A 461373-nucleotide genomic window follows, 5' to 3' on the forward strand; every position below is an offset into this window, starting at 1 on the left:
CGTGCGTGCTTATTGTTTCCTGGTGAGAAGGCACAACCCGTGATGCAGTTTGCTGCGCAACTCAGTGAGTTGCCGCTGCTGTTGGTCGTGCCCGACGGCACTTGGCGCAAAGCGCGTAAGCTCTTGCACCTGAACCCAGCATTGGCGGCCCTGCCCTGGGTAGTTCCACCAGAGGGGCTGCAGTCGCGCTATCGCCTGCGCAAAGCACCGATGGTGGGTGCGTTATCAACCATTGAGGCGATTGTCGAAGCGCTCAACGAAGTAGAAGCTCCCACTCGTTTCGATGCCTTGCTCGCCCCGTTTGAATCCTTAATTGGCGGGCAGATTGAGGCAATGGGTGAGCAGGTTTATCAGCGTAACCACGGGCAGCCAGATGCTTTACCTGGCGCAACCGATGGTTAGGTTGCGTTTTTTAGCGTTCGCGCATGGCTTCTGAGCGCGCTTTGAGTACAGGTTTGAGCAGATAGTCGAGAACGCTTTTCTCGCCGGTAATAATGTCCACGTTGGCGACCATGCCGGGGATGATCAGCAGCGGGTGCTTGTCGCTACCTAAATGGCTCTTGTCAGTGCGTACTTGAATTAGGTAGAAGCTGTTGCCTTCCTCATCGGTAATGGTGTCAGCGCTTATCAGCTCAAGGTTGGCCTTGAGGCCGCCATAGATGGTGTAGTCGTAGGCGGTGAACTTGACCATGGCTTTCTGCCCCGGGTGGAGAAAAGCGACATCCTGCGGCCGTACCTTGGCCTCGATCAGCAGGCTGTCATCTAAGGGGACGATTTCCAGCATGTCGCTGCCAGGCTGCACCACGCCACCAATAGTATTGACCTTGAGCTGATTGATGATGCCGCGCACAGGTGATACTACGGTCGTACGGGTGACGCGATCATCAATCGCCACGCTACTGGCGGTGATTTTCTGCAGCTCTGTGCGAATTTCATTGAGCTCCTTGAAGGCGTCAGAGCGAAAGCTGAGTTCCGACTCTTCAATCTTGCTTTTGATTTCATCCATCGCCGATTCGGCTCTGGGTATAGCCAAGTTGGTGGCATTCAGAGAACCGCGCACTTCTACCAAGCCGCGGCGTAAGCGGAGGATTTCCACTTGGGAAATTGCACCGGCTGCAACCAGGGGCTGCGACATATTTAGCTCCTGCTGCAGCAAGCCTGTGCTGGAGCGATATTGCTGAGATTTTGCGCGGAACTCGGCAAGCTCCTGGGTTTTTTGCCGCAGTTGCTCTCCCAAAGTGCGCTGCTCACTTTGTAGTCGGTCTTGTCGAGACTGATAAACAGCCAGTTCATCTTCAGCTAATTGTGGGGCTAGGCGTAAAATTTCCTCCGGCATGCTGATCGGCCGGCCTTCTGCTTCTGCAGTTAAACGCTCGACCCGCGCTACCAGCGCTAGGCGGTCGGCTTCAGCTTCGCCGCGATTGGAAAGATAGCGCGTGTCATCTAGACGTAATAGCACTGCGCCTTGTTCAACGATCTGACCTTCACGAACAAATATCTCGCTGACGATGCCGCCTTCCAAGTTCTGAATAACCTGAATTTTGCTAGAGGGTATGGCTTTGCCTTCGCCCGTAGTGACTTCCTCCAGTACGGCAAAATTGGCCCAGATCAGCGCCGTTATCAAGCATGCGCAGACCACCCACACAGTGATGCGAGTGAACCAGGGCGAGTCTTCGAGAATGGCCCCGTCGACTTCCGGCATAAACTCGGTGTCTTGCTTACGCTGGCGCATGCTGGCGAAGTATTGGCTGATCGAATGGTTTATTTGCATGAGCGCTCCTATACCGCTGCGGGGCCAACTCGACCTTTGCGTAGCGCTTCGATGACTGCTTCTTTGGGACCGTCAGCAACAATATGGCCGTTGTCCAACACCACCAGCCGGTCTACGAGGCTGAGCATGGACGCGCGATGAGTGATCAACAGCATGGTCTTGCCTTGTGCCCAGGTCTGTAGGCGGTTGCGCAGGATTTCCTCACTGGTGTTATCCATCGCGCTGGTGGGTTCATCGAGCAGCAGAATAGGTGGGTCAAGTAACAGCGCGCGGGCCAGAAGAACCGCCTGGCGTTGGCCACCTGATAGCAGCTGGCCACGCTCGCCGACGGGGCGATCGAAACCTTGCGGGTGCTGCCGAGCGAGGTCGACAACGCCAGTTAGTTCTGCAACTTCGAGCATCCGTGCATCGCTGACATAACGTGCGCCAAGCGTCAGATTATCGCGCAGGCTGCCAGCCAGTAGCGGTAGATCATGAGCGACGTACCCAATCTGATGGCGCAAGTCAGCTACGTCGAGCTGACGCAGATCTAGGTTGTCCAGCAGGATCTGGCCTTTGTCAGGGCTATAAAAGGCCATCAATAAACGCGCTAGCGTGCTCTTACCTGAGCCGCTGCGGCCAATGATACCGACGCGTTCTCCAGCATTCATACGCAGACTTATCCCCGCAAGCGCCGGGTTACTCTGGCCGGGGTAGCTGAAGGTGACATCACGTATATCCAGTGCGCCCTGCAGTTGCGTGCGGTCCAGTGGGCGTTGCTTGGACTGACGTTCCTGTGGCAAAGCCATCAGCGCGTCGGTACTGGTCATGGTTAAGCGCGCTTGTTGGTAGCGGGTTATCAGCCCGGCAATCTGCCCAAGAGGCGCAAGGATGCGGCTACCCAGCATGTAACAGGCCACCAGCGCGCCGACGCTGAGTTGGCCGGCGATGATGATGTAGACCCCCGCGACGATTGTGGCCATTCCGGCGAATTGCTGTAGAAACAGTGTGCCATTAGTGGCGATTGCGGCCAGTGAACGCGCGTGAATGTCTAGGCGGGTGAGCGCGCCGTGAGTTTTTTCCCACTGATGCTGGCGTTCACTCTCGGCGCCACAGGCTTTCAGGGTTTCCAGACCTCCGAGGGTTTCGATTAGCAGCGCTTGACGCTGTGACGCCAGCTGCAGGCTCTTTTCAACCGTGTCGCGTAAGCGGGCCTGAACAATAAAGGCGAAGAGGGCAGTGATTGGGAACGCGAGTAAGGGAATGACAACTAACCAGCCGCCGATTAGCCAAATCACCGTAATCATCAGAAATGAGAAGGGCAAATCGATCAGACTGGTTAGGGTGACTGCCGTTAGAAACTCACGTAGGCCCTGGAAATCATGAATGCTTTGGGCAAAACCGCCGATCGTAGCCGGGCGGGCAGTCATCGACATGCCCGTAATGCGTTCGAACAATGTGGCCGACAACACCACATCAGTTTTCTTGCCCGCCGTATCAAGCAGGTGCGCGCGCAGAATTTTCAGCAGTAACTCGAAACCCATGCCAATAAATAAACCGATGGCCAGCACCCAGAGTGTCGAGGTGGCTTGGTTAGGCACTACGCGGTCATAGGTCTGCATGACAAACAGCGGCACCATTAGACCGAGTAGGTTGATCAGCAAGCTGGCAAGGATTGCATCTGTATAAAGCCAACGTGACAGTTTCAGCGTGTCACGAAACCAGGCTTCTATACGTGGAATGAGGGGCGAACGCGTTTCTTCCAGTTCATGGCGTGGGCGGGCAAAGAAGGCTTGCCCGCTGTACTCGCTGGCTAGTTGCTCTCGACTGACCCACTGCTCGCCGCCGTCGGCTTCGCAAGGCAGGATCTGCGCCTGATTATCAGGCCCCCATTGGCGCAATACAGCGCTACGGCCGGTTTTCAAGAGCAGCAGTACTGGCAGATTAAGGGGCGAAATACTCGACAGGTCACGGTGCAGTAGGCGGCCTTGCAAGCCAGCACGCGCTGCAGCGCGGGGTAAAAGCGCTGCTGTCAGGCGCTGCTCTGGTAGCGGCAGGCCTGCACTCAAGCTGCCACGACTGGCTGAGCAGCCGTGGAGTTTGCAGAGAATCAATAAACCATCAAGCAGCGGATCATCGTGATTTAGACGCGGATCGCTGGATGATTCTGGCCGCTCCATGCTGGTCAAGGGTTACTACTCCTTATGGCGGTTCTACTTCATTTCCGGCAGGCGTGCCTCGCTCTTTACTTCGGTGAGGGCGACGGCTTCTGCTGGTACTACTACTTGCTGCTGGCGCAACAAGTCGCCCATTGCGGCGGATACCCGGTACATGGAGAACTCTTCGCTAAAGCGAACTTCGCTGTAGCGTCGGTTAGCGGTAAACAGCTCGTTTTCACTGTCCAGCAGGTCGAGCAGGGTGCGTTGGCCCAGGCCGAACTGTTGCTGGTAGGCTCCGCGAACCTTCGATGTGTAGTCGGCGTAGTCGCGCGCTTTAGGTGTTTGCAGGCGGGCGTTCTCCATGGCATTCCACGCCAGCGAGAGGTTCTCATTGAGTACGCGCAGCGCATTGTTGCGGATGTCCATCGACTCATTGATCTGATAGGCAGTCGATTGCAAGCGCGCTTTGTCGCGCATGCCATTGAACAGGTTGTAATTCATCACCACTGCCGCACGCCAGCCGTTGTTATGGCCTTGATCGCCTTGCGTGTTGTTGTCGGCATTGGTGGCCAGCTCAAGGTCAACGCGTGGATAGAAAGTCGATTTGGCAACCTCATACTGCTTTTCAGCTGCATGCACATCGGACTGTGCTGACTTCAAAAAGGGGTTGTTACCTTCGACCGCTTGCCGAGCTTCAGCGAGAGTTTCCGGCAATGAGCCTTTCAGCGAAGCGGGAGAGGTCAATTCATTTGGCATACGGCCAACAGCACTGAAGAAGTTGGCTTCGGCATCGGCCAGGTTCACTTGTTCTGTATAGAAGTTGTTTTCTGCCAGTGCCAAGCGTGCTTCGGATTGATCCAGGTCGGCCGTGCTGCCCACGCCTTGTTCGCTGCGCAGGCCGATTTGATCATTAATGCGTTGGTGAGCCTGTAGATTGTTGCGGGCAAGCGACACCATTTCACGACGCATCAGTAAGTCCAGATACGCCTCGACGGTGCGCAATGCCAGACTTTCAGAGGTGCCGAGCAGGCGATAAGCCCGCGAGTTGACCACAGCCTTAGTGCGTTCCACTTCATTGGGTGTATTAAAACCGTCAAAAATCATCTGCCGAAGTCGCAGCTCTGAGGTGCCGTAGTTCAGCGTATCGGTGTTGTGATTGCTTAGCGCTCGTGTGCTAGGGCTGTCGGTGTTCTCTCGTCCGTAGCCCATTAGCAGATCAACGGTGGGCAGGTAACCGCCTTTAGCAATCTTGACTTCTTCCTCCGATGAAAGACGGCTGTTAGCCCCAGCATGGATTTCCGGATGGTTATCCAATGTGCTTTGGATTGCCTCCGATAAGGTGATGCCTTGTGCCTGGGTACACAACGTTGCCAGCACAATACTGCTCCACAACGGGTTGAGTGCGCGCATTTAATACATCTCCTTATGAGCTCTTGATTCTGTCGCCAAAAAAATGGCTTTTATTCGTTTGAAATTACTGCCGCTCTATAAGATCAAAGCTAAGAACACTTTTCAGCATAGCTAAGATAAAAACGTTACAAGGCCTATAAGGAAAAAATCTTATGCACTCTTGGTTATTTGGCCCAGTGTTTGTACTCATAAGTCACGTATTTTGCGCCCTCCAGTGGCGCGCATGGCTTAGAACAGATGGTCAGATACATTCAGGGGCGGGGTTTTCTGGTTCGAAAAGCGGCGTGATTCAAGGTGGCATTTTTTTGTCGTTTGGTTTTTTAGCAAAACGTCGTAATTATTAATCAGTCGTTTTTTACTCTCCCTCATGTGTGTTTTGACCCTTTTGACATACGTGTCGACGGTGGTCGGCAGCTGTAGTGAGGATGGAATCATGGCTACTTTAATTGGTGTCGTCAGCCAAGTTATCGGCGAAGTCTATGCAGTAGCTGGCGACGGAACGCGTCGACCACTTAGTGAAGGCGATCGGGTTTTTGTAGGGGAGCAAATCGTTACTGGCGTCGCTGGAGCTATCTCAGTTGCTATGCGTAATGGGCAGCTACTAACTCTCGGGCGTGAAAGCAGCTTGAACCTTAACGAGCAGATGCTCGCAGGTGGCTCTGATCAACTTGCACCTAGCGCGCAAGTGCCTGCTGATATGCCCAGCGATAGCGACCTGACTGATGTCGAAAGGTTGCAAGCGGCTATCGAGGCGGGTGTCGACCCAACACTTGAAGGTGAGGCAACTGCTGCTGGCCCTGGTGCTGGTGGGGCGCCAGGTGCAGCGGGGGGCGGCCACTCGTTTGTACTCTTGGGTGAAACCGCTGGTGCGCTCGAGCCGATTATTGGTTTTCCCACCGAAGGCTTGAGTAGTGGGCCAGAATTTCCGGATCCAGAAGCTGGTTTAGCAGCTCCTGCCGCAATAGATTTTTCCCCAGAAATTGAAATTACCTATTTCGATGGCCCTCCCGATGGCGAGGGTGGTACTCCGGGTGTGCTGGCTGGTCCTGCCGTAGTCGATGAGGCTGCACTGGGGAGCGGCACCAACCCTGCCAGCAATGGCGAGTTCACCTACGGAAGCCTGGTCATAAACTCCCCTGACGGTGTTTCTGCACTTGAAGTCCAAGGCGCCAATGGGGTGTGGGTTAACGTGCAGGGCGGCGGGACTGTCATTGGTGTGTACGGCACCCTGGTTTTCGACGCGGCGGGCAACTGGGTCTACACCCTAACCTCTAACACCTTGAACCACTCTAATCCCAATGCCACGGGCGCTGCAGATCAGGTGGGCGAGAGCTTCCCGGTGCGGGTGTTCGATAACGACGGCGATGTATCGCCGACCGTATTGCTTAACGTGGTGGTGTATGACGACGGCCCAGTGGCCGCTGTGAATAGCGAGACTGAAGGTTTCGGTGAGGTAGCGGTGGACGAAAGCCTGCCGAGTCTGGGTGGTGCTTACACTGACGGCGTGGCGCAAGCGGTCCTAGCCGCCGCTATTGTGCAGGCGCAGTTCAACAGTGCGCTGGGCGCTGATGGCGGCAGTACGGCGTACAGCCTGGCGCTCAATACCGGTGCCGGCACAAGTGTTGGCAGCGGTCTGTTTGCGGTCAATTCAGCAGCGCCGGGCGGCAAGGGTGTGGAAATTCAGCTGAGCCAGTCGGGCAATGTGATCAGCGGCAACGTGGGTGGCGACACCTACTTCACCCTGACCATCGACCCGGCGAGCGGCGAAGTGACCCTGAACCTGCTCGACAATATCTGGCACAGCAACACCGGCAATCATGACGATGCGCAAAGCCTGCTGCTGGGTACCGGAGTGCTGCAACTAGTGCAGACCCTGACCGATGGTGATGGCGACAGCGACAGTGTCTCGATTGATCTGGGCGCCGCCGGTGCATTTAGCTTTGAAGATGATGGCCCCCGTGCACAGCTCAGTGAGCAGTCCGAAGGGTTGGGTCGTGCATTGGTTGATGAAAGCCTGGCGAGCCTGGGCGGTGCCTATGCCGATGGTGTTGCCTCAGCCGTGTTGAGCGCCGCGGTGGTGCAAGCGCAGTTTAATAGCGTGTTTGGTGCAGACGGTGCGGCGGCGGGTGATGCCGGCACGGTGTACAGCTTGGCGCTAAGCGGTGCTGATGTACCGAGTGGTTTGTTTGCGGTGGACGCGAGCGCGCCGCTGGGTAAGGGCGAGCAGATCGTCCTGAATCAAGTGGGCAACGTGGTCACCGGCAGCGCCGGTGGCGTGCCGTATTTCACCCTGACCATCAACCCGGTTACCGGCGCGGTGACCCTGGGACTGCTGGACAATATCTGGCACGCGGACACCAGCAATGCGGATGACAGCCAGCTGCTGAGCTTGGCTGAAGGCGCGCTGTTACTGACCCAAACCGTGACCGACGGTGATGGCGACAGCGACAGTGTCTCGATTGATCTGGGCGCCGCCGGTGCCTTTAGCTTTGAAGATGATGGCCCCCGTGCACAGCTCAGTGAGGAGTCCGAAGGGCTGGGCCGTGTATTGGTTGATGAAAGCCTGGCGAGCCTGGGCGGTGCCTATGCCGATGGTGTTGCCTCGGCGGTGCTGAGCGCTGCGGTGGTGCAGGCGCAGTTTAATAGCGTGTTTGGTGCAGACGGTGCGGCGGCCGGTGATGCCGGCACGGTTTACAGCTTGGCGCTTAGCGGTGCCAATGTACCGAGTGGTTTGTTTGCGGTGGACGCGAGTGCGCCGCTGGGTAAGGGCGAGCAGATCGTCCTGAATCAAGTGGGCAATGTGGTCACCGGCAGCGCCGGTGGCGTGCCGTATTTCACCCTGACCATCAACCCGGTTACCGGCGCGGTGACCCTGGGTCTGCTGGACAATATCTGGCACGCGGACACCAGCAATGCGGATGACAGCCAGCTGTTGAGCTTGGCTGAGGGCGCACTGTTACTGACCCAAACCGTCACCGACGGTGATGGCGACAGCGACAGTGTCTCGATTGACCTGGGCGCCGCCGGTGCCTTTAGCTTTGAAGATGATGGCCCAACCGGCGGCAGTGTTGTTGCTGCGGTCGTTCTGGATGATGAAGGCCTTGCCGGCGGCATTAATGGCGGCCCAGGCGATGTCGCGGGTGCTGCGACCAGCACCAGTGGAAATTTGGCATTTAATGCCGGTGCTGATGGTCTTAAGTCCATCGCACTGAGTGGCCCGGCGACGCTGGGTACAGAAAATGTCACCTCCAGTTGGGATACCGCTACCAATACCCTGACCATCAGTTCTGTCCGCGGTGCATTGCTGACGGTGGTGCTCACTGACCCAGCCTCTGGCGCCTACACCATCAATCTGTTGCAACCGCTGATGCATCCGGTCAGTGGCACCGAAGACGATATCACGTTGAACATCGGCTACACGGTGACTGACGGGGATAACGACTCGGCCACGGGCTCGTTGGTCGTGACGATTGATGACGATACCCCGACCATTCAGGCCGGGAATATTGGAGTGACCTCCTTTGTCACCTTCCAGGGCTCCGATGCTGGCTTCAGCAACTCCTATGGCTATTACAACAAGGCGCCAGATGGCTCACCAATAGACGGCAAAGTGATTTGGGCCAATGTGCATGCTCAATCTGTTGGCGATGTGGGTGATCTCAGTGGTCTAGACCCAGCTAATACGGGCTTCTTTATCATCCCTAACGGCGGGGCCAATGCCGGCCTGGCTAATGGCTCTGTCGTGACCTTCGAGCTTGTCGCGGGTCAGTGGCAGGCCAATCTGGGTGGTGTGCCACTAGTGGGGGCTGACGGCGCCAATGTGCTGTTCAGTGATGCCAGCTTGAACCCTGGTGGCTCGCACTTGCAGGACACCGGTAGCGTGGGTAATCAGAACTGGGAGGACAAAACTCTCACCTCGGACTACGACTACAACGATGTCAGCGCCAATGTCACCTGGGGTTCAGCGCTGCAGGTTGATGAATCGGCCTTCCATATTGATGCAACGGCTAACTTCAGTGGCGTGTTCAATGTGCAACCGGGTGCCGATGGTCTGCAAAGCTTGACCTACAACCTGAGTGTGCAGAACGCCAACTCGGGCCTGGTCGATACCGAAACCAACCAGGCGGTGATCCTCAGCTTCAATGCGGGGGTTATTGAAGGCCGCACCTCTGGCACAAACCAATTGGTATTTACCCTGAGCGTCGATGTGGCAGGCACCGTTACTCTCGATCAGATTCGCTCCATCGTTCACCCAACTGGCGACCCAGACGAAGCCAAGTTCTTGGGCGCGGGGCATATCAGCTTGAATGCCGTCGTGACCGATGGGGATGGTGATCAGGCCAGCGCCAGCCTTGATATCGGTACAGTCATCAGTTTCAAAGATGACGGCCCAAGTGTGCTACCGAATGCCCTGGTGCAACTGGACGACGATGCTCTGGCCAACGGCATTCCGGGGGGCGTGGGTGACGATGCGGATTCGATCAACGCCAGCGGCACGCTGGCCCACAGCTTCGGTGCGGATGGTGCGGGTAGCCTGCAGTGGCTGACCACTGGTGCTCCAGCCGGCTTCACCTATCAAACGTCAGGCAGCTCACTGCTGGTCAAGCAGGGAGCTACCCTCGTTTTGACTGTGACGCTTAATCAATCGACCGGCGCATACACAGTTACCCAAAATGCGCCAATCCAACATGCCACGGCTGATCAGGAGAACAACCAAGCCTTTACCCTGAGCTATCAGGTGACTGATAAGGATGGAGACAGCGCCACTGGCACCTTATCGCTCAATATTGACGATGACACCCCGCAAGCCCAAGACGACACTGCCACAGTACAAGCCTCGCAAGGTAAGGACTTCAATGTAGCCTTTGTGCTGGATTTCAGTGGCAGCATTGATAATACCGAGCTGAACACCATGCTGCAGGCCGTACGTGCTGCCGGGCAGGCATTGTTCAATGGCACCACAGGCGATGTGACGATCAAGGTCGTGGCCTTCTCCGGCACGGCGACTTCCTACGCCGCTGTTACCGACTATGCTGCTTTCTCGACTCTGATTGGCAGTCTCAATCCTGCTGAGACTGGAACTCGTCCGTTCAATGGGCAAACGGACTTTACTGCAGCGATTCAGGAAACCATGGGGGCCTACACCCCGGTAGCTGGGGCAAGCAACCAGGTGTTCTTTATCAGTGACGGTAACCCCAATGAGCAGACTGGCTCGGGTGGCAACTCGCTGAGCAATGCAACGGCTACAGCTTGGAGTGCTTTCGTTAATGGCCCGGTGGGTGTGAGCGTCACTGCCATCGGTGTAGGCAATGGCATCAATACCGCTCGCTTGCAGGATGTGGATCTGGATGGCGTTGGTGCGCCTATTCTGGTTGGCGACTTCAATGGGCTGGTCGACACCCTGTTGGGCCAGATTGGCGCTCTGGTTAGCGGCAATGTGCTGCTGGGCAGTGACGGCGTTGCTGGTGGCGGTGATGACGATGCCTTTGGCGCGGACGGCCCTGGTTACATCCAGTCCATCGTGATCAACGGCATTACCTATGTATGGGATGGCGCGGGCACTATCGATCCGAGTTCCGGGCCGAATATTGCCGGTAGCCAGCTGAGCAATATCACCACGGCTGAAGGCGGCAAGCTTAGCTTCAACTTCAGTACCGGGGCGTGGACCTATCAAGCGCCCTCAAATGTCGTCGGTGATAAAACCGAGACCTTCACCTACACCATCGTCGACAAAGATGGCGATCCATCCAGCGCTAACCTAACGGTATATGTTGAAGACACCAGTCCGATCATTGCGATGGTTGATGAGGATGAGTTGCCTGGTGGTATCACCGATAACGATGCAATTACTACGGTTGCGACCGGCAATGTTGGCGAACTGGTTGTGGGTTCGTCAGCGGGTGTTCAGTTCAGTCTCTCGGGTAGCACTGCTGGCCTGCCAACGGCTAGTTCTGCTGGCGTTAGTCTGGTTTACAGCGTGGTTGGCAATACACTTATCGCCAAAGCAGGCGCCTCAGGCCCGACCATCTTCACTCTGCAGGTGCAAGCTAACGGCGACTACACCTTCACCCTCAGTGGTCCCCTGGATCACCCCGTCCCCGGTAGCGATGACAACGAACTGCTGGTGATGAACTTTGCCAGCATTCTGCTGGCCAGCAACGGCGTCGATCCGGTTGCTCTGCTAGGCGATTTCTTGGTGTATATCGAGAATGATGTGCCGACTATCAGTGCCGGCTCGCCCGTTGCCGATTCGTTGCAGGTGGATGAAACCAATCTGTCGATCAATACCAGCGTGAGCTTTGCTGCGTCCTTCAGTGGTCACTACGGTGCCGACGGCGCTGGTACTACCACCTACAGCCTGAGTGTCAGTGCTGCAGGTGTAGACAGTGGTCTGGATGACTCTGCCACCGGCAGTAATATCCTGCTGTTTAACGAGGCTGGGGTGGTTGTTGGGCGCGTAGGCAATGCGACCGGAGCGGTGTCCTTTACTGTCTCGGTGAATGCCAGCGGCCAGGTCACCCTCGATCAACAGCGGGCGATTATCCATACCCCCAACAGTGGTGCAGATCAGGAATCCAGTTTGGCCGCTGCCAACCTGGTGCAACTGAGCGCCACTATTACCGATAAGGATGGTGATACGGCTACGGCCTCGGTCAATCTGGGTAGCGCCATCAGCTTCAGAGATGATGGCCCGAGCATTAGCTCCAATGCAGTGGCGGCCGATAGTCTGCAGGTTGATGAAAGCAATCTGTCCGGCAATGCCAGCATCAGTTTTGCTGGGGCATTTACATCTAGTTACGGCGCTGATGACGCTGGCAACATCGTCTACAGCCTTAATGTCAGTGCTGCAGGTGCGGATAGCGGCCTGGATGACTCGCTCACCGGTAGCAATATTCTGCTGTTTCTAGAGGCAGGCAATGTGGTCGGTCGGGTGGGAAGTGCGGCAGGGGCAGTTTCCTTCACCGTTGCCGTGAATGCTGGCAATGGCACCGTTACCCTGGATCAACAAAGCTCGATCATCCATACACCTAACAGTGGGCCGAATCAGGAGGCTAGCCTGGCGGCAGGCAACTTGATCAAACTCAACGCCACAATCACTGACAAGGATGGCGATCAGGCTACAAGCTCGATTGACCTTGGGCATGCCATCAGCTTCTTGGACGATGCACCAAGCGCTGTTAGTCAGGTGCAGAACGGGCAAGCAGAAACCAATCTCAATACCAACTTGATCATCGTCTTGGATGTGTCAGGTAGCATGGGTAACTCATCTGGCGTAGGCGGTATGGACCGCCTGCAGGTCGCCAAAAATGCCTTGCTGGAGCTTCTGGAGCAATACGATGCGCTGGGCGATGTGAAGGTCAGTTTTACGACCTTCTCTTCAAGTGCGTCGAGCGCCAGCAGTTGGTTGACAGTATCGGCTGCTAAGGCTGCAATCCTGGCTGCCACCGATAACGGTTCAACCAACTACGATGCTGCGTTGATCGATGCAATCAACTCGTTTGGTGAAAGCGGAAAAATTACCACCGGCAATGTGCAGAATGTCGCCTACTTCCTCTCGGATGGTTACCCCAATGCACCAAGTGGTGATGGTGGAATCTCCAGTGCGGCAGGTTCGGCGGCGGGTTGGCCGGCACCTTATTCGAATGGCGGGGTCTCCGAAGAGCAGGCGTGGATTAACTTCCTTACCGCGAACAATATTCGCGCCTATGCCTTGGGTATGGGCTCAGGAGTGGATGCCGGTGCACTTAACCCAATTGCCTACAATGGCACCAATGGCGGCAGTAACACCAACGCGATAGTGGTTAATGATTTCAACGACCTCACTGCAACCTTGGTGGCTACAGCCCAGGCTTCTCCAATCAATGGCAATCTGACGGCGGGAGGTGGTTTTGGTAGTGATGGTGGCTTTGTCCATACATTGCTGGTTAATGGCACAACTTACACCTACTCAAAATCCTCCAATACGTTCGTTGCTACGGGAGGTGCCAATAACGGCAGCCTGACCGGGACTTCGTTGAAGGTGCTTACGGGCTCTGGCTCCGATATCACCGTGAACATGCTTACAGGCGGCTACACCTTCACCCCGCCCAGCACTATTACTACAGCGATTGCCCTGAGCATTGGCTTTACCCTAATTGATAACGATGCCGATGCCACTGCCTTGGCGAGCCTCAACATTAATATCAACCCAGGGTCTGCCCCAATGGTCATTCGTGATGATCTGGTGTTGACCAATGTAAATACCCAGGGCGGCAATGATGTAATCAATATTCCAACTTGGGCGTTGCTTGCCAACGATAGCGGATCAAGTAGTGGATTGTTGTCGGTGCTGAATGTGACAGGGGCTGTGGATGGCGGTGCGACTTTATCCGGCGCCACGGTCACATTTACCGAGGAAAGTGGTGGCGCCGCCGACGGTGGTAGTTTCACCTACGGTGCGTCAATTAACGGCAGCACTGTTCTCGATACAGCGGTTGTTGATGTTGTGCGCAGTGCCAATTCCAGCACACTGACAGGCACCTTCCGCAATGAAATCCTGCTTGGCCGTGATGGCAGCGATGACACCCTCAATGGCGGTGATGGCGATGACATTCTTATCGGTCTGAGTGGTAACGACACTCTGAACGGCGGTAATGGCAACGACATCCTGGCTGGTGGTGCCGGCAACGATGCGTTGAATGGTGGGGCAGGGATTGATACTGCCAGTTATATCGATGCGGCCTCGGCCGTAACTGTCAATCTCGGTGTTGCCAGTGCGCAGAATACCGGCGGGGCAGGGACCGACACCCTCAGTAGTATCGAGAACCTGATTGGCTCAGGCTTTAACGACACATTAATTGGTAATAACAGTGCCAACCTGCTGTTCGGTGGTGCCGGTAGCGATACGCTGGTCGGCAATGGTGGTGATGACATCCTGATTGGTGGGTTGGGTGCTGACACCATGACTGGTGGCTCGGGTAAAGATACTTTCCTGTGGCAAAAAGGCGGTTTGGGCGGTGGGGTGGATCACATCACTGATTTCAATGTGGACACCGCAGGCGTTAACTCCGACATCCTGGATTTGTCGCAGTTACTTTCGGGTGTTGGAACGAATCCGAGTGTTCTGCAGGATTACCTGGACTTTGCTTTCTTGGGCACCACCACAACTATTAGTATCCGTACGGTAGCAGCAGGGCCAGTAGAGCAGCAGGTGATGCTGGACAATGTGAACCTTTCAACGCTCTACAGTAGTAGTGACGAGGCCACTGTCATCATGAATATGCTGGACGACAATGCGTTGAAAACAGCCTAAAAACGCATAGGCTCGCCGGTAAAACGGGGAGCCTATTCCCACATACTCCGCTTGCTCTTGAACGACTGTTGTGTGGGCTATTAAAAATCAGCCTGCGACCGAAGAGGACTCGGGCTGATTTTTCATAGCTAAATACTTAGTGCGCGTTAGTTATTCAAGTGAACATCTGCAACTGTTTGCACGTAGGTTGCTGGATTCACTGGGGGGTAGCTGTGAGCAACATAGCGTGGGGCAAGGGTATGGCAGATTAGGACTGCAACTGTTGCAGATACCCCACCACATCCGGCGCACCCGCCAGGCGTAGCCCTTCGCCCAGGGCCGTGGCTTCACTGGAGTGTTTGGGCAGCAGCAGAAACTCCGGTGAGCCCGGAGCCCCCATTAAAGAAAGGCGCGAATAGGGCAGGCCGTTATCCAGCAGCAGCGCCATAAAAGCAGGGTCACTCCAAGCAGCATTGGGCATGCCCAGTACGTGATAGTGCTGCTGCAGGTTGCTGAGGCCTTGCTCGCTCAAGCGGTAGCTGCTGAGTTCAGCCGGTAGATTGACTTCAAGCTCACGTCGACGGGCGTAGGCAATGGCGCAGGCGAAAGCCTCGCTATGGTGCTCGCCGGCCCAGAACACCCGATCACCACGCCAGCTGGCTTGACGCAGGGTGATGCGTTCACCTGCGAGAAAGCGCGGTAAGGCTTGGCTAATGGATTTAACGAAGTCTTTGTAGCTGATGATGCGTACCTGGCGGCAGAGCTCGCTGGCGGCGAAAGCCTCGAAGCTGGCGTGGTTGGCTTGCAGAGGGTTACAGGTCAATAGGCCATCGATCATGCGCAGGTCGAACGATGAGAGCTGTTGCTCGTGCGTCTCAATAACGCGCACGAGCATGGCATGTGCCTGCGCCTTGTCTTCCTGAACCGGACCGGAGAGCGCGTTGCGTGGTAGGTCGATCAGACGTTGTAGCTGAGGACCGTCTTGCCAGCAGATGCTTTCACGCAGTTGCGGCAGAGGGCTGAAAGGCAGACGCAGCTGGCTGGCGCGTTCGAGTATCTGGCGTTGCCCACGGCCAATAAGGCCTAGCCGTTGCGCTAGGGCACCGATGCGTGAGCTGAGGGTAGAGGGCTGCTCAGACAGACTCATGGCAGGTACTAACTCCGAAATCACCATTGCTAGTTTGGCAGAGCCCGCTAAGCACTGCACAAGCTTTATCGGCCGTTCCGACAGGTTTTTTCAAGAGCCGCAGCGCGGCGTATGGCAAGATTGCTGCAGTCAGTTGCAAAGGTGCCTCCATGCCCAGTCTGGTGTTTGATATCGCGTTATCGGCCGAGCGCATGCGTGTGGTCTATCAAGGGCGTGCCAGCCGCATATTAGTGCAAAGTCGCGATGGGCGGAGTGTCAGTGTGCCAGCTCACCATTTCCGGCCATTTCTGACCCATGACGGTATCTATGGTTCCTTCGCGCTTGAGTTCAGCGCGACCGGTGCGTTGCTTAGCCTGCGCCGTTTGGGCTGATACTGCCGTGTGCCTCGCCTATCAGGTACGCAGCCAGCTATAATCGCGTCCTTTGTAACTTTATCGAGCTAAGCCTGCCCATGTATACCCTGGCCCGCGAGCTGTTGTTCAAACTGTCCCCTGAAGCCTCCCACGAACTGTCCATCGACCTGATCGGTGCCGGCGGTCGTTTGGGGCTTAACGGTTTACTGACCAAGAGCCCAGCTGTTCTGCCGGTTAAGGTGATGGGACTGGAATTCCCTAACCCGGTCGGGTTGGCTGCCGGGCTGGACAAGAACGGCGACGCCATTGATGGCTTTGCTCAGCTGGGCTTTGGTTTTGTTGAGATCGGTACCGTGACGCCGCGTCCGCAGCCGGGTAACCCAAAGCCGCGCTTGTTCCGTTTGCCTGAAGCCGAAGCCATTATCAATCGCATGGGCTTTAACAACCACGGTGTTGATCATCTTCTGGCTCGGGTACAGGCGGCTAAATACAAGGGCGTGCTGGGCATCAACATTGGCAAGAACTTCGATACCCCGGTCGAGAATGCAGTGGATGATTATCTGCTGTGCCTGGACAAGGTCTACCAGCATGCCAGCTACGTCACCGTCAACGTTAGCTCGCCCAACACCCCAGGGCTGCGCAGCCTGCAGTTTGGTGATTCGCTCAAGCAATTGCTCGAGGCCCTGCGCCAGCGTCAAGAAGACTTGGCTGCGCAGCATGGCAAGCGTGTACCGCTGGCGATCAAAATTGCGCCGGACATGAGCGATGAAGAAACCGTCGAGGTTGCTAATGCGCTGGTTGAAGCCGATATGGATGCAGTGATTGCCACCAACACTACTTTGAGCCGCGAAGGTGTACATGGTCTGGAATGTGCCGATGAGGCCGGTGGTCTTTCTGGTGCACCAGTGCGTGACAAGAGCACTCACATTGTTCAGGTGCTGGCCAGTGAGCTCAAAGGTCGTTTGCCGATCATTGCGGTGGGCGGTATTACCGAAGGCAAGCATGCAGCCGAGAAGATCGCGGCCGGTGCCAGCTTGGTGCAGATTTATTCGGGGTTTATTTACAAAGGGCCGGCGTTGATTCGCGAAGCGGTCGATGCCATCGCCGCGTTACCGCATAAAGTGCAGAGATAAAAAAGGGCTCCCTGAAGGAGCCCCTGGGCTCGCGCCCGCCGCTCGGATGGAGCGTGCTTGGTGAAGTCGGTAGGTTCCTGAATCAGCCGACTGCGTGAAGTTCGTTAAGTCGATGGATGCCGGCGGCGCCGGTCATGCCGTCCCAGTTGTCACCGCGGCCTTCGCGCCAGCCGTTCAACCAAGCTTGGCGGACAGAGGGGAGGGTGAAGGGGCAGAGCTCGCGGGATTTCCCGCTGATGCCGTATTGATAACCACGCAAAAAAGCTCTTTCTAACGGATCACGCTTAAGTCTTCTCATAGGGTGAAGCCCTCAATGTTGACTGTTATGTCCCTTAGACCTTGTCGCAAGGTCAGGCAGAAATAGACTGCCTACGGAGTCCGCTGCCGGCGTTGCGAGCCTCCTTGCCATCACCATTGCAGTGTTGGCCTGAGGTGATTTCTAACCAATGCGCGGGTGCCTGTGAATGATCGTTTCGTCATAAGGCCGTAACATTTTCGAGGGTCAAGCCATAAGGACGATGCCGGCATCTTGGTTTAACGCCGAAGCACCTATGCTGTGGGCGTCTACGCTGGTCATGCTGGTGTTTTGCTATCGCGAATGGAATGCGATTGAGACTGTTGTTTATTCCGACGAAGTGTCGTGCTGAGACGCTTTGTCACTTATTTTAGGTGTGCTGATTGTGCGGCACCCCGTTGATTGCCTTAGGCACTGGAAATTCCCATGTCGGAACGTTACGAACTCTTTCTCACTTGCCCTAAGGGCCTCGAAGGTCTGCTGCTCGAAGAAGCCAGCAGCCTCGGCCTTGAAGAGGCACGTGAACACACTTCGGCCATTCGTGGCATGGCCAACATGGAAACGGCCTATCGTTTGTGCCTGTGGTCGCGCCTTGCCAATCGCGTGCTATTGGTGCTCAAACGCTACAGCGTGCAAGACGCTCAGAGCCTGTATGAAGGTGTGCTTGAGGTCGATTGGTTCGAGCATCTGGAGTCCAATGGCAGCCTAGCCGTCGAATTCAGCGGCAATGGTTCAGGGATTGATAACACCCATTTTGGTGCTTTGAAGGTTAAGGACGGTATTGTCGACAAGCTGCGTTTGAAAGACGGCACGCGCCCCTCGGTCGACAAGCTCAACCCAGACATGCGTGTGCACCTACGCTTGGATCGCGGTGAGGCGATTCTCTCTCTTGATCTGTCTGGCCATAGCCTGCACCAGCGTGGTTATCGTTTGCAGCAGGGCGCGGCGCCGCTCAAAGAAAACCTCGCGGCAGCCGTGCTGATCCGTGCTGGCTGGCCGCGCATTGCCGCTGAAGGCGGCGCGCTGGCTGACCCAATGTGCGGTGTCGGTACCTTCCTAGTGGAAGCGGCAATGATCGCCGCCGATGTGGCGCCGAACCTGACCCGCGAGCAGTGGGGCTTTAGTAAATGGCTGGGCCATGTGCCAGCCTTATGGAACAAGCTCCAAGCTGAAGCCCAGCAGCGCGCCGAAATTGGCATGGCCAAACCGCCGCTGTGGATTCGCGGCTATGAGGCTGATCCACGGCTGATACAGCCAGCACGTAATAACATCGACCGAGCTGGGCTAAGCCACTGGATCAAGGTCTATCAGGGTGAAGTGGCGACCTTTGAGCCGCGTCCGGATCAGCACCAAAAAGGCTTGGTGATCTGTAATCCGCCCTATGGCGAGCGTCTGGGCGATGAAGCGAGCCTGCTATACCTCTATCAGAACCTTGGTGAGCGCCTGCGTCAGGCCTGCATGGGCTGGGAGGCCGCGGTATTTACCGGTGCGCCGGATCTTGGCAAGCGCATGGGTATTCGTAGCCACAAACAATATGCGTTCTGGAACGGCGCCCTGCCTTGCAAGCTGCTGCTGATTAACGTGCAGCCCGAGCAGTTTGTTACTGGTGAACGTCGTACGCCTGAGCAGCGTGAGCGCGAGCGCGAACAGGCGGAAGCCGATAAGGCACCGCTTGAGCCGCAAGAGCGCCAGTACAACAAGAACGGCAACCCGATCAAACCTGCGGTAGCCCCTGCTCCGGTGGTTGAGCTAGCGCGCTTGAGCGAAGGCGGACAAATGTTCGCCAACCGCCTGCAGAAGAACCTCAAACAGCTCGGTAAGTGGGCGCGCCGTGAGGATGTGCAGTGCTACCGCCTGTATGACGCCGACATGCCGGAATATTCCATGGCGGTGGATTTGTATGGCGATTGGGTGCATGTGCAGGAATATGCCGCGCCTAAGTCAATTGATCCAGAAAAAGCCAAGGCCCGCATGTTTGACGCCATTGCAGCGATTCCGCAAACGCTGGGTGTCGACAAGAACAAAGTGGTGCTCAAGCGCCGCGAGCGTCAGAGCGGCACTAAGCAGTACCAGCGTCAGGCAACTCAGGGTGAGTTTCTGGAAGTCAGCGAGGGCGGTGTGAAGTTGCTGGTTAACCTCACCGACTACCTGGATACCGGGCTGTTCCTCGATCACCGTCCACTGCGCTTGCGTATTCAAAAGGAAGCCGCCGGTAAGCGCTTCCTCAATCTGTTCTGCTACACCGCTACAGCTACTGTGCATGCGGCTAAGGGCGGTGCTCGCACCACCACCAGTGTTGACCTGTCGAAGACCTATCTGGATTGGGCGCGGCGCAACCTGTCGCTCAATGGCTATTCGGACAAGAACAAGCTGGAGCAGGGTGATGTGATGACCTGGCTGGCCGATGATCGTGGCGAGTACGAGTTGATTTTTATCGACCCGCCAACCTTCTCCAACTCCAAACGCATGGAAGGCATTTTCGATATTCAGCGTGACCACGTGCAGATGCTCGACCTGGCAATGGCGCGCCTGACTAAAGATGGAGTGCTGTATTTCTCCAATAACTTCCGCAAGTTCGAGCTCGATGCGAGCCTAGCAGCGCGTTATCAGGTTGAGGAAATCAGCGAGTCGACCCTTGATCCGGATTTCGCCCGCAATCAGAAAATTCACCGCGCCTGGCGGATCAGCCTACGCGGCTAATACCGTAAGGTCTGCTCACAAGCTTTTGAGCTAGAGCCATGCAAGGCAAAAAGAGGCGAGGAAGCGTAGTGTGTTTTTGTACATGAGCATCCTCAGCCTATTTTTAACGTAGCAGGTCGTGAGCAGATTCTTAGGATTTGTTGCGGATCAACGTGCGTAATGCAAAACGATTGGGATGGCAGGCCTGCGCGACATCGGCAGGCACTGGCATCGGTTCATTATTCAGCCATGCAGCGATCAGCTCGCCAGATAGAGGCGCGGTGATCAGGCCGCGTGAGCCATGCCCGCTATTGATATACAAGCCATCCAGCCAGGGGCAGGGTGTTTCCGGTACCTGGCGGGCATCCTTGCTTAAGACCGCATAAGTCTCGGCAAAGGTTTTCGCATCGGCTATAGGGCCGACAATCGGCAGGTAGTCCGGGCTGGTACAGCGAAACGCAGCGCGGCCTTGCAGGTGCTCTGGGTCTAATTGCGTGACGTTAAGCTGGGCGGCCAGAGCTGGCGAAATTTCATCCAATAGTTGCAGATTGCTAGCGTGATCGGCGCTTTTCAGTGCCAGGTCGTCACTGTTGAAGTCAAAGCTTGCGCCTAGGGTGTGCTCATCCAAACGTGCCGGGGCGACATAGCCTTCGGCGCACACTACTGTGCTAAGTGCGCGGCTAGCTGGGGTGGCAGGCAGACGGCTGATCTGCCCGCGGATGCGTTTAAGCGGCAGGCCGGCACTCTGACTGAAAGCCTTGATTTCGGCGGCGCTGGCCAGCACTGCAACGTTAGCGCTGGCCAGCAATCGCTCGCCATTCCAGGCTTGCCAGTGATCACCTTCACGGCGCAGTTGCAACGCTTCCTGATGCAGTTGCAGGCGAATATTCGGATGTTGGCTCAACAACTTGCAGAGAGCAGGTGGATGCACCCAGCCCGCATCGGGATAGAACAGGCCACCTGCAGGGAGGGTAATGCCCGCTTTGCCCTCGGCGGCGGCTTGGTCTAGCGTCAGCAGCAGATCTGCCGGAAAGGCAGCTGCAAGCTGCGCTTGGCGCTGCGCCTCTTTGCTGTCGAAGGCCAGTTGCAGCACGCCGCAGTTATCCCAGTCAGTACCTTTTTGCAGGCTTTCCAGCCGCCTGCGGGTATGCCCATAGCCGCTGACAATCAGGCGCGACAGCGTGGTGTGATGGGCTGAAAGCTTAAGATAAAGCACCCCTTGCGGGTTACCCGAGGCTTCCTGGGCGATGGCGTTATGGCGTTCCAGTAGGGTAACCTGCCAGCCGCGTTGGGCCAGGCTGGCAGCAGTGGCGCAGCCCGCCAGGCCTGCGCCAATGACTAACGCGCTGCGTTCCCCGTCGGGTTGTACGGTGCGGGCAAACCAGGGCTTCTGCTGCTCTGCTGCGCCACCGGCATACATCCCCTTGAGCACTTCCCATTTCTTCCCCAGGCCTGGGACGCGCTTCATTTTGAAGCCAGCATCGTTCAGGCGGCGGCGCACATAGCCGGTGCTGGTAAAGGTACCTAGTGTGGTCTTTACGTGGGACAGTCTGGCCAGCTCTGTAAACAGCTCGGGCGTCCACATGTCGGGGTTCTTCGCCGGGGCGAAGCCGTCGAGAAACCAGGCGTCGACCTTGGCGTCCAACTGCCCCAACAGCTCCAGTGCATCACCAATCAACAAGGTGAGGACGATACGGCCGTCGGCAAACACCAGGCGCTGAAAGCCTGGGTGCAGGGCTACGTATTGCTTCAGCAACTGCTCAGCGAAGGGCGCAAGTTCTGGCCATAAGGCCAGCGCACGCTGCAGATCGGCCTTGTTCAGCGGGTATTTTTCTACGCTGATAAAATGCAGGCGGGTACCTGTAACAGCCTGTTGTTCGAATAACTGCCAGGCGCAGAGAAAATTCAGCCCGGTGCCGAAGCCGGTTTCGCCAATGACCAGATGCTCGTGCGCTTGCAGCGCGGCGAAGCGCTCAGGCAGTTGGTTGTTAGCAAGAAACACATAGCGGGTTTCGGCCAAACCATTCTCGTTAGAGAAATACACATCGCCGAATTGGCTGGATAAGGGTTGGCCCTGCTCATCCCATTCAAGACTGGCTTGCGAGTGTTGGGTGTCTGAGGCAAGGGGCATGTTTAGCTCAATCACGGATAGTCGATGGCAACGATGTAGCAGGTCTTCTCGCCGGTAGGGGTTTGAACCCGTATCTCGGCATCCAGGCTTTTGCCGATCAGAGCACGGGCCAGGGGGGAGTCGATGCTGATTAAGTTGAGTTTCAGATCCAGCTCGTCCGGGCCGATGATGCGGTAGCGCGCCTCGACGCCATCTTCATCTTCCACCGTCACCCAGGCGCCGAAGTAGACCTTGTCCGGGTCGCTGGGGCGAGTACTGACGACCTTGAGGCTTTCTAAGCGTTTGGTTAAAAAGCGAACACGACTGTCGATCTCGCGCAGCATTTTTTTACCATAGGTGTACTCAGCGTTCTCTGAGCGATCACCCTGGGCGGCTGCCTCGCTAACCGACTGAGTGACTTGCGGACGCCGCACGTGCCAAAGCTCATGCAGCTCAGCGCGCATGCGGGCCTCGCCTTCGGGGGTGATCAAGGGTGTGCCGGCGGAGCGGGGTGGGCGATAGCGGCTCATAAAAACCTAGTAAACGTCTGCTGTGCGTCGGTCCTGCTGCGTTAAAAACTGGCCGGGACGCGGCGTCTCGGAATGCTCATGTACAAAAGCACACTGCGCATCGTCGCCGTTTTGACCAGCCGGAGGCTGTTATTAACGTGGCGCCCTGCAAAACTCTCGCTCGCAAGACGCTGAACAGGTTTTAGACGGCTGAGAAAATAGAGGCGCGAGTCTATCAGCCCTCGCGCAGCACCGTCAGCGGGCTGACATTTAACGCCCGACGTGTCCCCAGAACACCAGCGCCGCCTACCAGCAGGGCGCCGATCAACGGCAGCAAGAGCAGCCAGGGATGCGGCTGCCAATTGAGGTCAAAGGCAAACCGATAAAGCAGAAAGCTGATCAACTCGCAGCCAACCGCGGCCAATAGCCCGCTTGATGCACCGAGCAATCCGAACTCAGCTCGGCGCGCTGTGATCAGCAATTTTCGTTCGGCACCCAGGGCGCGCAGCAGTGCGCCTTGGCGGATGCGTTCATCTAGGGTCGATTGCAGTCCGGCGAAAAGCACGGCGAGGCCGGCGGCCAGCACGAACAACAACACGAACTCGATGGCCAGCGTGACCTGGGCGAGGATGCTACGCAGCTGCGCGAGCAACGCTTCAACCTGCAACAGCGTTACGGCTGGGAAGGCGCGCGACAGTTCGACCAGTTGCTTTTCGTACTGCGGCGGCAGGTAAAAACTGGTCAGGTAGGTCACCGGCAGGTCCTGCAGGGTGCCAGGCTGGAAGATCATGTAGAAGTTGGGTTGGAAGTTATTCCAGTCCACCTCGCGCAGGCTGTTGACCACGGCATCACGGTTGAGACCGCCGACGCTGAAGCTCAGACGGTCACCCAGTTTCAGCTGCAGGCTTTGGGCCAGCTCGGACTCCACCGAAACGCCAGGCAGCTCACTGGTATTGACTTCATCCCACCAGCTGCCGGCGATGAGGGTGTTATCTGCGGGCAAATCGGCGGCCCAGGTCAGGCTCAGGTCGCGGCGAATCGCACGTTCACCTTGGGACTCCTTGCTGACGATCTGCCTGACAGGTTCGCCATTGATCATGACTAAGCGGCCCGGCACCACCGGGAACAGCGGCGCAGGATGCGGCGACAGTTGGCTCAAGCGAGTGCTGAAAGCCTCTTTTTCCGCCGGCAGGATATTCAGGGCGAAGTGGTTGGGTGCTTGCTCAGGCAATTGATCCTGCCAGGTATCGAGCAACTCACCGCGTAGCAGGGCAATCAACGCCATAGCCAGAATAATCAGGCCGAAGGCCAGCGACTGACCGGCTGCGGCGAGTGGGTGGCGCAACAATTGGCCCAGGCCCAAGCGCCAAGGCAGTGACGCGCCGGCTAGCAGTCGACGCAGGCTCTGTAGGCCGAGCAGCAGTAGGCCTCCCAGCAACAAGGCGGTTACCAAGCCGCCGCCGAGTAAGGCGAGTGTCAGCTGCAGGTCGAGACTCAAACGCCACATGATCAGGCCAAGGGCCAGCAAGGCTGCGCCATACACCAGCCATGAACTGACTGGAACGGGTAGCAAGTCACGGCGCAGTACCCGTAGTGGCGGCACGCGACCCAATGCGGCCAAGGGCGGTAAGGCAAAGCCGGCGAGGGCTACCAACCCGGTCGCCATACCTGCCAGTGCGGGCCATAGGCCGCCCGGTGGAATTTGCGCCGGCAGCAAGTCTTGTAGCAGGCTGAAGAGCGTCAGTTGGGCCAGCCAGCCCAGCAATGCGCCGGCCAGGCTGGCGGTGATGCCTAGTAGGGCCAATTGCAAGCTGAATAAGCCCAGTGCCTGCTTACGTGACAACCCCAAGCAGCGCAGCAGCGCGCTGGCATCGAAACGTTTGGCGGCGAAGCGTGCGGCTGACAGCGCCACGGCCACGCCAGCCAGCAACACCGCGGCTAGGCTGGCGAGGTTGAGGTAGCGTTCGGCCCGGCCTAAGGCGTTGCCGACCTGGCGATTGCCGTCTTTGGCATCTTCCAAGCGTTGGTTGGGTGCCAGTGTCGGAGTGATGCTTTGGCGATACTGTGTCAATGCTTCGCTGTCGCCGCGCCACAGTTCCTGGTAGCGCACGCGACTGCCGGGCTGTACTACACCGGTGGCGTCTAGGTCATCGAGGTGCATTAACAGATGGGGCGTCAGGCTGTAGAAATCGCCGGCTTCATCCGGAAGAAATGTCAGTACACGGCTTAAACGAAGGGTTTTAGCGCCGACCTCGATACTGTCGCCAGGCTTGAGGTTGAGCGCGACGAACAGGCGGGCTTCGGCCCAGGCCTCGCCGGGTTGCGGGCCGGGACCGACTTGCTCAGTGTCGTACAGTGCAGCGGCGCTTTTCAGCTGACCGCGCAGCGGGTAGGCGCTATCCGCTGCTTTGACGCTGGCCAGTTGAATGCCGGCATCGCTGGCGACCACGCTGGAGAACTCGACTAACTGGGCATGTTCCAGCCCCAGTTGCTTGCCATTGCTGATTTGCTCGGGAGCACTGGGTGAGCTGCCGGTCAGGCGTAAATCTGCGGCAAGAAACTCGGTGGCACGCAGCAACATGCCGTCGTTCAGGCGGGTGCTGAAATAACCGATGGCCGTGCTGGCGGCGACGGCGATCAGCAGCGCGAAGAACAATACGCGCAGCTCACCGGCGCGGGCATCACGCAGTAACTGGCGGCTGGCCAGCGACAGCAGGCGGGTAAACGGCAGATGGTTCATCAGGGTTCCACGTGATCGACCAAATGGCCGCCTTCTAGGCGGATCAGGCGCTGGCAGCGATGCGCGAGGCGCTCGTCGTGAGTAACCAATACCAGGGTCGCACCCTGTTCTTTATTCAGCCCAAACAGCAGATCACTGATCCGTTCGCCGGTATGGTTATCAAGATTGCCGGTGGGTTCGTCGGCAAACAGCACTGCAGGCTCTGCAGCAAAAGCGCGGGCGATTGCGACACGTTGCTGTTCGCCGCCCGACAACTGACGCGGGTAATGGGTCAGGCGCTGGCCCAGGCCAACCCGTTCCAGCAGGGTGCGGGCGCGCTGACGGGCATCGGCGTGGCCCTCGAGCTCCAGCGGCAGCATGACGTTTTCCAGGGCATTCAAGCTGTCGAGTAATTGAAATGACTGAAAGACGAAACCGACATGTTCGGCCCGCACACGGGCGCGTTGGTCTTCATCGAGTCTAGCCAGGTCGTTACCGGCCAGCACAACGCTGCCGCTACTCGGTAGATCTAGCCCGGCGAGTAAGCCAAGCAAGGTCGATTTGCCCGAACCAGAGCGGCCGACAATCGCCAGGCTGTCACCGGATATAAGCTCCAGCGACAGATCATGGAGTATGGTTAGCTCGCCTTCCGTGCTGGTAACCACTTTGCTAAGGTTTCGCGCGGTGAGAATACTTGAGCTCATGGAGAATCCAATGCGTACGTGGTTGATCGGTACAGCCCTAAGCCTGCTGCTGTGGGGCCCTGCGGCGTTCGCGGGTACCGTGCTGGTAGTCGGCGATAGTATCAGCGCGGCTTTTGGCCTGGATACCCGCCAGGGCTGGGTCACTTTGTTGGAAAAACGCCTGATTGAGCAGAATTTTGACCACCAAGTGGTCAACGCCTCAATCAGTGGTGATACCAGCGCAGGCGGTGCCGCACGGCTGCCTGCGTTACTTACAGAGCATCAGCCTGAGCTGGTAATTATCGAACTGGGCGGTAACGATGGTCTGCGTGGTCAACCGCCTGCGCAATTGCAACAAAACCTTGCGGCTATGGTTCAGCAGTCACAAAAGATAGGTGCCAAAGTGCTGATTTTGGGGATGCAACTACCGCCTAATTACGGTGTGCGCTACACCACTGCTTTCGCCGAAGTGTTCCCCAAAGTGGCCAATGAGACTGGCTCAGCGTTGGTGCCTTTCGTGCTGGAGGGCATAGGTGGCGTGCCTTCCATGATGCAGAGTGATGGGATTCACCCTACTGCTGAAGCTCAGCCTCGGTTACTCGATAACGTATGGCCTAAGCTGAAGCCGTTGCTCTGAAGTAATCCCTGAGGAGGTCAGGAAGGGTTCCATCATAGGAAGCCCAGGGCTGCCCTGTCTACTGAGTTTGTAACAGCTTTGTCCCACTCAAGGGCTCGGCTCTGAAGCCTTCGCTAAGTCCTCTGGGGGACCCCTACGGGGGTTTCCGCTATGGCTTGGTTATTAGATGAGGCCTCGGATTTTTCTCTCGGATTCTCAAAGCCAATAATAAGTCCTACTAAAATGGTCGGTTATTACAAAAAGAAGCCCCAGGACCCATAAGGGGACCCAGAGCTTCAGGGGAGAATCAATGTCTGCCAGATGTCGGCTTTAGACTTAGTAGGACGGCCCCAGGTTGACCCAGGACTCATTCCTTTATGGTGGGAGGGTGGTGATGATTACCATCCCCTCCAACCTCTTGGTGCAGCTCATAGACGCTTAAGGGGCGTCACTCAGGACAATCTGCTTGATGATCGGCAGGACTACTGTAGTGGTCTCCCAGTCGGAGCCGTCCAGCTTCGCTTCGACCATAGCGGTAGCCATAACGTCCACCACTGCGGAGACCTCAAGGTCCCAGCTCAGGGTGGAGCTATTACGGGTCAGCTCAAGCCGCCACACGTCCCCGTCTTTGTCTTCTCGGAAGGACAGCATGGCGAAGCCTTTAGGGACCAAGAAGACCCCACGGTCAGCGCCGCTGTAGACCTGGACACGAGTTCCAACCAAGTCGTCAATGTCACCCAGGCCAGCCCTTTGGGCAGCACGGTTAAGCATTGGGCGAAGGGCCACAGGGATCAGAACGCCAAACTCTGAGACATCACGGCCCCAGTAGGTGTCCAGATGGGTAGCCAGGATGTCCAGGAAGTCTTCAGCCTGGGCAGCAGGAGTGCCACTCAGAGCCCCAGCGTAGACCTTGGAGACTGAAGGTTGACCCTCCAGGCTCTCGGCAATCTTACCGGCCAGAGTCAGCTCCAGGTCACTCAGGACCTTATCGCCAGTCTGCGCCATGCTGTTTGCGGTGAATCCAAACTGGACATGATGGTCAAGGATGGACACGCGGGCAGACACAAGGATTCCGACCTCAGGGGCCTCCATGGTGATCAGCGAGCCAGCCACAGCGGAACCCTTAGCCACCGTGCGACCGTTATAGGTCTGGCGGGGGTCAAAAGTAACTGAGCGATCAGCCATTAAGGCAATCTGAGGGGAGGTCGGCTGGGAGCCATAGGGGCGCACTTCAGACGGGAAAACTTCATTCATTACCTCTCGCCATTCGTCACCATTCAGGTGCTCATTAGCAGCCTCATACATGGCTTCGGCGTAGACCAAGGGGTCAGAGGCCGCCATGTGTTCTGGGCGGATGTCAGAGGAGTGGAAAGACACTTGGGTGCTCTCGGTGCCATGGGAAGTGCTGACGCTTTGGACGTAGACGCTATCGGGTTTCTTGTACTGAAAAGGTTTCATTGGGTGTAACTCCTATATGTGGTGGATTGGGTCAGCCACGGGCAGCACGGATGGCGGCACCATGGGCACGGATGGCAGCAGCACGGCGCTCTTTCTCAGCGTGGTACTCGGCGAGTTCCTGGGCGGATGGCTCACGGCAACGCTCAGCATTAGCCGCAGCCTCAGCAGCCAAGCGGGCCTTTTCTTGGCTCTGCTGATACAGGTGGCCCTGATAGATTCGGGATGCATGGGGTACGGCTTCCAGGCTCAAGTCAGCCTCAGCGAATGCCTGGACTACCTGAATGATCCCCGAATGGTTCTCCCCCTTGGAGGCCACCAGGAGCGGCAGTAGGACCCGCTCGGCATACTCACGGGTTACGGTCTGGCCATGGATGTCCACAGTGTTGGGAGTTACAGCATTGATATTGATTTTCATGGGGTAGGTATCTCCTTTGCCCATAGATCAACCTCCAGTCCGCACGGCAGGCGCGACAAGACACACAGGAGACGTAGACACGCCGACCCTGGAGGTTGATCTATGGATTCTTGGTTTAGGGTGCCCAGCGGTGGGCGGTTTGATTACCTGAGTGCTGCTCAGGGTTTATTGCTTGGGGTGTTGCGGGGTTTGGACATATCGAATTTGACAGGTAGCTGCATGGCCTCATGGAAGTCCATGCTGGCACGCTCCAGGATGGCTTCAAGCTCCTCGGATTGATGGAGCTTCAAGTCATTTCTTAGATACGCCATAAAGGACGCCAGAGTGAACTTCTTGTTTGTCCGGTAGGCACTCTTTGCCCCATGGAATACACGGTAGGCTTTGGGTGTATCCAGGGCGGCACTGAGCCGGTCCACAAGGTCACTGGCAGTGCCGGGGTGTGGGATCAGGCGGTATCTCATTATTCATGGTTTCCTCTTTGGTGGAGCCCCTCAAGTCGCGCCCACGGTCCGACCTCCAAGGCCCCCATGACAGGGCATCGGATGTGGCATGAAGGGCTCGACCAAAGATGGCCTGGAGTTGGTGAAGCGGGAGACCCAGCCGCGAAGCTGTCAGTGGTCATCAAGGTTGGCTGAGAGTTGCTCTCAAAGTGATCAGGATCATGGTCAGTAATGACCTGTCCCAAGCGTGGAGACAACCAAGGGCCTTAGGTAAAACCTAAAGTTAAAAGATTGATTAAAAGACTAATAAGAAGACCATCCCAAAGGAGACTCTTAGTAATCTTTAGGTAGAGGCCCCCGTGAACATTGAGCAATACACGTAGGCCCCAGGTCCGTGCAAGGCTGTCCCAGGTTTCCCTTGTGGTCAGCAATATCAATGTCCGCTCCTTTCTACTGGAGCCCGACGCATGGTCGGCTTACTGGGAACGGTTGAGCGTTGGCGAACAGGTCGCGCTTGGCACTCGGTAGTCTCAAGTCAGGCCCTTGTGAGGCCCGGTAGAAATTGAGTTTGGACTTTTGGCCCGCCCTCCTATTAGTGAGGGTTTTTGTAGGGGCCGTGGCGACAAGTCTTTTGAGGTCCTCAGCTCTTAGGCTCACTTAAGTTAGAAGCTGTCTCAAACGCACCCAGTACCTCGTTGTAGTGGTCAACCAGGCGGCGCGATGCCTTCAGCCCTGTAATTGAGTTTATGGAGAACAATTCGAGCTTTATTTCAAGCTCCTCAGGGCCCCAAGAAGCAGTCCAGGCCCGGAGAAGTGAGCGTGCATCTTTATTCAGCTTTTCTCGCTCTTCGGACAACTCAAACATCTCAACAAGCTCCATCCCCTCAGCTTTACCAGCCTTCACAGCTGCCTCGCGCGCGAGGGTAATCAATCTGTGTCCCAAATGGGTTGCTTGTAAATCGTCAAGCTGGGCTTCAACCTCGCGCATTGAGCTCATAATCTTCTGAAGATCATCGCGAGTATCCGCTGTGATGGTGGGCTCAACTTCTTCTTGACCTGTGTGTGCGTTCATTTTGAATGTCCTCTGTAGGTTTTTGGCTCGTCCAGAATTTGGCGTATGTCCGCCTGTTAGTGAGGGTTTTTAATGCTTTCTTGACGCCCCTACACAAGGGTTTTACTTAGGTCTTAAATATGGAATTACACTTACAAGGCTGTTGATTAATATATTGATTTAATTCGTGGCGGTCATGCGCATTCTTCCTGATCAAAACAAGCCGTAATTGCGGGGGGGAGTGCCAGAAGAGGCTGTCCGACGACAGTAGATATGCGAAGTAATGAAATATAATCGGTGGTCAGATGGGTCTAAGTCAGCGCACGGATATCGTCTAACACTAAAAGTTAATTAAATTAGTTAATCGTAGTATTCCTTGCAAGTCCCAAATTCGAAAACAGATGAATCAGGTGTTCCATTTTCATAGGTAGTCCAGTTTCCTTCGGTGGTAACCATAAAACGTCCAGTATTAGGAATAAAATCAAATTTTGACATGATACGGTCGCAAGAAATCTGTTGCAGTTCACCCTCCTTCCCGAAGGCCTCACAGGTGGAAAGCACGTCAGGACTAAGCATTGGGTCGCGGGTTGAATCTCTGAGGTAATAGGTCCCGCTTTCAATTCGATACCCGGATGCTTGTGCGTTTGTAAACTCTGAAAATGCTTCTTCTGCATCTGCCCGAATTAAAGCTTCGTTACCATTAAATGCACCCACAATGCTCGGGTTACGCATTTGGCTGACCGATCTAAGGGGTAGCCTGGAAATATGAGTAAGGAAAAACTCATTACGGTCTATGAATTTAGTTAATTGATGTCCTGATTGGGTATGGTTATAACCACCTGACTCTTTAACAATGCACTTATAATTTTTGGTGAAATGGCTTTTGGTGATGTATTCAGCGCTTGCTGACTGTGTGCATGCGGCTGCGGTAATAGATACTGCAATTAAAAAAAGAGGTCTCATTAAAGTCCCTTTATGCTGGTGATTGGAGGGTGTGTAGCCTTTATACCAGAAGGCTTTCAATCTGCGAACAGATTTGGTTCGGTAAGCTTGCTGGTAAAGTTCGAATCTTAAACGCCTTGAGAAGCACCGCGCTTATACTGGACTTGCTGGATGTAGTTGTACGTTTGGGCATAAAGCTCAATCTCTAATCATAAGGTTTCAGTCGCATTCAGAGCTTGAGTTTGCACGTCATGGTAGGGCGCGCTTTGAGTCAATACACAATTTTGGACTCTTTCTACCGGTTATCAGCGTCGAGTATTGACCCTAAGCTGCCAGTTGGTCGAGCCAGAGTCGTGCCAATTGGATACTGAGGGGCGCTCCTCATTACTTTCCCACAAATATACAATTCTATTGTATCTAACGGAAGTCGCAGTTTCAAAGTACAGGATTCCTTTACACAGTGATCTTAAATGAACGATTAATGTGCATGCCAATACATCAACAGAGTCCTTTTAGGATGGCCCCATAGACCTCCTTTATGTCGACCCCAGCCCCATAGTTATCAAAGGCTATGGTCCTTGAGGAATGCCCAAGGGCAGCTTGTGCGTATGCCACAGGAACCCCAGCGTTTTTCAGTGAGCCGCTGAAGTGGTGCCTCAGTGAGTGAAGCGTTAGGTTTCCACCTGGGGCAGTGCCGAGGGCATCCCGTATGAGCACCCCAAGGTTCCGGCTGGCCTTCAATTTGTTAACTCCATTTTCCGAGGGCAGGGCACCAGCATTGACAGCCTCCAGGAACCCCCTGAGGTCAAACCCCAGGGCACCATCCACAAGGGGAACCTTACGGGCACTGTGCTTGTTCTTAATGGACTTCCCTGGGCTGTCTTCATTGATGTTGATGCACCAATAACCATCGACCTCCTGTATGTCGGCCTTGGTCAGGCCAGCGACTTCCCCCACTCGTGCCCCAGTGATGGCCAGGAGGGACACACTCCAGCGCTCCCAGGAGCCCACAGGCAGGGTCTTGGCGTGGGCCATGATATTGATCACTTGGTCCCTTGAGAACGCCTCACGGGTACTGTCTGCCCCTTTGGTGAGTTTCAGTTTCTCGGAGTATTGCTTGACCAGTTTGTCAGACCTTACAGCCCACGTTAGGACGGCCCCCAGCTTGGCTAAATGATTATTCACGGTGGACGGCTTACGGCCAGTCAGTAGGTGAGTCCTGAGCTTGATCAGGTCCTCCCTTGTGTGAGCCCTGAGGTCAGCCACCCCGATAGCCTTAAATGATTCCCCTATGGTCTTGTGGACCGTCATGGCGGAATCCCGGCTGTCCTCCTTGAGGTTGATGCTGTGCTCAGTCATGTAGAGAGCGGAAAGGGTCTCCCAGGTCACAGGGTCCTTGGCGGGACCTACAGATAAGGACAGGGATGTTCGGGCTACAGGCGTGCTACATGATTCACCTCTGAGGTCCCTCACGATCTCTACCAGTTTCCCCGGTCTACCCTTCAGGCGCTGTTGTGCAGCCTCAATGATCTCCAGTGCTTTCTGTACTGCTCTGTGCTGATTGACGCTCAAAGGGAGCTTGGCGCTTGCCTCTCTGAGGGCTGCATGTTGCTCATCATTGATCATCTCGTATGCCAAGAGAGAGTCATCACCATGGGCCATCGTCAGGCAGGACTCAGCGATTTCCTCCAGGCGCTCACGTAGTTCCTCCCAGGTGGCCTCAGGGTTGTCGAAGTGGAAAGCCTTGAGGGTCTGGAGGATTTCTTGGGAGATGGTCATAGCGGTGGCCTTGTTGGTGGTCCTGAGCGATAGCGTAAAGAAGCTGGCGGTGGTGCCTTGAGGTCGAAGGCGCAGGTAATAGCGACCCGACCGGCGGTAGTGGTAGGGCTTGGCGAGCGCAGTTTGTAACAGGTTTGTCCCACTTTGGAGCGTCTGATTGGTGGTCATTGGCTGGAACCCTTGAGTTTACGGGGTTCCCGACCTACAAGTGGGATTGCAACAAAACCTTGCGGCCATGGTGCAGCAGTCACAAAAGATAGGGGCCAAGGTGCTCATTTTGGGGGTGCGCTTACCGCCTAATTACGGTGTGCGTTACACGACTGCTTTCGCAGAAGTGTTCCCCAAAGTGGCCAGTGAGACCGGCTCAGCCTTGGTGCCTTTTGTGCTGGAGGGCATAGGTGGCGTGCCTTCCATGGTGCAGAGTGATGGTATTCACCCTACTGCTGAAGCCCAGCCTCGGTTACTGGATAACGTCTGGCCGATGCTGAAACCGTTGCTCTGAAGTATCCCCCAAGAGCATCAAGAAGACCCGGTTTGAGGGGGCGCTAATCAGTGAGGTAAAACCGTGGCATTCACTCAACTAATTAGGCACCGCCTAAATAGCTGAATAACGCGTGGCCACGCCTAAAACCTTTGCACTGAGAGGCTTTTCTGCGCGGTGCCTTTCGGCTAATGTGGCGCCCCCGTACTGGAGCCCTCAATGCCGCGTCCCGCCTGGTCCTTGCATGCCTACCAACTGATCGAGCCTGACGAGCAGCTTGACCTGTTCGCCTGCCGAGAAGTGCGTGTGCACCTGCTCGCGCGTCAGCTTGAATTAGGCGAGTTCGCCGACCGTACGCTGTGTGGCGGCTTGCTGCCCGCGCAGCCGTTATGGCGTGATCTGAACAAGGCTGTGCTGCGTGATAAGCGCTTGTGCCCGGCGTGTCGGGCGAGGTTAGACGCGCAGAAGCGCGGTGATCGTCCTGAATTGCCAGGGCGTTGAGCTATCCCGGCGGCCGATCAATCGGTGTACACTCGCCGTCTAATTTACCCACCATTTTCGTCAGGAATTCCCGGATGTTGTCGCGAGCTTTTGCCGTCACCCGCTGCCTGCCACTTGCTGCTTTCTTTGTAGCAACGTCTGTCAGTGCACTTGAGTTTCCGTTGCCGCCGCCCGGCGAAGATATCGTCGGTGAAGTGCAGGTCATCCAGGCCAAGTATGAAGATACCTTTGCTGATCTGGGTGTGGCCAATGATTTGGGCTATCTGGAAATGGTGGTTGCCAACCCAGGCGTTGATGCTTGGTTGCCGGGTGAAGGCACCGAGATTATTTTGCCAACGCGCTACATCCTGCCGCCAGGACCGCGCGAGGGTGTGGTGATCAACCTCGCCGAATACCGCCTGTATTACTACCCGAAAGGCGGCAATGTGGTGCACACCTATCCGCTGGGTATTGGCCGCGAAGGCTGGAGCTCGCCAGTGGCCGACGCGCGCATTACCGCCAAGACGCCGAACCCGGGCTGGACGCCGCCGAAATCGATTCTTGCAGAGCATGCTGCTGCGGGTGATCCGCTGCCGGCCTATGTACCACCGGGGCCGGATAATCCGTTAGGCCCCTACAAGCTGGGCCTTTCGGTACCAGGCTATCTGATTCACGGCTCGAACAAAAAGTTTGGTATCGGTATGCGCGTCAGCCACGGTTGTTTTCGCATGCTTAACCACAACGTACTGAAACTGGCGTCGATGGTGTCGGTTGGTACGCCGGTGCGCATCATCAACGAGCCTTACAAGTTTGGCCGTAGCGGCGATAAGATTTACTTGGAGGCGCATGCGCCTCTGGATGAGACCGGCGATGCCTCGGTGGTCGATAAGCACACGGCGGTGATTAATGCGCTGCTGAAAAACGATGAATTCGCCGGTCTGCGTTTGGATTGGGAAATGCTGCGCGAAGTGGTCGCTGCTGAAGATGGCTTACCTGTTGAGATCGCACAGCCTGGCCAGGCTTTAGTGGCCACTGAGCCTGCGATCTAAATCAACAACGGTTTAAGGTCCGTGATGCGCAGTCACTGACGGGCTCATCAGAAGTCACTGTAGTGGCTTGATGGTTGTGAACACCCTGCGAGGGCTTTGTCTTCGCAGGGTGTTTTAGTTTGTGCCGAGTCGCGTCGTCTGTCAGTCGCAGAACTGCTCCAGGGTTTGTAGCAGCACTTTGACCTTGGTTATGGACTCTTGGTATTCGGCCTGCGCGTTGGAGTCGGCGACGATACCGCCACCGCCCCAGCAGCTGATCTGCCCGTCCTTGGCCAGCAGACTGCGTATGGCGATGGAGCTGTCCATTTCACCGCGTACATCCAAGTACAGCAGTGAGCCGCAATATAGCGCTCGGCGTGTCGGCTCCAGCTCGTCAATGATTTGCATGGCGCGAATCTTCGGTGCGCCGGTAATCGAGCCGCCAGGAAAGCTACCGGCGATCAGGTCTAGCGCATCTTTGCCGGCCGCCAGCTCGCCGGTGACGGCGCTGACCAGATGATGCACGTTGGGGTAGCTTTCCAGGGCGAAGAGTTCTTGCACCCGAACCGAGCCGATCGTGCAGCTGCGGCCTAGATCATTACGCAACAGGTCGACAATCATCAGGTTCTCTGCCCGGTCTTTAAGGCTGTCGAGCAATGCGTCGGCCTGGGCTTGGTCCTGTTGCGGGTCGGCATGACGTGGGCGAGTGCCCTTGATCGGCCGGGTTTCCACTTGTCCTGCGCTGATGCGCAAGAAGCGCTCGGGCGACAGGCTGATGATGGCGCCGCCATCTGGCAGTGTTTGATAACCGGAAAACGGTGTCGGGCAAGCGGCGCGTAATGCTTGGTAGGCCGTCCAGGGTGAGCCTTGGTAGCGCGCTTGAAAGCGCTGGGCAAAATTCACCTGATAGCAGTCGCCGGCTTGGATATACGCCTGAATTCGCGCGAAGCATTGCTGATACTGGTCTTCGGTGATGTTGGAACGAAAACGCTGCAACAGCTTGAATGGTTGTGGCGCTGGTACTGCCGGGGTTAAGAACAGGTCACTCAAGCGCTGGCGTTCGGCAGCGTTCAGGCTGGGATGAAATACTAATTGGCTGCGCTGTCGCTGGTGATCGGTAATCAGTGCCCAGGCATACACACCAAAGCGTGCGTCCGCCAGAGCGAGGTCATCGATAGCCTGGGCGGGCAGTTGCTCCAGTCTGCGGCCGAAATCGTAGCTCAGGTATCCTATCAGCCCGCCAATGAAGGGAAGCGGATTGTCAGCGGGCGCTTGAGTTTCACCCAGCGCGCTGAGGCTCTGACGCAAGCGTTGTAAGAAGGCGTTGGCCGTTTCGTCCGGCGTCGGTGCCAGCTCTGCCGATGGCCAGGCACTCATCAGGTCATAGCGTCCGCGCTGCGCGGTCGGTCGTCCGGCATCCAGCAGTACAGCACCGGGTGCGTGTATGACATGGCTGAAGTAACCCGAGGGGTCTGCTTGGTAGGGTAGGTCCAGTACAAGGCAAGTAGGCATATAACAATTTCGAGGTGCGCGGACGCCGATTGTAAAACGTCGCCCGCATTCATCCTAGCGCTTAAGCGCGAGATTAAGGCGGCTTGGGTTCATCTGGATTGTCAGTTCAATTGAGTCTGTTGCTGAGGGTGGCTGGAAACAAAACACCCTACGAAAACGGAGTTCTCGTAGGGCGTGGGTATGGCTATGTGATGCCTGCCTCTGGTTCTGCGCTCGATCAGTCCTGAACCGTTGGTATATGACCAAACAGCTCTTGTGAGAAGCGCATGCGCTCTTCAGGACTTTCCACAATGCCTTTCTTTTTCAGCTCGGCGATGCGTGCTTCAACCGCATGGGCGCGGTGAGTGAGCCCGCAGTCGTTGGCAATCTGGATGTTCAGGCCTGGGCGGGCGTTGAGTTCAAGAATCAACGGGCCTTTGTCCTGGTCCAGCACCATGTCCACGCCGATATAGCCCAGCCCGCAAAGCTCGTAACAGCCTGCCGCCAGCTTCATAAAGCCATCCCAGTTTGGCAGTTGCACGCCGTCCACCGCGTTAGTGGTGTCTGGGTGCTTGCTGATCTTATTGTTCAGCCACGTGCCGCGCAGGGTCACGCCGGTGGCCATGTCCACACCGACACCGATGGCGCCTTGGTGCAGGTTGGCCTTGCCGCCGGATTGGCGGGTTGGCAAGCGCAACATCGCCATCACCGGGTAGCCCATCAGTACGATGATGCGGATGTCCGGCACGCCTTCATAGCTGATGCTTTTGAAGATTTGGTCCGGTGTGACGCGGTACTCGATCAATGCGCGGTCACGGTGACCACCCAGGGAGTAGAGGCCCGTGAGGATGCTGGAGATCTGGTGTTCGATCTCTTCGTGACTGATGATTTTGCCCGAGACAGTTCTGTACTTGTCTTCGAAGCGGTCAGCGATCACCAGAATACCGTCGCCGCCAGCGCCTTGCGCTGGCTTAACCACGAAGTCTGGACGGTCGCCGATGATCTCGCGCAGTTTGTCGATGCCTTTCTCGGTATCGATGACGCCATACATTTCCGGCACATCGATGCCCGCTTCGATCGCGCGCAGCTTGGTGATGATCTTGTCATCGACGATCGGGTACAAGTGCCGTTTGTTGTACTTCAGCACGTAGTCCGCGTTGCGTCGGTTGATGCCCATGATGCCTTTGGCTTCAAGGGCTTTCCACGTCTTGATCAGACCGAACATGGCATTAGTCCTTGAGGAAGGCTTTGAAGCGGAACAGTTCGGTCAGGCGGTAACCGCGATAGCGACCCATCGCCAACATAAAGCCGACCATGATCATCAGCACCGCAGGGAAGGTGAAAATGAAGTAATTCAGCTCCTGCACGCTCATCAGCAAGTGCGCCAGAGTAGCGGCAAACAGAGTGCCTATAGCGACCTTGAAGGCATGGCCGCCACCGCGTTCTTCCCACGTGATGGACAGGCGCTCGATGGTCATGGTCAGAATCACCATTGGGAACAGTGCGACCGATAGACCGCGCTCAAGCCCAAGCTTGTGGCTGAACAGGCTGATAGCGGCGATCAGCACGACGACGAAGGTCAGTACCACCGACAGGCGCGGCAGCATCTGCAGTTTCAAGTGCTCAAGGTAGGAGCGCAGCGATAGACCCAGCGCGGTGATGATGGTGAAGAACACAATGCCATAGCCCAGCTGCATCTCGCGGAAGGCCAAGGCAATCAGTACCGGGGTGAAGGTACCCAGTGTTTGCAGGCCGCCGAGGTTGCGCAGGATCAGGATCACCAGCACGCCGATCGGGATCATCACCATGATCATAAAGGTCTGCTGGGTCTGCAGCGGCAGGCCGTACAAGGTGTATTCGAGGAAGTCGGCGTCGGTGTTTTCGTCGGTCAATTTAGCCAGACGAATGGCGTTCATTTCGCTGTTGTTCAGGCTGAAGCTGACTTGCGCCTGCTTGCCCCCCTCCAAAGTGACCAGGCTGTCATCACCGGTCCACCAGACCAGGCGATCAACCGGTAGGCCTTGCTCGCCGCTCTCCGGGTTGAAGTACAGCCATTTTTCTCCGTTGAAGCTGCGCAGCCAAAGCTCTGGGCTCTGCTGGATTTCAGCGGAGAGGCGGATGGTGTGTACGCGCTGCATGGGCACGTGGGCAATGGACAGCAGCAACTCGATGGCCGTGGCTTTGTTGGCAGTTGACGCGTCACCGCTCAGCAGCAATTTGACGTTGTCATCGTTACTGTTATTGACGCGCTTGATGGTTTCACTGATGAAGGTTTCGACGTCCGCCGAGTGCTGGCGAATCGGTGCGAGCAAGGCTTCGGCGGCAATCTTCTCGGCCCCTTCAACCGGGATACTGTCGCGGAAGATCGGACCTTTGGCCTTGGCTTGTTCGCCGCTGTAGCGCTTGGTCAGTACCAGGCGGTAGTACAGCGTTTGCTTGCCACTGGCGCGGCGGGCGGACCAAGTGACTTTGCGGTTGCCGTCGGCGCGGTTGATGCTGACGCCGTAGTTATTTGAGATAAAGCTCTCGTTTAGGCTGACGTAATCTTGGGCCAGCGGTGGCACGAACATCTGCAGCTTGACCGGCTCGCGTGGGCTGGCTTGGAACTCAACTTTGGCGTCGATGTTCCATAGGTCATCCGTTTCGTCTTCGGTCATAGGGATGCCGAGGATGAAAATCTGATAAGCCGTGATCAGAATGCCCAGGCTCACGAGGAGTATGACCAGGACTTTCAGATGGAGGGTAAGAGAGCGCATGGGTATTACTCGCCAAGGTTTGCGTCAGGGGCACAGGCAGGTTTGCCTGCTGCGTATTTAAGACTCGGGTCGACCAGGGCCGAAAAGCGTTTGAGCGCCTCGGAGCCTATCAACAACGGGTATTGGAATGCACTACGGTCGGTCAAGTTCACTTCAATGGTGCGCAGAGCATGACCCATGCAGACGTCCATTTCGATCACCGGGCGCGCTGTGTAGGTTTTTTCTTCTTCTGGATCATAGTCGCCCGCACGGCGTTTGATTTTGCTGATGCGCGCCAGAGGCCGTTCGATGGGGCTGCTGTGTGCCTCGTCGATGGCCAAGTAAAAGCGTACCCAGGTTTCGCCATCTCGCTTGAAGCGTTCGATGTCGCGAGCGCTGAGCGATGCCGTCTTTGCCCCCGTGTCGAGCTTAGCCGCAAGCTTCAGGTCAAGGTCGAATAAACGTACGTACTCATTAAGCCCATAGACCGTCTTCTCCGCGGCGAGGCCCAGGCCGGGAGTAAGGAGCAGGCATAGCAATAGAAAGAAGGGCTTGAGTGTCATAAATCCTGAAAACGCGATGTTAAGAGGGGGAGCGAGAGCGGGAGGCACGTATTGTAATGCGCATGCCTGGGTTTGGAGTCTAGCGGTGAGTTGAAACGTACCCCGCAGGCATTAAACGGCAGATATTCTACCATGGGCTTTTTCAGTCAGGACAGGCGCTTGTAGGCGTTTATGCAAGTAAGGTCGCAGCGACGGGCAACGCATGATGTGCGACTAAAGTGATTGCCAGAAGTGTCAACAATATGTCCTCAATATTTGACAAGGATGGGTATTATGGTTAGTTTTCAACTACTTTAACCTTGCAGTGTCGACAATATGCTTGATGTGATTGAGCTGTCCGTGTCCAGCCAAGAAGACTCTGAAACCCTCTCCGAGCAGGTGTTTCGGCGTATTCAGGCGGCTATCGTCAAAGGTGAGATTGCGCCCGGTAGCAAGATTTCAGAGCCGGAGCTAGCACGCACCTATGGCATCAGCCGTGGCCCACTGCGTGAGGCAATACACCGCTTGGAAGGTCAGCGTCTATTGGTGCGCGTGCCCCACGTAGGAGCACGCGTGGTCTCGCTTAGCCACGCCGAACTGATCGAACTCTATGAAATTCGTGAGTCCTTGGAAGGCATGGCCTGTCGCCTGGCGGCTGAACGCATGACGGCAACGGAAATCGATGAGCTACGCCGGGTGCTCGACCTGCATGAACAGGACGCAGCTTTTAAAGCTGGTGTCGGTTATTACCAGCAGGAAGGCGACTTTGACTTCCACTATCGGATTATCCAAGGCAGTGGCAACAAGACCCTGACCCAGATGCTTTGCGGCGAGCTGTATCAGCTGGTGCGCATGTATCGCCTGCAATTCTCCGCCACGCCCAACCGGCCGCGCCAAGCGTTTGCCGAGCACCACCGTATTCTCGATGCCATTGCCGAGCGTGACGGTGAGCTGGCCGAGTTATTGATGCGCCGTCATATCGGCGCCTCCAAACGTAATATTGAGCGCCACTTCGCCATCAGCATGGGGCAGGGCGCACCCACCCAAACAGCCAAAACCCGAGGTGAGTCATGAGCATGAAAAGTCCCGGTCAGCGTTTCCGCGATGCGGTTGCTGAAGAGCACCCGTTACAAGTGATTGGCGCGATTAACGCCAACCATGCCTTATTGGCCAAGCGTGCTGGTTTCAAGGCGATCTACCTCTCTGGCGGCGGCGTGGCCGCGGGTTCTCTTGGCTTACCTGATTTGGGTATTACCGGTCTGGACGACGTGCTGACCGATGTGCGGCGCATCACCGATGTCTGCGACTTGCCGCTGTTGGTGGATGTCGACACCGGTTTCGGCAGTTCGGCGTTCAACGTCGCGCGCACAGTCAAGTCGATGATCAAGTTCGGTGCAGCGGCGATTCATATCGAAGATCAAGTGGGTGCTAAGCGCTGCGGCCATCGTCCTAATAAGGAGATCGTCTCCCAGCAGGAAATGGTCGACCGTATTAAGGCCGCCGTTGATGCACGCACCGACGACAGCTTCGTGATCATGGCGCGCACCGATGCGCTGGCGGTTGAAGGTTTGAATTCGGCGCTGGATCGCGCAGCAGCCTGTGTCGAGGCCGGTGCTGACATGATCTTCCCTGAGGCAATCACCGAGCTGGCGATGTACAAAACTTTCGCCGATCGGGTCAACGCGCCGATTCTGGCCAATATCACCGAGTTTGGTGCCACGCCGCTGTACACCACTGAAGAGCTGGCCGAGGTGGATGTCGGCCTCGTGCTTTACCCGCTGTCGGCCTTCCGGGCGATGAACAAGGCGGCTGAAAACGTCTACATGGCCGTGCGCCGTGACGGTACGCAGAAGAATGTTATCGACACCATGCAAACCCGCATGGAGCTTTATGAGCGCATCAATTACCACGCCTTCGAGCAGAGCCTTGATGCGTTGTTCGCTGCCAAGAAATAACCGCAGTGCAGGCTGTAGAGCCTGCAGATAAAAAGAACGACCCGAGCGGATCGGATGAGGAGAGTTGAGTTATGAGTGCGACCCCAGAAACCACCACCCCAGGCTTCAAACCGAAGAAATCCGTAGCCCTGAGCGGCACCACCGCCGGCAACACCGCGCTTTGCACCGTTGGCCGTACCGGTAACGACCTGCATTACCGTGGCTATGATGTGCTCGATTTCGCCAATCGCTGCGACTTCGAAGAAATCGCTCACTTGCTAGTGCACGGAAAACTGCCCAACGTCGCCGAACTGGCGGGCTACAAAGCCAAGCTCAAGGCCCTGCGTGGCCTGCCGGCGAGCCTCAAGGTGTCCCTTGAGCAGCTGCCGCCGTCGGCGCATCCGATGGACGTGATGCGTACCGCCGTGTCCGTGTTGGGGTGTGTGTCGCCAGAGAAAGACGACCACAACCACCCGGGCGCCCGTGATATTGCCGACAAGCTGATGGCTTCGCTGGGCAGCGCGCTGCTGTATTGGTATCACTTCAGCCACAACGGTAAGCGCATCGAGGTGGAAACCGACGATGACTCCATTGGCGGCCACTTCCTGCACCTGTTGCACGGTGAAAAGCCGCGCGAGTCTTGGGTGCGTGCCATGCACACCTCGCTCAATCTGTACGCCGAGCACGAATTCAACGCCTCCACCTTCACCTCGCGAGTAATCGCTGGTACCGGTTCGGACATTTTCTCCTGCATCGCCGGCGGTATTGGTGCGTTGCGCGGGCCGAAGCACGGCGGCGCCAACGAAGTGGCATTTGAAATTCAAAAGCGCTACGACAACCCGGATGAGGCCGAGACCGATATCCGTGCGCGCGTCGAGAAGAAGGAAGTGGTGATCGGTTTCGGCCACCCGGTCTACACCGTCAGCGACCCGCGCAACAAAGTGATCAAAGACGTTGCGCGCGAGCTGTCTACCGAACAGGGCAACATGAAGATGTACGACATTGCCGAGCGTCTGGAATCGACCATGTGGGAAATCAAAAAGATGTTCCCCAACCTCGATTGGTTCAGCGCCGTCAGCTACCACATGATGGGTGTACCGACTGCCATGTTCACCCCGCTGTTCGTGATTGCACGCACCTCGGGCTGGTCCAGTCACGTGATCGAGCAGCGCATCGACGGCAAGATTATCCGTCCGAGCGCCAATTACGTTGGTCCGGAAGACGTCAAGTTCGTACCGCTCAAGGAGCGTACATAACAATGACCATTACCCTGAACAGCCAATACCGCAAGCCGTTGCCCGGCACTGTGCTGGACTACTTCGACACCCGCGAGGCGGTGGACGCCATAGCCCCTGGCGCCTACGCCAAGCTGCCTTACGTCTCTCGCGTGCTGGCCGAGCAGTTGGTGCGTCGCTGTGACCCAGCGATCCTGACTGAATCGCTGAAGCAGCTGATCGAGCGCAAGCGCGACCTGGATTTTCCCTGGTACCCGGCTCGTGTGGTCTGCCACGACATTCTCGGCCAGACCGCGCTGGTTGATCTGGCCGGCCTGCGTGATGCGATTGCTGAGCAGGGCGGTGACCCGTCCAAGGTCAACCCTGTGGTGCCGACCCAGCTGATCGTCGATCACTCGCTGGCCGTGGAAGCAGCGGGCTTTGATCCGGATGCCTTCGAAAAGAACCGCGCCATTGAGGATCGCCGCAACGAAGATCGCTTCCACTTTATTGAGTGGACCAAGACCGCGTTCAAGAACGTCGACGTGATCCCAGCCGGCAACGGCATCATGCACCAGATCAACCTGGAGAAAATGAGCCCGGTGATTCAGGCGCGTGGCGGCGTGGCCTTCCCAGACACCTGTGTCGGCACTGACAGTCACACCCCCCACGTCGATGCGCTGGGCGTAATCGCAGTGGGTGTGGGCGGCCTGGAAGCCGAAACCGTGATGCTTGGCCGCGCCTCGATGATGCGTCTGCCCGATATCGTCGGCGTCAAGCTGACCGGCAAACGCCAGCCAGGCATTACCGCTACGGATATCGTCCTGGCCATCACTGAGTTCCTGCGTGCTGAGCGCGTGGTGGGTGCCTGGGTTGAGTTCTTCGGTGAGGGCGCCAACAGCCTGACCATCGGTGACCGTGCAACCATCTCCAACATGTGTCCGGAATACGGTGCCACCGCCTCGATGTTCTACATCGACCAGCAAACCATCGACTACCTCAAGCTCACCGGCCGTGAGCCAGAGCAAGTGGCGCTGGTCGAGCATTACGCCAAGACCACCGGTCTATGGGCTGATGCCTTGGTCACCGCTGAATACGAGCGGGTACTGAGCTTCGACCTGTCGACCGTGGTGCGCAACATGGCCGGCCCGAGCAACCCGCATCGCCGCCTGCCGACCTCTGCGTTGAACGAGCGTGGCATTGCCGATGGAGCTAAGCTGGCATCCGGTAAGGCCGAAGAGGCCGACGGCTTGATGCCGGATGGCGCGGTGATCATCGCCGCCATCACCAGTTGTACCAACACCTCCAACCCGCGCAACGTGGTCGCTGCTGGTCTGGTGGCGAAGAAGGCCAACGCACTCGGCCTGCTGCGCAAGCCCTGGGTTAAGACCTCCTTTGCCCCAGGTTCCAAGGTCGCCAAGCTGTACCTGGAAGATGCCGGTCTGCTGACCGAGCTGGAGCAGCTGGGTTTCGGCATTGTTGGCTACGCCTGCACCACCTGTAACGGTATGTCCGGCGCGCTGGATCCGCTGATCCAGCAAGAAATCATCGACCGCGACCTATATGCCACAGCCGTATTGAGCGGCAACCGCAACTTCGACGGGCGCATCCATCCTTACGCCAAGCAGGCGTTCCTGGCTTCGCCGCCGTTGGTGGTGGCGTATGCCATTGCCGGCACTATGCGCTTTGACATCGAGCAAGACGTGCTAGGGCATGACCAGCAGGGCAATCCGGTCACCCTGAAAGACCTGTGGCCGAGCGATGAAGAGATCGACGCTATCGTCGCGGCCAGCGTCAAACCGGAGCAGTTCCGCCAGATTTACATCCCGATGTTTGACCTCGGCACTGTGACGGAGTCCGAGAGCCCGCTGTATGACTGGCGTCCGACGTCCACTTACATCCGTCGTCCGCCCTATTGGGAAGGCGCACTGGCTGGCGAGCGCACCCTCAAGGGCATGCTGCCGCTGGCTGTGCTGCCAGACAACATCACCACCGATCACCTGTCGCCGTCTAACGCGATTTTGCTGAATTCGGCGGCGGGCGAGTACCTGCACAAAATGGGCTTGCCGGAAGAGGACTTCAACTCCTACGCCACCCACCGCGGTGACCACTTGACCGCGCAGCGCGCCACGTTCGCCAACCCGCAGCTGGTCAACGAAATGGCCGTGGTTGATGGTCAGGTGAAAAAAGGCTCGCTGGCCCGCGTTGAGCCGGAAGGCAAAGTAATGCGTATGTGGGAAGCCATCGAAACTTACATGGGCCGTAAGCAGAACCTGATCATCATTGCTGGGGCCGACTATGGTCAGGGCAGCTCGCGCGACTGGGCCGCCAAGGGGCCACGCTTGGCCGGTGTGGAGGTGATTGCCGCCGAGGGTTTCGAGCGTATCCACCGCACTAACTTGATCGGTATGGGCGTGCTACCGCTGGAGTTCAAGCCAGGCACTACACGCCTGACGCTGGGTATCGACGGCACTGAAGTGTATGACGTGGTAGGTGAGCGTAAGCCGCGCGCAACCATGACACTGGTGATCACTCGTCGAAATGGCGAGCGTGTTGAAGTGCCGATGACCTGCCGACTGGACAGCGATGAAGAAGTGCTGGTGTACGAAGCCGGCGGTGTGCTGCAACGCTTCGCTCAGGACTTCCTTGAGGCGACCAAGGGCTGATCCAGCAGCCGGGGCGACAATGCCCCGGTTTTTCGTAGGGTGGATCGCGCTGTACCGATCCACCATGACCGGGTGTGCGGTGGATGGATAAAACGCCATCCACCCTACGGCTACTTACTTCAAGCCAGGACAACAACATGGCTCATCAACCCCAAATCAAGATTCCCGCTACCTACATGCGTGGCGGTACCAGTAAGGGCGTATTTTTCCGCCTAGACGACCTGCCGCAAAACTGCCAAGTGCCGGGCGCGCCCCGCGACCATCTGTTTATGCGGGTGATTGGCAGTCCCGACCCCTATGCCGCGCAGATCGATGGCATGGGCGGCGCCACCTCATCGACCTCTAAGTGCGTGATTCTGTCAAAAAGCAGCCAGCCTGATCACGACGCCGACTACCTCTACGGTCAAGTGTCGATCGACAAGGCTTTCGTCGACTGGAGCGGAAATTGCGGCAACCTGTCCACTGCTGCCGGCGCTTTTGCCATTCATGCGGGGCTGATTGACCCTTTGCGTATCCCGGAAAACGGGATGTGTGTGGTGCGTATCTGGCAGGCCAATATCGAGAAAACCATCATTGCCCACGTGCCGGTCAGTAATGGTCAGGTGCAAGAAACCGGCGACTTTGAGCTGGACGGGGTGACATTCCCAGCCGCCGAGATCGTGTTGGAGTTTCTCGATCCGTCCGATGACGGCGCTGAGGGCAGCTCGATGTTCCCCACCGGCAACCTGGTCGACGACTTGGACGTCCCCGGTGTTGGCACCTTCAAAGCGACCATGATCAGCGCCGGCATTCCCACTGTGTTCGTTAATGCCGAAGACATCGGTTACAGCGGCACTGAACTGCGTGAGCAGATCAACGCTGATCCCGAACAACTGGCGCGTTTCGAGAAAATCCGTGTGGCCGGGGCCTTGCGCATGGGGTTGATCACGACGGCGGAAGAGGCGGCTACCCGTCAGCACACGCCGAAAATCGCCTTTGTGGCTAAGCCCAAGGACTATGTATCGTCCAGTGGTAAGGCAATACAGGCTGCAGATATCGACCTGCTAGTGCGCGCCTTGTCGATGGGCAAGCTGCATCACGCCATGATGGGTACTTGTGCCGTGGCGATTGGTACGGCGGCGGCAATTCCTGGCACCCTGGTTAATCTGGCAGCGGGTGGCACTGCGCGTGAGGCGGTGCGTTTTGGTCACCCTTCCGGCACGTTGCGCGTTGGCGCCGAGGCGGCGCTGGTTAACGGTCAGTGGACTGTGACTAAGGCAATTATGAGCCGCAGTGCGCGCATTCTGATGGAAGGTTGGGTGCGGGTGCCGGGCGATTCATTTTAGTTTTTACAAGTGAGAAAAGACTCGAAGTACTTGAGTCTTTTCTATTTAAATCAATGGTTTGCCTGGGTTATTTAAAGCGTCGCTCAACACCTTTTTCCACCAGGATCTTGGCGGAAATTTCTTCTACCGAGAAATGCGTGGAGTTGATGTAGGCGATGTTTTCGCGGCGGAACAGGTTTTCCACTTCGCGCACTTCAAATTCACATTGGGCATAGCTGGCGTAGCGGCTGTTGGGCTTGCGTTCGTTACGAATGGCGGTGAGGCGGTCCGGATCGATGGTCAGGCCGAACAGTTTGTCCTTGTATTGTTTGAGAGCTGGCGGAAGCTGCAAGCGCTCCATGTCGTCTTCGGTCAGCGGGTAGTTGGCGGCGCGGATGCCGTATTGCATGGCCATATACAGGCAGGTGGGAGTTTTACCGCAGCGTGATACGCCGACTAGGATCAAATCAGCCTTGTCGTAGTAGTGAGTACGTGCACCGTCGTCGTTATCCAGGGCGAAGTTGACCGCTTCGATACGCTCCATATAGTTAGAGTTGTGGCCGATGGAGTGTGACTTGCCGACGGAATAAGAGGAGTGTGAGGTCAGTTCCTGTTCCAGTGGGGCAAGAAAACTCGAGAAGATATCGATCATAAAACCTTCGGACTCAGCCAGGATATCGCGTATGTCCTGATTGACGATGGTGTCGAAAATGATCGGTCTAGAGCCGTCTTTCTCGGCTGCGCTGTTGATTTGTTGTACCATTGCGCGCGCTTTTTCCACACTGTCGATGTACGGACGTGTGAGCTTGGTGAAGTCGATAGTTTCAAACTGTGCCAGCAAACTTTGGCCCAGGGTTTCGGCAGTGATGCCGGTGCCATCGGAGATGAAAAAAGCGGTTCGTTTCATTTGTGCCATGGGCCTTAAGCTGAGGACGAATCTTGGCTATCATAGGCCCGCCTTTGCAGGGCCGATCTGGCCGGCATTGTTACTTATTTTCCAGGGCCAGGCCACAATCGTGCGGGCATGACTGCCGGCGAGTTTCCCCAGCCCCTTGAGCTTTTCCAACACCTTAGTGGAGAGATCACCTTGGTAGAGTACGTAGTTTCCCTCGATAAGCTCGGCAATCACGATGTCGAGCACGTAGGGGGCAAGAACGCCTCCCTGGGCGAGATGATCAGTAACCTGGCCGGTGCCGGCGTATCGGTTCCCGGTGGTTTTGCCACTACTGCCCAGGCCTACCGGGACTTTCTCGAGCTGAGCGGCCTGAATGATCAGATCCATGCTGCACTGGATGCCCTTGATGTTGATGACGTCAACGCCCTGGCCAAGACCGGTGCGCAGATTCGCCAGTGGGTGATGGACGCGTCTTTCCCGGAAGAGTTGAACGTGCAAATCCGCACCGCCTTCGCCGAAATGGCCGGTGGTAATGACAACATGGCGGTTGCAGTGCGTTCTTCGGCCACCGCCGAAGACCTGCCGGATGCCTCGTTTGCTGGCCAGCAAGAAACCTTCCTGAATATCCGTGGCGTGGAAAACGTGATTCGCGCGGCCAAAGAGGTATTCGCCTCACTGTTCAATGACCGCGCTATCGCTTACCGCGTACACCAGGGCTTTGACCATAAGTTGGTCGCCCTGTCTGCTGGTGTGCAGCGCATGGTGCGCTCGGAAACCGGTACCGCCGGCGTAATGTTTACCCTGGATACCGAGTCGGGTTTTCGCGATGTAGTGTTTATCACCGGTGCTTATGGCCTCGGTGAAACCGTGGTGCAGGGCGCAGTCAACCCGGACGAGTTCTACGTACACAAGCAGACGTTGGAAGCCGGTCGCCCGGCCATCCTGCGCCGTAACCTGGGTAGCAAAGCGATCAAGATGATCTACGGCGACGAAGCCAAGGCCGGTAAGTCGGTCAAGGTCGTCGACGTAGATCGCGCCGAACGTGCGCGCTTCTGCCTGAGCGATGCTGAGGTCAGCGAGCTAGCCAAGCAGGCGATGATCATCGAGAAGCACTACGGTCGCCCTATGGACATCGAGTGGGCCAAAGACGGTGATGACGGCAAGCTGTATATCGTTCAGGCGCGCCCGGAAACTGTCAAAAGTCGCACTAATATCAATGTAATGGAGCGCTACCTGCTCAAGGAAACCGGCACTGTGTTGGTTGAAGGCCGCGCAATCGGTCAGAAGATCGGCGCAGGTCGCGTGCGCGTTATTAATGACGTGTCCGAGATGGACAAGGTTCAGCCTGGCGACGTGCTGGTCTCTGACATGACCGACCCAGACTGGGAGCCGGTCATGAAGCGCGCCAGCGCCATCGTCACTAACCGTGGCGGGCGTACTTGTCACGCGGCGATTATTGCGCGTGAGCTGGGTATCCCGGCCGTAGTTGGCTGCGGCAACGCCACCCAGGTGCTGAAAGACGGTATGGGTGTGACGGTTTCCTGCGCTGAGGGTGATACCGGCTTTATCTTTGAAGGCGAGTTGGGCTTCGATATTCGCAAGAATTCGGTTGATGCCATGCCGGATCTGCCGTTCAAGATCATGATGAACGTCGGCAACCCAGACCGTGCCTTTGATTTCGCCCAGCTACCTAACGAGGGCGTAGGCCTGGCGCGCCTGGAATTCATCATCAACCGCATGATCGGTGTGCACCCGAAAGCGCTGCTGAACTTCGCAGGCTTGCCGCCGGAGATCAAAGAAAGTGTCGAGAAGCGCATCGCCGGTTACGACGATCCGGTCAATTTCTACGTCGAGAAGCTGGTCGAAGGCATCAGCACCCTGGCCGCGGCGTTCTGGCCGAAGAAGGTCATCGTGCGTCTGTCGGACTTCAAGTCCAATGAATACGCCAACCTGATCGGCGGCAAGCTGTATGAGCCGGAAGAAGAGAACCCGATGTTGGGCTTCCGTGGCGCTTCGCGTTACATCAGCGAATCGTTCCGTGACTGCTTCGAGCTCGAATGCCGTGCACTGAAGAAAGTGCGTAACGAAATGGGCCTGACTAACGTCGAAATTATGGTGCCGTTCGTGCGTACCCTCGGTGAAGCCAGCCAGGTGGTCGACCTGCTGGCGGCTAATGGCTTGGCCCGTGGTCAGGATGGTCTCAAGATCATCATGATGTGCGAGCTGCCATCCAACGCGATTTTGGCCGAAGAGTTCCTTGAGTTCTTCGACGGTTTCTCCATCGGTTCCAACGACCTGACCCAGCTCACGCTGGGCCTGGATCGCGATTCGGGCATCGTTGCACACCTGTTCGATGAGCGTAATCCAGCGGTTAAGAAGCTGCTGAGCAACGCCATCCAGGCCTGTAACAAGGCTGGCAAGTACATCGGTATTTGCGGCCAGGGCCCATCAGACCACCCGGACCTTGCGCGCTGGCTGATGGAGCAGGGTATCGAAAGCGTATCGCTGAACCCGGACTCGGTGCTCGATACTTGGTTCTTCCTGGCCGAAGGCCAGCAACCTGCTTGATTGCCCTATAACGTTGTGTTCAAGGGCAGGTTGAACCTGCCCTTTTTTGTGCTCAACACATCCGTGTGTTTCAGCCCTCTGGGGTTTATGCGCAAAAACGCTCCTGGTGGTTTTGTGGCCTGTCATTTATGGCAGTCATCTTTCGGGCCGTCGCCAGGCGACGTGAGAATTGTTCCCGGCAATGGGTTGTACAGGGCGAAAAAGATGCAAAGCAGCAGTGAGCTTTTCCCCGTCGCCTTGATCAGCGCGGAACTCCGGGGCGATTTGAGTGAAGATATTTATCGACTCAAACCCAGTAACAGCCCGGATAAAAGTGTTGAGCTGGCCCTGACGCGCTTAGGTCGTGTGGGGTATGAGCACGAGCGTGGCGTGCCGGTGATCCTGATTCCCGGTAGTTTTTCCAATCGGCGCTTCTGGTTTTCGCCCAAAGGTATTGGTCTGGGGGCTTACCTGGCCCGTGCCGGCTTCGATGTGTGGATCGCTGAGATGCGTGGTCATGGCTTGTCGCCGCGTAACCGCGACTATTCGCGCAATACGGTCAGTGACTACGTGCGTTATGACCTGCCTGCAATCGCTGATTTTATCTATGAGCTAAACCCGCAGAACGCTCACTGGCTGGGCCATTCCCTTGGTGGGATTATTCTTGCCGGAGCGTTGGGCGGGCATTACTTGGATGAGACGAAAATCGCTTCCAGTGCATTGTTCGGCAGTCAGATCAGCCGGATTTACTGGCCTTTGAAACTACCCCCGCTGGAGTGGACTGCACGGCTGCTGCTTAAGCGCTTCTCGGTGCTTTCCGGCTCGCGGCTTAAGCGTGGCCCCGAAGATGAGCCAATTGGACTGGTGGTGGAGAGCTTGCGCTGGCATGGCCTGTTCGGCCGTTTTGGCGATGCTAAGCGCGATTGGTGGGCGGGGTTGGCTGAGGTAAAGGTGCCGGTCATGGCTGTGGCCGCGCTCGGCGATGAGCAGGATCCGGCTTGGGCGTGCGAGAAGCTGCTCAAGCAGTTCGGCTCACCTGTGAGCGAGTTTCTCTGCTTAGGCAAGGCACATGGCTTCAGCAGTGACTTCGGTCATGTTGAAATGCTCATCAGCAAAGACTCGCAGCGTGAGGTGTGGCCCTTGCTTGAGCAATGGTTACGCAGGAGTCCACAAATGGCTGCCGAGCTTGAAAGTGTCGAGCTAGAGGGCAGTAACGCTAGGTATGCTGAGTAAGTATTCGACTCATGCCGTGTAAAGGCTGTGATTTACAGGCGCGGGCTTGAGCTTGTTGCTGCTAATAGGCAAAGGTCGCACCATGTGGCTGGAGCTTCATTGTTTTTATCCAGCTGCTGTACTTAGGCGGCGCGCCGGCCGAAGTTGAGTTTGATCTGGCTAGCGGGCTTGCATTGAATTCGTCCTACACCAGTTTGTGTTTTTGCCTGTGGTTTATGATGCGTACCGGGTCGGGATCGACCTGTCAGCGCCCTCACACTATCCAAGGAGCTTTGCCATGTACTACATCACCCCCGATTTGTGCGACGCCTATCCGGAGCTGGTTCAGGTGGTCGAACCGATGTTCAGCAACTTTGGTGGGCGCGATTCCTTCGGTGGCGAAATCGTCACCATCAAGTGCTTCGAGGACAACTCGCTGGTCAAGGAACAGGTTGATCAACCCGGTAAAGGCAAGGTCATGGTGGTCGACGGTGGTGCTTCCATGCGCCGTGCACTGCTCGGTGACATGCTCGCTGAGAAAGCAGCGAAGAATGGTTGGGAAGGCATTGTGATTTACGGTTGCGTACGCGATGTCGATGTACTGGCGCAAACCGATTTGGGTATTCAGGCGCTGGCCAGCCACCCGATGAAAACCGATAAGCGTGGTATTGGCGATCTCAACGTGGCTGTGACCTTCGGCGGCGTGACCTTCCGTCCGGGTGAATTTATCTATGCTGACAACAATGGCGTGATCATCTCGCCATCTGCTTTGCAGATGCCGGAGTAGGGCGCTTGCAGGAAACGGTGATGCACGAAGGTGACAACGCGCAATGGGGCTTGGTGCATGCTTTTGTCCTCAATGGTAAGGGCGGCGCTCGCAGCATTGCTCGGCAGGCGATGCAAGGGTTGGTGCTGGGCGAGCACGAAAGCCTCTGGTTGCACTGGGATCGCAGTCACCCGCAGACGCACACGTGGCTGCGTGTAGAAAGTGGCTTGAGTAACTTTGCCTGCGACCTTTTGTTGGAGGAGAACACCCGTCCACGTCTACTGGCGTTGCCCGAGCAACAGTTGCTGCTTTTTTTGCGTGGGCTGAACCTCAATCCGGGCGCTGAGCCCGAGGACATGGTCTCTGTGCGCATCTTTGCCGATGCCCAGCGGGCGATCTCTCTGCGTTTGCGCCCCTTGCATGCCACCGAAGCCTTAATTGAAGACCTGTTGGCGGGCCGTGGGCCGAAAACCTCGGCTGAGCTGATTCTGCGCCTGGCGCATTACCTGACGGATAAGATCGAGTTGCTAGTGGGCGAACTGTCCGAGCAGGTCGACGATCAGGAAGAGCGCGCAGATGCATTGGAAAGTCAGGCGCCTGACCATTCAGCACTGCTGCAAATTCGCCGGCGTGCCGCCAGTCTGCGGCGGTTTCTAGCTCCGCAGCGTGATATCTATGGCCAACTAACCGCCAGCGCGCAGGCTTGGCTTGTCGGTGCCGACAGCAGTTATTGGAATGAGCTGAATAATCGCCTGACCCGTTATCTTGAAGAGCTGGAGTTGAGCCGCGAGCGGGTCAACCTGCTGCTGGAAGCTGAAAATCGGCGCATGGATGAGCGGATGAATCACACCATGTACCGCTTCGGCATCATCACCGGCATTTTCTTGCCAATGAGTTTTCTGACAGGCTTGCTCGGCATCAACGTTGGCGGCATTCCAGGCTCAGAAAGCCCGCATGGTTTTCTTCTAGCTTGTTCGCTAATGGCGCTGGTGGCACTTGTGCAGTGGCTGCTATTTCGTCGTTTACGCTGGATCTGATGTGACCTGTCCGGGGTTGGTCTCGTCTAGCCGTCACATCCTGTGAGGTGCGCCATGCACGATCCCTTTGAAGAATCACTGCGCGATTTACTTAAGTCGCCCGCCTCGAGTCACGACGATGACGCTTGCCTGCATCGCGTGCTTAAAACCGCCAACCGCCAAGTCGGTGTCGGTGATTTGTTTGCGCTAATGGGGCACTGGGCAGGTGCGCTAATGATCGCGCTAAATAACGGCTCGCCTCACGTTACGCCGGTTTCACGCCGTAAAACCTCTGAATCTTCTCTTGATAAGGCTGACTGAGCATGGAATTTACTCAAGTGCTGGTTGACGCGATGGCCAGCGTCTGGACACCCATTGCTGCTTTTATTCCGCGGTTGTTTGGCGCCATGGTGGTGGTGTTACTGGGTTTTGTGGTGGCAAAGTTCCTCGACACGCTGCTGTCGAAATTGCTCGGTAAGATCGGCCTGGATCGTTTGATGGCCGGCACGGGTCTAACCAAGATTCTCAGTCGCGCCGGTATTCAGGTGCCGGTATCGACCCTGATCGGCAAAATCGTTTACTGGTTCGTGCTGTTGATCTTTCTGGTTACTGCAGCCGAGTCGCTTGGGCTGGAGCGGGTTTCCGCGACCCTTGATGTGCTGGCCTTGTACCTGCCGAAAGTCTTTGGTGCAGCCTTGGTGTTGCTTGCCGGTGTGCTGTTGGCGCAACTGGTCAGTGGCTTGGTGCGCGGCGCGGCTGAAGGCGTAGGGCTGGATTATGCTGGCGGTCTGGGGCGTATCGCTCAGGGCTTGGTGATTATCATCAGTATCTCGGTGGCTATTGGTCAGCTTGAGGTCAAAACCGAGCTGCTTAACAACGTGATTGCCATTGTGCTGATCTCGGTAGGGCTGGCTGTCGCCCTCGCTCTGGGGCTGGGCAGCCGCGATATCGCCAGTCAGATCCTGGCTGGGATTTATGTGCGCGAATTGTATGAGGTAGGGCAACAAGTTCAGGTTGGTACGGTCGAAGGGCAGATCGAAGAAATCGGCACGGTTAAAACTACGCTGTTGACGGAAACGGGTGAGCTGGTTTCAGTCGCCAACCGTACCTTGCTCGAGCAGCAGGTAAGCAGCCGCTAAGGCTAATCCCTGCTATTGTATGCGGCCAATCCGCAGCCTGATTTACAGGCTGCATTGGCTTATGTCCTGACTGTCGGCCCGACTCGTTTTGAATAAAGCCCACTCTGCATCCCTACGTTATGACCCCCGCGAACTCTCGGACGAAGAGTTGGTGGCGCGTGCCCATGACGAGTTGTTCCACATTACCCGCGCCTATGAAGAGTTGATGCGTCGTTATCAGCGCACATTGTTCAATGTGTGTGCGCGTTATTTGGGTAACGACCGTGATGCTGATGATGTTTGCCAGGAAGTTATGCTCAAAGTCTTATATGGCCTTAAGAACTTTGAGGGTAAGTCAAAGTTTAAAACCTGGCTGTACAGCATCACGTACAACGAGTGCATTACCCAGTACCGCAAAGAGCGGCGTAAGCGCCGTCTTGTTGACGCCTTAAGTTTGGATCCCCTTGAAGAGGCGTCCGAAGAAAAAGAGCCAAAACCTGAAGATAAAGGCGGTCTCGATCGTTGGCTTGTGCATGTCAATCCGATTGACCGGGAAATTCTAGTGCTACGTTTTGTCGCAGAGCTGGAGTTTCAGGAGATTGCCGACATCATGCACATGGGTCTGAGCGCCACTAAAATGCGTTACAAGCGTGCCCTCGACCGCTTGCGAGAGAAATTTTCAGATAACACTGAAACTTACCTTGAATAAAGCCGTCATAGTTAGCGGTTAATTCTGGTAGAATTTCCGGCTGAGTTGTCTTGTGTTTGTCAGACAACTTACTGACCATCATGAGATAGGGAATACTGTTAATGAAATTGAAAAACACTGTTGGCGTTGTCATTGGCTCGCTGCTGGCTACATCCTCTCTCGCCGTTATGGCTCAGGGTCAAGGCGCTGTAGAAGTAGAAGGCTTTGCTAAGAAAGAGATGTTTGATAGCGCCCGTGACTTCAAGAACAACGGCAACCTGTTCGGCGGCAGCATCGGTTACTACCTGACCGACGACGTTGAACTGCGTCTGGCCTACGACGAAGTGCACAACGCCCGTGGCGAAGATGGCCGCAACATCAAGGGCGCGAACACCGCTCTGGATGCTTTGTACCACTTCAACAACGCTGGCGACGCACTGCGTCCTTACGTTTCTGCCGGTTTCTCCGATCAAAGCATTGGTCAGTCCGGTCGCAACGGTCGCAATGGTTCTACCTTCGCTAACATCGGCGGCGGTGCTAAGTACTACTTCACTGACAACTTCTATGCCCGTGCCGGCGTTGAAGCTCAGTACAATATCGACCAGGGCGACACCGAGTGGGCGCCAAGCGTTGGTATCGGCATGAACTTTGGTGGTGGCAGTGCGCCAGCCCCAGTAGTGGCTGCTGCACCTGAGCCGGTTGCTGAGCCAGTAGCTGCTGAAGAACCGATGGAACTGGTTCGTGTTGAGCTGGACGTTAAGTTCGACTTCGACAAATCCAGCGTTAAAGAAGAAAGCTACGGCGACATCAAGAACCTGGCTGACTTCATGAAGCAGTACCCGCAGACCACCACCGTGGTTGAAGGTCACACTGACTCCAAGGGCAGCGACGCCTACAACCAGAACCTGTCCGAGAGCCGTGCTAACGCCGTTCGTGACGTACTGGTTAACCAGTACGGTGTAGACGCTACTCGCGTTAACGCTGCTGGCTACGGCGAAGCTCGCCCGGTTGCTGACAACGCCACTGACTCCGGTCGCGCTGTTAACCGCCGCGTAGAAGCTGAAGTAGAAGCACAGATCCAGCAGTAATCGATCTGGCTGCATAGAAAACCCGGCTTCGGCCGGGTTTTTCTTTATGGGTGTAGCAGCCTGGACAGCCACGCTGCGGGGCCTACCTACGCGACGTTAAGCAGTGTTCCAGGCTATTTTTTCCTGAAGAAAAGCGGCCATTAAAAGCCCGCTTGTGGCGGGCTAGCGGTTAGGCACTGATAGCAGCTAGCTGCATGTTAGGTTGCGCCGCGACCTCGCCGATCACCAGAATGGCCGGGCTTTTCAATTGAAAATCGTGTGCGGCTTGCTGCATGGCCGAGAGGCTGCTGCGGCATTCACGCTGATGTGGCAGCGAGGCGTTTTCGATCATTGCCACTGGCATGTCGGCGCGCATGCCGCCGGCCAGCAGGCTTTCGCGAATTTCCGGTAGCTTGGCCACGCCCATATAGACCACCAAGGTGGTGCCGCTCTGGGCCAGGGCTGACCAGTTCAGGCTGCTGTCGTCCTGAGTATGCGCGGTAATCAAAGTGACGCCGCGGGCAACCCCACGCAGGGTCAGGGGGATACCGCAATTGGTAGCACCTGCAAGGCCTGCGGTGATGCCGTTGACCATTTCCACTTCGATGCCGTGTTCACTCAGCCAGTCGGCTTCTTCACTGCCACGTCCGAAGATGCAAGGGTCGCCGCCTTTCAGGCGTACCACGCATTTGCCCTGACGTGCATAACGCAGCATCAGGCGATGGATAAACGCCTGCGGGGTAGAACGGCAACCGCCGCGCTTGCCCACCGGTATTATCCGCGCGCCACTACAATGCTCCAGCACTGCCGGATTGACTAGGTCATCGATCATCACGATGTCGGCCTGATTCAGGGCTTTCACTGCCTTTATCGTCAGCAGATCGGGGTCACCTGGGCCTGCGCCTACCAACCAAACTTTTGCGCTCATTCTGATCTCCTCAGGCAGTTGTTGCGGTGGAAGCTGCGTGTGCTGCCAGCAGTCGTTTTATTTCCGGTACACAGGAGCCGCAGCTGGTACCGCATTTGAGTTCCTGCTTAAGACCAGCCACGTCCAGGCCCTGTGCAATGCCGGCGCACACAGCGTCTTCACTGACGTTTAGGCAGTTGCACAGGGTTTTGCTGGAGCCTGTGCTGTTAGCCGCGCCAGGTGGTGTCGACACAGGCGCGAGCAACCAGCGGCGTAAATCGGCATCCGCACTACCGGTTTCCCACAGGCCTTTGAGCCAATCGCGTGCTGCGGTCTCGCCGGCCAGGCGGATGGCGGTGATGCGTCCATCTTCGATGCGCACGCGCTTGCCCACCGCTTTGCGTGGGTCGTCATAAGCCAGTACTGGGCCCTCATGCAGACCTAGCAAGCGATCAATTTGCGCGAGTAGCTCGGCCTCAGGTGCCACGGCGCAGGCGGCGCGAATCAGCAGAGCGGGGCGCTCGCGTCCGGTCAACGTCAGGTTGGCGTAGGCGAAGTCTTCGAACCGCGGACGAAGTGCCTGGAAGCGTGTTTGCACCTCGCCTTCGACCAGGGCGAAGAACGTCCATGGCAGCTCGACTTTTTCCACTTCGACGCCGGCATGCTTGAGCTCTGGTTGCTTGGACAACGGATCGAATTCCGGTTGGGTCAGTACATTGGTGCCCAAGCCTTTAAGAAAACGATTGCCCCAATGCATCGGCAGGTAGGCCTGGCCGGAGCGTATCGAGTCATCGGCCTGCACCGGTACGATCAGGCTGCCACGCCGGCTGCGTACTTTGACCAGCTCACCATTGAGCAGACGACGCCGGCGCAGTTCGTCGGGGTGCATGCTCAATAAGGCTTCCGGCGCGTGGCCGAACAACAGAGCAGCCGAGCCGGTGCGGCTCATACCATGCCACTGGTCACGCAGTCGGCCGGTATTAAGGGTCAGCGAGTATCGCGTATCGCGTTTTTCCTTGGGCGCACGGTAAGGGTCGGCATGAAACTGCGCGCGTCCGCTTGGGGTTGGGAATTGGCCAACGCTATACAAGCGCGCCGTCCCTTCAGTAGCGCCGGCCGGGAACGGCCATTGCTGGGGACCTTGGTTATCCAGCAGCGCGTAGCTCAGCCCCGAGAGGTCGAGATCGCGATGGGTGGTCAGGTGTTTGTATTCTTCAAACAGTGCATTGGGGCTGGCGAAGTCGAACAGGCTGGGCAGGCCGGGGCGGAGCAGTTTTTCTAAACGGCGTGCGAAATCTGTGGTGATCGCCCAGTCTGGCCGTGCCTCAAATGGCGCAGGCACGGCACGGCGCACATGGCTGACGCGCCGCTCGGAGTTGGTCACCGTGCCTTCCTTTTCGCCCCAGCTGGCAGCGGGCAGGAGCAGGTCAGCGTAGTGGCAGGTCTCGGTGGTGAAGAAGGCTTCCTGCACCACCACGAATGGGCAGGTGGCGAGGGCTTCGTGCACTTTATTCTGGTCGGGCAGCGATTGCGCCGGGTTGGTACAGGCGATCCACAGGGCTTTGATCTTGCCAGCGTGTACCGCGTCGAACAGCTCGATGGCGGTTAATCCGCTGGTCTCCGGCAGCGTATCGACGCCCCAGTACTGCGCGACTTCTGCGCGATGCAAAGGGTCGGCGGCATCGCGATGGCCCGGCAGAAGGTTAGACAGGCTGCCGGTTTCGCGGCCACCCATGGCGTTCGGCTGGCCGGTTAGGGAGAAGGGTCCGGCGCCAGGCTTGCCAATCTGTCCGGTGGCCAGGTGCAGGTTGATCAGCGCGCTGTTCTTGGCGCTGCCGCTGCTCGACTGGTTGAGGCCCATGCACCACAGCGAAAGAAAGCTCGGTGCGCTGCCGATCATCTGCGCGCAAACCTGCAAGGTTTCCTGGCTGATGCCGCACAGTTCGCTGACCATCTGTGGGTTGTAATCGCGCACCAAGGTTTTTAGAGCATCGAAACCCTCGGTGTGCGCCTCGATATAGGCGCGGTCGATCCAGCCTTCCCACAGCAGGATATGCAGGATGCCATGGAACAACGCGACGTCGCTGCCCGGCAGGATCGCCACGTGCAGGTCGGCCAGGTCGCAGGTGTCGGTACGCCGTGGATCGATCACGATGACCTTCATCTGCGGGCGCTTGGCCTTGGCTTCTTCCAGGCGGCGGAACAATACCGGGTGGGCAAAGGCCATGTTGGAGCCTGCGATCAGCACGCAGTCGCTTTGTTCGATGTCCTCATAGTTGCAGGGCGGTGCGTCGGCCCCAAGGCTGCGCTTGTAGCCAACGACTGCCGAACTCATACACAGGCGCGAGTTGCTGTCGATATTGTTGGTACCGACCAGGGCGCGAGCCAGCTTGTTGAACGCGTAATAATCTTCGGTCAACAGCTGGCCCGATATATAGAACGCGACGCTGTCTGGGCCGTGTTCGCGGATGGTCTCAGTGAACACATTAGCCGCATGATCCAGGGCGTTGTCCCAGTCCGTGCGTGCTCGAGCCAAGCTCTTGCCCAGACGCAGTTCGGGGTATTGGCCGCGAGCATCGAGATCGCAGGTCAGGTGCAACGTCGCGCCTTTACTGCACAGCTTGCCAAAGTTGGCCGGGTGATCCGGATCACCCTTGACGTCGGTGATCGTCTCGCCGTCGTGTGCGATCAGCACGCCGCAGCCGACGCCGCAGTAGCAGCAGGTCGAGGCGGTGATGCGGGTCTCAGCGGTTACAGACATGGCGTGTGATTCCCAGAAGGCAAAGGGCGGGCGTCAGGCGCAGGCGGCTGGAGTGGCTACGTTCTGCAGGGCTATTAGCACGCGACCGTTTTCCACCTTGGCCTCATGCCGGTGGGCGCAGCCCTGGTCCGGGGCTACGGCTTCGCCGCTGTCCAGCTCGATTTGCCAGCTGTGCAGCGGGCAAGCCACGCGTTTGCCGTAGATCAGGCCCTGGGACAGCGGGCCGCCCTTGTGCGGGCAACGATCGTCGAGGGCGAAGACCTGGTCATCGGCGGTGCGGAAGATGGCGATATCACCCTTGGGCCCGGCGATGATGCGGGCACCCAGTGGGTTGATTTCATTCAGGTCGCAGATATCCAGCCAGTTCATGCGTGCGTCTCCAGTTCCAGCAATGCGATGCGGTCGAATTCTTTCTTCAGCTGCGGTTTGGCCAGCTGCTCCTTCCACGGGTCCTGCTCAAACGACAGCGAGAACAGCAGGCGCTCATGCAGGGCCTTGCGCTGCTCGGCATTCTCCAGCACGCCTTTCTTGATGTGTTCCATGCCAACGCGCTGCATGTAATGCACGGTGCGCTCTAGGTAGAAGGCTTCTTCGCGGTAGAGCTGGAGAAAGGCCAGGCTGTATTCCATGACGTCTTCGGCGGTCTTAACCTTGACGAAGAACTCACCAGCCTCGGTCTTGATCCCGCCGTTGCCGCCGATATACAGCTCCCAGCCGGAGTCGACGCCGATGATGCCGACGTCTTTGATGCCGGATTCTGCGCAGTTGCGCGGGCAACCGGAGACGGCCAGCTTGACCTTGTGCGGCGACCACATATTGAACAGCGCGTGCTCCAGGTCGATGCCCATCTGCGTCGAGTTCTGCGTGCCGAATCGGCAGAATTCGCTGCCGACGCAGGTCTTCACGGTGCGGATGGATTTGCCGTAGGCGTGGCCGGACGGCATGTCGAGGTCTTTCCAAACGCCGGGCAGGTCATCCTTCTTAATGCCCAGTAGGTCGATACGTTGACCGCCGGTGACCTTGACCATGGGCACATTGTATTTGTCGGCGACATCGGCGATGCGGCGCAGCTCCGAGGCGTTGGTGACGCCGCCCCACATGCGCGGCACCACCGAATAGGTGCCGTCTTTCTGGATGTTGGCGTGGGCGCGCTCGTTGATAAAGCGAGACTGCGGGTCGTCCTTGGCTTCGCCTGGCCAGGTGGAAATCAGGTAGTAGTTCAGTGCCGGGCGGCAGGTGGCGCAGCCGTTCGGCGTGCTCCAGTTGAGGAAGGTCATGGCGGCCGGGATGCTGATCAGGTGCTGTTCGCGGATCGCCTTGCGGATCTGCCCATGGTTGAGGTCGCTGCAGCCGCAGATGGCTTTTTCGCTCTTGGGCTTCACATCCGCCGCACCGCCGACGGTATTGATCAGGATCTGCTCAACCAAACCTGCGCAGGAACCGCAGGAGCTGGCGGCCTTGGTCTGCTTCTTGACATCGTCGACGCTGAACAACCCGTGTTCCTGAATAGCCTTGACGATGGCGCCTTTACACACACCGTTGCAGCCGCAGACTTCCATATCATCGGGCATCGACATGGCCTTGTTCTGGCCTTGATGGCCAGTGTCGCCAATGGCGTTTTCGCCGAACATCAGGTGATCGCGGATCTCACTGACGTTGTGGTTTTCGCGGATCTGGCGGAAATACCAGCCGCCGTCGGCGGTGTCGCCATAAAGGCAAGCACCAACCAGTACGTCGTCCTTGATCACCAGCTTCTTGTAGACGCCGCCGATGGGGTCAGAGAGGGTGATGGTTTCGGTGCCTTCCGCGCCCATAAATTCACCGGCGGAGAACAGGTCGATGCCAGTGACTTTTAGTTTGGTCGAGGTGACCGAGCCCTGATAGCGGGCGAAACCGAGTTGGGCCAGATGATTGGCGCAGACCTTGGCTTGTTCGAACAGCGGCGCCACCAGGCCGTAGGCGATGCCACGGTGGCTGGCGCATTCGCCGATGGCGTAGACCCGTGGATCGAAGGTTTGCAGGGTGTCGTTGACCAAGATGCCGCGGTTGCAGGCGATCCCGGATTGTTCTGCTAGGTCACTGTTGGGGCGGATGCCAGCTGCCATCACCACCAGGTCAGCGGGGATCACGTCACCGTCTTTAAACTTCACCGCGCAGACCCGACCTTCACCGTTGTCCAATAGTTCGGCGGTGAGCTTGGGCAGAAGGAACTTCAGGCCACGGTCTTCTAGCGATTGCTGCAGCAAACGTCCGGCAGTGGCATCAAGCTGGCGTTCCAGTAACCAATCACCCAAATGCACCACGGTGACCTCCATGCCGCGCAACTTGAGGCCGTTAGCCGCTTCCAGGCCAAGTAGGCCGCCGCCGATGACTACCGCATGCTTATGGGTCTTGGCGGTTTCCATCATCATCTGAGTGTCGGCGATGTCGCGGTAACCGATCACCCCGGCCAGGTCTTTGCCTGGAATCGGCAGGATAAAGGGGTTGGAGCCGGTAGCGATGAGCAGGCGGTCGTATTCGGCCGTTGTGCCGTCATCGGCTGTGACCAGGCGCTTTTTGCGGTCGATACTGACCACCTTGCGGTTGAGCATCAGCTGGATATTGTTTTCGGCATACCAGTTGAGGTCGTTGAGCACGATTTCTTCGAAGGTCTGCTCGCCGGCCAGCACAGGGGAAAGCAGGATGCGGTTGTAGTTCGGGTGCGGTTCGGCACCGAACACCGTAATGTCATAGAGATCGGGGGCGAGCTTGAGCAGCTCTTCTAGGGTGCGTACACCCGCCATACCGTTACCGACCATTACCAGCTTGAGTTTTTTCATGCCGGCCATCTCCTGAATAAAAAAACACGGAAAAATTGTCTGGAGCAATTTCTAACGTCGCTCCGCGACGGCTCGAAGATCGACCGCCAACGATGGCAGGCCATAAAAAAATGCTTGGAGCAATATTTAACGTCGCCTAGCGACGGCCCGAAGGGTGGCCGCCATGGATGGCAGGCCATAAAACAAAAAAGGCGTCCCGCTAGTCACCTAGCAGGACGCCTTTGTCCAAGTCCCGTTCTATCGGGAAGTGCAGCTTTCATCGTTGAAGGCTGTACCTTATTAATTGCTTAGGCTGTTGCAGGGTTTGTGCCAGCTTGTGTGTTTGATGTTTTTCTTTGCTTTTCAAGTACTTGTAATGTGATGGTTATATTTTTTCGCACCTTTTGAATGCATGTTGCGCTGCTTTGGTGCGTGATGGTGTCGGGTTATCGCAGTAGCACTACCAGCAGCACTAGGTTTAGTAGCAGCGAAAACAGTGCCACGCTGCGCCAAACCAATAGGGGTTCGCGCTCAAGCAGAGGCCGTGGGCGGCTGCTGAGCACATTGCGCTCTGCTTGTTCTAGCGTCAGCAACCATTCTTCTGCGGTTTCATAGCGTTGTTGGGGGGCAGCGCTAAGTGCGCGACTCAGGCTCTCTTCTACCCAGTTGGGTAGATCAGGCCGGTAGCGACTGGCCGGGATGGGTTGGCCAAAACGTGGATGTTGAAACGCTTCAATCTCACCGTAGGGGTAATGCCCTGTCAGCAGGTGATAAAGCGTGACGCCGGCACTGTAGAGGTCTTGCTGGGGGGTTGGCGCCACTCCGCTAAAAGCCTCGGGGGCAATATAGCTGGGAGTGCCGGGCAGCTCACAGGCCTCATCGCGGGTTAGGCCTGGGCAGTAGGCCAGGCCGAAGTCCAATACGCGCAGCTCGCCGTCATCGCCCCATAAGAGGTTTTCCGGTTTGATGTCGCGGTGCAGGATATTGCGCCGATGCAGCATGCCCAGAGCTTTGATTAGTCGTGGGGCAATATCCAGCCACTCCGGTAAGGCTAAGGGGCCACTTAGGCGTAGGTATTCGGCGAGGGTTTGCCCGGCGTATTCGCGCTGAACGTAATACAGGTGCTGACGCTGCGGCAGGGGATGCACTTCGGCGAAGAAGCGTCCGGCCACACGCCTTAGAAACCATTCTTCAAGCAACAGCGTTGGCCCTGCCTGGGGCTCATCGTTGCGGCTGGGCGGCAGGGTTTTCAGCAGCCAGCGCCGCGCTTGGGCATCGCGCACGCGATAGATCATTGATTGGCGGGATTCTGCCACCAGGCGTTCAATCTGCCAGCCTTCGAAGTGTTGGCCTTCGCGTAATTTTGCCGGCAACGGCCAGTGCTGCAGCTGGGCCAGGGTGTCCGCCAGATCGCTTTGCGCTAATGCCTCGACACGCAGCAGCAGGGCGCTGGCGTTGTCCTGACTGCCCGCAAGATGGGCGGCAGTGACCATGGCTCGGCTGGCTGCATGCAGGTCCTTTTCATCATGCAAGATACGCTGGATACCGGCGTCACCCAGGGTGGCCCATATACCGTCGCTGACCAGCACGAAACATTCGCCCTGGCGCAGTTCACCATCCAGATAATCCACCACCAAGTGCTGGTCCAGGCCCATGGCGCGTTTGAGCACATGCTGCATGCCCGGTTGCTCCCAGACATGGTCTTCACTTAAGCGATCAAGCGTACCGTTTAACCAGCGGTAGGCCCGGCAATCACCGACGTGAGCCAGGGTGAAACGTCGCCCGCGCAAGATCATCGCGCTGAGCGTGGTGAGCAGTGGCTGGCCGCCACCATTGGCTTGCAGCCAGCGGTTATGCGCAACCAGTACCCGATCCAGCGATTGGGTTACGGACCAGGTTTCCGGTGTGGAGTAATAATCCAGGGCTAGGGCCTGCAGCGTGGCGCGCGCCGCCAGACCGCCGTCAGCGCATTGGCTGACGCCATCGGCGAGGGCGAACAGATACCCCTTGCTCGCCGCCAGTGCTGGAGCCGGGGTGACTACGCGAATGGCATCCTGGTTCTCGCTACGTGGGCCGGTGGCGCTGGCTTCGCCGAAGGACAGTTGCAAGGCCATGCAGAGGTTCCTGGTGAGGCGGTTAAAGAAGCGCTGAGGCAATGGTTTGGCGTAGGGTGGATCGCACTTTACTGATCCACCGTTACTCCATGGTGGATGAAAAAGCGTCATCCACCCTGCATTCGTTCAGTTACACGCGGGCGGCAGTGACAGCAGCGCTGCCCCAAGTGGTGCGCCAGCGCTTTTTCACCCCATACAGGCCGAACCAGGCCAGCACGCCGAGGCTGGCGAACAGCCACAGACCCAGCTGGTAATCGCCAGTCTGCTGCTTGATGGTGCCAAGCCCCGCTGCGAGGAGGAAGCCGCCGATGCCGCCGGCCATGCCGATCAGGCCAGTCATTACGCCGATTTCTTTGCGAAAGCGCTGCGGCACCAACTGGAAGACAGCGCCGTTACCCGCGCCGAGACCGAGCATGGCGATGACGAACAGCGAGAGCGCTGCGGCCGAGCTGGACAGATTGAACCCCACTGCGGCAATGCTTAGCGAGGACAGGGTGTACATCATAAGCAACGAACGTATGCCGCCGATGCGGTCGGCCAAGGCGCCGCCGAATGGACGCAGCAGGCTACCGGCGCAGACGCAGGCGGCGGTGTAGTAACCGGCGGTCACCGGGTTGAGGCCGTACTGGTCGCTGAAATAACCGGGCAGGGCGCTGGCCAAGCCGATAAAGCCGCCGAAGGTCACGCTGTAGAAGAACATAAACCACCAGCTGTCGCGGTCGCCTAGGGCTTTCAGGTAGTCGGCTGCGGCTTTCGGCTTGGGACGCTCAGCCGAGTTCTTGGCCATAAAGGCGAAGACCAGCAGGGTGATCAATAGCGGGATCAGTGCCCAGCCGAACACATTCTGCCAGCCGAACAGCGCTGCCAGGCCGGGGGCGAACAGGGCGGCCAATACGGTGCCGGAATTGCCCGCACCGGCAATGCCCATGGCTTTGCCTTGGTGCTGCGGCGGATACCACTGCGAAGCCAGCGGCAGGGCTACGGCGAAGGCGGCACCGGCAAAACCAAGGAACAGGCCTAGCAACAAGGCGTGTTCATAGCTGCTGATGCCGATTTTCCAGGCGCTGAACAGCGCCACTATGACGATTACCTGGCCAATCAGGCCGGCAGTCTTGGGCGATAGGCGATCGGCCAGGAAGCCCATCAGCAAGCGCAACACAGCGCCTGCCAGAATCGGCGTAGCGACCATCAGGCCGCGCTGTTGGGCGGTCAGGTCGAGATCGGTGGCGATCTGCACGGCCAAGGGGCCAAGCAGGTACCAAACCATGAAACTCAAATCGAAATAAAGAAACGCGGCGAACAAGGTAGGGGTATGGCCGGATTTCCAGAAACTTGTATTCATCGAATACCTCATTCAGCAAAAAAAAGGGTCCCGATGGGCTGCGGTTCACCGTGGTCGTGGACACGGCTGCCGTAACCCACCGGGGAGGCGGTGTACTTGTGGTACGCCACCCTGGGGCCGAAGCCACAGCTGGGTTGAGAGAGTTACCAGCGCAAGCCCTGGATCACAGGGCGAGTACCGACCCCAAATGTTGGGGCGTTAAACGCAAAACGCCGCATAAACGCAGTGCCCTAGGGCGTGGTTTATGCGACGTCTTTGTCGTTTCTCGGGCAGCCGTCATTGGCTACTTGTGCGTGGTTCTTAGCAAGAGCTGCGCCAACTGAGCAAAGCCATGCATTACGTGGCTTGAACGTGGGCGCAAGATGAAGATCGTGCTGCAAAATGAGGCGCTGGGTAATGGGCTGCCCTTGAATGGGGCGCGATTGGTGATCCCGGTTCTGGCAAAACGGGCTGTGTTAAGGGCAAACCGTAATGAGCTTTATGCCGAGTGCTGCACCTGGCGCGGGTTAGTCTGGCGCATCAATGTGCAGTCAAGCGTGCTGCGGTCTGTTCACCTTTTGTGGCGTCGGCGCTTGTGCTCGACGCCTGGGTGGGTAGCGGAAGCGTCAGCAGGGCCAAAGCCAGAAGGTTGCTCAACAGCCCGCCGTGGCGGACATGGCGGCGCATGGTCGGCATAGCAATTCTCCTGCTCTTGTTGTTATGCCCAAGGCAAAGCAGAGGATGTGTCAGTTGTCACGGCGCTAGCTGAATACTTGAGCAATTAATCTCCAATCAGGCGATTTTGTCGCGGTTGTGCAGGATTAGGCGAAATATCGAGGGCTTCGCGCGGGTAAGTTCAGATTAGGGTTTTAGCCAATTGACCTTGCCGAATTTGCCGCTAAATGTGGCTGGCATCTGCACCACTTTGCCCAGTTTGTAGTTGAAGAATACGAAGCCAGATTTGGCCATGGCGACGAGCGAACCATCGACGGGACGCGTGATGCGAAAGGTGATATCGCCGCCATAGGGGTTGAAATCCATCACGCCAACCTCGAAAAGGAGTTGGTCGCGGGCGTGGGCTTCGGCGCGGTAGGTGGTGGCCAGGTCAGTGACGATGATGCCGGTGCCGTCTTCCTGTGTTTCCTCGACGCCGAACTCGAATAGAAAACGCGCCCGCGCTTCGGAAATCATCGAAATCATCGAGTCATTGCCCAAGTGGTTGGCCGCATTGATGTCAGTCACGCGCACCGTCAAATGCGTGTTGTAGCAGAACTGGTCTTCGGGGAATTCAAGGGTCAGGCGGGCCATGGACGAATCTCGTGTGAGCGTGAAAGGCATATGAGTTGGCGGCGCAATTGTACGCGGGCACACGGCCATATGGTGCCATGTTGCGAGCGAATCATACGCCGTGGCCTGCACGCTTAAAGGGTTGTGCTGCTAGCCCTTGAGCAAGGGAACGTTCTGGCTTATCAAGCTGGCGGTCATCAGATCTGCATAAAGAGTACTTTGTGTTTTTTGTGCACAAATAATCGGACAGCCAGCCCCGTAACTGACTGTCCGACTGTGGCGCCGGTTTAGGCAGCTGGGCGTAATTGTTTTTGGTAGAGAAACTCCAGCACCGCGGCGCGATACTCGTGGTAGCGCGCGTCGTGAGCCAGGGCGATGCGTTCACGCGGACGCTCCAGCGTCACCTGAAGAATCTCGCCAACACCGGCCGCCGGGCCGTTGCTCATCATCACAATGCGGTCGGACAGCAGCACCGCTTCGTCGACATCGTGAGTGATCATGATCACCGTGTTACCGAGGTCGGCGTGAATCTCCATCAGCGAGTCCTGCAAATGGGCACGGGTCAGTGCATCAAGGGCGCCGAAAGGTTCGTCCATCAACAGTACTTTGGGCTGCATGGCCAGGGCGCGGGCGATGCCAATACGTTGTTTCATTCCCCCGGAGATTTCGCTGGGGCGTTTGTCCTTGGCGTGCATCATGTGCACCAGTTGCAAGTTGTGCTCAATCCACTCACGCATTTCACGGCGTGTTTTCTTACCCTGGAAAACCTGGCGCACGGCCAATTCGACGTTCTGATAGCAGGTCAGCCAAGGCAGCAAGCTGTGGTTCTGGAACACCACAGCACGCTCCGGCCCTGGTTCATTGACTTCGCGGCCATCGAGGATTACGCCACCAGTGGTGGCCTGATGGAGGCCCGCCACAATATTCAACACGGTGGATTTACCGCAGCCGGAATGGCCGATCAAGGAGACAAATTCGCCCTTGTCGATTTTCAGGTTTACGTTCTGCAGTGCGCAGTAAAGGCCCTTGTCGGTGGGGAAGCTGATACCAACGCCGGTGAGTTCAAGGTGTGCATGGTTCATGTCAGACTCCTGAGTGTGGCTTAGCGCAGGTCAGCGTTTTTGTCCCAGCTAACACGGCGCTGGAGCATAAGCATAAGGCGGTCGAGGACGAAGCCGATCAGGCCGATGACAACCACCGCGACCATAATCCGACCCAGTGAGTTAGAACTGCCATTCTGAAACTCATCCCAGATAAATTTCCCCAGGCCTGGGTTTTGCGCGAGCATTTCAGCTGCGATCAACACCATCCAGCCAGTGGCGAGCGATAACCGCAGGCCGGTGAAAATCATCGGAATAGCGGCCGGTAAGACAATCCGGCGAACATGGCGCATCGGGGAGAGGCTCAGCACGCGGCTGACGTTCTGCAGGTCTTTATCCAAGTTGGCGACCCCGACGGTGGTGTTGATCACAGTCGGCCACAAGCAGCACAACGCGACCGTGACCGCAGAGGTGACGAAGGATTTGGCGAACAGCGGGTCGGTGCTGGTATAGACGGCGCTGACCACCATGGTCACCAGGGGTAACCATGCCAGTGGTGATACCGGCTTAAAAATCTGGATCAACGGGTTGATCGCGTTATAAATGGGCTTGCTCAGGCCGCAGACAATCCCCAGCGGAATCGCCAACAGTGACGCGATAACAAAGCCGGTCATAACGGTGTACAGGCTGGTGAGTATCTGCTTGAAGAAGGTCGGCTTGCCTGTATAAGGACGAATGCTGACCTCGGCCTCAGGGTTTTTGGCGAGCTTATCGGCGTTTCGCTGTTCTTGGCGCTGGTAGAACGCCTCGGCTTTTAGCTGTTCACGTTGGTGTTCCTTAACCAGGCCGACGAACTGAGTGGCCACCTGTGTTGGGCCGGGGAACTTGCCGAGGCTGGTGTTGATACTGCCGGCAGCAATCTGCCAGAACAGAAGAAAGACCAGTACACCAATTATCGGCAGCAACAGGTTCGGCAACCAGCGTACAAGGGCTATGCGGCTGGCAGATTTAAGGGTGTCTTGAATGGGTTGTGCCGCAGCGGGATTGCTCATTGTCATGTCCTCGATACAGAGGGGGCGAATCGTTCGCCCCCTAAGGCAATGGCGAATTTAGAGCTCGGTATCGGCTTTCAGACCAATCTTGAACTGGTTGATGTAGGCGTTGGGCTTGCGTCCGTCGTAGGTCAGGCCATCGATAAACTCATTGGTCGGCGCGCGAAAGCCTTCTTCGTTGGCTGGCGGGAAGTCCGCAGCTTTGGCCTTGCCTTCGGCAATTAGCTCATCCGCGGCGCTGCGATACACCGCCGGCAGATACACCTGCTTGGCAATGTCGAAGTACCAGCTATCCGGTTTGACATCGCCAACTTGGCCCCAGCGACGCATCTGCGTCAGGTACCAGATGGCGTCGGAGTAGTAGGGGTACGTGGCGTTGTAGCGGAAGAACACGTTGAAATCCGGTACGTCGCGAATATCACCTTTTTCGTATTCGAAGGTGCCAGTCATCGAGTTGGCAATTACCTTGGCATCTGCGCCGACGTATTCAGGACGCGAAAGAATCTGTACGGCTTCAGCGCGGTTGGCATTGTTGTTTTCATCCAGCCACATGCCGGCGCGTATAAGAGCCTTGATCAGGCGCTTGTGGGTTTCCGGGTTGGCGTCAGCCCAGCCTTTGGAAACGCCAAGCACTTTTTCCGGATTGTTCTTCCATATCTCGTAGTCGGTGATAACCGGAACGCCGATACCCTTGAACACAGCGGCCTGGTTCCAAGGTTCACCCACGCTATAACCATCGATGGTGCCGGCTTCGAGGGTGGCCGGCATTTGCGGTGGTGGTGTTACCGAAAGCAGGACGTCGGCATTCAGCGTGCCGGTAATATCGCCCTTGGCCGGTGCATAGAAACCAGGGCTGATACCACCCGCGGCCAGCCAGTAGCGCAGCTCATAGTTGTGGGTGGAAACCGGGAAGACCATGCCCAGGTTGAAGGGCTTGCCTTTGGCTTTGTACTGCTCAATCACCGGCTTCAGAGCGTCGGCCTTGATTGGGTGCACCGGCTTGCCGTTTTCCATCGGCACATGTTTCTTCATTTCCTCCCACACGGCATTGGACATGGTGATGCCGTTGCCGTTGAGGTCCATGGAAAAGGCGGTGACGATGTCGGCCTTGGTGCCGAAGCCGATGGTGGCGCCTAAAGGCTGGCCTGCAAGCATGTGGGCACCGTCGAGTTCGCCGGTGATCACGCGGTCCAGCAACACCTTCCAGTTGGCCTGCGCCTCCAAAGTGACGTAGAGGCCTTCATCTTCGAAGAAGCCCTTTTCGTAAGCGATGGCCAGCGGTGCCATATCGGTGAGCTTGATAAAGCCGAGTTTGAGTTCGTCTTTTTCCAATTCGGCAGCGAGGCTTATCTGCAGGCTTAGCGGGTTGAGTAACAGCGCAGCGGCACAGCCGAAGCCAACCAAGGTTTTTTTCAGTAACGAACGGCGAGCATTGAAATGACGCATGGTGATTCCTCAAGTCTCAGAAACGAAAAAAGACGTCAACGGTCAACGCTGCCAGCTAGGACAGGTTGCCTTTGACGTCTTTGTCTATTCGTCCCGATCACCGCCGTTGGCGATCTGAAGACGGGTGTAAGGTCTTGAGAGGGTCAGTGCAAGGGGCTTGCCAGCTTTGTAAGGTGCCACACGTGCTATTGCATATAGGTCCTAAAGAGACCTCTATTGATTCTCGGATAGTTGATTAAACTTATTTAAATACAAGTCGTTAGGATCGAAACCTAATTATTTTTTTAGTTATTGAATAAATACCTGATCCGTTACTCAACGCTTATCTGCCAGCTCAAACGGGCACCATCGCGAACCATAGTCGTGCAGCTAAGCGCATGCTTGAACGCTTTTGGTTCGCTGGGTTTGGGTGCGAGGGCGACGCTGCGCATCACCTCATTTAGCTAGCGTCTTCATACACGGGCTGTGTAGGCGCACTGCTCGCTGCAGCGTTACTGCGCAGCGGGTCGGCGCTGCGCTTCTTCGGTGAACTCCTTTAGCCAGCGCAGCACCTCAACTGCTTCCCAGCGCGTGGGGTCAAACATGGCGTAGGCCAGGCCCTGGTAACCGACCACATCCAACTGGCGGTGATACCCGGCACGCTGCAGTAAAGCTTCGATCTCCGCAAAGCAGGTGTTGAAGTGCACCCGGTTAAACGGTGTTTTGCCCTCGGTGACGATACCTTCAAGCTGCAATTCATTGACGGTGACCCGGACTTTTTCCAGGGGCATGCGGTTTACGCTGTGTTTCAACTGCAGTACGTCGAGCATCTGGATACTCCTGTTAACCCCTTGTATGGGCCGTATTCAGGGTTGCGTGGTTGGCTGGGTGACGTGGCCAATGGTAACTGAAAAGCACTGTACAAATAAACAGTATTCGATAATAGTAAGTCCATGGCCTTAGTCGGCACCCACTCGATTACGCCCGTCATTCGTGCGAAAGCGAGTGGCGACAGGCACTGCAAAGGAGTCACTGACAATGCAACAGATGCTCATGACAATTGTGCTGTTCAGCCTTTTGGCCGGCTGTGCGCAACCGCAGCTTGATCAACCCAAAGCCAATGGCACCTATTTGGTGATCGAGAACAGCCAGGCCTGGGCCGTACTTGTATTCGACGGCATGCGTGTCGAAGAGCGTGGCACGGTGGTGGATGTGATCAAGCAACCTAATCAGGGCTCTGCTGTCGCGGCCAGTTATGTGATCGATACAGCTAACTGCGGGCGTGTGCAGTGGTTGAGCGAACGCTCGGATGCGGCCGATGGCCTAACCAATCGGATGTCGCTGCACAGCAGTAGCCAGCTGGGACAACGCGACTGTGTGATTACTGATGGCCTGAGCCGGGTGTGGACAGTGCTGGATTATTCGGGCTGAAGCGTCAGAGGGCACCCTTAGGTGCCCTCCGTGTGATTACTCGCTGTCTGCCTTGGCCTTGTGCCCGGGTAACACGCCATCAGCGCGGAACATGCTCTTAATCCCGCGAATCGCCTGGCGGGTGCGATCCTGGTTTTCGATCAGGGCAAAGCGCACATGGTCATCGCCGTAATCACCGAAGCCAATGCCTGGGGAGACGCAGACCTTGGCTTCCAGCAGCAGCTTCTTCGCGAACTCCAGAGAGCCGAGATGAGCGTATTGCTGAGGGATTTTGGCCCAGACATACATCGAGGCTTTCGGGTTCTCAACCATCCAGCCCAGTTCATGTAGGCCCTTGACCAGCAAGTTGCGACGTTGGCGGTACTGCTCGGCGATATCGCGCACGCATTGCTGGTCGCCTTCCAGTGCCGCGATGGCCGCTACTTGCAGTGGGGTGAAGGTGCCATAGTCGTGGTAGCTCTTGATCCGCGCCAGAGCGTTTACCAGTTCCTTATTGCCAACCATAAAGCCGATGCGCCAACCGGCCATGTTGTAGCTTTTAGACAGGGTGAAAAACTCCACGGCGATGTCCTTGGCACCCGGCACCTGCATGATCGACGGGGCTTTCCAGCCGTCGTAGACGATATCGGCGTAGGCCAGGTCGTGGATCACCAGTACGTCATATTGCTTGGCCAGTGCCACCACGCGCTCGAAGAAATCCAGCTCCACGCATTGTGCGGTGGGGTTGGAGGGGAAGCCGAGGATCATCATCTTTGGCTTAGGAATCGACTCGCGAATCGCGCGCTCCAGCTCGGCGAAGAAATCCACGCCGGGAATCAGCGGCACCGAACGCACCTGAGCGCCGGCGATCACTGCGCCATAGATATGAATGGGATAGCTGGGGTTGGGCACCAGCACCGTATCGCCATGGTCCAGAGTAGCGAGCATCAGGTGGGCCAGGCCTTCCTTGGAGCCGATGGTGACAATGGCTTCGCTTTCCGGATCAATCTCGACCGCATAACGGTCTTTATACCAGCGCGATATAGCGCGGCGCAGACGCGGAATGCCGCGCGAGGTGGAGTAGCCATGGGTATCTTCACGCTGGGCGACCTGCACCAGTTTTTCAACGATGTGCGGCGGCGTGGGGCCATCCGGGTTGCCCATGCTGAAATCAATGATGTCCTCGCCACGGCGGCGCGCGGCCATCTTCAGCTCGGCAGTGATGTTAAACACGTAAGGGGGGAGTCGATCGATGCGCGCAAAGCGGCGCGGCGGACGTGAGTCAGTCATGTCTATCTCGCAAACGTAAGCGCCCGGAACCGTCCGAGCGACGTTGGCCAGTGCGCTGGCCAGATGGCGAAGATAAGCGGCGCGCCAGCCCGCTGTCTAGAGCAGTTGCCGGCAAATTTTGCAGCACAGCTGCAGGAACGCGCGGTACCTGCAGGCCGCCCGACCTATCGCCTGCAAGTCTCTTTAACTGCCAAGCATGTCATGCATGGCGATGATCTGTTCAGCGACTTGCGCCAGTTTCTGCTGGCGGCTCATGGCCTGGCGGCGCATCAAGGTGTAGGCCTGTTCCTCATCGCAGCTTTTCATCTTCATCAACAAACCCTTGGCCAACTCAATGCGCTTACGTTCAGCCAACTGTGCATCGCGCGCCTGCAACTGAGCGCGCAGTGCCTGGTCGCTTTCGAAGCGAGCCATGGCCACATCAAGGATCGGCTGCAGGCGCTGGGCGTGAATACCCTCGACAATATAGGCGCTGACGCCGCTTTGAATCGCCTGGCGCATAACGCCTGGGTCATGCTCGTCAGTGAACATCACAATCGGGCGCGGCTGGTCGCGGCTGACCAGCACCACCTGCTCCATCACATCGCGGCTGGGTGATTCGGTATCGATCAGAATCACATCAGGACGAACCGCCTCGACGCGCTCGGGCAAGTCGATGGTCAGTCCTGACTCATCAATCACCTCAAAGCCGGCCTCAATAAGTGCCGCTTTGAGGCGTCCAACTTTTTTTGGTGTGTCATTGATCAGCAGAATGCGCAGCATATTAGCGACTCTCCTGTTGGGCGCTGATCGGCGCATCAACCATGGCGTGCAGGGCAAAGCTGCGGGCATAGCCGGCCGGATCGTCGCCGTCCCAAATCTGGCCATCGAGCAATTGGCTGCTGCGCATCTCGCTCGGTACGGAGATACCGAGCGACTCGGCAGCCTGTCGATAAAGGTCGAGTTGTTGCACTCGTCGAGCGATGGCCAGGTAGTCCGGGTCGTCGCGCAGCAGGCCCCAGCGGCGAAACTGGGTCATAAACCACATGCCATCAGACAGGTAAGGCTGATTCACTTCACCGCCGGCATGAAAGCGCAATGGGTGTGCGTCTTGCCAGGCATGGCCGAGACCGTCTTGGTAATGGCCAAGAAAGCGCGGCTGGATAGCCGAGAGTGGTGCGTCGACATACTCGCTGCCACTGAGCAGTTGAGCCGCGCTGCGTCGGTTTTCTTCACTCTCATCGATAAACCGACTGGCTTCCAGCACCGCCATGATCAAGGCTCGAGCACTGTTGGGGTGCTGCTCGGCAAATTGATGTGTGCAAGCCAAGACTTTCTCCGGGTGATCGGGCCATATCGCCTGGCTGGTGGTCAGGGTGCAGCCCATTTGTTCATCCACCGCCTGGGCGCTCCAGGGCTCGCCAACACAGAAACCATCGATGCGCCGTGCCTTGAGGTGGGCAAGCATTTGCGGCGGCGGCACGACGACGCTGTCGACATCTGTCAGCGGGTGAATGCCTTGACTGGCCAGCCAGTAATTCAGCCACATGGCGTGTGTACCGGTGGGGAAGGTCTGGGCGAATATTAATTTTGCGCCAGACTGGTGCGCGCGTTGCGCCAGTGCGCTAGCAGTGCTCACGCCGGCAGCTTGCAGCGCTGGCGATAGGTTAATGCTCTGGCCGTTCTGGTTAAGGCCCATCAGCACGGCCATATCAGTGGCTGGCGCACCGCCGAGTCCCAATTGCACACCGTAGACCAGCCCGTAGAGGCTATGAGCGGCGTCCAACTCGCCGCTCAGTAATTTGTCGCGCAAAGTGGCCCAGGAGGCTTGGCGTTGCAGATTGAGGGTCAGCCCATGCTTCTCGGCAAAGCCTTGGGTAGCTGCGACGATGATGGAGGCGGCGTCGGTGAGGGCCATAAAACCGATCTTCAGAACTGGCTTTTCTGGCGCAGCGCTACGGCTGATGTCGTGCTCATTCATGGTGCTTTTCCTATGCCCGCACAAAAAAGTGCCGTACCGAGCGCCGAATTCAGTCTGCGATCAGAACGACACCATTGTCTATTTAAGCCGTTTCCGCCTTTGGAAACACTCTATGCCTCAAGTCAAAGCAAGCCATATGCCATGTGCTTGGCAGGACCCAGTGAGTCAGACAATAAAAAGCCCCGCACAAGGCAGGGCTTTTCTTTAACGTGCAACGCGATGCGTTGTTTCGTCAGGCTTGAACGACCGGGATGTTGGCGTTCGCAGCAGCTTCACGGAACTCGGCGATCTGGTCGAAGCTCAGGTAGCGGTATACGTCCGCCGCCATGGTGTCGATTTCCTTCGCGTAGACCATGTACTCCTCAACACTCGGCAGTTTGCCGGTGATTGCAGCAACCGCCGCCAGCTCAGCCGAAGCCAGGTAGACGTTGGCACCATCACCCAGACGGTTGGGGAAGTTACGGGTTGATGTGGATACCACGGTGGAGTTCGGTTCAACGCGCGCCTGGTTACCCATGCACAGCGAGCAACCTGGCATTTCCAAACGTGCGCCAGCTTTACCGTAGATGCCGTAGTAGCCTTCCTCGGTCAGCTGATGCTGGTCCATCTTGGTTGGCGGCGACAGCCACAGGCGAGTCGGCAGCGAACCTTCGACTTTTTCCAGCAGCTTACCGGCGGCGCGGAAGTGACCGATGTTGGTCATGCACGAACCGATGAACACTTCGTCGATCTTCTCACCGGCAACGCTCGACAGCAGACGAGCATCGTCTGGGTCGTTCGGGGCGCAGAGAACTGGCTCGTTAATGTCGGCCAGATCGATTTCGATGATTTCGGCGTACTCAGCGTCTTTGTCAGCCGTCATCAGCTTAGGCTCAGCCAACCACGCTTCCATCGCTTGCGCACGGCGTTCCATGGTGCGTGCATCGCCGTAGCCTTCACTGATCATCCAGCGCAGCAGGGTGATGTTCGAACGCAGGTACTCGGAGATCGCTTTTTCCGGCAGCTTGATGGTGCAACCAGCAGCCGAGCGCTCAGCGGAGGCGTCGGACAGCTCGAACGCTTGCTCAACCGTCAACTCGTCGAGGCCTTCGATTTCGAGGATGCGGCCGGAGAAGGCGTTAACTTTGCCCTTCTTCTCAACAGTCAGAAGGCCTTTCTGGATGGCGGCGTAAGGAATGGCATGGACCAGGTCACGCAGGGTGATGCCGGGCTGCAGCTTACCTTTGAAGCGCACCAAGATAGACTCTGGCATATCCAGCGGCATCACGCCGGTGGCAGCGGCGAACGCTACCAGGCCGGAACCGGCTGGGAACGAAATGCCCATCGGGAAACGGGTGTGCGAGTCACCACCGGTACCGACGGTATCCGGCAGCAGCATGCGGTTCAACCAGCTGTGGATGATGCCGTCGCCTGGACGCAAAGACACGCCGCCACGGGTGCGGATGAAATCCGGCAGGGTGTGGTGGGTGGTGACATCGATTGGCTTCGGGTACGCCGCGGTGTGGCAGAACGACTGCATCACCAGATCAGCGGAGAAGCCTAGGCATGCCAGGTCTTTCAGCTCGTCACGGGTCATCGGGCCGGTGGTGTCCTGGGAGCCGACGGTAGTCATCTTCGGTTCGCAGTAGGTGCCAGGACGTACGCCTTGACCTTCGGCCAGGCCGCAGGCCTTACCAACCATCTTCTGCGCCAGGGTGAAACCCTTGGTGCTAGCAGCAGGCGGCTCAGGCAGCTTGAACAGATCGGTTGGGCCCAGGCCCAGCTCGGCACGGGCTTTCTCGGTCAAACCGCGACCGATGATCAGCGGGATACGGCCGCCTGCGCGCACTTCGTCAAGCAGAACCGGCGTCTTCATTTCGAAGGTAGTGAGGACTTCGTCGGTACCGTGCTTGCAGACTTTGCCGGCATGCGGGTACAGGTCGATCACGTCGCCCATGTGCATGTTCGACACGTCGAATTCGATTGGCAGAGCGCCAGCATCTTCCATGGTGTTGTAGAAGATTGGAGCGATCTTGCTGCCGAAGCAGAAGCCGCCAGCGCGCTTGTTAGGCACGTTCGGGATGTCGTCGCCGAAGAACCACAGCACCGAGTTGGTGGCGGATTTACGCGAGGAGCCGGTACCGACAACGTCACCCACGTAAGCGATCGGGAAACCTTCGCCACGCATGGTTTCAATTTGCTGCATAGGGCCAGTCACGCCTTGCTCGTCCGGCACGATGCCATCACGGGCCATTTTCAACATGGCTAGGGCGTGCAACGGGATGTCCGGGCGCGACCAAGCATCAGGCGCAGGGGACAGATCATCGGTGTTGGTTTCGCCGGTGACCTTGAATACGCGCAGGCTGATCTTGTCTGCCAGAGTCGGGCGGTTCTTGAACCACTCGCCGTCAGCCCAGGATTGCATCACACCTTTAGCGTGAGCATTGCCATTTTTGGCTTTTTCAGCAACGTCGTGGAAGGCGTCGAACATCAGCAGGGTGTGCTTCAGCTGTTCGGCGGTCACGCCAGCCAGTGCGCTGTCATCAAGCAGCTCAACCAGAGTGACGATGTTGTAACCGCCCTGCATGGTGCCCAGCAGTTCAACAGCGTGTTGCGTGCTGATTAGCGGGGAAGTGGCTTCGCCTTTGGCAACGGCAGAGAGGAAACCGGCTTTAACGTAGGCGGCTTCATCGACACCTGGCGGTACGCGGTTGGTGATCAGGTCGAGCAGAAAAGCTTCTTCGCCGGCTGGCGGGGATTTCAGCAGCTCGATCAGGCCTGCGGTTTGTTCGGCGTTCAGCGGCTGGGGCACGATACCCTGAGCGGCACGCTCTGCTACATGTTTGCGGTAGGCTTCAAGCACAGTTATTACCCTCATCAGTGGTCCCATAGGCGTGTCCGGGACGCGATCCAGATAAGCAACAAACCAAGCGCTTTGTGGCTTTATGGGCCGCTTAGCCGAGGTTTCGCTGCTTTCTTGCAGAAGCTGTTTTCAAAGTTTTACGCCGGCAGGACGGGTTGGATGAGGGCTGGTGACGCCCCTTGAAGGGTTGCTCAAGGGCCGGCACCAACATCGAACCTGCAGGATTGACTGTGCTCGTGACGCTTTGAAAACAGCTTCCAACGGACATTGCTGCCTATAAAAGGCCGGCTGATTCTACTGGAAAGCTTTCATAAAGTTAAGCCAAAGGCCCCGCTTATATAGGGGTGATCTGCCTTAGACAAAGGGCTAAGATGCCAGCCTGTCCGCCAGTAGCTATGCCTCTCCTTATGTCCAATCAGCGTATCAAAACCCCTTGTGTCGGCTTGTGCTCCACTGTTTATGGCGATTTGGTCTGCCGTGGCTGCAAGCGCTTTCACCATGAGGTGATCAACTGGAATGGTTATAACGACGAGGAAAAGCGCGCGGTATGGCTGCGCCTTGAGGTGCTATTGGTGCAGGTGATGGCGGCCAAACTGGAAGTTTTCGATGCTGATCGCCTGCGCTTGCAGCTGGAGCAGCGCAAGATCCGTTTTGTCCCCCAGCAATCCCCTTATTGCTGGGCTTACCAGTTGATTGCCCGTGGTGCGCGGGTCATCAGCCAGTTGAATGCTTATGGCATGGTGCTGCTGCCGGAGTTTCGTGAGTGGAGCCTGCCGGAATTACGCGATGCGATTGATCGTGAGTTCTTTTTATTGTCGGAGGCGCACTACCAGCGCTATATCGCTCCACAATTTCTACGCGATGGTTTGCACGTCAACGATTAGTCCTTGGCGTAAACAACAAAGCCGCTCTTGTATGGGCGGCTTTGTAGGCTCTACGGCTCAGTTTTAGCGCTGGGCGACCAGCTCTTCCAAGTGAGCGATGATGTCATCTGGTTTGAGTACCAAGATGTCACTTTCGAGGGCGTCGAGAATGACTTCGGCAGTATTGCCGATCAAGGCTCCAGAGATCCCGGTGCGGGCAACGGTGCCAATCACGGTAACGCCAGTGTTGAGCTGGCGAGCGATCTGCGGAATCAATGCATCCGCCGGACCTTCAGCAATATGCAGGTGGTCATCGCTGATGTCGTACTCGGCCTGGAAGGCTTTGCACTGTTCCCGGTAGCGCGTTTCGATGGTCTCTTTAAGTTGGAAGGTTGGGTCAGCAGCGGAAAGCATCGGTGTTGGGTGCGCGCTGATGACATGCAGCTCAGCCTTAGCCAAGGCGGCGATATCAAAACCATGGCTGACAATGCTGGTGTGCAGCGTGCGGTGCTCACCATCGGCATTACCCACGTCGACGGCTGCCAAGATGACGCTACCTTCCCAAGGTTTAGCGGTTTTAACCATTAATACCGGGGCGGGACAGTAACGCAGCAATTTCCAGTCACCGGGTGTCAATAGGGCTTTTTTTAATGGGTTGTCGGGGAAGTGTTGCTTGATCACCAAGCCGCAACCTTCGGCCTGCTGCACGTTGATGATGGTTTGGTGCTGGCTGTCATCCCAGGCTTGCTGGCTGGAGGTACTGAAACCTTCGCTGTTGAGCAAGCCGGTGAGATCACGGAGGTAATCGCTGTGGTCACTCTTTTTGTCGCACACCAGCAGGTGCAGGTGTGATTGAGTCACGCCGGCAATTAGCTTGGCGCGCTTGAGGGCTAAGTCGTCCTTATGCTCGGGTTCCACTACCACCAGAATGCTGCGAATAGCTTGCATGATCGTCTCCATGTGCAGTCAATTGTTCTAATTGTCACTATAGATCGCTGCCGCTCAAATAATGCTGATTGATGTCAATCGAGTGGCTGTTTACGCGCTCAATCGTATAATGCTCGCCCTCTAGCGTTATCACTCCTGCCGCCCTAGCTTTGTGAATTTATGTATCTGTTAGCTGAAGCTGAACCCTTGCTGCACTTTTATTTTCCTGTAGCCACGCATTGCTGGCTTGTGAGCGCGCGCTCATGAACCTGCCTGAAATCCACGCGTTTTTGGGTTGCCGTACACCGGATGCTTGGATTACTGCGGCTTTGGCTGACCAGCAGACCCTGCTAATTGACCACAAGAACTGCGAGTTCAAGGCGGCCAGTACAGCTTTGAGCCTGATGGCCAAGTACAGCACCTATGTTGATTTGCTCAACGCCATGTCGCGCTTGGCCCGCGAGGAGTTGGTGCACCACGAGCAGGTGCTGCGCATCATGAAGCGCCGCAAAATCAGCCTTCGCCCGGTGTCGGCGGCGCGCTACGCCTCAGGGCTGCGCAAGGTGGTACGTAGCCATGAGCCCTGCAAACTGGTGGATACCTTGGTGGTGGGGGCGTTTATCGAGGCGCGCAGTTGTGAGCGTTTCGAGGCGTTGGTGCCGCATTTGGATGAAGAGTTAGGTAAGTTCTATTTTGGCTTGCTAAAAAGCGAGGCGCGGCATTTTCAAGGTTACTTGAAGCTCGCCTACCAATACGGTGAGGCCCGTGATGTTGAGCAGGCTATCGAGCGGGTGAGGGCGGTTGAGCGCGAATTGATCGAGTCGCCGGACACTGAGTTTCGCTTTCACAGCGGGGTTCCGCCGCTCTAAAGCAACGGTGCGCCGAGCAGGCGCGCTACTGTGTGGCTGATGTGGCGGTTTTTGCCGGACTTGCTAGCGGTCAGTCTGAAGCAAGCTCGAAAGCGCTTTGTTGCAAGCCTTGCCTGTCGACCTGCAATGCCCAGCCTTGTCGGTCCCAGTCGCCAAGTACGATGCGTTGCGCCGCCTCGCCGTTGACCTGCAGCTGATGCGTGGCCGGGCGATGGGTGTGGCCGTGAATCAGCGTGCGTACACGGTGGGCGGCCATGATGCGCGGCACTTCCTCCGGGGTCACATCGACAATCTCGCTGGCTTTCATGCGGGTTTGCGAGCGGCTCTCGTTGCGTAGCTTACGCGCCAGTTTTTGCCGAGTATTCAGTGGCAGGTTGCGTAAAACAAACTGGCAAATAGGATTTCGTAGCCAGCGGCGCAACTTCATGTATGCAATGTCCTGGGTGCACAGGCTGTCGCCGTGCATCAGCAGTACACGCTCGCCGTTAAGTTCGATCACGCAAGGGTCGGGCAGCAGCGTGCATCCCGCTTCTTGGCAAAAGGCGTTGCCAAGGAGGAAGTCACGATTGCCATGCATCAGGTAGACGCGGGTACCGCGCTCACTGAGGTGGCGCAAGGCTTGGGCAATCGAGCGTTGAAAAGGGGTTATAGCGTCATCGCCGATCCACACTTCGAAGAAATCCCCCAGGATATACAGCGCCTGGGCATCAACCGCGCGTGTTTCGAGAAATCGCAGGAACGCCCGGCTGATATCCGGGCGCTCCTGTTCTAAATGCAAATCCGAGATCAGTAAGATACTCATCTATTCTATTCGACGATCTCGGCGCGCTCGATGATCACGTCATCAACCGGTACATCCTGATGGCCGGATTTGCTGGTGGTTTCTACGCCTTTGATCGCGTTAACCACGTCCATGCCCTCTACCACTTCACCAAACACCGCGTAGCCCCAGCCTTGCACGGTCGGCGCAGTGTGGTTTAGGAAGCTGTTATCGCCTACGTTGATGAAGAACTGTGCAGAAGCCGAGTGGGGCTCCATGGTCCGCGCCATGGCTACGGTGCCGATCTTGTTGGCAACACCGTTGTTGGCTTCGTTTTTGATAGTCGCACGGGTGGTTTTCTGCGTCATGCCTGGCTCAAAACCACCGCCCTGGATCATAAAGTTACTGATGACCCGGTGGAAAACCGTGTTGTCGTAATGACCTTCAGAAACGTATTGCTTGAAGTTAGCCACGGTTTCCGGGGCTTTGTCTTCGAACAGCTTGAGGGTGATAACGCCGTGGTTGGTGTGCAGCTTGATCATGGAGGTAATCGCTCTGTCGATAAATCCATGAGCCGTTTTCGTTGCCCTACTTGCGCTGTGTCAGCGACATGTAATGGGCATTGAGGCGGCTCTTGGGCCTGTCAGGGGATTGACAGCTTCGGCTATGATAAGCGCTTTGTTTTAGCCGGCCTACCCTACGCCGCGCACCTGCATGATCAAGGACCCCATGAGCAAGCCAGAAACTGTCGCCGCCGCTAACATTTTTCGCTCCATCGTCCAGGCCGACCTGGATGCAGGCAAACACGCGAAAATCATCACTCGTTTTCCGCCGGAGCCCAATGGTTACCTGCATATTGGCCACGCCAAGTCGATCTGTCTGAACTTCGGCCTGGCCCAGGAGTTTGGTGGCGAGTGCAACCTGCGCTTCGACGACACCAACCCGGCCAAGGAAGATCAAGAATACATCGACGCCATCAAGAGCGACGTGCAGTGGCTTGGCTTTCAGTGGGCTGGTAAGGAGCACTATGCCTCCGATTACTTCGATCAGCTGCACGATTGGGCGGTTGAACTGATCAAAACCGGCAACGCCTATATCTGCGACTTGTCGCCTGAGCAGGCCCGCGAATACCGCGGCAACCTCACCGAACCTGGTAAGAACAGCCCGTTCCGTGAGCGCAGCGTTGAAGAAAACCTTGACCTGTTTGCGCGCATGAAAGCCGGTGAGTTTGCTGATGGTGTCCGCGCATTGCGCGCCAAAATCGACATGGCTTCACCGAACATGAACCTGCGCGACCCGATCCTCTACCGCATTCGCCATGCTCATCACCATCAGACCGGCGACAAGTGGTGCATCTACCCGAGTTATGACTTCACCCACGGCCAGTCGGACGCCATCGAAGGCATTACCCATTCGATCTGCACCTTGGAGTTTGAAGACCACCGCCCACTGTACGAGTGGTTCCTGGCCCAACTGCCGGTGCCGGCGCAGCCGCGTCAGTACGAATTCGCCCGCCTTAACCTGAATTACACCATCACCAGTAAGCGCAAGCTCAAGCAGTTGGTCGATGAGAAGCACGTGAATGGCTGGGATGACCCGCGCATGTCAACTTTGTCCGGTTTTCGCCGCCGCGGTTACACCCCAGCGTCGATCCGTACCTTTTGCGACATGATCGGCGTCAACCGCGCAGGCGGTGTGGTGGACGTGGGCATGCTCGAATTCGCCATCCGTGATGATCTTGATGCCAATGCTGCTCGCGCCATGTGCGTGCTTAAGCCGCTCAAAGTAGTGATCACCAACTATCCAGAAGGTCAGATCGAAAACCTCGAACTGCCGCGTCACCCTAAGCAGGATCTGGGCGTGCGCGTACTGCCGTTTAGTCGCGAAATCTACATCGATGCAGGCGACTTCGAAGAAGTCCCGCCGGCTGGCTTTAAGCGCCTGATCCCAGGTGGCGAAGCGCGTCTGCGTGGCAGCTACGTGATCCGCGCCGATGAAGCGATCAAAGATGCCGAGGGCAACATCGTCGAACTGCGCTGCAGCTACGATGAAAACACTCTTGGCAAGAACCCCGAAGGCCGCAAGGTCAAGGGCGTGATCCATTGGGTGCCGGCTGCCGAAAGCGTTGAATGCGAAGTGCGTCTGTACGACCGCCTGTTCCGCTCCGCGAATCCGGAGAAGGACGAAGACGGCGGCAGCTTCCTCGACAATATCAATCCGGAATCGCTGGTGGTGCTTAAAGGCTGTCGCGCCGAGCCGTCGTTGGCCAATGCCGCACCGGAAGAGCGCTTCCAGTTCGAGCGCGAAGGTTACTTCTGCGCTGATATTAAGGATTACAAACCCGGTGCGCCGGTGTTCAACCGCACCGTTACATTGCGCGACTCCTGGGCTTAAGGCCTAAATGCTCTGATTAAAACCGGGCTGGTACGCTGGCCCGTAGTTTTCCAAGGAATCCCGATGCTCTCGATCTACAACACGCTGACCAAAAGCAAAGATGTCTTTAAACCGCTGGTGGGTAACCAGGTGCGCATGTACGTTTGCGGCATGACGGTTTACGACTTCTGTCACATCGGTCATGCGCGGGTGATGGTGGCATTCGATGTGGTTACGCGCTGGTTGCGTCATCGCGGCTATGACGTGACCTATGTACGCAACATCACCGACATCGACGACAAGATCATCAAGCGCGCCAATGATAATGGCGAGTCGTTCGAAGTGTTGGTCGATCGGATGATTGCCGCCATGCACGAAGACGAGGCGCGCCTGAATGTATTGCGCCCTGACCAGGAGCCGCGCGCGACTGATCATATCGCTGGCATGCACCAGATGATTCAGACCCTGATCGACAAAGACTTTGCCTACGCCCCCGGCAACGGTGATGTGTATTACCGTGTCGGCAAATTCGTCGGCTACGGCAAGCTGTCGCGCAAGAAGATTGAAGACTTGAAAGTCGGTGCGCGTATCGAGATTGATGAGGCCAAACAAGACCCACTGGATTTCGTGTTGTGGAAGGGCGTCAAACCTGGCGAGCCGAGCTGGCAGTCACCTTGGGGCGCCGGACGTCCAGGCTGGCACATCGAGTGCTCGGTGATGTCTACTTGCTGCCTGGGTGAGACCTTCGATATTCACGGCGGTGGCCCGGATCTGGTCTTCCCGCACCACGAAAACGAAATTGCGCAGAGCGAGGCAGCCACCGGCAAGCTCTACGCCAACGCCTGGATGCACGCCGGCGCGGTGCGCGTGGATGGCGAGAAAATGTCCAAATCTTTGGGCAATTTCTTCACCATTCGTGAGGTGCTGGAGAAATATCACCCGGAAGTGGTGCGCTACTTACTGGTGTCCAGCCACTACCGCAGCCCGATCAACTACTCCGAAGACAGCCTTAAAGAAGCCAAGGGCGCGTTGGAGCGCTTCTATAACGCGCTCAAAGGCTTGCCAAAAGTGGCCGCTGCGGGTGCTGAGGCCTTTGTTGAGCGTTTCTCCGCAGCGATGGATGACGATTTCAATGCGCCGGAAGCCTGCGCAGTCTTGTTCGAGATGGCCCGTGAAATAAACCGTTTGCGTGAGACTGACCTGCAGGCTGCTGCTGGTTTAGCCGCCCGCTTGCGGGAGCTGGCCGGTGTTCTCGGTGTGCTTCAGCTTGAGCCCGAGGCCTTCTTGCAGGCAGGTGCTGCTGGCAAGGTCGATGCCGCTGAGGTGGAAGCGTTGATCGCTGCGCGCCTGCAAGCCCGCACTGATAAGAACTGGGCTGAGTCCGACCGTATTCGTGATCAGATTACGGCTATGGGCGTGGTGCTGGAAGACGGTAAGGGCGTTACGACTTGGCGTTTGGCTGATTAAAGTCAATGACCTATGAAAAGCCGCTTTCGAGCGATTTTTTATTGGCTGCTGATTGCGCAAAGCCGGTTTTGTGCAGCTCAGGCATTGATCACCAGTGAGGCGCCATAGCAGAGTCATTCAGCGCTCAGTTAGGCCGTTTTCACGCAAGCGCTTATACAACGTATTACGGCTGATCCCAAGGCTGCGCGCGAGCTGGGAAATATTGCCGCCGCAGGCCTGGTATTGGCTGGCCAGGTCATCGTCGCCAGGCGCTGTATCAGGTTGTTGAGTGCAGGAGGTGCTCGCTGCGGTTGTGGCCTGCAGGTCGGCAAAAAAATCATCGGGTAAGTGCTCGGGCCTGATCTGCTGGTCTTCGGCCATGGCCAGAGCAATTTGCAGAACGCTGCTGAGTTGACGCAGGTTGCCAGGCCAGGCGTGATGCTCGAACAGGTTTAGCACTTCTTGGCTTAGCCCGGCCCACTGTTTGGGTTCGCGATGATATTCCCAGATACGTTGCACCATGGCCGCTTTATCCGTGCGTTCGCGCAAAGGCGGCAGTTCAAGGTTTAGCCCGCTGATGCGGTAATAAAGGTCCTGGCGAAACTGTCCTGCATCGACATCCTGACGCAGCGGGCGGTTGGTGGCAGAGATCAAGCGGATATCCACGGGGTACAGCTCACTGCTACCCAGTGGCTGCACGCAACGTTCCTGCAGTACGCGTAGCAGACGCGCCTGCACGCGCAGTGGCATGTCGCCGACTTCGTCGAGAAACAGCGTGCCTTTATCGGCTTTGCGGATCAGGCCGGTGCTGCCTTTCTGGTTGGCGCCGGTGAATGCGCCTTTTTCATAGCCAAACAGTTCGGACTCAACCAGCTCGGCCGGAATTGCTGCGCAGTTCACTGCTATAAATGCCTGGTTGGCGCGCGAGCTGGCGTGGTGCAGGGCTTTGACGAAAACTTCCTTACCGACCCCGGTTTCGCCGTACACCAGAATCGGGATGTCCTTCTCCAGCAGGCGCTCAGCTTGGCGGATGGCTTTGTCGACGCGCGGGTCACCAAGATTAAGTGAGGCCAGGTTGAGATTTTGCTCCGGTGCCTTGTGGGCTGTCGATGCGGGCTGGCGAAAGTCTCTGGCCTCAACCATTGCAGGTTGCTGCGGGCGTTTGAGTTGGGCATGAAAGCGAAAATGGTTATTGGCGCGCAGGTTGAAAGGCAGGGCTTCTGGCTGGTTGAGCAATTGCTGCAGCGGTACGTCGAACAGGCTCTTGATATTCACCTGAGCCAGGCCCACACCGAGCAAACTGTCCGCCCGGCGATTGGCGGAGACCACCTGGCCTTGTTCATCGAAAATTAGTAGTCCGGCCCAGGGGCTGCCCAGATTATCCAGGCTGGTATTAAACGTCAGCTGGAAATAGCGTTGTTGAAACAGGTTGAGGATCAGGCGGTTTTCCACCGACTGGCTCATCATTTTGACCATGCCCAGAGTATGGGAGGGTGGTAGGTAGCTGTCGCTGGATACATCCAGCACCGCGACCATCTGCCGTTGCTCGTTGAAAATCGGTGAGGCCGAGCCAGTCATAAAGCGGTTGGCCTTGAGAAAGTGCTCATCGTGCTGAATGTGTACTGGCTGCGCGCAACTCAGCGCCGTGCCGATGGCGTTGGTGCCGGTATAACGCTCCAGCCAGGAGGCTCCAGCGACAAAACCAATGGCGCGAGCGGGCTCGATAAAGCGCTGATCACCCCACGACTGCAGCACCTGACCTTGATGATCGGCCAGCATGATCAGGCAATTAGAGTTGGCCAGGATGGTGCCGTAGTAAGGCAGCACTTCTTTATGGGTGGTGTGCACCAGCGTTTGCTGGCTCTCCAGCAGCGCGGCTACATCGCCCTGGCTTGGCTGGCTGAAGTTCGGTGTGCTCTGGTGCGTCAGGCCGTAGTCACGGCAACGCGACCAGGAGTCCTGAATGATGGTTTCGTGGGGCAGGGCAGTTGCGGTGTCAACCATGACAGAGGTCGCCTTGTTTCTTGTTGTTATAGGCCCCGGTCTACGCCGAGGTCTTTGCAGTGTCTCCAAAGGCTGTTCAATGTCAACGTTCAAGTGTTCAGTGCGCACTGTTCAATACTGTTCATTGGCATTGTGGGGTGGCTGGTGATGAATATTTAAATCCATAAAAATCAATGCCTTGTTAGGTAATTGCAAGGCTGGCATGAAATGCGCTAAGGCTTGGGAGAAAACAATAATAGGGACAAGCCATGTCACTTACCTTGGAGCATGTCACGCGCGTCGTTGACCAGCAGGTGCACATCGACGATGCCTGCCTGAGCTTCGCTCCGGGCTCCTTCAATGTGCTGTTAGGGCGTACGCTCTCCGGTAAGACCAGCCTCATGCGTTTAATGGCTGGCTTGGACAAACCCAGCAGCGGACGCATTTTGATGAATGGCGCGGACATGACCCAAGTGTCTGTGCGCCAGCGCAACGTGTCGATGGTCTACCAACAGTTCATCAATTATCCGACTCTGACGGTGTTTGAGAACATCGCTTCGCCGTTACGTCAGGCGAAGATGAGCCAAGCCGAAATTTTGGAGAAGGTGCATGCCACCGCCAAGATGTTGCGCATTGAAGGTTTACTTAAGCGCTATCCATTGGAATTGTCTGGCGGTCAGCAGCAGCGCACGGCCATGGCGCGGGCGCTGGTCAAGGATGCCTCGCTGATTCTGTTTGATGAACCGTTGGTCAACCTCGACTACAAGTTGCGCGAAGAGTTGCGGCAGGAAATGCGTGAGCTGTTTCAGGCGCGCCATACCATTGCCATCTATGCCACCACCGAGCCAAACGAGGCGCTGGCGCTGGGCGGTACGACAACCGTTTTACATGAAGGCCGAGTGATCCAGAGCGGTAAGACCGCCGAGGTCTATCACCGGCCACAACAGGTGCTGGCTGCCGAGCTGTTTTCGGAACCGGCGATTAATCTGATGCCTGGGCGCGTCAGCGGCACCGAAGTCAGCTTTGCCGATACCGTACATTTTCCGCTCAACCCTGACTTGCAAGACATTGCTGAGGGCGAGTATCGCTTTGGCGTTCGTCCCAGTCATATTGGCTTGGTGCCATCCAATGATGATGATCTGGAGCTGGCAGTGACGGTTGAGCTGGCAGAAATTAGCGGTTCAGAAACCTTCCTCCACGTCAGTAACGATCAGTTTGTGCTGATACTGCATCTGCCCGGTGTTCACGAGTACGCCGTGGATACCTCGATTCTCATTTATATACCCACGCATAAATTGTTTGTGTTCAGTGCTGATGGGCAGCTGATTCAGGCGCCCAGTCGTCGTTTAGGGAGGGTGGCCTGATGGCTGAAATTCGCCTGCGTAACCTCGCTCATAGCTACAGCCGCAGCCCGAGCGGCCCGGCTGATTATGCAATTCGTGAGATGGACCATGTTTGGGAGCAGGGTGGCGCCTATGCGCTGCTGGGGCCTTCGGGCTGCGGCAAGTCGACGCTACTAAACATTATTTCCGGCTTGCTCAGCCCCTCACATGGCGAGGTGCAGTTTGACGGCAAGGTGGTCAATGCCTTGCCGCCTGAGCAGCGCAATATCGCTCAGGTTTTCCAGTTCCCTGTGGTCTACGACACCATGACGGTGTTCGATAATTTGGCGTTTCCACTGCGTAATCAGGGCATGAATGAAGCGAAGGTTCTCGCCAAGGTCAACGAAATTGCCGAGGTGCTGGAGCTGCACCCATTACTGCGCAGGCGCGCCAGCAACCTGACCGCTGATGAAAAGCAGAAAGTGTCTATGGGTCGCGGCTTGGTGCGTGATGACGTGTCGGCGATTCTCTTCGATGAGCCGCTGACCGTGATCGATCCGCACCTGAAGTGGAAGCTACGACGAAAGCTCAAGCAGATTCATGAGCAGTTCAATATCACCATGGTCTACGTTACCCACGACCAGCTGGAGGCATCGACCTTCGCCGACAAAATCGCGGTGATGTATGGCGGTCAGATTGTTCAATTTGGCACGCCGCGTGAATTGTTTGAACGGCCCAGCCATACCTTTGTTGGCTATTTCATCGGCAGCCCAGGGATGAATCTGATTGATGTGCAGCCTTGTGCGGGCGGGGTACGTTTTAACGAGACCGTATTGCCCTTGTCATCGGCACTCAACCAGCAAGTAGCCGAGATGCCAGCGGCTAAGTTAAAAGTCGGTATCCGTCCGGAATTTATCCATGTCTGGGATGGACCGAATGAGGATGCCCTGTGTGCTGAGGTGGTGCATGTTGAAGACCTTGGTACATATAAAATCATCACGCTCAGGCTCGACGGCCAACTACTTAAGGTGCGCCTGCAGGAGGATCAAGTGGTACCGCAGCAGCAGGCTTACCTGAGTTTTCCCGCGCAGTGGCTGATGCTCTATGCCGACGACATTCTGGTCGGGCCCAAGGCACAGGGGGGGCAGCCATGAAGGTACATAACAACAAGGCTTGGTGGCTGGTGTTACCGGTATTTCTGCTGGTGGCCTTTAGTGCCGTCGTACCGATGATGACGGTGGTCAATTATTCAGTGCAGGATATTTTTGACCACTCCACGCGCTACTTCGTCGGCGTCGACTGGTACAAGCAAGTGCTGCAAGACACCCGTTTGCATGAGTCACTACTGCGCCAGTTCATCTTCTCCACCTGCGTGTTGCTGATTGAGATTCCGTTAGGTATCGCCATTGCCCTGTGCATGCCGACCAAGGGTCGCATGGCCTCGTTGGTGCTGATCGTATTGGCGATTCCGCTACTAATCCCTTGGAACGTGGTCGGTACCATCTGGCAAATATTCGGCCGCGCGGATATCGGTTTGCTTGGCTGGAGCCTGAACAGCCTGGGCATTAGCTACAACTATGCGGCTAACACCAGCGATGCCTGGGTCACGGTGTTGATCATGGACGTCTGGCACTGGACTTCACTGGTCGCACTGCTGTGCTACTCGGGCCTGCGCGCCATTCCCGATGTGTATTACCAGGCGGCGCGCATCGACCGCGCATCCGACTGGGCGGTGTTCCGTCATATTCAGTTGCCGAAGCTCAAAAGTGTGCTGCTGATCGCGGTGATGCTGCGCTTTATGGACAGCTTCATGATCTACACCGAGCCCTTTGTGCTCACCGGCGGCGGGCCAGGCAACGCCACCACCTTCCTAAGCCAGACCCTGACGCAGATGGCCATCGGCCAATTTGACTTGGGCCCGGCGGCGGCGTTTTCGCTGGTGTATTTCCTGATCATTTTGTTGGTGTCCTGGCTGTTTTATACCGCCATGACGCACAACGATAAGACGCGCTGAGGCCGACCATGACCCTACGGAAAAAGCTGGTGCTGGGGCTGTATGTTCTGTTCCTGTTGGTGCCGATCTACTGGCTTGTGAACATGTCGTTCAAGAGCAACACCGAGATACTCGGTGGTCTGACGTTATGGCCACAGGGCTTTACCTTGGAAAATTACAAGGTGATCTTTACTGATCCCAGTTGGTACGAGGGCTATCTCAACTCCCTGTATTACGTGTGCCTGAACACCATGATCTCGCTGACGGTGGCATTGCCGGCTGCCTACGCGTTCTCGCGCTATCGTTTTCTCGGTGACAAGCATCTGTTCTTCTGGCTGTTGACCAATCGTATGGCCCCGCCGGCTGTGTTCCTGCTGCCATTTTTTCAGCTGTACTCGTCCATCGGACTGTTTGATACGCATATTGCCGTCGCGTTGGCACATTGCTTGTTCAACGTGCCGCTGGCGGTATGGATTCTTGAAGGCTTTATGTCTGGAGTACCGAAGGAAATCGACGAGACTGCCTATATCGACGGCTACAGTTTCCCGAAGTTTTTCGTGAAGATTTTTATTCCACTGATCGGTTCGGGCATCGGTGTGACGGCATTCTTCTGCTTTATGTTTTCCTGGGTCGAGCTGCTTTTGGCGCGCACCTTGACCTCGGTGGATGCCAAGCCGATTGCCGCGGTGATGACCCGGACCGTGTCTGCGTCAGGGATCGATTGGGGTGTGCTAGCAGCGGCTGGGGTGCTCACCATTCTGCCGGGCATGCTGGTGATCTGGTTTGTGCGTAACCATGTGGCCAAGGGCTTTGCCCTCGGTCGGGTATAGGAGCAACGACTATGGATTGGATGGCCTGGACCTTACCCACTGCTTTGTTCTTCGGCTTTATCGGCACGCTGTTGGTTGGCATGACGATCTGGGAGCTGCGCTCGCCGTGTATCGAGCGCAAAGGTTTGTTGCCGATCAGCACCACTCGTGGTGATCGGCTGTTTATCGGTCTGCTTGGAAGTGCCTACTGGCATCTGCTGGTGGTAGGTGTGACCGATTGGAGTGTCTGGATAGCCTCGGTGTTGTCCCTGTTCTGGTTAATTGCAGTGATGCGTTGGGGTTAACCAGCTCGCCTTGTGCTCGCCTGATGGTTGGGCCTGCTCGTGTGCGGGTTACCCTGTTCAAAACCCTGAGATGGAGGTCTCTATGTTCGACAATAACAACAAAACTCGACATAGCATGGCGCTGGCGGCCTTGCTGACGTTGTCCGGCTTGAGTGGTGCGGCTTGGGCTGATGCGTATGAAGAAGCAGCGAAGAAGTGGATTGGCGAGGAGTTCAACCCATCTACCTTGACGCCCGAGCAGCAGCTGGCGGAGTTGCAGTGGTTTATCAAAGCCGCCGAGCCGTTCCGTGGTATGAGCATCAACGTGGCATCGGAAACCATCGCGACCCATGAGTATGAGTCCAAGGTATTGGCCAAGGCCTTCAGCGAGATTACTGGCATCAACCTCAAGCACGACCTGATGCAGGAAGGCGATGTCGTCGAAAAACTGCAAACCCAGATGCAGTCTGACAAGAATATCTACGACGGCTATATCAATGATTCAGACTTGATTGGCACGCACTTTCGCTACGGCAAGGCAGTGGCGATCAGCGACATGATGGAGGGTGAGGGTAAGGCGGTGACTTCGCCGACGCTTGATCTGGAAGACTTTATTGGTCTTTCATTTACCACCGCGCCTGACGGCAAGTTGTATCAACTGCCTGATCAGCAGTTTGCCAATCTCTACTGGTTTCGCGCCGACTGGTTCGAGCGTCCAGAGTTAAAAGCCAAGTTCAAAGAGATTTACGGCTACGAACTGGGTGTACCGGTCAACTGGTCCGCCTATGAAGACATTGCCGAGTTCTTCTCTGAGAAGGTCAAGGAGATCGACGGCCAACGTATTTACGGCCACATGGATTACGGTAAGAAGGATCCCTCACTGGGCTGGCGCTTCACTGATGCCTGGTTTTCCATGGCCGGTGGTGGCGACAAGGGCCTGCCTAATGGCTTGCCAGTGGATGAGTGGGGTATTCGTGTTGATGGCTGTCGTCCAGTCGGTTCCAGTGTTGCCCGAGGCGGTGATACCAACGGCCCTGCTGCGGTGTACGCGACTACCAAGTATGTCGACTGGATGCGCAAGTACGCGCCACCAGAAGCGCAAGGCATGACCTTCTCCGAGTCCGGGCCGGTACCGGCGCAGGGCGGTATTGCTCAGCAGATATTCTGGTACACCGCGTTTACGGCGGACATGACCAAGGCCGGTTTGCCAGTGGTTAATGAGGATGGCACGCCGAAATGGCGCATGGCGCCGTCGCCTAAAGGCCCGTACTGGGAAGAGGGCATGAAGTTGGGTTATCAGGATGCTGGTTCCTGGACCTTCCTCAAGTCCACTCCGGAGAAACAGCGCCTGGCAGCCTGGCTGTATGCGCAGTTCGTGACGTCGAAAACCGTATCGCTGAAGAAGACCCTGGTTGGTCTGACGCCAATTCGTGAGTCGGATATCAATTCGCAAGCCATGACGGATGTTGCACCAAAGCTTGGCGGCCTAGTGGAATTCTATCGCAGCCCGGCGCGTGTACAGTGGACGCCGACCGGTACCAACGTACCGGACTACCCGCGTTTAGCGCAGCTGTGGTGGCAGTTTATTGCTGAGGCAGCCAGTGGAGATAAGTCGCCACAAGAGGCGTTGGATGGTTTGGCGGCAGCCCAAGACACTATGCTGGGTCGTCTCGAGCGTGCCGGTGTGCTGGGTGAGTGTGGGCCGAAGCTGAATGAGGCCCGCGATCCGCAGTACTGGTTGGATCAACCAGGGGCGCCGAAGCCGAAGCTGGCAAACGAGAAACCTCAGGGCGAGACCATCAATTACAACGAGTTGCTGAAGTCATGGGAGCAGGCGCGCGAGTAAACAAGAAACGCGCGATAGCAGTGGCACAAAAAACGGCACCCGCGGGTGCCGTTTTCATTACTGCGCTGCACTTTACGGTCTAGTCGTGCAGATGCTCGGCCGCATGCAGGGTGTTTTCCAGCAGGCAGGCGCGCGTCATGGGGCCTACGCCACCCGGGACTGGGGTGATCCAGCCGGCGCGAGGCAATGCGGTGTCATACACTACGTCGCCAATCAGCTTACCGTCTTCCTGGCGGTTAATACCGACGTCGATGACGATGGCGCCCGGTTTAATCCATTCGCCATGCACCAAGCCGGGCTTGCCAGCCGCCACGACAACAATATCGGCCAGGCCAACATGCATAGGCAGGTCTTTGGTGAAGCGATGGGTCACGGTAACCGTGCAGCCACCCAGTAGTAGCTCCATCGCCATTGGCCGACCGACAATGTTCGACGCACCAACAACCACCGCGTGCATGCCATAAAGATCAACGCCGGTGCTTTGCAGTAGGGTCATGATGCCTTTTGGGGTGCAAGGACGCAGCAATGGCATACGTTGCGCCAGGCGGCCAATGTTATAGGGGTGAAAGCCGTCCACGTCTTTGTCCGGACGGATCCGCTCTAATAGTAAAGAAGCGTCAAGGTGTTCCGGCAGCGGCAGTTGCACCAAAATACCGTCGATAGTCGGCTCATCATTAAGACGGTCGATCAATGCCATCAGTTCGTCCTGGCCGGTTGTGGCGGGCAGGTCATAGGCTTGTGAGACGAAACCAACTTCTTCGCAGTCTTTACGTTTATGCGAAACGTAAACTTGTGACGCAGGGTCGCTGCCGACCAGAATCACCGCAAGCCCAGGTGCGCGCAAGCCTTGCTGGCGTCGTTCGACGACACGTTTGGCAATCTGCTGACGCAGGCTGGCGGCAATTGCTTTGCCATCGATCAGTTGTGCGGTCATTGCGCTTGGTTAACCATAAAGAAAGGGTGGAAAAGGGACGCGCATTCTCGCATGGCCCTGCTGTGGGGCAAAGGCAGATGCTATGGTTTTCGCGTAACTCCTTTAAATGTTTGGATTTTTTTAACTTCCCCTGTTGACGACCTGAAACCAGCTCTATAACATTCGCCCCGCTTGTCGAGCACAGCCAGTCGCTGGGTAAGACGGCAAAGGTCTAAGCTGCAAAGTTTTTTCCGAAGCCGAAAGCTTTAAATCTGTGAAAGCAGGTGGAAAGGCGCCCGTAGCTCAGCTGGATAGAGCATCCGCCTTCTAAGCGGATGGTCGCAGGTTCGAGTCCTGCCGGGTGCGCCATTTGGCGATCTTGGCTCAGGTAAATGCAATATGGTGGGCGTAGCTCAGTTGGTAGAGCGCAGGATTGTGACTCCTGTTGTCGTGGGTTCGATCCCCATCGTCCACCCCATATTCCAAAGCGCCAGGTTAAGCCTGGCGTTTTTTGAAAAGTTTTATATGCGGATGTGGTGGAATTGGTAGACACACTGGATTTAGGTTCCAGCGCCGCAAGGTGTGAGAGTTCGAGTCTCTCCGTCCGCACCATGTAAGCTGTTATTCGGCAAAAGTTTTTATTGTTACCTAGTGAAAACTGGGTCGATATGGGAACGAATTGGGAATAATGCACGAAAAAGGCAGCCTTAATCGGGCTGCCTTTTTTGTTTTTGGTGGCTGGGTTCACAGCTTTAGCGCGTGTTCAAGCAGTGGGTTCATGCAGTACCATCTTTTAGAACTCCCTCCCGTTTGCCGCCTGCTTCTTAGGGTGACTTCTGCATATTGACCCTCTAGAATGCATGCCCTTGATTTGGGGCCGGTAAACGGCCGGCTTATGTCTGTGCAACGAGGAATATCCATGCAAGTTTCTGTTGAAAGTACTTCTGCTCTCGAGCGCCGCATGACTGTCGGCGTTTCCGTTGAGCGCATCGAGACTGAAGTCAACAAGCGTCTGCAGCAGACTGCCCGTCGCGCCAAGGTTCCAGGGTTCCGCCCAGGTAAGGTGCCGATGAGTGTGATCCGCCAGCGTTATGAAGACGCTGCGCGCCAGGAAGCACTGGGCGACCTGATCCAGTCGACTTTCTACGAAGCCGTTGTTGAGCAAAAGCTCAACCCAGCGGGTTCTCCGGCTGTTGAGCCGAAGTCCTTCGAGAAAGGCAAGGATCTGGAATACGTTGCGACTTTCGAGGTATTTCCGGAGTTCACCGTTGCCGGTTTTGAGTCCATCGCCATTGAGCGCCTGCAGGCTGACGTAGCTGACGCTGATGTCGACAACATGCTGGAAATCCTGCGCAAGCAGAACACCCGCTTCGAAGCCGCTGAACGGGCTGCTGAAAAAGATGATCAATTGAGTATCGACTTTGTCGGCAAGATCGATGGCGAAACCTTCGCAGGCGGCTCTGCCAAAGGCACTCAATTGGTTCTCGGTTCCGGCCGCATGATTCCTGGTTTTGAAGATGCGTTGGTGGGTGCTAAGGCGGGCGAAGAGCGCGTTATCACTCCAACGTTCCCAGCGGATTACCAGAACCTGGATCTGGCTGGCAAAACGGCCGAGTTCAGCGTCAAAGTCAACAGCATTGCAGCGCCTCAGTTGCCTGAGCTGAATGACGACTTCTTCGCCCTGTTCGGCGTCAAAGACGGCGGCCTTGAAGGCTTCCGCGCCGAAGTTCGCAAGAATATGGAGCGTGAGCTGCGTCAGGCTATCAAGTCCAAGATCAAGAATCAGGTTATGGACGGTCTACTGGCTGCCAACTCGATTGAAGTGCCGAAGGCGTTGATCAGCAATGAAGTGGATCGTCTGCGCGTACAGGCAGTGCAGCAGTTTGGTGGCAACTTGAAGCCAGACCAGTTGCCAGCTGAGCTGTTTGAAGAACAAGCCAAGCGGCGCGTTGCGCTGGGCTTAGTCGTAGCGGAAGTGGTCAAGCAGTGCGAGCTGAAGCCGGACGATACTCGCGTTCGCGAAATGATTCAGGAAATGGCTTCGGCTTATCAGGAGCCTGAGCAGGTTGTGGCCTGGTACTACAAAAACGACCAGCAAATGAACGAAGTGCGTTCGGTTGTACTGGAAGAGCAAGTTGTAGATACTGTTTTGCAGAAGGCTAACGTGACCGATAAAGCGGTCTCGTACGAAGAAGCTGTCAAGCCGGCTGAAGCACCACAAGCCGCCTGATTTCTTTACCTCGTTCGAATGCGTCATAAGCCAGCCGCCGTGCTGGCTTATGCGTATTTGTAATATGACTATTTAGGGAGCGAGTGTAAGCATGTCCCGCAATCCTTTTATGCAGCAAATGCCTGATATCCAAGCCGCTGGCGGCTTGGTGCCCATGGTTGTCGAGCAGTCAGCTCGCGGCGAGCGCGCCTACGACATTTATTCGCGCCTGCTCAAGGAGCGAGTGATCTTTCTGGTCGGCCCTGTAGAGGACTACATGGCCAACCTGATCTGTGCGCAACTGCTGTTCCTTGAGGCGGAAAATCCGGACAAGGACATCCATCTTTACATCAACTCCCCGGGTGGTTCGGTGACGGCGGGTATGTCGATCTACGACACCATGCAGTTCATTAAGCCTAACGTGTCGACCACTTGTATTGGTCAGGCATGCAGCATGGGTGCTTTTCTGCTGACCGCTGGCGCCGAGGGCAAGCGTTACTGCCTGCCGAACTCGCGCGTTATGATTCACCAGCCACTGGGCGGTTTCCAGGGCCAGGCGTCGGACATCGAAATCCACGCCAAGGAAATCCTCTTCATCCGCGAGCGTCTCAACACGCTGATGGCCAAGCACAGCGGGCACACTCTGGAAGAAATCGAGCGTGATACCAACCGCGATAATTTCATGAGCGCCGAAGCTGCGCGCGAATACGGGTTGATCGACGCAGTTATCGAAAAGCGCCCCGCTTAATATAAGCAGCTCAAAATAGGGCGAGTCGGCGAGTCTGGCTACAGGCGGGCTTGAAAAAGCCCGCATAAGCCTTCATCTTGTGTTGCAAGCCTATCGGATTTGGATCGAACGAATGACTGACACCCGCAACGGCGAGGACAACGGCAAGTTGCTTTATTGCTCCTTCTGCGGCAAAAGCCAGCATGAAGTGCGAAAATTAATTGCCGGCCCCTCGGTCTTCATCTGCGACGAGTGCGTCGACCTGTGCAACGACATCATCCGCGAGGAGGTGCAGGAAGCCCAGGCCGAGAGCAGCGCGCATAAATTGCCTGCACCCAAGGAAATCAGCGGCATCCTTGATCAGTATGTCATTGGTCAGGAGCGTGCTAAGAAAATTTTGGCTGTAGCGGTTTATAACCACTATAAGCGTCTCAACCAGCGCGATAAGAAAGACGACATTGAGTTAGGCAAAAGCAACATCCTACTCATCGGTCCGACGGGGTCGGGTAAAACTCTGTTGGCTGAAACCCTGGCGCGCTTGCTTAACGTACCTTTTACTATCGCTGACGCCACCACCCTGACCGAAGCTGGTTATGTGGGGGAAGACGTCGAGAACATCATTCAGAAGCTGTTGCAGAAGTGCGATTACGATGTGGAGAAAGCCCAAATGGGCATTGTCTATATTGACGAAATTGACAAGATTTCGCGTAAGTCTGACAACCCATCAATAACCCGTGATGTATCGGGTGAGGGTGTGCAGCAGGCGCTGCTCAAACTGATCGAAGGGACTGTGGCGTCTGTTCCGCCGCAAGGTGGTCGTAAGCACCCACAGCAGGAATTTCTGCAGGTTGATACGCGCAACATATTGTTCATTTGCGGTGGTGCGTTCTCCGGCCTGGAAAAGGTTATTCAGGGTCGTTCTACCAAGGGTGGTATCGGTTTCAGTGCCGAAGTTCGCAGCAAGGAAGAGGGCAAAAAAGTTGGCGAGTCATTGCGCGCTGTTGAGCCCGATGACCTGGTTAAGTTTGGTCTGATTCCTGAGTTTGTGGGGCGCTTGCCGGTTATTGCTACCTTGGATGAGCTAGATGAAGCGGCATTGGTGCAAATTCTGACCGAGCCCAAGAATGCGCTAACCAAGCAATACGCCAAACTTTTTGAGATGGAAGGTGTTGAGCTTGAGTTCCGTCCGGATGCGTTGAAATCAGTTGCTCACAAGGCGCTTGAGCGTAAAACCGGTGCTCGTGGTCTGCGTTCGATTCTCGAGGGTATCCTGCTCGATACCATGTACGAGATTCCATCGCAGTCAGACGTCAGTAAGGTGGTGATCGATGAAAGCGTCATCGAGGGTACGTCCAAGCCGTTGCTCATCTATGAGAACAAAGAGCCGCTAGCTAAGGCTGCGCCTGACGCGTAACAGCTTTGTAACATGTTGAAAGCAAGGGGCCTGCGGGCCCCTTTGCTTTTGCGGCTGCAATGCTTGTTTTTTGGTTGGGCTGCCCCCATCTTAGTTTTAAGGGTCATCCCATCTGTCACGGCCGTATGGCCGCCGTAGAGCTGAAATCATGAAGACAACCATCGAATTGCCTCTCCTGCCGTTGCGCGATGTTGTGGTCTATCCGCACATGGTCATTCCGTTATTCGTCGGGCGTGAAAAATCCATTGAAGCCCTTGAGGCTGCGATGGCTGGCGAGAAGCAGATCCTGCTTCTCGCCCAGAAAAATCCTGCAGATGACGACCCTGACGAGGCTGGCCTCTATCGCGTCGGCACCGTAGCCACTGTATTGCAGTTGCTGAAGCTACCGGACGGTACGGTCAAGGTACTGGTTGAAGGCGAACAGCGCGGTGAAATTGAGCGCTTTATAGATGTCGACGGTCATTGTCGGGCTGAAGTCCAGCTGATTGATGAGATTGACGCCGCTGAGCGTGAGGCCGAAGTCTTCACCCGCAGCCTGCTCAGTCAGTTCGAGCAATACGTTCAGCTGGGTAAGAAAGTGCCTGCAGAGGTACTAGCTTCGCTCAATGGTATCGATGAGCCTAGTCGGCTGGTCGACACCATGGCCGCGCACATGGTGCTGAAAATTGAGCAGAAGCAGGAAATCCTAGAAATTACCGACCTGACTGCACGTGTTGAGCACGTGCTCGCACTGCTCGATGCGGAAATCGACCTGCTGCAAGTCGAGAAGCGCATTCGCGGTCGGGTCAAGAAACAAATGGAGCGAAGCCAGCGTGAGTACTACCTGAATGAGCAAATGAAGGCCATTCAGAAGGAACTCGGCGACGGCGAGGACGGCCATAACGAGCTCGATGAGCTGAAAAAACGCATCGACAATGCCGGTCTAACCGCTGAGGCGCTCACTAAGGCCAATGCCGAGTTGAACAAACTCAAGCAAATGTCACCGATGTCGGCTGAAGCCACTGTTGTGCGCTCTTACATCGACTGGCTGGTCAATGTGCCGTGGAAAGCCCAGAGCAAAGTACGTCTCGATCTGGCGCGGGCTGAAAGCATACTGGATGCCGATCATTACGGTTTGGACGAGGTCAAGGAGCGCATCCTTGAATACCTCGCCGTGCAAAAACGCGTTAAAAAAATCAAAGGACCGGTGCTTTGCTTAGTAGGTCCGCCTGGCGTGGGTAAAACCTCGTTGGCCGAGTCGATTGCCAGCGCCACCAATCGTAAGTTCGTGCGTATGGCGCTTGGTGGCGTGCGTGATGAGGCTGAAATTCGTGGTCATCGACGCACTTATATTGGCTCTATGCCAGGTCGTCTGATTCAGAAAATGACCAAGGTTGGTGTGCGCAATCCGTTATTCCTGCTCGATGAAATCGACAAGATGGGTCAAGACATGCGTGGCGATCCCGCATCGGCATTACTTGAGGTGCTTGATCCAGAGCAAAATCACAACTTCAACGATCACTATCTGGAGGTCGATTACGACCTGTCGGATGTCATGTTCCTGTGCACGGCCAACTCGATGAATATTCCCGGGCCGCTGCTGGACCGGATGGAGGTGATCCGTCTGCCGGGCTACACCGAAGCCGAGAAAATCAACATCGCGGTTAAGTACCTGGCCCCCAAGCAGGTGCAGGCCAATGGTCTGAAGAAAACCGAGTTGGTGTTTGAAGAAGCAGCGATCCGCGACATTATTCGCTACTACACTCGCGAGGCAGGCGTGCGTGCTCTTGAGCGGCAAATCGCCAAGGTTTGTCGTAAGGTCGTTAAAGAGCACACCACCGAGAAGCGTTTTCAGGTCACCGCTACGGCTGATTCGTTAGAGCATTATCTTGGCGTTCATAAACATCGCTACGGTTTGGCTGAGGAGCAGGACCAAATCGGTCAGGTTACTGGCTTGGCCTGGACTCAGGTCGGCGGTGAGTTGTTGACCATCGAGGCGGTTGTCGTGCCAGGCAAGGGCCAACTGATCAAGACCGGCTCGCTGGGTGATGTGATGCTTGAATCGATCACGGCTGCGCAGACCGTTGTGCGCAGTCGGGCTAAGAGTCTGGGCGTGCCTGTAGACTTCTACGAGAAGCAAGACATTCATATCCATGTGCCAGAGGGGGCAACGCCCAAAGATGGCCCCAGCGCCGGCGTTGGCATGTGTACGGCCCTGGTCTCGGCGCTGACGCAGATCCCTGTGCGTGCTGATGTCGCAATGACCGGCGAAATCACCTTGCGTGGCCAGGTATTAGCGATTGGTGGTTTGAAAGAAAAACTGCTGGCCGCTCACCGTGGTGGAATCAAAACGGTGATCATTCCAGAAGAGAATGTGCGCGATTTGAAAGAGATTCCGGAGAACATTAAACAAGACCTGCAGATTAAACCGGTTAAATGGATTGACGAGGTCCTGCAAATTGCGCTGCAATACGCCCCGGAGCCCTTGCCTGATGCGGCTCCCATGGCGGCAAAGGATGAAAAACGCGAGACTGATTCCAAGGAGCGAATTAGCACGCATTAGTCGGAGGGGTTTCTTGACACATTTTTAGAGCCCTTGTTATAAAGCGGCTCTTATCGTGTTCGCAGGCTCTCCAGCACCAGCTTCGCTTACATTTAAAAGCAAGAAATAAACTCAATAGAAATTAAGGGGACTTAAGAGTGAACAAGTCGGAACTGATCGATGCCATCGCCGCATCTGCTGATATCCCAAAAGCTGTTGCCGGCCGCGCGCTGGACGCAGTAATTGAATCCGTTACTGGCGCTCTGAAAGCTGGTGATTCTGTAGTACTGGTTGGTTTCGGTACTTTCGCTGTTAAAGAGCGTGCTGCTCGTACTGGCCGCAACCCACAAACTGGTAACCCGATCAGCATCGCTGCTGCCAAGATTCCAGGCTTTAAAGCCGGTAAAGCTCTGAAAGACGCTGTCAACTAAGCTTCTTTCGGTTTTGCCCAGCAGATCAGTTGAATGGCTGATTTGAGCGGGGCGGGATGTTCAGCCAGCCTTATCAGGCTGAACATAACGAATCTGTTGCTTGAGTTCGATCCGCTTCGCAAGTTATGAGAAGGCGCATCCACTGATGCGCCTTTCTTCTATCCGGATTTTACCCACACTGCACGGCTGCTTTTTTGTGCAGTCGTTCTGGGGGACGCATGCTGCAAAATATCAGGGACAATTCACAGGGTTGGATTGCCAAAACCATCATTGGCATCATTGTCGCGCTGCTCGCGCTGACGGGTGTTGATGCTATTTTTACCAGCACCAGTAATAGCCAGAATGCTGCAGAAGTGAATGGTGAGAAAATCACTTCTACCGATCTCAGTCAGGCTGTTGAGATGCAACGCCGGCAGTTATTGCAGCAGCTGGGACGCGACTTCGACGCTTCCTTGTTGGATGAGAAACTGCTGCGCGAGGCAGCCTTGAATGGTTTGGTCGAGCGCAGCTTGCTGCTCAATAGCGCCAAAGACGCTAACTTCGCTTTTTCGCAACAAGCGCTGGATCAGTTGATCCTGAAAACACCTGAGTTCCTAGTCGATGGCCAGTTCAATGCTGAGCGTTTCGATCAGGTGATTCGTCAGTTAGGCTATAGCCGTTTGCAGTTCCGCCAGATGCTTGAGCAGGAAATGTTGATCGGTCAGCTGCGCGCCGGTTTAGCCAATAGCGGTTTCGTGACTGATACTCAGGTGCAAGCTTTTGCTGCACTGGAAAAGCAGACCCGTGACTTCGCCACCCTGACCCTTAAAGCTGACCTTAATGCGGTCATGCTCAGTGATGACGACATCAAAGCCTACTATGAAGCTCAAGCCAGCGAGTTCATGAGCCCTGAGCAAGTAGTGCTGGAATACGTCGAGCTGAAAAAAGATGCGTTCTTTGATCAGGTCGAAGTCACTGACGAGGCGCTGCAAAGTGCCTATCAAGGTGAAATCGCTAACCTCGCCGAGCAGCGTCGTGCCGCGCATATTTTGCTTGAAGTGAACGACTCCCTGAATGATGAGCAAGCCCAAGCGAAGTTAGTCGAAGTACAGAAGCGCCTAGAGCAGGGTGAGGATTTTGCCGCGCTGGCAAAAGAGCTCTCCGATGATCCGGGCTCGGCAGGCGAGGGTGGTGATCTGGGCTTTGCTGGCCCCGGCGTTTACGACCCCGCTTTTGAAAAAGCGCTGTATGCGCTGAGCGAAAATGCCGTGTCAGCTCCTGTTCGCAGTGAATTCGGTTGGCATCTGATCAAGTTGCTGGGCGTGCAGTCTCCTGAGGTGCCAAGCTTTGCCAGCTTGAAAGAAAAGCTGCAGCGCGATCTTAAAACCCGTCAAGTTGAGCAGCGTTTTGTCGAGGTTTCCAAAGACCTAGAAGATGCCGCATTTGAAGCTTCGGATCTGGCTCAGCCAGCCCAGGAGCTGGGATTGCAGGTCAATACTACTGATGCGTTTGGTCGCCAAGGTGGCAGCGAAGGGCTGACCGCTAACAGCCAAGTGATCCAGGCTGCTTTCAGCGCTGAAGTACTGGAAGACGGCAGTAACAGCAGTGTGATTGAGCTCGACCCGAATACTGTGGTTGTGGTGCGCGTTAAAGAGCATAACAAGCCTGAGCAGCTGCCGCTTGAGCAGGTTGCTGCGAGCATTCGTGACCAGCTGACTAAGGTACGTGCCAGCGAAGCAGTCAAAGCTAAGGCTGAAGAGCAACTGGCTGTTTTGCGGGAAGGGCAAACGCCGGTGACTCAGGCGGATGCCAATCAGGGTTGGAATGTTGTCGAAGCGGCGACACGCAGTCAGGAAGGTGTTGAGCCGGTCGTGCTACAGGCGCTGTTCCGTATGCCCAAGCCTGAAGCAACCGACAAACCGACCTTTGCTGGCATTAGCCTGAGTAACGGCGATTTTGTGATCATTCGTCTCAATGGCGTAAGCCAGCCGCAGCAAGCGCTGTCGGATGAAGACAAGGCGATGTACAGCCGCTTCTTGGCCTCGCGAGAAGGGCAGCAGGACTTCGCGGCGTTCCGCAAGCAGTTAGAAGAAAAAGCGGATATCGAGCGTTTCTGATCGGTTCGCCACATACAAAAAGGCCGCTCAATTGAGCGGCCTTTTTGTTGCTGCAGCGACGTGATTATTCTTCCATCGCACCCATGGCGGTGGTGTTGAAGCCGCCATCGACATACATAATTTCACCGCTCACGCCTGAGGCCAGGTCAGAGCAGAGGAACGCGCCGGCGTTGCCGACTTCGTCGATAGTTACGTTGCGGCGCAGTGGAGTCTGCTTCTCGTTAGCGGCGAGCATTTTGCGGAAGCTCTTGATGCCGGATGCAGCCAGGGTACGGATCGGGCCCGCGGAGATGGCGTTAACACGGGTACCTTCTGGGCCGAGGCTGCCGGCCAGGTAACGGACGCCGGCTTCCAGGCTCGCTTTAGCCATGCCCATGACGTTGTAGTTGGGCATGGTGCGTTCGGCACCCAGGTAGGAGAGGGTGAGTAGGCTGCCATTGCGGCCTTTCATCATCTCGCGGCCGGCTTTAGCCAGAGCGACGAAACTGTAGGCGCTGATGTCGTGAGCAATACGAAAGCCTTCGCGGGTGGTGACATCGGTGAAGTCGCCGTTCAGTTGGTCGCCGGGGGCAAAACCTACGGAGTGAACGATGCAGTCCAGACCGTCCCATTTCTTGCTCAGGGCTTCGAATACCGATGCGATCTCTTCGTCATTGGCCACGTCGCACGGGAAGCACAGTTCGGCGCTTGAGCCCCAGTCAGCCGCAAAACCTTCAACGCGGCCTTGGAGCTTTTCGTTCTGGTAGGTGAAGGCCAGTTCGGCACCTTCACGGTGCATGGCTGCCGCGATGCCGGAGGCGATCGACAGTTTGCTGGCGACGCCAACGATCAGTACGCGCTTGCCGCTTAGAAAACCCATGGGTGTTGTTCCTCTTCCTGTCTACAAGAATTAATCCGCCGGGACCATAAAGGCCGCTTCCAGCAACTGCTGTGTATAGATGTCCTGCGGGGCGTTAAAGACACTTGCAGCTGAGCCTTGTTCCACCACTTTGCCTTGTTTGACTACCATGATTTGGTGGCTCAAGGCTCTGACGACTGCCAGGTCGTGGCTGATAAACAGATACGTTAGGTTATATTTGGCCTGCAGCGAGCGTAGCAGTTCGACCACCTGGCGCTGCACCGTACGATCGAGGGCCGAGGTTGGCTCATCCAGCAAGATCAGTGCGGGCTTGAGTACCAGGGCGCGGGCAATGGCAATGCGCTGGCGTTGGCCGCCGGAGAACTCATGCGGATAGCGATGGCGGGTTTCAGGGTCGAGGTCGACCTCAATCAGCGCATCGATAATGGCCTGCTCCTGTTCGGCTGCAGTGCCCATGCCGTGAATCTGCAAACCCTCACCAACAATCTGACTCACCGACATGCGCGGGCTGAGGCTGCCAAATGGATCTTGGAAGACCACCTGCATCTGTCGGCGTAGCGGTCTTACCTGCTCTTGCGAGAGGTGGTCAATGGCTTGACCCTGAAAGTGAATACCGCCTTGGCTGCTAAGCAGGCGCAAAATCGCCAAGCCGAGGGTGGACTTGCCTGAGCCACTCTCACCAACGATACCCAGGGTATGCCCCTGCGGCACGCTGAAATTGATGCCGTCTACCGCTTTGACATGGTCGACGGTGCGGCGTAGCAGGCCTTTTTTAATTGGGAACCACACGCGCAGGTTATCGACTTCCAGCATGGGCTTGCCGGGTGGTTGATCGACCGGGCCTCCGGAAGGTTCGGCACCCAGCAGCTCGCGGGTGTAGGGGTGTTGCGGGGCGTTAAATAGTGTCTCGCAGGCGGCTTCCTCAACGATATGCCCGTGCTGCATAACGCAGACCCGGTGGGCAATACGCCGCACAAGGTTGAGGTCGTGGCTGATCAGCAGGATGGCCATGCCTAAGCGCGCCTGCAGGTCCTTGAGCAGTTCAAGAATCTTCAGCTGTACGGTCACATCCAGCGCAGTGGTCGGCTCATCGGCGATTAGCAGTTCCGGCTCGTTGGCCAGCGCCATGGCGATCACCACGCGTTGACGTTGGCCGCCCGACAGCTCATGAGGGTAAGCCTTGAGGCGTTTATGCGGTTCGGGAATGCCGACCAAGTCAAGCAGTTCGAGGGTGCGCGCCGTAGCGGCCTTACCACGTAGGCCCTTGTGCAGGCCCAGTACTTCGTTGATTTGTTTTTCGATGCTGTGCAACGGGTTTAACGAGGTCATGGGCTCCTGAAAGACCATGGCAATGCGGTTACCACGGATGCCGCGAAGTTTGTTCTCGTTGAGCTTGAGCAAATCTTGCCCAGCATAGTGAATGCTGCCGCTCGGATGCTGGGCTAGCGGGTAGGGCAGCAGGCGCAGGATGGAATGCGCAGTTACTGACTTACCAGAACCGCTTTCGCCAACCAGGGCAAGGGTTTCGCCACGCTTTATGTCGAAGCTAACACCTTCCAATACCCGTTCTTTGCGGTTGCCGGTGACAAACTCGACAGCCAGATCACGGACTTCGATGAGGGCGGGGGTGTCGGTCATATTATTTCCTCGGGTCGAAGGCATCACGTGAGGCTTCGCCGATAAACACCAGCAAACTGAGCATCAGGGCGAGCACCGCAAAGGCACTGATGCCCAGCCATGGCGCTTGCAGGTTGGACTTGCCCTGGGCGACCAATTCACCCAGCGACGGTGCGCCAGGCGGCAGACCAAAGCCGAGGAAGTCCAGTGCGGTGAGGGTGCCGATCGCGCCGGTGAGGATGAACGGCATAAAGGTCATGGTCGAGATCATTGCGTTGGGCAGAATGTGGCGGAACATGATCGAGCCGTTCTGCATGCCCAGAGCGCGGGCGGCGCGTACATATTCGAGATTGCGCCCGCGTAAGAACTCAGCGCGCACCACGTCCACCAGACTCATCCAGGAGAACAGCAGCATGATGCCCAGCAGCCACCAGAAGTTTGGCTGCACGAAGCTGGCTAGGATGATCAGCAGGTAGAGCACCGGCAAGCCCGACCAGACTTCCAGAAAGCGCTGGCCGACCAGGTCGACCCAGCCGCCATAAAAGCCCTGCAAGGCACCGGCAAATACGCCGATGACTGAACTCGCCAGAGTCAGGATGAGGGCAAACAACACTGAAATGCGGAAGCCATAGATCACCCGCGCGAGCACATCGCGGCCTTGGTCGTCGGTGCCGAACCAATTCTCTGTGGACGGTGGCGCCGGTGCAGGTACTTGTAGGTCGTAGTTGATGCTGGAGTAGCTGTAGCGGATGGGCGGCCAGATCATCCAGCCATCCTTTTCCTTGATCAGCTCCTGAATGTAGGGGCTCTTGTAATTGGCCTGCAGCGGGAATTCGCCGCCAAAGGTGGTTTCCGGGTAGCGCTTGAGTACCGGGAAATACAGTTCGTTGTCGTAACTCACCACCAACGGCTTGTCGTTGGCAATTAGTTCGGCGCCCAAGGTGACGAAAAATAAGACGAGGAAAATCCACAGCGACCACCAGCCGCGTTTGTGCGCCTTAAACAGCTGGAAGCGGCGTTGATTGATCGGAGAAAGTGTCATCTCAACCCTCCCGGCTTTCGAAGTCGATGCGTGGATCGACTAGGGTATAGGTAATGTCGCCGATCAATTTCACCACCAAGCCCAGCAGCGTAAAGATAAACAGGGTGCCAAACACCACCGGGTAATCACGGTTGATAGCAGCCTCGAAACTCATCAGACCCAAGCCGTCGAGGGAGAAGATCACCTCAATCAGCAAGGAACCGGTGAAGAAAATCCCGATAAAGGCCGCCGGGAAACCGGCGATGATGATCAGCATCGCGTTGCGAAACACATGGCCGTAGAGCACGCGGTTGTTGCTCAGGCCCTTGGCGCGGGCGGTGACCACATAGTGCTTATTGATCTCATCGAGAAAGCTGTTCTTGGTTAGCAGCGTCAGGGTGGCGAAGTTACCAATCACCAGCGCGGTGACGGGCAGCGCCAGGTGCCAGAAATAGTCGAGCAGCTTGCCGCTAAAACTCAGCTCGTCGAAGTTGTTCGAGGTCAGGCCGCGCAGTGGGAACCAGTCCCAGTAACTGCCGCCGGCAAATAATACGATCAGCAGAATGGCAAACAGGAAGGCGGGAATGGCATAGCCGACGATGATTGCCGAGCTGGTCCAAACGTCAAAGGCACTGCCATGCCGAGTGGCCTTGGCGATCCCCAACGGGATCGACACCAGGTACATGATCAGCGTGCTCCACAGCCCTAAGGAGATCGATACCGGCATCTTCTCGATGATCAGGTCGATGACCTCGGCATCGCGAAAGAAGCTGGAGCCAAAGTCAAGTTGTGCGTAGCTCTTGAGCATCAGCCAAAAACGCTCCGGGGCGGGCTTGTCGAAACCGTACATGCGCTCGATCTCCACGACCAGATCGGGATCAAGACCCTGGGCGCCGCGGTAGTTGGAGCCGGCCACTGCGACCTCGGCACCGCCGCCAGCAATCCGGCTGGTGGCTCCATCGAAGCCTTCCAGCTTGGCAATCATCTGCTCGACCGGACCGCCGGGAGCGGCCTGGATGATGATGAAGTTGATCAGCAAAATACCGAACAGCGTGGGAATGATCAGCAGCAGCCGACGAAAAATATACGCCAGCATCTTATTGCTCCGGATCTGCAGAGGGTTGGGCGGCAGACGCGTCGGCGGCTGCTTCGGGTGATTGCGTGCGCACCCACCAGGTGTGCAGGCCAATATCGTATTGCGGCGTCACTTGCGGGTGCTCAAAACGGTTCCAGTAGGCCACGCGCCAGGTTTTGATATGCCAGTTGGGCACCACGTAATGGCCCCACAACAATACGCGGTCAAGGGCGCGGGTGTGGGCAATCAGGCTTTGCCGTGAGTCGGCATTGATCAAACCCTCAACCAGGCTGTCCACAGCTGTGTCTTTTAGGCCGATAAAGTTGCGGCTGCCGGGGTTGTCGGCACTGCTGGAGTGCCAGTATTCGCGTTGCTCGTTACCAGGTGAGTTGGACTGGCCAAAGCCACCGACGATCAGGTCGTAATCGCGCGAGCGCAGGCGGTTGATGTACTGCGACACGTCAACGCGGCGAATCACCAGTTCGATGCCCAAATCAGCCAAGTTACGTTTGAACGGCAGCAACACACGTTCGAACTCGGTTTGTGCCAGCAGGAACTCGAAACTCACCGGTTTACCGGTGCTGTCGAGCATCTGGTCGCCATCGACACGCCAGCCCGCCTCCTGCAGCAGTTGGTAGGCCCGACGTTGCTGCTCGCGAATGATGCCGCTGCCATCAGTAACCGCAGGCTGGTATTCGTCGCTGAATACTTTAGGCGCGATTTGCGCGCGCAAGGGCTCAAGCAGCTTCAACTCGTCAGCGGAGGGTAAGCCAACTGAGGCCAGTTCGGAGTTGTCAAAGTAGCTGCGGGTGCGGGTATAGGCACCATTGAATAGCTGACGGTTGGTCCACTCGTAATCAAACAGCAGGCCCAGTGCTTCTCGCACCCGGCGGTCGCTGAACAGCGGGCGACGCGTGTTGAAGATAAACCCTTGCATGCCGGTGGGGTTGTGATTGGCGATCTCTTCTTTAATTAACTGCCCGTTGGCTACTGCCTCATTGTTATAGGCGGTGGCCCAGTTCTTTGCGCTCATTTCCAGCCAGTAGTCGAACTGACCGGCTTTGAGCGCTTCGAGGGCGACGGTGTTGTCACGGTAGTAGTCGATTTGCAGGGTGTCGAAGTTGTAGAAGCCGCGGTTGACCGGCAAGTCTTTACCCCACCAGTCCTTAACTCGCTCATAGCGAATCGAGCGGCCTGCTTGTACCTCAGCCACTTTGTAGGGTCCGCTGCCCAGGGGGATATCCAGATTGCCTTTGCTGAAATCGCGTTCGGCCCACCAGTGTTTCGGCAGTACCGGTAGCTGGCCGACAATTAGCGGCAGCTCACGGTTGCCGGCATGCTTGAAGACAAAGCGCACGCGCAGGGGGCTTTCGACTACAACCTTTTCGACATCTGCATAGTAACCGCGGTACATGGGGGCACCTTGGCTCATCAGGGTGTCGAAGGTGAATTTAACGTCTTCGGCGGTGACTGGCTGGCCATCATGGAAGCGTGCTTCAGGGCGCAGATAAAAGCGTACCCAGGCATTGTCTGGGGCTTTCTCGATTTTCTCGGCCAGTAAACCGTATTCGGTAAAGGGCTCATCCAGGCCATGGCGGGTCAGGGTGTCGTAGATGATGCTTATATCGTCGGCGGCCACACCTTTGTTGATGAAGGGGTTGAGGCTGTCGAAACCGCCAAAGCCGGCCTGGCGCAAAGTGCCGCCCTTCGGTGCATCAGGGTTGACGTAGTCGAAGTGCTTGAAGTTGGCCGGGTATTTGGCTGGTTCGTCATACAGGGTTTGCGCATGCTTAGGGTTAGCGAGCGCAAGGCTGGCAACGCTAAGCAGGGCAATGCTGCTGAAGCCGATAAACAGGGTGCGCAATGCATGGGTCATTCAGCGTTCTCCATGGATTTCAGCCACCAGGTACGCAGGCCCAAGGTGTAGGGCGGCGTGGCGACAAAGGCAAATCGGTTACGGTAAGCCAGGCGGTGGTAATCGATATACCAATTCGGGATGGTGTAGTGCTGCCACAACAATACGCGGTCAAGCGCGCGGGTGGCCGCTACTTGCTCGGTTCGGGTCTGCGCTGCCAGCAACTTTTCAATCATTGCATCGACTACTGGGTGATTAACCCCGGCGTAGTTTCTGCCACCCTTGATAGTGGCCTGGGATGAGTGGAAGTACTGTGATTGCTCAAGGCCGGGGCTGAGGGTCTGCGGCAGAGTAAGCAAAATCATGTCGAAGTCGTATTGATCGAGACGCTGCTTGTACTGGGCGCGGTCGACGGTGCGCAGGTTGGCCTGGATTCCAATGCTGGCGAGATTCTCGGTAAAAGACTGGAGGATTCGCTCAAGGTTGGGGTTAACCAACAGTATCTCAAGGCTCAGTGGCTGGCCTTGGCGATTGAGCAGGCGCTGGCCTGAAGGCTTCCAGCCGGCATCGGCCAGTAGACCGAGCGCACGGCGCAAGGTATCCCGCGGAATGCCCCGGCCATCGGTCTGCGGCATGGTAAATGGTTCGGTAAAAAGGCGAGCCGGCAGCTGCTTGCGATAGGGCGATAACATTAGCCATTCGGCACCTTCTGGCTTGCCTTTGGCCGAGAATTCACTGTTTGGGTAGTAGCTTTTAGCGCGGGTGTAGGAACTGTTGAACAATGCGCGGTTGGCCCATTCAAAGTCGAACATCAGGCCCAGGGCCTCACGGACTTTACGGTCGGCGAACATTGCGCGGCGGGTGTTCATGAACAACGCCTGGGTTTGCGTCGGAATCTGGTGCGGAATTTCTGCTCGAATAACTTCGCCACGGTTCAGCGCCGGGAAGCGGTAACCATTGGCCCAGTTCTTCGCTTGCTGCTCGATATAGATATCGAATTCGCCGGCCTTGAAGGCTTCGAACGCGACATGGCTGTCACGGTAGAACTCCACGTCGACTCGGTCGAAGTTGTACTTGCCACGGTTGACCGGCAGTGTTGCGCCCCACCAATCCTTGACCCGTTCAAATCTCAGGCTGCGCCCAGGGCTGACCTGGGTGATGCGGTAGGGTCCGCTGCCCAGCGGTGGTTCATAGGTAGTGGCCTTGAAATCGCGGTCTTTCCAGTAATGTTGCGGCAGTACCGGCAGTTCGCCAAGACGCAAAACCAACAACGAGCTGCCGGCGCGCTTGAGGACAAAACGAATGCTGTGACGATTGAGGATATCGACCCGCTTCACCTCCTGCAGATTGCTGCGGTACTGCGGATGACCTTGCTTGAGGAGCAAACGGTAGGAGAACGCGACGTCATAGGCGGTAATCGGCTTTCCGTCATGGAAGCGTGCTTCGGGACGCAGGTTGAACACCACCCAGCTGCGATCATCGCTGTACTCCACTGACTCGGCGATCAAGCCGTAGCTGGAGGCCGGCTCATCACCGGAGGGGTCATAGGCACCAGTACCGACCATAAGGGGCGCATTGAGCTCATTGACCCCGTATTGCAGAAAATTGGCGGTACTGATCGGGCTGCTGCCCTTGAGGGTATAAGGGTTGAGCGTGTCGAAGGTGCCGTTGGCCATCATTCGCAGCGTGCCGCCCTTTGGGGCTTCAGGGTTGACCCAGGCGAAGTGGGTGAAGCTGGCAGAGTACTTCAGCTCGCCAAACTGGGCGTAGCCGTGGCTTGTATACAGGGTGGCCCAGGCAGACGAACTGACGGCCAGGCAGAGAAACAGCGAGAGGAGAGGACGTATCAAGTGAAATATCCGATCCGTGGCGTCTTGAGGGCTGCTGGTCAGGCACATTAACAGCTTGTATCCGTTGGAAAAAGGGTAGGCTCGCGCTAAGCCCTAGTGGCACATTAACTATAATTAAACGACCTATAACGAGGGCACTGTTTTGGCTACAAAATGCCATGGTCTGCAGTCATGGATTGATCGCTTTAACCAAGCCGAATTACCAGCCCTGGCCTCGGTCGTGCAGGACCTGCACCGCCTGACGCTGGGTGATAAATCCTCGGTCCAGCAATTAGCCGATGTTTTGTTGCGCGATGCCGCGTTAACCGCCAAGGTCCTGCGCATCGGCAATAGCGTGTATTACAACCCGTCACAGGAAGCCATCCGGACGATCTCTCGGGCCATTGTACTGATCGGCTTCGATAACGTGAGGCAGATAGGTCTGTCAGTCAGCCTGATTGATGGCTTATTGGCGCGTAGCTCGCGTGATCAGCTCGCTGAGCTGCTGGCACGATCGTTCCATGCGGCGGTGCAGGCGCGTAATATTGCTGGGTACGTCCTTGCTAAAAACGATGAAGAAGTGTTTATCGCCGCCTTACTGCATAACGTTGGCGAACTGGCGTTCTGGGGGTGTGCCGGTGATGCGGCTGATGAGTTGGCCAGCGCTCTGGCTCAACCTGGGGCGCAAGAAGATGACGTGGTGATGCAGGTACTTGGCACCAGCTTTCGCCAGTTGAGCCTGGCCTTGGTGAAAAGCTGGAACCTGGGTGACACCGTTAGCCTGGCGCATCAGTCGACCAGCCAGAATGATCCGGCCGTAAAAGCTGTGATCTTGGGTGCAAAAATCAGCCAGGCGGCTCTGGATGGCTGGGACACGCCGGCCATGGAGGCACTGGTCGGACAGTTGGCCAGCTTTATTGGCGTCACCTTAGAGGAAGCTATGCAGCAAGTGCTGGCCAGTGCCGAGGAGACGGTAAAGATGGCGGCGACCTTTGGCGTCAGCCAGCTGTGCAAACTGATCCCCAATACCGACCCGGAGCAAATTCGTTTGCAGCAGGAACAGCGCAAGGCGCGGTTGCTGCAGCCCAATCTGCTGGTATTACAGCAAGCCCTGCAGGACCTCGGGTTGATGGTTTCGCGGCGGGCTGATCTTGGTTTGGTGCTGGATACCCTTTTTAAGGGGCTGCATGAGGGCGCGGGGCTGGAGCGCATCATGTTGATGGTCTTGTCCGATGGGCAAAGCTGTTTTCGCGCCAAGCGAGTGACTGGCGAAGGCACTGAGAGCTGGGCGCATGATTTTATCTTGCCGGTTTCGCAGTTCGAGCAGCCGCATATCTTCAGTTATGCGCTGCGTAATAAAGAAGCGCTATGGATGGGTGTGCCGGCCAGTTACAACCTGAATGAGCTGGTCACTCAGCCGATTCGCCAGCGCCTGGGGCAGGGTATGTTCTTTGTTGCCCCGCTTTTGGCCGGTACCCGAGAGATCGGCCTGCTGTATGCCGACGGCCGCGTGTCCGGGCGGGCGTTAAAGCATGAGCAGTTTGTCGCTTTTCAGCGGTTTACCCAGTTGACTGGTCGCTGCCTGGAAGCGATGAGCAAGAAGGCTTGATCAGTTGGCACTGTAGAGGGTCAGCGTCTGCCCGGGCTTGAGTGCTTTGCCGGCCTTGGGGTTCCAATTCTGTAGCGTTTTCATGGGTACCTTGAGGCGTTTGGCGATTAAATACAGTGAGTCGCCACGGCGTACCTTGTAATAGGTTGTGCTTTGGCGAGCACTGCTAGGCTTGCCCGCGTGTAAGGACAGGACCTGGCCGACTCGCAGGCTATTGCCCGATAGCTTATTCCAGCGCCGCACATCGGTAACGGTAACCTTGTGACTCTTGGCGATCTGCCAAAGGCTATCACCGTTTTTTACTCGGTAGGTGCGGCTTGGCGTGCTAGGCGCCGTGGTGAGCTGGCGCAGCGGTTGGCGCGTATTGACACGGGGCTGAGTTGGGATACTCAGCTGTTGGCCGATGCGCAAGTGACTGCCGGTGAGCTTGTTAATGTCTTTCAGGGTGCCCACAGTCACTTGATGCTGGTTGGCAATGCTGTGCAGGCTGTCGCCCGAGCGCACACGATACTGCTGCCAGTCGACCAGTTCTTGGGGTTTCATCAGTGACAGGTTGGCGGTTAGCAGTTCAGCCTTATCGGTTGGCACCAGCAGATGCTGCGGACCGTCCAGGGTTACGCCTTTCTTGAACGCCGGGTTGAGCAGGTACAGCTCGTCTTCATCAAGGCCCGCCATGGCGGCGACACGGGCCAAGTCCATGTGCTGTTTGAACTCGACCTTTTCGAAGTAAGGTTCGTTGGCCACCGGGGCAAGGCTGACGCCATAGGCGTGCGGCGTCATCACCACCTGCGAGAGTGCCAACAACTTAGGCACGTAATTCTGTGTTTCAGTTGGCAGTGAAAGGTTCCAGTAATCAGTCGGTAGGCCGAGTTTTTGGTTGCGCTCAATTGCTCGGCTGACCCGGCCTTCACCAGCGTTATAGGCTGCTAACGCCAATAGCCAGTCACCGTTGAACATTTCCTTGAGGCGCGACAGATAATTGATGGCGGCATCAGTTGAGGCCATCACGTCGCGGCGACCGTCGTACCAGTTGGTCTGGCGGAGGTTGAAGTAGCGCCCTGTTGAGGGGATAAACTGCCAGAGCCCGACCGCATGGGCATGTGAGTAGGCCAGAGGGTTGTACGCACTTTCGATCATCGGCAGCAGAGCCAATTCCATCGGCATATTGCGCTGCTCTAAGCGCTCAACGATGAAGTGAATGTAGGGGTTACTGCGCTCGCCGGCTTTCTCGATAAACGATGGGTTGCTGACGAACCATAGACGTTGCTGCTCGATACGCGGATTAAGAGTGATGGTCTCTTGTAACTGATAGCCGTTGCGTACCCGCTCCCAGATGTCTGTAGGTTCTTCTGGAGCATCCGCCGCGCTGTCGTTCAGCCACTCCGGCTCCTGCTCAAGGCCGGCTGTACGCTCGGGGACGAGGCGCTGCTGCTGAGTGCTCTGACAGCCCGCCACAGTTATGCATATGATCACCAGAAGCGCTTTAGCGCTGCGTGCTAATGCCTTTAGATTCAAGGTCTTGCGTGGTGATAAAGGCATTGGCGACGATGTACTTCCCGGCGAAAAGGTCGGGCGATTCTAGAAACGAGAGTGCCATTGGTCAAGTTTTAACCAGGCTTTTGTGTGGTTGTCGAGGTTTAGAAATGATCTTTCCACGCGCGTAAAGCGGCGAAAACCTCGACCGGCGAGCGGCTGGCGGGTCCTTCGCGCTCGGTGATACAAGCGCTGAGCGATGGTTGCGCGCTGCGCAAGAACGGGTTGGTCGCGCGCTCCAGGCCAATTGATGAAGGCAGGCTGATTTGCCCTGCCTCACGCCATTGGCTGACCTGCTGCAGGCGTTGCTTGATTTCAGGGTTGCCGGGTTCAGCTGCCGCGGCAAAGCGCAGGTTGCTCAGGGTGTACTCGTGGGTACAGAACACTTGGGTCTCCTCAGGCAGTGCGGCCAGACGGCTGAGCGAGGCGTGCATCTGCTCGGGAGTGCCTTCAAACAGCCGGCCGCAACCACCGGCAAACAGCGTGTCGCCACAGAACAGCCAGTGCTGCTCAGGCTGAATGTAGGCAATGTGCCCAAGGGTGTGCCCCGGTACTTCAACAATAACGAAGCGGCACCCGAGAACTTCCGCCTGGTCGCCGTCGTGAAGCGCCAGGTCACGGCCAGGTATTTTCTCATTAGCGGGGCCCAGCACCCGTGCGCCAGTTATGGTCTTGAGTCGCTCGACACCGCCGACATGATCAACGTGATGGTGGGTGATCAGAATGTCACTCAACTGCCAGCCAGGATGAGCCGTTAACCAGGCCTCGACAGGTGCCGCGTCGCCAGGATCAACCACCGCGCAGCGACGCTGCTCGGCGTCTTGCAGCAGCCAGATATAGTTGTCAGAAAATGCAGGCAGGGCGTCGATTTTTATCATCACTAGGTCGCTAAGCAGGGCATAAAGGTTCATCTTAGGGGGCAATAGCGGTGCTGGCTACTTAGGTGTTTTTATGACCGATCATCCGTTTGCTCAGGCCGATAGTGAGTGGCTTGACCTCATAGGCGCGGCCCGCGGTTGGCTGGGCGGCCCGCTCGGGCAGTTTTTGTTGGAGCAAGAACGGCAGTTACTGGAGGACGAACTGGCGCGTTTTTTTGGCGGTTATCTGGTCCATTACGGCCCGGCCGCTGACACACCACCGGATGCCCAACAGATTCAGCGCAGTGTGCGCGTGGGTGCGCCGTTCAAGGGGGTTGAGATTGTCTGTGAGGAGCAAGCCTGGCCGTTGATCGAGCATGCCGCTGATGTGGTGGTGCTGCAGCATGGTCTGGACTTCAGCCTGTCACCCCATGGCTTACTGCGTGAAGCCGCCCGCAGCGTGCGGCCTGGCGGTCATTTGTTGATTGTCGGTATCAACCCGAAGAGCAGCTGGGGTTTGCGTCATTTGGTTACCCGCGATGCGTTGCGCCAGGCACGCTGTATTGCTCCCGGCCGTGTAAGCGACTGGTTACACCTGCTCGGTTTTGCGCTGGAGAAACGCCGCTTCGGGTGCTATCGTCCGCCGCTTTCTTCGCCGGCCTGGCAGGCGCGCCTGGCGCCGCTAGAGCGATTGGGCGCCGCCTGGCAGCTACCTGGTGGCGGCGTTTACGTGCTGGTGGCGCGCAAACTGGTGGTCGGCCTACGGCCGTTGCGCCAGCCTAACCGCCAATCAGTTGGGCAATTGCTGCCGATGCCCGTCGCCAAAGTCAGCCGTCGAGAAACACCGCAGAAATAGAGCCGGCCGATAAATTGAGCGAGAGATTGCAGATACATGAGTGAACAGGTCGAGATCTACACCGACGGCGCCTGCAAAGGTAACCCTGGCGTGGGTGGCTGGGGCGCGCTGATGATTTTCAAAGGCGTGGAAAAAGAGCTGTGGGGCGGCGAGGCTGATACCACCAACAACCGCATGGAAATGACTGCGGCCATCCGTGCTCTGGCCGAGTTGAAACGCTCGTGTGACGTGCGCCTGGTGACCGATTCGCAGTATGTGATGCAGGGTATTCAGGACTGGATGCCGAACTGGAAGAAGCGTGGCTGGAAAACCGCCGCCAAGCAGCCGGTGAAGAATGCCGACCTCTGGCAGCAACTGGATGAGCAGGTTAATCGGCATACCGTCACTTGGCAGTGGGTGCGTGGCCATACCGGCCACCCCGGTAACGAGCGCGCCGATCAGTTGGCCAACCGCGGTGTTGATGAAGTGCGAGGGTTGAAGCATGCGTAGTGTGATTTTGGACACTGAAACCACCGGTATGCCGGTGGCTGACGGCCATCGGATTATCGAAATCGGTTGTGTTGAGCTGATCGGCCGTCGCCTGACGGGCCGGCACTTTCACGTCTACCTGCAGCCGGATCGTGAGAGCGACGAGGGCGCCATCGCCGTTCACGGCATTACCGATGAGTTCCTCAAGGATAAGCCGCGTTTCAAAGAAGTCGCCGATGAGTTCTTCGAGTTCATCAAGGGTGCGCAGCTGATCATCCACAACGCCGCGTTTGACATCGGCTTTATTGCCAACGAATTCAATTTGCTGGGGCAGAGTGAGCGCGCCGAGGTCAGCGATTACTGCTCGATTCTCGATACCCTGATGATGGCCCGCGAGCGCCATCCGGGGCAGCGCAACAACCTTGATGCGCTCTGCAAGCGTTACGGTGTCGATAACTCTGGCCGCGATCTCCACGGCGCTTTGCTCGACGCCGAGATTCTGGCTGACGTTTACCTCACCATGACTGGCGGGCAGACCAATCTGTCCCTGGCTGGTGACGGTTCTGAAGGTGACGGCAATGGTCGTCAGCAACCCACCGCCATTCGCCGCCTGCCTGCCGAGCGCGCTCGCACGCGGGTGGTTCAGGCCACTGAGGCTGAGCTTGCCGAGCATAGGGTGCGCCTGGCGATTATCGAGAAGTCTGCCGGCGCCTTGCCGCTGTGGCTGCAAATGGAGCAACCACAAACCGAGGCCTGAGCGCGAGGGTGGTTGTCGGTCGAGTGAGTTAGAGCGACAGCCGCTTCTAGCGAGTTATTAACTCGCGACCTTTTCGTACAGTGTCACGTAGAGGGGGTTACGCCAGTCAGTGCGAGCCTCTAACCTGAAGCGATCGGCAGGCCCGCACCTGCCATTCTTCAGGGACGCCACAATGTATAAAGACCTAAAGTTTCCTGTCCTGATCGTGCACCGTGACATCAAGGCCGATACCGTGGCCGGTGATCGGGTGCGCGCCATTGCCCAAGAGTTGGAACAGGACGGCTTCAGTATTTTGTCCACTGCCAGCTCTGCCGAGGGGCGCATTGTTGCCTCCACCCACCACGGCCTGGCCTGCATTCTGGTGGCTGCCGAAGGGGCGGGGGAGAACAACAACCTGTTGCAGGACATGCTTGAGCTGATCCGCATCGCCCGCCGCCGTGCGCCGCAACTGCCGATCTTTGCGATTGGTGAGCAAGTCACCATCGAAAACGCCCCAGCCGAGGCGATGATTGACCTCAATCAGTTGCGCGGCATTCTTTATTTGTTTGAAGACACCGTGCCATTTCTTGCGCGCCAGGTGGCTCGCGCGGCGCGTAACTATTTGGATGGTCTGCTGCCGCCGTTTTTCAAGGCGCTGGTACAGCACACCGCACAATCCAACTATTCCTGGCACACGCCCGGCCATGGTGGCGGCGTGGCGTATCGCAAGAGCCCGGTGGGCCAGGCCTTTCATCAGTTTTTTGGTGAAAACACCCTGCGTTCCGATTTGTCTGTCTCGGTGCCAGAGTTGGGTTCGCTGCTTGACCACACCGGCCCGCTGGCCGAGGCCGAAGCCCGCGCGGCGCGAAATTTCGGCGCCGACCACACTTATTTCGTGATCAACGGAACCTCGACGGCGAACAAGATCGTCTGGCACAGCATGGTCGGCCGTGATGATTTGGTACTGGTTGACCGAAATTGCCACAAGTCGATTTTGCACTCGATCATCATGACTGGCGCGATCCCGCTGTACCTGTGCCCGGAGCGCAATGAGCTGGGCATTATCGGACCGATTCCGCTGAGCGAATTTAGCCGTGAGTCGATTCAGGCGAAGATTGATGCCAGTCCGCTGGCACGCGGCCGTGTGCCGAGCAGCAGTGGGGCGATGGTCAAACTGGTGGTGGTGACCAACTCAACCTATGACGGCCTCTGTTACAACGCCGAACTGATCAAGCAAACCCTGGGCAATAGCGTCGAGGTGCTGCACTTCGACGAGGCCTGGTACGCCTATGCGGCGTTTCATGAGTTTTATGCCGGGCGCTACGGTATGGGCACGGCGCGAACCGAAGCCGCGCCGCTGGTGTTTACCACCCACTCGACGCACAAGCTGCTGGCGGCATTCAGCCAGGCCTCGATGATTCATGTGCAGGATGGCGGTGTTCGCCAGCTGGATCGGGACCGATTCAACGAAGCCTTTATGATGCACATTTCAACCTCGCCGCAGTACGGCATTATCGCCTCGCTCGATGTAGCCTCGGCGATGATGGAAGGGCCGGCAGGGCGCTCATTGATTCAGGAAACCTTCGATGAAGCCCTGAGTTTCCGCCGTGCGCTGGCCAACTTGCGACAGAACCTCAGCGCTGATGACTGGTGGTTCAGCATCTGGCAGCCGGCCAAGGCCGAAGGCGCCGATGATGTGGTGACCGCGGACTGGCTACTGCAGCCGCAAGCCGATTGGCATGGCTTTGGTGACGTCGCTGAAGATTACGTGCTGCTTGATCCGATCAAAGTCACCCTGGTCACGCCCGGGTTGACGGCCGATGGCACGCTGGACGGGCGAGGTATTCCGGCGGCGGTGGTCAGTAAATTCCTGTGGGAACGTGGCCTGGTGGTGGAGAAAACCGGCCTGTATTCCTTCCTTGTGCTGTTCTCCATGGGGATTACCAAGGGTAAGTGGAGCACGCTGCTGACCGAGCTGCTGGAGTTCAAGCGCAGCTATGACGCCAACCTGCCGTTGAGCGATGTGCTGCCGTCGATTGCTCAAGCGGGCAAAGCGTTTTATCAGGGCATGGGCTTGCGCGATCTGTGCGATGCCTTGCATGCCTGCTACCGCGAAAACGCCACGGCTAAAGCGCTCAAGCGTATGTACACGGTGCTGCCGGAAGTCGCGATTAAACCTGCCGATGCCTACAACCAGCTTGTACGCGGCGAGGTTGAGGCCGTGCCGATCGAGCAACTGGAAGGGCGGATTGCGGCGGTGATGCTGGTGCCCTATCCGCCGGGCATTCCGCTGATCATGCCGGGGGAGCGCTTTACCGCGCAGACGCGCTCGATCATTGATTATCTGGCCTTTGCCCGCACCTTCGATCGCAGCTTCCCAGGCTTTGATGCCGATGTGCATGGCCTGCAGCGTGACGATGGGGTCTACACAGTCGACTGCATCAAGGGCTGATGATCGCCTGGCCCGCCGCCCGTTCGGCCGGCCAGTCCCTTGTAGGCATGCCGCCTTGTGCTTACCTCTGTAGATCAAGCGCTTATCGGCGATAAGTAAAAATTGAGCTTAACGTTAATGTCGTGTTGTGCGTCACAGTGGCCAGCATCGACATTTGTCGGTTGGTTGTTATAGTTGCTCGATTTTTTAGCATAAGAAAATTTCATTGTGCGCTTGCGCCCCCAGCTGAAGGATGACTGCCGTGTCCGACTACAAAGCCTTTAATGTCGTGTTGGCAGATAAGGTCGCCCATGTGGTGATCAATCGCCCAGAGAAAGTGAATGCGATGAACGCGGACTTCTGGCGCGAAATCATCGATATTTTCCGCTGGATCGACGACACCGATGAGGTGCGCGCTGTGGTGATCTCGGGCGCGGGCAAGCATTTCTCTTCAGGCATCGACCTGATGATGCTGGCTTCAGTCGGTAGCCAGTTGGGTCCTGATGTCGGGCGCAACGCAGAAAAGCTGCGGCGCAAGATTCTCGAGCTGCAAGCCTCGTTCAACGCCGTCGACAATTGCCGTAAGCCCGTGCTTGCTGCCATTCAAGGCTATTGCCTGGGTGGCGCGATTGACCTGATCTCTGCTTGTGATATGCGTTATTCGACGGTTGATGCGCAATTTTCGATCAAGGAAATCGATATCGGCATGGCCGCGGACGTCGGTACCTTGCAGCGCCTGCCACGCATTATTGGCGACGGCATGATGCGCGAGCTGGCCTTTACCGGTCGCACCATCGAGGGTGAAGAGGCCCGCAGCATGGGCCTGGTTAACCGCACTTATGCCGATGCCGATGCGTTGCTGGATGGCGTGATGGGCATTGCCCGCGAGATCGCCAGTAAATCGCCTGTGGCCATCCGCGGCACCAAAGAGATGATCCGCTACATGCGCGACCATCGCGTTGATGATGGCTTGGAATACATCGCCACCTGGAACGCTGCCATGCTCCAATCGGCGGATCTGCGCGTGGCCATGACGGCGCACATGAGCAAGCAGAAGCCGGAGTTTGCTGACTGATGCTGGCCTTCCATTTGCTTCTATCACCGACGCGGGAGGCGCAATAGCACATGGTTTCTGGAGCCACGTCGCTTAATCTGGTGCGCGACGAACTGTTCGCCACCATGGAAGAGGCCGAGTCGAGCCTCGAACACTTTATCGCTGACCGCCACAACGGCAGCCTGCTGCAGCAGGCCGTGGAAAACCTGCATCAGGTGCGCGGTACTTTGAACCTGATTGAGCTAACCGGTGCTGAGTTGCTGGCGCAGGAAGTGCTGGATCAGGCCACAGACATCCCGGCGGGTGCTGGTGAAGAGCGCGATGTGCAGCTTTCCGCCCTGAGTAACGCGTTGCACGTCCTGCGTCGTTATCTGGAAAACGTCGAAGCACATCGTCAAGAAATGCCCGAGCTGTTATTGCCGGCGATCAATGACCTGCGTCAAGCCGGTGGTCAGCCTGCCTTACCTGAAAGCTTCTTTTTCAGCGTACGTCTCGACCACGCCCGCCCACGTACTGCGCCGGCCAAGGTTGATGGCGCCGTCCGCGAAAGTGAAGGCCGACGTCTGCGGCACATGTACCAAGTGGGTTTGCTGGGCTTTATCCGTGAGCAGAACCCGCAGGCCAGCCTCAAATTGATGGGCCGCGCGCTGACCCGTGTCGATAGCTTATTTGCCAACGAGCCGCGCGGCCGCCTTTGTTGGGTCGGCGCTGCGGCTGTAGAAGCGCAGGTTGACGGGCAGTTGCTGGCGCGTAAATCGCGTAAACAACTATTCTCGCGAATTGATCGCGAACTTAAACAGATGCTCATTAATGGCCAGTACGAAGCGCCGCGTGGCTTGCTCAAAGAGCTGCTCTATCTGGTAGCGCTGGCCGGCACTCGCGGGCCGCAAGCGACAGCGCTGAGTGAGGTGTTCGGCCTGGCGCCGCTGCCTTTTACCGACCACCTGCTGGAAGAGGAATACCAGCGTCTGGCCGGTCCTGGTCAGGCTGTCATGCGCTCGCTGAGTTCGGCCATCCGTGAAGAACTCAATAGCCTAAAAGACATGCTCGACCTGATCGAGCGCGGCACCCTACAAAGCGATAGCCTCAACAGCCTGCATGCCCTACTTGGCAAGTTGAGCAAGACCCTCGGTATGGTCGGGCTCAGCTCGGCAGGCAACTCATTGAATGCCCAGCTGCACGTTGTTGCCGGCTGGAGCGAGGCCAGCCCACCGCAACCGCAGGCGCTGAACAAGCTGGCGGATGCGGTGTTGTATGTAGAAGGTATGGTTGCCAGCCTTGAGAGTGGTGAACGCCGTGAGGTGCGGGCTAACCCAGCGCAACCTGGCAATGAGGCTGAATCGTTTGCTCAGCATCAGCTCAACGAAGCGCGCATTGTCGTGGTCGATGAGGCGCAGGCGGGTTTAGCGCTGGCCAAGCGGGCGATTACGGCGTACCTCGAGTCAGGTGGCGAGCGCATGCACCTGTCCAACGTACCGTTTAGCCTGCAGGCCGTGCGCGGTGGCTTATGGTTCCTCGATCAAGAGCGCGCCGCCTTGTTAGTCGGTGCGTGCGCCGATTACATCCAGCGGCAGATGTTTGATGCGCCGCAGATGCCTTCCGAGCAAATGCTAGAAACCCTCGCCGATGCCCTGAGCAGCCTTGAGTACTACCTTGAAGCCGGTGCGGTGATGCGTCCGGAAACACAGCCAAGTGTGCTCGACCTCGCTGCTGAAAGCGTGCGGGCGCTGGGCATGCCGTTGGAGGCTTGAAAATGCAGCGCTGGCAAGCCAGTTGTATCGACAGCCAGCAGCCTGGTGGCTGGGCTGTCGTACATTTTAAGCAGCACTTTCTGGGCGACAGCAACGGCGTGTTGTTTCCCCGCGAATGGTTAAAGAAACAGGACTTGCCAGTCGTAGCCGAGCATGGTCTGGGCCATTTTGATGGCGACGCGGTTTACCTATTAGAGCTGGATCAGCCCTTCGAGCTGGCCGGCTGTAACTGGCAAAGCCTGCGTCAATTCATGCTGCAAGGTGATGCTGATACCTTCAAATTGCTCAGCTACGCCACGCAGATAGGCACGTGGGCCAGCCAGCACCGCTTCTGTGGCAGCTGCGGCGGGACAATGCTGCATGTTTCAGGTCAGCGGGCTATGCATTGCCAGCGCTGCGAGTTGCAACACTATCCGCGGCTTTCACCCAGCATGATTGTGCTGGTCACGCGCGGTGATGAGATCCTCCTAGCGCGTTCTCCACGTTTTGTTAGCGGTATCTACAGCACCCTGGCAGGGTTTGTCGAAGCCGGTGAGTCGGTGGAGCAATGCGTGGCCCGTGAAGTACGCGAAGAGGTTGGGGTTGAAATCCACAATGTGCAGTACCTGAGCAGCCAGGGCTGGCCTTTCCCACATTCACTGATGCTGGGTTTTCATGCCGAATACGCTTCGGGCGATATTGTTATGCAGGTCGATGAAATCGAGGATGCGCGGTGGTTCAGCGTGCACGATTTGCCGCCGTTGCCGGCGGCACGTTCGATTGCACGCTACCTGATCGATGTCTATGTCGCGCGTCGTTTAGGCCAGCCCGAACCAGTGCTGCCAGGCTAGACGCACGGTCAAGCCCAGCACCACGAGGATGAACACCGGGCGGATAAACTTCGAGCCGCCTTTGATCGCGGTACGTGCGCCGAGAAATGCACCGACCATCAGCGCCAGCCCCATGCACAGGCCGAGCAGCCAGGCTACTTGCCCGCTGAAGATAAACACGCTGAGTGCGCAAATATTGCTGACAAAGTTCATGCTGCGGGCCACGCCGCTGGCCTTAACCAGGTCAAGTGGGTAGAGCAGCAGGCTGCTGACCGTCCAGAACGCCCCTGTACCCGGTCCGGCCACGCCGTCATAGAAGCCTAAACTCAGGCTTTGTGGCCACTGCCGGCCCTTGGCGATCGGCGCATCGGCGAGTAGCGGCGCGGCTGGCGTTTTGCCAAATAACAAGTACAGACCGCAGGCAAAGACCACCACAGGCAGCATTTGGTTTAGCCATGCAGAAGGGAGCCATTGCGCCATGGCCGCGCCAAGCAGTGCGCCGACGGCCGTACCGATCAAGGCATTGCGCCATTGTTTTGGGTCAAAAAGTTTGCGCCGATAGAAGGTGTAACTGGCCGCGGCCGCGCCAAAGGTTGAGCTGAGTTTGTTGGTGCCTAGCGCCAGGTGCGGCGGCAGGCCGGCAGTGAGCAGCGCAGGAATGGTTAGCAAACCTCCACCGCCGGCAATGGCATCGATAAAACCAGCAATGAATGCGACTAGAACGAGAATGGCCAGCGTTGAAAGGTCTACGCTGAGTTCAAGCGGGAAAACCATGAGAAATTACCGGGAAAAATATTAAGCATTGTCTAGCCATAGGTGACAGGTCGCTGCTGTAAATGGCAGAGCGTCATCTTTTAACATTGCCTAGCTAAGGTTTGTAGGGTGGCCGCTATGATGGCTGGGCATAAAAATACGCCCTGTGTCTAATTGTGCTGCTCGCTTGCTGTTCGCCGGCCTGGCAGCTGCGCATAATGCCCGCAACTTCACATATAAGGAATGCACGGCGATGCAATACGATGGACTGGCATGGGCAACAGCACTGCTGGCGTTACTGGCCGCTTTTGTAGCGGTTCGCATTCTGTTTAATCGGCAGTGGTTCCTCGGTTGGTTACGTGGCACATGCGGCCTGGTATTCCTCGCCTTGGCGGTACTGATTGGCGTGCTGGCCAACGATTTGCGTAGCTATGCACCGATTGCTGAAGGCAAGCCGCTGGCGACACTGAGCTTCAAGGCAGATGGCCCGTTGTATCGGGTCACCCTGCTGGAGGGCAGTCGTGAGCGGACGCTGACTATGGAAGGAGATCTGTGGCAGCTGGATGCGCGCTTTCTGCAATGGAAGGGTTTGGCGGACTTGATCGGCTTGCAGCCGGGTTATCGTCTGGAAAAGCTTTCCGGACGTTTCCTCTCCATCGAACAACAAAGTCTAGCCCTGCATACACGCGTCGAACTGGCGCGCAGCCCTTATGGCATCGATCTGTGGCGTTGGCTGCGGTTGGGTCAACATGATCTGTTTGTTTTAGATCCACAGGCGCGCCGGGTGACTTTTTTGCCGCTTGCCGACGAGGCGGTTTACAGCATAAACCTAACGCCTGCTGGTTTGTTGGCCGAGCCGATGAATCCGGCGGCCAAACAGGCACTGAAGGACTGGCAGTAAGCTCCACACGATAAAACCGCGTTAATGGCTGTTGTCAGAGAGGTTTGTAGGCAAGCCTCTTTGGCGCAGTAACTCACATAATCGCGGTACTGATTTACTTCCTTCGCAGTAGTTTATCGAGCGCAAAGTCAGCCAGCGATTATATGGGTCGTCTGGCTTTTTTGTTCATAACTGAATCGCATGATGACCAGCTGACCAAAGAGTCAAATATTTGTTGACCCTAAAGTCAGAAAACTCTAGATTTGCCTCATGCCAAGCCGTGTGGAAACGCTGTGTTGTCCCCTGCAGTCGTTTAAGCAGAGCCTGATACGAGAACAATAAAGTGCCTGGAGGTCGTCCTTGATCCAGTTTTTACTCAACCGGGAGCTGCGTACTGAGCATGCCCTCGACCCAAATGTCACCGTGCTCAACTACCTGCGTGAGCATGTTGGCAAGTCCGGAACCAAAGAAGGCTGCGCTTCAGGCGATTGCGGTGCTTGCACCGTTGTGGTCGGTGAGCTGGATGGCGAGCGCGTGCGCTATCGCACCCTCAACTCTTGCCTGACCTTTGTTTCCTCGCTGCACGGCAAGCAATTGATCACGGTCGAAGACCTCAAGCACCAAGGCCAGCTGCACAGCGTGCAACAGGCTATGGTCGACTGCCACGGTTCGCAGTGCGGCTTCTGCACCCCCGGTTTCGTCATGTCGCTGTTCGCCCTGCAGAAAAACAGCAGCGGCTTCGACAAGGCCGACACCATGGAAGCCCTGGCCGGCAATCTGTGCCGCTGCACCGGTTACCGCCCGATTATCGATGCCGCCGAACAAGCCTGCTGCCAGAAGCAGCCGGACCAGTTCGATAACGCCGAAGCGCAAACCGTTACCCAGCTGAAAAGCATCGCCCCGCGCGAAACCGCCGAGCTCAACAGTGGCGACAAGCGCTGCCTGCTGCCGCTTACCGTCGCTGACCTGGCCGACCTGTATGCGGCCAACCCGGAAGCACGCCTGCTGGCTGGCGGCACCGACCTAGCCCTTGAAGTCACCCAGTTCCACCGCGAACTGCCGGTGATGATCTACGTTGGCCATATCGAGTCGATGAAGCGCGTTGAAGTCAGCGCCGACAGCATCGAGATCGGCGCCGCCACCGCACTGTCCGATTGCTACGCCGCATTAGCTGAGGATTACCCGGACTTCGGCGAGCTATTGCACCGCTTCGCCTCCCTACAAATCCGTAACCAAGGCACCCTGGGCGGCAATATTGGCAACGCCTCGCCGATTGGCGACGCCCCGCCGCTGCTGATCGCGCTGGGCGCACAGATCGTTCTGCGCAAAGGTAGCGAAAGCCGCACCTTGCCGATCGAAGACTACTTCCTCGACTACAAGGTCACTGCACGCCAGGAAGCCGAATTTATCGAGAAGATCATCGTGCCGCGCCACCAGGGCAATCAGGCGTTCCGCGCCTACAAGGTGTCCAAGCGCCTGGACGATGACATCTCCGCCGTCTGCGCCGCCTTCAACCTGGTGGTCGAAGACGGCGTGGTGCAAAGCGCGCGCATCGCCTTTGGCGGCATGGCGGCCATCCCGAAACGCGCCGCCGCCTGTGAGGCCGCGCTGCAAGGCTCGGCCTGGTATCCAGATGTGGTCGAACGCGCCTGCGCCGCGCTGGCCGAGGATTTCACCCCGCTGAGTGATTTCCGCGCCAGCAAGGAATACCGCCTGCTCATCGCGCAGAACCTGCTGCGTAAATTCTTCCTTGAGATGCAGGCTCCAGAAGTCGCAACACGGGTGACCGCTTATGTCTAACCATCACGTAGCCAAAAGCCAGGCCGAGTTGGCCGAACTGTTCCGCGCCGATATCACCACCGGTGTTGGCCGTAGCGTTAAACACGACAGCGCCGACAAACACGTATCCGGCGAAGCCACCTACGTCGATGACCGTCTGGAGTTCCCTAACCAGCTGCACGTTTATGCCCGCATGAGTGACCGCGCACATGCGCGCATCATCAGCATCGACACCAGCCCGTGCTACGCCATCCCCGGTGTAGCCATTGCGATTACCGCCGAAGACGTGCCGGGCCAACTGGATATCGGCCCGGTGGTGGCCGGTGACCCGCTGCTGGCAGACGGTAAAGTTGAATACGTCGGTCAAGTCGTACTCGCCGTCGGCGCCAATAGCCTGGAAACCGCACGCAAGGCGGCCATGGCCGCGATCATCGAATATGAAGACCTTGAGCCGGTATTGGACGTGGTCGATGCCCTGCGCAAAAAGCACTTCGTACTCGACAGCCATCAGCACAAAATCGGCAACTCCAGCGCCGAACTGGCCACCGCGCCGCGCCGCCTGCAGGGCAGCCTGCATATCGGTGGTCAGGAACACTTCTACCTGGAAACCCAGATTTCCTCGGTGATGCCGACTGAGGATGGCGGCATGATCGTCTACACTTCGACGCAGAACGCCACCGAAGTGCAGAAGTTGGTGGCCGAAGTGCTCGGCGTGCCGATGCACAAGATCGTTATCGACATGCGCCGCATGGGTGGCGGCTTCGGCGGCAAGGAAACCCAGGCCGCAGGCCCGGCGTGCCTGTGCGCAGTGATTGCGCACCTCACCGGCCGGCCAACCAAGATGCGTTTGCCGCGTGTTGAAGACATGCAGATGACGGGCAAGCGTCACCCTTTCTACGTCGAATACGATGTCGGTTTCGACGACAACGGCCTGCTGCATGGCATCGAAATCGAACTGGCCGGCAACTGCGGCTACTCGCCCGACCTGTCTGGCTCGATTGTCGACCGTGCGATGTTCCACTCCGACAACGCCTATTTCCTCGGTAACGCCACCATCAATGGTCACCGCTGCAAGACCAACACCGCCTCGAACACCGCTTACCGCGGCTTCGGCGGCCCGCAAGGGATGGTTGCCATCGAAGAGATCATGGACGCGATCGCCCGCAGCCTGGGCAAAGACCCGTTGGAAGTGCGCAAGACCAACTACTACGGCAAGACCGAGCGCAACGTCACCCACTACCACCAGACCGTCGAGCACAACGTCATCCACGAGATGACCGCCGAACTGGAGGCCAGCAGTGACTATGCCAAACGCCGTGAAGAAATCCGCGCGTTTAACGCCAAAAGCCCGGTATTGAAGAAAGGCCTGGCACTGACTCCGGTTAAATTCGGTATCAGCTTCACCGCCACCTTCCTCAACCAAGCCGGCGCGCTGATCCACATCTACACCGACGGTTCGATTCACCTGAACCACGGTGGCACCGAGATGGGTCAAGGCCTCAACACCAAGGTCGCGCAGATCGTTGCCGAAGTACTGCAGGTGGATATCTCGCGCATCCAGATCACCGCAACCAACACCGACAAGGTGCCGAACACCTCGCCGACGGCAGCAAGCAGCGGTACTGACCTCAACGGTAAGGCCGCGCAGAACGCCGCCGAAACGCTGAAGCAGCGCCTGGTCGACTTCTTGGTGCGCGAATACAAGGTCACTCCAGAAGACGTCGAGTTCCGCAACAGCCAAGTGCGCGTGCGTGATCTGTTCTTGAGTTTCGAAGAAGTGATTCAGAAGGCTTACTTCGGCCAGGTCTCGCTCTCCAGCACCGGTTTCTACCGCACGCCGAAGATCTTCTACGACCGTGACAAAGCTGCCGGTCGTCCGTTCTACTACTTTGCCTATGGCGCCGCCTGTTCCGAGGTGATCGTCGATACCCTGACCGGCGAGTACAAGATGCTGCGCACCGACATCCTGCATGACGTCGGCGCCTCGCTGAACCCGGCCATCGACATCGGTCAGGTCGAAGGCGCCTTCGTTCAGGGCATGGGCTGGCTGACCACCGAAGAACTGGTGTGGAACAACAAAGGCAAGCTGGTCACCAATGGTCCCGCTGGCTACAAAATTCCGGCCATCGCCGACATGCCGCTGGACCTGCGCGTCAAGCTGGTGGAAAACCGCAAGAATCCGGAAGACACCGTGTTCCACTCCAAGGCCGTCGGTGAGCCGCCGTTTATGCTCGGCATCGCCACTTGGTGCGCGATCAAGGACGCCGTGGCCAGCCTCGCTGACTACCGGGTACAGCCGAACATCGACGCCCCTGCTACACCGGAGCGCGTGCTCTGGGGTGTGGAGCAAATGAAGAAACTGCAGCAGAACGCCACGTCGGCCGCCGCTTCAGAGGTTGAACCGGCGTAACGTCAACCACTTTGGTGGATGTGCTGCGCGACATCCACCCTACCTCGCGTAGGGTAGACAACCGCAAAGCGTTGTCCACCAGAGGCGTGAATGAACAACGAAGCAGGTGTACAACAATGACAAAAAACACCGACGCAAAGACCCAACCGACTCCGCCAGCGCCGGTTCCAATCTTGGATCCGTCGCCGAGCAACTGGCGCCTACCGCGCCCCGGACAACTGCCACCTACCTGGAGGCTGAGCAAATGAGCTGGATCAGCGCCCTCGCCGAACTGCAGCAGCAAGGTCAAGCTTGCGTGCTGGTTACCATCATCGAAGAACGCGGCTCAACCCCGCGCAATGCCGGCTCGAAAATGGTGGTCACCGCTGACCGCATTTTCGAGACCATCGGTGGCGGTCATCTGGAATACAAGGCGATGGAGCTGGCCCGCGAAATGCTCGACAACCGCAGCCAGGACACCCGCTTAGAGCGCTTCAGTCTCGGCGCCAGCCTCGGCCAGTGCTGTGGCGGCGCGACCGTGCTGCTGTTCGAACCCATGGGCCAACCGCAGGCGCAGATCGCCGTATTCGGTGCGGGCCATGTCGGCCGAGCCCTGGTGCCGCTGCTGGCAAGCCTGCCGTGCAAGGTGCGCTGGATCGACTCGCGGGAAAACGAGTTTCCCGAGCAGATCCCAGCAAACGTGGACAAAGTGGTTAACGAAGAGGTGGTCGACGAAATCGAGCGCATGCCTGTCGGCAGCTACTTTATCGTCATGACCCACAACCATCAGCTCGACCTGGAGCTGAGCGCGGCAATCCTCAAGCGCAACGACTTCAACTACTACGGCCTGATCGGCTCGCAAACCAAGCGCAGCAAATTTGAACATCGCCTGCGTGATCGCGGTTTCGATCCAGCAGTGGTAGCACGCATGCGCTGCCCCATGGGTCTGTCCGAGGTTAAAGGAAAGTTACCGGTAGAAATCGCCGTGTCCATCGCCGGCGAAGTGATCGCCACCTATAACGCCGCCTTTGGCCAAGAGAACAAAAAGGGTCAGTCAAGCGTTGCCAAGCTGCTACCCGTTAACCGCCGCAGCAACGCATGAGTCTTATGCCTGGTAACGCGCCTAAAAAAATTCAACCGATGCCGTTTACACATTCATCGACTTATCGAGATCAGCATGAGTACCAACGTAAAAGCCTACCGCGCCGCCATCCTGCACAGCCTCGCCGACCCGGCCGTGGTGGGCGTTGAGCAATCCTATGAATACTTCGAAGACGGTCTGCTGGTTATCAAAAATGGCCAGGTGGCCAAAGTCGGCCCTGCCGCCGACCTGCTGCCCACCCTCAAGGGCGTTGAAATCACCGAATACCGCGATGCGCTGATCACCCCCGGTTTTATCGACACCCATATCCACTACCCGCAAACCGGGATGATCGCCTCTTATGGCGAGCAACTGCTGGACTGGCTGAACACCTACACTTTCCCCACCGAACAGCAGTTTGCCGACAAGGCCCATGCGGCTGACGTGGCTGGCATCTTCCTCAAGGAGCTGCTGCGCAACGGCACCACCACCGCCTTGGTATTCGGCAGCGTGCACAAGCAATCGGTAGACGCCTTCTTCGAAGCCGCCGAGGCGCTGAACCTGCGCATGATCGCCGGCAAGGTGCTGATGGACCGCAACGCGCCTGACTACCTGACGGATACACCGGAATCCGGCTACGCGGATAGCAAAGAGCTGATCGAGCGCTGGCACGGCAAGGGCCGTCTACATTACGCGGTGACGCCACGCTTTGCCCCGACCAGCACCCCGGAGCAACTGGAGCTTGCGGGCAAACTGTTTGGTGAATATCCGGGCCTGTATATGCACACCCACCTGTCCGAGAACCTTAAGGAAATCGAATGGGTCAGGGCGCTATTCCCTGAGCGCAAGGGCTACCTGGATGTGTACGACCACTTCAAGCTGATCGGTGCACGCTCGGTGTTCGCTCACAGCGTGCATCTGTGCGACGACGAGTGCCAGCGCTTGGCTGAGACAGGTTCTGCCGTGGCCTTCTGCCCGACCTCGAATCTGTTCCTCGGCAGCGGCTTGTTCGATCTAAATAAACTTGAAGAACACGGCGTGCGCGTCGGCCTGGGTACCGACGTCGGTGCGGGTACCAGCTTCAGTCAGCTGCAGTCGTTGAACGAGGCCTACAAGGTCATGCAACTGCAGGGCAAGAAGCTTGACCCGTTCAAGTCGCTGTACCTGGCCACACTCGGCGGGGCCAACGCGCTGTACCTGGACGACAAGCTCGGCAACTTCATGCCCGGCAAAGACGCCGACTTCGTGGTCCTCGATTACAACGCCACACCTTTGATCAGCTACCGCATGCAGCAAGCCAGGACGCTCGAAGAAAGGTTGTTCGCTCTGATCATGCTCGGTGATGACCGCGCCATCAAGCAAACCTTCGCCGCCGGCCAGTCAGTGCATTGTCGTGATTAAGTCCTAACGTTACGCCAGCTTGTAAAAGCGCCACGCAATAAAAAACCGGAGCCTTGGCTCCGGTTTTTTATTGCGGCGGTAGTGCTTTTTAAACTGGGAACAGTTCACCCAATTTCATAGCCAGCATCATGTCGCCCTCGGCGCGCAGTTTGCCAGACATGAAGGCTTGCATGCCGTCGGTCTCGCCACTGGTGATACCTTTCAGGGTTTCGGTGTCCATGATCAGGGTCACGCTGGCGTTAGGGTTTTCGCCTTGTTCAACGGTGCAGGTACCGTCCTTAACGATCAGGGCGTAGTTCTCACCATCTTCGATGTTGAATTGGAACACCAGGTCCAGGCCTGCAGCGGCACCGGCGTTGAACTTGGAGTGCATGGTATTGACGATGTCTGCAACGCTCATGGTTTATTCCTTTTTTTCAGGTTTTTTCTAGCGCCCTTAATGGGTGCAGTGGGCCGTAGCTCAACGATATGTGATGAGCTCCGGCGCCTTCAACAGCTGTAAATGCACATGGCTGTTGAAGGAAGCCAGGCTCACTTGGCTGCCGCGAAATTTCAGGCAGCTCAGTGAGGTGTTAACAATTTGCCAGTTCAGCTCAAACGCTTGAGCAGGCGGTATCCCGGTAATCAAATGCAGCAGGGCGGTGATGGTGCCGCCGGAGGTGAATACAGCGATATTCTGCTTGCTGCCAGCCTGTTCCAGCAGGCGGTCGAGGCCACCTTGAACCTGTTCGATGAAGCCTTGCCAGCTTTGCAGGTCCGACTTGTCGTGTTCGCCTGAAATCCAGCGGCCAATCAGTTTGGCGAACAGGCGCTGAAATTCGGCACGGTTGTGGGCGCCATTACGCAGGATATGCAGGGCTTCTGGTTCTTCACCCAGTATGTCCGGGAGCAGGGCGCGGATTACCGCGTCGGCATCAAACTCATTGAACGCAGAATCAGTTTCCAGCGGTGGTACCGCAATATCAGCCGCGCGCAACTGCTGCAGAGCGCTGTCGGCCGTATGCTGCTGACGACGCAGACTACCGCTGACGCTGCGATCAAGGCGCATTCCAAGTTGTGCGAGGTGTGCGCCCAAGACTTCGGCCTGACGAATGCCGATGGGCGATAGCACATCGTAGTTGTCGGCACCGAATGAGGCTTGGCCATGTCGAATTAGATAGATGCTGCCCACGTCCGCTGGTTTCCGGTACGGTGAAAGTTTGGCGAGGGTATGAGGAAGCTCAAGGGCTGTCAACGTAAAAACATACGCTTGTTTGAATTGCATCGATGCGCTGAATGTCGAAGCCTTGCTTGCTGGTCGCCAACCTATGGCCTCGGTATGCTTGCGGCCACCGGCGTTGACGATTAACGGGCGCTGCCATTGAGTAAGGGGGGAATACGTGGAGTTTTTTGCAGAGTACATTGGCTTTCTGGCTAAGACAGTGACCTTGGTTGTGGCCATCCTCGTCGTGTTGGTGATGATTGCCGCGCTGCGCAGTAAGGGTCGTCAGCGCACTGGCGAGCTGCAGGTGAACAAACTCAATGACTTCTTTAAGCAGTTGCAGCAGCGTATGGAGCACGCGGTGCTCGATAAAGATCAGCTGAAGGCTGCCAGCAAAGCCGAAACCAAGGCTGCCAAGCAGGAGAAGAAGGCTGGCATCCATAAACCGCGCGTATACGTGCTGGATTTTGATGGCGATATTAAAGCCTCGGCCACCGACAGCCTGCGTCACGAAATTACAGCTTTGCTGAGCATGGCTACGCCCCAGGATGAAGTGGTACTGCGCCTAGAAAGCGGCGGTGGCATGGTACACAGCTATGGTTTGGCCTCTTCGCAGCTGGCGCGGATTCGCCAGGCAGGCGTACCACTGACCATCTGCATCGACAAGGTAGCGGCCAGTGGCGGCTACATGATGGCCTGCATTGGCGAGAAGATTATTTCCGCGCCATTCGCCATTCTGGGGTCGATTGGCGTGGTGGCGCAGTTGCCTAATGTGCACCGACTATTGAAAAAGCATGACATCGATTTTGAAGTGCTCACCGCCGGCGAATACAAGCGCACCCTGACGGTGTTTGGCGAGAACACCGAGAAGGGTCGGGAGAAATTCCAGGAAGACCTGGAAACCACCCATGAGTTGTTCAAGGGCTTTGTTGCGCGCTACCGGCCGCAGCTAGATATTGATCAAATTGCCACCGGTGAAGTTTGGCTCGGCTTAACGGCGCTGGAAAAGCAGCTGGTCGATGAGCTTAAGACCAGTGACGAATACCTGGCAGAGCGGGCAAAAAGTGCCGAGCTGTTTCATTTGCACTATGCCGAGAAGAAATCCCTGCAGGAGCGTGTTGGGTTGGCGGGCAGCGTAGCGCTGGATCGTTTTGTCCTAAACTGGCTGAGCCGGTTAAATCAACAGCGCTTCTGGTAATTGATCTGTCATACAGAGGAAGAGCATGAGCAAGTTCAGTGCATTACAGGCCCGGGAAAACGCAACGGGTGGTTTCGAGCAAGTGATTGTGCAACGCGATATTGACGAGTTGCCGGCTGGTGAGCTGCTGATTCGGGTTAAATACTCCTCGCTTAATTACAAAGATGCGTTGTCTGCCAGCGGTAACCGCGGCGTGACCAAAAGCTTCCCGCACACCCCAGGCATAGATGCCGCCGGTGTGGTTGAAGCCTCCAGCGTGGCCGAATTCAGTGCTGGCGATGAGGTGATCGTCACGGGTTATGACTTAGGCATGAACACCTCGGGTGGTTTTGCCCAGTACATCCGTATTCCCGCTAGCTGGGCGCTGAAACGGCCCAAAGGCTTGTCCCTGCGTGAGGCCATGGTGCTCGGCACCGCTGGGCTGACAGCTGCGCTGTGTGTGGACAAACTTGAGCAAAGCGGGCTAACGACCGACGCGGGTCGCGTCTTGGTTACTGGGGCAACTGGTGGCGTTGGCAGTGTCGCGGTGGCGTTGCTGACCAAGCTGGGGTACGGCGTGGCCGCGTCGACCGGCAAAGCGGAGCAAGCGGAGTACCTCAAGACACTAGGCGCACAGCAGATAGTCCTGCGTTCTGAGCTGCAGGACGGTGCCGACAAGTCGATGCTCAAGGAGCAGTGGGCCGGCGCGGTGGACTGCGTAGGCGGGGATATCCTGTTCAACGTAGTCAAATCGCTTCGCTACGGTGCCAGTGCGGCTTGCTGCGGCCTGACGGCTGGCGTCGGCTTTAAGGGCAGTGTGCTGCCGTTTATCTTGCGCGGGGTGAACCTTTTGGGGGTCGATTCGGTCGAGCTGCCGTTGGTGGTCAAAGCCTCGATGTGGGACAAGCTGTCGCTGCAATGGAAGGTTAATTTGGATGCACTGGTCAGCGAAGTGACGCTAGAGCAATTACCTGAGGCGATTGCCCAGGTGCTGGCGGGCAAGCAAGTAGGGCGCGTACTGGTCAATTTGGGCTAAGTGGCGCGGTTATAAAAAAGGCCCGGTTTTCCGGGCCTTTTGCGTTGCGTGCCTTAATCAGGCACGGCGCCGGAACAGCGGCAGTGGCTGGTCAGTTGAGGCCTGGTAAACCTCGCTGAATTCCTCGAACGCTTTCAAGGCATCCAGCGGGTCTTTGTCCTCACGCAGGGCGAAGGCATCGAAGCCTACGCGCAGGTAGGAGAACAGCTGATCGCGCAGCACGTCGCCGATGGCGCGTACTTCACCGGTGTATCCGTAGCGGTTACGCAGCAGGTAGGCGGTGGAGCAATGGCGGCCATCGGTGAAGGTTGGAAAGTTCAGCGCGATGACTTGGAAGTTATCCAGCTGATCAGCGATTTCCTCGATTTCCTCACCGGCCTCCAGCCACACACCCAGGCCGCCATCGCGAGCCTTGAGCGCCGTGCTGTGCTCGACCCACAGAGTCAGCGGCACAATCAGGTCGTCACAGTTGGAAATACCGTCCAACGTGGCGTCTTTGGGCAGCAGGTGCCAGCTTTCATCGACCAGCTGACCGTTCTTAATGATTCGCTGCATATACGCGCTCCTTGAACGGTGCAACACCGACACGGCGGAAGGTGTCGAGGAAACTTTCTTCTTCAGTGCGACGCTCAACATAGACCTTGACGATCTTGTCGATTACGTCGGCCATATCCGCTTCAGCGAAGGATGGGCCAAGAATCTGCGCCAAGCTGGCATCACGGCCGGCGCTGCCGCCGAGAGATACCTGATAGAACTCTTGGCCTTTTTTGTCCACGCCGAGGATACCGATGTGGCCGACGTGGTGGTGACCGCAGGCGTTCATGCAACCGGAGATGTTCAGGTCGATATTGCCGATGTCGAACAGGTAGTCCAGGTCATCGAAGCGACGTTGAATGGCTTCAGCAATCGGGATCGACTTAGCATTGGCCAGCGAGCAAAAGTCGCCTCCTGGGCAGCAGATGATGTCGGTCAACAGGCCCACGTTTGGTGTGGCAAAACCATGCTCACGCAGCTCGCCCCAGAGGGTGAACAACTGCGCTTGCTCGACATCCGCGAGGATGATGTTTTGGTTATGGCTGTTACGCACTTCAGCAAAGCTGTAGCGCTCGGCCAGGTCAGCAATAGCATCAAACTGCTTGTCGGTGACATCTCCTGGCGCCACGCCCGTCGGTTTAAGCGACAGGGTGACGGCGACATAACCCGGCTTCTTATGAGAAAAGGTGTTGCGCTTACGCCAGCGGGCAAAGCCTGGGTGCTCAGCATCCAGCGCTGCAAGCGCGGCGACCTGATCGTCGAGGACTTTGTAGCTTGGGTCGATAAAGTGCGCGGTAACGCGCGCCACTTCGGCATCAGTAAGGGTGCTAGGGCCGTCTTTCAGGTGGGCCCATTCGGCTTCCACGCGCTCGGCAAAGACAGCAGGGGTGAGGGCTTTGACCAGAATCTTGATACGCGCCTTGTACTTGTTATCACGACGGCCATAGCGGTTGTACACACGCAGGATGGCATCGAGGTAGCTGATCAGGTGCTGCCACGGCAGGAATTCGTTGATGAAGCTGCCGACAATTGGGGTACGGCCCAGGCCGCCACCGACGGAGACACGGAATCCCAGTTCACCCGCGTCGTTCTGAACGGCTTCCAGGCCGATGTCGTGCACTTCGATTGCCACGCGATCGCTTACTGCGCCGTTAACCGCAATTTTGAATTTGCGCGGCAGGTGGGTGAATTCAGGATGGAAGGTTGACCATTGACGAATAATTTCGCACCACGGCCGTGGGTCGATGAGCTCATCCTTGGCCACGCCAGCAAACTGGTCGGTGGTGGTGTTGCGAATGCAGTTGCCGCTGGTCTGAATCGCGTGCATCTGCACAGTGGCCAGCTCGGCAAGAATGTCGGGAACATCTTCCAGGTCTGGCCAGTTGAACTGCACGTTCTGGCGGGTACTGATGTGTGCATAGCCTTTGTCGTAGTCGCGGGCGATCTTGGCCATCATGCGCACTTGCGTCGATGACATCAGTCCGTATGGCACAGCAACGCGCAGCATGGGCGCAAAGCGCTGGATATACAGGCCATTTTGCAGGCGCAGTGGGCGGAATTCTTCTCCGCTCAGTTCACCAGCCAGATAACGGCGGGTTTGATCGCGGTATTGCTTGACGCGGTCTTCGACGATTTTTTGGTCGTACTGGTCGTATACGTACATGTCATGTCCTGTTATCAGGCTTTTTACAGCTAATCAGCGCGCACGGCCGCGCAGTCCTGGCGGAGGCCGAGGAAGATACCAGCTCGGAGTTATGCGCAAAAGTGATGTTTGAGTATATGGAAAGATCTTAAAGGGATAAGCCGGCCGTTAAACATAGCTGTCCGGCTTGAGTAAGCGAGTGCGCTGGTCTTAACTGCAATAGGCGATTCACCTATAAACATAACAAGAGGGGTAGTCCATGACCGAACATAGCGAACCAGAAAACGCCGATAGTGTGGTCGATGCCAAGGCTATTTTCGCCTTGATAGTAATCTTTGTCGTCAGCGTAGTTTTTTGGGTCAGCCAGCAATAGCGCCTAAACCCCACAATCACTTGCCGTTTATAAACACACTAAAGGCCCTCGGTAACGCGGGCCTTTGTTGTTGAGGGCTAGTCCGCACGATTTATTAACAATTGAGGCTATCGGCTTGGCGATACAACATAAGCAGTTTGCGCGTGATGGTCTGCTGAATATCGTCACGCTCGAAGGTCGATAGTCGAGTCAGGCGGCTGACTTGTAAGCGGTGCAGGTGGATGTAGGGCATTTGCTGATTAAACTCACGCAAATCGCCTTTGATCATGATCGGCAGAAAGATATCGCCGGCTTTTTTCTGGTTGCTGATGATTTGCGCTAAGGCCGGTTTGAACTGCATCGTCTTTGGTGCAGGGCCGCCTTCCTTGATCATGGTCGTCAGCAGCAGTCCTGGCTTTTTCAATACCACGCCGGGCAGTACGCATAGCCCAGTCTTGCGTATCGCCTGAGCTTCAATGCCGTGCAGGGTGTCGTGGAAGGCGTATGGATTGGGCAGTACCACCATCTTGCGGCCCAAGTCGCAGGGGAAATGCAGGTCGTAGTTGGTATACAGCTGACGTGTCGATTCCGAGTAAACGCACAGGCGATTTTCGAACAGTTTGATAAAGCGCTCGGCCAGCTCGCGCCGGGCGATGTTGTCCAAGTCCCAGATCAGGTCTGGGTTCTGCGGTTTGCTTAGATCGACTTCCTGGTGTTCCATGCTGCTCATGTAATCCTTATACCCGGAACTGCCCAAGCAGCCGGTTTAGCTGCTCAGCCAACTGGCCTAGGTGTTGCCCTGCATCGCTGGATTGTTGCGCCGCCACAGCATTGTTATGAGCCAGGCTGGCGGCTTGGGTGACGTTCTGGTTAATGTCTTCGACCACGTGCGATTGTTGCAGCGTCGCGCTAGCGATGGAAGCGTTCAAGCCGCTGAGGTTGCGCAGCCCGCTGGTGATCTGCGTGAGGCTCGCGCCTGCCAGACTCGCCTGCTCAATGGTCAGCTGTGCGGCCTGGCTGCTGTCATGGATGACCTTGACCGCCGCTTCTGAGTTGCCTTGTAGGCGCTCGATCATTAGCTGGATTTCCGCCGTGGATTTTTGCGTGCGTTGTGCCAGTAGGCGCACTTCGTCGGCTACTACGGCAAAGCCGCGACCTTCATCGCCGGCACGGGCCGCTTCAATGGCTGCGTTGAGTGCCAGTAGGTTGGTCTGTTCGGCAATTGAGCGAATCACCTCCAGTACGCTGCCAATCTGCGTGCTTTCTTGAGCCAGCGCTTGAATCACTGCCACGGCCTGGTCAATCGTACTGGACAGCTCGTTAATTTGCCGCAGGCTGGCTTCAATATTTTGCTGACCCTGAGTGGCCTGATTTTCGGCGGCATGCACTTCGCTGGAGGCGTGCTCGGCATTTTTCGCCACATCCTGGACACCGTAGGTCACCTCGTTGATGGCTGTGGCAACTAATTCCATTTGTTGCGATTGCTGCTCGCTGTGCTGTTGTGACTGGCCGGATATCTGTCCCAGTTCTCGGGCGGCGACATCAAGCTGGCTGGCGGAGTCCAGAGACTGTTTGATCACCAGGCGCAGTTTCTCGGTAAACGCATTGAAGTGGCGGGACAGGGCGGTCAGTTCATCGTTACCGTGGGTGTCGAGGTTGCGCGTTAGATCGCCATCGCCGCTGGCGATATTGGCCATCGCGCTGACGGCTTGCTGCAACGGTTGGGTGATGCTGCGCATGATTAGTACCACTAGTAAAATCAGCAGCACAGCAATCGCCAGCCCAATCGCGATGGTGTTGAGCGCCTGGGTTTTAAACTCAGTTTGCACATCATCAACATAGACGCCAGAGCCGATGATCCAACCCCATGGCTGAAAGAGTTGCACGTAGGAGATCTTGGGTACTGGCTCGCTCGCCCCGGGCTTGGGCCAGCGGTAATCAACCTGTCCCGCGCCCTGGCTCTTGCTGATGGCCACCATCTCATTGAACAGCGCCTTGCCGTCGGGATCTTTGAATCCAGACAGGTTCTGGCCTTCCAGCTTAGGGTTTGTCGGGTGCATGACCATTACCGGTGTTTGGTCATTGATCCAGAAGTATTCCTGCCCGGAATAGCGTAAGCCGCGGATCGTTTCCATTGCCTGCTTCTGCGCGTCTTCGCGGGACAGGCTACCTGCAGCTTCCAAGATTTGATAATGCTCTAAAATGCCTGCCGCGCTCTGCACCACATGCTGTGTCTTCTCTGCCTTGGCAGCGTAAAGATCGGTGCGAATTTGCTTGAGCAATAAGGCGCCCTGAATAACCAGCATGGTGATCGCCACCACCAGAATTAGCCATAAACGACGGTTGATAGGCATGCTGCGCAGGCTATTCATAAACGTATTCCTTTTTGAGTGGCCGTGAGCTCGCCCTAATAGGTTAAGCACGTTGCTTCACTGCCTTAGATCTCAGGATAATTGGTAGGCCGACGAAGTCTAGGTGGGCGATGGTCTTAGTTCGTGGAGCCTGTGCTTGCACAAGACAGTACGCGTCAGGTGAGTGAGTTCTCTGCTACGATTTGTACTGCCGTTGACTAAGTATCTGATTTGTCTGTTTTTGTCCGGCAGGAGAGGCTTGTGGTGCACACCCTCGGATAATTCTCTTTAGATCATCATCATGTTTGTTGTTCGTGCCATATAAGGCGCGATTTTAGGAGTGGGGATGGATCTTTGGGTTGCTGTTCAGGCACTGATTCTGGGCATTGTTGAAGGCATTACCGAGTTTTTGCCAATTTCCAGCACCGGACACCAGATCATCGTGGCCGACCTGATCGGCTTTGGTGGTGATCGGGCGATGGCTTTCAATATCATCATCCAATTGGGGGCGATTCTTGCGGTGGTGTGGGAGTACCGGCGCAAAACTCTCGAGATTGTTGTGGGCTTGCCGAAAGAGCCTCAAGCGCAACGCTTTACAGCCAATCTATTGATCGCTTTTCTACCGGCTGTGGCGCTGGGCGTTTTGTTTGCCGACCTGATCCACCACTATCTATTCAACCCGATTACTGTTGCCCTGGCACTGGTGGTAGGTGGGGTGATCATGCTCTGGGCCGAGCGCCGCCAACACCTGGTGCACGCCGAGAGTGTGGATGAGATGACCTGGCAAGATGCGCTGAAGATCGGTTTCGCCCAGTGTTTGGCGATGATTCCGGGCACTTCGCGTTCGGGCGCAACCATTATCGGCGGCCTGTTGTTCGGCCTGTCGCGCAAGGCGGCGACCGAGTTTTCCTTTTTCCTCGCCATGCCGACCATGGTGGGTGCGGCAGTGTATTCCGGCTACAAGTACCGTGAGGTGTTTCAGCTCTCCGACTTGCCGGTGTTTGCCATTGGTTTTGTCACCTCGTTTATCTTCGCCATGATTGCGGTGCGGGCACTGCTCAAGTTTATTGGCAACCACAGCTACGCGGCCTTTGCCTGGTACCGCATCGGTTTCGGGTTGCTGATTTTGGCCACTTGGCAATTGCAGTGGATCGATTGGAGCACTGTGCAAGGCTGATCACTGCAAGCGTATTCGGCGGGTGAATAAAGGCGCATCTTCGGTTGCGCCTTTGTCATAGTGGCCGTAGATAACGGAGGCGAATATGGATCAGCTTGAGCATCAGATACTCGAGGTCAACGGTATCGACCTGAGCCTTTACAGTGCGGGCCCTAAAATGGGCCGAGCACTCTGGCTGTTGCACGGTTTCCCTGAGTGTTGGCATTCTTGGCGACAGCAGATTGCGCCTTTGGCGGCTGCTGGTTATCGCGTGCTCATCCCAGAAATGCGTGGCTATGGCCAGAGCAGCGCTCCGCGCGATCCGGCCGCCTATGACGTGCTGACGATCTGCGCCGACATCCAGGCCGCCATGGATCAACTCGGCCAGCATCAGGTGTGTGTTGTAGGTCACGATTGGGGCGCGCCAATTGCCTGGCACCTGGCCTTGCTTGAGCCTGCGCGAGTCAACGCTGTGGTCGGCATGGCCGTGCCCTTCGGCGGTCGGCCGAAGCAGCCGGCCACCGACATCATGCGCCAGCTGTATGCCGAGCGTTTTCATTACATCCTGCACTTCCAAGAGCCTGGCGTAGCTGAGGCGGAAATGGATGCCGACATACCGCGCACCCTGCGCATGATGATGTACAACACCTCTGCCGCCGCGCCTAAAGATCACTTCCTGCAGGAAAAACCCGCAGGGGCAGGGCTGTTTGATGGCATGCACGATCCCGGTACATTACCGGTTTGGTGTGACGCCGCTGCCTTTACCGAATACCTACACACCTTCAAAGATCGCGGCTTCTATGGTGCAGTCAACTGGTACCGTAATTTTGAGCGCAACTGGCAGCGTACTGAGACGCTGGCTGATCGACAGATCGAACAGCCAGCGCTGTTTTTGCTAGGTGATAGGGACCCAGTAGGCACGCTCGAAGCCTACACCCTCAAACAGATGCCCAAACGCATCGCACAACTTGAGCAGCACGTTCTAAAAGATTGCGGCCACTGGATTCAGAACGAGCAGGCTGAGCAGGTCAATCAGCGTCTGCTGGACTTCCTTGCGCGACACTATGTGGCTACTTGAGTCCTTCCGAAGGCTTGCCAGCCACGTCCGTGAAAAACGTCCGCTGCCGGATAACGAGGCAATACCCGCTTCCACAAAAAAGCCCGCTCAATGAGCGGGCTTTTTTACACCGCCTGGACGTCGGTTTAAACGATCACGCCCTGACTACGCAGGTAGTCGTCGTAAGTACCGCTGAAGTCGGTAATACCGTTGGCTGACAGCTCGATGATGCGCGTGGCCAAGGAGCCCACAAACTCACGGTCGTGGCTGACGAAAATCAATGTGCCTGGGTAGTTTTCCAGCGCCAGGTTCAGTGCCTCGATGGATTCCATGTCCAAGTGGTTGGTCGGTTCGTCCATGATCAGCACGTTGGGCTTTTGCAGGATCAGCTTGCCGAACAACATGCGGCCTTGCTCACCACCAGAGATGACCTTCACCGACTTGAGGATGTCATCGTTGCTGAACAGCATGCGGCCCAGCGTGCCACGGATCATCTGCTCGCCGGTGGTCCACTGGCCCATCCAATCGAACAGGGTGTCGTCGCGCTCGAAGTCGTGAGCGTGATCCTGGGCGTAGTAGCCCAGCTCGGCGCTGTCGGTCCATTTCACGCTACCGGCATCCGGGGTTAGTTCGCCGACCAAGGTGCGCAGCAGAGTGGTTTTACCGATACCGTTCGGGCCGATGATCGCTACGCGCTCGCCGGCTTCAACCTGGAAGCTGAAGTTTTTGAACAGTGCTTTGCCGTCGAAGCCCTTGGCCATTTTGTCGATCATCACAGCCTGGCGGTGCAGCTTTTTGTTTTGTTCGAAACGAATGAACGGGCTGACGCGGCTAGATGGCTTGACCTCAGCCAGTTGGATCTTGTCGATCTGCTTAGCGCGCGAGGAAGCCTGCTTGGATTTCGAGGCGTTGGCTGAGAAACGGCTAACGAAGCTTTGCAGCTCGTTGATCTGCGCTTTCTTCTTGGCGTTATCGGACAGCAACTGCTCGCGCGACTGGGTCGCTGCGGTCATGTACTCATCGTAGTTGCCGGGGAACAGACGCAGCTCGCCGTAATCTAGGTCAGCCATGTGGGTGCACACGCTGTTGAGGAAGTGACGGTCGTGAGAAATGATGATCATGGTGCTGTTGCGCTGGGTGAGGATGTTTTCCAGCCAGCGGATGGTGTTGATGTCCAAGTGGTTGGTTGGTTCGTCCAACAGCAACACTTCTGGGTCGGAGAACAGCGCCTGCGCCAGCAAAACGCGTAGCTTCCAGCCCGGCGCGACTTCGCTCATCGGGCCGAAATGTTGTTCCAGCGGGATACCCAGCCCCAGCAGCAATTCACCGGCACGGGACTCGGCGGTGTAGCCGTCCATTTCAGCGAACTCACCTTCAAGTTCGCCGACCTTCATGCCGTCTTCTTCGCTCATTTCGGCCAGCGAATAGATGCGATCACGCTCTGCTTTAATCTTCCACAGCTCTTCGTGGCCCATGATCACGGTGTCGATCACGCTAAATTCTTCGTAGGCGAACTGATCCTGACGCAACTTACCCAAGCGTACGTTCGGCTCCAGCATCACCTGGCCACCGGATGACTCCAGATCATCACCGAGAATTTTCATAAAGGTCGACTTGCCGCAGCCGTTGGCCCCGATCAGGCCGTAACGGTTGCCGCCACCAAACTTGACGGAAACGTTCTCGAACAGCGGCTTGGCGCCGAATTGCATGGTGATGTTTGCGGTGGAGATCACGAATCTTGGTCCAAGGTTGAGCGGGCGCAGGGGCGCGAAAGGGGCGCGATTGTAGCGGGTTATGGCGACAAAAGGCAGCGGATGGGATAGGCGGCTTTGTTGAGGCGTTGCGATTGCACGTTATGTGGCAATTAAAGCAACAGACCTAACTTCAGGCGTTTGGGCAACTTAGTCACTACTAATTGATGCGAGCGCGTGAGCAGCTCTCGCAGTTCGCTATCGCTCAGCGGGTAAGGGGCGCTCATGCTGACCCAGCGGGCGCGCGCCAGATAAGGCGCAGGACGGATACCGGGGCGGTCGCAGAAGCTGAGAAACAAATCGTGATCGACTTTGAAGGCCAGACCGTCACGACCACTCAGGTTAAACAGGGCGAACATCTTGCTCTCGGCCAATGAGAACACCCGCACGCCGCCCCATTTGATGTCTTCGCGGGCGCCGGGCAGGCTTAGGCAAAAAGTCGCGACCTGCTCTGGCGTCATGGCTTACTCCCGGTAGAAAACCTGTACCAGATGATAGCCAAACTGGCTTTTCACCGGACCGTGTACTTCGCGCACCGGTTTTTTGAAAATCACCTGGTCGATAGCACGCACCATCTGCCCTGGGCGCACTTCACCCAGGTCACCGCCTTTCTTTCCGGACGGGCAGGTGGAGTGTTTACGGGCCAGCACATCAAATGCTTCGCCGGCGGCAATGCGCTTTTTCAGTGCGCAAGCTTCTGCTTCGGTTTTCACCAGAATGTGGCGGGCCATTGCCTTTGCCATGACGGGCTCCTCGTTTTTTAAGGCGTGTATTGTGCCAGTATTTCAATTGCTTAGCGCTTGAGCCGGGCGCGCGTCGGTTTTCTTCTAGGTGCGCTTCGATCTTGGCCTAAGGTAATCAATCCAACCTGCGGAATAAGTCGTTATGGACCTCAATGCCATGCTCAAAGTCCTGTCCAGCCAGGACGGGTCGGATCTTTACCTTTCAACCGGAGCGCCGCCCTGCGCTAAGTTCAATGGCGTCCTGAAGGCGCTTAGTGCCGAGTCACTGAAAGCCGGCGAGGTGGCGGCAATCGCCGACGCGGTGATGGATGTCGCGCAGCGCGAGGAGTTTGAGCGTGAGTTAGAGATGAACCTAGCCATCTCGATTGCTGGTGTTGGGCGTTTTCGTATCAACATCTTTAAGCAGCGCAATGAAGTGTCGATCGTCGCGCGCAATATCAAGCTGGATATTCCTAGGTTCGAAGATCTTAAACTACCAGAAGTACTGCTCAAGACGGTGATGGAGAAGCGCGGTCTGGTGCTCTTCGTTGGCGGTACTGGCTCGGGTAAATCGACCTCCCTGGCAGCCTTGATTGACTACCGCAACCGCAACAGCGGCGGCCATATCATCACCATCGAAGACCCAGTGGAGTATGTGCATAAGCACAAAAAATCGATCATCAACCAGCGTGAAGTGGGTGTTGATACCCGCAGTTTTCACGCCGCGCTGAAGAATACCCTGCGCCAGGCGCCGGATGTGATCTTGATCGGCGAAATCCGTGACCGCGAGACCATGGAGCATGCTCTAGCGTTTGCCGATACTGGACACCTGGCGATCTCCACGCTGCACGCCAACAACGCTAACCAGGCATTGGACCGCATCATCAACTTCTTTCCGGAGGACCGTCGACCGCAGCTGCTTAATGACTTAGGCAATAACCTCAAGGCGTTCGTTTCGCAGCGGTTGGTCAAGACTGTCGACGGCAAGCGCCGGGCGGCGGTTGAAGTGCTGCTAGGCACGCCGACCATTCGTGACCTGATCAAGCGCAACGAGTTTTCCGAGATCAAAGAGATCATGGAGAAATCGAAGAACCTCGGCATGCAGACCTTCGATCAGGCACTGATCGATCTGGTTAATGAAGGTTCGATCGATGAAGAGGAAGCCGTGAAGAATGCTGACTCGGCGAATAACGTACGCCTCAAGCTCAAGCTTTACCGTGAGACCCCAAGCGCACCGGCCGCCGTCGCAGCGCCAGCTCCGGTTGCCGCTGCAGCGCGGCCAGTCACACCCGCACCGGCGGGCGAGTGGGGGCTTGAGTTAAAGCTGGAGGATATTGAAATCGACCTGCCGCCCGAAGATCCGGGTCGCCAGGGGATTTAGCCCTGTTGCGGGTGAGTCTGGATCAGCCGCAGGGCTAGGCCTTTGCCTAACCCTGCGCATTTTTGTGGATGCAACAGCTGGCTGGTGCGTCAGCTCTGTAGCACTGGTAAATCGCGGAACAACTGCAGCGCCTGCGGATTGGCCAAGGCATCGGTGTTTTTCACCGGTTTGCCGTGCACCACGTTGCGAACTGCCAGTTCGACAATCTTGCCGCTGATCGTGCGTGGGATATCGCTGACCGCGATGATCTTGGCGGGCACGTGGCGCGGCGTGGTGTTGCTGCGGATCATCTGGCGGATCTGCGTCTGCAGTTCGTCAGTGAGCGACACGCCGTCACGCAAGCGCACAAACAGCACCACGCGCACGTCATCGTCCCATTCCTGGCCGATGGCAATCGATTCCAGTACGTCTTCAACCTTCTCCACCTGGCGGTAGATCTCGGCTGTGCCAATACGTACGCCGCCGGGGTTGAGTACTGCATCCGAGCGGCCGTGAATTACCAAACCGCCCTGTGCTGTAATTTCCGCATAGTCGCCATGGGCCCAGATACCGGGGAAGGTCTCGAAATAGGCGGCCTGAAATTTACTGCCATCGGCGTCCTGCCAGAAACCGATCGGCATGCACGGGAAGTGCTGCGCGCAGACCAGTTCGCCTTTCTCGCCCGTTACCGGCTGGCCGGCTTCATTCCACACCTGTACGTCCATGCCTAGGCCCTTGCACTGCAGCTCACCTCGCCATACCGGTAGCACCGGGTTGCCGAGGGCGAAGCAAGAGACGATATCGGTGCCGCCCGAGATTGACGACAGGCAGACGTCGGCTTTGATCTCGCGGTACACGTACTCGAAGCTCTCGTGGGACAGCGGCGAACCGGTCGACAGAATGGCCTTGAGACGTCGCAGCTTGTGGGTTTTACCCGGCTTGGCTCCAGCTTTCTCAAGTGCCGCAATAAACTTAGCGCTTGTACCGAAGATGCTGATGTCCTCAGCGTCGATCAGGTCGATCAGCCGCTCGGCTCCCGGATGGAAGGGCGAGCCGTCGAACAGCACCAGGGTGGCCCCAACTGCCAGACCCGAGATCAGCCAGTTCCACATCATCCAGCCGCAGGTGGTGTAGTAGAACAGCGTGTCATCAGCCTGCAGGTCAGTGTGCAGCCCCAGTTCCTTGACGTGCTGCAGCAAGGTGCCGCCGGTGCCGTGGACGATGCACTTGGGCACGCCGGTGGTGCCGCTGGAGTAGAGGATATACAGCGGGTGATCGAAGGGAACCTGAGTGAACTCTGGCTCGCCGCCAGCCTGATAGAAGTCCTGCCACAACGCGACCTTGGCGGTTGAGTGGAAGTCAGCAACGTTGGCCTGGGTGTTGGCGTAAGGCACTACGATCAGCTGCTGCAGTGACGGCAGACGCTCGAGGATTTCATTGAGCTTGCTGGTCAAATCCAGATTCTTGCCCGCGTAGCGATAGCCAGCTGCGGCTATCAGCACGTTGGGTTCGATCTGGCCGAAACGGTCGATCACGCCCTGGGTGCCGAAGTCCGGCGAGCAACTCGACCAGGTGGCGCCGAGACTGCTGGCGGCCAGCATGCCGACCAGGGTTTGCCAGGTATTGGGCATAAAAGCGGCAACGCGGTCACCGATGCCGACGCCTGCTTGTTGCAGGCTTTTTTGCAGGCCGGCAACGTGGGCGGCTAGCTCGGCGTAACTGAGCTGCTCGCGGCTGCCGTCTTCAGCAATCGCCACCAGCGCCGTGTGACCATCACGGCGGCGCAGTAGGTGCTCTGCAAAATTCAGCGTGGCGCCGGGAAACCAGCTGGCGCTGGGCATGGCCGGACCTTCTTGCAGAACCTGTTCAGGTTGCCGGCTAAAACGCACGTCGAAGAAATCAACAATGGCCTGCCAAAAGGCTTCACGCGCACTCACGCTCCACGCGTGCAGGGCCGGGTAGTCGGCCAACTGCAGGCTGTGGCGCTGGTTAACGAAGCGGCGAAAGGCTTCCATGCGCGTGGCGGCGATACGTTCTGCGGAGGGCGTCCAGAGGGGAGCGTTCATCGGTTCATCCAATCAGGCAAGAAAGTAGAAGCAGCCGGCAATCACCAGGCCAGAGTAAACCAGGGCAATCAGGCAATAGCCCATGATGTCGCGGGCACCGAGGCCGACGATGCCGAGTAAGGGCAGGGCCCAGAACGGCTGGATCATGTTGGTCCAGGCGTCGCCCCAGGCAATCGCCATGGCGGTCACCGCGGGTGCAACGCCCAGGGCCTGACCCGCTGGCAGCATGATCGGCCCTTGTACGGCCCACTGCCCGCCGCCGGAGGGTACGAAGACGTTGACCACGCCCGCGCTGAGGAAGGCCAGCAGCGGGAAGCTGTCTGCAGACGAACCCTCGATAAACAGCTGGCTGATCTGCCCAGCCAGCGATATGCCGTCAGCATTAGCTCCGGTCATCATGCCCATAATCCCCGCGTAGAAGGGGAACAGCAGGACGATGCCGCCGATACCGCGCACGCTGATATCCACGGCGCGCATATAGCGCTCAGGCGAGCCATGCATGAGCAAACCGAGGAACAGAAAAATCCCGATGACGGTGTTGAGGTCGAGGGCAAAGCCTTTGCCCATGAAGTGCCCGACAAAATACACAGCGGCCATGGCCACCAGTGCCAGGCCAAGCAGGCGGCTGTCATCCAGGCGTTGCGCCGGTGTGTCGCGTGCCGGCAGTTCGCCTTCGGGTTCGGCGAGTAGCGCGGGATCGGCTGTTTTGCATTGTGCCGGGCTCGGGTGCATGGCGCGGTTGAGCAATGGCAGGCCGATCAGCAACAAGGCGATGATGCTCAGGTTCAGTGGGGTGAACAGGGTCATCTGGATGCCAATGGCTTCGGTGATCACACCGCCGCTGATGCGGGCGACATCGGCGCCGCCGCCAGCCAGTGCCAGCGGGATCGAGCCCGACAGACCGCCATGCCAGATCAGGAAACCAGTGTATGCCGAGGCCACCAGCAGCGGGTAATCGACGCCTTTGACCTGGCGTGCGAGGGCGCGGGCCATCACTGCACCAATGACCAGGCCAAAGCCCCAGTTGATCCAGCAGCCGAGCAAACTGATCAGGGTGATCATCACGATGGCCTGAGTCGGGCTGCGCGGAATGGCGGCCAGACGGTCAAGCAGGCGACGCAATGGCGGGGCGCTGGCCAGCGCATGGCCGGTAACAAACACCAAGGCCATTTGCATGGCGAACGCCAGCAGGGTCCAGAACCCGGCATTCCAGTGCTTGACCATGGTCGGCAGCCCCTGCTGGGTGCTGAACATCGCCAGCGCCAGCACGAACAGGCTGAGCAGGGCAGAGAACACGAATGGTGAAGGCAGGTAGCGCTGAACCAGCTGCACATTCCAGTGGGTAATTCGGGCGAACATGGCACTTCCTTTTTATTGTTGTGGGGTGAAAATTTAGCGGGTTAGCGGGTTAGCGGGCCAGCCAGCCTCCGTCCATGTTCCAGGCGGCGCCACGCACCTGAATAGCGGCATCGCTGCAGAGGAACAGGGCCAGCTCGCCGAGCTGTTCGGGGGTGACGAAATCCAGTGACGGCTGTTTCTCGCCCAGTAATTCCTCACGTGCGCGGGCGCTGTCACCATCGACGGTGCGGTCATCAATCTGTTTTTGCACCAAGGGCGTCAGCACCCAGCCGGGGCAGATGGCGTTGCAGGTGATACCGGTGGTGGCCGTTTCCAGCGCCACGCTTTTAGTCAGGCCAATCAAACCGTGCTTGGCGGCCACATAAGCGCTCTTGCCGGCTGAGGCAGCCAGGCCGTGAGCTGAGGCGATATTGATAATTCGTCCCCAGTTACGTGCACGCATGCTCGGCATGGCCAGACGGGTGGTGTGGAAAGCGGCGCTGAGGTTGATTGCGATGATTGCGTCCCAGCGTTCTACCGGGAAGTCTTCAACCGGCGCCACATGCTGGATGCCGGCGTTATTGACGAGGATGTCCACGCCGGCAAAGGTGCTGGCGGCGAAATGCATCAGTGCCTCGATTTCCTCAGGCTTGCTCATGTCCGCCGGGTGATGCTCGGCCCGCACGCCATGGGCGCGTACCGCCGCGACGGCAGTGTCGCTGTCGCCAAAACCGTTGAGCACTAAGTCAGCGCCGGCTTCAGCCAACTTCAGGGCGATACCTAAACCGATACCGCTGGTGGATCCAGTGACCAAAGCCACTTTACCTTGCAGATTCATGGGTGTTCTCCTGCGTTGTTGAGGTCAGACAATGCCGGTGGCATAGAAGGTAGCGATCACCACAAACACCGCCAGGGTTTTGATCAGGGTAATGCCGAAAATGTCTTTGTAGGCCTCGCGGTGGGTCAGACCGGTAACCGCCAGCAAGGTAATCACTGCGCCGTTGTGCGGCAGAGTATCCATACCGCCACTGGCCATTGAGGCCACTCGGTGCAGCACTTCGAGCGGAATGTTGGCGGCATTGGCGGCCGCGATAAAGGTCTCGGACATTGCGGCCAGCGCAATACTCATGCCACCCGATGCCGAGCCGGTGATGCCGGCCAGCAAGGTGACGGTGATGGCCTCGTTAACCAGCGGATTGGGAATGTTCTTCAGCGCATCGGACAGCACCAAAAAGCCTGGCAGTGAGGCGATCACCGCACCGAAGCCGTACTCCGATGCGGTGTTCATCGACGCCAACAGCGCCCCACCAACGGCGGTTTTGGTGCCTTCAGCGAGTTTATTGCGAATAACTCGGAAGGCGCAGATCAGTACGAACATAATACCCAGCAGCAGTGCCGCCTGTACTGCCCAGATGCCGGTCAGCTTGGCCACTTCGCTTTGCACCGGCGCGGCCATGCCGGCCAGCTGCAGGCTATGTGTCTCGCCATAAACCAGGGGGATCCAGCGCGTTAGTAGCAGATTGGCAATGCCTACCAAAACTAGGGGTGCGAGTGCCAACCAAGGGTTGGGCAGGGAAATGTCTTCCGGGGTTTCCGGTTCATTGCGCAGCTCTGTGCCGTAGCCTTCATCCTTGTGCTTGGCTTTGCGCAGTTGGCGATGCAGATAAAGCATGCCAGCGCTGAACACAAAGATACTGCCGATCAGCCCCAGCCAAGGCGCGGCCCATGAGGTGGTGCCGAAGAACGCGGTGGGGATGATGTTCTGGATCTGCGGCGTGCCGGGCAGGGCGTCCATGGTGAAGCTGAACGCACCGAGGGCAATAGTCGCCGGGATCAGGCGCTTGGGGATGTTGCTCTGGCGGAACATCTCGGCAGCAAAGGGGTAGACGGCGAACACCACCACGAACAGCGAAACCCCGCCGTAGGTAAGCAAGGCGCAGACCAACACGATGACCAGCATTGCTTGGTTTGAGCCGAACAAGCGGATAGCGGCGGCGACAATAGAGCGCGAGAAGCCGGATAGCTCAATCAGCTTGCCGAACACCGCACCGAGCAAAAACACTGGGAAGTACAGTTTGATAAAGCCGACCATCTTTTCCATGAACACGCCTGTGAAGGCGGGTGCCACAGCGGATGGATCGGTGAGCAGAACGGCGCCAAGGGCCGCGATGGGGGCGAACAGAATGACGCTGTAGCCGCGATAGGCGGCGAGCATCAGCAAGGCAAGTGCCGCGAGGGCAATGATTACGCTCATGGAGCAATCTCCTGGTTTCGCGTGCGGCGTACCGGCAGCGATAATTGTTTTTGTAAGCGACGGAGAGGCCGCGAGAGAGCAATAGCTATTTCTGTGCCAACTAGTTAAGTGATTGATTTAAATAATTTTTATTGATTTTTGAAGGGGCTGGTTAATTGCCTTGTCTTACTAGTGAGACGAAATTAACGCTGTATTCAGCTGTAGACATTGAAAAATGGGCTGTCTCTTTATGGAGATTCAGTCTCTGTTTTAGGATGAGAGGCCCAGGGCGAGCAGCTTCTTGTACAGGGTGGAGCGTCCCAGGCCCAGGCGCTGCGCGGCTTGCGGCACATTGCCGGCCGCTTCAACAAGGGCCTGGCGCAGCAGTTCGCGCTCGAATGCCTCGCGGGCGGCATAGAAATTTGCAGTGTCCAAGCTGGCTGGCCCGGGTGTGCTCGGAGTCGTCTTCACTATCGGATTCAAACGGCCGATTGCAGCACTGAGGGCGGCGGCGCTGAGCAGGGTTTCGTCACTCAACAGGGCGGCGCGCTCAAGCACGTTGCGCAGTTCGCGGATATTGCCCGGCCAGCTATGGCTAGCCAGCAGGTTCAGGGCATCGGCGGCAAGTTCGTGATGGCCCGGTAATACTTCAAGCATGGCCTCGCACAGCGCTGGCAAATCATCGAGACGCTCGCGCAGGGGCGGCACCAGCAGCGGCAGCACATTCAGTCGATAGTAAAGGTCGGCGCGGAAACGCCCGGCATCCACCGCGGCTTGCAGGTCCAGTGAGGTGGCTGCCACCAGGCGCACATCACAGCGGCGGATTTCGTTGGAACCTACCGGCTCGTATTCATGCTCCTGCAACACGCGCAACAGCTTGCTCTGCATGGCCAGGGGCATGTCGCCAACTTCATCGAGAAACAGCGTGCCGCCCTCGGCGATCTGCAGTTTGCCGGGACGTCCTTTACGGTCTGCGCCGGTAAACGCCCCAGGCGCTGTGCCGAAAAATTCGGCTTCCAGCAGATTTTCCGGAATCGCCGCACAGTTAACCCCGACGAAGGCTTTGTGTGCCCGAGCGGACGCATGGTGAATCGCATGGGCCAGCAGTTCCTTACCGGTGCCGGTTTCGCCCAACAACAGGATCGGCGATTCACTGGTGGCGCCGCGCCGCGCCCGGCGCTTGATCTCCATGCTGGCTGCGCTGCTGCCAATAAAATGGGCAAAGCTGTATTTGGCCTGGCGTGCCTGCAATAAGGAGCGGGTCGAGGCGAGCTCTTCCTGGATCTGCATAAAACGGGTAACCAGCGGCGCGAGATTCTTCAGTTGGTCGAATAGCGCAAAACCGATAGCGCCAATCACCGTGCCGGCATCGTCGTGAATCGGCAGGCGCATCACCACCAACGGCCCGCCAGGCGTATCAAGCATGTCCAAGAGTATCGGCTGGCCGGTCTCTACCACCTGACGCAGTAGGCTACAGGGGATGACTTTCTCCACTTCCTGCCCGATAGCTACGCTGGCCTGCTCAAGACCATAGCGGCGCGCATAACGTTCGTTCATCCAAACGATGCGTGCCTGTTTATCAACGATCACCGTACCTTCACTGGACTGCTCGATAATCTCGAATAGCGAGCGGATGGCCAGCAGACGCACGTGCTGATAGTCACGCAGGGTGGATTCATCGCTCATTGGATGTCTCGGCAACAGGTAAAAGGCCCAGCTTAATCGCTGTGGCGTGGGCCGGGGAAGTTGATCGCGCTCACCGAAGCTGTCTCGCCAGCGTAGCCCGCGCCACGCGCGAACCATTGGGTTTATCCAGCACGGTGCAGATGCGCTGGCCAGCGCTAATCAGCTTGTCCATATCGATGCCGGTTTCTATGCCCAAACCGTTGAGCAGGTACAGCACGTCTTCGGTTGCCACGTTGCCGGTCGCGCCTTTGGCGTAGGGGCAACCGCCCAGGCCGGCGACCGAACTGTCGAATACGCTGATGCCTTCAAGCAGGCTGGCGTAGATATTCGCCAGGGCCTGGCCGTAAGTGTCATGGAAGTGTCCGGCCAGCTTTTCACGCGGTATATCGCGGCCAACTACCTCGAACAAGCGTCGGGTATCACCCGCCGTGCCGGCGCCGATGGTGTCGCCCAGCGACACTTCATAGCAGCCCATGGCGAATAATTCACGGGCGACTAGGGCGATCTGCTCGGGCGCTACGCTGCCGTCATACGGGCAGCCCAGCACGCAGGAAACATAGCCGCGTACGCGCACACCGTGCTGTTTGGCTGCGACCATTAGCGGCACAAAGCGCTCAAGGCTCTCGGCAATCGAGCAGTTGATGTTCTTTTGCGAGAAGGCCTCAGAGGCGGCGGCGAATACGGCGACTTCTTTTACGCCGGCCTCAAGCGCGGCTTCAAAGCCACGCAGATTGGGGGTGAGGGCGGCGTAGGTGACGCCTGGCTGCTGCTGGATTTGCGCAAAAACCTCGGCGCTCCCGGCCATCTGCGGCACCCACTTGGGTGAGACGAAGCTACCGACTTCGATATAGCTAAGCCCAGCGGCGGACAGGTCATCGACCAAGCGCACTTTGTCGGCGACGCTGATCGGCTGTTTCTCGTTCTGCAAACCGTCGCGCGGGCCGACTTCGACCAGGCGCACTTGTTTGGGTAGGTTCATGCACTTTCTCCGTATGTATGGTTGATAGAGAGGCGCAGCTGGCGCTTTCCCCATCCGCCATGACCATTCGCTGTAAATGCCCTGGTGGACATTAAACGCGATGTCCACCCTACGTTGTTATGCGCTGGCTTCGTCGAGTTCGACCAGCACCGCGCCTTCGCTGACCATCTCGCCTTCGTTGCAATACAGCGCCTTGACCGTTCCGGCATGGGCGGCGCGGATGCTGTGCTCCATCTTCATTGCTTCCAGCACCACCAGTGCGGTGCCGGCCTCGACCTGCTGACCGGCTTCGACCAGTACCCGCACGATGCTGCCGTTCATGGGGGCGGTCAGGCCGCCGTGCTGGCTGTGGCTGGCTTCGACTTCGGCGATGGGGTCGAAGCGCTGAACGCTGCGCAGTTCGCCGGCGTATTGCAGATACAAAGTATTCCCACGACGGATCGCCTGATGCTGCTGGCGCAAACCATCACAGGTCACCGACAGCGTTTCGCCGTGCAACTGCACCGTTGAGGCGGCCGCGTGACGCAGGCGCACCACCTGCCGTTCCCCCTGGCAACTTAAGTGCAGGTCGGTTTCTGCCGGCAGGCCCAGGCGCAAGCCGTTGTTACTGGCCCACGGAGAGTGGTAGTCGTCATGGCGCTGCTGCGGCGCCTCGCTCTGCACGAAGGCTTTGGCGGCTAACTGCCAGAACTCGGCAGGCAGTTCGCTCACTGGTGGCAGCAGTTGTGCTTCATGGCGCGGGATAAAGCCGGTGTCCAGTTCCGCTGCGGCAAAGGCCGGGTGGGCCAGTACGCGGGTGAGGAATGTCAGGTTGGTGCGCACGCCGCCCACGCAGGTTTCCTTGAGCATGGCCAGCAGGCGCAGGCGTGCCTCTTCGCGGTTTTCGCCCCAGGCGATCAGCTTGCCGAGCATAGGGTCGTAGAACGGCGAGACTTCATCGCCTTCACTGACGCCGCTGTCGACGCGCCGGCCTGGGCCCGCTGCTGCTTCGCGGTACAGCGCCAGGGTGCCGGTGGCCGGCAGGAAGTCGTTGTCCGGATCTTCTGCGTACAGGCGCACTTCGATGGCGTGGCCGATCAGTGGTACTTGCTCTTGGCTGATCGGCAGTGCTTCGCCACGGGCTACGCGGATCTGCCAAGCGACGAGGTCGAGGCCGGTGATCAGCTCGGTCACCGGGTGTTCAACTTGCAGGCGGGTGTTCATCTCCATAAAGAAGAAGTCGCCGCGCTCATCCAGCAGGAACTCTACGGTGCCGGCGCCGACATAGCCGATGGCTTGTGCGGCTTTTACTGCGGCTTCGCCCATGGCACGGCGCAGTTCGGGCGTCAGCCCAGGCGCCGGCGCTTCTTCGACCACTTTCTGGTGACGGCGTTGGATCGAGCAGTCGCGCTCGTTCAGGTACAGGCAGTTGCCGTGACTGTCGGCGAATACCTGGATTTCCACATGGCGTGGCTTGAGCACGTATTTCTCTACCAGCATGCGCGAGTCGCCAAACGACGACTGCGCTTCGCGCTGGGCCGAGGCCAGCGCTTCGGCCAGTTCGCTTTCGCGTTCAACCACCTTCATGCCCTTGCCGCCGCCACCTGCCGTGGCTTTGAGCAGTACGGGATAGCCGATACGCGCAGACGCGTCGCAGAAGGTTTGCGCATCCTGCGCTTCGCCGTGATAACCCGGCACCAGCGGTACGCCGGCGGCGTCCATCAAGGCTTTGGCGGCGGATTTGCTGCCCATGGCATCGATGGCTGAGGCAGGCGGGCCGAGAAAGATCAGCCCAGCGGCTTCAATGGCGCGGGCAAAGCCGGCGTTTTCCGAAAGAAAGCCATAGCCAGGGTGAATCGCTTGGGCGCCGCTGGCCTGGGCGGCGGCGATCAGCTTATCCACCAGCAGGTAACTGTCTGCCGGCTTGGCCCCGCCGAGGTTTACTGCCACATCGGCTTCGCGCACATGGCGCGCGTTTGCATCGATGGCGCTGTGTACCGCCACCGTACGAATGCCCATGGCTTTGGCCGTGTGCATCACCCGACAGGCGATTTCGCCACGGTTGGCTACCAGCAATGTGTCGATAGGCTTGAGGCTCATGCGGATGGCTCCTGCCAGGCGGGCTTAGGTTTATCGAGCAGCTGGCCGCGCAGGGCGAAAATAACCACTGCGTCAAGGACGATGATCATGGTCATTACTCCTGCCAGCTCGGTTTGCGTTTATCCAGGAAAGCGCGCAGACCTTCCTGACCTTCCGCACTGACGCGGATACGGGCAATGGCGTTTTCGGTATAGCGGCGCAGGGCCGGGGTCAGCACGCCGCTGCCGACTTCACGCAGCAAGTCTTTGCTGGCCTGCATGGCTTGCGGGCTGTTGAGCAGCAGGGTGCTGATCCAGTGTTCGACCTGAGCGTCCAACTCAGCAGGCGGATAGCTCTCGGCAAACAAACCCAGCGCCTGCGCCTGTGCACCGCTAAAGCGCTCGGCGGTGAGTGCATATCGCCGCGCTGCGCGCTCACCAATCGCTTGCACAACGAAAGGGCTGATCACAGCTGGCGCCAAGCCGATGCGAACTTCCGACAGGCACAGCTGCGCGTCGCTGGTGCCGATGGCCATATCGCAGCAACTGATCAGGCCCAACGCGCCACCGAAGGCCGCACCTTGCACCACGGCCAGGGTCGGAATCTTCAGCTGATAAAGGTTGTGCATCAGCTCGGCCAGTTCGCGCGAGTCAGCCAGGTTGGCGGTGTAGTCCAACGTGGCGGCGTGTTGCATCCAGGCCAAATCAGCACCGGCGGAGAAGTGCTTACCACGGCCGCGCAGCAGCAGAAAGCGCAGAGATTTATCAGCCTTCACTGCGTCGAGGGCAAGAATCAGTTCGCGGATCATTTCGGCGTTAAAGGCGTTGTGCTTGTCGGCGCGATTGAGCCAAAGCGTGGCGAAACCGCGCGGGTCTGTTTCAAGCTCGATGGTGGTGAAGTCAATCATTACTAGGGCCTTGGGTAGGGTGGAAGACGTTTTTCTCTTCCACCATCAGTGGCGAATCGGTGGATAGATAAAACGCCAGCTACGCGCCCCGATCCACCCTACGGTTACATGCGGAATATGCCGAACTGCGTCGGTTCGATCGGCGCGTTGAGGCTGGCAGACAGCGCCAGGCCCAGTACATCGCGGGTTTGCGCCGGGTCGATGACGCCGTCGTCCCACAAGCGGGCGCTGGAGTAGTAGGGGTGACCCTGGCGCTCGTATTGTTCGAGGATCGGTTGCTTGAGCGCCGCCTCATCCTCTGCCGAGAAGCTCTGCCCGGCGCGCGCCGCCTGCTCGTGCTTAACCTGCACCAGCACACCGGCAGCCTGTTCGGCGCCCATCACGCCGATGCGTGCGTTCGGCCACATCCACAAGAAACGCGGCTCAAAGGCGCGGCCGCACATGCCGTAGTTACCGGCGCCGAAGCTGCCACCGATTATCACGGTGAACTTCGGTACTTTGGCACAGGCCACGGCGTTGACCAGCTTGGCGCCGTGCTTGGCGATGCCGCCGGCTTCGTACTTCTGCCCGACCATAAAGCCGGTGATGTTCTGCAGAAATACCAGCGGAATGCCACGCTGGCAGGCCAACTCGATAAAGTGCGCGCCTTTTTGCGCCGATTCGGCGAACAGAATCCCATTATTGGCGAGGATCGCCACCGGATAGCCGTGGATATGCGCAAAGCCGCAGACCAGGGTCGCGCCGAACAGCGCCTTGAATTCATCAAATACGCTGCCATCGACGGTGCGGGCAATCACCTCGCGCACATCGAAGGGCTGCTTGGCGTCGGCCGGGATCACCCCGTACAGCTCCTCACCGCTGTACAGCGGGTTGATCGGCGCACGGCTATTGATTACGCCGAGCTTGCGCCAGTTCAAATTGCTAATACAGCGACGGGCCAGGGCTAGCGCATGCTCATCGTTGTCGGCGTAATGGTCGGCCACGCCGCTGGTTTTGCAGTGCACATCGGCGCCGCCCAGGTCTTCAGCGCTGACTACTTCACCGGTGGCGGCTTTTACCAGCGGCGGGCCTGCGAGGAAGATGGTCGCTTGGTTGCGCACCATGATCGCTTCATCGGCCATGGCCGGCACATACGCGCCGCCCGCGGTGCAGGAACCCATGACCACGGCGATTTGCGGGATGCCCATGGCGCTCATGTTGGCCTGGTTGAAGAATATTCGGCCGAAGTGTTCGCGGTCTGGAAACACATCATCCTGGCGCGGCAGGTTGGCGCCGCCGGAGTCCACCAGGTAGATGCATGGCAGGCGGTTCTGCTGGGCGATGGTCTGCGCGCGCAGGTGTTTTTTCACCGTCAATGGGTAGTAGCTGCCGCCTTTGACCGTGGCATCGTTGGCCACGATCATGCATTCCACGCCTTCAACCCGGCCAATGCCCGCCACCACGCCGGCTGCTGGTACGTCTTCGCCATACACCTCGTAGGCGGCTAACTGGCCGATTTCGAGGAAGGGTGAACCGGAGTCGAGCAGACGGTTGATGCGCTCGCGGGGTAGCAACTTGCCGCGCGAGGTATGGCGCTCCTGGGCCTTGGCACCGCCGCCATCATGCACACGGGCGAGCAGGGCGCGCAGGTCATTCACCTGGGTCAGCATCGCCTTGCTATTGGCGGCGAACTCCGGCGAGCGGGTATTGATCTGGGTATGCAGAATGGCCATCTGGCGCGCTCCGTCAGGCTTATTTGGTTTCGTTGAACAGCTCACGGCCGATCAGCATCCGACGAATTTCGCTGGTGCCCGCACCGATCTCGTAGAGCTTGGCGTCACGCAGCAGGCGGCCGGTGGGGTATTCGTTGATATAACCGTTACCGCCGAGAATCTGGATGGCATCGAGGGCCATTTGCGTGGCGCGCTCAGCGGTATAGAGAATGACCCCGGCGGCGTCCTTGCGCGTGGTTTCGCCATGGTCGCAGGCCTGGGCCACGGCATACAGGTAGGCGCGGCTGGCATTGAGCTGGGTGTACATGTCGGCGACTTTGCCCTGTATCAGCTGGAACTCGCCGATGCTCTGGCCGAACTGCTTGCGGTCGTGGATGTAAGGTACGATCACATCCATGCAGGCCTGCATGATCCCGGTTGGGCCGCCTGAGAGCACCACGCGTTCGTAGTCGAGGCCGCTCATCAGTACGCGCACGCCGCCATTGAGCTGACCGAGGACGTTCTCTTCTGGCACTTCGACGTTGTCGAAGAAAAGCTCACAGGTATTGGAACCACGCATGCCGAGTTTGTCGAACTTGCTGCCGCGGCTAAAACCCCTCCAGTCGCGCTCGACGATAAAGGCGCTGATGCCATGCGCGCCTTTGTCCAGGTCGGTTTTGGCGTAGATCACGTAGGTGTTGGCGTCGGGGCCGTTGGTGATCCAGGTTTTGCTGCCGTTGAGCACATAGCGGTCGCCTTGTTTGTCGGCGCGCAGCTTCATCGACACCACATCGGAGCCGGCATTCGGCTCGCTCATGGCCAGCGCACCGACATGCTCACCGCTAACCAGCTTGGGCAGGTACTTGGCTTTCTGCGCGGCGGTGCCATTGCGCTTGATCTGGTTCACACACAGGTTGGAGTGGGCGCCGTAGGAGAGGGCAACCGAGGCTGAGGCGCGACTGATCTCTTCCATGGCAATCACGTGAGCCAGATAACCCAACCCAGAGCCACCGTATTCCTCATCAACAGTGATGCCGAGCAGGCCCATGTCGCCGAACTTCTTCCACATATCGGCCGGGAACTGGTTCTCGCTGTCGATGGCGGCGGCGCGTGGCGCCAGCTCGGCTGCAACAAAGGCCTGCGTCTGCTCGCGCAGCATGTCGATGGTGTCGCCGAGGGCGAAGTTGAGGGACGGATAGCTCATGGTTCCACCTGTACTAATTGTTCTTAGGTTTAAGAGGTAATCACTTGTTTTTTATCGGTTTCGGCCAGAGCTGCAAGACAACGTTCTTCGGCTGTATCCAATTCAAGTTGCATCTGTTGAATATCCAGTAACTGCTGTTCGAGCTGGGCACGGCGTTCGGCAATCTTGCTCATAAAGGTATGCAGCTGCTTGTGGTTGCCATGGACCGGGTCGTACAACTCAATTAGCTCTTTGCATTCAGCCAGGGAAAAGCCAATGCGCTTGCCACGCAGGATCAGCTTGAGGGCGACCTTGTCTTTAGCGCTGTAGATGCGCTCTTGTCCGCGTCGTTCGGGGCTGAGCATCTGCTGCTCTTCGTAAAAACGAATGGCACGGGTGGTGATATCCAGCTCGCGGGCTAGATCGGAAATGGAATAGGTAGAGGCAGCCATGTTCGGTCTCTTGATTTACCTTTACGTTAACGTAAAGCTGCGTTGAGCACGTGTCAAGCTAGGCGGTGAACGTAAGAGAGCTGCTGCGGAGGGTAGCTGCACGCGCCTGCGCGGTGGTTCCTGCAGGCGTTTATGTAATGGGGAATATCTGATAAATATTTTATTTATCAGATATATAGAGAGTTAAGCTAAAGCTTTTACTGCTTTCGCTTCTTGGGCTAATGCTTGCTGGGCAATCTCGATAATCTGCTCGCGCATCCAGCGATTAGCCGGGTCTTGATCGGTGCTTTCGTGCCAATAGATGTGGGTTTCCAGCGGTGTCATATCCTTGACCGGTAGTTCCACATAATGCAGGTCGTTACGCCGGGCAAAGCGTTCCGGCACAGTCATGGCCATGTCGGTGCCTTGCAGTACCGTGGTGGCCATCAGGTAATGCTGGGAGCGCAGGGCAATTTTGCGCTGCATGCCCATACGCCCCAACGCCAGGTCAACGTGGCCGAGGCCGCTGCGGCGGCTGGAAATATGAATGTGGGTCAGGCCCATGTATTCGTCGAGGCTGATCTTGTCCTTGGCCAAGGGGTGACTCTTGCGCAGGGCGCAAACGTAGCGGTCTTCCATCAGCTTGACGTGACGCACTTGCGGGTCAGTATTGAGCGGTGCATCCACGGCGAAGTCTAGGCGACCGGCGGCCAGTTCTTTGGTGGTCTCACGGCGACGTGCCAGCATGCTTTCAATATTTACGTTGGGGGCCATACGGCGCAGACGTTGAAACAGCGGCGGCAAGATGATCGCTTCAGTGAGGTCGGTCATGCTGATGCGGAAGGTCTTGTTGGCTTGGCTCGGGTTGAAGATGCGGCTTTCCTGCACGGAGATGCGCAGTTGCTGTAGCGCATTGCGCACCGGGCTGATGATGTTCTGCGCCATTGGCGTGGGCACCATGCCCTGCGCGGTGCGCACGAACAGTGGGTCATTAAAGGTTTCGCGCAGGCGCGCCAGAGCGTTGGATACAGCGGGCTGGGTAATGCCGACAATCTGCCCCGCGCGGGTCAGATTGGCCTCGGTATAAATGGCATCGAAGACGACAAAGAGGTTGAGGTCGACCTTGTTGAGATTCATGACACGCTCGCTCTGCAGGTTGTCGGTATTAGCCGATCATATATCGGTGATGAATGTTTATACACGCTGAGAATAGATTAGATAAATCTTAACCCCTGTTCTAGCATCATTTCACCTCACCGAATTTCCTAAAAATCAGCGCCAGAAGGTACCCCTCATGGATTTCGCTTACTCCCCCAAGGTTCAGCAGTTACGTGAACGCGTTACCGCGTTTATGGAAACGCATGTCTACCCAGCTGAAGCCGTGTTCGAGCAACAGATCAATCAAGGCGACCGCTGGCAGCCCACTGCGATCATGGATGAGTTGAAAGCCAAGGCTAAAGCTGAAGGCCTATGGAACCTATTCCTGCCCGACTCCGAACTGGGCGCAGGCCTGACCAACAGCGAGTACGCGCCGCTGGCAGAAATCATGGGTAGCTCCTTGATTGGCCCCGAGCCGTTCAACTGCGCGGCTCCCGACACCGGTAACATGGAAGTATTGGTGCGCTACGCCAATGAAGCGCAGAAAGAAAAGTGGCTCAAGCCATTGTTGGACGGCACCATCCGCTCGGCTTTCGCCATGACCGAGCCTGGCGTTGCCTCAAGCGATGCCACCAATATGGAAGCTCGCGCCGTACGTGAAGGTGATGAGTGGGTGATCAACGGCCGCAAGTGGTGGACCTCCGGTGCCTGCGATCCGCGCTGCAAGATCATGATTTTCATGGGCCTGACCAACCCCGATGGCCCTCGCCATGCGCAGCACTCGATGATTCTGGTGCCGATGGACACTCCCGGCGTGAAAGTGCTGCGCCCCTTGACGGTATTCGGCTACGACGACGCGCCGCACGGCCACGCTGAAGTGCTGTTCGAAAACGTGCGTGTGCCCTACGACAGCGTGCTGTTGGGTGAAGGGCGTGGCTTTGAAATCGCCCAAGGCCGTCTTGGCCCAGGTCGCATTCACCACTGCATGCGTTCTATCGGTATGGCCGAGCGCGCATTGAAACTGATGTGCGAGCGTTCCATCAGTCGTAGCGCTTTCGGTAAGCCGCTGGCGCGTCTGGGCGGTAACATCGACCACATCGCTGACTCGCGGATGGAAATCAACATGGCGCGCCTGTTGACCCTCAATGCGGCCTACATGATGGATACCGTGGGCAATAAAATTGCCGCGAGTGAAATCGCCCAGATCAAGGTAGTCGCGCCTAACGTGGCGCTGAAAGTGATCGACCGCGCGATCCAGATGCATGGCGGTGCTGGGGTTTCCGGCGACTTCCCATTGGCCTACTGGTATGCGATGCAGCGCACGCTGCGCCTGGCTGATGGTCCGGACGAAGTGCATCGCGCGGCGATTGGCAAGTTCGAGATCGGTAAGTACGTGTCTAAAGATGTGATGAACGCCAGCCGTTAAAGCGTTTCAGCACTTCACAGCACAAGGCCCGCATATGCGGGCCTTGTGCGTTATCGGTTAGCGCCGCTGCCGGCGGTGCAAATGAGTTATTAAGGTTGATCAGTAAACCCAGACTTCAACCCGACGATTTTTGATCCGTCCTTCATCAGCGCTGTTGGTGGCCACTGGCAGTTCATCACCCAAACCAATGATGTCGCGGAAGATCACGCCTGCTTTACTCAGCTCACGGCGAACGGCCATGGCACGTAATTTGGACAGCAGTTCGGCGCGGGCGGGATCTGCCTTGGCATCGCCGAAACCAACTAATACCACTTTGCCTTGTAGCTTGTTCTGCTCGCGGAGATAGGCCTGCAAGCGGTTTAGGTCGCGCAGGGCCTTGTTATCCAGGCTGGCGCTGCCTTCCTGAAAGCGGAAGTTCACTGACAAGCGCTGAGCCTGCTCAGCCAAGGTCTGGTAGCGCGCAGGCATGTGCGCATGTGTGGTGATCTTCACTGCCTGTACGGTCTGCGCGATAAACCCGCTTTGCTCGACAATCGCTTGGCCGCGCGGGCTATGGGCGAACTTCACGAGGGCCCGTGCCCAAGGGTTGTTCAGTTGCGGCTGGTTGTAAAAAAACAACCGGCGCGACAGTGGGTAATCTTCGGTGGCAATCAAGGTCAGGCTCGGCAGCATGGGTTGCGAGTCGCCGGCTGCAATGGCCACCGCCTTGGCCTGGCGGATATAAGGTAAGCCGATAAAGCCAATACCGTTACGGTCTTGACTGACTAAATCAGAAAGCTTCTCGCTGGATTCGAAACGCTTAGCGTTGCTGGCCAGAGCTTTGCCATTAGCACTGAGCACCAATTCTTTGAAGGTGTCATAGGTGCCGGACTTGTCGTCGCGGGCGTACAGATTGATCGCTCCGGCCGGTGCGCCCAGTTGTGCCCAGTCGTTGATTTCGCCTGCAAACACCTGCGCCAACTGTTCGGTGCTTAGAGCGGATACAGGGTTGTCGGGGTGCAGGATGATCGCCAGACCATCGAGGGCGATGATCTGCTCGGCGCTGGCGCTTTTCAGGTCACCTAGGGGGAGTAGGAGAGTGGCTTCGCTGTCCTTGATCGGCCGTGATGAAGCCGCCAGTTCGGCGCTGCCATCGGCCAGTGCAGTAAAGCCGGTACCCGAACCATGGGCCGCCACGTCAATACTCATGTTGCGGCCATCGGTGGTTTTAGCACTGATCTTCTGTTCGTTTTCCGCCGCGCCGGCGTCGATGCGGATGGCGCTCAGACCTTGTTGTTCAAACAACCCTTTGACCAACGCCGGACCCAACTTCGCACCAATGGTATTGGAGCCTTGGATGCGCAGCACACTGCTGCTATCAGAAGGCGCAGGCAGGGCCGCGAATACTGACCAAGGCAGGGCGTAGCAGATCGAACCCAGCAGCAAAAAGCTGATGGTACGGGTCCAGGTTTCACGATCAGAAGCAGAGTGGGCGCGCGGCATGCGACAAACACCTTGTATGGGTGAGTGAAAGTGCCGCGACGATAAGACAAATACGTGACTGCAATATGACAGTCACTTTTCTACGCAAACGCTCTAATACCGAGTTATTCGCTCAGTTCCAGCCAAATCGGTGCGTGATCCGAAGGCTTCTCCATGCCGCGCAGGTCGTAATCAATACCCGTCTCTTTAATCCGCGCCTGCAGTGCCTGGGAGGCGAGAATGACGTCGATGCGCAGGCCACGCTTGGGCTCGTCTTCGAAACCGCGGCTGCGGTAATCGAACCAGCTGAAGCGATCATTCACCGTCGGGTTGAGCTGGCGGAAGCTGTCGACCAGGCCCCAGTTTTTTAACGTGGCCAGCCACTCGCGCTCTTCTGGGAGAAAGCTGCATTTACCGCTTTTCAACCAGCGCAAGCGATTCGGCTCACCGATGCCGATGTCGATGTCTTCCGTAGAGATGTTGATATCGCCCATCACCACCAGCGGCTGCTGTGGGCTGAACTGGCTCAGCAGCAGATTCTGCAAGTCAGCGTAGAAGCGTTGTTTGGCTGGGAACTTGGTCGGGTGGACACGGCTTTCACCTTGCGGAAAGTAGCCATTCATCACCGTCACCGGGTTGCCCTGAGCGTCGGCGAAAGTGCCATAGATGAAACGACGCTGGGCGTCTTCGCCATCGCCGGGAAAGCCTTTATGCAGGCTCAACGGTTCCTGGCGCGAGAGTAAAGCCACGCCGTAATGGCCTTTCTGGCCGTGACAGTGGACGTGATAACCCAGCTCGCGGATGGCTGATTCAGGGAACTGCTCGTCAGCCACCTTGGTTTCCTGCAGGCCAATGACATCCGGCTGGTGCTTATCGATCAACGCGGCCAGTTGATGAGGGCGTGCACGCAGGCCATTGATATTGAAGGAGACGATCTTCATGGGCGGCTGTCCTGAATGGTGTTTTTGGAAAACCCGTGATGCTAGCCCATTGCGCGCGCTAACGGCCAGCCTGTGGCGGCGCGTTGTGCACGGTGCTAACGTGGCCACAGGCCCAACACACCCAGAAAAATAGAGGTCAAACAGATGCCTAACAGTCTCGCCGAAGTTCGCATGCTTGATAACGGCTATGCCCGCGAAGCGCGTTCGTTGCTGTATCACGCCTACCGTTACGACCCGACCTTTGCCTACCTGTTTGAAGCTGAGCGGCCCGGTTACGATCAGCGTGTGCGCGCCACGGTGCGTGAGCTGGTGCAGCAGCACTTTGCCGAAGACCTGCCAGCCATTGGTTTGCTGATTGATGATCGGCTGATCGGTATGGCGCTGATCGCACCGCCGCAACGGCGTATGGATATCACCGAAAGCTGGGGCTGGCGTATGCGTATGCTGCTGACCGCTGGTTTCCGCTGCACTAAGCGCTATCTGGAATACCACGATGCTGTGCTTGCTTGCCTGCCGCCAGGGCCGTATCACTTATTGCCATTGCTCGGTATTCACCCGCAGTACCAGGGTAAGCATTTGGGTGAGCAACTGCTTGAAGCGTTGCACAACTGGTGCGCCGAAGATGCCGGCTCGCACGGCGTAGTGCTCGATACGGGCAACGCGCACTACCTAGACTTTTACAAACGTCAGGGCTACGAGGAAGTTGGCACAGTGGCCATCGGCCCAGTCGTCGAGCATGTTTTCTTCCACCCCAGCCCACAGATGGCGGTTAAGGTCAGTGCCTGATTAACGCGCACTCGGTGTGTTGGGTTGCTCACCGAGTCGTTTCTAACCTAAATGTCCCTGTGCTAAATCGACCACTGGCTCGTGCTAGCATCTTCTCATGTCAGTTTTCCTCAATTTTCTCGCCGGGCTTTGCCTGCTACTGCTGAGTGCCACGGTCTTAGCTGAGGCCGAGCTGCGCGTGCGGGTAGAGCCCGCCAATAGCGCGCTAAAAAACAATATCGAAGGTCATATCGGTAGCCTCGGTGAGCGTGATGCCGAGGCGCTACAGCGCTATCGTCGGGTGGCCGAGGGTCAGGCGGAAAAAGCCGCCCAAGCCTTGGGCTACTACCATGCGCAAATCACTACCGAGGTAAGCGAAGGCAAGACGTCGCGCCTGACCTTGAGTGTCAAACCTGGCGAACCGGTCCGCCTGGGTGATGTGGTGGTGCGCATCGACGGCCCTGCGGCGCAACTGCGTGCCTTCCGCACCCCCCAAGACCCGCAGCTACGCAGCGGCGCACAGCTCAATCACGGGCGTTACGATTCAGCCAAGCGGGACATCCAGAACCAGGCCTCACGCTATGGTTTTTTTGCCGGGCGTTTCAGTCAGCAACGCCTGACCATCGATCCAGATGCCGGGGTTGCCGATATCGAGCTGATCTATGTCAGTGGCCCCCGCTACCAGCTCGGTGCAGTGCGTTTTCTCGGTGATGCACCCTTCGATGAACAGCTGTTGCAACGCATGGTGCCGTTCCCCGCTGATAGCCCCTATGACTCTGCGCTGATTGCCAAGTTGTATCAGGCGCTGCGTTCCAGTGGTTATTTTGAATCGGTGCAGGTGGATGCCAATCCGAGCAGCGCGGCGGCCGAGCAGATCCCGGTCGAGGTTCAGCTGCAGGTGCGTAAACCGCGCAGCATGGGGTTGGGTGTTGGGTTTTCTACCGATGTCGGCCCGCGCGGTAAAGGTAACTGGACCCGGCATTGGGCCAACCCGCAGGGACACAGTTATGGCGCGGAGTTCGAGCTGTCGGCCCCGCGGCAGAATGTCGGCCTGTGGTACGACATACCGCTTGACCCACCGCTGACCGATAAATTGCGGGTGGCCGGGGGCTATCAGGCAGAAGAGCTGGCCGACACTGACAGCAACAGCCGTCTGCTGACTTTCGGCCCGGAATGGCACAGCAAACTCGATAGCGGTTGGCAGCGGGTGGTGTCGCTCAAGTGGCGACACGAACAATACGATCTGGGTGACGACGCTGGTACCAGCACGCTGTTAATGCCCGGCATCAGCTACGCCTACCTGCAGAGTGACAATCAGATCGACCCGAATCACGGTTATCGCCTGCAGCTGGATCTGGCTGGGGCCGCCAAGGGGTTGTTGTCCGACGCCAATGTGCTGCACGGCAATGTTCAGCTTAAAGGGCTGACAACCGTATTCAAACGTCACCGCTTGCTGGGTCGGGTGCAAGTGGGCGGTACGGAGTCCAATGGCTTTGCTCGGGTGCCGCCGTCGCTGCGTTTCTTCGCCGGTGGCGACCAGAGCGTGCGCGGTTATGACTACCAGAGCCTGTCACCGGAAAATAACCAAGGTGACAAGGTGGGCGGCCGCTACCTGTTTACCAGCAGCGTGGAATACCAATACAGCCTGACTGAGCGCTGGCGGCTTGCGACTTTTATCGATCAGGGCAATACCTTTGAATCACTGCAGATTCCATCGTTGAAAAGCGCCGTGGGCGTTGGCGTGCGTTGGGTGTCACCACTCGGCCCGTTGCGTCTCGACTTGGCGCACCCGCTGGATGATCAAGGTGGCATCCGTCTGCACTTTTCCATGGGCCCGGAACTGTGACGCGCCGGCTGCGCTATGGCCTTTACGGCTTACTCGGGGCGCTGCTTGTTGTGTGCAGCGGTCTGAGCCTGCTGCTGGGTACGCAGGGCGGCAGCCGCTGGTTGCTGGCGCAGGTGCCGGGGTTACAGGTAGAGGGGTTTAACGGCCGCTTGGCGGGGCGCTGGAGTGCGGCAAACCTACGCTGGCAGCAGGGGCAAAACAGCGTGAAGCTGATCTCGCCGAACCTGGCTTGGTCGCCTGCCTGCCTGCTGCGCCTGACGCTATGTATCGAGCAGCTGCACAGCGGGCCGATCAGCTTGGAATTTCCCGCAGATGAGCAGGCCAGCAGCAAGCCATTCAGCCTGCCAAACCTCAGCCTGCCCCTGGCGTTGCAGCTGGGTGATGTGCAGATCGACAGCCTGCAGCTCAACGGCATCGAACAGCTACGGGCTTTGCAGTTGGCTGCGCACTGGACGCCGCAGGGTATTCAACTCGATAACCTCAGCCTGCACGCCGCTGACCTCGACCTGGTGCTACAAGGGCAGGTGCACACCACGGGTAACTGGCCCTTGCAGCTCAGCGGGCAACTGCAGTTGCCGGCGCCTGAGCAGCAAGCCTGGCCTGTAACGCTTGAGCTCAGCGGTGAGTTGCGCGAGCGGCTGCAACTAACGGCGAGCAGCAGCGGTTACCTGCAGGGCGAATTAAGCGGCTGGCTGCAACCTTTGGCAGAACACCTGCCTGCACAGCTGCGCGTGCAGGTCGCAGCCTTTAAGGCCAGCGCTGAGCTGCCGGACAGCCTGAGTCTTGAGCAGCTTGAGTTGACGGCCCAAGGCGATTTGCAGACGGGTTATCAGGTTATCGGCAGTGCCAACTTGCCGGCCGCCGAAGGGCCTGTGGCTTTGGCGCTGGCGGGTGTGGTCAAGGCTGACGGTGCGGCTGTCAGTAACCTCAGCCTGACTGCCAGCCCTGAGCAGCAGGTACAGCTCAGCGGCGAGCTGAACTGGCAGCAGGGCCTGAGCCTGGACAGCCGCTTCAAATGGCAGAACTTCCCCTGGCAGCGCCTTTATCCGCTGAGCGAGGCGCCGCCCGTGGCGCTGCGCACGTTGAATGGTGAGCTGGCCTATCAGGATGGCAATTATCTGGGGCATTTCGCCGCCGAATTAGATGGCCCTGCGGGCGCGTTTAGCCTGCAAAGCCCGCTGAGTGGTGACCTGCAGCATCTGTATCTCCCCGAACTGCGCCTGCAGGCCGGGCAGGGCCGCGCCGACGGTCAGGTCAGCTTGGGTTTTGCCGAGCAACTGAGCTGGGATGTACGTTTGCTGCTGAGCGAGTTTGACCCCGCCTATTGGCTGGCCGAGCTGCCGGGCAACCTGGCCGGTCCTGTGAACAGCGCCGGCAACGTGCTCAATGGGCAGCTCACACTCAACGCCGATGTCGATCTCAAGGGTCGCCTGCGTGGGCAGCCGGCCAAATTGCTGGCGACGTTTGCCGGTGGCCTGGAGCAGGGCGAGCTGAGTGCCCTGGATGTGCGCCTGGGTGACAACCGTATTAGTGGCCAGCTGGCGTTGCAGCAACAATTGAGCGGTAAGCTTTTAGTGGCGCTGCCGAAGTTGGGGCAACTCTGGCCTGGTTTGCAGGGCCAGCTCAGCGGTCAGTTGGATCTGACAGGCAACCTGCAAGCGCCTCAAGGCCAATTGCAGCTGCAAGGTCAGCGTTTGGCCTATGACAACCAGCGCCTGCAACAGCTCACCCTCGATGCGGGCCTGAACAGTGCCCAGCGCGGCCAGTTAACCCTGCAGGCCTTGGGCATTCAGCTTGGCGACACTGAACTGGGCCGCCTCGATGCGACAGCCAATGGCGATCAGCACCAGCAAAGCCTAGAGCTGCAACTGCAAGGCCCGTTAGTGCAAAGCCAGCTGGCGTTGGCCGGCAAGCTGGACAAGGGCAACTGGCGCGGCAGCCTCAGTCGCGGCCAGGTGCAAAGTGGTGGTCAAGACTGGCGCCTGCAACAGCCGGCTTCATTGGTGCGCCTGGCCAGCGGCCAGCTTAGCCTCGGCGCGCATTGCTGGCGCTCGGGCAACGCCAGCCTGTGCGGCGGTGAGCAGCGCCTGTTGCCGGAGCCTAAGTTAAGCGTTCAGCTCAGCAACTTGCCTATGGATAGCCTGGCGCCCTGGTTACCCAAGGATTTCACCTGGCAAGGGCAACTCAATGGCCAGCTGCAGCTTGAGCTGCCAGCCAGCGGTCCGAATGGACGCCTGGAATTGGATGCCGGCAGCGGCATCTGGCGTGTCCGCGATCAGCAGCAGTGGCTGGAGTTTGCCTATGACAGCCTGCGTCTGAATACCCAGATACGAGCGCAACGCATCGACAGTTCGTTGCTATTGCGTGGCCCAGCCATTGGCGAGCTGGCCCTGGATGCCATGCTTGATCCGCGTCCGGCGCGCAAGCCGCTGTCTGGCAGTTTCCGCCTCAACGGCCTGGACTTGACGCTGGTTCGGCCCTTTGTGCCAATGGTTGAGCGTATCGCCGGGCAGCTGAATGGAGCGGGCACGCTCTCCGGTGAGCTGTTAGCGCCGCAGATCAACGGCAACCTGCGCGTCAGCAATGGCGAAATCGCTGGTGGCGAACTGCCCATGAACATCGAGCAGCTGCAACTGCAGGCCCGCATTGAGGGCGAACGGTTACTGCTGGACGGTGATTGGCGCAGTGGCGAACAGGGCCAGGGCAGCCTCAATGGCGAACTGAGCTGGGCGGCTGGTTTGGCAGCAGATATGCAACTGCGGGGCAGCCGTCTGCCGGTAGCGGTTGAGCCTTATGCGACGCTGGAGGTTGAGCCAGACCTGCGTTTGAGCTTGCGCGATGAGCAATTGTCGGTGGCTGGCAAGGTGCTGATTCCCAGCGGCAAGATTGAGATCCGCGAGCTGCCGCCCTCAACGGTACAGATTTCCAGCGATGCGCATGTGCTGGGACGTGACCGTGCGCAGCAGCAGGCCACGGCGATTGCCATGGATATTGATGTCGACGTTGGTCAGGAACGCCTGACCTTCAGTGGTTTTGGCCTGAATGCCGAGCTGAAAGGCCGCGTGCATATCGGCAATGACTTGAACACGCGCGGTGAGTTGAGCCTGAATAAAGGGCGTTTCCGCGCCTATGGTCAGCGCCTGAATGTGCGCCGTGCGCGCTTGCTGTTCGCCGGCCCTATCGACCAGCCGTTTCTCGATATCGAGGCCATACGCCAGGTTGATGATGTCACCGCGGGCCTGCGCCTCAGCGGTAATGCGGCGCAACCGACCACTGTGGTGTTTTCTGAGCCGGCGATGAGTCAGGAGCATGCGCTGTCCTATTTGGTTATGGGCCGTCCGCTGGGGCAGGGCGGTGGTGACAATAATATGCTCGCCCAGGCAGCACTGGCCCTTGGCATGGCCGGCAGTGCGCCCCTGGTCAACAGCCTGGCGCAAGGTTTGGGGATCAGCGATTTCCAGCTTGATACCCAGGGTTCCGGGGTGACCACCAGCGTGGTCGCTAGCGGTAACTTGTCTGAGCGCCTGAGCCTGCGCTACGGCGTCGGGGTGTTTGAACCGGCCAATACCATCGCCTTGCGCTATGAGCTGAGCCGCAAGCTCTATCTCGAGGCTGCCAGCGGACTGGCCAGCTCCCTCGATCTGTTCTATCGCCGCGATTTTTAGCGCCGTTTCTGCGGGCAAACGCTGGATTAAGCCAGTTAATTCGCGTTTAAATTACCCCCCGCACTTAAAACGTCTGAGCGTTTAAGTCTAAACGGTGAAAATCACTATCACAGTCTCCATATACTGGCTGCCGCTGAGCACTGGCAGCCGTTGTGCTGACCGGTATAGCCCGATCGACTGTTTGCAGGCGCGCCAACCCGGCTTGCGTTCTACTTTACAGCGTTGCCTACCCGGCTATCGGACAAGCGATGGGTACCCACCTCGCGTTCACTAAAACAATAAGGAAATGAGCATGGAATTCGTCAACACCCTGGTTAATCAACTCAATGGCGTGGTCTGGGGCCCACCCATGCTGGTGCTGATTCTCGGCACCGGTCTGTTCCTCATGCTGCGTCTGAAGTTTATGCCGCTGAGCAAGATTGGCGCTGGCTTCAAACTGATGTGGCAAGGCCGCAAGAAAGGCGATGAGGAAAGTGGCGAAATCAGCCCCTTCCAAGCACTGATGACCTGCCTGGCGGCTACCGTCGGTACCGGTAATATCGCCGGTGTGGCCACCGCCATCTTCTTGGGCGGCCCAGGCGCACTGTTCTGGATGTGGTGCACCGCACTGGTCGGCATGGCCACCAAGTACTGCGAAGTGGTGCTGGCAGTGCATTACCGTGAGAAAGATAAGCTCGGCGATCACGTCGGCGGGCCGATGTACGCGATCAAGAACGGTCTGGGCAAAAAGTGGCTGTGGTTGGGCACTGCGTTCGCCATCTTCGGCGGTTTCGCCGGTTTCGGCATCGGCAACATGGTGCAGGTCAACAGTATGGCGGCGGCCCTGCAAACCACCTTCAACGTGCCCCTGTGGGTCACCGGTGTCGTCACCATGATCTTTGTTGGCATGGTGATCCTGGGCGGTATCAAGCGCATCGGTAAGGTCGCTGCGACCCTGGTACCGTTTATGTGCGTGGCCTACATCATCGCCGCCATGGTGGTGCTGGTGGTTAATGCCTCGGAAATCCCGGCAGCCTTTGAAATGATCTTCACCTATGCCTTTAGCCCTGCCGCTGCGACCGGTGGTTTTGCCGGTGCGGCAGTGATGGCGGCGATCCGCTTCGGTGTGGCGCGCGGTATCTTCTCCAACGAAGCAGGTTTGGGTACTGCTGGTATCGCGCAGGCGGCCGGTACCACCAACAGCCCAGTTCGCTCGGGGATGATCGGCATGCTCGGGACTTTTATCGACACCATCATCATCTGCTCGATGACTGGCCTAGCGATCATCACCTCTGGTGTGTGGACCAGCGGTGTTAGCGGTGCAGCCTTGTCGGCCGCAGCCTTTGAGTCGGCCATGCCTGGCGTGGGCGGCTACATCCTGACTATCGCCTTGGTGGTGTTTGCTTTTACCACTATTCTCGGCTGGAGCTACTTCGGCGAAAAGTGCTGGGAATACATGGTTGGCACCAAGGCGATCCTGCCGTTCCGTATTCTCTGGGTGGTGGCAGTGCCGTTTGGCGCGATTGCCCAGCTGGATTTCGCCTGGCTGGTGGCCGATACCCTCAACGGTTTGATGGCGATTCCTAACTTGCTGTCACTGCTGTTACTGAGCCCGATCGTGGTCAAACTGACCAAGGATTACTTCGCAAAAAATTGATGTATCGGTTGGGCGAGCAAGGTAGTCTGACTCACTGCTCAGCTTTGCCTACCGTCTTCGTGAGGGCGCGGGCTTGCCATTAGGCAGGTTCGCGCCCTTACTGATTAACCCTCTCTAATTTTGCTGAAAAGGATCGTTCCCATGGCACAAGTCACCCTTAAAGGTTCCCCGGTTGAAGTCACCGGTCAACTGCCACAGATTGGTCAACAAGCACCGGCGTTCAGCCTGGTTGCCGGTGATCTGAGTGATGTCAGCCTGGCCAGCTTGGCCGGCAAGCGTAAAGTTCTGAATATTTTCCCAAGCGTTGACACCCCGACCTGCGCCACCTCGGTACGCGCATTCAACGCCAGTGCCAGCAAGCTGAGCAACACTGTGGTGCTGTGCATTTCCACCGACCTGCCGTTTGCTCAGGCACGTTTCTGCGGCGCCGAAGGCCTGGAGAATGTAGTCAACCTATCGACCATGCGTGGTGCTGACTTCCTGGCCAACTACGGTGTGGCCATCGCCAGTGGCCCGCTGGTGGGTGTGGCTGCCCGCGCGGTTGTGGTACTGGATGAAAATGACAAGGTGCTGCACAGCGAGCTGGTTAGCGAAATCGCCGACGAGCCGAACTACGACGCAGCCATGGCTGTGCTCAAGTAAAAGCATAACGTTATAAAAAAAGCGGCCTACCGGCCGCTTTTTTTATGGCGCAAATAACCTGGGTTACTGGGTCAGCATGGCCATTGACTCAGGTGAATAGCGTTCACCCGCCGCCGCCTGTGGAGGGAAAATCGCACTGATTGCTGCGAGTTCGTCCGGGCTCAAACTGATCTCCAATGCCGCGATGTTTTCCTCTAGATAACGCCGCTGTTTGGTACCTGGAATGGGCAGCAGATCATCACCCTGAGCCAATACCCAGGCCAGTGCCAGTTGCGACGCTTTGACACCTTTGTCGGCGGCGAGGGCTTCCACCTGTTTCACCAATTGCAGGTTGCGCGTGAAATTTTCACCCTGGAACCGTGGGCTAAAACGCCGATAGTCGTCAGCAGCAAAATCCTCCGGGCTTTTAAACGCACCGGTGAGAAAGCCCCGACCCAAGGGGCTATAAGGCACGAAGGCAATCCCCAAACGACGGCAGGTGGCGAGCACCTCATTCTGCTCTGGGTCTCGCGTCCAGAGTGAATACTCACTCTGCACCGCACTGATCGGGTGCACGCGATGAGCGCGCTCCAGTGTTTCTGCGGCCACTTCACTCAAGCCGAGATAACGCACCTTTCCCTGTTGCACGAGCTCTGCCATGGCACCGACGCTGTCTTCAATCGGTACGCTGGGGTCGATGCGATGTTGGTAATACAGGTCGACATACTCGGTATTCAGGCGCTCTAGGCTGCCGACAATCGCCTGCCTGATGTACTCGGGGCGGCCGCTGACACCGCGCTTTTGCGGATCAGCAGGGTCACGCAGCAAGCCAAATTTAGTCGCAATAAAAGCATCCTGACGCTTGCCCTCCAGCGCGCGCCCCAGTAACTGCTCATTACTGTGTGGGCCATACGCATCGGCTGTGTCGAAGAAGTTCAGGCCCAGTTCCAGAGCCCGATGCAAGGTGGCAATCGACTCTGCCTCATCGACGTTACCCAGATAAAACTCACTCATGCCCATGCAGCCCAAACCAATGGCAGAAAGCTGAGGGCCATTGCGGCCAAGCAAACGGTTTTTCATGGAAATGTCCTCGTGTGTAAAAAGAACAACCAGCTTGCAGCTTGAATAAAGACGAATAAACAGGCTAAAAGGCCTTTCACTATTTAAATAATCTAAACAATCAGGTGGTTCATGGATCGATTGTTAGCCATGCGAGTGTTCACTCGGATTGTTGAATTGCAGGCTTTCGGGAAAGCAGCCGATAGCCTCGCGCTACCGCGAGCATCCGTGACGCAGTTGATCAAACAGTTAGAAGCCCACCTAGGTGCGGCTTTACTGCATCGCACGACGCGTCATGTCAGCCCGACACTGGATGGTCAGGCCTACTACCAGCGCTGTGTAGTCTTGCTCGCAGAACTTGATGAACTTGAAGGGGCGTTTGCTGGCGGCGGCAATAACCCCCACGGCAAACTGCGTATTGATCTACCCGCCTCATTGGCCCAGCGCGTGATAGTGCCAGCGCTGGCTGATTTCGTTCAGCGCTACCCACAGCTTGAACTGATGCTGGGAGCCAATGATCGCCCTGTAGACCTGATTCGCGAAGGGATCGATTGTGTACTGCGCGCAGGCGAGGTGTATGACACCCGTTTAGCCGCTCGACCGATTGCCAACTTGCGGCAAATCACCTGTGCCAACGCGGACTACCTGCAGAGAAACGGCATGCCTAGTAGCTTGGCTGAGCTGCAGCAGCACCATGCGGTAAATTTTTTCTCAGCCCTTACAGAGCGTTGTTTTGCCCTGGAATTTATGGTCGATGGGGCGCTGGTGCAGGTGTCACTGCCGGCCCGCATCAGCACCAGCAGTGCTGAAGCTTATGTGGCCGCGTGTGAGGCCGGGTTGGGAATTATCCAAGTTCCCTACTATCACGTACGCAAGCAGGTAGAGCAGGGGCTTTTGCACGAGGTACTCGCTGCATTGCCTCCACCAGACTTGCCGCTTACAGCGCTTTATCCACCTCATCGTCAACTCTCGCCGAGGGTGAGGGTCTTTATTGATTGGTTGAGCGAACTGTTTTCCGTGGTTTAAACCAGCTGAATCATTGACCTGCAACCTGCCTGCGCATCCATGACGCTGTCGAGTGAGCGTTTTCATTTATGGACCAGACATTTAGTTACGTAAGAGAAAGGTAAATAGGCGGTAAAGAGCCTTTGCAGAGTGACTGATAGTGAATATCGTTCAGCCTCCCTAAGGAAGTGATAGTCGCCATGCCTGATACACAGCTCATCAACCGTCCCCGCAACCTGTCACGCCAATGGCTGATCGGCCTGCTCGCGCTCGCGGCGCTGAGCCTGCTGCTCTGGTGGTTCTGGCCGAGCCCGGCACAAACGCCGGAAGCCGGTCGAGGCCGTTTTGGCGATATGGGGCCGGTCCCGGTGCGCGTGGCCAGGGTTAGCCAGGGTGATTTCCCGGTTGAGCTCAAAGCCCTAGGCACGGTCACGGCCTACAACACGGTGAATGTGCGCGGCCGGGTTGATGGCCAATTGGTCAAGCTGCTGTTTAAGGATGGCCAGCAGGTCAAGGCGGGTGAGCTGCTCGCGGTGATTGACCCGCGCCCTTATGAGATCGCTCTGCAGCAGGCACAGGGCGCACTGCAAGAGCGCCAGGCGCAGCTGCGCAATGCCGAGTTGGACCTAAAACGTTACCGCGGGCTGTATGACGAAGACTCGATTGCCAAGCAAACCCTCGATACTCAGGAAGCCTTGGTTAACCAATACCGCGGTGGGCTCAAGAGCTTGCAGGCTGATGTAGCCACGGCGCGCTTGAACCTCGATTTCACCCAGGTGCGTGCGCCCATCAGCGGTCGTTTAGGCATTCGCCAGGCCGATGTGGGCAATTTGCTCAGCTCCGGCGATGCGCTGCCACTGGTGGTCATCACGCAAACCTTGCCAATAGCCGTGATGTTTACCCTGCCGGAGGCCGAATTACCGGCGGTGGTGCAACAATTGCGCGGCGGAGAAACCCTCACCGTCGAGGCGTGGGACCGCAGTGAAAAACTAAAACTGGCAGAAGGCGAGCTGGAGAGCGTCGACAACCTGATCGATACAGCCACCGGCACGATCAAGCTCAAGGCGCGTTTCGCCAACGCCGAAGAGCTGCTGTTTCCCAATCAGTTCGTCAACGTGCGCCTCAGGGTGAAGACCTTGCAGGAGGTCACGTTAATGCCCTCGGCAGCGCTGCAATTCGGCGCCACTGGCACCTTCGCCTATGTGGTAGACGCAGACGATAAGGTTCAACTGACGCCCATCAGCATTGGCGCCAGCGATGGCGTGGTCACGGTGGTTGAGCAGGGCCTCAAGCCGGGTGATCGCCTGGTGCAGGAAGGCACCGATCGCCTGCGCTCGGGTAATAAGGTCGAGGTGATCAGCGACAAACCCGCCGCTACTGAGACCGAGCCGACCACAGCTGAGCGCAAACGAGCGCCGCGCGCCGAATGAACGCCTCCCGCCTGTTTATCCTGCGCCCGGTCGCCACTACGCTGATCATGTTGGCGATCTTCTTGAGCGGCCTGATCGCTTATCGGCTGCTGCCGGTCTCGGCGTTGCCGGAAGTGGATTACCCGACCATCCGCGTGCTGACCTTGTATCCAGGGGCTAGCCCGGACGTGATGACCAGCGCCGTCACCGCGCCACTGGAGCGCCAGTTCGGCCAGATGGCCGGACTGAAACAAATGTCCTCGACCAGCTCAGGCGGCGCCTCGGTGATTACCCTGCGCTTCAACCTTGAAGTGAAGCTGGATGTCGCCGAGCAGGAAGTGCAGGCGGCGATCAATGGCGCGAGCAATTTGTTGCCCAGTGATCTGCCAGCGCCGCCGGTGTACAACAAGGTCAACCCAGCCGACACCCCGATACTGACACTGGCCATCCGCTCGAACACCCTGCCTCTGCCAGAAGTGTTCGATCTGGTGGACACTCGTCTCGCGCAAAAACTCGCGCAAACCAGCGGCGTCGGTCTGGTTACTCTCGCGGGTGGCCAGCGGCCGGCGGTGCGGTTGCGGGTCAATCCTGAAGCGCTGGCTTCCTATGGTTTGAACCTCAGTGATGTACGCACGCTGATTACCGCCAGCAACGTCAACCAGCCCAAAGGCAACTTCGACGGCCCAACCCGGGTGTCGCAATTGGACGCCAACGACCAGCTGAAATCCGTCGACGAATACCGCGAACTGATCCTCGCCTACAAGGACGGCGCCACCCTGCGCCTGAAGGATGTTGCCAGCATCATCGACGGTGCGGAAAACCAGCGCCTGGCCGCCTGGGCCAATCGCAACGAAGCGGTACTGGTCAACGTACAGCGCCAGCCCGGGGCCAACGTGATCGATGTGGTCGACCGTATCCAGACGCTGTTGCCCAACCTAACCCAGAGTTTGCCGGCCAGCGTCGAGGTCAGTGTGCTGACCGACCGCACCGAGACCATCCGCGCCGCAGTCAAGGGCGTGCAGCATGAGCTGCTGCTGGCCATCGCCCTGGTGGTATTGGTGACCTTCCTGTTTTTGCGCAAGGTTTCGGCGACTCTCATTCCATCCATTGTCGTGCCGCTGTCTTTGATTGGCACCTTCGGCGTGATGTACCTGGCCGGCTTCACCATCAATAACCTGACGCTGATGGCGCTGACCATTGCCACCGGCTTTGTGGTGGACGATGCCATCGTCATGCTGGAGAACATCGCGCGGCATCTGGAGGAGGGCGAAACCCCGCTGAATGCCGCGCTTAAAGGTGCTAAGCAAATCGGCTTTACCCTGGTCTCTTTGACCATCTCGCTGATCGCCGTGCTGATTCCACTGCTGTTTATGGCCGATGTGGTCGGCCGGCTCTTCCGCGAATTCGCCATCACTCTGGCGGTGGCCATCCTGATTTCCCTGGTGGTGTCGCTAACCCTTACGCCGATGATGTGCGCACGCCTGCTCAAGGCAGAAAAACCCGAAGAAGAAGGGCGCTTCTACCGCGCGGCCGGCGCGGTGATCGACGGCATGATTGCCCGTTACGGCGTGTGGCTGACCTGGGTGCTTAAGCATCAGCCGCTGACGCTGTTTGTCGCCATTGGCACGATGGCGCTGACGGTGGTGTTGTACCTGGCCGTACCCAAGGGCTTCTTCCCGGTGCAGGACACCGGGGTGATTCAGGGTATTTCCGAGGCGCCGCAGTCAATTTCCTTCAAGGCCATGAGCGAACGCCAGCAGCGTTTGGCCGAGGTGGTTTTGCAGGACCCGGCCGTGGCCAGCCTGTCGTCCTATATCGGTGTCGACGGCGACAACCCGACGCTCAATAGCGGCCGCCTGCTGATCAACCTGACGCCACGGGCCGAGCGCGATGTCAGCGCCAGCCAGATCATCGAACGGCTGCGTCCCGAGTTGGCGCGGATTCCCGGCATCGAGCTGTACCTACAGCCGGTGCAGGATTTGTCCATCGAGGATCGAGTCAGCCGCACCCAGTTCCAGTTCAGCATGGAATCGCCGGATAGCAGCCTGCTGGAAGCGTGGGTGCCCAAACTGGTCAGCGCCCTGCGCGAGCAGCCGGAGCTGCGTGACGTGGCCAGTGACCTGCAAAACCGGGGCTTACAGGTGTTTTTGCAAATCGACCGCGACTTAGCCGGCCGTCTCGGTGTGAGTGTGGCGGACATCGACAACGCGCTGTACGACGCCTTCGGTCAGCGGCAAATTTCCACCATCTACACCCAGGCCAGCCAGTACCGCGTGGTACTGGAAAGCGAGAATGCCGGCAGCATCGGCCCGGCGGCGCTGCGGCAAATTCACGTCAAGACCGCCGATGGCCAGCAGGTCGCGCTGTCGACCCTGGCGCGGATTGAGGAGCGCGCCGCCAGCTTGCTGATCAACCATATTGGCCAATTCCCGGCGGCAACCCTGTCGTTCAACCTGGCCAGCGGTGTATCGCTCGGTGAGGCCGTAGCGGTGATCGAGCGGGTCGAGCAGGAGATCGGCATTCCGGCTGCTGTGCAGAGCCGCTTCCAGGGAGCGGCAGAGGCTTTCCGCGCGTCCTTGTCGAGCACCTTGCTGCTGATTCTGGCGGCCATCGTTACCATGTACATCGTGCTTGGGGTGCTCTACGAGAGCTATATCCATCCGATCACCATTCTTTCCACCTTGCCCTCGGCCGGTGTTGGCGCGCTGCTGGCGTTGCTGATTAGCGGCAACGAGCTAGGGCTGATTGCAATCATCGGCATCATTCTGCTGATCGGCATCGTTAAGAAGAACGCGATCATGATGATCGACTTCGCCCTCGACGCCGAACGCAACCAGGGCATGGCGCCTGAAGCGGCGATCTACCAGGCGGCGCTGCTGCGCTTTCGGCCAATTTTGATGACCACCCTGGCCGCGCTATTTGGCGCGATTCCACTGATGCTGGCCACCGGCTCCGGGGCCGAACTGCGTCAGCCATTGGGGTTGGTGATGGTCGGCGGGCTGTTACTCAGCCAGGTGCTGACGCTGTTCACCACACCGGTGATTTACCTCTACTTTGATCGTCTGTCGCGGCGCATCAGTGGCCGTAGCGCGGCCGGGCTTGTTGTCAGCCGATGAACCTCTCCGCGCCCTTTATCCGCCGGCCGGTGGCAACTTTGCTGCTGAGCCTGGCGATTCTGCTGCTCGGCGGCGTCAGCTTCGGCCTGCTACCGGTAGCACCATTGCCGCAGATGGATTTTCCCACCATCACCGTGCAGGCCAGCCTGCCCGGCGCGAGCCCGCAGATCATGGCCTCCAGCGTGGCCACGCCGTTGGAACGCTCGCTCGGCACCATCGCCGGCATTAGCCAGATGAACAGCCGTAGCAGCCAGGGCAGCACGCGGATCATGATTCAGTTCGATCTGGATCGAGATATCAACGCCGCCGCCCGTGAAGTACAGGCGGCGATCAACGCCTCGCGCGAGCTGTTGCCCAGCGGTATGCGCAGCATGCCAACCTACGCCAAGGTCAACCCGTCGCAAGCGCCGATTATGGTGCTGTCGCTGACCAGCGAGGTACTCGACAAAGGCCAGCTGTACGACGTGGCCTCAACCATCTTGGCGCAGAAGCTTGCCCAGGTAAGCGGCGTCGGTGAAGTGCAGATTGGCGGCAGCTCCTTGCCCGCCGTGCGTGTGGCCCTGGAGCCGCGCCTGCTCGATCAGTACGGCATCGCTCTGGATGAAGTGCGCCAGAGCATCAGTGCGGCCAACGCCAAACGGCCAAAAGGCGCCGTGGAAGATGCAGAGCGGCACTGGCAGGTGCAGGCCAGCGACCAACTGGAGAAAGCCGCCGATTATCTGCCGCTGATCATTCGCTACCAGGATGGCGCTGCGGTGCGCCTGGGCGATGTCGCCACCGTCACCGATGGCGTCGAGGACCGCTACAACAGTGGTTTTTTTAATGATGAACAGGCCGTGCTGCTGGTGATTAACCGCCAGACCGGCGCCAATATCATCGAAACCATCGCCGGCATTCGCGAGCAGTTACCCGCTTTGCGCGCGGTGATTCCCGCCAGCATCGAGTTGCAAGTGGCGATGGATCGCTCGCCGGTGATCACCGCGACCCTGCATGAGGCCGAGCAGACCCTGCTGATTGCCGTGGTGCTGGTGATTCTGGTGGTGTTCGCCTTCCTCGGCCGTTGGCGTGCGGCGCTGATTCCGGCATTGGCGGTGCCAGTGTCGCTGGTCGGCACCTTTGCGGTGATGTACTTGCTGGATTTCTCCCTGAATAACCTGTCGTTGATGGCGCTGATCATCGCCACCGGCCTGGTGGTGGACGATGCCATCGTGGTGCTGGAGAACATCTCGCGGCATATCGAAGCCGGGGAGACGCCGATGGCGGCGGCCTTCAAGGGTGCGCGTGAGGTGGGCTTTACCTTACTGGCGATGAACCTCTCCTTGGTTGCGGTGTTTATCTCGATCCTGTTTATGGGCGGTATTGTCGAAAGGCTGTTTCGCGAGTTTTCCATCACCCTGGCGGTGGCCATCGTGATTTCCTTGTTGGTGTCGCTAACGCTGACGCCGATGCTCTGCGCGCGCTGGCTCAAAGCTGAAACTTCCGAACACCGCCCCAGCGCCATGCAGCGTTGGGGCGGTGCTGTGCAAACGAGGGTGTTGGCGTTTTACGCGCGGGGTTTGGACTGGGCACTCAAGCATTCCCTGCTGATGCTGTTCAGCCTGCTGGCGACCATCGCGCTGAATATTTTCCTGTTTGTCAGCGTGCCGAAAACCTTTATGCCGCAACAGGACACCGGGCAATTGATCGGCTTTATCCGTGGTGATGACGGCCTGTCCTTTCAGGTCATGCAGCCGAAAATGGAAATCTACCGCCGCGCGGTGTTGGCCGATCCGGCGGTGGACAGCGTGGCCGGCTTTATCGGTGGCAGCGGCGGCATCAACAACGCCTTTATGATCGTGCGCCTCAAGCCGGTAACTGAACGCAAGATCAGCTCGCAAGCGGTGATCAGCCGCCTGCGCGAGACCGTGCCAAAAGTCCCAGGCGGGCGGATGTTTTTGATGCCCGATCAGGATCTGCAGATCGGCGGGCGGGAAGGGCGTAGCTCGGAAAACGAATACATGCTGCTGTCCGGTGATCTGGATGCGCTGCGCAAGTGGCTGCCTCCGGTGCGCGAAGCGCTGCGCGCACTGCCGGAGCTGACCGATATTGATGCGAAGGAAGTTGAAGGTACGCAGCAGATTCGTCTGGTGGTGGACCGTGATGTGGCCAAACGCCTGGGCGTGGACATGAACATGATCACTGCGGTGCTCAACAACGCCTTCAGCCAGCGGCAGATTTCCACCATTTACGACAGCCTTAACCAATACAGCGTGGTCATGGAGATCAACCCGCAGTTCGCCCAATATCCCGAGACGCTTGATCAGATTCAATTGATTACAGCAGAAGGTGCGCGCGTGCCGTTATCCAGCTTTGCGCGCTGGGAGCGCAGCCTGGAAGAGGATCGCGTCAGCCACCAGGGCCAGTTTGCCGTGGAAAATATCGGCTTTGCCCTGGCCGAAGGCGTTAGCCTCGATCAAGCCACCCAAGCCATCAACAACGCCATTGCGCGGGTCGGTTTACCGACCGAGGTGCAAGGCATGCTGGGCGGTACCGGTGGGGCGTTCCAGCAAACTCAGCAGAACCAGCCGTGGATGATTCTGCTGGCGTTGGTGGTGGTGTATATCGTTCTCGGCGTGCTCTACGAGAGTTATATCCACCCGCTGACCATTCTTTCCACCTTGCCCTCGGCCGGCGTCGGCGCGCTGCTTGCGCTGCAACTGATGAGCATCGAATTCAGCCTGATCTCACTGCTCGGATTGTTCCTGCTGATCGGCATCGTTAAGAAGAACGCCATTCTGATGATCGACCTGGCCCTGCAGCTTGAACGTCAGCAGCACCTGAGCCCGCAGGAGTCGATTCGCCAGGCCTGCCTACTGCGTTTCCGTCCGATCATGATGACCACCCTAGCCGCGATTCTCGGTGCGCTACCGCTGATGCTCAGCAGCGCCGAGGGCGCGGAGATGCGTCAGCCGCTGGGCATCACCATCGTTGGCGGGTTGGTCTTGAGCCAGCTGCTGACCCTGTACACCACCCCGGTGATCTACCTGTACTTCGACCGCCTGCGCCACCGGGTCAACCGTTGGCGTGGCGTGCGCACCGACGCTGCTCTGGAAACCCCGTTATGAAGGCTTTATTTGCTTACCGTTTACCCACCTTGCTGGCGTTAAGTTTGACCCTGAGTGCCTGTGCCATCGGCCCGGATTACCAACGCCCGCAGCTGCAAGCCCCGACGCAGTTCAAACAGATCGAAGGCTGGACCCAGGCCAAGCCCGGCGATGCACTGGAACGCGGCAACTGGTGGCAGCTGTATGGCGACACCGAGCTGAATACCCTGGCCGAACGGTTGAATATCTCCAACCAGAATCTCGCCGCCAGCGAGGCGCAATATCGTCAGGCCCGCGCCCTGGTGCGCGGCGCGCGCGCAGCGTTCTACCCGAGCCTGTCAAGCAGCGCCGGAGCCACTCGCAGCAGCCAAGGTAGTGGTTCAAGCAGCACAACTACCAGCACGGGCGGTATCAGCAACAGCTATGACCTGAGCTTGAATGCGGCCTGGGAGCTGGATATCTGGGGTAAGTTGCGCCGCTCGCTGGAGTCCAGTCGCGCCGGTGTTGAGGCCAGCGCCGCCGATCTGGCGGCACTGAAACTCAGCCTGCAAGCGGAGCTGGTGCAGAACTACCTGCAATTGCGCGTGCTGGATGATCAACAGCGCTTGCTCGATGCCACGGTCGCGGCCTATGCGCGCTCGTTGAAACTCACGCAGAACCAGTACAACGCCGGCATCGTGCCGAAGTCCGATGTCAGCCAGGCATTGACCCAGCTGAAAAGCACCCAGGCCCAAGCGATTGACCTGAAATGGCAGCGCGCACAGCTCGAACATGCGATTGCCGTCTTGATCGGCGTACCGCCCAGCGAGCTCAGCATCGCCGTGCGCGAGAAACTTCCAGTGCTGCCCGAAATCCCCGTGGCTTTGCCGTCGCAGCTGCTGGAGCGCCGTCCGGATGTCGCCGCCGCCGAACGCCGGGTAATCGCCGCCAACGCTAATATCGGAGTGGCTGAAGCCGCGTGGTACCCAGATCTGACTATTTCCGCCAGTGGCGGTTACCGTGGCAGCAGCTTTGCTGACTGGTTCGATCTGCCTAACCGCTTCTGGTCTCTTGGCCCACAGCTGGCGCTAACCCTGTTCGATGGCGGCGCACGCAGCGCAGAGCTGGAACGCACGGAGGCCGCTTACGATCAGACCGTGGCGCAATACCGTCAGTCCGTGCTCGACAGCTTCCGCGAAGTGGAGGACTACCTGGTGCAGCTGCGCGTGCTGCAGCAGGAAGCAGTGGTGCAGCAAGAAGCCTTGGATGCCGCTCGTGAATCCCTGCGCCTAATCGAAAACCAATACCGCGCCGGCACTGTCGACTTCAACAGCGTGGTTAACGTACAGGCCACGGCGCTGAATAACGAGCGCAGCAACCTGTCCCTGCTGGGCAGCCGCTTAACTGCAAGCGTGCAGCTCATTGCCGCGCTCGGCGGCGGCTGGCAGCAACAGCAGTGGTTGGAAGAAAGCCCTAACGCGGTAAACCAGCCTGCTCCAGGCACAGTTGATACAGCCGCTCCTTAAGGGCGTTGCCGGCCTGGCCCAAGTTGGGTTGGGCATACAACGTTAAGTGCATGCCCTCGATAGCCGGCAGACTGTCGATAATCTGGTGTTCAGCCTGCAGCACGCGACGGGGTAGCAGGCTGATACCCAACCCTGCTGCCACTGCTGCACAAACGCTGGCCAGGCTGGTACTGGAATAGCTGATACGCCAGTTGCGCGCTTGCATCTCCAGCGCTTGGATCATTTCTTGGCGGTACAAACCGCCGGGGGCAAACACCACCAGAGGTAAAGGTCCCCGCTGCTCGGCCGGACGCTGGCGGCTGTCGACCCAACACAAGGGCTCTGGCCAAGCAGCCAGGCAATCGCTGCCGGGGTTCATCTGTTTGCTCAGCAACACATCAAACTGGCCTTCACGGTACTGGCGCAACAGCTCAGGGCTGAGCCCGCTGCTGACCTCCAAGCGCACACTGGTTTGGGTGTCAGCAAAGTTGGCGAGCAAAGGAATTAAGCGCTCAGCAGCAAAATCCTCCGGAACACCGAGGCGCAGTACGCCCTCGCTGTGTTGATGGCGTAGCACGTCTTCAGCCTCATCGTGCAGCGCCAGAATGCGCCGCGCGTAGCTGCACAGCTGCTCGCCTTCGGTGGTCATCTGTATCTGTCGCGCGCTGCGGTCGAGCAGGCGATAGCCGAGGCTGTCCTCCAGGCGACGTATTTGCTGGCTGACAGTCGACTGGGTGAGGTGCAAACGCTCAGCCGCACGGGTGAAGTTGCCGCAATCGGCCACGGCAACAAAACTGCGCAGGAGCAGGTGATCGAGCATCAAAGTATTCCCGAATCAAATGGTAAGCATGCTTATATTTAATTTCAGCATACTTTGCGGGGTCGGGATAATCAGCCTGTTATTGGTTAGCCAAATGATGAGTACGCCATGAGCAGTGATCTCGATTTTCTTGAGCACGCCATCCGCCTCGCCGAAGCCAACGTGGCGCAAGGCGGCCGACCGTTTGGCGCAGTATTAGTCCGCGAAGGCCAGCGGCTGACCGAAGCCAGTAACCAGATGCACATCGGCTTTGATCCCACGGCGCATGCCGAGTTGTTGTGTATCCGTCAGGCCAGTCAGCTGTTGGCCAGTAACCGTCTCGAGGGCTGCGTGATTTATGCCAGCGGCCAGCCGTGCCCTATGTGCCTGAGTGCCATCCATTTGTGTGGCATCAGCCGGGTGGTGTTTGCCGCTACTAATGCCGAGGGCGAGCCTTTTGGTCTGTCCACTGCCGCGGTTTACCAGCAACTGAGCTTGCCGTTGGCGCAGCAGAGTCTGCGCATCGAACATGCCGCACACAGCGCCATGACTCCACTTTATCAACGCTGGTATGCCCAGCATGCTTAGTCACCTCTCGCGCAATGCTGGTCCAGGCCTGCGCACCTGCGCCTGGGTCGGCGTTTTGGTGATCCTGGCGCTTAACCTAAGGCCGAGCCTGACCTCCGTCAGTCCGTTGCTGAATGACATCCGCAGCAGTGTCGGCATGGGTTTTCAGATGGCCGGCCTGCTTACCACCTTGCCGGTGGTGTGCATGGGCCTGGTGGCGTTGCTCAGTGCCCAGGTCGAGTCACGCTTAGGCGAGGGCCGAGGTATTGCCCTCGGTTTGCTATGCATTTTGCTGGCCTGTGCGGTTCGCGGGCTAATCGATCATAGCCTGCTGCTGGTGTGCTCGGCCTTGTTGGGTGGCTTGGGTATTGCCCTGATTCAGGTGCTGGTACCGGGCTTGATCAAACGTCGGTTTGTCGGCCACGTGGCCCTGGCGATGGGCATCTATTCCGCTGCACTGATGGGCGGTGGCGGCCTGGCAGCTTGGTTTAGTCCGCGATTGGCGAGTGCGTTCGGTGATTGGCATGTGGGCTTGGCGGTCTGGGCTTTGCCGGCCGTACTGGCGTTACTACTATGGCTGCAGACACCTTGGCGCGCCGCGCAAGCACTGTCGGCCGATCAGCGACTCAGCCGGTTTATTCGCAATAAACGCGCCTGGACGCTGGCGTTGTATTTCGGCTTCAGCAACTGCGGCTATATGGCTGTCGTAGCCTGGCTACCGGCCTACTACCAGCACTTGGGCTGGAGCAGCCAGAACAGTGGCGCGCTGCTGGCATGGATGACGCTGTTTCAGGTGCTGGCCGCGTTAGGCATGCCGGCGCTAGCCCAGCGTATGCGTGAGCGCCGTGGTTTGCTGAGCGTTAGCCTGTTGTCGCAGTTGTTGGGTTTTTCCGGTTTGTTACTCGCACCACAACAGGCCGCGCTGGTTTGGATGGCGCTGATTGGTTTCGGTCTGGGCGCTTGTTTTGCCCTGAGCCTGATCCTTAGCTTGGATCACTTGCAAGCGCCTCAAGCAGCCGGTCAATTGGCGGCATTTGTGCAAGGCTTTGGCTTTTTGATCAATGCCTTAGCCCCTGCCGTCGGCGGCTTGCTGCGCGAGTTAACCGGTAGCTTTGCCGCGACCTGGCTGTTGATGGTGGTTTGCATCACATTGATGTTGGCACTGACGCAACGCTTTAGCCCAGCCAGTTACTGGCGGATTAACACTAACGCTCAGCAGCCACCCAGTACAGCCGCTTGCGGGTAAGCGGCTGACGAGTAGGTGGGTTCAGTTGCTTTTATTGCGGTTAACCGTTTGTGCGGCCTTCATTACGTCTGCGCCGATCACCCCTTCGAACTGCTGCCATACGGGTTGCATGGCGTTGCGCCAAGCGTTGCGTTGTTCATCGTTGAGGGCGATCACCTGGGTGCCGGCGGCAGCGGCGATGCGCTCGCGGTCGGCTTGGTTGGCCGCTTCGGCCTGGCGGTTCACCTCAAAGGTTACCTCGTCGATGATCCCTTCTAGTTGCATACGGATCTGGTGCGGGATGGCATACCAAAAACGCGGATTGCTCACCAGCATGTAGTCGAGCACGCCGTGGTTGGTTTCGGTGATAAACGGCTGCACGCTATGCAGTTGTTTGCTGTAGATGTTTGACCAGGGGTTTTCTGCACCCTGCACCTTGCCGCTTTTCAGCGCATCAAACACGTCGGCAAAAGGCAGCACCAGCGGAGTTGCGCCAAGGCTGTTGAATTGCGCCTCGAGCACAGTGGAAGGCTGGATGCGGAATTTCAAACCGGCAGCATCGCTCGGCACCCGCAGCGCTTTGGTTGCAGATAATTGCTTCATGCCGTTGTGCCAATAGGCCAGGCCGACGATGTTGTGGTCTTCCATAGACCGCAGTAGCTGGCGGCCTTTGGCGCGTTTCTGAAAGCGATTGACGGCGGCTAGATCATCGAACAAGAAGGGCAGGTCGAAGACTTGTAATTGCTTGGTGTATTTCTCGAACTTGGCCAGCGACGGTGCCAGCAGTTGCACCTCGTTATTGCTCAGCGCTTCGAGTTCGTTGGCATCCCCATAAAGTGTGGAATTCGGATAAATCTCGACTTTTACCTTATCGCCCAGGCGCTCTTCGGTGAGTTTTTTGAACAGCAATGCACCTTGGCCCTTTGGCGTGCTATCTGCCACCACGTGGGCAAACTTGATCACGATTGTTCCCTTATCGCTGGCCGCTTGAACCGTGGCAGACGCCAGCAGTAGGCTGCCAGCGGCGATAGCGCAGATCGACTTAAACATAACGATGTCCCTGTTTTTCTTATGTGGTTGTGGTGACGGCTTGTCGATGCTGTTCAGCAATCTGACGCGTAACGGCGGTCACTGCATTGCGTGAGCAATGCCAGGGTTGTATCGCAATGCTTATGCCAGAGCGGTAGAGGTGCTAGAGGGCTTGAGAGCGCGGAAAACGCATGAACGATCGCACAGTGCTTGGCGAGAAATCGCCATTTTGGCGCGGAGATAAGCAGAAATCCGCTTATTTAAAGGGCGCTTACCCGAGGGAGCGCCCGTGCCTATCGTTAGCGACGAATACCGCGCCAGGCCGTGAAGAGGCACAAGGTCAGTAGCAGAACGACGCTGAGCAGGGTCCAGGCGGTGAATGTTAGACCGAAAATACTGTAGTCGTTCTGCCCGCAGACACCGGCGCTCATAAACACGCTGGGCAGCCATTCATGAAGCGGAAGGTAGAAGGCATAAAAGGGGAAGGGGGAACAGCTGGAGCTTTCCAATACGCCAGTCTCGATCAACAGCAAATGCGTGTTGTCATAGACCGCCATGCCGCTTGCCGCCAGCAGCAACGGCCATAACGTAAGGCTCAGCCAGCGCAGGTCGAGGGCTTCCAGCGCCAGGATCAGCAGGCTGATAACGCCGCCACACAGCAGCCACAGACGGATTTGGATACACAGGGTGCAGGGCTCCCAACCGGACAGATGCTGCAACAGCAATGCACCGCCGAGCATGGCGAAACAGGCGAGAGCGATCAGGGCGAGCAGGGGCTTGAGTGATGTAACGCGGGGCATCTGAATCTCCGAAAGGCATGGCGCGTTGGCCAGGCAGATACTGTGCCGTCAGGCGCAGGCTTAAGTTGCAACCCTGGACGATCTATCCAGGTAGAGCGCCAACAGCTTAAGGATGATCGCCAGTGAATAGGCAAACAAGTCCAGATTGATCCGCAGTCATTTTCCTCGAGTCATCGACGCCATCATCGAACCGAGTCAGCGCTTAAGCAGCGATGACTCGAGCTGGTTAAAACACTGGACGATGCGCTCATGGCTGACATCGGTAAAGGTCTTTTGCGTCAGGCTCACCAGCACGCTGGGTTTTACTCGGCCAGAGCCTAATTGGCGGTTCATGTAGGCCAGCACATCGTCGTCGCTGACGTTGTTGGTGGGCGATTGCGGCATGGGCTAAGGACCTTTTTCGGTGAAATAGAGCGTCGCTGACGTTGGTGATTTAAGGTGCTGGACTGCAAGCTATTCGACTGCGCGTGAGACACATCTTATTGCTGTTTTGCAGCTACGGCGTTAGCAATCTGGGACCATACTCAATGGTGCCTATAACGCTCATACCGAAATGCTATTGGCTCGTTTACGACCTAACTACCAAGCTATGTGCATACGGTAGGTGAATACAACAGGAGTGAATCATGTCAAACGAAGCGAAGTGCCCATTTTCTAGTGGCGCGGGTAAAAATAGCGTGTCTGGCGGCGCACCGAAGAACGCCGATTGGTGGCCGAACCAGCTCAACCTGAAAATCTTGCAGCAGCACTCTTCAAAGTCTGACCCTATGGGTGTTGGCTTCAACTACGCCGATGAATTTAAGAGCCTTGATTTGGATGCTGTAATCAAGGATTTGCACGCGTTTATGACCGACTCCCAAGACTGGTGGCCAGCAGATTGGGGCCACTACGGCGGTCTGATGATCCGTATGGCATGGCACGCAGCAGGTACCTATCGCATTCAAGACGGTCGCGGTGGTGCAGGCAGTGGTAATCAGCGTTTTGCGCCAATCAACAGCTGGCCAGATAACGGCAACCTCGACAAAGCGCGTCGCCTGCTCTGGCCAATCAAGCAGAAGTACGGCAGCAAGCTGTCGTGGGCTGACCTGTTTGTGCTCACCGGTAACGTCGCGTTGGAATCGATGGGCTTCAAAACATTCGGTTTTGCCGGCGGCCGTCCAGACATCTGGGAGCCGGAAGAAGACACCTACTGGGGCTCCGAGAAGGAATGGCTGGCCACCAGCGACAAACCCAACAGCCGTTACTCCGGTGAGCGCGATCTGGAGAACCCACTGGCCGCCGTGCAGATGGGCTTGATTTACGTCAACCCAGAAGGTCCGGACGGCAACCCTGACCCACTGGGTTCGGGCCGCGATGTGCGCGAAACCTTCGCCCGTATGGCCATGAATGATGAAGAAACCGTGGCTCTGGTCGCCGGCGGCCACACCTTTGGTAAAGCCCATGGTGCCGGTGATCCAACCTTGGTTGGCGCTGAGCCAGAAGCGGCCGGCATCGAAGAGCAAGGCCTAGGCTGGATTAACAAGTTCGCCAGCGGCAAAGGCGTACACACCACCACCAGCGGTATCGAAGGTGCATGGAAGCCTAACCCCACTACGTGGGACAACGGTTATTTCGACATGCTGTTCGGATACGAGTGGGCGCTTACCAAGAGCCCAGCCGGTGCGCACCAGTGGACGCCTATCGACTGCAAGCCCGAGCACCTGATTCCCGATGCCCATGACCCGGCGTTGAAGCACCCACCGATGATGACTACCGCTGATATCTCGCTGCGTATGGATCCGGTCTACGAGAAAATCTCGCGCCACTTCCATCAGAATCCAGAGGCGTTTGCTGATGCGTTCGCCCGTGCTTGGTTCAAGCTGACTCACCGTGACATGGGCCCGCGTTCGCGTTACCTCGGCCCCCTGGTGCCGGCAGAAGAGCTGATTTGGCAAGATCCGGTTCCGGCTGTCGAGCATGCGCTGGTTGATGCTCAAGATATCGCTGGCCTAAAAGCCAACGTGTTAGCCAGCGGCCTGTCGATTGCGCAACTGGTTAATACTGCCTGGGCCTCGGCTTCGACCTTCCGCGGTAGCGACAAACGTGGTGGTGCCAACGGTGCGCGTATTCGCCTTGCTCCGCAGAAGGATTGGGAAGTCAACCAACCCGCTGAGCTGGCCAAGGTGCTGGCTAAGCTGGAAGCCATTCAAAAGGACTTCAATGCAGCTGCAACGGGTGGTAAGCAAATCTCCCTCGCAGACCTGATCGTCCTCGCTGGTGCAGCGGCGGTTGAAGCGGCGGCGAAAAAGGGCGGAGTTGATGTTGTCGTGCCGTTCGCGCCAGGCCGTACCGACGCCAGCCAAGAGCAGACCGATGTGGACTCCTTCGAAGCGTTGGAGCCTAAGGCCGATGGTTTCCGCAACTATGCCCAAAAGGGTTATGAAAGCGTCGCGGCCGAGATATTGATCGACAAGGCACAACTACTGGAACTGACGTCGCCAGAGATGACCGTGCTGGTCGGTGGCATGCGTGCCCTGAATGCCAACGTCGGTCAAGCTCAGCATGGTGTGTTCACCAAGCGCCAGGAAACCCTGAGTAACGACTTCTTCGCTAACTTGCTCGATATGGGCACCAAGTGGCAAACGACCGCAACCGCAGGCGTACTCGAAGGCCGTGATCGTAATAGCGGCGACTTGAAGTGGACCGGTACCCAGGTGGATCTGGTGTTTGGCTCCAACTCGCAGTTGCGCGCGTTGGCCGAGGTCTATGCCGCACGCGACGCCCAGGCGAAGTTCGTCCACGCGTTCATCGCGGCTTGGGATAAGGTGATGAACTTGGATCGCTTTGATCTGGCTTAATCATCACGCCTAACCCCGTACGGGGGTAAAACCAAAGCCGCAGCCTGATTAAGGGTTTTCCCTGATCAGACTGCGGCTTTTTTGTGCGCGCAACTAGTGCTTCGCGGTGTTGTGGCTTTTATCTCGTGCGATACCACGCCGCTCAATCAGGTGGGCAGTGAACTTGATTTCGACCATTGTTCTTGGCTTGGTAGAGCTGTTTATCCGCTAAGGCAATCAGCTCCGTCGGCTCGCTGCCGATCCTGGGCATTAGGCTCGCGATACCGATAGAGAGCGTGAGCTGCTCACTCACTGCGGATGCAGGGTGAGCGATAGCGAGTTGACTGATGCTGTGCTGGATTTTTTTGGCCAATGTCAGCGCGCCTTGCAGGTGGGTATCCGGCAAAATGCAGACGAACTCTTCGCCGCCAAAGCGCGCGGCCATGTCATAAGGGCGGTTGACCGATTGCGCGATAGTTTCGGCCACCTGACGTAAACACTGATCACCCAACAGGTGACCGAAGTGATCGTTATAGCGCTTGAAGTAGTCGATATCGATCATCATCAAGGACAGCGTCCCACCTTCACGGCAGGCTTGGTTCCAAGCTTGCGTAAGGCGTACATCAAAGGCCCGGCGGTTTGGAATACCAGTCAGACCATCCAGGCTGGCCAGGCCCTTGAGATAGTCATTTTGAAGCTTAAGGGTTAGATGGGTTTTGACCCGCGCCCTGACGATGGCTGAATTCAGCGGCTTACTGATGTAATCAACGGCACCGAGTTCCAACCCCAAGGCCTCATCGTTTTCTTCGCTCTTGGCGGTGATGAAGATAACCGGGATGGCGGCCGTAGTCGAGTCACTCTTCAGGCGACGACAGACTTCAAGTCCATCCATGCCCTCCATCATGATGTCGAGCAGAATCAGGTCGGGCTGCAAGGTTTTACTGGTCGCGATGGCCTGTTCGCCATGAGTGGCCATATGCATGTCGCAATCGGCGCGAAACAGCTCATTGATAATGCGGATATTGATGGGCTGATCGTCGACCACCAGCAATTTAGGGCGCCCCTGGTAATGCTCTATCCAGAAACTCATATCAATCCTCTTGAGCAAGCTTAAGAAGCTCATCACCCAGCACGCTCGCGCTGGGGAAATCTAAGCAGTCGACCGCTTGGCAAAACTGGGCAAAGTGGCTTTGCCACTGCCGAGGGATGTCATGTACCAGGGCTTCGGTCTGCTCAATTGCTTGCAAGTTACCGGCCGCGAGCAGTTTGAGGATGTTGCGCAACGCCTCCTGCCATAGGGCAGTGGGCTTTCGCAGAGCAGCGCTCGGTTCGGTTTGCTCTGGGCCGAGAAACGCCAGGTGAAGTTCAACAAGGCTCTGTTTGAGCACCTCAGTTAACTCATCCCGCCAGCCACGGCGCGCCAGAAATTCGCTTGCAGATGCTGAAGTGAGTCCCTGAATTTTCTGCTCAGCCTCAGCTGCTTTTTCTGCTAGTTGCTGTGCCCCCATAGTCCCAGCGCTGCCTTTGAGCATGTGCAGCTGAGCCAATACAGCCTTTACGTCGCCCTGGGTTGCATGCGAATTAAGTAACTGCAGCTGCTTGTGCATTTCCGGTTCGAAGTTGCTGAGCATGCGCCGCAGCAGTTTAAGATTGCCGCCAAAGCGGCGCAGTACGGCCTCGCTGTTCTCGGTGACCGCACCTGAGGATTGATTAATCGTAGGATTTTCTGGCACAACTCTTCCCGACCAGTGCAGCAGGGCGGCTACCAGTTTCTCTAGATCGATGGGTTTGCCGATGTGATCGCTCATGCCGGCTGAAAGACAGACTGCACGATCCGCAGGCGATGCATTGGCCGTCATGGCGATGATGGGTAAGTCAACAAAACGGGGGTCTTGACGAATCAGCCGTGTGGCTTCAAGTCCGTCGATACCGGGCATTTGGATATCCATCAACACCGCATCGAACAGTCCTGACGTACCTATAACGGTGTCTACACCCTCCTGGCCGCCTTCAGCCAGGCATACTTCTGCGCCTTCACCCATCAGCAGTTCCTGAGCCACCTGGCGGTTCAACTGATTGTCCTCAACCACTAAAAGACGAAGGCCTTCTAGGCGTTTGGAAACGTGGTAATCAGGCGTAATACGGCTCTGCGGCACCCCCCTGATAACGCGCGTGACGGTGGCGGCCAATTGTTTGGGAGTTATTGGCTTAGTTAAAAATGCGGCAAAGGGCGTATCCGCTTCCTGTTCGCTATTAGCCAAGGCTTCACGGCCATGCGCGGTCACCATCACCACAAGAGGCGGGCGCGTATCACCGGCTGAGTCACGCACAAGTCGGGCGGCGTTAAGGCCGTCAATACCCGGCATTAGCAGGTCCATCAATATTAGATCGAAGGGTTGTCCTTGGGCATTTGCTTCCCTGACTTGGGTCAGGGCCTGGTTACCGTCATGAGCCGCTTCGACAGACCAGCCGAGATCCATGCTCATTTGCACGAGCAGCTCGCGCGCCACTGCATTGTCGTCAACCACTAGAACGTGCAGCTTTTTCTCGATGACAGCGCAAGCCGCTATTAATGGGGGGTGTTCGGTAATGGCAAACTCGAGATCGAACCAAAAGCGACTGCCTACACCCACCTGACTGTCCACTTGTAGTTCACCGCCCATCAAGTTGATCAGCCGTGTGCTGATCGCCAACCCCAGGCCAGAGCCGCCGTACTGACGGCTGATGGATGCTTCTGCCTGGGAAAAACCTTCGAAAATACGCTCGAGCTGTTCATCATTGATGCCGATGCCCGTATCACTGACGGCAATGCGCACCTTAACCCGCGCGTCACTGCGTTCGAGCTGGCGCAGACTGACAATGACGTTACCCTCAGCGGTGAATTTGAGGGCGTTACCCGCCAGGTTAATCAGGATCTGTTGCAGCCGTTGACTGTCACCAATTAAGACTTCCGGCAGCGCTGAATCGAGGTCAAACATCACCTCAACGTTTTTCTGCCCATGGTTACCGCCTAGCACCACCGCCAGATCACACATCAAGGGTTCCAGTTGAATCGGGTGCAGGTCAAGTTGCAGCTTGCCCGCTTCGATTTTGGAGTAGTCAAGAATGTCGTTGAGTAGGCCCAGCAAAGACTGGGATGCGCCATAGGCTTTCTGTATGTAATCGAGCTGACGCTGACTGAGTTCGGTTCCCTGCACCAAATGCAACATGCCCAGCACCGCATTTAATGGCGTGCGAATCTCGTGGCTCATATTGGCAAGAAAGGCACTCTTGGCCGCGCTAGCGGTGTCAGCTTGTTCTTTGGCTAACCGTAGTGATGTTTCCAACTCGTGCTGGAGTGTGATGTCGCGATTGACGCCGGTGACCTTGATTGGTTTACCGCTGTTATCCGTTTCTATTCGTGCTCCAGCTTGAATTGTGCGGGTGGTGCCATCAGGCCGAATAATACGAAAGATCGGATCGAAAATTCCGCTACCAGCTATAGCGGCTTCAAGTTTTGCAACCGCCATCGCCGCATCTTCGGGGTGTACCCGCGAAAGCCAGTGCTCATAGGTAAGACCTGTTTCGCGCAGCGAGAGTGGCTGCTGAAACAGCTCGTACATACGCTCATTCCACTTCACGCTGTTATCGGTCAGGGTCAATGACCAAATCCCTAACTCTGCTGCGTCAGCCGCCATTAAGAGTTGGTCGCGGGCGGTCAGGAGTTCCTTGCGCAGCAGCATTTGTTGGCTGAGGTCGGTGATCACACAGACCAGCAGCTGCTTACCGGCATGCATTGAGCCGACAGAGAGTTGCACCGGGAACTCAGACCCATCCGCTCGCCGCCCAATCAGCTCTGCTGACACCTTGGTATGGTCACGCTCTCCAGCTGTGGCATGCGCAATCAGTTCGTGCAAGCGTTCCCGCGAAGCAGGGCTGAGCAGGTCGGGCAAGAAGTACTCATTTGAATTGGCATTCAGACCGAATGCCAATTCGGCTGCAGGATTGAGGGTATGAGTTCGCCCAGATGCATCCAAGGTCACTACAGGGTTGGGTGCAGTGTCCAAAACCGCTCGGGTAATCTCTAGGCTGGCCTCCAGTTCAGCTTCTGCCGCTTTACGCTGGGTCACATCAATGCCGATACCGAGGTAGCCAACCAACTCGCCGTCAATACCGTGCATGGTGGTTACCATCAAGGTCACGGTGAGGGGGGAGCCGTTCTTGCGCACATAACTCCATTCGCGAACTTCAGCGCCTTCTAGTTCAGCAACGTGGACAAAGACCCGGAAGCCCTCAATGGCTTGGCCATAGTGCTGACTGAGCGCCGTGCTGCGCTGCTGTACTTCCTCGGGCAGATGAATAAGGGCGGGGGTTTGTAAGCCGATCATTTCTTCTGCGCTATAGCCCAGGAGACGTTCTGCGCCATGGTTGAACAGGGTGATCAGGCCTTGAGTGTCGGTGGCAATCATCGACACTTCGGAGGCCGAGTCCAGCACGGTATTGAGTAAGGTGTTGAGCTCATTGAGTTCGCGGGTTCGCGCCACTACCTGTTTTTCCAAGCTGGCGTTAAGCCCCTTGATTTCCGACTCCGCAGCTTTCTGTTGGGTGATGTCGCGGACTGTTTTGGAAATGCCAATGATCCGGTGCTGCTCATCGAAAATGGGTGCAATAGTCGCTGACACCTCGACCAGGCTGCCATTCTTGCGGCGGCGATAGGTTTCATAGTGCTCAATCGACTCGCCGGCATTAATGCGCTTTAGGATATTAATTTCTTCGCTTACAAGCTCCTCCGGTACGACAAGCTCAAGCAGACTTTTACCCACGGCTTCGTCACTGCTGAAACCGAAAATATGTTCAGCGCCCTTGTTCCAACTGGTGACAATGCCTTCGAGCGATTTACCGATGATGCCGTCGCGTGAGCTTTCGACGATGGCCGCTTGTTTAGCTTGTTCGGCAATAACCTGACGTCGGTGCTGACGATTGGCGCCGAAAACAGCGTTTAATGCGGCCAACAACACGCTGAGCAGAACCCCGAAAGCAAGCACCCATTGCGGAGAAGTTTGGTATAGACCTTGGATAAACGAGGGGTGGGCAATCAGGCTGACTTCCCAGCGACGCCCAAAAACCTCCCTAATTGACGTGCTATTGATGCGATCAGTCAATTGGTTTTCTTGCAGATTGTTTTCGTAAAACAGCACGGGATTTTCAGGGTCGGTTACATCGCGCAAACGCAGGTCAACATTTTTAGTGCTGAGCGGTAAACCACTGAGAACTTGCTCAGTGATCAGCGCGGCATAACTCCAGCCGAAGCCTTGTTCCAGCCGTTTTTCTTCAGTTTCAGGGGTGGCATTGGTACGGTAAATCGGCAGAAGAATGAGGAAAGATTGCAACGGCTTGCCAGAAGCTTGCACCAGCGTGATAGGCCCCGACAGTTGAACGGTGCCGGTTCGTAACGCATTAAACGCAGCGTCACGACGGTTCTTTTCTGAGGCAATATCCAGGCCGATAGCTGAGAGGTTGCGCGCCTGAGGTTCAATGTATTGGATTACATAGCGCTCACCAGCATGGGGCGCTAGTTGACGAATATTGAAGTCGGCTTTGTCGTCGCTGCGTGCTTGCTGGATAAACGCGGGTTCATCATGCGGCAACACTCTGCGCACAAAGCCAAAGCCCAGTGCACCTGGGAACTCCTGATCTATGTCACGGGTCTGGCTGTAATTGGAAAAAAGCTGACGACTGATGTCATGTTCGCCAAGGGTCACAACCGCCCCTCGTGCTCCACGCAAGCCATATTGATAGAGTCGCATACGCCTAAACACAGCATCGGCTTTCTCTTCGGTTACTTGCTGTAAGGCCGCCTGAGCATGACGTTCATTGCTGTTTTGCAGCCAGTTTGCAGTCAGTATGCTCAGCGCCAGACCGACAGCGAGGGGCACAAGTACACTCAATAAGGCTGCATGGCGGGAGCTGATTTTCTTCAAGGAAAGCATGCCTTTGTTATTGGGCGTTATGGTTCTCAGTCACGCTGGGCAATATTAACGCTGATGTTTGCAGGTATTCGCACAGCGCCTGAAATGGCATCGGTTTGCAGTAGAGGAAACCCTGCATGATGCAGCAGCCGAGGGCCAGGAGTTTGTCTGACTGCTCCTGCAGTTCGACCCCCTCAGCAATCAATGCTAGGCCTAGCGCTAGGCCCATATTTACAATGGCCTCGATAATTGCGGCGTCACTGCTATCGGCCAGCATGTCGCGGACAAAACTCTGGTCAATCTTCAGCACATCAATAGGCAAGCTCTTCAAGTAGGTCAGGCTGGAGTAGCCGATACCGAAGTCATCGATAGCAATATGAACGCCCATAGCCTTGAGTTCGTTGAGTACGTTACTGGCCGTCTTAATGTCGTGGGCCAGCACGCTCTCGGTAATTTCCAGCTCAAGCATTGAGGGGGGAAGGGCGCTTTGTTCCAAGGCATTTTTGACCATGCTCAGAAAGGCCTCTTCGCGGAATTGGATCGCCGAGATATTCACGCTAACGGGCACGTTTAAGCCCAAATTCATCAGGCACTTAGCGTCTTTACACGCCTGCATCAGGACGAAGCGGCCTATCGGTATGATCAGCCCGGTTTCCTCCGCAAGGGGGATGAACTCTGCTGGCGAGACCAGCGTGGCATCAGGTTTACGCCAGCGAACCAACGCCTCCATGCCGCAGATACTCTGATTACGCGCATCGTATTTGGCTTGATAAAAGACTTCGAACACCCCTTGCTCCAAAGCCCTGCGCATATGGCCTTCGAGCAGGTGGCGTGCTCGCGATATGTTCTCAAGGCCCTGAGAGAAAAAGCGGTAACGGTTACGTCCGAGCTTTTTCGCTTGATACATGGCGGTATCAGCATGGCGGTAGAGCGAGGCAAAGTCTTGGCTGTCATCCGGGAATACACTGACGCCGCCACTGGCAGTGATGTCGTAGCGCTTGTCATCGATGTACATCGGGCTGGCGATGACTTCCAGAACTCGCTCCACGAAGTCGCTGATGGCATCCAGGCGGGTCACCTCGGACAGCAGCATTACGAACTCGTCGCCGCCGCGCCGGCTTACCGTATCGACCCCGCGTGAAAACTGAGTTAGGCGGCGAGCAACCTCTGACAGCACCGCGTCACCGATCGCATGATCGACCGAGTCATTAATGCTTTTGAAGTTGTCTAGGTCCAACATCAGTAAGACCACTTTGCTCTGGTCTCGCTGCGCTTTGTGTAAGGCTTGCTCGGTACGATCTTGCAATAGACTGCGGTTCGGTAGCCCGGTCAACTCATCGTAATAGGCCAGGCGCTTGGCCGCTTTGCGCAGATTTAAGTGGGCGCGAACGCGTACCTGAACAACCGGGATGTTCAGTGGCTTCTCAATGAAGTCGATGCCGCCGAGCTCCAGTGCCTTGATTTCATATTCTGTCTGAGTTTGTGCGGTGACAAACAGAATGGCGGCGTCACACAGTCTGGGGTCAGCCTTTATCGCCCGGCAAAGTTGGAAACCGTCCATACCGGGCATTTGGATGTCGAGCAAGATCAGATCGGGGCGGCAGCGTCTTGCAACCTCAAGGGCCATATGGCCATTGCTGGCGATATGGATATCTGCCATGCCCTGCACTGCCTGACTAAGCACCAGCAGATCGCTTGGCTGATCGTCGACAATCAAGACAGTGGGCAGGGCTGTGTGCGTTTCCTCAACCATATTACAGAACTCCAGAGGATCCTTTTCTGCCAGAGAGGCTAGTCGATGAGTAAGGGCCAGATGATTCCGGCACGTCTCGATCCCATGCTCTAAGCGGTTGCGCATTTATACCACCGCACTTCTCGCGCCGCAGGTAGCACAGATAAAAAACCTAGCGCATTGGCTGTTACAGCGCGGGATGAAGGTCGGCCTTTAAGCATGGCTTATCAGCTACCGATGGTCAGTCTTGCGTGGGGATCAATGGCGGGTCAACGCTTGAACCGGTGATAGGTTTTAAGGCGCTCAGCGCCGCTCACCCATCTGGGCGATAGCCCTGCACTTGGCGGTTCCTTAGAGTTGATGCTGCGCCGGACGCAGTTTGCCGGCGTGCCAACAATAAAAATAAGGAGGCACCCATGCGTCGTGTTATCACCACTGCTCTCGCTGCTGCTGCACTGGTCGGTGCAGTCGAAGCCCAGGCCGCTGGCTACACCCAGACCAAATACCCGATCGTACTGGTGCATGGGGTGACCGGTTTCGACACCATCGGCGGTCTGATTAACTATTTTCATACCATTCCCTGGAACCTCGAACGCGATGGCGCCAAGGTTTATGTGGCCAGCGTTTCGGCGCTCAATGACAGTGAGCAGCGCGGCGCGGCGCTGGCTCAGCAGATTGTGCCCTGGGCTGGTGCCAATGGCGGCAAGGTCAACCTGATTGGCCACAGCCAGGGTTCGCCAACTTCGCGCGTAGCTGCGTCACTGCGCCCAGATCTGGTGGCTTCGGTTACCTCGGTCAACGGCGTCAATAAAGGTTCTAAAGTAGCCGACGTATTACGCGGGATAATCCCAGCAAACAGCGCTATTGAAGGCGGCGCCAATGGGCTGGCCAATGCTATTGGCGGAGTGATCAACTTACTGTCGGGTAGTAATAACTCACAGGATGGCTTGGCCGCGCTGAAAACGCTGACCACCGCTGGTACTGCCGACCTGAACAGCCGTCATCCGTGGGGTGTGAACAACAGCAGCTACTGCGCCAAATCCACCGAAGTGCATAACGTGCGCGGCTACAACATTCGTTACTTTTCCTGGACCGGTAATACCGCCTACACCAACGTCTTCGATGCGGTCGATCCGTTCCTGGCAATCACAGGTTTGGCCTTTGGTAGCGAGAAAAACGATGGCTTGGTCGGTGTTTGCTCCTCTTATCTCGGTCAGGTGATCGGTGATGGCTACAACATGAACCACGTGGATGCGATCAACCATCTTTTTGGTATCCGTGGCTGGACCGAGCCGGTTTCGTTGTATCGCCAGCACGCCAATCGCCTGAAAAACAAAGGCGTCTGACCTTCCTGCCAGTGGGCTGCGTTCTGTAGCCCGCATTCTGGAGGCCCCATGGCCCTATCGTTGCGCTCAACTATTCCCCTCTTGGTACTGGCCGGCAGCGTTGCCGGTCTTACGCTTTATTGGCAGTGGCCCGCTGCTGCGTTACCCGTAACATCTGCCGCGCCGATTGCTGTAACAGCTCCTGCCTCCGCTGCACCTAGCCCTTTGTTGCCCGCCATAAAGCTAAGCATTGCACCCGTTCGCGTGCCTGCGAGCTTGCCGGGTTTACAGGGCACCGAAGTGGACGGCGAACTCAGAGCAGACAGCGCCGGTAATCTGCAGCTGAGCCTGGCGTTGCGTGATTATTTGGATTACTTCCTCAGCGCCGCTGATCAGGCCGGGTTGGAGGTTGTGGTGGAAACCATGCTGGCCGATGCGCGCGGACGCTTGCCAGAGCCGGCGTTGGGTCAGTTCATTGGCCTGCTGGGTGACTACATGGATTACAAGCGCGCCAGCCTGGCGCTGCTGCAGCAACCCCTGAGCACCGCTCAGCAAAGCTCACCCGATGGCCAGCTGATCACTCTCCAGCGAGCCTTCGAGCAGCTCGCGCAGTTGCGTCGGACGCACTTCTCCAGCGCGGCGGCCGAAGCCTTGTTTGGCGCTGAAGAAGCGTATGGCCGTTACACCCTCGAAAATCTGGCTCTGATGGCCCGTGATGACTTGAGCGAGCAAGGCAAGGCGTTGGCTCAAGAACGGTTACGCGCTCAGCTGCCCGAGGTGATGCGCGCCAGCGAGGCGCGCCAAACTCAGGCGCAAGCCCTGCAAATACAAAGTGAGAAGCTCTGGCATGAGGGCGCCACTGAAGAGCAGGTGCGTCAACTCCTTGCCTTGACCTATGATCCGCCCACGGTCGAGCGCTTGCTGAGCGAGCAGCGCAACGAGCGCGTCTGGCAACAACGTTATGCCACTTACCTACAGGAGCTTGCAGGCTTGCAGGGCGATGGCCTTAGTGCTGCGGATCAGCAGCGTGAGCAGCAACGTTTGCGTCAGCGTTTATTCAGCGCAGAAGATCAGCACAGGGTGGAAACCTATGACGCCATTGCCGCCAAACAGCAGGACAATTCGCTTTCTGGGTTGTAGCGCCGGAATTCGACGATGACCCTCGACCAGCAGGAGTCGTTGCTGCTCATGCAGCAGCGCCGAGGTTATCGCGGCCTGCGCTTTAGCGATGTACTAGAAGATGAGTTTGTTGAGCACCGGGTGCAGCGTATTCGTCGCCGCCTGCTGTTGATCATCAGTACCGCCGTGATCTTTCAGCTGGTCTACACCACTCTAGACCTGCTGCTGTTTGACCCGGCTATCAGCCTTGTCTTGTTGCCAGTGCGAGTGTTCGGCATAGGGATTGCGCTGTTGGTTTTTTTATACTGCCGCCGGGCGCAAAGCCCGGCGCGGCGTACCTTGTGGGCTTATGTGACGGCCTACGGGCTGAATGGGGCCTGCGTTGCGCTGATCATTCACCTGTGTTGGAGCCAAGGCGTGGCCATGCCCTATGACGGGCTATTTTTGGTGTTGCTATTTGGCTATGTGCTGCTGGGTGTGTCGTTTCGAGCTGTGAGCCTGGCCTCCTGGGGGCTATGTGGTTTTTTCCTGTTGCTGGGTTATGTCGGTACGGGCGGGAGCGTGGCGCTGGGCTATCAGGGAATGTTTTTGCTGTGCGCTAATGTGATTGGCAGTGTGGGGGCGTACTTGCAGGAGCACGGCCAACGTGGAGCCTGGCTGAATCTGCGCTTGCTTGATTTAGCGCGGCAGCGCGCTGAAGCTGACGATGCTCGCAAGCTGCGTTTGTTGGCAGCTGCTAGCCATGATCTGCGCCAACCGTTGAATGCCATGGGTCTGTATGCCCAGCATCTGCTAGAGCAAAACCAAGACCCCAGTGTGCACCGCATCAGCAGTCGTTTAGTCATTGCCGTAGAACAGCTCAGTCGGTTGTTGCAGTCGCTGTTTGATTACACCCGCTTGACCTTACCTGGCGGCGTTCAGCCAAAGCTGGAGGTGTTTGCCTTACGCCCTCTGCTCGCGCGGTTAAGCGGAGAAACTCGGGCTGAGGCAGACGCCTTGGGTATTGAGTTACACATGCAATGCCCGCAACTCTGGGTGTGCAGTGATCCGCTGTTGCTTGAACGGGTGCTGCGCAACCTGCTTAGCAATGCGTTGCGCCATGCTCAGGCACGGCATGTTTGGCTGCATGCGCATGTGGAGCAGGGTGAGGTGCAGCTTGAAGTCGGTGATGATGGCCAAGGCCTGAGTGAAGCGCAGCAGGGCCAGGTATTCGAAGAATTTCGTCAGCTGGATAACCCCGGGCGCAATGCCGAGCGCGGCCTAGGCCTGGGCTTAGCTATCGTCCAACAACTGGCACAGCTGCTGGACCATCGCCTTCAACTGCACTCAAGCCTAGGCGCGGGTGCTCGCTTCGTCTTGCAACTGCCGCAGGCTGCAGCAGGGCAATGGCAGGCGCCCGCAGCGCCGGTAAGTGTCTTGAGTGGCCGGGTGTTATTGTTGGAAGACGATGTGGCGGGACGTGAGGCCTTGGCTGGTTTGCTGCAACGCTGGGGCTGTGCGGTGTGGCCATGCGCGAACCCAGCAGAAGCCTTGCAGTGCTTGGCGCAGGCCCAGCCGCAAGTGTTGATCAGTGACTATCGATTGGCCGCGACTGAGGATGGCTTGCGCGCCATCGAGCGTTTACGTGAAGAGGCCGGGCGGATGCTGCCGGCCTTACTGATCACCGCCGACATCAGCGCAGACCTGCAGGAACGCTGCACCCGCGCCCATGTCACGTTACTTGGCAAACCCCTGCTACCGGCTCGTTTACGCCAGGCCTTGGCGGTGTTGTTGCCCGCGGCCACGCCCGTTACAACCAGCCCCGTTGCCGCGCCGCACTGACACAGGCAGTACGGGTATGCACGGCGAACTCCTGAAACAGTGATTTTAGGTGGGTTTTCACCGTATCTTCGGAAACACCAAGCTGACGGCTGATGGATTTGTTCGGCAAACCTTCGGCCAGCAACTGGAGGATTTCCAACTGGCGTGGGGTGAGCTGCGGTTTATCGTCTGCTTGCGGCGCAGGTAGGGTTTCACCGAGCAGCACGCGGGTGACGGCTTGGCGCAATAGGACGCTGTTGGCGCTTTTCGAGATAAACCCTAGCGCTCCTGCTGCCAGCGCGGCCTGGGCATCTAGGTTGGAATCGCTGGCGCTGAGAATCGCCACCGGGGTCATGCGGCCTTGTTGTTGCCAGCGCTGGAGCAACTCCAGTCCGGGCATGTCGGGCAGCCGCAAGTCCAGCAGAATCAGATCGAAGGTGGCGTGTTGCAGGTAAGCTTCGGCGGCAGCAGCGGATTCGGCGGTGCGAATTTGTAGATCTGCGCAGAGCGGGGCGAGGGCCAAACTGAGGCCATCGAGGAAGATTTGGTGGTCATCCACCAGCAACAGGCTGAGCTGTGCGGGCAGAGCAGTACAGAGTGCAGTCATGGGGCTGTCTCAGGCGGCATTTTTATTCTTGTCAGCGCCGCGCGAGTGTAACCCAAACCGCTGGTTAAATTAGAAGCGGTAGGTCACTTGTGTGCCCAGGCCGTGAGCGCTGTTCTTGTAGGTGGAGCGGTAGTCGCTCCGTTCAATAGTAGTGTCGTCTTCCATTAGGTAGGAGTAGGCCAGATCGATGGTCACATCATCATTCGGGCTCCAAGCGGTACCCAGACTGAAGACTTTGCGGTCGCCGGTGGGGATACGGGGCGAGCGGTTGGTGTTGTTGGTAGGCGACTGATCCACGGCAAAGCCGGCGCGCAGAGTCCATTGGCGGTTTAGCTTATAGGCAGCGCCCACGGCATGTGACCACGTGTCGTGCCAGTTTTGCGGCTCGACGATATTGCCAATTCTTGCGTTGAGCGGTGCCGGTACGTCTTTGTTTACAGCGCGAATCTCTTCCAGGCGGCTCCAACGTGTCCAAGTACTGCCGGCATATAGGGTCCAGTCGGCGTTTAGCTCGTGAGTGATTGAAAAATCAACTGACTCCGGAGTTTTTAGCGCAAGGGTAGTATCGAACTTGCTGCCGGAGAACGGGCCAAAGCCGCTGCCTTCAATCTGTGTGTCGCCCTTGAGGGTGTAATCGACCATCGAATGGTAGGTCATGCCGATACGGCTTTGCTCATTGATCTCAAACAGTACGCCGAGGTTGAAGCCCAATGCTGTGTCATTGCCCTGGATGGTGACCTTACCGTCGCGTGTACCTGGAGTTGCCGAAGTCAGCTCACCGTCAATACGGTTAATAGTTGGACCGAAACCCACCGACAGCTGTTCGTTGAAGCGATAGCTCAAGGTCGGCTGCAATGTAATCACCCGTACTTCGCTGCGGTCGCCGTGATAACGACCCTGGAAATTGCGCTCGTAGTCGGTGACCAGACCGAATGGCACGTACAAGCCCAGGCCGAAGCTCCAGTTATCGTCCAGTGGTTTGACGTAGTAGCCCATGGGCGCGCCGATGAACGGCACCATGTCACCATCATTACTGCCGCGGGTGGCACCGCTGGCGTCATCGATATCAGTTTTCGCATTGATCAGGGCAATACCTCCGCTGACTTGTTCGCGCTTAATGCGCGCCATGCCGGCCGGGTTGCCGAATACGGTACTGGCGTCTTCGGCAGACGAGGAACGTCCAGCAAAGGCGGTACCCATGCTGCTGACGCTTTGTTCATTAATCGCAAAACCACCGGCGAAGCTATGGCTGGCGGCAGATGCAAGGGCAAGAAACAGACTGGTCTGGACGACTCTTTTGGACACGGGGCAATCCTGGGTTTTAGCGGGAGGCAGAAACTAACAACTTTCCATGACTCTTGCCAAGCCTTTGAAGTTCCCGAGATAGAGCGGATTTTGCGGTCAAATAGTGGCTATCTTCTGCTAATTGCAAGCAGATTGTCGGACAACTGTTTTTGTCTGTTCCGGCTTCAGGCCACCTGACTGAGGCTGCCGATGCAGCGTTGCCAGGCAGCGATAAAGTCTTGGCTACGGCCATGGGGTCTGAACACTCGACGCCAAACCTGCGCCATGCCAAGCAGATCGTCAGCCGCGGGCAGTTCGCGGTGATCGGCCTCAATCAGCATCCAAGCAATGGCCGTTGCATAGCGTAGGTTGACGGTCAGCTCCAGGTGCGGCGCGGCGAGAAAGGCATGCTGGCTGGCGAGGCCGCGTACCTGGCTGGCGAGTTCGGGGTCCAGCGCTAGATGTTGATCCCAGAGCTGCTGGTGGCGTTGTGCGGTGATCCGATAAAGGCCATGGCCGTGTTTGTCGTCGAGGACCGAACCGAGCTCCGATTGGCTGGCAGCGGCGCCGAGCAACAAGGCTTCGGCGGCGATGGAGTGGCGACCCAAGTAGAGCAGGGTAGGGCGGATGACGTATTGGCTTATCTCGCAGGCGGCAATTCCCATAAAGCCCTCGATAGTAGATTGCCGATGGGGCTGGAGCGCTAGCAGCTTCTAGCTTTTTTTTGATCAAGGCCACACCGGGAGCGGGTTTAGCCGCTTATCTTGAAGTGTAGTGTGAGCTTATTGATGTAAAAGACTGTTTTTAAAATGTTATCGGCTTTCGGTTGTTACCTATATTCCAGTTGATGCTAAGCAATGGTTGGCGTTGCCCTGCGAGCACCGCCAGCCACAGGGCTTTAGTTGCCGGTAGCTACCGGGCGAGCAGGGTCGGTAATCCACTCACTCCAGGAACCGGCATACAGAGGGGCCAGTGGGTAGCCCGCCAGAGACAGGGCGAACAGGTTGTGGCAAGCGGTTACGCCTGAGCCGCAATAGGCCACCAGTTCGTTGGCCGGACGTTCGCTGAGGAGCGTGGCAAAGCGTTGACGCAGTTGCGCCGCACTGAGGAAGTGGCCGTCGCTGTCGAGGTTGTCAGTGAACACCGCACACTGCGCGCTAGGAATATGCCCGGCGACTGGGTCGATTGGCTCCACTTCACCCTTGAAGCGCGGCAGGCCGCGGGCATCTAGCAAGGTCAGTTGGCTATCGCCCAAACGTTGTTGCAGCTGCGCCGCGCTGACCAGCATGCTGGCATCGGTGCTGCCGTTAAATGTGCCAGGCGCTGGCGTCGGCAGGTCCTGAGTCAACGCCCCGCCAGCCTCGCGCCAGGCTTTCAGGCCGCCGTCGAGCAGGTACACACCGTCACGTTTACCCAGCCAGGCCAACAGCCACCAAGCCCGCGCAGCAAACGCACCGGGACCGTCGTCATACAGCACCACCTCGCTGTGTGTGTTCAGGCCCCATTGGCGCAGGCGTTGCAACAGTTGTGCAGGCTCTGGCAGCGGGTGGCGGCCGGTGATGCCTTTATGGATCGGCCCGGATAGGTCGCGCTCTAGGTCAGCGAACTGCGCACCGGGGATATGCCCTTCGGCGAAGCTGCGCTGGCCGTAGGCCAGGTCATCCAGCGCAAAGCGGCAATCAAGAATCAGCAGGTCGGGTTGATCAAGGCGTTGTTGTAGCTGGGCGGCGCTGATCAGTTGGGCGAGGGGCATGTCAGTCATCCTGTGGGCAAAGTGGCTGCGCGCATCATAACCCTGGGTTTTAGCGATCAAGATGGCCTGTGCAGAGGAATTTCTATCAATAGACGCTGCATCGTGGCCCTTTTATGTGCATGCTGCCTGCCCGTTTTGCTCTGACCTAGGTTGCCGCGCCCCATGAAACGCTTTGTCTTGCTCGATACCGCACCTATTCCTGATGGCTCTGGCGCACTGTGCCTGTTCGAGTATGGCGAGGACTTTGTGATCAAGATTGCTGGCGGCGATGGTGGTCAGCTGATGAACACGCGCATGCATGGCTCCGAAGATGCGTTGGCGGCGATCCCCTGCAAGAAGGTCGCGGGTCGGCCAGACTCAAGGGTCCTGATCGGCGGCCTCGGTATGGGCTTTACCTTGGCTGCGGCGTTGCAGAACCTAGGCAAGACCGCCGAGGTGGAAGTGGCCGAACTGGTGCCGGGTGTTGTGGAATGGAACCGTGGTCCGCTTGGCGCCAAGGCCGGTTATCCGATCCTGGATCCGCGCACGCGGGTGATTCAGGACGATGTTGCCAATTGCCTGAAGAGCGCTGATCAGCGATATGACGCGATCATGCTCGATGTGGATAACGGCCCCGAAGGCCTGACGCAAAAACGCAACGGTTGGCTGTATTCAGCCCAAGGACTGCAGCGCTGCTACCAAGCATTACGCAACAAAGGCGTGCTGGCAGTTTGGTCGGCGAGTGCCGATCAGCAATTCAGCGACAAAGTGCGCAAGGCCGGTTTTAAGGTCGAAGAAGTGCAGGTGTATGCCCACGGCAACAAGGGCACTCGACACACCATCTGGATCGCCGAAAAAAAGTAGGCGAGTGCTACACAAAGGGCCCGCGCAGCTGAGCAGTTACGCGGGCCTTTTGTGTAGGTGTTTTAGCGGATTTTCAGCTTGCCGATCCGATCATTGTCCAGGCTGCCGAAGTACAGGTAGTCACCCACCGGCTTGACCGAGGTGATCATGCGTAAATGCGTGCCGCTGGTGTCGTGCAGACTCTGGGTAATTTCGCCTTGCTCATTCAGGGCGATAACAAAGCCATAGGGTACGGCCTTGGGCCACAACGCCCGTGGCAGCTTGGCCAGTTGCGCCTTGGCCCAAGGCGAGCGGTGCAACAGGTCGGCGTCGGCTTTGCGCGGCGTTGGCAGTGCGACCCAGAAGGTGCCGTTGCGGTCGCCCTGCAGGTTGTCCGGCAGGCCTGGCAAGTTGTCGATGAAAATGTCATGGGTCCCAGCTTTATCGCCTTTCAACCAGTAACGGGTGATGCGGTAGCGGTAGGTTTCGTTGACCAGCACAAAGTCTTCGTTGGCTGAGAGCGCCACGCCGTTGGCGAAGTACAGATCCTTGAGCAGTACTTTGGTTTCGCCGCTGGCGGGGTTGTAGCTGAGCAGGCGGCCATGGGGGCGGGCTTCAAGCAGGTCGAGCAGGTAATCCGGTTGTTCAAAGCGCGCGGAGGCATCGCTGAAGTAGATGGTGCCGTCACGGGCGATGTCGAGGTCATCGGTGAACTTAAAGGGTACGCCTTCAGCTTCAGTGGTCAGTACCTTGATCTGCCCCTGGGCATCGATACTCAGCAAGCCTTTGTAAGCATCGGCGACGATCAGGTTGCCGGTAGCGTCAAAGTCCATGCCCAGCGGCCGGCCTTGGGTGTTGGCGAAGGTCTCCACGCTGCCATCGGCCTTGATCCGCACAATCGTGCCGTCATGCAAGCCGCTGTAAACCTGGCCCTGGGCGTCCACGGCGGTGTCTTCCGGGCCATGCACCTGGCCGCGGCCGAGCAGTTCAGTCTTCATCAGCGTGTCGTTGGGCTCCAGCACGCCGGTCATCGCCGGAGGGGCCGGCGCATCCCAGGCCAGCGGGTCAATCGGGCTGGGCGTGACGACGAGGTAGATCGCCACTGACGCGATCAGGGCCACAAGCAGGCCAAGCAGTTTCTTCATTGTTGTTATTCCCTGTAGTGAAGGTGGTCACATGCAAGCGCTGGGCAGAATAGCGCTTGTGCGCGTTGCCGCGCATCGTGAATGCCCGGCTATGAGGCGTGGCGATATATACTGCGCGGCATTCTTGACGGGAGAGCCGCGTGGCGATTGATATTCAGTGGATTGGTGATAACGCCAGCCTGGCGCAACATTGTGCAACTTGGCGCACGCTGGCCTTTGTGGCTGTCGATACCGAGTTTATGCGGGTCGACACCTTTTACCCGATTGCCGGCTTGCTGCAGGTCAGCGAAGGCGAGCGCGCCTACCTGATTGACCCACTGCTGATTAGCGACTGGACGCCCTTTGCCGACCTGCTGCAAGACCCTGCGGTGATCAAGGTGCTGCACGCCTGCAGTGAAGACCTAGAAGTCTTCTTGCGCCTGACGGGCAGCCTGCCCGCGCCACTGTTTGATACCCAGTTGGCGGCCGGTTACCTCAACCTTGGCTTCTCCATGGGCTATTCACGCTTGGTACAAGCGGTGCTGAATATCGATCTACCCAAGGGCGAAACCCGCTCCGATTGGTTGCAGCGGCCGTTATCGGCCAACCAGGTTAGCTATGCGGCCGAAGACGTGGTGCACTTGGCAGAGGTATATACCCGGCTCAAAGATCAGCTTTCTGCCGAGAAATATGCCTGGGTGTTGGAAGACGGCGCCGAGCTAGTCGCCAACCTCAGCCGTGAAGTCGACCCCGAACTGGCCTACCGCGAAGCCAAGTTAGCCTGGAAGCTGTCGCGCCAACAGTTGGCGGTGTTGCAAGCACTCTGCACCTGGCGCGAAGACCAGGCGCGCAAACGCAACCAGCCGCGTAACCGTATCATCCGCGAGCATTCGCTGTGGCCGTTGGCCCGGACTCAGCCGGATAACTTGGTAGCCCTGGCGCGGATTGAGGACATGCACCCGAAGACCGTGCGCCAGGACGGTGAGTTTATTCTGCAGTTGATCAAGCACGCCGCTGCAACCCCGGCGACAGACTGGCCTGAGGCACTGCCTGAACCGCTGCCGCTGGAGGCCTCGACGCTGCTGAAAAAACTGCGCGCCATCGGCCAGCGTGAAGGCGAGCGCCTGAACATTGCACCCGAGTTGATGCTGCGCAAGAAAACCCTCGAAGCACTGTTGAAAACCGGCTACCCCACGGGGCCATACCAGCTGCCAGAGTCGCTGCGCGGCTGGCGGCGTGAATTGATGGGTCAGGCTTTACTTGATCGCTTAGCTTTAACCGGAGAGTCCGCGTGAAACGTATTTGCTCGATCTATAAAAGCCCCCGCAAGAATGAGATGTACCTGTACGTGCTGCGCAGTGATGCGCTCAAGCGCGTGCCAGAAAACCTACTGCTGGCCTTCGGCCCACCGACCCTCGCCTTCGAGATGGTGCTGACGCCTGAGCGCGCTCTGGCGCGCGAGGATATTCACAAGGTCTTGGCCAACCTCGATGAGCAGGGCTACCACCTGCAGATGCCACCACCGGAAGATGAGTACATCGAACACCTGCCGGACGAGTTGCTACGCCGCAACGACCCGATGTAACCACCATGACCACTGCGAAGGCCCCGATGCGTGTGTTGATTGCTGAAGCCGAGCACGGGCTGTATGCCGACTTGTTGCGCCAGCACGTGCCTGAGCTTGAGTTGTTTGGCAGCGATCAGTCGGCTGAGCTGAGTGAATATGCCGCAGGCGGTGCAATCTGGCTGGGTCAACCGGACTTGCTTGCGCCGTTGCTGCAACAAGGCCTGCAGCCGCAGTGGCTGCAATCGACTTGGGCCGGTATCACTCCGTTGTTGGCGGCTGGTTTACCGACGAATTATCCGCTGACCCGCGCTGTGGGCATTTTCGGCCAGGTAATGGCTGAGTATGTGCTCTGCCATCTGCTAGCCCATGAGCGCCAGCTGTTGGCCCGGGTGGCGGCGCAGGTCGAGCAGTGCTGGGACAACCGCCAGCCGCACAGCCTTAATGGGCGCAGCGCATTGATTGTCGGCACGGGTGATATCGGCCTGAGCGTGGCGCAGTTTCTTGCGCCATTTGGTATCGAGCTGTGCGGCATTGCCAGCCACCCACGGCATTTGCCACCGTTTCGACAGGTGGCCGGGCTCGATGAGCTGTCGCGCCTGGCGGGCGAGGCCGACTACCTGATCAACCTGCTGCCGGATACCCCGGCCACCCGCGACATTTATAACGGGACGTTCTTTGCCTGCTGCAAACCCAGCGCGCTGTTTATCAATGCCGGGCGTGGCGTCGCGGTGGTCGATGCCGATCTGGTCGCAGCGCTGCACCAGGGCCAGCTGGCCGGATCGGTGATTGACGTCTGCCGAGAGGAGCCCCTGCCCGCAGGTCATCCGTTCTGGAATGCGCCACGGCTATTGCTCACCGGGCATAGCTCAGCGCCCACTGATCCACGCCTGCTGGTGCAGTTGTTTGTCGACAACCTGGCGCGCTGGCAGGGCGGTAACGCGTTGCGCGGGCAGGTGGATTTTGTCCGCGGCTATTAACCCGCCATCCATTCGGCATGCCACCCTTGGCCGCTGCTAGCCAACCGGCTAGACTGCCGGCCTTTTCGCCCTTCACGTACCCTCGCCATGGCCGCCAAAGTCGAACCCTTCTGGAAACGTAAAACCCTCGATCAGCTGGATCAGAACGAGTGGGAATCGCTGTGCGATGGCTGCGGTCTGTGCTGCCTGCAAAAGCTTGAGGATGAGGACGATGGCAGCGTTTATTACACGCGCGTCGCCTGCAAGCTGCTGGATCTAGATACCTGCCGCTGCACCGACTACAGCAACCGGCGCAAGTTTGTCGCCGATTGTATTCAGCTTACCCCGGCCCAGGCTGACCAGTTTCAGTGGCTGCCGCCGACTTGCGCCTATCGCCTGGTCAGTGAAGGCAAGGATCTGCTGCTCTGGCATCACCTGGTTTGTGGTGACACCGAACAGGTGCACAAACAAAAAATCTCCCAGGCCGGGCGCATGCTTAGTGAAAACAGCGTGGCCGAAGAAGACTGGGAAGATCACATGATCTTCCGTTCGGGCTGAACCGCACGTCTGTAACGCTGCCTAAACTCACCTACGCCAATGAACAGCCCTGTGGAGCCTTGCCATGTTGATTCGCCGTCTGCTGTTGTCTGTGGTTTTACTGAGTTCGAGCACGCCGTTGTGGGCGAAGAAGGTGGACCTGGATTATCGCGTGCGTTTCCTGCCTGAGACCGAGCAAGCCGAAGTCAGCCTCACCTTAGCTGATGGCGCGCCGGTGCTTAGCCTGGCTTTAAATCTGGGTGAACAGGGCATTTACAGCGATTTCAAGGCCGATGGTCAGTGGACCCAGGACAAACCAGAACTCGGCACCTGGCAGCCGGCTAAAGGTAAATCGACCCTGACGTATCGCGTACGCATCAACCACGAACGCAGCCCAGGCCGCTTCGATGCGCGGATGACTAAAGACTGGGCCTTGCTGCGTGGTGACGATCTGGTACCGGCGGTAACGCTGCGTCAGGAAGATAAAACTGAGCTGGTTTCGCGCCTGCAGTTCGACTTACCCAAGGGCTGGAAGAGTGTCGAAACCGGCTGGCCACGTATCGGTAAGAACAAATTCAGGGTCGATAATGCACAGCGCAAATTTGATCGACCGACCGGTTGGATAGTCGCCGGCAAGGTGGGTACTCGTCGCGGCAAATTAGGCGAGACCGATATCACCATCTCGGCGCCGGTCGGCGAAGGCATGCGCCGCATGGACGTAATGACCCTGCTGACTTTTATCTGGCCGCATGCTCAGGAAGTGTTCCCGCGCGACCCCGCCAAGCTGCTGATTGTCGGGGCGGGTGATCCGATGTGGCGCGGCGGCCTGTCGGCAGCTAACTCTTATTACATGCACAGCGATCGGCCGCTGGTTAGCGAGAACGGTACCAGCTCCCTAGTGCATGAGCTTGTGCATGTGTTCAGCCGTATCCGCGCCCGCGACCGCAGTGACTGGATCACCGAAGGCATCGCCGAGTACTACGCCATCGAGCTGATGCGCCGCGCTGGCGGCCTGAGCGAGGAGCGCTATCAGAAAATTCGCGAACAGCTGATTGGCTGGAGTAAACCGGTAAAAAGCCTGCGCACCGACAACTCGAGTGGTCCGGTCACCGCTCGCGCTGTTCTGTTGCTGCAGGAGCTGGATCGAGAAATCCGTCAGGCCACCAAGGGCAGCACGCAGCCGCGCTCTCTGGATGACGTGACCCGCGGCCTGATGCGCTTGGACAAGGCCAGCACCAAAGACTTTATCGAAATCAGCGAAAACGTTATGGGCGGCGCCTCCGAAGTGCTGGACAGCAAGCTGTTGCGCTAGCGGCCGCACTGAGTAAGCATGCGGTGTAGTTGCTGAGTTGCTGAGTTGCTGAGTTGCTGAGTTGCTGAGTTGCAGTGCCGCATGCGCCGTCTACCGTCCCTTACCGCCCTGCGCATCTTCGAGTGCGTCGCCCGGCACGCGCACTTTAGTCGGGTGGCGGCCGCTGTTCACCAAGAACGACAACGCCAAGGCTTTCAACCGCGCATTGACCCGCGCCTTCAGTCAGCTCAAGCCGTGTTGTAGCGGCTGGGTTACGGCTTACTTGAGACCAAGGCCGGATTTGGTGTTCAAGCCCTTGGCCATGCGGTCGTAGAGCACCACATTGACGGTGGCGGCGAGGTTCATGCAACCCTGGGTAGGGATGTAGATCACGTCCTCACACCAGTCAAGCACTTCTTTACTCAGCGAGCCGTCTTCGGGGCCGAAGATATAGATGGCGCGGTCGGGGTGGGTGTATTGCGGCAGTGGGCGTGCACCTTCGACCAGCTCCACAGCGACAGGCGTACAGCCAATGGGAATTATTTGCTGCAGGTCTTCAACGCCTATCAGCGGAATATCCATATAGATGCGCTGCGTGTCGGTGACGAAGTCGCGTGCCCGCGCATAGCGTTTGCCGCTGTAAAACACTGAGGCCGCGCTATAGCAGCCTGCTGCGCGCATTACCGAGCCAACGTTTTCTGGGGATTTTGGGTTGAACAACCCGATGCAGCTGTATCGTTTGTTTGCCACGTGTCCGGCCTTTTCTGTGCCTTGCGGCAACCAAGATTAAAGGCCGGCGATTATACGGGGTGGGCAGGCCGGGGCCTATTCTTTGCTCTTCAGCCGTGCAGCTAGGTCGGCAAAGGGGTTGTGTGTGGCCTGTGCCGTCTTCGGTGTACTGAGCGAGCCTTCGCTAAAGTACTGCTGATCGGTGTAGCGCGAATGCTCATTGTCATGGCAGAACAGGCACAGCAGTTCCCAGTTGGAACCGTCCTGCGGGTTGTTGTCATGGTTGTGATCGCGGTGGTGTACGGTCAACTCGCTCAGGCGCTTACCGGCGAACTCACGGGCACAGCGGCCGCAGACGTGTGGGTACATTTTTAACGCTTTGTCGCGGTAACCTTCCTCACGCGAGCGCTGGGCATCGGCGAGGATGCGGTCAAGCTTGGCGGTGGCGGGTGATTTATCGCTGCTCATCTGGAATCTCGTGAATTGTGCCTGTGTGCCCAGTCTAGCCTTGCCGGCGATCAGTGAGAACTGCCAGTTCGGCACTTAAGTGCTTGCGTGTGGCCCAAGTGACTACCTGTTCATGGAGATGTTATATGCGCCGGATCATTTTACTCGTTGCCCTGACTACCCTTGCCAGCACGTCGTTGTTGGCTCAGCAACCTATTGGAAATCCGTCTCCTGAACCGGCGACAGGTGCGCCCGGCACGGCAACACCGCAACCTTATGGCATGCCTGCTGCGCCACGGCATCTGCCGAGCGCGCCGGCTAACAGCGCGCCGCTGCTTAAGCAGCCCCCCTTATCAGAGCGCTCGCAGAACCGCCGCGATCAAGACCTGCAACTGTTGCGCGAGCAACGCGAGCGCAATGCACAACCGCGGAAAAAGCCCGCTGAGTGACCGATCGCTTTGGCTACGAGAGTACTTTTTGCGGCCTCAGTGCAGGCCGAGTACCTTGAAGATAAAGGCGTACTCCAGGGCGATATCCTTGAGCGCCTGATAGCGCCCGCTCATGCCGCCATGGCCGGCGTCTAGATCGGTCTTCAAAAGCAAAAGGTGGCTGTCGGTCTTGTGCGCCCGTAGTTTGGCCACCCACTTGGCGGCTTCCCAATACTGCACGCGGCTGTCGTTGTAGCCGGCCACGGCGAGGATCGCAGGATAAGCTTGGGCCTGGATATTCTCGTAAGGCGCGTAGCTTTTGATTCGCTCGAATACTTCAGGCTCGCTCGGGTCGCCCCATTCATCGTATTCGGTGACGGTCAGCGGCAGGTCGGGATTCTGCATGGTGTTGAGCACATCAACAAACGGCACCTCAGCGATGGCGGCCGCGAACAGTTCTGGGCGCTGGTTAAGCACGGCACCGATCAACAGGCCGCCGGCGCTGCCGCCGCTGATAACCAGTTGTTCGGCCTGGGTGTAGCCGCTGTTGATCAGGTGTTCGGCGCAGGCAATAAAGTCGCTGAACGAGTTGTGCTTGTGTTGCAGCTTGCCGGCGCGGTACCAGGCTTCGCCCAGTTCGCCGCCACCGCGCACATGGGCAATGGCAAAGACGAAACCGCGTTCGAGCAGCGACAGGCGTGCGTGGGAGAACCATGGATCGAGGCTTTCGCCGTAAGCGCCGTAGCCATACAAGTAAAGCGGCGCACTGCTGCCCAGTACATCGCGTCTGGCCACCAGGCTGATCGGCACCTGAGTGCCGTCTGCCGCTGTCGCCCACACGCGCTGGCTGACATAGCTGTCAGCATCGAATGGGCCGAGTACCGGGGTTTGCTTGAGCACCTGTTGCGCGCCGCTGGCCAGTTCCAGTTGACGAACTTGCGCCGGGCGGTTGAGTGCTTCGTAGCGCAGGCGAATCACCGTGCTGTCGAACTCTAGGCTGTCCTGCACATACAGGCTGTAGGCCGCGTCGGGTAACTGCACGCGGTAGGCCATTTGCCCTTGCGGTTGTACCTCGATGATTGGCAGGCCGTTTTCGCGCAGGCTAAGTACCAGAGCCTGCTGATTAAGGCTGACGCCTTCGAGCATCACTTGCGGATCATGCGCGCGCAGCAGGTGCCAGTACTGGCGCCCCGGGCTTGTTGCGGGGGCGCTGAACAGGGCGAAGTTGATACCGTCTTGGTTGCTGCGAATCAGCCAGCACCACTGACCATCGAGCATGCCGTGGTCGATGTCGTATTCATGGCCGTCTTCGCGCGGGGCCACGCAGCTGAAGCTGTCTTGCGGTGTGGCGGCATCCAGCACCCAGGTTTCGCTGGTGGTTTTGCTGCCCAGCTGCAAAATCAGCTGACGTTCCGAGCTGCTGCGGTAGCAACTGAGGAAGAAACGCCCGTCGGGTTCATTGAACACCAACTCGGCCGCGTCAGTGCCCAGTGTGTGGCGATAGAGTTTGTGCGGGCGGTGGGTGTCGTCCAGCTCGCCGAAGAACAGGGTCTGGCTGTCATTGGCCCAGGTCATGCTGCCGTCGCAGTCAGCGAACGGCAGCTCGATCAGGCTGTCGTCGGCCAGTTCCTTGACGAACAACTGGTAGGTTTCCTCACCGCAGGTGTCCAGGCTGTAGGCCAGGCGCTGATGATCAGGGCTGATGCTAAATGCCCCCAGTGAGAGAAACCCGCCCTCGGCCAGCGCATTGGGGTCGAGCAGCAACTGCTCGCTGTGTTCATCGACGTTCAGCGTGCCATCGGCCGGTTTGCGGCAGCGGTAATGCCGTGGGTATTCGTCGCCAGCGACAGTGCGCTGGTAATACAGGTACGGCCCCCAAGGCGAAGGTAGGCTGAGATCGGTTTCGCGGATGCGCCCCTTAATCTCCTCAAACAGGCTTTCACGCAGCGTTAATTGCTCGCTGAGTTGCTGTTCCAGGTAGGCGTTTTCCGCCTTGAGGTGATCGAGCACCTCTGCACTGTCGCGGTTTTCCAGCCAGCAATAAGGGTCGGCAGCGTTATCGGCGCGGGCGATGGGGGCGTGAGACATGGGGTAACTCCGTTAGATGACGGCCAACAGCGGGGACGCCGAAGAACCTGTGCAAAACCTGCTGCGCGTCGGCCCTGCTGCGTTAAAAACAGGCTCGGACTGCTCATTTACAACTTGTAAACTCCGCGTCCTCGCCTGTTTTTGCCTTGCATGTCTCTAGCTCGCGAGCTTTTGAACAGGTTCAAAGCAGGCAAAAGCCGTTATCATAAGCGCCACTTCGCCCGTCGGCTGCTGAAATCTGCGCGCTTCTGTATCTGCCAGTCAGCAGCCCTATTAATGCCAGAGAATTTGCGTTTTATGACTGAAAACGACTACCTGCTTGCCTGGGGTGCCTATCTAGTTGCAGCACTCGGCTGTCTGTTGGTGTGGTTTCGTCTGACCAGCTGGATGTGGCGCTACGTGCGCGAGCCGCTGCGCGTGCTGGTTCTGGTGTTGCTGTTCAGCCCGACCATTGTTGACCCTGGCAAAGATCAGTTCGCCCCAGCGATCGCCATCACCGCCATGGACCTGCTGCTGGACGTGGGTAACAACGCCTGGCGTGCGGTGGCCGACTTGAGCATGTACGGCTTGATCGCGTTTGTCCTGTACCTGCTGTTTGTGGCCATTCGCTGGCCTGTGGAACGCTGGTGGCAGGCGCGCAAAGGCCCCGCGCCGATTGCCGATGACGAGCCGACCCTGCGCGAGATGATGGCGCGCGATGCTGATAACCCAGAAGACACCCGCTACGATGCCCGCGGCGACCGCCGTATGCGCGTAGAGCCCCGTCTGTAGGCGGCACCGTCGGCCTTGCCTGTCAGCAGGCTAAACGGTCATGTGCGCTGTCTCTTTGCACCCGACCCCAAGGCATATGACGAAGCGAGCCGTTTGTTGTGGCGAGTTCTGATGGGGTTCTTATCATTGGCGCCTAAGCGCCCGGAGGCCAGATTGCGGCTAGATGCACAACGACAGCGCGAGGCATTGCGCCATGTGTGAATTGCTGGGCATGAGTGCCAATGTGCCGACCGATATCGTCTTCAGCTTTACCGGCCTGATGCAGCGCGGCGGACGTACCGGGCCGCACCGCGATGGCTGGGGCATCGGCTTCTATGAAGGGCGCGGCCTGCGCCTGTTTCAAGACCCGCGTGCGAGCAGCGAGTCTGAGGTGGCGCAGTTAGTGCAGCGCTACCCAATCAAGAGTGAAGTGGTCATCGGCCATATCCGTCAGGCCAATGTCGGCCGCGTCTGCCTGGCTAATACTCATCCATTTATGCGCGAAATGTGGGGCCGCAATTGGTGCTTTGCGCACAACGGCCAATTGGCCGATTTTGTCCCGCGTCTGGATATCTATCGACCGATTGGTGATACCGACAGCGAAGCAGCCTTCTGTGACCTGCTCAACCGCCTGCGCCACGCTTTTCCTGAGCCGGTTGCGGTAGAGGCGTTGCTGCCAGTCCTGGTCAAGGCCTGTGCCGGTTATCGTCAGCAGGGGGTGTTCAACTGCTTGCTCAGCGATGGCGATTGGCTGTTCAGCTTTTGTTCAACCAAGTTGGCACATATCACCCGGCGTGCACCGTTTGGCCCGGCTCATTTGAAAGATGCTGATATGCAGGTGGATTTTCAATCGGAAACCACGCCCAATGATGTAGTCAGCGTACTAGCCACTGAGCCTTTGACCAATAACGAGAGCTGGACGTTGTACCAGCCGGGCGAGTGGCGTTTGTGGCGCGGTGGTGAATGTGTCGCGCAGGGCGTGGCTGGCTGAGCAAATGCAGGTTTAGGACGGGTTTACGGGGGGAGGGGAGCAATGTTTAGAAGTTATCTGCGGTTAGCCTTGTTTGCTCTGGGGTTGCTGGTCGGGGTCCAGGTGCCGGGCTTTATCGATGACTACAGCAAGCGCGTCGACGCCCATCGCATCGAAGCTGAACAGGGGCTTAAAGGGTTTCGGCAAACCGCGCAGCGCTTTTTTAAAGGTGATCTGGTCGCGCTGGTCGGCCATTACCAGGCCAGTGCTGATCCAGTCATGCGCAGCGATGCACAGAGCCTCGGCACGTTGGTCGAACGCTCGGCATTTCTGGAACGCGAAGCCAAGGCCATGCAAGGGGCTTGGTACGCACAGGTCTTCCATCTGGCCACAGCCGCAGACCATGAGTTAATGGAAGAAACCCTGGACGCCTACCGCTATCAGGTGCTGCTAGCGCCCGAAGCCATCGTCTGGGGCATCGCCTGCGCCATGCTGCTAGCCTGGCTGCTGGAAAGCCTGGCGCTGCTGGTCGGCGTTCTGCTTGGCGTAGGCCGCAGTCAGAAAGTGCAGCGACGGCATTGGCGTTGAGCACCACGCCTAGAAGCTGATCCCCAGCTCCGGACCTAGATAGGCGTTGGCCTGGTTGATGTCGTCATCGCCGAGCAGGCCAACTGCAGCGGCCAACTGTAAACGCGCTAGCAGATAACGCAATTTGGCTTCGAGCAAGTCGCGTCGAGCAATGAACACCTGTTCTTCGGCATTGAGAATATCGACGTTAGTGCTGGAGCCGGCGAGAAAGCCTTTCTTGGCTGAGTCCTGGGCGCGCTTGCTTGAGGCTACTGCTGTCTCCAGAGCTTTAATTCTCGCCTGACCACTTTGCACGCCCCTGAACTCTCGGGTGATCGAGGAGAAAACCTCCTCGCGCGCAGCATTTACTTCCTCGCTGGCTTGCTCTCGGCTCGCCACTGTTTGGCGCACGCGCGCACTGACACCGCCACCGGCAAACAACGGCATATTGAACTCCAGCCCCGCTGATGCGTATCGGTTTTGTTGGTTGATTGTGGACAGTGAGTCGCTCTCACTGTTGGTGTAGCCCAGCACCAAATCGAGAGTCGGCCAGTGGCCGCTTTTAGCCCGATTGACTTCCTCTTCCGCCACGCTCTGGTTGAAGTTGCGTGCTTTCAGGGCAGGATTATGGATCCGTGCTTTATCCAGCCAAGCCTGCAAATTACTGGGGTGCAGCAGTGGTGTTGTAAAGCCATCTTGCAGGGTGGCGACCTGCTGCGGCGTCTCACCAATCATCTCTTGCAGCAAGCGCAGAGCGACCACTAAACGGTCCTGCGCTTCAATCAGCTCGGCCATGGATAAGTCACGGCGGGCGGTGGCTTGGTCGACATCGGTAATGGTGCCGTCACCGAGATCGAAGCGCCGTTGCGAGGCACTGACTTGCTGTTCAAAGGCCTTGAGTTTGGCATTTGCCAGGTCAATGGTTTCCCGCGCCAGCAGCACGTCAAAGTAACGGTTAGCTAACCGTACCGCGACATTCTGCGCCTTGGCATCGAACACCGCTTCGCTGTAGTAGGCGCGGTATTTACCCTGGCGGTATTCGGCCATTTTTTGCCGATTGAACAACGGTTGCCGTAATTGCACAGCAAGGTTTTGCGAGTCGTAATCGAGGTCGTTACTCACGGAGTTGCCGAACATGTTGTCCTGTTCTTGGGTGCCATTAACTTTATTTTTATTAGCACTGGCATTGATCCTCGGTAAAAGGCCGGCACGTCCCAGTGCTCGGTTTTCTAGGCCAGCGTCACGCTCATAAACGGCGGCGCGGTAGGTCGGGCCTTGCAGTTGCATGATTGACCAAGCCTCCTGTAGATCTAGGGCGACGGTGGGTAGGCTAACGAGTCCAGCGAGACACAGAAGCAGTCGAGTGGCCATGTCATTGCTCCTTAAAGGCGCCATCAATACGGTCAAACATCGGTTTCATCAGGTAGCTCATCAGGTTACGTTCGCCGGTTTTGATGGTCACAGTGGCCGGCATGCCCGGGCGAATCATGCTGCTGCCGAGCTTATCCATGCCGGCGCTCGTCACCTCGACCTGAGCCAAGTAGTAAGGCTGCCTGTTGGTTTCGTCGATCAGCCGATCAGCCGAAATAGTCATTACCCGGCCGGGAATGCTGGGTGTTTGGGCGTGATTGAAGGCGGGGAAAGTGATATCCACTGGCAAGCCTGGGATCATTTTGTCGATCGCTTGCACGGGAATCATGGCATCCACTTGCAGCGGCTCACCGGCGGGTACCACATCCATAATGGTTGAACCTGCCTGGATCACGCCGCCCACGGTTGACACATTCAGGCCCAGTACGACGCCATCGATGGGCGAGCGGATAACCGTATTGGTCACTTCATAATCGAGAGCTCGCAGGCGATCAGCCAGGGCGGTGGCCTCTTTCTGGGTGTCGCTGAGTTGCGACTGCACCTCTTTCTGATAGTCCTGCTCAAGTTGCAAAATACGCAGTTTAAGTTCGGCAATCTGGTTACGGGTGCGGCCTATATCGGCAATATTTTGCGACAGTGCCGCATTCAAATCGGCCCCGTTACGCTCCAGTTCCAACAAGCGATTGCGGGTCACATAGCCTTCTGCTGCCAAGCTTCGAACGCCTACCATTTCCTGTTTTAAAAAGTTTACCTGGGCGCTACGCGAGCCTTGAATCTGCCGCAGGCCTTTGAGCTGCTCTTCGGCACCGAGGATGTTTTCGCGCAAAATACCGGCTTCACCGAGCAGAGCCGCCTGGCGGGTATTGAATAGGCGTTGCTGCAGTGTCATGGCCGAAATCAGGCGTGGGTCGTCGGCAAACTGGGTGAGCAGTTGTGGGTCGAAGCTGACGGTGCGGGCACCGTCACGTTCGGCCTGCAAACGGCTCTCGACACTACGCAGCACTACATATTGGGAACTGACCACACCTTGCTCGGCAATTGCACGGGTTGAGTCGAGTTCAATCAGCGCCTGACCGCTTCTTACTTGGTCACCTTCACGAACTAGAATGGCTCGTATCGAGCCGCCCGTGAGGTGCTGGATAGTTTTGCGGGCATCGGTGACGTTGACGGTGGCAGAAGCCACCACGCCAGCATCCAGTGGTGCCAAGCTGGCCCACAACAGAAACCCACCGAAACCGGTGAACACCAACCACAGGCCCCAGCGGCTGTGACGGTGGTCGTCAATGTCGATTACCTGCTCAGGGTTGGCCAGAATTAGGCCTTTGTGCTCGTACTCAAGACTGGACATGACGCCTCACTCCTTGCTCTTGACGGAGGCCAGGGTAGGGGCGCTGCCTGAGCTGTGCCCCACATTGGCTTGGCGCAGACTGGCGAAGACTTCGTCGCGGCTGCCGAATACCTGCACCGCTCCTTCATGGAGCATCAGCAGTTTGTCCACAATGTTCAGCACCGTGGGGCGATGGGAAATCAGCACCAGGGTTTTGCCGCGGCGTTTAAGGTCTTGCAGCGCCAGCACCAAGGCTGCCTCGCCGACGTCATCCAGGCTGGCGTTGGGCTCATCAAGAACAACCAGTGAAGGGTCGCCGTACAGCGCGCGTGCTAGACCTATGCGCTGTTTCTGCCCGCCTGAGAGCGAGCCACCATCAGCGATGAGATACGTGTCATAGCCTTGTGGCAGGTGCAAGATCATGTCGTGCACGCCGGCTTGCTTGGCGGCGAGAATCACCGCTTCGCTGTCGATGCTGCCAAAACGGGCAATGTTTTCGGCGATGCTGCCTTCAAACAACTCAACATCCTGGGGCAGATAGCCGAGCCAGGGGCCGAGCTCTTCTTTGTTCCAGAGGAAAATGTCTGCGCCATCCAGGCGAACCTTGCCGGCATAGGCGGGCCAGATGCCCACTAATAAGCGTGCAAGGGTGGATTTGCCGGAAGCCGAGGGGCCGATTACCCCGAGCGCTTCGCCCGGTTGCAGGTTAAAGCTCACACCACGCAGGGTGGCGCTGGACCCGCCTGGAGGGCTGGCAAAAACGCCGTCTAGCCTGAGCATACCCGTTGGTTTGGGCAATGCCATTGAGGCTGTTCGCGCAGGAAAGTCATTCAACAGGATGTTGAGCCGATCCCAAGCGCTGCGGCTGGAAAGCACTTGCTTCCAGGCGGTAATCACTTGCTCCACCGGGGCGAGGGCGCGCCCGGATAAAATCGAACAGGCGATCATCATGCCAGGCGTAATCACCCCTTGGATGGCCAGCAGTGCGCCGGCTCCGAGGATTAGCGATTGCAGGGTGACACGAACAAAGCGCGTGGCCCCATTTATATAGGCCGCCCGATCAGAGGCCAGGGTTTGCATTTCGAGGATACGTAAATGGTTACTGAACCAGCGTTTACGGATGGCCGGAAGCATGCCCATTGCTTCGATAACCTCAGCGTTGCGCAGGTTATTGTTGGCAAAGCTGCCCGACATCAAGGAGGCCTTGTTGGCTTCGCCCAGCGGCTTACGAGTGGTGACTTCGGTTAGGTAGGCGAGTGCAAACAGTAGCAGCGAGCCAACCAGGGTAATAAGCCCGAGCAGCGGGTGAACCAGGTAAATAACCAGCAGGTAGATGGGGGTCCAAGGCGCGTCAAAAAACGCGAACAGACCATTGCCCGTGAGAAATTGCCGGACTGATGCCAGGTCTTGCAGGGCTTGCGCTGGATTACCGCCACTGCGCCTGAGGTTACGTTCAAAGGCCGCAGTGAAAACACGTCTATTGAGCATCATATCGAGTCGGTTACCGACCCGAATCAATACACTCGAACGCACCACCTCAAGCAGTGCCATGAGTATGTAAAGGCCCAGTACCAGCACGGTGAGCATGAGTAAGGTAGTGACGTTGCTACTGACCAAAGCCCGGTCGTAAACCTGCAGCATGTACACCGCTGGGGTCAGCATCAGCAGGTTGATCACCCCGCTGAAGGCAGCCAGCACGTAGAACGTCCGGCGCAAGCGAAACAACACTTCGGCCAATTCGGAGCGATGGGACGGCAACATGTCCATATAGATTCTCCAGTGCGGCGTATTTCGGAACATGTTCCTGCAGTAAAGGCCGGTCTGCCGTTGGCCCTGACGGTAGAAGCCCATACAACCAGTGCCGATGGAGGCCGCTATAGGAGGGGCTTGTCAGCTAGGTATAGATGGGGTTTTGCGCTTTACGCAAGGCATTATCTGGAGTGATCAAGATTAATGGTGACAGGTATTTTTTGTTTATTTTCCATTTATGCCAATAGCTTATGATTTCTAAAGGATTTTGTTGTTCAGATAGACGGTATCTTGACAGGCCTGTTCGCAGCGACTTTAGTCTGATTACTAGTGTGCGGGCGTTGGAGAAAACCGCGAGGCAAGAGCGTTCGGGACTACAGACACGCCGAGCGTTTAGGGAAAAATAATCATGGTTCGAGTTTCGCGAAACCTCATTACTCGCGTGGCAACGCAAGGTCACTTCTTGCTTGCGCGCAGATTCCACGGGCCACCAGGGCCCGCTGCGTAACCTTAAGCCGCAGGCTTTTTCAGTACGCAGAGACGGCTTAGCAGCCAACAAATTTGAAGTTTTAATTAATCGCTTAAACACGCGTTCGTTGTGTGGCGAGGGTTTAACTTTTGCTTTTTTAGGGTTGGGGGATTACTTCATTTGGAGCAATCATCATGTCTAGCAGCCAATATGACTTCACCGTCACTCAACAGGACCTTGAGTTCATTCTCAAGCAAATAAAGATCGCTGAGGCGAGCACCAACCCGCTGACCGGGGCAGTAGAAAACTTGCCAGAGCTGGTTGGCAGCCCTTTGCTGCCATACGGTTTACGCACCGTAGACGGCTCTTGGAACAGCCTGTTACCCGGGCAGCAGGCCTTAGGCGCTGCCGATAACATCATGCCGCGCTTGGTCGAGGCGAACCTGCGCGATGCTGATCTTTCACCTCTCCAGTTCGGGCCACAGGTTCAAACCTCTTATACGCAAACCAGCGGCTTTGTTTTCGACTCGCAGCCGCGGATTGCCAGCAACTTAATTGTCGACCAAACCGCCAACAACCCCGCAGCTGTGGCCGCCGCGCTGCAAATGGCCGGGCATGCCGATCCTTATGGTGAGGCGAGTGTTATCGCGACTTTTAATGTTCCGGTACAGGCCGCCAACGTGCTGATTCAAGCCGCACAGGCGAGCATTATTGCGGCGGGCGACGACCCAACTCTGTTGGCGGCTGCGCAGCAGCAATTAGTTGATGCTAAGGCCGTGCATGCAGCGGCCTTTACCGCTTTGAGAGCTGAGATGGAGGATGCTGGCCTGACCGTGTCTGACAACGGCACCATCGGCATCGAAAACCTATCACCCGATATTGGCTTGTCACCAGCGTTCAACGGCTGGATGACGCTGTTTGGTCAGTTTTTTGACCACGGTCTGGACTTGGTAACCAAAGGCGGTAATGGCACCGTGTTTGTTCCGCTGCTGCCCGATGATCCACTCTATGTGGAGGGCAGTCAGACCAACTTCATGGTTTTGACTCGCGCCGCTCAAGTCAACGGGCCGGGTGCTGATGGCATCATGGGTACCAGTGATGACACCACCCACGAAAGCATCAACACCACTACACCGTTCGTGGACCAGAACCAAACCTATACCTCGCACCCGTCGCATCAAGTATTCCTGCGTGAATATGTGATGATCGACGGTAAGCCCATGGCCACTGGTCATCTGCTGAGTGGCGCGCACGGTGCCGGCAACTGGGGCGAAGTCAAAGCCCAGGCCAGTTCTATGCTGGGTATTCAGCTGGTGGATATGGATGTGCACAATGTGCCGTTGCTGGCCACCGATGCCTATGGTGCGTTTCTGCGCGGCCCTAATGGCTTTGTTCAGATCGTCACGGTCAGCGGTTTGGTCGAAGGCGACCCCGCTGCTAATGGCGGACTCGGTGTTTTGCTGCCACCCGATACGATCCGCAGTAATCATGCCTTCCTAGACGACATCGCACACGGTGCAGCTCCCGGTTTTGCTGACTTGGATAACAACCCGGCCACTCCGCGTACTGAGTTGCTGGCGGACTCCGACACAGTGGTGGGCTCCATGCCCAACCCCAATTTCGACCCTACATTACCTGTTGGGCCGAATAACATGCCGATCTTGCCTCAAGAGTTCGGCACTTATGACAATGAGCTGCTGGATCGGCACTTCATTACCGGTGATGGACGGGGTAACGAAAACATCGGTCTGACCGCTGTGCATACGATTTTCCATTCCGAGCACAATCGTCTGGTCGAGGCTTACAAGCAAACCATCCTCAACAGCGCCGACCTGAACTTTATCAATGAGTGGCTGTTGACTGACCTGACGGCTTTGGACCAAGTGCCAACTACTCCGACCGGTATCGCGGACCTTAATTGGGACGGTGAGCGGCTTTTCCAGGCCGGGCGTTTCGTCACCGAGATGCAGTACCAGCATCTGGTGTTCGAAGAGTTTGCCCGCGCCGTTCAACCGACGATAAACCCCTTCGTGTTCTCCAACTCACCCGATATTGATCCAGCCATCGTGGCCGAATTCGCCCATGTGGTTTACCGCTTTGGCCACTCAATGTTGACCGAGTCGGTGGATCGACTGGATATCAACATGCAGTCGGACGATATCGCTCTGATTTCCGCTTTCCTCAATCCGTTGGCCTTTGACAGTGATGGTGCCGTCAGTGTGGAGGCCGCTGCTGGGGCGATTGTGCGCGGTATGACGCGTCAGGCGGGCAACGAGATTGACGAGTTTGTCACCAGTGCGCTGCGTAACAATGTGCTGGGCCTGCCGCTCGACCTGGCTACGCTGAATATGGCCCGTGCGCGCGACACCGGGATGCCGAGCTTTAATGAGGCGCGCGCGCAGTTTTATGCCAACACTGGCGACAGTCAGTTGACGCCCTTTACCAGTTGGGCCGGCATGGCACCGGAGATGAAAAACCCGGCGTCGATCATCAACTTTATTGCCGCCTACGGTACTCACTCCAGCATCACCGCAGCCGATACCTTAGCGGGCAAGCGCGACGCGGCAATGACCTTGGTCTTTGGTGTTGCCAGCTCAGGTGGCACTGTCCCCACTGATCGCTTGGACTTCCTCAACAGTACCGGTACCTGGACGGCGGCCAATTCCGGCCTCAACGATGTCGACTTCTGGATCGGCGGTCTGGCTGAGCGCAAGAATGAGTTTGGCGGCATGCTCGGCGCCACGTTCAACTATGTGTTTGAAAGCCAGATGGAAAGCCTACAGAACGGTGACCGGTTCTATTACCTCAGTCGGGTGCAGGGCACCAACATGCTCAACGCGCTGGAGGCGAATACCTTCTCCAAGCTGATCATGCGCAACACTGACTTGGGTGACGAGGCGTCATCGCACTTGCCGAGCCTGATTTTCCACACCCCTGATCTGATCCTGGAAATGGATATCAGCAAGCAAATTGGCGCTGACCCCGTTGAGTCGAATCCCATTCTGCAGATCCTCCATCCCAAGGTTATTCGTGTTGCGCCCGGCGCCGATGTGGACGGTGACGGTAAGGCCGATGGCGGCTATTTGCGCTTCACCGGAGGCGAGCACGTGGTGCTTGGTGGTACAGCGGGCAACGATACTATTATCGGCGGCAATGGCATTGACACTATCTGGGGCGGTGCCGGTAATGACCGTCTGGATGGCGGCAATGAGGCCGACCAGGTGCATGGTGGCGATGGCGACGACATCATCACTGATCTTGGTACGCCAGCTGGCGGCGCAGATTTTCTACATGGTGACGCCGGCAATGATGTGATCTCGTCAGGCATGGGCAACGACCTGGTGTTTGGCGGGGCGGGTCAAGACTTCGTCATCACAGGCAATGATGCCACTGAGGTATTTGGCGGCCTAGACAACGACTTCATCCTCGGAGGCAACGATTCGGACTTCCTGTTGGGCAATGAGGGGGATGACTGGATTGAGGGTGGAGAGGGCTTTGACACCCTGGCCGGGGAGAACTCGGAGTTGTTTTTCAACAGCCCAATCATTGGTCATGATGTGCTCAATGGACAGGGTAACGACACTGACTACGACGGTGAGTCGGGTGACGACATCATGTTCCAGGGCCCTGGCATCCAGCGCAGTAATGGCATGGCCGGTTTTGACTGGGCAGTGCATAAGGGCGACCCCAATGGGGCTTTCTCTGACCTAGGTATCCCGATCTTCGTCAACCAGCAGGATCTGATCCTGCGTGACCGTTTTGACCTGGTCGAAGGCCTGTCGGGATGGAGCTTCAATGACACCTTGATCGGTCGCGAGGTGGTGACCGGGGCCGCAGGTGGCGGTGGTGGAGCGGCGATATTTGATGCCAACACCCCACTGGAAAGCTTCTCCAACGCCCTGCTGCAGTCCAGTGTTGACCGGATTGCGGGCTTTGACCTACTGGTCGAGCACTTGACTCGTGAAACCTTTACCTGGAACGGTAAGGAACACACTGTTGTGGTGATGGACGAGGCCGCAGTGGTGCGTGACGGCAACGGCATCGTTACCTTTGTCAGCGATACCCCCTCCGATATTCTGCTCGGCGGCGGCGGCAGTGACACCCTTCAGGGTAAAGCCGGGAATGACATTCTTGATGGCGACGCCTGGCTGAATGTGCGCATCAGCGTACTGACTGCGGTTCCCTCAGCGAGTAACCCAAACCCGGCTGAGTGGTTCAGCGTCGACAGCATGAATCAAATCAAGCTGCGCATGCTCAGCGGTGAGATCAACCCCGGTCAATTGCAGATCGTGCGGGAGATTCTCTACAGCAACAGTGCGGACGATATAGATACCGCAGTGTTCAGTGGCTCCTTTGCCAACTTCGATGTCATTGATAACTTTGACGGTAGCTTCCAGGTAGTCGATAACACCGGCGCTGAAGGCACTGACTGGTTGCGCAATATAGAGAGAGTGGAGTTTGCTGATCACACGATGTGGTTGGTTGACCGGCCTGCCACTGGCAGCGTGACGATTAGCAGTCTTACCCCAGCCGAAGATCAGCTATTGACCGTCACTGATACCATCAGCGACCCCAATGGGTTGTTGAATGCGACCATTACCTACACCTGGCAGGCCGATATAAATGGAGTGTGGACGGATGTCGGCAGTGGGGCCAGCTTCCAGCCTGGCGATGCTGAAGTTGGTTTGACGCTGCGGGTAGTGGCTTCGTTTGTCGATGATGGGGGTTATCCAGGATCGATTACGTCTGACATTACGGCGGCGGTCACTAACGTCAACGATGCACCGACTGGTTTACCGCTGCTTAGCAGTGATACTCCAATTGTCGGGCAGCTGTTGAGTGCGTCGACCATTGGCTTGGCGGATGCCGATGGCTTGGTCGGGGTGGCATTTGCCTTCCAGTGGCAGTCCGGTAGTGGCGCCACCTTCAGCGATATTGCTGGGGCTGATGGTGAAACTTTCACCGTCACCGCGGCGCAGTCGAGCCAGCAAATAAGGGTGGTGGTGTCCTACACCGACAACCGCGGCACGTTTGAGTCCGTCACATCGGCGGCGACGGCATTGGTTGCCAGTGCCGTGATCATCGGCACTAACGCTGCAGAAACCCTCACAGGCACCGCGTTTGACGATCAGATATTCGCCCTCGGTGGTAATGATGTGCTCAATGGCTTGGCCGGCAATGACTTGCTGGATGGCGGCGCTGGTAGTGACATCCTGGATGGTGGTTTGGGTGCCGATGTGATGATCGGTGGCACTGGCAACGACACCTACATTGTCGATGATGTTGGCGATGTGGTGACTGAGCTGGCGGGCGAAGGCATCGATACCGTGCTGACCTCACTGCTGAGCTATGTGCTCGACGCTAACGTAGAACGGCTGACCTATACCGGTATGGACAACTTTGTCGGCACCGGTAATTCCCTGGCCAACATCCTGACGGGCGGCAGTGGTAATGACAGCCTGGATGGCGGCGCCGGCGCTGATCGACTGGTGGGCGGGTTTGGTGACGACAGCTACGTTGTCGATGTCGCCACTGACATCATCATCGAAGGGGCTGGCGGGGGGACTGACACGGTCTACTCCACCAGTGACACCTTTAACCTACGGGCCAACGTAGAGAACCTGATCCATATCGGTAGCAATGCCACGCTGGTCAATGGCAACGGCCTGGATAACGTAATTCAGGGTGGTATCGGTAACGATACGCTGAATGGCGGTGGCGGCAACGACACCCTGCTGGGGGGCGATGGCAACGACAGCCTTAACGGCGGCGCGGGCAACGATACCCTGGATGGTGGCGTGGGTAACGACATACTGAATGGAGGCGGTGGCAATGATCGACTGACAGGGGGGGAAGGCAACGACATCCTGAATGTCAGTCAGGGCAACGATATCCTGGTGTTCGGGGCGAACTTTGGCAACGACAGCGTCGTTGGTTTCGACGCCAATCCGGGCAATGGCCAGGATCTGCTGAACGTCGCGTACTTCAACCTGACCGCGGCAACCTTTAACAGCCGCGTGAGTATCACTGACATTGGCAACGACACCTTGGTGTCAATCAATGGGGCTGATGGCGGCACTATCACCCTGATTGGGGTCACCAATGCGTCTACGGTGACCATTGCTGACTTCCAGTTGGTATAGGTTCGCGATGAAGGTATGCCAGGGACGGCACATTTAAGCCACGTTTAAAATTAAACCCCCCAGTCGAGAAAAACGGCTGGGGGGTTTTGTGTGTATTGACTCGGGTTTATTTGGACAAAAACCTCATGCCGTCCTCTAGGCCCTGCAAGGTCAGCGGGTGCATCTGATCTTCTAACAGCTCACGCATGATGTTAGTCGAAGCGGTGTAGCTCCAGGTGTCCTTGGGGTAAGGGTTGATCCAGATAAGCTTTTTGTACTTCTCCATAAAGCGCTTGATCCAGACGTAACCGGGCTCCTCGTTCCAGTGCTCGACACTGCCGCCGGCCTGGGTGATCTCGTAGGGCGCCATGGCCGCATCGCCGACAAATACCACTTTGTAGTCCGCGCCATACTTGTGCAGCAAGTCTTGGGTAGAGAAGCGCTCCGAGGTGCGGCGCAGGTTGTTCTTCCACACCGATTCGTACACGCAGTTATGGAAGTAGAAGTACTCCATATGCTTGAACTCGGTCTTGCAGGCCGAAAATAGCTCTTCGCAGACCTTAACGTGGGCGTCCATCGAACCGCCGATGTCAAAGAGGATCAGTAGCTTGACCGCGTTACGCCGCTCAGGGCGCATCTGGATATTCAACAGCCCGCCGTCTTTGGCGGTGTGGTCGATGGTGCCGCTGAGGTCAAGCTCGTCCTCGGCACCCTGGCGGGCGAACTTGCGCAGGCGGCGCAGGGCGACCTTGATATTGCGCGTGCCCAGCTCAACCTGGTCGTCGAGGTTTTTGTACTCGCGCTGATCCCAGACTTTGACCGCCTTGCCTTGACGCTTGCCGGCATCACCGACGCGGATGCCTTCCGGGTTGAACCCGCCTGAGCCGAACGGGCTGGTGCCGCCGGTGCCGATCCACTTGTTACCGCCTTCGTGGCGTTCTTTCTGCTCCTCGAGGCGTTTCTTAAACTCCTCGATCAGCTTGTCCAGACCGCCAAGGGATTCAATCTTGGCGCGCTCTTCATCGGTCAGCGAGCGCTCGAATTCTTTGCGCAGCCACTCATCGGGGATCAACGCCTCGATGTGCTGGTTAAGATTTTCCAGGCCCTTGAAGTAGGCCCCGAACGCGCGGTCGAACTTATCGAAATGCCGCTCGTCTTTAACCAGAATGGTGCGCGAGAGGAAATAGAACTCGTCCATATCAGCGAACACCACGTTGTGTTTCAACGCGTTGATCAGGTCGAGTAGCTCACGCACTGACACCGGCACCTTGGCGGCGCGCATTTCATTGAACAGGTTGAGCAGCATATAAGCGCCCTCATGAATAACCGTAGGGTGGGTTAGCCGCGCAGCGGCGTAACCCACCATCGATGCCGCAGGCACCGCCATGGCCAGCCAGTTGGCTGGTTGGTGGGTTACGCCTTTGGCTAACCCACCCTACAAGAACGTCGCTTAGCGCGAAGCGCGGCGGCTCATAAAGGCCAGGCGCTCCAGCAGTTGCACATCCTGCTCGTTCTTCACCAACGCGCCGGCCAGTGGCGGGATGGCTTTGGTGGGATCACGCTCGCGTAGCACCGCTTCGCCGATGTTGTCGGACATCAGCAGCTTGAGCCAATCGACCAGCTCGCTGGTGGATGGCTTCTTCTTCAGGCCCGGCACTTTGCGCACGTCAAAGAACACATCTAGCGCTTCAGCGACTAAGTCTTTCTTGATGTTTGGGTAGTGCACGTCGACGATTTTTTGCAGTGTCGCGCGATCTGGGAAGGCGATGTAATGGAAGAAGCAGCGGCGCAGGAAGGCGTCCGGCAATTCTTTTTCGTTGTTCGATGTGATGATGATGATCGGGCGTTTAACCGCCTTAATGGTCTCGTCGGTCTCGTAAACGTAGAACTCCATCTTGTCGAGTTCTTGCAGCAAATCGTTGGGGAACTCGATGTCAGCTTTGTCGATTTCATCGATCAGCAGAATCACCCGCTCTTCGGCCTCGAAAGCCTCCCACAGCTTGCCTTTCTTGATGTAGTTGCGCACATCGTGGACTTTGTCCGAATCCAATTGCGAGTCACGCAGGCGGCTGACCGCATCGTACTCGTACAAGCCTTGGTGGGCCTTGGTGGTGGATTTGATGTGCCAGGTGATCAGGCGCGCACCAAATGATTCGGCAAGCTGTTCAGCCAGCATGGTTTTACCAGTGCCCGGCTCACCCTTGACCAGCAGCGGACGCTCCAGAGTGATAGCGGCATTGACCGCCAGCTTGAGGTCGTCGGTGGCGACGTAGGACTGGGTGCCTTCGAACTTCATCGGTAAATCCTCGAACGGTAAGGCGCAGGCCATACCTGCGGGTTCAGTATTTGAAAAGCAGACTATAACGCGCAGCCCTGGCGACTGTGAACGCAGACGGGCCATTCAGTGACTGAATGGCGGGTCACGGAGTGCCTGTCACGGTTTCGGGCTATCAAACCGATTGTTGAATGCACGCACGAAGGCGTTGCGCAAGATCGCTTTGAAAGCCTGCCAGCGGCTAATGTCATAGGCGTTAAGGTCGCCGTCTATCTCCACGCGAGTGGCGAATTGGTCTTTGCGCTGGTTTTTCAGCAACCAGCTGCCGCCACCGACCAGGGCTTCCCACGCGCCGGTTAGCAGGTTCTTGTCCTTGGCGGCGACATCCTGCTGCCAGTCGAAGACTTTCATGTCGCGCAGCAGCGGTTTGGCATAGCCCTTGATTTTGCCTTGGCCGGCATCCAGTTCCATCACAAAGTCGCCATGACCGGCGGCGAAGTCAAAGTCGGCGTACGCGCGGGTGAAGCTGTTGAGCTGCTTAAGTTGGACATCGGTGATGCGCAGGCGCAGATCGAAATTATCCAGCTGGCCGAGTGGGTCGAAGTTGGCAGTGGTCTGCAGCGGCGCCTGTTCAAATACCTTGGCGGTGGCTTGTAAGTTGGCTGGTCGCGGATTGTCCGAGACGCTAACGTTGCTCAGGTTGCGCAACCGAGCATTAATCTCGCTGGCCTGCAGCTCTACTGGTGGCTTGGCGTTGAAATTGCGGAAAGCTAGGGTGCCGTCTTGTACACGGATTTCGTTGATGTGAATCGGCAACAAGCCTTTGAGTTGAGCCCGCCAGTTAACCCCCTCACCAGTCTGTGAGTCGGTGGCGTTACCGCCATCCACGAAGGTCAGCTGCGGCCGTTCAAAAGTGACTTCGGCGACTACAGAGCGGGTTTCCCAAAGCGCTCGCCAACTGACGGCCAGCTCGATGACAGGCGCTTCAAGCAGCGGCACCGGTACCTTGCCATTGAGTTTGACAATGCTCAGACCGTTGACTCGATAAGCCCCGCGCCATAGCGCTAGATCAATGTCGCTGATCTCGCCGCGGTAGTCGCCCATATTGGCCATTTGCTCATTAAAGTAATCGCGCAGCAGCCAGGGCAGGGCGATATGCAGGCCTACCAAAGCAATGGCCAAGCTCAGCAGTGTCCAGAAGGGGAGACGGTAGCGCTTTTTCATATAAAAGCAGACAGACCTTGTCGCAATAGGTTTCCAGCCAGGCAGTGCGCATGGCTGGACGGCGGCCAGAACCGGCCGTAGGCTTGGGAGCTTACTCGGCAACGCATGAAGAAGGACATCGCCATGAGCCGCATCTATGCAGACAACGCGCAATCCATCGGCAACACGCCGCTGGTGATGATTAATCGCCTGGGGCCTAAAGGCGTGACCATTCTGGCTAAGATCGAAGGGCGCAACCCGGCTTATTCGGTTAAGTGCCGCATTGGTGCGAGCATGGTCTGGGATGCGGAAGAGCGCGGCATGCTTAAGCCCGGTATGACCATCGTTGAACCCACCTCTGGCAATACCGGTATCGGCCTGGCCTTTGTGGCTGCGGCGCGCGGTTATAAACTGCTGTTGACCATGCCCGCGTCAATGAGCCTGGAGCGGCGCAAGGTGCTTAAGGCTTTAGGGGCTGAACTGGTGCTGACTGAGCCGACTAAAGGCATGAAAGGTGCCATCGAAAAAGCAGCCGAAATCGCCGCCTCTGACAGCAATACCTACTTTATGCCGCAGCAGTTCAATAACCCGGCAAACCCGGCGATCCATGAAAAGACCACCGGTCCGGAAATTTGGAACGACACCGAGGGTTCCATTGATGTGCTGGTATCGGGCGTCGGGACTGGCGGCACCATTACCGGCATCTCGCGTTACATCAAACAAACCCAAGGCAAGCCGATTATTTCGGTAGCCGTAGAGCCAATCAGCTCGCCGGTGATCAGCCAGACCATCGCCGGAGATGAAGTAAAACCCAGCCCACACAAAATTCAGGGGATTGGGGCTGGCTTTGTGCCAGGCAATCTCGACTTGAGCATGGTTGATCGGGTTGAGCTGGTCAGCGATGACGAATCCAAGGCGGTGGCTTTGCGCTTGATGCGTGAGGAGGGGATTCTCTGCGGTATCTCCTGCGGCGCGGCCATGGCGGCGGCGCTGCGTATTGCTGCTGAGCCAGAGATGCAGGGTAAAACCATTGTGGTGATCCTGCCGGACTCAGGTGAACGCTACCTGTCGAGCATGTTGTTTAGCGATATGTTTACCGATCAGGAGCTGCAGCAGTAAGCGGCTGCAGCCTCAAAAAACCGCCCACTGCAGGCGGTTTTTTTGTGTGTTTACTCGGTGATTCACGACCCAAGGTGGCTGTTTTAATTAAGCCTCGTCACGGTCGAGATAATTATTCAGTAAAATTAATGATCGGTGACCACAGGCAGCTCACGACCCGAAGCGGACTCTCAGATATGACTATGAAACAAGAGCGATTCAGTATATTCAGGGGGCAGCGTTGCACTTATATGTTGGATTCAGGTGTTGAAACGGCTGCAGAAGTTTTCCTGCGGGTCGGTGCACCGGCCATTCGCTCTAGAGTAGAACTGCAGGTCAGTGGCAATGCCAAGGGTATGAGCCTGGAAACCGTGGGGAGGAACGCAACTAACTGTGCGTTTCCGCTCTTTTGCGTTGGACCAGGCAGACGCTGCGGTGGCAGCTTAAGCGGACTGGGAGCAGGTTGATCTGAATGGTTATTAAGGTTCTGATTTGCTTTGGACTAGCATTGCTCAGTGGCAGGGTATGGGCGACGGAGATTGGGGTCTTCGCTCCGGAGGAAGCACCTTACCAGTACCTTGATAGCAGCTCGGGGCAAGCTGCTGGCTTTGCTGTCGAGGTCGTACAGCTGGTGCTCAAAGAGGCGGGCAGCAAGGTACCGATCCAGCTGCAACCCTGGCCAAGAATTGAATGCTGTGTGCTGGAGCAGCCCAATAACCTGATCTTTACCGTCTACCGCAATCAAGAAAGTGAACTGGACTACCGTTGGGTCGGGTCTTTGGTGCCCTTTAAGATAGTCGTCTATCGACTCAAGTCGCGCCAGGATGTACAGGCGAGCAGTGTCAGCGAGCTGGGCCAGTATCGAATCGGCGTTGCTGCGCAAGGCGGCCGGTTTCGTTATCTGAGTAAACAGGGTTTGGCCGCCAATCTGGATATTGCCAACAATGATGAATCCAATATTCGCAAATTTTTCCACGGCCGGTTTGACCTTCTGCCCGAAGATCCCACCATGCTGTTCTACTCGACCCAGCGTTTCGGCTTGGATTTCAGTCAAGTTGAGAGGCTTTTTGAGCTCACCGATTTGGCTGGCGAAGGCTATCTGGCCTTTACTCTGGGGACTGAGGATGCACTGGTTAGTCAATTCACGCGTGCGCTAGAAAAGGTCAAGTCAGGGTCGGCTTACCGGGGTTTGTTACTGAAGTATGGGTTGTAAGCGCTAGTGACGGCATGGCACCGAAAATCAAAAGGGGGAGTGAACAAGTTTTGATGAGCCAAGCCGGTACTTAAACTCCAGCTCGACCAGCGATTAAAAATAATTCACTTCCCCCCCCCTCATAGCCACATAGAGCAGGATGTTTATCCTGACAGTCGGTGCGACAGACAGGTGATTTGCATGAGTATGGGAACTGACTGACCGCTTTTGGCTGACTGCGGCCAATCACGAATTACAAACTAAAGGGTTCAGCGTTGTTTATCTTTGATTAATTCGGAGCGCCTAGGCTCCTAGAAGATAATTTACGCAGCCCTCTTTTGATCGCTGATCAGTTACTTAGGCCATATTGCAGTCTTTCAGACATTCTAGGATATCGACAAACAAGGGGCGCTCGGCAGGTTGCGGGTTGCCACACCGCGCATGCAGTTGCCACAAGCGGGTTTGTTGATGTGGCTGATCATACTTATTACAGCGGTTTAACAACTCCTCTAGCAAACAGGCAAAGGCACGGGCCTCGAGCTGTTGCAGGGCGATCCCGCTGCTGCTCTGTGGTTCAAAAAACGAAGCGGCGCCGAAATCGCCCAGTAGCGTTTGCCCTGCGGCGTCGACCAGCAAGTTATGGGCATACAAATCGCCATGCACGATGCCGCGCTCATGCAGATGAACGACGGCCGCCGCTGTGCCGTGCAAAATGCGTAATGCTTCTGCCAGGGTGAAACGACGCTGCTCGGCGTAACAATCGCGCGAGCAGCTGGCGAGTGAGGGCGGCCCTGCCAGGGGTTGGAAACTTGGCGCAATACGCTCCAGTAACAGACCGGGCGGGCCGTCCTGCATTGGTTCTAGTGGTCCGGCAACGCTGATCAGGTTGTCGTGTTCACCGGCTGCTATACAGGCGGCGATTTCACTGTGGGCAAGCCCGTCGCTGGTTATGTCACCTTTGAACAGTTTGACCGCCATGGCCTGCACTGGCTGGTTTGGCTGCTGCCAGGCTGCACTGTGGATGATCCCCGAGGCGCCCTGACCGAGTATTTCACCCAGCTCAAGCGTGTCGCGTGCGATGGTCGGCAGTGGGTGTTGGCGGAGAATTTCAGCTTCGCTGGCGTCACTGAATGGATTGCCGGCAAAGGCCAGCCAGCACAAGGACGGTAATCCCGTGAGCCATGCCGGCAGATGTTCTAGGCGGTTAGCCGCGATGCGCAGCAGCTCCAAGCGATGCAGATTGGCCAGGCTCTCGGGTAGTGCGCGGAGCTGGTTGCCCGCCAGCATCAGCTTTTGTAAGTACGCACAGTCACCTAACTCAGTCGGTAGCTGCTGCAGTCGATTGTCGGTAAGGATCAGCCAGCGCAACTTGGGCGGTAGTGCCGTAGCAGGCAAGTGTTGAATGCGGTTGCTTTTGAAACCGATCATTTCCAGCTGCGTGCAGTTGCCCAACCCCTCAGGTACTGAGGTGAACAGGTTGTCTGAGCAAAACAGAATACGCAGCTTATGCAGGCGGGCTAAGTCAGCGGGGAGTGCGCTAAGGCGGTTGCCCGAGAGGTTGAGCACTTCGAGGCTGTCGGCCAGAGAGAAAATCTCCTCTGGGAAGTCGGACAGGTCGCAGCAAAGGTCCAGCCGAGTAATACAGGCCAGTTCACCGCTACGAAGTTGTTCAAGGCTGTGCATAAGGGGCTCGCGCACTGGGGACACTGCCCAGCAGTGTTTGGCTGAGAAAGGGCGTAAGCACAACGGTGGCGGGCTTAGCTGGAATACGCCCGCTGCCGTGTGTCTATCCGCAGCAGAGTGTTAGTTGTCGTAACCCAAATTCGGCGCCAACCAACGCTCGCTGACGTTGAGGTCTTGTTTCTTGCGCGCCGTGTAGCTTTCCACTTGGTCCTTGTCGATTTTGCCGACGGCGAAGTACTTTGCCTGGGGGTGGGCGAAGTACCAGCCGCTGACCGAAGCCGCCGGGAACATGGCGTAGTGCTCGGTGAGGAATACCGCGCTGTCACCTGCCTTGTTGAATTCGGCTGCGGGGTCGAGCAGTTCAAACAGGGCTTTTTTCTCGGTGTGATCCGGGCAGGCTGGGTACCCGGGGGCAGGGCGGATGCCTTTATAAGCTTCTTTGATCAGCTCGTCATTGCTGAGCTGTTCTTCCGGCTCATACCCCCAGTGGGTGGTGCGCACCTCTTTGTGCAGCCATTCAGCGCAGGCTTCCGCCAGGCGATCAGCCAGGGCTTTGACCATGATCGAGTTGTAGTCGTCGCCAGCGTCCTGATAGGCCTTGGCCACTTCCTCGGCACCAATGCCGGCGGTGGTGATAAAGCCGCCAATGTAGTCGGTGATACCGCTGTCTTTCGGCGCGACGAAGTCGGCCAGGGAGAAGTTCGGCTTGGCGTCCGGCTTGATGGTTTGCTGGCGTAAGTGGTGCAGCATGGCGATGGGTTGACCGTCAGCGCCATACACTTCGAGGTCATCATCCTGCACCTGATTCGCCGGCCAGAAGCCAAATGTGGCGCGGGCACTGATCAATTTCTCGTCGATCAATTTTTTCAGCATCTCGCGGGCATCGGCATACAGCGAGGTAGCGGCTTCGCCGACCACTTCATCGCTGAGGATGCGCGGGAACTTGCCGGCCAGGTCCCAGGAGATAAAGAACGGCGTCCAATCGATGTACTCGGCCAAAACATTCAGGTCGATATTGTCCAGCACCTTCACGCCGGTAAATCTCGGCACGCTTGGCTGATAGGTCGACCAGTCGAACGTGGGCTTGTTCTCTACCGATTTGGCGTAGCTCAGACGCTCTGTGCGGGCGCTGCGGTTGGCGGTGCGCTCGCGCACTTCGATGTAGTCCAGGCGGGTGCGCTCGACAAAGTCGGCCTTGAGTTCCTTCGACAGCAATTGAGTGGCCACGCCGACGGCGCGCGAGGCGTCGGTGACGTAGATCACCGCATCGTTCTGGTACTTGGGTTCGATTTTCACCGCGGTGTGGGCTTTAGAGGTGGTCGCGCCGCCGATCATCAGCGGCAGGGTAATGCCCTGGCGCTGCATTTCGCGGGCGACGTGGACCATCTCATCCAGCGACGGCGTGATCAGACCGGACAGGCCGATGATGTCGCATTTCTCGGCGATGGCTGTTTGCAGGATTTTCTCTGCGGGCACCATCACGCCCATGTCGACGATGTCGTAGCCGTTGCAGCCGAGCACCACACCGACGATGTTTTTACCGATGTCGTGTACGTCGCCTTTTACCGTGGCCATAAGGATTTTGCCCTTGGCCTCCGGCTTGTCGCCTTTTTCCAGCTCGATAAAGGGGATCAGGTGACCGACCGCCTGCTTCATCACGCGGGCGGATTTAACCACTTGGGGCAGGAACATTTTACCGGCGCCGAATAGGTCACCGACCACATTCATGCCGCTCATCAGCGGGCCTTCGATCACCTCGATTGGGCGTGCGCACTGCTGACGGCATTCTTCGGTATCGTCGATGATGTGGCTGGTAATGCCCTTAACCAACGCATGCTTGAGGCGCTCAACCACGCTCCAGGTGCGCCACTCTTCGGTTTCGACTTCTTTGACGCTGCCATCGCCCTTGTAGTTGTCGGCAATCGCCAGCAGGGCGTCGGTGCCGTTTGGGGTGCGATTGAGCACCACGTCTTCGACCGCATCGCGCAGTTCTTTGGGGATTTCGTCGTAGATTTCCAGCTGACCGGCGTTGACGATGCCCATGGTCAGGCCGTTCTGGATGGCGTAGTACAAGAACACCGAGTGAATGGCTTCACGCACCGGGTTGTTGCCACGGAAGGAGAACGACACGTTGGACACGCCGCCTGAGGTCAGGGCAAAGGGCAGGTGATCGCGGATATACGCGCAGGCCTCAATAAAGTCGACTGCGTAGTTGTTGTGCTCCTCAATGCCGGTGGCCACGGCAAAGATGTTTGGGTCGAAGATGATGTCTTCCGGGGGAAAGCCCACTTCATTGACCAGAATGTCGTAGCTGCGTTTGCAGATTTCACGCTTGCGCGCGGCGGTGTCGGCTTGGCCGGCTTCGTCGAAGGCCATCACCACCACGGCGGCGCCATAACGCTTACACAGCTTGGCGTGGTACTTGAACTGCTCGACGCCTTCCTTCATCGAAATCGAGTTGACGATGCCTTTGCCTTGGATGCACTTGAGGCCGGCCTCGATCACTTCCCACTTGGAGGAGTCGATCATGATCGGCACGCGCGAGATGTCCGGCTCGCCGGCGATCAGGTTGAGGAACTTCACCATCGCCGCCTTGGAATCGAGCATGCCCTCGTCCATGTTGATGTCGATGACCTGAGCGCCGGCTTCCACCTGCTGCAAGGCGACTTCCAGGGCCTCGGTGTAATTCTCTTCGCGGATCAGCCGGGCGAAGCGCGCCGAACCGGTGATGTTGGTGCGCTCGCCAACGTTGATAAACAGCGAACTGCGGTCGATGGTGAAGGGCTCAAGACCGGACAGGCGGCAGGCTTTGGGGATTTCTGGAATGACCCGCGGCGGGTACTTGCTCACCGCTTCGGCAATCGCCTGGATATGCGCCGGCGTGGTGCCGCAGCAACCGCCGATGATGTTCAAGAAGCCCGAGGCGGCGAACTCTTCCACCACCACCGCCATTTCAGCCGGGGTTTCATCGTACTCACCGAAGGCATTCGGCAGGCCGGCATTGGGGTGGGCGGAGACGTTGGTGCCGGCTTTAGCGGACAGCTCTTCCAGATACGGACGCAGGTCCTTGGCACCCAAGGCGCAGTTCAGCCCCACGGAGATCGGCTTGGCGTGGTTGACCGAGTTCCAGAAGGCTTCGGTGGTCTGCCCGGAGAGGGTGCGGCCGGAAGCGTCGGTGATGGTGCCGGAGATCATGATCGGCAGTTCGACGTTGTCGTCTTCAAACACCTGCTGCACGGCGAAAATCGCCGCCTTGGCGTTGAGGGTGTCGAAGATGGTTTCAATCAGAATCAGGTCCGCGCCGCCCTCGATCAGGCCACGGGTAGCCTCGACGTAGTTTTCCACCAGTTCGTCGAAGGTGACGTTGCGGTAGCCGGGGTCGTTGACATCCGGTGAGATCGAGCAAGTACGGCTGGTCGGGCCTAGCACGCCGGCGACAAAGCGTGGTTTGTTCGGGGTTTCCAGGGTCTTGGCATCCGCCACGCTACGAGCCAGGCGCGCACCTTCGACGTTCAGCTCATAGGCCAGGCTCTGCATGCCGTAATCGGCCTGAGACACCTGAGTGGCGTTGAAGGTGTTGGTTTCCAGAATGTCCGCGCCGGCATCCAGGTAAGCCTTCTCAATAGCGCCGATCACATCCGGGCGGCTGAGAATCAGCAGGTCGTTATTGCCTTTAACGTCGCTTGGCCAGTCAGCAAAGCGGGCGCCACGGTAGTCCTCTTCCTCCAGTTTATAACTCTGGATCATGGTGCCCATGCCGCCGTCGAGGATCAGGATGCGCTCAGCGAGGGCCTTCTGTAGGGCTTGGAGACGGGCGTTACGATCAGACATGGGGAACTACCTGGAGAGCGGAAACAAAGGCGGCGATGATAGCAAAGCTGCACGCTTTTGCAGCGGGCGCGATTTATCATGAATATAGTTCATGTTGATGGGTTCGCCTTGCTTCGCCGCAGACAGCTAAAATCGCCGCCTATGCCATTTTAGAGACGCTTCTATGTTCTGCCGCTTACTGTTTAGCGCGTGTGTATTGTTCATCGGCTCAATACAGGCGGCCGAACCGCTCTCCTACAGCCGCGACATCCAACCGATTTTTACCCAGCACTGCGTGGCCTGCCATGCTTGTTATGACGCTGCCTGCCAGCTCAACTTGGGCAGCGGCGAAGGCGTGCAGCGCGGCGCCAGCAAGGCTACGGTGTACAACGGCGCACGCAGCCAGGCGCAGGTCACCACCCGTTTGTATGTTGACGCCCATGGCGCCGCTGCATGGCAGCGCAAAGGCTTTACTTCGGTGCTGGAACCACAGGACAGCCAGGCCGCTCTGCTGGCGCGCATGCTGGAGATGGGCCACCAGCAACCGTTTGCCGCCAATAGTAAACTGCCGGCCGAACTGAATATCAGCATCAAGCGGCTCAACCAATGCCCGCTGCCGCAGCAGTTCGCCGAGTTTGCCCAGCAAAATCCGTTAGCTGGCATGCCGTTCGCGGTGACCGGGTTAAATGATGGCGACTATCAGACACTGCAAAATTGGCTGAAACAGGGTGCTCCGGTAGATCAGCAGGCACTCCAGGCCAGTGCGGCGGAAGCGCAGCAGATTGCCACTTGGGAAGCCTTTATGAATGCCCCCGGTGCTCGCGAGGCGCTGGTTTCGCGCTGGTTATTCGAGCATTTGTTTCTCGCTCACATGCATTTCGCGGGGGGGGAGCTAGGACATTTCTTTCAAATGGTGCGCTCACGCACGCCCAGCGGGCAGCCGGTGGACATCATCGCGACACGCCTACCTAACGAGGATCCTGGCAGCGAGTTCTATTACCGCCTGAGGCCGGTGCAGGGTGTGATCGTGCATAAAACCCATGTTACCTATGGGCTGAGTGCGGCCAAGCTTGCGCGAATCAAGCAGCTGTTCTTCGCATCGAACTGGCAGGCAGAAGCGGTGCCAGGCTACGGCCTGCAGCGCCGTGCCAATCCGTTCGAGACCTTTGCCGCTATTCCTGCTCAAGCACGTTACCAATTCATGCTGGATAACGCCGAATACTTCGTGCGCACCTTTATTCGCGGGCCAGTGTGTCGTGGGCAGATTGCCACGGATGTGATTCGTGATAATTTCTGGACGCTGTTTCAGGACCCGCAACACGACCTGTACATCACCGACCCGGCGTACCGCGAGCAGGCGAACGCGCTGCTGGCCATGCCTGGGCAGCTCGATAGCATCAGTGACCTCGTCGGTCTGTGGCGCGCCTACCGCGATAAACGTAATGAATACGAAGGGCTGCGCATGCAGCGTTATGCCGACGCGCCTGCGCCGAGTTGGTCGCATATCTGGGCCGGTAACGACAATGCGCTGCTGTCGATCTTTCGCCAGCATGACAGCGCCTCGGTGCGTAAAGGTCTAATTGGTGAAGTTCCGCAGACGATTTGGTGGCTGGACTTCCCTTTACTTGAGCGCACCTACTACCAGTTGGTCGTAAATTACGATGTGTTCGGCAACGTATCTCACCAGGCGCAGACGCGGCTGTACTTTGATTTAATCCGCAACGGGGCGGAGGTCAATTTCCTGCGTTTAATGCCCGCCGCGTCGCGTCAGAACTATTTGGACGATTGGTACCAAAGTGGCGGAAAACTGAAAATCTGGCTCGACTATCACGCTATTGACAGCAAAAGTCCGAGTGCCTTGCAGCTGGCGGGCAGTGATCCTAAACGGCAGTTTGTCGAGACCCTACTGGAGCGCTACGGTAGCCTGAATGCGCGGCCTGACCCGATCAATCGTTGCAGTGGTGCGCATTGCCACCGCCCTGGCATTGACGCCGAACTGCAGCGCGCTGAACAGTCTTTGAGCCGTCTAACGGCCAAGCCGGCCGGCGCACTCAAAGTGATTGATCAGCTACCGGAGGCCACCCTGCTGCGGGTAGAGATGGCCGATGGGCAGCGTGAGGTGTACAGCCTGCTGCGCAATCGCGCGCATTCCAACGTGGCCTTCATGTTGGGCGAAGAACTGCGCTACCAGCCGGCCCTGGATACTCTGACGGTCTACCCAGGAGTGCTCAGCAGTTACCCAAACTTTATCTTCAATATCCCGGCGGCACAGGTGGCGGAATTTGTCACGGCGCTAGAGCAGGCCCGCGACGCGCCCGCCTTCGAGCAGGTGGTTGAACGCTGGGGCATTCGCCGTACTCACCCGCAGTTCTGGCGCTTCTTCCACGATATGGCGGCCGCTATCCAACAAACCGAGCCTATTGAGGCCGGCGTGCTAGATATGAATCGCTATGAGAATTTGTAGCGGCGGGGCAGGTGACGCATGGCACGTGTTAGGCGTGCCATGCGCCATGCTGTTTTAGCGGTTGAAGCGCTCTACCAGGGCGTACTGGCCTTGAGCGGTGGCGGTGAGAGCTTCGCTGAGCAAGGCCGTGTCATGCGCCTCGCCAGCCGTTTTATCGGCGAGCTGGGCGATGGTGGTGATGCTGCGGTTGACCTCGTCAGCGACGGCGCTCTGTTCCTCGGCGGCAGCAGCGATCTGGTCGGCCATGCTGGCGATATTGGCAACGGCGTCACTGATTCCGGCCAGGGCGTCGTCGGCCTGTTGCACACGCACAACGCCTTCTTCTGCCTGTTTACGGCCGATTTCCATGGTCATTACCGCTTCTTCAGCCGTGCGTTGCAGCTTGGCAATCAGCTGGTGGATCTGCCCGGTGGATTCAGCCGTACGCTGCGCCAGTGAACGGACTTCATCTGCGACCACCGCAAAACCACGGCCCATTTCCCCAGCCCGTGCGGCTTCGATGGCGGCGTTAAGTGCGAGCAGGTTGGTCTGGTCGGCGATGCCTTTGATCACATCGACTACACCACCGATTTCATTGCTGTCTTGCGCCAGGCGGGTCACCGTTTCGCCAGTATCTCCGACCGACTGCGACAGGCGTTGAATGGCTTGACGGGTTTCGCTGGCAATAGTGCGGCCGGCGCTGGTTAGGCGATTCGCATCCTGGGTGGCGATGGCCGTACGCGCTACGTTGCTGGCAACTTCCAGGGTGGTGGCCGCCATTTCATTGATGGCGGTGGCAACCTGATCGGTTTCGCTGCGCTGGCGTTCTAACCCGGCAGAACTGTTGTGCGCCAACGAGTCGGCTTGCTTGGCTTGCAGGGTCAACTGCTCGGCAGTGTCCTGCAGCCGCGTCAGACAGGTTTTCAGGCGCGCTTCCTGACTGAGAATGGACATTTCCAAACGACCCTCTGAGCCTCGGCTGTCGGTGTACATCTGCGCAATAAGCGGGTCGGAGGTGGTCTGGTCGGCCAGCTTTAGCAGGCGTTTAAGGCCACGCTGCTGCCAGTTCAGGCCGATCAACCCGAGCGGGACTGATACGGCCGCAGCGAGGGCAAAACCCCAACTGGTGTCGAGCCACGCGCCGATCAGAAAGCCGATCTGACTGATCAGGATAAACGGCAGCCAGTTTTGCAAAACCGGTAGCCAGCGGTCACTGCTCGGGATGGCTGACTTGCCGCTATTAATGCGTTGGTAGAGCGCCTCAGCACGGCGCACTTGTTCGGTGGTCGGCTTCACCCGCACCGACTCAAAACCTATTACCTGATTGTTCTCGGTGACTGGCGTCACGTAGGCATTGACCCAGTAGTGGTCACCATTTTTGCAACGATTTTTGACAATGCCCATCCATGGCCGGCCTTGCTTCAAGGTGTCCCACATGTGCTGGAACACCGCAGGCGGCACATCTGGATGGCGTACTAAATTATGTGGCGCACGAATCAACTCATCACGGGTGAAACCGCTGATGTCAACAAAGGCATCATTGCAGTAGGTGATCTGACCTTTGGTGTCGGTGGTGGAGATCAGTCGCTGCTGCGCGGGGAAGCTGCGGTCACGCTGAGTAATAGGCTGGTTGTTACGCATGGCGGGGTAATCCTTTAATCGATGCCATATGATCGGCCATTGCTGCTAGAAGTTGAATAAAAAATACCGCGCGCCTTAGCCGCGGTATTTTTTTCACTTAAGCAGGCAAGCCTCTAGAACAGTCTCTGCAGACTTTTACGGGGCAGCGATCAACTGACGCAGTACATAGTGGAGGATGCCGCCTGCTTTGAAGTACTCCACTTCGTTAAGGGTGTCGATGCGGCACAGTACTTCAACACTTTCACGGCTACTGTCCTCGCGGAGGATGTCCAAGGTCAGCGTCATCGATGGGTGCAACTCCACCCCATCGAGCCCGCATATATTGAGTTTTTCTTTACCTGTAAGACCCAGCGTTGTGCGGCTTTGTCCAAGCTTGAACTGCAAAGGCAAGACGCCCATGCCGACCAAGTTGGAGCGATGGATGCGCTCGAAACTCTCGGCAATCACCGCCTTGATCCCAAGCAAGTTGGTGCCCTTGGCGGCCCAGTCGCGGCTAGACCCGGTGCCGTATTCCTTGCCGGCAATCACCACCAGCGGGGTGCCGGCGTCTTGATAGCGCATGGCAGCATCGTAGATCGACAGCTGCTCGCCGCTCGGTATGTGCAAGGTATTGCCACCTTCTTCGCCGCCAAGCATTTCGTTGCGAATACGGATGTTAGCGAAGGTGCCGCGCATCATCACGTGGTGATTACCGCGCCGTGAACCGTAGGAGTTGAAGTCGACTGGTTCGACGCCTTGTTCACGTAAATAGCGGCCAGCCGGACTGTTGGCCTTTATATTGCCGGCCGGAGAGATGTGATCGGTGGTCACCGAATCGCCGAGCAAGGCAAGGATAGCCGCCTGGTGAATGTCACCAATGTGCGGTGGTGCGTCGGCGATATTTTCGAAAAACGGTGGGTGCTGGATATAGGTCGAGTCGTCCTGCCAGGCATAAGTAGCAGCCTGCGGTATTTCGATGGCCTGCCACTCTGCATCGCCGGAAAACACTTCAGCGTATTCCTTGTGGAACATGGCGGTATCGACCTTGAGAATCGCTTCGGCGATTTCCGCCTGGCTTGGCCAGATGTCTTTGAGGTAGACCGGATGACCGTCTTTGCCTTGGCCCAGCGCTTCGCGAGTGATGTCGATGCGCACATTTCCGGCCAAGGCATAAGCCACTACTAAGGGCGGCGAGGCCAGCCAGTTGGTTTTCACCAACGGATGCACGCGACCCTCGAAATTGCGGTTACCGGACAGCACCGAGGCGACGCTCAGGTCGGACTGCTGGATGGCCTGTTCAATCGGTTCAAGCAGGGGGCCGGAGTTACCGATGCAGGTGGTACAACCGTAACCGACCAGATCGAAGCCCAGTTCATCCAGATATTTAGTCAGTCCTGCGGCGTTGAAGTATTCGGTGACTACTTTTGAACCGGGGGCCAGCGAGCTTTTAACCCAAGGCTTACGCTGCAGGCCTTTTTCCACGGCTTTTTTCGCCAGCAGGCCGGCAGCCATCATTACGCTGGGGTTGGAGGTGTTGGTGCAGGAGGTAATAGCGGCGATGACCACCGCGCCGTTCTTCAGTCGGTGGATCTGCCCATCATGTTGATAGTCGGTCTCGCCGACCAGCGCTGCGCTACCGACCGCTGCGCCACCACCGCCTTCGCCGATAAGGCGGGCATCCGCGCTGGCCTCAGGCTTGACCTGCAAGGCGATAAAGTCATCGAAAGCGTGTTTGACTTGGGGCAGGGTGACGCGATCCTGCGGACGTTTCGGCCCGGCCAGGCAAGCTTCTACGCTACCCATGTCCAGTTCAAGGCTGTCGCTGAACAGCGGCTCAACACCCGGCTCGCGCCACAGGCCCTGGGTCTTGCAGTAGGCCTCAACAAGTTTGACGGCCTGCTCCGGACGACCGGACAGGCGCAGATAACCGAGGGTAATCGCGTCGACCGGGAAGAAGCCGCAAGTGGCGCCGTACTCCGGCGCCATGTTGGCGATGGTGGCGCGGTCAGCCAGTGGCAAGTCGGCCAGGCCATCACCATAGAACTCGACGAACTTACCCACAACGCCTTTGCTGCGCAGCATCTGGGTGACAGTCAGTACCAAATCGGTGGCGGTGATGCCTTCTTTGAGTTTGCCGCTGAGCTTGAAGCCGATCACTTCGGGAATGAGCATCGACACCGGCTGACCGAGCATCGCCGCTTCTGCTTCTATGCCGCCCACGCCCCAGCCAAGTACGCCGAGGCCGTTGATCATAGTGGTGTGCGAGTCAGTGCCCACCAGAGTGTCGGGGAAGGCAAAGGTGTGGCCGTTCTCTTCCTTGGTCCATACGGTGCGCCCAAGGTATTCCAAGTTGACCTGGTGGCAGATGCCGGTGCCCGGCGGCACTACGCTGAAGTTATCGAAAGCATGCTGGCCCCAGCGCAAAAAGGCATAGCGTTCACCGTTGCGCTGCATTTCCATGGCAACGTTTTGCTCGAACGCGGATTGGGTGGCGAACTTGTCGACCATGACCGAGTGATCGATCACCAAGTCAACCGGTGACAGCGGATTAATCTTCTGTGGATCGCCGCCGGCCTTAGCCATGGCGTCACGCATGGCGGCCAGATCAACCACGGCCGGTACGCCGGTGAAGTCCTGCATCAATACCCGCGCTGGACGGTACTGGATTTCCCGCTCCGAACTGCGGCTCTGCAGCCAGTCAGCCACGGCCTGCAGGTCAGTGCCGGTGACGGTTTTACCGTCTTCCCAGCGCAATAGGTTTTCCAGCAAGACTTTCAGTGACATGGGTAGCTGATCGATATTGCCCAGCGTCTTGGCGGCTTCGGGCAGGCTGAAATATTGGTAGCTGTGGCCATCAACGTCGAGGCTACGACGGCTGTTCAGGCTGTCTAAGGAAGGCATTGCGCATCTCCTTGGGCTTGCCACGGTGCAAGCCGGATTAATTACTGCAGAGCGTTCACCCTAGCCCTGCCGGGTCATGCTTGCCAAGTATTGGCGAGCGAGAGGTCGGTTGCTAAGCACCGTTTCTTGTTGCTGGCACCGCCATGGTGTTGGCTGGTTGCACCTCAACGTTAAATACGTCGGTTTAACCATCGTCTGCTCTAACTGGACAGGTCGCGGGGGCTAAGGGTTCCCGAGTCCGTTATGATGCGCGTCTTGAGGAGAACCCCGATGAATACCCCCGCAATCAATACCCTGCTACTGCACTGCCGCCCTGGTTTCGAGAATGAGGTGTGTGCGGAAATCGCCGAGCATGCCGCGCGCCTAGATGTAGCCGGTTATGCTAAAGCCAAGCCGAGTACCGCGTGCGCCGAATTTATCTGCACCGAGGAAGACGGCGCCGAGCGATTAATGCGTGGGGTTCGCTTCAATCAGCTGATCTTTCCGCGGCAATGGGCGCGCGGAGTGTTTATCGATTTACCTGAACTGGATCGCATCAGTGTGTTGCTCAGTCATCTGGCTAATTTCCCGGTATTTGGCAGCTTGTGGCTGGAAGTGCTGGATACCAATGACGGCAAAGAGTTGTCGAATTTCTGCAAGAAGTTCGAAGCGCCGCTGCGCAATGCCCTGACTAAGGCCGGCAAGCTGGTTGAGGATGAGCGCAAACCGCGCTTGCTGCTGACTTTTAAAAGCGGCCGTGAAGTGTTTGTCGGCATGGCTGAAATCAATAATTCAGCGCAGTGGCCCATGGGCATCCCGCGCTTGAAGTTTCCTCGCGAGTCACCAAGCCGCTCAACCCTCAAGCTGGAAGAGGCCTGGCATACCTTTATTCCTCGCGAACAGTGGGATGAGCGCCTGTCGGGGGACATGACTGCTGTCGACCTTGGCGCGGCTCCCGGCGGCTGGACCTATCAACTGGTCAAGCGCGGCATGCTGGTCACCGCTATTGATAATGGGCCGATGGCTGAAAGCCTGATGGACACCGGTCTAGTACAGCATTTGATGGTTGACGGCTTTACCTGGAAGCCTAAGCAGCCGGTGGACTGGATGGTCTGCGACATAGTCGAAAAACCGGCGCGCAGTGCCGCACTATTGGAAGCCTGGATCGGCGAAGGTCATTGCCGCGAAGCCGTGGTCAACCTCAAGCTGCCGATGAAACAGCGCTACGCCGAAGTACGTCGTCTGTTGCTACGCCTAGAAGATGGCTTTGCAGAGCGCAAAATCAAGGTGTCGATTGCCTGCAAACAGCTCTACCACGACCGCGAGGAAGTGACCTGTCACTTACGCCGGTTAGGTAAGTAAGCCTTTTTTGCGCGAGAATAGTGGCCTGCAACTGGAGCCCCCTGATGTCTTTGCAAACAACCGCGATTCCCGATGACATCCTCGATGCGACCGGACTGAACTGCCCGGAACCGGTGATGATGCTGCACAACAAAGTGCGCAACCTGCAGGCCGGTGGCCTGCTCAAGGTGATTGCCACCGACCCTTCGACGCGCCGCGATATTCCTAAATTCTGCGTGTTTTTGGGCCATGAGCTGGTCGAGCAGGCCGAAGAGGGCGCGACTTATCTGTATTTGATACGTAAGAAGCTCGACTGATGGATTGGTATTTTGCCTACGGCTCAAACATGAATCCGGCGCGGATGCAGGCGCGCGGCCTGATGGTGCTTGAGGCTATGCCTGGCTGTCTGCCGGGATACAGTCTGTGTTTCAACAAGCGCGCGATGGACCGTGCCCCCGGTCGAGCCTACGCCAATATCCGTCACGCTCGCCAAGATCAGGTGGAAGGCGTGCTCTATCGCCTGCAGGACGCCGGCGAGATTGCCAAGCTGGATCACTTCGAAGGCACCCCAATCTACTACAGCCGCGAGTGCTTGCCGGTTATGACAGCGCATGGCGTGCAAGCGGCTTGGGTGTATATCGCCAACCCGGCCTTTCGTGAAGAAGGTTTGCTGCCTAGTAAGGACTATCTGGCGCATCTTCTGGCGGGGCGTGAGCTGCTCTCTGAAGCTTACTGGTCGGCGTTGGCCGCGTTGCCGGTCCATCCCGACTGACCGGGCGCTAGGCCGCAGCTGTTGAGCAGCTCTTGCCAGCTGCGCACATGACGCACAGTCGCTTTCTGGAAGTTTGCCCATAACGAGTCTTGGTCTGCACTCAGGCTTTGCAGATACTGGCGAGTTGCTGGCGGCACCTGCGCTACGCCGCTGAGGTTACGCAGGCTGTTACTCCAAGCTTGTCCACGCTGGTCTACCTGCGCCAAGTAAGGTTGCAGGCTGGCGGCGTAATACTTGACGAAGATATTTTGCAGAATGCGGGCGCGCTCTGTGGGCTGCCCTATGGGGCAGACTGGCCTTTGCTGCTGACGACTTTCCAGCATATAGCTACCCTGATTGAGGCTGTGAGTCAGGCTGGCCAAGCTGCTGATCAGTTGCCCGCCTTGATCGCTGGCATGTAAAGCGAAAAACACCGTATCCAGCTGCGCGGCACTGGGCGGTAATGCTGAAGGCAAGCCGCGCCCGATGCTCGCCAGTTGCGCCAAGGCATCTAGCGCTGCGTCGTCTTCGTTAGACTTTACGGGAAACGCTTGAGTGGCAAAGCGCAGGTAACGCTCGACCTCCGGGCTGGCATTCAGGGCATTCCAGAACACCGCAGGCAGCTGCGCACGCTTATCCTGCGCGAGTAGTTTCAGGGTGCCGCGCAGTTCCGCCTGATCCTGCTCGCCTAGGTATTCGATACACGCGTCGGTGGCGCGCAGTAGATCGCCTTCATACGCAAGACGGCTGCTAGGCGCCAGCTGTTTGCCCAGGCTGTTGTTACGCAGGCTGATTTGCTGCTGCAGGGCAGGGCAACGGCGTACTTCGACCAGCAGTTCAAGCAAGCTAATGCGCAGTTCGGGGATGTCTATCAGGCGCTCACGCTTCGGCGGCAGGCGATAACGAACCAGCTCAGCAGAGTCGAAATTCATCGCCGACTCGACATCCAGGGCGTTGCTCAAACGTTTCAGGTAATCGGCCTGCAGCGCCAAACCATCATCGGCTGGCGTGCAGGCGCACAGGTAAAGTGCAGTGATCAGAAACAGCAGGCGGGCTCTCATTAGGCCATCTTAGCGGCTCGAATGCGTTTGCGCGCGCTACCGGCCAGGCGCACTGCGAGCATGCCGCCGGCGCAGGTCAGTCCGACTATTAAACCTTGCCAGAGCCCACTAGGACCGCTGGGTTCGCCTAACCAATTTGTCAGGCCCAGCGCGTAGCCCACCGGCAGCCCGATGCCCCAGTAGGCGAACAAGGTCAGGATCATGGTTACGCGGGTGTCCTGATAGCCGCGCAGGGCACCGGCTGCAGTCACCTGAATGGCGTCGGAGAATTGGAACAGCGCGGAATACACCAGCAAGGTGGTGGCCACGGCGATCACGGTTTTGTCTGGCGTATAGATCTGCGCAATCTCTTCGCGCAGCAGCAACATCAGGCTAGCCGACAGGCAGGCATAGGCCAATGCTGCCGCCATGCTCACGCCAGCGGCAAAACGCGCTTCACGCGGCTCATCTCTACCCAGCGCCTGGCCGACGCGTACCGTGGCGGCCATGCCCAAGGAGTAGGGGATCATAAACACCATGGAGCTGAAGTTCAGGGCGATCTGGTGGCCGGCTACCACGGTGGCACCGAGGCCGCCGATTAGCAGGGCGATCACCGCGAAGATGCTCGACTCGGCAAACACCGCGATACCAATTGGCAGGCCTACCGACAGTAGACGCTTGAGTACTGGCCACTGCGGCTTTTCAAAGTGGCTAAAGATTTTGCTCGGCTGGTAAAACGGCGCCCACTTCACCCACCACAGCATACTCAAAAACATAAACACCATGACCAGGCCAGTGGCCCAACCACAGCCGACGCCGCCCATAGCCGGCAGCCCGAGCTTGCCGTAGATAAAGATGTAATTGAGCGGGATATTCAGCGCCAGGCCGCACAGGCCTATGACCATGCTCGGGCGGGTGTGCCCCAAGCCATCGCTGAAACAGCGCAGCACGTGATACAGCGCCACGGCGGGGAAACCGCAGGCCACGGCGCGCAAGTAGCCCATGGCAGGCTCGATTAGTACCGGGTCAACATTCATCAGGCTGAGGACGATTTCGGCGTTCCACAACATCACCGCGGCAGCGATACCCACGCCGAGAGCCAACCAGAGTGCCTGACGCACCAGGGGGCCGATCTCGGTGTGCGCACCGGAGCCGAAACGTTGCGCGACCTTGGGCGTGGTGGCCAGCAGGATGCCGGTCATCAGCAGAAATACTGGTATCCAGATCGAGTTACCCAGCGCCACAGCGGCTAGATCCTGTGGGCTGACTCGCCCCGCCATCACGGTGTCGACGAAGCCCATGGCGGTGTTAGCCAACTGGGCAATGATGATCGGCGTTGCCAGCTTCAGCAGGCTGCACAGTTCAGTGCGGGTGCGTTGCAGGCGGGTTTGGGCAAGCATGACGAGTATCCAGCGAGGTATTAGGAAACCGCGCAGTCTACTCCTTGACGGCTAAGTCAGGAAACCTCGGTGCATGGCTTTCAACGCCTTTGCCGGCTAGCCTCGCTCAGCGTAGCCAAGTGCCGCAGGCAGGTTAGAATGTCGGCCTGATTTACGGAGCCGACCCATGCGAATAGTCGCTGACGAAAATATTCCCCTGCTCGATGAGTTCTTTGCCGGCTTCGGCGAAATACAACGGTTGCCCGGTCGCAGTATTGATGCGGCCGCAGTTGCTACTGCAGACCTGCTACTGGTGCGCTCAGTGACCCAAGTTGACCAGACATTGCTGCAGGGCTCAGCGGTAAAGTTTGTTGGCACCTGTACGATTGGTACTGACCATTTAGACCTCGATTATTTCCAGCAAGCCGGCATCACTTGGGCCAGTGCACCGGGTTGCAACGCGCGTGGCGTGGTCGACTATGTGCTGGGCAGTTTGCTGGTGTTGGCTGAACAGCAGGGCATAGACCTGGCAACACGCACCTATGGCGTAATTGGCGCTGGGCAAGTCGGCAGTCGGTTGATCAAGGTTTTGCGCAGCCTGGGCTGGCGCGTACTGGTGTGCGACCCACCCCGTCAAGCCGCTGAAGGTGGCGATTTCGTCAGCCTGCAGCATCTGCTGGAAACCTGTGATGTCATCAGCCTGCATACGCCCCTTGAACGGGCAGGCGCGCATCCGACTCATCATCTGTTCGATCAGTCACGTTTGGCTGCACTGAAATCAGGCAGCTGGCTGATCAATGCCAGCCGGGGTGCAGTAGTGGATAACCGGGCCTTGCACGAGTTGTTAGCGCAAGGTAGCGATCTGCAGGTGGTGCTGGACGTCTGGGAGGGTGAACCGCAGGTCGATGTTGCACTGGCTACCCTGTGCCGCATCGCTACGCCACACATAGGCGGCTACAGCCTGGATGGCAAGTTGCGCGGCACTGCGCAGATTTATCAGGCGTTATGCCAACACCTCGGTGTCGTACCTAGTGTTGAGTTGGCGCACCTGATGCCGGCCGCCTGGCTGAATACTATGACTATTGATGCCAGTGCCGACCCCACTTGGGCCTTAGCCAGCATCTGCCGCGCCGTATATGACCCGCGCCGTGATGATGCGGACTTTCGCCGCAGCTTGCTGGGTGATGCGCCGAGCCGACGTGCGGCCTTTGACGGGCTGCGTAAGCATTACCCAATGCGTCGGGAAATCGACGGGCTGAAGATTGGCGTGCAGGGAAATGCGCCGGCGTTGGCCAGCCTGGTGCAGGCGTTGGGGGCAAGTGTGCATCCGCTGTAACGAAGGGCAGCGAATGCTGCCCTGGCAGGAACCTTACTTGTGCTTTGCCGCTGGCTGCTGAGCTTTTTCCAGAGCGTTGCAGGCCTGTTGAATCATGTCTTCGGTGATCGGCACTTCGCGGCCTGTTTCGTCGATGACAGAGCCACCTAGTGGCGTTGGCGTGGTTTTTGGTGAGTTCTGCTGCGAGCTTTGCATGGTTGTCTCCTCATCGATTAGCGCGATTTTATGAGTGTTAGATGACGGCGCTGTGACAACTGCGACGGCGTAAAGCCGGCGCAAGACACAGGCCAAAACAGTCACTGCAGGCACTGTGCCAGAATGCCGGCAGGAATTGAACAAGAGGATGTTATGGGGCTTTTCCATATTGGCTTGATCATCAATCCCCTAGCTGGGCTGGGCGGCCCAGCAGGCTTCAAAGGCAGTGACGGCATGGCCGCGCAAGCCTTGGCCTTGGGGGTTGAAGCTAAGGCCGCGCGGCGCACGCAAACCGCGCTTGAAGTGTTGTTACCGTTGCGCGAGCGCCTAGAGTTCGTCACGTTCCCCGGTGTCATGGGTGCTGACTTACTGGCCGAGATGGGCTTTGCCCACCACGTGGTCGGTGAGCTTGACGCGGGGCCCAGCAGTGCTGCTGATACGCGCCAGGCTGTTGAATTGCTACAGAACGCTGGGGTGGCCTTGATTTTGTTTGCCGGTGGCGATGGCACCGCGCGGGATATCTGCGCCGCCGTTCGTGACGGTCAGCCCGTGCTGGGGATTCCAGCGGGGGTTAAGATCCAGTCCGGCGTCTATGCCATCAGCCCGCGTGCAGCGGGTGAGCTGACCGCGCGCTTGGTTGAAGGAGGCTTGGTGCGCCTGAGCAGCGGTGAGGTGCGCGACATAGATGAAAGCGCCTTGCGTGAAGGCAGGGTGACGGCGCGCTGGTATGGCGAGCTGACGGTGCCGCAGGAAGGCGGCTATGTGCAGCAGGTCAAGCAGGGCGGCGTGGAGTCTGAAGAACTGGTACTGGGCGATCTGGCCGACTGGCTGCAGGACAGCTGGGAAAACGATGTGCGTTACGTCTTTGGCCCCGGCTCGACCTTACACGGTCTGGCGCAAAATCTCGGTTTACAGGCGACCTTGCTCGGCGTCGACGTGGTCGAGAACGGCCACTTGTTAGCCGCCGATGTCACCGAGGCCCAACTGTTCGAGCTGGTCGATGGTCATCCAGCTCGCCTATTAGTCACTGCCATCGGCGGCCAGGGTCACATCATCGGCCGTGGAAACCAGCAAATAAGCCCACGGGTACTGCGCGCCATCGGCCTTGAGCACCTGCGGGTGATTGCCACCAAACGCAAGCTCGCCACCCTTGAAGGGCGGCCGCTACTGGTGGACAGTGGCGACGTACAACTCGACGACGCCTTCCCCGATGCAGTGCGGGTGTGGGCCGGCTACAAAGAAGAACTGCTGTATCCCGTGGGTAAGTGACTGCAGTGAAAGCATGGCGCTCGTTCGGCGTACGGGGTATCACAAGCTTTATTACTTGCTCCCCAGCGTTTATGGCAGCCGGTTGCTTGATGTGACGCTGCCGAGGCCCCATCTACTGCTGCAGTTGTTCATTCCTTCGTGCGGCTATGGCCTGCATCGGCGGGTTTGTATGCTGAGCGTCTTCTTCTCTAATCGGCGTTAGCGCCCACAGTGAGTGTTCATGCCCTCGATTCTGTCTTCACGTCAGCGCACGGCGTTACGTATGGCCTGGCGTTTTATCGCGCCCTATCGCTGGCGTGTACTTGGGGCCTTGCTGGCGCTGATGTTTACCGCTGGCATCACCCTGTCTATGGGGCAGGGCATCAAGCTGCTGGTCGATCAGGGCCTCTCGACTCAATCGCCTGCCGCTTTGCAGCAATCCATCGGGCTGTTTTTCGTGCTGGTATTAGCACTCGCCATCGGCACTTTTACCCGGTTCTACTTGGTGTCGTGGATCGGCGAGCGCTTTGTCGCAGATATCCGCAAACGCGTATTCAACCACTTGATTGAACTGCATCCGGGCTTTTATGAAAGCAACCGCAGCTCGGAGATTCAGTCGCGACTGACCGCAGACACCACGTTGCTGCAGTCGGTGATCGGCTCATCACTGTCGATGGCGCTGCGCAACCTGATCATGCTGATCGGTGGCAGCGTGTTGCTGGTCGTCACCAACGCCAAACTCAGCGGCATCGTATTGATGGCGCTGCCTCTGGTGGTCGCGCCGATTCTGATTTTTGGCCGTCGCGTGCGCGCGTTGTCACGCGAGAGTCAGGATCGCGTCGCCGATGTCGGCAGCTATGTGGGTGAGGTGCTCGGGCAGATTAAAACCGTGCAAGCCTACAACCATCAGGCCGAGGACAAGCGCCGCTTTGGCCTGTCCGCCGAAGCGGCTTTTGATACCGCGCGTAAACGCATTGCCCAGCGGGCCTGGCTGATTACCGTGGTCATCGTGTTGGTGCTTGGCGCCGTCGGGGTGATGCTCTGGGTCGGTGGTATGGATGTGATTGCCGGGCGGATCTCCGGCGGTGAGCTGGCTGCATTCGTGTTTTATAGCCTGATTGTCGGCTCGGCTTTCGGCACCCTCAGCGAGGTGATCGGCGAGTTGCAACGGGCCGCCGGTGCCGCTGAACGCATCGCCGAACTGCTGCAAGCACGCAATGAAATCACGCCACCTGCCTTAGATGCTGTGCAATTGGTGCAGCCTGTGCAGGGTCGAATTGAGTTGCAGGGGCTACGCTTTGCTTATCCGTCACGCCCCGGCAGTTATGCCGTGGACGGTATTGATCTACAGGTCACACCCGGGGAAACCCTGGCGCTTGTCGGGCCTTCGGGGGCGGGGAAGTCGACGCTATTTGACCTCTTGCTGCGCTTTTTCGACCCGCAAGAGGGGCGCATTCTGGTTGATGGTCAGCCGATTCGGCAGCTTGCCCCCGCCGACCTACGCAGCAGCTTTGCCCTGGTTTCGCAGAATCCGGCGCTGTTCTTTGGCACGGTAGAAGACAACATCCGCTACGGCCGCACGGATGCCAGCCTGGCCGAAGTAGAAGCCGCAGCCAAAATGGCGCATGCCCACGCGTTCATCATGAAGCTGCCAGACGGCTATCAGACGCACCTGGGCGATGCTGGCTTGGGGCTGTCTGGCGGGCAACGTCAACGTCTTGCCATAGCCCGGGCGTTGTTGGTGGATGCACCGATCTTGCTGCTGGATGAAGCCACCAGTGCATTGGATGCAGAAAGTGAACACCTGATACAGCAAGCACTGCCGCGCCTGATGCAGGGCCGCACCACCTTGGTGATTGCCCACCGCTTGGCCACGGTGAAAAGCGCGGATCGGATTGCCGTAATAGAACATGGCAAACTGGCGGCTATTGGCAGCCATAGCGAGCTGGTAATCAGCAGCCCGCTGTATGCGCGACTGGCCGAACTGCAGTTCAGCAATGAGGCAGACGCTAAGGTTTAAGTGCATAAGCGCGTTGTCTGCCGCGGATAGATGACCGCACGCCTGGCGCGCTGGGGCTAACGGCTAGCTTAGCTGTTAGTTGCTATAACTCCGCCAGGTTAAGCGCTTTAGGTTTGGGTTTGATGGTGGCCGCCGCACCCGCTGAAGCGAGGATGATGGCGCTGATCGCCAGCCATTGGTTGAGCGTCAGTTGCTCGCTGAGAAACAGCAGCCCGGATAGCGCGGCGATGGCCGGTTCCATGCTCATCAAAATGCTGAAGGTGCGAGCGGGCAGACGGGTCAGGGCAATCATCTCTAGGCTATAGGGTAGGGCCGAGGACAGCACCGCAACAGCCAGGGCAATGGGCAGCAGGTCGAGTGAAAACATACTGGCGCCGGCTTGCGATAGACCAATCGGGAACACCAATAGAGCCGCGACTATGGTGCCTAACGCCACAGTCTGCTTACCGTGCTCGGCCCCCGCCTTCTGCCCAAAAACGATATACAGCGCCCAGCACAGTCCCGCTGCCAAGGCCAAGGCCATACCGACCGGGTCTAGCGGAACGTCGCTCTGGCCGCTGGGCAACAGCAACCACAGGCCAAATACGGCAAGGGCAATCCAGGCGAAATCGAGCAGGCGGCGTGACGACAGCAAGGCCAGACCCAGCGGCCCGGTGAACTCCAGTGCTACAGCAACGCCCAGTGGGATGGTTTTAAGCGAGAGGTAAAACAGCAGGTTCATGCTGCCCAGTGACACTCCATACGCTAACAAAGAGCGGCAAGACTTCAGGCTCAGCTGCGCCTGCCAGGGGCGCATCAGCACACACAAAATCAGCGCGCCGAGGCCCAAGCGCAGGGCGGTGGTGCCACTGGCGCCAATTATCGGAAATAAGCCTTTAGCCAAGGATGCACCGCTTTGGATCGACGTCATGGCGACTAAAAGCAGCAGGATTGGCAGGATCACCAGGGAGAATTGGTTTGAACGCGGCATGCAGAACCTTATTTTTACAGCATAAATTTAGGATTTTAGGCAGTGGTCGTGAGGAGAGATGCGCGTCCTCAGCAATAGGACGACGAACTTAGGCTAAGTTGAGGCACTCAAGCGCTTACCTTTCGAGCTAAACAGCAACCGCCATACACCGCATACACTTCGAGTGCCTGAACTGTGCGCATAAAAAAATCCGCGGCCTGAATAGGCAGCGGATTTTCAGTGGTTACGGCTAAAGGTCAAACGCTAGGGATTAACTAAACGGCATTAACGCCAACAGCTGGATTTTCTGGCCGCTCAGGCTTAGGAAAGGAAACCGCCGTCGACATTCAGCGCTACGCCGGTGGTGTAGCTGGAAGCATCGCTGGCCAGGTACAGCACGGCGCCGGCCATTTCGCTTGGATCGGCTACACGCTTAAGCGGGATACGCTGCAGAGCAAGCTTGAGAATTGCGTCGTTCTTCACCAGCGCCGAGGCAAACTTGGTGTCGGTTAGGCCTGGCAGCAGGGCGTTGCAGCGAATACCGAACTGTGCACATTCCTTGGCGAAGACCTTGGTCATGCTGATGACCGCCGCCTTGGTTACCGAGTAGATGCCCTGGAATTCGCCAGGCGATACGCCATTGATCGAGGCGACGTTGATGATGCTACCGCCGCCGTTGGCCTTCATCAGCTTGCCGCCTTCGATGGACATAAAGTAATAACCGCGAATGTTCACGTCGACGGTCTTCTGGAAGGCACCCAGGTCGGTGTCCAGCACGTTACAGAACTGCGGGTTAGTGGCGGCGTTGTTGACCAGAATGTCGAGGCGGCCGAACTGTTCTTTGATTTGCGCGAAGACGTTGGTGATCTGTTCCATTTCACCAATGTGACAGGCCACAGCCGTGGCTTGGCCGCCATCAGCAATGATCGCGTCGGCGACTTTCTGGCAGTCGTCGATCTTGCGGCTCGACACAATGACGTGAGCGCCTTGTTGTGCCAGCAGCTTGGCGATGGCTTCACCGATACCACGGCTGGCACCGGAGACAAATGCGATCTTGCCGTCGAGGTCGAACAGTTGGGTCTTGGACATGTTTTTTCCTTTCTTGTTGAGAGGCCTGTTCGGCCATTTACAGCTGCGATTTATTGATGACCTGCAGGCTCATTTGCTCCAGCAACTTATTCATATGAATGAACTGGGCGAAGCGTTTGTCCTGAGTTTGGCCGTGGTAATAGCGGTAGTAGATCTGCTGCACGATGCCGGCCAAGCGGAACAGGCCGTAGGTGTAGTAGAAATCGATGCTTTTGATTTCAATGCCCGAGCGTTCGGCGTAGTAGTCGGCAAACTGCTGGCGCGTGAGCATCCCTGGGGCGTTACTGGGCTGACGACGCATCATCTGCACAGGCGCAGGGTCATTGGCTTCGATCCAGTAGGCGAGGGTGTTGCCCAGGTCCATTAACGGGTCGCCGATGGTGGTCAGCTCCCAGTCCAGTACGCCGATGATCTCGCTCGGGTTGTGCGGGTTGAGAATCACGTTGTCGAAGCGGTAGTCGTTGTGCACGATGCCGGGCTTGTGGTGATCGGTGGGCATCTTGTCCTTGAGCCAGGCCTTGACCGGCTCCCACAGCGGCGCATCTGGGGTCAGCGCTTTGTCGTAGCGATCACTCCAGCCGCTAATCTGCCGTTGCACATAACCTTCCGGTTTGCCCAGGTCGCCCAGGCCGCAGGCCTGATAGTCGACGTTGTGCAGCTCGACCATTTTGTCGATAAAGCTTTTGCACAGGTTGCGGGTTTGCTCTTCGCTGAAGTTCAGCTCAGCCGGCATCTCAGAACGCAGGATGATGCCGTTGACCCGCTCCATCACATAGAACTCACCGCCAATCAGCGCTTCGTCCGTGCAGTGCACGTAGGCTTTCGGGCAGTAGGGGAAGCCGGCGTTGAGCTGATTGAGGATGCGATATTCGCGGCCCATGTCGTGCGCGGACTTGGCCTTGTGACCAAACGGCGGGCGGCGCAGCACCAGTTCATGGCCGGGGTACTCGAGCAGGTAAGTCAGGTTCGACGCACCACCAGGGAACTGGCTAATGCGGGGCTCGCCTGTCAGGCCTGGGATATGCGCCTTGAGATACTGGTCGATGACCGCGGCGTCGAGTTCTTCGCCTTCGCGGATACGGGTGGACTGGTCAGTAAGCGCCATGTTTATCCCTTCTGCTTATGATGGGTGCCTAACATAATTAGCTAATCTAATGCGCCAATGCAGCGCTCACAACCACTATGGGCTGTTATAGGCCAGCGTGTTGCAGCCTAATCAAGATGCCTGATTGATCTTATAGCGAGTATTTGTAAGGCCAAATAGTGAGCTGATAACAGGTCGTAAGATGACTGCAGGGTCGTCTATAAGGGATGCCGGGCGCTGAACGTCTCGTGGTCAGTTTGAACGCCAGCAGGGGCAACGCCGCGTCTGGAGCGCGGGCAGGGTATGCGGGCGTTCGTGCGCCCCTCACTGCGTTGTGCGAAGCGCCACAAAAAAGGGGATGGCCGTTATGCCATCCCCTTTTTTGTTCAGGTTGCCGCCTACCCGGTAACCGGCTTTAGGCACTTAGAAGTGGTACTTGACCAATGCCTGGATAGCGCTCTGGTCGAAGCCGTGGCCGGAGCCATCAATCGGCTTGGCGCCGTAGCGGTTACGCCACATATTGACCTCGGTACCGACATAGAGCTTACGCCCTTCGCCAAAGAGGGCTTTGCCCGCATCCCACTTAGCCTGGATCGACGAGCCGACGGTGGTGCGGGTGTTGGAGGTCGAGTTACCAGCGCGCCAGTCAACGAAACCATCGATCACGAAATCCTGTTCGCCAATAGCGAACGGGTAAGCGCCGGAGAGGGTCAGCTGATAAGTGTGCGAGTTGTTGTTGCCGTGGGCCCGGTCGAAGTACACGTTGTTGTTGGCTTTAACTCGGTACAGGTTGGCGTTGAAGTAGGCGAAACCTGGGACATTCCAAGCCGAACCGATGCCATACAGATAGTTTTCTGTGCCCGCGCCGCCATTGCCTTTTTCATAGGTAAAGGCGGCATACACGTCCTTGAGTGGGCCGGCAGACAGCTTCTGACCGCTCAACCAGCTGAGGCTAACGCGTGGCGATAACTCCATGTAATAGAAGTTGTCTTTGTCGTGGTTAAAATCCCCCCGGCGCGACTGCTTGTTATCAGCGAGCACGTAGTCCGCAAAACCAAACATATCGCCCCAAACCCAGCCGCTGGCATGTTCGGCAGTAAAGGTGGTTTGGGTTTTCTGCTGCTCGTCGTTGAATTGACCTCTATTAAAATTTTCGCCGTACAGGTAAGAAAGGCTGTTGTTCTGCCACAGCAGGGCTTCACCGGCCATTGCCTGCTGACAGCCGACAATGCCAGCAGACAGTGCGATGAAACTGGCTAGACACTTTGAGTTCATTGCTTTTTCCTTATTATTTGGACTTACGTCGTTTCTTCGCACTCAGCCGCGCGCAGCTGAGTGGCTCTGGTGAGAACTAGGTTGTTCAGCTGGCGGCTCTGCCCGCGCGTATTTCATGCTCATCGCTGTGCGGGTTTTGCAGCACCGTATGCAAATGCGCTTCGGGGTCGTAGAGGTTGTCTTCTTGCTCGACGTCTTCTTCGGGCAAGAACACATTAAGCAAGATCGCGCTCAAGGCTCCGATGGTGATCGGTGAGCCAAAAATGTTCTTCAAGAAGTCTGGCATCTGCGACAGAACACCCGGTACCGCGGCTACGCCCAGCCCTAGCCCCAGAGAAATAGCCACGATTAGCACGTTGCGCCGATGCAGTCCGGCTTCCGCAAGAATGCGGATACCGGCCACGGCAACGGTGCCGAACATGATCAACGTTGCCCCGCCAAGGACGGGCTTGGGCATCAACTGCAGCACCGCGCCGAGTGTTGGGAACAAGCCAAGCAAGACAAATATTGCGGCGATGTAATAGCCAACATGACGGCTGGCGACGCCCGTGAGCTGGATCACCCCGTTGTTTTGGCTAAAAGTGGTCATCGGCAGGCTGTTGAACATCGCCGCCATTGCCGAGTTGCAGCCATCGGCCAGCACGCCGGACTTGATCCGGCGCAGATAGAGCGGGCCTTGTACCGGCTGCTTCGAGATGATCGAGTTGGCGGTCAAATCGCCGGCGGTTTCCAGTGGGGTGATCAGGAAGATCACGGCGATTGGCACGAACGCCAACCAGTCGAAGCTAAAACCGAACTTGAAGGGCACCGGCACGCTAACCAGCGGCACATCCGCCATGTTGGCAAAGTCGACTCGTCCGGTGTACCAGGCCACGGCGAAACCAAGGGCCAAACCAACGATTACCGCCGACAGACGAACCACCTGCGATTTGAAACGGTTAAGCACGATGATTGTGCACAGTACCAGTGCCGCCAGCCCTAGGTGATGCAAGGCACCCAGGTCTGGTGCACCAAAGCCGCCCGCGATGTCGGTCATGGCCACTTTGATCAGCGATAAACCAATCAGGCAAATAATGGTACCGGTCACCACCGGGGTGACAATTTTGCGTAACTTGGTCATCACCTGGCTAAAGGCGATTTCGACGAAGGCCGCGCAGAAACACACGCCAAACAAGGTCGAGAGGATTTCCTCGGGGCTACCGCCGCGGGATTTGACGATCATCCCCGCACTGAGAATCGCACTAAGGAAAGCAAAGCTGGTGCCTTGCAGGCACAGCAGGCCGGAGCCGATCGGGCCAATACGTTTGGCTTGAACGAAGGTGCCGAGGCCGGACACAAACAGCGCCATGCTTACCAGATAAGGCACATAAGCACCGAGGCCGAGCACGCTTCCGACAATTAGGGTGGGGGTGATGACGCCGACGAAACTGGCCAGTACGTGTTGCAAGGCAGCAAAGAGAGCGGGGCCAAAGGAGGGACGATCATCCAGCTGGTAAATCAGGTCGTTACTGCCAGCAGACGGAGCTGGGGCGTTAAGTGTGTTAGTCGTGGTCATATCAGAGCCTGCCAGTTGTTTTTATATGGTCATGGGCTTGGCGAGGCTTCACGGCGCCTCTGTTCTGTAAGCCGGTTAATTTGCCCGCTGAGCAGAATGGCCTGACTATAACAACTTGTTCACAGCCTAATAAACAATTTATTTATAAATTGTGCACAAAAATAAATCGACAGTCGGGTAGTTGCGCACGCAAATCGTGTTCAGGAAACAGGGGGATTCAGACGGAATGCGAACCGACTTTGTCACTCATGTACATAGCAAACAGCCTGGCGAACCAGGCTGCTGATGTGTACAAACGCAGAGTTAGTGATGCGCTTGGGAGGTGAGCAAAGCCGCGCGTTCCGGCGGCGATGGCGGCAAAACTGGCGCCCGTCATCACCGGCATGCGAATGCCCGCAGGGCCAAAGCCCAGTGATTGCACCAGGGTGGCGACACCGGCTACCAGCAGGTCGGCGGTAATCAGAAAAGCCACTTCTTCACGAGACAGGCCTACGGTCTCACCGATGATTAAAGGGTACCGCTACCGCGCCGCCATATATCAACAACACATGCTGGCTGCTTACCAGAAGCATCTGCAGCCACGGTTGGCAGTTGGTCAACTGCCGACACAGCGGTCGGTTGGGGCTTCAGCTGGTTCATGCAAAAACCTCAGGCGCTTTTGTTTTTGTAAGTCGCTGTTCAAGACCCTGTTTAAGTTCAGGGCATTGGAGTTGCAATGTTGCACCTGGCGCGGAGCACCAGATTAGAGGCAAAAAAATGCCGCAGCCTTGAGGCTGCGGCATTCACTGTTGCTTAATTAAGCTGTGCGCCCTTATCGATCCAGGCACCAATCAGGTCACGCTCTTCTTGGGTCATCTGGGTGATGTTACCCAGCGGCATGATGTGTGACGCCACACTTTGCGCATGGATCTTGCCAGCTTGCAGCTTGACCTTCTCCGGTGTGTCGAGCATGAAGCCCAGGGGGGCAGCACTGAACATTGGGCTGCTCGGAGTTGCCGCGTGGCATACCGTGCAGCGCTCCTGAATCACGCTGTAAACCTTGGCAAAGTCGTCGCTAACAGCTGCGCTGGCCGTGGAGGCCTCTGCTGACGACGCTTTGCTGTCTTCTTGAACCGGGCTAACAACTGCTGCTTTAGGGGCCGCCGGCGTTGCCGCTTTTATGCTTGGTCCCGTGACAAACGCCAGGCAGATCATGCCCAGTGCCGCAGCAGGAAGCGTCCAGACATACTTGCTGCTGTCGTGACGGGTGTTGAAGTAGTGACGCACCAATACCGCCAGAATCGCGATGCCCGCCAGAATCAGCCAGTTATATTGGCTGCCGTAGGTGCTCGGGAAGTGGTTGCTGATCATGATGAACAGCACAGGTAAGGTGAAGTAGTTGTTGTGACGCGAACGCAACAGGCCTTTAGCCGGCAGCGTTGGGTCTGGCGTGGTGCCTTCCTCAATAGCTTTAACCAGTGCGCGCTGGGCCGGCATGATGGTAAAGAATACGTTACCGACCATGATCGTGCCGATGATCGCACCGACATGCAGATAAGCGGCGCGGCCGCTGAAAATAAGGTTGAAACCATAAGCTGCGGCAATCAGCAGCACGAACAGTACCGCGCCAAGCAGAGCAGGACGCTTGCCTAAAGCCGAGTCACACAGGAAATGGTAGGCAATGTAGCCGGCCACGAGCGAACCAAGGCCGATCGCAATGGCGACAGCAGGTGCCATGTCACTGCCCGGTGCAATCAGATACAGGCTCGGATTGAGGTAATACACCACCATCATCAGAGCTACACCGGACATCCAGGTGAAATAAGCTTCCCATTTGAACCAGTGCAGGTTCTCCGGCATCTTCGGTGGTGCCAGTTTGTATTTTTCCAGGTGGTAGATACCGCCACCGTGGATCGCCCATAAGTCGCCGGACAAACCGTCGCGCGGGTTAGCGCGGTTCAGGTTGTTTTCCAGCCAAACGAAATAGAACGATGCGCCGATCCAAGCGACGCCGGTGATCATATGCACCCAGCGAATGCTTAGGTTTAGCCACTCAATCAAATGTGCTTCCACAGTTAATGCCTCTTCCCCAGGGCCGACACACCGGCGTCTGGGCTTCTCTTATTGGTGGGGGGCGAGGAGCAGTTGCTCGTCGTCGGTGAAGAAATGCTCATCACAGTTGTTACCAGAACCACTGCGATCAACCACCAGGAAGTCATCCCGCTTTTCGATCGTTAGCACCGGGTGATGCCAAACGCCGCGATGGTAATTGACGCCCTGCCGACCATTACTGCGGAAGGCACGGACTAATCCTGATACAGGTGCATCGCCAACAGGCGCGACCACGATCAGAAAGGGGTTGCCGAGCAGCGGTATAAACGCTTGGCTGCCCTGCGGATGTCTTTCCAGCATGCGCACAGTCAACGGCATTGGCACTTGTTCGGCACTGAAAATGCTGATGATCGCCTTATCGTCTGGCTGTGCGGTCTCGACCGTGGCCAGTTTGTGATGGCGGCGAGTTGAGCCATTGTTGATCATGAAAAATTCACTGCCTTCGGTTTCGATAACATCACCAAAGGGGGCGAACGCTTCTTTGCTTAATGGCTCAATGATCAAATTACGCATGTGGGTCTTCTTATCGGTTGCGTATAAACCATGCCTGTTGCCAGGCGTGGGCTTTATGTCAGCGTGATTTCGGCGGTGATCAACATCACAAACCAGAACCTTAGGAGGCCTGCGAATGCTTACTCGACGACGCGCCAGGCCTGTGAGGCCTGTGCCCTACAACTGCTGCAGACGGAACAGCGCGATCTTGTTGATTTCGGCCAGAGCGCAGGCGAACTCTTGTTCCGGGGTGTTGTGAATACGTGTCTCGAAAGCCGCCAGAAGCTGGTGCCGATTGCTGCCTTTCACCGCCATGATGAAAGGAAAGCCGAACTTGGCTTTGTAGGCATCATTCAATGCAGTGAAGCGGGCAAACTCTTCTGCGGTGCATTGATGAATGCCCGCGCCGGCCTGCTCTGATGTGGAGGCGGCGGTCAACTCACCCTGCACCGCGGCCTTACCAGCGAGGTCCGGGTGAGCATTGATCAGTGCCAGCTGTGCTGCATGACTTGCGCTGAGCAGCAGGTCGGCCATGCGCTGATGCAGGCCGTCGATTTCATCGATGCTAGGGTCCTGACCCAGGTCAAAAGCTTGCTCAGCGACCCAGGCCGAATGTTCGTAAATGTCAGCGAAGGTAGCAACGAACGCTTCGCGGCTTAGGCTCGATGGGGTCAGGGTTTGAAAATGGTTCATTTCGACAACTCCTTGGTAGCCTGCTCATTAAAGGGGTGGGTCGCATACCAGTGCTTGGCGATGTCGACACGGCGGGCGCACCAGACTTGTTCGTGGCTTTGCACGTATTCGATAAAGCGCGCCAGCGATGCCAGACGTGCTGGGCGGCCAAGCAAGCGGCAGTGCATGCCGATAGTGAGCATTTTCGGGGCGCCGGCCACGCCTTCGGCGTAGAGCACATCGAAGGCATCTTTCAGGTATTGAAAGAAATCGTCGCCGGTATTGAAGCCCTGCACCTGGGTAAAGCGCATGTCGTTAGTGTCCAGGGTGTAAGGGATCACCAAGTGTGGGTTGGCCGCGGTGCTGGCCGAGTCCCAGTAGGGCAGGTCATCGTCGTAGGTGTCGCTGTCATAGAGAAAGCCACCTTCTTCGCGCACCAGGCGGCGAGTATTCGGGCCGGTACGGCCGGTGTACCAGCCCAGCGGCCGCTCACCGGTCAGGTCAGTCAGGATGCGGATAGCTTCGTGCATGTGCTCACGCTCTTGCGCTTCGTCCATGTACTGATAGTCGATCCAGCGGTAACCATGGCTGCAAATTTCGTAACCAGCCGCGACCATCGCTTTGATCACATCCGGGTGACGCTGCGCGGCCATGGCCACGGCAAAAATGGTCAGCGGAATGTCGTGCTTCTGGAACAGGCTGAGCAACCGCCACACGCCCGCACGGCTGCCGTATTCATAGAGCGACTCCATGCTCATGTTGCGTGCACCTTGCAGCGGCTGGGCGGAGACCATTTCTGATAGGAACGCCTCAGACTCTTTGTCGCCGTGCAGAACATTTCGCTCGCCGCCTTCCTCGTAGTTGAGGACAAACGACAAGGCAATGCGGGCGTTGTTCGGCCAGTGCGGATGGGGCGGGTTGTTGGCGTAACCGATCAGGTCGCGTGGGTATTCAGCGCTCACTGCAGTCTTCCTTCTTGCTGTGTGTGGCGGTCATTGGGCAAGCATGAATACGTTGCGCGACCGTGATGGGGTAATTGTATACAAAATGCATTGCATCTTGTAAATCTAAAAATCACTTATTTTTCTGTGTCTGACCTTCCAGCTAAAACTGTCCGGAGCGTCAGTTGTTGCGAGGCATAAGCAGCGCTGATAAGCGCTTGTGGCTATTCTGCAGGAATTATTTCGTCTGAAGACATGGGTTAAAGCGCTAAATATTGTGTACAGTTATTCAATAAAGTGTCTTATTTTTGATTTTTAGCATGCTATGCTCCAGCTCAGTCGAGGCTGCTTAGCCTGATCAATCTGCCGAATACCATTTAAGTAGAGGAGGTGCGGCATCTGTGTTGGCTCGCCTGCGCAGCTGCCCATAAGCGATGGGACGATTAACCACACACGTACTGGATGCTGCCCATGGTTGCCCTGGCAGCGATCTGAAGATCGAGCTGTACCGCGTTGAAGGTACCCAGCTTGAGCTGCTCAACACTGTAGTCACTAATCACGACGGTCGTTGTGATGCGCCCGTGCTGCAAGGTGATGATTACTGCAGCGGCGTTTACCAGCTGCATTTCCACGCCGGCGATTATTACCGCGCCCGCGGCGTCACATTGCCAGAGCAAGCGTTTCTCGATGTTGTGGTGCTGCGCTTTGGCATTGATGCCGGCCAGGAGCATTACCACGTCCCGCTGCTGATCTCCCCTTACAGCTACTCCACCTACCGCGGTAGCTGAACCGATTGCTTGTCACCCTCTGACTCAAATTAAGAGTCCCTAGCCCGTCCACACTGCGGGCTTTTTTTCGTGCGCAATTTGCCGCCACTGGAGCACAGGCGAGTGAGCGCACTCGACTCGTCTGTGCTGATAATTAACGGCTGAGCAATGACGCAGCGCCTGCACCCCCGAATAATGCGGCGCTGATACGGTTGAACCACATCTGACCGTTGCCCGAACGCAGGTAGCGCGCCGCACCTTGGGCGCTGAGGGCATATAACAGCTTGCAGGCCAGATCCAGCACCGCCCAGGTGGCGATCATCACCAGCAGTTGATTAGGCAGGGAATACTCAGCGCTGAAGAACTGCGGCAGGAAGGCGGCGAAAAACAGAATATCTTTAGGGTTACTGCCCCCCAGGCCAAAGGCTTTCCAGAACAGGCCGCGACAGCTTGGATTAACCGGCGGCTCATCGGCAACAAGCGGCTTAGCGGCCTTGCGTGAGGCTTGCCAGCTTTGCCAAGCGAGATAGAACAGGTACAGCGCGCCAACAATTTTCAGCAGGCTGAACAGCTGTTCCGAGGCCAGCAGCAATGCGCCAAGGCCAAGTGCCGAAGCACTCAACAGGCAAAGCGAGGCGGACACCCCGCCAATAAAGGCCGGGGCCGAACGGCGCAGCCCATAGTTCAAACTATTACTGACCATCAGCAACGACAACGGCCCGGGAATCAAAATCACCAACAGGGCAGCGCTTGCGAACAACAGCCAGGTTTCCAGGCTCATTAATAATTCTCCAGATGTTAAAAAGCCCCAGCACAACGTGCCAGGGCTTAAGTGTTAGCCAGCCAGTTTTACAGGAAGGCGAACTTGGCAATAAAGATGGCGCACAGCACATACAGGCTAAGTGAAACCTTATCGCGCTGACCGGTCAGTAGTTTCAGGGTTGCATAGGTTAGGAAGCCCAGAGCAATACCGTTAGCGATGGAGAAGGTCAACGGCATCATCACTACAGTTACAATCGCAGGGATGGTATCGGTGTTGTCCTTCCAGTCGATGTGCGCCATGCCGCTCATCATCAGCATGGCTACATAAATCAGCGCACCAGCGGTTGCATAGGCCGGGATCATACCGGCTAGTGGCGCGAAGAACATTGCCGCCAGGAACAATACGCCAACTGTTACCGCAGTCAGCCCGGTACGACCACCGGCTGCAACGCCGGCAGCACTTTCCACATAGCTGGTAACAGGCGGGCAGCCAACCAGAGAGCCGATGACGCTGGAGGTGCTGTCTGCTTTAAGTGCCTGCGACAGGTTCTGAATCTTGCCGTCTTCATCCACCAAGTTGGCGCGGTGAGCGACACCCATGAGGGTGCCGGCCGTGTCGAACATGTTTACGAAGAGGAACGACAGCACCACGCTGATCATCGAAACCTGGAACGCGCCAGCAATATCCATCGCCAGGAAGGTTGGGGCCAAGCTTGGCGGCATCGAAACCAGGCCGGTGTACTCGACCATGCCCATGGCCATGCCGATCCCCGTGACAGCCAGCATGCTGAACAGAATCGCACCGAACACATTGCGGTGGCTTAGCACCGCAATCAGCAGGAAGCAGATGGCGGCCAATAGTGCATTTGGGTTGGCGAAGCTGCCCATGGTCAGCAAGGTGGCTGGGCTGTCGACAACGATACCGGCGGTTTTCAAACCGATCAGGCCCAGGAAGAGCCCCACCCCCGCGCCCATGGCAAAGCGCAGGCTCATCGGGATGCTATTGAGCAGCCATTCACGGATGCGCGACAAGCTCATGATCATAAACAGGATGCCGGAAAGGAATACTGCACCGAGTGCGGTTTCCCAGCTGTAGCCCATGTCGCCAACGACAGTGAAGGTAAAGAACGCGTTCAAGCCCATGCCGGGCGCCAGGCCGACAGGCCAGTTGGCATAGAGGCCCATAAGGAAACAGCCTAGGGCCGCACCGACGCAGGTCGCCACAAACGCAGCCCCCTGATCAACCCCCGCGATCGCCATAATGCTGGGGTTGACGAAGATTATGTAAACCATGGTGAAGAAGGTGGTAATGCCCGCAATTACTTCGGTTTTGATGCTCGTGCGGTGTTCGGTGAGCTTGAAGAAGCGGTCAAGCACGCCGAATTTTCCTAAACCTTGCATCTGTGTCGCTGATTTTTCTTGTTTAGCGCTTTCCACAGGGGGTAATCCTCATCTCTTGTTGTGTGCCACCCAAAGCCGGGGCTATGTACTGCTTGGCTCTCTGAGGTAGGTGGTGTATTTAGTTTGCTGGCGCACTTAGCTGACCTATAGGTCAAGAAATAACGCTGAGGCCGATTATGATGTTGTATACAAAAAAAGCAATTACTGTTTCTGACTAAGCATGGGTGTGCTCAGCTTCATTGAGCCCACACGCACGGCTGTTTTGGGTCTGTACCCGGCGCAGCGCGTTTTCAGGCTGCGTTGGCTTTTCTTCGTTTTTTACCCACGACTCTATTGGTTAGGGTGAAACAGAATCCCAGAGGCTCGAACACGACTTTTCTGCGCCGCTATTAACGCTTAAATGCACAAGCCCCCTCTGCCGCGAAAAGAGTGGGCACTCTGCGCGCCTCCAACAGAGGAATGCCCCTGAAAGCCTGTGTAAATGCCCGTATACAGGGGCGTTATGCTTTGGTAGATATGTACGCGTTGGTCACATTGTGTACAATGCAAGGACTTTTTATTTGTGACTTTTCACTGATTGCTGCTTGCCATAAGGTGGGTAACACACAGGGGAGTTGCATGAGCAACCGCCGAACTCGACCACGCGAGCGACAATGAACGAACAATTGCAGCCCCTTAAGAAGCAGACGCGCGAAGGCAAAATCACTCGCAGCGGGACTCAGGACGATGTCGTGTACGCGCATATCTTCGATGCCATTCTTGAGCAACGTTTGGCGCCTGGCACCAAGCTCAGCGAAGAGGCACTCGGGGAAATCTTCGGCGTAAGCCGCACGATCATCCGTCGTGCTTTATCGCGCCTGGCCCATGAAGGCGTGGTGCTGCTGCGTCCCAACCGTGGCGCAGTAGTGGCCAGCCCAGGCGCAGAAGAAGCGCGGCAGATTTTCTATGTGCGGCGCATGATCGAACGCGCAATTACCGAGTTGGCCTGTAAAAATGCCAAGCCAGAACATATCGCCGCGCTTCGGCAGATGGTCATGGATGAGCGCGAGTGTTTTGCCCGTGGTGATCGTGGCATGGGCATTCGCCTGTCGGGTGAGTTCCACCTAAAACTGGCAGAAGCCGCTGGCAACCTGACCCTCTTGGGTTTTCTGCGCAGCCTGATTTCGCAGACCTCGCTGATCATCGCTTTGTATGAAAGCAACAGCCGCACGCATTGCTCGGATGCCGAACATGACCATGTGATCGATGCCATCGAGGCTGGCAATGTCGAGGTGGCCGTGGGCCTGATGATGCGCCACATGGACAGCGTTGATGCCAAGCTCAACCTAGATGGCGATACCGCATCTGATGACCTGCACGCGGTGTTCTCGCACTTGCTACCTAACACCAAGAAGAAAAACACAAACCGCTCGTAACTCTAAGACCCAAAACCTTTAGTGGTTGCAGTCACTGTTTGCGCTGGCCCGGCGTCAACAAAAAAAACCCCACGGCAAGGAGCAACAGCCGTGGGGCAAAAAAAGGTTAGCGGGCTCAGCCCGCGAAGTCTCAACGCAGGCGTTAAGCGTTAGGCTCCCAGCCACCGCCGAGTGCTTTGTAGATAGCGACGATGCCGCGATACAGTTCCACTTCAGCTTGAGCCTGGGCATCTACGGCGCTTAATTGTTCACGCTCGGCATCGAGCAGCACAAGAAAGTCCACTTCACCTTCGCGATAGCGCAATTCGGCCTGTTCAGCGGCTGCACGGCTTGCGTCGGATTGGCGCAGCAGGGCGAGCAGCCGCTTCTGACGTTTGCCGTAGTCGCTAAAGGCGTTGGCTGACTCTTCCAACGCCAGCAGTACCTGCTGCTCATAATGAGCCAATGCGCCATCGGCGTTGGCTTCGGCCCCGCGCAGGCGTGCACGCACGCTGCCTAGGTCAAACGCGGCCCAACTGATAGTGGGCGCAATGCTCCAGGCTTGTGCGGCCGAGGCACCAAGCTGCGAACCACGCCCAGCAGTAAAGCCAAGGAAACCGGACAAGCTCACCCGTGGAAACAGATCGGCCGTGGCCACGCCAATAGTGGCGGTGGCCGCAGCCAGTTGCCGTTCGGCCGCACGAATATCAGGGCGGCGGCGCAGCAACTCACCGGGGTCGCCAACAGGCAGGGCTTTGGCAATAGCGGGGATGGCTTGTGGCGACAGATCAATGCTCAGTTGCTCAGGACGCTGCCCCAGCAGGGTGGTAATGCGGTTTTGTGCACGCTGCTGCTCAGCTTGCAGTTGCGGCAAACGGGCTTCAGTACCTGCCAGGCGTGCATCGCTGCGCAGTACATCGAGCTGGCTACCAATACCAGCCTCGCGCAGTTGCTCGGTAATGGCCCGTGATTGCTGTTGGTTGTTCAGGTTGTCGCGGGCAATCCGTTCACGTAATTGCGCGCCACGCAGGCTGCCGTAGGCATCTACCAGCTCAGCGATCAGGCTGACTTGCAGTTGCTGATAATCCGCCTCGGCCACCTCCAGCTCGGCATCGCTGGCCTCCAGTTGCCGTTGAATACGGCCAAACAGATCCAGCTCCCAGAGCATGTCCAGGCCCAGATCATAGCGCTCGCCGCGTACGCGTTGCTCAGTCACGCCAGGTTGCTGCGCTTTGCCGAACTCGCCACTGGCGCGGCTGGTGACGGTAGGCAACTGATCGTTACTGAGGTCATCACGAATGGCCTGGGCCGCACGCAGGCGAGCAAAGGCCACGCGCAGTTGACGGTTATCCTGCAGTGACTGTTCGACCAACTGATTCAAGGTAGGGTCGTCAAACTGCTGCCACCAACTGGCTTCAAAGCGCACACGGTCATAGCTGCTGCTTTGCGCACTGCTGAATGTTGCCGCTGCAGTCTGCGGAGCTTGGTAATCGGGGCCAACAGCGCAGGCGCTTAAGACAAGCGTGAGGAGAGCAGGGGTGAAGGCCTTCATACCTGCACCTCCTGCAAACGGGCGGCTTTTTTAGCCTCTCGCTTTTCCACGAAACCGCGGATCAACACATAGAACAGCGGCGTCAGCAGCAGACCAAAGAAGGTCACCCCGAGCATACCGCTGAACACTGCCACACCCATGGCATGACGCATTTCCGCACCGGCACCGGAGGACAGCACCAACGGCACGACACCCATAATGAAGGCGAAGCTGGTCATCAGGATGGGTCGCAGGCGCAGGCGGCAAGACTCCAGCACCGCGCTAACGCGATCCATACCTTCTTCCTGTTTTTCCTTGGCGAACTCCACAATCAGGATGGCGTTTTTACAAGCCAGTCCTACCAGTACGATCAAGCCGATCTGGGTAAAGATGTTGTTGTCGCCACCGGTCAGAATCACCCCGGTGATGGCCGACAGCAGCGTCATTGGCACGATCAAAATCACCGCCAAGGGTAGGCTCCAGCTTTCGTACTGTGCTGCCAATACTAGGAAGGCCAGCAGTACACAAAGCGGGAAGACGAAGATCGCACTGTTACCGGCGAGGATCTGCTGGTAGGAAAGGTCGGTCCACTCAAAGCTCATGCCATTTGGCAATTCTTCCTTGAGCAATTTGGCGATAGCGGCCTCGGCCTGACCGGAGCTGTAACCGGGAGCTGCGGCGCCGTTGATTTCGGCAGTGAGGAAGCCGTTGTAGTGCATCACCCGGTCCGGGCCAGCACTTGGGCTGACCTTAAGGAAGGCCGACAGCGGCACCATTTCCCCTCGTTTGTTGCGCACCTTGAGTTGGCCGATCTGCTCCGGCTCCAGGCGGAACTGTTGCTCGGCCTGCACGTTGACCTGATAAGTACGGCCAAAACGGTTGAAGTCGTTGGCGTAGAGCGAGCCGAGGTAGATCTGCATGGTGTCGAAGATGTCGCTGATGGCGACACCATGAATCTTGGCTTTGTCGCGGTCTATCGCGGCATCGATCTGCGGCACATTGACCTGGTAGCTGGTGAACACCGACATCGGGTTTAGCTCTGGCAGTTGCCGGGCCTTAGCGATGATGTTTTGGGTTTGCACGTACAGCTCGTCATACCCCAAATTACCGCGGTCCTGCACCTGTAAACGGAAGCCGCCGATGGTGCCTAAACCCTGCACCGGGGGGGGCGGAAAGATGGCGATATAAGCGTCTTGAATCTCGCTGAACTGCGCGTTTAATTCTGCAGCAATCGCAGTGGCACTCATTGACGGATCACTGCGCTCATCAAAGGGTTTGAGCGGGGTGAAGACGATGCCGCTGTTGGGGCTGTTGGTAAAGCCATTGATCGACAGGCCCGGGAAGGCCACGGTGTTAGCGACGCCGGGGTGTTTGCCGGCGATTTCCGACATCTTCTTGATCACCGCTTCGGTGCGATCCAAGGTGGCCGCGTCCGGTAGTTGCGCGAAGGCCACCAGGTATTGCTTGTCCTGTGCGGGGACGAAGCCGCTCGGGGTGTTGGCAAAGCCCAGGTAGGTCAGGCCGATCAGCCCTGCGTAAAGGAACAGGGCGATACCGCTGCCGCGTAGTACGCGCTTTACAGTGCCGACATAACCAAGGCTGGCGCGCTCGAACACCCGGTTGAATGGCGTGAACAACCAGCCGCCAAACAGCTTATCGAGCACCTTGGAGAAGCGGTCTTTCGGCGCGTCATGGCTTTTCAGCAGAACGGCAGCCAGGGCAGGGGACAAGGTCAACGAGTTAATCGCCGAGATCACCGTGGAGATGGCAATGGTCAGGGCAAACTGCTGATAAAACTGCCCAGTGAGCCCGGAGATAAAGGCCGTTGGGATAAACACCGCGCACAGCACCAGGGCCGTGGCAACGATCGGCCCAGTCACCTCCTTCATCGCTTGCTTGGTAGCTTCCACCGGGGTTTTACCCAGGCCGATATTACGTTCGACGTTCTCCACCACCACGATGGCGTCGTCCACCACAATGCCGATAGCCAGTACCAGGCCGAACAACGACAGTGCGTTAAGTGAGAAGCCGAACATATGCATCACGGCAAATGTGCCGATCAAGGATACCGGCACAGCGGCCAGCGGGATGATCGAAGCGCGCCAGGTTTGCAGGAACACGATCACCACCAGTACGACCAGTATGATGGCCTCAAGCAGGGTGTGCACCACAGCCTCGATGGAGCCCCGCACGAAGATGGTCGGGTCGTAGACGATTTCATAATCAACGCCCTGCGGGAAGCTCTGCTTCAGTTCCGCCATACGGCTGCGCACTGCATCGGAAATCTCGATGGCGTTAGAGCCCGGACGCTGAAACACCGGAATAGCCACCGCCGGCTTGTTGTTCAGCAGCGAGCGCAGGGCATACTGGCTGGAGCCAAGCTCGATGCGGGCGATGTCTTTCAGGCGGGTTATTTCGCCATTGTCACCCGCACGGATGATGATGTTCTCGAACTCTTCCTCAGAAACTAAACGGCCCTGGGTGTTGATCGACAACTGGAAGCTATTGCCGGCATCGGACGGCGGCGCACCGAGCGAGCCGGCCGCGACTTGGCGGTTCTGCTCGCGAATAGCGTTAACCACATCGCTGGCGGTGAGGTTACGCGAGGCGACTTTATTTGGGTCCAGCCACACGCGCAGCGAGTAGTTACCCAGACCAAACAGCTGCACATCCCCCACACCATCCAACCGCGCCAGCTCATCTTTGACGTTGAGCGCAGCGTAGTTGGACAGGTAGAGCATGTCGTAGCGGTCGTCCGGTGAGGTCAGGTGCACCACCATGGTCAAGTCGGGCGAGGCTTTATCGACAGTCACACCGAGGCGCTGCACTTCGGTGGGCAAGGTTGGCATGGTGCGCGTTACACGGTTTTGCACCTGCACCTGGGCTTTGTCTAGGTCGGTGCCAAGGGCGAAGGTCAGCGTCAGGGTCATCTTGCCGTCGGCAGTGCCTTGGGACGACATATAGAGCATGCCTTCCACGCCAGTAATCGCTTGCTCAAGCGGCGACGCGACGGTCTCGCCTATAACTTTTGGATTGGCGCCAGGGAAAGCGGCGCGGACCACCACGGTGGGCGGTACCACTTCCGGGTATTCGCTGATCGGTAATTGGAACAGCGAAATCGCGCCGCCGATCAGGATCAGTAATGACAGCACCGCCGCAAAGATCGGCCGCTGAATAAAGAATTGCGAGAAATTCATCGTTGTTTGCCTAATTAGCCGCGTGGCGCTGTGCTGGCGGGGCTGTTTTTACCCGCGACGTTAGGGCGACTGTGTCGCTCAATGGCCTGGCGCTGTTGCGACAACTGAGCCAAGGTCTGCTCATCAGCCATAGGTACGGTTTGCGGATCAACCGTTGCCCCGGGGAATGCACGCTGCAAGCCGTTAACCACGATCTGCTCGCCCTTGGCTAAACCGCTGCGCACGATGCGCAGGCCTTGTAGCTTCGGTCCCAACTCAATGGGGCGGTACTGCACGGCGTTGTCCTGATCGAGAACTAGCACGAACTTCTTGCCCAGGTCAGTACCTACTGCTTGGTCTTTGATCAGCGCGGCCGTGTATTGGCTGCTGCCCACTAGCTTGAGGCGTGCGTAAAGGCCAGGGGTAAAGCGCCTCTCACGGTTATCGAATACGGCACGACCACGGATGGTGCCGGTTTGCGGATTGACTTGGTTATCGAGAAAGTCCAATTGCCCCATATGCGGGTGACCTTCTTCATTGGAAAGGCCCAAGTAAACCGGGCTGGCATCGCGGGTCTGGCTGCCGGCCTGGCGCGCTAGCTCGACATATTTAAGAAATACGCGCTCATCGGCATCGAAATAGGCATACACCTTATCCGTGCTCACCAAGGTGGTGAGGTGGCTTTGCCCGGCATTGACCAGGTTGCCTTCGGTGATTTCCGCCCGACTGACGCGACCCGCAATTGGCGCAGTGACGCGGGTGAAACTGAGGTTGAGGCGCGCATTGTCGAGTTCGGCCTGAATCCCTGCTACTGCGGCCTTGGCTTCTGTGGCGGCACTGGCGCGTGCATCGGCCAGCTCGGCTGAGATGGCGTTGCTCTTGCGCAAGCGTTCCCCACGGTTAGCTTCGCTTTGAGTACGCGAATAACTGGCACGGCCTTGTTGTAGCTGAGCCTCGAGGCGCTTGACCTCAGCCTGGAAGGGCCGTGGGTCAATCTGGAACAGCAGGTCGCCTTTTTTAACCAAACTGCCTTCATTGAAAGCGACGCGGTCAACCAGGCCAGAGACCCGTGGGCGGATGTCTACTGACTCTGGCGCCTCCAAACGGCCGGTGAACTCATCCCATTCTGTGATTGGCTGTTCGATCACTTCAGCCACGCTGACTTTGGCTGCTGGTATTTGTTGTGCGCTTTCCTGCGCGTTACCGCAGGCGCTCAATAGCGAAACCGCGGCAAGAGCCAGAGGAAAATGCCAAAGGTTAGTCTTGGACTGTGCCATGTGTACTTCCGCTCTTGGGTGTTATGAGACGGCGGAGTCTGCTGCGAGCGCTCTATTACGGCGAATCGAACGATTCGAAGATGTGTATCAATCAGAATGATTATTTACAGGTGCGTATCGACAAACACATATGTGAGCAATGTGTGACACCGCGCGTAATGGTCTTATTCCAAGCTGTCCGGGTCACCGCAGAACATCTGGATGCGCGAGCGCAACCAGCGCTCTGCAGGGTCATTATCCTGGGCCCCACGCCAGGCCATGTGCAGATCGAACGCCTGCGCTGCAATGGGCAACTCCTCGGCACGTACGCCGCCTGCCGCGGTCAGTGCCGCAGCTGTGTAATCCGGTACGGTGGCGAGAATATCAGTGCCGGAGAGCAGCGTGCCGAGACCACTGAACTGGGGCAGGGCAAGCACGACACGGCGCTTACGCCCGAGTTTCTCCAGTTCCACATCGATAAAACCATTAAGGTCGCCGGCAAACGACACCAGCGCATGTGGCCGAGAGCAGAAGTCATCCAGGCTCAATACGCCGGGGGCTGAATCCGCACGCAGCAACTTCGGTTTGCTCCGGCGCAGCACCTTGCGCTTGGCATTGGCCGGCAACTCTTCGGTGTAAGCAACCCCTACGGAAATTTCGCCGGAGGCCAGCAGAGCGGGCATCAGCAGGTAGTTGGTACGACGAATCACCAAGACCACACCCGGGGCTTCCGCACGCAAACGTTTAATCAGTGGCGGCAGCAAACCGAACTCGACGTCATCTGACAAACCAATGCGAAATACCGCATTACTGGTAGCCGGGTGAAATTCCGCTGCGCGACTGACTGCTGTGGAAATTGAATCCAGTGCCGGAGAGAGCAGGGCAGCAATCTCCATGGCCCGTGCGGTAGGCTCCATACTGCGGCCGGTACGGACGAACAACGGGTCATCAAACAGGCTGCGCAAACGGGCGAGAGCCGCACTGATGGCCGGCTGACCAAGAAACAGTTTTTCCGCCGCACGGGTTACGCTGCGTTCATGCATCAGCGTTTCAAAGACGATCAGCAGGTTGAGATCGACGCGGCGAAGATCGTTACGGTTCATCCGGTGTCCATTGTCGAGTGGCGGCGGTTTTGCGTGCGGCTCAGGCTAATGCTGAATGCTGCCGACAGGCAACAAGCACAAGCAAATGAGCGGCTGGCGATTGATCATCACCGACATGCATGGTGAATATCAGCCCCGAGCGGTGGAATTGCTGGCAGAGCCCAGATAAAGTCCGTGGCCATAAGCGGTCGCTTGGTATGGCTCAGCGCAGAAAGCCTGAATAACCGCCGCGGCCTGAATGGGTCAACCGAAGAGGTTTGCGATGTCCCGCATAGTGCGATTCCATGAGTTTGGTGAGGCTGATGTCCTCAAGATCGAAGAGCGTAACGTCCCTGCGCCTGCAGCGGGTGAAGTGCTGGTCGGTGTTGAAGCCGTGGGCGTCAGCTGGCACGACGTACTCTGGCGACAGAACCTAGCACCTACGTTGGCACAGTTACCCGCCAGCCTCGGCCATGAAGTGGCGGGTGTGGTCTTAGCGCTAGGTGACGGTGTGACTGATCTGGCCGTGGGCGATCGGGTTGCCAGCTTCCCGGGGCACAGCGCTAACCATTACCCAAGCTACGCCGAGCACGTGGTTTTACCGCGCAGCTCGCTGGCCCGCTACCCGGATAACCTGAGCGCACAACAAGCTGCCGTGCACTATTTGCCTTCAATGGTCGGCTGGTTCGGATTTGTCGAACTGGCGCATTTGCAGCCAGGCGAAACCGTGCTGGTGACTGCGGCTAGTCGCTGCTGGGGCCCTTATATTGTGCAGATGGGCAAAGCCCTGGGCGCGACAGTTATCGCCGCGACAGCCTATGCCGAAGACAGCGCGTTTCTTAAACAGCTGGGTGCCGATCACATCATCCTCACTGAGGAGCAGGACCTGGTTAGTCGCGTGAGCAAACTGACTGATGGCCGAGGCGTTAATGTGGTGATGGACGCCTTGGGCGGTCCGCAGATGTGTCTACTAGGCGATGCTATCGCGCCGCGTGGTCGGCTGATCCTGTTTGACCTGCAGGGCGGTAATGAAACGCCATTTCCAGCCTGCGCAGCATTTCAAAAGAACATTCAGTTCTTCGTACACTGCATTGGCAACTTCACGGGCAAGGAAGAGCTGAATATTCCGCAAGATCAGGCTGCTGTGGCCAAGGCTGTGCAAGGCATTAATCAGCTGACAGCCGACGGGTTGATCAAGCCATTGGTCGATAAAGTATTCAGCTTCGACGAAGTAATCGAAGCGCATCGCTATATGCAAACTTGCCCGAGCCGTGGCCGAGTGATGCTGCAGGTTTAATTGCTACTGGCAGCGGCGACAGGTTTTACGCGGCAATCGGGTAGGGCGCGAAACACGCACAAGCCGCTGGATGAATCACTTTATCCAGCGGCTCTGCGCTTAGCCGCTAAAACGCATTGAGCCGTTTCTCCGCGCCATGGAGTTGAAGCGCCTTGGCCAAGCCGATTATCCGTCTCAAACCGTAGAGCGTTCGCCTTCATCATTAACCGAGGGCGACACCTGACTGCGGCCATCGAGGCGTTCAAGCAAGGCAGCATTGGCACAGTTGCCCATCACATTGAGGGCAGTACGCAGCCCATCAGTGAAGCGGTCAACACCCGCGACAACGGCGACGCCTTCCAGCGGCAAGCCGGCGGCGCCTAGCACTGTCGTCATTGCTACCAGCCCAGCACCTGGCACACCTGCGGTTGAAAAGCTGACGAGTAGGCCGGTGGTGAACACCGTGATCAACAGTGAGGTGGTGATGTCGATGCTGAACAACTGAGCGACGAACAACGCATTGAAACCCTGCAGTACGGCTGCGCCATCGCGCTTAAGGGCGGTGCCAAAGGGCAGGGCAAAGCTGGCTAAGGACTCACTCATGCCGTAGCTGCGTGCATTGCCGAGTGCCAATGGCAATGTCGCACCGGAGCTGGCAGTACCAAAGGCGAAACCCAGGCTTTGACCAAAATGCTTTACGAACGCTAGCGGACGAGCACCCGTGATACCCAGTAGGACTAGATAGAGAACCGCCATCAACGCCAATGCCAGCGATAGGCCGACCACATACATACCAAGACGCAGGAGCAAATCCAGCCCCTGACTGGCGATCACCGAAGTGATCAGGGCAAACACCCCATAAGGTGCCAGTTTCAGTACGAACTCCAGCACTTTGAGGGTGACGGTGTAGCCACTCTCGATCAATCGGCGTAACGGTGCGCTATCAACCGGCAACGCACGCATGGCGATGCCGATCAGTGCCGCTGCGAAGATAACCTGCAAAAGACCGCCACTGCTTATTGCCGTAAACGGGTTATTTGGCACCAGCTCGACTAACCATTGACTGAGGCTGTCGGCATGACGGCCTTCAGAGGACGGGCTGGCGAGGCTCTCGGCACCGGTACCTGGACTCAACCATTGGGCGACCAGCATGCCAAGCGCTAGCGCTATGGCACTGGTCAATACGTAGCCCGCCAGCAGGCGACCGGCATGACGGCCGACTGCGGCGCCATGTTCGCGGTTAGTCAGGCTCAGGATCAGAGCGCCGAACACCATGGGCACGACCACAAACTGCAATAAGCGCAGGAAGATATTGCCCACAGGGGTCAATAGATTAGCGTCCAGCCAGGCCACGCTGCCTTCAGGCAATGCACCGGCGCTAGCATTCAGCACAAGGCCGGTAATGATGCCGAATACAAGGGCGAGTAGGATCTGGCGAGTGACGGACATGCGCCCTCCAAAAGTCTATATATGCAGCAAGTAGGCCGCATGGAATTGGGATTACTGAGGCGCGCCATTCTGATGACCGAAAAGAGCTATATCAATGAAATCGCTAATAATATTGTGGAATAAGCTAAGAAGCTTGCATCACAGTCATGTCTGTTCTGATGGTTTTAAAAAGAGCCTGACGGCAGGCATCGCTAGCCCTGCAGAGCCCCGGTATCCATCTATGCGTTCCGCATCGCGTATTCCTGCTCATGCAGGTTTGACTACAAGGCGCCCGCAGGCGCCTTGCTTGGCTTAGAACTCCTGCGACGTCGGGCGCAGCACGATCTCGTTGATATCGACATCAGCAGGCTGCTCGATGGCGAAGGCGATAGCGCGGGCCACCGACTCGGCGGGAATGGCCTGCTGGTAGAAGTCGACCACGAAATCGCGGCTGGCCTGGTGGGAGCTACCAAACTTGAGCTCGGAATCGACGGCACCCGGCTCTATGGTGGTGGTCCGAATGCGACCGCCAACCTCATGGCGTAGCCCCTCGGAAATGGCGCGGACCGCGAACTTGGTGCCGCTATAAACCGTGCCGCCCGGGCTGAATACCTTCAGGCCGGCGACTGATGCGATATTGATGAAATGACCGCTGTTTTGCTGCTGGAACACCGGCAGAGCGGCCGCAACCCCGTACAGCAAGCCCTTAATGTTGATGTCGATCATGCGGTCCCACTCGTCCACACGCCCTTCGCTCAGGGGCGCGATGGCCATCAGGCCGGCGTTGTTGACCAGCACGTCGAGGCGGCCGAAGGTGTCCACCGCGCCCTGGATCAGCGCCTTGATGTCATCCTGGGAGGTGACATCGGTCTGGTAGGCAACCGCCTGGCCACCTGCGCCCACCAGCTCCGCTACCAGGGCATCCAGTTTGTCCTTGCGACGCGCCGCCAGGACTACACATGCCCCTTTAGCTGCCAGATGGCGGGCCGTGGCTTCGCCCAGACCGCTGCTGGCGCCAGTGATAATCACCACTTTTCCGGAAATGTTGTTGCTCATGCTGCGAACCTCATCGTGACAGGTTGGATGGCGCAGGGAGATGTCCCTAGCCTGCGATCACAGTAGATCCACAGTAAATCGCAATAAATGGAAATGTTTGGATTAAGCTATTCCTAATTCAGGAGTAGAAGGGGATAACCCATGCTCAATCGCATGGAGATGGTCAGGATCTTCTGCGCCGCTGCCGAGTCCGGCAGCTTTCGCGAAGCTGCCACACGCCTGGGCATTTCTCCGCAGGGGGTCACACGCGCTGTTCAGGCGCTGGAAGCTGAGTTGGGCGAACCGCTGTTCCACCGCAATACTCGCCAGGTGCACATCACCGCCTTTGGCCAGGGCTATGCGCAGGAAGCCCGCGCGGCCCTCGAGCACTTCGATGCACTGTTCCGCTCACACCGCAGTGAACCTGAGCTTTCGGGCCGTATCGGTATTACCGCACCGCAAACCATTGGCCGACACTATTTGATTCCGTTTCTGCAGCCGCTGATGGCGGCTCATCCAAACCTGCAGTTCCACCTGCGGCTGGAGGACCAGATGACTGACTCGGTGGAGGCTCAGATCGACATAGGTATCCGGGTCGGGTTGATACGCGACCGTCGTTACGTCGCCAAGGCACTGGCACCAGTGCCCATGGATGTGGTTGCTAGCCCGGAGCTAATCGACCGGACGGGCGTGCCGAGCTCGATTCAGGCGCTGGATGCCTGTCCGCTGTCGGCGTTGATTGACCAGCGCAATGGCAGACCCTGGCCGTGGCTGTTTGCCGACGGCCAGAGCTTCAGCCCCCGGCAACCGGTGCTGATCTGCGACGACGCCGATACCGAGCTGGAGGCAATTCTGTCCGGCGTTTGCTTTGGCCAGATCCCGTCCTACCTGACCAGCCCCTTCGTCCGCAGCGGCAGGTTGGTAAGGGTGCTGGACGATCTTGCCTCGCCACCCTGGGATCTGTTCATCTATCGCCCGCAGCAGGGCCCCGTACCACGTAGGGTGCGCCTGGTTTTCGATCATCTGACTAACGCATTTCAGGACCCGCAACGTTTTCCTTGCAGCTGAGATACAACTGAAGTTGGATCAGCTCAATAGATGTTGGCAGCATGTTGTGTTGCCTTGGCCTCGAATGCATGTATTTTCCCTCAGCCGGTGGTCAGCGATCCATAACAGTATTCACAACTGCGAGTAACGCTGTGAGTGCAATACATCAGCCGTTACGCATGTCAGTATTTCCTTACGACTTGAAAAGTGAAAACGCTAAAAAGCTGTTCTCAATGGCGCTTCATGCAGAGGAGGGCGAGGGAGTCACGCAGCCCGCCAGTGCCGGCGCGGGAAAACAAAAAACCCGCCGAGGCGGGTTTTTTCAAGACCATTCCGACATCCTGTCGGTAGCAATCCAGGCCATGGTCGATCGTCCGTGATCCTGAGCGCATCCAGCGCTTCAGTTGATGTATCTAGATTAGGCTCGACGGCTAAGGCCTGACAGAGGACATCGCCACCAGCGCGTGTAAGCCGTTCGCTATACGAAATCGTTGATTGGGCAAGTCGGTGCTAAGGACAGGTGATTTTAATCCAAGGCCTGTTCTACAGCGTTATCTATGGCCTTATCCTGAATAGGCTCCTTCGGCGTTTTCTGATTACGTCGTGCTTGCCCGCGCTGGCGCTTAGCCTGCTGCTTCGCATGCAGCGCCTGAGCTGTGGTTACCATTCCAACTTCCTGGCCGCTCAAGTCCAAGCGCGGCGCGTTCTCCGTCATGCTTGCCCAATATCGACTTCCTCGGCACCAGGTAGCGATGCCCTGATTGAGCTGTTCTCTGGATACTCCAAGCAGCTCTATGTGTTGCTCGGCATCCTTTAAAATGCCTTCCTTAAGCGGAGCCTTGGGGGCCGGATTGACCGGGAAGGCCAATGGAAAGTGCTTCTGCAATCGCCAGATCACTTCCACCGCAGGATCTTTCTCGCGAGGCTTAGCCTGCTCAGAAGGCTTGCGTATAGGTTGCTTCGTGCCATCATCTTGCACTTGTACCTTTTCGGCCCGAAGGCGGTCGCGTAGCTCAGCTAGTTGTTCAAAACCCATCGCTTAGTTCACAGCCTTATGATTGATTCAGGGTGCAAGGTTATCCCATTTAATGCAGCCTGACCGATTTCTGCCTTTCATGGCAGGCGGCTCTGGGTCGAAACTAATAGTGACAGCGTTGCTATGGCTGCCGTGCTGGCGGCTTAAGACTTCGTATAATGTATATTATGTTAAATCATAGTTATTGGACTGCTGTAATGCTATTTAAAATCCGTAGTTGTCGATGGCGCGACGGCGTTCGTTTTCATCTCGCACATCGTAGTTTGCAGTTGTTTGAATATTCGTATGGTGCGCGAGCTTCTGCGCCAGAGACAGATCGTGCTCTTCGATCACGCGGGTAATAAATGAGCGGCGAAAATCATGCGGCATGATTTTCACGCCGACTTGCAGCCCGCGTTGTTGGGCTATGTAGTAGATCGCATGTTTGCTGATGCGCTCGCGGGTTATGTGGCTGCCACGGCGAATCCGATTAAACAAAAAAACATCGTCATCCTGTGCTACAGGCAGTTGTGAGCGCCTGAATGCGAGCCAGATATTGAGTTTTTCGAATGCCCAGCTTGGGGCGTACTTGACCAACTCCTTGTTACCTTTGCCCAGTACGCACAGGCTGCGCTCAGCAAAATCGATCTGCTTCAGGTCAAGGTTCACTGATTCAGACTTGCGCATGCCGGAGCCATACAAGATTGCAATAATTGCCGCATCCCGAAGCCCCTGAGGTCTAGGGTCGGCGGCGCAGATTTCCATGAGTTCGCGAATCAAGCTGCGCTTTAGATTACGCCCCTGGATCATCCGTGTGCCACTGCTGGGTTTCACCGAGCGGATTTTCAGCAGATGATCCTGGTCGATCAGGCTAAGTCGCCAGGCCTCGTTCATCACTCCACGTAGCGCATTGACGTACAAGGATGAGGTGTTCGGTGCGTAGCCATCTTCGCGCAGCGCTGCTACCAGTGCGGTTATATGCCCAGGCTGGAGCAAATGCCATGGAATCTCATGAAGGTCGATCTCGTCGAAACCCAAACGGTATGTGGCATCCTGCAGCACATACTTCATGGTCAGTTGGCTGGAAGGCGCGAGCCTGGTGAGGTATTGAATCAGAGGATTTTTCAGGTCTGTCAGTGCGCACCCTGCCCCTTTTGTAGGTACTACATCAAGTTCAGCGAACATTTTTGGTGATTTTGGTACTGCACTATCGCTGTGGTCAGCCAATCTAAAATAGTCCTGTATGAATTTAACTCAACTAAATAGTCATTTAGTTGAGTTAAATTCACTGCTCATGTAATGAAATTGAATGCTCGAGATTATTCGGCTTAGGTGCCGGTTCAAAGCAGGACGCTCTTTCCACCACAACATGTTGTGCAATACATATGCTTGTTCTGGCTAATTTTGCGGCCTCCTTCGACAATCCTGCTTTAACGCCGATTGCCCAAGGCGATGAGTGATGACTCAGGTGCCCTATTATTCCGCACAGGAGATGGTTTCAAGAAAGCACCATCACCCTGCCCACTCAGTCGCGATCGAGCAAGTGGAAGCTTGGCAAGGCAATGTGCCAACGAATGGCAGCCAGGCGCGTCAGCAACACCGTGAGCATCGCAACGCTGGTATCTAGCCAGTGTGGTGTTCCAATCTCGCGCATGACGATAAACACCAGAGCGCCGGCAATACAGGCGGTGGCGTAGATTTCTTTCTGAAAGATCAGCGGAATCTCATTGCAGATTACATCGCGCATGACTCCCCCCGCCACCCCAGTCATCACCCCCATGATGATTGCCGTGCTATAGGGGACGTTGTGCTGCATGGCGACTTCGGTGCCGATCACGGTAAATACCGCTAGCCCAAAGGCATCGGCCAGCAACAGGCCCTTTTCGTGGATAGGTTGGGTCAGCCGCACCCAGATGACAGTGCCAACAGCCGCCAGTGACGCGACGACTATGTACAGGTCATTACGAATCCAGCTGACGGGGTGATTATCCAGAATCAAGTCACGCAAGGTACCGCCCCCCAAGGCTGTGATGATGGCAATCACCAGCACGCCAAACAGGTCCATGGACTTGCGCCCTGCCATTAACGCGCCGGTGATGGCGAAAACGGCGACACCGAACAAGTCCGCTAGATAGAACAGTTGCTCCATGTTGGCCTCAAGACAGGACGGGGGTGCGCATGGTGACAAACTCTTCGGCAGCTGTTGGGTGCACGCCGATGGTGTCATCAAAGATCTGCTTGGTCGCGCCAGCTTTAAGAGCAACCGCAAGACCTTGGACGATTTCACCGGCCTCTGGGCCAACCATATGGCAGCCGAGTACTCGGTCTGTCTTGGCGTCCACCACCAGCTTCATCAGCGTTCGCTCCTGGCTTTCAGTCATGGTCAGTTTCATCGGCCGGAAACGGCTCTCGAAAACCTGGACGCTGAAGCCCTCCTCCTTGGCCTGCTCTTCGCTCAGCCCGACCGTGCCAATATTAGGTAGGCTGAATACCGCTGTCGGGATCGTTTGATAATCAACCGTGCGGTACTCCTCCGGTTTGAACAAACGTCTTGCTACTGCCATGCCTTCGGCCAGCGCAACCGGCGTCAGCTGAACACGACCAATGACATCGCCGATGGCGAGAATCGATGGTGTGCTGCTCTGGTATTGCTCATCCACCTTTATATAGCCACGCTTATCGAGCTCGACATGGATGTTTTCCAAGCCCAGGTTGTCCAACATTGGTCGGCGCCCAGTGGCGTAGAAAACACAATCGGCCTCGAGAGCGCGACCATCCTTCAGCGTGGCCAGCAGGCTGCCATCGGCCTGCTTATCGATGCGTGCGATATCACTATTGAACTGTAGATCGACACCGTTCTTGGTCAGCTCTTCCTGCAGGTGCTTTCGCACTGCATTGTCGAAGCCGCGCAGGAACAAGTCGCCGCGATAGAGCAGTGACGTTTGCGCGCCGAGGCCGTTGAAGATAGAAGCAAATTCCACAGCAATATAACCACCGCCGATGACTAGCACACGCTTAGGCAGCTGCTCTAGAAAGAACACTTCATTCGAACCGATCGCGTGTTCGTGCCCAGGCACTTCGGGAATATGCGGCCAACCGCCGGTGGCGATCAGAATGTGTTTGGCGCTGTAGCGCTTACCGTCCAGCTCAATACTGTGGTCATCGACAATCCGCGCATGGCCCTCAAGTAAGGTCACACCACTGTTGACCAGCAGGTTGCGGTAGACACCATTAAGCCGATCAATCTCGCGGTTCTTGTTCGCAATTAGGGTGGACCAGTCGAAGCTAGCTTGCCCAAGCGACCAGCCGAAACCTTTCGCCTGCTCGAAGTCATCAGCAAAGTGAGCGCCGTAGACCAGTAGCTTCTTGGGCACACAGCCGACGTTAACGCAGGTCCCCCCGAGGTAGCGGCTTTCGGCAACCGCTACGCGCGCGCCGTAACCCGCGGCAAATCGCGCGGCTCGCACACCGCCGGAACCGGCACCAATCACAAACAGGTCGAAGTCGTAGGTCATTTCAGCCTCCATAGCAAGCGGCAAGCATACCCCAAGCGGAGCTAGCACCTAAGCTTGAAGCACACGTAACAAAAGGAGAAAAGTGATGCGCCCTACCCTTACCCATGTGGCATTGCATGTGCCTGACTTGGAGGCATGCATTGCTTTTTACCAGCAGTTTTGCGCGATGCGAGTAATACACCGGCGTGCGGGTAAAGGCTCAACGATTGTCTGGATGGCCGAAACGGATAAAGAACACCGCTTTATTTTCGTGCTCATGCCGGGTGGTAAGGACCGCCAATTAGCCGCAGATGATTACAGCCATTTCGGTTTTGCCCTGGACAGTCGAGCTGAGGTCGACAGCATTGCCGAGAAAGCACGACTGGCAGGATGTCTGGTCTGGAAGCCGCGTGATGAAGCCTATCCCGTTGGCTATTACTGCGGCGTGCGAGATCCTGCAGGCAATTATGTGGAGTTTAGCTATGGCCAGCCGCTCGGGCCTGGCGCCGAGCATATGCCTACGACCTGAAAGCACACAGCCGCCCGAGGGTGGCTGTGTGTTACCGCGCCAAGGGCTTAATCAAAAAGCCTTACCGGTTTTGTAGAGGTTTTCAAAACAGAAGTTAGTAGCGTCGATATAACCTTCTGCACCGCCGCAATCGAAGCGTTTGCCCTTAAACTTATAGGCGATCACACAACCGTTCTGTGCCTGCTTCATCAGTGCGTCGGTGATCTGAATTTCCCCACCTTTGCCAGGCTCGGTCTGCTCAATTAACTCGAAGATATCCGGCGTAAGGATATAACGCCCGATGATGGCTAAGTTCGACGGCGCATCTTCCGGCTTTGGCTTCTCGACCATGCTGTTAACCCGGTAGATGTCATCACGAATCATCTCGCCGGAAATCACACCATATTTATGGGTTTCTTCGGGTGGTACTTCCTGAATGGCAACGATTGAGCAGCGGAACTGCTTGAACAGCTTAACCATTTGGGTCAACACCGCATCGCCGTCCAAGTTCAGGCACAGGTCATCGGCCAGAACCACGGCGAAGGGCTCATCACCTATCAGCGGGCGGCCACATAGAATGGCATGACCCAGGCCCTTCATTTCTACCTGACGGGTGTACGAGAAGCTGCATTCGTCGATCAGGCGGCGAATGCCGACCAAGTACTTTTCTTTGTCGGTGTCGCGAATCTGGTGTTCGAGCTCGTAGCTGATATCGAAGTGATCTTCCAGCGCGCGCTTACCGCGACCAGTAATCATGGCAATTTCCGTCAAGCCGGCTTCCAGCGCCTCTTCAACGCCATACTGGATCAACGGTTTGTTCACGATCGGCAGCATTTCCTTGGGCATAGCCTTGGTGGCTGGCAGAAAACGGGTGCCGTAACCGGCTGCAGGGAACAAACATTTCTTGATCATGGGGGACCTTGAGCAATGATGTGAAAAGTGCGCACGCAGTCTATCAGGCTGCACAGGCCTTACAATGCCCAGCAAACTTAAGCCCTACTGCACACGAAAAGGTTAAGGCTGAATAGCAGGCACAAAAAAACCGGCTGTAAGGCCGGCTTCAGTGGATTACAACTGTGTCAAAAACAGCTGATCTTTGTATGGTGCCTAAGCCGGGGTCGAACACATTGCCGCACGCCCCGCCATTACTGTCTTCTAGTGCCTACTTCAATGCTGCGTATCCCTAAACGTATCCCTAACCCCCAATCTACCCCCAATACAATGCCGTGACGCGTAACGTCCACCATTGGCAGGTAGAGGCTAAGTTTTTTATTTCGCGGCTGTGTGAAAACGGCTGGGCGTACGGTGGCTGAGGTCTAGAGCTGTAGGGATTTGGCCACCCCCTCCCCTATGACGCTGAAACCCAACGAATACGGGCCTTGTTTCATATTTGATTAAGATCAGCACGTTCACCGTGTCCACCTTGCCACCTTTATTTGAGATGGTCGAAGTGAGTGAAATCAGTATGTTATGCACACGTTCTGACTGATTTTTAGCCAAAAAAGGTGGACAAAGGGCGGGGATTTCGCCGAAGTGAAAATTTCGCGAAGCGTGCGGGCCTGACGACCGTAAGGTGAGCAATTGCTGCCAGAGGGACCCGCCTTTGTTAGGCGGGTAACAGCTCAACCATTTGCACGCTAAGAACTGCTGGATTCAATTCTGAGCTGCAACAAGCGGTGACGGTTGGGCACCTGTGACTTTACAACTGTAGGACGCAATTCATTGCGCCCTAGCGTGCTAGGCATCCAACAATGCCTTCCCGGCTGCACGCAGCATTCTGTCTCTGGGGACGGATATGCCGAAGTCGAGCCAATAAATGACGTTATAGTAAAACTGATCGGCAGCCATGTACTCGTCAAGAAACGCCTTTACCCGGCGGCGCGGAAAGGCGCGGACATACTTGAGCGAGGCCAACTTCCGCACGTCCTCAATCTCCGACCGCATGAGCTGAACGATGACGGCATCGGCAAGCGCCTGGAAGGCCTTGTCGGGTATCAATGGAATGATGCGCGCCAAGAGCTGTCCGGGCATCGTGGTGGCCAGCAGGTCATTGAGCCTATGCTTCCCGAGCGCATACAGCGTACGTGCCGCATCATCGTGCTTGGTGCTGCTCGCAATTGAAAGCAACAATGTGTACTTGCGACCGTATTCGGGCCGGTCGAGCGATGCGATCACCAAGGGAATGTCGCACCATTGGCCGAACTTCGCGAGGTACTGAAGGTCTGCGGCTGAGTAGTCGACACTGCCACTCGCAAGCATAGCTCGAACGAGCGATAGGTCGGCCGCGTCGAGTCTGCTGCAGATGATGTCCAAGCCTTCGCGTGTAAACCTGCTGCGCAAGTGCTTCCCAAGTGAGCGGGTCTTCTCGATAAGGTCAGTCAGCGTCCCATACCGCTTAGTCATTTCTTCCAGTAACGACTCAAAACGATCTACGAACTGATTAGCAACGGCCTTACGCAGGTCATCGCCGCGCAGCCTGAAGTTTCGACGGATCAGCGCGAAGTAGGCGTTCTGATCGAAGATCGCCGATCGCTCTTCTTCGAGCTGCGCGACGGTCAAACGGTCAAAGAACTGCTCGGTGTAACGCTCTAAGACGGCCTCACCTTCCGTATCGGTCCGGCTCATGGCGAACAGTGCAAGCCCCGTGGGGGCCGGGTTGTTGCGCACAAGGACGGCTTTCGCCTGCTCAACAGAATAGCTCCTGCCGCTTGCGACGAGCGCCAGCAGCGCGGCATAGCGTACCTCCGCATCGCTGTCGTTTAGCAATGGTTCGGCGACGCTCGCAACAAGCGCTCGCCGCTTTTGCAACAACTTGATCACTGTGGTTCTAACCAACACGTTGCGATGACTGAGTCCACGCAGCAAGATTTCACCGTCAAACTCGGCATCGCGGCTGAACAGATCGTCGAGCAGACCCTGCTTCACCGTGCTGGGCTGCAAGGTGTAGAGCGCCTCCAGGGCCGCGCGGCGATCGTCACGCAGCGTGATGCGGATGATGGCGTTGGCTGCCGCACTGGTTGTCTGTGTTTCGTTCCGAGCGAACTCCTCATTGATGTAGGGCAGGTCTGACGGCTGACCGCATTCGCTCAGATACTCCAAGGCGGCCACGCGCACTGCGGTTTCGGCAGCTTTGGCAAGCCACAGCGGAACGATCTCATTGCGGCCAAAGTGCTCCTCGTCGACGATCGGTTCCGCGATCAGGCGCATGGCTTTCAGCGCGCCGACACGCCGGTCGGTCGTGCCGACCACAGAGCAAATGGGCAATATGTTGTTCTTGAAACCATCGACCGCTGCAACCCAGTGCCAGAGCGGCACGTTCTCGTGTTTGAAGTGTGCCAGACCGTCGTCAAGCAGCCCGTTGAGTTCGCGTCGGCCGAACTCGAACTTCGTCCGCGCCTTGAAGAGAAGGTTCGCGTCGTGCGATCCCAGCGACTCCTGATCGTTGCCGTGGACGGCCGCGATGATGGAAAGCAATCTGACCCGCGCCACGTCGTCGGCAGTCAGAGGATGCTCATCGGTCGCCTTCTCGGCCGTCGTCAAGAAATTTCGCAGGAATATTGCACCTTCCACGGAGAGTGGCGTTGTCGGCCCTGGCTCGGTCGCCGACGTAGTTTGCGTCTCGGCAAGAGGTGCTTGGTCTTTCTCGGACTCTGACGCTTTGTCCTTATTGGCAAGTGCGATGACGTATCCCTGGATGCACTTGCGGAACTTACCTTCGAAGTCCCGCACGTCCGTGAAGGTCCCCGCCAACAGCTTCTTCTCGGCAAAGACTTGCTCTTTGAATGCGATGACCTTCTTGAGGTGATCCCCTGGGTCGGCGAGCAACGCGGCGTCAAGATCCTTCAGCAGAAGATTGATCTCAGGTCGCCCCTCCTTCGCGTTTCGCGTCATTGAGCGATTGAATTCTTCCTCGAAACCGGACGTGTAGGGCTCCGTTCCCGGCGGCGTGCCCCAACGCTTCCAAAGCATGCCAATGAAGAGATCGCATCCGTCAAGATCGCGATTGATGATCGCTTGCGGCCGGCCGACGCCGGGTAGCGTGTTTTCCCAACCGACTAGTTCGACTTGATATCCGAGCGCGTCCGCCAACTGACTGTTGAAATCGTCAACGATCACTTTGGCAACCTTCCGCTCTTCAGTTAGATCGCCTGGAGAAGCAAGAAATATTTTGATGAACCGTCGTGTTCCTGCCATTGCCCGCTACACCCGTTCCATGTGCATGTTGTTCATCATTGGGCCTCGTCGGCGATGTGATTTCCATCGCTAGTCCGATTGACCATTGGCTACGCCGAACTCGAAGCTCGACAACAGCTGTCAAACAAGGATGAATGGTTAGTCAGAGCCGTCCTCCAAGAATCGTGTACCACTACCGCTACCGTTCTATTGCGATAAAAGCTCCCGCTGCTCAAAACTCCAAGAGGATTGGTTTACATCCAGCTTGAACACCTTACGCCCAGGCTGGAACAGCTCTGCAAATGCGGGGTCTTCCTCATAGGTGCTACGGGCTCCAAGGTAGATCTCGCTGATTGGCACCTTATGGTCGAACAAATACAGCTCACGGGTGTTGTCGTTAAGCGGTGCGACATAATAACCAGGTTTAAAGTCGCCTCCGGAAACCTCATGTGGCTCAAGGTTCCGGTTGAGCTTGTAGTAGGAGCGAAGTGGGTCAGCCTGGCCGTCTTGCACGCTCTGTGTCCAGTCGACCACTTTCTTGACGACCCTGACTTCTTCCTCGTAAACCCAGCTGGCATGTTTGGTCAGTAACAGACGTCGCGCCAGGGCTTGATCGGCCGCCCCCTCAAAACCAAAAGCTTGCTGATACACGCCCAGCAAAGCCTCCATACTTTCTGGGTTTAGCGCGAACGGAGTCTTAGTATTGGTGTACAGCACATCCCCCGAATCAACAGTGATCAAGTTGTAGGCTGGGGAATTGAGGAATGGGCCAGAGACGTCGTAGCCAATCACGAAACCCTGGTGCTGATCGGCATAGTGAGCCCACATGAGCGGGTTGAAAACTCTCCAACTCCCCAGGGTCTAGAGTGTTGCTCCGTTTTCCTGATCGCCTTGACCGGTTGCTTCGAGCTGTTTCCGGTCAGTCGGTAAACTTGTGGATGCGACCATCCTGTGTGCAAGTTGGTGGTCTGGTCGATCGAAAATAACCAGCTAGGAGGAGTGCAAACTAACGCTCATTCGAGGCGAAGTTTCTCGCCCAGCACAAAGACCGTACATCGTGCGATTTGCTGGCGTATAAAACCTACTCCCCTCTAATCAATTCCTCAGATGGCACCAAGCCCTGAATAGGTAAGGGGTTCCAAGCAAGGCTGGTGTCCGTCTGTCTTGCTCATATCTTGGCGGCGCTGACCTCCTGACTATGCAGGGCACCAAACCCGCGTTCATCGAGCCAGGCGTGCCACCGCTCCAGCGCATCACGTTTTAACGCGGTGGCAGTTGTATGGATATAGGCTACATCCAGAGACTTCAGGGCATGGTTTAACAGCAATTCGCCGATTAAATAATCCACTCCTAGGTCAGTCCAAGCTGTCCTCGCTAGTTTCCTGAGATCATGGCTTGTCCATTCGCCATCGGATATGCAGGCAAAAGCGCTGTGCGCCTGCTTTTCGCTAATGGGAAGGCCTTTGGGACCCGGGAACAAGTAGGCTCCCTCGTATCCCGCCTTGACCTGGCTGAGTCGATAACGTTTCAAGAAGGCGCAAGCCTGGGCGCTAAGCGGCAACGTGTGTTCCCTTTTCGTCTTAGTGTCATTTGCAGGTATATGCCACATCTGCTCAGTGAGGTCGAAATGCCTCCACTTTGCCTGGCGCGTTTCTCCAATGCGTGTGCCATGCGCAAGCATTAAAGTTGCCATAGCAACAGATTCGCGTAGGTCAGCAAACTGGACAGCCCATTGGGCTAAGAGAAGGTCTGCATCAGAAGGACGCAACCTTGACCCCTTAGGCGCAATTCTGACCTTTATGAAATGGGTAAAGATAATGCCCGCTAGTAAGTTGCTATTCAGAAGGCGCAGTTCGTGAGCACGCTTTACCGCAACCTTGAGGATGCTAAAAACAAGACGAACATGCGAAAGACTGTAACGCGCCTGAAGCGGCCAAATCAGGAGAGTATCTATATTCGCGTGGTTCAGCTCAGACAAGAGCAGTGAGCCAATGCAGGGAATCAGATGACAACGTAATACCGACAAGGTCGATGCCTTTCGATGTTTGCTCAGTCTACCGTCTGCGTTGATGCGCTCGCTGTACCACGCCAGTAAATTACCCGCTGTTTGCCAGCCGCAAGAGGAAAGCCCGGCGGCCTTATGCTCCAGCTCCAGCCGATGCTGGATTTTGGGCAGCGCAGCTAGAAACTCTGGAGCTTTTACAGTTGGATAATTAGCGGCCTTGTGCCATTTCGCTTTACCTCCACGGTACGTGACAACGTAATAGCTACCCTCGGCTCTGTCCTTCTTGTAGCGAAATCGCACGGGGAAGCGCGGGTCTTTAAGCTCAGTAATTTCAGTGCTGGCTGCTGCGTTCCTGATCGCAGCCCCAGTTAGTCGGACTGTAAGAGTTTTTCCCATTGCATAGCCTCCAAGGCCGTTTAAAACGTTGATGTCGCTTGTTGGTTCTGTTGCTGCCCTGGGTCACACCGGGAACATGGGGAACAACCAGTAATGGCGAGGGCTGTAGCTGTTCCCGGTAACTTTTCTAACCGGGAACACCGGGAACAAAACCTATTGGTTCTGTTACCCATTGTTCCCGGCGTGTTCCCGGTCTGTGACCCAGCTAAATCGGCCTCGGCAGCCCAGCATTGCTGGGCCTGTAAGCCTGTTCCCGGTGTGACCCGTGATTGATCCTTTTCAAATGCCTGATACCGCACGGCCTATTCCTCCGTGGCGGCCAGTAAGGCAGCAGGATTGATCACGTAGGCACGGGCGACGCCCTCCCCCTTGATGCGCACACGCTTGGTTAGGCGACCATCGCGGTCGTTGTCGCGCTCGGCAATTGCCCCGGCGCTATCCAGGCACGCCAGCACGCGCTTGGTGTCGAAACCTTGGGCAGCGTCCGCCAGGGCTTGAGGGGTAAATAGATACAGGCGGCCATCGCCATGGGGGCGATACCAACCGGCGCGGTCATGCACCACCAGCGAATCGGAGCCGTCGACATTGGCGAAGCGGGATGCGTGCCGGTCGATAAAGGTGGACACCGCGCGCAGAATTTTGGCGTCTTCGGACTGACCACGGCCACGGAAAGCAGCCCAGGCGTTGAAGAGCTCAACCATGGCAGCGAGCGCGGTGCCGGGAGGCCAGGGCAATAGTTTGGATTGGGAGGCCATTTCTCCGGCTAATGCGGCTATGGCAAAGCGCGACACGGCGCGCGCCTCTTGCCCGGTGCCGACCGGAAAACTCACACGCGCATCGGCGAAAGCAGTCTCAAGGTCGGCGGCCGTTTGCTCTGCCATGGCTGCTGCCTGGGTACGCTCCACAAGCTGAGCAACAAAGGCTGGCCCCAGTTGACCGTAATGTTTGGCCGTAGCGCGCTTGAGAGTGTCAGCGAAGGCACGACCGGCTCCCTTGCGCCCATCCTCGCTGCTGGCGGTGTGTGCCAGCCCCAGGCCGTGCAACTCATCGTAAGCGCCATAACGGCGATAGGCTGGCACATCCAGTAGGCGCAATTCCTGCCCGGCTTTGCTGCGCATGCCGGCGCTTTCCATGTGCTTGCCCATGGTCAGCTCGCCACTGGACAGCACCATGACGCGCCATTTCTGCACCTCGCGCGGCAAACCGGAGACCTTTCCGCGTTGCCGCCCGGTGCCGTTACCCAAGGCATAGATAATGCCGCCCACGTCCTGGGGTTTGGCCTCGCCAATCTCATCGAGCACTAGCAGGGTGTCATTGCGCAGCGTGGCCACACCCTCAAGCCCGGTGCTGGTGGCGTTCCATGTACGCAGGAAATCGCGCGGTTTCCCCCACACGCTGGCAGCCACGGCCAGGGCAATACTTTTACCGCTGGAACTGTCGCCCAGCAGGTGGAAACCACCGCCGTCGGCATCCAGCAGAGCCAGTAACGGCCCTGCCAGGGCTGCACACACGGCCAGAATCAGCACGGGATTACCCAGGCAGCGGGCCGCTACTTCGCTTTGCCAGCCGGCCAGCTCTCCAGCGGTCGCATATTCATGGCCACCGGCTTCAGTTGACTGAAACACCACGTCGCCCCCACCGATAACCCGGCGGGGCATTACGAACAGCTCCGGGCCATGCCAGCCGGTGCGCGTCGCAGCCATAGCCTGGCGGTCTGGGCTGCTATTCATGAGGTAGTCCATCAACGCTTGCCGCTGCTTGTGCGGGATGGTCGCGCCCAGGTTGAGCAGTACCGCGCGCAGCTCGGCACCGTCGCCGGCAAGCATCTCCATCGGGGCCGCCCACTCGCGCCAGTGACTAGCCCCTTTGGGTTGCAGGCGCAGCAGGCGACCGAAGTTCTCCCCGCGCTCATCACAGGTGATGGCCAGCACTTCCAGCGGCGAACAAATCAGCGTGTCGGTTTCGGCATCGTCGCGGATACCGTGGAAATACAGCCCTGGCGCAAGAATATGGCCCTGGCGGGTCTGCACCCAGGCGGCATAAGTTGCCCAACTCGGCCGTGCAGGTGTGACCGTGGGGTGTTTGACCTTGGCTTTGCGCTTGGCCGGCTTGCTAGCAGGCTTGGCCGGTCGCTTGCCGCTGGGTTTCGCTTCGCCCTGGCCGGCGGCCCCGAACGCCTCTACCGGCTCAGTCGAGCTTGGCTTAGCGCTCATGGCCAGCTTCCCAGCAATGCAGGTCATTGAAATCGGACAGTTCCAGGGGCCCGCCTTGCGGCCACTCAGGGAAAACCACCATGGCACTAGTCAGCAGTGCAGCGGAGTCGGCGGCAGTGCGACCGGGGTTGTCGCCGCTGCATCGGTCGTCGTCGCCTGCAATCACTAGATCAACAAGGCTGCCGTACTTAGCGCGCAGGGCCAGAGCCACCGCTCGCAAGTTGCCGGCATTCATCGCGCAGGCCACACCGTCGACCCCGTCGTAGTGCTCAAACAGCGTGGCCCCAGTCGCCCAGCCTTCGCAGACATACAAGCGCCGCCCTGGCTCAATATTGCCCAGCAGGTGAAACGCCCCGAGCACCTGGCCGCCGAATAGAAAGCGCTTGCTGCTGTCCGGGCCGATTCGTTGCAGGTTCACCAGATCGCCTGCAACGTTGATCAGTGGCACAAGCAATTCGCCTCGATGCTGACGCAGTCCGAGGGGCGGCAATCGCTTGGCGGTAAGGTAAGCGTGTGCGGGGTCGGCGGCAGGGCTGTTTTGCCAAAGTCGGCCAGCAAACTCAGCCGCTGCCTTTTGCTTGTGACGTTTCTGCTCGGCCTCACGGGCGGTGCGCTGTTCGGCTTCCAACCTTGCCGCTGCAAACCGTCGACGCTGTCCGTCGTCATGACTATCGCCAGCGTTCTGCCGCCCATCCAGCGCGTCGAGACGCAGCCCCAGGCGGTGGGCTAAATCGCACGCGGCGTCGGCCTGATTCACGCCTACCAGATAGGCGGCCAGCGATACCAAGTCGCCCCCGCCGTCACCACATGCAAAGTCATGCCAGCGGCCGTCTAGCAGAGAAACTGAAAAGCTCCCGGCCTGGCGGTCAGCTCGCGTGGGGTTACGGGCATGCCATTCGCTGCCCTTGCGAGTGCCTTCGGGTAGCAGTTCAGGCACCAATGCAGCGGCATGCTGCAAGGCGACGGCGGCCACCGCACGTATATCCTCGACTATTCGAGTTTTCTTCAGGCAAGCCGATCCCGGCAACGCCTCGCGGCGCTGTTGAAAATAGGTCATGGGTTAGTCCTGGCTTACGGGTGACTGATGGGGCGTTGCAGTGCTGTGATTCATTGCGGCGCGGATGTTGGCCAGTTCGTTATTTGCGTTACAGCTAACTGCCGCCAGCTGAGCGGATAGCCCAGACAAAGCCAACAGCATCAAGCAAACATCCACGGCCGCGCCGTCATCAACTCGGTTGGAATTTGCGGCACTTTCCAGCAGTTCGCTGATGGCCGTGATGCCCGCGCTCAATCGCTCGCCCTGGCACTCGGCAATACAGGCTAACCATTCAAGGCGGCTGGCCTGCTCAGGTAGGTTGTCGGCGGCGGAGCGTGCGGGGAAGGTGAACAGTTCTTGCCAGAAGTTAGGAGCACTCATTGGTTGGTGCCCTCGGAGCTGTCAGTTTGGTGCTTATCCCGATCGGCAATCTTGGATTGCAGCCAGGCTTCAATTTCGGACACGACGTAATAGGCCGCTGCCTGGCGGGCGTCGCCGTCCTTGATGGGTTTAGGGAAGGTCAGGTCTTTCGCCTTGAGCTTGGCGAGGCCAGAGCGGGTCACGTCCAGCCATTGGCAGAGGGCGGGCTGACGGATCAGCCCCTTACTTGATTGTGTGGTGCTCGGGTGCATTCGCTTGCCTCCATACGGTTGAGGCTTGCCAAGTTATGCATCCGATTCATCGCTGTCATAGCAATGCAAAGCGTTTGTTTGCATTGCAAAGGAAACTACTTATCCAGTTCCTCCTTCGCCTCCCTGTTTGCTTCTCGTAGTGCGTGTTTTACATCATCTTTCCGTGCGCCTTTCCACCCACGCTCTCCAATTGCAGCCGCAATAGCTTCCTGCTTCTGCCACTCAGGCCCAAGCAACTCACGCAGACCTGCGACAATTAGCTGCCAGTTGATACGTCGCTTTCCTTTTCCCGGTTCTGGTAGCTCACCGCGCGCTCTTTTGATGGCTTGAATTTGGTAGCCAAGGGCGTCGTCATAAGGGCTTATGAAGTGAAGAGGCCCATTTTCATCAGACTCATCATCTGAGTAAGTCCAGCTAGGGCCGTGCGAATGAATAACGGCCGGCCATTCGGGGCAAGCGGTTGGATCATTCAAGATTTGTGCTACTTGGCAGATTTCTTGAGGGGCATAAATCCTCGCATAGCGCTCGCCCGATGCGGGCTCAAGGTAACCGTCGGCATTTGCTATCAGCGCTTTCCATTCTGTGCCATAGCTATCTACCAACCTCCCGTCACTTGGTAAGGGGTACGGGAGAACGTCCTGCCACCAATCGCAACCGAAAGGCACTTTCAGCAAATGTGGGTCGTTCTCATCTTCTCTGGCTAGTAAATAAAAGCCCTCCCCGGGGTATTCTTGCCCGTCCGCTGGGGCAAACTCTATGTAGGCAGGAACCACCCCGGAGCGAGCATATTCCGCCATGTCATCGCCGCTTACTTCCTCGCCAATCAGCAACGTGAGCAATTGTGCGGCTTCTTCTTCAGATATGTACTGCTTCAGTTTCAGGGGCTTAATTGCCATACGAATCCCTATGCTTCCGCATTGTTTTGGTAGTTGAGCTATCAGGCGCGCTTGCTTAGCGGTACGACATTTGCCCCGCTGCGGTTAGCGAAGTCATACGGCGTCACATGCCGCTCACGGTTGGCATCCAGATAGTCAGCCCACCACTGCATCATCAGCCGGCGCTCTTCGATGTGCTCGGCCTTGTGAATGTAGGCAGCCCTCACACCATTCCGCTCTTGGTGGCTCATCTGCCGCTCTACTGCGTCCCGCGTCCAAAGGCTTGATTCAACCAAAGCACTACAAGCCATCGAGCGGAAACCATGGCCACATATTTCGGTTTTGGTGTCGTATCCCATGCGGCGTAGCGCCTTGTTTACTGTGTTCTCGCTCATGGGTTTGTGATGGTAATGATCGCCCGCAAAAACCAAATCAAACCGCCCGGTAAGGTGTTGCACCTGCTCTATTACGGCTAAAGCCTGACGGGACAACGGCACCAAATGGGGCGTTCCCATCTTGGCACCACGGTGCGAACGCTTGACCCCTTCAATCTCGGTACGCTCGCCAGGCATTGTCCAGATAGCCCGATTCAAATCGAACTCAGGCCAGCGGGCAAAACGCAACTCACTGGAGCGGACGAAAACCAGCAGCGTCAGCATGGTTGCCAGTCGCGTTAGCGGTCGTCCGCCATCAGCCTCAATGCGCCCTATCAGCTCCGGCAATCGATCCAGCGGCAGCGCGGGTCGATGCTTGGTTTTGGGGCTAACAGTGCCACCTATCAAGTCCAATGCCGGATTGAACTCAATCAGGTTCTGCTGAACAGCAACGCGCATGATGCCGACGATGCGCTGGCGCAAGCGACCAACCAGATCAAGCGCCCCTCGCTTCTCAACAATTTTGAGGGCTGCCAGTAGGTCACGCGTTTTCAGCTCAGATACCAAGCGTTTGCCAAGTACTGGAAAAAGGTCAGCCTCAATCTCTTTCAGCACCCTAGCCGCATGGTCTTTCGACCACTTGCCCATCCTGGCATGCCAGTCTCGCGCCACAGCCTCGAAAGTATTTGTGCCAGCTGCGGCCTCATCAATCTTCACTTGGCGTGCTTGCTCGACAGGGTCAAGCCCGTTAGCTAGCAATTCCAATGCATCTGCTCGCCGCGCCCTGGCCCCCTTGAGCGTCAGCGCCGGGTAATTACCAAATGCGGTCAAGCCGCCACGGCCGTCGGGCTTGGTGTATTTGAATCGCCAGGACTTCACGCCCGTAGGTTTAACCAACAGGTACAAGCCTTGGCCATCAAATAGCTTGTAGTCCTTTTCGCGTGGCCTGGCGGCCTCGCATTTCGGGTCTGTCAGAGGGGTGACAGTGCGCGCCATAGGGATACGTTCCTTGTCGAACCAAACATATCCCTAAACGTATCCCTAAAATGCGGAGCTGTACAGGATCATTCAAAAACATACGGGCACAAAAAAACCGGCAAGAGTGCCGGTTTTAGTGGGTTTCAGGTTCATACAGGAACATCTGAAATCATGTACATGGTGCCCGAAGCCGGAATCGAACCGGCACGAGGTTACCCTCGAGGGATTTTAAGTCCCTTGCGTCTACCGATTTCGCCATTCGGGCGGTAGCGCTGCATTGCGTGGCTAGGACTATATACAGCCCTTGCGCGCCTCGCAAGGTTTCAACCTTAAATGAAAAAGCCTCGTAAATCAGTGATCTACGAGGCTCTTCTAATTGGAGGCTGAGGTCGGAATCGAACCGGCGTTCACGGATTTGCAATCCGGTGCATAACCACTCTGCTACTCAGCCTTGAACCTAAACACGGGCCGTATAAACGTTCCGTTAAAACTGGAGCGGGAAACGAGACTCGAACTCGCGACCCCGACCTTGGCAAGGTCGTGCTCTACCAACTGAGCTATTCCCGCTTGTCGTACTGACGGGCGACATTCTATAGCTTCGCAGCTTGCCGTCAACCCCTTGATTCAAAAAAGCTTATTTCTTCTCGGAGGTGATTCGCAGGTGGGGCCACGCAGCCAACAGGTACTGCGCCATCGACCACAAGGTCAATACAGCGGCAATGAGTAACAGCCCATAGCCCAGTACAACCCAAGCGGTGAATGCCGGTGGATTGGCCAGCAGAATCACCAGTGCGACCATTTGTGCGGCAGTTTTCCATTTAGCCAGTTTGGATACGGCCACATGCGCGCGCGCGCCTAGCTCTGCCATCCACTCACGCAGCGCCGACACCACGATTTCACGGCCGATGATGATCGCTGCCGGCAGCGTCAGCCAAAGATTGGAGTGTTCGTCCACTAGAAGGACTAGGGCCACGGCCACCATCAGTTTGTCGGCAACTGGATCGAGGAACGCGCCAAACGGTGTGCTCTGCTCCCAGCGGCGCGCCAGGTAACCATCGAGCCAATCAGTGGCTGCCGCGATTGAGAACATCGCACTGGCAGCCCAATAGCTCCAACTGAAGGGAAGGTAAAACAGCACAATAAATACCGGTATTAGCAGTACGCGGAGCACGGTAAGCAGGTTGGGGATATTCATTGGCACAACTTAGCGGTAAAGAGAGCCGGCATTCTACTCACTGTGCAGTGCGGCATAAATCGACTCGGCGAGTTTTTTACTGATTCCAGGTGCTTTGGCGATTTCTTCGATGCTGGCACGTGACAACTCCTGCAGACCACCAAAATGGTTGAGCAATTCGCGGCGGCGCTTAGGGCCAACCCCAGCAACCTCCTCAAGTGTTGATGTGCGACGGGTTTTATCGCGGCGGGCGCGATGCCCGGTAATGGCAAAGCGGTGCGACTCATCGCGGATCTGTTGAATCAGGTGCAGGGCAGGTGAGTTTCCCGGCAGGGTAAATTCATGCGCAGCATCATTAAGGTACAGGGTTTCCAGGCCCGGTTTACGGGTCGCACCTTTGGCCACGCCGAGTAGAATCAGATCAGGTATTGCCAGCTCTTCGAGTACTTCGCGCGCCATCGCTAGCTGGCCCTTGCCACCATCGACCAGCAGGATATCCGGCAGCTTGCCCTCGCCATCCTTGATTTTGCTGAAGCGCCGCATCAAAGCTTGATGCATCGCGGCGTAGTCATCGCCAGGCGTCACGCCTTCAATGTTGTAACGGCGATAGTCAGACTTGATCGGGCCTTCCGGGCCGAAAACGACACAGGAGGCAACGGTCGCCTCACCGCTGGAGTGGCTTATATCGAAGCACTCTAGGCGCTGCGGCACTTCATCCATATCCAAGGCTTGCGCCAGGGCATCAAAGCGCGCGGCAACATGCTGTCGATTAGCCAGGCGCGCTGCCAGGGCTTGTTCAGCATTGGTCACGGCAAGCTGCTGCCAGCGCGCACGAATGCCACGCACCCGATAGCTGATACTCAGTTCACGGCCGCGCAGCTCATCGATCGCGGCGATCAAGATAGGGAAGTCTTCGTGCTGAGCATTGACGATCAGCTCGCTCGGCAGATCGCGCTCCTGGCTGCTCAAGTAGTACTGCGCGAGAAAAGCCAGCAACACACTGCTGCTCTCCTCCTCAATGGCTACCTGCGGGTAGAAGTTCTTGCTGCCAAGCACCCGGCCGCCACGCACGCTGATTAAATGCACGCACGCGCCGCCTGGATTGACCATGGCGGCCACGACATCCACATCCCCGGCGCCGCCCTCCATGCTTTGCTGATCTTGGACCCGGCGCAGCAGCGAGATTTGGTCACGCAATCCGGCAGCACGCTCAAAGTCGAGTGTCGTAGCGGCAGCCTGCATTGCCGTAGAAAGTTCGTCGGTTAGGGCATTGCTGCGCCCCTCAAGAAACATCATCGAATGGCGAACGTCATCGGCATACTCGCCAGGCTCTACCAAGCCAACACAGGGGGCTTTACAACGCTTGATCTGGTACTGCAGGCAGGGTCGCGTGCGGTTCTTATAGAAGCTGTCCTCACACTGGCGCACAAAAAAAGTCTTCTGCAGCAGGTTGAGACTTTCGCGAATAGCGCCGGCACTGGGATAAGGGCCAAAGTAACGGCCCTTCTGCTTTTTCGCACCACGATGAATGCTCAGGCGCGGGAAGGCCCCATCGGAGAGAAATACATAGGGATAGGATTTATCGTCGCGCAGCAGAATGTTGTACGGCGGTCGCCATTCCTTGATAAGCGTCTGCTCAAGCAGTAACGCTTCGGTTTCGTTGGCGGTGATGGTGGTTTCAACTTGAGCAATCTTACCTACCAGCGCGGCTGTCTTAGGCGCCAGACCGCTTTGGCGAAAGTAACTGGCCAAGCGCTTTTTAAGGTTCTTGGCCTTGCCGACATACAGCAGTTTGGCGTGCGCATCGAACATGCGGTATACGCCTGGGCGACCGCTGCAGGTAGAGAGAAACGCGCTGGAATCGAAAGGCGCGTCGGCGACGTCAGTTGCTGGCATCAATCATGCCGTGGCGCACAGCCAGAAGAGCCAGCTCTACATCGCTGGTAATCGACAGCTTTTCGAAAATGCGATAGCGATAGGTGTTTACGGTTTTTGGTGACAGGCATAGCTTGTCAGAGATTACCTGCACTTTCTGGCAGCCCGCGATCATCAGTGCAATCTGGATTTCACGCTCAGACAGCAAATCAAATGGCGAATTGCTAGCCTGCGGTTGAAACGACTTGAATGCTAGTTGCTGAGCAATCTGCGGACTGATGTAGCGCTGACCACCGAAGACCATGCGAATAGCCTGGACCATTTCTTCGAGCGCTGCGCCTTTGGTCAGATAGCCAGCCGCGCCAGCTTGCAGTAAGCGCGTGGGGAACGGATCTTCTTCGCAGGCCGTTACGGCGACAATTTTTAGGTCAGGATGGCTACGAATCAGCTTGCGGGTGGCTTCTAAACCACCGATGCCAGGCATTTTAATGTCCATCAGGACAACGTCGGGCTTTAACTCACGGGCTTTCGTAAGGGATTCTTCGCCGGACTCGGCTTGGCCAACCACCTGCAATCCGGCGATGTCAGCCAGCATGCGGGTAATACCAGTACGCACCAGGTCATGGTCATCAACAACGAGTACCCTGATCAAGCATCACCCCAGTCGTACCAGCTGCGGATAACAGCAGGCGAAGTTGGAAAACAGATCGTTTACTAAGACGCAGCTTGGCGGATAACCGTCAAAACGCAAGCGTCAATATGACCATGCACATGTAAGTCAATTAGCTGCTAGGCAAAGGTGTCACCCGGCTAAGAGCCCGCTCAATCCTACTGGAGTGCATCTACCCAGAGCCAGCAAAATCCCGCCCACCCCAGCATTAGAATACTCAAGCTCCGCGGCAATCTAGAGAACACGCTAACGCTTACTTGACGAGAGTTACCAGGCAAAAAAAAGAGCCTAGGTTTTGCCTAGGCTCTTTTCCACTTGTTTGGTGGAGGGCCAGGGATTCGAACCCTGGGAACGCTACTAACGTTCGCCGGTTTTCAAGACCGGTGCATTCAACCGCTCTGCCAACCCTCCGATTTTGCACTGAACGAGAGCATTTAATTAAAAGCTAATCAGAAGAACCTTCCTCCCAATCATCATTAAAACCTTCACTCAGGCGCAAGTGCCATATTTCTGCCATTTGCGGGCGGCAATCTTACCCGAACGCAACACGCTGTCAAACTCTGCGTGTTGGCTCTTTAACTCCCTCTGCTATGATCGGCATGACTTTGGTCACGGAACCATCAGCCTTTTCAGGAGTGTCGCCATGAACGAACACAATTATGCACTTGACCACACACAGGTTGAGCAGCAAGAAGTAAGCCGCGTTTTGCGCAACACTTATGGTCTGTTGGCCATCACGCTGGCCTTCAGTGGCCTTGTGGCCTACATCGCGCAGCGCGCCAATGTGCCTTACCCGAATATCTTTGTGGTGCTGATCGGCTTCTATGGCCTGTTCTTCCTCACAGCCAAATTGCGCAACTCGTCTTGGGGTCTGGTTTCGACCCTCGCCCTGACTGGTTTCATGGGCTACACCCTCGGCCCTATCCTTAATCGCTACATGGGCATGGCCAACGGCGCAGAAGTCGTCAGCTCCGCCTTTGCCATGACAGCATTGGTGTTCTGCGGTCTGTCGGCCTATGTGTTGACCACCCGTAAGGACATGAGCTTTCTCAGTGGCTTTATCACTGCAGGCTTTTTTGTTTTGCTGGGTGCAATGGTGGCAGGCTTCTTCTTCCAGATCAGCGGCCTGCAACTGGCAATCAGCGCGGGTTTCGTACTGTTTTCCTCGGCCTGCATCCTGTTCCAGACCAGCGCCATCATTCATGGTGGCGAGCGTAACTACATCATGGCGACCATCAGCCTATATGTATCGATCTACAACCTGTTCATCAGTCTGCTGCAGATTTTCGGCATCATGAGCAGCAACGACTGATCCCGCTGCCTTGAAAGCCCGCTTCGGCGGGCTTTTTTATGCCTGCTGTCCGCGCATCTTGGCGACGCAGGCATTATCATTTCGGCAAATTGATTCGCCAGGTTTGTTATGAAGTTCGCCATCGCCCTTTTCTCACCGCCCCACGCACCGTCATCACGTCGTGCCTTGCGCTTTGCCGAGGCTGCAGTGGCGGGCGGTCACCAGATCGTGCGCCTGTTTTTCTATCAAGACGGAGTCCATAGTGCATCGAGTAATGTGGTCTGTGCACAGGATGAACTGGACCTGCCGGGTGAGTGGCGTGAGTTCGTGCAAGCGCAGCACTTGGATGGCGTGGTGTGTATCGCGGCAGCACTGCGCCGTGGCGTACTTAATGCGGAGGAAGCGCAGCGTTACACACGCTCCGCCGCTAACTTGAACCTTCCTTGGGAGCTTTCCGGTCTCGGCCAACTGCACGAGGCGACGCAATTAGCCGATCGTTTAGTGTGCTTTGGAGGGCCATGAGATGAGTAAGTCACTGTTGATTATCAGCCGTCAGGCTCCTTGGTCAGGCCCCTCTGCTCGCGAAGCATTGGATATTGCCCTGGCAGGCGGCGCTTTTGATCTGCCTGTTGGCATGCTGTTTCTCGATGATGGCGTGTTTCAACTGAGCGGCGCGCAACAACCTGCCAGCCTGCAGCAGAAAGATCTCAGCGCCAATCTGCAAGCTTTGCCGATGTTTGGTGTGGAGGCGTTGTATGTTTCGCAGCGCAGCCTAGAGGAGCGTGGCTTACACCAGTCATCCAGCAGTCTCGCAGTCGAGCTGCTAAACGATACCGCGCTAACCGCTCTGATTGACCGATATGACCAGGTGATTACGCTCTGATGGCTACTTTGCATGTGCTCTCACACTCCCCCTTTACCGACAGCCGCCTAGGCAGTTGCCTGCGTATTCTCGGCAGCCAGGATGCATTACTGCTGTGCGGCGATGCGGTTTACGCCTTGCAGGCTGGCAGCGTACAACGCCAGGCGCTTGAACTGATGCCAGAAAGCACTGCGCTGTTTGCCCTGGATGAAGATGTACAGGCCAGAGGGCTTGATCTTCCCGCACGCCTTACCCAGGTGGATTACTGCGGTTTTGTTGCGCTCAGCTGCCAGTACGACAAAGTGAACACCTGGCTATGAACCTGCTGCATGTTGAGGGCCGTGAGCTACCGTTGGATAAAGACGGCTACCTGGTCGAATTAACTGATTGGTCTGAAGAGACTGCGCAGGCCTTGGCGCAACGCGAAGGGCTCAGCCTGAGCGCCGAACACTGGGAAATTTTGCAGCTGGTTCGTAGTTTTTATGACGAGTTCCAGCTGTCCCCCGCCAATCGCCCACTGGTGAAATTTGTTGCCAGTAAACTCGGCCCAGAGAAAGGTAATAGCCTCAATCTCAACCGGTTGTTCAATGGCGCTCCCGCCAAACTCGCCGCCAAACTGGCGGGCCTGCCCAAGCCGACCAATTGCCTATGAATCTCGTTACCCCGCCCGAACACCTCTTCGCTCAATTTGTGCGCATTCTTGGCAAAGGCAAGCGCGGCGCGCGCAACCTGACCCGCGAGGAAGCTCGCGAAGCCATGGGCATGCTGCTCGATGGGCAGGCTGAAGAAAGCCAACTGGGCGCCTTTCTGATGCTATTACGGCACAAGGAAGAGAGCGCCGAGGAAATGGCCGGGTTTGCTGAAGCAGTTCGTGCACGATTGCAGGCGCCGGCGATACAGGTGGATCTGGACTGGCCAAGCTATGCCGGTAAGAAACGCCACCTACCCTGGTTTCTGCTGGCGGCCAAGGCCCTCGCCAACAGTGGCATTCGCATACTGTTGCATGGAGGTGGCCCCCATACTGCCGGGCGCCTGTACAGTGAACAGCTACTCGATACTCTGAACATTCCACTATGCCGCAGCTGGGGCAGTGTCGAGCAGGCACTGAATCAGCATCAGCTGGCGTTTATCCCGCTGGGCGATTGGATGCCGCAACTGCAACGGATGATCGACCTGCGCAATATCCTCGGTCTGCGCTCACCCATTCATTCGTTGACACGCATTCTTAACCCACTTAATGCCCGTTGCGGCTTGCAAAGCATTTTCCATCCTGGTTACCAGGCAGTGCACCGCGAAGCCAGCCAGTTACTAGGGGATACGGCGGTGGTGATCAAGGGTGAAGGGGGTGAAATCGAGGTTAACCCGGATGCAGCCAGCCACTTTTATGGCACAGCCAATGGCGCCAACTGGGATGAGGACTGGCCAGCGCTTTCTGCGCAGCGACATGTCAAACCCTCAGCGCTAGAACCGCAGTATCTAGCTGCGTTCTGGCGCGCCGAAGTGACAGATGCTTACGGTCAACTTGCGGTTATCAGCACCATGGCCTTAGCGCTGCGTGGCCTGGGACGTAGCCGTGACGACGCCTTCGTAGAAGCAGAGCACTACTGGGGCAAACGAAACTCATCGATTTGACCGATAGGTCTGCGTGTTTTTTTGCACTTATCCATACAGCGCAGGTCGTTAGGCTGGTACCTTCACGACATAAAGGAGCCAGCTTATGGGCCTGCTAATAGATGGACAATGGCGAGACCAGTGGTACGACACCGGTGATTCCGGGCGCTTCCAGCGTGAAGAGGCACAGCACCGCCACTGGATCACCGCCGACGGTGCACCCGGCCCCAGCGGCGAAGGTGGTTTTGCTGCCGAACCCGGGCGCTATCATCTGTATGTCTCGCTTGCCTGCCCTTGGGCACATCGCACGCTGATCCTGCGCGAGCTCAAAAACCTACAACCGCTAATTGGCGTGTCGGTGGTCAGTTGGCTGATGCGCGATCATGGCTGGACCTTCGACGCTAAGCACGGTGCCAGCGGTGATGCCCTTAACGACCTAACCTACCTACATCAGCGCTACAAAGTCGACGATGCGCACTACACGGGGCGGGTCACCGTCCCCCTGTTATGGGACACACAGCGCGAGTGCATCGTCAGTAACGAGTCGGCCGAGATCATTCGCATGCTCAACGGCGCCTTCGATGAGCTAACCGATAATCGCCTGGACTTTTACCCAGAGCACCTGCGCAAGCAGATCGACGCCTTGAATGACCGCATCTACCCCGCCATCAACAACGGTGTCTATCGTGCTGGTTTTGCCACGTGCCAGGCCGCTTATGAAGAAGCCTTTGATGAACTGTTCGCGACTCTGGATAGCCTAGATGCAAGCCTAGGCAGCCGTCGCTATTTAGCTGGCGAGCATCTGACTGAAGCAGATATACGCCTGTTCACCAGCTTGATTCGCTTCGATGCGGTTTACCACGGTCACTTCAAATGCAACCTGCGCCTGCTGGAGGACTACCCTAACCTGTCCAACTGGTTGCGCGAGCTGTACCAGTGGCCAGGGGTTGCCAAGACCGTGGACTTCACTCACATCAAAAGTCACTACTACGCCAGCCACGCCACGATTAACCCGACCGGTGTAATCCCTAAGGGGCCATCGTTACTTTTGGAACGGTCGCACGACCGTGAGCGCTTGCCTGGCAAGGGCATTTACCAACGCTGATAGTAGCTGGGGCCCTGATGAAGGGACCCAGGCAGCTGCCAAAACTCAATCCCGACCAGTGGCGTCTTCAAACCATGCGAGCTTTTCGCGCAGCTGCACCACACCACCGACTATAACCAGGGTTGGCGCACGCACGTCGTGCTCAGCGACCAATTCAGCCAGGTTAGCCAATGTGCCGGTAAACACTCTCTGGTTCTGTGTAGTGCCCTGCTGGATCAATGCCGCTGGAGTTGTTGCAGCGCGGCCATGGGCAATCAGTTGCTGGCAAATCATCGGCAGACCCACCAACCCCATATAGAACACCAGGGTCTGGCTGGAAGAGGTGAGTTCGTGCCAAGGCAAATTACTGCTGCCATCTTTCAGGTGCCCGGTGACAAAACGCACCGACTGCGCATGATCGCGGTGGGTCAGCGGAATGCCCGCATAGGCGGCGCAGCCTGAAGCCGCGGTGATGCCGGGAACCACTTGAAACGGTATGCCGTGGGCGGCCAGCTCTTCAATCTCTTCGCCACCACGACCAAAAATAAACGGATCGCCACCCTTCAGGCGCAACACCCGCTTACCTTCTTTAGCCAACGTGACGAGGCGTTGGTTAATTTGATCCTGCGGCAGTGCATGCTCAGCGCGCTGCTTGCCAACATAGATACGCTCGGCATCGCGGCGGCACAGCTCGATGATCGCCGGGGCGACTAGGCGGTCATACAACACCACATCGGCCTGCTGCATCAGGCGCAAGGCACGGAAGGTCAGTAGATCAGGATCGCCCGGCCCGGCGCCAACCAGATATACCTCACCCAACGCGCGTGGGGCAATCCCGGCAATTTTCTCTTCCAGCAGGCGCTCACCTTCCTGCAGTTTACCCGCGAATACGCTTTCAGCCACTTGACCTTGGAAGACGTCTTCCCAGAACACTCGGCGCTGTTGCACATCAGGGAAAAGCCCTTTGACCTGGGCACGAAAACGCTTCGCTAGGCCGGCTAATTGGCCATAAGTCGCGGGAATCCATGTTTCTATTTTGGCCCGTATGAGTCGCGCTAGAACTGGCGCATCGCCGCCGCTGGTAATCGCCACGATTAACGGCGAGCGGTCGACGATGGCTGGGAAAATAACACTGCAGAGCTTCGGCGCGTCCACCACATTGACCGGAATACCCAGCGCTTGGGCCTCGGCCGAAATGTGCGCGTTCAGTGGCTCGTCGTCCGTCGCAGCAATGATCAGCGTCACCCCTTGCAGGTCGATCGACTGATAATCGCGCAGCAACACCTCGCCATGTCTGGCTAAGGCCATTTCGCGCAACTCATCCCGTATCTCGGGGGCCACTACCCGCAGCTTGGCGCCGGCATCACTGAGTAAGCGCGCCTTACGCACGGCGACTTCACCGCCACCGACCACCAGTACCAGGCGATCCTGCAGTTTGTGAAACAGGGGCAGAAAATCCATGACGCGCGCTCTCAATCGGGTAAACAAAACGAGGCGGCATTGGCCGCCCCGTTGCAGGTGACAGAAATCTGGATTAACCGATGATTTCGATGCCGCCCATATAAGGTTTCAGTACGCCTGGCACACGAATGCTGCCATCGGCCTGCTGGTAATTTTCCAGCACAGCCACCAGGGTACGACCCACCGCCAGGCCTGAGCCGTTGAGGGTGTGCAGCAGTTCTGGTTTGCCCGTTTCCGGGTTGCGATAACGCGCCTGCATACGACGCGCCTGGAAGTCACCGCAGTTGGAGCAGGAAGAAATCTCACGGTACTTATCCTGGCTCGGCACCCAGACTTCGAGGTCGTAGGTTTTCACCGCGCTGAAACCCATGTCACCGGTACACAGGGCCAACTTACGGTAAGGCAGCTCAAGCAGCTGCAACACGCGCTCGGCATTGGCGGTCAGGCCTTCAAGAGCGTCGAAAGACTGACTCGGCTCGACGATCTGCACCATCTCGACTTTGTCGAACTGATGCTGGCGGATCATCCCACGGGTATCGCGGCCAGATGCGCCGGCCTCGCTGCGAAAGCAGGGGGTATGTGCGACGAATTTCAGTGGCAGCTGCTTAGGGTCGAGAATTTCGCCCGCAACTATATTGGTCAGCGACACCTCAGCGGTTGGTATCAAGTACAGATCCGCTTCGCCTTCGCGGCTAATTTTGAACAGGTCCTCTTCGAATTTTGGCAGCTGGCCAGTGCCATGCAATGCCGGCGCCTGCACCAGATAGGGCGTATAGGCTTCTTCGTAGCCATGTTCGCCGGTGTGCAGATTGATCATAAATTGTGCAAGGGCACGGTGCATGCGAGCGATAGGCCCGCGCAGCAAGGCGAAGCGGGCGCCGGAGAGTTTGGCGGCAGTTTCAAAGTCTAGCCAGCCGTGTTGCTCGCCTAAGGCAACATGATCCTGAATCGGGAAGTCGAAGCTACACGGCGTACCCCAGCGCGACACCTCAACGTTGCCCTCTTCATCTGCACCGACCGGCACCGATTCGTGCGGCAGGTTGGGGATATTTAGCAGCAGGATATCGAGTTCACTTTGAATGGTATCAAGCTCACGCTTACCCTCCTCCAGATCGCTGCCCATTTGGTCCACTTCGGCCAGCAGCGGCGTAATATCTTCGCCGCGTTGCTTGGCCTGACCAATGGATTTGGAACGACTGTTACGCTCGGCCTGCAGCTGCTCGGTGCGGGTCTGCACCGTTTTACGCTGGGCTTCGAGTGCTTCGAAGCGTGCAACATCGAGGACAAAGCCTCGGGTAGCAAGGCGCTCGGCCACTTCATGGAGCTGGGTACGAACGAGTTTGGAATCGAGCATGTTCTGGTCTCAACACATCACAAGGGTTTGCATGGCCGTGGCCATGACGCGCAATGTCGCGCAGTTTAAGGCCTTACCCGGGTTTGGTGCCACTTCAGGGGGCCGGCGGCGGCTAACAGAGCGGGTTTAATGGCTTAGACGAGCCAGAACAAAACCTGCCCAGACCGCAAGGACACCGCCGAGGATGCTGCACAACAGGTAAGCGAGCGCTTCATTGAGGCGACCGCCTTCAAACAGCTTGAGCAACTCAAGACTGAATGACGAAAAGGTCGTGAAGCCCCCGAGCAGACCAATGACCAGGCCACCGCGCAACTCGATCGGCAGGTCGGTACGCAGCAGCAGCAAGCCGGAGAACAGACCGATCAGTAGGCAACCGACGATATTGACGGTGAAGGTGCCCAGGTAAAAGTGCCGCGGCCAGTGGGAGGCAACCCAGCTAGCGGTCAGAAAACGCAGCACTGAACCCACCGCACCGCCTAGGGCAACGGCCAAGGCCATGCGAATCATGTTTTTCTCCGTTGACGAGGACTGTTACGGTCCTGACTTTTCAAGTGCTGCAGCTTGTCGCGAATTTTAAGCTCCAAGCCGCGTGGCACGGGCTGGTAGTACTCACGTGGTTCGAATGCCTCGGGGAAATAATCCTCACCAGCGGCATAGGCATCAGGCTCATCGTGGGCATAGCGGTATTCGTCGCCGTAGCCTAACTGCTTCATCAATTTGGTGGGCGCGTTGCGCAGGTGCAGCGGCACCTCTTGCGAGCCATGCTCAGCCGCATCGCGCTTGGCTGCGTTGAAGGCGTTATAGACCGCGTTACTTTTCGGTGCACAGGCTAGATAGATAATCGCCTGGGCTACGGCCAGCTCGCCCTCAGGACTACCCAAACGTTCTTGCACATCCCAGGCATTCAGACAGAGCGTCAGTGCCCGCGGGTCCGCATTGCCGATGTCCTCACTGGCCATGCGTACCACGCGACGGGCGATGTACAGCGGGTCGCAGCCGCCATCGAGCATGCGCGCAAACCAATACAGCGCACCGTCTGGGCTGGAGCCACGCACGGACTTGTGCAAGGCGGAAATCTGGTCATAAAAGGCTTCGCCGCCTTTATCGAAGCGGCGTTGAGTATCACCCAGTAAATTGAGCAATAACGCGCTGCCGATCTCGCTGCCGTCTTCGGCGAGGTCGGCAGCGTTTTCCAGAAAGTTGAGCAGGCGCCGACCGTCACCATCGGCGGCGGCTTGGAGGATCTTAAAGCTCTCCTCAGGCAAGCTTAATTGGCGCTCACCGAGTCCCTTCGGGTCACTTAAGGCGCGATCAACCAGCTTGCGCAGGGCGGTCTCATCGAGACTTTTCAGCACGTACACACGGGCACGTGAGAGCAAGGCGTTGTTCAGCTCGAACGAGGGATTTTCCGTGGTCGCGCCAATAAAGATCAGCGTGCCGTCTTCGACATAGGGCAGGAAAGCATCTTGCTGCGATTTGTTGAAGCGGTGCACTTCATCGACAAACAGGATGGTTTGCCGACCATATTGCGCCGCATGTTGCTGGGCGACTTCCACGGCCTGACGAATTTCCTTAACCCCAGACAGCACGGCGGAAATCGTTTCAAAATGCGCGTCAGACACCTGTGCTAACAAACGCGCCAGAGTGGTCTTGCCCACGCCCGGCGGACCCCAGAAGATCATCGAGTGCAGCGCACCCTGCTCCAACGCCTCACGCAAGGGCTTACCACGGGCGAGCAAATGCTCCTGCCCAACATACTCATCCAAGCTCGCTGCGCGCAGGCGAGCGGCGAGCGGCTGAGCGACAGACGCCTTGCGAAACAGATCCATGATCGGGGTAACGCCTCTCGCTCTTGAGCTATTTACTCTTGAATCACGTCCGCGCCGGCCGGAATCTCGAAGGTGAACTGCGCGTTGTCTTGTGGCTCATTCATTTTCACGTTGAGGAAAAGAATGTTGGTGCGCTGACCGATGCTGTCGATCAGCTGCATGTCGTTAAGTACGCTATTACGGAACGACAAGCGCAGGCTGTCAAACAGGGTGTCTTTGGATTTTGGCTTAAGAATGAAGTCGACCACATTGCCGCCTTCTTTGTGGCTAATTTCGAAGTTCTCACGGATCTTCGAGACGTCACCCGATAGCAGCAGCGCCGGGGTATGAGTCAGACGCTGATCGAGGGTCTGGATGGTTACTTGTTGTAGGTCTGGGTCATACAACCAGACTTTCTCACCGTTAGAGACCAACAGTTGCTCCATCGGAGCATCGGTGTGCCAGCGAAACAGGCCAGGGCGCTTGAGCACAAGTTGGCCTGAGGTTTCCTGCAGCTGAGTGCCGCCGCCATCCAGGGTCAGCTGGGAAAAGCGCGCAGTAATGGTTTGCGCCTGGTTAAGTAATACGGTCAAACGCTGTACCGCGACTTCATCATCAGCTACGGCGGCAACACTGGTAAAGCTCAATACGGTCAGCAACAGCATGCGAATCAGGCGCATGGGACTCCTTATCAATTCAGGGCAAGGTATTAATCGCGAACAGGGCTAGGTGCTATGACCTCGCGAGAGCCATTTGTGTTCATTGAGGTTACGACACCGGCCATTTCCATGGCCTCAATCATTCGTGCGGCGCGGTTGTAGCCAATTTTCAGTTTGCGCTGCACGGCGGAAATCGACGCGCGGCGGCTCTCGAGGACAAAGTTGACCGCTTCATCGTAGAGCGCATCGGTCTCGCTGTCTTCGCCACCCTCGCCGCTGCCTTCGAAACCACTGCCGGCCTCCTCAGCACCATTAAGAATTTCCTCGATATAGTCCGGCGTACCGCGCTGCTTCCAGGCCTCGACGACCCGATGGACTTCTTCGTCGGAAACAAAAGCGCCGTGGACGCGGATCGGCAAGCTCGTACCCGGCGGCATATATAGCATGTCACCGTGGCCAAGCAGCTGTTCGGCGCCGCCTTGATCAAGAATGGTACGTGAGTCGATCTTGCTCGAAACCTGAAACGCCATTCGGGTAGGGATGTTGGCCTTGATCAGACCGGTGATCACATCGACCGAGGGACGCTGCGTAGCTAGAATCAGGTGAATCCCCGCCGCACGGGCTTTTTGCGCGATACGCGCGATCAGCTCTTCAACCTTTTTACCAACAATCATCATCATGTCGGCGAACTCATCGACCACCACCACGATGGTGGGCAGAGGTTTCAGCAGCGGTGCTTCGTCGTGCATGCTTTCGCGCTTGTACAGCGGGTCAGAAAGCGGTTCGCCTGCCTCGATGGCATCTTTGACCTTACGGTTAAAGCCAGCCAGGTTGCGCACGCCCATTTTCGACATCAGCTTATAGCGGCGTTCCATCTCGGCCACCGACCAACGCAAAGCATTAGCGGCCTCTTTCATGTCGGTGACGACAGGGCATAGCAGGTGCGGAATACCTTCGTAGATCGACAGCTCGAGCATCTTTGGATCGATCATAATCAAGCGCGCCTCTTCTGGCGTCGACTTGAACAGGATCGACAAAATCATCGCGTTAACTCCGACCGACTTTCCGGAACCGGTGGTACCGGCTACCAACAAGTGAGGCATCTTCGCCAGGTCGGTAATCACCGGTTTACCGCCGATGTCATGGCCTAGCGCCAGAGTCACCGGAGACTTGGCCTCATCATATTCAGGTGACGACAATACTTCGGAGAAGCGCACAATCTGTCGGTCTTCGTTGGGTATCTCGATACCGACCGTGGTTTTACCTGGAATAACTTCTACGACGCGCACGCTGATGATCGCCATCGAGCGCGCCAAGTCTTTGGCCAGGCCGGAAATACGGCTGACTTTGATCCCCGCTGCGGGCTGGATCTCGAAGCGGGTAATCACCGGGCCCGGATGAACGGACTCGACGATAACCTCGACGCCAAATTCCTTGAGTTTGATTTCCAGCAGACGTGACATGGCCTCAAGGTATTCGGGCGAATATTTCTTCTGTACTTTTTCAGCCACATCGAGGATCGAGATCGGCGGCAAGCTACCAGCTAGAGCGCTGTCTTCGAAGAGATTGACCTGTTTTTCTTTGAGTACACGCTTGCTGGGCTCAGTTTCTTTCGGCGCAACTGAAGGAGCGATGACCGGCGCTGCGCGGTTAACACGCTCACTCATGTGTTTGCTTAGCGATTCTTCGCGCTGAATAAGGCGTTCTTTGACTTTAGCTTGCTCGCGACGGTCCAGCACTATCGGTGCGGACACGTCACTGACACGCTCATCGACCTCGCGCAGCTGCGCAACCAACTGCTTACGCTCAAGCCGAGCATTCCACCAGCGATTGGCCAGGCTCTGAATAAGCTCGATCAAATCCAGAGTGATTTTGCCGGTCAAGTCCATCACCTTGAACCAGGATAAGTCGGCAAACACGGTCAATCCGAAAAGAAAAAACGCAATCAACAGTAGCGTGCTGCCCTGCACGTTCAACCCATTAATAGCCAGCTGGCCAAGGCTTTCACCCAGTGCACCACCAGCAGAAGCTGGCATGCTCGAACCGGCATCAAAGTGGATAAATGCCAGCGCAGCCCCGGACAGCACCAGAAACATCAGGCCAATCAGGCGCCAGGAAAACAGCCAGCCGCTCCACTGCCACGGCTGATGGCGTGCGCGGAATACCTGTAAGGTTTTGACGGCCAGCAGCAGCGGGAAAACATAGGCGAAATAGCCTAGCGCCATAAACAAAATATCGGCAAACCAGGCGCCCGCGCGGCCGGCTGAGTTCTGTACTTGTTCAACATTACTGGTGTGGGTCCAACCCGGATCCGCCGCATCGTAAGTCAGCAGTGCCATCCACAAATAAAGGCAAAGCGCGCCCAAGCCAATCAATGCGCCTTCTTTTAATCGATAAGGCAGTTGCTGACGCCAGAGAGGGAGTTGGGCGGTTGGGCTAGATTTCTTCAAAACGCATGTGTTCCTGCGCCAAAGACGCCGAATAGAGGATTAACAATTAAAATGTGTGGTGATTGTACGGGTTTAACCAGTCCGTGGAATGTTTCAGCCATTCGCTCAGGCAGGCTCAGGCGGTTGACTCCCGCTCTTTAGCCGCTTCGGTGTAGCATGTTGACCGATATCGTCCGTGCGGCTCAATTGGAGCATGCATTCTCTTTTGTGACAAAGGCTTATGAGGTGTTTTTATGAGCGAAGTCAAGCATTCACGCTTGATCATCCTGGGCTCCGGCCCTGCCGGTTATAGCGCTGCCGTTTACGCTGCCCGCGCCAACCTCAAGCCTGTGATCATTACCGGCATTCAACCCGGCGGTCAGCTGACCACTACAACTGAAGTGGACAACTGGCCCGGTGATGTCGAGGGCCTGACCGGCCCAGCGCTGATGGAGCGCATGCAAAAGCATGCGGAGCGCTTCGACACCGAGATTGTCTATGACCACATCCATACCGCTGAGTTGCAGTCGCGCCCTTTCACATTGAAAGGTGACAGCGGTACTTATACCTGTGACGCATTGATTATTGCCACCGGCGCCTCGGCGCAGTACCTGGGCCTGCCGTCGGAAGAAGCATTTGCCGGCAAGGGTGTATCGGCCTGTGCGACCTGCGACGGCTTCTTCTACCGCAACCAGGTGGTTGCGGTGATCGGCGGTGGTAACACCGCGGTCGAAGAGGCCTTGTATCTGTCGAATATCGCCAAGGAGGTTCACCTGGTTCATCGCCGCGACAAGCTGCGCTCGGAGAAAATCCTGCAAGACAAGCTGTTCGACAAGGCTGCCAACGGTAATGTGGTGTTGCATTGGAACCACTCGCTGGAAGAAGTTCTGGGCGACAACACCGGTGTTACTGGCGCGCGCCTGAAAGATACGCAAACCGGCGTTACAACCGACCTACCGCTGGCTGGCGTATTTATTGCCATCGGTCATAAACCTAATACCGATCTATTCCTGGGACAGCTGGAAATGCGTGACGGCTACCTGCTGATCAAAGGCGGCAATGAAGGCAACGCCACCGCTACTAGCATCGAAGGGGTGTTCGCAGCAGGCGACGTGGCCGACCACGTCTACCGCCAGGCCATCACCTCAGCAGGTGCCGGCTGTATGGCAGCGCTGGATGTCGAGAAATTCCTCGACGACAATTGATTCACTTCAGGGCGGGCCTACATCCGCCCTGCCCTACCCCAGGGCTTGCACATGCTGACGTGGCTGCAACGCGACTCCTTGATTTTCCCACCACTCAATAAAGCCCTACGTGAGCCCAACGGCCTGCTTGCTGCAGGTGGTGATCTGCGGCCAGAACGCTTGATAGAGGCCTATCGTCACGGCTGCTTCCCCTGGTTCCAGGATGACCAACCAATTCTCTGGTGGTCTCCAGACCCGCGCACCGTTCTGCTACCCAACAAGCTTCACATCTCTCGCAGCCTGGCCAAGGTGCTGCGCCAAGCGCGTTATCGAGTGACTTTTGACCAAGCGTTCGCTGATGTCATTCGCGCCTGCGCAGGCCCACGCAGCTATGCAGCAGAAACATGGATCACCAGCCCCATGCAGGACGCCTACCTTGAGTTGCACAAACGAGGCGTGGCGCACTCAGTCGAAGTCTGGCGTGATAATCAGCTGATTGGCGGGCTATACGGTCTGGCCATGGGCCAGCTATTTTTTGGCGAGTCGATGTTTAGCCATGCAGATAACGCATCCAAAGTGGGTTTCGCCACCTTGGTTGAGCGATTGGAACACTGGGGCTTTGCTCTGATCGACTGCCAGATGCCTACTGAACACTTGCTTAGCCTCGGCGCCGAAACGATTTCAAGAGATGAGTTTGCATGCTACCTGAGTGCTCACCTTGACCAGCCCAACCAAGCCGACTGGCTCGCCTAGGCGAGTTAGCCAGCCTGGCTTACACTTGTTTGAAGACCGATCCCGAGAGCCGATCATGACTGAGCTGGCCCGCCTGAAGTTTTATGCCACTCAACCACACCCCTGCAGCTACCTGCCCGATGAACAGGCTACAACTCTGTTCCTCGACCCCAGCCAGCCGATGGATGTGGAGGTTTACGCTGAACTTTCGGAAATGGGTTTCCGCCGTAGCGGCGACCATCTTTACCGGCCGCACTGCCAACGATGCAACGCGTGCATCCCAGCACGCATCCCAGCTGCGCAGTTCAGCCCCAGCCGCCAGCAACGACGCATACTCAAACGCAATCAGGACATTCAGGTGCGCATCGTGCGCCCAGCTTTTACCGAGGAATATTACGCACTGTATGCGCGCTATATTGAGCAGCGGCATGCCAATGGTGATATGTACCCGCCCAACCGCGAACAATTCTCGACCTTTCTAGTACGCGATTTAGCATTCTCACGCTTCTACGAGTTCCGTTTGGGTAACCAGCTGCTGGCAATCGCCGTGACTGATGTGCTGCCCAATGGACTGTCTGCGGTTTACACTTTTTATGAGCCAAGCGAGGAACGACGCAGCCTCGGACGCTTTGCCATCCTTTGGCAAATCGCCGAAGCCGCCCGTATTGGGCTGCATGCACTCTATTTGGGTTACTGGATCAAGAGCTGTCGCAAGATGAGTTACAAGACTCAATATCGACCCATCGAGCTATTCGTCAACCAGCGTTGGACCAGCATTAACTGAAGCGCTTGGCGTAAACCCCAAATTTCGGGCACAATGCACGCCGCTTTTGCCTGGCGCCAGTTGCACCGGGCCATTCATTGGATACCGAGGGCTTTACTGCATGTCGAAAGAAGACAGCTTCGAAATGGAAGGCACTGTCGTCGACACCCTGCCCAACACCATGTTCCGTGTGGAGTTGGAAAATGGGCACGTCGTTACTGCGCACATCTCCGGAAAGATGCGCAAAAATTACATCCGCATTCTGACTGGCGACAAAGTTCGTGTTGAACTTACGCCTTATGACTTGAGCAAGGGCCGTATTACCTATCGCGCCCGCTAACAGGCCGCTGAAAACCTAGTTTTCCGGCATCTGTTACACCAAGCTCCAGTAAAAACGCCCGGCAATGCCGGGCGTTTTTGTGCGCGTAAAAACTACGCTTAGGCCATTTCTGCCGTGGTTTCGAAATCGAAGGTCAGCTCACCATCTTCTATGTCGATACGCACCACACCACCGTGGTCAGCCAGCTCACCAAAGAGTATCTCTTCCGCCAGCGGACGCTTGATCTTGTCCTGGATCAAGCGTGCCATTGGCCGCGCCCCCATTTGCACGTCATAACCACTCTCCGCCAACCAGCTACGTGCCGCACTACTGACTTCCAGTGTGACCCGTTTGTCCTCAAGCTGTGCTTGCAGCTCTGTAAGGAACTTGTCGACGATGCTTTTGATCACCTCGTGACTCAGGCGGCCGAACTGAATAATGGTATCCAGACGGTTGCGGAATTCCGGCGTGAAGCTTTTCTTGATCACTTCCATGGCATCAGACGAGTGGTCCTGACGGGTAAAGCCAATGGATGCCCGCGCAGCCGTTTCAGCCCCGGCGTTTGTGGTCATAATCACAATCACGTTACGGAAGTCTGCTTTGCGGCCGTTGTTATCGGTCAGGGTTCCGTGATCCATAACTTGCAGCAGCAGGTTAAAGACCTCTGGGTGAGCCTTCTCGATCTCATCAAGTAGCAGCACGCAGTGTGGCGTCTTGGTGATCGCCTCGGTTAACAAACCACCTTGGTCAAAGCCAACATAGCCTGGTGGCGCACCGATCAGACGCGACACAGTATGGCGCTCCATGTACTCGGACATGTCGAAGCGAACTAGCTCAACCCCCAAGGCTTTAGCCAATTGGCGCGCGGCCTCTGTTTTACCGACCCCGGTAGGACCAGCGAACAAGAACGAGCCAACCGGTTTGTCGGGCGCTTTAAGACCGGCGCGCGACAGCTTGATTGCAGTCGACAGCGAGTCAATCGCAGCGTCTTGCCCAAAAACAGTGAGTTTTAGGTCGCGCTCAAGATTGCGTAACAATTCTTTATCCGAGCTGCTGACATGCTTAGGCGGAATACGGGCAATTTTCGCCACGATATCTTCAACCTGTGCCACATCAATACGAGTCAAACGCTTATCCAGTGGCTGCAGACGCTGATAAGCCCCTGCCTCATCGATTACATCAATGGCCTTGTCAGGCATGTGGCGATCGTTGATATAGCGCGAGGCGAGCTCAGCGGCTGCGCGCAGAGCCTCATCGCTGTACTCGATACTGTGGTGCTGTTCGAAGCGGCCTTTCAGACCACGCAGAATGCCAATGGTGTCTTCGACCGAAGGCTCAACCACATCGACTTTCTGGAAGCGCCGCGCCAGGGCACGGTCCTTCTCGAAAATACCGCGAAACTCTTGGAATGTTGTCGAGCCAATACAACGAATTTCACCCGACGACAACATTGGCTTGAGCAGGTTGGATGCATCCATAACCCCACCAGACGCTGCGCCAGCGCCGATAATGGTGTGGATTTCATCGATAAACAGAATGGCATGTGGGCGCTTACGCAACTCATTGAGCAACGCCTTCAAGCGCTTCTCGAAGTCACCGCGGTATTTGGTACCGGCCAGTAGCGCACCTAAATCTAGGGAGTAGACCACGCTGTCTGCCAGCAGATCAGGCACCTGCTTATCGACGATGCGCTTAGCCAGCCCCTCGGCAATGGCTGTCTTACCCACGCCAGCCTCACCGACCAGCAGAGGATTATTTTTGCGCCGGCGCGCGAGAATCTGCGCCACACGCTCAACTTCCATTTCACGACCGACCAGTGGATCAATTCGACCCTGACGAGCCAATTCGTTCAAATTGCTGGCATAAGCATCAAGAGGATTGCTGGAGCTGGCGGATTCACCACCCTCTTCGTCCTGCATTTCCTGTTCGGTTTCCGCATGACCGCCGTGGCCTGGCACCTTAGAGATACCATGAGCAATAAAATTGACCACATCGATACGTGCGACGCTCTGCTGCTTAAGCAGAAATACCGCTTGGCTTTCCTGCTCGCTAAAAATCGCAACCAGTACATTAGCGCCGGTAACCTCACGCTTGCCGGAGCTTTGCACGTGGAAAACTGCACGCTGCAGAACGCGCTGGAAACCGAGCGTAGGCTGGGTCTCGCGTTCTTCATCGTGCTGGGGAATTAACGGCGTGGTGGAGTCGATAAACTCCTGCAGGTCATGCCGCAACTTGTCTAGGTTGGCACCGCACGCACGCAATACGCTAGCGGCGGCCTCATTATCAAGAAGGGCCAGCAGCAAGTGCTCAACCGTCATAAATTCATGACGCTTGGTACGAGCCTCCTTGAAAGCCAGATTGAGGGTGACTTCGAGCTCTCGATTTAACATAGCTTCACCTCATGCCCAAGTGGCCGGCGTTAACCGTCCTTCTCTATTTCACAGAGTAGCGGATGCTGGCTCTCTCTCGCATATTGATTCACCTGTGTCGCTTTGGTTTCAGCAATATCACGAGTAAACACTCCACATACTGCCCGCCCCTCTGTATGGACGGCCAGCATGATTTTGGTCGCTTGTTCTCGATTCAGGCTGAAAAAAACCTCGAGAATCTCGACCACAAAATCCATTGGGGTGTAGTCATCATTAAACAAAATCACCTTGTACATCGGAGGCGCCTGCAGTGCGGGCTTAGCCTCCTGTACGGCCAAGCCATAGGAGTCATCCTCATGCTCGGCGGGATCGTCTTGGTTGGATGTTAGTCGAATCTGGCTACGTGCATGCATGCTGAATAGCTTCGTTGATGGGCGAATAGTCTGTACTGGACAGAGTTTGACCGGCTTCTCAGCCAGTTACAGCATTGCCTTGACTATCGGCAAAACGGTGTTACAAACAATGAATGCCCTATGCGGGTATTAGAGGGGTTCTGCAGTGTTGCTGGCGCATGTCAAGCAACGTGCGGAGTGAGTGGATGATACTCCAGTGATGGAGTCCTTTGCAGAGGGATATCAGCATGGTTAGCGGTAAGGTCAAGTGGTTCAACAACGCCAAAGGTTACGGGTTTATCGTCGCTGATGGTCGAGATGAGGACCTGTTCGCCCATTACTCGGCCATCCAAATGGACGGCTATAAAACGCTGAAGGCTGGCCAGCCGGTAAGCTTCGATATTATTCAAGGCCCCAAAGGGCTCCACGCCGTCAACATCAGCGCGGCAAATGCGGTCATTGAAGCACCTGCCACTATCAAGCAGCATCATGAAACAATGGTTGATGTCTGACTGCCTAGGTAGCTGACTGCCAACAAAAAAGGCCGGTCAATTGACCGGCCTTTTTTTACTGCACCTTCGCCTACATGTGCGAAATCAACGCATCACCGAATGCCGAGCATGAAAGCAGCTTGGCACCGTCCATCAGTCGCTCAAAATCATAGGTCACAGTCTTGGCCGAGATAGCGCCATTGGTGCCCTTGATAATCAAGTCGGCGGCTTCGATCCAGCCCATATGGCGCAGCATCATTTCGGCAGAAAGGATCAGCGAACCCGGGTTCACCTGATCCTTGCCAGCGTACTTCGGCGCAGTGCCGTGGGTGGCTTCGAACATGGCAATGGTGTCTGACAGGTTGGCGCCCGGAGCGATACCGATACCGCCCACCTCAGCCGCCAGGGCGTCGGACAGGTAGTCACCATTGAGGTTCAGGGTGGCGATTACATCGTACTCAGCAGGACGCAGCAGGATCTGCTGGAGCATGGCGTCGGCGATGGCATCCTTAACAATGACGTTCTTGCCGGTTTTCGGATTCTTGAACTGCATCCAAGGGCCGCCATCAAGCAGGGTTGCGCCGAACTCTTCAGCAGCAATTTCGTAAGCCCACTCTTTGAAGGCACCTTCGGTGAACTTCATAATGTTGCCTTTGTGCACGATGGTCAGCGAGTCGCGGTCGTTATCGACCACATACTGCAGAGCCTTACGCGCGAGACGCTTGGTACCTTCTTTAGAAACAGGTTTAACGCCGATACCGCAATCCTGGTCGAAGCGAATCTTGGTGACGCCCATTTCCTCTTTGAGGAACTTGATTACCTTGATGGCTTCCGGCGAGCCGGCCTTCCACTCGATACCGGCATAAATGTCTTCCGAGTTTTCACGGAAGATCGTCATATCGACGTCCTGTGGCTTCTTTACTGGGCTCGGCACACCTTCGAACCAACGAACTGGACGCAGGCAGACATACAGATCGAGCTGCTGACGTAGGGCAACGTTCAGAGAGCGGATACCGCCACCCACTGGGGTCGTCAGCGGTCCCTTGATGGACACAACGTAATCCTTTACTGCATCCAAGGTTTCCTGAGGTAGCCAGGTGTCCTGGTCGTAAACCTGAGTGGCTTTCTCTCCGGCATACACTTCCATCCAGGAGATCTTGCGCTCTCCGCCGTAGGCTTTCTGGACGGCAGCATCAACGACTTTGATCATTACCGGGCTGATATCGACACCAATACCATCACCTTCAATGAAAGGAATGATTGGGTTATTCGGTACATTCAGAGATGTATCGGCATTAACGGTGATTTTGTCACCGATTGCTGGCACCTGGATCTTTTGGTATCCCATGCTGGACTCCGTCTTGTGGTTAAACAGTCAGATCACTCGAGAGTACCCCACTTGAATCGAGTGAAACCATATGTTCATTGGTCTTATGCGCCAAGGCATTCTGTGACGTACGGCGGCAGTGATATACTGCGCGCCTGACCAACAGGTCATAAGGCGTAGGTACCCCGAATAAGTGGATCGCGTCTTGAAACCGTCGAACTGCTACCGCGATTCAACGGCTCGATATGCTCAACACTCTACTGGTGCATCCAACATCACCGCGGCAAGACCTCGATTTCAGGCCCGATCATTCCTTGGGCTTTGGCGCTTATCTGCGCTTGTCGAGTGCTTATGTACGCTCAGCAAAGAAGAGAGTTAACTCTAAATGTCCACCCCTTCGAAGATCATTTATACCTTCACTGACGAAGCCCCAGCCCTTGCGACCTATTCGCTCCTACCTATTGTAGAAGCCTTCGCAGCCTCTGCTGGGATTGCCGTCGAAACACGCGACATCTCTCTTGCAGCGCGCATCCTCGCCAGTTTTGCTGACCAGCTGGGTGCCGATAAGCAGATCGATGATGATCTAGCCAAGCTGGCAATTTTGGCAACTTCACCTGAAGCCAACATTATTAAGTTGCCTAACATCAGTGCCTCGGTGCCACAGCTGAAAGGTGCCATCGCCGAGCTTCAGGCTCAGGGCTTTGACATCCCGAATTTCCCTGAAGACCCGAAAACAGACGCTGAGAAAGAAGCCCGTGCGCGCTACAGCAAAGTGCTCGGCAGCGCGGTCAACCCGGTGCTGCGTGAAGGCAACTCCGACCGTCGCGCACCGGCCGCGGTAAAAGCTTTTGTGCGTAAACACCCGCATTCAATGGGTCAATGGAGCATGGCATCGCAGTCACACGCCGACTATATGCGCGGCGGTGACTTCTTCTCCAGCGAGCAGTCGATCACCATGGCCAAAGCCGGTGACGTGCGCATTGAGTTCGTGGGTAAAGACGGCAAGGTCGAGATCAAGAAGCAGCTCACCCTGCAAGAAGGCGAAGTTTTCGACAGCATGTACATGAGCTGCCGCCAGCTGCGCGACTTCTTCGAAAAGACCCTGCAAGACTGCAAGGACACTGGCGTGATGTGGTCCCTGCACGTTAAAGCGACCATGATGAAGGTCTCCCACCCGATCGTCTTTGGTCACGCGGTCAGCGTGTATTACAAAGGCGTGTTCGACAAGTACGCCACCTTGTTCAACGAGCTGGGCGTAAACCCGAATAACGGCATCAGCAGTGTTTACGACAAGATCAAATCTCTGCCGACCTCACAGCAGGAAGAAATCCTCGACGATATTCATGCCTGCTACAGCGGTCGTCCAGAAATGGCCATGGTTGATTCCGTTAAAGGCATCACCAACCTGCACATCCCCAGTGACGTGATCGTTGACGCCTCGATGCCAGCGATGATCCGCAGCTCCGGGAAGATGTGGGGCAAAGACGGTAAGCTCAAGGACACCAAAGCGGTGATGCCGGAAAGCACCTACGCCCGCATTTACCAAGAAATGATTAACTTCTGCAAAACCAACGGCGCATTCGACCCCACCACCATGGGCAGCGTACCGAACGTTGGTCTGATGGCGCAGAAGGCTGAAGAGTACGGCTCCCACGACAAAACCTTCGAAATGACCGTCGACGGCAGCATGCGTGTCGTGCTGGCTGACGGCACGTTGCTCATGCAGCACGAAGTTGAAGCGGGTGATATCTGGCGCGCCTGCCAGACTAAAGATGCGCCTATCCGTGACTGGGTCAAGCTGGCCGTGACTCGCGCTCGCCAGTCCAACACACCGGCAATCTTCTGGCTCGACCCTGAGCGTGCGCACGATCGTGAGCTGCAGAAGAAGGTTGAAACTTATCTGCAGGATCACGACCTGACCGGCCTAGACATCCGCATGATGGATTACAACCAAGCCATCCGCGTGAGCATGGAGCGCCTGACTCGTGGCCTAGATACCATCTCGGTCACCGGTAACGTGTTGCGCGACTACCTGACTGACCTGTTCCCGATCATGGAGCTGGGGACTTCGGCGAAGATGCTGTCCATCGTTCCGCTGATGGCGGGCGGCGGCATGTATGAAACCGGTGCGGGCGGCTCTGCACCTAAGCACGTGCAACAGCTGACCGAAGAAAACCACCTGCGCTGGGATTCGCTGGGCGAGTTCTTGGCTCTGGCCGTGTCCCTGGAAGAAACCGGAATTAAGACCAACAACCCGAAAGCCAAGCTCCTGGGCACAACCCTGGACGCGGCGACCGGTAAGTTGCTCGACAGCAACAAGTCGCCTTCGCGCAAAACTGGTGAGTTGGACAACCGTGGTAGCCACTTCTACCTGGCGCTTTACTGGGCACAGGAGCTGGCGGCGCAGAGTGAAGACTTGGCGCTGCAGGCGCAGTTCGCACCCCTGGCAAAAAACCTAAGCGAGAATGAATCGGCTATCGTTGCCGAGCTCAGCGCGGTACAGGGCAAGCCAGTGGATATTGGTGGTTACTACCGCTCCAACCCGCAGCTGACCAGTCAGGTTATGCGCCCAAGCGCTACGTTCAACGCGGCCCTCGCTGCGCTTGCGTAACGTCTAATGCCCAACCTGTTATAACGCAGAAACCCCGGCCTTAGGCTGGGGTTTCTGCGTTATGCAGCCGGAAAATCACGTTATGATCGTCACTTTATCAGCAGGTCGAATTTATATGGATTGGCAGCCACATATCACCGTCGCCACCGTCATCGAAGACCAGGGGCGCTTCCTTTTGGTCGAAGAAATGGCGGAAGGTCGAGCCGTATTCAACCAGCCCGCCGGTCATCTGGACGCTAACGAGAGCCTGTTGCAGGCAGCCATTCGCGAAACCCTTGAGGAAACTGGCTGGGATGTCGAGCTGACAGGTGTGACGGGAATCTATCTGTACACCGCGCCGAGCAACGGCGTGACCTACCAACGCGTATGTTTTGCCGGCAAAGCGCTGCGTCATCATCCCGAGTACACACTGGATCACGGCATCATCGGCCCGTGCTGGCTAACGCGTGATGAGCTGGCGGCTCAACCTGAGCGCTGGCGCAGCGAGTTGGTAGTGCGCTGCATCGATGACTACCTGAGCGGGCACTGTTTTCCGCTGTCGTTGATCCGCGATTAACGGCCGAGCGCATCAGCCTGCTAGAATCGCTCTCTTTTTCGAAGCCGTGTCCAGTATCCCCATGCAAGAGCCAAGCACCCAACGCGTCATCGTCGGCATGTCCGGCGGCGTAGATTCCTCTGTTTCCGCCGTGCTCCTGCTCGAACAGGGCTATCAGGTCGAAGGCCTGTTCATGAAGAACTGGGACGAAGACGACGGCACCGACTACTGCACCGCCATGGACGATCTAGCGGATGCGCAGGCGGTGTGCGACAAGATTGGCATCACGCTGCACACTGCCAATTTCGCCGCCGAATACTGGGACAACGTGTTCGAGCACTTCCTGGCCGAATACAAGGCTGGGCGAACGCCCAACCCAGACATCCTGTGTAACCGCGAAATCAAGTTCAAGGCCTTCCTCGACTACGCCCTGATGCTCGGTGCCGACCTGATTGCCACCGGCCACTATGTGCGTCGCCGCGATATAGACGGCCGTACAGAGTTGCTCAAAGGCTTGGATCCTAATAAGGATCAGAGCTACTTCCTGCATGCCGTTGGCGGTGAGCAGATTGCTAAAACGCTGTTCCCCGTTGGCGAGCTGGAAAAACCTGCCGTGCGCGCCATTGCCGAAAAATACCAGCTGGCCACCGCGAAAAAGAAAGATTCCACCGGCATCTGCTTTATTGGTGAGCGGCGCTTCAGTGACTTCCTCAAGCAATACCTGCCGGCTCAGCCGGGCAACATCGAAACCACTGAAGGGGAGGTCATCGGCCGCCACCACGGTCTGATGTACCACACCATCGGTCAGCGCCAGGGCCTAGGTATTGGCGGCCTGAAAGATGCCAGCGATGAGCCTTGGTATGTGCTGCAGAAAGACCTGATACGCAACGTGCTGGTGGTTGGCCAAGGCAATCAGCACCCCTGGTTGTTTAGCCGCGCCCTGCTCGCTTCCGAGATCTACTGGGTCAATCCGATAGATTTAACCACCCCACGTCAGCTGACTGCCAAAGTGCGTTATCGCCAGAGCGATCAGGCCTGCACGCTGGAGCAAACCTCCAGCGGCTACCGCGCAACCTTTGTCGAACCGCAGCGCGCGGTTACGCCAGGGCAATCCGTGGTGTTTTACGACGGTGAAATCTGCCTAGCAGGCGGTGTGATTGAAGTGGCTGAGCCTTGGACCGCACGGGAGCAGCAGGCGTGAACCCTATACGTGAACAGTTGATCGCCCTCGGCGCTGTATTTGAGTCCGCCGTGCTGGTCGACACGCTGGCGCGTACTGGCCAGGTCAGCGAGCCTGGCGTGGCGTGCTTAATTAACAGCCTGCTGGTACGCGACCCAAAGAGTACGTTAGACGTGTATGGCGGCGATGATCTTAATTTACGCGAAGGTTACCGCGCATTGGTCGGTGCGCTGGAGCGCGACCCTGCCTGCCTGCAGCGCGACCCGCTGCGTTACGCTTTGGCCCTGACCTCGCTCGAACGTCAACTGAATAAGCGTGGCGATATGCTAGAGGTGATGGGCAGCCGTCTCGACCAGGTTCAACAGCAGGTTGAGCACTTCGGCCCGACCCATGAAAATGTGATCGCTAATTGCGGTGGCCTGTATCAGGACACCATCAGCACGTTCCGCCAGCGCATTCAGGTGCAAGGCGACATGCGTCACCTGCAGCAAGCCAACAATGCCGCAAAAATCCGCGCACTGCTGCTCGCTGGCATTCGCTCCGCGCGTTTGTGGCGTCAGCTGGGCGGCCATCGCTGGCAGATGGTGTTCAGCCGCAGCAAGTTGCTCAAAGAGCTCTACCTGCTGCTGCGCGGCTGAACATGACCACGCGCCTGGTCAAGCCTTTACAAGGCGCGGCATTGCTGGCGCTTTCGGCGCTGCTGTTTTCGCTGATGGGGGTCGCTATCCGCGAGGTCTCCGTCAGCGTCAACAACGAGTCGGTGGTGTTCTTTCGCAACCTGGTCGGCGTGCTGTTCTTTCTGCCGCTGATCCTGCTCAGGGGCGTGCAACCGCTTAAGACCACGCGCTTAAAATCGCACCTGTGGCGCACCACCTATGGCCTGGCCGCGATGTATTGCTTCTTCTATGCCATTGCCCACCTGCCTCTAGCCGACGCCATGCTATTCACTTACTCAGCACCGGTGTTTACTCCAATAATCGCCTGGTGGTGGCTAAAAGAACCGCTGACTAAGCGCATGCTACTGACCGCCGGTATTGGTTTTATTGGAGTGCTGCTGGTGGCCAAACCATCTGCCGCACTGCTGGACAGCCAAGCATTGATAGGCTTCGCCGCCAGTATCCTAGCCGCATTCGCCTTTGTCTCGATTCGTGAAATGAGCGACACCGAGCCAGCCTTTCGTATCGTCTTCTACTTCTCATTGTTCAGTGCGCTGATCTCCGCTATCCCTTTGACTTGGGCATGGCAACCCATGGACCAGCATGAACTGCAGCTGTTACTGGTGATCGGCCTACTGGCCACTGCCAGTCAAATCATTATGTCCAAGGCTTACGGCCTGGCACCGCCTGGCCTAATCGGCCCCTTTGCCTACTTGGCGATCGTATTTGCCGGAGTGATTGCCTGGCTGCGTTGGGGCGAAACCCCTGACCTGACCTCACTGTTTGGCGCAGCACTGATTTTCAGTGCCAGCCTGTTATCCATTACGCGGCGCAAACGCGGCTGAACGGTAGCAAGCAAGCACAATTTAGCCGGCGATTTCATGTATGATATGCGCCCTTTTCAATGCCCGATTGTCCGAGAACGCCTCCCCATGCAGCTTTCCTCGCTCACCGCGGTTTCCCCCGTTGATGGCCGTTACGCCGGCAAAACCAGCGCTCTGCGCCCTATTTTCAGCGAATACGGCCTGATCCGTTTCCGTGTGATGGTTGAAGTGCGCTGGCTACAACGCCTCGCCGCCCACGAAGGTGTGACCGAGGTTGCGCCCTTCTCCGCCGAAGCACAGGCCATCCTCAACGAACTGGCGGATAACTTCGCCGTTGAGCATGCTGAGCGCGTCAAAGAAATTGAGCGCACCACCAACCACGACGTTAAAGCCGTGGAGTACCTGCTCAAGGAACAAGCGGCCAAGCTGCCTGAGCTGGACAAGGTCAGTGAGTTCATCCACTTCGCCTGCACCAGCGAGGACATCAACAACCTGTCCCACGCCCTGATGCTGCGCGCGGGTCGTGATGACGTGTTGCTGCCGCTGATGCGCCAGACCGCCGAAGCCATCCGTGAGCTGGCGGTGAAGTTCGCCGACGTACCAATGCTCTCGCGCACCCACGGTCAGCCGGCCTCACCGACTACCTTGGGTAAAGAATTGGCCAACGTTGTCTATCGCCTGGAGCGGCAGATTGCCCAAGTGGCCGCCGTGCCATTGCTGGGCAAGATCAACGGCGCCGTAGGCAACTACAACGCTCACCTGTCGGCCTACCCGCAGATCGACTGGGAGGCCAACGCCAAGCAGTTCATCGAAGGTGATTTGGGTTTGCAGTTCAACCCTTACACCACACAGATCGAGCCGCACGACTACATCGCCGAGCTGTTCGATGGCATCGCGCGCTTCAATACCATCCTGATCGACTTCGATCGCGATATCTGGGGCTACATCTCCCTGGGCTATTTCAAGCAGCGCACCATTGCCGGCGAAATCGGTTCCTCGACGATGCCGCACAAGGTCAACCCGATCGACTTCGAGAACTCCGAAGGCAACCTGGGTATCGCCAACGCACTGTTCCAGCACCTGGCTAGCAAGCTGCCAATCTCGCGCTGGCAGCGTGACCTGACCGACTCCACCGTGCTGCGCAACCTCGGCGTGGGTTTCGCCCACAGCGTGATCGCCTACGAGGCCAGCCTCAAGGGCATCAGTAAGCTGGAGCTGAACGAAGCCCGTATCGCCGCTGACCTGGATGCATGCTGGGAAGTCCTCGCTGAGCCGATCCAAACGGTAATGCGCCGCTATGCTATCGAGAACCCCTACGAGAAGCTCAAAGAGCTGACCCGTGGCAAAGGCATCAGCTCAGAAGCGCTGCAAACCTTTATTGACGGCCTGGACATGCCCGCCGCCGCTAAGGCCGAACTCAAGCTGCTGACCCCTGCTAATTACATTGGCAACGCAGTCGCCCAGGCAAAGCGCATCTAAATAGCAACAGCCACCCAGACGCCCGGCTGCGCCGGGCGTTTTTATTTATGGGTATTCAATTACTTCAAGGGCTTAGCGATGAATTCTGATACTCCACTTCAACTGCTGGGCGGCCTGACTGCGCGCGAGTTCATGCGCGACTACTGGCAGAAAAAACCCTTGCTGGTCCGCCAGGCCATCCCAGGTTTCGAGAGTCCAATCTCCCCGGATGAACTGGCCGGCTTAGCGCTGGAAGAGGAAATCGAATCGCGCCTGGTCATCGAGCACGGCGAGCGCCCCTGGGAGCTGCGTCGTGGCCCTTTCGCGGAAGATGCCTTCGCCGAGCTGCCGGAGCGCGACTGGACCCTGCTGGTGCAGGCTGTCGATCAGTTCGTCCCAGAAGTGGCTGAACTGCTGGAAGAATTCAAATTTCTGCCCAAGTGGCGCATCGACGATGTGATGGTCAGCTTTGCCGCACCTGGCGGCGGGGTGGGCCCGCATTTCGATAATTACGATGTATTTCTGCTGCAAGGCTTTGGCACGCGGCGCTGGCAGGTTGGCCAGGTGTGCGATTCCGATAGCCCGATGCTGCAACACGCGGATCTGAAGATCCTCGCTGAATTCGTTAAAACTGAAGAATGGGTGCTGGAACCCGGCGACATGCTCTACCTGCCGCCGCTTCTGGCCCACTGTGGTACCGCTGAGGATGACTGTATGACGTATTCCGTAGGCTTCCGTGCGCCAAGCGCCGCTGAAGTTCTGACCCATTTCACTGACTTTCTCGGCCAGTTCCTGCCCGATGAAGAGCGCTACAGCGACGCCGACGCACAGCCGACCAGCGACCCGACGCAGATTCAACGCGACGCCTTGGACCGCCTCAAAGCCCTACTCACTGAGCACATGAGCGATGAGCGCCTGTTAATGACCTGGTTCGGCCAGTTTATGACTGAGCCGCGTTATCCAGAGCTGATCGCCGGTATCGAGATCGACGAAGAAGCGTTCCTCGCCAGCCTGGAAGATGGCGCCGTGATGATCCGTAACCCCAGCGCACGCATGGCCTGGTCAGAAGTCGGCGACGATCTGGTGTTGTTTGCCAGCGGCCAGAGCCGCTTGTTTTCAGCCAGCCTGCGTGACCTGCTGAAGCTGGTGTGCGCAGCCGACGCCCTGCATATCGACAACCTAGGCCCGTGGCTCGCCAATGATGAAGGGCGTAACCTGCTGGTTGAACTGGTCAAGCAAGGCAGCTTGGAGTTTGCTGATGAGTGAGATACACGTTCGCTTAGCCGACTGGCAAAAGGATAACGCTGACCTGCGGCGCATTCGTGAAACTGTGTTTATTGCGGAACAAGCGGTGCCACCCGAGCTCGAATGGGATGCCGAAGATGCTGATGCTGCGCATTTCCTTGCCCTGGAAGGTGACTACCCAATCGGTACGGCGCGTCTGCTGCCGGACGGCCATATTGGTCGGGTATCGGTACTCAAGGACTGGCGCGGTCTGAACGTCGGTGTAGCGCTGATCCAGGCTGTAATCGAAACAGCGGAACAGCGCGGTCTGACGCAACAAATCCTCAGCGCCCAAGTGCATGCCACCGCCTTTTATGAAAAGCTCGGGTTTGCCATCGTCAGCGGTGAATACCTTGAAGCTGGCATCCCCCACGTGGATATGGTGCGTAGCAGCGCCTAGAGGCCAATATGAACGACGAAAACGCCCCGAGTGAACCAACCGAACGCACCGAGCCCATAGAGCTTCCTGCTATCGAGTTTCAATCACCGGGGCGTTTTGCTGTGCATAATCCTGCCAGCCACAGCTCGGATAGCCCGCGAGCAGAGCCGGCGCCGTTTATGCTCGGCGCACACCCGACGCTGGAACGCTTCAGCCAGCCTGAGCAAGCCCGCGCTCATGCATTGGCCATGCTGCAGCAAGCCCAGCGCAGCCTGTGCATCTATAGCCATGACCTAGAGCCTTGGTTGTATCACCACAGCAGCGTACAAGACGCCTGCACCCGTTTTCTTTTAGCCAGCCCGCGTAATCAGCTGCGTATTTTGTTGCGTGATCCCAGCCGCCCCGTGAAGGAAGGTCACCGTCTGCTCAGCCTTTCGCGCCGGCTGTCGAGCAACCTGCAGATCCGCAAACTGCACCCGGATTACCCTAATGAGGCGCTGGCGTTTCTCCTGGCCGATGACCGCGGTGTACTGTTACTGCCCGAAGTTGGCCAAGCCAGCGGCTATGCGCTGTACCAAGACCCTGGCCGCAACCGCCAACGACGCGCACAGTTTGATCAAGCCTGGGACACCAGCATTACTGACGCTGATTTACGGAGTTTTCTGCTATGAAGGTTCGTGCCCTGCTCGCCGCTGCGCTGTTCAGTTGCAGCCTGTCGCTGAGTGCTGCTACCGAAGTCATCCCGCTTAGCTTCCGTACGGCCGACGAAGTGCTGGACGTGGTGCAGTCGACACTCGGCCAAGAGGGCAAGGTCAATGCTTATGGCAATCAACTTATCGTCAATGCCGAACCAGCGAAAATTGCCGAGGTGCGCGCGCTGCTGCTGCAACTCGACACGGAACCGCGGCGTCTGCTGATCAGTGTCGACAGCGATGAGTCTGGTTACCAAAGCGACCGTGGTTATAAGGCAGATGGCAGTATCAGCGCTGGCAATGCTGAAATTCAGATCGGCCAGGGTGAAATCAACGGCCGCGATCAGGTGCGCATCATTCGCCGCAGTACCGATAGCCGCAGCGGTGGTACTCAGCAGGTGCAGGCCACTGAGGGTTATCCCGCGCTGATTCAAGTCGGTCAGAGCGTGCCACTAACCACTCGCGGGCGTGATGCGTACGGCCAGCCTTACAGCAACACCCAGTACCGCAATGTCACCCGCGGTTTCTACGTCACCGCCAGCCTCAGCGGTGAGCGTGTGCATATCAATATCAGCAGTAACCGTGACCGCCTTAGCCAGTCACAACCCGGCGCTATTGATGTGCAAAGCACTGATACGCGAGTCATCGGTCGCCTGGGCGAATGGATCAACATTGGTGGCGTTAGCGAGCAGAGCCAAGGCAGTCAGGCTGACTTCCTCCAGCATCGCTCAACCCAAGGACGTGAAGACATGAGCATTCGCGTCAAAGTCGACGTAGTCAACTGACCCTTCCGAACCCACAAGCAACAGTGCTTGTTGCTTGTGGTCATCAGGCCGCTCCACCCTTGCTGGCAAAGAACGCTCCAGGCACCGAGATAAACGCTGCGATCCGCCGAATAGAGCCATATACGCTGACTTATCAGTCGCCTGTAGATTTATGTAGTAGTCACACAAAAAGCACTACAAAATAATTGACGAAGCCTTTGGGCGAAGGCATGATGGCCCCGCTCCCGCTAATCAGAGGTGCTGAAAAGCCCTCCGAATCGCGCTCCAACTTACCGTGAGAGCCGATTTGCGTTGTAAAGCCCACAAGGCCGTTCGATGAGATTGCGACTGGAACGAAGTTGTCCTGAGGGACGGGGAAGCGTTAAGCCGCAGCACGCATCGAGCACAGTAAGTTGAGTCGTCTAACGGCATCTTTGATCCGCTAAACGCCAAATGACTTAGTCATTTGCAACCACTGAAGCCAGCGCACTGTCAGCTCGTCACCCTCCTCCCGGATCAATTCCGCCTCACGTCGATATCTCAACGTTCTGCAGTTGGCTACAACGACCTCCGGCTACACAGGTGTGCAGTGGGGAAGTCGGTGCTCAACCAAACACATACTTTGAAGGATTGACCATGTCAGCTTATCAAAACGACATCAAAGCCGTTGCCGCCCTTAAAGCTGCTGCAGGCAGCAGCTGGAGCGCCATTGACCCTGAGTCCGTGGCCCGTATGCGCGCTCAGAACCGCTTCAAAACCGGTCTGGAAATCGCTCAGTACACTGCTGACATCATGCGTAAAGACATGGTCGAGTACGACGCTGACTCCTCCGTTTACACGCAGTCGCTGGGTTGCTGGCACGGCTTCATCGGTCAGCAGAAGCTGATTTCGATCAAGAAGCACCTGAAGACCACCAACAAGCGCTACCTCTACCTGTCGGGCTGGATGGTTGCTGCTCTGCGTTCGGATTTCGGTCCGCTGCCAGACCAGTCCATGCACGAGAAAACTTCGGTTTCCGGCCTGATCGAAGAGCTGTACACCTTCCTGCGCCAGGCTGATGCCCGCGAACTGGACCTGCTGTTCTCCGCGCTAGACGCTGCCCGCGCTGCTGGCGACAACGCCAAAGCCGCTGACCTGCAGAACCAGATCGACAACTACGAAACCCACGTAGTGCCAATTATCGCTGACATCGACGCTGGTTTCGGTAACCCAGAAGCCACCTATCTGTTGGCCAAGCGCATGATCGAAGCAGGCGCTTGCTGCATCCAGATCGAAAACCAGGTATCTGACGAGAAGCAGTGCGGTCACCAGGACGGTAAAGTAACCGTTCCTCACGCCGACTTTATCGCCAAGATCAACGCTGTTCGTTACGCGTTCCTTGAGCTGGGCATCGACAACGGCGTGATCGTTGCACGTACCGACTCCCTGGGTGCTGGCCTGACCAAGCAAATCGCCGTGACTAAAGAGCCTGGCGATCTGGGCGACCAGTACAACTCCTTCCTTGATTGCGAAGAAGTCTCTGCTGCTGACATGCAGAACGGCGACGTTGTAATCAACCGTGGCGGTAAGCTGCTGCGTCCTAAGCGTCTGCCTTCCAACCTGTTCCAGTTCCGCGCTGGCACCGGCGAAGCGCGTTGCGTACTGGACAGCATCACCTCGCTGCAGAACGGCGCTGATATGCTGTGGATCGAAACCGAGAAGCCACACGTCGGCCAGATCGCAGAAATGGTTAACGAAATCCGTAAAACCATCCCGAACGCCAAGCTGGTTTACAACAACAGCCCATCGTTCAACTGGACCCTGAACTTCCGTCAGCAGGCTTACGACAACCTCGCTGCCGCCGGTAAAGACGTTTCCGCTTACGACCGCGCCAAGCTGATGAGTGTTGATTACGACACCACCGAACTGGCTCAGATTGCAGACGAAAGCATCCGCACCTTCCAGCGCGACGCTTCTGCTCAGGCCGGTATCTTCCACCACCTGATCACCCTGCCGACTTACCACACCGCCGCGCTGTCAACCGACAACTTGGCCAAAGGATACTTCGCTGACCAGGGCATGCTGGCCTACGTGAAAGGCGTTCAGCGCGAGGAGATCCGTCAAGGTATCGCCTGCGTTAAGCACCAGAACATGTCCGGTTCCGACCTGGGCGATGCGCACAAAGAGTACTTCGCTGGCGAAGCGGCTCTGAAGGCCGGCGGTAAAGACAACACCATGAATCAGTTCAGCTAAGAACCGGTTCACTCACACTCAGCTGAGGCCACGATCAAGGTTGAGTGTGTAGAAAAAACCCCAGCAGAAATGCTGGGGTTTTTTTATGCGTGCGGTTTTACCCCATTCAACATCAACCTGCCTCACTGCTGCCACGTGAAAACTGCCAGTAGCGCTGAGGCCGGTATGCCATCGCTATAACCCCACAGCAGGCGCACGGTATAAGGGATGGCGCTGCTGGCTAGGCCTACGATGAGCCTGAGAGTCGCCCATGCAAGTTGCTGCGAGCTGACAGCTGCGAGGTTGATGGCTCACGCAGGGGGTCAGCAGGCCAACACTGGCCACTGTCAGCGCAAATAAAAATGGGGCTACCGATTTATCGGTAGCCCCATTTAAAGACTAAGAGCCTGACGCTGTAACACAGCGGATAAGCGCTCGGTCAAAGCACCATGGCAGCGACCCAACCGAATACCAGCAGTGGCAGGTTGTAGTGCAGGAAGGTCGGCACCACGCTGTCCCAGATATGATTGTGTTGACCGTCGACGTTGAGACCGGCAGTTGGGCCCAAGGTCGAATCAGACGCGGGCGAGCCAGCGTCGCCAAGCGCGCCTGCGGTGCCAACGATGCACAAAATGGCCAGTGGGCTGAAGCCCAACTGTAGCCCCAGCGGTACGAAAATCGCGGCGATAATAGGTATGGTAGAGAACGATGAGCCGATGCCCATGGTCACCAACAGACCGACCAGCAGCATCAGCAGCGCGCCCAGAGCCTTGTCGTGGCCAATCAGCTCAGCCGCGCTTTCGACCAGACTTTTGACGTCGCCAGTGGCTTTCATCACTTCGGCAAATCCGGCCGCAGCGATCATGATAAAGCCGATCATGGCCATCATCTTCATGCCCTCGGTAAACAGGCCGTCTGCCTCTTTCCAGCGCACCACGCCTGATACCGAGAAGATAATGAAGCCAACCAGCGCGCCAATGATCATCGAGTCCAACCACAGCTGCACAACAAAGGCTGCCGCAATCGCCGCGCCAGCCACCAGCAGGCTCAACGGGTTGTAGGCCACATCCACGCGCTCGGCCTGCTCTATCTTGCTCAGGTCATAAACGCGCTTTTTGCGGTAGCTGAACAGTACGGCGATCAGCAAACCACAGAGCATTCCCAGCGCGGGGATTGCCATAGCTTTGGTCACTTGCAAGCCGCTGGTATCAACGCCGCCACTGGCCACATTGGCCAGGAGGATGTCATTGAGGAAAATACCGCCAAAACCTACCGGCAAAAACATGTAGGGCGTGATCAAACCAAACGTCAACACACAGGCGATCAAGCGGCGGTCGAGCTGCAGCTTGCTCAATACATACAGCAGCGGCGGCACCAGTAACGGGATAAAGGCGATATGAATCGGCAGGATGTTCTGCGAAGAAATCGCCACAACAAGGAGTAGAGCGATCAACAGCCACTTGAGCAGCCCGGCACTTTTAGTGTCCTGTTTACCAACCATCGCCAAGGCTTTGTCTGCCAACGCGTGGGCCAAGCCAGATTTGGCAATCGCCACGGCAAAGGCACCCAGCAAGGCGTAGGACAATGCCACCTTCGCACCGCCGCCTAGGCCATTGTGAAAGGCCGTCAGCGAACCCTCAAGACCCAAACCACCGAGCAGGCCACCTGCTAGTGCACCCACTATTAAAGCTACAACCACATGCACGCGGCACAAGCTGAGGATCAGCATGATCCCCACTGCCGCAACGACTGCGTTCATCGATTTACTCCCGCTTTTAAATAGGTCCGCAAAGGTTTCAACCTTCGACGGATGCTGCGCCGGCGTGGCGAAGGGCGCGTACTCTGCACAATGCTGAACGAGCTGTCAAAACAGCTGTAAATTATTTTATACGCGGTGTAGCTAATTCGATTACCCTGGGCGCCAAAAGGCTGTACTGGCCTGTAACTTGCTGTGCTTTAGTTAATGTAAAACTTAAAGAAAAGTGCCTAAGCGCCGATAGGCGCTCTAAGCCTCCGTCATAAAAGGTCCTGAAAATGCTGTTCAGCCGACTCTCTATCCAGTTGAAGATCACCCTGCTGGCGGGCTTGTGCTTGCTGGCCATCGTTGCCGTATTGGTTTCGGCCTCGGTGATTCAGGCCTCACGCAGTGCCAGCCTGGTCAAGCAGGCCAGCTCGGCCATGCTGCAAGACTCCGCGCAATTGCGCATGGCGGCCCGCGGTGAGTCGCAGGCACTGCATATGCAGCGCTACTTTATGGATGCCTACCAATACGGGCGCAGTGCCGCCACTCAGGTGCTGTTTATTCGTGAACAGGCGGAAAAACGCTTTCTTGATGCCTTCGATCTTCGCGAAGACCTGACCCGACAAGTGCGCAGCGCTCTAGAGGCCAACCGCAGTTTGCTCGGCGTCTACGTGGCCTTCGAGCCGAACGCCTTGGACGGCAAGGATGAGCTGTTCGCTGATCAGGAAAGTCTTGGCAGTAACGATAAAGGGCGCTTCTCGATTTATTGGGCACAAGGTGAGAGTGGTGATTTGGTCTCCGAGACCATGACCGAAGAAAACCTCAACGACACAACCCCGGGTATTAGCGGTGCGCCCTACAACGCCTGGTACACCTGCCCGATTCAACAGAAGAAAGTTTGCCTGCTCGACCCTTATATCGATGACACCGATGGGGTGAAAACCCTGATGACCAGCATTGCCTTCCCCCTCGAACAGGCCGGCAAAGTCATTGGTGTGCTCGGGGTGGATATAGGCCTTGCCAGCTTGCAAGAACTAAGTAACACCGCCCATCAGGATCTATTTGATGGTGCAGGCCATGTCAGCATTATCAGCCCCGCCGGCTTAATGGCCGCACACAGTCGTGATAGCAGCCTGCTCGGTGGCAAGCTGGAAAAAGCCTTTAGCGATCAGCAGGGCGAAATGCTGCGCATGGTGGCCAACAATCGCCCAGAGGTGTTGCACCACAATGGCAACCTGCAGGTCCTGCAGCCGATTTTGCCGATTCCTGAATCGCAACCCTGGGGCGTGCTGATGGAGGTGCCTGAGGAGGTGCTGCTCGCGCGAGCAACTCAGCTAGAGGCTGAGATGGATAAAATGGGCACGCGCAGCACCGCCATTTCCCTAGGCCTGGGTCTGGCAGCGGGGATCGTCGGTATTCTACTTATTTGGTTGACGGCCTTGGGCGTAACCCGGCCTATCTTGGGCGTCGCGGCGATGTTGAAAGATATTGCCAGCGGTGAAGGTGATCTGACGCGCCGCCTGGAATATGCAAAGAAGGATGAGCTGGGCGAACTGGCCAGCTGGTTCAACCGCTTCCTCGACAAGCTGCAGCCAATCATTGCCGACGTTAAACACAGCGTTCAAGACGCCCGCAGCAAGGCCGACCAATCAGCGCTGATCGCCAGCCAAACCAGCGATGGTATGCAGCAGCAATACCGCGAGGTTGATCAGGTGGCCACCGCGTTCCAAGAAATGAGCGCCACCGCGCAAGATGTTGCACACAACGCCGCCCAGGCAGCCGAAGCTGCGCGTACCGCCGACCAAGCCAGCCGTGAAGGGATGGATGTGATCGGTAAGACCACCTCAAGTATCGAGTTGCTGGCCAATGAAATGAACGTCGCCATGCAGGAAGTCGAAGGCCTGGCGGATAGCAGCGAGAAAATCGGCTCGGTGCTTGAGGTCATCCGCTCGATTGCCGAACAGACCAACCTGCTGGCGCTAAACGCGGCGATAGAAGCCGCCCGCGCCGGTGAAGCCGGGCGCGGCTTTGCCGTGGTTGCCGATGAAGTGCGCAACCTGGCCAAACGCACGCAGGATTCAGTCGAGGAAATTCGCCAGGTGATCGAAGGCCTGCAAAGCGGCACCAAGGAAGTGGTCAGCACCATGCACAGCAGCCATCGTCAGGCCCAGGGCAGCGTCGAGCAGGTCGAAAAAGCTGTAGCCGTGCTGCAACGCATCAGTCAGGCCGTCAGTGTGATTACTGATATGAACCTACAGATTGCCAGCGCTGCCGAAGAGCAGAGTTCGGTGGCCGAGGAAATCAACCGTAACGTAGCGTCGATCCGTGATGTCACTGAGTCAATATCCTCCCAGGCCGATGAATCGGCAAAAATCAGCCAGGGCCTGAACACACTGGCCAACCATCAGCAGAGCCTGATGGATCAGTTTCGCGTCTAATCAGACGGGTTGCGCCCTTGTGACCCAGGCTGGCAATCGCTAGCCTGGGTGTTCATTTATGACCAACATTAAAGAGGTGCAGGATGCTCAATATCGCTTTAGTGGCCGGCTCCAGCCGCAATAACAGTCAATCGGGTAAGGTCGCCCGCTTCTTGCGCCAGCGTCTTATTCAGCTAGGGCATACCGACGATACGAAAAGTAAGGTCATTGATCTCGGTCTTGCGCCATTGCCGCTGTGGCCAGGTGAAGATAATGGCCCCTGGGGGCTTTACAGCAAGCAACTAGCCGCCGCCGATGCGCTGGTTATTCTCTCCCCGGAGTGGAACGGCATGGCTTGCCCGGCTATCAAGAACTTCTTTATCTATGCCAGCAAGGCTGAACTGGCGCACAAGCCTGGACTGCTAGTGGGCGTTTCGGCGGGCATTGGCGGAGCGTACCCAATCAGCGAATTGCGCGCCTCCAGCTATAAGAACTGCCGCCTTTGCTACCTACCTGAACACCTGATCGTACGTAACGTCGAAAGGGTACTGAACACCCCAGCACCGAGTAGCGAAGACGATCAGCGGCTGCATGCGCGCATCGATTATGCGCTGGATGTTCTGGTCAAGTACGCACACGCCCTGCAGCCTGTGCGCGCCAGCATCGACATGAGCAATCCGGAGTTTGCCAACGGCATGTGAAGCTTGCGTCGGGCGTATCTGACGGCCTCAGGTGCGCTTCAACGGCAACGTAACCCTAACCTGTAAACCGCCCAAGGGGCTTTGCGCCAACTGCACCTGTCCGGCCCAGGCATCGACGATATCGCGCACGATGCCTAAGCCCAGACCATGACCCGCAACGTGCTCATCCAGCCTGCTGCCGCGTTCGAGCACCTCTTCACGTTGCGCGGCGTCGATACCCGGCCCGTCGTCATCAATCAGTAATTGATAACCGTGCACCTGCCGGCTGATCTGCAGCTGCACCTGGCTGTCGGCCCATTTACAGGCGTTATCCAGCAGGTTGCCCAGCAGTTCCAACAAGTCTTCGCGGTCCCATGGTAGACGCAGCTCAGGGTCAGCCCGCCAATCTAGTTTCAGGTATTTGCCATGAATCATGACCAGCGTTGAGAAAAGCGCTGGCAGCTCACGGGTACAATCGAAATGTGCGCCAGGTAATACTTCGCCAGCCAGGCGTGCGCGACCTAGTTCGCGGGCGATGCGCTGCTCGATCTGTTGCAGTTGACCACTTAAGCTTTCGCGTAATTCGGGTAACGGCTTGAGTTCTTCACGTGCAGCTAGGCTGACCAGTACTGCAAGCGGCGTTTTCAAGGCATGGCCGAGGTTGCCCAGGGCGTGGCGTGAACGTTTAAGGGTATCTTCGGTATGCGCCAGCAGGTGGTTGACCTGCGCCACTAAAGGTTCCAATTCAAGCGGTACCTGCTGGTCGAGCTGACTGCGCTGGCCATGCTGCAGTTGGATAATCTGCAGGCGGATCTGCTCCAGCGTACGCAACGCGCGGCTGACGATCAATCGCTGCAGCAACAGAATTAACACCAGCGCGCCGCCACCCAACCCCAGGAAAATTTTCTGTACCTGGTTGAAGCTTTTGAGCATCGGCGTGTAATCGCGCGCCACATGCATCACAAACGATTGGCCATAGCGCTTATAGTCCGCGCGGTACACCAGCCACTGCTGGCCTTGCGGACCGTCGGCTAGCGCGTCCTGCAGTCCAGCGCGCTCAACCGGCTGCAATTCACGATCCCACAGCGAACGTGAACGCCAACTTTGCTCAGCCAGATCGATACGAAAATACAGACCAGAATAAGGTCGCTTAAACGCAGCACTCAGACGGCGCTCATCCAGTTGCAAACCATTAGGGCCGCGCACAATCGCGCCCAGAAGAGTTTGCGTTTCATCCTGCAGAGTTGCCTGTAAATAACTGCGCAGGCTACGGTCAAACAACCAAAGGCTACTTTGCGCCAGCAACAGGCCGACAATCAGCAATACGCTGATCAACCCCAGGCTTAAGCGCCGCTGAATCGACCTCAAGCAGCATCCCCACTGAAGCGATACCCCTGCCCACGCCGGGTTTCGATGATCTCGCGTCCCAATTTGCGCCGTAGATGGTTGACGTACACTTCGATGACATTTGAGTCACGTTCGCTCTCCCCGTCATACAGGTGCTCCGCCAAGTGGCTCTTCGACAGCAATTGTCCGGTATGCAGCATAAAGTAACGCAGCAAACGAAACTCGGCGGCCGTCAGCTGTACTTCTTGATCATGTCGTTTAACCGTTTGCCGGCCTTCATCCAACTGCAAACCCGCTGCTTCCAGCTGCGGCTGGTTGGCTAAACCGCGTGAGCGCCGCAACAGTGATTGAATGCGCAGTTGCAGTTCTTCTGGGTGGAAGGGTTTACTCAGGTAGTCATCCGCACCGGCCTTGAGCCCTTCGATGCGCTCAGCCCAGGAACCGCGGGCGGTGAGGATTAATACCGGTGTAACCAGCCCCCCGCTGCGCCATTCCTGCAACACCTGCAACCCCGGTTTGCCAGGCAGACCGAGGTCAAGAATGATCAGGTCATAAGGTTCGGTCGCGCCCTGATAGGCAGCATCACGACCATCGGCCAACCAGTCAACGGCATAGCCTTGACGGCTTAAGCTGGCCAGCAGCTCATCAGCCAGGGGTACATGGTCTTCAACTAGCAGTAGACGCATTCAGTCCTCGACCTCGTCTTTGAGCACTTCAGCGGTAATAGCGTGCAACTCTAATTCGCGCACAATGTTCTGCTCGGTTAACAGCTCGACTTCGTAGACCAGCACGCCGTCCTCTTCTTCCAGTTCAACGTCCAGCAAAACGGCGCCAGGGTGGCGTAGCAAGGCAATTTGCAATAACTGCTCAAGGGGCATAATCAGCCCCTCACGGCGCAGGCGTAAGGCTTCATCCTGATCCAAATCACGGGCGCTAATGCTGAGCGCCAATGTCAGCAGCAGGACAGCCAGGAGGGCGCGAGTCAGCCAAGCCGTAGTGGTCATCAATTGTCTCGTTGGTTCTTCAGCACTTGGGCGTTAGTGGCATCCAGTTCGACTTCCCAGCGCACGCCTTGTGCATCAAGGACGTCAACCTGGTAGATGTACCGACCGTATTCTTCTTCGAGCTCGGTGTCTTCGGTTTTGCTTCCTGGGTGCAAGGCTATTGCTGCAGCGTTGAGTTTCTCGAAGGTTTGGATGGTGCCGGCGTCACGTAGTTTGAGGGCTTCATCTGGGCCTAGGTCACGGGCTTGCACCAGACCAGCCGTTAGCATCAGGGCGGCAGCGACAAATACGGTAGTTAATATTTGCATGTTCAAGTTCCTTGTCACGTTGTCGTTCTGTGAAGTTCACGGTACGCCACGTGACTTAACTCAAGCTGAATAGGCTTAAAACACGATTTATTTTGAACCGTGCGCGCATCATTCACGCGCTGAAGTCGCTTGGTCTCAAAACCCAACGCTTTATAATCGCGGCCCTGCGCGATGGAGGCCAGCATGAGTGCGATAGTAATCAAGTCCCCAGCTCTAACGATCAAAGCCGGCAAACGCGCCCTCGCCCGCATTCGTGAGCAGGGCTTGCAACCGGCAGATGTCGGCATTCTGCCCGGTGCGGCAGGCGGGCCCAAAGCCCTGGGTATTCAAGGGTTGGACCTGGCCTTGTTTGGTGACTGGCTGCCCCGAGCCCCCCGTGAACGTTCACTAATTGGCGCGTCCATTGGTTCCTGGCGCTTCGCCAGTGCCTGCCTACCGGATGCAGCAGCCGGCCTGCGCCGTCTAGGCGAGTTGTATACCTCGCAACGCTTTGCCAAGGGGGTGAGCATGGCGCAGGTGTCGAGCAGCTGTAGCCTGATGCTGGAGCAGCTGCTCGGCAGTGACGAGGCCAGCATCCTCAGCAACCCGCACTACCGGCTTAACATTGTTGTGGTGAAAAGCCACGGCCTGCTGCAGCACGATCACCGTGGCGCACTGAGCCTGGGCTTGTCTTCGGTCATTGGCAGTAACCTGATGGGCCGAGCGCGTCTGGCTAAGCACTTTGAACGACTGATTCTGCACGATGCGCGTTCGGCCCCGCCGCTGGGTCCGCTGAGTGACTTTCCTTCGCGCTACTTGCAACTCGACAGCGGTAATTTGCGTCATGCACTGCTGGCCTCAGGCTCGATTCCGATGATCATGCAAGGGGTGCGCGATATTCCGGGCGCTGGCCCCGGCACCTACCGTGATGGCGGCCTCCTCGACTATCACCTCGACTTGCCTTACAGCGGCGAGGACATCGTGCTCTACCCACACTTCACCGACAAGGTCATCCCAGGCTGGTTCGACAAGGGCATGCCCTGGCGGCGCGGTGATGCTGGGCGGTTACAGGATGTTCTACTGCTCGCCCCTTCACGTGACTACCTGGCACGCCTGCCCCACGGCAAACTCCCCGACCGTAAGGATTTCAGCCGTTACCTGAACGATGACGCCGGCCGCGAACGCTATTGGCGCACGGCCATGAGCGAGAGCCAGCGACTGGGCGATGAGTTCCTCGAGCTGGTTGAAACCGGTCGTCTTAGCGATTGTCTTCAGCCGCTGTAAACGGGCCTGACCAAACTGAGCGTGCAGCGCTCATTAGTCACAGCACCGATAAAACGGCTGTTTATCGGACAGATACGTGCATTTTTTGGCCAAGATGTGACTTTACAGTCAACTTCGCTCATCAACAGCTATGACTGGCAAGCGAAACTACCGTTTGCTCTTGTGTATTTGGGATCACCTGGGAGAAACCGACCCCATGAACGCACCGCTGCGTTTTAACGAAGCCCTGTTGATTGCTGACCGTGCCTTTCAACCTTTCCAATGCGTGGCCTGGGCTCCGCAAGATGGCTCTGGCAACCTCAGCCTGAGTGTAATCGACCGTACCAGCACCCGTTTGCTCGGCCGTACCCAGCTTTCCAGCAGCATTTATAGCGACCCCGTGCAGTTTGCGGACATGCTCAAGCAGTCCCGTGAGCAACTCAGTCAGCAAGGCTTCACCTTGGAACCGTGGAGCATGCCCGAGTAATCCGCTATTCGCGTAAGGGCTCTGAATGCCTAATCGGCCTTTTCTTAAGCAGAGCCCTGGCTTGCCAGCGTATCGGCTAATGAGTGTGCGGCGCTAACATGTGCTCATGGCGCTGCTGAACAATTTTGCGGCACCTGAGCACCAGCGTTTATGCTCAGCAGACAAGCCTTTTACAAAGAGTCTGCCATGCTGCAATTACGTCCCAACTGCGAACGCTGTGACCGTGATCTGCCGGCTGATTCAGCCAATGCTTTGATCTGCTCATTCGAGTGCACTTTTTGCCGAGAATGTGCCCAGCACACCCTGCAAGGCACCTGTCCGAACTGCGCGGGGGAGTTACTGCAGCGCCCACGTCGACCACTGGTCAAGTTATTGAAGCACCCCGCGTCGGCCGTCCGCGTCAATAAGCCTGACACCTAGTATTGCCGTATAAAGCAGCTACCTTGTGTGTACAGGAGGACTACATGATGGACGATGAAAACGATAAACCGCTGACGTTATGGGAAATGCTGCAGAGCGTGCTAAGTGCGGCGCTCGGGGTGCAGAGTGGCAAAAACCGCAGCCGTGATTTTTCCCGCGGCAAACCCAGTCACTTCATTATTCTCGGTGTTCTGTTCACTGCGACATTTGTGCTGGTGATCTTCGCTGTGGTCAAACTGGTACTGCATTTGGCAGGCGTTTAACTCACTGCAACAAGGGCTGGATGGAAAACCTGTAATCCTTCATCTGCGGTCGGTAGATCGCACTAAACTGGCGAAAATCCAGCGCATAACCTGGTGTTTTAAGACGGCGCATTAACCGCTTGGCTTGGTCTTTATCAAGCAGGGTAAACACCTGATCAACCCGGTCTTTGCCACCACGCTCAGCAAAATCCAGCCCCGCGTGGTAATCGTGCAGCATGACCAAGGCCCAGCCGCCCAAGGTGAAATGCCCGCCCACCAGAACACACAACTTGTCATCAATTCGGGCTTGTAACACTTCTTCTGAATTGTTCAGCGCCGAAAAAAAAATGTCTTTGCCTGGCTGCTTACTCATTTCCTGTGCGGCCTGCATCGCACCGAAGGCCATTTCATCATTGGCTGACCAGATCAGCTGCACATCAGGGTAGCGCTGCAGCATCAATTGCGCCTGCGTGTAAGCACGCTGCCGACTCCACTCACCATAGAGTAGCTGTTCCAGTTTAACCTCTGGATGCTCAAGCAAGGCTAGGTGCAACCCCTCCTCACGGAGGGTCGCAGCGGGTGTATCGCGTGTTCCAGTAAATCCAAGCAAGCTGCCTGCTCGACCATTGAGCTTTGCAATCAGCGCCTTGGCCATCCAATAACCCGCCTCTTCATCGTTTGCTACCAGGCTGCCTATCCAGTTTGGATAGCGCTGACGTGAGCCGCCGACAAACTGTTGCTGGTCGGCAGTCAATGTGCTGTTCAGCGAGAACAGTTTTGTTGGACTGTGCTCGAATAACCGCAGTATTTCAGGGGCTGTGCTGCGCTCATTGACGAAAAGTAGATAGTCCGGTTGCTTACCACTGGCTAATAGAGTGCCCAGTTGCTCCAGCAAATTTTGTTGATTGCGCTCGGCATAGATAATCTGCAACTGCATGCCTAAGTCGTCAGCTGCGGCCTGCATAAAGGCGCTGTACCCTACCCAGAATGGCTCATCAGAAAAGCCTGGATTCAGGAATAACACCGAAGCGGGTGCCTTATCCGCCACGCGCGAATTCTCTATAGCCGCAGGGGCTAATTGGCTGAAAACCAATAGACATAAAGCGCCAATAACAGCCAAAACGGACCTCAACACCAAGCACCTCCTAGATCGGGCGCGGAGTATATCGGTAAAGCTATGGCAATTAGCCACCCAGCCGACATACGTCGTGTGCAGCCAAGACGCTACGAGCGACAATGGCTACAATCGCCGGCTGTTTTGGCCTCTTATTAACCGGTGTCGTATGTCGTTTCTGGAAATTCTCGCGTCAGCCCTTGGGGTTTGGGCCGTATGGCTGACCGTACGGCAAAATCGCTGGTGCTGGCCGCTGGGTTTACTGATGGTGTTGATGTATGCGTGGATCTTCTATGACGGCAAGCTCTACTCAAACATGCTGTTGCAAGTCGTGTATGCCGCGTTGCAAGGCTACGGCTGGTGGCTGTGGACACGAGGCGGCAGCCACCATACCGGCGTGCAAGTCAGCCGGCTAAGCCAGCAGGGCATAGTGGCTAGCCTTACGATTGGCACCGGCGGTGCGCTTACTCTCGGTTACCTGATGGCCACTTTTACGGACGCCGCCGCGCCCTGGCAGGATGCGACGCTCAGTGCATTCAGTCTGGTGGCACAAGTATGGATGGCACAGAAGCGGGTCGAATGCTGGCCCTTGTGGATCGCACTGGACCTGCTATTTGTAGCCCTATTTGTGCAGCAAGGCCTATACCCGACGGCAGCGTTGTATGGTGTGTTTACCCTGCTGGCGGTCAGCGGTTGGCTGACTTGGCGACGTGATCGCACCCTGGCCTGCACATGAAAGTACTGGTACTTACCGGGCCGGAGTCCAGTGGTAAAAGCTGGTTAGCTGGGCAAATCCAAGCGACCTTTGGCGGGCAATTAGTTGGCGAGTATGTGCGCCACTTCATTGAGCGCGAGCAGCGAGATACCTGTTACGCCGATATCAGTACCATTGCGCAAGGCCAATTAACCTGGGAGGACCAAGCAAGAGCGGCGCGCCCAGACCTGTTGATTCTCGACACCCACTTGCTCAGCAATCTGCTCTGGAGCCACGCCCTGTTTGGCGACTGCCCCGCCTGGATCGAAAAAGCCCTACTGGAACGCGATTACCACCTGCACCTGCTGTTGGACCCGGTTGACGTACCTTGGCTAGACGATGGCCAACGCTGCCAGCCAGAATTGGTCCAACGGCAGGCGTTCTACCAGCAGTGTGAGGACTGGCTGCGCTTACACCAACAGCCGTTGCTGAGTGTTAAAGGCAACTGGGCGCAGCGACGCGAACAGACTTTGGCAACGGTCGCGCACTGGCTCAACTCAACGCAGCAATACGCTCGCCCAGGCCACTAGCAGGCTCAGGCACACGACAACCGTCAAGGGGCGGCGCAGGCTGGGGTACCACCGCGGAGCCAGCCCCAGCTTGACGGCCCTTAGGTCTGCTGCATACAAGCCGCCGAACGCCAGCAAACACAAAGGCAAGGCAAAACTGGTCGGCATGCCGCCACTGATCGCCAGCCAGCCCAATAAGGGCGGTATCACCGACAACCCCAACTGCACCTGTGCCGGCTCGCCCGCATTCTCTGCACGCATGGCCAGGCCCCAGTGAATAGCCCCCATAAACGCCAGAATCACTGCGGCATAATCCAGCAGTGCTGCCAGCACCACCACCCGCCAGCCTTCCGGGGTAATCCAAATCCCCAGAGCACCGCTTACGAATGGCACCAGACCGGCATAGCCGAGTAGTAACGCCAATTTAGGCGGATGCGGCGCATCAAATGGATGCATAGTTTGACTCCTGTTAAGCGATCCTGAATAAGCCGCACTTTAAGGTCATACGCAGCGCTGTAGAAGAGCATGCTCTCAATTATTCAGCGCTGGTGGCTTGCTTTTGCCCTGCAGCGTTAAAGACTCAATACCCAGCAAGGCTGAGTTGATTGGACCGCCCCTTTAGCCTCAGCGCTAGGACGCCAAAGCCATACGATCGACCATGCCAGCAGTCTCTATCCACTGAGGTGCAAGCCCCTAAAACGCTATCCAATTTTCGCGGGGCTCGGTTAACAATGAGTGAGCTGGTAACATTCACGCCCTGCTAAGCGTGCTGTTGGCCGCGTACATCTGAGAGAAACCCCGTGGAATTGTTCAAAGAGTTTATGTTTGAGGCCGCGCATCGCCTGCCTCACGTCCCCGAAGGCCACAAGTGCGGACGCCTGCATGGTCACTCCTTCAAGGTGGCGGTATATATCGAAGGTGAAGTCGATCCGTATACCGGCTGGATTCGTGATTTCTCCGAGATCAAGGCGATCTTTAAGCCGCTGTATGAGCAACTCGACCATAACTACCTGAACGACATTCCTGGCCTGGAAAACCCCACCAGTGAAGTCCTGGCCAAGTGGATCTGGCAACAACTGAAGCCGCTACTGCCTGAACTGTCGCGCATTCGCATCCATGAAACGTGTACCAGCGGCTGCGAATACCGCGGTGACTGATCAGCGCTTGCTAGCGCCTGTTATGGCGCTGGGCAAGCAACTCAACGGCATCTGTCGCACTGAATCGATCCAGGCTAAGCCCTCAGCGCCTAGCGCGACGGGTTAGAGGCCGAAGTCTGCCAAGGCGTCTAGGAACTGCGCTTCATCCATTACTCGCAGCCCTAACTCGCTGGCTTTCGCCAGTTTTGAGCCCGCGCCTGGTCCGGCTACTACGCAGCTGGTTTTCGCGGAGACCGAACCCGCTACCTTGGCCCCTAGGTTCTCCAGCTTTTCCTTGGCGACATCGCGGCTCATCATCTCCAAACTGCCGGTCAACACCCAGGTTTGGCCGGCCAATGGTAAGCCTGCAATGACTTTCTTCTCGCTATGCCAGTGCATGCCAAAGGCTTGCAGTTGAGCTTCAATGGCGCGCGCGCGCTCAGCATTGGCTACGTTGTCAAAGAACTCACGCACGGCCTTCGCTTGCTTCTCAGGTAGGGTTTGCCGCATGTCCAGCCAATCAGCCGCCAAGATGGCTTCCAAGTTGGCGAACTTGTCTGCCAGTTTTTGTGCACCGCCAGGCCCCACCGACGGGATATTCAGCTTATCGAGCATCGCCGCCAACGTGACGCTGGCGCTGAATTCGGCACTCAACTCGCCTTGCTCCTGCAATTGCAGGCCGCACTCGTCGCGACTCAACAAGGCCGCAATCACCTGCCGGTTATGGCTGTCGGCAAAGAAGCTATGAATCTCATGCGCCACCTCCAGGCCGATATCCGGCAGATAGGTCAGCACCTCAGGGAGGGCTTGCTGAACACGCTCCAGCGAAGCCAATACCCGCGCCAGAACCTTGGCCGTCTCTTCGCCCACATCAGGGATGCCAAGGGCGTATATAAAGCGCGCCAGGCTGGGCTGTTTGCTGTCTGCAATAGCCTGTAGCAGCTTGTTGCAGGAGACCTCGGCAAAGCCTTCCAGGTTGATAATTTGCTCGAACTTGAGCCGGTACAGATCGGCTGGTGAGGTGATCAGGCCCTCATCGACCAGTTGCTCGATGGTCTTGTCGCCAAGGCCTTCAATATCCATCGCGCGGCGTGAAACGAAATGAATGATCGCCTGTTTAAGCTGTGCTGCGCAGGTCAGGCGACCGACGCAACGGTACACCGAGCCTTCGCTGAAGGTTTCCTTGCCCTTGCTGCGTTTAACCAACTGGGTGCGTTCGACATGCGAGCCACAGACGGGGCAGCTCTCGGGGATCTGCACGGGCCTGGCATCCACAGGACGCCGCTCAAGCACTACCTGTACCACCTGTGGGATCACATCTCCGGCGCGGCGGATAGTCACCGTATCGCCAATCATCACGCCAAGGCGCACCACTTCATCCATATTGTGCAGCGTGGCATTGGATACGGTGACGCCGGCCACCTTGACGGGCTTCAAGCGCGCCACAGGGGTGACCGCGCCGGTACGACCGACCTGGAACTCCACATCCAGCAGCTCAGTCAACTCTTCCAAGGCCGGAAATTTGTGGGCAATCGCCCAGCGCGGCTCGCGGGCACGGAACCCCAGCTCGCGCTGATAGGCCAGGCTGTTGACCTTAAACACTACACCATCAATTTCATAGACCAGCGACTCACGCCGTTCGCCGATATCACGGTAATACGCCAGGCATTCATCTGCACCGTTGGCCAGCTTCAGCTCGCGACTGATCGGCATGCCCCACTGTTTCAACGCCTCAAGAATGCCAATATGCGTCGACGGCAACTCACCCTGCACCTGGCCAATGCCGTAACAGCAGAACTCCAAAGGGCGACTGGCGGTGATTTTTGAGTCCAGCTGACGCAGGCTTCCAGCAGCGGCGTTGCGCGGGTTGGCGAAGGTCTTGCCGCCCTGCTCTAGCTGCCGTGCATTAAGCGCAGCAAAGCCGGACTTGGACATAAAGACTTCACCACGCACCTCAAGCACGACTGGCCACCCTTCACCCTGCAGCTTTAGCGGCACGTTACGAATGGTGCGCACGTTGACGCTGATGTCCTCGCCTGTGCTGCCGTCACCGCGCGTTGCACCGCGTACCAGCAAACCATCGCGGTACAACAGGCTGACGGCCAGACCATCGAGCTTAGGCTCGCAGCTGTACTCGACCACAGCCGCGCCGCCAAACAGATCGCCTGCCGGCAGATCCAGACCCTCGCGCACCCGGCGCTCAAAATCCAACAGGTCGGTCTCTTCGAAGGCGTTGCCCAGGCTGAGCATCGGCACCTCATGCTTGATCTCGCCAAAAGCCGAAAGCGCCAGACTACCCACCCGCTGAGTAGGAGAGTCAGCGGTAACCAGCGCTGGATACAGAGTCTCCAGCGCTTTCAGTTCATGGAACAGGCGATCATATTCGGCGTCCGGAACACTCGGCTCATCGAGGACGTGGTAACGGTAGTTATGTTCATCCAGTTCGGCACGCAGTTGCAGAATGCGCGAGGCGGCAATCGAGGCGTCGGTCATTGCGGTGTTCTCTCAAACGAAAAGAGCAGCCTTGGCTGCTCTTTCTACTTCACAGGTTAATTCAGCGCTTGTTGGTCAGTTGCTTGCGCTCGTATTCAACAATGCGCTGACGATAATGCTCGATAGTTTGCGCCGTCATCACGCTACGTTGATCATCTTTTAGCTCGCCATTGAGTTCATGGGCTAACTTACGCGCGGATGCCACCATCACATCAAACGCCTGCTTGGGATGACGCGGACCGGGTAAGCCGAGGAAGAAACTCACCGCCCGGGTACTGAAACCTTCAATATCGTCGAGATCAAACGTGCCAGGTTTTAGTGCATTGGCCATGGAGAACAGCACTTCGCCATTACCGGCCATGCTCTCGTGGCGATGGAAAATATCCATCTCACCAAAGCGCAGGCCGCTCTCCAGAATATTCTGTAACAGTGCCGGGCCTTTGAAGCCTTCTTCATCCCGAGCGATCACATGGATCACCAGCACTTCCTCAACCGGCGGCAACTCCTTGGTACTTTGTTTGGCCTGGCTAGCAGGCTTAACTACGTCGCTATCCACTGGATTGAGAAGTGTCGGCACTGGTTCTTCCTGTCCCAGGTTAAGGTCACCCTGGTGAGGCTCACCCGTGCGACGGTTTAACTCTCTTGCGCTCAGCGACGGTAAGTCTTCTTCGTCAAACGCCGGTTCATGGTTACGATCAATAACCCGCGGCTGACTAAGCAGATTGGGGTCACTGTCATCATCCGGCAGGTTGGCAAAGCTGCGGTCAAGTTTGAACTTGAGTTTGCCCTTGCCACCGCGCATTCGCCGCCAGCCATCAAACAAGATGCCAGCAATCACAATAATGCCGATGACAATCAGCCACTCGCGCAGACCGAATTCCATGAAATACCTTAACCCCTAATAATAATGTGATGAAAAAGGCCATCCAGGGCCATTTTGCTAATTCTTTTGTGTCACGCCAAGCCCAGTTATGAAAGGCATTACCCTGCCTTTAACAGATAGCTTTATAACAATGCGCGTTAAGCTAGCACGACGAAAGACAACTTTACACCGCCCAGCGCCTCAGGACTCCACCAACGCCAGGGCTTCCTCTACATCCACTGCCACCAGACGCGAACACCCTGGCTCATGCATGGTTACGCCCATCAATTGATCGGCCATTTCCATGGCGATTTTATTGTGGGTGATATAGATGAACTGTACGGTTTCAGACATCTCTTTAACCAACCGTGCATAACGCCCGACGTTGGCATCATCCAGTGGCGCATCGACTTCGTCGAGCATGCAGAACGGGGCCGGGTTGAGTTTGAAGATGGCAAATACCAGCGCCAATGCGGTCAATGCTTTTTCACCACCGGACAACAAATGAATGGTGCTGTTCTTCTTGCCGGGCGGGCGCGCCATGATCGTTACCCCGGTATCCAGCAAGTCTTCACCTGTCAGCTGCAGGTAGGCGTTGCCACCGCCGAAGACCTTCGGGAATAACGCCTGCAAGCCCGCGTTGATTTGGTCGAAGGTTTCTTTGAAGCGGTTGCGGGTTTCCTTGTCGATCTTACGGATGACGTTTTCCAGGGTGTCCAGCGCCTCAACCAAGTCGGCGTTCTGTGCATCCAGGTAGCGTTTACGCTCCGACTGCTGCTGGTATTCGTCAATCGCCGCCAGGTTGATCGGGCCCAGACGCTGGATGCGCGCCGCCAGACGCTCCAGCTCATCTTCCCAGGCTTTTTCACTGGCCTCGGCCGGCAAGCTGGCGAGCACGCCATGCAGGTCGTAATTGTCTTCCAGCAACTGCTCCTGCAGCGCTTTACGGCGCACGGTGAGGGATTGCCAATCCATCCGCTGCTGTTCCAACTGGCCACGCAGCAACTGCGCCTGCTGCTCGGCCTGAGTGCGGCGCTTTTCCGCGTCACGCAGCTCACGATCGGTATCTTCCAGGGCCAGACGCGCCAGTTTGAGCTCATCCTCTACGGCCATGCGCTTGTCGAGCTGTTCTTCGAGCTTCATGCGCAGCTCTTCCAGCGGCGCGGCGCCTTCCTCCAGATTAAGGTCGAGTTGCTCGCGTTTCTCGTGCAGGCGCTCGGCCTGAAACTCAAGGCGCTGCAACGCTTGCTGGGTCGAATCATGCTGGGCTTGTAACGAGCCAAGGCGCACGGCCAGCTGGTGGGCGTGATCTTTGTGCTGGCGGGCCTCCTGGCGAACTCGGTCAAGGCGCTCACGCAAGCTGTCACGTCGCGCCAGCAAGCTTTCCCGCTCATCGTTGTCTGTGGCCATGGCATCCAGGGCATCCTGCAGATGCAGGCGTGACTCACCCAGTTGCTCATGTTCGATCTCGCGCTGTTCGGCTAGCTCCAGCAATTCGCTGTCCAAGCGATTGCGCCGAAGAACCAGTTGCTCGACCTTCGCTTGCCCGGCCGACAATTGCGCTTTCAGCTCGCCAAGACGACGTGCCTGATCTTGCGCTTGGCGACGCTGCAGCTCGCGCTGTTCTTCCTGGACGCGCTGATTTTCGCGTAATTGCTCTAGACGTTCATCGAGCAACGCCAGCGCAGCTTCCCGCTCACCACACTCCAAGTTCAGGCGTTGAATGTCCTGGCCACGGGCCAACACGCCACTTTCCGCTTCGCTGGCGCGACGCACCCGTAGAAAATGCCGACCCACCCAATAGCCGTCACGGCTGATCAGGCTTTCGCCCTCAGCCAGGCTCAATCGTGCCGCCAGCGCCTCATCCAGACTCTGCACCGGCTTGACCTGGCCCAGCCAGGGTGCCAGGTCGACACTGGTTTCAACCTTATCCAACAAACTGCCGGCAACCCGCTCAGCGTTGTTGCCCAGGCTGGCCAAGCGCAAATCGCCCTGGCTCAAGCCGGCGAAATCCAGGCTGTTAAAGTCATCCAGCAACACGGCCTGCAGGTCAGCCCCCAGCACGGTTTCCACCGCCAGCTCCCAACCCGCTTCAACGCGTAAGCCATCGGCTAAGCGCGGCCGTTCGCTCAGTTGCTGTTCGCGCAGCCAATCGCCAATGCCCTTGCCGGGATCGAGAGCGGCCTGCTGCAAGGCTTCTAACGAGGCCAGCCGACCACTTAACCGTTGCAGCTCACCTTGCGCCTGTTGCTGGCTATGCCCGCTTTGCTGCAAGTCATTGCGCAGTTGCAGCAAGCGTTCAGCCTGCTGCTCTTCTTCAATCTGCAGATCTTCCAGCCTAATCTCGCCTGCGGCGATCTGCTCGCCCAGTTCGATAATCGCGGCATCTTCCGGGTCGGCCGCCAATTGCTGCAGCTCATCGCTGAGACGGCGCTGACGCTCGGCAAGGCGCTCAAGGCTCTGCTCCAGCTGGGCAATCCGTGACTGCAGCACCTCGGCCTGACGACGCGGCTCGGCGCTGCGCTGGTTGAAACCGTCCCATTGTTCCTGCCAGCCATGCATGGCACTTTCGCAGTCTTCCAGCACGGCCGCAGACTCTTGCGCCGCTGCGGCAGTTAGCTCTTGCTCAGGCAGGAGCATGTGCAATTCTTCACCAAGGGTCACCAGCAAGGTGCGGTCATGCCCCATGTGCGACTCGGTTTCCAGGCGCGCGCGCTCAGCCTCGTTGAGATCGTCTTGCAGCTGACGCAAGCGCTGCTGGCCGTGCTGGATGCTTTGCTCGATCCGGGCAATATCGCCGCCAACCGAATAAAAACGCCCCTGCACCAGGTTAAAGCGCTCGCTCAGCTCGTGGTGACCATCGCGCAGTCGTTCGATGCTGGCGTCGGCATTACGTTGTTCGGCCACCAGTGCTTCGAAGCTAACTTCTTGGTTACTAATTGACGCCTCGCGGTTACCCACCTGCTCGTTCAACGCCTGCCAACGTAAAGCCGTGAGCTGCGCCTTAAGTTGACGCTCCTCGGCCTTGTACTCCTGATACTTCTCGGCGGACTGGGCCTGGCGATGCAGGCGGTCGAGCTGGCGCTCCAGCTCTTCACGCAGATCGGTCAGGCGTGCCAGGTTCTCGTGGGTACGGCGGATGCGGCTCTCGGTTTCGCGGCGGCGCTCCTTGTATTTGGAGATGCCGGCGGCTTCTTCGATAAAATTACGCAGGTCCTCTGGCTTGGCCTCGATCAGCTTGCTGATCATGCCTTGCTCGATGATCGAGTAACTGCGTGGGCCCAAACCGGTGCCGAGGAAGATGTCGGTAATGTCGCGCCGGCGGCATTTGATGCCGTTGAGAAAGTAGGTGTTCTGACTGTCGCGGGTCACTCGGCGGCGGATGGAAATCTCAGCATAGGCCGCGTACTCGCCGGTCAGGGTGCCGTCCGAGTTGTCGAAAATCAGCTCGATGGAGGCCTGAGTGACCGGCTTGCGCGTATTCGAGCCATTGAAGATGACGTCGGTCATCGACTCGCCACGCAGGTTCTTCGCGGAACTCTCGCCCATCACCCAGCGCACGGCGTCGATGATGTTCGATTTACCGCAACCATTGGGCCCAACCACTGCCGCCATATTGCTGGGGAAGCTGACCGTAGTCGGATCGACAAAGGATTTAAAACCGGCGAGTTTGATGCACTTGAGCCGCATGAGTCGCTTTCCTTAGGACTCGGCCAGTGCGGCCAGTACCAGCTGACAATTGTGCTCGCCGTAACCCAACAATACCTGCCTGATAGCCTGATGATCGCGGGCGATGATCGCCTGCAGCAAGCTCGCAAAGGTATTGAGGAACTGACTCATTTCGCCTCTACGCCGTTCCAGCGCTAGGTGATAAGTACGGCTGATGGCGGGCAGCAGGTTCTCTACGGTTTCCTGCAGGTAGGGATTGTTGGAGAACGGAAACGCAGCGCGCATGATATCGAAGCTGCCTTGCACAAAGCCGTTGATGTCCTCGCGCTGCATACTGATCTGCAGGCGCTGCTGAATCAGCAAAAACGGCGCCAAGTCGGCCTCAACCTGCCAGCTGTCAGCCACTGCATTGCCCAGCAGAATGTATAGCTCTGTAACTAGGGCATACAGGCTTTTGACGTTATGCGGCGTGAGCTCGGCCACCTGCGCCCCCCGGCGCGGCGGGATCACGATCAGATGGCGACGCTCAAGAATCAGCAGCGCCTCGCGCACTGAACCCCTACTGACATTCAGTGCCTGGGTGACTTTCTGCTCCTGAATCCGCTCACGCGCCTTCAGCTCACCACAAATGATGCGTTCTGCCAGGTGCTGGGCAATCTGCTCTGCGAGGCTATCCGGTGCCTTGAACGTCATGGTGATCCTTAGGCTCTATCTGACCTAATAGGGGCAAACAAGATTGGCTTAAATCAGCTTGAGCCCTCGCCAGGCTTGGCTTAGGCGCTGCAGCGCGGGGCGCGAGTGTACCACAGGGCATTGCGTTTCAAGGCTGCCTTAGCGCTGTTTTCAGCACAAATGATGGGATTGTCCAGACTAGCTTTTTCGAACTATTGTCCTACAATCAGACCAGCGCCTTTGCCTATCCATAAAACACGGAGCCACCATGTTCGAACGACTGCCCTCCAACTGGATGCTTGCCATCAAAAGCATCGGCTACTGGTTCTGGTTGATCTCTGTATTGGGTATACCCATGAGCTATTACGCCTCATTGCACAGTCAATACAGCAACGCATGGCCATGGGTAGTGGTCGTGGTGGTGTTTGGCGTGATCCCTGTGCTGGACTTTATTGTTGGCCGTGACCCGGCCAACCCTGATGAAGCGGTGCAGGTGCCACGAATGGAACAGCAGGGCTACTACCGCCTACTAAGCCTCGCCGCTGTCCCCGCTCTAATCGGCATGATGGCTTGGGCCGGCTGGGTATTTGTTAGCCATGACGCCTGGAGCTGGATCGGCCAGTTGGGCTGGGTGCTTTCTGTGGGTACGGTGACCGGCTCGATTGGCATCACCGTTGCCCATGAGCTAATCCATAAAGACCCATCACTTGAGCAGAACGCTGGTGGTTTGCTGCTCGCGGCAGTGTGTTATGGCGGGTTCAAAATCGAGCATGTGCGCGGCCACCATGTGCATGTCTCTACCCCAGAAGATGCCAGCTCCGCGCGCTATGGCCAGAGCCTGTATGCCTTTTTACCGCAGGCTTACAAGCACAACTTCCTCAACGCCTGGAAGCTCGAAGCCGAACGACTGAAACGTAAACATCTACCCACCCTGCACTGGCGCAACGAGTTGATTGGCTGGTACGCAGTCAGCGCGCTATTTCTAATCGCGTTCAGCCTGACTCTGGGTTGGCTGGGGGCACTGTTCTTTCTTGCCCAATCTGCAGTGGCGTTCACTCTATTGGAGATCGTCAACTACGTGGAGCATTACGGCTTGCACCGCCGCAAGCTGGAGAATGGCCGTTACGAGCGCACTAACCCAACGCATTCATGGAACAGCAACTACCTGCTCACCAACCTGTTTCTGTTCCATTTACAGCGTCACTCAGACCACCACGCTCATGCCAAACGCCGCTACCAAGTGCTGCGCCACTTCGATGACAGCCCGCAGTTGCCCAATGGATACGCCGGCATGGTGTTACTGGCACTATTCCCGCCGCTGTGGCGAGCAGTGATGGACCCACGCGTGCGTGCCTACTACGCTGGCGAAGAGCATCAGCTGAGTGATTCGCAACTGACGCATCCTTGATTCATTAACGCTGTAATGAATATGTGGCGGCGACCGGCAAGCAGCTTACTCACTCGATGACAGCTATTCAGGCATGGCCTAAATCATCGCTGTGAGGCAATAGCCTGTTCGACGGCCGCCAGCAGCGCCGGGTCATCTGGGGTGACGCTGCTCGGGAAACTAGCCACAACCTTGCCTTGGGCATCCACAACGTACTTGGAAAAATTCCAGCGTGGCGCTTGGCTTTGCGCCGCCAGTTCTTTGAACAGCGGCACCGCATTGGCACCACTGACGCGCTGGGTTTCGCTCATGGGAAAGGTCACACCGTAATTGACGTAGCAGACCTTAGCGGTCTCTTCGCTGCTGTCGGCCTCCTGGCGAAAATCATCGGAGGGCACGCCGAGCACCTGCAGCCCTTGGTCTTTGTACCGCTGATAAAGCGCTTCAAGACCTTTGAACTGTGGAGTAAAGCCGCAAAAGCTAGCGGTATTAACTACCACTAGAGGCTTACCAGCGAAGGTCGCACACAGATCGATGCGTTCCTGGCTGCGCAGCTTTTGCAACTCGCCTTGCAGCAGCTGCGGACATTCAGCGGCCTGCGCGCCATTAACCCAAGCGCTGAGCGTGACAATAAGAAGCAGTGAAAAACGCAACATAGAAGCCACCTTAAGTCAGTAGACAGAACTCGCATCACGCGCCTTAGCAGACACCCAAGCCCAGTTGTAAAAACGCCAAACCACTTTGCAGCCAACCCCACCAGGCTAAGCCCAGCAGCATCATCCCGGCCATTACCAGCGCAGTATTCAAGCCATACTCAGTGTTCATGCATTCGCCTCTTGTTGTTGCAAGCGCGCCACCGGCTGCTCACGCACTGGCCAGTTCAAGGCTGCGGCCAGCAGACTGAGAAGAATGGCGATCTGCCAAACCAGATCATAACTGCCAGTACGGTCATACAGATAGCCGCCCATCCAGCCACCGAGAAAAGCACCGAGTTGGTGGAACAAAAACACAATACCGCCGAGCATCGACAGGTTACGCACCCCGAACAGCGTGGCCACGGTGCCATTGGTCAGCGGCACCGTCGACAACCACAGCAGCCCCATAAACACACCAAAGGCATAGGCGCTCCAGACCGTCAGTGGGGTCATGATGAACGCCATAATCACCACCGCGCGGGCCAGATACAGGGCGCTGAGTAAGCGCGGTTTGGACATTCGCCCACCCAGCAAGCCGGCAATGTAAGTACCAAAGATATTAAACAGGCCCACCAGCGCTAGTACCGTAGTGCCGACCAGCGCCGGCAGGTGCTGATCGACCAGATAAGCCGGCAGATGTACGCCAATAAACACCACCTGAAAGCCGCACACAAAAAAACCTAACGCCAACAGCCAGAAACCTGAATGCCCGCAAGCCTCACGCAGCGCCTCGCCTAACGTTTGCTCCTGACCGGTATGCGGCAATGGCGCGTCCTTGAGCATTGCCGCCAGCGGAATGATCAAGGCAACCAGCAAACCCAACGCCATCAACGCCACAGACCAACCCAGCCAGCTGACTAAGCCCAGCGTGCCGGGCAACATAGCAAACTGGCCAAAGGAGCCGGCCGCAGCCGCGAGACCCATGGCCATGCTGCGTTTCTCCATCGGCACGGCGCGACCGACCGCACCGAGAATCACCGAGAACGAGGTGCCAGACAAACCCATACCAATCAGCAGGCCCGCGCTCAATGACAGGCTAATGGGCGAATCCGCCAGACCCATACAAACCAAACCAATGGCATACAGAATACCGCCCACTATCACCGTACTGCGGGCACCGAAACGGTCGGCCAATGCGCCGGTAAAGGGTTGGGTCAGCCCCCAGATAAGATTTTGCAGGGCGATGGCGAAGGCGAACACCTCGCGCCCCCAACCGAACTCGGCACTCATCGGCGGCAAGAACAGGCCAAAGCCATGACGGATGCCCAGCGACAATGCCAGAATCAGCGATGCGCCTAGCAGTATCCACATACTGCCGCGCCCGATTGTCTTCATGCTTACTCCCTTGCGATTGCCTCAGATGTATTGCGACCCATTAGATTGAGCCTTGGCTACGCTGCAGACAAGCCGACTATCGGCTAATCACGACCGGCGCTAACGAACAAAACCCTAGCCCGTACTCACGCTGATACAGGTTCTCGGCAGCATTAATGCTCAAGGACCGAAGCCCGAGCCTCTCATAGCGCCAAGGCCACCAGCACCGCACATTCGGCCAGTTCTAGCAGCGCCCCGGCGGTATCCCCTGTAGTACCGCCCAGGCGCTTGAGCATCACGCTGCGCAGCCAGAGGAAGACCACCCCGGCCACCAACAAGGCGAGCACCGCAGGCCAGCCCAGCAGCAACATGCCCAGGCCATGAGCAGCCAATATCCAAGGCAGTTGCTGACGCGGCAGATGCTCAGCCAACGCTTGGCCCAATCCGCCCGCACGTACATAGGACGTTGTGAGAAACAACAGTGGCAACAGCGCGCGCGCCAGCCACGGCACCAACAGCACCAGCAGCCCGTTGTCGTGCTCCAGCAAGGCCACCAGCGCGGCAAATTTGAGCAACAGCAGCAGAACCAGCACAACCACGGCAATCGGCCCGCTGGATGGGTCTTTCATAATGCTCAGGGTGCGCTCTTTATCACCAAAGCCGCCGACCCAGGCATCGGCGCTGTCGGCCAGACCATCGAGATGCAGACCTCCGCTGATGCCGACCCACAGCGCCAGCAATAGCGCCGCCTGCAGCAACACGTTTGCATCCGCCAGTAGGTGCTGAGCAGCGAGCAGCAACAGGCCGATCAACAGCCCCACCAGCGGATAGAACAGCAGTGAGCGGCCACTCTGCTCAGCTGTCGGCAGGCCGGCCAACGTCACCGGCAAGCGCGTGAGAAACTGCAGCGCAATCCACCAAGGCGTCATGCCAACTCCCGCAGTTCGCCTTGCTCATCCAAGCTCAGTTGAAAACGCTCGGCATGGCCCACCACCACCTGCAGCAGATCTTTGCGCGGCAAGCCCCGCGCCCGCGCTAGCAACAGGCGCACCACCCCGCCATGGGTAACCAGCAATAAACGCTCGCCAGCATGACGTACCTGCAAGCGCTGCAATGCGCTCAATACGCGTGCTTCAAACGCCAGCAGCGGCTCCCCCTCAGGCGGAGTGAAGGCATAGGGATCGCTCCAGAAGCGGCCCAATGCATCAGCGCTGGTTTGCATCAAGTCGGCGGTGCTGCAGCCTTCCCATGCGCCAAAATGCAGCTCTTGCAGGTCGGGTTCCAGGCTCAGCGGCACGCCCTGTTGCGCCGCCAGCTCTTCGGCAAACCGCGCGCAACGCTGCAAAGGCGAGCTGATCAGTCGATCCCAGCGACTGCCGTCGGCGATTGCCGTGCGCAGTTGCGCCCACCCTGTAGCGGTCAGCGCATCATCCAGACTGCCACGCAGACCGCCACCCAGTTCGGTTTCACCGTGCCGCAGTAACTCCAGATACACCGTCATAGCGGACGATCGGCTACTGCCGCCTCGGCAAAAGTGGCCATATCGTTGTGCAGGCTGCAGGCCAGTCGCAGCAGCGGCACGGCCAGGGCCGCCCCACTGCCCTCACCCAAGCGCAGGCCAAGATCGAGCAACGGCTCAGCCTGCAGCGCTTGCAGCACCCGCTGGTGGCCGGGCTCAGCCCCGCTATGTGCAAACAGCAGCCAATCACGGCAAGCCGGGTTCAGGCGAACGGCTAACAAGGCTGCGACGCTGCAGATAAAACCGTCCACCAGCGCAGTGATGCCCTGCTGCGCACAGGCGATATAAGCCCCCGTGAGGGCCGCAATCTCGAACCCGCCAAGGCGTTGCAGTATCTCAAAAGGCTCACTAATCGAGGAACGATGCAACGCCAGTGCAATTTCGATCACCTCGGCTTTACGCGCCACACCTGCACTGTCCAGGCCGGTACCCGGGCCGGCCAGCGCCAACGCTGAGCACTCCAGCAACACACAGGCCATGGCCGTGGCTGAGGTGGTGTTGCCGATGCCCATCTCGCCGCCGATAAACAGCTGGCTGCCTGCTTCTTGGGCCTGTTGCACGCTGGACCGCCCAACGTCCAAGGCAAGGCGTAACTGATCAGCGGTCATAGCCGAGGCATGCGCAAAATTCTCGGTACCTGGGCCAATCGGCAAATGGCGCACGCCAGCCAGCGGCTCCAGTGGCACGGCAATACCCAGGTCGATCACCTCAAGCGTCGCCCCCAGCTGCTTGGCTAACACGCTGATCGCCGCGCCACCGCTGACAAAGTTACGCAACATCTGCCCAGTAACGGCCTGGGGATAGGCCGACACACCTTCGGCAACCACACCGTGATCGCCGGCAAAAATACTGATCCACAACTGCTCAACCTGCGGGCGCTGGCTGCCCTGCATGGCTGCCAGGGCAATGGCCAATTGTTCCAGCTGTCCGAGCGAGCCCGCAGGCTTGGTCAGTTGCTGCTGGCGCGCTTGCGCCTGGCTGCGCGCAGTCATGTCCAGGGCCTGACAACCTTGCTGCCACCATTGCTCACTCATAGTGCTTGTCCTTTCAAAACCATCGGCAAACCCGCCACGCTAAACACCACCCGCTCGCAGCGCTCGGCCAAGGCCTGATGCAGCCAGCCCGCTTCGTCGACATAGCGACGGGTCAGCTCACCCAGTGGCACGACACCCATCCCCGTTTCATTACTAACGAAAATAATCCGCCCAGGCAGACCAGCCAGGCACTCAAGCAGCTCATCGCGCTCGACACTCAGACGCTCAGGGTCATCCAGCATTAATAGATTCGTCAGCCACAGGGTCAGGCAATCGACCAGTAAGCATTTATCTGCCCCCGCCTGTTCACGCAGCACCCGCGCCAGGTTCAGCGGCTCTTCCACCAATCCCCAGGCGGCTGGGCGGCGTTCGCGATGATGCTCAATACGTGCATTCATTTCGCCATCCAGCGCCTGACTGGTGGCGATGTAGGTCACCCCAAAGCCAGACTCGCGGGCCAGCTTCTCGGCCAAGCGACTCTTGCCAGAGCGGGCACCGCCCAAAATCAGTTCAAGCATGGATCACCTTTTTTTGAATAGTGCACCCTAACCGTTGGAGGGGCCGGGCGGCGATCCGCTTTAGCCGCGAAACGCTCGAAACCATCAAATTACGACACCTTTACAGCCCGCATAACTGGCGCAGCCGCTCGACATCCAGATGCGCCTCAACCAGATCGGCCAGGCGCTCGATATCACGCTCGCGCAAGGCGTGGTAGTCCACGTGTTGCACCTCGCGTAACCCAGCCCACCGCAACAGCGCGCTGCACGCTTCAGTGCGCTCAAACAACCCATGCAGATAGGTACCCAAGACCTGACCATCGGCGCTCATGCCGCCATCGGCGCGACCATCATCCAGGCGCACGGCCGCATTCAAGCCCGCACCGTTGCTGACCCCGGCATGAATTTCATAGCCGCTTACCGGCGCAGCTTCCAGGCACAGCTGACCGTGCACATTACGCAGCTGTTTTTCGGCTTCCAAGACCGTGCTGAAATCCAGCAAGCCCAGCCCTGCGCTCGATCCTGCGGCACCTTCCAGCCCCTGCGGATCGTCGATCTGCATACCGAGCATCTGTAAGCCGCCACAAATGCCGAGCAGCTTGCCGCCATAACGCAGGTGTTTGTTGATAGCCGCCGGCCAGCCCTGCTCACGCAGAAACGCCAGATCGGCGCGCACACTTTTCGAGCCGGGCAGGATGATAAGGTCGGCGGCGGGAATCGCCTGGCCGGGGCCGACAAAGGTCAGTTCAACCTGAGGATGCAGGCGCAACGGGTCGAAATCGGTGTGGTTGCTGATGCGCGGCAACACCGGTATCACCACTTTGAGCACCTCGGCCGCCTTGGCGCTCTGGCGAATATCGATAGCGTCTTCGGCTTCCAGGTGGAAATCCATCAGGTAGGGCAATACCCCAAGTACCGGCTTACCGGTGCGCTGCTCCAACCAGTCCAGGCCCGGTTGCAACAACGCGATATCACCGCGAAAGCGATTAATCACGAACCCCTGCACTCGTGCCTGCTCGCTCTCCGAGAGCAATGCCAGGGTGCCAACCAGATGGGCAAATACCCCGCCCTTGTCGATATCGGCAATCAGGATCACCGGGCAATCCACCGCCTCGGCAAAGCCCATATTGGCAATATCACCGGCGCGCAGGTTGATCTCGGCCGGCGAGCCGGCGCCCTCCACCATCACCACCGGATAAGCGGCGCTCAAGCGTTGGTGTGACTGCAGCACCGCCTGCATTGCCACCTTTTTGTAATCGTGATAAGCCACGGCATCCATGCTGCTCAGGGCGCGACCGTGAATAATCACCTGCGCACCGATGTCGCTATTGGGCTTGAGCAGCACCGGGTTCATATCGGTATGCGGCGTCAGACCAGCCGCCTGGGCCTGCACGGCTTGAGCGCGGCCGATTTCACCACCGTCAGCGGTCACCGCACTGTTCAGCGCCATGTTCTGCGGCTTAAACGGCACCACCGCCACGCCCTGGCGTTTAAGCCAGCGGCACAGCGCGGTCACCAGGGTGCTCTTGCCCGCATCGGAGGTGGTGCCCTGCACCATCAAAGTTGTAATGTGCGTTCTCCAGTAAAGGCGGCAAGTGCCTGCTGCAGACGCTGCCAACCAGATTCATCAGGCGGCAGGCCAAAGCGCAGGCTGAGCGGACTGGTAAACAGGCGCGTGAGAATGCCGCGGGCGGCGAGAAACGCATGCCACTCGGGCGCCTGCGGCGTGCAGCAAAACTGAAACAGCGCGCAGCCGGCGGTTGGTGCCAGCCCTTGAGCGCTGAGCAGTGTGGCCAGCCGCTCGCCATCGGCGAGCAAACGCTCACGTTGCTGGCGCTGCGCGGCTTGATCTTGCAGCAGCGCAGTTGCCACCACCCTACTCGGCCCACTGATCGTCCAAGGCCCGAGCAGTTCAGCCAACTGCTGCAATACGCTTGGCTGGGCGAGCACAAAGCCCAGGCGAATCCCCGCCAGGCCAAAAAACTTGCCGAATGAGCGCAGCACGATCAGCCCCGGACGCTGGCTAAAAGCCGCAAGGCTGTATGCGGGAGTGCAATCAATAAAAGCCTCATCGACCACCAGCCAACCGCCACGCTCGGCTAAACGCGCCTGCCAGTCCAGCAGTTGCTGAGGTTCGAAACGGCGACCCGTGGGGTTATTTGGATTGACCAACAGCAACACATCCAGGCGGGCCAGCGCGCCCTCGATAGCGCCCTCGCTGATTTCCAGCAGCTGATGCCCTTCACGCTGCCAGGCCGCAGCGTGCTCGGCGTAGGCCGGCGAAACAATGCCGACCGTGGCATTGCGTAGCAGCCGCGGCAGCGCCTGAATCGCGGCCTGGGAACCCGCCACCGGCAGCAGGTTGCTCACGCCGTAGTAATCACGGGCCGCAATCTCCAGTTCGTCCTGCGGCTCGGGTAAGCGCGCCCAGGCGCTGACAGGAATCGACGGCAGCGGCCAAGCATAGGGCGCGATGCCGGTGGACAGGTCCAGCCAATCCGCCAGAGCAATACCATAGCGCTTTGAGGCCTCACGCAAACGGCCGCCATGCTCAAGCATAAATAGCCCCCCACACCAGCAGCAGCGCCAGCCATAGCAACACACCGCCATTGACCAGGTTAAGGGCGCGTTCGATATCACGCGACTTGGGCGCTGGGCCTGCGCCCAAGTCAGGGCGCACATGCAGCTCGCCGTGATATTCCGCCGCGCCACCCAGGCTGACACCCAGCGCCCCGGCCCCGGCCGCCATCACCGGACCGGCATTCGGGCTGTCCCACTGCGGCGCTTGGGTGCGCCAGCAGCGCAGCGCTAAAGCGGTACGCCCGAGCAACGCATAGGTCAACGCGACCAGACGCGCCGGCAGGTAATTGAGCCCATCGTCGATCTTCGCCGCGGCCCAGCCGAAACGCTCGAAACGCTCGTTGCGATAGCCCCACATAGCGTCCAGGGTATTGCTCAGGCGATACAGCACCACACCCGGCGCGCCGGCAATCACAAACCAGAACAGCGCGGCGAATACCGCGTCGCTGCCATTTTCCAGCACCGATTCGGTGCCCGCGCGGGCTACGCCAGTTGCATCCAGCGCGGAGGTATTACGACTCACCATATAACCAACGCGCTCACGCGCCAGGCGCAGATCACCAAGGCGCAGCGCCTGCGCCACTGGCCGGGCATGCTCGCCCAGACTTTTCAGGCCCAGCGCGACGTACAGCGCAATAATCTCCAGCGCCCAACCGATACCGCTGATCTGACTCAGCAGCCAAGCCAGCAGAGTCAGCGGCAACACCGCCAGGCACCAGGCGCTGACGCCGTGACTGCGCCAACCACCCCCAGCAGGGTTAAAGCGTTGTTCGATGCGCTCAGCCAAGCGGCCAAAAGCTACCAGCGGATGCCAGCCCTTCGATTCGCCAAAAACCGCGTCCAGGGCGACCCCCGCGCAGGTGCTAAGCACCACGCTCATGGCGTGCCCCAGTGGTTCTCAAACAACAGCTCATTCAGCGGCCGCGGCGTCGCCCAACCTTGCTGAGCCAGCATCGGTGCGTCATAGAACGCGTCTACCGGGCCCAGGCACAACACTGCCAGCGGCTTACTGCCCGCTGGCATACCAAGCAGATCGGCCAGAGCTTGGGGTTCGAATAGCGAGACCCAGCCCATGCCTAAACCTTCAGCGCGCGCAGCCAGCCAAAGATTCTGGATCGCGCAGGCCAAGGAGGTCTGGTCCATTTCGGGCAAGGTGCGACGACCAAATACGTGGGCCTCGCGGCCGTCCATCAGCGCCACCACCAGCAGCTCCGCACAGTCGCGAATACCCTCGACCTTGAGCCGCATAAACTCATCGCTGCGCTCGCCCAATGCGTCGGCCGTGCGCACCCGCTCCTCTTCTACCAGGCCGTGAATCGATTCACGTAGCACCGGCAGGGTGATGCGGATAAACCGCCAGGGCTGCATTAAGCCGACGCTGGGCGCCTGGTGCGCGGCCTCGAGCAAACGCGCGAGCAGCTCAGGGGCCACTTCACCGCCGCTGAAATGGCGCATATCACGGCGCTCGGCAATGGCGCGGTAGACAGCTGCGCGTTCCTCTGGGCTGAAGGCGTGCTCACTCATGCTGGCGCTCCAGGACTAAACAATGCTGCCGCTGCAGCCGGGTCGGACGGCAGATAGAAGTGGATATAGGACGCCGTCAGCCGGCCCTGACGATAGACCGCCTCGGCGGTGCGTTTGTAGTTAGGGCACTCGCCGCGGGTTAGCGGTTGCAGCTCGCTGGTCAACGCCGAGTAGTGGAAGCTGTGCCCGCGCAGCAGGCCTTCCGGCAGATAGGTTTGCTGCAAGGCCATGGCGGTCATGCGTGGTTGCAGCGTCGCCTCACCACTTAACAAACCGAGCATCTGCCCGCTCGCGCCCTGTTTGTCGGTCAGTTTGTCGAGCAGGTAAAGCATGCCGCCGCACTCGGCGTGGATCGGCTTACCGGCCGCATGGTGTGCGCGAATGGCTTGGGCTATCGCCTGGTTGGCCTCAAGCCGCTGCAGATGCAATTCCGGGTAACCGCCGGGCAGATAGAGGCTGTCGACCTCAGGCAACTGCGCATCCGTCAGCGGCGAGAAGAACTTAAGCTCGGCACCCAGTTCGCGCAAAAGATCGAGGTTGGCCTGGTAGAGAAAGGCAAAGGCGCTGTCACGCGCCACACCAATCCTCACGCCCTTGAGCAAGGGCGCAGGTCTTGCCGGCTCGGGTGCGGCGAAACTGACAGGCGGCGGCAGCTCGGTATCGGCACTCGCCGCCAAGGCATCGGCGGCGGCGTCCAGGCGTGCATCCAAATCGAGTAATTCGCCCGCCTGCACCAAGCCCAGATGCCGGCTCGGCAAACCGACTTCGGCGCTGCGCGGCAATGCACCGTACCAACGGATCGAGGCCGGCAGCGCATCGCGCAGAATTTCGCCGTGCCGCGTACTGCCGACACGGTTGCCGAGCACGCCGGAGAACGGCAGATCAGGCTGGAAGGTTGCCAGGCCATGGGCCATGGCGCCAAAGGTCTGCGCCATGGCTGAGCCATCGATCACCGCCAGCACCGGTACGCCGAAGTGCCGCGCCAGGTCGGCCGCCGACGGCGTGCCATCGAACAAGCCCATCACCCCTTCGATCAGAATCAGATCGGCCTCACCCGCCGCTTCCCAGAGCAACCGACGGCTCTCCGCTGCACCGACCATCCACAGGTCGAGCTGATACACCGGCGCGCTACTGGCGCGAGCCAGGATCATCGGGTCGAGAAAATCCGGGCCGCACTTGAACACCCGCACGCGTTTGCCTTGACGTGTATGCAGGCGCGCCAAGGCTGCAGTCACCGTGGTCTTACCCTGGCCAGAGGCCGGCGCGGCGATCAAGAGTGCCGGGCACTGACGGGCGCTGGAGTCGCTCATTAAAACTCCACTCCCTTCTGGGCCTTCACGCCAGCTTTGAACGCATGCTTGACCAGGCTCATCTCGGTGACGGTATCCGCCGCCTCAATCATCCCCGGCAGTGCGCCACGCCCAGTCACCACCACATGCTGTAACAACGGCCGCGCTTCGATATCAGCGAGCACCGCGTCGAGTTCCAGGTAGCCGTATTTCAGCGCGATATTCAGTTCATCCAGCACCACCAGGCCAACCGCTGGGTCATTTAGCAGCTGCGCCGCCACCGCCCAGGCCTCGCAAGCCTTGTCGATATCACGCTGGCGATCCTGGGTCTCCCAGGTAAAGCCCTCACCCATCACGTGGTAGCTGACTTCCTCGGGAAAACGCCGAAAGAACGCCTCTTCACCGGTGCTGGCCGCACCCTTGATAAATTGCACCACGCCAACTTTGAGGCCGTGGCCCAAGGCGCGCGCGACCATGCCAAAGGCGCTGCTGCTCTTACCTTTGCCGTTGCCGCTGTGCACCAACAGCAGGCCGTATTCATCCTGAGCCTGGGCAATCTTTTCATCGATCAGAGCTTTTTTGCGGGCCATGCGCGCCTGGTGTCGGGCATCACGCTCAATCGATTCTGTCATCACTCACACTCGCTGAAAATCGGACAGCCAGACAACATCCGCTGGCTCAACGGCAGGCAAACGCGAGGGATAAGCAACGCGTTGCGCCACCGCCACAGGGCGATCTGGCTGAAAAAGCAGGCGGAGAGAGACAAAGCGCGGGCCCACGCACAGCGCAAGCCACACGCCAGACAACGCCCTCCGCGATGCCGTGGACTGCAACAGGCCGGTCTCCGGGCTTGCGAGTGGAACCTCTAGGTTCCCCCAATCGCGCCTTCCCATGCCCGTAGACACAGTGGCGGAATGCGATTGTTGACTCGCCTACCGTTGCGGGGGCAGCGTCGGAATGGCTGGCGAAGAACGCACAACGCACCGACTTCCCTGTTTCACCCCGCAGACGCATAGCGTCGGGGGCACCTGTTACAAGGCGCGAAGGGTAGAGAGTTCGCGATTAAGCGTCAAACGAATGCGCCTGGACGCATCGTAATATGCACATTGGAGCAGGCTCAATGCCTGGGCATAAAACCCGCGGGCTTGCTCGCCAGCCAGTCGACGAAGGTACGCAGGCGCTCATCACTCAACAGGCTGTCACGATTGTTGTAGGTCAGCGCCAGCTCTTTCTCGCTGAACAGCCGGTGGATCTGGTTATGGCAGGCACGGCAGACCCATAGCGTGGCGCTGATGCGCTCACTTTTGCCGAAGCGCTTTTGCACGTAGACCTTGTTGTGCAGTGCTTTGGGGATCAGGTGATGGCGCGTCAGTGTCGCTGCACGGGCGCAGAGCTGGCAGGCATCAGGTTGTTCGGGCAGGCGAATCGGTTCGGGCATACAGGCAACGCAGGCTCAGCGCTTACGACACAGGCTCAGGCCATCGCCGAGCGGCAGCAAGGACAGGTCGATGCGTGGGTCATCACGTAGCGCCAGGTTGAGTGCCTGAATCGCACGGGTGTCAGCGCTCTCAGGGCTCTCCTCAAGCACTCGACCACTCCACAGAGTGTTATCGAACAGGATCAGTCCGCCTTGGCGCACCAGGCGCAGAGCCTGCTCGAAGTAGGCTGGGTAGTTAGTTTTATCAGCATCGATAAACAGCAAGTCAATACAGCCCGCCAGGCCTTCAGCCTCCAGCGCCGCCAGGGTTTGCAGCGCCGGGGCCAGCCGCTGTTCAATACGCTCACTCAACCCCGCCTCATGCCAGTAACGTTCGGCAGTGGCGTTGTAATCGCCGGGAATTTCGCAACTAATCAAGCGCCCATCGTCCAACATGGCCTGAGCCATGCAGATGGCGCTGTAACCGGTAAAGGTACCGACTTCGACAATCCGCCGCGCGCCGGTCAGCTGCACCAGCAACGCCATAAACTGGCCCTGCTCGGGGGCGATCTGCCAGCGTGAGTGAGTCAGCAGAGCGGTTTCTTCGCGCAGACGCTTGAGCAGTGGGGTTTCACGCAGGGAGACATTCAGCAGGTACTGGTACAGATTGGCATCGAGATTGAGCGTTTGAGTGGTCATACAAGCCCCTCTACAAATACCTAGCGCTGGACGTCAAGGGTTACCCGCCAGCTCTGGGGTGAATACGCGCTTGGCATTTAGGTAGGTGCGCTGCCAGTAGGTATTGCTCAGGCTGTCCAGGCGCACGGTGCCACCACTGGAAGGCGCATGCACAAACCGGCCATTACCGACGTAAATGCCCGCATGGCTGACCTGACTGCCGCCATTGGTGGCAAAAAACACCAGATCACCGCTTTGCAGCGCATCGCGCCCAATACCCGGGGCGCGCATGCTGATCAGCTCACGGGTTGAGCGCGGCAGCTTAATGCCGGCGGCATCGCGGTAAACAAAGCCGATCAAGCCGCTGCAATCGAAGCCGCCTTCCGGGGTGTTACCGCCATAACGATAGGGCGTGCCCACCAATCCCAGCGCACGGATTAACACATCATCGGCATTGCCGTTAAAGCTGCCGACAGTTTGATAAACAGTGGATTGCGGGCTTGGTGCGGGGGCTTGGCTCGCGCAGCCACTGAGCAGCGCGGCCAGCACAATCAAGCTGATACGGGAGAGAGCGGTCATGGACAGACGATCCTGAGCCGGGATGCAACCTACTCTGCCGGCTTGCACATTCTAGTGCAAGCTTTAGCTTTGCTTGGCAGGTTGTTGAAATCTATCGAGATGCGTCAGAGGGTATGATTGACTACAACGCCTTTACATTGCGACCGCTGCACGCAGGACTCAAGGGTTGCGCACAACCGACTCAGTTGGCGCCAGCGCCAGGGCACGCTTGGCCTCGATAAAGGTGCGCTTCCAGTAGCGATCATCCAGGCTATCTACCCGCACACCGCCGCTGCGGCTACTGGAAGAATGGATGAATTGATCATCGCCCATGTAGATGCCGGCATGGCTGACGCGGCCACCGCCGTTGGTGCTAAAGAACAGCAGATCGCCCGGTTTGAGATCATCACGCTCCACCAATGGCGCGTCGATATTGATCATGTCGCGGGTCGAGCGCGGCAACTTCAGGCCCGCTTCTTCTTTAAACAGATAACCGATAAAACCGCTGCAATCGAAGCCGGAACTTACCGAGCCGCCACCAAAGCGATAGCGCGTACCCACTAACGAGAGGCCATGAGACAGAATGCCGTCAGCCAGTTGCGGTAGCCTGTAGGCTTTTTCTTCGGTGAAATCGCCAAGTGCGGCTTCTTTGGCTTGTTCATCAAACTCGGCAAGGTCTGTCGAGGAGAACACACTGGATTGAGTGCTCAACTGCGGTTGCGGAGCATGGTTGGCGCAGGCGGCCAGGACCAGAGTAAGTGCGAGAGGCACGAGGGGTGCGAGGCGTTGGAGCATGGGCACGACCGTGTCGGTGAATTTCACAAGGGTGTGACTATGCCTACTATGAGGTCCATTTGCAAATTCTATGGCTCTAAATGTGACTCAGTAGTTCCGGCAAAACATCTAAGGCACGCCCAGGCAAATGAACATCCACCCTGTCACTCAGTTCGGTACGCTGCGGGTTGATGTCTGCGGTGAAGCCACCATTTTGCCGCGTGCGCAGCAGTGGCTCGACGATATAGGGAAAGCTGGCGCTGGTGCCGATACTGATCACCACGCCAAAACCTTTGCCCAACTCGGCGTAAAGCGTGTCGATGGCCTGCTCCGGGAGCATTTCTTCAAACAACACCACGGGCGGACGCAGTATTCCGGCGCACTGCCAGCATTTGGGCGGTAACGGCCGCTGCAAATGCGCGGCCAGCTCCGTATCGACCGCCCCGCAAGACTGGCAATACAGCGGAGCCAGCTCGCCGTGAATCTCGATCACCCTTTCCATCGGGCTACCTGCCGCGCGGTGATACCCATCAATATTCTGCGTCAGCAGCCAACAATGCGGTTTTATGCGCTGTAGTTCAGCGATCGCGTAATGCCCAGCATTAGCCTGAGCGCCCAAGCATGCCTTGCCCAGTTCCGCCAGGTACTTCCAGCACAGCGCTGGATCGCGTTGCAGCATGGACCCTGAGAGCGCGACCTCAATCGGCAAACCCTCAGCGGTGTGACCGTTATACAGCCCACCCAGCCCTCGGTAAGTCGGCAAACCGGAGTCGGCAGACAAGCCAGCGCCAGTAATCAGCAAGATCCGCTCAGCCTGTTTGAGCTGCTCGGCGACGCGCCTGATGGCTTGCTCCATTAGCGTTTCCAACCTCAATGGTTGACGGTATACGCCAGCATCATCGACAGCTGACACAGGGGGCGCCCGCTCTGCTCACTCCACTTATTAAAAGCCGCCTGCACAGCCGCGCGCTCTTTCAAACTGGTCGGCACCTTATCGATAATCTTCTGCGCTTTTAATGCCGCCACCAGATCATCGCTGGGTACGAACGTATCCTTACCGATCATGCGCAGAAAGCGCGGTGCCGACAGCCCGCCGAGCTGGCTGCCGTGCTTGGCCAGGTACTTCCACAGCCCAACGATATCGCTCACTGGCCAGTCGGCGATCAGCGCACCGAAACTGCCCTTTTCCTGCCGCACATCGAGGACGAACTGGGCATTGCGCGGCACGCTTTTGAGTTTGCCCAAATGACGAATGATGCGCGTATCCTGCATCAGATTTTCCAGACGTTCAGCGCCCATCAACACCACTTTCTCTGGATCGAAACCGAAGAACACCTGTTCAAAGGCCGGCCATTTCGAGTCCACCAAACTGTGCCTAAGCCCAGCACGAAAGATCCGCAGGCTGATAACAGACAGGTAGCGATCATCGCTAATCGCGCGCAACTCGTGGGCGCTGCGCGGCTGTGGCAGCATCGATTCCAGTGCCGCGACCGAGCCAAAGCGGTTCAAACAGTATTCATGCAGCCATTTGTAATCACGCATCGGGCAATCCTTGTACAGCCAGGTTGCTGAATCAGAGGTTCATCACATCGACAAAACGCGGCGTCGCACTGTCATCGATTTTCAGGCTCTTGAAGTCGAACAGATTGCGGTCAGCCAACTGCGATGGCACCACGTTCTGCAGGGCGCGGAACATGATCTCGGTGCGGCCCGGCGACTTGCGCTCCCAGTCCTGGAGCATCTCCTTGACCACCTGACGTTGCAGGTTTTCTTGCGAGCCACAGAGGTTGCACGGAATGATCGGGAATTCCTTGAGCTGGCTGTAAGCCTCGATATCCGCTTCGTTGCAATAAGCCAGTGGGCGGATTACCACGTTACGGCCGTCATCGGCGCGCAGCTTGGGCGGCATGGCTTTGAGCGTGCCGCCGTAGAACATGTTGAGGAAGAAGGTTTCCAGAATGTCGTCGCGATGATGCCCCAATGCCATCTTGGTCGCCCCGATCTCGTCAGCGAAGGTGTACAGCGTGCCGCGACGCAGGCGCGAGCAGAGCGAGCAGGTGGTTTTACCTTCCGGAATTTTCTCTTTAACCACCGAGTAGGTGTCTTTTTCGACGATGTGATACGGCACGCCGATAGACTCTAGATACGCCGGCAACACTTGTTCGGGAAAACCAGGCTGCTTCTGGTCCATGTTCACCGCGACGATCTCGAACTTGATCGGCGCGACCTTCTGCAGGTGCAACAACACATCGAGCATGGTGTAGCTGTCTTTGCCGCCGGACAGACAGACCATCACTTTGTCGCCATCTTCGATCATGTTGAAATCGGCAACGGCTTCGCCTGCCTGACGACGCAGACGTTTTTGCAGTTTGTTCTGATTGACCGAGAGGGTGCCCATGGTGCGCTGGAATCCGGTAGTCGTTGAGGATGCGGCATTTTACGCAGAAAGCGTGACGCACCCTACCCCGCAGTTATTGAAATGCTAGGCTGAGCCGATGAATGACGATTTAGACCCAAGCCTCGATCTCAGCGAACAAGTCCATCAACTGCTGTGCGCCACACCAACCGGTCTTGCTGAGTACGACCTGATCCAGCAACTGAAAGCGCGCCACTGCACGCACATTCCCAGCCTACCCCTGACCGATCATCTGGTGCTATTTCGTACCCACTTCTTAGTATTCAACGCGCTCTATCGTTTACGCGAACAACTCTGGGCAACCCAAAGTGGTTATCTACAGATCAGCGCACTGAGCATTCGGCTGCTGCCTTATCAGCGAGGCTGCACTGAGCTGAGCGAGCATGACCCGCTACGCGATTATTACCTCGACATGAGCCAACTCAAGGACACCGATGAGCAGGATGTCGCCAAGCTGCTAAGCAGTTTTTGGTCACGCATGCAGGGCGGCGAAGAACAGCGAGCAGCGCTGGAACTCTTTGAGCTGACTGACTGCGCGCTGGCACTCACACCTGCAACCATCAAGCTGCGGTACCGGCAATTGGTCAGCCTGCACCATCCTGACCGGGGCGGCAGTACAGAGCGCTTGCAGTCGATTAACAAGGCGATGGAAATCCTCGAACGTTATTACGGCCGCCCTTGAGAGTCCGATTTGCTCTAACGGACCACCCTTGCCCAGAGAAATCGCTGCCTATACTGCGACATACGGTCGCATAGGTTCGGCCTCGCACCTGGTGACGCTGCACACGCGAATCAGGCGCTGAGCTGGGGGGCGATCGCTATAACAAATGGAGGTCTGGCATGATCCATCACGTTTGGGGGCTCTTCACCCATCCCGACCAGGAATGGCAGGAAATCCGTGGCGAAGAAGAAAGCATCAGCCACATGTATCTCACCCACGTACTGATTCTTGCGGCAATTCCCGCAGTATCGGCCTACATCGGCACCACCCAGGTTGGCTGGGCAATCGGCGATCGAGCGCCAGTGATGCTGACAGAAGCCAGTGCGCTGCAAATGACCATCATGACTTACCTGGCAATGCTCGCTGGCGTAGCCGTAATGGGCGCTTTTATCCACTGGATGGCACGTACTTATGATGCCAGCCCAAACCTCACCCAATGCGTGGTATTTGCCGCTTATACCGCTACACCGCTGTTTATCGGCGGGCTTGCGGCGCTCTACCCTCACCTTTGGCTCGCCATGGTGATTGGCACGGCAGCCATCTGCTACACGGTATACCTGCTGTATGTCGGCATCCCGAGATTTATGGGCATACCTGAGGATGAAGGCTTTATGTTCTCAAGTTCGGTACTCGCAGTAGGCTTGGTGGTGCTAGTGGCAATGATTGCCAGCTCGGTTATTCTCTGGGGCTTTGGGGTCGGCCCGGTGTACACCAGCTAGCGCTTACTTGATGACACGTACGAAACCACCTGCGGGTGGTTTCGTCGTTTCTAGGCTGCGAAGCCCAGCTGCCTTGGGCATAATTGCCTGCCTTGTTTCGATAGCTGCCTCCATGCCTGAACACCTCTTAAGCCGCGTAGAACACTGCTACCAGAAGGCTGAAGTTTTTTTCAAACAATCCTTTGTTCGCCCCGAGGTGAGTTTCAAGCTGCGCGGGCAAAAGGCTGGCGTGGCGCATCTGACGGAAAACAAGCTGCGTTTCAACCCGCAACTGTATCGGGAAAACCGCGAAGACTTCCTTAAGCAGACCGTGCCCCACGAGGTGGCACACTTGATCGCTCACCAGCTGTTCGGCCTGAGGATCCAACCCCACGGCGAGGAGTGGCAGCTAATCATGCGCGGTGTGTATGAACTGGCGCCGAATCGCTGCCACAGCTACAACGTGCAACGGCGTACGGTTAATCGCTACATCTACCGCTGCAGTTGCCCGCAGGGAGAATTCCCGTTTTCAGCGCAACGCCACACAATGGTCAGCAAAGGCCGGCGCTACTTCTGCCGGCGCTGCAAGGTGACCTTGAGTTTTACCGGTGAGCAGCGCATCGAATAGCCCGCTAAGGGCTCACAGCACGTAACGCAACACCGCGACAAAGTGCATCAAGCTGCCGCCGATAACGAACAAGTGCCAGATGCCATGCCAATGACGGAAGCGGCTGTCATAAACGAAGAAGATGATGCCCACGGTGTAGAGCACCCCACCGCCGGCCAGCCAGATAAACCCAGCCATCCCCAGCGCAGCGATCAGCGGTTTGACCGCCACCAGCACAATCCAGCCCATTACGGCGTAAATCACAATCGACAGCACGCGCGCCTCGGAGCGCGGGTTGATCTCCTGCAACATGCCAATAACGGCCAGCGTCCAAACAACGCCGAATAGCGTCCAGCCCCACGCCCCTTCAAGGGTTACCAGGCAAAACGGCGTATAGCTGCCCGCAATCAGCAGGTAGATCGACAGGTGATCGAGCTTACGCATCACCACTTTAGCCCGCCCCTGCAGGCTGTGGTACAGCGTGGAAATGCTGTACAGCAGCACCAGCGTCACTCCATAAATCGCTACGCTGATAATCTTGCGCAGATCACCTTCAAGGCTTGCTAATACAAGCAGCCACACGGCCCCCACACTGGCAAGAAGGGCTCCGACCAGATGGGTCCAGGCGTTAAAGCGTTCACCGTGATACATGCTGTGTGTTCCCGAAGCGCTAAGTGGCGTAAATGCCTCTGGCTTATGCCGGAAAAATCAGCGATTGACGAGCCCCCTTGCTCTGCGCACGCCGAACAGCGCTTTCAACCGAACACTCAGGCCACCACCTTGGCTGCTTTCAGCTGAGCGATCTGCTCGGTGCTGTAGCCCAACTCCACCAGCACTGCTGCGGTATGCGCGCCCAGCGCCGCACCGATATGCCGGGGTTCCGGCAAGCCGTTGGAAAATTTGATCGGACAGGCCATCTGCTTTTGCGGATCGCTGCCTGCACGCGGCACAGCTGTGACCAAGCCGCGCGCCTTGATCTGCGGATGCTCCACCGCCTCGCTGAGATTAAGCATCGGTTCCACGCAAGCATCCAGCCCACCAAACACCTGGCTCCATTCGGCGAAATCACGCTTCTCAAACTCAATTTTAATCTCACGCTTGAGCGCCTGCTGATCTTCAGGCTTCTGCGATAAGCCGCGCGCCGCCAGTTCCGGCCGGCCGATAGCCGCACAGAACTGCTGCATAAACTGCGGTTCCAGGCTACCTACCGAAAACCAGCGGCCGTCGTGGGTACGGTAGTAGTCGTAAAAACTGCCGCCGTTGAGCGCTTGATTTTCCATCTCCGGCTCAACCCCAGCGGCCAGGTAACCCGCGCCGGCCATGCCATGCAGGCTGAAGGCGCAGTCGGTCATGCTGATGTCCACGTGCTGTCCCTGCCCCGTTGCCTGGCGCTGAATCACCGCCGCCAACAAGCCAATCACCCCGTGCAACGAACCGCCGGCGATATCCGCCGCCTGAATGCCCAGCGGCAGCGGCCCAGTGTCACGCCGACCGGTGTAGCTGGCGATACCAGCCAAAGCCAGATAGTTGATGTCATGCCCGGCGCGGTCTTTATAAGGCCCGGTCTGACCATAGCCGGTGATCGACACGTAGATCAGCTTGGGATTGATCGCCTTGAGCGCCGCATAACCCACACCGAGCTTGTCCATCACGCCGGGGCGAAATTGCTCCAGCACGATGTCGTACTCAGCCACCAGTTGCTTGACCATTTCCACGGCCTCGGGCTTTTTCAGGTCCAGGGCGATGCAGCGTTTATTGCGATTGAGGTAGGCATGGCTGGCAGAAACGCCACCGTCATGGGGCGGCAGTACGCGCACCAGGTCCATGCGAGTGGGTGATTCAACCCGCAACACCTCAGCACCCATATCGGCCATCAACATGGACGCAAATGGGCCTGGTAACAGGGTGGAGAAATCCAGCACTTTAAGAGACGACAACGGGCCAGACATAACAGCTCCTTGGGACAATATTGAATGCAGATAACTAGCGCTGAACAGGAGTCATCCTGCGCTGCTCAGCTATTGCCAATGCAGCGGCTGCTTGATATTGAGCGCGGCGACTTCCTCAGCAAAGCGCGCTTCGAGCACGTTACGGCGGATCTTCATGGTCGGCGTCATGCAACCGTTGTCCACGGTCCAAGGCTCGCGCACCAGCACGAAATGGCTGATCCGCTCATGGTTTTGTAGCGTGGCATTGAGTTGCTGCAAGGTGTGTTGCAGGTCAGCCGTCACCTGCTCACGCGCGCGTTCACGGGCGGCGGGCGACAACTCGATCAGCGCCAACGGCTGATCCAAATTACTGCCCATCAGGCACACCTGCTCGACCCACTGATTCTTAGCAATCTCCCCCTCAATCGGAGCCGGGGCGATGTACTTGCCCTTACTGGTTTTGAAGATGTCCTTCACCCGCCCGGTAATGCGCAAATAGCCATCGCCGTCCAACTCACCCTTGTCGCCAGTGTGCAACCAGCCATCAACCAAGGCCTCGGCGGTTTTCTCTGGGTCCAGGTAATAGCCGAGCATCAGCGTTGGGCTGCGGAATAAAATCTCGCCAGAGTCAGCGATACGCACCTCCAAGCCTTTCATCGGCCGCCCCACGGTGCCAAAACGCACCTGACCGGGCCGATTGAAGCAACCGTAGGCGACGTTTTCACTCATGCCATAGCCTTCACAGAGAGTCAGGCCGATCGTTTGATACCAGTCGAGCAGCCCACGCGAAATAGCCGCTGCGCCAGAGATCATGACGCGTGCCTGATCGAGGCCCAGGCCGCGACGCACCTTGCGCGCTACCAATGCGCCAATCAGTGGAATACGCAGTAGCCGGGTCAGCTTGGCCTGTGGCAACTTCTCCAACACCCCCAACTGAAAGCGCGTCCAGAGGCGTGGTACGGCAAAAAATACCGTAGGCCGTACATGACACAGATCGCGCGAAAATGTCTCCATCGACTCAACGAAGGCCACGGGCGCGCCGCAATACAAGCTGTTGAACTCGACCATAAAACGCTCGGCCACATGCGACAACGGCAGGAAGGAGAAGAAGCGATCCTGCTCTGTCATGTCCATTTCCCGGCAGGCGTTGGCCGCAGTAAAAGCCATAGCCTGCACCGAGAGCATGACCCCCTTGGGGTTACCCGTGGTACCGGAGGTATACACCAGCGTCAGCACTTGCCCAGGCTCTTGTACTGCCGCGGTTTGCAACGGCTCATGCGCGGCCAACAACGTGTGCCACTCATAGGCACAGGCCAGGGTCGGGTATGGCAGTGCGATACGCGTCAGTAGTTGTGGGCCAATCCCCGCCTCCAGCTTATCCGCGTCATCCAGCTTGCCAAGCAGGATGACCTTGCACTGGGCATGCTCCAGCACATAGGCAATGCTCTCGGCCGATTGCAGCGGGTATAACGGCACGCTGATAAGGCCGGCCATCATGATCGCCAGATCACAGATAAACCACTCGGCGCAGTTCTTCGACAACAACGCCACCCGGTCTCCCGGCGTGCAGCCCTGCGCCAGCAGCGCGCTGGCTAAACGCCGGGCCTGATTATCGACCTGACGCCAAGTGAAATCATGCCATTGACCGTTTACCGGTTGACGTAGCCAGACCGCGTCTGGGCGTTTCTCGACCCAGAGCGCGAGACGCTCCAGGGGCAGTTGCTCATCCATGTACAGACCCTCTTGTTGTTATTGTCTGTCGAGCGTCGCTCGGCCATTAGCCGTGCATCAAAGCTTCATACCGCGGCTGATGATCTCTTTCATGATTTCTGAAGTACCTGCGAAGATCCGCTGAATACGCGCGTTTGCGTACATCTTGCAGATCGGATACTCCCACATATAACCCCAACCGCCGTGTAGCTGTACCCCTTCATCGACCACCTTGCACAGTAGCTCAGTGGTAAACAATTTGGCCTCGGCGGCGACTTCCGGGGTGAGCTTCTTCTCGTTGTGATCCATCACGCAGCGGTCAACAAACACCTGGGCCACATCGATTTGCGTACGCATTTCCGCCAGCTTGAAACGGGTATTCTGGAAGTGCGAAATCGGCCGATCGAAGGCCTTGCGCTCTTTCACGTAATCGATGGTCACTTGCAGCGCCGCCTCAGCACCCGCGACTGCGCCACAGGCATTGGTCAGGCGCTCCTGAGCGAGCATATTCATTAGATAGAAGAAGCCACCCTTGGCATCCCCGAGCAGGTTGGCTTTGGGCACTTTGACGTTGTTGAAGAACAGCTCAGCGGTGTCCTGACTCTTCATGCCGAGTTTTTCCAGCTTCTTGCCGCGCTCGAAACCTTCCATGCCACGCTCGACTAGGAACAGGCCCATGGCGTGCTTGTTGTTGGGGTCCGTCTTGGCTGCGACGATCACCACATCGGCCAAAATACCGTTGGAGATAAACACCTTGGAGCCGTTGAGCACGTAGTGATCATCCTGCTCAACTGCGCTGGTGCGCATACCCGCCAGATCGGAGCCGGCGCTGGGCTCGGTCATTGCCACCGCCAGAATCAGCTCGCCGCTGATGATGCCCGGCATAAACCGCGCTTTCTGCTCGGCGTTGCCGTATTCGGCGATATACGGGCCGCACAGCGCCGAGTGCAGCGGCAACATAAAACCGGCCTCGTTAACCTTGGCTAACTCCTCGCACATGATCTGCTCGTAGCGAAAGTCCTTGAGGCCCGAACCGCCGTATTCCTCATCGGCCCATGGCAGCAGAAAGCCCATGTCACCCGCCTTCTTCCACACCTCACGGCTGACCATACCGTCGGCCTCCCACTGCTCCTGATGCGGCACCACTTCCTTCTTCAGAAAAGCAGCAAAGGCGTCGCGAAACAGGTTGTGTTCGGTGTCGAAAATAATGCGCTGCATGCGGTTGGTTCCTAGGGCTGAAGTCGTGCTGCAGGTTAGGCCTGCGCAACCGCCGGCCTCAATGACTTATGCGCTCAGCCTGGATTGACCCATTCGCTCGGTGCTTGTCCTCAGTCCATCAAGCTGCTTACCATCGACGCACTTTCAAGGAGCCATCATGCGCGAACGCACCATCGCCAGCCATTTTGTCCGTGCCGCTTTGCGCGGCGCTGAACGGCAGGGCCGCGACTGCACGCCACTGCTGCGCCAGCTCGGAATTCAACCAGCCCTGCTTGACGAGCCGCGAGCCCGCGTCGCGCCCGAGCAGTTCGCTCGCTTGGTGCAGTTGCTGTGGGAAAGTCTCGACGACGAATACCTCGGCTTTGGCCAATTGCGCAGCAAGCGCGGCACGTTCGCCATGATGTGTTACGTCATCATCCACTGCCATTCGCTGGAAAAAGCCCTGGGCCGCGGCGCGCTGTTCTACAGCCTGTTTCCCGCCGCACCGGGCATCAGCATTCAGCGTGAAGGCGATTGGGCACGGTTAAGTGTGGACGACTCCTCGCTGAACGACCCCGACCACTTTCTGGTGGAGTGCCTGCTAGTGATCTGGCATCGCCTCGGCAGCTGGTTGATCGGCCAGCGTATACGCCTAGAAGAAACCACCTTCACCTACAGCCAACCCGCACATGCCAGCGAATATGAACTGCTATTCCCCTGCACTCGACGCTTCGCGGCCGGACAAACCAGCCTGCTGTTCCACGCCCGCTACCTGGCCATGCCGTTGCTGCAGGACGAACGTACCCTCAAGCAATTTCTCCAGCACTCACCCGCCGACCTGCTCGCCCGCCCTGATGGTGGCGACAGCCTGATCAGCCAAATCCGCCGCCTGCTTGGCCGCGACTGCAGCGACTGGCCAGACCTCGACGCGGTGGCGCAACAACTGCACATGAGCCCACAAACCCTGCGTCGCCATTTACGTGAGGAAGGGTCGAGTTTTCAGGAACTTAAAGACCATTTGCGCCGTGACCTGGCGATTTATCACCTTGGCCGTGCCGATCTAGCGATTCAGGATATTGCTGAGCAGTTAGGGTTTTCTGAACCGTCGGCGTTTCATCGAGCGTTTAAGAAATGGACCGGATTAACACCGGGAGCGTATCGGGCGCAGGAGGGTTAAGCCCCCTGGCATAAACAGCAGAAGGGGTGGCACTCAGCCTGGATAGCCTCGCTGAAGATGAAATCTTGCTGAGCAAAGCATGCAGATATTGCGTCAGCATATTAGGTTTACCGCCCACAAGCAGTGGTTATCAATATTTGCGTCATGGCGCTTACACATATAAAAAGCCAGTAAATCCCCCTCTCCTTTAAAGCCAGGAGTGACAAAACGGAGATCAACTGCAAATGCAAGAGCGTTATCTATATCACTTTAAAAACCACGAAAACAACGATCTGTGCTATTTCTCAAAATGGGTATCTTTTCTCTTTGCTACACAGCTGCGCCCTTTCTAATAGAATTATATACAACTATAGAAATACCCCAAGACACCCAAAATCTAGTCACCCTAGCCTTTTCTTTAGTATCCTTTATTCTAGGGTCTGAATTATGGAGTTTTAGAATAAAAATAAACGATATTGAAAAAATTGAGCACCGGCAAACTCATGGAAGAGGCGGCAAGTCGATTGTCGACACAGGATTGTGTCATGAAGAATGGGGGTTTTCATAAAATAAGCATGAATTATGGGGTAAGTGTAAACAGGATTTTCAAGACACTTAGGTCAATCAAACCAACCATGACATTCTCAAACACCGCCAATATCAGCTACCACCTATCTGGCAAGAAAATAAATAACGCATGACTGGTCGATCAGGTACCGAAGCTTCCCTCACAAATTAATACGCGTTTATTAGCTGAAATCACCTCCCCTTGGTCGTATGCTGGCTGAGCAGTCGCCCCATCATTTTCGAGATAAATACCTATGGCTGTCTGGAGCAAAACGCTGTTCACGTTATGCTTACTGTTCGGAGGGTTTGCCGCGCTGGTGTATTTTCAGCCGCTCAAGGCCTTGGGTCTGCTGACCCCGCCGATTGGCTACAACAAGGTCGCTGATCTGACTTACGGTCCCAACCCACGTAACCAACTCGATGTGTATACACCCACAAACATGCAAACACCTGCCCCGGTTGTGGTGTTCTTCTATGGTGGCAGCTGGAACGATGGCGCGCGTCAGGACTATCGTTTTGTGGGTCAGGCTTTAGCCTCGCGCGGCTTAGTGGCGGTAGTGGCGGATTACCGTTTGTATCCAGAGGTGCGCTACCCGGATTTTTTACTCGATGCAGCGCAGGCCGTGGCCTGGACCCAACAACACATTGCCCGCTATGGCGGCGATCCGCAGCAGCTATTCCTGATGGGCCACAGCGCAGGGGCCTATAACGCCGCTATGCTGGCGCTGGATGCGCGCCAATTGGCGCATGTGCAGCTAACGCCCAACAGTATTCGTGGCTGGATTGGTTTAGCTGGTCCTTACGATTTTATTCCGCTCACCAACCCACGTTCGCGCCCCGTGTTCTTCTACCCAAACACGCCGCTCGACTCACAGCCGATTAACCATGTCAGCGCTGAAGCGCCGCCGGCCCTTTTATTAGCATCGCTAAATGACGTAACCGTTAATCCGCAGCGCAATACAGGCGGCTTGGCCAAACGCTTACGTAACCTAGGCGTGCACGTAGAAGAAACCTATTACCCGCGCACTGACCACGGCACGTTGGTCGCTGCACTTGCTTTGCCACTGCGCGGTTTAGAGCCCGTATTGGATAGCATTGAGCAGTTTGTAAAAACTGATGCAGGTCGAAGTAAATCCGACTTAGCATTGCGTCAGTGAGCGACGCACCGAAACACGCTGCGCCTGCGCGAATGAACTTGCTGCACAAGCAGAGTCCAAAACTTAAATGAGTGAGCAAATACTGCACACTAGAGGGTGAACGCCTATGAGCTATCTAAAGCAGGCTGCAGCAGCCATTTTTGGCGCAATGCTTGGGAGTACAAACGCGATGGCGGTAGAAGAAGCGGAATACTCAGTTGTACTCAAAGAAAACAGCTTTGAGGTGCGTAATTATGCGCCCCATGTTGTTGCTCAAACCCTAGTAAAAGGAGATTTTGACCAGGCGGGCAGCCAAGCGTTTAGCCGGCTGTTTGATTATATTTCCGGCAACAATACCTCCAGCCAAAAAATTGCCATGACCGCACCGGTTGCCCAGGAAGGCGAGAAGATTGACATGACCGCCCCCGTTGGCCAGCAACAGATGAACGGTAATTGGGCCGTAAGTTTTATGATGCCCGCATCCTTCTCGTTGGCATCATTGCCGGAACCTAAAGATCCTGATGTGACCTTGCGCCAAGTGCCCGAGCGGCAGATGGCAGCGGTTCGCTACTCAGGTTTCTGGAGTGAAAGTGCCTACAAGCGCAACAAGACTGAGTTGGATACGTGGATCAACAAGAACGGTTTCCGCATTGTCGGTGAGCACATCTGGGCCCGCTACAACCCGCCGTTTATGCCGTGGTTTTTACGCCGTAATGAAGTGTTAGTACCAATTGTAATGCCGTCGGATAGCCCTAACTGAATCGCTTGGACAGTCGAGGACCAGCAGCTAATTCTCCAAGCGGCTGTATAAACCCCTAACTCACGCCTTAGAGTTTGCGCGCGCTGATACCAGCCGCGACAAACAGCGTGGTTAAAACCGCCAGCATCGGCAGCCAGCCGGCGTGCTCCCAGATATACCCGGCAGCGTAACCAACCACACTGGAACCCAGGTAATAAGCGCACAGGTACAACGCCGAAGCTTGCGCCTTGGCCACGATTGCGCGCTGCCCGACTTGTCCGCTGGCGACTGCATGGGCAGCGAAGAAGCCCAGGGTGAACAAAGCGAGCCCAAGCACTGCTGCACTTAACCAAGGTGTGGCACACAGCGCCACGCCCAGTAGCATGATGCCAATAGCGCCCTGCATCACCTGGCGCGCACCCAAACGTGGCACCAGCCGCCCGGCCCAACCGGCGCTGAAAATCCCCACTAGGTACACAGTAAACAGCAATCCTATCAGGCTGGAAGACAGGTTGAACGGAGCGGCTGCCAAGCGAAAACCAACATAGTTGAACAAGGCAACGAAGCCGCCCATCAACAGAAACGCCATGAGAAACAAACGGCGTAACTCGCCATTGCTCAGGTGCGCGGCAAAGTTATGCAGCAAGCCGCGCAACGACAGCGACTGCGCAGTGAAATGCCGCGAAGGCGGTAGCAGCCAAATAAACAACCCCAACGCCAACAAGCCCATACCGGCAATACCGGCTAAGGCCAGCGGCCAACCACCAAGGTCACTGAGCAAGCCGGCAAGTAAACGTCCGAGCAATCCGCCCAGCGCCGTACCGCCGATATACAGGCCCATGGCCGCTGGCAATGCGGCTGGGTCGAATTCCTCACCTACGTATGCCATGGCCAATGCTGGTAGGCCGCTCAGCGCCAAGCCGAGCAAGGCACGCAGCCATAGCAGGTGATCCCAACTATCAACCAGCGCGCAGGCAATCCCTAGCAACGAGGCCAAACCCAGGGCTGCAGCCATCACTGGTTTGCGTCCCCAGCTTTCGGCCAGCGCCCCAGATACCAGCAAACACAGCGCCAAGCTCAAGGTGGTGAGGGATAACGCCAGACTGCTGCCCGCCGCTGACACGGCGAAATGCTCGGCCAGCAACGGTAGCAGCGGCTGTACGCAATAAAGCAAAGCAAAAGTGGCAAAACCTGCGCAGAAGAGCGCCAAAGTAGCACGGCGGTAGGCGGCCGTGCCGCGCATCAAGTACGCAGTTGAGTCAGCTACAGGCATCGATAGGCTCACAAAATGGCTCTAGATCGGGCATTGCGGCAGGTTAGCACGCAGCCCGCATGAGCGGCTTTGCGTAATCGGTATAAGCGTTTTGCTGGAGTTGAACAGTTCGCTGCTCGACGCTGTGCCCGCAGCAGAGGGTTGCCAGAAATCACGAGCAAAAAAAACGGGAGCCTAAACGGGCTCCCGTACTCATTCTCAGAGAAATGCCGGCACTCACTTCACGCACGCATCGGCTACAACCTCACCTGCGCCTCCAGAGAGACGCAGCGTCAGTCTGGCAAAAAACACTCACTCACTCCGTATAGCTTTGTTGTCACTCTGCAAAGAAATGTAACCCGAACACACAGCTAGCCGACGCTTCAAGCACGCGGCAGAATGCACCCATGAATAAAGATTACCTGCCTGCCTGCTGTGCGTCGCTTGATGACCACTGGCCATTACCTCAGCAGTTGCCGTCGCTGCGCTTGATAGGTACCCACTTTGACCCTGCACGCTTGCATGACGAAGACTTCAACCGCTGCGCCCTACAACCGGTTAGAGGTGCTGCCAAACGCCAAACCGAATACCTGGCCGGGCGCCTGTGTGCACGCGAGGCGTTGCTGCAGCTAACCGGCACCGCTGCCATCCCGGGCGTTGGCGAAGACCGCGCGCCGCAGTGGCCTGCCGGCACGCTCGGTTCGATTACCCACGGCAGTGGCTGGGCCGGCGCAGTGGTGGGCCATAGTGCCGACTGGCGCGGTCTGGGCCTGGATATTGAACGCATCATGCCGGCCGGCCGCGCCGAGCGTCTGGCGGCAGCGATTCTCACTCCTGCCGAACTGCTGCGCTTCGAAGGTCTGTCGACCGAGCAGCGCGCACGGCGTGTCAGCCTGACTTTTTCCCTCAAAGAAAGCCTGTTCAAAGCGCTCTACCCTCAGGTATTGCGGTACTTCTACTTTCAGGATGCCGAACTGCTCAGCGTTACCACTGACAATAAAGTGCGCATACGTCTGCTGATAGATCTGCATGCCGACTGGCCGGCCGGCTGCGAGTTTGATGGGCAATTTGTTGAGTTCAAGGATTATCTGCTCAGTTTGGTCAGCATCGCGCGCTGATCTGCTGGCCACTGCAGCCCAAAGCCCCGGGCAAATCCGCTAAACTCGGCGCCTTGCCGTTTGGAGTGCCCTATGCGCGAAGATTTGAATCAAGGCCTGATCGATTTCCTCAAGGCCTCACCCACCCCCTTTCATGCGACCGCCAGCCTGGCCCTGCGCCTTGAGGCTGCGGGTTTTCAGCACCTAGACGAGCGTGCCAGTTGGTACACCGAAGCCGGTGGCCGTTATTACGTCACCCGCAACGATTCCTCGATCATCGCCTTTAAGCTGGGTAAGCGTTCGCCATTGGAAGGTGGTATCCGCCTGGTTGGCGCGCACACCGACAGCCCTTGCTTGCGCGTCAAGCCGCAGCCTGAGCTGCAACGCCAGGGCTTCTTCCAGCTCGGCGTGGAAGTGTATGGCGGTGCCTTGCTGGCCCCCTGGTTTGACCGCGACTTGTCGCTGGCAGGCCGCGTGACCTACCGTCGCGACGGCAAGGTAGAAAGTCAGCTGATTGACTTTGAACACCCGATTGCGGTGATCCCCAACCTGGCGATTCACCTCAACCGAGAAGCCAATTCAGGCTGGGCGATCAATCCACAAAACGAGCTGCCGCCTATTCTTGCGCAGCTGGCCGATCCTGAAGCCGCCGATTTTCGCGCACTGATCACCGAACAGCTGGCGCGTCAGCATGATTTCAGCGCCGATGCTGTGCTCGATTACGAGCTGAGCTTCTATGACACGCAAAATGCCGCGGTGATTGGCCTGAATGGCGACTTTATCGCCGGAGCGCGGCTGGATAATTTGTTGTCCTGTTACGCCGGCCTGCAAGCGTTGTTGGCCGCCCCGGATGTAGAAAGCTGCGTACTGGTGTGTAACGACCACGAAGAAGTCGGTTCCAGCTCGGCCTGTGGCGCCGATGGGCCAATGCTTGAACAGGTACTGCGCCGCGTATTGTCCGAAGGCGATGCCTTCGTGCGGACCATCCAGCGCTCGCTGCTGGTGTCGGCCGACAACGCCCATGCGGTGCACCCAAACTACGCCGACCGGCATGACGAGAATCACGGCCCCAAGCTCAACGCCGGCCCCGTGATCAAGATCAACAGCAACCAGCGTTACGCCACCAACAGTGAAACCGCCGGCTTCTTCCGTCACCTGTGTTTGGAAAACGAAGTCCCGGTGCAAAGCTTTGTCACTCGTAGCGACATGGGCTGCGGCTCGACTATCGGCCCCATCACCGCTAGCCAACTGGGCGTACGCACTGTCGATATCGGCCTGCCGACTTTCGCTATGCACTCGATCCGCGAACTGGCCGGTAGCCATGACCTCGCGCATTTAGTGAAAGTGCTGACGGCCTTCTACGCCAGCGCTGAACTACCCTAGCAGAGGCCACCCAACCTTACAGGCCTACTCCGGCACCTCGACGCTCACATGCAGGGCGTCGTGGCGCCAGAACTCCAGGTCACAATCAATCAGCCGTCCGTGCTGGTCACGGTTGATCCGCACTATGCGCAACGCCGGGCTGCCTACAGCGACCTTTAATGCCGCTGCCGCTTCGCTGTGCAGAGCGGTTGGCACCATATCGAAACGCACCCGACCGTAATGAATGGAGTATTCGCTGGCATAGAGCTCGGTCAATGAGCGGGTCAGATCAAAACCGAGAACCCCTGGGAAGTAGCTAGGGTTGAGGTAATGCTCGACATACAGCACTAAACGCCCATCAATCCGCCGCGCCCGGCGAATTTGATACACGCTGGACAGCCCTGGCAAGGCCAGCAGTTGGCAAATTTCGGCACTGGCTGGAATCAACTTGGCACTCAACACCTCAGTAGCCGGCACCCGCCCCTGTTCACCGACCATGGCATGAAAGTGGCTGCGTATCAGCGGGTTGTAGGCCACACGCGGCGGCGAAACAAACCAGCCGCGGCGCTCTTCTCGGTATATCAGCCCCTGTGCCTCAAGCTGACCCAGCGCCTCACGCAAGGTGATGCGCGTGGTATCGAACACCTCGCTGAGCTTGCGCTCTGCCGGCAACTGACTTCCAGACGGCAACAGACCATGCTCAATCTGCTCCTCCAATGCCCGGCATATCGCAGTGACTGCCCGCGGCGCTTCATCGCGCATCAAGACCTCCAAATTTGGACTAGTCCAGCCCCATTTAGGGGCATTGATCAGTGTATGCAGCCCTAAGAATGATGTTTCAAGTTTAAGCAGCCTAGATGACTGAGCCATGACAGTTATATTTCATGTACCCATAAAGCCTGTAAATGGCACTGATAGCCCAAGCAATGGAGCTGATTTTCATGGTCTACGCTAGTAATGCTTAATTTTGGCATCGCGTTCATAACCGACAGAAGGCTAAGTACATAAAACTGTCATCAAACCTGCTTAAATTGGCCTGGCTCTTGCTGATCTAGACCAGAGCTGTTCACCACACGCATCGAAACCGCAAAAGGAGTTCCCCATGAAACAACTGCTGATGGCTTCACTGATGGGCTCGGCTATTGCACTGGCAACCTCTGCCATGGCCACCGACATGCAGGCACTGGAAAAAGCCGCACGCGCTGAAGGCGCCGTGAACAGTGTGGGTATGCCTGACAGCTGGGCCAACTGGAAAGACACCTGGGTAGATCTAGAGAAAAAATACGGCCTCAAACACATGGACACCGACATGAGTTCGGCCCAAGAAATTGCCAAATTTGCCGCTGAAAAAGATAACGCCACTGCGGATATAGGTGACGTCGGCGCGGCCTTCGGCCCCATCGCTGTGCAACAAGGTGTTACCCAAGCCTACAAACCGAGCACCTGGGAACAGATTCCGACCTGGGCCAAGGACACCGACGGCCACTGGATGCTCGCCTACACCGGCTCCATCGCGTTTATCGTCAACAAACAACTGGTCAAAGATATTCCACGCTCTTGGGCTGACCTGAAAACCGGCACCTACAAAGTCTCCGCCGGTGATGTCAGCACCGCGGCACAAGCGGTTAACGGAGTACTGGCCGCTGCCATCGCCATGGGCGGCGATGAGAGTAACGTCAAACCGGCGCTAGAGTTCTACGGTGAACTTGCCAAGCAAGGCCGTTTATCGCTGGCTAATCCGACCATCCAGACCCTGGAAAAAGGCGAGGTAGAAGTCGGTGTGGTATGGGACTTCAACGGCCTGTCCTACCGCGACCAAATTGACCCGGAGCGCTTTGAAGTGCTGATCCCGTCTGACGGCTCGGTGATCTCGGGCTACAGCACCATCATTAACAAATGGGCGAAAAACCCTAATGCCGCCAAACTGGCGCGTGAGTACATCCTTAGCGACGCAGGTCAGATCAACCTAGCTAAAGGCAATGCCCGGCCGATCCGCGCCGAACACCTGACCCTGCCAGCCGAGGTACAAGCCAAGCTGCTGCCGCAGGAGCAATACGCCAAGGTACAGCCGGTTAAGGATGCAGCCGTTTGGGAAGCCACATCCAAAGCCCTCCCGCGCCTGTGGCAAGAGCACGTCATCATCAACATGAACTAACCCAATCGGCCCCGGATATACGCTGGGGCCGATTCGATTACTAAGGCTTTAATCATGTCGCACAACGTCATCCTCGTGGTTCTGGATGGTTTGAGTTATCAGGTGGCCCAGCACGCGCTGGGTCATCTGCAGGCTTATTGCCAAGCCGGACGCGCCGCGCTGTACAAGCTCGACTGTGAACTCCCAGCCCTATCCCGCCCGCTGTATGAAGCCATTCTGACCGGTGTTACGCCGATCGACAGCGGCATCGTCAATAACGATGTATCGCGCCTGTCGACCCAGCGCAGCATGTTTCACTACGCCCGCGACGCCGGCCTGATTACCGCCGCGGCCGCCTATCACTGGGTTAGCGAGCTGTATAACCGCTCCCCTTTCCAGGCCGCCCGTGATCGCCACACCAGCGATACCGAGCTGCCTATTCAATACGGTCATTTTTACTACGCCGACCATTACCCGGATTCACACCTGTTTGCCGATGCCGAGAGCTTGCGTCAGCACCACGCACCTAACTTGCTGCTGGTGCACCCGATGAACATCGACGATGCCGGCCACAAACACGGCCTCGACAGCGCTCAGTACCGCAACAGCGCACGTATGGCTGATGTGCATCTGGCCGAATACATTCAGCCGTGGCTGGATGCGGGCTACCAGATTCTAGTGACTGCTGACCACGGCATGAACAACGATCGCTCGCACAATGGCTTGCTTCCAGAAGAACGTGAAGTGCCATTACTGGTGCTTGGCAGCGCCTTCAGCCTTGACCCCAACGCCCAGCCCAAGCAACTGGAGTTGTGCGGCACCGTCTGCGAGCTACTCGGTGTGGCCCACGATAAACCTGTATGCCGGGAGCTTCTATCGTGATGTCTGCTCTGCGCGGCAAATGGTTGGCCTTGCTCTGCCTGATGCCTTTTGCCTTGTTCTTTGTCGCCTTTCAAATTGCGCCACTGCTCTGGGTCGCCAGCAACAGCCTGCACACCGCTGAGGGCTGGGGCCTGGGTAACTTCAGCGAAGCCTTTGCCTCGCCTTTCTACCGTCAGGCCATGCGTCACAGCTTGGAGGTGGCCTTCTGGTCGAGTTTGATCGGCATCAGCATTGCCATTCTCGGCAGCTACTCGCTGCGCCAAGTCGACAGTAAGCTGCGCGACTTCGTTATGGCCTTCACCAACATGACCAGTAACTTCGCTGGCGTGCCACTGGCGTTTGCCTTTGTCATCTTGCTCGGCTTTAACGGCGCACTGACCATTCTGCTCAAGCAGGCGGGGATCATTGAGGACTTCAACCTCTACTCCAAAACCGGGCTGATCGTGCTTTACACCTACTTCCAGATTCCCCTCGGTGTACTGCTGCTCTACCCAGCCTTTGATGCCTTACGCGAAGACTGGCGCGAGTCTGCCGAACTACTTGGTGCAAGCAACTGGCAGTTCTGGCGTTACATCGGCTTTCCGGTACTGACCCCAGCCCTGCTCGGTACCTTCGTCATCCTTATGGCCAATGCCTTGGGCGCTTACGCCACGGTGTACGCACTGACCACCGGTAACTTCAATATTTTGCCGATTCGTATTGCCGCCATGGTCTCTGGCGACATCTTCCTTGACCCGAATATGGCCAGTGCACTGGCGATGATTCTGGTGGGCCTGATGACCCTGATCACCCTGGTTCACCAATGGCTGCTGCGCCGGAGCTACCATGTCTCACGCTGAAAATCGCTCACCGCTGTTCCATCAGCTGGTGGTCTACGCCCTGATGCTGATTCTGCTTATGCCGCTGCTGGGCACCTTGATCTACTCGCTGTCGACCAGCTGGTCGGCGACCATTCTGCCCAGCGGGCTAACCTTCAAGTGGTACCTGGCGCTGTGGAGCGATGCACGCTTTCTATCCGCCTTCGGCCGTTCGTTACTGGTGTGCTTTGCTGCACTGGCCTTGTCGCTGGTGTTGATTCTGCCGTTGCTGTTTGTGGTCAGTTATCACTTTCCCAAGCTCGACGCCGTGATGAACGTGCTGATCCTGCTGCCCTTCGCTATTCCACCCGTGGTGTCATCCGTGGGCCTGATGCAGCTATTTGCCGGTGGCCCGCTGCCGATCCTTGGGACACCATGGATTCTGATTGGCTGCTACTTCACCATCGCCCTGCCTTTTATGTACCGCGCCATCAGTAACAACCTGCAAGCCATCAACCTGCGCGACCTGATGGACGCCGCCCACCTGCTAGGCGCTAGCACCTGGCGCGCGGCCTTTATGGTGGTACTGCCCAACCTGCGTAAAGGGTTGATGGTGTCGGTGTTCCTGTCTTTTAGCTTCCTGTTCGGTGAGTTCGTGTTTGCCAACCTACTGGTCGGCAGCCGCTACGAGACGCTGCAGGTGTACCTCTACAACATGCGTAACGACAGCGGTCATTTCACCAGCGCCCTGGTGATTTCCTACTTCATGTTCGTGCTGCTGATGACCTGGGCGGCCAACCGCCTGAATAAGGACAAGTCATGAGTTATCTGAGTATCCAAGGCCTGCATAAAAGCTACGGCGCCACCTCAATTTTCAGCGATATCAATTGCGAAATCGCCAAGGGCGAATTCATCACCCTACTCGGCCCGTCTGGCTGCGGAAAATCCACCCTGCTGCGCTGCATCGCAGGATTAACCGGCGTCAATGGCGGGCAAATACGCCTCGACGGCGAAGACCTAGTACCCGTAGCCCCGCAAAAGCGTGGCATCGGTATGGTATTCCAGAGCTACGCCCTGTTCCCCAACATGACCGTGCAACAGAACGTCGCTTTTGGTCTGCGCATGCAGAAGGTCAAGGGCAGCGAGGCTGAGCAGCGAGTCGAAGAAGTGCTGGAGCTGGTCGAGCTGAATGACTTCGCCAACCGCTACCCACCGCAGCTCTCAGGTGGTCAGTGCCAGCGGGTGGCCTTAGCGCGCTCGCTGGTCACTCGCCCGCGCCTGCTGCTGCTCGATGAGCCGCTGTCGGCGCTGGATGCACGGATTCGCAAACACCTGCGTGAGCAGATCCGCAACATCCAGCAGGAATTAGGCCTGACCACCATCTTCGTCACCCATGATCAAGAAGAAGCGCTGGTCATGAGCGACCGCATCTTCCTGATGAACGGCGGCAAGATCGTTCAAAGCGGCGACGCCGAAACCCTTTACACCGCTCCAGCCGATGCCTTTGCCGCCGGTTTTATCGGTAACTACAACCTGCTCGACGCCGATGCCGCCAGCCGCCTGCTATTACGCCCGATCAACAGCCGCGTGGCGATTCGCCCAGAGGCTATCCAAATCGGCGCGCAGGGCAGCATCGAGGCTCTGGTTCGCAGCCACAGCCTACTGGGTAATGTAATTCGTTACAGCATCGAAGCCCGTGGCGTCGAACTGTTGGTGGACGTACTCAACCGCTCCCCCGCTGACTTGCACGCCCGCGGCCAGCGCATCAACCTGAATATTGAAGACAACGCTATTTGTGAGGTGGCTTGATGGCCCTGGCAATTTTCGACCTGGACGAAACCCTGATCGGCGGTGACTGCGCCAGTCTTTGGACCCAGGAAATGGTCAAGCTCGGCTGGGCCGACGCCGAAAGCTTTATCGCCCAAGAAGAGGAGCTGATGCGCCAGTACGCTGCCGGCGAGCTGGCCATGGAAGACTACATGGCCTTCACCCTCTCACCACTGGTAGGTCGCACGGCCGAGGAAGTTGCACATGTGGTCGAGCCGTTTGTCGAAGATGTGATTGAGCCGATATTCTACAGCGATGCCACTCGCTGCCTGGTCACTCATCGTAACGCCGGCGATCGTATTTTAGTGATTTCCGCTTCAGCGCATTTTCTGGTCAGCGCCATCGCCGCCCGCCTGAAAATTGAAGAAGTGCTGGCCATCGATTTAGAACAGCAACACGGCCACTACAGCGGCCGCACCCAAGGCGTACTGACCTACCGCGATGGCAAGGTCAGTCGTCTACAGGCGTGGCTAGACGAACAAGATGAAAGCCTTGACGGGGCTTACTTTTACTCAGACTCGCGCAACGATCTGGCGTTACTGCAGGTGGTCGACAAACCCCATGTGGTTAATCCTGACCCGACCCTGTTGCAGCACGCGCAACAAGCCGGATGGCCAATTCTCAACTGGCGCTAGCTCAAGTCTCAGCAGGCTGCATGATGCGTGCACAGGCAGCGGTTAACGCCACTGCCAGCTCACGGGCATAGGCCGGTAGCTGCTGCCGAGCGTGCAGCGCCACTTCGACATCGACCACCGGCGCGAAGCCATCGGCGGCGCCCAGTTCGCGGTGCCCAGCCGTCAGCAAACGTCGCGGTAGCAACGTGAGTCCCAGCCCGCCTTCGGCGGCGGCACTGACTCCGGACAAGTTGCTGCTGACATAGGCTATACGCCATGGCTTACCCATGGCATCCAGCGCATGGGTCATCTCCAAACGATACAAGCCATTAGGCGGAAACACTGCCAGTGGTGCCGGATTGCGCTCAAGCACTGGGCGTGCGCGGCTGTCCATCCAAGCTAATGGTTCGGGCCAACTGGCCAGCCCCTTTACGCTGCCAATACGTTGCTTAATAAGGGCCAGGTCGAGTTCGCCAGCATTAAACGCGCTCCACACGTCATGACTGAGCCCGTTGATGATTTCAAGACGAATACCCGGATGGCTATCGGCGAAATCGGCCAGGCAGGAGGTCAGGGTATCGGCGGCAAAATCATCCGGTACGCCCAAGCGCACCTCACCCGCCTGCTGATTGCGGCCCATGGCCAGCTCCGCTTCATCAATCAAGGAGACGATACGATTGGCGTAACCGAGCATGCGCTCGCCCTCGGTGGTGGTCACCACATAGCGGCCACCGCGCTCGAGCAACTCCGCTCCCACCTGCTCCTCCAGGCGGCGCACTTGCTGGCTGACCGTCGACTGGGTCAGGTGCAGGCTCGCCGCTGCACGGGTAAACCCGCCCGTCTGCACCACAGTTAGAAAAGCGCGTAACAACACCGGATCAAGCATGGCGACAACCTATTCACAAATCCACTGAGCAGGATTCTACTATTTAATTTCAGAATCAACGCGCATGTTCCTATAGTAGAGCCACGCCGGGAATCCAAGCCACGGCCCACGCATTCCGTTTTTCTGTCGGCCTAATGCCGACGCCCCATAGAGGCCTGTCTCGATGAGCCAAACAACTTACTACGCCCCACATGGTGGCCACCCGGATCAGAAACAACTGCTGACCGATCGCGCCATGTTCACCGAAGCCTATGCCGTGATCCCCAAAGGGGTGATGCGTGACATCGTCACCAGCCACCTGCCGTTCTGGGACAAGATGCGCATGTGGGTTATCGCCCGTCCGCTGACCGGTTTCGCCGAGACCTTCTCGCAGTACATCGTCGAAGTCGCCCCTGAAGGCGGCAGCGAGCGCCCCGAGCTGGATCCGAACGCCGAAGCGGTCCTGTTCGTGGTCGAAGGCCAAATCGACATCACCCTCGAAGGCCAGCACCACACCCTGGCACCGGGCGGCTACGCCTTCCTCGCGCCAGGCGCCGAATGGAGCCTGCGCAACAGCAGCAAGGCCAACGTCACCTTCCACTGGCTGCGCAAGCACTACCAGAAAGTCGAAGGCCTGCCAGCGCCGGAGTCGTTCGTCACCCACCGCGACAACGCCACCGTCATCGAGATGCCGGGCACCGACGGCGCTTGGAAGACCACCCGCTTCGTTGACATGGCCGACATGCGCCACGACATGCACGTCAACATCGTGACCTTCCAGCCCGGCGGAGTGATCCCCTTCGCCGAGACCCATGTGATGGAACACGGCCTGTACGTACTCGAAGGCAAGGCGGTGTACCGCCTGAACCAGGACTGGGTTGAGGTCGAGGCCGGCGACTTCATGTGGCTGCGCGCCTTCTGCCCGCAAGCCTGCTATTCCGGCGGCCCAGGCCCGTTCAGCTACCTGCTGTACAAGGACGTCAACCGCCATATGCCGCTGACCCTGACCGGCCAGCCGCGCTAAGCGTTTAAATTCGTACAAAAAAACGGGCCACCCTCACAGGTGGCCCGTTTTTATCTATTGTGAGGCAAGCGCGCTAGCGCCGACGAATACATCGGCGCCTCACGGAGGCAGGTCTATCAGCTGCGAATCAGGTGATCGAAAGCGCTCAACGAAGCTTTGGCGCCTTCGCCTATAGCGATCACAATCTGCTTGTACGGCACCGTAGTCACGTCACCCGCGGCGAAGATACCGGGCAGCGAGGTTTCGCCCCGCGAATCAACAATGATCTCGCCACGGTTGGACAACTCAACAGTGCCTTTCAGCCACTCGGTGTTGGGCAGCAGACCAATCTGCACGAAGATGCCTTCCAGCTCGACGGAGACGAACTCGTCCGAGTTACGGTCCTTGTAGACCAAACCGTTAACCTTCTGGCCATCGCCTTTCACTTCGCTGGTCAAGGCGCTGGTGATCACCTTAACGTTGGGCAGGCTGTGCAGCTTTTTCTGCAGTACGGCATCGGCACGCAACGCGCTGTCGAACTCCAGTAAGGTAACGTGCGCCACGATGCCAGCCAGGTCGATGGCAGCCTCTACACCAGAGTTACCACCGCCGATCACTGCGACCCGCTTGCCTTTGAACAGTGGGCCGTCGCAATGCGGGCAGTAAGCCACGCCTTTGTTGCGGTATTCCTGCTCGCCCGGCACGTTCATCTCTCTCCAGCGTGCACCAGTAGCAAGAATCAACGTCTTGGCTTTTAGCGATGCACCGCTGTCGAAGTGCACTTCATGCAGCTCACCGGTTTGCTTGGCAGGAATAATAGCGCTGGCACGCTGCAAGTTCATGATGTCGACTTCGTATTGCTTAACGTGCTCTTCCAGCGCGCGAACCAGCTTAGGCCCTTCAGTTTCCTGCACTGAGATAAAGTTCTCGATGGACATGGTGTCCAGCACCTGGCCACCAAAACGCTCGGCTGCCACACCAGTACGAATGCCTTTGCGTGCTGCGTAGACGGCAGCCGCAGCGCCCGCCGGGCCACCACCAATAACCAGCACGTCGAAGGTTTCTTTGGCGTTGAGTTTCTCCGCATCGCGGGCACTGGCGCCGGTGTCAATTTTGGCAAGAATCTGCTCGACTTCCATGCGACCTTGGCCGAACAGTTCGCCGTTCAAGTAGATACTCGGTACCGACATGATTTGGCGCGTTTCCACTTCATCTTGGAACAGCGCACCGTCGATGGCGACGTGGCGAATCTTCGGGTTGAGCACGGCCATTAAGTTCAGCGCCTGCACCACATCTGGGCAATTCTGGCAGGACAGCGAGAAGTAAGTCTCGAAGTTGAACTCACCCTCAAGGTTTTGAATTTGGGAAATCACATCCTCAGCGAGCTTGGACGGATGACCGCCCACTTGCAGCAGCGCCAATACCAAGGAAGTAAATTCGTGCCCCATGGGAATACCGGCAAACCGCAAGGAGATATCTGCGCCCGGGCGGTTAAGCGAGAAAGATGGTACACGGCTATCGCTACCGTCTTCACGCAACGTGATCTTGTCAGTCAGGCTGACGATGTCATGCAATAGCCCACTCATTTCACGAGATTTTTCGTTGTCATCAAGGGACGCAACGATCTCGAACGGCTGGGTGACCTTTTCGAGGTAGGCCTTCAACTGGGTTTTAAGCGTGGCGTCCAACATGATTCAGGTATCCCTTTGACAAATCACAGAAACAAAAACGCCCGGATGGATTGCGCCCGGGCGTCGGGCACTATAGAGACTGGGTTTCAGCTCTTAAGCGCAGAACAGATTTAAAGCCGTTTCAGCGCTGCCTGCCTTGGCGAGGCGGCGCTGAAAGCGATTTAGATCTTGCCAACCAGGTCCAGAGACGGAGCCAGAGTCTTCTCGCCTTCTTTCCACTTAGCCGGGCAAACTTCGCCTGGGTGAGCAGCAGTGTACTGAGCAGCTTTCAGCTTGCGCAGGGTTTCCGATACGTCACGGGCAATTTCGTTGGAGTGAATCTCAACAGTCTTGATCACGCCGTCCGGGTTGATCAGGAAGGTGCCACGCAGAGCCAGGCCCTCTTCAGCGATGTGCACACCAAAGGCATTAGTCAGCTGGTGAGTCGGATCACCGATCAGCGGGAACTGTGCCTTGCCAACGGCAGGCGAAGTTTCGTGCCAGACTTTATGCGAGAAGTGGGTGTCAGTGGTAACGATGTAGACTTCGGTGCCTGCATCACGGAACGCAGCGTAGTTGTTAGCAGCGTCTTCGATCTCAGTCGGGCAGTTGAAGGTGAAAGCAGCCGGCATGAAGATCAGCACCGACCACTTGCCCTTCAAGGACTGCTCGGTAACTTCAATGAACTTACCGTTGTGGAAAGCGTTGACCTTGAACGGTTGAACTTGGGTATTGATGAGGTTCATCTCTGATTCCTTCTGAGGGTTAAGAAATTTACAGCGCCCATTTTAGCGCCTGAAACAAAAAAAGCTTATTAATTGCCGCCATGGCATCGATTGACTAAGCCAATCGATATCGTATTTCAAACCAAGGCTGAGTCTATTACCAGTACCAGCTTGCCGTTGACCTGGTTTGTTGCCAACGCAGCAAAAGCAGCCTCGGCATCTTTGAGCGCAAAGGCCTGCTGAAGTTGCGGCTTTAGCCGTCCTTCGGCAAACAGCGGCCAGACAAACTGCTGCAAATCGCGCAACAAGTCAGCCTTGAACTGCTCGTCGCGGTTACGCAGGGTTGAGCCGATCAGCTGAATGCGCTTGCCCAGCACCACCGCCATGTCTAACTCCGCCTGGCGACCACCGAGCAACCCGATGTTTACCCAGCGGCCATCCTGAGCCAGCAAGTCCAGGTTAAGCGCGGCATAACTGCCACCCACCGGGTCGAGAATCACATCAAACGGCGCGAAATCACGCAACGTCTGTAAGTGTTCTTCGCCGCGCAGCACCCCGCCCTGTGCACCCAGACTTTCGCAGTAGGCTAAGCGCTCCGGCGAACCGACACTGACCCAACTCGGGCTGCCAAATGCTTTGCATAACTGAATAGCCGCCGAACCAACGCCACTGGCCCCAGCGTGCAACAACACTTTCTGCCCAGGTTTCAGACCCGCCAGCTGGAATAGATTGAGCCAGGCCGTGGCGTATACCTCTGGCAATGCTGCTGCCTCATGCAGTGTCACCCCGTCAGGTACAGGCAACACGTGACGCGCATCAACCACCACCTCCTCAGCCATGCCGCCGCCGCTCAATAGAGCGCACACCCGGTCGCCAACTTTCCAGGCACAACCGGCACCTACTTCACTGACGACGCCGGCGCATTCCAGCCCGAGCACCTCAGTGGTACCAGGCGGCGGCGCATAGAGCCCAGCGCGCTGCAACAAGTCTGCACGGTTGAGCCCTGCGGCCGCCACACGGATACGAATTTCGCCAATATCACAGACCGGTGCTGGGTGTTCTGCCCATTCCACACGGCCTTCAACGCCTTGCAATGCCTTCACGCTGCCTCCATAGTGCATTTAAACCGAGCCCGGCGCTGAACACCGGGCTTTTGCATTGCGCCGATGGAACTGGGCGCCATTAAAGACGGCCTAATATGCGTTATAAACTGCCCACACGTCGAACCAGCATGAAGCGATCCTTACTCAGCGCCACCCTCGCACTCTCATTTGCCCTGAGCACTCTGCCGCTTGCGGCGAAAACCGCCAATGACTCTTGGGAGTACTTGCAGCCTGACCGCGAGCAAGTGATCGCCAGCCTCAACGTGGTCGAGTTGTTGAAGCGTCATCATTACAACAAGCCACCGTTGAATGACGAGCGCTCAGAGAAAATCTATCAGGGCTACCTGAAGATGCTCGACCCCTCGCGCAGCTACTTCATCGCCAGCGACATCGCGGAATTCGATCAATGGCGTACGCGCTTTGACGATCTGCTTAAGAACGGCGATCTGCAACCCGGCTTTGCCATCTACACGCGCCATCTGGAGCGCTTGCAAGGCCGTCTGAAGTTTGCCCTGAACATGCTCGAACAAGGCGTCGACACCATTGACTTCGACAGCGATGAAAGCCTGCTCATCGATCGTGAGAACGCGCCTTGGGTCAAGAACGTCGCCGAATTGGACGACCTCTGGCGCAAGCGGGTTAAAGATGAAGTGCTGCGCCTGAAAATTGCTGGCAAAGAGCCAAAGGCCATTCAGGAGCTATTGACCAAGCGCTACAAAAACCAAGTCGCGCGGCTCCAGCAAACTCGTGGTGAAGACGTATTCCAGGCGTACATCAATGCCTTTGCTATGTCTTACGACCCTCACACCACCTATCTTTCGCCCGATAACGCAGAAAACTTCGACATCAATATGAGCCTATCGCTCGAAGGTATTGGTGCGGTGCTACAAAGCGACAATGAACACGTCAAAGTCGTGCGCTTGGTGCCGGCCGGCCCTGCGGAAAAGAGCAAGCAGATCGCCCCAGCTGACAAGATCATCGGGGTTGCCCAGGGCAGCAAGGAAATAGTTGATGTGATCGGCTGGCGCTTGGATGAAGTGGTCAAACTGATTCGTGGCCCAAAGGGCTCGCAAGTACGCCTGGAAGTGATTCCGGCCAGCAACGCCCCGAACGACCAGACCAGTAAAGTCGTTTCCATCACCCGTGAAGCGGTGAAGCTAGAAGAACAGGCGGCGAAGAAGTCAGTTCTTCATCTTAAGCATGAGAACCGTGACTACACCCTTGGCGTTATCGAAATTCCGGCGTTCTACTTGGACTTCAAAGCCTTCCGCGCCGGCGACCCGAACTACAAAAGCACCACCCGTGACGTTAAACGCCTGCTAACCGAACTGGAAAAAGAAAAAGTCGACGGCGTGGTTATTGACCTGCGTAACAATGGTGGTGGCTCACTGCAAGAAGCCACCGAGCTGACTGGGCTATTTATTGACCAAGGTCCCACCGTACTGGTGCGCAACAGCGATGGCCGAGTTGATGTGCTGGCCGACGAGAACACCGGCATCTACTACAAAGGTCCGATGGCGGTGTTGGTCAATCGCCTCTCAGCCTCAGCGTCAGAAATTTTCGCCGGGGCCATGCAGGACTATCACCGCGCACTGATTCTCGGCGGTCAAACCTTCGGTAAAGGCACCGTTCAGACCATTCAACCGCTTAATCATGGCGAGTTGAAACTGACCCTGGCCAAGTTCTACCGCGTCTCCGGGCAAAGTACCCAGCATCAGGGCGTGATCCCGGATATTCAGTACCCGGACATCATGGACACCAAGGAAATCGGCGAGAGCGCACTGCCCGAGGCCATGCCGTGGGACAGCATCAAACCAGCGATCAAGCCGGAATTGGATGCGATCAAACCGTTCCTGGCCGAACTGCAGAACCGGTACGAGAAGCGTACCGCGCAAAATGCGGACTTCACCTTCGCCCGTGAGCGCCTACAGCTGGCGCAAAAGCTGATGAAGGAAACCAGCGTCAGCCTCAATGAGACTAAGCGTCGCGCCCAACAAACTGATATCGAAGGCCAGCAACTGGCCATCGAAAACAGCCGGCGCGAAGCCAAAGGTGAAGTGCCGTTAAGCAAGCTTAAGCAGGAAGATGAAGATGCTCTGCCGGTTGAAGACAAAAAAATCAAACCGGAAGATGATGCCTACCTCGCCGAAAGCGGGCGCATCTTGCTCGACTATTTAGGCTTGAATACTCGCCTAGCCAAACAGTAAACCGCGGGCGTCATCAAAGGGTCATCAAACTGTCGTGAAATGCGGGGACTGGTAGCAATACCAGTCCCCGTTTTTTATGCCACAGAGAGCCGTCATGATCGTCACCGAGCAGTTCCGCGCGCTGGACACCATCCTCGCCAATGGCGACCTGCATAGCCTGTTCCAACCTATTATCTCGCTCTCCGAACGACGTATTCTCGGCTATGAAGCCCTTAGCCGCGGGCCATCCAACAGCGTTCTGCACTCGCCCATCAACCTGTTCGCCGTGGCGCGCAGCGCGGGTCGCTTGAGTGAATTGGAACTGCTCTGCCGCAAGAATGCCTGCCAACGCTTCAGCCAGCTCAAGCTTGAAGGCAAGCTGTTCCTCAACGTCTCGCCGGACTCACTGATGGAGCCCAAGCATCAGCCCGGGCGCACCCTGCAACTGCTGCAAAGCCTAGGTATTCCACCCAGCCGTGTGGTCATCGAGTTGACCGAGCAATCACCCACCGACGACTTTGCCATGCTCGACAAGGCCCTACACCACTACCGTGCCATGGGCTTTTCGATTGCCTTAGATGATCTCGGTGCGGGCTATTCAAGCTTGCGTCTGTGGTCTGAGCTGCGCCCGGATTACGTCAAGATCGACCGGCACTTTATCGACGGCATCCATCAGGATGCCGTCAAGCGCGAGTTCGTGGGTTCCATCCTAAAAATGGCCAAAGCTTCTCGCGCCCAGGTGATTGCCGAAGGTATCGAATTACCCGAGGAACTCGCGGTGCTGGCCGAGATGGGCGTCGACCTGCTGCAAGGCTACCTACTCTGCCGCCCGCAAGAACAGCCACCGCATGACGCCCTTAATCTATTGCCCAAAACCTGTCTTAATAGCCCATTGGGCGAGGACGTTAGCGACCTGCGCGGTCTACTTAACACGCAGCCGGCAGTGGCTATGAGCACGTCCACCAGCGAGGTGCTGGAAATGTTTCGCGCCCAGGCCAATCTAAATTCACTGGCCGTGCTCAACGAGACCCAGCAACCCGTCGGCATCGTGCACCGCCATTCTCTGGCCGAAACCTTACTCAAGCCCTTTGCCAACGAGTTACACGCGCGCAAACCGATTAGTCGCTTGATGAGTGACGACTACTTGGCTGTGGAAACCAGCCAGTCTCTGCAGCAAGTCAGCCGCCTACTGACCAGTCGTGCCCGCCAGCGTATCGAGGAAGACTTCATCATCACAGAGAACGGGTGCTATAGCGGACTGGGACGGGTCATCGATGTCCTCAAGCTAATCACCGAACTGAAGATCCAGCAGGCGCGCTACGCCAACCCACTGACCCTATTACCCGGTAATGTACCGATCCAGCAATGCCTAACCCGCTTACTGCAACAGGGCCGCGAAGCCGTGGTGTGCTATGTGGATATCGACAACTTTAAGCCCTTCAACGATATCTACGGCTATGGCAAAGGCGATGAAGTACTACTCAGCCTGGCGCAGTGCCTGAATGACCGGATCGATCCGACGCGGGACTTTGTCGGGCATATCGGCGGCGATGACTTTCTGCTGGTGCTCGGTTCGCAGGACTGGCGCGCACGGCTCAACCGACTGCTGGAAGACTTTCAGAGCCAATGCCGTCGTTTTTACCGTGAAGAAGACCTGCATGCCGGCTGCTTTATTGCCCATGATCGCAGCGGAAAACGTCAGGAATACGCTCTGCTGTCGTTGTCATTGGGTGTGGTGCACGTGCATCCCGAGCAATGCGCACAGTTAGATGCCAGCCAGTTGGCAGCTCTGGCGTCTGAAGCGAAACGCCACGCCAAGGCTGTACCGGGTTATAGCCTGCATATCATCGATACACAGGCAGACACGGCAGCTTAAGGGTGAAAGCAATCTGCTGAATCAGAGGCCGCTTAAGCGATTCGACATGACAGTAAAATGCTCAGCTTGCGCGGCGTCGGCGCTCAAACCGGCGGCGCCAGCGCGATACAACTCAGCCAAACGGTAGGCGGCCGCGGGGTGACCCGCTTGCGCGGCCAGGGTCCACCAGGCAACGGCCTGTTGCGCACTCTCGGCGTGCTGAGGGTCGCCTGCCAAGCTCAAAACACCGAGCTGGTAGGCTGCCTTTGCATCGCCTGCTTTGGCCGCTAAACCGAGCAGACGACGACCTTCGTTGCGCGCGCCCAAGCCTTGGCCGCGAAACAGCAAGATGTGCCCATAGAAGCTTTGAGCCTGGCTATCGCCCAGATTGGCCATACGCGAAAACTGCCCTTCCAGCCAACCCCAGGCACGCGGCTGTTTGACCAACCACGCCCAGTGAAACAAGCGGCGCGCGAGCCAATAGCCGATATGCGCCCGCAGCGCACCGAACATCAGAGATCTTCCGAGTAAGTAAATTCGAATACCCGAGCCACTTCTGCAGCATGCCAAGACGCCGCTGCAACACCATCAGAAGCGCCGCTAAAGCGCCCCAAACGGCTCACACACTCGAAGAAACCGGTACGTGGCAAGCGACTCGCTCCCTGGCTGATCACCAATGCACTGCGCAGCGGACGCTCGGCGCGCGCATCCAGAGCAGCTAGATGCTCCAGTGCCGCTGCGAGGGTTTGCATGGCCGGGCTTGGCAGCGCCAAGCGCTCGATCATCGCCCGATAGGTCACGACGTGGCGCTGGCGCTGGGCGCTCTCTAACTCACCCAGCAAGGCTTGCCAGTGCTGCCGGCTGATGCTCACGCTCAAAGCTGCGACTCCCACCCAGCAACGCCTAAATGCCAGGCTAGCGCACGCTGGATGGCGGCGTCAGGCTCACGCTCACCACTCTCAATCATGCTCAGATAATGCGGACTGATTCCGACATTGCGCGCCAGCTGATCGACACTCAAGTCCTTGGCCGTGCGCAGCGCCGTCAGCTGGCTAAGGGCTGGTTTGATGGCATCAACCGCCGCAGCGACAACAACCTCAGGGACGTGCCCAGCAGCTTGCAGTAACGCTTGATATTGCGCCCAGGGCAGTACCGCATACTCAGGCGCACCATCGCGCTCGATCACTTGCACATTCATCTGTAAATCTCCATACAGAGCACTTGCGTGACTCTCAGCAACTCCAGAATAGGCGGCCATCTTAACAGCCCGTCAGCACAAAGCGCGTGATCTATACTGCCCTCAGTTTATCAAGCCCACTTGGGAGAACGTTTTGCACAGACTGCTCATACTGATCATGATTAGCTGCAGCAGCCTGGCTAGCGCGGACGAGTTGAGATGGGGCTTCGCCAGCGCTGACGGTATGCCTTACGTCGACGTGCGCGAGCAACAATTGCATGGCGGTTTCATTTACGAGTTAGGGCAACGGGTCAGCCAACAGCTGGGTTATCAAGCGGCGTTCGTCGAAACACCAAACAAACGTATTGATGAATACATGCAACGCGGCCGCATTCATGTCATCTGTAACAACACCCCGCAGTGGATAGACAACCCTGAGCGCTATCACTGGTCAGCCCCGCTCTACAGCGAAGAAGATGTTCTCCTCGTGCACCGTCAGCAAGCACCGATCAATAGCCTGCAGGACCTCTATGGCAAGAACCTTGGCACCCAGCTAGGTTATGTCTACAACAGTACATTGATGGACGCCTTCGCTACACAGAGAATTAACCGCAAAAATCTGCGTGATCATACCGTCGGGTTTAACCTGCTGCGCAAACAGCGCCTAGACGCAATCATCGGCATGCGTCGGACGCTGCGCTTCCAGATGAATAAACAGGCGAATGCACCGCTACGGATTAACACTTGGGTGATTGAGCGCTATGACATGCATTGCACCTACAGCCCACAACTGCCGGTCAGCGCCGAGCGTCTCGATAAAATACTGTTGCAACTGCGAGATCAGGGGCTAATTAAGCAGTTACTTAACGACAGCTGACGCCGGCAACAGATTTTATTGCAGCGTTCCTTCTATAACGTTGGCTGATTCGTCCGCCTCGGGTAAACGTTCAACTATCTGCAGCACCTCAGGAGACTGAGCCGCTCGCCATTGCTGAAACGCGGTAAGTTCCGTCTGCCAGGTGCGCAACACCCAGGCGAGCACGGCTAGATCATCGACCAGGCCAATGCCAAACAGCCAATCAGGTATGGCATCCAACGGCGTGACGAAGTACAGCAAGGCCGCCACCACCGCGAGCAATGCGCGCGAGTCGATGGCCCGATATTCACCGCGCCACCAAGCTAGGCAAAGTGCCTGCAGCAACTTAAGTTGATCCGCCAACTCGGCAAAGCCACTTCCCAATTTCTCACGCTTTCGAGCGACTGATAACAGCAACGCCGGTAACCGGCCTGCCTTGAGGAAACGTCGAGCTAAAAACAGGTAATGCGCGAAATTTTTCGGTGTTTTCATCGTCCTCTCCCGGCAACCCCGCATACCCGTTGGGCTAACCAAGGTTATCCACTAAAGCTGTGGATAACCTTGTGAACAGTTTCTCGATAACCCTGGCAAACGCCCAGCCCATGGGGTCTCGTCACAGATCGGACAATTTTTGCCCACAGGCCAAAACCTCATATAAATCAATAATTTAAAAATGGCAACGGATTTATTAAAGGGAGTTACTTTAACCGGTCACGGCCACCATGGGAAATGTGCATAACCGTAACACCGCAACCACTGAGCGCACCCTTTAAGACCCGCCAGTCAACCAAAAAGCGCAGATTGTGACCGACAGAAACGACAACGCCCCGTCGAGACGGGGCGTTGTGTGTATCGCTAAGCGTTACTCTTCAGCGGCAGCGTCTTTGATCGCAATCAGCTCAAGATCAAATACCAGCACCGAGTTGGCTGGAATGGCCGGGGTCGGGCTCTGGTCGCCGTAAGCCAGCTCGCTTGGAATATACAGCTTGTACTTCTCGCCAACGTGCATCAACTGCAGACCTTCAACCCAACCTGGGATCACACCGCTAACAGGCAGATCAATCGGGCTGCCACGCTCAACTGAGCTGTCGAAGACGCTGCCATCAGTCAGCTTGCCTTCGTAATGCACAGTCACCACGTCAGTTGCCTTTGGCTGTGCGCCGTCAGCTTTCTTCACTACTTCGTACTGCAGCCCAGACGCAGTAGTGGTTACGCCGTCACGCTTGGCGTTGTCTTCAAGGAATTTCTTACCAGCCTTAGCCGACTCTTCATTCAGAGTAACCATGCGCTCTTCTGCACGCTTCTGCAGGAAGGCAAAGGCCTCGATTAGCTCTTCATCTTTCAGGCGCTGCTCTTTCTTGCCAATGGCGTCTTCGATGCCTTGAGCCACAGCATTGGAGTCCAAGTCATCCATGCCTTCCTGAGCCAGGCTTTTGCCCATGTTCAGGCCGATACCGTAGGAAGCTTTCTGTGCAGGTGTTTCCAGGCTGATTTCGCTGGTTTGCGAATCGCAACCTGCGAGTACCAAACCTACCAGGGCGACCGCCGCTGCTAAACGATGCTGTTTCATGCTTGTTCCTTGTCCGGTGCGCCCTAGGGCTGTTGGTGTGAAAGCGCGAGCTTAGCAGGCCGCTACGATCACTGGCTACCGTGATAGGAGGCAAGAAATGCGTATAAGTTCAGATGTTTAGGTGTTTTTTAAGAAAAGGCTTTGCGAGGATTTTGGATGAAAATCGATACGTCACAGAGGGGATGAAGCGAGGATGAAAATGGCGCAGCGGACGGGACTCGAACCCGCGACCCCCGGCGTGACAGGCCGGTATTCTAACCGACTGAACTACCGCTGCGCGTAACTTAAAAAGCGAATTGGTGGGTGATGACGGGATCGAACCGCCGACCCGCTGCTTGTAAGGCAGCTGCTCTCCCAGCTGAGCTAATCACCCTTCACTCTCGAAGTGCGCGCATTCTAGACAGCAATACTTACCTTGGCAAGTATTGTTTTGAAAATTTTTATTGTTGCAGCAAAGGCTTAGCGCAGACTTGGCCTCAGGCACTGCTCGGGGGAATAATGCACCCCTAATGAAACGTGCAGGCTATTTAATGGGTCGCATGGCCTTGCACAGCCTAAAAAAGACTCTGCATCCGCGACTAACGACTTGTAATAGCTGCCGCCGCCGGCAACTCAGTTAATGGAGATTCACCCCCTTATGTGGTTTCGTAACCTGCTGGTTTATCGCCTCACCCAAGATATCCCTTTTGATGCTGAGGCTCTGGAAACTGCACTGGCAGCCAAACCAGCTCGCTCATGCTCCAGCCAAGAACTCAGCACCTACGGCTTTATCCCCCCTTTCGGTAAAGGTGGCGACGCACCACTGGTTCACGTCAGCGGCGATTTTTTGCTGATTGCTGCCCGTAAAGAAGAGCGCATTCTGCCTGGCAGCGTGGTCCGCGACGCACTTAAGGAAAAAGTCGACGAGATCGAAGCCGAACAGATGCGCAAGGTCTACAAAAAAGAGCGCGATCAGCTTAAAGATGAAATCGTGCAAGCTTTCCTGCCCCGCGCGTTTATTCGTAAATCGGCCACCTTCGCGGCCATTGCGCCCAAGCAGGGCCTGATTCTGGTGGACTCAGCGAGCGCCAAGCGCGCCGAAGACCTGCTATCGACCTTGCGCGAAGCCATTGGCTCGCTCCCGGTTCGTCCGCTGACCGTTAAAATTGCGCCAAGCGCCACGCTTACCGATTGGGTCAAGACCCAGCAAGCCGCCGCCGACTTCACTGTCCTAGACGAATGCGAGCTGCGTGACACCCACGAAGATGGCGGCGTAGTCCGCTGCAAGCGCCAGGACCTAACCAGCGACGAAATCCAGCTGCATATGACCGCCGGCAAGCAAGTCACCCAACTGTCCCTGGCCTGGCAGGACAAACTGTCTTTCATGCTGGATGACAAATTAGTGGTTAAACGCCTGCGTTTCGAAGACCTGCTGCAGGATCAGGCCGAACAGGATGGTGGCGACGATGACCTCGGCCAGCAGGACGCCAGTTTCACCCTGATGATGCTGACCTTGGTGGAATTCCTGCCGGTGCTATTCGAAGCACTGGGCGGCGAAGACATCCCACAAGGTATCTAACCGCTACGGCGCATGCGCAAAGGAGCAAACCACTGTTCCTCTGCGCCCGCCCCTACTAATATGCGCAAGCTGCACAGCGTGAGGACGACCTCACCCACTCATCGAGTGACCATCACGGGACGGCCCTTCTGCATTAAAGATGGAGGGCTCTATGTCCTGGATCATTTTATTGTTGGCCGGCTTGTTTGAAATCGGCTGGGCTGTCGGCCTGAAATACAGCGACGGTTTTACCCGGCCTCTCCCCACCCTACTAACCGTTAGCGCGATGATCATCAGCGTCGCACTCCTTGGCCTAGCCATGAAGGAATTGCCGCTGGGCACTGCCTATGCGATCTGGACTGGCGTGGGCGCAGTCGGCACGGTGATTGCTGGCGTCATTTTATTTGGCGAAGCCGTGACACCGATGCGCCTTGCCAGTGTGGCATTGATCGTCTGCGGCCTACTCGGGCTGAAACTGAGCCACTAAGCTGCTAAAGCTGCTTTCACCTGCATCAAAAGCACGCGCGCGGCTCGCCATTGCCGAGGTGGCCGCAAATACTGAATCACCCAGCGAGACCGAATCGGTGCGGCTGAAAGGCAAAAAAATCCGATACCTGAAAAGCAGGTATCGGATTTTTCGAGGGAATATTGCCGTGACTTAACCGCTTAAGCCGGCAGTATTACGCCATTAACGTCGCCATGCGCAGATCAGGCAGACAGCTCAACCAACAGCTTGTTCAAGCGCTGAACATACGCAGCCGGATCCTTGAGGTTATCGCCGGCAGCCAGTGCGGCTTGGTCAAAGAGGATATGGCTGAGATCGGCGAAACGCTGTTCATCGGCCTCAGCATCCAGTTTTTCAATCAGCGGATGTGCTGGGTTGAATTCAAAAATCGGCTTGGAGTCCGGCACTTTCTGCCCGCTGGCTTCAAGGATCTGACGCATCTGCAAACCAAGGTCCTGCTCGCCAATCGCCAAAATTGCCGGCGAGTCGGTCAACCGGTGTGAAACACGCACCTCGGCAACCTGCTCACCGAGGGCCGTTTTCAGACGCTCAACCAGACCTTCTTTAGTCTTGGCGACTTCTTCCTGGGCTTTTTTGTCTTCTTCCGAATCCAGCTTGCCTAGGTCCAGATCGCCACGGGCGACATCGACAAAGTGCTTGCCGTCGAACTCAGTCAGGTAGCTCATCAGCCACTCATCGATACGGTCGGTGAGCAGCAGTACTTCGATGCCTTTCTTGCGGAACACTTCCAGGTGCGGGCTGTTTTTCACCTGTGCATAGGATTCGCCGGTGAGGTAGTAGACCTTGTCCTGGCCTTCGGCCATACGTGCGATGTACTCGCCCAGGCCGACACTCTGCTCACCCTCTGCGCTACGGGTCGACGCAAAACGCAGCAAGCCTGCGATTTTTTCCTTGTTGGCGAAATCTTCTGCAGGGCCTTCTTTAAGTACCTGACCGAAGTTCTTCCAGAAGCTTTTGTATTCTTCCGGCTGGTTCTTCGCCAGTTTCTCCAGCATATCCAATACGCGCTTGGTCAGCGCCGACTTCATCGAATCGATGATCGGGTCTTTCTGCAGAATCTCGCGGGAGACGTTCAGCGACAGGTCATTGGAGTCAACCACGCCCTTAACAAAACGCAGGTACAACGGCAGAAATGACTCAGCCTGATCCATGACGAAGACGCGTTGCACATAAAGCTTCAAACCACGCGGCGCTTCACGCTGATACAGGTCGAACGGCGCGCGGGCCGGGGTGTACAACAGCGAGGTGTACTCAAGCTTGCCCTCAACCTTGTTGTGGCTCCAGCTCAGCGGGTTCTCAAAGTCATGACCGATGTGCTTGTAGAACTCCTGGTACTCCTCGTCTTTGACCTCGGCACGCGGACGAGTCCACAGGGCGCTGGCACGGTTAACGGTTTCCCACTCCAGCTCAGCTGCCGCCTCTTCTCCCTCAGCAGCCGCTTGTTCTTTCGGTAGCTCAATAGGCAGGGCGATATGGTCAGAGTATTTCTTGATGATATTGCGTAGACGCCAGCCATCGGCGAACTCGTCTTCAGCTGCCTTGAGATGCAGAACGATGCGCGTGCCGCGCTCGACTTTCTCAACGGTGGCAATTTCAAAATCGCCCTCGCCTTTGCTTGACCAATGCACACCTTCGCTGGTCGGTGCGCCTGCACGGCGGCTGAATACATCAACCTTGTCGGCAACGATAAAGGCTGAATAGAAGCCCACACCGAACTGACCGATCAGGTGTGAATCCTTCTTCTGATCACCCGTCAGGTGCTGCATAAAGTCGGCAGTGCCCGATTTGGCGATGGTACCCAGGTGGGTGATCGCATCTTCACGGCTCATACCGATACCGTTGTCTTCGAGGGTGACGGTTTTAGCGTCTTTGTCGAAACTAACGCGGATCTTCAACTCAGCGCCGCCTTCAAGCAGCTCTGGCTTGGCCAGTGCCTCGAAGCGCAGTTTGTCGGTGGCATCTGATGCGTTGGAAATCAGTTCACGAAGAAAGATTTCCTTATTCGAATACAGCGAATGGATCATCAGGTGCAGCAGCTGCTTCACCTCTGTCTGGAAGCCCAGGGTTTCTTTTTGAGTTTCCACACTCATGCTCTCTTACTCCACTTTTATTGACGAAGCCGCAGTGCGGCGGATGTCGTAAAGGTGGGGGCATGTTGTGCGATTTCAAGTGCTTGGCTGTGGCGCGCGTTAGGGCTCAAGCAACTCGATGCGGACCACCTCTTGTGGAAGCCAGCTGTAGCTGACCGCGCCCTGCCCATTCATGCGCTGACGCAACATGATGCGTCCATCCTGATCAACACCCTGAAAGCGTCCTTCTGCAGTATTACCGCGCTCGGTAATCACGCGCATGCTGAGGTCGTGATAGCGGCTAGGGCTGCGCAGCAAGCCTTCGAGACTGAAACGCAGGCGGCGATCCAAAGGTCGGCTGACCCGCTCGGGCACCACCGCGACAACAGCTGCAGGTTTCTCTACAACAGGCGGAGCAAGAGCACTGGGCAATGGTGCAAAGCTATCGGCAGCAACCTGCCAGCCACGACTATCTAGCTTCTGCAGGCTGATCGGTAACTGCTGCAGTTCACCGTTGATGCGAGCCTGCACGTTTAGGTCAATATTTTGCTGAGGAAAGTTCAAACTACCGATCGGCTGTAGTTGCACCTGGCGGGTGGTAAAGCGCCGCTCTAAGTAGTCTTGAATAACGTGGCTGACGGTATCAACCGAGTCGAAATGGCGGTCTACCCGCTCATCTTTGTAACGCAGGCCATTACGGAATAATTCAAGCCTACCGCTCAGGGTGGTTTTAAATTGTGTTGGCAATACCAGGTGAAAATCGCCCACCAGCTTATTCGGCGCAACCGGTTGCAAGTCTAGGTGTAAGGTATAACCACGGCTCAGACGACGTGCTTCAGGCAAGTCCTGCTCCGGCAACAACCAGCTGATTTCCACTTCTGGCAGCACGCCTGTGTCTGCAGGCAGTACGTCGATTCGTACCGGGCCTTTTTTGAGGTTCGGCAGACGAATCACCAGCTCGCTCTGAGCGAAAAAGTCCTGGCCCTCACGCAGGCTCAATACGCCATCAAGCAACTCGGCCTGCTGCGGTGCAAAAGGCCGGCCATTTAGCTCACCACGCAAATTGATGGCCAGCTCGGCGGGTGCCTGCACCTCTGGCTTAAGCCACTTGAGGCTGAGGATGGCTTCCAGGCGTTGCGCATCATGGCTGGCCAGCAAGGTCAGACCGACTACCAGCGGAATGATGCCCAAACCAGACAACGCCAGAGCTGGACGCGCTGAGCGCCAGTGGCGCAACACATACAGCAAGGCCAATGGCGGCAAAAAACTGGCCCAGCCCCACAGCAGGCTGGTAGCAAAGGCGCGCATCACCAGCCAAACCAACCCGGCGAGTATCAGCAGCAAGCCACCCAGAATCAGCAGCGCATCCATTCAGTCTTCCCTAGTGTTGGTTAAAGTAAGTCGTCCCGCACTAGCTCGGCGATTAAGACTCATCGACCTTAAAGTGCGCACGCGCCGTGGCGATCGGTTCGGTCTGTTTGATTTGCCAGGCAGTAATAGCCACGTTGGCGACCCTGCGGCCCTGCCGCCACACCTGGCATTGCACGAAGGTGTCACGATAATGGCCGGCGCGTAGGTAATCTATCGAGAAGTCGATGATTTTCGGCAAATGTGGAATGCCCATAAACATCAACAGATGAAGCATCGCCGAATGCTCCATAAAGCCAGCAATCACTCCGCCGTGCAGCGCCGGCAGGGTCGGATTACCGATGCAGTCTTTATTGGCTGGCAGGCGAAACACCATGTCATCACCCAACCGCAAGCACTCAATGCCGAGCAATTTAGCGTAGGGGATCAGGCTGATCAGCGGGTCATAATTGTTCTGCGCATGGGCTTCGCGTACTAACTGGTTGAGATTAAACGTGCTCATTGGCCGACTCCCTTGCTAGTACGCTGCAGGTCGGTCGGTTTACCCATGCGCATAAAGGCGCCCACCACATGGGCAATCGGCTCGTCTGGATTATCCTGATAGGCATAACCGCGCGTAAAAATGATGTTCTCAGTCACCCGATAGCACTCGGCGAAACCGAATACATCTTTGTTCGGCTCGGCTGGGTGCATGTAATCGATACGCAGGTCCAGGGTCGGGCAAATTTCAAACTCAGGCAGCACACACACCGTCGAAATGCCACAGGTGGTGTCCATCAACGTGGTGATGGCACCGCCGTGGATCACTCCAGTTTCCGGGTTACCGACAATCTGCTCACTGTAGGGCAAACGCAGGATCAACCCTTTTGGCTCGGCACTGTGCACGCTCATGCCCAGCACTTGGCAATGGCGCAATACTGATAAAAAACGCTGCGCCCGCTCAATAATAGGGAAATTGCTCATGACTTCAGACCCAGGACAACTGCACAAAGGGCGAGCATGATACCCGCTGATAGAAAGCCCAGCACCACGGCCACGCCCTGCGATGAGAACAGACTGGCATCTAACTGAGGAACTTCGGCGAAAAGCTGCTGTTTAATGGCTATGCTTGGGCAACCAGGTATTGATTACCCATTACAAGGAGTACTAACTGTGCAAAAGCCATTCACCTATGCCCTGCTTCTCGCCGCCATGCTTGCCCTGGCCGCTTGTGAGAAAACCCCAGAAGACAAAATGGAGTCGGCCAAGGAGTCCGCTTCTGAAGCCATGGAATCAATGGGTGATGCTGTTAAAGATACTGGCGATGCCATCGAGCAGAAAGCCGATGAAGTCATGGGCACCGAGCCGACCACTGGCGAGAAAATCGATGATGCTGCCAATGATGCAGCTGATGCCATGGAAGACGCAGGCGATGAAGTTAAAGATGCCGTTGATGGCAACTAAGTCGTTTAGCTAAAACAACTAGGCCCGCATATTGCGGGCCTAGTTGTTTTTGGATCAATTAAAGCCCGGGGCTAAGCATCAGCAATAAACTGCACAACAGCCCTAGCACCCAGACCACACTGCGCTGCCAGTGCAAGTCAGCCCAGTAGAAAAACAGATACAGCACCCGCGCAGCCACAAAAGTCACGGCCAATACGTCGACCAGAACCCCATTATTATTGGTCACATGGGCCATTAATACACCCACAGCAAAAAGCGGAAATGCCTCAAAACTGTTCATGTGTGCGGCGAGCGCACGCGCGCCAAAACCAGTCAGGCGCGCTTGCTGAGCACGTGGGTGATGGTTGTCGTAGCGACCGCCACCCTCCTTCACCATCGCCTTAGCCACGGGAGCCTTGGCGATAAAAATCAATAGCGCGCTGATAAAAATGCACCAGAACGGAATGCTCATTCGCTTTTCTCCTTGGCCGATTCGAACGCAGGGGTTTGGGTGTAGACCATCACTTCCAACACATCGGAGTGAAACTCGCGGTGGTACAACACCAATACCACACCGGCGCTGACCAGCATGAAAAACCAGGGGTTAATAAACCAGGCTAAGGTCGACATGCCGAAGTAATAGGCACGCAGCCCTTGGTTAAACTGATTAGCGGCCATCGAGATCACTCTCGCGGTGCGCTCAGCAAAGGCTTTGCGCTCCTGCTCGGTCACATGCCGCTCACCAATCATGGGGGCAGAGCCAATTAGAGTCGCCGCAAAATTGTACTGGCGCATGCACCAACTGAACGTGAAGAAGGCATAGACAAACACCACCCCCAAACACAGCAACTTGACCTCAGACAGCCCGCGACTGGCGACCTGGACAAACGGCAGATCAGCCAGCAGCGATACCGCGCGATCAGAAGACCCGAGCACCGTGAGAATACCCGCGAGAATAATCAACGTGCTTGATGCAAAAAATGAGGCATTGCGCTCCAGGTTGCCGATCACGTTGGCATCAGCAATGCGGTTGTCACGCAGCAACATGCGGCGCATCCAGTCTTCGCGGTAGAGGTGCAGCACACTGGCTAAACACGGCGTAGTCCGCCCTTTAGCCTGGGCATAACGGGTATAACCGGCCCAACACAAGACAAACCAGAGAACAGCAAGCAGGTGCGGCAGGTAATAGTCACTGATTGACATGCAAACTCCTTGTTAACCTGCGCCGATTATAGACAGGCCTGGCTTTCAACTGGCCAACAAAAAGGCCGCTCAATGAGCGGCCTTGAGTAAACAGCAACGCTTAGCTCGCGGCCGTTTTAAATACGCCCAGCGCACGGTCCACTGCAACAGCCAAAATTAGTGTCAGCAGCACAGGCAGTAGCCAGCCAAGGCTCTGATCGGCCAACGGCAACTCGCTGAAGAAACGTGGGATCAGGGCCTTACCGCCGGCTGCCGCAACGCCGTCAACCAGACCGAAAACCAAGGTTACCGCCATAACCGGACGGAAAACCCGCGCCGACGAACACCACAGATTATCCAGCAAGCTCAGCGCCACCAATACAATCGCCAGCGGGTACAAACCGACCAGAACAGGGATCGAGAAACTGATCAACTGGGTCAGCCCTTGATTGGCCACCAGCAGACTAAATAGCCCGAGCGCGATTACCACAACACGGTAAGAAACCGGCAACAAGCTACTGAAGAACTCGCCGCAGGCAGTCAATAGGCCCACAGCCGTCGTCAAACAGGCCAGGGTTATCACTACGGCCAGCAACAAACTGCCAGTGATACCGAAGGTGTGCTGCACATAAGCGGTGAGCACCTGCACGCCATTCTGCGCCTCACCGGCAATCCCCTGGCTTGTTGCACCAAGATAGAACAGCGCCAGATACACCAGCGAAAGCCCGATAGCGGCGATCAGACCGGCGATCACCGAATAACGGGTAATCAGCTTGCCATCGGTCACACCATGGTCACGAATCGCGGTAGCAATCACGATGCCGAACACCAGTGCGCCCAGGGTATCCATAGTCAGGTAGCCCTGCAGGAACCCCTGTACGAAGGGTGCACGTTGATAATCTGCAGACACTTGACCGATTTCACCCGCAGGGATCAATAACGCAGCACCGCCCAATACCAGTAACGCAGCCAACAGCACTGGGGTGATGTATTTACCGATCCGATCAACCAGTTGCCCAGGATTGAGGGATAGAAACAGCACGGCCACGAAGTAGGCGAGGGTGTAGAGCAGCAACGCCGTGCTGGTGTTGCCGCTGAAAGGCGCAATGCCCATTTCAAACGACACCACCGCCGTACGTGGTGTGGCGAACAGTGGCCCTATGGCCAAATACACCGCAACTGCAAACAGTAGACCTGCGCGCTTGCCCAGTGGTGCTGTCAGCAGCGCCATGCCGCCACCAACACGAGCCAAAGCAACGATAGTCAACAGCGGCAAACCGACGCCCGTGAGCAGAAAACCCAGCGCTGCCGGGCCAATATTCTCACCCGCAGCCATGCCGGCGATGGGTGGGAAAATGATGTTACCGGCGCCGAGAAACAACGCAAACGTCATAAAACCGAGGGCCAGGACATCCGAGCCTTTCAAACGAGTCATAGAAGGGAATACCACAGGCAGAAAGTTAAAGTTCCGAGGGTTTCCCGATGGATCGGGGGAAACGTCACCCCGCCGGTTGAGCGGAGCCACTGCAGCACCTTGAACCGCTTGTGACGAAGCAGGTGCTAATTAGTTGCAAGCCTAACGAATTTGTCCTGCCAGCGGCACTGGCACAGGTCGGGCTGTCGGATTGGTGAAAACGGCTGTCGCCTCAACGACAGTTAACCGATAGCTGAAATAGAAAAGGCCACCCGAAGGTGGCCTTTTCTTAAGTCAAAAAGCCTTAGGCTTTTTTAACTTCCCAACCGGTCAGTTCGGCCAGAGCCTTACCGATATCAGCCAGGGAACGCACGGTCTTCACGCCGGCGTCTTGCAGGGCTGCGAACTTCTCGTCTGCTGTACCCTTGCCACCGGAGATGATTGCACCGGCATGGCCCATACGCTTGCCCGCCGGAGCGGTCACACCTGCGATGTAAGACACTACAGGCTTGGTCACGTTGGCCTTGATGTAGGCAGCCGCTTCTTCTTCAGCCGAACCGCCGATCTCACCGATCATCACGATCGCTTCGGTCTTCGGGTCTTCCTGGAACAGTTTCAGGATGTCGATGAAGTTGGAGCCAGGAATCGGATCACCACCGATACCCACGCAGGTGGACTGACCGAAACCGGCGTCAGTGGTCTGCTTAACAGCTTCGTAAGTCAGGGTGCCGGAGCGCGACACGATGCCTACTTTGCCTGGCAGGTGAATGTGACCTGGCATGATGCCGATCTTGCACTCGCCAGGCGTGATCACGCCTGGGCAGTTCGGACCGATCAGGACCACGCCCAGCTCGTCGCACTTGACCTTGGCTTCCAGCATGTCGATGGTCGCAATGCCTTCGGTGATGCAGACGATCAGCTTGATGCCGCCCATGGCCGCTTCAAGGATCGAGTCCTTGCAGAACGGAGCCGGAACATAGATCACGCTGGCGGTCGCGCCAGTTTGCTCAACCGCTTCACGCACGGTGTTGAACACCGGCAGATTCAGGTGAGTAGTGCCGCCTTTACCCGGTGTCACGCCGCCAACCATCTTAGTGCCGTAGGCGATGGCTTGCTCGGAGTGGAAGGTACCCTGCGAGCCGGTGAAGCCCTGGCAGATAACTTTGGTGTCTTTATTGATCAGGACGCTCATTACTTGCCCTCCGCAGCTTTGACGACTTGCTGAGCAGCGTCGGTCAGGCTGGTTGCCGCGATGATGTTCAGGCCACTTTCTGCCAGGACTTTAGCGCCCAGCTCAGCGTTGTTACCTTCAAGGCGAACAACTACCGGAATTTTAACGCCGACTTCTTTCACTGCGCCGATGATGCCTTCGGCAATCATGTCGCAACGAACGATACCGCCGAAAATGTTTACCAGAACGGCAGCCACGTTGCTGTCGGACAGGATGATCTTGAAGGCTTCGGTTACGCGCTCTTTGGTTGCGCCGCCACCTACGTCGAGGAAGTTGGCTGGCTTGCCGCCATGCAGGTTGACGATGTCCATGGTGCCCATGGCCAGACCAGCACCGTTGACCATGCAGCCGATGTTGCCTTCCAGCGCGACGTAGTTCAGTTCGAACTTGGCAGCGTGGGCTTCACGCGGATCGTCCTGGGACGGATCGTGCATGGCGCGCAGCTTAGGCTGACGGTACAGGGCGTTGGCGTCGATGTTGATCTTGGCATCGAGGCAATGCAGGTTGCCGTCAGCTTTGATCACCAGCGGGTTTACTTCCAGCAGCGCCAGGTCGTAGTCCTGGAACAGCTTGGCCAGACCAACGAAGATCTGGGTGAACTGCTTGATCTGATCACCTTGCAGGCCCAACTGGAATGCCAGATCGCGGCCCTGGAACGGCTGAGCGCCGACCAGCGGATCGATAGTGGCCTTGAGGATCTTCTCAGGGGTGTCGTGAGCGATCTTCTCGATATCCACGCCACCTTCGGTGGAGGCCATGAACACGATACGACGGCTGGAACGATCTACAACGGCGCCCAGGTACAGTTCCTTGGCGATGTCAGTGCAGGATTCGACCAGAATCTGGTTGACCGGCTGACCGTTAGCGTCAGTCTGGTAAGTCACCAGACGCTTGCCCAGCCAGTTGGCTGCGAAGGCCTTGGCGTCTTCTTTGCTCTTGACCAGCTTTACGCCGCCCGCTTTACCGCGGCCACCTGCGTGGACCTGAGCTTTGACGACCCACTCGGTACCGCCAATTTTGTCGCAGGCTGCTGCGGCTTCTTCTGGGGTGCTTACCGCGAAGCCCTTGGATACGGGCAGGCCGTATTCAGCGAACAGCTGCTTACCCTGATACTCGTGGAGATTCATGCTTGTCTACCGTCTTCGTTTAGGTATTGCGCATACGGTGCTGCACTTGTGGTGCCGCACCACCTGTGACTGCTTCTAGGGCAATCCGGCTGATATTCCGCGCAGCAGCCTGAGCTGAACGCGGGTCATCTGCCGTGGTTCTTCCTGTTTGAGCTGTGGCCTTCGCCGTTACACAACGGCGGCGCAAGCCACAATTCAAACCAACAACGACTTAACGCTTCTTGCGGTTGGCGATGTGGATGGCCTGACCATTCACGGCCAAGGCAGCTTCATGCAGTGCCTCGGACAACGTCGGGTGGGAGAACACCATCATCCCCAGATCCTCAGCGCTGGTACCGAATTCCATACCAATTGCACCCTGCTGTACCAGTTCGGCAGCGCTCGGGCCTATTACATGCACGCCCAACACGCGGTCGGTAGTGGCATCAGCGATAACCTTGACCATACCACCGGTGTCGTTGGCAGCCATGGCACGACCGCTGGCCGCGAACGGGAAGGTGCCGACGTTGACAGCAACGCCTTCAGTTTTCAGCTGCTGCTCGGTTTTGCCAACCCATGCAATTTCCGGATGGGTGTAGATAACCGATGGAATTAAGTCGTAGTTCATCTGGGCTTTATGCCCGGCGATACGCTCAGCAACCATGACGCCTTCTTCAGAGGCTTTGTGAGCCAGCATTGCACCGCGCACTACGTCACCCACGGCGTAAACACCTGGCACACTGGTGGCGCACTGGTCGTCAACGAAGATAAAGCCACGTTCGTCCATGTCGACGCCGCTATCGGACGCCAGCAGGTCGGTGGTTACTGGACGGCGGCCGACTGCAACGATCAGCTTGTCGAATACGATCGTCTGCTCACCGTCAGCATCGGTGAAGTTAACGGTAACCTGCTTCTTCTTCACTTCCGAACCGGTTACGCGAGCACCCAGACGAATATTCAAGCCTTGCTTGGTGAAGGTTTTCAGTGCTTCTTTGGCGATCTGCTCATCGGCAGCCGGGAGGAATTTGTCCAGGGCTTCCAGTACAGTGACTTCAGCGCCAAGACGCGCCCAGACGGAGCCTAGCTCAAGACCGATTACACCTGCGCCAATCACACCGAGCTTCTTCGGCACGCTCTGGAATTCCAAGGCACCGGTGGAGTCGACGATCACATCTTGGTCAACCGGAGCCGGCGGGATGTCGATCGGCTTAGAGCCGGAAGCCAGAATCACGTTCTCAGCTTCAACGATCTGCGTTTTACCATCTGAACCGGTAACTTCAACCTGCTTACCGGCCAGCAACTTGCCATGGCCTTCAAGCAGGGTCACGCCATTGGCCTTGAACAGGCCTGCAACGCCGCCAGTCAGATTTTTCACGATATTGGCTTTGCGGCCGATCATCGCTGGCACGTCGATAGTGATGCCCTTGGCTTCGATACCGTGAATGGCGAAATGGTCTTTCGCTTCGTAATACTTCCAGGAGCTATCCAGCAGCGCCTTAGACGGAATGCAACCGACGTTCAGGCAAGTACCACCGAGGGCAGTCTTACCCTCCTTATCCTGATACTTCTCAATGCACGCTGTTTTCAGACCAAGCTGAGCGGCTTTGATCGCGGCTACATAACCGCCAGGGCCGGCACCGATGACTACCACGTCGAATTTCTGGGTCATAACGTATTCCTTCTCGAATAAACCGAACGGCCCTGTACACAGGGCCGCCGTGGGAGAAACTGGCTTTTAGATATCCAGCAGCAGACGCGCCGGGTCTTCCAGCAAGTTTTTGATGGTCACTAGGAAGGTCACGGCTTCCTTACCATCAATCAGGCGGTGGTCGTAAGACAACGCCAAGTACATCATCGGGCGGATCACCACTTGACCGTTGATTGCCATAGGGCGCTGCAGAATGTTGTGCATCCCCAGGATCGCGGCTTGTGGTGGGTTTACGATCGGGGTCGACATCATTGAGCCGAAGGTGCCGCCGTTAGTAATAGTGAAGGTGCCGCCCGTCATCTCGTCGATCGACAATTTGCCGTCGCGGGCTTTCTTACCGTAGGTGGCAATACCGCTTTCGATTTCAGCCAGGCTCATCAGTTCCGCATTACGCAGAACGGGAACTACCAGACCACGGTCGCTGGAGACCGCAACACCCACGTCAGCGTAACCGTGGTAAACGATGTCGGCACCATCGATCGACGCATTGACTGCTGGGAAGCGCTTAAGTGCTTCGGTGGCAGCTTTGACGAAGAACGACATAAAGCCCAAACGAACACCGTTATGGGACTTTTCAAACAGGTCCTTGTACTTCGAGCGCAGCGCCATGACTTCGGTCATGTCGACTTCGTTGAAAGTGGTCAACATGGCCATGTTCGACTGGGCTTCGACCAGGCGGCGGGCCACGGTTGCACGAACACGCGTCATCGGCACGCGCTTCTCAGTGCGATCACCAGCAGCGAAGACTGGAGCAGCAGCGGCCGGTGCGGCAGGCTTAGCCGCCGGAGCTGCGGGCGAGTTTTTCTTTGCGTCAACGGCGGCAACCACGTCTTCCTTGGTCACACGACCGCCTTTGCCACTACCGGCAACGCTGTTCGGATCAATACCATTTTCTTCGGCGATTTTGCGCGCGGCAGGCGAAAGAATGGCGTCGTCACCAGAGGCTTCAGGCGCAGCGCTTTGTGCCGCTGCGGCAGGTGCGGCAGCCGGCTTTGCAGCTTCGCCACTGCCTTCGCCCAAAGTACCCAATACTTCATTGCTGAGCACGGTATCGCCTTCGTTCTTGACGATTTCGGCGAGGACGCCGTCGGCCTCAGCCAACACTTCAATTACAACCTTGTCGGTTTCGATATCGACAATCAGCTCATCACGCTTGACTGCATCGCCCGGCTTCTTGTGCCAGGTAGCCACGGTGCCGTCGGCAACCGATTCCGGGAAAGTAGGGGCTTTGATCTCGATAGCCATTATGTGTGGTTCCTTAAATTCGGTTTCTACTAGCAGGCGGCCCAGTTGGCCGCCTGTTGTGCGAAGGCGTTAAACAGTAAAGGCGTCTTGCAGGAGTTTTTCCTGCTGCTCGGCGTGCAGCGATGCATAACCACAAGCAGGTGCGGCAGACGCTTCACGGCCGGCGTACTCAAGGAGCAGGGTTTTCTTCTGCGCTGTCGCCACGCGACGCATGTGGTGCTGACTGCAATACCAAGCGCCCTGATTCATCGGTTCTTCCTGACACCAGACAATGTGCTTGAGATGCTTATAGACAGCCAAGGTCTCGGTCAAATCGTCCTCAGGGAACGGATAAAGCTGCTCGATACGCACGATGGCGATGTTTTCACGACCTTCGTTACGGCGTTTTTCCAACAGGTCGTAGTAAACCTTGCCGCTGCACAGCACGACCCGATCGACTTTCTTCGGATCGATTACATCGATCTCCGGAATCACGGTCTGGAACGAGCCGTCAGCCAGGTCTTCTAACGTCGAAATGGCCAGTTTGTGGCGCAGCAGCGACTTCGGCGTCAAGACCACCAATGGCTTACGCAGTGGGCGTATCACTTGACGGCGCAGCAGGTGATAGATCTGCGCAGGCGTGGTCGGTACTGCGACCTGCATGTTGTGCTCAGCGCACAGCTGCAAGTAACGCTCTAGACGCGCCGAGCTGTGCTCAGGCCCCTGCCCTTCATAACCGTGCGGCAACAGCATGGTCAGGCCGCATAGACGACCCCACTTGTGCTCACCACTGGAAATGAACTGATCGAATACCACCTGGGCACCGTTAGCGAAGTCACCAAACTGAGCTTCCCAGATCACCAACGCATTCGGCTGGGTAGTGGCGTAGCCATACTCAAAGGCCAGTACCGCTTCTTCCGAGAGGAAGGAGTCGTACAGGTCAAAAGCAGGCTGACCCTCATACAGGTTCTTCAGCGGCACATAAGCAGTGGCATCTTTCTGGTTGTGCAACACGGCATGACGGTGCGAGAACGTACCGCGGCCGATGTCCTGGCCGGTCATGCGGATAGGATGGCCTTCAAACAACAGCGTGGCGTACGCCATCGTTTCGGCGTAGCCCCAGTTGATCGACAGTGCGCCGGCACCCATCTTCTGTCGGTCTTCAAGAATCTTCGCCACCTGGCGCTGAACAACCACGCCTTCTGGAATTTCCAGCAACTTGTTCGACAGCTCTTGCAGGGTTTTCAGCTCGAAGCTTGTGTCATGACGGGCAGTCCAGGTGTGGCCCAGATACGGACGCCAGTCAACAAACAGCTCCTTGTTCGGCTCTTTAACCAAGCTCTTAACCACATGCTGACCGTTGTCCAGCGCAGTGCGGTACTCGTCGATCTTAGCCTGCACTTCGTCGGTCGTCTGACGCTCTGCAGTGGTCAGCGCGTCAGCATACAGCTCACGGGTGGTGCGCTGCTTGCTGATCTGCTGATACATGAGCGGCTGAGTACCACTCGGCTCGTCGGCCTCGTTGTGACCGCGACGGCGGTAGCAAACCAAGTCAATGACCACGTCACGCTTGTACTGCATGCGGTAATCGACGGCCAGTTGCGTCACAAACAGCACGGCTTCTGGATCGTCACCGTTAACATGCAGGATCGGCGCTTGAATCATCTTCGCCACATCGGTGCAGTATTCGGTGGAGCGTGAATCCAGCGGATTGCTGATGGTGAAACCAACTTGGTTGTTGATCACGATATGGATAGTGCCGCCCGTTTTGAAACCACGGGTTTGCGACATCTGGAAGGTTTCCATGACCACACCCTGACCGGCGAATGCCGCGTCACCGTGCAGGGAAACCGGCAGAACCTTTTCACCAGAAGCATCATTACGACGATCCTGACGGGCGCGTACGGAACCCTCGACCACCGGAGAAACAATCTCCAAGTGTGACGGGTTGAACGCCATGGCCAGGTGCACTTCGCCACCAGCAGTCATTACGTTGGACGAAAAACCTTGGTGGTACTTCACGTCACCGGAAGACAGACCTGCGGTCTTCTTGCCTTCGAATTCGTCGAATAGATCGCGCGGGTTTTTGCCGAAGGTGTTGACCAGTACGTTAAGACGGCCACGGTGGGCCATGCCGATAACGACTTCCTTGGTGCCGTAGGAGCCGGAGCGCTGAATCACTTCATCGAGCAGTGGAATGAGACTCTCGCCACCTTCCAAACCGAAACGCTTAGTGCCCGGGTATTTAGTGCCCAGGTACTTTTCCAGACCTTCAGCCGCCGTCAGGCGCTCAAGCAGATGGCTCTGCACGTCGGCCGAGAATTGCGGACGGCCGCGTACGCTTTCCAGGCGCTGCTGGAACCAGCTGCGCTGCTCGGAATCAACGATATGGGTGAACTCGGCACCGATGGTGCGGCAATATGTCTGCTGCAACGCATCGCGAATTTCGCGCAGAGTGGCTTCTTCCTTACCAAGATGAAGTCCTCCTGTACGGAATGTCGTGTCGAGGTCAGCATCCGTCAGACCATAGTGATTGATGACCAGATCGGCCGGCGCAGGACGTTGCCAAAGGCCAAGCGGATCGAGCTGAGCGGCCTGATGGCCGCGCATGCGATAAGCCTGAATAAGGCGCAGCACTTCGACTTGCTTCTTCTCGTGCTCACTGCTGACGCTACCAGCGGACACCGGTTGGACGCGGCGCTGATTTTTAGCAAGCAACACGAAATGATCGCGAATCGTTGAGTGCGATACGTCTGTAGCGGCGCTGCCGTCAGTCGGCAACTTCTGGAAGTAAGTGCGCCACTCTTCTGGCACAGCGTTGGGATCGTGCAGGTAAAGCTCATAGAGCTCTTCCACATAGGCAGCGTTACCACCGGATAGGTGGGCACTGTCCCACATGCGCTGCATCACGCTTTCTTGCATGCTTGGTCACCCTCGGTAAGGGGACACCACCGGCGAAGAAACCGTATGGCTGTCAGTCCTGAAGCAGCAACTGGTAAGCCACCACGGATCCCGCAGATAGTCCGGGCACCAGCCCGGATGCCCCTGCTGGTCGTCATATATTTTTTCAAATTAGAACCACCGCTTTGTGAGCAGCAGTTCTGGCTAAAACTACAGCGCTGGGTAGAAACCAGCGCTGTAGGCGTTACAGGTCTAACAAACAACCATGAATCAGGTGCCGCTTTGCAGCAACATATTGCGTACGTGACCGATTGCCTTTGTCGGGTTGAGACCCTTAGGGCAGACATTCACACAGTTCATGATGCCGCGGCAGCGGAACACACTAAACGGATCATCCAACGATGCCAGACGCTCTTCGGTCTTGGTATCACGGCTGTCCGCCAAGAAACGATAAGCTTGCAGCAACGCAGCTGGACCGAGGAACTTGTCTGGATTCCACCAGAAGGACGGGCAACTGGTTGAGCAGCAGGCGCACAAGATGCACTCATACAGACCGTCCAGCTTCTCGCGCTCTTCCGGAGTCTGCAGGCGCTCGATGGCCGGAGCCGGCGTATCGTTCTGCAAAAACGGCTGCACCTTCTCGTACTGCTTGTAGAAGATGCTCATATCAACCACTAAGTCACGAATGACCGGCAGGCCAGGCAGAGGACGAATCACTAGCTTGCCACCGGTAAGCCCAGTAGCCGAAAGCGGTGTGATGCAGGCTAGGCCATTCTTACCGTTTATATTCATACCGTCGGAGCCACATACGCCCTCGCGGCAGGAACGACGATAAGAAAAGCCTTGATCCTGTTCCTTGATCAACGCCAGTACGTCAAGGACCATAACGTCCTTGCCGCCGGTATCGACCTGGAATTCCTGCATAAACGGGGCAGTATCCTGCTCCGGGTTATAACGATAAACGCTTACTTGCAACAGATTGGCTTGCGACATATCGGCCACCCTTAGTAAGTACGAATCTTGGGTTCAAACGCTGGCACTGTCTTCGGCGTGAAGTTAACAGCACGCTTGCTGACGCGCTTCTCACCTGGGAAATACAGGGAGTGGCACAGCCAGTTTTCGTCGTCACGCTCTTCAAAGTCTTCACGAGCGTGAGCACCACGAGACTCCTTACGGACCTCAGCTGCCACCGCAGTTGCCTCGGCAACTTCGAGAAGGTTTTGCAGTTCCAGCGCCTCAATGCGCGCAGTGTTAAACGCCTGACTCTTATCTGCGATCTTAACGTTCGAGATACGCTCACGCAGGTCGGTCAGTTGTTGTATGCCCTTCTGCATGTACTCACCGGTGCGGAATACACCGAAGTAGTTCTGCATGCAGTTCTGCAGTTCTTTACGCAGCGGCGCAACGTCTTCGCCAGTGGTACGCTCGTTGACGCCAGCCAGACGCTTAAGCGACAGCTCAATGTCAGTCTCGGATGCACCACGTACTTCAACGCCTTCTTTCAGCGCTTTCTCCAAGTGGATGCCAGCCGCACGGCCGAATACCACCAGATCGAGCAGCGAGTTGCCGCCCAGACGGTTGGCACCGTGAACCGATACGCAGGCCACTTCACCTACAGCAAACAGACCGTCGATGATCTTGTCGTTGCCATTGGCATCCTGAGTAATCGCCTGACCATGAATATTGGTCGGCACGCCGCCCATCATGTAGTGGCAGGTCGGTACTACCGGGATTGGCGCCACAACCGGATCGACGTGAGCAAAGGTCTTGGACAGCTCGCAGATACCCGGCAGGCGGCTGTGTAGCACGTCCTCACCCAGGTGATCGAGTTTCAACATCACATGATCGCCATCTGGACCACAACCGTTACCGGCGATGATTTCCTTGACCATCGAGCGCGCGACTACGTCGCGACCGGCGAGGTCTTTGGCGTTTGGCGCGTAGCGCTCCATGAAACGCTCGCCGTGCTTGTTGATCAGGTAACCACCTTCACCACGGCAACCTTCAGTTACCAACGTACCGGCACCGGCGATACCCGTCGGGTGGAACTGCCACATTTCGATGTCCTGCACCGGCACACCGGCACGCAGGGCCATACCAATACCATCACCCGTATTGATCAGGGCGTTAGTGGTGGACGCGTAGATACGGCCAGCACCGCCAGTCGCCAGTACAGTGGCCTTGGAGCGGATGTAGACGGTTTCGCCAGTTTCGATGCAAATGGCGATCGTGCCGACTACAGCACCATCTTGGTTCTTCACCAAATCGACCGCATACCACTCGTTCAAGAACGAAGTGCCCGCTTTTAAGTTGGCCTGGTACAGGGTGTGCAGCAGAGCGTGACCAGTACGGTCAGCTGCAGCGCAGGTGCGGGCTGCCTGGGTCGGGTTATCCGGCCCCTTGGACTGACCACCGAACGGGCGCTGATAAATGCGGCCTTGCTCGGTACGGGAGAACGGCAAGCCCATGTGCTCGAGTTCGAATACGGCTTCTGGGCCTACGGAACACATGTACTCGATTGCGTCTTGGTCGCCGATATAGTCGGAGCCCTTGACGGTATCGTACATGTGCCAGCGCCAATCATCGTTCGGATCAGCCGAAGCGATGGCGCAGGTAATGCCGCCCTGAGCAGACACAGTGTGTGAACGCGTCGGGAAAACCTTGGTAACTACAGCGGTCTTGTGACCACCCTGAGCCAATTGCAACGCCGCGCGCATGCCCGCGCCGCCGCCGCCGATGATGATGGCGTCATATGAAAGAGTGCGAATGCTTGTCATGGATCAATTACCCCAAAAAATCTGCACGCCCCAGGCGAAGAACGCGAACATGGCAACGCCACACGCAGCCTGGAACAGAAAACGCACGGCAGTAGCCCACTTACCCAGCGCCATCGGCGTCAGGTAGTCGGTGGAAATTGTCCACATGCCAACCCAGGCGTGAACGCTGAGCGCCACCAGAGTCAACAGGCTAAAGATGCGCATTGCGTTATTGGAGAACAGCGCCTGCCACTCGGCATAACCCAAACCTGGGTTACACAGGATAAAGCCGAGCAGAAAAAGCACATAAGCTGCGAGGACGACAGCAGAAACACGCTGCGCCATCCAGTCATAAAGACCCGAACGCGAGAAATTCGTGACATTGGTTACCATATCCACACCCCCAGCAGCACGATCACAATCGCTGATACGACGAGAACGATTTTCGAACCCAGCTTGCCGCCTTCCAGCGTCTCACCGATGCCCATATCCATGATCAAGTGGCGTACACCGGCCACAAGGTGGTACAGCAGAGCGGACAACAGCCCCCAAATCACGAACTTGGCCAGCGGGCTGGTCAAACATTCTTGCACCTGGGCAAAACCCTCTGCGGAGGTCAGCGACTTGTCGAGGCCATAGAGCAGAATGGCAATACCAACAAAGAGGATGACACCGGAGATACGGTGAAGTATGGACGTGTAAGCAGTGATTGGGAGTTTGATAGTCCTAAGGTCTAGGTTTACAGGTCTTTGGCTATTCACGGCTTTTTATCACACTGAGAGCCCCTAACTATCAGGGCAAAGTTGTCGGGAGGTGCACTGGTCAGGTACCCATCACCCAAGGAGTGACAACCACCAAAATACTGGCGTAAAGCCCTTGGTAGTTGGGCGCAGAGTATAGACAGTTAGGTTACTAATGACAACGCAAAGCCCCTTACCTAAAAGCGCATTGCGCAGCCTTAATAAATGGCGTAAGAGCGACTTTTAAAACCTCTAAAACACCCGCAAACCCTTCTGCCACCTGGCTTTTCGCAAATTGACATTCGAATTTATCTCACTATAGTGGTGCGGGCCCTGCGTGGGGGGCAGTCAGATGATTTCAAGCATAACTAGGAGGCCAAACATGGCTGACAAAAAAGCGCAGTTGATCATCGAGGGCGCAGCCCCCGTCGAGCTGCCCGTTTTATCCGGCACCGTTGGTCCCGATGTAATTGACGTACGGGGCTTAACCGCCACGGGCCGTTTCACTTTTGATCCTGGCTTTATGTCCACCGCTTCGTGCGAGTCGAAGATTACCTATATTGATGGTGATCAGGGCATCCTGCTGCACCGCGGCTATCCCATTGAACAACTGGCAGAGCAATCCGATTATCTGGAGACCTGCTACCTGCTGCTGAACGGCGAACTGCCGAACGCAGAAGAAAAAGCGACCTTTGTTAGCACCATCAAGAACCACACTATGGTTCACGAGCAACTGAAGACCTTTTACAACGGCTTCCGACGCGATGCTCACCCGATGGCTATCATGTGCGGCGTAGTGGGTGCTCTGTCGGCCTTCTATCACGACTCGCTGGACATCAAGAACCCGCATCACCGCGAAGTTTCGGCCATGCGCCTGATCGCTAAGATGCCAACCATCGCGGCTATGACCTACAAGTACTCCATGGGTCAGCCGATGATGTACCCGCGTAATGACTTGAACTACGCGGAAAACTTCCTGCACATGATGTTTAACACCCCGTGCGAGATCAAACCGATCAGCCCGGTACTGGCCAAGGCCATGGATAAGATCTTTATCCTGCACGCCGACCACGAGCAGAACGCCTCTACTTCTACTGTGCGTTTGGCAGGTTCTTCGGGCGCCAATCCGTTTGCCTGTATCGCTGCCGGTATCGCAGCACTTTGGGGCCCTGCACATGGTGGCGCTAATGAAGCTGTTCTCGCCATGCTTGACGAGATTGGCAGTGTCGACAATATCGATACCTACATCGCCAAGGCCAAGGACAAGGATGACCCATTCAAACTGATGGGTTTCGGCCACCGCGTTTACAAAAACCGCGACCCGCGTGCCACGGTGATGAAGCAAACCTGCGACGAAGTGTTGAAAGAGCTGGGCATTAAGAATGACCCGCAGTTGGAACTGGCGATGCGTCTTGAAGAAATCGCCCTAACCGACCCCTACTTCATCGAGCGCTCGCTATATCCCAACGTAGACTTCTACTCGGGCATTATCCTCAAAGCGATCGGCATTCCGACTAGCATGTTCACTGTAATCTTCGCTCTGGCGCGGACTGTCGGCTGGATTTCGCACTGGAAAGAAATGCTTTCTAGCCCTTACAAGATTGGCCGTCCACGCCAGCTGTACACCGGCTACCCGCAGCGTGACCTGAAGAAATAACTCAGCTCCCGCCGCACAAAAAAGGCTGCCATTGGGCAGCCTTTTTTTGCATCTGCGCTTCACGTTTTAGAGTTGCTCAGTCAATTGGTTAGCGAGTAGGCACTGCTGCACAAACTTTACGACTCACCATCATGTTGGCGGCAACCGACCCCCCCTCCGCCACAGCCTCAGACGGTAATCGCGGTACTTTGTTCCAGCCAGCCCAGCAACTGCAAAGCCTGCGCATTAGTATTGCCGCACACATACTCAGCAGCCTGAAACGCCGAACACACTGCTGGCCGCTCGGGCAGACCGAAGATTAAACAGTGGTTATCCACATCCAGCTGCACGCAACGCACACCCGCCGGCTTGCCGTCGGGCATACCTGGGATCGGAGAGCTGATCGAAGGGGCAATGCAACAAGCACCGCAGCCAGCACGACAATTCATCAATGGCAAACCTCGAGACCCGCAAAACTGTAAAAGCAGCGGAGTCTACGCCGCCTTTTCTGAGTTCTGTATCCAGGGCTTAAAGATTCAGACGAAAACAAAGCGCCGTAGACGCGCCTTAGCACTATCGACTAAAGAGCTGAGGTAACTGCTCGGCACATAAGTCGGCCGCAGACCTTATACCCTGGGCATCACACCTAACTTTGCTTACGGCCCTGTAGGCGAGCCAAAAGGCTTGACGTGTCCCAGCGGCCACCGCCCATGCTCTGAACGTCGGCATAAAACTGATCAACCAGCGCGGTGACCGGCAGCTGCGCACCATTGCTTCGGGCTTCGGCTAACAGGATCGACAGGTCCTTACGCATCCAGTCCACGGCAAAGCCATGCTCGAACTCACCGGCGAGCATGGTCTTGTGACGATTCTCTAGCTGCCAGGACTGCGCCGCGCCCTTGCTGATCACTTCCATCGCCCCCTGCGCGTCGAGCCCCGCGCACTGAGCGAAATGCAGCGCTTCGGACAACCCCTGAACCAGTCCGGCGATGCAGATCTGATTAACCATTTTAGTCAGCTGACCGCTACCGGCCTCACCCATCAGCCGCGCCATACGCGCATAAGCCTGGATAACCGGCTCGGCCCTGGCATAGGTCGCCACCTCACCACCAACCATGATGGTTAAAGCGCCGTTCTCTGCACCGGCCTGACCGCCAGACACCGGCGCATCGAGAAAGCCCAACTGCAGCACCGCTGCCTGCTCGGCCAATTCGCGTGCCACTTGCGCCGACGCCGTGGTGTGATCAATCAATACGGCGCCCGGCTGCATGCCAGCAAAAGCACCCTGCTCTCCCAGCACAACGCCTCGAAGATCATCGTCATTACCGACGCAAACCATCACAAACTCAGCATCTGCTGCCGCTTCACGCGGGGTCGGTGCATGGCTGCCGGCGTGTTCGCCGACCCACTGCGCCGCCTTGGCTGCAGTGCGGTTGTACACACACACCTGGTGCCCGGCACGAGCCAGATGCCCGGCCATTGGATAACCCATCACGCCCAGCCCGATAAACGCCAGCTTTGCCATATACGCCCCTTATTTTCTTCACTTAAGGCCTGCCGCCCAAGACCTGCACAGCCTTGCTTAACAATGCACCTACGACGACTGCGCAGACACCTATTGGCTGCAAGCATGCCCGCCACATCAAGCAAGCGCCAGTACAGCCTTAGGACAAAACTGTATGGTCGCGCCCGCCGGCAGGGGTTATCCATCGCCGCAACGGTTTTAATACGTGCGGCACGAATAGAGCGCTTGCCCAAAATTCGCCGTGTCAATGGAAAGACTGCATCGCCAAAACCACCAGCTGAATACCTCTGCAGCCTAAAGGCGGCTCTAAACCAGCCTGGCTTGCAGTTTCAGATGACGCAGAAAAAGCGCTTGTGCATACTTGCAGGCCTTTCTATGGCCTGCCATTGAAGGCAGGATTGCCTTTTAATACTCCTCCGAGGAATTGCAGATGTTTAAGGTCAATGAGTACTTCGATGGCACCGTTAAATCCATTGCCTTCGGCATGGCTGAAGGCCCTGCCACCATTGGCGTGATGGCTGCTGGCGAATACGAGTTCGGTACCAACCAGCTGGAAGTCATGCATGTAGTCGCCGGCGCCCTGACCGTCAAACTGCCTGACAGCGAAAGCTGGGAAACCTTCACCAGCGGTAGCCAGTTCACTGTGCCGGCTAACAGCACGTTCCAGCTCAAGGTCGTCACCGACACCGCCTACCTCTGCGAATACCGCTAAACCACCGGCCATCAAAAGCCCAGTGCTATAAGCACTTAGCCGACGAATAAGCGTTACTACGTGAGTTTGGATCACAAAAAATCAACCCCGGCGCCGATACAGTTATCGGGGTTGACTCACCAGGCCTATCCCTAGATCCGAATCATACGAAACCATCTTTATTACCCCCAACGCATTAACGCATTAACGCGTTTGAGCCTCCTTGAGCTTCTTACGCTCGAGGAAGTCGAGCTTCCACTGTTCCACGCCGACACGCTCAGCATCGAGATTGGCTTCGACTTTATACTGACTTTTGAGCGCCGCAATTTCGCCTTGATAATCGATCAAAAAACGATCAAAACGCTTGATAACGTCAGCATGCTTGATGCTCGACAGTTTAAAAGTGCCGCGGTTATACGGCAGTTTGGGGTCGAATATCAGCGCTCCGGGACGCGCGCGAATGTTATCCAGGTAATGAGTGGCGACCGCCACGTTGAAGTACGCGCCATCGGTGTCCCTCTTCATAGCCTGGCGGATCATCTGGCGCAAATCATCGCTGTAGGTCAGCTCAATCAGCCCGGCATCGATGCGCTGCTGATAGCCCCACGGCGTCCAGCCATTGACCATGGCTAGGCGTTTAAGCTGTTCGAGAGGTCGTCCAAGGCGCTGCGGCGCCACAAGCACGCCGTCCACATACTCAACCACGCCCTGACTGTAGGTAAGTGTATGGCCGGCCTTTTGCACCTGCGCCCAGGTCTCGCTGTCGGGGTACTTGAAATCCACTTGAGCGCTAAGCAGTGCTGGCAGTAGCTGCTCAACAGGTAATACCTTGTAGCTCAATTCGACACCGCTCTTTTCCCCAAACAGGTCAAACAGGTCACGGGCAAAGCCCTGATACTGGCCTTATGCATCGATGCTGTAGTGCGGCGCAAAGGCCAATTTCTCGACACCGATCACATAACGCTCAGCACTGGCCGCGCTGGAACAGACAACGACGAACAAACTGCAGACGTGCGAGGGTTTCACAGCAGACCTCCTGTTGAATCGTGATATGGGAATCAATAAAGCCGCGCAAAGCCCAGCAAAGGCAGCGCGATGCTAGCCGCCCGTCATGCTCATAAAACGCACCACCTGCACCTGAGCATCAGTCTCGAAGTGATGGCGTTCGGGTTTAAGCTGTAAGGCCTGCTGCAAGGCATCGCGCAGTCGTTCGCTGTCACCAGGGTGAGCGCGCATCAGACTTTTAAGATCCAGGGCATTTTCATGACCCAGGCAAAGCACTAACTTGCCTTCAGCGGTCACGCGTACGCGATTGCAGTCACCGCAAAAGTTGTGGCTATGGGGGGAAATAAAACCTATTTGGCTGTCGCTGCCTACCACCTGCCAATAACGCGACGGGCCGCCAGTCAGCTTGCTGCTACGCACCAAGGCGTGGCGTTGTTCGATACGTTCGCGCACCTCATCACTGGAACAAAACGTCTGCTCGCGCTGGTGGCTGGTAATACTGCCTAGGGGCATTTCCTCGATAAAGCTGATGTCCAAACCACGGGCCATGGCGAACTCGACAAGATCGAGCACTTCATCGTCGTTACGGCCTTTCTGCACCACGGTGTTGAGTTTTATTCTGCTAAAGCCAGCAGCCCGCGCTGTATCGATGCCCGCTAATACTTGTTCGAGTTTGTCGCGGCGGGTAAAGGCAGCAAACCGTTCGCGCTGGAGTGAGTCCAGGCTGACATTCAGACGTTTGACCCCAGCGGCCTGCAACTGCGGCGCCAATTCGGTCAGTTGTGAGCCGTTGGTGGTGATGGCCAAGTCCTCCAGCTCAGGGCGCTGGCCTAGGCGGGTCAGCAGGCTCAACACATTCTTGCGCACCAGTGGCTCACCTCCGGTGATGCGGATGCGTTTTACCCCAAGCCCGATAAACGCGTCCGCCACGTTATACAGTTCTTCAAGGCTGAGAATCTGCTCGCGCGCAGCGAAGACCATGTCCTCGCTCATGCAGTAGGTGCAACGGAAGTCGCATCGATCGGTAACCGACAAACGCAAGTAGGTGATGCGTCGACCGAAGGGGTCAACCAGTTGATTGTTCACTGCAGGTCTCCTAGAGCTCAACGAGCCGAGACTTTTGTTAAGAATGCATTTAACCCGATCAAAACAGATAAGTTGAATTCTGTATACAACGACCTGACCAGAAAGTCAGAAAGCCCGATCGAGCCCCGCCACTCGCCTTGAGCGCCGCGCAAAGCCGGTGCTACCATGCCCGCCGCTGCCCAGCGCCGGGCGATCGAAAGAAGCAACGAGGCCTATGACCAGTATTCGCGAACGTAACACCGCGCTGATTTTACGCGCAGCCAGTGAGGAGTTCGCCGACAAAGGCTTTGCCGCCAGTAAAACCAGCGATATCGCTGCCAAGGCCGGGGTGCCCAAGCCCAACGTCTATTACTATTTCAAGTCAAAAGAAAATCTCTACCGCGAAGTACTGGAAAGTATTATCGAACCGCTATTGGAGGCATCTGCCCCCTTCAATCAGCCGGGCCAACCGGCTGACGTGCTGCGCGCCTACATCCGCTCGAAGATCCGTATCTCCCGCGAACTGCCATCGGCCTCCAAGGTGTTCGCCAGCGAAATCATGCACGGTGCGCCGCACCTGTCCGCCGATCAAACCGCGCAACTGAATACTCAAGCCAAACACAATATTGCGTGCATCCAAGGCTGGGTCGACCAGGGCCTGATGGCCAAGGTTGACCCGCATCACTTGATGTTCAGCATCTGGGCCGCGACCCAGACCTACGCCGACTTCGACTGGCAGATCGCCACCGTCACCGGCAAAGCCAATCTGGACGACGCCGACTACGAAGCCGCCGCGCAGACCATCATCCGCCTGGTGATAAAGGGCTGTGAGATCGACGAAAACCAACCCAGTGCCTCCGAGCAAGTCACCCGCGCCTGAGCCTGGTTATGCGCCCTACCCTTGGCTTAGGTCACTGCCCGTGGGCTCAGTGGGAGGGGCTTTAGCGGCGAACTGTTAGAACTCTCGTCGTGGCTAAAGCCCCTCCCACTGGATCAGGCCGCGCCCCCGGCATCGGCGGTCAGCCCCACCGACTCCACCGCGCCAATCGCACACTGCTCGTCGATGTCCGAGGTATCGCCGGTGATACCGATGGCGCCGATCACTTCGCCCTGCTCGTCACGGATCAATACACCACCCGCCGCCGGCACCAGCTTGCCGTCGACCAGGTTATTCAGCGCACCGATAAAGGCCGGCCGCTGCAGCGCGTCTGCCGCGATGGCACGCGAGCCCTTGCCCAGCGCCACCGCGCCCCAAGCCTTGCCGATGGCTATCTGCGGGCGTAGCAGGCTCGCGCCGTCCTCACGCTGCAGGCTGATCAGGTGGCCGCCGGCATCCAGCACGGCAACAGTCAACGGTGCCGCGGACAGCTCCCGGCCAAGCGCCAGGGCTTGGTTGCTGATGGTGGTCGCGGTGTGCAGGTTCATAGCGCTCATATCTAGAGCCCTCCTCGGAGAATGGATGGGAACAGGGCCTGCACGCACGACGTCATCGTCCGGAGCGAACAGGCGGGACAAGCCCAACGCACGGATCGTACACAATCAATAATATTTTTAGTACATATAAAAATATTATTTGTATACAATTTAGCCTTCGTTCATCCTTCCCAATACCCCGGGCTGCTGTAGATCGTTTTCAGGTAGTCGATGAAAAAACGCACCTTGGCGGGCAAATAACGCTGCTGCGGATAGACCGCCTGAATGTCGTAAGCCGGCACGGCGAACTCGTCGAGCACCGTAACCAACTGCCCGCGCTTGAGTTCAGCCTGAATCTCCCAGGTCGAGCGCCAGCCGATGCCCAGGCCCTGTTTGACCCAGTTGTAGAGGAGCTCGCCGTCATTGCAATCGAGATTGCCGGAAACCTTGACCACCACCTGTTTTCCATCGCGCAGGAAGGTCCAGCCGCGCTGCTGGCCACCCTGCAGGTTGAACGCCAGGCAGTTGTGTTCGGCCAGATCCTCGAGGGCCTTGGGGGCGGGATGGCGCTCAAAATAGTCCGGCGAACCGCAGACCACCCGACGATTGGGGAACAGCTTGACAGCCACGTAGTTGGGATCTGTCACCTCGCCGATGCGGATGCCCATGTCGTAGCCCTGACGAACCAGATCAACCACGCTATCGGTCAGGTTGAACGACAGGTTCAGCTCCGGATAACGCGCCTGGAACGCCGGCGCATGTGGCGCGATATGCCGACGGCCGAACGCTGCAGGTGCCGACACCACCAGGTGCCCGCTCACCGAATGGCTGCCGTGGGTGATGCTGGCATCGGCCTCGGCGAAATCGCGCAGCAAACCGCGGGCCCGCTCCAGGTATTGCTCGCCCAGATCGGTCAGCGACAGGCCACGGGTCGAGCGATGCATCAACTTGACCCCCAGGTGCCGTTCGAGCATGTCGAGTCGCCGGCCCATCACCACCGGGGTCACTCCTTCAACCAAGGAGGCAGCGGCGAAGCTGCCCTGATCGGCCACCAGAACAAAACTGTGCAAAGCCGTGTAACGATCCATTCGATACTCCTGATACCGACAGAAATGCAAATTCCTGCAATTTACTCCATTACACCCTACCTCCATGCTCTAGGCATGTAGAAATAATATCGACTAAATCCTGGAGGAGTTTTTCATGGCGCGTATGAGAGCAATCGAAGCTGCAGTACTGGTGATGCGCCGCGAGGGCGTTGACACGGCGTTCGGGATTCCCGGCGCGGCGATCAATCCGCTGTACGCGGCCCTGCAAAAAATCGGCGGCATCGACCACGTCCTGGCGCGCCACGTCGAAGGCGCCTCGCACATGGCCGAGGGTTACACCCGCACCAATGCAGGTAACATCGGCGTGTGCATCGGCACCTCGGGTCCGGCCGGCACCGACATGGTCACCGGCCTGTACTCGGCTTCCGCCGACTCCATCCCGATTCTGTGCATCACCGGCCAAGCGCCGCGTGCACGCATGCACAAGGAAGACTTCCAGGCGGTCGACATCACCAGCATCGTCAAGCCGGTGACCAAGTGGGCGACCACCGTAATGGAGCCGGGTCAGGTGCCGCGCGCCTTCCAGAAAGCCTTCTTCGAAATGCGCAGCGGCCGTCCAGGCCCCGTGCTGATCGACCTGCCGTTCGACGTGCAGATGGCTGAAATCGAATTCGACATCGACGCCTACCAACCACTGCCACTGGCCAAGCCAGCGGCCAACCGGGTGCAGGCCGAGAAAGCCCTGGCCATGCTGAATGACTCCGAGCGTCCATTGCTGGTCGCCGGTGGCGGTATCTTCAACGCCGACGCGGCCGACAAGCTGGTCGAGTTCGCCGAACTGACCGGCGTACCGGTCATCCCAACCCTGATGGGCTGGGGCGCAATTCCGGACGACCACAAGTTGATGGTCGGCATGGTGGGCCTGCAGACGTCGCACCGTTACGGCAACGCCACCCTGCTGGCCTCCGACTTGGTGTTCGGCATCGGCAACCGCTGGGCCAACCGCCACACCGGCAGCATCGAGGTCTACACCGAAGGCCGCAAGTTCATCCATGTCGACATCGAGCCGACCCAGATCGGCCGTGTATTCAACCCGGACCTGGGCATCGTTTCCGACGCAGGCGCCGCACTGGATGCCTTTATCGCCGTGGCCAAGGAATGGAAAGCCGCTGGCAAGCTGAAAAACCGCAGCGCCTGGCTGGAATCCTGTCAGGAGCGCAAGCGCACCCTGCAGCGCAAGACTCACTTCGACAACGTGCCGGTTAAGCCGCAGCGCGTGTACGAAGAGATGAACGAGTTCTTCGGTAAAGACACCTGCTACGTCAGCACCATCGGTCTGTCGCAGATCGCCGGCGCGCAGTTCCTCCACGTCTACAAGCCGCGCCACTGGATCAACTGTGGTCAGGCCGGTCCGCTCGGCTGGACCATTCCAGCGGCACTGGGTGTGGTCAAGGCTGATCCGACTCGCAACGTAGTGGCGCTGTCCGGCGACTATGACTTCCAGTTCATGATCGAAGAACTGGCAGTCGGCGCGCAGTTCAACCTGCCGTATATCCACGTCGTGGTGAACAACTCCTACCTAGGCCTGATCCGTCAGTCGCAGCGCGGTTTTGAGATGGACTACTGCGTGCAGTTGGCCTTCGAGAACATCAACGCGCCGGAGATCAACGGTTACGGTGTCGACCACGTAGCCGTGGTTGAAGGTCTGGGTTGCAAAGCCGTCCGTGTGTTCGAGCCGAACGACATCCAGGCTGCACTGGCCAAGGCCAAAGCGCTGATGGAAGAGTTCCGTGTACCGGTAATGGTGGAAATCATCCTGGAGCGCGTTACCAACATCTCCATGGGTGTGGAAATCAACGCTATCAACGAGTTCGAAGAACTCGCCGAGCGCGGTGCCGACGCACCAAGCGCGATTTTATTGTTGGATTGATGCAATCGTACGGTGGATGTGACGAAGCACATCCACCGTTTCAAGATGGAAAACGCTATGCGTTTTCCACGGGGTGGCCATCCACCCTACGCACCGAATAAAGGAGCCTACCATGCCCCGTTTTGCCGCTAATCTGTCCATGCTGTTCACTGAAGTGGACTTTCTAGAGCGTTTTGACGCCGCCGCTGCCGCTGGCTTCAGCGGTGTCGAATACCTGTTCCCCTACGATTTCCCAGCCGAGGTGATCAAGGCTCGTCTTGAGACCAACCAGCTTGAGCAGGTGTTGTTCAACCTGCCAGCCGGCGATTGGGCCAAGGGCGAGCGCGGTATCGCCTGCCACCCTGATCGCGTCGAGGAGTTCCGTGCCGGCGTCGACCAGGCTATCGCCTACGCCAAGGTGCTGGGCAATACACAGATCAACTGCCTGGCCGGTATCCGTCCGCAAGGCTACGACTGCGCAACGATTGAGCAGACCTTCGTTGATAACCTCACGTTTGCCGCCGAGAAGCTGCAAGCCGCCGGGATCAAGCTGGTTATAGAGATGATCAACACCCGCGACATCCCAGGCTTCTACCTGAACACTACCGTGCAGGCCCTGGCCATTCGCGACAAGGTCGCCAGCGCCAACCTGTTCCTGCAATACGACATCTACCACATGCAAATCATGGAAGGTGACCTGGCGCGTACCGTCGAGGCCAACCTGGCTGTGATCAACCACGTGCAGCTAGCCGACAACCCAGGCCGCAACGAGCCGGGCACGGGCGAGATCAATTACCGCTTCCTCTTCGAGCACCTGGATCGCATTGGTTACCAGGGCTGGATTGGCTGTGAATACAAGCCAGCCACCACCACCACTGCCGGCCTTGGCTGGCTGAAAGCTTACAACGCCATCTAATCGGAGGATCTCTCACATGGCTAAAATCGGATTTATCGGCACGGGCATCATGGGTAAACCCATGGCGCAAAACCTGCAAAAAGCAGGTCACACCCTCTTCCTCTCCGAACACCACGACAAGGCCCCGGCTGATCTGGTGGCCGAGGGCGCTATCGCCCTGGCCAGTCCGCGTGAAGTGGCGCAGGAAGCCGAATTCATCATCATCATGGTGCCGGACACCCCGCAGGTTGAAGACGTCCTGTTCAGCAAAGGCGGTGTGGTTGAAGGCGCTGGCGCTGGCAAAATCGTGATCGACATGAGCTCGATCTCGCCGACCGCCACCAAGGTGTTCGCGGACAAGATCAAAGCCACAGGCGCTGCGTACCTTGACGCGCCGGTTTCCGGTGGTGAAGTGGGCGCTAAAGCCGCCACCCTGTCGATCATGGTCGGCGGTTGCCCGAAAGCCTTCGACCGCGCGCTGCCGCTGTTCCAGGCCATGGGCAAGAACATCACCCACGTCGGTGGCAGTGGTGACGGCCAGACCGCTAAGGTGGCCAACCAGATCATCGTCGCCCTGAACATTCAGGCTGTCGCTGAAGCCCTGCTGTTCGCCGCCAAGAACGGCGCCGATCCAGCCAAGGTGCGTGAGGCTCTGATGGGCGGCTTCGCCGGTTCGAAAATCCTTGAAGTGCACGGCGAGCGCATGATCAAAGGCACCTTTGATCCGGGCTTCCGTATCAGCCTGCACCAGAAGGACCTCAACCTCGCCCTCGCCGGCGCCCGTGAGCTAGGCCTTAACCTGCCTAACACCGCCAACGCCCAGCAAGTGTTCAGCACCTGCTCGGCCATCGGCGGCAGCAACTGGGACCACTCGGCGTTGATTAAAGGCCTGGAACACATGGCCAATTTCAACATCCGCGGCGAGTAAGCCCCCGCAGCGTTGATCACTGCATCAGCGGGTTGAGCCAAGGTAGGTTGGATCAACCTGATCGCACCGACACGCAACACGGGTGCGGCGCTTAGGACGCTCCAGCGTCAAACGTTATGATGCAGTACATCCAACGCTGCCCCACGCTGGAGCGTGGGGACGATTACCGTTCTGAGTCGGGGTCAGCCGCCTCAGAACGCCCCTTTCGATCTGCCCGGTAAAACGGTGTCACGGCCTGTTTGCCGGGTGGATCGATTCTAGTGCAGAGGGCCTTCCCAGAAGACCCTGCGCACTAGAATTGAAGTTGGTCCAGACCTAGAGAGATCGCCATGTCCATCGATCCGCAACGCCTGCTACGCGACTTGTTCGCCAGCGCCATCGACGCCGCCCACCCGCGCCAGGTTTTGGCAAATTACCTCCCCGCAGACCGCAGCGGCCGCGTCATCGTCATTGGCGCCGGCAAGGCCGCCGCGGCCATGGCCGAAGTGATCGAGCAGGAATGGCACGGTGAGGTCTCAGGCTTAGTGGTGACCCGCTACGAGCACGGTGCCAATTGCCAGAAAATCGAAGTCGTCGAGGCTGCGCATCCGGTCCCCGATGATGCCGGTGAGCGTGTCGCCCGCCGAGTACTGGAGCTGGTGAGTAACCTCAGCGAAAGCGACCGGGTGATCTTCCTGCTCTCCGGTGGCGGTTCGTCCCTGCTCGCCCTGCCCGCGGCGGGCATCTCGCTCGCTGATAAGCAGGCAATCAACAAGGCGCTGCTGAAATCCGGCGCCACCATTGGTGAGATGAACTGCGTACGCAAGCACCTCTCGGCGATCAAGGGCGGTCGTTTGGCCAAGGCCAGTTGGCCGGCCAGCGTCTACACCTATGCGATTTCTGATGTGCCCGGTGATGAAGCAACAGTGATCGCCTCCGGCCCGACCGTGGCCGACCCCACCACCTCGGCCGAAGCCCTGGCGATTCTCGCCCGCTATAGCATCGAGATCCCCGCCAACGTGCGCAGCTGGTTGCAAAGCGCCGAGTCGGAAACGATTAAACCCGGCGACCCATGCCTGGCGCGCAGCCACTTCCAGCTGATCGCCCGCCCACAGAAGTCGCTGGATGCCGCTGCGGCGGTGGTGCTCTCCGCTGGCTTGCCGGTACTGATTCTCGGCGACCTGGAAGGCGAGTCGCGCGAGGTGGCCAAGGTCCACGCTGGCATCGCCAAACAGGTGGTGTTGCATGGCCAGCCGATCAAGGCGCCCTGCGTGATTCTCTCCGGTGGCGAAACCACCGTGACCGTGCGCGGCAACGGCCGTGGTGGGCGCAATGCCGAATTCCTCCTCAGCCTGACCGACAGCCTCAAGGGCTTGCCGGGTGTGTATGCCCTGGCCGGTGATACCGACGGCATCGATGGCTCCGAAGACAATGCCGGGGCGATCATGACCCCCGAGAGCCACGCCCGCGCCGCCGCACTGGGCTTAAGCAGCAGTGATGAGCTGGACAACAACAACGGCTATGGCTACTTCGCCGCCCTTGACCAACTGATCATCACCGGGCCGACGTGCACCAACGTCAATGATTTCCGCGCCATTCTTATTCTCGAAGGTTCTGCCCAATGAACGCCGATAAAAAAGTAAAAATCCTCGCTACCCTTGGCCCTGCCATTAAAACCATCGACGACATCCGTCAGCTGATGGAAAACGGCGCCAACCTGTTCCGCCTAAATTTCAGCCACGGTGAGCACGCCGATCACTCTGAGCGTTACAACTGGGTGCGTGAAGTTGAGAAACAGCTAAATACGCCGATCGGCATCCTCATGGACCTGCAAGGCCCGAAACTGCGCGTCGGCAAATTTGCCGAGGGCAAGGTCATGCTCGAACGCGGGCAAAGCCTGCGCCTGGATCTAGACAAGACCCCTGGCAACAGCGAGCGGGTCAACCTGCCGCACCCAGAGATCATCGAAGCGCTGCAGCCGGGCATGAGCTTGCTGCTCGACGATGGCCGCCTGCGCCTGCAAGTCACCGCCAAACACAGCGATGCCGTCGACACCCAGGTGATCGCCGGTGGCGAACTGTCCGACCGCAAAGGCGTTAACGTACCGGAAGCTGTGCTGCAACTCAGCCCGCTGACCGAGAAAGACCGCCGCGATCTGACCTTTGGCCTGGAGCTGGGTGTGGATTGGGTCGCACTGTCGTTCGTGCAGCGCCCAGAAGATATCATCGAAGCGCGCGAGCTGATCCAGGGCAAAGCTTTGCTGATGGCCAAGATCGAGAAGCCCTCGGCCGTGGTGCACCTGGAAGAAATTGCCAAACTGTGCGACGCGATCATGGTTGCCCGTGGCGACCTGGGCGTGGAAGTGCCGGCAGAAAATGTACCGCGCATCCAGAGAGACATCATCCGCACCTGCCGCCAGCTCGGTAAGCCGGTGGTAGTGGCCACGCAGATGCTTGAATCCATGCGCTTCTCCCCAGCGCCGACCCGTGCCGAAGTCACCGACGTGGCCAACGCTGTGGCCGAAGGCGCCGATGCGGTCATGCTCTCGGCGGAAACAGCCTCCGGTGATTACCCGCAAGAAGCCGTGCAGATGATGAGCAAAATCATTCGCCAGGTGGAAAGTGGCCCGGACTTCCAGGCCCAGCTCGACGTTAGCCGTCCGGTCGCCGAAGCCACCTCCTCCGACGCCATCAGCTGCGCGATACGCCGCATCAGCACCATTCTGCCGGTCGCCGCGCTGGTCAATTACACCGAGTCGGGCAGTTCCAGCCTGCGGGCCTCACGCGAGCGCCCTGCCGTGCCGATCCTCAGCCTGACCCCAAGCCTCAACACGGCCCGTCGCCTGAGCGTGGCCTGGGGCGTGTATTCGGTGGTCAACGCGCGCTTGAGCAAGGTTGAAGACGTTACCCGTACGGCCCTGGAAACAGCCCGTAGTACAGGCTTAGCCAAAACCGGCGACACCGTGGTGATCACCGCTGGCGAGCCGTTCGGCCAGCCTGGCAGCACCAACAGCCTGCGTATCGAAATTCTCCACTGAGTCATGACTGCAGCGGGTTCTAGGCCCGCTGCATAAGTGCTCCCCCTGGCTTTGCCAGTTTTAAGGCACCCTCTGTTCCCGCAGTGGGTGCTTCTTTTTTATGGCCCGCGCCCCAGGCGGACACCGCTTGGGCCGTCGCTGCATGGCGTTTAAAAGAGCCCTGTCATTTTATTCAGGTTCGTTTGCATGTCGTCACTCCCGCTCCCCATCAGCACCCGGCAAGGCTTGCGCGTCTTGCTCAACGGTTTCAGCCAGATTTTCCTGCAAACTCACCCCGGGTGCGGCCTGCTGGTGGTGCTGGCCATCGCCGTTGGCGCACCGCAGTTACTGGCCGGCGCACTGCTCGGTGGCTTCAGCAGCACGTTGACGGCGCAGCGCCGCGGCTTTGCCAGCGCAGATATCGAACTGGGCCTGTATGGCTACAACGGCATATTGCTGGGCATGCTGATCAGCCTGCAGTTCACCTGGTCGCTATTACTGCCGCTGTTGATCATCGCCATTGCCGGGCTGTCCAGCCTGTTGCTGGAACCCTGGATGCGGCGCATGCGTCAGCACCAGTGGCTGCCGGCCTTCACCTTGCCCTTTGTGACCCTAAGCTGGCTGGTGCTATGGCTGGCCCCGGCCCTGCAATTGCAGCTGCAACAGCCGGCACCGAGCCAGCTACTGCCGCTCGATTGGCTGGCCAGTGTGCTGGCGATGGCACGCGGTTTGGGCCAGGTGATTTTCCTCGATCAACCCCTGGCCGGCGCCTGCATATTATTTGGCCTGCTGTTGGCTGATCGGCGCGCCGCCTGCTGGGCGCTCTTGGGCTCCGCCGGCGGCTTGGCCCTGGCGCTGAACCAAGGTCTGGGACAACAAAGCGCGCTTATCGGCCTGTATGGCTACAACGCTGCGCTGGCCGCTATAGCCCTAAACCAGGTGAACCGACAGGTTTGGCTGCCCGCATTGGGCATCGTGCTGGCGTTGGCGCTGCAACCTGGCTTCAGCGCACTGGGGCTGCCCGCCTTGACCATGCCCTTTATCCTCACCTGCTGGCTGGTGAGCGCCAGCCAACGACTACTGCGTAAAGCCGCAGACGACTGCACACCACTGCCGCCGCGTAAGAGCAAAAGCTTGCATCGTCAGGATAAAAGTCCCTAGGCAGCAGAGTTACTCGTTCGTGTTTTTGCCGGGACAACTAAAAGACGCAGCCAGAACACCCTCGATACGCCACAGGGCCTGCGACAGCAGTTGTACAACATCACCTGTTACCGACCCACCTATCGGGATTCAGTTTAACTTTGGCCGATGCACAGAGTGCATTGTGCAGAAACGCCGAATAATTCATTTTTTGTGTTCAGCAATCAACGTCATCGCGAATTTATGTCTATGGTTTATTTACCTACCCGTTTCTGGCCAACGCGCTACCTAAGCGCGCTAACTGCGACTGATCCATGTGATTGAATGAAGGCAACCTGGCGCGGGATAGTTCTAGGAGACAGGCATGTCAAATGATTCAGAACTAACCGCAGCCTCTGATAACGAAGAAAAAGATCGTATCAATCCCATTGTCTTTTATGGTTCTGCCATCGGTATCGTGGCATTCGCTTTGTGGACCATGCTCTTCACCGAGTCAGCGGGAGCGGTCATTAACAGCGTCCTGGCTTGGATTTCTGACACCTTCGGCTGGTTCTACTTCGTAGCGATCCTGTCCTATCTCATCTTCGTCATCTGTATTGGCCTGTCGCGCTTCGGCAACCTGAGGCTTGGTCCAGCCCACTCAGTGCCTGACTTCAACGTGGTCACGTGGGCAGCGATGCTGTTCTCGGCGGGGATCGGCATTGACCTGCTATTTTTTTGCATCGCAGAGCCCGTCACCCAATTTCTAGCACCACCCGTTGGTCAGGGCGGCACCGTTGAAGCAGCTCGCCACGCCATGGAGCTGACTTTCCTGCATTGGGGCGTCTCGGGTTGGGGCGTCTATACGCTGGTCGGTATGTCACTGGCGTTCTTCAGTTATAGGCATGGCCTGCCACTCACCATCCGCTCGGCGCTGTATCCGGTGTTCGGTAAGCACATTAATGGCTTCATCGGCCACACCGTAGATATCGCGGCAGTACTCGGTACCGTTTTCGGCATTGCCACCAGCCTAGGCATCGGCATTATCCAGCTCAATTTCGGCTTGACCTATATGTTCGACGTCCCCGAGGGCACGGTTACCCAAGCGGTGCTGGCCGTGCTAATCGTGATCTTCTCAGCCATTTCCGCAGTTACCGGGGTTGATAAGGGCATTCGTCGACTTTCAGAGTTCAACATGCTCCTAGCCGTCGCCTTGCTGCTATTCGTGCTGTTTACCGGCAAGACGGTGTTTCTGCTCAACACACTGGTCATGAACATTGGCGACTACATTGCAAACTTCGCCAGCCTGTCACTGAACACTTACTCCTTTGACCAACCGACCGAATGGCTGAATGCCTGGACGGTGTTCTTCTGGGCTTGGTGGATTGCCTGGGGGCCCTTCGTCGGGCTGTTCCTTGCACGAATTTCCCGCGGTCGCACTATCCGTCAATTCGTTGCCGGCACTCTTATCCTCCCGCTAACGTTCATGATGGTTTGGATGTCGATCATGGGTAACAGCGCAATCGATCTAGTGATGAACGACAGTGGCGTCGCCGAGTTCGGTACACAAGCCATGAACAATCCGGGCTCGTCTATCTACCTTTTCCTGCAAAGCCTTCCCTGGGTTGGGCTGACCACGGTGGTGGTGACCATTTTGGCCATCGTGTTCTTCGTAACGTCAGGAGACTCTGGCTCGTTAGTGCTCTCCAACCTGACTTCAGTATTGCGTGACCCCAACAGCGATGCGCCGGCCTGGATGCGTATCCTTTGGGCCGCAATAATCGGCGTACTGACTCTGGCCTTATTGATGGCCGGCGGGCTTGGGGCGCTGCAAAGTACCGTGGTAATTATGGGCCTACCCTTTGCCTTTACCTTGTTCCTGATGATGCTCGGCCTTTATAAGGCCTTAAAGGTGGAGGGCCTCAAGGAGGACAGCTACCGCGGCAGCATGGCTGGCTACCTGTCGGGACGCACCCTACAAGATAAAGCGGGTACGCAAAACTGGAGGCAGCGCCTATCGCGTGCGATGAGTTTCCCCAGTCACAAACAAGTGCGTGCATTTTTACGTGAGGTTGGCAAACCAGCTATGGATTCGATTCGCGATGTACTCAGCGAAAAAGACCTTAAAGTTGACGTTATCGAGGTCTTAGGCGAGGACGAGCACCTCGAACTGAATGTGGATCTGGGCGGCGAACAGGACTTCACCTATCAAATCTGGCCACGCCGCTGCGCCATGCCAGCGTTCGCCATGCGCGCAGCCAGTTCAGGCCCCCACTACTACCGTCAGGAAGTGCACATTGGCGAGGGTGGTCAAGGCTATGACCTGGCGGGATATACCAAGGAGCAGGTGATCGGCGACATTCTCGATCAGTACGAGCGGCACCTTTACTTCCTGCATACCCAACGCGAAATGCCCGGTCGCGAGGCCAAGATGCCCGATGACCCAAATACTGCCGGTCGCTGATAGACAGGAGCCATACCATGGCAACGCAACACTTCGATCAGAGCGTTGACTACGTCATAGTCGGTGCCGGCTCAGCCGGCTCGGTATTGGCTAATCGTCTGAGTGCCAGTGGCACTCACCAAGTATTAGTGCTCGAATTCGGTGGCAAGGACAATTCGATCTTTATCCAGATGCCCACAGCGTTCTCCATTCCGCTGAACATGGCACGTTTCGATTGGCAACTGCACACCGCGCCTGAACCCGGCCTCAAAGGCCGCACACTTCATCAGGCGCGCGGCAAGGTGATCGGTGGGTCTTCGTCAATCAACGGCATGGCCTATGTGCGTGGCTGCGCCGGGGACTACGAGGAATGGGTCGAGTTAGGTGCTGAGGGATGGGGCTACGCCGATGTTTTACCCTACTTTAAACGCGCCGAGGACTGCCTGTACGGCGAGGATGCCTATCGCTCAACTGGCGGTCAGGTTGGCGTATGCAACGGCAATAATATGCAGAACCCGCTCTACCGGGCTTTTATCGAGGCAGGCCAACAGGCCGGTTACGGCAAAACTGAGGATTACAACGGCTATCGCCAGGAAGGCTTTTGTCGGATGGACATGTCTGTACGTGATGGCGTGCGCAGTTCAACCGCCAACGCCTACCTTAAGCCTGCATTGGGTCGGGCAAACCTTCACCTGCAAATGCACGCGCTGACCACCCGCGTACTGCTGGATGGCAAGCGCGCAGTCGGCATTGAATATCGCCAAGGGGGTAAAACGTACCGAGTTGAAGCCCGCAGTGAAGTGATCCTTAGCGCCAGCGCTTTCAACTCGCCAAAATTATTGATGCTCTCCGGTATTGGCCCTGCCGCTCACCTCAGGGAGCACGGTATTGAAGTGGTGCACGACCTTCCCGGTGTTGGCGAAAACCTCCACGACCATCTAGAGGTCTGGGTGCAGCAGGCCTGCACCCAAAAGATCACACTCAATGGCTGGCTCAACCCCTTTGGCCAACTACTAATTGGCGCACGCTGGTTCTTCTTCAAGTCTGGCCTCGGAGCGAGTAATCAATTCGAGTCAAACGGCTATATTCGCAGTCGGGCGGGGCTAAAATACCCTGACCTGCAGTACCACTTTCTAGCTGGAGCCATTGCTTACGATGGCTCCAGTGCCACTAAGGGCCATGGCTTCCAGGTACATCTTGGCGCGAACAAGCCCAAAAGCAGAGGTCGTTTACGCCTGAAATCCAGCGACCCCAGCGCAGCACCGGAGATTTTTTTCAACTACCTGCAAGAGGAAGAAGACAAGCAGGCCTACCGCGATGGTTTACGCCTAACCCGGGAAATCTTCGCCCAAAAGGCCTTTGATCCTTATCGGGGGCCAGAAGTGTCGCCTGGAGACAAAGTCCAGAGCGACGCAGAGATCGACAATTGGGTGGCCGAGAGCGCCGAAACCGCTTATCACCCCTGTGGCTCATGTCGTATGGGCACCGACCCATTGGCCGTAGTCGATCCACAGTGTCGCGTTCACGGTATCGAAAATTTGCGCGTGGTGGACTCATCCGTCATGCCCGCCGTGACTAACGGCAATATCAATGCGCCGACCATCATGATCGGCGAGAAGGCCGCCGATCACATACTCGGTGTGCCGCTGCTTAAGCCCTTAGATTCACCGGTATTTTTCGCCCCAGACTGGGAGAACAGTCAGCGCCAGCGCGCAACGAGTTGAAAGGCGCTGCCACTGCGGACCAGGACGGCAGATTATTATCTGCCTGCGCTGCGCCAATAGCTTGTCTTGGATGCGTCAGGGCTAGACATACATCACCTGCATTCCAACATCTGAAACAACACCTCATCCTGCGGCGCCTTCGATTGTTCGAAATCCAGCGTTATAGGCAAAGCCAAGCTCACTTAGTCAATTACTAAGCAGTCGGCAAATTATCAGCGTCTGATACCCAATGCCTGCAGCACCGATAAGGTCGACCAGCGCTGCAGGTTACCCATGACGAAAAAGGGTTTAACCCATTGCAACCAGTTGCCACCCCTTAAGCGAACAGTGCGTGCATACACTAATGGCCAGCAGTATTAGTCACCTTGACCTAGTTGGTGAACGCACAGCAACATGCACGCTCTAGGTCGCACAACATTGTGTTCAAAGCTCACCTGAGCAGCGTAAAGCCCTCATCAGGACACATCTCACGGGCCTAGTAACTTGTTCGCTCTATCGACGAACACTGCCCACGGAGCCGCCAGAACACCATGGATACGCCGCAGACCCTGCGTCAGCAGCTGTACAGCATTATCTTCTTCACTGACACGCCGGCCGGGCAGCGCTTTGATCGCTACCTGTTGGTGGCCATCCTGGCCAGCCTGGTGGTCGTCATGGTCGATAGCATCGACAGCATCCACACCCAGTACGGGGAAACGCTGACTGTATTTGAATGGGCCTTCACGGCGTTGTTCGCCATGGAGTACGCGGTGCGTCTGTACTGCTCGCCGAAACCGCTGCGCTATGTGTTCAGTTTCTTCGGCCTGATTGACCTGGTGGCGATTCTTCCGGCGATCCTCGCATTGTTTTACGGCGACGCTCAGTACCTGCTGATCATCCGGGTGATTCGCATGCTGCGGGTATTCCGTGTGCTCAAGCTCAGCCCCTACCTGAAACAGGCTAATTTTCTCCTGACTGCACTGCGCGGCAGCCGGCAAAAAATCATCGTCTTCTTCGCCAGCATCGCCACCCTAGTCACGGTGTTTGGCACCCTGATGTACGTCGTCGAAGGCCCGGTTAATGGTTTTACCAGCATCCCCACCGGCATCTATTGGGCCGTGGTCACCTTAACCACCGTAGGCTTCGGCGATATCGTACCGAAGACGCCGCTGGGTCAGGCCCTTTCGACGTTGGTAATGATCACTGGTTATTCAATTATCGCCGTACCCACCGGTATTTTCACCGCTGAACTGGCCAATGCCATGCGCGGTGGTGGCGATCAGTTGTCACACAACTGCCCAACCTGCGCCAAGGACTTCCACGAGCACGGCGCGGCCTTCTGCAACCGCTGCGGTAATCCGCTGTACCCACGGCAGAGTGACACGCCGTAAAACCTTAAAGCAGGCACAAAAAACCGCAGCTAACTGCGGTTTTTTTCTTGGCGTTTAAGCTCATCCGCGCTCGATTGGCGTCGACGTTAGCTCAAACGGGCTGTTGCTACGGCGCTGGTTACGATCTTCGCGCGGGGTGGCGCCGAAGAAGTTCCGGTAGGCGCTAGAGAAGTGCGGACCGGAGGAAAAACCACAGGACAAGCCAATCTGAATAATCGACTTGCTGGTTTGCATCAGCAGCTGGCGCGCCTTATTTAAGCGCAGCTCTAGGTAATACTGACTGGGTACACGGTTGAGGTATTGCTTGAAGATACGTTCCAGCTGACGCCGCGAGACACAGACATGCTGGGCGATTTCGTCAGTGGTCAGCGGCTCTTCGATATTGGCTTCCATCAGCAGTACAGCCTGGGTCAGCTTGGGGTGGCTGGAGCCCAAACGGTTCTGCAGCGGAATGCGCTGGCGCTCACCGCCTTCACGAATGCGCTCCACGACTAACTCTTCCGACACCGCGCCGGCCAGCTCGGCGCCGTGATCGCGGGCCAACAAGGCCAGCAACAGGTCGAGCACCGCCAGGCCGCCACAGGCGCTGAGGCGATCACGGTCGCAGTCAAACAGATGACTGGTGGCAATTACCTTGGGAAAGCGCTCACTGAAATCATCCTGCCAGCGCCAGTGCACCGAAGCGCGGTAACCATCCAGCAACCCCAATTGCGCCAATGGGTATACCCCAGCCGCAATCGCACCGATCACACAACCGCCGCGCACCACCTGTTTAAGCGCGGCAGAGAGTGCGGCGGGCATTGGTCCGGGTGGCTCATCAGCCAGCAAGAAGAGCCTGTGACAGCCCTCCAGCTTGCCCACCCAAGACTCTCCCGGCAGCCGCCAGGTGTCTTCAGGCGGCGCTTCGGCCTGCAGAAAAACCAACTCGTAGACCACCTCGGGGTGGACGCGCTGGGCAACGCGCAGCGCTTCCTCGGCCAAGGCAAGGGTCAAGGGCTTAGTAGAGGGCCAAAGCAGGAAGCCAATTCGGTGGGCATTCATGAGGGCAGTTTAGGCTCTGGTGGCGATTATGGGCATAGCTAGAATGGCTGCAGTTATTGCCGCAGGTTATTTGAGGCTGCCGGAAAGGAACTGCTGCAAGCGCTCGGATTGTGGATTGGCCAAGACTTCGCGCGGGCAACCGCGCTCCTCTACCACGCCCTTATGTAGGAACACCAACTGGTTGGACACCTCACGGGCAAAGCCCATTTCGTGAGTGACCACCACCATGGTGCGGCCTTCTTGGGCCAGGTCCTGCATCACCTTGAGCACCTCGCCGACCAGCTCTGGGTCAAGCGCCGAGGTAGGCTCGTCAAACAGCATCACCTCAGGCTCCATGGCCAGGGCGCGGGCGATGGCCACACGTTGCTGCTCACCGCCGCTCATGTGCGCGGGGTAAGCATCTTTGCGGTGTGCCACACCGACCTTGTTAAGGTAGTGCTCGGCTTTTTCCAGGGCATCCTTCTTGCTCATGCCGAGCACGTGCACCGGGGCTTCCATGACATTTTCCAGAGCGCTCATGTGCGACCAGAGGTTGAAATGCTGGAACACCATGGACAGGCGCGAGCGCATGCGCTGCAACTGCTTAGGGTCAGCCGCCTTTAGGCCGCCGTCCTTATTGGCCACCAGCTTGAGCTCTTCATTGTTAAGCAGAATCTTGCCGCTGTGCGGTTGCTCCAGCAGGTTGATGCAACGCAGGAAGGTACTCTTACCCGAACCACTGGAGCCGATGATGCTGATCACATCACCGGCCTTGGCAGCCAGCGACACGCCCTTTAAAACTTCATGGCTACCGTAGCGCTTGTGCAGATCCTGAACTTCAAGTTTGTACATGGTTTCCACTCTCTTGAATCAGTCGCTGAGCAAGCGACCCTGGCGAATAGGGGTGCAACCGGCCACTTTCGCCAGCCACAAACCGGGCTGGGCGAAACGTAACCGCTCGCGCGCATAGAGCACACCGTCTGTAACGGCACAGACAGTTGTGTGGCGATCGTCCAGCGGATCGATCACTTCAAATAAGGGGTCGCCGACCTTGACCTGAGCACCGACCGGCTGCAAGAAGCTCACCACTCCAGCGTGCGGCGCATAGGCGTATTGCGCACCGGCAAACGGCGTGGCTTCGCAGCTTCCGGCAGGTATTGATGGCCAGTCACCAGCAATCAGCCCCTGCTCGGCCAAGAACGCCAGGATGCTTTCGGCGCTGGCTTCGGCCTCAGGTTTACCGGTATCGGCCATGCCGCCCAGCTCAACCGTCGCCGCCAGGCAGGTCAACGGCACAGTAGCGTTTGGGAACTGTCGCGCAAGCTGCACCCAGGGCAAGGCGCAGGCTTCATCAAAGGAGTTGCCGCCAGAGTCCTCAACGGTCAGCGCCGCAGCTGCGTGCAACCGCGCCGCCAGTGAGCGCAGCTGCGGCCATTGTTGTGGCAGCAAGTACAGGTGCACGGCAGCATCAAAATCACAGTGCAAGTCGAGCACCACATCGGCATCGCAGGCATGGGTGAGCAGCAGGCGCTGTAGGCCTTGCAGCTCCGAGCCAGCTGGCGGCAAAGCTTCCAGCGTGGCCTGCATAGCGGCGCGGATCAGCCGCACATTGCTCGGGCCATCACTGCCCAGGCAGCCTTGCAAAGCAGGCGCGATGGCAGCGGCCAGGTCAGTAAAATCGCGATTAAAGTTCTTCCCGCTGCCCAGCTCGAAACGGCCCTGATGGGCGGCCTGGAACATCTGCCCCAAGCCAATCGGGTTAGCCACGGGCACCAGTTCGATCACGCCGGTCAAGCGACCCTGGGCTTCTAACTCAAGCAAGCGGCGCTTGAGCTCAACCGCCACGCGCATTCCGGGCATCTCATCAGCATGCAACGAGGCCTGGATATAAGCCTTGCAAGGACCACTGCCAAAGCGGAAAACGCTCAGGCGACGTTCCGTACCGGGGCAACCCCAAGGCAATGGATGATCGATACGCTGCATACGCTTGTCCTCAGGCCTTGCGCGGAGCGAGGTAGGCTAACCAGCGGCGCTCGGCCTGCTTGAACAAGCGCACGAGGATAAAGGTCAGGCACAGGTAGAACAGACCAGCAGTGATAAACGCCTCGAACGGCAGGTAATACTGCGAGCTGACGGTCCGCGCAGCGCCGGTGATGTCGACCAGTGTGACGATCGAGGCCAGCGAGGTGGTGTGCAGCATCATGATTACTTCATTGCTGTACTGCGGCAGTGCACGGCGCAGCGCCGAAGGCAGGAGGATGCGCCGATACAGCTTGCTGCGCGACATGCCCATTGCCTTGGCCGCCTCGATTTCGCCATGCGGTGTGGCCTTTAGGCTACCGGCGAGGATCTCGGCGCTGTAGGCGCTGGTATTAATGGCAAAGGCCAGGCAGGCGCAGAAGGTGGCGCTGGAGAAATACGGCCAAAGAAAGCTCTCACGCACAGCCTCGAACTGAGCCAGGCCGTAGTAGATGAGAAACAACTGCACCAGCATCGGTGTACCGCGAATCACATAGGTGTACAGCCACGCCGGGAAGTTGACCCATGGCGATTTAGAAACGCGCATCAAACCCAGGGGAATCGCCAGTGCTAGACCGAACGCCAGGGAAATTAGCAGAATTTTTAAGGTGACCAGCACTCCACCCAAGTACAACGGCAGGCTGTTCCAGATTACGTTGAAATCAAAAATCATCGCTGCGCTCCCCGCTTACAGATCAGCGGCTTTAGTGCCGACCGAGTAACGCTTTTCCAGGTAGCGCAAAGCCAGCAACGACACGCTGGTCAGTACCAGATACAGACCGGCGACCGCCAAGTAGAAGGTAAATGGTTCGCGGGTCGCATCGGCGGCGCTTTTTGCTTTGAACATCATGTCCTGCAGACCCACCACCGAAATCAACGCAGTAGCCTTGGTCAGTACCAACCAATTGTTGGTGAAACCGGGAATGGCGAAGCGAATCATCTGTGGCACCAGAATGCGAAAGAACACCTGTATTCCACTCATGCCATAGGCCGCACCGGCTTCAGCCTGACCTTTGGGGATGGCCATAAAGGCGCCACGAAAGGTCTCCGACAGGTAGGCACCGAAGATAAAGCCCATGGTGAACACGCCAGCGATAAAGGGATTTATGTCGATGTAGTCGTCATAACCGAGCATCGGCGCGAGGCGGTTTACGATGTCCTGACCGCCATAAAAAATCAGCAGGATCAGCACCAGGTCGGGAATCCCGCGAATCACCGTGGCGTAGGTTTCACCCAGCAGCGATAACCACTTGATCGGCGACAGGCGAAAAGCCGCCCCCAGCAAGCCTAACGTGACGGCCACGGCCATCGATGTTAACGCCAGAATCAGGGTGAGCCAGGCACCCTCTAGAATGGTCGAGCCGTAGCCGTTGAGCATGCTCTGCTTACCTCATGCAGACGCCGGTCGGCGCCTGGGAGTACAACGAAAAAGTGGCGTAAACCTCAGGGAAACGCGGGTTTACGCCACTTTCAGTGAGGACGACAGGGTGAACTTAATTAGTCGCCGTAGACGTTGAAGTCGAAGTACTTGTCCTGCACTTCCTTGTATTTACCGTTGGCGCGAATAGCCAGAATAGCGGCGCTGATTTTGTCAGCCAGGACCTTGTCGCCTTTGCGTACAGCAATACCTTGACCTTCGCCGAAGTATTTGACGTCGGTAAAGTCCGGGCCGGCAAAAGCAAAACCTTTCCCAGCGTCAGTTTTCAGGAAGCCATCATCGATATTTACTGAGTCAGCCAGGGTGGCATCCAGACGACCGGAGTTCAGATCGAGGAAGATTTCGTTTTGCGAGCTGTAGCGCACGATCTCGGCACCGGCAGTGGCAAACACATCCGTGGCGAAACGATCATATACAGAGGAGCGCTGCACGCCGATTTTCTTGCCTTTTAGATCAACCGCTGGGTCTTTCAGCTCGGTACCGGCTTTCATCGCCAGCTTGGCCGGCGTGGCGTAATACTTACCGGTGAAATCCACCGACTTTTTGCGGTCGTCGGTGATCGACATAGACGACAGCACCGCGTCGAACTTGCGTACTTTCAGTGCAGGGATCAGGCCGTCGAACTCTTGCTCGATCCACTTGCACTCGACTTTCATCTCTTCGCACAGAGCAACGCCGATGTCGTAGTCAAAGCCGCTGATGGCACCGTCTGGCGTTTTGAAGGCGAATGGAGGGTAAGCCGCCTCAATACCAATACGCAGAGGCTTGGACTCTTCAGCCATGGCCAGCGGCGACAACATGGACAGCGCCAGTGCGCCGAGAAGTGCAATCTTCTTCATTTTATGACTCCTTCGAATGGGTATGGCTTTAAGTGCGTATCAAGCAGCAGCGTGAACATTGACAGTGCGTATTGTGGTGGATCCAGGCTGCATTAATTGTAGTGAGTCAGCATTAAGCTGCGCAGTGCACAGCGCTAAGACGGTCTCAGCAGGGTGAGCCGCATTCTAGCGACAGCTCGAAAGTCGATATTTCTTCAATGCGACAAGTAATTACAAAAGACCCGGGCGGGCATAGCGAGGGTATTGACAGCTCATGAAAAACATGAGGAGAAATGATGACGAAAAACCAATTTATCAAGCAAATACCGCACCAGAATTTAATCAGCCCCCTATTTCATAGGCTTGATACTGCTTTTAGCTTTCCAGCCCGACAAAGCACCGCGCTATTTTGGCGCAAAACGTTCCCGCACACCTCATAAAAGTGCGCAGTGTTACGCCAAGGTGACAGTCAGCTACCCAGATGAAAATCGATCACTGCGTATTTGGACTGAATATCGACCAGAAAGCACAACGCCCTGCCCGGCTTGTGGCCGAAACAGGGCGTT

General features: G+C 57.3%; 380 protein-coding genes, 9 tRNA genes, 7 pseudogenes and 1 riboswitch (1 of these 397 cut by a window edge). Of the genes and pseudogenes, 170 read left to right on the forward strand and 226 right to left on the reverse strand.

The genetic code is table 11. The features are described 5' to 3' along the window. A protein-coding gene (locus BMZ32_RS09465) for a tRNA-uridine aminocarboxypropyltransferase (protein WP_090241731.1) crosses the window boundary here: on the forward strand, positions 1–402 show its 3' portion. The gene continues 228 nt to the left of window position 1, outside the view; 402 of the gene's 630 nt are visible here — the last part of the coding sequence; the start codon falls outside the window, past its left edge; its stop codon occupies positions 400–402. A 10-nt stretch (positions 403–412) separates the two neighbouring features. Here the strand turns inward: BMZ32_RS09465 and BMZ32_RS09470 are convergent, their stop codons facing one another. The 3 genes from BMZ32_RS09470 to BMZ32_RS09480 are packed head-to-tail and all read right to left on the reverse strand — an operon-like array spanning position 413 to position 5319. Next, positions 413–1771: an HlyD family type I secretion periplasmic adaptor subunit gene (locus tag BMZ32_RS09470; protein WP_090241732.1), complete on the reverse strand. Its 1359-nt coding sequence runs from the start codon at positions 1769–1771 to the stop codon at positions 413–415. 8 nt (positions 1772–1779) lie between these two features. Then, complete coding sequence (locus BMZ32_RS09475; RefSeq protein ID WP_208598706.1) at positions 1780–3939, reverse strand: type I secretion system permease/ATPase; 2160 nt, start codon at positions 3937–3939, stop codon at positions 1780–1782. Positions 3940–3963: 24 nt separating this feature from the next. Next, on the reverse strand, positions 3964–5319 hold the full coding sequence (locus BMZ32_RS09480; RefSeq protein WP_090241734.1) for a TolC family outer membrane protein: 1356 nt from the start codon (positions 5317–5319) through the stop codon (positions 3964–3966). 433 nt (positions 5320–5752) lie between these two features. Between BMZ32_RS09480 and BMZ32_RS09485 the strand changes: the two genes are divergently transcribed. Continuing rightward, positions 5753–14611: a retention module-containing protein gene (locus BMZ32_RS09485; RefSeq protein WP_167376746.1), complete on the forward strand. Its 8859-nt coding sequence runs from the start codon at positions 5753–5755 to the stop codon at positions 14609–14611. A 247-nt stretch (positions 14612–14858) separates the two neighbouring features. Here BMZ32_RS09485 and BMZ32_RS09490 read toward each other — a convergent pair whose 3' ends face one another. Next, on the reverse strand, positions 14859–15737 hold the full coding sequence (locus BMZ32_RS09490) for a DUF6685 family protein (protein WP_090241736.1): 879 nt from the start codon (positions 15735–15737) through the stop codon (positions 14859–14861). Positions 15738–15886: 149 nt separating this feature from the next. On the opposite strand from BMZ32_RS09490, the gene BMZ32_RS09495 reads away from it, so the two are divergent. Together BMZ32_RS09495 and BMZ32_RS09500 are read left to right on the forward strand one after the other, a co-directional pair. After that, entirely contained in the window at positions 15887–16108 is a 222-nt protein-coding gene (locus BMZ32_RS09495; RefSeq protein ID WP_090241737.1) for a DUF2835 domain-containing protein, read from the forward strand. 80 nt (positions 16109–16188) lie between these two features. Then, the gene (locus BMZ32_RS09500) at positions 16189–17223 is read left to right on the forward strand and encodes a quinone-dependent dihydroorotate dehydrogenase (protein WP_090241738.1); all 1035 of its coding nucleotides are present in this window, start codon (positions 16189–16191) and stop codon (positions 17221–17223) included. Between the two features lie 82 nt (positions 17224–17305). Here BMZ32_RS09500 and rmf read toward each other — a convergent pair whose 3' ends face one another. Continuing rightward, positions 17306–17521, reverse strand: a complete 216-nt coding sequence (gene rmf, locus BMZ32_RS09505) for a ribosome modulation factor (protein WP_090241739.1) — start codon at positions 17519–17521, stop codon at positions 17306–17308. 423 nt (positions 17522–17944) lie between these two features. Here rmf and rlmKL point away from each other — a divergent pair, with 423 nt between their 5' ends. Further along, positions 17945–20218 (forward strand): bifunctional 23S rRNA (guanine(2069)-N(7))-methyltransferase RlmK/23S rRNA (guanine(2445)-N(2))-methyltransferase RlmL, encoded by a 2274-nt coding sequence (gene rlmKL / locus BMZ32_RS09510; protein ID WP_090241740.1) that lies wholly within the window; start codon positions 17945–17947, stop codon positions 20216–20218. Positions 20219–20348: 130 nt separating this feature from the next. On the opposite strand, the gene mnmC is transcribed toward rlmKL, so the two are convergent. The 4 genes from mnmC to BMZ32_RS09530 form a co-directional block, all read right to left on the reverse strand. Then, complete coding sequence (gene mnmC, locus BMZ32_RS09515) at positions 20349–22328, reverse strand: bifunctional tRNA (5-methylaminomethyl-2-thiouridine)(34)-methyltransferase MnmC2/FAD-dependent 5-carboxymethylaminomethyl-2-thiouridine(34) oxidoreductase MnmC1 (protein ID WP_090241741.1); 1980 nt, start codon at positions 22326–22328, stop codon at positions 20349–20351. A gap of 11 nt (positions 22329–22339) precedes the next feature. Further along, positions 22340–22837 carry a transcription elongation factor GreB gene (gene greB / locus BMZ32_RS09520; RefSeq protein WP_090241742.1) on the reverse strand — a complete coding sequence of 166 codons (498 nt, stop codon included), beginning with the start codon at positions 22835–22837 and terminating at the stop codon, positions 22340–22342. Between the two features lie 214 nt (positions 22838–23051). Then, positions 23052–25556, reverse strand: a complete 2505-nt coding sequence (locus BMZ32_RS09525; protein WP_090241743.1) for an ABC transporter permease — start codon at positions 25554–25556, stop codon at positions 23052–23054. Next, positions 25556–26239 carry an ABC transporter ATP-binding protein gene (locus BMZ32_RS09530; RefSeq protein WP_090241744.1) on the reverse strand — a complete coding sequence of 228 codons (684 nt, stop codon included), beginning with the start codon at positions 26237–26239 and terminating at the stop codon, positions 25556–25558. Before BMZ32_RS09530 ends, BMZ32_RS09525 begins: the two co-directional genes overlap by 1 nt. 10 nt (positions 26240–26249) lie before the next feature. On the opposite strand from BMZ32_RS09530, the gene BMZ32_RS09535 reads away from it, so the two are divergent. Then, positions 26250–26855, forward strand: coding sequence for an arylesterase (locus tag BMZ32_RS09535; protein ID WP_090241745.1), 606 nt, complete (start codon positions 26250–26252; stop codon positions 26853–26855). A gap of 417 nt (positions 26856–27272) precedes the next feature. Here BMZ32_RS09535 and BMZ32_RS09540 read toward each other — a convergent pair whose 3' ends face one another. The 6 genes from BMZ32_RS09540 to BMZ32_RS09560 all read right to left on the reverse strand — a co-directional run bounded on the left by BMZ32_RS09540 (position 27273) and on the right by BMZ32_RS09560 (position 32919). Next, positions 27273–28292 (reverse strand): hypothetical protein, encoded by a 1020-nt coding sequence (locus BMZ32_RS09540; RefSeq protein WP_090241746.1) that lies wholly within the window; start codon positions 28290–28292, stop codon positions 27273–27275. Between the two features lie 31 nt (positions 28293–28323). After that, complete coding sequence (locus BMZ32_RS09545; protein ID WP_090242096.1) at positions 28324–28707, reverse strand: hypothetical protein; 384 nt, start codon at positions 28705–28707, stop codon at positions 28324–28326. Between the two features lie 158 nt (positions 28708–28865). Beyond that, complete coding sequence (locus BMZ32_RS09550; RefSeq protein ID WP_090241747.1) at positions 28866–29168, reverse strand: hypothetical protein; 303 nt, start codon at positions 29166–29168, stop codon at positions 28866–28868. A 619-nt stretch (positions 29169–29787) separates the two neighbouring features. Next, positions 29788–30219, reverse strand: a complete 432-nt coding sequence (locus BMZ32_RS09555) for a hypothetical protein (RefSeq protein ID WP_090241748.1) — start codon at positions 30217–30219, stop codon at positions 29788–29790. A gap of 339 nt (positions 30220–30558) precedes the next feature. Next, positions 30559–31161, reverse strand: a complete 603-nt coding sequence (locus BMZ32_RS19340; protein ID WP_139213953.1) for a hypothetical protein — start codon at positions 31159–31161, stop codon at positions 30559–30561. 477 nt (positions 31162–31638) lie between these two features. After that, positions 31639–32919: a tyrosine-type recombinase/integrase gene (locus BMZ32_RS09560; protein ID WP_244153953.1), complete on the reverse strand. Its 1281-nt coding sequence runs from the start codon at positions 32917–32919 to the stop codon at positions 31639–31641. Between the two features lie 214 nt (positions 32920–33133). Between BMZ32_RS09560 and BMZ32_RS09565 the strand changes: the two are divergent. The 3 genes and pseudogenes from BMZ32_RS09565 to BMZ32_RS09575 all read left to right on the forward strand — a co-directional run. Continuing rightward, a pseudogene (locus BMZ32_RS09565) lies at positions 33134–33421 on the forward strand (SGNH/GDSL hydrolase family protein); the annotation flags it as partial. A gap of 198 nt (positions 33422–33619) precedes the next feature. After that, entirely contained in the window at positions 33620–33901 is a 282-nt protein-coding gene (locus tag BMZ32_RS09570) for a hypothetical protein (protein ID WP_090241750.1), read from the forward strand. 74 nt (positions 33902–33975) lie between these two features. Further along, positions 33976–34929 (forward strand): L,D-transpeptidase family protein, encoded by a 954-nt coding sequence (locus tag BMZ32_RS09575; protein ID WP_090241751.1) that lies wholly within the window; start codon positions 33976–33978, stop codon positions 34927–34929. A 141-nt stretch (positions 34930–35070) separates the two neighbouring features. Here the strand turns inward: BMZ32_RS09575 and pabB are convergent, their stop codons facing one another. The 4 genes from pabB to rloA form a co-directional block, all read right to left on the reverse strand. Further along, positions 35071–36420 (reverse strand): aminodeoxychorismate synthase component I, encoded by a 1350-nt coding sequence (pabB, locus tag BMZ32_RS09580; protein WP_090241752.1) that lies wholly within the window; start codon positions 36418–36420, stop codon positions 35071–35073. Between the two features lie 217 nt (positions 36421–36637). Continuing rightward, positions 36638–37624: an alpha-L-glutamate ligase-like protein gene (locus tag BMZ32_RS09585; protein WP_090241753.1), complete on the reverse strand. Its 987-nt coding sequence runs from the start codon at positions 37622–37624 to the stop codon at positions 36638–36640. A 4-nt stretch (positions 37625–37628) separates the two neighbouring features. Next, complete coding sequence (gene rloB / locus BMZ32_RS09590; protein WP_090241754.1) at positions 37629–39155, reverse strand: osmotic stress tolerance membrane protein RloB; 1527 nt, start codon at positions 39153–39155, stop codon at positions 37629–37631. A 5-nt stretch (positions 39156–39160) separates the two neighbouring features. Continuing rightward, a complete protein-coding gene (gene rloA / locus BMZ32_RS09595; RefSeq protein ID WP_090241755.1) occupies positions 39161–39697 on the reverse strand; it encodes a retropepsin-like aspartic peptidase RloA in 537 nt (178 codons plus the stop codon). Positions 39698–40012: 315 nt separating this feature from the next. On the opposite strand from rloA, the gene BMZ32_RS09600 reads away from it, so the two are divergent. The 5 genes from BMZ32_RS09600 (at position 40013) to prpF (ending at position 46815) form a co-directional block, all read left to right on the forward strand. Further along, entirely contained in the window at positions 40013–40750 is a 738-nt protein-coding gene (locus BMZ32_RS09600; protein ID WP_090241756.1) for a GntR family transcriptional regulator, read from the forward strand. Continuing rightward, on the forward strand, positions 40747–41631 hold the full coding sequence (gene prpB / locus BMZ32_RS09605) for a methylisocitrate lyase (RefSeq protein WP_090241757.1): 885 nt from the start codon (positions 40747–40749) through the stop codon (positions 41629–41631). The genes BMZ32_RS09600 and prpB overlap by 4 nt, the downstream gene beginning before the upstream one ends. Positions 41632–41702: 71 nt before the next feature. Then, positions 41703–42866: a bifunctional 2-methylcitrate synthase/citrate synthase gene (prpC, locus tag BMZ32_RS09610; RefSeq protein WP_090241758.1), complete on the forward strand. Its 1164-nt coding sequence runs from the start codon at positions 41703–41705 to the stop codon at positions 42864–42866. Positions 42867–42880: 14 nt separating this feature from the next. Next, positions 42881–45490, forward strand: a complete 2610-nt coding sequence (gene acnD, locus BMZ32_RS09615; RefSeq protein WP_090242097.1) for a Fe/S-dependent 2-methylisocitrate dehydratase AcnD — start codon at positions 42881–42883, stop codon at positions 45488–45490. Between the two features lie 137 nt (positions 45491–45627). Continuing rightward, positions 45628–46815, forward strand: a complete 1188-nt coding sequence (prpF, locus tag BMZ32_RS09620) for a 2-methylaconitate cis-trans isomerase PrpF (protein WP_090241759.1) — start codon at positions 45628–45630, stop codon at positions 46813–46815. 67 nt (positions 46816–46882) lie between these two features. Here the strand turns inward: prpF and ppsR are convergent, their stop codons facing one another. Continuing rightward, the gene (ppsR, locus tag BMZ32_RS09625) at positions 46883–47701 is read right to left on the reverse strand and encodes a posphoenolpyruvate synthetase regulatory kinase/phosphorylase PpsR (RefSeq protein WP_090242098.1); all 819 of its coding nucleotides are present in this window, start codon (positions 47699–47701) and stop codon (positions 46883–46885) included. 180 nt (positions 47702–47881) lie between these two features. On the opposite strand from ppsR, the gene ppsA reads away from it, so the two are divergent. The 8 genes from ppsA (at position 47882) to BMZ32_RS09670 (ending at position 56124) form a co-directional block, all read left to right on the forward strand. Continuing rightward, the gene (ppsA, locus tag BMZ32_RS09635; RefSeq protein WP_090241760.1) at positions 47882–50257 is read left to right on the forward strand and encodes a phosphoenolpyruvate synthase; all 2376 of its coding nucleotides are present in this window, start codon (positions 47882–47884) and stop codon (positions 50255–50257) included. Between the two features lie 204 nt (positions 50258–50461). Further along, complete coding sequence (locus tag BMZ32_RS09640) at positions 50462–51469, forward strand: alpha/beta fold hydrolase (protein ID WP_090241761.1); 1008 nt, start codon at positions 50462–50464, stop codon at positions 51467–51469. A gap of 277 nt (positions 51470–51746) precedes the next feature. Beyond that, positions 51747–52235 (forward strand): ribonuclease E activity regulator RraA, encoded by a 489-nt coding sequence (gene rraA / locus BMZ32_RS09645; RefSeq protein ID WP_090241762.1) that lies wholly within the window; start codon positions 51747–51749, stop codon positions 52233–52235. Between the two features lie 20 nt (positions 52236–52255). Then, positions 52256–53251, forward strand: a complete 996-nt coding sequence (locus BMZ32_RS09650) for a zinc transporter ZntB (RefSeq protein WP_090241763.1) — start codon at positions 52256–52258, stop codon at positions 53249–53251. 54 nt (positions 53252–53305) lie between these two features. After that, entirely contained in the window at positions 53306–53551 is a 246-nt protein-coding gene (locus BMZ32_RS09655) for a CrfX protein (RefSeq protein WP_090241764.1), read from the forward strand. 2 nt (positions 53552–53553) lie between these two features. Continuing rightward, complete coding sequence (locus BMZ32_RS09660) at positions 53554–54369, forward strand: mechanosensitive ion channel family protein (protein ID WP_090241765.1); 816 nt, start codon at positions 53554–53556, stop codon at positions 54367–54369. A gap of 88 nt (positions 54370–54457) precedes the next feature. Next, a complete protein-coding gene (gene sigX, locus BMZ32_RS09665; protein WP_090241766.1) occupies positions 54458–55057 on the forward strand; it encodes an RNA polymerase sigma factor SigX in 600 nt (199 codons plus the stop codon). 101 nt (positions 55058–55158) lie between these two features. Beyond that, positions 55159–56124 carry an OmpA family protein gene (locus BMZ32_RS09670; RefSeq protein ID WP_090241767.1) on the forward strand — a complete coding sequence of 322 codons (966 nt, stop codon included), beginning with the start codon at positions 55159–55161 and terminating at the stop codon, positions 56122–56124. Positions 56125–56293: 169 nt separating this feature from the next. Here the strand turns inward: BMZ32_RS09670 and cobA are convergent, their stop codons facing one another. The 11 genes from cobA to BMZ32_RS09725 all read right to left on the reverse strand — a co-directional run bounded on the left by cobA (position 56294) and on the right by BMZ32_RS09725 (position 71638). Beyond that, entirely contained in the window at positions 56294–57031 is a 738-nt protein-coding gene (cobA, locus tag BMZ32_RS09675; protein WP_090241768.1) for a uroporphyrinogen-III C-methyltransferase, read from the reverse strand. A 10-nt stretch (positions 57032–57041) separates the two neighbouring features. Further along, entirely contained in the window at positions 57042–59771 is a 2730-nt protein-coding gene (locus BMZ32_RS09680) for a nitrate reductase (RefSeq protein WP_090241769.1), read from the reverse strand. A 33-nt stretch (positions 59772–59804) separates the two neighbouring features. Further along, positions 59805–60140 carry a nitrite reductase small subunit NirD gene (gene nirD, locus BMZ32_RS09685; protein ID WP_090241770.1) on the reverse strand — a complete coding sequence of 112 codons (336 nt, stop codon included), beginning with the start codon at positions 60138–60140 and terminating at the stop codon, positions 59805–59807. Beyond that, on the reverse strand, positions 60137–62590 hold the full coding sequence (gene nirB / locus BMZ32_RS09690; protein ID WP_090241771.1) for a nitrite reductase large subunit NirB: 2454 nt from the start codon (positions 62588–62590) through the stop codon (positions 60137–60139). Before nirB ends, nirD begins: the two co-directional genes overlap by 4 nt. Positions 62591–63015: 425 nt before the next feature. Further along, positions 63016–64683, reverse strand: coding sequence for a bifunctional protein-serine/threonine kinase/phosphatase (locus tag BMZ32_RS09695; protein WP_090241772.1), 1668 nt, complete (start codon positions 64681–64683; stop codon positions 63016–63018). Positions 64684–64813: 130 nt separating this feature from the next. Next, a complete protein-coding gene (locus BMZ32_RS09700) occupies positions 64814–66025 on the reverse strand; it encodes a nitrate/nitrite transporter (RefSeq protein ID WP_090241773.1) in 1212 nt (403 codons plus the stop codon). Between the two features lie 840 nt (positions 66026–66865). Beyond that, the gene (locus tag BMZ32_RS09705) at positions 66866–67312 is read right to left on the reverse strand and encodes a thioesterase family protein (protein WP_090241774.1); all 447 of its coding nucleotides are present in this window, start codon (positions 67310–67312) and stop codon (positions 66866–66868) included. Positions 67313–67578: 266 nt separating this feature from the next. Next, entirely contained in the window at positions 67579–68373 is a 795-nt protein-coding gene (locus BMZ32_RS09710; RefSeq protein ID WP_090241775.1) for an ABC transporter ATP-binding protein, read from the reverse strand. Positions 68374–68393: 20 nt separating this feature from the next. Next, a complete protein-coding gene (locus tag BMZ32_RS09715) occupies positions 68394–69383 on the reverse strand; it encodes an ABC transporter permease (RefSeq protein WP_090241776.1) in 990 nt (329 codons plus the stop codon). Between the two features lie 57 nt (positions 69384–69440). Further along, on the reverse strand, positions 69441–70829 hold the full coding sequence (locus tag BMZ32_RS09720) for a CmpA/NrtA family ABC transporter substrate-binding protein (protein ID WP_090241777.1): 1389 nt from the start codon (positions 70827–70829) through the stop codon (positions 69441–69443). Between the two features lie 491 nt (positions 70830–71320). Beyond that, positions 71321–71638, reverse strand: a complete 318-nt coding sequence (locus BMZ32_RS09725) for a transcriptional regulator (RefSeq protein WP_090241778.1) — start codon at positions 71636–71638, stop codon at positions 71321–71323. Between the two features lie 208 nt (positions 71639–71846). On the opposite strand from BMZ32_RS09725, the gene BMZ32_RS09730 reads away from it, so the two are divergent. After that, positions 71847–72239, forward strand: coding sequence for a hypothetical protein (locus BMZ32_RS09730; RefSeq protein WP_090241779.1), 393 nt, complete (start codon positions 71847–71849; stop codon positions 72237–72239). 36 nt (positions 72240–72275) lie between these two features. Here the strand turns inward: BMZ32_RS09730 and alaC are convergent, their stop codons facing one another. From alaC to acnB, 4 genes are all read right to left on the reverse strand, one after another. Beyond that, positions 72276–73508, reverse strand: a complete 1233-nt coding sequence (gene alaC, locus BMZ32_RS09735; RefSeq protein ID WP_090241780.1) for an alanine transaminase — start codon at positions 73506–73508, stop codon at positions 72276–72278. A gap of 183 nt (positions 73509–73691) precedes the next feature. After that, entirely contained in the window at positions 73692–74270 is a 579-nt protein-coding gene (locus tag BMZ32_RS09740; protein WP_090241781.1) for an ANTAR domain-containing response regulator, read from the reverse strand. Position 74271: 1 nt separating this feature from the next. Beyond that, positions 74272–75468 carry a CmpA/NrtA family ABC transporter substrate-binding protein gene (locus BMZ32_RS09745; protein ID WP_090241782.1) on the reverse strand — a complete coding sequence of 399 codons (1197 nt, stop codon included), beginning with the start codon at positions 75466–75468 and terminating at the stop codon, positions 74272–74274. Between the two features lie 232 nt (positions 75469–75700). Then, entirely contained in the window at positions 75701–78310 is a 2610-nt protein-coding gene (gene acnB / locus BMZ32_RS09750; RefSeq protein WP_090241783.1) for a bifunctional aconitate hydratase 2/2-methylisocitrate dehydratase, read from the reverse strand. 407 nt (positions 78311–78717) lie between these two features. On the opposite strand from acnB, the gene BMZ32_RS09755 reads away from it, so the two are divergent. Continuing rightward, positions 78718–79194: a DUF1289 domain-containing protein gene (locus BMZ32_RS09755; RefSeq protein ID WP_090241784.1), complete on the forward strand. Its 477-nt coding sequence runs from the start codon at positions 78718–78720 to the stop codon at positions 79192–79194. Positions 79195–79257: 63 nt separating this feature from the next. Here the strand turns inward: BMZ32_RS09755 and BMZ32_RS09760 are convergent, their stop codons facing one another. Beyond that, on the reverse strand, positions 79258–80121 hold the full coding sequence (locus tag BMZ32_RS09760) for a universal stress protein (RefSeq protein ID WP_090241785.1): 864 nt from the start codon (positions 80119–80121) through the stop codon (positions 79258–79260). Positions 80122–80363: 242 nt separating this feature from the next. Here BMZ32_RS09760 and BMZ32_RS09765 point away from each other — a divergent pair, with 242 nt between their 5' ends. Then, positions 80364–80969: a MiaE family protein gene (locus tag BMZ32_RS09765; RefSeq protein WP_090241786.1), complete on the forward strand. Its 606-nt coding sequence runs from the start codon at positions 80364–80366 to the stop codon at positions 80967–80969. Between the two features lie 70 nt (positions 80970–81039). Here BMZ32_RS09765 and lpxH read toward each other — a convergent pair whose 3' ends face one another. Beyond that, positions 81040–81771, reverse strand: a complete 732-nt coding sequence (lpxH, locus tag BMZ32_RS09770; RefSeq protein WP_090241787.1) for a UDP-2,3-diacylglucosamine diphosphatase — start codon at positions 81769–81771, stop codon at positions 81040–81042. Positions 81772–81776: 5 nt separating this feature from the next. Further along, positions 81777–82271, reverse strand: coding sequence for a peptidylprolyl isomerase (locus BMZ32_RS09775; RefSeq protein WP_090241788.1), 495 nt, complete (start codon positions 82269–82271; stop codon positions 81777–81779). A gap of 187 nt (positions 82272–82458) precedes the next feature. Here BMZ32_RS09775 and BMZ32_RS09780 point away from each other — a divergent pair, with 187 nt between their 5' ends. Together BMZ32_RS09780 and cysS are read left to right on the forward strand one after the other, a co-directional pair. Further along, positions 82459–84123, forward strand: a complete 1665-nt coding sequence (locus tag BMZ32_RS09780; RefSeq protein ID WP_090241789.1) for a glutamine--tRNA ligase/YqeY domain fusion protein — start codon at positions 82459–82461, stop codon at positions 84121–84123. Between the two features lie 63 nt (positions 84124–84186). Further along, positions 84187–85569 (forward strand): cysteine--tRNA ligase, encoded by a 1383-nt coding sequence (gene cysS, locus BMZ32_RS09785; protein ID WP_090241790.1) that lies wholly within the window; start codon positions 84187–84189, stop codon positions 85567–85569. A 117-nt stretch (positions 85570–85686) separates the two neighbouring features. On the opposite strand, the gene BMZ32_RS09790 is transcribed toward cysS, so the two are convergent. Beyond that, a complete protein-coding gene (locus BMZ32_RS09790) occupies positions 85687–87552 on the reverse strand; it encodes a sigma-54-dependent Fis family transcriptional regulator (protein ID WP_090241791.1) in 1866 nt (621 codons plus the stop codon). A gap of 248 nt (positions 87553–87800) precedes the next feature. Here BMZ32_RS09790 and BMZ32_RS09795 point away from each other — a divergent pair, with 248 nt between their 5' ends. From BMZ32_RS09795 to BMZ32_RS09820, 6 genes are all read left to right on the forward strand, one after another. Beyond that, positions 87801–88895 carry an ABC transporter ATP-binding protein gene (locus tag BMZ32_RS09795; protein WP_090241792.1) on the forward strand — a complete coding sequence of 365 codons (1095 nt, stop codon included), beginning with the start codon at positions 87801–87803 and terminating at the stop codon, positions 88893–88895. Next, entirely contained in the window at positions 88895–90007 is a 1113-nt protein-coding gene (locus tag BMZ32_RS09800) for an ABC transporter ATP-binding protein (RefSeq protein WP_090241793.1), read from the forward strand. The genes BMZ32_RS09795 and BMZ32_RS09800 overlap by 1 nt, the downstream gene beginning before the upstream one ends. Further along, on the forward strand, positions 90004–90867 hold the full coding sequence (locus BMZ32_RS09805) for a carbohydrate ABC transporter permease (RefSeq protein ID WP_090241794.1): 864 nt from the start codon (positions 90004–90006) through the stop codon (positions 90865–90867). Before BMZ32_RS09800 ends, BMZ32_RS09805 begins: the two co-directional genes overlap by 4 nt. An 8-nt stretch (positions 90868–90875) precedes the next feature. After that, entirely contained in the window at positions 90876–91676 is an 801-nt protein-coding gene (locus BMZ32_RS09810; protein WP_090241795.1) for a carbohydrate ABC transporter permease, read from the forward strand. Between the two features lie 11 nt (positions 91677–91687). Further along, positions 91688–91960 (forward strand): DUF2160 domain-containing protein, encoded by a 273-nt coding sequence (locus tag BMZ32_RS09815; RefSeq protein ID WP_090241796.1) that lies wholly within the window; start codon positions 91688–91690, stop codon positions 91958–91960. Positions 91961–92042: 82 nt separating this feature from the next. Beyond that, positions 92043–93785, forward strand: a complete 1743-nt coding sequence (locus tag BMZ32_RS09820; protein WP_090241797.1) for an ABC transporter substrate-binding protein — start codon at positions 92043–92045, stop codon at positions 93783–93785. Between the two features lie 79 nt (positions 93786–93864). Here the strand turns inward: BMZ32_RS09820 and folD are convergent, their stop codons facing one another. Next, positions 93865–94719 (reverse strand): bifunctional methylenetetrahydrofolate dehydrogenase/methenyltetrahydrofolate cyclohydrolase FolD, encoded by an 855-nt coding sequence (gene folD, locus BMZ32_RS09825; RefSeq protein WP_090241798.1) that lies wholly within the window; start codon positions 94717–94719, stop codon positions 93865–93867. A gap of 271 nt (positions 94720–94990) precedes the next feature. On the opposite strand from folD, the gene BMZ32_RS09830 reads away from it, so the two are divergent. The 9 genes from BMZ32_RS09830 to BMZ32_RS09870 all read left to right on the forward strand — a co-directional run bounded on the left by BMZ32_RS09830 (position 94991) and on the right by BMZ32_RS09870 (position 104096). Then, positions 94991–95067: transfer RNA gene (locus BMZ32_RS09830), tRNA-Arg, on the forward strand. Between the two features lie 33 nt (positions 95068–95100). Further along, positions 95101–95176: transfer RNA gene (locus tag BMZ32_RS09835), tRNA-His, on the forward strand. A 49-nt stretch (positions 95177–95225) separates the two neighbouring features. After that, positions 95226–95310: transfer RNA gene (locus BMZ32_RS09840), tRNA-Leu, on the forward strand. A 307-nt stretch (positions 95311–95617) separates the two neighbouring features. Next, positions 95618–96928 (forward strand): trigger factor, encoded by a 1311-nt coding sequence (gene tig / locus BMZ32_RS09845; RefSeq protein ID WP_090241799.1) that lies wholly within the window; start codon positions 95618–95620, stop codon positions 96926–96928. A gap of 91 nt (positions 96929–97019) precedes the next feature. Further along, complete coding sequence (clpP, locus tag BMZ32_RS09850) at positions 97020–97655, forward strand: ATP-dependent Clp endopeptidase proteolytic subunit ClpP (RefSeq protein ID WP_090241800.1); 636 nt, start codon at positions 97020–97022, stop codon at positions 97653–97655. Between the two features lie 112 nt (positions 97656–97767). Next, a complete protein-coding gene (gene clpX, locus BMZ32_RS09855) occupies positions 97768–99048 on the forward strand; it encodes an ATP-dependent Clp protease ATP-binding subunit ClpX (RefSeq protein WP_090241801.1) in 1281 nt (426 codons plus the stop codon). Between the two features lie 148 nt (positions 99049–99196). After that, complete coding sequence (lon, locus tag BMZ32_RS09860; RefSeq protein ID WP_090241802.1) at positions 99197–101590, forward strand: endopeptidase La; 2394 nt, start codon at positions 99197–99199, stop codon at positions 101588–101590. 137 nt (positions 101591–101727) lie between these two features. Then, positions 101728–102000 carry a nucleoid-associated protein HU-beta gene (gene hupB, locus BMZ32_RS09865; RefSeq protein WP_010490206.1) on the forward strand — a complete coding sequence of 91 codons (273 nt, stop codon included), beginning with the start codon at positions 101728–101730 and terminating at the stop codon, positions 101998–102000. A gap of 218 nt (positions 102001–102218) precedes the next feature. Next, positions 102219–104096 (forward strand): SurA N-terminal domain-containing protein, encoded by a 1878-nt coding sequence (locus tag BMZ32_RS09870; protein WP_090241803.1) that lies wholly within the window; start codon positions 102219–102221, stop codon positions 104094–104096. A 64-nt stretch (positions 104097–104160) separates the two neighbouring features. Here BMZ32_RS09870 and fabI read toward each other — a convergent pair whose 3' ends face one another. From fabI to BMZ32_RS09900, 6 genes are read right to left on the reverse strand one after another with little or no spacing between them, the layout of a single operon-like run. Next, a complete protein-coding gene (gene fabI, locus BMZ32_RS09875) occupies positions 104161–104955 on the reverse strand; it encodes an enoyl-ACP reductase FabI (RefSeq protein ID WP_090241804.1) in 795 nt (264 codons plus the stop codon). A 30-nt stretch (positions 104956–104985) separates the two neighbouring features. Beyond that, entirely contained in the window at positions 104986–106593 is a 1608-nt protein-coding gene (locus BMZ32_RS09880) for an ABC transporter ATP-binding protein (RefSeq protein ID WP_090241805.1), read from the reverse strand. A 1-nt stretch (position 106594) separates the two neighbouring features. Continuing rightward, positions 106595–107614: an ABC transporter permease gene (locus tag BMZ32_RS09885; protein WP_090241806.1), complete on the reverse strand. Its 1020-nt coding sequence runs from the start codon at positions 107612–107614 to the stop codon at positions 106595–106597. A gap of 1 nt (position 107615) precedes the next feature. After that, on the reverse strand, positions 107616–108689 hold the full coding sequence (locus tag BMZ32_RS09890; RefSeq protein WP_090241807.1) for a microcin C ABC transporter permease YejB: 1074 nt from the start codon (positions 108687–108689) through the stop codon (positions 107616–107618). A gap of 1 nt (position 108690) precedes the next feature. After that, positions 108691–110544 (reverse strand): extracellular solute-binding protein, encoded by a 1854-nt coding sequence (locus tag BMZ32_RS09895; RefSeq protein WP_090241808.1) that lies wholly within the window; start codon positions 110542–110544, stop codon positions 108691–108693. After that, positions 110541–112370 (reverse strand): extracellular solute-binding protein, encoded by a 1830-nt coding sequence (locus BMZ32_RS09900; RefSeq protein ID WP_090242100.1) that lies wholly within the window; start codon positions 112368–112370, stop codon positions 110541–110543. The genes BMZ32_RS09895 and BMZ32_RS09900 overlap by 4 nt, the downstream gene beginning before the upstream one ends. A gap of 145 nt (positions 112371–112515) precedes the next feature. Here BMZ32_RS09900 and BMZ32_RS09905 point away from each other — a divergent pair, with 145 nt between their 5' ends. Then, a complete protein-coding gene (locus BMZ32_RS09905; protein WP_244153954.1) occupies positions 112516–113961 on the forward strand; it encodes an HDOD domain-containing protein in 1446 nt (481 codons plus the stop codon). On the opposite strand, the gene BMZ32_RS09910 is transcribed toward BMZ32_RS09905, so the two are convergent. Together BMZ32_RS09910 and gloB are read right to left on the reverse strand one after the other, a co-directional pair. Continuing rightward, positions 113962–115500, reverse strand: a complete 1539-nt coding sequence (locus tag BMZ32_RS09910; protein WP_090241809.1) for a LysM peptidoglycan-binding domain-containing protein — start codon at positions 115498–115500, stop codon at positions 113962–113964. Between the two features lie 98 nt (positions 115501–115598). Next, the gene (gene gloB / locus BMZ32_RS09915; RefSeq protein WP_090242102.1) at positions 115599–116372 is read right to left on the reverse strand and encodes a hydroxyacylglutathione hydrolase; all 774 of its coding nucleotides are present in this window, start codon (positions 116370–116372) and stop codon (positions 115599–115601) included. Between the two features lie 73 nt (positions 116373–116445). Here gloB and BMZ32_RS09920 point away from each other — a divergent pair, with 73 nt between their 5' ends. The 7 genes from BMZ32_RS09920 (at position 116446) to nudC (ending at position 124477) form a co-directional block, all read left to right on the forward strand. Continuing rightward, positions 116446–117207: a class I SAM-dependent methyltransferase gene (locus BMZ32_RS09920; protein ID WP_090241810.1), complete on the forward strand. Its 762-nt coding sequence runs from the start codon at positions 116446–116448 to the stop codon at positions 117205–117207. A 36-nt stretch (positions 117208–117243) separates the two neighbouring features. Then, on the forward strand, positions 117244–117696 hold the full coding sequence (gene rnhA, locus BMZ32_RS09925; RefSeq protein ID WP_090241811.1) for a ribonuclease HI: 453 nt from the start codon (positions 117244–117246) through the stop codon (positions 117694–117696). Continuing rightward, positions 117689–118432, forward strand: a complete 744-nt coding sequence (dnaQ, locus tag BMZ32_RS09930; protein ID WP_090241812.1) for a DNA polymerase III subunit epsilon — start codon at positions 117689–117691, stop codon at positions 118430–118432. The genes rnhA and dnaQ overlap by 8 nt, the downstream gene beginning before the upstream one ends. A gap of 172 nt (positions 118433–118604) precedes the next feature. Then, positions 118605–120863: an Orn/Lys/Arg family decarboxylase gene (locus BMZ32_RS09935; RefSeq protein WP_090241813.1), complete on the forward strand. Its 2259-nt coding sequence runs from the start codon at positions 118605–118607 to the stop codon at positions 120861–120863. A gap of 241 nt (positions 120864–121104) precedes the next feature. Next, the gene (locus BMZ32_RS09940; protein ID WP_090241814.1) at positions 121105–121917 is read left to right on the forward strand and encodes a crotonase/enoyl-CoA hydratase family protein; all 813 of its coding nucleotides are present in this window, start codon (positions 121105–121107) and stop codon (positions 121915–121917) included. Between the two features lie 50 nt (positions 121918–121967). After that, a complete protein-coding gene (locus BMZ32_RS09945; RefSeq protein WP_090241815.1) occupies positions 121968–123647 on the forward strand; it encodes a FimL-related protein in 1680 nt (559 codons plus the stop codon). A 2-nt stretch (positions 123648–123649) separates the two neighbouring features. After that, the gene (nudC, locus tag BMZ32_RS09950; protein WP_090241816.1) at positions 123650–124477 is read left to right on the forward strand and encodes an NAD(+) diphosphatase; all 828 of its coding nucleotides are present in this window, start codon (positions 123650–123652) and stop codon (positions 124475–124477) included. Here nudC and BMZ32_RS09955 read toward each other — a convergent pair. Further along, positions 124445–125230, reverse strand: a complete 786-nt coding sequence (locus tag BMZ32_RS09955) for a TSUP family transporter (protein ID WP_090241817.1) — start codon at positions 125228–125230, stop codon at positions 124445–124447. The genes nudC and BMZ32_RS09955 overlap by 33 nt on opposite strands. Before the next feature lie 232 nt (positions 125231–125462). Here BMZ32_RS09955 and BMZ32_RS09960 point away from each other — a divergent pair, with 232 nt between their 5' ends. From BMZ32_RS09960 to guaD, 5 genes are all read left to right on the forward strand, one after another. After that, positions 125463–126110 (forward strand): hypothetical protein, encoded by a 648-nt coding sequence (locus tag BMZ32_RS09960; RefSeq protein WP_090241818.1) that lies wholly within the window; start codon positions 125463–125465, stop codon positions 126108–126110. A gap of 339 nt (positions 126111–126449) precedes the next feature. Continuing rightward, on the forward strand, positions 126450–127889 hold the full coding sequence (xdhA, locus tag BMZ32_RS09965) for a xanthine dehydrogenase small subunit (RefSeq protein ID WP_090241819.1): 1440 nt from the start codon (positions 126450–126452) through the stop codon (positions 127887–127889). After that, a complete protein-coding gene (xdhB, locus tag BMZ32_RS09970; RefSeq protein WP_090241820.1) occupies positions 127882–130278 on the forward strand; it encodes a xanthine dehydrogenase molybdopterin binding subunit in 2397 nt (798 codons plus the stop codon). Before xdhA ends, xdhB begins: the two co-directional genes overlap by 8 nt. A 244-nt stretch (positions 130279–130522) precedes the next feature. Next, a complete protein-coding gene (xdhC, locus tag BMZ32_RS09975; protein ID WP_090242103.1) occupies positions 130523–131359 on the forward strand; it encodes a xanthine dehydrogenase accessory protein XdhC in 837 nt (278 codons plus the stop codon). Positions 131360–131434: 75 nt separating this feature from the next. Further along, positions 131435–132739 (forward strand): guanine deaminase, encoded by a 1305-nt coding sequence (gene guaD, locus BMZ32_RS09980; RefSeq protein WP_090241821.1) that lies wholly within the window; start codon positions 131435–131437, stop codon positions 132737–132739. A gap of 88 nt (positions 132740–132827) precedes the next feature. Here the strand turns inward: guaD and BMZ32_RS09985 are convergent, their stop codons facing one another. Next, the gene (locus BMZ32_RS09985; protein ID WP_090241822.1) at positions 132828–133139 is read right to left on the reverse strand and encodes an SCP2 sterol-binding domain-containing protein; all 312 of its coding nucleotides are present in this window, start codon (positions 133137–133139) and stop codon (positions 132828–132830) included. Positions 133140–133199: 60 nt separating this feature from the next. After that, positions 133200–133910: a histidine phosphatase family protein gene (locus BMZ32_RS09990; protein WP_090241823.1), complete on the reverse strand. Its 711-nt coding sequence runs from the start codon at positions 133908–133910 to the stop codon at positions 133200–133202. Between the two features lie 208 nt (positions 133911–134118). Here BMZ32_RS09990 and sohB point away from each other — a divergent pair, with 208 nt between their 5' ends. Both sohB and BMZ32_RS10000 read left to right on the forward strand, forming a co-directional pair. Continuing rightward, complete coding sequence (sohB, locus tag BMZ32_RS09995; RefSeq protein WP_090241824.1) at positions 134119–135138, forward strand: protease SohB; 1020 nt, start codon at positions 134119–134121, stop codon at positions 135136–135138. Positions 135139–135163: 25 nt separating this feature from the next. Next, complete coding sequence (locus BMZ32_RS10000; RefSeq protein WP_090241825.1) at positions 135164–136153, forward strand: YhdH/YhfP family quinone oxidoreductase; 990 nt, start codon at positions 135164–135166, stop codon at positions 136151–136153. 57 nt (positions 136154–136210) lie between these two features. On the opposite strand, the gene BMZ32_RS10005 is transcribed toward BMZ32_RS10000, so the two are convergent. From BMZ32_RS10005 to BMZ32_RS19795, 5 genes and pseudogenes are all read right to left on the reverse strand, one after another. Next, positions 136211–136708 carry a DUF934 domain-containing protein gene (locus tag BMZ32_RS10005; protein ID WP_090241826.1) on the reverse strand — a complete coding sequence of 166 codons (498 nt, stop codon included), beginning with the start codon at positions 136706–136708 and terminating at the stop codon, positions 136211–136213. Further along, on the reverse strand, positions 136692–138350 hold the full coding sequence (locus BMZ32_RS10010; RefSeq protein ID WP_090241827.1) for a nitrite/sulfite reductase: 1659 nt from the start codon (positions 138348–138350) through the stop codon (positions 136692–136694). Before BMZ32_RS10010 ends, BMZ32_RS10005 begins: the two co-directional genes overlap by 17 nt. Positions 138351–138796: 446 nt before the next feature. After that, the gene (locus BMZ32_RS10015; RefSeq protein WP_090241828.1) at positions 138797–139411 is read right to left on the reverse strand and encodes a hypothetical protein; all 615 of its coding nucleotides are present in this window, start codon (positions 139409–139411) and stop codon (positions 138797–138799) included. Between the two features lie 7 nt (positions 139412–139418). Then, positions 139419–140183 (reverse strand): annotated as a pseudogene (locus tag BMZ32_RS19790) (methyl-accepting chemotaxis protein); the annotation flags it as partial. Between the two features lie 141 nt (positions 140184–140324). Next, positions 140325–141053, reverse strand: a pseudogene (locus tag BMZ32_RS19795) (cache domain-containing protein); the annotation flags it as partial. Positions 141054–141378: 325 nt separating this feature from the next. Here BMZ32_RS19795 and BMZ32_RS10025 point away from each other — a divergent pair. Together BMZ32_RS10025 and BMZ32_RS10030 are read left to right on the forward strand one after the other, a co-directional pair. After that, the gene (locus tag BMZ32_RS10025; RefSeq protein ID WP_090241830.1) at positions 141379–142209 is read left to right on the forward strand and encodes an undecaprenyl-diphosphate phosphatase; all 831 of its coding nucleotides are present in this window, start codon (positions 141379–141381) and stop codon (positions 142207–142209) included. 85 nt (positions 142210–142294) lie between these two features. Beyond that, positions 142295–143266 carry an alpha/beta fold hydrolase gene (locus tag BMZ32_RS10030; protein WP_090241831.1) on the forward strand — a complete coding sequence of 324 codons (972 nt, stop codon included), beginning with the start codon at positions 142295–142297 and terminating at the stop codon, positions 143264–143266. A 125-nt stretch (positions 143267–143391) separates the two neighbouring features. On the opposite strand, the gene BMZ32_RS10035 is transcribed toward BMZ32_RS10030, so the two are convergent. The 3 genes from BMZ32_RS10035 to BMZ32_RS10045 form a co-directional block, all read right to left on the reverse strand. Beyond that, on the reverse strand, positions 143392–144978 hold the full coding sequence (locus tag BMZ32_RS10035; RefSeq protein ID WP_090241832.1) for an ABC-F family ATPase: 1587 nt from the start codon (positions 144976–144978) through the stop codon (positions 143392–143394). Between the two features lie 131 nt (positions 144979–145109). After that, positions 145110–145457: an MmcQ/YjbR family DNA-binding protein gene (locus tag BMZ32_RS10040; RefSeq protein WP_090241833.1), complete on the reverse strand. Its 348-nt coding sequence runs from the start codon at positions 145455–145457 to the stop codon at positions 145110–145112. A gap of 3 nt (positions 145458–145460) precedes the next feature. Next, positions 145461–145739 carry a peptidylprolyl isomerase gene (locus BMZ32_RS10045; RefSeq protein WP_090241834.1) on the reverse strand — a complete coding sequence of 93 codons (279 nt, stop codon included), beginning with the start codon at positions 145737–145739 and terminating at the stop codon, positions 145461–145463. 142 nt (positions 145740–145881) lie between these two features. Between BMZ32_RS10045 and BMZ32_RS10050 the strand changes: the two genes are divergently transcribed. Next, positions 145882–147099, forward strand: coding sequence for a PilT/PilU family type 4a pilus ATPase (locus BMZ32_RS10050; RefSeq protein WP_208598708.1), 1218 nt, complete (start codon positions 145882–145884; stop codon positions 147097–147099). 89 nt (positions 147100–147188) lie between these two features. Here BMZ32_RS10050 and BMZ32_RS10055 read toward each other — a convergent pair whose 3' ends face one another. The 12 genes from BMZ32_RS10055 to BMZ32_RS10110 form a co-directional block, all read right to left on the reverse strand. After that, positions 147189–149144 carry an acetoacetate--CoA ligase gene (locus BMZ32_RS10055; protein ID WP_090241835.1) on the reverse strand — a complete coding sequence of 652 codons (1956 nt, stop codon included), beginning with the start codon at positions 149142–149144 and terminating at the stop codon, positions 147189–147191. Between the two features lie 12 nt (positions 149145–149156). Continuing rightward, positions 149157–150503 (reverse strand): short-chain fatty acid transporter, encoded by a 1347-nt coding sequence (locus tag BMZ32_RS10060; RefSeq protein ID WP_090241836.1) that lies wholly within the window; start codon positions 150501–150503, stop codon positions 149157–149159. 49 nt (positions 150504–150552) lie between these two features. Continuing rightward, positions 150553–151320, reverse strand: coding sequence for a 3-hydroxybutyrate dehydrogenase (locus BMZ32_RS10065; RefSeq protein ID WP_090241837.1), 768 nt, complete (start codon positions 151318–151320; stop codon positions 150553–150555). A gap of 24 nt (positions 151321–151344) precedes the next feature. Beyond that, entirely contained in the window at positions 151345–152736 is a 1392-nt protein-coding gene (locus tag BMZ32_RS10070; RefSeq protein ID WP_090241838.1) for a GntP family permease, read from the reverse strand. A 249-nt stretch (positions 152737–152985) separates the two neighbouring features. Then, the gene (locus tag BMZ32_RS10075) at positions 152986–154401 is read right to left on the reverse strand and encodes a sigma-54 interaction domain-containing protein (protein ID WP_090241839.1); all 1416 of its coding nucleotides are present in this window, start codon (positions 154399–154401) and stop codon (positions 152986–152988) included. A 70-nt stretch (positions 154402–154471) separates the two neighbouring features. Continuing rightward, the gene (locus BMZ32_RS10080) at positions 154472–155380 is read right to left on the reverse strand and encodes a hydroxymethylglutaryl-CoA lyase (protein WP_090241840.1); all 909 of its coding nucleotides are present in this window, start codon (positions 155378–155380) and stop codon (positions 154472–154474) included. 117 nt (positions 155381–155497) lie between these two features. After that, positions 155498–157459, reverse strand: a complete 1962-nt coding sequence (locus tag BMZ32_RS10085; RefSeq protein WP_090241841.1) for an acetyl/propionyl/methylcrotonyl-CoA carboxylase subunit alpha — start codon at positions 157457–157459, stop codon at positions 155498–155500. Positions 157460–157553: 94 nt separating this feature from the next. Further along, positions 157554–158345, reverse strand: a complete 792-nt coding sequence (locus BMZ32_RS10090; RefSeq protein WP_090241842.1) for a gamma-carboxygeranoyl-CoA hydratase — start codon at positions 158343–158345, stop codon at positions 157554–157556. Positions 158346–158449: 104 nt separating this feature from the next. After that, positions 158450–160057, reverse strand: a complete 1608-nt coding sequence (locus tag BMZ32_RS10095; protein ID WP_090241843.1) for a carboxyl transferase domain-containing protein — start codon at positions 160055–160057, stop codon at positions 158450–158452. 19 nt (positions 160058–160076) lie between these two features. After that, a complete protein-coding gene (locus BMZ32_RS10100; RefSeq protein WP_090241844.1) occupies positions 160077–161240 on the reverse strand; it encodes an isovaleryl-CoA dehydrogenase in 1164 nt (387 codons plus the stop codon). A 29-nt stretch (positions 161241–161269) separates the two neighbouring features. Next, positions 161270–161671, reverse strand: a complete 402-nt coding sequence (locus tag BMZ32_RS10105; protein ID WP_090241845.1) for a MerR family transcriptional regulator — start codon at positions 161669–161671, stop codon at positions 161270–161272. A 183-nt stretch (positions 161672–161854) separates the two neighbouring features. Beyond that, positions 161855–162787, reverse strand: coding sequence for a LysR family transcriptional regulator (locus BMZ32_RS10110; protein ID WP_090241846.1), 933 nt, complete (start codon positions 162785–162787; stop codon positions 161855–161857). A 157-nt stretch (positions 162788–162944) separates the two neighbouring features. Here BMZ32_RS10110 and BMZ32_RS10115 point away from each other — a divergent pair, with 157 nt between their 5' ends. Further along, positions 162945–164174, forward strand: a complete 1230-nt coding sequence (locus BMZ32_RS10115) for an acyl-CoA dehydrogenase (RefSeq protein ID WP_090241847.1) — start codon at positions 162945–162947, stop codon at positions 164172–164174. A 99-nt stretch (positions 164175–164273) separates the two neighbouring features. Here the strand turns inward: BMZ32_RS10115 and BMZ32_RS10120 are convergent, their stop codons facing one another. Beyond that, positions 164274–165656 carry a substrate-binding domain-containing protein gene (locus tag BMZ32_RS10120; protein WP_090241848.1) on the reverse strand — a complete coding sequence of 461 codons (1383 nt, stop codon included), beginning with the start codon at positions 165654–165656 and terminating at the stop codon, positions 164274–164276. Between the two features lie 104 nt (positions 165657–165760). Next, positions 165761–166576, reverse strand: a complete 816-nt coding sequence (gene xthA, locus BMZ32_RS10125) for an exodeoxyribonuclease III (protein WP_090241849.1) — start codon at positions 166574–166576, stop codon at positions 165761–165763. A gap of 144 nt (positions 166577–166720) precedes the next feature. Between xthA and BMZ32_RS10130 the strand changes: the two genes are divergently transcribed. The 5 genes from BMZ32_RS10130 (at position 166721) to tpx (ending at position 175130) form a co-directional block, all read left to right on the forward strand. Continuing rightward, a complete protein-coding gene (locus tag BMZ32_RS10130; RefSeq protein ID WP_090241850.1) occupies positions 166721–167362 on the forward strand; it encodes a GNAT family N-acetyltransferase in 642 nt (213 codons plus the stop codon). Positions 167363–167459: 97 nt separating this feature from the next. Further along, positions 167460–169187 carry an autotransporter assembly complex protein TamA gene (locus BMZ32_RS10135; protein WP_090241851.1) on the forward strand — a complete coding sequence of 576 codons (1728 nt, stop codon included), beginning with the start codon at positions 167460–167462 and terminating at the stop codon, positions 169185–169187. Further along, the gene (locus BMZ32_RS10140; RefSeq protein WP_090241852.1) at positions 169184–172852 is read left to right on the forward strand and encodes a translocation/assembly module TamB domain-containing protein; all 3669 of its coding nucleotides are present in this window, start codon (positions 169184–169186) and stop codon (positions 172850–172852) included. The genes BMZ32_RS10135 and BMZ32_RS10140 overlap by 4 nt, the downstream gene beginning before the upstream one ends. Before the next feature lie 292 nt (positions 172853–173144). Next, entirely contained in the window at positions 173145–174488 is a 1344-nt protein-coding gene (locus BMZ32_RS10145; RefSeq protein ID WP_090241853.1) for an alanine/glycine:cation symporter family protein, read from the forward strand. Between the two features lie 141 nt (positions 174489–174629). Continuing rightward, positions 174630–175130: a thiol peroxidase gene (tpx, locus tag BMZ32_RS10150; RefSeq protein ID WP_090241854.1), complete on the forward strand. Its 501-nt coding sequence runs from the start codon at positions 174630–174632 to the stop codon at positions 175128–175130. Positions 175131–175193: 63 nt separating this feature from the next. On the opposite strand, the gene BMZ32_RS10155 is transcribed toward tpx, so the two are convergent. Beyond that, positions 175194–176189 (reverse strand): aldo/keto reductase, encoded by a 996-nt coding sequence (locus BMZ32_RS10155; protein WP_090241855.1) that lies wholly within the window; start codon positions 176187–176189, stop codon positions 175194–175196. A 111-nt stretch (positions 176190–176300) separates the two neighbouring features. Between BMZ32_RS10155 and BMZ32_RS10160 the strand changes: the two genes are divergently transcribed. The 5 genes from BMZ32_RS10160 to BMZ32_RS10180 all read left to right on the forward strand — a co-directional run bounded on the left by BMZ32_RS10160 (position 176301) and on the right by BMZ32_RS10180 (position 186286). Continuing rightward, positions 176301–177194 (forward strand): LysR family transcriptional regulator, encoded by an 894-nt coding sequence (locus BMZ32_RS10160; protein ID WP_090241856.1) that lies wholly within the window; start codon positions 176301–176303, stop codon positions 177192–177194. Positions 177195–177373: 179 nt separating this feature from the next. After that, positions 177374–178603, forward strand: a complete 1230-nt coding sequence (locus tag BMZ32_RS10165; RefSeq protein ID WP_090241857.1) for an MdtA/MuxA family multidrug efflux RND transporter periplasmic adaptor subunit — start codon at positions 177374–177376, stop codon at positions 178601–178603. Beyond that, positions 178600–181698: an MdtB/MuxB family multidrug efflux RND transporter permease subunit gene (locus BMZ32_RS10170; RefSeq protein ID WP_090241858.1), complete on the forward strand. Its 3099-nt coding sequence runs from the start codon at positions 178600–178602 to the stop codon at positions 181696–181698. The genes BMZ32_RS10165 and BMZ32_RS10170 overlap by 4 nt, the downstream gene beginning before the upstream one ends. Continuing rightward, positions 181695–184802, forward strand: coding sequence for an efflux RND transporter permease subunit (locus tag BMZ32_RS10175; protein ID WP_090241859.1), 3108 nt, complete (start codon positions 181695–181697; stop codon positions 184800–184802). Before BMZ32_RS10170 ends, BMZ32_RS10175 begins: the two co-directional genes overlap by 4 nt. After that, positions 184799–186286, forward strand: a complete 1488-nt coding sequence (locus BMZ32_RS10180) for an efflux transporter outer membrane subunit (protein WP_090241860.1) — start codon at positions 184799–184801, stop codon at positions 186284–186286. Before BMZ32_RS10175 ends, BMZ32_RS10180 begins: the two co-directional genes overlap by 4 nt. On the opposite strand, the gene BMZ32_RS10185 is transcribed toward BMZ32_RS10180, so the two are convergent. Further along, entirely contained in the window at positions 186234–187085 is an 852-nt protein-coding gene (locus BMZ32_RS10185; RefSeq protein WP_090241861.1) for a LysR family transcriptional regulator, read from the reverse strand. The two genes, BMZ32_RS10180 and BMZ32_RS10185, sit on opposite strands and share 53 nt — an antisense overlap. Positions 187086–187193: 108 nt before the next feature. Here BMZ32_RS10185 and BMZ32_RS10190 point away from each other — a divergent pair, with 108 nt between their 5' ends. Then, the gene (locus BMZ32_RS10190; protein WP_090241862.1) at positions 187194–187652 is read left to right on the forward strand and encodes a nucleoside deaminase; all 459 of its coding nucleotides are present in this window, start codon (positions 187194–187196) and stop codon (positions 187650–187652) included. Next, the gene (locus BMZ32_RS10195; RefSeq protein ID WP_090241863.1) at positions 187645–188877 is read left to right on the forward strand and encodes a CynX/NimT family MFS transporter; all 1233 of its coding nucleotides are present in this window, start codon (positions 187645–187647) and stop codon (positions 188875–188877) included. Before BMZ32_RS10190 ends, BMZ32_RS10195 begins: the two co-directional genes overlap by 8 nt. 21 nt (positions 188878–188898) lie before the next feature. Here the strand turns inward: BMZ32_RS10195 and BMZ32_RS10200 are convergent, their stop codons facing one another. From BMZ32_RS10200 to BMZ32_RS10210, 3 genes are all read right to left on the reverse strand, one after another. After that, positions 188899–189906: a TRAP transporter substrate-binding protein gene (locus BMZ32_RS10200; RefSeq protein ID WP_090241864.1), complete on the reverse strand. Its 1008-nt coding sequence runs from the start codon at positions 189904–189906 to the stop codon at positions 188899–188901. Positions 189907–190184: 278 nt separating this feature from the next. Beyond that, complete coding sequence (locus tag BMZ32_RS10205; protein ID WP_090241865.1) at positions 190185–190685, reverse strand: disulfide bond formation protein B; 501 nt, start codon at positions 190683–190685, stop codon at positions 190185–190187. Between the two features lie 195 nt (positions 190686–190880). Continuing rightward, a complete protein-coding gene (locus tag BMZ32_RS10210) occupies positions 190881–191069 on the reverse strand; it encodes a hypothetical protein (protein WP_090241866.1) in 189 nt (62 codons plus the stop codon). 242 nt (positions 191070–191311) lie between these two features. Here BMZ32_RS10210 and katG point away from each other — a divergent pair, with 242 nt between their 5' ends. Further along, entirely contained in the window at positions 191312–193522 is a 2211-nt protein-coding gene (katG, locus tag BMZ32_RS10215; RefSeq protein WP_090241867.1) for a catalase/peroxidase HPI, read from the forward strand. A 142-nt stretch (positions 193523–193664) separates the two neighbouring features. On the opposite strand, the gene BMZ32_RS10220 is transcribed toward katG, so the two are convergent. The 3 genes from BMZ32_RS10220 to BMZ32_RS10230 form a co-directional block, all read right to left on the reverse strand. After that, on the reverse strand, positions 193665–194591 hold the full coding sequence (locus BMZ32_RS10220; protein WP_090241868.1) for a diguanylate cyclase domain-containing protein: 927 nt from the start codon (positions 194589–194591) through the stop codon (positions 193665–193667). Position 194592: 1 nt separating this feature from the next. Further along, positions 194593–199416, reverse strand: coding sequence for a PAS domain S-box protein (locus BMZ32_RS10225; protein ID WP_167376747.1), 4824 nt, complete (start codon positions 199414–199416; stop codon positions 194593–194595). A gap of 61 nt (positions 199417–199477) precedes the next feature. Further along, entirely contained in the window at positions 199478–201202 is a 1725-nt protein-coding gene (locus tag BMZ32_RS10230; RefSeq protein ID WP_090241870.1) for a putative bifunctional diguanylate cyclase/phosphodiesterase, read from the reverse strand. A gap of 395 nt (positions 201203–201597) precedes the next feature. On the opposite strand from BMZ32_RS10230, the gene BMZ32_RS10235 reads away from it, so the two are divergent. Genes BMZ32_RS10235 through BMZ32_RS10245 form a run of 3 tightly spaced genes read left to right on the forward strand, consistent with a single transcriptional unit; the run spans position 201598 to position 205446 of the window. Continuing rightward, positions 201598–202527: an esterase/lipase family protein gene (locus BMZ32_RS10235; protein ID WP_090241871.1), complete on the forward strand. Its 930-nt coding sequence runs from the start codon at positions 201598–201600 to the stop codon at positions 202525–202527. A 48-nt stretch (positions 202528–202575) separates the two neighbouring features. Further along, positions 202576–203646, forward strand: coding sequence for a lipase secretion chaperone (locus BMZ32_RS10240; RefSeq protein WP_090241872.1), 1071 nt, complete (start codon positions 202576–202578; stop codon positions 203644–203646). A 15-nt stretch (positions 203647–203661) separates the two neighbouring features. Beyond that, positions 203662–205446 (forward strand): hybrid sensor histidine kinase/response regulator, encoded by a 1785-nt coding sequence (locus BMZ32_RS10245; RefSeq protein ID WP_090241873.1) that lies wholly within the window; start codon positions 203662–203664, stop codon positions 205444–205446. On the opposite strand, the gene BMZ32_RS10250 is transcribed toward BMZ32_RS10245, so the two are convergent. The 4 genes from BMZ32_RS10250 to BMZ32_RS10265 form a co-directional block, all read right to left on the reverse strand. Next, positions 205415–206032, reverse strand: coding sequence for a response regulator transcription factor (locus tag BMZ32_RS10250; RefSeq protein ID WP_090241874.1), 618 nt, complete (start codon positions 206030–206032; stop codon positions 205415–205417). The two genes, BMZ32_RS10245 and BMZ32_RS10250, sit on opposite strands and share 32 nt — an antisense overlap. Positions 206033–206101: 69 nt before the next feature. Further along, the gene (locus BMZ32_RS10255) at positions 206102–207337 is read right to left on the reverse strand and encodes an OmpP1/FadL family transporter (protein WP_090241875.1); all 1236 of its coding nucleotides are present in this window, start codon (positions 207335–207337) and stop codon (positions 206102–206104) included. A gap of 164 nt (positions 207338–207501) precedes the next feature. Further along, entirely contained in the window at positions 207502–207981 is a 480-nt protein-coding gene (locus BMZ32_RS10260; protein ID WP_090241876.1) for a hypothetical protein, read from the reverse strand. Between the two features lie 233 nt (positions 207982–208214). Beyond that, positions 208215–209069 (reverse strand): sulfurtransferase, encoded by an 855-nt coding sequence (locus tag BMZ32_RS10265; RefSeq protein ID WP_090241877.1) that lies wholly within the window; start codon positions 209067–209069, stop codon positions 208215–208217. Positions 209070–209231: 162 nt separating this feature from the next. Here BMZ32_RS10265 and BMZ32_RS10270 point away from each other — a divergent pair, with 162 nt between their 5' ends. Then, positions 209232–209912, forward strand: coding sequence for a spermidine synthase (locus BMZ32_RS10270; protein WP_090241878.1), 681 nt, complete (start codon positions 209232–209234; stop codon positions 209910–209912). Between the two features lie 62 nt (positions 209913–209974). Here BMZ32_RS10270 and BMZ32_RS10275 read toward each other — a convergent pair whose 3' ends face one another. Beyond that, a complete protein-coding gene (locus tag BMZ32_RS10275) occupies positions 209975–211036 on the reverse strand; it encodes an SMP-30/gluconolactonase/LRE family protein (RefSeq protein WP_090241879.1) in 1062 nt (353 codons plus the stop codon). Positions 211037–211176: 140 nt separating this feature from the next. Between BMZ32_RS10275 and rnd the strand changes: the two genes are divergently transcribed. From rnd to BMZ32_RS10300, 5 genes are all read left to right on the forward strand, one after another. Beyond that, positions 211177–212310: a ribonuclease D gene (rnd, locus tag BMZ32_RS10280; protein WP_090241880.1), complete on the forward strand. Its 1134-nt coding sequence runs from the start codon at positions 211177–211179 to the stop codon at positions 212308–212310. Continuing rightward, on the forward strand, positions 212307–212600 hold the full coding sequence (locus BMZ32_RS10285) for a YcgL domain-containing protein (protein WP_090241881.1): 294 nt from the start codon (positions 212307–212309) through the stop codon (positions 212598–212600). Before rnd ends, BMZ32_RS10285 begins: the two co-directional genes overlap by 4 nt. A 26-nt stretch (positions 212601–212626) precedes the next feature. Beyond that, positions 212627–213559, forward strand: a complete 933-nt coding sequence (locus tag BMZ32_RS10290) for a D-2-hydroxyacid dehydrogenase (RefSeq protein ID WP_090242105.1) — start codon at positions 212627–212629, stop codon at positions 213557–213559. An 87-nt stretch (positions 213560–213646) separates the two neighbouring features. Beyond that, positions 213647–214096: a YcgN family cysteine cluster protein gene (locus BMZ32_RS10295; protein WP_090241882.1), complete on the forward strand. Its 450-nt coding sequence runs from the start codon at positions 213647–213649 to the stop codon at positions 214094–214096. 64 nt (positions 214097–214160) lie between these two features. Further along, positions 214161–215387 (forward strand): M61 metallopeptidase family protein, encoded by a 1227-nt coding sequence (locus BMZ32_RS10300; RefSeq protein WP_090241883.1) that lies wholly within the window; start codon positions 214161–214163, stop codon positions 215385–215387. Positions 215388–215645: 258 nt separating this feature from the next. Here BMZ32_RS10300 and BMZ32_RS10305 read toward each other — a convergent pair whose 3' ends face one another. After that, positions 215646–216116, reverse strand: a complete 471-nt coding sequence (locus tag BMZ32_RS10305) for an RNA methyltransferase (RefSeq protein WP_090241884.1) — start codon at positions 216114–216116, stop codon at positions 215646–215648. A 75-nt stretch (positions 216117–216191) separates the two neighbouring features. Further along, positions 216192–216563 (reverse strand): YajD family HNH nuclease, encoded by a 372-nt coding sequence (locus tag BMZ32_RS10310; RefSeq protein WP_090241885.1) that lies wholly within the window; start codon positions 216561–216563, stop codon positions 216192–216194. A gap of 125 nt (positions 216564–216688) precedes the next feature. Between BMZ32_RS10310 and BMZ32_RS10315 the strand changes: the two genes are divergently transcribed. Then, positions 216689–216991 (forward strand): hypothetical protein, encoded by a 303-nt coding sequence (locus tag BMZ32_RS10315; protein WP_090241886.1) that lies wholly within the window; start codon positions 216689–216691, stop codon positions 216989–216991. A 36-nt stretch (positions 216992–217027) separates the two neighbouring features. On the opposite strand, the gene BMZ32_RS10320 is transcribed toward BMZ32_RS10315, so the two are convergent. After that, complete coding sequence (locus BMZ32_RS10320) at positions 217028–219058, reverse strand: S9 family peptidase (RefSeq protein ID WP_090241887.1); 2031 nt, start codon at positions 219056–219058, stop codon at positions 217028–217030. 297 nt (positions 219059–219355) lie between these two features. Here BMZ32_RS10320 and BMZ32_RS10325 point away from each other — a divergent pair, with 297 nt between their 5' ends. The 3 genes from BMZ32_RS10325 (at position 219356) to BMZ32_RS10335 (ending at position 221366) form a co-directional block, all read left to right on the forward strand. Beyond that, positions 219356–219829, forward strand: a complete 474-nt coding sequence (locus BMZ32_RS10325; RefSeq protein WP_090242106.1) for an MFS transporter — start codon at positions 219356–219358, stop codon at positions 219827–219829. A gap of 193 nt (positions 219830–220022) precedes the next feature. After that, the gene (locus BMZ32_RS10330) at positions 220023–220799 is read left to right on the forward strand and encodes a class II glutamine amidotransferase (protein WP_090241888.1); all 777 of its coding nucleotides are present in this window, start codon (positions 220023–220025) and stop codon (positions 220797–220799) included. 42 nt (positions 220800–220841) lie between these two features. Then, entirely contained in the window at positions 220842–221366 is a 525-nt protein-coding gene (locus tag BMZ32_RS10335; RefSeq protein ID WP_090241889.1) for a DUF2937 family protein, read from the forward strand. A gap of 9 nt (positions 221367–221375) precedes the next feature. Here BMZ32_RS10335 and BMZ32_RS10340 read toward each other — a convergent pair whose 3' ends face one another. The 3 genes from BMZ32_RS10340 to BMZ32_RS10350 are packed head-to-tail and all read right to left on the reverse strand — an operon-like array spanning position 221376 to position 225810. Further along, positions 221376–222716, reverse strand: a complete 1341-nt coding sequence (locus BMZ32_RS10340) for a TolC family outer membrane protein (protein WP_090241890.1) — start codon at positions 222714–222716, stop codon at positions 221376–221378. A gap of 1 nt (position 222717) precedes the next feature. Continuing rightward, positions 222718–224064 carry an HlyD family type I secretion periplasmic adaptor subunit gene (locus BMZ32_RS10345; RefSeq protein WP_090241891.1) on the reverse strand — a complete coding sequence of 449 codons (1347 nt, stop codon included), beginning with the start codon at positions 224062–224064 and terminating at the stop codon, positions 222718–222720. Positions 224065–224070: 6 nt separating this feature from the next. Further along, positions 224071–225810, reverse strand: a complete 1740-nt coding sequence (locus tag BMZ32_RS10350) for a type I secretion system permease/ATPase (RefSeq protein WP_090241892.1) — start codon at positions 225808–225810, stop codon at positions 224071–224073. Positions 225811–226455: 645 nt separating this feature from the next. Between BMZ32_RS10350 and BMZ32_RS10355 the strand changes: the two genes are divergently transcribed. Continuing rightward, positions 226456–232404 (forward strand): peroxidase family protein, encoded by a 5949-nt coding sequence (locus tag BMZ32_RS10355; protein ID WP_090241893.1) that lies wholly within the window; start codon positions 226456–226458, stop codon positions 232402–232404. A gap of 106 nt (positions 232405–232510) precedes the next feature. Here BMZ32_RS10355 and BMZ32_RS10360 read toward each other — a convergent pair whose 3' ends face one another. The 3 genes from BMZ32_RS10360 to BMZ32_RS10370 all read right to left on the reverse strand — a co-directional run bounded on the left by BMZ32_RS10360 (position 232511) and on the right by BMZ32_RS10370 (position 235882). After that, positions 232511–233689 (reverse strand): vWA domain-containing protein, encoded by a 1179-nt coding sequence (locus BMZ32_RS10360; protein ID WP_090241894.1) that lies wholly within the window; start codon positions 233687–233689, stop codon positions 232511–232513. A 144-nt stretch (positions 233690–233833) separates the two neighbouring features. Next, the gene (locus BMZ32_RS10365) at positions 233834–234679 is read right to left on the reverse strand and encodes an AAA family ATPase (RefSeq protein WP_090242107.1); all 846 of its coding nucleotides are present in this window, start codon (positions 234677–234679) and stop codon (positions 233834–233836) included. A 138-nt stretch (positions 234680–234817) separates the two neighbouring features. Next, positions 234818–235882 (reverse strand): DUF748 domain-containing protein, encoded by a 1065-nt coding sequence (locus BMZ32_RS10370; RefSeq protein ID WP_090241895.1) that lies wholly within the window; start codon positions 235880–235882, stop codon positions 234818–234820. A 123-nt stretch (positions 235883–236005) separates the two neighbouring features. Between BMZ32_RS10370 and cysK the strand changes: the two genes are divergently transcribed. Together cysK and BMZ32_RS10380 are read left to right on the forward strand one after the other, a co-directional pair. Continuing rightward, complete coding sequence (cysK, locus tag BMZ32_RS10375) at positions 236006–236980, forward strand: cysteine synthase A (RefSeq protein WP_090241896.1); 975 nt, start codon at positions 236006–236008, stop codon at positions 236978–236980. A 451-nt stretch (positions 236981–237431) separates the two neighbouring features. Then, positions 237432–238172 carry a substrate-binding periplasmic protein gene (locus BMZ32_RS10380; RefSeq protein ID WP_090241897.1) on the forward strand — a complete coding sequence of 247 codons (741 nt, stop codon included), beginning with the start codon at positions 237432–237434 and terminating at the stop codon, positions 238170–238172. Positions 238173–238508: 336 nt separating this feature from the next. Here the strand turns inward: BMZ32_RS10380 and BMZ32_RS10385 are convergent, their stop codons facing one another. Then, complete coding sequence (locus BMZ32_RS10385) at positions 238509–239834, reverse strand: leucine-rich repeat-containing protein kinase family protein (protein WP_090241898.1); 1326 nt, start codon at positions 239832–239834, stop codon at positions 238509–238511. Between the two features lie 120 nt (positions 239835–239954). After that, positions 239955–243665 carry a methionine synthase gene (gene metH / locus BMZ32_RS10390; protein WP_090241899.1) on the reverse strand — a complete coding sequence of 1237 codons (3711 nt, stop codon included), beginning with the start codon at positions 243663–243665 and terminating at the stop codon, positions 239955–239957. A 163-nt stretch (positions 243666–243828) separates the two neighbouring features. Here metH and BMZ32_RS10395 point away from each other — a divergent pair, with 163 nt between their 5' ends. Next, entirely contained in the window at positions 243829–246108 is a 2280-nt protein-coding gene (locus BMZ32_RS10395) for a fatty acid cis/trans isomerase (RefSeq protein ID WP_090241900.1), read from the forward strand. Positions 246109–246162: 54 nt separating this feature from the next. Here the strand turns inward: BMZ32_RS10395 and BMZ32_RS10400 are convergent, their stop codons facing one another. Beyond that, a complete protein-coding gene (locus BMZ32_RS10400) occupies positions 246163–247728 on the reverse strand; it encodes a methyl-accepting chemotaxis protein (RefSeq protein WP_090241901.1) in 1566 nt (521 codons plus the stop codon). Between the two features lie 135 nt (positions 247729–247863). Then, positions 247864–250608 carry an aconitate hydratase AcnA gene (gene acnA / locus BMZ32_RS10405; RefSeq protein WP_090241902.1) on the reverse strand — a complete coding sequence of 915 codons (2745 nt, stop codon included), beginning with the start codon at positions 250606–250608 and terminating at the stop codon, positions 247864–247866. Between the two features lie 285 nt (positions 250609–250893). Between acnA and rlmM the strand changes: the two genes are divergently transcribed. Genes rlmM through BMZ32_RS10420 form a run of 3 tightly spaced genes read left to right on the forward strand, consistent with a single transcriptional unit; the run spans position 250894 to position 252700 of the window. Further along, on the forward strand, positions 250894–251949 hold the full coding sequence (gene rlmM, locus BMZ32_RS10410; protein ID WP_090242108.1) for a 23S rRNA (cytidine(2498)-2'-O)-methyltransferase RlmM: 1056 nt from the start codon (positions 250894–250896) through the stop codon (positions 251947–251949). 44 nt (positions 251950–251993) lie between these two features. Further along, positions 251994–252245 carry a sulfurtransferase TusA gene (gene tusA, locus BMZ32_RS10415; RefSeq protein ID WP_090241903.1) on the forward strand — a complete coding sequence of 84 codons (252 nt, stop codon included), beginning with the start codon at positions 251994–251996 and terminating at the stop codon, positions 252243–252245. Next, positions 252245–252700 (forward strand): gamma-glutamylcyclotransferase family protein, encoded by a 456-nt coding sequence (locus BMZ32_RS10420; protein ID WP_090241904.1) that lies wholly within the window; start codon positions 252245–252247, stop codon positions 252698–252700. Before tusA ends, BMZ32_RS10420 begins: the two co-directional genes overlap by 1 nt. Here BMZ32_RS10420 and BMZ32_RS10425 read toward each other — a convergent pair. Next, positions 252658–253740 (reverse strand): DUF3080 family protein, encoded by a 1083-nt coding sequence (locus BMZ32_RS10425; RefSeq protein ID WP_090241905.1) that lies wholly within the window; start codon positions 253738–253740, stop codon positions 252658–252660. The genes BMZ32_RS10420 and BMZ32_RS10425 overlap by 43 nt on opposite strands. Beyond that, on the reverse strand, positions 253740–255119 hold the full coding sequence (locus BMZ32_RS10430; RefSeq protein WP_090241906.1) for an MATE family efflux transporter: 1380 nt from the start codon (positions 255117–255119) through the stop codon (positions 253740–253742). The genes BMZ32_RS10425 and BMZ32_RS10430 overlap by 1 nt, the downstream gene beginning before the upstream one ends. A 166-nt stretch (positions 255120–255285) precedes the next feature. Here BMZ32_RS10430 and pdxB point away from each other — a divergent pair, with 166 nt between their 5' ends. Continuing rightward, positions 255286–256434, forward strand: coding sequence for a 4-phosphoerythronate dehydrogenase PdxB (pdxB, locus tag BMZ32_RS10435; protein ID WP_090241907.1), 1149 nt, complete (start codon positions 255286–255288; stop codon positions 256432–256434). Positions 256435–256467: 33 nt separating this feature from the next. On the opposite strand, the gene BMZ32_RS19440 is transcribed toward pdxB, so the two are convergent. Further along, positions 256468–256629, reverse strand: a complete 162-nt coding sequence (locus BMZ32_RS19440; protein ID WP_167376748.1) for a PA1571 family protein — start codon at positions 256627–256629, stop codon at positions 256468–256470. A gap of 153 nt (positions 256630–256782) precedes the next feature. On the opposite strand from BMZ32_RS19440, the gene BMZ32_RS10440 reads away from it, so the two are divergent. Together BMZ32_RS10440 and BMZ32_RS10445 are read left to right on the forward strand one after the other, a co-directional pair. Next, positions 256783–257898 (forward strand): ATP-NAD kinase family protein, encoded by a 1116-nt coding sequence (locus tag BMZ32_RS10440; RefSeq protein ID WP_090241908.1) that lies wholly within the window; start codon positions 256783–256785, stop codon positions 257896–257898. 220 nt (positions 257899–258118) lie between these two features. Then, a complete protein-coding gene (locus BMZ32_RS10445) occupies positions 258119–259897 on the forward strand; it encodes an ABC transporter transmembrane domain-containing protein (RefSeq protein WP_090241909.1) in 1779 nt (592 codons plus the stop codon). An 82-nt stretch (positions 259898–259979) separates the two neighbouring features. Here the strand turns inward: BMZ32_RS10445 and rhtA are convergent, their stop codons facing one another. The 10 genes and pseudogenes from rhtA to puuE all read right to left on the reverse strand — a co-directional run bounded on the left by rhtA (position 259980) and on the right by puuE (position 270066). Beyond that, on the reverse strand, positions 259980–260867 hold the full coding sequence (gene rhtA / locus BMZ32_RS10450; protein ID WP_090241910.1) for a threonine/homoserine exporter RhtA: 888 nt from the start codon (positions 260865–260867) through the stop codon (positions 259980–259982). 300 nt (positions 260868–261167) lie between these two features. Continuing rightward, a complete protein-coding gene (locus BMZ32_RS10455; RefSeq protein WP_090241911.1) occupies positions 261168–261935 on the reverse strand; it encodes an SDR family oxidoreductase in 768 nt (255 codons plus the stop codon). Between the two features lie 37 nt (positions 261936–261972). Next, positions 261973–263040, reverse strand: a complete 1068-nt coding sequence (locus BMZ32_RS10460) for a phosphotransferase family protein (RefSeq protein WP_090241912.1) — start codon at positions 263038–263040, stop codon at positions 261973–261975. Between the two features lie 402 nt (positions 263041–263442). Beyond that, a complete protein-coding gene (locus BMZ32_RS10465) occupies positions 263443–264294 on the reverse strand; it encodes an outer membrane protein OmpK (RefSeq protein ID WP_090241913.1) in 852 nt (283 codons plus the stop codon). A gap of 85 nt (positions 264295–264379) precedes the next feature. Beyond that, complete coding sequence (locus BMZ32_RS10470; RefSeq protein ID WP_208598709.1) at positions 264380–265849, reverse strand: uracil-xanthine permease family protein; 1470 nt, start codon at positions 265847–265849, stop codon at positions 264380–264382. A gap of 348 nt (positions 265850–266197) precedes the next feature. Then, a pseudogene (locus tag BMZ32_RS10475) lies at positions 266198–266421 on the reverse strand (solute carrier family 23 protein); the annotation flags it as partial. Between the two features lie 220 nt (positions 266422–266641). Further along, positions 266642–267901 carry a urate hydroxylase PuuD gene (locus BMZ32_RS10480; protein WP_090241915.1) on the reverse strand — a complete coding sequence of 420 codons (1260 nt, stop codon included), beginning with the start codon at positions 267899–267901 and terminating at the stop codon, positions 266642–266644. 48 nt (positions 267902–267949) lie between these two features. Beyond that, positions 267950–268453 carry an ureidoglycolate lyase gene (locus BMZ32_RS10485; protein ID WP_090241916.1) on the reverse strand — a complete coding sequence of 168 codons (504 nt, stop codon included), beginning with the start codon at positions 268451–268453 and terminating at the stop codon, positions 267950–267952. 156 nt (positions 268454–268609) lie between these two features. Beyond that, positions 268610–269125, reverse strand: a complete 516-nt coding sequence (gene uraD / locus BMZ32_RS10490) for a 2-oxo-4-hydroxy-4-carboxy-5-ureidoimidazoline decarboxylase (protein ID WP_090241917.1) — start codon at positions 269123–269125, stop codon at positions 268610–268612. After that, positions 269122–270066, reverse strand: coding sequence for an allantoinase PuuE (puuE, locus tag BMZ32_RS10495; RefSeq protein ID WP_090241918.1), 945 nt, complete (start codon positions 270064–270066; stop codon positions 269122–269124). The genes uraD and puuE overlap by 4 nt, the downstream gene beginning before the upstream one ends. A gap of 413 nt (positions 270067–270479) precedes the next feature. On the opposite strand from puuE, the gene uraH reads away from it, so the two are divergent. Next, positions 270480–270833 (forward strand): hydroxyisourate hydrolase, encoded by a 354-nt coding sequence (gene uraH, locus BMZ32_RS10500; RefSeq protein WP_090241919.1) that lies wholly within the window; start codon positions 270480–270482, stop codon positions 270831–270833. Between the two features lie 133 nt (positions 270834–270966). On the opposite strand, the gene BMZ32_RS10505 is transcribed toward uraH, so the two are convergent. Next, positions 270967–271593, reverse strand: coding sequence for a LysE family translocator (locus BMZ32_RS10505; protein WP_090241920.1), 627 nt, complete (start codon positions 271591–271593; stop codon positions 270967–270969). A gap of 68 nt (positions 271594–271661) precedes the next feature. After that, entirely contained in the window at positions 271662–273011 is a 1350-nt protein-coding gene (locus BMZ32_RS10510) for an NCS2 family permease (protein WP_423815453.1), read from the reverse strand. Positions 273012–273628: 617 nt separating this feature from the next. On the opposite strand from BMZ32_RS10510, the gene BMZ32_RS10515 reads away from it, so the two are divergent. After that, positions 273629–274390 (forward strand): GntR family transcriptional regulator, encoded by a 762-nt coding sequence (locus BMZ32_RS10515; RefSeq protein ID WP_090241922.1) that lies wholly within the window; start codon positions 273629–273631, stop codon positions 274388–274390. A 142-nt stretch (positions 274391–274532) separates the two neighbouring features. Here the strand turns inward: BMZ32_RS10515 and BMZ32_RS10520 are convergent, their stop codons facing one another. From BMZ32_RS10520 to BMZ32_RS10535, 4 genes are all read right to left on the reverse strand, one after another. Beyond that, positions 274533–275921: an efflux transporter outer membrane subunit gene (locus tag BMZ32_RS10520; protein ID WP_090241923.1), complete on the reverse strand. Its 1389-nt coding sequence runs from the start codon at positions 275919–275921 to the stop codon at positions 274533–274535. Continuing rightward, positions 275918–279097 carry an efflux RND transporter permease subunit gene (locus tag BMZ32_RS10525; RefSeq protein ID WP_090241924.1) on the reverse strand — a complete coding sequence of 1060 codons (3180 nt, stop codon included), beginning with the start codon at positions 279095–279097 and terminating at the stop codon, positions 275918–275920. Before BMZ32_RS10525 ends, BMZ32_RS10520 begins: the two co-directional genes overlap by 4 nt. 14 nt (positions 279098–279111) lie before the next feature. Beyond that, the gene (gene mexE / locus BMZ32_RS10530) at positions 279112–280353 is read right to left on the reverse strand and encodes a multidrug efflux RND transporter periplasmic adaptor subunit MexE (protein ID WP_090241925.1); all 1242 of its coding nucleotides are present in this window, start codon (positions 280351–280353) and stop codon (positions 279112–279114) included. A gap of 164 nt (positions 280354–280517) precedes the next feature. Further along, complete coding sequence (locus BMZ32_RS10535) at positions 280518–281435, reverse strand: LysR family transcriptional regulator (protein WP_090241926.1); 918 nt, start codon at positions 281433–281435, stop codon at positions 280518–280520. Between the two features lie 262 nt (positions 281436–281697). On the opposite strand from BMZ32_RS10535, the gene BMZ32_RS10540 reads away from it, so the two are divergent. Beyond that, positions 281698–282711 carry a zinc-dependent alcohol dehydrogenase family protein gene (locus BMZ32_RS10540; protein ID WP_090241927.1) on the forward strand — a complete coding sequence of 338 codons (1014 nt, stop codon included), beginning with the start codon at positions 281698–281700 and terminating at the stop codon, positions 282709–282711. Positions 282712–282885: 174 nt separating this feature from the next. Here BMZ32_RS10540 and BMZ32_RS10545 read toward each other — a convergent pair whose 3' ends face one another. Beyond that, positions 282886–284139, reverse strand: coding sequence for a dicarboxylate/amino acid:cation symporter (locus BMZ32_RS10545; RefSeq protein WP_090241928.1), 1254 nt, complete (start codon positions 284137–284139; stop codon positions 282886–282888). A gap of 291 nt (positions 284140–284430) precedes the next feature. After that, complete coding sequence (locus BMZ32_RS10550; protein WP_090241929.1) at positions 284431–285174, reverse strand: SDR family oxidoreductase; 744 nt, start codon at positions 285172–285174, stop codon at positions 284431–284433. A gap of 141 nt (positions 285175–285315) precedes the next feature. Here BMZ32_RS10550 and BMZ32_RS10555 point away from each other — a divergent pair, with 141 nt between their 5' ends. Together BMZ32_RS10555 and BMZ32_RS10560 are read left to right on the forward strand one after the other, a co-directional pair. Next, entirely contained in the window at positions 285316–286221 is a 906-nt protein-coding gene (locus BMZ32_RS10555; protein WP_090241930.1) for a LysR family transcriptional regulator, read from the forward strand. Positions 286222–286379: 158 nt separating this feature from the next. Then, on the forward strand, positions 286380–286580 hold the full coding sequence (locus tag BMZ32_RS10560) for a hypothetical protein (protein ID WP_090241931.1): 201 nt from the start codon (positions 286380–286382) through the stop codon (positions 286578–286580). Between the two features lie 146 nt (positions 286581–286726). On the opposite strand, the gene BMZ32_RS10565 is transcribed toward BMZ32_RS10560, so the two are convergent. The 4 genes from BMZ32_RS10565 to gorA all read right to left on the reverse strand — a co-directional run bounded on the left by BMZ32_RS10565 (position 286727) and on the right by gorA (position 290730). Then, positions 286727–287236, reverse strand: coding sequence for a ProQ/FinO family protein (locus BMZ32_RS10565; protein ID WP_090241932.1), 510 nt, complete (start codon positions 287234–287236; stop codon positions 286727–286729). Between the two features lie 204 nt (positions 287237–287440). Beyond that, a complete protein-coding gene (locus BMZ32_RS10570) occupies positions 287441–288400 on the reverse strand; it encodes a site-specific integrase (protein WP_425272876.1) in 960 nt (319 codons plus the stop codon). Positions 288401–288740: 340 nt separating this feature from the next. After that, positions 288741–289364 (reverse strand): trimeric intracellular cation channel family protein, encoded by a 624-nt coding sequence (locus BMZ32_RS10575; protein WP_090241933.1) that lies wholly within the window; start codon positions 289362–289364, stop codon positions 288741–288743. A gap of 7 nt (positions 289365–289371) precedes the next feature. Next, positions 289372–290730, reverse strand: a complete 1359-nt coding sequence (gene gorA / locus BMZ32_RS10580) for a glutathione-disulfide reductase (RefSeq protein ID WP_090241934.1) — start codon at positions 290728–290730, stop codon at positions 289372–289374. Between the two features lie 85 nt (positions 290731–290815). Here gorA and BMZ32_RS10585 point away from each other — a divergent pair, with 85 nt between their 5' ends. Then, the gene (locus BMZ32_RS10585; protein ID WP_090241935.1) at positions 290816–291238 is read left to right on the forward strand and encodes a VOC family protein; all 423 of its coding nucleotides are present in this window, start codon (positions 290816–290818) and stop codon (positions 291236–291238) included. Between the two features lie 51 nt (positions 291239–291289). Here the strand turns inward: BMZ32_RS10585 and galU are convergent, their stop codons facing one another. From galU to BMZ32_RS10670, 17 genes are all read right to left on the reverse strand, one after another. Further along, positions 291290–292129: a UTP--glucose-1-phosphate uridylyltransferase GalU gene (gene galU, locus BMZ32_RS10590; RefSeq protein ID WP_090241936.1), complete on the reverse strand. Its 840-nt coding sequence runs from the start codon at positions 292127–292129 to the stop codon at positions 291290–291292. Between the two features lie 825 nt (positions 292130–292954). Continuing rightward, complete coding sequence (locus BMZ32_RS10595) at positions 292955–295411, reverse strand: DUF4062 domain-containing protein (RefSeq protein WP_090241937.1); 2457 nt, start codon at positions 295409–295411, stop codon at positions 292955–292957. 186 nt (positions 295412–295597) lie between these two features. Next, positions 295598–296218 carry a DUF2971 domain-containing protein gene (locus BMZ32_RS10600; protein WP_090241938.1) on the reverse strand — a complete coding sequence of 207 codons (621 nt, stop codon included), beginning with the start codon at positions 296216–296218 and terminating at the stop codon, positions 295598–295600. 340 nt (positions 296219–296558) lie between these two features. Then, a complete protein-coding gene (locus tag BMZ32_RS10605) occupies positions 296559–297791 on the reverse strand; it encodes a tyrosine-type recombinase/integrase (protein ID WP_090241939.1) in 1233 nt (410 codons plus the stop codon). Between the two features lie 302 nt (positions 297792–298093). Then, positions 298094–300004 carry a DUF927 domain-containing protein gene (locus tag BMZ32_RS10610; RefSeq protein ID WP_090242110.1) on the reverse strand — a complete coding sequence of 637 codons (1911 nt, stop codon included), beginning with the start codon at positions 300002–300004 and terminating at the stop codon, positions 298094–298096. After that, positions 299994–301061 (reverse strand): toprim domain-containing protein, encoded by a 1068-nt coding sequence (locus BMZ32_RS10615; protein WP_090241940.1) that lies wholly within the window; start codon positions 301059–301061, stop codon positions 299994–299996. The genes BMZ32_RS10610 and BMZ32_RS10615 overlap by 11 nt, the downstream gene beginning before the upstream one ends. Before the next feature lie 3 nt (positions 301062–301064). Next, a complete protein-coding gene (locus BMZ32_RS10620) occupies positions 301065–301421 on the reverse strand; it encodes a hypothetical protein (protein ID WP_090241941.1) in 357 nt (118 codons plus the stop codon). After that, positions 301418–301672, reverse strand: a complete 255-nt coding sequence (locus BMZ32_RS10625; RefSeq protein WP_090241942.1) for a helix-turn-helix transcriptional regulator — start codon at positions 301670–301672, stop codon at positions 301418–301420. The genes BMZ32_RS10620 and BMZ32_RS10625 overlap by 4 nt, the downstream gene beginning before the upstream one ends. Positions 301673–301767: 95 nt before the next feature. Next, complete coding sequence (locus BMZ32_RS10630) at positions 301768–302568, reverse strand: hypothetical protein (RefSeq protein WP_090241943.1); 801 nt, start codon at positions 302566–302568, stop codon at positions 301768–301770. Between the two features lie 41 nt (positions 302569–302609). Then, the gene (locus BMZ32_RS10635) at positions 302610–303917 is read right to left on the reverse strand and encodes a tyrosine-type recombinase/integrase (protein ID WP_090241944.1); all 1308 of its coding nucleotides are present in this window, start codon (positions 303915–303917) and stop codon (positions 302610–302612) included. Between the two features lie 160 nt (positions 303918–304077). Further along, positions 304078–304164 (reverse strand) — tRNA-Leu (locus BMZ32_RS10640). A gap of 112 nt (positions 304165–304276) precedes the next feature. Continuing rightward, positions 304277–304350: transfer RNA gene (locus tag BMZ32_RS10645), tRNA-Cys, on the reverse strand. A gap of 40 nt (positions 304351–304390) precedes the next feature. Further along, positions 304391–304466 (reverse strand) — tRNA-Gly (locus tag BMZ32_RS10650). Positions 304467–304533: 67 nt separating this feature from the next. Next, on the reverse strand, positions 304534–305094 hold the full coding sequence (gene pgsA, locus BMZ32_RS10655; protein WP_090241945.1) for a CDP-diacylglycerol--glycerol-3-phosphate 3-phosphatidyltransferase: 561 nt from the start codon (positions 305092–305094) through the stop codon (positions 304534–304536). A gap of 33 nt (positions 305095–305127) precedes the next feature. Then, the gene (gene uvrC / locus BMZ32_RS10660) at positions 305128–306969 is read right to left on the reverse strand and encodes an excinuclease ABC subunit UvrC (protein ID WP_090241946.1); all 1842 of its coding nucleotides are present in this window, start codon (positions 306967–306969) and stop codon (positions 305128–305130) included. After that, positions 306956–307600, reverse strand: coding sequence for a response regulator transcription factor GacA (gacA, locus tag BMZ32_RS10665; RefSeq protein WP_090241947.1), 645 nt, complete (start codon positions 307598–307600; stop codon positions 306956–306958). Before gacA ends, uvrC begins: the two co-directional genes overlap by 14 nt. A 338-nt stretch (positions 307601–307938) precedes the next feature. Then, positions 307939–308029: transfer RNA gene (locus BMZ32_RS10670), tRNA-Ser, on the reverse strand. A 232-nt stretch (positions 308030–308261) separates the two neighbouring features. Here BMZ32_RS10670 and BMZ32_RS10675 point away from each other — a divergent pair. From BMZ32_RS10675 to BMZ32_RS10705, 7 genes are all read left to right on the forward strand, one after another. Further along, entirely contained in the window at positions 308262–308930 is a 669-nt protein-coding gene (locus BMZ32_RS10675) for a Bax inhibitor-1/YccA family protein (RefSeq protein WP_090241948.1), read from the forward strand. 108 nt (positions 308931–309038) lie between these two features. Next, positions 309039–309431, forward strand: coding sequence for a sulfurtransferase complex subunit TusD (tusD, locus tag BMZ32_RS10680; protein WP_090241949.1), 393 nt, complete (start codon positions 309039–309041; stop codon positions 309429–309431). A gap of 1 nt (position 309432) precedes the next feature. Continuing rightward, positions 309433–309792, forward strand: a complete 360-nt coding sequence (tusC, locus tag BMZ32_RS10685) for a sulfurtransferase complex subunit TusC (RefSeq protein ID WP_090241950.1) — start codon at positions 309433–309435, stop codon at positions 309790–309792. Then, positions 309792–310091, forward strand: coding sequence for a sulfurtransferase complex subunit TusB (gene tusB / locus BMZ32_RS10690; protein WP_090241951.1), 300 nt, complete (start codon positions 309792–309794; stop codon positions 310089–310091). Before tusC ends, tusB begins: the two co-directional genes overlap by 1 nt. Then, the gene (locus BMZ32_RS10695) at positions 310088–310423 is read left to right on the forward strand and encodes a TusE/DsrC/DsvC family sulfur relay protein (protein WP_090241952.1); all 336 of its coding nucleotides are present in this window, start codon (positions 310088–310090) and stop codon (positions 310421–310423) included. Before tusB ends, BMZ32_RS10695 begins: the two co-directional genes overlap by 4 nt. Beyond that, positions 310420–311403, forward strand: a complete 984-nt coding sequence (locus tag BMZ32_RS10700; RefSeq protein ID WP_090241953.1) for a glycosyl transferase family protein — start codon at positions 310420–310422, stop codon at positions 311401–311403. The genes BMZ32_RS10695 and BMZ32_RS10700 overlap by 4 nt, the downstream gene beginning before the upstream one ends. An 85-nt stretch (positions 311404–311488) precedes the next feature. Continuing rightward, the gene (locus BMZ32_RS10705; protein WP_090241954.1) at positions 311489–312487 is read left to right on the forward strand and encodes a glutathione S-transferase family protein; all 999 of its coding nucleotides are present in this window, start codon (positions 311489–311491) and stop codon (positions 312485–312487) included. A 45-nt stretch (positions 312488–312532) separates the two neighbouring features. Here the strand turns inward: BMZ32_RS10705 and cysG are convergent, their stop codons facing one another. The 6 genes from cysG to ftsK all read right to left on the reverse strand — a co-directional run bounded on the left by cysG (position 312533) and on the right by ftsK (position 320198). Beyond that, positions 312533–313927 (reverse strand): siroheme synthase CysG, encoded by a 1395-nt coding sequence (gene cysG / locus BMZ32_RS10710; RefSeq protein WP_090241955.1) that lies wholly within the window; start codon positions 313925–313927, stop codon positions 312533–312535. A 73-nt stretch (positions 313928–314000) separates the two neighbouring features. Next, the gene (serS, locus tag BMZ32_RS10715) at positions 314001–315281 is read right to left on the reverse strand and encodes a serine--tRNA ligase (RefSeq protein WP_090241956.1); all 1281 of its coding nucleotides are present in this window, start codon (positions 315279–315281) and stop codon (positions 314001–314003) included. A 126-nt stretch (positions 315282–315407) separates the two neighbouring features. Then, positions 315408–315788 (reverse strand): fluoride efflux transporter CrcB, encoded by a 381-nt coding sequence (gene crcB, locus BMZ32_RS10720; RefSeq protein WP_090241957.1) that lies wholly within the window; start codon positions 315786–315788, stop codon positions 315408–315410. Further along, positions 315785–317110 carry a replication-associated recombination protein A gene (locus BMZ32_RS10725; RefSeq protein ID WP_090241958.1) on the reverse strand — a complete coding sequence of 442 codons (1326 nt, stop codon included), beginning with the start codon at positions 317108–317110 and terminating at the stop codon, positions 315785–315787. The genes crcB and BMZ32_RS10725 overlap by 4 nt, the downstream gene beginning before the upstream one ends. Before the next feature lie 32 nt (positions 317111–317142). After that, positions 317143–317769, reverse strand: coding sequence for an outer membrane lipoprotein periplasmic chaperone LolA (gene lolA / locus BMZ32_RS10730; protein WP_090241959.1), 627 nt, complete (start codon positions 317767–317769; stop codon positions 317143–317145). Between the two features lie 29 nt (positions 317770–317798). After that, a complete protein-coding gene (gene ftsK / locus BMZ32_RS10735) occupies positions 317799–320198 on the reverse strand; it encodes a DNA translocase FtsK (RefSeq protein ID WP_208598710.1) in 2400 nt (799 codons plus the stop codon). A 233-nt stretch (positions 320199–320431) separates the two neighbouring features. Here ftsK and trxB point away from each other — a divergent pair, with 233 nt between their 5' ends. From trxB to infA, 4 genes are all read left to right on the forward strand, one after another. Next, a complete protein-coding gene (gene trxB, locus BMZ32_RS10740; RefSeq protein ID WP_090241960.1) occupies positions 320432–321382 on the forward strand; it encodes a thioredoxin-disulfide reductase in 951 nt (316 codons plus the stop codon). Between the two features lie 51 nt (positions 321383–321433). Beyond that, positions 321434–322114, forward strand: a complete 681-nt coding sequence (aat, locus tag BMZ32_RS10745) for a leucyl/phenylalanyl-tRNA--protein transferase (RefSeq protein ID WP_090241961.1) — start codon at positions 321434–321436, stop codon at positions 322112–322114. 55 nt (positions 322115–322169) lie between these two features. Continuing rightward, a complete protein-coding gene (locus tag BMZ32_RS10750) occupies positions 322170–322877 on the forward strand; it encodes an arginyltransferase (protein WP_090241962.1) in 708 nt (235 codons plus the stop codon). A 100-nt stretch (positions 322878–322977) separates the two neighbouring features. Beyond that, positions 322978–323196, forward strand: coding sequence for a translation initiation factor IF-1 (gene infA, locus BMZ32_RS10755; protein ID WP_002553999.1), 219 nt, complete (start codon positions 322978–322980; stop codon positions 323194–323196). 98 nt (positions 323197–323294) lie between these two features. On the opposite strand, the gene clpA is transcribed toward infA, so the two are convergent. Together clpA and clpS are read right to left on the reverse strand one after the other, a co-directional pair. Further along, positions 323295–325565: an ATP-dependent Clp protease ATP-binding subunit ClpA gene (clpA, locus tag BMZ32_RS10760; protein ID WP_090241963.1), complete on the reverse strand. Its 2271-nt coding sequence runs from the start codon at positions 325563–325565 to the stop codon at positions 323295–323297. Positions 325566–325594: 29 nt separating this feature from the next. Beyond that, positions 325595–325957, reverse strand: coding sequence for an ATP-dependent Clp protease adapter ClpS (gene clpS, locus BMZ32_RS10765; RefSeq protein ID WP_090241964.1), 363 nt, complete (start codon positions 325955–325957; stop codon positions 325595–325597). Positions 325958–326184: 227 nt separating this feature from the next. On the opposite strand from clpS, the gene cspD reads away from it, so the two are divergent. Further along, positions 326185–326448: a cold shock domain-containing protein CspD gene (gene cspD, locus BMZ32_RS10770; RefSeq protein WP_090241965.1), complete on the forward strand. Its 264-nt coding sequence runs from the start codon at positions 326185–326187 to the stop codon at positions 326446–326448. Between the two features lie 70 nt (positions 326449–326518). Here the strand turns inward: cspD and icd are convergent, their stop codons facing one another. Next, positions 326519–327775: an NADP-dependent isocitrate dehydrogenase gene (icd, locus tag BMZ32_RS10775; protein ID WP_090241966.1), complete on the reverse strand. Its 1257-nt coding sequence runs from the start codon at positions 327773–327775 to the stop codon at positions 326519–326521. Between the two features lie 364 nt (positions 327776–328139). Between icd and BMZ32_RS10780 the strand changes: the two genes are divergently transcribed. The 11 genes from BMZ32_RS10780 (at position 328140) to BMZ32_RS10830 (ending at position 340369) form a co-directional block, all read left to right on the forward strand. Beyond that, a complete protein-coding gene (locus BMZ32_RS10780) occupies positions 328140–330365 on the forward strand; it encodes an NADP-dependent isocitrate dehydrogenase (protein WP_090241967.1) in 2226 nt (741 codons plus the stop codon). Positions 330366–330480: 115 nt separating this feature from the next. Continuing rightward, complete coding sequence (locus BMZ32_RS10785; RefSeq protein WP_090241968.1) at positions 330481–330921, forward strand: NUDIX hydrolase; 441 nt, start codon at positions 330481–330483, stop codon at positions 330919–330921. Between the two features lie 61 nt (positions 330922–330982). After that, positions 330983–332101 (forward strand): tRNA 2-thiouridine(34) synthase MnmA, encoded by a 1119-nt coding sequence (gene mnmA, locus BMZ32_RS10790; protein ID WP_090241969.1) that lies wholly within the window; start codon positions 330983–330985, stop codon positions 332099–332101. Beyond that, the gene (hflD, locus tag BMZ32_RS10795) at positions 332098–332718 is read left to right on the forward strand and encodes a high frequency lysogenization protein HflD (protein ID WP_090241970.1); all 621 of its coding nucleotides are present in this window, start codon (positions 332098–332100) and stop codon (positions 332716–332718) included. The genes mnmA and hflD overlap by 4 nt, the downstream gene beginning before the upstream one ends. A 2-nt stretch (positions 332719–332720) precedes the next feature. Next, a complete protein-coding gene (locus BMZ32_RS10800) occupies positions 332721–333581 on the forward strand; it encodes a DMT family transporter (protein ID WP_244153956.1) in 861 nt (286 codons plus the stop codon). A gap of 87 nt (positions 333582–333668) precedes the next feature. Then, positions 333669–335039: an adenylosuccinate lyase gene (gene purB, locus BMZ32_RS10805; protein WP_090241971.1), complete on the forward strand. Its 1371-nt coding sequence runs from the start codon at positions 333669–333671 to the stop codon at positions 335037–335039. Between the two features lie 78 nt (positions 335040–335117). Further along, the gene (locus BMZ32_RS10810) at positions 335118–336284 is read left to right on the forward strand and encodes a ribosomal protein uL16 3-hydroxylase (RefSeq protein ID WP_090241972.1); all 1167 of its coding nucleotides are present in this window, start codon (positions 335118–335120) and stop codon (positions 336282–336284) included. Further along, positions 336277–336702 carry a GNAT family N-acetyltransferase gene (locus tag BMZ32_RS10815; protein ID WP_090241973.1) on the forward strand — a complete coding sequence of 142 codons (426 nt, stop codon included), beginning with the start codon at positions 336277–336279 and terminating at the stop codon, positions 336700–336702. Before BMZ32_RS10810 ends, BMZ32_RS10815 begins: the two co-directional genes overlap by 8 nt. Before the next feature lie 8 nt (positions 336703–336710). Continuing rightward, positions 336711–337352, forward strand: coding sequence for a DUF7931 domain-containing protein (locus tag BMZ32_RS10820; RefSeq protein ID WP_090241974.1), 642 nt, complete (start codon positions 336711–336713; stop codon positions 337350–337352). Further along, positions 337349–338158, forward strand: a complete 810-nt coding sequence (locus BMZ32_RS10825; protein ID WP_090241975.1) for a secretin N-terminal domain-containing protein — start codon at positions 337349–337351, stop codon at positions 338156–338158. Before BMZ32_RS10820 ends, BMZ32_RS10825 begins: the two co-directional genes overlap by 4 nt. Positions 338159–338773: 615 nt before the next feature. Then, complete coding sequence (locus BMZ32_RS10830) at positions 338774–340369, forward strand: isocitrate lyase (RefSeq protein WP_090241976.1); 1596 nt, start codon at positions 338774–338776, stop codon at positions 340367–340369. 418 nt (positions 340370–340787) lie between these two features. On the opposite strand, the gene BMZ32_RS10835 is transcribed toward BMZ32_RS10830, so the two are convergent. Beyond that, positions 340788–342107, reverse strand: coding sequence for a Na+/H+ antiporter family protein (locus BMZ32_RS10835; RefSeq protein ID WP_090241977.1), 1320 nt, complete (start codon positions 342105–342107; stop codon positions 340788–340790). A 494-nt stretch (positions 342108–342601) separates the two neighbouring features. Between BMZ32_RS10835 and BMZ32_RS19800 the strand changes: the two are divergent. From BMZ32_RS19800 to BMZ32_RS10845, 3 genes and pseudogenes are all read left to right on the forward strand, one after another. Beyond that, positions 342602–343669, forward strand: a pseudogene (locus BMZ32_RS19800) (methyl-accepting chemotaxis protein); the annotation flags it as partial. Positions 343670–344014: 345 nt separating this feature from the next. Continuing rightward, positions 344015–344527 (forward strand): annotated as a pseudogene (locus BMZ32_RS19805) (methyl-accepting chemotaxis protein); the annotation flags it as partial. 83 nt (positions 344528–344610) lie between these two features. Then, positions 344611–345207, forward strand: coding sequence for an NADPH-dependent FMN reductase (locus tag BMZ32_RS10845; RefSeq protein ID WP_090241979.1), 597 nt, complete (start codon positions 344611–344613; stop codon positions 345205–345207). 27 nt (positions 345208–345234) lie between these two features. Here BMZ32_RS10845 and BMZ32_RS10850 read toward each other — a convergent pair whose 3' ends face one another. From BMZ32_RS10850 to BMZ32_RS10865, 4 genes are read right to left on the reverse strand one after another with little or no spacing between them, the layout of a single operon-like run. Continuing rightward, the gene (locus tag BMZ32_RS10850) at positions 345235–346554 is read right to left on the reverse strand and encodes a sensor histidine kinase (RefSeq protein WP_090241980.1); all 1320 of its coding nucleotides are present in this window, start codon (positions 346552–346554) and stop codon (positions 345235–345237) included. Further along, a complete protein-coding gene (locus BMZ32_RS10855) occupies positions 346551–347219 on the reverse strand; it encodes a response regulator transcription factor (protein ID WP_090241981.1) in 669 nt (222 codons plus the stop codon). The genes BMZ32_RS10850 and BMZ32_RS10855 overlap by 4 nt, the downstream gene beginning before the upstream one ends. Then, complete coding sequence (locus BMZ32_RS10860) at positions 347220–347537, reverse strand: PepSY domain-containing protein (RefSeq protein ID WP_090241982.1); 318 nt, start codon at positions 347535–347537, stop codon at positions 347220–347222. After that, positions 347537–347845, reverse strand: coding sequence for a PepSY domain-containing protein (locus BMZ32_RS10865; RefSeq protein WP_090241983.1), 309 nt, complete (start codon positions 347843–347845; stop codon positions 347537–347539). Before BMZ32_RS10865 ends, BMZ32_RS10860 begins: the two co-directional genes overlap by 1 nt. Before the next feature lie 183 nt (positions 347846–348028). Here BMZ32_RS10865 and BMZ32_RS10870 point away from each other — a divergent pair, with 183 nt between their 5' ends. The 4 genes from BMZ32_RS10870 (at position 348029) to BMZ32_RS10885 (ending at position 350257) form a co-directional block, all read left to right on the forward strand. Then, on the forward strand, positions 348029–349108 hold the full coding sequence (locus BMZ32_RS10870; RefSeq protein WP_090241984.1) for a patatin-like phospholipase domain-containing protein: 1080 nt from the start codon (positions 348029–348031) through the stop codon (positions 349106–349108). Positions 349109–349304: 196 nt separating this feature from the next. Continuing rightward, positions 349305–349574, forward strand: coding sequence for a hypothetical protein (locus BMZ32_RS10875; protein ID WP_090241985.1), 270 nt, complete (start codon positions 349305–349307; stop codon positions 349572–349574). A gap of 186 nt (positions 349575–349760) precedes the next feature. Further along, positions 349761–349994, forward strand: a complete 234-nt coding sequence (locus BMZ32_RS10880) for a DUF1272 domain-containing protein (RefSeq protein WP_090241986.1) — start codon at positions 349761–349763, stop codon at positions 349992–349994. Positions 349995–350038: 44 nt separating this feature from the next. Then, a complete protein-coding gene (locus BMZ32_RS10885) occupies positions 350039–350257 on the forward strand; it encodes a DUF2970 domain-containing protein (RefSeq protein WP_090241987.1) in 219 nt (72 codons plus the stop codon). A gap of 1 nt (position 350258) precedes the next feature. On the opposite strand, the gene BMZ32_RS10890 is transcribed toward BMZ32_RS10885, so the two are convergent. Next, the gene (locus tag BMZ32_RS10890; RefSeq protein ID WP_244153957.1) at positions 350259–351356 is read right to left on the reverse strand and encodes an ABC transporter substrate-binding protein; all 1098 of its coding nucleotides are present in this window, start codon (positions 351354–351356) and stop codon (positions 350259–350261) included. A gap of 163 nt (positions 351357–351519) precedes the next feature. Here BMZ32_RS10890 and pnuC point away from each other — a divergent pair, with 163 nt between their 5' ends. Together pnuC and BMZ32_RS10900 are read left to right on the forward strand one after the other, a co-directional pair. Then, positions 351520–352086 carry a nicotinamide riboside transporter PnuC gene (pnuC, locus tag BMZ32_RS10895; protein WP_090241988.1) on the forward strand — a complete coding sequence of 189 codons (567 nt, stop codon included), beginning with the start codon at positions 351520–351522 and terminating at the stop codon, positions 352084–352086. Further along, positions 352083–352634, forward strand: a complete 552-nt coding sequence (locus tag BMZ32_RS10900) for an AAA family ATPase (protein WP_090241989.1) — start codon at positions 352083–352085, stop codon at positions 352632–352634. Before pnuC ends, BMZ32_RS10900 begins: the two co-directional genes overlap by 4 nt. Here the strand turns inward: BMZ32_RS10900 and BMZ32_RS10905 are convergent. Continuing rightward, the gene (locus BMZ32_RS10905; protein ID WP_090241990.1) at positions 352602–353069 is read right to left on the reverse strand and encodes a DUF3429 domain-containing protein; all 468 of its coding nucleotides are present in this window, start codon (positions 353067–353069) and stop codon (positions 352602–352604) included. The two genes, BMZ32_RS10900 and BMZ32_RS10905, sit on opposite strands and share 33 nt — an antisense overlap. 344 nt (positions 353070–353413) lie before the next feature. Here BMZ32_RS10905 and queD point away from each other — a divergent pair, with 344 nt between their 5' ends. Continuing rightward, entirely contained in the window at positions 353414–353770 is a 357-nt protein-coding gene (gene queD, locus BMZ32_RS10910; RefSeq protein WP_090241991.1) for a 6-carboxytetrahydropterin synthase QueD, read from the forward strand. Between the two features lie 102 nt (positions 353771–353872). Here queD and ligA read toward each other — a convergent pair whose 3' ends face one another. The 4 genes from ligA to BMZ32_RS10930 form a co-directional block, all read right to left on the reverse strand. Further along, positions 353873–356242 (reverse strand): NAD-dependent DNA ligase LigA, encoded by a 2370-nt coding sequence (gene ligA / locus BMZ32_RS10915; protein ID WP_090241992.1) that lies wholly within the window; start codon positions 356240–356242, stop codon positions 353873–353875. A gap of 61 nt (positions 356243–356303) precedes the next feature. Beyond that, positions 356304–357125 (reverse strand): cell division protein ZipA, encoded by an 822-nt coding sequence (gene zipA / locus BMZ32_RS10920; protein WP_090241993.1) that lies wholly within the window; start codon positions 357123–357125, stop codon positions 356304–356306. Positions 357126–357305: 180 nt separating this feature from the next. Further along, the gene (gene smc / locus BMZ32_RS10925; protein WP_090241994.1) at positions 357306–360794 is read right to left on the reverse strand and encodes a chromosome segregation protein SMC; all 3489 of its coding nucleotides are present in this window, start codon (positions 360792–360794) and stop codon (positions 357306–357308) included. A 12-nt stretch (positions 360795–360806) separates the two neighbouring features. Further along, positions 360807–361466, reverse strand: coding sequence for a GntR family transcriptional regulator (locus BMZ32_RS10930; RefSeq protein WP_090241995.1), 660 nt, complete (start codon positions 361464–361466; stop codon positions 360807–360809). 247 nt (positions 361467–361713) lie between these two features. Between BMZ32_RS10930 and BMZ32_RS10935 the strand changes: the two genes are divergently transcribed. Beyond that, complete coding sequence (locus BMZ32_RS10935) at positions 361714–362853, forward strand: alkane 1-monooxygenase (RefSeq protein WP_090241996.1); 1140 nt, start codon at positions 361714–361716, stop codon at positions 362851–362853. A gap of 83 nt (positions 362854–362936) precedes the next feature. On the opposite strand, the gene BMZ32_RS10940 is transcribed toward BMZ32_RS10935, so the two are convergent. The 20 genes from BMZ32_RS10940 to ttcA all read right to left on the reverse strand — a co-directional run bounded on the left by BMZ32_RS10940 (position 362937) and on the right by ttcA (position 379109). Next, positions 362937–363488 carry a glutathione peroxidase gene (locus BMZ32_RS10940; RefSeq protein ID WP_090241997.1) on the reverse strand — a complete coding sequence of 184 codons (552 nt, stop codon included), beginning with the start codon at positions 363486–363488 and terminating at the stop codon, positions 362937–362939. Between the two features lie 43 nt (positions 363489–363531). Then, a complete protein-coding gene (locus BMZ32_RS19640; RefSeq protein ID WP_279626727.1) occupies positions 363532–363657 on the reverse strand; it encodes a hypothetical protein in 126 nt (41 codons plus the stop codon). After that, positions 363654–364862 carry an MFS transporter gene (locus tag BMZ32_RS10945; protein WP_090241998.1) on the reverse strand — a complete coding sequence of 403 codons (1209 nt, stop codon included), beginning with the start codon at positions 364860–364862 and terminating at the stop codon, positions 363654–363656. The genes BMZ32_RS19640 and BMZ32_RS10945 overlap by 4 nt, the downstream gene beginning before the upstream one ends. A gap of 182 nt (positions 364863–365044) precedes the next feature. Continuing rightward, positions 365045–365770: an adenosylcobinamide-GDP ribazoletransferase gene (locus BMZ32_RS10950; protein ID WP_090241999.1), complete on the reverse strand. Its 726-nt coding sequence runs from the start codon at positions 365768–365770 to the stop codon at positions 365045–365047. Then, a complete protein-coding gene (gene cobC, locus BMZ32_RS10955) occupies positions 365767–366342 on the reverse strand; it encodes an alpha-ribazole phosphatase family protein (RefSeq protein WP_090242000.1) in 576 nt (191 codons plus the stop codon). Before cobC ends, BMZ32_RS10950 begins: the two co-directional genes overlap by 4 nt. Beyond that, positions 366339–367394, reverse strand: a complete 1056-nt coding sequence (gene cobT / locus BMZ32_RS10960; RefSeq protein WP_090242001.1) for a nicotinate-nucleotide--dimethylbenzimidazole phosphoribosyltransferase — start codon at positions 367392–367394, stop codon at positions 366339–366341. Before cobT ends, cobC begins: the two co-directional genes overlap by 4 nt. Continuing rightward, positions 367391–367912: a bifunctional adenosylcobinamide kinase/adenosylcobinamide-phosphate guanylyltransferase gene (cobU, locus tag BMZ32_RS10965; RefSeq protein ID WP_090242002.1), complete on the reverse strand. Its 522-nt coding sequence runs from the start codon at positions 367910–367912 to the stop codon at positions 367391–367393. Before cobU ends, cobT begins: the two co-directional genes overlap by 4 nt. Before the next feature lie 100 nt (positions 367913–368012). Beyond that, positions 368013–369449, reverse strand: coding sequence for a cobyric acid synthase (locus BMZ32_RS10970; RefSeq protein WP_167376749.1), 1437 nt, complete (start codon positions 369447–369449; stop codon positions 368013–368015). Next, entirely contained in the window at positions 369449–370450 is a 1002-nt protein-coding gene (gene cobD / locus BMZ32_RS10975; protein WP_090242003.1) for a threonine-phosphate decarboxylase CobD, read from the reverse strand. The genes BMZ32_RS10970 and cobD overlap by 1 nt, the downstream gene beginning before the upstream one ends. Beyond that, complete coding sequence (gene cbiB, locus BMZ32_RS10980) at positions 370443–371351, reverse strand: adenosylcobinamide-phosphate synthase CbiB (RefSeq protein ID WP_090242004.1); 909 nt, start codon at positions 371349–371351, stop codon at positions 370443–370445. Before cbiB ends, cobD begins: the two co-directional genes overlap by 8 nt. Further along, positions 371348–371995, reverse strand: coding sequence for a 5,6-dimethylbenzimidazole synthase (gene bluB, locus BMZ32_RS10985; protein ID WP_090242005.1), 648 nt, complete (start codon positions 371993–371995; stop codon positions 371348–371350). The genes cbiB and bluB overlap by 4 nt, the downstream gene beginning before the upstream one ends. Further along, positions 371992–373305: a cobyrinic acid a,c-diamide synthase CobB gene (locus BMZ32_RS10990; protein ID WP_090242006.1), complete on the reverse strand. Its 1314-nt coding sequence runs from the start codon at positions 373303–373305 to the stop codon at positions 371992–371994. Before BMZ32_RS10990 ends, bluB begins: the two co-directional genes overlap by 4 nt. Beyond that, positions 373305–373916, reverse strand: coding sequence for a cob(I)yrinic acid a,c-diamide adenosyltransferase (gene cobO / locus BMZ32_RS10995; protein ID WP_090242007.1), 612 nt, complete (start codon positions 373914–373916; stop codon positions 373305–373307). Before cobO ends, BMZ32_RS10990 begins: the two co-directional genes overlap by 1 nt. Positions 373917–374102: 186 nt before the next feature. Then, a riboswitch (cobalamin riboswitch) is annotated at positions 374103–374331 on the reverse strand. A gap of 70 nt (positions 374332–374401) precedes the next feature. Continuing rightward, complete coding sequence (locus BMZ32_RS11000) at positions 374402–374722, reverse strand: hypothetical protein (RefSeq protein WP_090242008.1); 321 nt, start codon at positions 374720–374722, stop codon at positions 374402–374404. A 15-nt stretch (positions 374723–374737) separates the two neighbouring features. Then, complete coding sequence (locus BMZ32_RS11005; protein WP_090242009.1) at positions 374738–375400, reverse strand: O-methyltransferase; 663 nt, start codon at positions 375398–375400, stop codon at positions 374738–374740. A 33-nt stretch (positions 375401–375433) separates the two neighbouring features. Continuing rightward, entirely contained in the window at positions 375434–375958 is a 525-nt protein-coding gene (locus BMZ32_RS11010; RefSeq protein ID WP_090242010.1) for a C40 family peptidase, read from the reverse strand. A gap of 159 nt (positions 375959–376117) precedes the next feature. Next, complete coding sequence (locus BMZ32_RS11015) at positions 376118–376732, reverse strand: C40 family peptidase (protein WP_090242115.1); 615 nt, start codon at positions 376730–376732, stop codon at positions 376118–376120. Positions 376733–376808: 76 nt separating this feature from the next. Beyond that, complete coding sequence (locus tag BMZ32_RS11020; RefSeq protein ID WP_090242011.1) at positions 376809–377567, reverse strand: NAD-dependent deacylase; 759 nt, start codon at positions 377565–377567, stop codon at positions 376809–376811. Positions 377568–377581: 14 nt separating this feature from the next. Next, the gene (locus BMZ32_RS11025; protein ID WP_090242012.1) at positions 377582–378253 is read right to left on the reverse strand and encodes a DNA-3-methyladenine glycosylase I; all 672 of its coding nucleotides are present in this window, start codon (positions 378251–378253) and stop codon (positions 377582–377584) included. A 31-nt stretch (positions 378254–378284) separates the two neighbouring features. Next, entirely contained in the window at positions 378285–379109 is an 825-nt protein-coding gene (ttcA, locus tag BMZ32_RS11030; RefSeq protein ID WP_090242013.1) for a tRNA 2-thiocytidine(32) synthetase TtcA, read from the reverse strand. Positions 379110–379206: 97 nt separating this feature from the next. On the opposite strand from ttcA, the gene BMZ32_RS11035 reads away from it, so the two are divergent. The 3 genes from BMZ32_RS11035 (at position 379207) to BMZ32_RS11045 (ending at position 381174) form a co-directional block, all read left to right on the forward strand. After that, the gene (locus BMZ32_RS11035) at positions 379207–379809 is read left to right on the forward strand and encodes a DNA-J related domain-containing protein (protein WP_090242014.1); all 603 of its coding nucleotides are present in this window, start codon (positions 379207–379209) and stop codon (positions 379807–379809) included. A gap of 158 nt (positions 379810–379967) precedes the next feature. Beyond that, positions 379968–380567, forward strand: a complete 600-nt coding sequence (locus BMZ32_RS11040; RefSeq protein WP_090242015.1) for a Yip1 family protein — start codon at positions 379968–379970, stop codon at positions 380565–380567. Positions 380568–380679: 112 nt separating this feature from the next. Next, complete coding sequence (locus tag BMZ32_RS11045; protein WP_090242016.1) at positions 380680–381174, forward strand: SprT family zinc-dependent metalloprotease; 495 nt, start codon at positions 380680–380682, stop codon at positions 381172–381174. A gap of 12 nt (positions 381175–381186) precedes the next feature. On the opposite strand, the gene trhA is transcribed toward BMZ32_RS11045, so the two are convergent. The 4 genes from trhA to BMZ32_RS11065 form a co-directional block, all read right to left on the reverse strand. Next, positions 381187–381804, reverse strand: coding sequence for a PAQR family membrane homeostasis protein TrhA (gene trhA, locus BMZ32_RS11050; RefSeq protein ID WP_090242017.1), 618 nt, complete (start codon positions 381802–381804; stop codon positions 381187–381189). Between the two features lie 116 nt (positions 381805–381920). Continuing rightward, complete coding sequence (locus BMZ32_RS11055; RefSeq protein WP_090242018.1) at positions 381921–383102, reverse strand: CaiB/BaiF CoA transferase family protein; 1182 nt, start codon at positions 383100–383102, stop codon at positions 381921–381923. A gap of 69 nt (positions 383103–383171) precedes the next feature. Continuing rightward, on the reverse strand, positions 383172–384812 hold the full coding sequence (locus tag BMZ32_RS11060) for an AMP-binding protein (protein WP_090242019.1): 1641 nt from the start codon (positions 384810–384812) through the stop codon (positions 383172–383174). A gap of 57 nt (positions 384813–384869) precedes the next feature. Beyond that, positions 384870–386009, reverse strand: coding sequence for an acyl-CoA dehydrogenase family protein (locus BMZ32_RS11065; RefSeq protein ID WP_090242020.1), 1140 nt, complete (start codon positions 386007–386009; stop codon positions 384870–384872). A gap of 157 nt (positions 386010–386166) precedes the next feature. Here BMZ32_RS11065 and BMZ32_RS11070 point away from each other — a divergent pair, with 157 nt between their 5' ends. The 3 genes from BMZ32_RS11070 to BMZ32_RS11080 all read left to right on the forward strand — a co-directional run bounded on the left by BMZ32_RS11070 (position 386167) and on the right by BMZ32_RS11080 (position 389607). Beyond that, positions 386167–387165 carry an AraC family transcriptional regulator gene (locus tag BMZ32_RS11070; RefSeq protein ID WP_090242021.1) on the forward strand — a complete coding sequence of 333 codons (999 nt, stop codon included), beginning with the start codon at positions 386167–386169 and terminating at the stop codon, positions 387163–387165. A gap of 800 nt (positions 387166–387965) precedes the next feature. Then, on the forward strand, positions 387966–388868 hold the full coding sequence (locus BMZ32_RS11075; RefSeq protein ID WP_090242022.1) for an alpha/beta hydrolase: 903 nt from the start codon (positions 387966–387968) through the stop codon (positions 388866–388868). Between the two features lie 106 nt (positions 388869–388974). Continuing rightward, positions 388975–389607: an SOUL family heme-binding protein gene (locus tag BMZ32_RS11080; RefSeq protein WP_090242023.1), complete on the forward strand. Its 633-nt coding sequence runs from the start codon at positions 388975–388977 to the stop codon at positions 389605–389607. A gap of 67 nt (positions 389608–389674) precedes the next feature. Here BMZ32_RS11080 and BMZ32_RS11085 read toward each other — a convergent pair whose 3' ends face one another. Further along, the gene (locus tag BMZ32_RS11085) at positions 389675–390859 is read right to left on the reverse strand and encodes an MFS transporter (RefSeq protein WP_090242024.1); all 1185 of its coding nucleotides are present in this window, start codon (positions 390857–390859) and stop codon (positions 389675–389677) included. 386 nt (positions 390860–391245) lie between these two features. On the opposite strand from BMZ32_RS11085, the gene BMZ32_RS11090 reads away from it, so the two are divergent. Together BMZ32_RS11090 and BMZ32_RS11095 are read left to right on the forward strand one after the other, a co-directional pair. Beyond that, positions 391246–391956 carry a 4'-phosphopantetheinyl transferase family protein gene (locus tag BMZ32_RS11090; protein ID WP_090242025.1) on the forward strand — a complete coding sequence of 237 codons (711 nt, stop codon included), beginning with the start codon at positions 391246–391248 and terminating at the stop codon, positions 391954–391956. Between the two features lie 72 nt (positions 391957–392028). After that, positions 392029–393318 (forward strand): M18 family aminopeptidase, encoded by a 1290-nt coding sequence (locus tag BMZ32_RS11095; protein ID WP_090242026.1) that lies wholly within the window; start codon positions 392029–392031, stop codon positions 393316–393318. Positions 393319–393342: 24 nt separating this feature from the next. Here BMZ32_RS11095 and BMZ32_RS11100 read toward each other — a convergent pair whose 3' ends face one another. Next, positions 393343–394059 carry a UTRA domain-containing protein gene (locus tag BMZ32_RS11100; RefSeq protein WP_090242027.1) on the reverse strand — a complete coding sequence of 239 codons (717 nt, stop codon included), beginning with the start codon at positions 394057–394059 and terminating at the stop codon, positions 393343–393345. A 340-nt stretch (positions 394060–394399) separates the two neighbouring features. On the opposite strand from BMZ32_RS11100, the gene BMZ32_RS11105 reads away from it, so the two are divergent. Genes BMZ32_RS11105 through BMZ32_RS11130 form a run of 6 tightly spaced genes read left to right on the forward strand, consistent with a single transcriptional unit; the run spans position 394400 to position 399572 of the window. Then, positions 394400–395452, forward strand: coding sequence for an ABC transporter substrate-binding protein (locus tag BMZ32_RS11105; RefSeq protein WP_090242028.1), 1053 nt, complete (start codon positions 394400–394402; stop codon positions 395450–395452). 54 nt (positions 395453–395506) lie between these two features. Beyond that, the gene (locus tag BMZ32_RS11110; protein WP_090242029.1) at positions 395507–396313 is read left to right on the forward strand and encodes an alkaline phosphatase family protein; all 807 of its coding nucleotides are present in this window, start codon (positions 395507–395509) and stop codon (positions 396311–396313) included. Beyond that, positions 396313–397152: an ABC transporter permease gene (locus tag BMZ32_RS11115; protein WP_090242030.1), complete on the forward strand. Its 840-nt coding sequence runs from the start codon at positions 396313–396315 to the stop codon at positions 397150–397152. The genes BMZ32_RS11110 and BMZ32_RS11115 overlap by 1 nt, the downstream gene beginning before the upstream one ends. Continuing rightward, positions 397139–397933: an ABC transporter permease gene (locus BMZ32_RS11120; RefSeq protein WP_090242031.1), complete on the forward strand. Its 795-nt coding sequence runs from the start codon at positions 397139–397141 to the stop codon at positions 397931–397933. Before BMZ32_RS11115 ends, BMZ32_RS11120 begins: the two co-directional genes overlap by 14 nt. Further along, a complete protein-coding gene (locus BMZ32_RS11125; protein WP_090242032.1) occupies positions 397930–398919 on the forward strand; it encodes an ABC transporter ATP-binding protein in 990 nt (329 codons plus the stop codon). The genes BMZ32_RS11120 and BMZ32_RS11125 overlap by 4 nt, the downstream gene beginning before the upstream one ends. Then, the gene (locus BMZ32_RS11130; RefSeq protein WP_090242033.1) at positions 398919–399572 is read left to right on the forward strand and encodes an HAD family hydrolase; all 654 of its coding nucleotides are present in this window, start codon (positions 398919–398921) and stop codon (positions 399570–399572) included. The genes BMZ32_RS11125 and BMZ32_RS11130 overlap by 1 nt, the downstream gene beginning before the upstream one ends. Before the next feature lies 1 nt (position 399573). On the opposite strand, the gene BMZ32_RS11135 is transcribed toward BMZ32_RS11130, so the two are convergent. Further along, positions 399574–400437 (reverse strand): LysR family transcriptional regulator, encoded by an 864-nt coding sequence (locus BMZ32_RS11135; RefSeq protein WP_090242034.1) that lies wholly within the window; start codon positions 400435–400437, stop codon positions 399574–399576. A 163-nt stretch (positions 400438–400600) separates the two neighbouring features. On the opposite strand from BMZ32_RS11135, the gene BMZ32_RS11140 reads away from it, so the two are divergent. Next, positions 400601–401440: a bifunctional allantoicase/(S)-ureidoglycine aminohydrolase gene (locus BMZ32_RS11140; protein WP_090242035.1), complete on the forward strand. Its 840-nt coding sequence runs from the start codon at positions 400601–400603 to the stop codon at positions 401438–401440. 116 nt (positions 401441–401556) lie between these two features. On the opposite strand, the gene ahpF is transcribed toward BMZ32_RS11140, so the two are convergent. From ahpF to BMZ32_RS11155, 3 genes are all read right to left on the reverse strand, one after another. Next, positions 401557–403110, reverse strand: coding sequence for an alkyl hydroperoxide reductase subunit F (ahpF, locus tag BMZ32_RS11145; RefSeq protein WP_090242036.1), 1554 nt, complete (start codon positions 403108–403110; stop codon positions 401557–401559). A 161-nt stretch (positions 403111–403271) separates the two neighbouring features. Next, complete coding sequence (gene ahpC / locus BMZ32_RS11150) at positions 403272–403835, reverse strand: alkyl hydroperoxide reductase subunit C (protein ID WP_090242037.1); 564 nt, start codon at positions 403833–403835, stop codon at positions 403272–403274. 116 nt (positions 403836–403951) lie between these two features. Further along, positions 403952–404917, reverse strand: a complete 966-nt coding sequence (locus BMZ32_RS11155; protein ID WP_090242038.1) for an NAD(P)H-quinone oxidoreductase — start codon at positions 404915–404917, stop codon at positions 403952–403954. 128 nt (positions 404918–405045) lie between these two features. Between BMZ32_RS11155 and BMZ32_RS11160 the strand changes: the two genes are divergently transcribed. Both BMZ32_RS11160 and BMZ32_RS11165 read left to right on the forward strand, forming a co-directional pair. Continuing rightward, on the forward strand, positions 405046–407124 hold the full coding sequence (locus tag BMZ32_RS11160) for a carboxy terminal-processing peptidase (RefSeq protein ID WP_423815413.1): 2079 nt from the start codon (positions 405046–405048) through the stop codon (positions 407122–407124). A gap of 94 nt (positions 407125–407218) precedes the next feature. Further along, positions 407219–408979, forward strand: coding sequence for a bifunctional diguanylate cyclase/phosphodiesterase (locus BMZ32_RS11165; protein WP_090242040.1), 1761 nt, complete (start codon positions 407219–407221; stop codon positions 408977–408979). A gap of 21 nt (positions 408980–409000) precedes the next feature. On the opposite strand, the gene BMZ32_RS11170 is transcribed toward BMZ32_RS11165, so the two are convergent. Genes BMZ32_RS11170 through BMZ32_RS11180 form a run of 3 tightly spaced genes read right to left on the reverse strand, consistent with a single transcriptional unit; the run spans position 409001 to position 410156 of the window. Then, positions 409001–409471 (reverse strand): SEL1-like repeat protein, encoded by a 471-nt coding sequence (locus BMZ32_RS11170; RefSeq protein WP_090242041.1) that lies wholly within the window; start codon positions 409469–409471, stop codon positions 409001–409003. Then, the gene (locus BMZ32_RS11175) at positions 409471–409836 is read right to left on the reverse strand and encodes a hypothetical protein (protein WP_090242042.1); all 366 of its coding nucleotides are present in this window, start codon (positions 409834–409836) and stop codon (positions 409471–409473) included. Before BMZ32_RS11175 ends, BMZ32_RS11170 begins: the two co-directional genes overlap by 1 nt. After that, a complete protein-coding gene (locus BMZ32_RS11180) occupies positions 409833–410156 on the reverse strand; it encodes a helix-turn-helix domain-containing protein (RefSeq protein WP_090242043.1) in 324 nt (107 codons plus the stop codon). The genes BMZ32_RS11175 and BMZ32_RS11180 overlap by 4 nt, the downstream gene beginning before the upstream one ends. Before the next feature lie 133 nt (positions 410157–410289). On the opposite strand from BMZ32_RS11180, the gene BMZ32_RS11185 reads away from it, so the two are divergent. After that, the gene (locus tag BMZ32_RS11185) at positions 410290–411012 is read left to right on the forward strand and encodes a substrate-binding periplasmic protein (RefSeq protein ID WP_244153958.1); all 723 of its coding nucleotides are present in this window, start codon (positions 410290–410292) and stop codon (positions 411010–411012) included. 15 nt (positions 411013–411027) lie between these two features. On the opposite strand, the gene BMZ32_RS11190 is transcribed toward BMZ32_RS11185, so the two are convergent. The 4 genes from BMZ32_RS11190 to BMZ32_RS11205 form a co-directional block, all read right to left on the reverse strand. Continuing rightward, entirely contained in the window at positions 411028–411483 is a 456-nt protein-coding gene (locus BMZ32_RS11190; RefSeq protein ID WP_090242045.1) for a YkvA family protein, read from the reverse strand. Between the two features lie 370 nt (positions 411484–411853). After that, a complete protein-coding gene (bamJ, locus tag BMZ32_RS11195) occupies positions 411854–412561 on the reverse strand; it encodes a BamJ family beta-barrel-assembly machinery protein (RefSeq protein WP_090242046.1) in 708 nt (235 codons plus the stop codon). A gap of 200 nt (positions 412562–412761) precedes the next feature. Continuing rightward, a tRNA-Asp gene (locus tag BMZ32_RS11200) sits at positions 412762–412838 on the reverse strand. A gap of 20 nt (positions 412839–412858) precedes the next feature. Further along, a tRNA-Val gene (locus tag BMZ32_RS11205) sits at positions 412859–412934 on the reverse strand. Between the two features lie 264 nt (positions 412935–413198). On the opposite strand from BMZ32_RS11205, the gene rdgC reads away from it, so the two are divergent. After that, entirely contained in the window at positions 413199–414119 is a 921-nt protein-coding gene (gene rdgC / locus BMZ32_RS11210) for a recombination-associated protein RdgC (RefSeq protein WP_090242047.1), read from the forward strand. Positions 414120–414270: 151 nt separating this feature from the next. After that, positions 414271–414585, forward strand: coding sequence for a quaternary ammonium compound efflux SMR transporter SugE (gene sugE / locus BMZ32_RS11215; protein WP_090242048.1), 315 nt, complete (start codon positions 414271–414273; stop codon positions 414583–414585). A gap of 221 nt (positions 414586–414806) precedes the next feature. On the opposite strand, the gene htpG is transcribed toward sugE, so the two are convergent. From htpG to BMZ32_RS11235, 4 genes are all read right to left on the reverse strand, one after another. After that, complete coding sequence (gene htpG, locus BMZ32_RS11220; protein WP_090242049.1) at positions 414807–416714, reverse strand: molecular chaperone HtpG; 1908 nt, start codon at positions 416712–416714, stop codon at positions 414807–414809. 99 nt (positions 416715–416813) lie between these two features. Next, on the reverse strand, positions 416814–418064 hold the full coding sequence (locus BMZ32_RS11225; RefSeq protein ID WP_090242050.1) for an MFS transporter: 1251 nt from the start codon (positions 418062–418064) through the stop codon (positions 416814–416816). A gap of 52 nt (positions 418065–418116) precedes the next feature. Then, entirely contained in the window at positions 418117–418563 is a 447-nt protein-coding gene (locus BMZ32_RS11230) for a PaaI family thioesterase (protein ID WP_090242051.1), read from the reverse strand. Next, the gene (locus BMZ32_RS11235) at positions 418560–419024 is read right to left on the reverse strand and encodes a PaaI family thioesterase (RefSeq protein ID WP_090242052.1); all 465 of its coding nucleotides are present in this window, start codon (positions 419022–419024) and stop codon (positions 418560–418562) included. The genes BMZ32_RS11230 and BMZ32_RS11235 overlap by 4 nt, the downstream gene beginning before the upstream one ends. 189 nt (positions 419025–419213) lie before the next feature. Between BMZ32_RS11235 and BMZ32_RS11240 the strand changes: the two genes are divergently transcribed. Further along, complete coding sequence (locus BMZ32_RS11240) at positions 419214–419504, forward strand: hypothetical protein (protein ID WP_090242053.1); 291 nt, start codon at positions 419214–419216, stop codon at positions 419502–419504. Positions 419505–419562: 58 nt separating this feature from the next. Here the strand turns inward: BMZ32_RS11240 and BMZ32_RS11245 are convergent, their stop codons facing one another. The 12 genes from BMZ32_RS11245 to sdhC form a co-directional block, all read right to left on the reverse strand. Continuing rightward, positions 419563–419955, reverse strand: coding sequence for an MAPEG family protein (locus BMZ32_RS11245; RefSeq protein ID WP_090242054.1), 393 nt, complete (start codon positions 419953–419955; stop codon positions 419563–419565). Next, the gene (locus tag BMZ32_RS11250) at positions 419952–420686 is read right to left on the reverse strand and encodes a DUF599 domain-containing protein (RefSeq protein ID WP_090242055.1); all 735 of its coding nucleotides are present in this window, start codon (positions 420684–420686) and stop codon (positions 419952–419954) included. Before BMZ32_RS11250 ends, BMZ32_RS11245 begins: the two co-directional genes overlap by 4 nt. Before the next feature lie 100 nt (positions 420687–420786). Continuing rightward, entirely contained in the window at positions 420787–422100 is a 1314-nt protein-coding gene (gene brnQ / locus BMZ32_RS11255; protein ID WP_090242056.1) for a branched-chain amino acid transport system II carrier protein, read from the reverse strand. 283 nt (positions 422101–422383) lie between these two features. Further along, positions 422384–423271 carry a succinate--CoA ligase subunit alpha gene (sucD, locus tag BMZ32_RS11260; RefSeq protein WP_090242057.1) on the reverse strand — a complete coding sequence of 296 codons (888 nt, stop codon included), beginning with the start codon at positions 423269–423271 and terminating at the stop codon, positions 422384–422386. Next, the gene (gene sucC / locus BMZ32_RS11265) at positions 423271–424437 is read right to left on the reverse strand and encodes an ADP-forming succinate--CoA ligase subunit beta (protein ID WP_090242058.1); all 1167 of its coding nucleotides are present in this window, start codon (positions 424435–424437) and stop codon (positions 423271–423273) included. Before sucC ends, sucD begins: the two co-directional genes overlap by 1 nt. 211 nt (positions 424438–424648) lie before the next feature. Beyond that, a complete protein-coding gene (gene lpdA / locus BMZ32_RS11270) occupies positions 424649–426085 on the reverse strand; it encodes a dihydrolipoyl dehydrogenase (RefSeq protein ID WP_090242059.1) in 1437 nt (478 codons plus the stop codon). Positions 426086–426151: 66 nt separating this feature from the next. Further along, positions 426152–427369 (reverse strand): 2-oxoglutarate dehydrogenase complex dihydrolipoyllysine-residue succinyltransferase, encoded by a 1218-nt coding sequence (odhB, locus tag BMZ32_RS11275; protein WP_090242060.1) that lies wholly within the window; start codon positions 427367–427369, stop codon positions 426152–426154. A 69-nt stretch (positions 427370–427438) separates the two neighbouring features. After that, the gene (locus tag BMZ32_RS11280; protein ID WP_090242061.1) at positions 427439–430270 is read right to left on the reverse strand and encodes a 2-oxoglutarate dehydrogenase E1 component; all 2832 of its coding nucleotides are present in this window, start codon (positions 430268–430270) and stop codon (positions 427439–427441) included. A 249-nt stretch (positions 430271–430519) separates the two neighbouring features. Beyond that, on the reverse strand, positions 430520–431227 hold the full coding sequence (locus BMZ32_RS11285) for a succinate dehydrogenase iron-sulfur subunit (RefSeq protein ID WP_090242116.1): 708 nt from the start codon (positions 431225–431227) through the stop codon (positions 430520–430522). A 26-nt stretch (positions 431228–431253) separates the two neighbouring features. Further along, positions 431254–433026 carry a succinate dehydrogenase flavoprotein subunit gene (sdhA, locus tag BMZ32_RS11290; RefSeq protein WP_090242062.1) on the reverse strand — a complete coding sequence of 591 codons (1773 nt, stop codon included), beginning with the start codon at positions 433024–433026 and terminating at the stop codon, positions 431254–431256. 3 nt (positions 433027–433029) lie between these two features. Beyond that, the gene (gene sdhD / locus BMZ32_RS11295) at positions 433030–433398 is read right to left on the reverse strand and encodes a succinate dehydrogenase, hydrophobic membrane anchor protein (RefSeq protein ID WP_090242063.1); all 369 of its coding nucleotides are present in this window, start codon (positions 433396–433398) and stop codon (positions 433030–433032) included. Continuing rightward, positions 433392–433766 carry a succinate dehydrogenase, cytochrome b556 subunit gene (gene sdhC, locus BMZ32_RS11300; RefSeq protein ID WP_090242064.1) on the reverse strand — a complete coding sequence of 125 codons (375 nt, stop codon included), beginning with the start codon at positions 433764–433766 and terminating at the stop codon, positions 433392–433394. The genes sdhD and sdhC overlap by 7 nt, the downstream gene beginning before the upstream one ends. 361 nt (positions 433767–434127) lie before the next feature. Between sdhC and gltA the strand changes: the two genes are divergently transcribed. Beyond that, positions 434128–435402 (forward strand): citrate synthase, encoded by a 1275-nt coding sequence (gene gltA, locus BMZ32_RS11305; RefSeq protein WP_090242065.1) that lies wholly within the window; start codon positions 434128–434130, stop codon positions 435400–435402. 167 nt (positions 435403–435569) lie between these two features. Here gltA and BMZ32_RS11310 read toward each other — a convergent pair whose 3' ends face one another. Further along, positions 435570–435830, reverse strand: a complete 261-nt coding sequence (locus BMZ32_RS11310) for a YkgJ family cysteine cluster protein (protein ID WP_090242066.1) — start codon at positions 435828–435830, stop codon at positions 435570–435572. Positions 435831–436027: 197 nt separating this feature from the next. Continuing rightward, complete coding sequence (locus BMZ32_RS11315; RefSeq protein ID WP_090242067.1) at positions 436028–436906, reverse strand: NAD(P)-dependent oxidoreductase; 879 nt, start codon at positions 436904–436906, stop codon at positions 436028–436030. A 430-nt stretch (positions 436907–437336) separates the two neighbouring features. On the opposite strand from BMZ32_RS11315, the gene ppnP reads away from it, so the two are divergent. After that, a complete protein-coding gene (gene ppnP / locus BMZ32_RS11320) occupies positions 437337–437618 on the forward strand; it encodes a pyrimidine/purine nucleoside phosphorylase (protein WP_090242068.1) in 282 nt (93 codons plus the stop codon). A 183-nt stretch (positions 437619–437801) separates the two neighbouring features. On the opposite strand, the pseudogene BMZ32_RS11325 reads toward ppnP, so the two are convergent. Together BMZ32_RS11325 and moaA are read right to left on the reverse strand one after the other, a co-directional pair. Then, a pseudogene (locus BMZ32_RS11325) lies at positions 437802–438623 on the reverse strand (transporter substrate-binding domain-containing protein). A 72-nt stretch (positions 438624–438695) separates the two neighbouring features. Beyond that, positions 438696–439688 (reverse strand): GTP 3',8-cyclase MoaA, encoded by a 993-nt coding sequence (gene moaA, locus BMZ32_RS11330; protein ID WP_090242069.1) that lies wholly within the window; start codon positions 439686–439688, stop codon positions 438696–438698. A 214-nt stretch (positions 439689–439902) separates the two neighbouring features. Here moaA and BMZ32_RS11335 point away from each other — a divergent pair, with 214 nt between their 5' ends. Next, entirely contained in the window at positions 439903–440547 is a 645-nt protein-coding gene (locus BMZ32_RS11335) for a TetR/AcrR family transcriptional regulator (RefSeq protein WP_090242070.1), read from the forward strand. 113 nt (positions 440548–440660) lie between these two features. On the opposite strand, the gene BMZ32_RS11340 is transcribed toward BMZ32_RS11335, so the two are convergent. Both BMZ32_RS11340 and BMZ32_RS11345 read right to left on the reverse strand, forming a co-directional pair. Further along, complete coding sequence (locus BMZ32_RS11340) at positions 440661–441101, reverse strand: GlcG/HbpS family heme-binding protein (RefSeq protein ID WP_090242071.1); 441 nt, start codon at positions 441099–441101, stop codon at positions 440661–440663. Between the two features lie 161 nt (positions 441102–441262). Further along, positions 441263–442168 (reverse strand): LysR family transcriptional regulator, encoded by a 906-nt coding sequence (locus tag BMZ32_RS11345; protein WP_090242072.1) that lies wholly within the window; start codon positions 442166–442168, stop codon positions 441263–441265. Between the two features lie 115 nt (positions 442169–442283). Here BMZ32_RS11345 and gcl point away from each other — a divergent pair, with 115 nt between their 5' ends. From gcl to BMZ32_RS11390, 9 genes are all read left to right on the forward strand, one after another. Beyond that, complete coding sequence (gene gcl, locus BMZ32_RS11350; RefSeq protein ID WP_090242073.1) at positions 442284–444059, forward strand: glyoxylate carboligase; 1776 nt, start codon at positions 442284–442286, stop codon at positions 444057–444059. Positions 444060–444171: 112 nt separating this feature from the next. Continuing rightward, the gene (gene hyi / locus BMZ32_RS11355; RefSeq protein WP_090242074.1) at positions 444172–444954 is read left to right on the forward strand and encodes a hydroxypyruvate isomerase; all 783 of its coding nucleotides are present in this window, start codon (positions 444172–444174) and stop codon (positions 444952–444954) included. 16 nt (positions 444955–444970) lie between these two features. After that, positions 444971–445861 carry a 2-hydroxy-3-oxopropionate reductase gene (locus tag BMZ32_RS11360; RefSeq protein ID WP_090242075.1) on the forward strand — a complete coding sequence of 297 codons (891 nt, stop codon included), beginning with the start codon at positions 444971–444973 and terminating at the stop codon, positions 445859–445861. Positions 445862–446190: 329 nt separating this feature from the next. Then, on the forward strand, positions 446191–447465 hold the full coding sequence (locus tag BMZ32_RS11365; protein WP_090242076.1) for a glycerate kinase type-2 family protein: 1275 nt from the start codon (positions 446191–446193) through the stop codon (positions 447463–447465). Then, positions 447462–448877, forward strand: coding sequence for a pyruvate kinase (gene pyk, locus BMZ32_RS11370; RefSeq protein WP_090242077.1), 1416 nt, complete (start codon positions 447462–447464; stop codon positions 448875–448877). Before BMZ32_RS11365 ends, pyk begins: the two co-directional genes overlap by 4 nt. A 186-nt stretch (positions 448878–449063) precedes the next feature. Then, the gene (locus tag BMZ32_RS11375) at positions 449064–450017 is read left to right on the forward strand and encodes an urea transporter (protein ID WP_090242078.1); all 954 of its coding nucleotides are present in this window, start codon (positions 449064–449066) and stop codon (positions 450015–450017) included. Positions 450018–450360: 343 nt separating this feature from the next. Beyond that, a complete protein-coding gene (gene betT / locus BMZ32_RS11380) occupies positions 450361–452439 on the forward strand; it encodes a choline BCCT transporter BetT (protein ID WP_090242079.1) in 2079 nt (692 codons plus the stop codon). A gap of 17 nt (positions 452440–452456) precedes the next feature. Then, positions 452457–454142, forward strand: a complete 1686-nt coding sequence (betA, locus tag BMZ32_RS11385) for a choline dehydrogenase (RefSeq protein ID WP_090242080.1) — start codon at positions 452457–452459, stop codon at positions 454140–454142. 530 nt (positions 454143–454672) lie between these two features. Then, entirely contained in the window at positions 454673–455512 is an 840-nt protein-coding gene (locus tag BMZ32_RS11390) for an ion transporter (protein WP_090242081.1), read from the forward strand. A 60-nt stretch (positions 455513–455572) separates the two neighbouring features. Here BMZ32_RS11390 and argR read toward each other — a convergent pair whose 3' ends face one another. The 6 genes from argR to BMZ32_RS11420 form a co-directional block, all read right to left on the reverse strand. Beyond that, positions 455573–456553, reverse strand: coding sequence for a transcriptional regulator ArgR (gene argR, locus BMZ32_RS11395; protein ID WP_090242082.1), 981 nt, complete (start codon positions 456551–456553; stop codon positions 455573–455575). A gap of 66 nt (positions 456554–456619) precedes the next feature. Then, a complete protein-coding gene (locus tag BMZ32_RS11400; RefSeq protein ID WP_090242083.1) occupies positions 456620–457384 on the reverse strand; it encodes an ABC transporter ATP-binding protein in 765 nt (254 codons plus the stop codon). Positions 457385–457402: 18 nt separating this feature from the next. Continuing rightward, the gene (locus tag BMZ32_RS11405) at positions 457403–458515 is read right to left on the reverse strand and encodes a succinylglutamate desuccinylase/aspartoacylase family protein (protein ID WP_090242084.1); all 1113 of its coding nucleotides are present in this window, start codon (positions 458513–458515) and stop codon (positions 457403–457405) included. Positions 458516–458525: 10 nt separating this feature from the next. Continuing rightward, positions 458526–459224, reverse strand: a complete 699-nt coding sequence (locus tag BMZ32_RS11410) for an ABC transporter permease (RefSeq protein ID WP_090242085.1) — start codon at positions 459222–459224, stop codon at positions 458526–458528. A 15-nt stretch (positions 459225–459239) separates the two neighbouring features. Next, a complete protein-coding gene (locus BMZ32_RS11415) occupies positions 459240–459929 on the reverse strand; it encodes an ABC transporter permease (protein ID WP_090242086.1) in 690 nt (229 codons plus the stop codon). Between the two features lie 119 nt (positions 459930–460048). Continuing rightward, entirely contained in the window at positions 460049–460828 is a 780-nt protein-coding gene (locus BMZ32_RS11420; RefSeq protein ID WP_090242087.1) for an ABC transporter substrate-binding protein, read from the reverse strand. Between the last annotated feature and the right edge of the window lie 545 nt (positions 460829–461373).

Origin of the sequence: Pseudomonas guineae, from assembly GCF_900113745.1 — a bacterium.
GTDB lineage: Bacteria > Pseudomonadota > Gammaproteobacteria > Pseudomonadales > Pseudomonadaceae > Aquipseudomonas > Aquipseudomonas guineae.

Bases quoted from the DNA above. Each gene is read 5' to 3' on its own strand.
- BMZ32_RS10355 (WP_090241893.1), top strand. From the start codon at position 226,456: ATGTCTAGCAGCCAATATGACTTCACCGTCACTCAACAGGACCTTGAG.
- BMZ32_RS10425 (WP_090241905.1), bottom strand. From the start codon at position 253,740: ATGAGAGCCCGCCTGCTGTTTCTGATCACTGCACTTTACCTGTGCGCC.
- BMZ32_RS11165 (WP_090242040.1), top strand. From the start codon at position 407,219: ATGATCGTCACCGAGCAGTTCCGCGCGCTGGACACCATCCTCGCCAAT.
- BMZ32_RS09805 (WP_090241794.1), top strand. From the start codon at position 90,004: ATGAAGGTACATAACAACAAGGCTTGGTGGCTGGTGTTACCGGTATTT.
- BMZ32_RS11125 (WP_090242032.1), top strand. From the start codon at position 397,930: ATGAGTTATCTGAGTATCCAAGGCCTGCATAAAAGCTACGGCGCCACC.
- lon (WP_090241802.1), top strand. From the start codon at position 99,197: ATGAAGACAACCATCGAATTGCCTCTCCTGCCGTTGCGCGATGTTGTG.
- BMZ32_RS10900 (WP_090241989.1), top strand. From the start codon at position 352,083: ATGAAAGTACTGGTACTTACCGGGCCGGAGTCCAGTGGTAAAAGCTGG.
- BMZ32_RS10570 (WP_425272876.1), bottom strand. From the start codon at position 288,400: ATGTTCGCTGAACTTGATGTAGTACCTACAAAAGGGGCAGGGTGCGCA.
- BMZ32_RS10395 (WP_090241900.1), top strand. From the start codon at position 243,829: ATGTTCTGCCGCTTACTGTTTAGCGCGTGTGTATTGTTCATCGGCTCA.
- BMZ32_RS10885 (WP_090241987.1), top strand. From the start codon at position 350,039: ATGATGGACGATGAAAACGATAAACCGCTGACGTTATGGGAAATGCTG.
- purB (WP_090241971.1), top strand. From the start codon at position 333,669: ATGCAGCTTTCCTCGCTCACCGCGGTTTCCCCCGTTGATGGCCGTTAC.
- BMZ32_RS10290 (WP_090242105.1), top strand. From the start codon at position 212,627: ATGCGTGTGTTGATTGCTGAAGCCGAGCACGGGCTGTATGCCGACTTG.
- BMZ32_RS11055 (WP_090242018.1), bottom strand. From the start codon at position 383,102: ATGTCTGGCCCGTTGTCGTCTCTTAAAGTGCTGGATTTCTCCACCCTG.
- BMZ32_RS09955 (WP_090241817.1), bottom strand. From the start codon at position 125,230: ATGGTTTTCCCGCTTGAACTCAGCGTAGACCTTTCAACGCTGGCCATT.
- BMZ32_RS11340 (WP_090242071.1), bottom strand. From the start codon at position 441,101: ATGAGCGCTATGAACCTGCACACCGCGACCACCATCAGCAACCAAGCC.
- prpB (WP_090241757.1), top strand. From the start codon at position 40,747: ATGAGCATGAAAAGTCCCGGTCAGCGTTTCCGCGATGCGGTTGCTGAA.
- galU (WP_090241936.1), bottom strand. From the start codon at position 292,129: ATGATCAAGAAATGTTTGTTCCCTGCAGCCGGTTACGGCACCCGTTTT.
- cobU (WP_090242002.1), bottom strand. From the start codon at position 367,912: ATGCTTGAACTGATTTTGGGCGGTGCCCGCTCTGGCAAGAGTCGCTTG.
- BMZ32_RS10420 (WP_090241904.1), top strand. From the start codon at position 252,245: ATGGATTGGTATTTTGCCTACGGCTCAAACATGAATCCGGCGCGGATG.
- BMZ32_RS09705 (WP_090241774.1), bottom strand. From the start codon at position 67,312: ATGGCCCGCCTGACCCTTGAATTCCCCGAAGACCAGTTCTGCTACAAC.
- BMZ32_RS11415 (WP_090242086.1), bottom strand. From the start codon at position 459,929: ATGCTCAACGGCTACGGCTCGACCATTCTAGAGGGTGCCTGGCTCACC.
- BMZ32_RS10325 (WP_090242106.1), top strand. From the start codon at position 219,356: ATGACTGAAAACGACTACCTGCTTGCCTGGGGTGCCTATCTAGTTGCA.
- BMZ32_RS10550 (WP_090241929.1), bottom strand. From the start codon at position 285,174: ATGAGCAACAACATTTCCGGAAAAGTGGTGATTATCACTGGCGCCAGC.
- cysG (WP_090241955.1), bottom strand. From the start codon at position 313,927: ATGGATTTTCTGCCCCTGTTTCACAAACTGCAGGATCGCCTGGTACTG.
- BMZ32_RS19440 (WP_167376748.1), bottom strand. From the start codon at position 256,629: ATGCAAAGCTCGCAGCAGAACTCACCAAAAACCACGCCAACGCCACTA.
- BMZ32_RS10610 (WP_090242110.1), bottom strand. From the start codon at position 300,004: ATGAGCGCTAAGCCAAGCTCGACTGAGCCGGTAGAGGCGTTCGGGGCC.
- BMZ32_RS10675 (WP_090241948.1), top strand. From the start codon at position 308,262: ATGAACGAACACAATTATGCACTTGACCACACACAGGTTGAGCAGCAA.
- prpC (WP_090241758.1), top strand. From the start codon at position 41,703: ATGAGTGCGACCCCAGAAACCACCACCCCAGGCTTCAAACCGAAGAAA.
- BMZ32_RS10365 (WP_090242107.1), bottom strand. From the start codon at position 234,679: ATGAAGTTCGAAGGCACCCAGTCCTACGTCGCCACCGACGACCTCAAG.
- BMZ32_RS10695 (WP_090241952.1), top strand. From the start codon at position 310,088: ATGAACCTGCTGCATGTTGAGGGCCGTGAGCTACCGTTGGATAAAGAC.
- BMZ32_RS11045 (WP_090242016.1), top strand. From the start codon at position 380,680: ATGCCTGAACACCTCTTAAGCCGCGTAGAACACTGCTACCAGAAGGCT.
- BMZ32_RS11360 (WP_090242075.1), top strand. From the start codon at position 444,971: ATGGCTAAAATCGGATTTATCGGCACGGGCATCATGGGTAAACCCATG.
- BMZ32_RS09700 (WP_090241773.1), bottom strand. From the start codon at position 66,025: ATGAATACAAGTTTCTGGAAATCCGGCCATACCCCTACCTTGTTCGCC.
- sucC (WP_090242058.1), bottom strand. From the start codon at position 424,437: ATGAATCTCCACGAGTATCAGGGTAAGCAGCTGTTCGCTGAATACGGC.
- BMZ32_RS09470 (WP_090241732.1), bottom strand. From the start codon at position 1,771: ATGCAAATAAACCATTCGATCAGCCAATACTTCGCCAGCATGCGCCAG.
- betT (WP_090242079.1), top strand. From the start codon at position 450,361: ATGTCAAATGATTCAGAACTAACCGCAGCCTCTGATAACGAAGAAAAA.
- BMZ32_RS10460 (WP_090241912.1), bottom strand. From the start codon at position 263,040: ATGGCGCTTACTGACCAGTCCACCCGTATCCGCGAAGGCGAAGAACTC.
- BMZ32_RS10905 (WP_090241990.1), bottom strand. From the start codon at position 353,069: ATGCATCCATTTGATGCGCCGCATCCGCCTAAATTGGCGTTACTACTC.
- BMZ32_RS11000 (WP_090242008.1), bottom strand. From the start codon at position 374,722: ATGCCCGAACCGATTCGCCTGCCCGAACAACCTGATGCCTGCCAGCTC.
- BMZ32_RS09715 (WP_090241776.1), bottom strand. From the start codon at position 69,383: ATGAGCAATCCCGCTGCGGCACAACCCATTCAAGACACCCTTAAATCT.
- BMZ32_RS10615 (WP_090241940.1), bottom strand. From the start codon at position 301,061: ATGACCTATTTTCAACAGCGCCGCGAGGCGTTGCCGGGATCGGCTTGC.
- cobO (WP_090242007.1), bottom strand. From the start codon at position 373,916: ATGACAGAATCGATTGAGCGTGATGCCCGACACCAGGCGCGCATGGCC.
- BMZ32_RS10340 (WP_090241890.1), bottom strand. From the start codon at position 222,716: ATGGCCACTCGACTGCTTCTGTGTCTCGCTGGACTCGTTAGCCTACCC.
- BMZ32_RS10935 (WP_090241996.1), top strand. From the start codon at position 361,714: ATGTTCGAACGACTGCCCTCCAACTGGATGCTTGCCATCAAAAGCATC.
- cysS (WP_090241790.1), top strand. From the start codon at position 84,187: ATGCTCTCGATCTACAACACGCTGACCAAAAGCAAAGATGTCTTTAAA.
- greB (WP_090241742.1), bottom strand. From the start codon at position 22,837: ATGAGCCGCTATCGCCCACCCCGCTCCGCCGGCACACCCTTGATCACC.
- rhtA (WP_090241910.1), bottom strand. From the start codon at position 260,867: ATGCCGCGTTCAAACCAATTCTCCCTGGTGATCCTGCCAATCCTGCTG.
- BMZ32_RS10265 (WP_090241877.1), bottom strand. From the start codon at position 209,069: ATGCCCCTCGCCCAACTGATCAGCGCCGCCCAGCTACAACAACGCCTT.
- BMZ32_RS10595 (WP_090241937.1), bottom strand. From the start codon at position 295,411: ATGGCAGGAACACGACGGTTCATCAAAATATTTCTTGCTTCTCCAGGC.
- cobT (WP_090242001.1), bottom strand. From the start codon at position 367,394: ATGAGTGAGCAATGGTGGCAGCAAGGTTGTCAGGCCCTGGACATGACT.
- sugE (WP_090242048.1), top strand. From the start codon at position 414,271: ATGTCCTGGATCATTTTATTGTTGGCCGGCTTGTTTGAAATCGGCTGG.
- BMZ32_RS11225 (WP_090242050.1), bottom strand. From the start codon at position 418,064: ATGGATGCGCTGCTGATTCTGGGTGGCTTGCTGCTGATACTCGCCGGG.
- BMZ32_RS09960 (WP_090241818.1), top strand. From the start codon at position 125,463: ATGCAATACGATGGACTGGCATGGGCAACAGCACTGCTGGCGTTACTG.
- BMZ32_RS11085 (WP_090242024.1), bottom strand. From the start codon at position 390,859: ATGCCTGTAGCTGACTCAACTGCGTACTTGATGCGCGGCACGGCCGCC.
- BMZ32_RS10060 (WP_090241836.1), bottom strand. From the start codon at position 150,503: ATGTTCGCCCGAATTACCCACTGGAATGTGCAGCTGGTTCAGCGCTAC.
- tusD (WP_090241949.1), top strand. From the start codon at position 309,039: ATGAAGTTCGCCATCGCCCTTTTCTCACCGCCCCACGCACCGTCATCA.
- BMZ32_RS09490 (WP_090241736.1), bottom strand. From the start codon at position 15,737: ATGAGTCTGTCTGAGCAGCCCTCTACCCTCAGCTCACGCATCGGTGCC.
- BMZ32_RS10430 (WP_090241906.1), bottom strand. From the start codon at position 255,119: ATGCTTGCCCAAACCCGCCTGCAACGCACCCGCACTGAACTGTGCAGC.
- ppsR (WP_090242098.1), bottom strand. From the start codon at position 47,701: ATGAAACGAACCGCTTTTTTCATCTCCGATGGCACCGGCATCACTGCC.
- clpA (WP_090241963.1), bottom strand. From the start codon at position 325,565: ATGTTAAATCGAGAGCTCGAAGTCACCCTCAATCTGGCTTTCAAGGAG.
- BMZ32_RS10930 (WP_090241995.1), bottom strand. From the start codon at position 361,466: ATGACGTTCAAGGCACCGGATAGCCTCGCAGAGCAGATTGCCCAGCAC.
- BMZ32_RS10090 (WP_090241842.1), bottom strand. From the start codon at position 158,345: ATGATTGACTTCACCACCATCGAGCTTGAAACAGACCCGCGCGGTTTC.
- BMZ32_RS10940 (WP_090241997.1), bottom strand. From the start codon at position 363,488: ATGTTGCGTTTTTCACTGCTTCTTATTGTCACGCTCAGCGCTTGGGTT.
- BMZ32_RS10130 (WP_090241850.1), top strand. From the start codon at position 166,721: ATGCCTAACAGTCTCGCCGAAGTTCGCATGCTTGATAACGGCTATGCC.
- BMZ32_RS10135 (WP_090241851.1), top strand. From the start codon at position 167,460: ATGTCAGTTTTCCTCAATTTTCTCGCCGGGCTTTGCCTGCTACTGCTG.
- alaC (WP_090241780.1), bottom strand. From the start codon at position 73,508: ATGACTGACTCACGTCCGCCGCGCCGCTTTGCGCGCATCGATCGACTC.
- BMZ32_RS11400 (WP_090242083.1), bottom strand. From the start codon at position 457,384: ATGTACAAACTTGAAGTTCAGGATCTGCACAAGCGCTACGGTAGCCAT.
- BMZ32_RS10635 (WP_090241944.1), bottom strand. From the start codon at position 303,917: ATGGCGCGCACTGTCACCCCTCTGACAGACCCGAAATGCGAGGCCGCC.
- trxB (WP_090241960.1), top strand. From the start codon at position 320,432: ATGAGCGAAGTCAAGCATTCACGCTTGATCATCCTGGGCTCCGGCCCT.
- BMZ32_RS09890 (WP_090241807.1), bottom strand. From the start codon at position 108,689: ATGCTGGCGTATATTTTTCGTCGGCTGCTGCTGATCATTCCCACGCTG.
- BMZ32_RS10545 (WP_090241928.1), bottom strand. From the start codon at position 284,139: ATGTCCGTCACTCGCCAGATCCTACTCGCCCTTGTATTCGGCATCATT.
- xdhB (WP_090241820.1), top strand. From the start codon at position 127,882: ATGTCTAACCATCACGTAGCCAAAAGCCAGGCCGAGTTGGCCGAACTG.
- BMZ32_RS10095 (WP_090241843.1), bottom strand. From the start codon at position 160,057: ATGGCCATTCTGCATACCCAGATCAATACCCGCTCGCCGGAGTTCGCC.
- rdgC (WP_090242047.1), top strand. From the start codon at position 413,199: ATGTGGTTTCGTAACCTGCTGGTTTATCGCCTCACCCAAGATATCCCT.
- BMZ32_RS10705 (WP_090241954.1), top strand. From the start codon at position 311,489: ATGGGCCTGCTAATAGATGGACAATGGCGAGACCAGTGGTACGACACC.
- guaD (WP_090241821.1), top strand. From the start codon at position 131,435: ATGAGTACCAACGTAAAAGCCTACCGCGCCGCCATCCTGCACAGCCTC.
- BMZ32_RS10870 (WP_090241984.1), top strand. From the start codon at position 348,029: ATGAGTGCGATAGTAATCAAGTCCCCAGCTCTAACGATCAAAGCCGGC.
- BMZ32_RS09780 (WP_090241789.1), top strand. From the start codon at position 82,459: ATGAGCAAGCCAGAAACTGTCGCCGCCGCTAACATTTTTCGCTCCATC.
- BMZ32_RS10070 (WP_090241838.1), bottom strand. From the start codon at position 152,736: ATGAGCGTAATCATTGCCCTCGCGGCACTTGCCTTGCTGATGCTCGCC.
- BMZ32_RS10835 (WP_090241977.1), bottom strand. From the start codon at position 342,107: ATGAACGCAGTCGTTGCGGCAGTGGGGATCATGCTGATCCTCAGCTTG.
- BMZ32_RS10180 (WP_090241860.1), top strand. From the start codon at position 184,799: ATGAAGGCTTTATTTGCTTACCGTTTACCCACCTTGCTGGCGTTAAGT.
- BMZ32_RS10825 (WP_090241975.1), top strand. From the start codon at position 337,349: ATGAAGGTTCGTGCCCTGCTCGCCGCTGCGCTGTTCAGTTGCAGCCTG.
- BMZ32_RS10575 (WP_090241933.1), bottom strand. From the start codon at position 289,364: ATGGAGCAACTGTTCTATCTAGCGGACTTGTTCGGTGTCGCCGTTTTC.
- BMZ32_RS10075 (WP_090241839.1), bottom strand. From the start codon at position 154,401: ATGAGCGATGAATCCACCCTGCGTGACTATCAGCACGTGCGTCTGCTG.
- BMZ32_RS10045 (WP_090241834.1), bottom strand. From the start codon at position 145,739: ATGGCAAAGGCAATGGCCCGCCACATTCTGGTGAAAACCGAAGCAGAA.
- BMZ32_RS09920 (WP_090241810.1), top strand. From the start codon at position 116,446: ATGACCGATCATCCGTTTGCTCAGGCCGATAGTGAGTGGCTTGACCTC.
- BMZ32_RS10000 (WP_090241825.1), top strand. From the start codon at position 135,164: ATGAGCAAGTTCAGTGCATTACAGGCCCGGGAAAACGCAACGGGTGGT.
- ahpF (WP_090242036.1), bottom strand. From the start codon at position 403,110: ATGTTGGACGCCACGCTTAAAACCCAGTTGAAGGCCTACCTCGAAAAG.
- BMZ32_RS10345 (WP_090241891.1), bottom strand. From the start codon at position 224,064: ATGTCCAGTCTTGAGTACGAGCACAAAGGCCTAATTCTGGCCAACCCT.
- BMZ32_RS10555 (WP_090241930.1), top strand. From the start codon at position 285,316: ATGCTCAATCGCATGGAGATGGTCAGGATCTTCTGCGCCGCTGCCGAG.
- clpS (WP_090241964.1), bottom strand. From the start codon at position 325,957: ATGCATGCACGTAGCCAGATTCGACTAACATCCAACCAAGACGATCCC.
- BMZ32_RS09870 (WP_090241803.1), top strand. From the start codon at position 102,219: ATGCTGCAAAATATCAGGGACAATTCACAGGGTTGGATTGCCAAAACC.
- BMZ32_RS11010 (WP_090242010.1), bottom strand. From the start codon at position 375,958: ATGACCGCTCTCTCCCGTATCAGCTTGATTGTGCTGGCCGCGCTGCTC.
- BMZ32_RS10055 (WP_090241835.1), bottom strand. From the start codon at position 149,144: ATGAACGCTCCCCTCTGGACGCCCTCCGCAGAACGTATCGCCGCCACG.
- hyi (WP_090242074.1), top strand. From the start codon at position 444,172: ATGCCCCGTTTTGCCGCTAATCTGTCCATGCTGTTCACTGAAGTGGAC.
- BMZ32_RS10785 (WP_090241968.1), top strand. From the start codon at position 330,481: ATGGATTGGCAGCCACATATCACCGTCGCCACCGTCATCGAAGACCAG.
- BMZ32_RS11135 (WP_090242034.1), bottom strand. From the start codon at position 400,437: ATGCTTGATCCGGTGTTGTTACGCGCTTTTCTAACTGTGGTGCAGACG.
- BMZ32_RS10535 (WP_090241926.1), bottom strand. From the start codon at position 281,435: ATGAACCGTAACGATCTTCGCCGCGTCGATCTCAACCTGCTGATCGTC.
- BMZ32_RS10400 (WP_090241901.1), bottom strand. From the start codon at position 247,728: ATGCGTAACAACCAGCCTATTACTCAGCGTGACCGCAGCTTCCCCGCG.
- BMZ32_RS10865 (WP_090241983.1), bottom strand. From the start codon at position 347,845: ATGCAAATATTAACTACCGTATTTGTCGCTGCCGCCCTGATGCTAACG.
- BMZ32_RS10330 (WP_090241888.1), top strand. From the start codon at position 220,023: ATGTGTGAATTGCTGGGCATGAGTGCCAATGTGCCGACCGATATCGTC.
- BMZ32_RS10565 (WP_090241932.1), bottom strand. From the start codon at position 287,236: ATGGGTTTTGAACAACTAGCTGAGCTACGCGACCGCCTTCGGGCCGAA.
- BMZ32_RS10505 (WP_090241920.1), bottom strand. From the start codon at position 271,593: ATGAGCCTGGAAACCTGGCTGTTGTTCGCAAGCGCTGCCCTGTTGGTG.
- BMZ32_RS10455 (WP_090241911.1), bottom strand. From the start codon at position 261,935: ATGTCCAAGACCCAACTGTTCGACCTCGACGGCAAGATCGCATTTGTC.
- BMZ32_RS10950 (WP_090241999.1), bottom strand. From the start codon at position 365,770: ATGACGCCTTGGTGGATTGCGCTGCAGTTTCTCACGCGCTTGCCGGTG.
- tpx (WP_090241854.1), top strand. From the start codon at position 174,630: ATGGCACAAGTCACCCTTAAAGGTTCCCCGGTTGAAGTCACCGGTCAA.
- BMZ32_RS11035 (WP_090242014.1), top strand. From the start codon at position 379,207: ATGAATGACGATTTAGACCCAAGCCTCGATCTCAGCGAACAAGTCCAT.
- BMZ32_RS11230 (WP_090242051.1), bottom strand. From the start codon at position 418,563: ATGAGCACGTTTAATCTCAACCAGTTAGTACGCGAAGCCCATGCGCAG.
- BMZ32_RS10600 (WP_090241938.1), bottom strand. From the start codon at position 296,218: ATGTGGGCTCACTATGCCGATCAGCACCAGGGTTTCGTGATTGGCTAC.
- xdhC (WP_090242103.1), top strand. From the start codon at position 130,523: ATGAGCTGGATCAGCGCCCTCGCCGAACTGCAGCAGCAAGGTCAAGCT.
- BMZ32_RS10845 (WP_090241979.1), top strand. From the start codon at position 344,611: ATGCTCAATATCGCTTTAGTGGCCGGCTCCAGCCGCAATAACAGTCAA.
- BMZ32_RS09755 (WP_090241784.1), top strand. From the start codon at position 78,718: ATGTCCAATCAGCGTATCAAAACCCCTTGTGTCGGCTTGTGCTCCACT.
- gltA (WP_090242065.1), top strand. From the start codon at position 434,128: ATGGCTGACAAAAAAGCGCAGTTGATCATCGAGGGCGCAGCCCCCGTC.
- argR (WP_090242082.1), bottom strand. From the start codon at position 456,553: ATGAATGCCCACCGAATTGGCTTCCTGCTTTGGCCCTCTACTAAGCCC.
- BMZ32_RS10110 (WP_090241846.1), bottom strand. From the start codon at position 162,787: ATGAATCTCAACAAGGTCGACCTCAACCTCTTTGTCGTCTTCGATGCC.
- BMZ32_RS11390 (WP_090242081.1), top strand. From the start codon at position 454,673: ATGGATACGCCGCAGACCCTGCGTCAGCAGCTGTACAGCATTATCTTC.
- sdhA (WP_090242062.1), bottom strand. From the start codon at position 433,026: ATGACAAGCATTCGCACTCTTTCATATGACGCCATCATCATCGGCGGC.
- BMZ32_RS10830 (WP_090241976.1), top strand. From the start codon at position 338,774: ATGTCAGCTTATCAAAACGACATCAAAGCCGTTGCCGCCCTTAAAGCT.
- bluB (WP_090242005.1), bottom strand. From the start codon at position 371,995: ATGAGTGAGCACGCCTTCAGCCCAGAGGAACGCGCAGCTGTCTACCGC.
- tusA (WP_090241903.1), top strand. From the start codon at position 251,994: ATGTCTTTGCAAACAACCGCGATTCCCGATGACATCCTCGATGCGACC.
- BMZ32_RS10725 (WP_090241958.1), bottom strand. From the start codon at position 317,110: ATGGATCTGTTTCGCAAGGCGTCTGTCGCTCAGCCGCTCGCCGCTCGC.
- BMZ32_RS10750 (WP_090241962.1), top strand. From the start codon at position 322,170: ATGACTGAGCTGGCCCGCCTGAAGTTTTATGCCACTCAACCACACCCC.
- ppnP (WP_090242068.1), top strand. From the start codon at position 437,337: ATGTTTAAGGTCAATGAGTACTTCGATGGCACCGTTAAATCCATTGCC.
- BMZ32_RS10100 (WP_090241844.1), bottom strand. From the start codon at position 161,240: ATGAGCTATCCGTCCCTCAACTTCGCCCTCGGCGACACCATCGACATG.
- BMZ32_RS11095 (WP_090242026.1), top strand. From the start codon at position 392,029: ATGCGCGAAGATTTGAATCAAGGCCTGATCGATTTCCTCAAGGCCTCA.
- BMZ32_RS10605 (WP_090241939.1), bottom strand. From the start codon at position 297,791: ATGGGAAAAACTCTTACAGTCCGACTAACTGGGGCTGCGATCAGGAAC.
- BMZ32_RS10875 (WP_090241985.1), top strand. From the start codon at position 349,305: ATGAACGCACCGCTGCGTTTTAACGAAGCCCTGTTGATTGCTGACCGT.
- BMZ32_RS09885 (WP_090241806.1), bottom strand. From the start codon at position 107,614: ATGACACTTTCTCCGATCAATCAACGCCGCTTCCAGCTGTTTAAGGCG.
- metH (WP_090241899.1), bottom strand. From the start codon at position 243,665: ATGTCTGATCGTAACGCCCGTCTCCAAGCCCTACAGAAGGCCCTCGCT.
- BMZ32_RS11040 (WP_090242015.1), top strand. From the start codon at position 379,968: ATGATCCATCACGTTTGGGGGCTCTTCACCCATCCCGACCAGGAATGG.
- BMZ32_RS10165 (WP_090241857.1), top strand. From the start codon at position 177,374: ATGCCTGATACACAGCTCATCAACCGTCCCCGCAACCTGTCACGCCAA.
- BMZ32_RS10810 (WP_090241972.1), top strand. From the start codon at position 335,118: ATGAATTCTGATACTCCACTTCAACTGCTGGGCGGCCTGACTGCGCGC.
- brnQ (WP_090242056.1), bottom strand. From the start codon at position 422,100: ATGACTCGTTTGAAAGGCTCGGATGTCCTGGCCCTCGGTTTTATGACG.
- BMZ32_RS11120 (WP_090242031.1), top strand. From the start codon at position 397,139: ATGTCTCACGCTGAAAATCGCTCACCGCTGTTCCATCAGCTGGTGGTC.
- BMZ32_RS11190 (WP_090242045.1), bottom strand. From the start codon at position 411,483: ATGAAAACACCGAAAAATTTCGCGCATTACCTGTTTTTAGCTCGACGT.
- BMZ32_RS10630 (WP_090241943.1), bottom strand. From the start codon at position 302,568: ATGGCAATTAAGCCCCTGAAACTGAAGCAGTACATATCTGAAGAAGAA.
- clpX (WP_090241801.1), top strand. From the start codon at position 97,768: ATGACTGACACCCGCAACGGCGAGGACAACGGCAAGTTGCTTTATTGC.
- BMZ32_RS11280 (WP_090242061.1), bottom strand. From the start codon at position 430,270: ATGCAAGAAAGCGTGATGCAGCGCATGTGGGACAGTGCCCACCTATCC.
- BMZ32_RS10380 (WP_090241897.1), top strand. From the start codon at position 237,432: ATGGTTATTAAGGTTCTGATTTGCTTTGGACTAGCATTGCTCAGTGGC.
- BMZ32_RS11105 (WP_090242028.1), top strand. From the start codon at position 394,400: ATGAAACAACTGCTGATGGCTTCACTGATGGGCTCGGCTATTGCACTG.
- BMZ32_RS10370 (WP_090241895.1), bottom strand. From the start codon at position 235,882: ATGAAAAAGCGCTACCGTCTCCCCTTCTGGACACTGCTGAGCTTGGCC.
- BMZ32_RS10175 (WP_090241859.1), top strand. From the start codon at position 181,695: ATGAACCTCTCCGCGCCCTTTATCCGCCGGCCGGTGGCAACTTTGCTG.
- rraA (WP_090241762.1), top strand. From the start codon at position 51,747: ATGTACTACATCACCCCCGATTTGTGCGACGCCTATCCGGAGCTGGTT.
- BMZ32_RS10855 (WP_090241981.1), bottom strand. From the start codon at position 347,219: ATGCGTCTACTGCTAGTTGAAGACCATGTACCCCTGGCTGATGAGCTG.
- clpP (WP_090241800.1), top strand. From the start codon at position 97,020: ATGTCCCGCAATCCTTTTATGCAGCAAATGCCTGATATCCAAGCCGCT.
- cbiB (WP_090242004.1), bottom strand. From the start codon at position 371,351: ATGAGCGTGGTGCTTAGCACCTGCGCGGGGGTCGCCCTGGACGCGGTT.
- uraH (WP_090241919.1), top strand. From the start codon at position 270,480: ATGGGACGATTAACCACACACGTACTGGATGCTGCCCATGGTTGCCCT.
- BMZ32_RS10025 (WP_090241830.1), top strand. From the start codon at position 141,379: ATGGATCTTTGGGTTGCTGTTCAGGCACTGATTCTGGGCATTGTTGAA.
- BMZ32_RS11130 (WP_090242033.1), top strand. From the start codon at position 398,919: ATGGCCCTGGCAATTTTCGACCTGGACGAAACCCTGATCGGCGGTGAC.
- lpxH (WP_090241787.1), bottom strand. From the start codon at position 81,771: ATGAGTATCTTACTGATCTCGGATTTGCATTTAGAACAGGAGCGCCCG.
- BMZ32_RS10585 (WP_090241935.1), top strand. From the start codon at position 290,816: ATGCGCCCTACCCTTACCCATGTGGCATTGCATGTGCCTGACTTGGAG.
- BMZ32_RS10030 (WP_090241831.1), top strand. From the start codon at position 142,295: ATGGATCAGCTTGAGCATCAGATACTCGAGGTCAACGGTATCGACCTG.
- ahpC (WP_090242037.1), bottom strand. From the start codon at position 403,835: ATGAACCTCATCAATACCCAAGTTCAACCGTTCAAGGTCAACGCTTTC.
- mexE (WP_090241925.1), bottom strand. From the start codon at position 280,353: ATGGCACAGTCCAAGACTAACCTTTGGCATTTTCCTCTGGCTCTTGCC.
- htpG (WP_090242049.1), bottom strand. From the start codon at position 416,714: ATGAGTGTGGAAACTCAAAAAGAAACCCTGGGCTTCCAGACAGAGGTG.
- BMZ32_RS11060 (WP_090242019.1), bottom strand. From the start codon at position 384,812: ATGGATGAGCAACTGCCCCTGGAGCGTCTCGCGCTCTGGGTCGAGAAA.
- BMZ32_RS10210 (WP_090241866.1), bottom strand. From the start codon at position 191,069: ATGCCGCAATCGCCCACCAACAACGTCAGCGACGACGATGTGCTGGCC.
- lolA (WP_090241959.1), bottom strand. From the start codon at position 317,769: ATGCGCCTGATTCGCATGCTGTTGCTGACCGTATTGAGCTTTACCAGT.
- folD (WP_090241798.1), bottom strand. From the start codon at position 94,719: ATGACCGCACAACTGATCGATGGCAAAGCAATTGCCGCCAGCCTGCGT.
- BMZ32_RS10040 (WP_090241833.1), bottom strand. From the start codon at position 145,457: ATGACGCCAGAGCAGGTCGCGACTTTTTGCCTAAGCCTGCCCGGCGCC.
- BMZ32_RS09795 (WP_090241792.1), top strand. From the start codon at position 87,801: ATGTCACTTACCTTGGAGCATGTCACGCGCGTCGTTGACCAGCAGGTG.
- BMZ32_RS09570 (WP_090241750.1), top strand. From the start codon at position 33,620: ATGCCGCGTCCCGCCTGGTCCTTGCATGCCTACCAACTGATCGAGCCT.
- BMZ32_RS09680 (WP_090241769.1), bottom strand. From the start codon at position 59,771: ATGTCTGTAACCGCTGAGACCCGCATCACCGCCTCGACCTGCTGCTAC.
- BMZ32_RS09935 (WP_090241813.1), top strand. From the start codon at position 118,605: ATGTATAAAGACCTAAAGTTTCCTGTCCTGATCGTGCACCGTGACATC.
- BMZ32_RS10520 (WP_090241923.1), bottom strand. From the start codon at position 275,921: ATGAAGGCCTTCACCCCTGCTCTCCTCACGCTTGTCTTAAGCGCCTGC.
- BMZ32_RS10880 (WP_090241986.1), top strand. From the start codon at position 349,761: ATGCTGCAATTACGTCCCAACTGCGAACGCTGTGACCGTGATCTGCCG.
- rmf (WP_090241739.1), bottom strand. From the start codon at position 17,521: ATGAGAAGACTTAAGCGTGATCCGTTAGAAAGAGCTTTTTTGCGTGGT.
- BMZ32_RS10080 (WP_090241840.1), bottom strand. From the start codon at position 155,380: ATGAACCTACCCAAACAAGTGCGCCTGGTCGAAGTCGGCCCGCGCGAC.
- BMZ32_RS09485 (WP_167376746.1), top strand. From the start codon at position 5,753: ATGGCTACTTTAATTGGTGTCGTCAGCCAAGTTATCGGCGAAGTCTAT.
- gorA (WP_090241934.1), bottom strand. From the start codon at position 290,730: ATGACCTACGACTTCGACCTGTTTGTGATTGGTGCCGGTTCCGGCGGT.
- cobA (WP_090241768.1), bottom strand. From the start codon at position 57,031: ATGAGCGCAAAAGTTTGGTTGGTAGGCGCAGGCCCAGGTGACCCCGAT.
- BMZ32_RS11160 (WP_423815413.1), top strand. From the start codon at position 405,046: ATGAAGCGATCCTTACTCAGCGCCACCCTCGCACTCTCATTTGCCCTG.
- BMZ32_RS11310 (WP_090242066.1), bottom strand. From the start codon at position 435,830: ATGAATTGTCGTGCTGGCTGCGGTGCTTGTTGCATTGCCCCTTCGATC.
- BMZ32_RS09545 (WP_090242096.1), bottom strand. From the start codon at position 28,707: ATGAAAATCAATATCAATGCTGTAACTCCCAACACTGTGGACATCCAT.
- BMZ32_RS10560 (WP_090241931.1), top strand. From the start codon at position 286,380: ATGTCAGTATTTCCTTACGACTTGAAAAGTGAAAACGCTAAAAAGCTG.
- mnmC (WP_090241741.1), bottom strand. From the start codon at position 22,328: ATGCCCCTTGCCTCAGACACCCAACACTCGCAAGCCAGTCTTGAATGG.
- zipA (WP_090241993.1), bottom strand. From the start codon at position 357,125: ATGGAATTCGGTCTGCGCGAGTGGCTGATTGTCATCGGCATTATTGTG.
- BMZ32_RS09650 (WP_090241763.1), top strand. From the start codon at position 52,256: ATGCACGAAGGTGACAACGCGCAATGGGGCTTGGTGCATGCTTTTGTC.
- sucD (WP_090242057.1), bottom strand. From the start codon at position 423,271: ATGAGCGTCCTGATCAATAAAGACACCAAAGTTATCTGCCAGGGCTTC.
- BMZ32_RS10780 (WP_090241967.1), top strand. From the start codon at position 328,140: ATGTCCACCCCTTCGAAGATCATTTATACCTTCACTGACGAAGCCCCA.
- BMZ32_RS11375 (WP_090242078.1), top strand. From the start codon at position 449,064: ATGTCGTCACTCCCGCTCCCCATCAGCACCCGGCAAGGCTTGCGCGTC.
- tusB (WP_090241951.1), top strand. From the start codon at position 309,792: ATGGCTACTTTGCATGTGCTCTCACACTCCCCCTTTACCGACAGCCGC.
- BMZ32_RS09540 (WP_090241746.1), bottom strand. From the start codon at position 28,292: ATGAAACCTTTTCAGTACAAGAAACCCGATAGCGTCTACGTCCAAAGC.
- BMZ32_RS09765 (WP_090241786.1), top strand. From the start codon at position 80,364: ATGAACCTGCCTGAAATCCACGCGTTTTTGGGTTGCCGTACACCGGAT.
- BMZ32_RS10105 (WP_090241845.1), bottom strand. From the start codon at position 161,671: ATGGCTGCCTCTACCTATTCCATTTCCGATCTAGCCCGCGAGCTGGAT.
- katG (WP_090241867.1), top strand. From the start codon at position 191,312: ATGTCAAACGAAGCGAAGTGCCCATTTTCTAGTGGCGCGGGTAAAAAT.
- BMZ32_RS10015 (WP_090241828.1), bottom strand. From the start codon at position 139,411: ATGAGCAGCATGGAACACCAGGAAGTCGATCTAAGCAAACCGCAGAAC.
- gloB (WP_090242102.1), bottom strand. From the start codon at position 116,372: ATGATAAAAATCGACGCCCTGCCTGCATTTTCTGACAACTATATCTGG.
- BMZ32_RS09740 (WP_090241781.1), bottom strand. From the start codon at position 74,270: ATGCTGCGCATTCTGCTGATCAATGACACACCAAAAAAAGTTGGACGC.
- dnaQ (WP_090241812.1), top strand. From the start codon at position 117,689: ATGCGTAGTGTGATTTTGGACACTGAAACCACCGGTATGCCGGTGGCT.
- BMZ32_RS10300 (WP_090241883.1), top strand. From the start codon at position 214,161: ATGTTGATTCGCCGTCTGCTGTTGTCTGTGGTTTTACTGAGTTCGAGC.
- BMZ32_RS10445 (WP_090241909.1), top strand. From the start codon at position 258,119: ATGCCCTCGATTCTGTCTTCACGTCAGCGCACGGCGTTACGTATGGCC.
- BMZ32_RS11075 (WP_090242022.1), top strand. From the start codon at position 387,966: ATGGCTGTCTGGAGCAAAACGCTGTTCACGTTATGCTTACTGTTCGGA.
- nirD (WP_090241770.1), bottom strand. From the start codon at position 60,140: ATGAACTGGCTGGATATCTGCGACCTGAATGAAATCAACCCACTGGGT.
- BMZ32_RS11335 (WP_090242070.1), top strand. From the start codon at position 439,903: ATGACCAGTATTCGCGAACGTAACACCGCGCTGATTTTACGCGCAGCC.
- BMZ32_RS10320 (WP_090241887.1), bottom strand. From the start codon at position 219,058: ATGTCTCACGCCCCCATCGCCCGCGCCGATAACGCTGCCGACCCTTAT.
- BMZ32_RS10085 (WP_090241841.1), bottom strand. From the start codon at position 157,459: ATGAGCCTCAAGCCTATCGACACATTGCTGGTAGCCAACCGTGGCGAA.
- BMZ32_RS11235 (WP_090242052.1), bottom strand. From the start codon at position 419,024: ATGAGCAATTTCCCTATTATTGAGCGGGCGCAGCGTTTTTTATCAGTA.
- BMZ32_RS10190 (WP_090241862.1), top strand. From the start codon at position 187,194: ATGAGCAGTGATCTCGATTTTCTTGAGCACGCCATCCGCCTCGCCGAA.
- BMZ32_RS09480 (WP_090241734.1), bottom strand. From the start codon at position 5,319: ATGCGCGCACTCAACCCGTTGTGGAGCAGTATTGTGCTGGCAACGTTG.
- BMZ32_RS11250 (WP_090242055.1), bottom strand. From the start codon at position 420,686: ATGTCAATCAGTGACTATTACCTGCCGCACCTGCTTGCTGTTCTCTGG.
- BMZ32_RS10385 (WP_090241898.1), bottom strand. From the start codon at position 239,834: ATGCACAGCCTTGAACAACTTCGTAGCGGTGAACTGGCCTGTATTACT.
- BMZ32_RS09790 (WP_090241791.1), bottom strand. From the start codon at position 87,552: ATGGTTGACACCGCAACTGCCCTGCCCCACGAAACCATCATTCAGGAC.
- BMZ32_RS10050 (WP_208598708.1), top strand. From the start codon at position 145,882: ATGGACCTCAATGCCATGCTCAAAGTCCTGTCCAGCCAGGACGGGTCG.
- BMZ32_RS09660 (WP_090241765.1), top strand. From the start codon at position 53,554: ATGGAATTTACTCAAGTGCTGGTTGACGCGATGGCCAGCGTCTGGACA.
- cobD (WP_090242003.1), bottom strand. From the start codon at position 370,450: ATGCTTGAGCATGGCGGCCGTTTGCGTGAGGCCTCAAAGCGCTATGGT.
- uraD (WP_090241917.1), bottom strand. From the start codon at position 269,125: ATGAACCATTTTCAAACCCTGACCCCATCGAGCCTAAGCCGCGAAGCG.
- BMZ32_RS09525 (WP_090241743.1), bottom strand. From the start codon at position 25,556: ATGAACCATCTGCCGTTTACCCGCCTGCTGTCGCTGGCCAGCCGCCAG.
- BMZ32_RS11365 (WP_090242076.1), top strand. From the start codon at position 446,191: ATGTCCATCGATCCGCAACGCCTGCTACGCGACTTGTTCGCCAGCGCC.
- BMZ32_RS10195 (WP_090241863.1), top strand. From the start codon at position 187,645: ATGCTTAGTCACCTCTCGCGCAATGCTGGTCCAGGCCTGCGCACCTGC.
- BMZ32_RS11410 (WP_090242085.1), bottom strand. From the start codon at position 459,224: ATGATTTTTGATTTCAACGTAATCTGGAACAGCCTGCCGTTGTACTTG.
- BMZ32_RS10350 (WP_090241892.1), bottom strand. From the start codon at position 225,810: ATGGACATGTTGCCGTCCCATCGCTCCGAATTGGCCGAAGTGTTGTTT.
- BMZ32_RS10230 (WP_090241870.1), bottom strand. From the start codon at position 201,202: ATGGTTGAGGAAACGCACACAGCCCTGCCCACTGTCTTGATTGTCGAC.
- BMZ32_RS10145 (WP_090241853.1), top strand. From the start codon at position 173,145: ATGGAATTCGTCAACACCCTGGTTAATCAACTCAATGGCGTGGTCTGG.
- BMZ32_RS11015 (WP_090242115.1), bottom strand. From the start codon at position 376,732: ATGCTCCAACGCCTCGCACCCCTCGTGCCTCTCGCACTTACTCTGGTC.
- BMZ32_RS09725 (WP_090241778.1), bottom strand. From the start codon at position 71,638: ATGCTCGACGTACTGCAGTTGAAACACAGCGTAAACCGCATGCCCCTG.
- cysK (WP_090241896.1), top strand. From the start codon at position 236,006: ATGAGCCGCATCTATGCAGACAACGCGCAATCCATCGGCAACACGCCG.
- BMZ32_RS10170 (WP_090241858.1), top strand. From the start codon at position 178,600: ATGAACGCCTCCCGCCTGTTTATCCTGCGCCCGGTCGCCACTACGCTG.
- BMZ32_RS10440 (WP_090241908.1), top strand. From the start codon at position 256,783: ATGGGGCTTTTCCATATTGGCTTGATCATCAATCCCCTAGCTGGGCTG.
- BMZ32_RS10540 (WP_090241927.1), top strand. From the start codon at position 281,698: ATGTCCCGCATAGTGCGATTCCATGAGTTTGGTGAGGCTGATGTCCTC.
- BMZ32_RS10065 (WP_090241837.1), bottom strand. From the start codon at position 151,320: ATGAATCTGCAAGGTAAAGTGGCTTTGGTCACTGGATCCACCAGCGGT.
- BMZ32_RS09945 (WP_090241815.1), top strand. From the start codon at position 121,968: ATGGTTTCTGGAGCCACGTCGCTTAATCTGGTGCGCGACGAACTGTTC.
- BMZ32_RS10470 (WP_208598709.1), bottom strand. From the start codon at position 265,849: ATGACCACGACTAACACACTTAACGCCCCAGCTCCGTCTGCTGGCAGT.
- BMZ32_RS09745 (WP_090241782.1), bottom strand. From the start codon at position 75,468: ATGAATGAGCACGACATCAGCCGTAGCGCTGCGCCAGAAAAGCCAGTT.
- BMZ32_RS10620 (WP_090241941.1), bottom strand. From the start codon at position 301,421: ATGAGTGCTCCTAACTTCTGGCAAGAACTGTTCACCTTCCCCGCACGC.
- BMZ32_RS11345 (WP_090242072.1), bottom strand. From the start codon at position 442,168: ATGGATCGTTACACGGCTTTGCACAGTTTTGTTCTGGTGGCCGATCAG.
- BMZ32_RS09895 (WP_090241808.1), bottom strand. From the start codon at position 110,544: ATGACCCATGCATTGCGCACCCTGTTTATCGGCTTCAGCAGCATTGCC.
- BMZ32_RS11115 (WP_090242030.1), top strand. From the start codon at position 396,313: ATGTCTGCTCTGCGCGGCAAATGGTTGGCCTTGCTCTGCCTGATGCCT.
- BMZ32_RS19640 (WP_279626727.1), bottom strand. From the start codon at position 363,657: ATGAACACTGAGTATGGCTTGAATACTGCGCTGGTAATGGCCGGGATG.
- BMZ32_RS09640 (WP_090241761.1), top strand. From the start codon at position 50,462: ATGCAAAGCAGCAGTGAGCTTTTCCCCGTCGCCTTGATCAGCGCGGAA.
- BMZ32_RS09710 (WP_090241775.1), bottom strand. From the start codon at position 68,373: ATGAACCATGCACACCTTGAACTCACCGGCGTTGGTATCAGCTTCCCC.
- BMZ32_RS11005 (WP_090242009.1), bottom strand. From the start codon at position 375,400: ATGACCACTCAAACGCTCAATCTCGATGCCAATCTGTACCAGTACCTG.
- rnhA (WP_090241811.1), top strand. From the start codon at position 117,244: ATGAGTGAACAGGTCGAGATCTACACCGACGGCGCCTGCAAAGGTAAC.
- BMZ32_RS09560 (WP_244153953.1), bottom strand. From the start codon at position 32,919: ATGACCATCTCCCAAGAAATCCTCCAGACCCTCAAGGCTTTCCACTTC.
- BMZ32_RS09550 (WP_090241747.1), bottom strand. From the start codon at position 29,168: ATGAGATACCGCCTGATCCCACACCCCGGCACTGCCAGTGACCTTGTG.
- nudC (WP_090241816.1), top strand. From the start codon at position 123,650: ATGCAGCGCTGGCAAGCCAGTTGTATCGACAGCCAGCAGCCTGGTGGC.
- BMZ32_RS09575 (WP_090241751.1), top strand. From the start codon at position 33,976: ATGTTGTCGCGAGCTTTTGCCGTCACCCGCTGCCTGCCACTTGCTGCT.
- BMZ32_RS10155 (WP_090241855.1), bottom strand. From the start codon at position 176,189: ATGAAAAACCGTTTGCTTGGCCGCAATGGCCCTCAGCTTTCTGCCATT.
- BMZ32_RS10185 (WP_090241861.1), bottom strand. From the start codon at position 187,085: ATGCTCGATCACCTGCTCCTGCGCAGTTTTGTTGCCGTGGCCGATTGC.
- BMZ32_RS10260 (WP_090241876.1), bottom strand. From the start codon at position 207,981: ATGGGAATTGCCGCCTGCGAGATAAGCCAATACGTCATCCGCCCTACC.
- BMZ32_RS09530 (WP_090241744.1), bottom strand. From the start codon at position 26,239: ATGAGCTCAAGTATTCTCACCGCGCGAAACCTTAGCAAAGTGGTTACC.
- BMZ32_RS10235 (WP_090241871.1), top strand. From the start codon at position 201,598: ATGCGTCGTGTTATCACCACTGCTCTCGCTGCTGCTGCACTGGTCGGT.
- BMZ32_RS09555 (WP_090241748.1), bottom strand. From the start codon at position 30,219: ATGAACGCACACACAGGTCAAGAAGAAGTTGAGCCCACCATCACAGCG.
- pnuC (WP_090241988.1), top strand. From the start codon at position 351,520: ATGTCGTTTCTGGAAATTCTCGCGTCAGCCCTTGGGGTTTGGGCCGTA.
- BMZ32_RS10800 (WP_244153956.1), top strand. From the start codon at position 332,721: ATGACCACGCGCCTGGTCAAGCCTTTACAAGGCGCGGCATTGCTGGCG.
- pgsA (WP_090241945.1), bottom strand. From the start codon at position 305,094: ATGAATATCCCCAACCTGCTTACCGTGCTCCGCGTACTGCTAATACCG.
- BMZ32_RS09810 (WP_090241795.1), top strand. From the start codon at position 90,876: ATGACCCTACGGAAAAAGCTGGTGCTGGGGCTGTATGTTCTGTTCCTG.
- BMZ32_RS09815 (WP_090241796.1), top strand. From the start codon at position 91,688: ATGGATTGGATGGCCTGGACCTTACCCACTGCTTTGTTCTTCGGCTTT.
- BMZ32_RS10970 (WP_167376749.1), bottom strand. From the start codon at position 369,449: ATGGTGCAGGGCACCACCTCCGATGCGGGCAAGAGCACCCTGGTGACC.
- sdhD (WP_090242063.1), bottom strand. From the start codon at position 433,398: ATGGTAACCAATGTCACGAATTTCTCGCGTTCGGGTCTTTATGACTGG.
- bamJ (WP_090242046.1), bottom strand. From the start codon at position 412,561: ATGAAACAGCATCGTTTAGCAGCGGCGGTCGCCCTGGTAGGTTTGGTA.
- BMZ32_RS10360 (WP_090241894.1), bottom strand. From the start codon at position 233,689: ATGCTGCTCAACCTGTTCAATGAAATGCGCGCCGCCAAGGTGCCGGTG.
- ttcA (WP_090242013.1), bottom strand. From the start codon at position 379,109: ATGGGCACCCTCTCGGTCAATCAGAACAAACTGCAAAAACGTCTGCGT.
- crcB (WP_090241957.1), bottom strand. From the start codon at position 315,788: ATGATTCGCATGGCCTTGGCCGTTGCCCTAGGCGGTGCGGTGGGTTCA.
- BMZ32_RS10485 (WP_090241916.1), bottom strand. From the start codon at position 268,453: ATGCGTAATTTGATCATTGAGCCATTAAGCAAAGAAGCGTTCGCCCCC.
- pdxB (WP_090241907.1), top strand. From the start codon at position 255,286: ATGCGAATAGTCGCTGACGAAAATATTCCCCTGCTCGATGAGTTCTTT.
- BMZ32_RS11170 (WP_090242041.1), bottom strand. From the start codon at position 409,471: ATGTTCGGTGCGCTGCGGGCGCATATCGGCTATTGGCTCGCGCGCCGC.
- rloB (WP_090241754.1), bottom strand. From the start codon at position 39,155: ATGCGCTCTCTTACCCTCCATCTGAAAGTCCTGGTCATACTCCTCGTG.
- BMZ32_RS11140 (WP_090242035.1), top strand. From the start codon at position 400,601: ATGAGCCAAACAACTTACTACGCCCCACATGGTGGCCACCCGGATCAG.
- BMZ32_RS11245 (WP_090242054.1), bottom strand. From the start codon at position 419,955: ATGAGCATTCCGTTCTGGTGCATTTTTATCAGCGCGCTATTGATTTTT.
- cobC (WP_090242000.1), bottom strand. From the start codon at position 366,342: ATGACGGTGTATCTGGAGTTACTGCGGCACGGTGAAACCGAACTGGGT.
- trhA (WP_090242017.1), bottom strand. From the start codon at position 381,804: ATGTATCACGGTGAACGCTTTAACGCCTGGACCCATCTGGTCGGAGCC.
- ligA (WP_090241992.1), bottom strand. From the start codon at position 356,242: ATGACCGACGCCTCGATTGCCGCCTCGCGCATTCTGCAACTGCGTGCC.
- BMZ32_RS11025 (WP_090242012.1), bottom strand. From the start codon at position 378,253: ATGCGTGATTACAAATGGCTGCATGAATACTGTTTGAACCGCTTTGGC.
- betA (WP_090242080.1), top strand. From the start codon at position 452,457: ATGGCAACGCAACACTTCGATCAGAGCGTTGACTACGTCATAGTCGGT.
- tusC (WP_090241950.1), top strand. From the start codon at position 309,433: ATGAGTAAGTCACTGTTGATTATCAGCCGTCAGGCTCCTTGGTCAGGC.
- BMZ32_RS10335 (WP_090241889.1), top strand. From the start codon at position 220,842: ATGTTTAGAAGTTATCTGCGGTTAGCCTTGTTTGCTCTGGGGTTGCTG.
- BMZ32_RS10240 (WP_090241872.1), top strand. From the start codon at position 202,576: ATGGCCCTATCGTTGCGCTCAACTATTCCCCTCTTGGTACTGGCCGGC.
- smc (WP_090241994.1), bottom strand. From the start codon at position 360,794: ATGCGGCTCAAGTGCATCAAACTCGCCGGTTTTAAATCCTTTGTCGAT.
- cspD (WP_090241965.1), top strand. From the start codon at position 326,185: ATGGTTAGCGGTAAGGTCAAGTGGTTCAACAACGCCAAAGGTTACGGG.
- prpF (WP_090241759.1), top strand. From the start codon at position 45,628: ATGGCTCATCAACCCCAAATCAAGATTCCCGCTACCTACATGCGTGGC.
- BMZ32_RS10860 (WP_090241982.1), bottom strand. From the start codon at position 347,537: ATGACCACTACGGCTTGGCTGACTCGCGCCCTCCTGGCTGTCCTGCTG.
- BMZ32_RS09880 (WP_090241805.1), bottom strand. From the start codon at position 106,593: ATGACCGACACCCCCGCCCTCATCGAAGTCCGTGATCTGGCTGTCGAG.
- uvrC (WP_090241946.1), bottom strand. From the start codon at position 306,969: ATGCCAGCAACTGACGTCGCCGACGCGCCTTTCGATTCCAGCGCGTTT.
- BMZ32_RS10115 (WP_090241847.1), top strand. From the start codon at position 162,945: ATGGATTTCGCTTACTCCCCCAAGGTTCAGCAGTTACGTGAACGCGTT.
- BMZ32_RS10275 (WP_090241879.1), bottom strand. From the start codon at position 211,036: ATGAAGAAACTGCTTGGCCTGCTTGTGGCCCTGATCGCGTCAGTGGCG.
- BMZ32_RS10315 (WP_090241886.1), top strand. From the start codon at position 216,689: ATGCGCCGGATCATTTTACTCGTTGCCCTGACTACCCTTGCCAGCACG.
- BMZ32_RS09910 (WP_090241809.1), bottom strand. From the start codon at position 115,500: ATGCCTTTATCACCACGCAAGACCTTGAATCTAAAGGCATTAGCACGC.
- BMZ32_RS10525 (WP_090241924.1), bottom strand. From the start codon at position 279,097: ATGAATTTCTCGCAATTCTTTATTCAGCGGCCGATCTTTGCGGCGGTG.
- BMZ32_RS10270 (WP_090241878.1), top strand. From the start codon at position 209,232: ATGAAACGCTTTGTCTTGCTCGATACCGCACCTATTCCTGATGGCTCT.
- BMZ32_RS11090 (WP_090242025.1), top strand. From the start codon at position 391,246: ATGAATAAAGATTACCTGCCTGCCTGCTGTGCGTCGCTTGATGACCAC.
- BMZ32_RS10120 (WP_090241848.1), bottom strand. From the start codon at position 165,656: ATGCCGCGCGCCCACTCTGCTTCTGATCGTGAAACCTGGACCCGTACC.
- BMZ32_RS10005 (WP_090241826.1), bottom strand. From the start codon at position 136,708: ATGCAGCGAATCATTAAGAACGGTCAGCTGGTCGATGAAAGCTGGCAC.
- BMZ32_RS09585 (WP_090241753.1), bottom strand. From the start codon at position 37,624: ATGTTCGGTCTGATCAAGACGTGGAAAGCCCTTGAAGCCAAAGGCATC.
- BMZ32_RS09775 (WP_090241788.1), bottom strand. From the start codon at position 82,271: ATGATCAAGCTGCACACCAACCACGGCGTTATCACCCTCAAGCTGTTC.
- lpdA (WP_090242059.1), bottom strand. From the start codon at position 426,085: ATGACCCAGAAATTCGACGTGGTAGTCATCGGTGCCGGCCCTGGCGGT.
- tig (WP_090241799.1), top strand. From the start codon at position 95,618: ATGCAAGTTTCTGTTGAAAGTACTTCTGCTCTCGAGCGCCGCATGACT.
- BMZ32_RS11065 (WP_090242020.1), bottom strand. From the start codon at position 386,009: ATGCAGCGCATTATTTTCGACACCGAACACAACCTGTTTCGCGACGCC.
- rlmKL (WP_090241740.1), top strand. From the start codon at position 17,945: ATGTCGGAACGTTACGAACTCTTTCTCACTTGCCCTAAGGGCCTCGAA.
- BMZ32_RS09495 (WP_090241737.1), top strand. From the start codon at position 15,887: ATGCCCAGTCTGGTGTTTGATATCGCGTTATCGGCCGAGCGCATGCGT.
- BMZ32_RS11315 (WP_090242067.1), bottom strand. From the start codon at position 436,906: ATGGCAAAGCTGGCGTTTATCGGGCTGGGCGTGATGGGTTATCCAATG.
- BMZ32_RS09985 (WP_090241822.1), bottom strand. From the start codon at position 133,139: ATGAGCGTTGCAGACATCGTCAATACCATGCACTCCAAGTTCAACGCC.
- serS (WP_090241956.1), bottom strand. From the start codon at position 315,281: ATGCTCGATTCCAAACTCGTTCGTACCCAGCTCCATGAAGTGGCCGAG.
- acnA (WP_090241902.1), bottom strand. From the start codon at position 250,608: ATGCCTTCCTTAGACAGCCTGAACAGCCGTCGTAGCCTCGACGTTGAT.
- BMZ32_RS09760 (WP_090241785.1), bottom strand. From the start codon at position 80,121: ATGCAAGCTATTCGCAGCATTCTGGTGGTAGTGGAACCCGAGCATAAG.
- BMZ32_RS09655 (WP_090241764.1), top strand. From the start codon at position 53,306: ATGCACGATCCCTTTGAAGAATCACTGCGCGATTTACTTAAGTCGCCC.
- BMZ32_RS10250 (WP_090241874.1), bottom strand. From the start codon at position 206,032: ATGACTGCACTCTGTACTGCTCTGCCCGCACAGCTCAGCCTGTTGCTG.
- BMZ32_RS11405 (WP_090242084.1), bottom strand. From the start codon at position 458,515: ATGCAGCGTATCGATCATCCATTGCCTTGGGGTTGCCCCGGTACGGAA.
- gcl (WP_090242073.1), top strand. From the start codon at position 442,284: ATGGCGCGTATGAGAGCAATCGAAGCTGCAGTACTGGTGATGCGCCGC.
- BMZ32_RS11180 (WP_090242043.1), bottom strand. From the start codon at position 410,156: ATGAATGTGCAAGTGATCGAGCGCGATGGTGCGCCTGAGTATGCGGTA.
- BMZ32_RS09720 (WP_090241777.1), bottom strand. From the start codon at position 70,829: ATGCGTCATTTCAATGCTCGCCGTTCGTTACTGAAAAAAACCTTGGTT.
- BMZ32_RS10465 (WP_090241913.1), bottom strand. From the start codon at position 264,294: ATGAACTCAAAGTGTCTAGCCAGTTTCATCGCACTGTCTGCTGGCATT.
- mnmA (WP_090241969.1), top strand. From the start codon at position 330,983: ATGCAAGAGCCAAGCACCCAACGCGTCATCGTCGGCATGTCCGGCGGC.
- BMZ32_RS10515 (WP_090241922.1), top strand. From the start codon at position 273,629: ATGAACGAACAATTGCAGCCCCTTAAGAAGCAGACGCGCGAAGGCAAA.
- BMZ32_RS11420 (WP_090242087.1), bottom strand. From the start codon at position 460,828: ATGAAGAAGATTGCACTTCTCGGCGCACTGGCGCTGTCCATGTTGTCG.
- BMZ32_RS09730 (WP_090241779.1), top strand. From the start codon at position 71,847: ATGCAACAGATGCTCATGACAATTGTGCTGTTCAGCCTTTTGGCCGGC.
- BMZ32_RS09535 (WP_090241745.1), top strand. From the start codon at position 26,250: ATGCGTACGTGGTTGATCGGTACAGCCCTAAGCCTGCTGCTGTGGGGC.
- infA (WP_002553999.1), top strand. From the start codon at position 322,978: ATGTCGAAAGAAGACAGCTTCGAAATGGAAGGCACTGTCGTCGACACC.
- BMZ32_RS10160 (WP_090241856.1), top strand. From the start codon at position 176,301: ATGGATCGATTGTTAGCCATGCGAGTGTTCACTCGGATTGTTGAATTG.
- icd (WP_090241966.1), bottom strand. From the start codon at position 327,775: ATGGGATACCAAAAGATCCAGGTGCCAGCAATCGGTGACAAAATCACC.
- BMZ32_RS09695 (WP_090241772.1), bottom strand. From the start codon at position 64,683: ATGGCCTTGCAACTGTCCTTCGGCGAAGCCAGCGCCACCGGCCCACGT.
- BMZ32_RS11080 (WP_090242023.1), top strand. From the start codon at position 388,975: ATGAGCTATCTAAAGCAGGCTGCAGCAGCCATTTTTGGCGCAATGCTT.
- BMZ32_RS10820 (WP_090241974.1), top strand. From the start codon at position 336,711: ATGAACGACGAAAACGCCCCGAGTGAACCAACCGAACGCACCGAGCCC.
- BMZ32_RS10990 (WP_090242006.1), bottom strand. From the start codon at position 373,305: ATGAGCGACTCCAGCGCCCGTCAGTGCCCGGCACTCTTGATCGCCGCG.
- BMZ32_RS09820 (WP_090241797.1), top strand. From the start codon at position 92,043: ATGTTCGACAATAACAACAAAACTCGACATAGCATGGCGCTGGCGGCC.
- fabI (WP_090241804.1), bottom strand. From the start codon at position 104,955: ATGGGTTTTCTAAGCGGCAAGCGCGTACTGATCGTTGGCGTCGCCAGC.
- BMZ32_RS09800 (WP_090241793.1), top strand. From the start codon at position 88,895: ATGGCTGAAATTCGCCTGCGTAACCTCGCTCATAGCTACAGCCGCAGC.
- BMZ32_RS10295 (WP_090241882.1), top strand. From the start codon at position 213,647: ATGGCCGCCAAAGTCGAACCCTTCTGGAAACGTAAAACCCTCGATCAG.
- BMZ32_RS10625 (WP_090241942.1), bottom strand. From the start codon at position 301,672: ATGCACCCGAGCACCACACAATCAAGTAAGGGGCTGATCCGTCAGCCC.
- BMZ32_RS10245 (WP_090241873.1), top strand. From the start codon at position 203,662: ATGACCCTCGACCAGCAGGAGTCGTTGCTGCTCATGCAGCAGCGCCGA.
- BMZ32_RS10700 (WP_090241953.1), top strand. From the start codon at position 310,420: ATGAATCTCGTTACCCCGCCCGAACACCTCTTCGCTCAATTTGTGCGC.
- aat (WP_090241961.1), top strand. From the start codon at position 321,434: ATGCTGACGTGGCTGCAACGCGACTCCTTGATTTTCCCACCACTCAAT.
- BMZ32_RS10220 (WP_090241868.1), bottom strand. From the start codon at position 194,591: ATGAGTTTCTGGATAGAGCATTACCAGGGGCGCCCTAAATTGCTGGTG.
- BMZ32_RS11070 (WP_090242021.1), top strand. From the start codon at position 386,167: ATGCGCGAACGCACCATCGCCAGCCATTTTGTCCGTGCCGCTTTGCGC.
- BMZ32_RS11110 (WP_090242029.1), top strand. From the start codon at position 395,507: ATGTCGCACAACGTCATCCTCGTGGTTCTGGATGGTTTGAGTTATCAG.
- BMZ32_RS09600 (WP_090241756.1), top strand. From the start codon at position 40,013: ATGCTTGATGTGATTGAGCTGTCCGTGTCCAGCCAAGAAGACTCTGAA.
- BMZ32_RS09670 (WP_090241767.1), top strand. From the start codon at position 55,159: ATGAAATTGAAAAACACTGTTGGCGTTGTCATTGGCTCGCTGCTGGCT.
- pabB (WP_090241752.1), bottom strand. From the start codon at position 36,420: ATGCCTACTTGCCTTGTACTGGACCTACCCTACCAAGCAGACCCCTCG.
- BMZ32_RS11020 (WP_090242011.1), bottom strand. From the start codon at position 377,567: ATGGAGCAAGCCATCAGGCGCGTCGCCGAGCAGCTCAAACAGGCTGAG.
- nirB (WP_090241771.1), bottom strand. From the start codon at position 62,590: ATGAAAAAACTCAAGCTGGTAATGGTCGGTAACGGTATGGCGGGTGTA.
- BMZ32_RS09500 (WP_090241738.1), top strand. From the start codon at position 16,189: ATGTATACCCTGGCCCGCGAGCTGTTGTTCAAACTGTCCCCTGAAGCC.
- BMZ32_RS10200 (WP_090241864.1), bottom strand. From the start codon at position 189,906: ATGTTTAAGTCGATCTGCGCTATCGCCGCTGGCAGCCTACTGCTGGCG.
- BMZ32_RS10945 (WP_090241998.1), bottom strand. From the start codon at position 364,862: ATGAAGACAATCGGGCGCGGCAGTATGTGGATACTGCTAGGCGCATCG.
- BMZ32_RS10310 (WP_090241885.1), bottom strand. From the start codon at position 216,563: ATGAGCAGCGATAAATCACCCGCCACCGCCAAGCTTGACCGCATCCTC.
- BMZ32_RS10815 (WP_090241973.1), top strand. From the start codon at position 336,277: ATGAGTGAGATACACGTTCGCTTAGCCGACTGGCAAAAGGATAACGCT.
- BMZ32_RS11100 (WP_090242027.1), bottom strand. From the start codon at position 394,059: ATGCGCGATGAAGCGCCGCGGGCAGTCACTGCGATATGCCGGGCATTG.
- xthA (WP_090241849.1), bottom strand. From the start codon at position 166,576: ATGAAGATCGTCTCCTTCAATATCAATGGCCTGCGTGCACGCCCTCAT.
- BMZ32_RS19340 (WP_139213953.1), bottom strand. From the start codon at position 31,161: ATGAGACCTCTTTTTTTAATTGCAGTATCTATTACCGCAGCCGCATGC.
- pyk (WP_090242077.1), top strand. From the start codon at position 447,462: ATGAACGCCGATAAAAAAGTAAAAATCCTCGCTACCCTTGGCCCTGCC.
- odhB (WP_090242060.1), bottom strand. From the start codon at position 427,369: ATGGCTATCGAGATCAAAGCCCCTACTTTCCCGGAATCGGTTGCCGAC.
- rloA (WP_090241755.1), bottom strand. From the start codon at position 39,697: ATGACACTCAAGCCCTTCTTTCTATTGCTATGCCTGCTCCTTACTCCC.
- BMZ32_RS10010 (WP_090241827.1), bottom strand. From the start codon at position 138,350: ATGTACGTATACGACCAGTACGACCAAAAAATCGTCGAAGACCGCGTC.
- BMZ32_RS10205 (WP_090241865.1), bottom strand. From the start codon at position 190,685: ATGCCCCGCGTTACATCACTCAAGCCCCTGCTCGCCCTGATCGCTCTC.